Origin of the sequence: Wolbachia endosymbiont of Chrysomya megacephala (assembly GCF_008245065.1) — a bacterium.
Taxonomy (GTDB): Bacteria; Pseudomonadota; Alphaproteobacteria; order Rickettsiales; family Anaplasmataceae; genus Wolbachia.
In genome coordinates this window covers 346,027-807,399 of the sequence record NZ_CP021120.1, presented here as the reverse complement: position 1 = coordinate 807,399, position 461,373 = coordinate 346,027, and the positions used below count along the sequence as shown (strand labels likewise).

Genomic DNA, 461,373 nt, shown 5'->3' with positions numbered 1-461,373 from the left:
CAATCTCATCTATAAAAATTATACACGGACTGTTTGTCTCTGCTTTCTCAAAAATTTGATCTATATTCGATTTATTAGACAAACAAGATGCAGAAATAGATATAAACGCAGATAGAGATTTAGTTTGATTTGCAATTGCCTTACTAATACTAGTCTTACCAGTTCCTGGTGGACCGTACAAGAGATATCCTCCGCTTTTTGACTCACAAATTCCTCTCAACTTTTCTTTTATGTCATTTGGTAATATAATATCACTAAATGTTGTATTCCACCCTCTTTCTTCATCTTTTGCGTAAAATTCCATATTCAGCTTTGCTTCTACTTCATTTTTTGTTGCAGGACTATTAATTAACCTTGCAGAAAGATCACTAACCTCTTTTTTTAACCCATTCACTTCATCTTTCGTTACAAAATTCTCTAAAATTCTATGAACTTTTTCTTCTAGACCACTAAACCCGTATTTATTTTCTTTATCCTTTCCATCTTCTAATTCTTCTTTAATTGGAGTTAGCTTATTTTCTTCTTTCCTTAACCCTTTATTCGGCTCTTCGACTTCAGCTTTCGAGTTTTCTTGAGATTTTTTATTTTGTTTAATCATTTTATATGAAAACACAATTACTACTGCAGAAAGCGCAAATAAAATAAAAATAACAGGGGGAGCTATATTTAAAGCTGCAACTGAAGATAAAAATGCAACGTAAGGAGCTACAGCAAAGACTCCAGATGTAATTAATGTAAGGGAAGCAATAGCACCAGCTATAAAAAAAGTTATATTAGCTCTACTAGACATATTTTAGCTTATAAACAGTTAATTTATAAATAATACATTTAAAGAGTACAAGCTTTTCATAGTAAATCAAGACTAATTAAAGAGATAACTCAAGGTGTCCTTAATCAATCTATGATCGAGGTATTATGCAGTATTAAGATATAAGATGGTATGTTGTATTTTTAATTCAGTGTTCTTTTTCTGTCATTCCAGGGTACTGGAATGACAGATGCTATGATAAGAAATTCAATAACTTAAAGTAGGTAATTAAAGCCTCTAATTAAAATATGAATCTATAGTTATCATAAGCAACACTAAAGAAGTGCGGAAGTAAAAATTTACGAAAGAGCATTATGTATACGTATGCTTTGTAGATCTACACTTTGCCACCCTTCTGTTAAGCTTTGCCTCCCTTCCATTACGTTTTGTCGCTCTTTTATTTCTTTTATTTCGTTATCGAATTTTGACATTAGATATTTAACATAACCAGATGTTAATGCTGTTGATGCAGATACAGCTATTGCTGCCGTAACAGATGTTAATGTAATTTCCATTGTCTCGGTTATAAAAAGCGTCGATGTTACAAAATTCCCTAACATGGCAACTAAGCCACCAACAACTACACTACCTTGAACTACTTTATTTTTTAAAAACCCTTTTATACTCTCTACCGTATCTTCTTGTTGATTTATAATGGCATAATACAAAGGAGTTTTCTGCAAACTATCTTTTTTATAAACATCTGCACCTCTGTCTAGTAGAGCATCTACTATCTCTAAATAGCCATTTTTAGCAGCATAATGCAAAGGAGTACTACCATTTCTATCTTTTACATGAACACTTGCGCCTTCAGCTAACAGAGCATCTACTACCTCTACATGGTTACTTAAAGTAGCATAATGCAAAGGAGCACTACCATTTTCATCTTTTACATTAATATCTGCACCTGTTTTTAGTAGAACATTTACTACATCTATGAATTTATATATAGTAGCATAATGTAAAGGAGTACGACCATTTCCATCTTTTATATTAACACCTGCACCTCTCTTTAGTAGAGCATTTACTACATCTATGAGTTCATATATAGTAGCATAATGCAAAGGAGTACTACCACTTCTGTCTTTTACATTAACATCCGCACCTTTTTTTAGTAGAGCATTTACTGCACCTACACATCTACTATAAACGGCATGATGCAAAGCAGTCTCTCTATTTTCATCTTCTACATGAACATCCGCATGCCTATCTAATAAAACATTCACTAAATCCTTACAGCTAGATGCTGCAGCTGCAATTAATAATGTAAATTCGGCATCAGGATCACTTTGGATGAATGTATGATTTATACTAAAATTTTTATTTTCCCACTCTTGATACGCTATTGTATCTTCCCTTCGCAATACCTCTTTTATTTTATTAATTACGTTATCTTTATTTACACTTGCATCTTTATCAATTGCACTTAATATCTTTTTCAGATTTTCAAAATTCATCTTTACCTCCTATAACTTTACGTTGCAGTTACTACACAATTACAAACAAAAGTAAACACATTTTTGGAAATTATTTAGAAAAAGAATCCATTAAAAAAGTCAGTGATTTGCAATAAATAACTGATCCATTTAATTGAAAGAAATATGTGATGTAACTATAGTCATTATAAACAACAATAGAAAAAACACGGAAGTAAAAAATTTATACTGATCTTATCATATTTATTATTAGCATAATTATAAACATGGGAAAGCAAATACAAGTCAACTTATCTAAAAAAATAGTGAGAGGGTCTTATCTGGCGCAAAATGGATGGCCAACCTTAGTGAAAATTATTTTGCATCATTGAATAATAACAGCATTAAACCAGCCAGCTCTATAAGAGAACTAATAGAGGCTTTTTTACTTGTTCCAATTATTACATCCAGTGCTATTACACTAGCATGTACCTATTTTTTTCTGAATGCAGTGAGTATTCAAAAATATGATTGCAGCTTTGAATAAGGGAAAAATTATGGCGCCTATGATTTTTGAAGGCTATTGCGATACAGACGTTTTTAATAGCTAGTTCAAGCTTTTTGCTGGGTGATTTTGGATAATGCAACTTTTCATAGAAAATAAGTGACTTTGTTAAAAGTGTCGGTGCTGAAGTTATATATCTGCCTCCATATTCTCCTGATTTTAATCAAACCATTGGTTTGTTATAAAAAATTTAGCCAGAAAGAATATTCAGCTATTCGAACTATTAGAAAAAGAGCTATAATTATAGACTCCGTATACACTATAACTAGACTTTTTTTTCAGAGGAATGATACACAAGTTAGTACTAAGACACTAAACAGTTTTCAAAAATGAAAATTATACCTTAAAGCTGATTTTCATACAGTTCTTGCAAGCGATAGCACTCTCACTTCTCTGGCACCAGAGTTTAAAATTTCCTGAGAGCAAGACCTTGCGGTTGCGCCAGTTGTTACTACATCATCAACCAATATCACGATTTTGTTTTTGATAATTTCGCTGTTACTTACTTTAAAAGTATTTTTCAAATTTTTTTCACGCTGTTTAAGTGAAAGACCAGCTTGAGATTTGGTGTGACGAATACGTTTTATTGCAAATGGTGTATAAGATAAATTAGATAACTTACTTAATTCCTTCGCGAGCAATGCTGCTTGATTATATTTACGTTTAAATAAGCGTATTTTATGTAGCGGTATGGGAACTATGACCTCTGCATTTTGAAATATGTCTTTGTTAGCTTTGTACATCCACTTTGCATAGACTTTCACATAATTTAAATTATCAAAAAATTTAAAATTTATAATCATATTTTTGCTATGTTCATCATAAGCAAAAACTGATCTTAATACTTTAAATGGTGAAGGGTTACTGATGCATTTACCACATGTATCAATGTTATCTGGAATTACTACACCACAAACATTACAGTAATGCTTAGTTAAAAAATTGATTTTTTTATTGCATTCACTACATAAATCATAACTTTTATCAATTATACGTTCACAACTTACGCATACGTTTGGAAATATGAGATCTGTAGCTTTTTTTAATAAGAGAAGATTCATGAATTAAATATGTTAGGTATACCTTTTAAAATGCTCCTCATAACCTAATTATTAAGAAATAGTCGATACTTGATCCAATAAATATGTTTTAAGATACTTGCCTGTAACGCTTTTTGGAGTCTGTGCAACTTTTTCTGGAGTTCCTACAGCAACCACTTCGCCACCTTTTACTCCACCCTCTGGACCAATATCTATTATGTAATCAGCAGTTTTTATAACATGTAAATTGTGCTCAATAACTATAACAGTATTTCCTAAATCAACTAGCCTATGGAGTATTTTCAGTAAATTATTTACATCTTCAAAATGTAACCCAGTTGTTGGCTCATCGAGAATATACAATGTTTTCCCGGTAAATCGCTTTGATAGTTCCTTAGACAGCTTTATTCGTTGTGCTTCACCCCCGGACAACGTTGTTGACGACTGTCCAAGCGTTATATAGCCAAGCCCTACTTCCTGTAAAGAAATCAACTTTTCCTTTATCATTGGAAGATTTTCAAAAAAGTCACATGCTTGATCTATTGTCATATCAAGCACATCAGAAATTGATTTTCCCTTGTAAGTAACTTCCAATGTTTCTCGGTTATACCTCTGTCCTCTACATTGCTCACATTTCACATAAACATCCGGTAGGAAATGCATCTCGATCTTTAAATGCCCATCACCTTTACAAGCTTCACATCTTCCTCCCCTGGTATTAAATGAAAATCGGCCTATATTGTAACCTCGTGCCTTCGACTCTGGGAGACCTGCAAACCAATTTCTGATGTGAGTAAACATACCAACATATGTTGCTGGATTTGATGCTGGGGTCCTACCAATTGGCGATTGATCAACTTCTATAATTTTATCTATATACTCAAGGCCTTCTATTTTGTCGCATTGACCATGCCTTGCAGATGAATGATTTATCTTGTGTGCTGAGTATTTATATAATGTTTCTATCACTAAACTTGATTTCCCTCCTCCTGATATTCCAGTAACACAAATAAAATTCCCTATAGGAAATTCAACATTTATATTTTTTAAGTTGTTCTCACAAGCATTAACTACCTTTATGAACTGAGTTGTTTGCTTTCTTCTTTTTGAAATTGAAATTTCCTTCTTTCCACTTAAATACTGTCCTGTTATGCTCTCTGAATTTTTTTGTAACTGATCTGGTGTTCCTTCTGCAACAACTTTTCCTCCGTTTACACCAGCTCCAGGACCAATATCAATCACATAATCAGCAGCCATTATTGTGTCTTCATCATGTTCAACAACAATCACAGTATTACCCATGTCTCTCAGATTTTTAAGTGTGGCAATTAATCGATCATTATCACATTGATGAAGGCCAATTGAGGGTTCGTCAAGCACGTATAGCACTCCTGTTAAACCAGAGCCAATTTGCGAAGCAAGCCTGATCCTCTGGCTTTCACCACCAGAGAGAGTGCTAGATTCACGGTCAAGTGTAAGGTAATTTAGCCCTACATTCTTTAAAAATGTCAGCCTTTTGATTATTTCGTTTAATATTTTATTTGAAATTTGCTTATGTTGTTCTGTGAGCTTGTCTGGCAAATTTTCAAACCAATCAAGGGATTCATCGACGCTGAGCCCTGATATTTCACCTATGTGTTTTTCATCAATTTTCACTGTAAGTGCTTCTTTTCTCAATCTATAGCCAGCACATTCTTTGCAGTCAGTAACAGAACAATACCTATCAATAAGTGATGAATCGTAATCCATCTGGCGTTCTAGGATACTGACCAAACCTTGAAATTTCATTTCTCTAGAGCCAAAAAGTATTAAATCCTTCACTTTTTGGTCTATATTCTTCCACGGAACATCAAGACTAAATTTGCAATTTTCAGCCAGTGACAGAATTGCATTTTTTAGCAATCCATAGTTTGTATGCACTTGACGGAATATTGATCCAATTGGCTTTAAAGCACCTTCAGATATCGAGAGCGTTTCATCTGGCACTATTAGCTTTGCATCAACACTTAGCTTTTTACCGAGCCCATTGCATGAACTGCATGCACCGTAGGGGCTGTTAAAAGAAAACAATCTTGGCTCTATTTCTTCAAGAGTAAAGCCAGACTCAGGACATGCAAAATTCTCTGAGAAAGTTAAAGTTTGACCATTTTTATACTCGGAATTGTGGTTATCAGGTAAGTTAACTATTTCTGCATACATTAAGCCATGGGCAAGTCTCAATGCTGATTCTATACTGCTTGGTAGTCGATTTCCTATATCATCTGATATGGACACTCTATCTGCAATCACAAAAATATCATGTTTCTTGTTTTTATCGAGCTTAGGCAAGTCATCTATATCACATATTTCACCGTTTATTTTTAGTCTTACGTAACCCTGCTTTTTAATTTCCAGTATCTCTTTTAGATGCTCTCCCTTTCTACCACGTACAATAGGAGCAATTATATATACTTTAGTTTCTAAAGGTAATGCTGTAATAGTATCTACAATTTGAGATACAGTCTGTTTCGTTATTGGCAATCCAGTTGCGGGTGAGTAAGGAATGCCTATTCGCGCATATATTAAGCGTAGATAGTCATAAATTTCAGTAACGGTTCCAACAGTTGATCTTGGATTTTTTGAGATCGATTTTTGGTTAATTGATATTGCAGGAGAGAGGCCTGTGATCGATTCAACGTCAGGTTTATCTTGAATATTAAGAAATTGACGTGCATAAGCCGATAGACTTTCGACGTATCGGCGTTGGCCTTCTGCATAAATCGTATCGAATGCGAGGCTAGACTTACCAGAACCACTTAGTCCAGTTATAACAACTAACTTATTTTTTGGTATATTGACATCAATACCCTGCAAATTATGCTCTCTTGCACCTTTAACTCTGATCATACTTCATGTACCTTTGACCATTACAGCCTCAAAATACATAAACTTACAACAACTTTCTACTAATTTTTTCAACTATTACGGAAAACGAAGTAGCACAACTAGTGCAAAACATTTTGCCATACAACTATATAAACATCTGTTTTCGCCAAGTTAGTTCGTACAACAAATGGTGTCATAAAAGTATGTTTTCTACAATCTCATCAAAAACATGCTTACCAATTTTTGGAAACAGGAAATTTTATTTTATATAAAATATAGAATTTTGATAAATTTAACTTTTTTGTGAGATTATGCAGCGATAAAAATAAATTTAGAGGGAAAGGTTATGGTAATAGAGAAGGAGAAGTTTTTTGAAATAATAAATGAGGTAGGTAAGAGTGAGGGTTTGAATAAGGATAATTTGCTTAAAAGAATAGAAAGTAAGTTAAGAGATGTTAACTCAGAATTATATAGGAATTATAACGATTTGAAAGTAGATAAGATGTTCGGTATTCTTGATTCAGGCAAAATTGTAAATTACACATTGCTACATTTTGCTGTAGAATGTAACAGTATACTAATAGTAAAACTCCTACTAGAAAAGGGAGTAAAAGTTATTAATGAGCCAATACGTGAACTTGATGGAGTTAAGTCTAGGTTAACTGCTTTGCACATTGCTGCTTCGCGTGGTCATCAAGAGGTAATACAGCTTTTATTGGATGCTGGGGCAAATCCTCTATTAAAAAATAGTGAAGACAAAACTCCAAGAGCTATGGTTTGTAATATGCAAAATGGAGATATCATAATAAAAATGTTAGAGACAGGAGAACAACTTTATGCTGATGCGAGAGGAAAAGCTAGTGGAAGATATTCTTTATTGCAGCCTAACAATGAAGCTTCAGAAGACTACAGAAATGATGAACAGACTTCTTCAGACTCAATCATTGAAAACAGTATAAACAAAGTAGGTGATACATTAGAAAGAGAAGAGGTTCTAAAGTTGCAAGAGGAAGAACAACAAGATGAATCTGAAACTTTAGTTCAATCTATATTAGAAGATGGAGGAGAAATCAATACACGAGATCAGAATGGACGAATCTCTTTACATCATGCTGCTGTATCTAATGACTTAGAGGTGGTAAAATATCTAGTAGAAAATGGAGCAAATGTTAATGCACAAGATAAAGATGGGCGAAGCGTTTTACATTATGCTCCTATACATATGAATATAGAAATAGTAAAGTACCTGATAAAAAAAGGAGCAAATGTTGAAGAAATAGATAAAGATGGAAGGACTCCTTTACATTTTGCTATTGCATGTAGTGATCTAGGAGTAGCAAAATTCCTAATCAAAGAAGGAGCAAATGTTAATGCACAAGATAAAGATGGGCAAAGCATTTTACATTATGCTGCTACACAGGACAATATAGAAATAGTAAAGTACCTGATAAAAAAAGGAGCAGATGTTGAAGTGCAAGATGGCCAGAAACGGTATCCATCAGATATTGCTAACATGAATAATTGTACCAAAATAGCAGAATTTCTTCAAGAAGCAATCAAGAATAAAAGGAATTTAAAGAAGAAGAAAAAAACTAGATCAACAGAAGGAGGAACAACTAGAAGCAATGATCAGCTAAATTTGAGCAATGGCAGTAATGACAAAGTGAAGATGTTAGGAGTTCAGTCATTAAAAGAAGAGCGAAAAGAACTAACAAGATTAAAGAATTGCATTGTTGAACATGAGAATAGGTTAGAAGTACTTGATAAACTAAGTGAAGAGAATCAATCACTAAAACAACAAATACAAGATCTAAAAAGTAAAAATACAACACTTAATAGTGAATTAAGCAAAACCAAAGCAAATAAAGTATTACTAGAAAAAACAGAAAAAAGACAACTGTCTTTCTTAAAAGTTGCTTCTGTAAACCTTGTAACCATGTTGACAGTAGGTGTTATCTTTAGTGTAGCTTTCCAATTACCAATTCTATCAATGATTGCAATTTCTGTGATGTCTTCATTGATAGTCGGTGGAGTTACATACGCACTATCACCGCAACCTACTGAATTAAAAGAAGTAAGTATTCAATGCTCAATGCAACATGATGCTTGTAAAACTTAACTTGTGCGCTTCCTGGTAATTTTGATATAGTTATTTCAGTTGAAATTTACAGATTTACAAATGGCAAGCTTAAGTGTAAGAGAAGCGTTATGCACGGCAATCAGAGAAGAAATGCAAAATGACCCTGATGTATTTATCATGGGTGAAGAGGTTGCAGAGTATGATGGTGCTTATAAAGTAACAAAAGGATTACTGAAAGAGTTCGGAGAAAATAGGGTAGTTGATACACCTATTACCGAACATGGATTTGTTGGTCTTGCTGTTGGAGCAGCATTTGCTGGACTTAGGCCAATAGTGGAGTTTATGACTTTTAATTTTTCTATGCAGGCTATCGACCAAATTGTGAATTCCGCAACAAAAACAAATTATATGTCGGGTGGACAACTTGGATGCCCTATAGTATTTCGTGGACCAAATGGAGCTGCAGCAAGAGTTGCTGCACAACATTCTCAGTGCTTTGCATCTTGGTATTCGCATGTTCCAGGGTTGAAAGTAATAGCACCTTACTTTGCCTCCGATTGCAGAGGTCTGCTTAAAGCTGCAATTCGTGACCCTAATCCGGTAATATTTCTAGAAAACGAGATCGCTTATGGACATGAGCATGAAGTTCCTGACTCTGAGCTATCAAATAAAGATTATCTACTTGAGATAGGCAAAGCTGCTGTTATACGGGAAGGAAAGGATGTAACTATCACTGCTTTTTCATTGAAACTAATGGATGCGTTAAATGCGGCAGATTTACTCTCTAGTGAAGGAATAGAAGCTGAAGTTATCGACCTCAGAACCTTAAGACCACTTGATACTGAAACAGTTATTAACTCTATTAAGAAGACCAATAGATTAGTAAGCATAGAAGAAGGTTGGCCATTTGCAGGAATAGGAGCAGAACTCTCAGCCATGATTATGGAACAAGGATTTGACTACCTTGACGCTCCGGTTGTACGGGTAACCGGCAAGGATGTCCCCTTACCTTATGCTGCAAACCTAGAAAAGAAAGCATTACCACAAGTGGAAGATATAGTTGAAGCTGTGCACCAAGTCTGCTTTAGAAAGAAATAGTCCTATTGACTCTTTTTTTTATCTCCCGTTCCACATTCTTCCATAAAAGAGGCATTTGTAGAGTTTATACCACCCATTACTTTTATGACAATAGTTTTAGCGCCAAAAAACACAGCGCAAAATACACCGAGGGCGAAAAGAGCAGGCCACGGCATTCTACCAAATATTGCAAGTAAAGCTGCTCCTATTATCACTACGGTCATAAGCGGTCCACCTATTCCCCAAACGTAGCCAATAATATTACATATTACTTGAGCAGTTGTATCGTCATTAGAGTTAGCAGCACTTCCAACATGAGAAAAAGAAATAAATAATACTATAAGTAGAATACAAAAAACCTTTCTAATTGTAGGGTTCATCCCTATACCTTAAGTTTAAATACTATAATTATATCTAAAATAGTATAATTTTTAGTAAAACTAGCATTGTGATTTATACAATATTGCATAGCAAATGATGTCTATTGGTTATCAATCACTGTCAATTACTTGAGAGCTTATTTCGACTTTCGAAAAAGAGCAATAACACCCATGAGTAAAATTTCACATTACCACTTTTATGTGTTATGATAAGCTTAAATTTATAAAGAAAATAAAATTGAAAGAATTGAGAGAGAACCGGATAGCAAGAACGAGAAAGTTTTTATCTTCACTGTTTTTTTTGCTACTAATTGCGCTATCAATACGTAGTTTTTTATTTGAGCCATTTCATATTCCTTCTTGTTCAATGAAAAGCACTCTACTTGAGGGAGATTATATTTTTACTAGTAAATATTCATATGGTTATAGTAAACACTCTTTTCCATTTTCTCCAAACATCTTTAGCGGTAGAATCTTTTATACCCCTCCGGAGCGTGGTGATATAATAGTTTTCAAGCCTACAAGAAATGACAGCATTAGATTTGTTAAGCGGGTAATAGGAATACCGGGCGATAAAGTGCAAATGATAGAGGGGGAGTTATATTTAAATGATCAGAAAGTAAAACGAAGACAAATTGAAAATTTTTTTGATTATGAGTCAAAGCGTAATATAGCAAGATACATCGAAACACTCCCGAGCGGCAAGGAGCATGAAATTCTAATAGATAATCTTTCTAATAAGTTATCATACAATACTCCAGTTTATTATGTGCCTGATGATCAATTTTTTGTTATGGGAGACAATAGAAATAATTCTTTTGATAGCAGGTTTTCTGAAATTGGGTTAATACCAACTGAAAATATAGTTGGACGCGTAAGCATGGTTGGTTTATCGTTTAAATTAGGCAAAGTTGATTGGTTGCCGTTTGATTTTAGGTTACCTATTGCTCTGAGATTTGACAGGGTACTTCACAAAGTTGTATGAACTCTATCTGTCTGCTGATTCGCATAATTCTAAAGCAGAGTTTTCTAACTCAGAGATAGCATTATTAATGTTGTCTAAGTCATTTTCCTGTAAAGCGTCTTTTGCGTTCTGTAGTAAAATTTTTAACTTTTGCTCAGTAGAAACATTTTCAACTAGATGTATGAGCTTGTTACCGTTAATTTTAGCCTCTGCAAGGGAACGAGCCTTCATGTCTTCATCAAAGTTACTTACTGACTGATTGACCATATCTTGAATATCTTCTTCATTTAAGCCAGAGCTTGAATTTATTTCAACTGTCTGTTCGACTCCAGTAGTTTTTTCTCTTGCAGTGACAGTCAATATTCCATCAATGCTAACTGTAAATCCTATTTCAACTTTTGCAGAACCTGCAGGCAATTGTGGTATACCTTTGAGTTCAAATCGTGCTAGAGATTTATTATCTTTTATCATTTCACGTTCTCCTTGACAAACGTGAATTTTCATTGCTGTTTGCCCGTTAGCGTAAGTTGTAAACTCTTTTATTTCTGAAACTGGTAGTGGTGTATTTCTTGGTATAATTTTTTCAACTATTCCCCCCATAGTTTCTATGCCAAGTGATAAAGGCAGCACATCAAGGAGAATATTCCTATCTTTTGAGTTTGAAGTTAAATAATGAGCCTGCAAAGCTGCCCCATTGGCAACTGCTTTGTCCGGATCCACATCATTCAGCACTTTATTGCCAAAGAGTTTGATTAGTGAATTTTGCACTAATGGCACTCTAGTTGCGCCACCAACTAAAATTACCCCTTTTATATCATCGATTTTAAGATCTATGTTGCTTATAGTACGAGTAACTATATTTATAGTCTTATTAACTAAAGGACTGATTGCTTGCTCGAATTCTTCTTTGGTAATTTTGCACTTAAATAATTCACCATTGATGCTGAATTCAAAAGTGCCAGAGGTATCTTCACTTAGGTACTCTTTTATAGCACGTATATTGCAGATACCAGTTTTAGTGTATGAATGTTGTAATTTGTAGGTAGTTGTATCAGATGGTGCAGTGCTTGACACTGGAATCCAGTTCTTATTATATAACTTTCTGGTGTGTTCACTTGCAATCAAACTTTCTGGATCCCAGTGTCGGAGCACTGGGATGACACTAGAGCATTTTTTATTTAAACCTACCTGTTCTCTATACTTTTCAAGCACGATTAAACTAAGTAGATGATCAAAATCATCACCACCAAGTTTAGTATCACCACCAACTGCAAGAACTTGAAACACTCCTTGATGTAATTTTAATATTGAAATGTCAAATGTTCCACCACCGAGGTCATAAACTGCATATATGCCACTGTTATTGTTCTTTTCAATGGAGTAAGAAAGTGCTGCAGCGGTTGGTTCATTAATGAGGCGAAGAACATCTATGCCAGCTAATTTTGCTGCATATTTGGTTGCGTTACGTGCTGAATCATCAAAATAAGCTGGTACAGTAATCACTGCTTTGTTAACTTTCATCCCTGTGAATTTTTTTACCCTCTTGCATAGAGTTTTTAGTATCTCAGCAGAGATCTCAATAGGAGTGAGATACTTTTCTTCTGAGCATTTTACCCTAATAACTTTTTCACTTTCGTTATCTATTTCACAATTGATACCTTCTTTATGCAAATCTTTAACACTTTTACCCATTAAGCGTTTTATAGAGCAGATAGCGTTTTCGCCAACATCGTAGCCTACTTTTAGTACATCCTTTTCATATGAAATGACAGAAGGTAATAGTTCACGACCTTGCTCATCTTTAAATATTTCTACGTTGCCAGCTTTATTTACCATGGCAATTAAAGAGTTAGTAGTTCCAAGATCTATACCAAAAACTACCTCATTTGAACCTGGTTCAGAAATTTGAACTGGCCGCATTTTCCTTCATCTCCTCAAATAACTTATATAAATATCTCAATCTAAAAACTTGCGTAGCAGCTTCATCAAAATTTTTTGTAGCAAAAGCATTAATTAGGTTTTTAGTACAATCTTTTACCTTTTCATCAATCATCCTACTTGCAAATTGTAAATCATCGCAGTCTAGAAAGTATTCTCTTATTTCCATTGATTCATTTAATATTTCAGGATCAAGATGCTCTTTTTTGCTTTTTACGTCAAAAAGATCCAACAAATGTTCGGCACGCTTTAGCGGTGACTTCAGTACCTGATAAGCTTTGTTGATATTTTCCATATTTTTGGACTCTCTTTCATTTATATCAGTTTTGCTTAGCTCAATATATTTTTTCTCCAGCTCATCAAAGCTGATGTTAAAAGCCGTTTCAATTCCAAACAATGTGAAATGGTTGCTAGACATGAAAACTCTCTCCACAACCACATTTTCCTTTCTCATTAGGATTTTTGAAAATAAAACCTGATGAGAATTTTTCCTCTACATAATCCATTTCAGAGCCAAGGATAAACATGATAGATTTTGGATCGATCAGCACCTTGACTTTTTGATCATCACTGCAGCTTTCTTCAATTACCGACTCCAAAGGACGAACATCATATGCATACTCAATATCATATTTTAAACCAGAGCATCCTTTTTGCTTAATTAGAACTCTTATTCCTATTGCTTCTTCAAGGTTAGCATGCTTCTTTTTGTCCAATAAAAACCTTACCCTCTCTACTGCATTTGCAGTTAGAGTGATAGGTTTTTTAACAGAATTTACTCCTTGAAATTCACTCATATTCCTCAATGTTTTTGTTTATTTTGATAATCATGAATAGCAGCTTTTATAGCATCCTCAGCAAGTACTGAACAGTGTATCTTTACTGGCGGCAAAGACAATTCTTCCACTATTTGAGTATTCTTTATCTTTGTTACATTCTCAATAGTTTTTCCTTTGATCATTTCTGTAAGCAAAGAACTTGAAGCTATAGCAGAACCACAACCAAAAGTTTTAAATTTTGCGTCTTCAATAACACCTTTATCGTTGACCTTTATTTGCAGTTTCATTACATCTCCGCATGATGGTGCACCAACTAAACCAGTACCAACATTTGGATCATTTTTATCCAGAGAGCCAACATTCCTTGGATTTTCGTAATGATCTAAAATTTTCTCATTATAACTCATAGAACTACCCGTAAACCATTACTTACATTATAACATATTTAGGTTAAAAACTAAAGTAAAATACACTAGCAAGCAGTACATTTTACTCACAAAATATATAGGTTACGAGTGTATTTACTTTACAAATACATATAGTGCATGTCATTCTTTATATGGTAATTTTGAAAGGAGTATTTCTTGAGTTTATTCAGTAATCTTTATCAAGGACTATTAAAAACCTCCTCCCGTTTTAGTGATGGAGTAAAAAATATTTTTTCTGGCAAAAAAAAATTAGATCAGTCGCTTTTAGATGATCTGGAAGAGCTGCTGATTAGCATGGATATAGGTCATAAAACTTCTAGATTGCTTATTGATAAGCTCGCAAGTATCAAATTTGAATCAGAAGTTGAGCATAGCGTTATCACACAGCAGTTAATGAGCGAAATAGAGTCGATATTAAACCCTGTAGTGCAGCCGCTCATTTTGAATAAAAAACCACACATAATAATGGTGTGCGGAGTGAATGGTAATGGAAAAACTACAACTATAGGTAAACTTGCCTATAAATATAAGGAAAAAGGGAAATCCGTTATGCTTGTTGCGTGCGACACATTCAGAGCTGCTGCGAGTGAGCAATTAAATATTTGGGCAGAACGTTCTGATTGCTCTATTGTTACTGGAGAGCACGGTAGCGATTCTGCAAGTGTGGCATATAGAGCTGTAAGTCAAGCGATAAAAGATAGCGTTGATGTTGTTTTAATTGATACAGCAGGAAGGCTACAAAACAATGTAAATCTCATGCAAGAGCTGTCAAAAATACATAGAACGATAAAGAAATTGGATGATACTGCTCCTCATGATGTTATTTTAGTTCTTGATGGAACTACTGGCCAAAATGCTTATAGCCAGTTAGAGGCGTTTAGTAAAATGGTTGGTGTTACCGGGTTAATTGTAACAAAGCTAGATGGTACTGCCAAAGGTGGAGTAGTGATTGGGCTTGCAGAAGCTTATAAGGTGAAATTACACGCTATAGGAATTGGTGAAAGTATAGAAGACCTGAGGGAATTTACTGGCAAAGAGTTTGCTGAAGCGCTGTTTAAATGTGATTATAGATAGCTAACATATAAAAATTACTTCCGCATATTTCTAACCTCATTATAATTACAATTAGAGATATTTTAAGAGCTCAAAATCTATCTTCGTCTGCAGACTTTTTAATCAAACTTATTAAAAAATGTATTCTTCAGTGTATATCTGTCGTATGTGCACTGCATTTTTTTTCTAACTCTTTTTTACACAGGAGGATTTTATGTCCAGAATTCCAGATACTTGACCTTTACTTTAGCTAAAAACCAACTGGTACCTATGGTTTTAGAAAGTGTAGGAAATAGAAACGTTTCTGTTTTTTGAGTAATTAAAAACCACTTCAGCTTGTCACTCATGCCTAAAAAGTTACTATATTAATGTAATATTGATACTTGTATACCAACATAAATATATTTTAAAAATTTAAGGAGTATATTATGACAATGTCTACCACAAATTAGTGAGAAATTAGCAGCTAGCGCAAAAAGTCTCTTTGATGAGAGCGAAAAATTATTGCTTATAGCAGAGGAAATACACAATCAAGATTTAATGTATCTTTAATCACAAAAAAGAAGATATTCTACATCTTCTTTTTTTTATACGATTACCTCTATACTTAAAACTAAGTTTTCGTATTCGTTCAGGCAAGGAAAAATAGCAGATAGTGTCATTCCAGTCTGGAATCCAGAAAAAAAAGAAGCCAGTGTCAGCTACTTGAATGACATTATGGAAGCTGGGATAACATCCTTCTCACAAGCAAAATGTTCATGCAGATAATATTTAATTGTGATTGAAGATCTCTTTTAACTCTTTTATATGACCAAGCTTAATTATCTCAATATCATGAGAAGAATAATTGCCATTTTTAGGCATAATCGCTTTTTTAAATCCTAATTTTTGTGCTTCCCTTAGTCTGAGATCAGCATGTGAAACATTCCTAATTTCTCCTGAAAGTGCAACTTCACCGCAGATTATTGAAGAAGTTGGTAGCGGTAAATTTACTAAACTTGAAATAAGAGAAGCAGCAACAGCAAGATCAGCTGATGGTTCCTGTATTTTGAGTCCTCCTGCAATGTTTAGGTATACTTCTTTATCATGCAAAAACATTTTACAACGAGCACTTAGAACCGCGATTATCATAGCTAATCTATTAATATCCCAACCAACTACTGCTCTTCTTGGAGTTGCCATATTAGTCCTTGCTATTAATGCTTGCACTTCCATTAAGATTGGTCTTGAGCCTTCAACTCCTGCAAATACGGCGCTGCCAACTACTTCTCTATCATGTACGGTCAAGAATAATGATGATGGATTATCAACAGGCATGAGTCCTGCTTTAGACATCTCAAAAACACCAATTTCATTTGCAGGGCCAAATCTATTTTTAATAGTACGTAAAATGCGATATTGATTACTATTTTCACCCTCAAAATATAGTACTGTATCTACCATATGCTCCAGGGTTTTAGGTCCCGCTATTTGTCCATCTTTCGTTATATGGCCAACTATTAAGAGAGAAACACCATATTGCTTTGCAAGAACAGTCAATTCATGAGCGCAGGTACGGACTTGAGTTACAGTTCCTGGTGCTGATGTGACTTTGCTATCATACATTGTTTGTATAGAATCAATTATCAAGAACTTAATACTCTTATTTTTTCTTATTGTTGCTACTACATCAGTTAAAGATACTGTAGATAAAAGCTTAATTTTAGGTTCATTTATTTTAAGACGCTTTGCTCTGAGGCTCACTTGCTCTAAAGATTCCTCGCCAGATACATAAAGACATTCAAAAGAGGAAAGTTGTACAACATTAGCTGCAATCCTAAGCAAAAGAGTAGATTTTCCAATTCCAGGTTCACCACCAATTAAAATGCTAGCACCTTGAACGATACCTCCACCAAAAACTCTATCTAACTCTTCTATTCCTGTTAAAAAACGATCGGGGGTAATAATTTCACTATCTGATAACGCTTTTATTGAAATTGGTGCAGATGTACTTCTCGTTTCTGTTTTTAGTACTATTTCTTCGACAACCGTATCCCAACTGTCACATGCAATACACCTTCCTACCCACCTTCCAGTGCTATGACCGCAGAATTGACATACGTATGCAGTTTTCATAAAAGCCAAAATTATAATTATAATAAAAATTAGCTAAATAAGTGAAATAAATTTAAATAGAGAAAATTACCAATCACACTTTTTATCTTGTGGTTTTATTTGCAATATTGCTACTAAGCTGACTAATAAGCAAAAAATTACATAAAGCCCAGCAGCAAAGTCTATTTTAGGAAACATTATAGTAAACCCAGTGCATATCATAGGAGTAAATCCACCATGCAGGGCATAAGAAATGTTACGTGATAAACTCACACCACTAAATCTAACATTAGTAGGAAAAAGCTCAGCAGTAACTATCCCTATAGGATTAATACCCCTCTCGATTATAGAAAGAGCCATAACACTCAACATGATTATAAGATAGCTTTTATAGTAATATGCAATAGATAACATAGGACAACATAATACCATTGTTATCACTATAAATAAGATTGCAGTGCGTTCTCTTCCTGTTTTATCAGCTAAAATTCCAAGCATTATTGAAGATATCGGAATTAATATACTGGTTATAATGAGTACAACCTCGTTGACATACGTTGTTACATAAGTTTCAACAGACACTATTTCTTTTGCAATTGTTCTAAGAAATATGGTAAATCCAACAGCAACATTAACAGGTACAGATATTAAAATGGCAAGTATCAGGGCTCTTTTATAGCGTTTTGTAAGCTCTATTATTGGTAAATTAGGTAAATTTCTTTGTTCTCGATTTTTTTCATACACTGGAGTTTCTCCTAGTGTATATATACTATATGCGCTTATTAATCCTAAAATGGCTGAAAAAATAAACGGCAGCCTCCAACCCCAAGCGTTAAAATCAGTGGTTTTTTTACAGATGATCACTGCAACCACAGAGAGCAATATGCCAATAGAGCGACCAAAACTTATTATTCCAAAAAACATTCCTAGTTTTTTCTTATTAGGTAAATGCTCTATGAGATAAACAGAGCTACCTCCTTGCTCAGCGCCAAGTGCAACCCCTTGTATCAGATGGATTGTAAGAAGCAACATAGTAGAGGTTATTCCTATTTTACTATAACTTGGAATAAACGCAACGAGACTAGAAGGAATTGATATTAGCAAGATAGCAATCGTTAACGCCATTCTCCTTCCATACCTATCACCAATGTGACCAAATACAGATGCACCAAGTGGTCTTACCATTGCACCCATTCCTGCAATTCCAAACAATTGCAATATGCTGTAGTAGATATCTTTTGCATAACAAAATTCTCTACTAATTATATTAACCAGATCAATAAAGAGCATATGGTCATACCATATTGCGATTCTACAGAGTATTGTTGCAATCAATACTCTTGTTTGTTGATTGTACACTTAGTTTAATTTGTAAATGTCTACTTATTTTTATTTTGGCTGCTTTTTAGAACTTTGCAACTCAAGCGTATGGCTTATATGTAAATATTATTAAAATTGGAACTTGCATAACCAGCCAGTCTGGGATCAAATAAAAAAATCTGGTCATCCGCTGGAATGACATGGTGGAATATGTCATTCCAGTACTCCTTTTCTTGTCATCCCAGTGCTCCGACACTGGGATGACACCTCTCTTAAATTACTTTAGCTACAAATATCAAGAAATTTACCAAGTAGAAAAAAGACAAAAGAAACCCCCTATTAGCTAGCTCTAATCCTGAAAATTGGCCTGTCTTAAACAGCCCGTTTCAGCTTATATGGTTAAAAAACTGGAAGTTTTGTAAAGAAATAAGATGCACATAGTGCAAAAAATTAAAAATAAGACGACAACTGCGTTATGCTTTTGTCGTTTAATCTGCACAGACGAAGATAAATAGTATAGCGTTATCCTTATGGTAAGGGAGTTGAAAAAATTTATAAAGCAGGTTCTTTCATTAGTTTTTTTGCGAACATCAAACAATTACTTAGAAAAATTGGAAAGACCATTAAAATATTTTTTTACTTTTTATTCTATATATTTCAACATATTACCTTTAAGTACTAATAATTATGGCATTATTAATAGTTGAGTCGCCAGCAAAGGCAAAGACGATAGGTAAATATTTGAGTAAAGAATTCAAAGTGGCTGCATCTTTTGGCCACGTCAGAGATCTGCCAGCGAAGAATGGTTCTGTTGATCCTGATAATGACTTTGCCATGAAGTATGAGATTATTGAAAAAGCAGAAAAGTATGTAAAAGAGTTAGTCAAGGAAGCTAGTAAAACATCAGATATATACCTTGCAACAGATCCAGACAGAGAAGGGGAAGCAATAGCTTGGAATGTGATAGAGGCACTAAAGGAAAGAAAAGCAATCAATGATGAAAGTAACATTCATAGAGTAGTCTTTAACGAAATAACAAAAAGAGCAGTGCAAGAAGCTATAAAAAATCCACGTGAAATTAATATGGACTTAGTGCGTGCACAGCAAGCACGCAGAGCTTTGGATTATCTAGTTGGATTTAGCTTGTCACCGCTGCTGTGGACAAAATTGTCGGGAAGCAAATCTGCAGGGCGAGTGCAGTCTGTTGCATTAAAGCTTATATGCGAACGAGAAGATGAAATTAGTAAATTTATAACACAGGAGTATTGGAGCATAAAGGCAGAAATGCAAAATAGCAAAGATGAGGCTTTTTTTGCTATGCTAAGCCACTATGACAATAAAAAGCTAGAAAAATTTGATATTAAGAATGAAGAAGAGGCAAAGAACTTAGTCAGGGAGATCGAGTCAAGGCAGTATGCTGTAAGCACAGTAGAACGCAAGCAAGTTAAGAGAAACCCGCTTCCTCCATTTATCACCTCAAGTCTTCAGCAAGATGCAGTGAATAAACTGTATTTTAATGTGAAAAATGTTATGCGAGTAGCGCAAAATTTATATGAAGGTATCAATATTGGTGGTGAAACCGTAGGGTTGATAACTTACATGCGTACAGATGGGTTTCATATTGCAGATGAGGCTATAAACTCAATCAGGGGATCAATTAAGTCATTATATGGTGATAAATATTTACCGCAGTCTCCTCGTAAATATGTAAAAAAGGTCAAAAATGCTCAAGAAGCACATGAAGCAATCCGGCCAACTGATATTAATAGAACACCGGGTAGTATTAAGGATTACTTAACGCCAGAGCAATTTAAATTATACGATTTAATCTGGAAAAGAACCATCGCAAGTCAAATGGAATCGGCGATTCTTGATCAAGTGGTAGTTGAAATTAGTTCTATTGACCAGAAAGTGATTCTGCGAGCAAGTGGATCAAGTATATTCTTTGATGGTTTTTATAAAGTTTATCAAGATAACATAGAAGCCGAAAATGAAGGCCTGCTACCTGCCATGAAGGAAGAGGAAGCGTGCAAGTTGATTTCTGTTGATCCGAAACAGCATTTTACTCAACCGCCACCTCGTTATAGTGAAGCGAGTATAGTAAAAAAAATGGAAGAAGTCGGTATAGGTCGCCCATCAACTTATGCAACAATTATTTCGGTATTACAAGATCGTGAATATGTTTCATTGGATAACAAAAGATTTATTCCAAGCAGCCGCGGTAAGATCGTGACTATATTTTTGGAAACTTTTTTTCAGCGTTGTGTAGAGTATGACTTTACAGCACAAATGGAAGAAAGGCTTGATTCAATCTCAAATGGACATGCAGATTGGAAAAAAGAACTAGGCTATTTTTGGGTGCCATTTTTTAATCATGTAAATTCTGTTAAGCAAATGACACATGATGAGATTTTTAGTGGTATTCATGATTTGGTAGTCAATTGGTTTTGCTCAGAGGAAGGAAAGGAAGAAATAGGTAAAAAATGTCCTAATTGCTCTGGTGGTATATTGAAATTAAATTTTGGAAAAGCCGGTGTGTTTCTTGGATGTTCTAACTATCCTGCATGCAATCATACAAAAGAAATTACGGGCAGTAATGACAATTCAGAATATCCAAAAAGTTTGGGTATAGATGATATGACAGGCCAAGAGGTAATGATCAAAAAAGGTCCTTTTGGACTTTATCTGGAGTTTAATAGTGAGTCAGAAAAGAAAAAAAAGATTTCTGTACCAAAAGATATAAATGTTAATGATATTGATCTAAATACCGCCACTCGATTACTTTCCCTGCCGAAAATAATCGGAGAGCACCCTGAAACTGGAAAAGAAGTAAAAATAGGTCTTGGACGATTTGGGTACTATATTCTCTATGATGGTCGATACTTTTCTCTTAAAAAAAGCTCTAAGGAGGTATTAGACACACAATTAAACGAAGCTATACAAATTATTGAGAGCAGCCCACGCAAAGAGCTAAAATCTCTTGGTTTTAATGAAAAGGGAAAAGAAGTTTTTATCTGCAACGGTAGGTACGGATTCTATATAAAATGCGGTAAAACAAACGTTGCGTTGGGCAAGAATGCAGATATTGAAAGTATAGATCTGAAGAAGGCTTTAGAGTTAATTAAGAATAAAAAGTAGACTTCTTGCATAACCATATGCTTTTTATTGTTGTTCCAGCGCTACACGCTGGAACTGAGAAAAAAAGAGCCTGAATTACAAGAAAGAAAATATTCAGATAACGAGAAAGTTGTCACCTGGTTAGCAGCTACAGTCGTGTGACGCAGACGTGCTACCAGGAAAATAGTCTCTATCAGAGTTAAGCTTTGCTTGCAAAATGAAAAGTAAGACCAGCTTCTATACCGTGTGTGTGAAACACTTGATTGCCTATACTGATACTTTCTTTGTGTAACTTCTGGTCCGATGGTTTTTGACTTTTATTCAATTCTAATATCTTTTTTCCATCTGGGTTTACCGGTTGCTTTGCTTTCATTTCTCCTAACACCTCTGCTTCAAAATCAACATTACTACCAAGAACACCAAAACCTCTATATCCGATGTGCATATTTACATCTTCGTTTATACGATAATCAAAGCCAGCTTTCAATTGACCTGCAGGTCTTATTGACGATTTTTCAAACATTGTCATTCTTGTTGCACCGACTCCAACCCCAACATAAGGAGAAAAAGATAAACTATCACTTTTCCAATAATGATAAACATTTGCCATTACAGATGCGTTTTCTACTTGGTCATGATTAATTACAGTTTTATACATATAAGTTTTTTTATTAGCACTCTCACTAACGTCTTTTAGATACGAAACAGTTACTTGATTACTTGATAAACCAATATTATCTACTTTTACAGAAGAGTACATCCCTTCCAATTCAGCTCTATAGCTATTATTGCCTAGTTCTCCTGTGTAACCAAACGTTACATTTGCAGCAAAAGGTGGGTTATAATCTCCTTTATACTTACTTATTAACTGACCTTCTGTTCTCTGAGCGTCTATGTCATTTATAGATACACGGTTATCATCTTTAGCATCTTTGCCTCCAATTTTTGCTTTCAACTTACCCAAGTTGAAATATTGACCGTAATATCCACCACCAAAGTAAAATCCTTCTGTTTCACTTGCAAAAGATTGTTGTGACAACAATAAAGCAAGTGCTGTAACTGCTAATGTTTTTTTACTCATCATGACTATTCCTCTAGTTAAAATAGCTAATCTAGTACTAATTAATTAAAAATGATTTAATATGAAAAAACTAATTATTTTCTAAGCTAAAAAATAGGTAAAATTAACCTCTATCCTCGATTTTATTGCCGTCTAGTTTGTCCTCATCTTCAAATTCATCATCATCGTCAAATTCATCCTTACTGTCTTCATCATCAAACCCATCATCGTCTTCCTCATCATCAAACCCATCACCACCTTCAAACTTATCATCAATATCCTCGTCTTCAAATCCATCTTCAATCTCTGGCTCATCGTATATTGCATCTTCAGTTTTAGCTTCAACAGGATAATCAGCAGCTTCAATAGCATTACTCTCTTCTTCATTACTAATCTTATCTTTGTTAGCAGCAGAAAAGACCTTGTTTGGATCATATGGCTCTTGTGTAGGCACACGTGTTGGTTTAATCAGCCTTCTTGTGAATGTGCTATCACTATAGTACAAAATTTTCTTTGACTTAATTGGATAAGTCGATTCTATCAAAATTATCTGATCATCACGTGGCAGCATAATAATTTCTTGAGGTAAGAGCAATGCTCTCTGTGTTTCAGAGATATGCAATGATCTTGATGCAGGATTCAAGTCTAAAAATTTAGGTTTGTTTAATGATTCTTGTTGTACAGTTTTGTTTCCTATAAGCTGAGATATCAAATTAGCCGTTTCAATATTATTGGCTGCAAAAGTTATTCTATAGGTTGAGTTTGATAAAAAGGAGTTCATTCCTGCTTCTTCATATATTCCTTTAAGCTGTTCAGTATCTTGAACAATTAAAAATAACCTTACTCGATAGCCACGAAAGTATGCGATGCCAGTTTGAAATTGCTCCATTTTTCCAAGTGTTGGAAACTCATCCATTAAAAATAATACGCCGTAAGGCTCGTCATCCGATGGCAATTTTCTACATAAAAACTCAGTTGCCTGTTGGTAAAAAACCTGCATTAAAGGCCTGAGCCTAGTTAAGTTATCAGGAGTTAAACCAACATAAACTGTAGTTTTCTTCTTTTTAAAATCCAAAATATTAAAATCACTTGATGCAGTTGCAGTATCGATCAATGGGTTTGCCCACAATTCAAGCGACGAGTTCATAGTTGACACAACACCTGATCTTTCTTTGTCAGCCTTTTGCAAAAAAGCTGCAATGTTCATATACGCTACCGGATGTATTATTTTACCCATTGTGTCCAAAACTACAGCAAGATTGTAAACTACGTCATCGCTACGCATCGTACGCACAACCTCACCAAAAGATTTAACTTTCTCTGGTGCAGCAAGTAAATATAGTACCACCCCAACAAATAAGCTTCTTGCTTCGTTTTGCCAAAAATCTTGTTCAGGCATGATTAGGTTAGCTATTTTTTGCACATCGTCAACCATCTGTCCAGGTTTTTCACTAATCCATTCCAGTGGATTATAACAATGGCTTACCCCATCTGGCTGCGCTGGGTTCCATACATATACTTTTTGTCCTTGTCGCTCTCGCCAACCACTTGTTATTTCATAGTTTTCTAATTTTATATCATGCACAATTACCGAATCATTCCAAAATAACAAATTAGGAATTACAAAACCAACACCTTTACCAGAGCCTGTAGGTGCAAAGAGCAATGCATGCTGAAACCCATCAGCAATAAAATATCCTCTCTTATCTTTACCAAGCAATAGACCTTTTTTGCTTCTTAATCCCGCTTTTCGTATGTCTTTCTCTGATGCCCACTGTGAATCTCCATGAAGTGATTCTTTCTTTTTAAATGGCCGCCACTCAATTAGTCTTTCTCTCACATTCCACAAAATAATCATCAAAACAATTTGAGGCAGTATAGAAGATACAACTAATTTAATTTTGAGCTCAAAGCTATATAGCTCTGGATGATGCCAACAATATTGTATATGATCAAAAATTGTCGGCCAGAGAGCTTGAGGAAAAGGTGTCAAGCTAGGATTAATTGCTCTAAAATCTACACCATCTGGACCGTCAACAAACAGGTAGAATAATATACCAGACAAATAGAAGCAAAATTCAAGTATGCTAAAAGATACTACACCTCCTATGAGAATATTGCGTAGGTGATTTCCATTACTCATAAACTACTTTTTCTTAACTTACGTATAAATTTAAGTATTTTCATTTGAAGATCTAGTAAATAATATCTCAGAAATGCTTCTTTTGCCTCCACTGGTTCTTTTTAGCTGAATAACAATATCAATTACATTTCTAATGTATGGTATGATCTGATCTGGGGGAATGCCAAGATTTGCTTGCATAACCATAAGTTTTATTTGCTCAAGAGCCATTGCCGGACTATCCGCATGAAGAGTTGATATTGACCCTGGGTGGCCAGTGTTTATTGCTCTAAGAAAACTAAAAGCTTCTGCTCCACGTAATTCACCAACTATTATTCTATCTGGTCTTAAACGTAAACATGCCTCTATCAAATCTTGAGTGGTCACTTTTGCCCTGCCTTGCCCTCCTTTAGAAGCAATTAAATGGACTTTATTGGGATGATCATTCAAAACTATCTCTCTTGCATCTTCAACAGTAATAATTCTTTCTTCAGATGGAATAGCACGCAAAGTAGCATTAGTAAAAGTGGTTTTACCAGTGGAAGTTCCACCACTAATTATGATATTTTTCTTACTTATTACAGCATATTCTAAAAACTCTTTTATTTTTTTTTGTTTCAGTAGCAAATCTAGGTGACGATCTACTGGATTATCGGTCACTCCTATAACAGTGTTAGAAAAAGCCCCCATTTTTTCATAATCATCCAATGCCAATTGCATAGAAGAAGGTTTACGAATTGAAATGACTACTTTATCAGGCTCACATGCTGGAGGAAACACTATCTGTATACGATAACCATTTGGTAATGTAGCTGAAAGCAGCGGTGTCTCTTCGCTCAGTTTTTGTTCTGTAGCTTGAGCAATCAACCTGCTAAGAGATTTTAAATGATTAAGATCAAATATTTCTAACTTTTCGCATCTTATTTCACCGCGATTTTCAATCCATACTTCCTTCGGTTTATTTATTGATATTTCATTTACACCTTCCTCTTGAAATATCCCTTGTAATGGCTCCAAGTATGTATCAAGTGCAGCATAGTTCATTTCAGTTATTTAATATTGACTGTGGAGGAAATACTATATCTTGGTTAACAAATACTTTCAATGCAGTTCCTTGATTAACATAAATAGTTGGCTTTTTATCTACACTCCTATCAACTATATCTCGCATGTCTTTGGAAAAATCATTGATTGACTTCCCAATTGCTTCATCATAAACAGATTTGCTTCTTTTCTGAGTTTGCCTCAACAGTTGACGTACATCGTCTAAAGTTATACCGATATTGTCACTAGTAATTGTATCAACTCCACTAGCTCCAGAACTTTTTATCACACTTACTATTTCTTCCTTTATTATTCTCAGCAAATCCTGATCACTTTTAGCATTTCGAATTTTTTCAATAGCCCTAATACCCAATTTCCATTTTTCGTCTCCTACCTTCCCAACTTCAGTTTTTATAGAATCCTCCAATCCCTCAACAATAGCCCCTTTGAGAGAAGAAATATCTATTTCAGTTGCAGTAATAGACTTCACTGCATCCATGGCAGTTAGCGCATCGATAAGATTAGAGGCTTTTTGTCCTACAACAGCTGAACCAATCGAAACACCAGCAAGTGCCACTGAAGAGAATAATGCACTTGCTATTTTATTATCAACTATTCCAGCTATCCCTGCCCTTCCAAGCTCATCGGTACCAGATGATGCAATAGCAACATCTATACCATGAGGAAGAATGATCCTATTCCAATTTATGTTCACGCGGGCTTTTGCAACATTTGAGTCGAATGAATAACCACCTATTAACCTTGAACCTTTTGGTATTAAAATTGTATCACCAGTTTCTGCATAAACGTCTCTACTAACAACAGCACGGAGCATTCCTTGTAAGTCAGAACTTATTGCAGTTTCAAGAATAGCGTCAATAACTTTACCTTGAATAATCATTAAACCAAGCTTTCCAGCTTTGGTAGCTTTGCTCGACTGTGCTGAGGTATTGGATAAAACAGCATCTGTAGCTTTACCTTCCCCACTACTACCTGAAATTGCTAACATTTGTGCACTACGTCTGTCTCTAGGATAACCGCCACCCCCTATTGTAGGAAATGAAGTAGGCAAATTGCTAATAACATTACCAGAAGGAAAATTTTGCTTTGGTAAAACAGGTATATTTGACAAGGGAATTTCTTTTAGTTGCTCTTCTTTTTTTGTCACTTCCTCTTTTTTGATTTGTTTTACTTCTGGTATGACTTGTGGGATAGGAAGAGGAGGTAAGGGTGGCAAGAGATCAGTTGCTATCCTCTCGGAAACTACTACATTATCTGGAACTTGTTCTAACTTTCCTTTCAATTCTTGAATGTTTTGCTTTGTTTCCTCTTTTTTAACAATCTCTGGACCCTCTTTATTAGAAGGACTAAAATAAAGATAGTACACTCCACCAACTAAGAGCGCTACCATAACTATCATCAATGCCTTATAACCTTGATTAGAGCCAACTGTTACTACCTTGCTTTCTATCTCTGATTCATCTTCTACACTATTATGCCTTTCTTTACTCATATTATATGTACCAGAACTAAAGTGACCTATTTATAACTTCAACTTCACTACCTTCATAACGCATTAATAGCTTTTTATGTACTCCTTTTATTACAACATAATCATCAAATAACAGCCTTTTACAGGATTCGCCTTCTATAAAAATCTGAGGAATTTTATTACTATTTCTAAACTTTAAATAGGTTAAATAACCATCATCGAATAACTCAATTGGAACTATATCTATGTTACCACCTTCATCAATATATGTATAGTTGTACCTCGTATTATTTTCTTGTATTATTTTTTCTGGCTTTTCTGTAATGTATTGCATTTGAGTAGGTAAAGAAACCTCATCTAAATCAACATCAAATTCATCTTCTTCTTGAGGATAATAAAAACGTATTACGTAAGATATATCCTTTTCAACGGAATAATCATGATCCACTTTTTTAGCATCAGTATCTGGGTATTTATCGTAATTTGGTCTTGAAATTAGATCAAAAATGTAATTTCTCTTTTTAGTTGTCGTAATAATCATGTTAGTGCGACTACTGACTTCAAATGGCATGACAAGCAGTTTATTATCATAAGGATTAATTTTCCAACTTGATGCATCACCAACAGCAATATTTTTGACTTTTTCCCCTTCTGCAAACTCAATATAAGAATAGTAACCTTGACTAAAAATTACTGTAAACACCTCATTAGGGCTATATACAAAAGTCTTTATTCTACTATCTACAGAAATAGGTTTATTATTAATAGATGCATTTAAGTTGCCACTTATTAGTAAAGCTAAAACTAACAATATCCTACACATATTCATCATCTACTCTATATGAAATAACTTGAAACCCTAACGGGTTAATATATCTTTGCTGATCATTCATTTCAAGCGATGCATATTTATACGACATCACAACTATCTTATTTTTCCTTGAGGAATTTCCATCTTTTCGTGTAAATTCTATAGAAAATCTCACTTGAAGAGCATCATTACCTAATTTTTGAATTGAACGAATTTTCAACTCACCTTTAGCATCTGAATATAAATTAAAAAGGTCATTCATATTCTGCGATTTTATATAGTTGCTAAATTCACTATATACACTAGGCGAAGAAAACAACCTTACTTTTGTATAATAATTATAATTATAATTATATGGGTCAAAAACCTCCCTTGCTTTTATATACTCTGAAATAAAATAATCGTTCAGCGTTTCATTTGCAGAATATTGTTTTACTGTAACAGGATCAACCAATTGCACTATGCCTGACTTTTTGTCAATTTCTATAACGAATGGCTCAATAGTGCTACTTGTGCTAATTTTAAATATAGCTAATATGCTTATAGAAATTGCAACTAGTAATATTAATGTAAATAAAAGTAAAGTATTTCTCTGAGCAACAACTGTGCTATAGCGACTTGAATTCCAATTTATATCCTTATCCAATGACTCATTACTTTTTTCTTGTTTTAAAAATTTCAGCATCTCAATATTCTTAAAAATCTTAACTTATATTAATTAACATAGCAAGCTAACAAAGTAGTTATAACAAAAAAGCTAATAAACCCTTAATCCATGGCCTAACTTGCCAAATTTTGTTTCCATATATGAATCATTATATTCATTGCGTTCCATAATAAGTGGTATACACTTTGTAACTTCTATACCGTTATTTTTCAACTCTGATAACTTTCTACCATTGTTTGTAAGTAATTGTATTTTGTTAATGTTCAATTTCTTAAGTATTTTAGCTGCAACAGCAAAGCTCCTTTCATCATCTTCAAAACCCAATACTCTATTTGCATCAACAGTATCAAGATTATATTTTCTTTGCATACTGTATGCTCTTAACTTATTAGTTAAACCAATGCCTCTCCCATCTTGCATCAAGTATAATATAATGCCATTCCCAAAGTCGGTCATTATTTGAATCGCTTGATGTAACTGGCTTCTGCAATCACATGATAAGCTGTCTAATAAGTCTCCTGTATAGCATGAAGAATGAATTCTCACTAATGGCTCATTATCTTCATCTGGATTGCCAATGATAATTGCATAATGTTCTCTTCCGCCACTTTTGGTTCTATAAGATATGATATCTACTTCTTGAGTCTGTTTTAAAAATAATGATGTTTTGCACACTTCATACACACTATGATTTTGTTGAAAATCATTCACAAGTAACGTATTTAGTGCAATAATGTCATTTTCTTCACACCAATTTCGCATTTCATGTTTATTCTCAAAAGTCATATCAGCCACTAACGCGTATGGCAATAATTCTGAGAACTTAAGCAAGGCAACAGCATACGCATCTATTGTCTTTGAGCATTGCAACTCTTTTATCCAATCTTCCTTTGAACAGTTTATTAAATGGAGCAGTTCATCAAAATTGCTTATCAACAGACGTTTGCTACTATGTTCTTTACTCTGACATATGTATTTTACCTTACTTGCAGTCAAAGTAACATACACATTACCTGATATAAGCTTATATTGACTAAATAAATTTTTTTCTAAAGTTTCAGCAGCAGCAAGCAATAGATAGTTATTTTCATCATCATATATTAAAATTGGAAGACCACGCCTGACTTCACTGATGGCCCTTTCTACTTTATTTCTACTTTGATTTCCTATAAACATTTCACCTACACCAAACAACTTGGTGCGGTCGAGAAGACTTGAACTTCCAAGGCTTTGTGAGCCACAGCGACCTCAACGCTGCGTGTCTACCAATTCCACCACGACCGCACTTTATTCTAGTTTCTATATAATTACTTTAAATTACTTAATCATTTTAGGGTTTTTCATCTAAAGTGTCAATCTGATACTAGGATAATTTAGGAAATGCCTGTATAATTTAGCTATGAATTTTATGGTTACAAACTTTAATCATTTAAGATAATCTTAATACTAATTCTTAATTTAGGTCTTTATACAAATGAAAGTAGCTAATATCTTCATTTTTTTAATTCTATCTCTTACAATTAGCTTTCACTCCACTCATGCACAAATATTGTACACATGGTCTCAAATCATTCCAGAAAATAAATTAAGCATACGTGCGATTATAGACAATAACATGTGTCCCATTGCTTACGTCGATAATAAGGAAGTAGAAATGCTAAGTCGCAGCTCAATTAACAATACCGAAACAGTTTGTGAACTGATAGTAGAAACAAATGCTCAAAACATTAGTATTGACAATATAAAAGTTCCCGTATTAGCGGAAAAGATCAGCAAAATTGCCTTCATTGGCGATACAGGATGTAGAATAAATATGTTATTTCAGCAAGAATGTAATTCTGTAGATAGCTGGCCTTTGAAAAAAAATTTAGATTCAATCGCTTTTCATAAACCAGATTTAATTATCCATGTTGGTGATTATCATTATAGACAAACAAAATGTAGAAACACAAAAAAGTGCGGCGATATTTATGGATATAGCAAAGAAGCTTGGTACGCTGATTGGTTTGAGCCTGCAAAAGATATTTTAACACAATCTCCTTTTCTTTTTGTTCGTGGAAATCATGAGAGTTGTAATAGAGCTTATGAAGGATGGTTCAGATATTTAGATTCATACCCCTTTTCCCCTCAAAAATGTGAAGATCTTATTTCCAGTTGGTTCTTAGATGCTGGGCCGATGAAGTTTTTTATCTTCGACTCTTCATCCGGTGAGGAAATTTTTACAACCCAAAGCACAGTTGATGCTTTTGAGAGGCAGTTTGATAAATTGATACAAGATAAGCCCACGTGGTTTTTGACTCATAAACCACTTTGGAGATCTCCAAAAAAAGAATTTTTGACATTAAAAAGCCATGGTAATCTTACACAAATTGAAGCTTTTGGAGATAAATTTCCAAGCAATGTTACTACCATAGTTTCTGGCCACATTCATATAGCCCAGATTTTATTAATGGATAATGTTCCAGATCAGATTATAGTTGGAAACGGCGGTGCATTATTACACGCTCAAGATCAAGAACCTGTTTATCAAAACGTAGAATTTAACTATCCAAATAGTAGAAATTACTTAGCACACGAAGTTAGAAACTTTTTCGGCTTTGGCTTTGCAATATTAGGTTTAGACGATCACAAATTTACTTTCTATAACCAAGATAATAAGGAAATGTATTCTGCAAACCTAACGAAAGACTTTAAACTTAAAACAAATTAAAATTAGGACTATTTGTTGTTATCGATTACTGACCTTACCGAGAAAAAGTAGAGAAGTAGAAATGTGAGTTGACAAAATAAGAGAAATATAGTATATTAATGGTAGTAAGAGTATTTAAAATTAATTATGCCAGTAGCAGTAAATACACCAGGTAACATACAAAGAATGTCGAAATTTAAAAAGGCAAGAGATATTTTACTAGCCCCTGTGAGATGGCTAGTCATTGGTTTAGCTGTAGTATTACTCATAGCATTTATTGTTTTTGTCATAGCGTTAATTCTAGTTGCTCAAGCATTGGGTAAGCTATATCTTCTTGCAGGAGGCAAATTACCAGAATGGTTAGAGCAAAGAACTGAAGCATTTATGGAGGCAGTGCGTGTCCCACAAACAACGCATGATACTAATGTAAATGATGCAATTAATATTAACGTTCAAAAGCTAAAAGAAAACTATGGCGAGCCTGATGTTGATGATAAGTTTATAGAGGAAATAAAAGGATTTATTGATCAGTTAGAGTGTATAGCAAATGGTACACAAAAAGCTGTGGATAAAGATCAACTCACAGAAGATGAGAAAAAACATGCACTTAAGTGCTTGGAGCGTATAAAAAACAACCCTGATACACATAGTGGAAGCGGATTAACATTGAAGCAAGTTTTAAATTTGGTTTGGAAAGCTTGTAAAGATGAAAATAAAAAAAGTGCTGATGATAATATAGATATTAATACCCGCATATCACAGAGAAAATATCAACTGGTTAAACATTTAGTAGAATCGCAAACAGAATATGGAGTACTTGTTGGCAGTGCATGTTTTACTGGTACCTTTAACAGTATTGTCTCTTCCTTGTACACTTTTGAAGAATTTTTCTTCTTGCAAAGAGCGGATAAGGCTACTGTAAAACAAGAGTTTGAAAATGATCTACAAAAAAAAGGTGAAGAATTATTTAATCGGCTTTCCAATGATAAAGAAAAAAAAGAAGTTGCAGAAGCTTTAAGTAATCCTTCTACAAATTTCTTTATTAGCTTTATAGAATCATTTAAAAATCACTCTGCACGTGCAGTTTTAGGCGATAAAAGATGTGATGAACTAATAAAAGAGCATTTTGGTAATCTTCAATATAAACCAACAATATCTTGCTTTATAAAGTAATCACTTAACTAACGGCAAAGTGATACCATGTTGATTCATATATTTTCCTTTCATATCATCATATGACTTCTCACACTCACTTTCGCCGCTTAAAAACACAAATTGGCATGCTCCTTCATTAGCGTAAATTTTTGCAGGAAGTGGAGTAGTGTTAGAGAATTCAAGTGTGACGTGACCTTCCCATCCAGGTTCTAAAGGTGTGACGTTCACTATGATACCACATCTTGCATAAGTTGATTTGCCAACACAAATTACTAGTACATTCCTTGGTATACGAAAATACTCCACTGTGCTGGCAAGCACAAAACTATTTGGTGGAATTATACATACATCTGTTTCCTTATCTATGAAACTATTCTCAGAAAAATTCTTGGGGTCTACAATAGCTGAATTAACATTAGTAAAAACCTTAAACTTATTATCTACTCTCGCATCATATCCATAAGACGATAATCCGAAAGATACAACACCCTTACTGCTTTTATGATTCACAAAAGGTTCTATCATTCTAGAGTTTTCAGCCTTTTCCCTTATCCATTTATCTGGCATAACTGCCATAATTGTCCTTTAAAGTTTTGTAATACTTATAATAATATGTAATAGAATTTAAATGTAAACCTGAATTAGCGTTACACTCTGGAATGGCAAAGTTTCCAGTATAAACTACCTATACAAAAATAAATTGGCAATATTTCAAGCCTGCCAAGCAGCATCAAAAACGATAGAAATAGCTTTACTCCACCACTAAAAGAGGAATAATTACCTGAAGGACCTATTAGGTTACTAAATCCTGGGCCAGAATTTGTAAGCATTGCAGAAACAGAGCTGATGCTAGTTATAAAGTCCGCATTGCTCAAGCAAGACATCACTATTGATGATATAGCGAACGTTAACATGTAAATTGCAAAAAACGTAAAGACAGATTGGACTTCATCATTTTCCAGTATTTTACCATTGAGTTTTACTCTATCGCTTTCACTTGGATTTAATAAAGAGCTAAAGTAATTCCTTATAGATTTTAGAAAAATGACTAAACGGAAGATTTTGATTCCACCACTAGCAGAACCACCACATCCACCAATAAAGGCTAAAAAGAAAGCTAAGACTGAAATAAAGCTCCAATTCAAGTAGTTGCACATTACATAGCCAGTTGATGTGATAAAGGAGGTAATGGTGAATGTGCTGTACCTAAATGATAAAAATACTCCTAAGTCAAAATTTTTATATAACCAAAAACAAGCAAGCAAAGATGAGATAACAACTATCTTAATAAAGTAAGAGACCTGTTCATCATAACAAACGTCTAATCGTCTTATAATTTTTAAATAGCTCAGAAAAGGTAAAGAGCCTAAAATCATAAAGATAATTGTTATGACCTCCAATATAGGGTTATTGTAGTAGCCTATAGAATCGTTATAGTTAGCAAATCCACCAGTTGATACAGCGGACATTCCGTGACATACTGCGTCAAATAATGGCATGCCAGCTAGATAGTAGGAAAATATGCACAATAAAATTAGGCAGTAATATATTTCTGCAATATGTATTACTACGCTTCGCGTATGTGGTAACTTTCTTTTAAGAGCATCTGAGTACTCAGAATAGAGTAAATTATTTAAGCTCAAAACCTTAAATATGGGAAAAATTGCAATTCCTACTGTAATTACTCCAAAACCACCTATACCGTGCAGCATTGCTCTCCACAGTAGTATCCCCGGAGATTGTTGCTCGATGTAACTTAGAACAGTTGCTCCTGTGGTTGTAATCCCAGATACTGCTTCAAACAGTGCATCAATGTAGCTTAAACTATCAAGATAAAATGGAATAGCTGCAAATAGAGATAATGCAATCCAGGTACAACTGGTAATCGCAAAAATTGCCGGCATTCCATGTACCCTATTTAGTTTACCCAGTAAAATAAAAATCGCACTAAATGTGCAGGTAACTATAAATCCAACCAGAAAATTTTTCCATTCGTAACCTAGATAATTATTAGTAATAGCAGGAATAAGCATTGCTACGCCAAACAACAATAGAAAAATTCCCACAATAAACGCAATTGAACGTAAAACTTGCAGACTTTCCATAGACAGTACTGTGAAAGCTATATGTTATTAAAACTTCAACCGCTTTGCTAATTTTTTCTCTTGACTTGATTATAAATACGTATAATTATAGCGCTAAATTTGCCATAAGAGATAGAGGTAAGGTATGTTATTAACTGACAGACAAAAAAACATTCGAGATTCATTAATTAGTGAAGCTATACAAGGCAACTTTGAGAATATAAAAAATAATTACGATAGCGATATACAAGAAGTTTTGAAAAGCGAATTACCTAGTAATATACAAAAAGAGTTTAAAGACGATCTACCTAACCCTTGTACCACTTCACAGTTGATTATATTCAAAAAAAATCAAAAGGAAATTAATCAATGTATACAGAAAATGGAGCAAAAAATTGAGAGTATTTCGTGTGATATAGCTATGCAAGAAGCGAAAGGAAATGATGATTCGCATATGCAAAAAGTGAAAAACTTAAAGAGAACAAGTGATCTTCACCACAAATTACGTCAAGCAATAGATTATTTAGATGTTAAAAAAGTTAAAGCAGTATTAGAAGATTGTGATACAAATCTAGCAATGATTTTAAATAGACCTATACATTCACAGAGCAAAACTACCCTTTTACTTTATCCTCTGCAAGTTGGTCTTAATAAACGATATATAGGTGATGGTAAAAGATTGAAACAAGAAGATCTGAGAAATATAAAAGAAATTACTAAACTTCTTTGGGATAAAGCTTCTCCTGATATTCGCAATTTCTGGTTTAAATTTCATCAAGATCAACAAGAAGAAAGTACAAAAGACACAAAAGCAACCTTTGAAGCTCATTTGAAAAAAGCTCCTCCTGATATTCGTGACTTGTGGCTTAAATATCAAAGAGTGCCTGAAAATCAAGATGCAGCTGTAATAAAACTTCTTAAAGGTGAGCAACAACGACATGCCAAGATAGGTAGTGAGAAGTGGCTTGAAGATTTCATTCAAGAAGTTAAAGATTACAGAGAACAAAAAACCATAGAAGAAAACCTTGAAATAGCTACAGAGAAACCTACAACAAAATCTGTTCTACAAGACGCACAACTTTCTCAAATAAATAGAACTTGTTGTATTTTGTAGTAAATAAGTTCTTAGGAAATCTAAGTATGATAACAATAAAAACAAGAAATTTAAACGTTCTATTTTTAACCTAGTATCCAGAATAAAAAAATATCAAAGTCATCATATTATATCACGAACCTTTTCCAAGACTTTTTTTATATTTTCGCTTGAAAGTGGAATTAAGCCAAGCCTAGATAAATATCCACCTTCAGTACTAATAGAGTCTACAACTTCTCTAATGAATTCCCTTAATCCATCAACAGTATCTAAGTGTTCTTTCTTTATATAAAGATATAAAGGCCTTGCTAACATATACTCCCCCGATGATATATTTTTATAAGTTGGCTCAATTCCTGCGATTGTGCTTCCTTGAATCTCATCTTGGTTTTTCGCTAAAAAGCTGAAGCTAAATATTCCTAAAGCATTTTTATTGCTCTTCAATTTTTGTATTATTATGTTTTCATTAATTCCAACTTCTATATATCTTCCATCATCTCTGATATTACTACATGCTTTCTTTCTTTTTTCTTGGTCTTGATAATTCTCTTTGAAAATCCTTGAGTTCATACATGAATATTGATCAAGCATAATAAAATTAATCAAAGTTTCATGTGTACCTGTATTTTGATGTGGGCCATAGATTTTAATTTCTGTTTTTGGTAGAGCTTGATTTACATCAGACCAAAATTTCTTGTTATTCTTTACTAATCTATCATTGTCTTCAGAATATGAAGATAAAGTTTCAAACAGGTCATTTTTTGTAAAATCAAATCTATGGCTTTGATTTGAATTTGCAATAACAATTCCATCATAGCCAATTATTATCTCTATTACTTCATTCACTTTATTTCTTTTACATAATTCTCTCTCTACTTCCTTCATAGGGCGAGATGAAGTAGTGATATCTGGTGTGCCTTCCCCTATTCCTGAACAAAACATTTTGAACCCTGATCCACTTCCTATCGATTCTACAACTGGAGTTTTAAAGGAAAATATACGGCTGAATTCTTCAGATATAAATGAGATAAAAGGAAAAACAGTTGAAGATCCAACAATTCTGATATATCTTCTGGCATCAACATTTGACAGTGGGATGAGTAATACAAATGCAAAAATAAGGAAAAGGCGTTTCAGCATCGTTTTCGCTCAAGAGTGTAAACTTAATTATCGTAATAAAAAATCAAACTGAAAAGCTTTTTTTCTAGATTTCAAAAGGTATAACGATCAAATGTGTGCGTAATGATGAGATCTGAATCACAGCATTCATACAACTGTATCTATATCGAATCCTCTTATGTTTTTCAATACTGAAAAATTCTTTCATATTAACTTAATGATGCAATATATCCTTTTCTTTAATAGATAAGTCATCATCGACTTTTTTTACATTATCATCAGTAATGTTTTGTATTTCCTTTTTGGCAACATGAAAATCATCTTCTGAGATTTCCTTATTTTTCTTCATTTCCTCTATTTCTTCCATAACATCTCTGCGTATATTTCTAATTGCAACTCGTGCATTTTCAGAAAATTGATGCAATAGTTTCACTAATTTTTCACGAGTTTCTTGTGTTAAGTCTGGAAGAACTATACGTATAGTATTTCCTTCAACAACAGGATTTAAATTCAGGTTAGCATTGATTATCGCATTTTTTACTTCACCGATAGCAGTAGCATCCCAAACTTTAACTGATAGAGTTTTGTTATCTATAGCTGAAACTCCTGCAACTTGGTTCAGTTTTTGATGTCCACCATAGATATTTACAACTATACCATCAAGTAATGATGCGTTAGCTCTACCAGTACGTACACCTTTCATATCATCGTGAAAAGACTGAATAGTTTTTAGCATTCTTTCTTTTGTTTTAGCTTTTATTTCGTTTAACATAAATTACCTAATGTTTACAATCTGAAACTATAGTATAAGTGCCTTGACCCTTAATAATATCAACCATTTTTTCTCTTTTTAAAGAAAAAACTACAATTGGGATAGAATTCTCACGAGCAAGTGAAATTGCTGATGCATCCATAACTTTTAAATCACGAGTTAGCAGATCTGTATAAGAAAGCCTATCATACATCACAGCATTCTCATTTTTTTTTGGATCGGCAGAATATACACCACTTACTTGAGTACCTTTTAAAATAACATCACAATTCATTTCAACAGCACGTAAAGCTGCAGCTGTATCCGTAGTAAAAAATGGGTTACCTGTGCCTGCTGCAAAAATGACTACTCTACCTTTCTCTAAATGATGAATAGCCTTCCTTCTTATATAAGGTTCACATATAGTAGTCATAGGTATAGCAGACAACACCCTAGAGACTATAGAGCTTTTTTCTAAAAAATTTTGCAAAATTAAAGCATTAATGACAGTACCAAGCATTCCAATATAATCACTGCTTGCTCTTTCACAGCCACTTAAAGATGCTGATGCACCACGAAAAATATTCCCACCACCAACAACAATACAAACTTGAACTCCAAGATTACAAACTTCAACTATGTCTTTGGATAGTTTATCTATAACTTCCATATCATGGCCAAATAGCTTTGATCCCATCAAAGCCTCCCCAGAGATTTTGAATAACACTCTGGGGTACTTTACTTCTGAAGTTTTGTTACTTATTTGCACCATCCAAAGTAAGTAACTTATAATTAGCTAATTTAACAGCACTTGATTCTATAAAATCAGCAATCTTCATTTTATCATCTTTTATAAACTTCTGCTCTAGTAGAACAACTTCTTCATAGTATTTAGCCATTCGTCCATCTACTATTTTTTTCGCTACCTCTTCAGGTTTATTTAAGCTCTTTACTTGCTCCTCAATTATAGAACGCTCATTGTTTAATTTTTCTTGATCTAAATCATCTATAGATAAAGCTTCAGGTTTCATAGCAACTACATGCATAGCTATTTGCTTTCCAATCTCTTGTTTATCACCAGATGATTGCAATGCTACTAAAGCACCAATCTTACCTAAGCCATGCATATCACCATGTACATAGCCAGCAATAATCCCATCCTTAGTCTCTAGGTAGCAAAGATTGCTTAACTCTAACTTCTCACCAAGAACCGATGTACCACTTATAATAGCTTCCTGTACTGTACCAACATCTTCATATTTGGCATTTTTTAACTCATCAAGACTAGTACAACGTTCTTGACAAGCAATTGATGCTAAATTTGAAACTAATGCTATGAACTTCTCATTTCTAGCAACAAAATCAGTTTCACAATTGACTTTAACCAATACACCATAATTTTTAGCCAAGCACATAGCAATAAGCCCATCTGAAGCTACTCTATCAGACTTTTTGTCAGCTTTAGCAAATCCTATTGTACGTAACCTATCAACGGCTTTCTTAATATCACCATCACACTCTTCTAACGCTTTCTTACAATCGCTTAAGCCAAGCCCTGTTCTATCGCGTAATTCCCTTATACTACTTGAATCCATCTTCATTTACTTACTATTACCTCCCTTTCTGTTTCATCCTTCATACGCTTCTTTTTAGTTTGCACAATACCCCCTTCTTTTTCTTGAATAAGCTCATCATCCTTAACTCTAGACCTTGTCAAACTAGACTCTATTCCAGCTAATATAGAATCAGCAGCTAATTTACAGTAGAGCTCTATTGATTTTCTTGAATCATCATTTCCTGATATAGGATAGGCAATATCATCTGGGTCAGAATTGGTATCAAGTACTCCAACTACAGGAATACCCAGTTTTTTAGCCTCTTTAACCGCTATATGCTCTTTGTTAGTATCAATAATGAATAAAATATCAGGAACTGCTCCCATTTCTCTAATGCCACCCAATTCTTTATCAAGCTTTTTTCTTTTCTTTTCAATATTTCCTAATTCTTTTTTTGTTAAGATACTATCTTCATCATTTAATATTTTCTCATATTGTATCAAAGTTTTTATCGAAGAAGAAACAGTGTTCCAATTAGTAAGCATACCACCAAGCCATCGATCATTTACATAATATTGACCACAACGAACCGCTTCACTTGCAACAATATCTAAAGCTTGAAATTTCGTACCAACAAATAAAATGCGACCATCTTGAGATGCAACATCGTATAAAGCTTTCATTGCCGCCTCTAACAATGGTAATGTTTTTCGTAAGTCTATTATGTGTATACGATTCTGTTGATGTACACCATATATATATGGGGCCATTTTCGCATTCCAGCGACTAACTTTATGGCCAAAATGCACACCAGATTCAGCTAAATCACGTATAGTGACTTTAGGCAAATTTGTCATATTTACTCCTCCAAATAGTTTATCCTCCATGGCATAACCCTAACGGGACTACTTGCATAAGCCATGTGTGAAATTAAGTTATTTACATAGTAATAAAAAAGACAAAAAAGCGCAAACAAAAAATATTGACAAGTAGCAACACGTTGATTAGCTTTAAGATTGCAAACGTTAAAAAGCAATGGGGGGTGTAGCTCAGTTGGTTAGAGCGCATGCCTGTCACGCATGAGGTCGTGAGTTCAAGTCTCATCACTCCCGCCATTACAGCAGAAACACCTTAAAATTCCTTAACTTTCTTATTAATTTGAATTAATTTCTTTCAGAGACTTGACATGATATTGTAATTGCTGCTTAATCTATTTAACTTTATCGTTAATAATTAGGATTAAATATGTTCATTTCTGAGGTTTTTGCGGCAGATGCGACTAACAATGTATCAGCATCTGTTGCTAGCTTTATTCCACTCATTTTAATATTTGTAGTATTTTATTTTCTCATTATTCGTCCCAATCACAAAAAACTAAAAGAACATAGAAGGATGATAGATCAAATAAAACGTGGTGATACGGTTATTACTTCTAGTGGAATAATAGGTGAAGTAAACAAAGTTGACGAAGTAAATGCACAACTAATACTAGAAATAGCACCAAAAATTGAAATAAAAATCCTAAAGTCTGCTATATCTGAAATCTTAAATAAAGAAATTCAAAAGCCAGTAGCTAAATCTATTGAAAAAAGCAAAGTTGAAAAGAATGGCAAGAAAAATAAACTAGAGGAAAGTAAAAAAGACAAAAATGCTTCATAATTTAAGAAGTGTGTGGAATATTAGGTATAGTAAGTAGCGGTGATTCAGTAATACCAACTTTACTAACCGCGTTGCAAAAATTGGAATACAGAGGTTATGACTCTTCAGGTATAGCAATTATAAATAATAGAGGTAAGATAGAAGTAAAAAAATCAGAAGGTAAAGTTGAAAGATTGTGTGAAGTTGTTCATGAGAGCAAGATATCTAGTAGCAAAGTTGGTATAGCACATACTCGTTGGGCTACACATGGAGCTCCAAATCTTAAAAATGCTCATCCCATTTATATAAATAATGTTGTTGTTGCTCATAATGGCATAATTGAAAATTACAATATATTAAAAAAGGATCTGGAGGAAAAGGGAGTATCTTTCCACACCGATACTGATACAGAAGTGATACCAAACATATTAACTTCATATCTTGATGAAGGGTTATCACCAATTGATTCTATATTACAGTGTCTAAACAATTTACAAGGTTCACTTGCTTTGGCTTTATTATTTGCAGAATATCCAGATACTTTATTTGTTGCAAAAAGAAATTTGCCTTTAGCAATAGGATATAACTGTAATAAAGTGTTTGCTGCTTCTGATACTAATACTTTGAATTCATTTGTAGAAAAAATATTGCATTTAGAAGATAATGATATTGCAGTAATAAAATCTAACGAATTCAGTATATATAATAATGGTATACAAGTTAAACGCAGAACAGAAAATAGCAGTCCAAGAAATTTTCTAATTAGTAAAAATGGTTACCCTAGCTTTATGCTAAAAGAAATTTTTGAGCAACCGTATGCATTAAACAAAACAATAAATCAATTTTATAAACAATATAAAGAAATCAACAAAGAATTATTTTCTGAACTAGGTTACATTACTATAGTTGGATGCGGTTCATCCTATTTTGCTGGACTAATAGCAAAGTGTTGGCTGGAAAGTATTGCTCAAATTCGGGTATATCTAGAAATCTCGTCAGAATTTAGGTATAGCAGCGTCAAGCTCGAAGAAGGTAGTATTGGCTTATTCATTTCTCAATCTGGTGAAACTGCAGATACTATGGAAGCACTACGTTATGCGAGATTGCAGAAACAAATGATCATTAGCATAATTAATACATTTAATAGCAGCATAGAAAAAGCCTCAGATATTGTATTGCATACTCTTGCTGGACCTGAGATTGGTGTTGCTTCGACAAAAACCTTTTCTACGCAGCTTGCAATTTTAGCATGCTTTGCTGTAGAGCTTGGAAAAATAAAAGGTATACTGGGTAGAGAGAGGATAAAGGAACTAAGCGGTGCTATTAATTCCATTCCCGAACATGTAGAGCATGTTTTGAATGTGATGGAAATACAACATATATCAGGCAGTATATTAGAGCACAATAATATAATTATAATTGGGAGAGGAAGCTCATATGGAGTTGCAATGGAAGGTGCATTGAAGATAAAAGAGCTTTCATATATCAACACAATTGGTATTGCAGCGGGAGAAATGAAGCACGGTTCTATCGCCTTGATAGACTCTACTGTACTTGTTATCGCAATTATTCCTTACGATAATTTATTCTTTAAAACGCTATCCAATATACAAGAGATTATTGCAAGAAAAGGTAAAGTAATTGCCTTTAGTGATAAGCAAGGAGCACCGCTCTTAAAGGGAATTTGCATAGATGTGGTGCAACTTCCAGAAGTTGACAATTTTGTTTCTCCAATTATCTACAGTGTTGCTATGCAATTTCTTGCTTATTCTATTGCAGAAAAAAAAGGGTTAGATGTAGATTGTCCGAGAAATTTAGCTAAATCTGTCACAGTTGAGTAACTTATTTAAAGTGAGTTGCTAATTAACAGCTCTAATTGTCAGTTATAAATTACTGAATTTTACTAATAAATTCATTGCTATCATTAGCCCTCTGCGAAAGAATATGTAACTAATGTAAGGATGAGAGAGGCTAAAATCCACGCCTCAAATTAACAAGATTTGCCATTATGGTTACCAGACACAACTTAACCTAGCAAGCAAGAATTAACTAACAGAAAAATTGAAAACTAATATCAGTCTCTTATGTAATGCTACTAATATTTTTCTAATATGTTTTCTATTCAGGAAAGTCTACATCGCCATAACAATATTTACTAGAATGAGGTCTTGTCTCATTGTAAAAACACAACCAATGATCAACGTCTATCTGAAGATCTTCTAATGAATTGTAGATTGTTTTACAAAAAAAGAGGAGTAAATGAGAGTTCAGTAACTTGATTATAGAGTTGTACTGCCTTTCCATATTTGAAGCAAGTTGTTATTCTATCTCAAACCGTAGCACAAAGTAAATATGGCAATTTACACTAAAATTTTCTGTTTATGATTTATATTATGTAAAGATACTATTTGACCTTGAGCTTTAAAGATATTATGTAATAGCATTATTTAATATGCGAGGTTTATTATGGCTAAAGTAAGTGCTGGTGAAAACTCAAAAAAGCTTAAAGATGGTAAAAATCAGCCCATATCACCAAAAAAGTTCAAAGGCAGTCAGTCTATGTCACCAAAACGGAGTCAGAATTCTGGTGAAAAGCTATGGAATGCATTAGAATCATTAGAAGAAGCAAAATCAGAGTTGAAAAAAAGAAAATTTGAAATAGAACTAAAAAAAGACACTGAAATATCAGACGAAGGAATAGAAAAAGTAGTGGAATTGGAAAGGAAAACAGAAAAAGAGATAGAAGAAATAGCAATGCCAATATCAACGTTACTACTTAAGGAAACAATAATAAAATTACAAGGAACAAAAATAATAAATTTTTTAAAAAAATTAGAAAAACAAGTAAAAGAAATGCAAGAATTATGTAAGAAACTAGAATTAAATGCTAAAATAGAAGAAGAAGATCTAAATAAGCTCGAGGATATAAAGAAAGAATCAGAAAAGTGTTGCAGAGAGTTAGTGAGCTATATGCCTAATTCAAATAATCCTAGAATGTTGTACACTGCTGTTATTGGTGTTGGTCTTGCTGTTGGGCTGGTAGCAAGTACTATACTTGAACATACAACTAGACTAAGTATATTAGCAATAATTGGCATAGCTACAGCATCTGCACTCGTAGCTGGTGGTGCTACATATGAAGCACTAAGACCTAATACTAAAATAGATGAATCAAAAGAAGTCCAAATAAAGAGTTCTCATCACTCACTTTCCTAATCACACTTTAATTCAAACTTTATCAGTTTTATTCAAGTTGCTTCTAAAAGGAGAATATCAATGGTGTTCTCCTTACTGATTTGGTTAAAATGCAGAAAACGCCTATGTCAAAATTTACACAGATGTTAAGTGCTGCCACTAATTCCCAGTTAGTACAATTTGTGTATCTTATTGACATATTTAATTTATTCTGTTACAATTTTTAGTAATTAGGTTGGGGTAAAACAATGAAGAGTTTTAAATGGCTACTTAATCAAGTCAGACTTTCATGGATTAGCTTAATATCAAAAGTAAAGAGCTTTTTTCAAACTAACGATACACATCATCAAACAACTGCTAGCAATGGAAATGATCATACAAGAAAAATAAGTGTAGAAAATACAATAGAGGAGAAAGTTAATGAAGAGGATGTATGGTATGATTCTCTGAAAGAACAAGAGCCAGGTGAAAAAGAAAGAGATCTGGATGAAGAAGAATTTTTTGATGCTATTGAAAATTTGGATGAAGAGGAAGTGAGTGCTAACATAGAAGGAAAAGAGTATGAAAAAAATAAGTACTATAGTCTACAAGATGGTCTACAAGAAAAAAATGAATTTGATCACACAACGCACACTCTTACACTTGCTTTTGAAATTGAAAAGCCATTTCCAGACTCTGACCTTAGTAAATTTAAGTTATGCAAACTTAAGCAAAATGGTGATAAATATACGTTTATCTTAGAAAATGATCAGAAAAGTCGAATAGAATTACACTCTGAATATCTCAATATTTATTTTCCTAAGTATTTTGAGAAACACAGTAAAAAAGGAGCATACACTGAACTTTTTTCTCAAGAAGAAAATGGAATTAGCAATGATATTATCATCCCATTAGAAGTTCCAAAAGAGGTAGGGATACTTACTGAAAAATTCGGTCGGATGAACTTCATAAAAGCAAATATACAATCTCAAATACCAGATTTTCCGGGAGATATAAATCTAAAAGATTGTAAAGATCATGTAAACTTCTATCTTAATTCAAATAATACTATATCTCTTTTTCTAACGTCAGCACCGATAAAATTTGCAGCTAAATTATCAGGTACTCCAACAGAAACAAACTGGCCAATAAAGGATATTCTAGTCAGAGGTAGTTTTATTAATCAGCATATTCCTAGAGTTGAAGAAGCTTATATTGATAAGCATTCTATAGTTGAAGAAGCTTTTGAAGTAGTTAACGTAGAATGTGCATCAGAGCTGAAGATTTCTCAACCTAGCATATAGCCTTATATTCTTTCATCAGCATGATATAATTTTGTGCAGATTGTGTAATATGTTTTATTTCCTCATCTGACATTTTTTTGAAGAATTGTGCTGGCCTGCCAGCCCATACTTCACCACTTTTTATCACTTTTCCATGTGTCACCAGTGAGCCAGCAGCTACCATAGCTCCAGACTCCACAATCGCATGATCCATTATGATAGAGCCCATACCAATAAATGCTTTATCATGCACCGTGCATGCGTGTAATACGCAAAAATGTCCTACCGTCACCATACTACCAATAATCGTATCACCACCTGGGTTTCTATCTACATGAATTACAGTGCCATCTTGAATATTCGTTCCATCGCCTATTTTGATTGATCCAACATCTCCTCTGATCACACAATTAAACCAGATACTCGCATTCCTTCCTATTTCAACGTTACCTATGATACGCACACCATCTGCGATAAAAGAACTTTCATCCATTTTTGGTTCATAATCTTTGTATTTTAAAATTTGATAGCTCATAATTTAAATAAGGTTTAATACATACTTGGGTTCCAGTAGTCAAGTTACTCGGGTAAAGATATTCTTGACTTATGATCCTTATGCTCCTAAAATCTTTATTTTTAGCTCTATTCATAATGTCAGTAACAGTACTTAGTGTACTTCAAATAATATTAGTTGTTGTATTGGTAATTTTAGTGCTCCTGCAGCCACCTGGAAGTAGTTCATTAAGTGGCTTTAGTAATTCACAACAGGGAATGAATTCAATAATTCCGGTAAAGTCTTCTGAAAATCCACTCAGTAGAATAACTTCTATAGTTGCTGGGCTGTTCATTATAAATACACTGTTACTATCAGGATTATGTTCAAAAGATGTACATAAAAAATCAATTGCAGAGAAGATTATATCAGAAAAGAAGCAAGAAGGCCAATCAACTTCTGTTCCATTTGAAAATTAATGAAAGAAACCAAGTTTATCTTTGTTACAGGTGGAGTTGTTTCATCACTTGGTAAGGGTTTAGTTGCTTCAAGTGTGGGAGCACTTCTTCAAGCTCATGGATTCAATGTTCGCATCAGAAAGCTTGACCCATATCTCAACATTGATCCTGGAACAATGAGCCCAGCTCAGCACGGGGAAGTATTTGTTACTGAGGATGGTGCTGAAACTGATTTAGACCTTGGACATTACGAGCGTTTTACTAAAATTAAAGCAACCAAGGACGACAATATAACAACTGGTAAAGTATATAATAAATTATTAAAGAAGGAAAGGTGTGGTGATTATCTAGGCAAAACTGTGCAAATCATTCCTCATGTGACAGATTTAATCAAATCTTTCATTTTTAATGGTACAGAAGATTTAGATTTTGTAATATGCGAAATAGGCGGAACCGTAGGTGATATTGAAAGCCAACCGTTTTTGGAAGCTATACGCCAAGTTAATTATAAACTAGGAAAGCAAAAAGTTATCCTTATTCACTTAACTTTAATACCATATCTCACTGCAGCACAAGAATTAAAGACAAAACCGACACAGCATTCAGTTCGAGAGTTAAACTCTGCGGGGTTACAACCAGATATTATATTATGTCGCAGTGAAAAAGAAATTTCCGATAATCAAAAAGAAAAGATAGCCAATCTTTGCAATGTTTCTTTATCTAACGTAATACCTGCTCCTGATGTAAACCATATATACGAGTTACCGTCCTTGTATAATCAATGTGGGCTCGGGGCACAAATTTTGGATCACTTTCACTTAAGTAAGCCAAAACCAAGCTTACCTGAATGGGACCAAATAGTACACTCTATGAAACATCCAACACAAGAAGTTATCGTTTCCATAGTAGGAAAATATACTGAATTTCTTGACGCATATAAATCACTGATTGAAGCATTAAACCATGGTGCAATTAGTAATAAAGCTAGAGTGAAGATAAATTGGGTCAACTCAAGAGAAGAGAATGGAAAATCTATAGATGCAAAGTTTATCAGAGAAAAATTACAAAGCTCTAATTCAGTCCTTGTTCCAGGAGGATTTGGTGATAATGGAATAGAAGGTAAAATATTAGCAATAAACTATGCCCGTGTAAATAACATTCCTTTTTTAGGAATATGTCTTGGTATGCAGCTTGCAGTGATTGAATTTGCTCGTAACGTTATTAAGCTTGAAGATGTACACTCTGAAGAATTTTATACTTGCAAACACCCAATCATCAAGCTCGCTGATGGTAAGAACGTTGATCTTGGTGGAACCATGAGACTTGGAACATACAAGTGTAATGTAAATCCAAATTCAAAAATGGCAAATGTGTATAGTAGTGTCACTATTTCAGAAAGACACAGACACAGATATATAGTTAATTTAGATTATAAAAATAACTTAGAAGAGAATGGAATGATATGCAGTGGTATATCAGAAGATAAAACATGCATAGAGGCAGTGGAGCTAAAAAATCACTCATGGTTTATTGGTGTGCAATTTCATCCAGAATTTCAATCAAGACCATTTTCTCCTCATCCTCTCTTTACATCATTTATTAAGGCAACTATTGACAATAGAGTTTAATAGAACTTAATAAACTCTATTCTAATAGAGAGGTAAAAATGTTACTAAGAAATAGTAAAGATAGCATTACATATGGATCTGCGACCTTCGAGGAACTGAATAGGCATGTAGAACAAATAATATATAAATTAGAGGAGGATCAAATTATAGAGGATATAATGGAAGAAGTAGTTGTAGCTATAAACGAACTAAAATCGGTAGAAGAAATAAAAAAATATTTAAAGCGAGAAATAGATAGCCTTGTAAAAAGGACAATAGTCCTTAGTGAATTCTATAACCTAGAAAAAATAGAAAAGCCAAGAAAAGAAAATTATATTTACCCAAGCACCTAATGTTTAAGTACCAATATATGGCACTTGCCATAGAGCAAGCAAAACTTGCTCAGAAAGATGGCGAAGTGCCAATAGGTGCTGTAATAGTTAATGGAAACAATATCATCTCCTCTGCACACAATATATCTAATGATCCAACTGCACATGCAGAAATGTTAACAATTAGACAAGCATTTTCAACTTCCACGCTTTATGAAGCTGAAATGTACGTAACGTTAGAGCCGTGCCCGATGTGCGCTCAAGCTATCTCTTTTGCAAAAATTAAACGTCTGTACTTCGGGGCTTACAATCCCAAAGGTGGAGGAGTTGAAAACGGCACTAGAATATTTCAATTCTGTAACCACATACCTGAAGTTTATGGTGGAATATTAGAAACAAAATGTTCTCTTTTGTTAAAAGATTTCTTTGAGAAATTGAGAACTTAGTTTAAGATGTGTGAGATTGTTTCAATATTTTTTGAGTAAAATCTGTATTATAACTCTTTCGTATATTTGACCAATCTGCTCATGCAACGTACATAAGGGATGTTATTACGATAACTCCGTTGCAGAAAAGTTTACTCAAAAGGGAGCTTCTTATTGATACTTCTCAACGTTCTGTTCAGCAAACTAGAACTTCCATATTTGAATACGTAGAAATTAGATTTCTTGCACTACTGGAATTTAAAGAGTTTCAGCGCGTAACGCTGGAATCTAGATTTTCTTGCTAAATCCCAGACTGGCTGGTTATGCAAAAAATCTATTTTTTATCATAAATAACTTAAATATTATATTATAAACTCTGCTAAATTTATTCTGACAACAAAAACTTCTTCTCTACTTTTTTTTGAGTAAGGTCACCAACTCTATTTTTCTACAAAAGTGTTCTCTGAACTAAAAAATCCAGAGAACATTCTCTCTTATATCAACTCATTATCAATGGGAAAAGAACCAACCTCATTATCATAAGAGTAAGGAGTTGTTCTTTGCACATTATCAAAGACAGCTTTTAATAGTACTTCCTTATCACTATCCCATGCAACTTTCTCCATAATTGCATTATAATCTTTACACTTTTGATCATTTCCACAGTCCCTGATTTTACCATTAAGCTTTAGATAAGGCTTTAATGAATTATATTGTACTTGAGTATTATTGCCCTCTTTATCTATCATTTGTCCTGAGGTATTAACAAGTATCAATGGTGCAACTTGTTTTGCTTTCACAATACTTGCTCCACTGGGGTCTTTGATGAGATCAGGACATGATTCTCTAGAAAAAAAATTCTTGTTTAATTCTTTATTAGTATAATCATTGCCAGATTGGCAGAAACTCTTAACCTTCTCGTCCTGACAAGCTAACTCTTGTGGACTATCAATACATTTAAGACATTTCGTATTACCAAAGTTGGCTGCTGAACTAATAGTATCAGTAAAGGCAAATTTAAAATTTACTGCACTATAAATACCCTCTGATCCCTTTTCTATATATGGCAAAATTTTAGAATTACTATACATCTCAGGATAGAGTTCTTTTAATAAATCAGATGTATTAAAACCTTGACAACCTATCTTATTATTCGATTTATACAAAGTAGCCTTAGGCCCACAAATTCCTGGCAGGCTAAGATCTGGTGTTATTTCTCGAGATGTAATTTCTCCACTTTCATTCCCTCCTTCATTGGTAACATGTTTGCCTCTATCATTTTCATTCCCTCCTTCATTGGTAACATGTTTGCCTCTATCATTTTCATTCCCTCCTTCATTGGTAACATGTTTGCCTCTATCATTTTCATTCCCTCCTTCATTGGTAACATGTTTGCCTCTATCATTTTCATTCCCTACCTTAATACTAGGTTTATCTGTACCGATTCTTTTCTCATTTTTACATTCTTCAGCTGCTTTTTTATACCACTCAGTCTCTGCTTTTGCCATGTTAATTTTACACTTTAAAAGTTCTTCTTTTACTCCTTCAATCTTACTCTGCATCACTTCTTCTTTCTCCTGTTCAATTTTGTACCTCAAAACTTCCTCTTTTGCTGCCTCAGCTTCATTCTTAGTTTGTTCTACCTTCTCTCTTTCTTCTTGAACCTGTAATTTTAACTCATCAACTTCTGCTTTTGCTTCATTCTTAGTTTGTTCTACCTTCCCTTTCTCTTCTTGAACCTGTAATTTTAACTCATCAACTTCTGCTTTTGCTGCCTCAGCTTCATTCTTAGTTTGTTCTACCTTCCCTTTCTCTTCTTGAACCTGTAATTTTAACTTATCAACTTCTGCTTTTGCTTCATTCTTAGTTTGTTCTACCTTCCCTTTCTCTTCTTGAATCTGTAATTTTAACTCATCAACTTCTGCTTTTGCTTCATTCTTAGTTTGTTCTACCTTCTCTCTTTCTTCTTGAACCTGTAATTTTAACTTATCAACTTCTGCTTTTGCTTCATTCTTAGTTTGTTCTACCTTCCCTTTCTCTTCTTGAACCTGTAATTTTAACTCATCAACTTCTGCTTTTGCTGCCTCAGCTTCATTCTTAGTTTGTTCTACCTTCCCTTTCTCTTCTTGAATCTGTAATTTTAACTCATCAACTTCTGCTTTTGCTTCATTCTTAGTTTGTTCTACCTTCTCTCTTTCTTCTTGAACCTGTAATTTTAACTTATCAACTTCTGCTTTTGCTTCATTCTTAGTTTGTTCTACCTTCTCTCTTTCTTCTTGAACCTGTAATTTTAACTTATCAACTTCTGCTTTTGCTTCATTCTTAGTTTGTTCTACCTTCTCTCTTTCTTCTTGAACCTGTAATTTTAACTTATCAACTTTTGCCTCAGCTTCATTCTTAGTTTGTTCTACCTTCTCTCTTTCTTCTTGAACCTGTGACTTTAATTCACTAGCTTCTGCTTCTAATTTTGTAATTTCTCTTTGTGATTCCACAGCATCTTTTTCACACTGTATTAACTTATCTTTTGCCTTCTTAGTTTCATCTCTACAGTCACGAAGTAAATCTTCTTCTGATTTATCATCCTCTTTTTCCGCAACCTGATCTCCTAGATTTTCGACTTGCTCACCCTCTTCACCATAAAAAAGTTTGTTGGCATATAAATTACTATTATTAACTTGATCGCTATAGATATTGTTTGACATTGTGACCTCCTATATAGTCAAAACTGGAATTAAATTAGAGTATAAAAGCTGAGAATTCAACATGGGTAAAAGAAACCACAGTTCAGGAAATCTCAGGTTAACTCAGAAATTATTATCAGCCAAAATGATTAAAAATTTTATAACTTATATTGTAGATCTAGCATAATAACCAACAATTATTCAATTTCCACCTTACTCACCAGCTTGACACAGTCCATCTTTATTCATTAGAGAGCCGTGATTCCTCTACTCTCCAATGATTAATCACTTGTCAGTTTTGAGTGTAGTAGTTGATAGCCTGTACGTAAATACGTTGCTTTTGTCCTTTAGAAATTTTTAGTCTACTATCTTTATCCAGAAAAAAATTGTAAAATTTCTATAGTTATGGTATAATTATAAATACCGCTTGCAAATAAGCTGAGTATAAAAATGCCGTTCGGACAAATCATTACATATAGCACGATATTACTTACTATAATTGCAGTATTTCTCTTTTTGAGAAAAATATACAAAAATCATATTAGAAAAATTATATTTCCTCTAAAAGTTCTCAAAGAAGAGTGGGAAGAAAATAAAAGATTTAATGAATTGTATCAAAAAAATAAGCAAAAAGAGTTGATGAAACAACAGGAAATGCTAAGGGAGAAACAAAAGAATATGCAAGTTTACAAAGAAGATCTAGAAATAGTTGATATAGCAAAACCGTTAGGTAAATGGACAAAGATGGTTATGATGGGTAATAGTTTAATGAAACATTTTGCACAATTGATACACAGAGAAGGTGATAAGAAAGGATTTTGGGAGCTATTTATAAAAGCTCAGTCTTCAACTAAGGGTAAATATAAAGGAAAAGGCAGATAATCCATGCTTGAATGTAAAAATCTATCCTGTGCTCGTAATAACAAAGTATTATTTAAAAACCTCAATTTTAAAGCTGAGCCAAAATCAAAAATCTTAATCACTGGTCCAAATGGTAGCGGCAAAACCAGCTTAATCAGAAGTTTATCTGGACTCTTACCGCCAGTATCAGGCAATATAAGATACTACGGAAAAGACATATATGATGATCCAAAATCCTTTATATCTTCCATGGTTTACGTAGGACATAAAAACGCCTGTAAAGATAGCTTAACAATTGGTGAAAACATAGAATTCTGGGCAAGAATACGGAACACTAGAGAATCAGTTATGGCAGCTGCTTATTGTTTAGAGTTGCAACCTGTATTTAACATTAGATATGGTGAACTTTCTGCAGGCTGGAAAAGAAGAGTTGCGCTTGCCCGCCTTTTAATTTCTAATGCAAATATCTGGCTGATAGATGAACCTTTCTGTAATCTTGATAGCACAACATGTGAATTAGTATTGAACCTAATCTCAATACGCTCTGAGCAGAACGGTACAGTAATTATTACAGGACATAGCTCTACAGAACAATTGTGTGACTTCAAGACAATCGACATACGTGATTTTAACAGACCTCTTGTATAATTTTTGGCCTTAAAATTAACACATCTCTTTCAAAGGCTCTATATTAAAAATAGAAAGCCCAGAAGCGATTACGTGCGCTAAGGCTTGTACGAGAAACATTCTTGCAGCGGTGAGGTTCAAGTTATCTTCTAGTATGAACCGCATGTTTAAATCACTTTTGCCATACCCCCATAAAACGTGAAACGCTTCTGCAACTTCAAGTAAGTAGAAAGTGATTCTGTGTGGCTCATAGAGCCTTGCCGCTATTTCTACCACATCTGGCCACTTTGCTAAGATTTTTATGAGGAAGAGCTCCCCATCGGTCTTTAAAAGTGAAGGATCTGCTGTTGGGAGCTCTTTTGGAGCATTACGCATTAACGAATGAGCACGGGCGTGCGCATATTGCACATAAAAAATAGGGTTGTCTTTTGATTGTTCTTTAACTTTAGCAAAATCAAAGTCCAAGACCATATCATTCTTGCGTGTCAGCATTATAAAACGAGTGATATCCCTGCCAACTTCCTCCACTACATCTCTTGCTGTTAGGAAGTTTCCTGATCTTTTGGACATCTTAACAGGTTTTTCATTCTCGAAAAAATTCACAATATTATGCAGTTTTACCTCTATTTTTGCTTGATCATCACTGAGCGCAGAGACGACTGCTTTTAGCCTTTTGACATAACCACCGTGGTCACTACCAAGCTCTACGATCATATTGTTAAAACCACGCGATATCTTATCAAAATGGTAAGCGATATCTGAGGCAAAATAAGTCCAACTGCCGTCCTCTTTCTTCAATGCGCGGTCAACATCATCGCCAAATTTTGTAGAGCGAAATAACATTTCTTTTCTGGAAGTCCAATTTTCACTTTCTTTGCCTTTTGGTTTCTCCAGGTACCCTTCATACACTAGACCCTTGTCAGATAATATCTTTATACTCTCTTCGATTTTGCCACGTAGCTCATACTCTGAAGTAAAGACATCATGATTTACTCCAAGCAAGCTCATGTCCTCCTTTATGAGTTCTAAAATAGAACTTAAAGTATATTCTCTAATTATCTGGTTATCTTCCTCTGCTCTAAGCTCCTTGCCATATTTTTTAGCTAATCCCTCTCCTATTGGCTTTAAATATTCACCTGGGTATAAACCCTTTTCAATGCTAATTTTTTCTCCCAGAGCTTCCTTATACCGCAAATATACTGACCGAATTAGCGTATCTATCTGCGCTCCAGCGTCATTGATATAGTACTCCTTAGTAACATTATAGCCAACTTTCTTTAGTAAATTTGCCAGAACATCACCAAACACTGCCCCTCTTGCATGACCAATATGCAGAGGACCTGTTGGATTTGCCGATACAAATTCAACATTGACAGCTTGATTATTTCCAATATTTAGAGTGCCAAACTCTGTTTTTAGCTCATTTATTTGTTTTAAAATCCCATGCCACACTTCTATTTTTAAGTGCATATTGATAAAACCGGGGCTTGCTATTTCCACTTCTGCAACTTCATCAAAAGGTTTAAATTCTCTTGCTAAGATCCCTGCAATCTCAATTGGATTCTTTTTTTCATGCTTTGCAAGCACCATAGCAACATTTGTGTAAATATCACCATGTGCTCTATTGCTTGGAGGTTCCACAATAAAATTTTCTGCACTTGTATTTATGACACCCCTTTGTTTCAACTCATTTAATTTGCTGGAAATTAGAGAGGAAATCTGCTTGAAAATGTTCATTCACTATACTGCTATAAAATCTATAGCAGTATAGCAAATAAGTGGGGCTAGTTGAAGTTATGATTTTCTCTCTACTCTTTGTTTGGTGTAAGGCAACCTTTTCTGGGTCTTTTGAAACCCAGAAAAATTATAGTTTACATTAAGTCGTTGCTGTCACTATAGTGACGGAAAGCCATACTTTCGCTTTCACTAAAATAAGCATTCCCTGTACCTTCATTCCCTGTACCTCCATTTTTCTCTTTCTCCAGTTCATTCTTAATACTTTCTTTTAGCTCATTCTTAGTCTTACCACTAATCTCAAACTTAAGACCTTTTTCTAGTTCATTCTTAATATTTTCTATCAGTTCATTTTTAGTCTTATCATCAATCTCAAACTTAAGACTTTTCTCTAGTTCATTCTTAATACTTTCTTTTAGATCATTCTTAGTCTTATCACTAATCTCAAACTTAATACTTTTCTCTAGTTCATTCTTAATATTTTCTTTCAGTTCATTTTTAGTCTTATCATCAATCTCAAACTTAAAACATTTTTTCAGTTCATTCATAGTCCTGTCATTAATCTTACACTTAAGATCTTTACCACATTTATCATGAATCAACTTACTCTTATTGACTTTACAATCATCCAACTTTGTAAACAAATTAACTCTTACCATATCATTTACAAAACATGTATTAGTTGGCATTGGATGAGCATAGGCGCTTTTAAACATAAAATAACTCCATCAATAAATAAATTTATCAAACAATTAAACATAGAATAATGTGTGTACTAACAATACACACATTATATTACTTTTATAGAAAATAAATATTCGAGTCTGCCGCTTGTGTATTGTGATCAGTAGCAAGAACCATGATTATGCTAGAGTTCAATGCATCCACACATTTATCACATTCAGTATTGTCGTAACATTTACCCACAATTTTGCCATCTGAAATCCTAAGGTCATTTCTAGTACTCGCAATAATTTCCCCACATTCCTTAGAACTCATACCTGTTTCATCAGAGGTTTTCAAATTGAGAATCTTATCCGTTCCTGGCAAGGTTGATATTGCAAGCTTTTTTATGTCAAATGGTATCGATTTATCATCATCTTTAGATTCAGGCTTAGGTTCAGGCTTAAGTTCCGGACAAGGTGGACAAGCAGGAGCAGGTGGACAATATGATATTATTATAAGTTAAAACAATTAAAGATTTAATAGTTTTAGTTATCAATCTAGCATAACAACCAACAAGTATGACTCAAATTTTCCTTCAGTTTTTACTATATCTTCACCAATTTTGCATACAGCCCATCTTTATTCATTAGAGAATCATGAGTACCAACTTCTTCCACTTTCCCGCAATTAATCACTATAATCTTGTCAGTTTTGAGTGCGGTTGATAGCCTGTGCGTAATTATAATTGTTGTTCTGTTTTGCATCAACTTGCTAAGTGCTTTTTGCACTAGGCTTTCACTTTTATAGTCGAGGGCGGAAGTTGCTTCATCCAGTATTAAAACCTGAGGATTTTTCAGTATTGCTCTTGCTATTATAATACGTTGCTTTTGTCCTTCGGAAAGCTTTAGTCCTCTTTTTCCTACAAATGTATCAAATTTATCCGGCAGCTTATCAATAAATTCCATTGCATACGCACTGATAGCTGCTTGCTTCACCTCTTCATATTCAGCATCTGGTTTACCATATAGTATATTTTCCATTATTGAGCAAGAAAATATCATGTGATCTTGTGGTACTAAGCCAAACAGCGATCTTAGATCATTTAGCGCAATTGTCTTAATATTCTGTCCATCGATAGTAATACTGCCTTCACTTGGATCGTGAAAACGGAGCAAAAGCTTTAAAATGGTGCTCTTGCCACTGCCAGATGGTCCAACAATTGATACTGATTGGCCTGCCTCTATAGAAAATGATACGTTATTTAATGCTGGCTTATCAGCATAAAAAAATGTTACATCGTTAAACGAAATTCCTTTTTGAACACTATTGATCCTTATAGGATTATCATTATCTAATATAGAGCTTTTCATGTTCATAAATTCAAATAAACGCTCTACAATTCCAAGACCTCGTTGCAAATCACTGATGTTATCGCTTAGATTGTTTACAGCCCCTGCAGCAAGTGCTGAATAAAACACAAATGAGGAGAGTTCTCCAATGGTCATATTATTACTTAAGACTTCTTTTATTCCCAAAAAAAGCAAAACAACTAGCGAACCTATCACACACGTGATAACTAGAGTTACTAAAATAGCACGCAAGAGTACTAATTTTACGTATGATTTTGATACTGAGTTTAGATGTTTCTGAAAATGGATTTTTTCATTTTCCTCGAGTACAAACGATTTGATAGTTACTATAGATCTAAAATTTTCCTCACTAAATGATGCAAGCTCACTTAATTTATCCTGAGCAAAGCGTGCATAATTGCGTACTTTTTTCCCAAGTGAAGTCATGACAATGAGCAGTATAGGTATTATTGCAGCTGCATATGCGGTTAAATGTAGATTTGTGTATAACAGCATTGCAACACTACCAGTTAGTACCACTGCATTCCTCAATATTGTCAATAAGCTGCTGTTTATTATCGATTGCAATGCAGAGGTATCAGTAATGAGTGCTGAGATAACATCTTGCACACCTGTATTCTCAAAGAAACTTGGTTGTAAATCAGTAATACTGCTATATAAGTCATATCTGATTCTTGCGATAACTTTTTCGCTTCCAATGCCAATGAAATATAACCGAATAAATGCAGTGAGAGAGATGCCTAAAACTATCAGTATTGCAACTAATAGATTAGTAGTAAAATTATGCTCTGCGCCAGAATCAATTATGTTGCTTAAGCCCCTACCAAAAAGAAGAATCGTTAAAGCTGAAAATAGAACTGCAATAAACGCTACGGTAAAATAATGTAAACTAGGTTTTATATAGTAAAATAACTGCTTAATGTTAGATTGCATTTTATTTTAAAGTTAAGTATTTAGCTTCAGGAAAAAGTTACAGCATTAGTCTACAGTGTACTTCCTTAGAACAATACGTTCAAGAAACTTTAGCTTCTGAAGGAAAAACGCTGCGAAATTACAGAAAGTTAGCAAAAAAACTACTGAATAGACCAGAGTTTATTTTGTTCCAATATGTAATGCTACTATTCCATAACTCATATTGTGGAACTCAACATTCTTAAAGCCTACCTCTTCAATTTCCATTTTAAAGTTAGTCTGAGTTGGAAATTCTCTTATGCTTTTTACTAGATATTCATAAGAACCCTTATCTTTAGCAACTATGCTGCCAATTTTAGGAATTACTTTAAATGAGTATAAGTCATAAAATTTGGTGAATATCTCATTTTGATAATGCATAGGGGCAAATTCCAAGCAGACAAATTGTCCATTTTGCTTCAATACCCTATATGCTTCACTTAAAGCCTTTTTACGGTCAGAAAAGTTTCGAATACCAAAAGCTACTGTATAATAATCAAATTCAGAATCTTCAAATGGTAAGCTCTCTGCATTTGCACATACCCAATTGAAATTTAGCTGATTTGAATTTATTGCTTTATCACGCCCTTTGTCCAGCATGTTTTGATTTATATCACATACTGTAACTTGAGCACTTGGTTCACCTCTTGCTATTCTTATAGCTATATCTCCGGTTCCTCCAGCAATATCCAAAACCTTGGAGTTCTTTTTAAAATGCACACTACTTACCATCTTCTCTTTCCATAGCCTGTGCATTCCAAGACTCATTATATCATTCATGATGTCGTAGCAATTTGCTACAGAATCGAAAACCTCTTTAACTAGTTGTGATTTATCCATATTTTATATAGAGATTGCTTACATAATTATTTTAAACTTTAGCAGTTAAATTAATATACTAATGAGAAAAATATACTACAATTAAACATATTTAATCCAGTAAATCATTAGTGTCGACAGCTTTTTCACAAAATATCATCTCTCTTATTATGATATTATCTGTAGCAGTTGTTGATATGGCAACAGACTTATACTCAGTTGCATTGCCAAGTATTGCCAACTATTTTAAGGTGAAAGGTAATATAGCGCAGCTTACGATCAGTTTAAATTTAGTAGGAGTTGCAATATCTGGATTAATTTATGGGCCACTGTCAGACTATTATGGTAGGCGCCTAATAATGCTGATTGGCATGGCAATTTTTACTTTGGCAAGTATTGTATGTTGCATAGCTGATAATATTATACTTTTAATATTAATCCGTTTTATACAAGGAGCAGGAGCTGGTGTTGCAGGCGTTGTCGGATATGCAGCAATCAGGGATATGTACTCAGGTAGTGAATACTCAAGAGTAATCTCAAAGTTAAATATGGTAGTAGCACTTTCACCTGGAATAGCTCCAGTGGTAGGCAGTTATATAATTTCACATGGTTATAGTTGGAAGTTTTTGTTTTTTATCATATCACTTGCCGCAATTATTATGCTCATTTTTATTTACTTGAAGCTACAAGAAACGCTGACCGTAAATAAAAGTAAAGCCAGTATTAATATCTTCAAGCAGTATATATTAATATTTAAGAATTATCGTTTCCTTGGGTTTTCAGCCATTCATGGATTAACTTTCATGTGGCTTTGGGCATACATTGCTAACTACCCGTTCATATTTGAATCAATGGGCGTTGAAGTACAATATTTTGGCTATCTCATATCAATCATAGTTATATTTTACATAATTGGAACTTTAATTAATAGAAGGTACGTACCAAAAATAGGAGTGAGCAAGATGCTAATCATAGGTTTGGTATTACCAATAATATCTGATGGTTTATTGGTATATTTTTATTTCATGAACAAATTGAACGTACTTATTCTTCAAGTTCTTTGGATTCCAAGCAATATAGGACTTGCACTCGTAATCAGCAATAACGTAACTTCTGCTTTAGAAACGGTCAAAAGTATAGGGCTTGGTAGTGCAGTTCTCTCATTTTGCAATATGATGTTTGGGGCTGTTGGAATATACATAGTAGGAAAATTCTTTTCTTATGGCATTTTACCAAATTTACTATTAACAGTTGTATGTTCTATAATTGCAATTCTTATATATAGTTTACTTAAATATACTGAAAAACACGAAGGATAATCATTATTTCTACAACCCAGATTTCATGAATTATTAATTACCTTACTATAGTAATGCAATTTTATAGAGAAGTGTTAAATGAATTATTCAATCAGAAATATAGATGCTGCTTTACTTGATGCTGCTAAAAGAGGTGATCTTAATGAAGCAAAGCGCCTAATAATTGAAGAAGCTGATGTTAATGCATATGATGGATCTCAAGGTAATTCTCTATATTGGGCTGTTAAAAATAATCATTCTTATATAGCAAAAGTTCTATTAGATAATGGAGCAGATTTTATTGCTTATGACTCTTCTCGAGAACGCCACGTGTTAAATAAATACGAAGAAGTAAAAGCTGAGCATTGTAAGGTTTCTCTACATCTGGCTGCCAGACTTGGCGACTTGAAAGCAGTAGAAGACCTATTAAAGAAAGAAGCAAATGTTAATACAAAAAATGATAAAGGACAGACTCCTTTAGATTTAGCTAAGACAGAAGAAATAAAAAATCTATTACAAAGCATAAAAGATGCCAATGACAAATTGCTTGAAGCTGCTAAAAGCGGTAATATTGATGATGTAGAAAATCTGTTAAATAGAGAAGAAAAAGTACAGGTTAACGCAGAAAATGAATTTGAAGAGACCCCTCTACACTTATCTGCTCAAAATGGACATAAAGACGTAGTGGAATTTCTACTCAGCAAAGGAGCAAAAATTGATGCAAAAAATGAATTTGAAGAGACTCCTCTACATTTGGCTGCTCAAAATGGACATAAAGGTGTAGTAGAATTTCTATTCAGTAAAGGAGCAAAGGTTGATGCACAAAGTGATGATCTAAGCACCCCTTTACATTTTGCTGCTAAATATGGACATAAAGACGTAGTAGAATTTCTACTCAGCAAAGGAGCAAAGGTTGATGCACAAAGTGATGATCTAAGTACCCCTTTACATTTTGCTGCTAAAAGTAGATATAAAGATACAGAAAAGATAGTAAAATTTCTACTTGATAAAGGAGCAGACGTTAATGCACAAAATAATGCAGGAGAAACCCCTTTACATTTAATTCTTCAAAAAATAGACCTAGATATAGATACAGATAAATTCTATACTCTACTGAACAAAAAAGGCATCAATGTTAATCTAACAGATAAAAATAAAGAGACTCCTTTGCATTTTTTTTTAAAAAAGAAAGCGATGGAGATACCTGAATTGGACGATCTACTGAAAGTAGAAAGTATCAATGTTAATTTACAAAATATAGATGGAAAGACTCCTTTACACCTGGTAATTGAAAAAAACAACTGGAATACATTGCCTAATGTATCGTGGAGCCGTGAAAAGATGGTCGATATTCTAATAGGAATGAAGGCAAATGTTAATGCAGTAGATAAGGATGAGAGGACTCCTTTACATTGGGCTGCAGGATATGGTAGAAAAGAGATAGTAAAAGCTCTAATAAACGCAGAAGTAAATGTTAACGCAGTAGATAAGGATGAGAGGACTCCTTTACATTGGGCTGCAAACTATGATAGAAAAGAGATAGTAGAAGCTCTAATAAACGCAGAAGCAAATGTTAATGCACAAGATAAATATGGAAAGACTCCTTTAGATTTAGCTAGCACAGAAGAAATAAAAACTCTATTACTAAAACCCCCCAAAAAAATTGATGACAGTATAGCATCAAAAGATAATGAAGTAGGTCAAGAGGAAGATGCTGAGCAAGAAGGTAATGCCCAACTAAGTTTACAAGAACAAGAGGAAGAATCACAGGAGATCAGTGCAGAAGAAGAAAGTGATGTAAAAATTGAAGCTGCTGATAATGGACATCTTCCTTATGCAGAACCTACACAAAATAGAGTATCGACAAATGAAGAGCAACCGAGCTCTTTTTTCGATAATTTGCTTAATATAATTATGAAGCCCTTTTCTTTAATTGCATCATTTTTTGGTGGCTTTTTTTCATGGTTGTTTGGATCTGATGAACCATCAACTGAATATGATCAAATAATTGCACCAAGTAACTCAGGAGGAGAGGAGCTAACAAACTATCAAGAGGGTGACAATAATATTATATAATAGATTTCTTGCATAACTGGCATTCAAAGGAAAATCAGTTGATGTCATGAAAGTAGCTGACACTGGCACCCAGTTAAATTTACGGAGTATAATGGATTCCAGTGTCAAGCACTGGAATGACAAGAAAGGGAGCACTGACTTGAACATTCCCCTGAACAGATACCTTGATACATTAAAGTTTCTAGGTTTGAGTAGTGAAATCCGATTCAGTGTGAAAATTAGCAAACTCCTTTTTAAGCTGTAGAATAAAATTTTTTATTTTAATGAAAAAATTGCTTCCGCATACTCAAGATGCCATTATAATGATGGTAGAGATATTTAGAGAGCTCAAAATTTATCTTGGTCTGCAGACCTTTTAACCAATTTTTCAATAAAAATTCAGCTACATCTGTTGTGTGTACATTCTGAATCTTTTTTATACAGGAGGATTTTATGTCCAGAATTCCAGATATTTGACCTTTACTTTAGCTAACAACAGGCGCCTGTAGTTTTTAGAATTAGTGTTAACACGGTTTTTCTACTTTTTTTTTCTTAATGTTTTAACTCAATACACACCATCATCATTTACTGCTTCTAAATATATCATTGCTAAACACACGCCGCTGTGTATTTCTATAGATAACTCATTGCCTAGACTTCGATTAAAGCAAGAATTCTTTCCTGGAAAAGCAAGGTTACTATGGCATAGTTCCCATTTTAATCCTTTAGTTGATATTTGAGCTTTCGGTATACCAAGTAAGGATATTTTAGTATTTTTTAGCAAAGAGGAAAAATAGCTAATACCTTTTTGTAAGGCGTACCCCACCATGGGAGGCGAAGGCATATAAAAGATACTATCTGTACTTAAAAAAAAGTTAATATTTTGTAGTATATGATCAATTGCTCCTCCAGTAATACCCGTTACTATTGATGGCAATAACTTTACTGTTTTTAAGTGAGCCATTGCTTTAGAAAAGTCGCAATAATCTTGATCAGGTAGATATACTGTATTTAAGTTAGCACGTAAATTCGGATTTATACTATCCAAATCTCCTATTACAAGATCAGGTTTTACGCCAATTGATAGAAGCTTGTTTGCTCCTCCATCTACAGCAATAACAGGTATATCTTGTTTAAAAAACGATGAATCAGGTATTTCTCCATTTAGCACTACAATAGAGCGATATTCTTGCTCCACGCTACAATGTAGCATATGGTTATAAAACGCTCCGTGCAGTTTTTGCATCGTAGTAACATTTTTGAACAATTGATATTATACTGATCACTAATCCAGCAATATTACTGAGTATCACAAAAGCTAAACCCTGACAAATACCGTAAATAAGCCAAGATGATGAACAAATAAGATAACTCACCAACATTAGCATCGATACGTCACGAGTAAGTTTTGTGATATATGCTTTATATACTTGAGGCAATAACCCAATGAGAGATGTAACGAACGCGATGAAGCCAAAGCATTCTTCAATATTTACATACATACATTTTCCTACGTTTGTTTTAACAAGAGTCAGGTTCAAAGGGTTGTACTTTATGTACTCTCAGCTTTTTTAGAGCACCCCTAATGCGTGTAATTTATAACATCATTTAGTCTATTAATCAAGAAATTAACAGTGACTTGCATTCATGAAACCCAATCGGCTTCTATGCTAATTATTATCCAAACTAATAGTCGGCTGTGCATCCTGCTCAGAGATCAGAGCAACTAGCAAATTGTTTATCAATTGAACCTTTTGTTTTCCATCCAATTGTAAGCTTTTATTTTTTTCAAAATGGGCTATTACTTCTTCGATAATTCCTATTGCATTTTGCACTATATGCTTTCTTGCAGAGGTGATGGCATGCGCTTGTTGACGCCTCAGCATTGCTTGTGCAATCTCAGATGAATAGGCCAAATGCGATATTCTTGCTTCTGCAATTTCAATTCCAGCAATATTCAATCTTTGTTGTAGCATTGACCGCAATTCATTTGAAATTTTGTCAGAGTTTTTACGCAAAGATTCTTCATCGTTTTCGCTATCATACGGATAATTACTTGCCAGTTCTCTAATTACCGAGTCACTTTGCACAAAAACAAAATCATGATAATTATTAACATTATAATATGCCTTCGCAGGACTGCTCACTCTCCAAACAATTACTACTGAAATCTCTATCGGACTTCCATTAGCATCATTAACTTTAATTTTTTCTGTATTGATATTCTGAAATTTCAAAGAAACTCTATATTTACTCGAAAATGGAAGCGTTACGCATATTCCAGACTTAAAATAAGTTCCAATATAATGACCAAAAAACTCTATCACTCTTGCTTCATTAGGGTCATTAACGAAAAGTGCCTGAAGAAAAGTCAAAATTGAAACAGCAGCAACTCCAAGTGCAATTGTGCTGTCATACACAAAAAGTACCAATAAAATTAACCCTAGCGCTATTAGTACAGGAAAAGCCTGAATTTTACTTAGATTTCTATCATTTATTGTATTTTTATCTGTACTGTCTTCATCAGATTGCTTTTTCACTTGCACCCTCTCTGCTGATTATTTCATCTACCTTACTTACAAATAATTTAAACTCTCTTAATTCACAATCAGGCAACTTTATCTCATTGCCATGAGCTATCGTAAGCGGATCAATATGTTTACCATTATATATAACTTCATAATGTAAATGAGGTCCTGTTGCAACACCAGTGCTGCCAACATAAGCAATGATTTGTCCCTGCTTTACTTTAGAGCCTAACTTTACATCGCTACTAAATTTGCTTATATGTGCGTAACAAGTTGAATATTTATTGTTGTGCTTTATTTTGATGTAATTCCCATAGCCACCATTCTTTCCTATATATTCTATTACACCTTCTGCAGTGGCGTGTATAGGAGTGCCAAGTTTAGCTGCATAATCTACTCCTTTATGAAAAGCAATTTTACCATGAATGGGATGCTTTCTATTACCAAAATTCGAGGATATACGAAAATCTCCGTTTAAAGGACTTACAAAAATTTCGCTACTCTTCAAGCTTACCCCCTCTTTATTAAAATACTCTTCTTTGCTGTTTTGTGACTCATAATAATATAAACTTATAGCTTTATTGCTTGTTGTGAGTGAAGTATATAAAATTTTTTCTTCAGCCTTCTGATTACCGAGCGATTTCTCAAAAAGAACCTCCAACTTACCTTTTGGCACAATGTCTTTTTTAAAATCTACACCATAATCTTTATATATGCCGATTAATCTCATTATTGTATCTGGCGCCAAACCTTCTGCATCAAAAAAAGAGGATTTTATGTCACTGGATATGAATAACAACTTTCTATCACTTTCTGTAGATTTTTTTTTCCTGATCCCGTCTTGGAATAACACTGGAGAGTGGGTTAGTGTCATTCCAGTGCTTGACCAGTTTTTTAATCGAAAATGTTGTATAGCGTGCTGTTTACAATCAATTTCCAGTGTCTGGGCACTGGAATGACAATAGTCTTTCTGCGCAAATGTTTCAGTTGCATATGCTGGTAAAATACAAAGCAGTAGAAATATTACCAGCCTCATAGTTTATCAGCAAAAATAAAATTACCTTCAACATACTGCACATCATCATTATCTTCTAGCTCTTCAACTAATATAGATAATTTATCAATTAATTCTTTGTCGCTAACTTCAATCAGGTCCTTTGGTTGCCATGAAAGACGAGCAAGTTCTGGTTCTCCAAATTTTGTATAGAAAGCATCACGCACTCTACCAAAATCTTTCACTCCACAAGTTATAACATATAATTCTTCCTTGTTATTTTCCTCAACATTCAATACTTCTAATTCAATTCCATAGTTAAATAAATCTTCAAAATTTATACCCTCTGCTTTATAGACAATTAAGCCTACATGATCGAAAAGGTAACTCACACATCCTGTTTCTCCCAAATTACCGCCTTTGCGAGAAAAGATATAACGTATCTCAGAAGCAGTTCGGTTGCGATTATTTGTCAGAGCATGGACAATAAGTGCAGCACCAGAAGGTCCGCAGCCTTCATATTGTATTTCTTCATAACTTTCTCCAGCAACGTTACCAGCTGCATTTTTTATTGCTGTTTCTATTTTATCTTTTGGTAGATTTTCCTTTCGCGCAGAAAAGATAGCAGAGCGAAGACGTGGATTAAGCTCGGGATCAGTTAGCCCTTGTTTTGCAGCAACTGTTATTTCCCTAATGAGCTTCGTAAATTTTTGCGAGCGCTTTGCATCCTGAGCACCTTTTCGATGTTTTATATTTGAAAACTGTGAATGACCAGCCATAAGAAAACTAATTCACCCCTTCTACTAACATATTTTCATACTGCTCAGCTTCTAAGTCAAGGCCAAGAGCTAAGTGAGCTGTTATTAAATAACTAATAACTCTAGAAGAATATTTAGAATCTTTATTGCTTATCATATCTTGAAAACGCTTAATTGCTGCTAAATATTCACCACGCTTTAGGTAAAATTCACCAATAGAATACTCTTTTTTTGATATATGTTCTGTGATTAATTTTTCTTTTTCTTTGATCTCTTCTATATATTCGCTATTCGGAAAAAGATTAATATATTCAGTAGCTAGCTCTAAAGTTTTATATGCAATTTGTTGCCCAAGCTGCACTTTATTAATTTGCATGTAATAAGATAATACTCTTAAGTAATATACATATGGCAAATCTTCACCATTTGGATAAACGTATATATAATCATCCATATCACTTGCAGCACTGCTGTAGTTACCCATATTATAGTGAGAAACCCCAGACAATAATTTGGCTTTCATTGCCCAATAAGATAAAGGATACAAATCCTCTATCTTTTGAAATGCTCTAATAGCTTGCTTATATTTTTTCTGATCATAAAGCTTAACTGCCTCCTCATATAGTTCAGTTTCAGTGTGTTCCAGATCATCCCCATACGAATGCACAAAGGAGCAAATAAGGAGAAAAAAGCATATGATTAAAGTCTTATACATAAGATTTTTTTTGATTAAAATAAAGTATAGACTAAATATTACCTAAATAAACAAATTTTTGGCATTATCATCGAACGAAAAGCGGCTCTTGGCCACCATTACCTATATTGCTCGCACCACCACCTATTGCAACACCCTTTCCACTCACTTCTACGTTCTCTAGCTTTCTACTATAAGAATGTGTGATCAATCCACTTCCTACCATCAAAAGAGCAATACCTACCAGACCTAAAGCAGGCCCAACAGCAGATGATGCTAATGCTACTCCAGAAATCAATATTATTCTCCTGATTAGTAATAAAGAAGAACCAGCGAGCATTAATTTAGCTGCAGACATATTGCTTGTCTTTTTTTCAGATTTCTCATCAAAATCTTGCTCTTTTTCTACTTCATATTTTTTACTTTTCTTGTACTCGCGATAGCAGAAAGTAGCACTCGCTACAAAGTAAAATAGACTAGAAATTGAAAAAGCTACGTCTCCTATTACTCCTTGCTCCAATGCTTCATCTACTATGCTAGCCACAATAACTAATGTAACTAAAGCAGCATCAGCATAGTTAAAGTAATCATCAACGGTACAAGGAAGGTCTCTCTTTTCTTTTTCTACTGTTTTCCCACTTTCAATATTCTCCAATTCTCGTTCTTTTTGTGCTATTTTTCTATTATTATAAATTAAATATAGCGTGCAAATAAGGGATAAGACTGTGAAAGGTAATATAGTATGGCCTAATGAGCTGCTTATAAGGCCAAGTAATACCTGATCGCTACATGTTTTTTCGAGCTCAATTGCCATCAACAATGCAAATGGAACCATTGTTACCAATGATACACATTTCCTATGTAGCTCTCTTTTTTTTAGTGTTAATAGTTCTTGTTCGAGCTTTTTGCTTTTTTCTTCCTCTCTTTCTTTTCTGACTTCTTCATCAACTGTTGGCCAAAAATCCCAGAAAAAATCTTCCATTTTAGCACCTTTTTTACCTTTGGATCTTTTTAAAAAAAACTTAGTGCCTGTAATACTAGTCATATGAACAGACCAACTTATGAACTAATACATTATATAGGATTTTAATTACTAAGTCAATGTTATGAAATTATTAACCTTCTTTGTATACTCTTAAGCAATTTAGTCAATCTGTTTGATGCCAGCTAGAACGTAATTATAGCCTGACCACATAGTCATAACAGCCGCAGCCCATAAGCAAACCACACCTATATATTTAGTTGCTTCATAATCACTCATTATTAATGCCACTATAGCAACCATCTGAAAAAATGTTTTAATTTTCCCAGCTTTGCTCACAGGTAGACTAACGTTTGTAGCTATCAAAAACTCTCGTAAACCCGAAACTAATATCTCCCTACAAACAATTATAACTGACGGTATAATTGTAACATCATCTATTTTTTGCTTATAAACTAGCATGATTATTGTTGAAACTACTACTAACTTATCAGCAATTGGGTCAAATAATTTGCCAAAATTCGATTGGACTTTCCATGCACGCGCTAAATAACCATCAAAAAAATCTGTAATGCACGCAAATACAAAGATCAATATTGTTATTAGACTTGCATATTTACTTTCTATATAAAAGCTTGATATTATTGCCGGTATCGCGAGTGCACGAGAAATTGTTAGCAAATTAGGCAAGTTTTTCTTAAGCATGTAAATCACACTATGAGTAGATAAACTTATACAGAAGTACAATCGAGTTCACAAGCTAATAGTTGAACATTCATAAAAACCCCATATACTTAAAAATTACTAACAATAAGCTCAAAGCATGAATAATGATTTAGATAACACCACAAAACAAGAGGCACTTGAGTATCACAATAGGAATAGTAAACCTGGTAAAGTATCGATCATACCGACAAAACCCTTATCCACACAGTATGATCTATCACTTGCTTATTCTCCTGGTGTTGCAGCCCCATGTCTTGCAATAGCTAAAAATCCTAAAGCTGTTTATGATTACACGGCAAAAAGCAATTATGTAGCTGTTATTTCAAATGGCACCGCAGTACTGGGACTTGGTAATATCGGTCCTCTTGCTTCAAAACCCGTCATGGAAGGCAAAGCTGTTTTATTTAAGCGTTTTGCTGACATTGATGCAATTGATATAGAAGTTGACACAGAAAACATAGAAGATTTCATCAATGCAGTAAGGTATCTTGGCCCAAGTTGGGGGGGAATAAATCTAGAAGATATAAGATCTCCTGACTGTTTCATAATAGAGAAACGTCTAAATGAATTGATGGATATTCCAGTTTTCCACGATGATCAACACGGAACTGCAGTGGTTGTTGCAGCTGGTATAGAAAATGCCCTCGATATTGTTGGAAAGAAATTAGGAAATGTAAAGATCATCATGAATGGTGCTGGAGCAGCTGGTATTGCGTGTTTGGAAATACTGAAGTCTATGGGTGCTAAGAACATAGTACTATGTGACAAACAAGGAGTAATACACAAAGACAGAAAAGAGGATATGAATGAGTGGAAAGAAAAATATGCAATTGACACTAAAGAACGTTCCTTGCTCGATGCCATAAAAGATGCTGATGTATTCATCGGACTCTCTGCAAAGGATGTGCTCAGTGAAGAGATGTTAAAAAGCATGGGTAAAGACCCAATCATTTTTGCTCTTGCTAACCCTGATCCAGAAATAAGTCCTGAATTTGCAAAATCTGTAAGGCCAGATGCAATAATTGCAACTGGTAGGTCAGACTATAACAACCAAGTCAATAACGTAATGGGATTTCCTTACATATTCAGAGGAACACTCGACGTACATGCAACGACAATAAATGATGAAATGAAAATTGCTGCTGCAGATGCAATAGCAAAGCTTGCTCGCGAGCCAGTGCCGCACGAGATATCTGCAGCCTATGGTGGTCGTAAAATGAGCTATGGACGTGAATATATAATACCTACTCCATTTGACCCAAGATTAATTTCTATAGTATCTCCTGCTGTTGCAAAAGCTGCAGTTACCTCAGGTGTAGCAAGAAAGGAAATAAAGGACTGGAATGAGTATGCAAGTCAGTTAAAATCTCGTCTTGCTAGTGCTCTCAGCACGCTGAATCTATTGTCTTCACAATAATCAATTGCATATTTTAGACTTATAATTAAAATAAACTGATGACTATTACAATTCACGAGTTAGAGAAAATTATCAAACAATCATTTCCTGATGCTGATATAAAAATTAAAGACCTTGCTGGAGATGATGATCACTACCATTTAAAAATAACTTCCAAGTGTTTCTCTGGAAAGACAAAAATAGAACAACACAGAATGGTATACAAGGCTCTTGAAGGTCAGTCTATACATGCATTGCAACTAGAAACTGGAGCTTAAAATTAAGGTGATATTTATGAACAACTTTGAACAAATAAAAAAAGACATAGCAGAAAACGATGTAGTGCTGTATATGAAAGGCACCTCTGACTTTCCTCAATGCGGATTCTCTGGGCTCGTCGTATCAATTCTCAAAAATTTGAATGTAAAGTTTAAATGCATCAACGTACTTGAGAATGATGAAATACGTCAGTCCATAAAAAGTTTTTCTGATTGGCCAACAATTCCACAAATATATATAAAGGGAGAGTTTATTGGTGGCTGTGACATAATCCGCGAGATGTATGAAAAAGGTGAATTACAAAATTTGTTAAAAGAAAAAAAGGTTATTGCGGAGTAAGTTTACACAGCAAAGTGGCAAAATAAAAACATAGTGTCAGTGTCCAGACACTACCTTCTTTTCTGGATTTCAGTGTCAGCTACTTGAATCACAGAACTCGATGTCATGAAAGTAGCTGACACTGGAGTTATACCTTATCACCAGGCTTAACAAATAGATGGCCCAATGTTATTAACTTTATAGGCTTATCTTCGTTATTTACCACCACCCAAACACCATCATCTTCATGATCAACAATTTCTATTGCTGTAAATACTACATAATTATTGTTATCAACAATCTTTATTCCAAGAACGCCATCATCACTTAAACTTAAGGCCGAAGAAGGAATTTTATATGCAAATCTTTCACCTGAAGGGAGGCTTACACTAGCAGTCAGTCCTTGCAAGGATATAATCTCATTATCAGTTACCTTTACCTCCACTCTATAAGATCCAGTTTTAGGCTCAGCAATTTTACTAATAAAACTCACTTCACCTACTAATTCCCTTCCGTCTAGCAAATTAATTTGCGCTGCACTACCCAGTTTTATTTTATTTACTTCATTTTCTGAAACATACAACACTACAAGAACTTGATCAAAATTAACTATGTCAGTTATCTTCTGTCCAGAATTAACAAAATCCCCTTCATTTACGTTGATCTTATCTACATAACCATCAATAGGGGATTTAATCGCAGTATTTTCCAAATCCAACTCTAGCCTTTTTAGGTCAGCTTTTGCACTCTGCAATGCAGTAAAAGCTGCTTCCACTTTTATTTGTGCTCCATACCCTTTTGTATTCAATTTTCGAGAGGAATCATACTCAATTTCACGCTGCTTTAATAAAGCTTTGGCTTTTTCAACTTGCTCAACTCTGTCATAATCTTCTATCTTTAAAATTACATCGCCTCTTTTTACTTTTTCACCATCAGACAAATAAATAGCAATAACTTGACCACTTGTTCTTGAGACAAGGCTTGCCCTATGCAAGGGATTTACTGTACCAGAAAAATTTAAATATACAGTGCGATTTTGTGGAGTATAATCCTGAGTTTTTACTGAAAAACTACTAGTTGGATTATCACTATTAACTGCTTGATCTTTTTTTAAAAACGTACTGTTGATAAAAAACAGTAGAATAAGAGCAATACTGGAAACAATGATTACTTTGCTTCTCATCCTTAAGCAGTAAAATTTATTGACCAATCTTGTTAGAAATAACTGCATAAACTTTCGAATCAAAAGTGTAAGTATAATACATCTATTGTCACTCTATAAACAGTTTTATGTGAGCAAATTTTCCTAAAATTAAGTAAGTTTGCTAAAATGCAATTTTTAATCAAGAAACCTTATCCGAAAAGTTATTATGTCAATATAAGAATTAACATTATATTAGCATATAAGTACTAACGTAGTGTTAGTTTTATAATTAAGGAGTATATTATGACAAATCCTGTACTAAACCCTCCATTTCAATGGAAGGCACTTCATGATTGCTATAGAGAATGTGAAGAAAAGTCACCAGGTAATAGTTGGCAGGTAACAGCAGAGCAAAATAACTGCAAGTGGTACTGTCATCTGAAAGATACTCATGGCTTATTTAAATCTGATTCACAAGAAGAGTCGACACCTATTGATATAAGTAGTACATTCAGAGAGATTGGAAATAAATTCTATGATCTCGCAGATTCAGTGTCTGTTCTATAGTAAAATAAAGGATCAAAGTTCAATTAGTAAGTCTACTTTTGTAGACTTACTCTCTCATATTGACTCAACTGTAGCGCTGAAGTGCTAATGCCTGAGCTTTTTTTTACTGACTTTCCGTATTTTCAGGAAGAGGAGATCCTATTAACTCTATCTTGGTCTGTTGTACCACAATGTTTGTACAGCAACTAAAAGGGTGTCATTCAAGTAGCTGACACTGGAATCGAGAAAAGAATCCAGTATCAGTTACTTTCATGACAACCATTTGTTTCTATGGTTGTATTTCTCTCGTCTACCTATTTTGCCACCCTGATGAGGATATATTAGCATATATTTAAACAGAGCTTTAGCCCATCACTAAACCAACACCCAATTGCTCAACACTATCAATTTTAATTTGTAAAGTGCCCTTTATAAATTTATTAGCCTGGTCTGTACTCATAAAAACTGTATGTTTATTGGGCATTAATTTTTCCATATCTGCTCTATTTTTTTTATCTTGCAAATGAGGTTCGCAAATATAGCTATACTTTTTAAAATCTAGAAGTTTAGCAAAGCCATCACGATCATTCTCATGGTGAAAAGCAACATTTATACCTACTATTTCGTCCGTTTCTTGCAGCTTTCCATCTTTATCTATTACCTGTGCCTTAGCAAGCGCAACTGTAGGCTTATGGCCATAATTTGCTCCAATAACCCTTCTTATTGAATGTTCTATTGCTATTTTTTGCACTTCAGGATTTTTATCAAACTCTTTCAAAAAATTAAGGTGTAAGTTAATATATTCAGAGTATTTCAATCTGTGTTTTTTATGTATAGTTGGTTTGTAGGACAGTTCATTTGTAGGTGACTTATAGTTTGCAAGAAGCAATTTTTGTTCATATTGCTCATTAAATTTCTTTATCTTTTCAAAATGTCTTTCATATTGAGTCAATCCATCTTTTCCTTTTTTCTCCATCCTTTTCAAGAATTCCTCTACTGGCTCTCGTTTGGCTAGAGTAATTTTGCGTATAAGCGGAATTTGTTCTTTCAAGCTAATCCAATATGGTAGGCAAACAACTTTTGCATCTTTCGAAAATAGACCTTCTAATTTTTTCACTGCATTGTATAAGTTTGCTGGTTCTGGTTTATAATGCCCACTATTATTGTCTATATAAGTTATTTCACCATTTACCACTTTCATTAAACCAGAACATAAAACTGGCTTACCACCTGCAAGAGTTGAATGACGATAAGCCCATTCGCTTTTGTTAACATTAATATGTTCATGAGTTACTAGCTTTCCGTCAAGCGTGATCACATAAGCTACACAACCTTTTTTATCCTTACTAATTTTATCAGTTGTATCATATAATTTGCCCTCTAAGTTGTATAACTTAAGTTCCCCATCTTGCTCGCCAATAAATTTTCTTTGATCAAATTGTTCATCAGAGTTAAAATACTTAACCCTTGTATCAGTTCCAGGAATTTTTCTTCCTTCAACTCCAACTTCTGGAAACAAATTATATCGTGGAAAAAAATAAGTAAAATTATTCTCTATCCAATACAGAATCTTATTTATGATACCAAAAACTTTTCTATTACCTAAATCAATAGAGAGTTGCTGTTCCTTTGGTACTGCTAGATGATTGGACTTTGTACCAGACTTGCCAAATTCTTTGGCAGCATATTTAAACTTTTCTAGTAAATATTCCTTACGTTCTTTTGATATTGACATTTTTACCTCACTCACTATTATTTTATCCTATATTATTTTAGACAAAAAGTCAATCTTTCTTAAGATATTAAGAAAAGAAAAAGCAGCAGCAAAATAGCTAAACTGACTTAGATTTATCGACAATTTGAAAAATCATCATTCCGCTACTTGTTAGCCGAATCTATGTTCGCACAGTTAGTTATCGCTATTTACCCAACAAACTTATGCTAAGCTGTGCTGCCACTAATTTTGCAACCAGTACTCTATAAGGCGAGCATGACACATAATCAACCCCTGATTTGATGAAAAACTCTATGGACTGTGGATTCGCTCCATGCTCTCCACATATACCAAGTTTAATTTCTTTTCTGGTTTTTTTGCCCCTTTCGATAGCTATTCTGATTAATTCCCCTACCCCTTCGACATCTAGCACCTCAAAGGGATCGTTTTTGAATATGTTGCTTTCCTTATAAGAATCGAGGAAATTAACTGAATCATCTCGTGAAAGTCCCATAGTTGTTTGTGTTAAATCATTAGTGCCAAAACTAAAAAATTCTGCGTGTTTTGCGAGTTTGTCAGCAATAAGTGCTGCTCTTGGCAGTTCTATCATCGTTCCAATTGAATAGTTCACATCGAAATTTTCGGCTTCTTTCTTTATTAACTCGCATATCAGAATAAACTCTTTCTCACTCATGATAAAAGGAATCATGATTTCAGGTTTCACTTCTATCTTCTTTTCTTTCCTTAATTCACTTGCAGCACTGAGTATTGCCCTAATTTGCATGCCATATATTTCAGGATGAGAAATAGCAAGTCTACAACCTCGATGGCCAAGCATTGGATTTTTTTCTGATAACTGTGCTATTTTATTTTTTACTGATTCAACTGACTTATTCAGTGATTTGGCAATTTTCTCTATAATAGATTGATTGTGGGGCAAAAACTCATGTAGAGGTGGATCAAGTAAACGTATAGTAACCTCCCTGCCCTCCATAATAGAAAATATTTCTTTGAAATCAGACTTTTGCATTTCTTCGAGTTTATTTAATGCATTTGTCCTTTCATTTTCATCATCAGCTATTATCAACTTTTGAATGAATTCGATTCTATCACTAGCAAAAAACATATGTTCTGTGCGACATAATCCTATACCTTCTGAACCGAATTCTTTTGCAATTTTTGCATCTTTTGGAGTATCAGCATTCGCTCTCACCTTCACTGTTTTGATTTCATCTACCCAGTTAATTATCGTTTTGAATTCTTGAGATAATTCAGGCAAAATTGTAGGAAGAATACCAAGCATAACCTCTCCTGTTCCTCCATTGATGGTGATTGATTCACCTTTATTTACTTTTATATCCCCCATAGAAAGAAATTTTTCATCTTTATCAATATAAAGTCCATTTAGACTACAAATGCATGGTTTACCCATTCCACGAGTTACAACAGCGGCATGCGAGGTCATACCTCCTCGCGCTGTTACTATTCCACTTGCAGCATTCATTCCATTAATATCTTCAGGGCTCGTCTCTGATCTTACCAAAATTACTTTTTTACCCTGCTCTGCAGCTTTTTCAGCATCACTTGCACTGAATACTACATATCCAGAAGCAACACCTGGAGAAGCTGGCAGTCCTTTGCCTATTACTTCTTGATCGATTTTAACATCAAGAACTGGATGCAATAAATTGTCAAAAGTTTTTGGATCAATTCTCAATATTCCTTCCTCTTTTGTAATCGCTCCTTCTTCTACCATATCAACTATTATGCGAATAGCAGCTTCGGCTGTGCGCTTGCCAGACCTGGTCTGCAAAATCCATAACTTACCGTCCTGTACAGTAAATTCGATATCCTGCATGTCCTTATTATGCCTTTCAAGTTTTTCACATACCGCGCATAATTCTCGGTAGACACTTGGTAGCAACTTCTCCATGGTACTTTCTTGCTCCCCGTCAATTGGCATAGGAGTATAAACACCAGAAACCACATCCTCACCCTGAGCATTAACTAAAAACTCACCAAAAAGCTTTTTTTCTCCAGTTGAAGGATTCCTTGTAAATATCACACCAGTTGCTGAATTATCATTCAGATTACCAAAAACCATTGCTTGTACATTAACTGCAGTTCCAAGGTTTTCAGGAATATTATGTATTCTTCTATAGGAAACAGCCCTATCGTTTTTCCAAGAGGCAAATACTGCATTAACCGAGTTTAACAATTGCTCTTCAACGTTCTGCGGGAAATGCTTTCCAGTTTTTTCACATACTATCTCTTTAAAATCATTAACAATTTTCTTTAAAACATCAACATTAAGATCAGCTAAGCTTTTTGCTCCACTTTTTTGCTGTTCACTATCAACAATGTCTTGAAATAAGTGATGGTCAAGCTGTAGTACAACACTCGAGTACATCATGATGAAACGACAGTAGCTATCATAGGCAAAACGTTCGCCACTTTTTTTTGCAAGCCCAACAACGGTTGCATCATTTAGGCCAACATTTAGGACTGTATCGAGCATGCCCGGCATTGAATTCACACTACCAGAGCGTATGGAAACTAATAAAGGATTATTTGAATCCCCGAATTTACAACCGATGTCACTTTCGAGCATCGCCATGTAGTTTTTTATCTCGTTACGTAGATCACAAGACAATTCATTATCTTGACAATAGGCCTGACAAACAGCAGTGGAAATTGTAAAACCAGGTGGAACAGGAATGCCAATGTTACACATCTCTGCCAGATTTGCTCCCTTCCCTCCTAGTAGATTTCTCATTGCTGCATTACCTTCACAGTTGCTTTGGCTAAAGTAATATATTAACTTTTCTTGCATTTTTTTCGGATTTTCACTAATAAACATACTATACATACTATTCTAATAAATTTGTCAGGCAGGAGTAATAAATTTTGTAAAATTCAGCACAATTAAATAGCCTCTTTTCCTTTCATTCCAGTACTCTTTTCTGTCATCTCAATGACCTCTATGATGTCATTCCAGCGCATGACGCTGGAATCCAGTTCGTCCATAATCTCAACAAAAACGTTGTGTTTTAGCATAATTTTGTGCTCAATATGCTTATTTATAGTAAAGACTTCTGGATTCCAGTGGGCTTTGTTGCACCACTCAAGGAAAGAACAGGCAGTTACTGATGGAATTTGTTATAAAATAGATATTTAGCCGACAAAGGAAAAATATGCCAATAAGAATGAAAGTCAGTAACTGCAATGAATATAACAAATTTCTTCAAGAAAGGGGAAATGTTTTTCATTATATCAACGATGCCATTGAAAATTGGTACGAAAATAGTCCAAAAGTAGCAGGTGGCAACAATGTCTACAGCGACAAAGTAGTGATTCTAATTCACATAATAACCTATCTATTCAGGATTGGTCTTAGGCAAACAGTGGGATTTATAGAGAAATATCTTGAGCAAATAGGGAAAATTTTGCAAATTATCAGCTATTCGCAGGCTTCAAGAAGGTTTAAAAAGCTTAATATCAAAATCAACGACTGCAGAGTTGATAAGAACGATATGGAAGATATTGAAATTGCTATAGATAGTACAGGTATCAGCATCTACAATAATATTCCAGGCCATAGTAAGGCAAATGGTACAGATAGAAAGTATCGCCGCTATGAGCAAACAAGATGTAATGCTAGAGATAGGTAGTAAAAAAGTTATAGCTGCAAAATACAGTAGTGGAGTTTATTCCGACCACTATGGAGCCTGTGATCTTATTGAAAGAGTGGATACCAAGTATAACATAAGCACGATATATGCAGATAGATCGAAAGAAGTTATACAAACTGTGCGATGAGCTTGACATAAAGACAAGGATTCCTCCGCAAAATAATGCAGTAGAGCATCCGAAGTTGGATTATATGAATGAGAGAAATTCTACAATCAAGCTCATAAAGTCATATGATGAAGATGGTATGAAGAGGTGGAAAAAAGAGATAAATTATTGGAAGAGATCTTATATAGAAAGTTTTTTCTCGCGACTGAAGCAAATATTTGGATTTAGTTTTAGGAATAAATCTGAGATTAATCGTGAGAAGGAACTGCTACTCAAGTGTTATTTGCTTAACAAATTTACTGAAATAGGCATGGCTAAGTTTGATATAGCTTCATGAATTTATTATACATTACCCACTATCCGAAGAGCTGTGCAACAAAGCCATTCCAGTGTCAAGTGCTGGAATGACACCGTCATACCTGTTAGAGTATGAATGTAGCCTTATCTCACACTCCTGTCATCCCAGTGCCCAGACACTGGGATCCAGAAGACTGATCAAGTAATAAGAACTAGTCACGCGCTGGCTCTCTTAAATTACTTTAGCTATAAGTGTTAAGAAATTTACCAATCAAAAAAAGGCAAAAGAATCCACATGGTGCTGATTTTATTACTGTAATTGATAATGTGCTAACGCTTAAACGAAGCGTGTTTAGGCTGAATAGAAAAAAATAAAAAAAGGCATGCAGCCGCCATAATTTCGCCAATAAACACAAGATTTATCAAGAAGCTTCTATTAAATGAAAGTTATGCAAAAAATCTATTGCAAGTCTTTTAATATTCTGTTAAGAGCTGGAACAAATAAAAATTATTATGTTTGGATTAGAGAATAAGAAATTTCTGATTACTGGTGCATCAGGCGGAATAGGCCAGGCAATTGTAGAAATTATGCATAAGGCCAGAGCAACTTTATGTATTTCTAGTACAAAAAAAGAAATACTCGAAGAAGTTGCTAAAAAATATGAAAAAAACATTCACGTACTTCCTTGCAACTTATCAAATCCTGAAGAGGTAAATCAACTAATAAATAAAGCAAGTGAGTTGATGAAAGGCTTTGATGGACTCATATGCAATGCAGGAATTACACAAGACAGCTTATTGTTGAGAATGACAGATGAAGCATGGCAAAAGGTGATTGATATTAATTTGACCTCCACATTTAAGCTAAATAGAGAAGCATGCAAGAAATTAATTAAAAATAATTGGGGAAGAATCATAAATATTTCTTCAATAGTAGGATTGACAGGAAATGCCGGGCAAGTAAATTATGCAGCATCAAAAGCTGGAATAATAGCTATGAGCAAATCTATAGCAAAAGAAGTTGCAAGTCGCGGTGTAACAGTAAATTGCATTGCTCCTGGATTTATAGATACTAAAATGACTGAAGTTTTAAATGAAGGACAAAAGGAAAAAATATTAGATCACATCCCAATGAAAAGAATGGGAACAGGAAAAGAAATAGCAGCAGGAGTATTGTTTTTAGCAAGCGATGAGGCAAAATATATAACGGGACATGTGCTTAACATCAATGGTGGGCTATTTATGTAGCAACACTTATTTATGGACAAATTATAAGTTTTACTTTACAATAAGTATATATATAAATTTATTTTCGCGTTAGTTTATTACTTGGAGGCAAAAGAATGAGCTATATAATAAAAAAATTTTTTAATGCTTTGTGTATAGTGCTGTTTCTCTCTTTTTCAGATTACGCAAATGCTGCTACTGATATAGATGATACAACTGCCCAAGTAATATGCAATATTATTGGTTATATTTGGGGAATAGGTGGGCCACTTATGACTGTAGTCATAATAGGTGCAGCTTTGCTTGCAATATTTGGTAGAATGCCATGGCCAGCTCTCTTTGCCCTAGGTATGTTTTGTGGTGTATTTTTTGGTGCCAAAGCGATTATAATGAAAATTATACCCGATAGCATTAAACAAGATAGTATGTTGAGCAAGTGTGGGGAAAAATAACTTAAAAATCAGGATGTTTTTGTGTGTATTGTTCCTTCATGTCTTCAATCTGTAACAAATAATGACTGTCTTTCGGTAAAGTTTTAATAGCTAACTCAGCGTACTTCATAAATTTGTCTAAATTACCTTCAATACAAGCCTTTTTCGTCAAAGCAAAATAATACATTGCCATATCAGCGCTACGTTTATATGCAATACTTAAATACTTCCAGACAAAGGCGTTATTTGTTTCTACGTTTGCAACCTGCTCTAGGTAAAAAATTGCCTTCTCTATTTCACCGTGTAATAATAAAGTATGAGATAACGCAAGTTTCACTAAATAGTTATTCTTCTCAGATAAATATCTAAGTGATTCTTCATACATTTTTATTGCTTCACTTAAATTTCCAGCTTTGTATAACATCTCCGCTTTTAATTCATATAAATAAGGATCATTGCGTGACTCTTGAATCAATGAATTAACTTTAGTAATAGCCTCTTCTATCTTTCCTTGCCTATAGTGAATTACAGCATTTACATACTTAGAACTACCTTCATATTTATTAGATAACACATGAATAGGAGCAAAAAAAGAGTCTAGCTTTGCAACCATACGCTCAAACTTCAGCAATTTATCTGCAAGGATTGGTTTTATATTGTTTTTAACCTTATAATTCTGTACAGCAAATATACGCTTATCACTAAGTGGGTGAGTGCGGAAATACTCTTCAGTGTTTTCATGCTCAATACTCTTAAAATAGTCAAAAATCTCTTTCATACCCAAATTATCATAGCCAGATTCATCTAGGTATCTTAAAGCATAGCTATCTGCTACACTCTCTTGCTCTTGAGAATAGTTAAAAAACAACCTTGAACTAAGCGTTACACCACTAAGCAAGATTGCACTCGCAACCTGAGGGTTAATGACAATACTAGAAACTAATCCTACCATATAACTAATCATTGCTATTGATTGAAAATAACCTACAGCACTACTCATTTGTAATACATGACCAGCAGATATATGAGCAATTTCATGTGCTAATATACCAAGTAAGACATAAGGTTCAGTCGAATATTGTAAAAGCCCTAAATGAATGAAAATGCTATTATTGTTAATTACAAAAGCATTAATCGATCTATCATCAACTATAAAAACTTTTATTTTATCATTATCAATATCCGCAGCAGAAAATAAAGGTTGCGCTAGATCCTTAACTACCGCTTCCACTTCACTATCTCTAATAATACTAACAGAGTAAGCGCTATTACAGTATACGAAAAAAAATAGTAAAACAAAAAGCTTAGACATGGAAATTCCTTGTTTGTATAACTTTGAGGAATTTTGTATTTTAACACTTAAACTATACGAATCTATAAACGCTAGTTTAAATTTTGAACGTAACTGATAAGTTTATCAATGGTAGTTAACTTAATATTATGTTGTTCAGCAAATTCAAGCAACTGGGGTAAGCGCATCATAGAGCCACCATCATTCACTAATTCACAAATAACTGCAGAATGATTACATCCCACTAACTTAGCTATCTCAACACTTGCTTCAGTATGACCAGCACGTTGCTCTACTCCACCCTCATGTGCAATCACAGGAAAAATATGACCGGGAGTTATAATGTCATCCTGAGTTCTATTTTTATCAATAGCAACATGTATAGTTTTTGTTCTATCCTCAGCTGAAACACCCGTAGTAATACCATAACGTGCATCAATTGATGTAGTAAAAGCAGTATGATTTTCACCAACATTTTTTTTTTCCATGAAACTAAGGCCTAACCTTTTCATGTGAACTTTAGTCATTGCTAAACAAACAATCCCTGTACCGTATCTAACCATAAAAGCCACATGTTCTGGCTCTAATTTCTCAGCTAATACAATCAGATCACCTTCATTCTCTCTGTTTTCATCGTCAACTAAAATGAATAATTTACCAGAACTAGCATCCCTCAATACATCTTCCACAGAAGAAATACCAGGTAGACTAATTGAAGGATAAGTTACTTGTACCATGATTTACTTAAACTCAATCTTAACTATTTTATACAATTTCTCTCCATTTGGCACTATCACTTCCACATACTCACCAACTTTTTTGCCAATTAAAGCACTACCGAGTGGTGAATCCGTAGAGATCAACTGCTTTGAAGCATCAGCTTCATATCCACCTACAATCTTATAAACATATTCAATTTCACTGTTATCATCACCGAGCATGCTTACCGTAACAGTTGCACCAAACATTACTGTATCACCAGACAAATTTTTTACTTCTATCACTTCTGCATGTGAAAGTTTACTTTCTACCTCAATTATACGGCCTTCAATAAAACTTAATCTCTCCCGTGCTGCATGATATTCTGCATTTTCTGATAAATCGCCTTGATCACGAGCATCAGAAATAGCCTGTATGATAGAAGGTTTTTCTTCCTTTAATTTCTCAAGTTCGACTTGCATACTCTCAAAACCTTCCCTTGTAATAGGAAACTTGTTAACAATGGATGAAGTCATAATCACCGCCTAAACGCAATTAAATTGAGTGACAAAATCACTCACAATACCAAGAATATCATCTTTTATATCATCATTCATGTCACCCGACAACTTTTTTAAAACTCCAGGGTGAACAGTTTGAAAATAATTGATAAGATCACACTCGAACCTATTGATGTTGCTCACCTGTACCTTATTTAATTGACCATACAGATTAGAAAAGATATACATAAGCAATACTTGCTCTTCTATTTGCATAGGTGAATACTGTTTTTGCTTTAATAATTCAATAAGGTATTTACCTTTGTTTAAGGACAATTGAACAGTAGCATCAAGATCAGAACCAAATTTAGCAAAGTCTTCCAGTTCTCTATATTGGGCCAAACTCAGCTTTATAGAACCAGCAACTTTTTTCACAGATTTCAATTGTGCAGCAGAGCCAACCCGAGAAACCGATAAACCTATATTCACTGCAGGGCGAAATCCTTTGTGAAACAATTCAGACTCAAGAAAAATTTGTCCATCGGTAATTGAAATCACATTAGTTGGAACATATGCAGATACATCGCCAGCCTGAGTCTCAATAATCGGCAAAGCAGTCAAAGATCCCTGTCCTTTTTCATCAGACATTTTGGCAGCTCTTTCAAGCAAGCGAGAGTGTACATAGAATATATCTCCAGGATAAGCTTCACGACCAGGAGGACGTCTAAGCAATAAGGACATCTGCCTATATGCCACAGCATGCTTAGATAAATCATCATATACCACCAAGCAATGCATTCCATTATCACGGAAAAATTCTCCAATAGTGCAACCGGTATAAGGTGCTAAAAATTGCATAGGCGCGCAGTCAGATGCGCTAGCCACAACTACGGTTGTATACTCTAATGCTCCACTTTCTTTTAGCTTATTCACCACTTTTGCTACTGTCGAAATTTTTTGTCCAATAGCAACATAAACACAGTAAATTTTTTGATTTTCGTTTACCTCATCATTAATCTTCTTCTGATTGATAATAGTATCAATCGCAATAGTGGTTTTACCAATTTGTCTATCGCCAATAATTAATTCACGTTGCCCTCTACCTATAGGAATCAACAAATCTATAATTTTAATTCCTGTCTGCAGAGGTTCATGCACAGATTTACGGTCAATAATACCTGGCGCTTTAGATTCTATATACATTTTGTTCTTGGCTCTAATTTCTCCGCCATCGTCTATAGGATCGCCTAATGCATTTACAACTCTCCCTAATAATTCATGACCTACAGGCACCTGTACAACATCACCACTACATTTTACAACGTCCCCTTCTTTTACATCACGGTCATTGCCAAGCACAACTATTCCAGCTGTATCATGATCTAAATCAAGAACTATTCCTTCTACACCGCTTGCAAAAGATACCTTTTCACCAAACTTTGCTTTTTCCAGCCCATAGACCAATGTGATACCATCCGTTACTGAAATTACTTCACCTATATTTTCTCGTTTTATAGGATTATCAAATGTCTCAACCTTCTCTTTTATTATGTTTACTACTTCAGAGGCATTTATGCTATTCTTCATATACAATTCCTTATTTTCAACATTTCCATTTTACTCAAATCAACCAATCTATCCAAATAACTCTTAAGCGAAGCATCAATCACGTTAAAACCATACCTAACTACAAAGCCACCTAGTATAGAAGGATCAACCACATGACTGACTTTTATTATTTTACCAAGAAAGTTCAAAGATTCAGTAATTATTTTTATATCAGGTTTCTTTAAAATCTCTGCTGATTTTATAGTAATTTCCAATTCATTTTCACTTTCCCTTACAAGATTTAAGAATTTTTCTAATATAAGGATTAATAAACGGGAGCGCTTGTTTGCAAGTGTAACCATAATAAATTTGACTAAGTTTTCACTCAAGTTCTCCTTTATAGAAAGTATCGCTTCTTTTTTGTGCAAAAGAGAAACCATAGGATGAGATAGATACACAAAAACATCTTGATCTTTAAAAAAAGCTAACAAAAATTCTACTTCTTTTCTTATAATACCTAATCTGCTTCCTGAGACATGAAACAGTGCTCTAGCATAAGATGAAACTAAATTATTGTTTTTCATATTCAATTACCTGTTCTAGTAAATCTAAATTATTTTAGCTACCATTGTTCAATCCAAGCATTTTTTATATAAATAGGTCTTCTCCTTAAGGAAAGAAAACATAAATCATATCTGACTGAATAATCTAAAAAATCAAGATTTTTACTTAAGAAATATTTAGAAGAATTTATAATAGACTGACACTGAAAATGAGATATCGGTACTTCTTTTCCAAATAAACTTGTTTTAACTTCTATAAAAATCAGCTCCCTTTTTTTAGATACAATTAAGTCAATTTCACCCAACTTACAACGGAAGCGACGTTTTATAACATTATAGAATTTCAGCTTTAAATATATCGAAACTAACAATTCTCCAAAGTAACCTACAAAATAGCGTAACCTACTTACCATAAAAAGAATAATTAGCTTTGTGTAACTACTTTGCTTCCTTTTTTATTTTTACTATAAATCTCACCTTTTGCTGAAATATCTCTATCAACTAGCTCTATCACTGCCATTGGAGCGCAATCACCCTTTCGAGTACCAAATTTTATTATTCTAGAATATCCACCTTTACGGTCTTGATAACGATTAGCTAGAACGCTTAATAATTTATCAACTACTAACTTACTATTATGAAGACGTGAAAGCAAAAGCCTTCTACCATGTAAAGAATCGTTATTCTTAGCAATTGTAATAAACTTTTCCACATATGGACGAAGTGCTTTAGCCTTTGGTAAAGTAGTTACAATCTGCTCATGATTAATTAACGAGATAGATAGATTCTTTAACATTGATAACCTATGCTCGGTACAACGAGACAGTTTATTTTTCTTTATTCCATGTTTCATATACTACCTAATCCTCATCAGTATGTTGTTTAGCCAGTTCATCTATATCCTTAGGCGGCCAATTTGGTATATTCATACCCAAAGACAAACCTGAATTATTTAAAATTGCCTTGATTTCATTCAAAGACTTTCGGCCAAAATTAGCAGTTCTTAACATTTCAACTTCCGTCTTTTGCACAAGATCACCTATATAAGTGATATTTTCATTTTTCAGACAGTTATGAGATCTAACAGATAATTCCATTTCATCTACTTTACGCAATAGAACAGGATCATAGCCCAAATCTTTAGCACCACTAGACAAAGAAACTTGCGATTTTTTATAACTCATATCAGAACTAATAAAAGGCTGAAATTGCTCCTGTAATATTCTTGCAGCATAGTCAACAGCTTGACTTGGAGAGATTGTACCATCAGTTTCAATTGACAATATCAGCTTATCTTTATCAGTAACTTGACCAACACGACTATTCTCTACTCTATACGAAACCCTCTCAACAGGACTATATAAAGCATTAACTGGAATAAAACCAATTAAATCTTGTTCATTCATAGACTTTAAAAATTCATTTTCTTTATATTTATTTACAGAAAGATAACCTTTTCCACTAGCAATATATATAGTAATGTTAAGCTCCACATCTTGACCTAGTGTACATATCACCAAATCTTTATTAACAATAGAGCATTGGTCATCAGTTTCTATCATTCCAGCTAATACTTGACAAGGCCCTTTAGCGCTCAAATTTAAGCACTTATTAGACGTGTTATTTAACTTACATCTCAACATGCCCATATTTAATGCTATATCAGTTATGTCTTCCCTAACTCCTTGGATCGAAGTAAATTCATGATTCACGCCTTCAATTTTTATTCCATAAACAGCACTACCGCGAAGAGAAGACAACATTACACGCCTTAATGCATGACCCAACGTTAAAGCAAAACCACTTTCCAAAGGTTCTAGAACTATATCACTTTTTTTACTTGAATCACCTGATATTACCTTAATCGCATTAGGCTTAGTTAATCTATCTAAATTTCCACAGAAAGAGACATTATCACTATAATACATACAAAAACCTTCCAAATATCCTATACTCTTCTTTTTTTCCTTAGTCTACACCCATTATGAGGTATCGCCGTTTTATCTGCAATTGAAGTGACAGTCAATCCACAATTCCGAAGTGCTTTAACTGCAGCTTCTGCACCAAAACCAGGACCACGAATTATTACAGAAACAACCTTCATACCAAATCTCTCTATTACTTTCTTCGCAGCAGAATCGGCAACCTTACCTGCAGCATAAGGTGTGGATTTTCTCGAACCAGAAAAACCACATGCACCAACAGAAGTCTGGTAAAGCGTATTACCACAAACATCAGTCACATTTACAAAAGTATTATTAAAAGTTGCACGAATATGGACAATACCAGTAATAAACCTTTTTGTATTCTTACCAACCGTTTTAACTTTTTTCATAAAAACTCACGATAATAACAAATTTTATTTTTTTCCAGCAATAGGCAATTTAGATCTGCCTTTACGAGTTTTAGCATTAGTATGGGTTCTTTGTCCCCTCACAGGCAAACCTTTTCTATGCCTTAATCCTCTATAGCAACCGATTTCCATTAAAGATTTTATATCCATAGCTACTTTTTTTCTGAGCTCACCCTCTATGACATATTTTTGCCTAATAAAACTACTAATTTTCTCTATATCTTCATCTTGTAATTCTAAAACACGCTTACGCTCATCAATTTTACAGCTACGACAAATTATATTCGCAGTAGTAATACCTATACCATGTATATAAGTTAATGCAAAAGGAACACACTTCTTCACTGGAACATTTATGCCTGCAATACGTGCCACTGATACCTCGATACTTTATTAATAATAACTCTTAATTTATACCATAAAACAACTTATAGTCAAATCAAATTACAAGAAATTTTACTTTCAATCTCTTGCATTACTCTATCAACACTCAAATTAGCGTTAATTGTTAACAACTTGTCCTTATAATACTCGCGCAAACCCTCTATCTGAGAATGATATTCTCTTATCCTCTTATTAATTGCAAGCATATTAGCATCATCAATTCTCTTCTCCAATCTCGTACTTTTACATTTAGCACAAGTAGTATTCTTAAAAGAAGATATACTATATATACTTTTACAATCCAAACAAGTAAGACGATCTTTTAATCTATCAATTGCAATATTATCGTCAAGCTGCAACTCAATTACAAGATCAACATCCCTATTGCATCTTTTTTGCAAAACTTGAGTTAAAAAATGAGCTTGATTTAAATTTCTTGGAAAACCATCTAACAAAAAATCACCATCTATTAATGCAAGCTGGTCACACAATAATTTACATATAACTTCATCTTGAATTAAATTACCAGATTCAACAGTATCCTTTATTCCTTTACCTAATTTACTCTCACTAGATATAATATTCCTTAATAAATCTCCTACTGAAACTAATTTAAAATTATACTTTGCTATTAACAAACTGGACTGAGTACCCTTACCAGAGCCAGGAGGACCAAAAATTGTAATAATCACTTTAGTCTCCTTGTTTTAGACTCATATTTCTTTATCCAACTATCGTACCTATTTGAAAAAACATAAGATTGTACTTGCATAATAGTATCAGTAATAACGTTAACTATAATCAGCAAGCTCGTCCCACCAAAAATAAATGGTATATCATAATGATACCTCATAATTTCAGGTACAGTACATATTACCACCAAATACGCAGACCCAATAAATGTTAATTTAAAAACTATATCTTGAAGATAATCAGAAGTATGTTTTCCAGGCCCTCTACCAGGAATAAAACCACCATTTTTCCTAAGAAAATCAGCATTTTCCTCTGGATTAAATATAAAATTGGTATAGAAAAAATTAAAAAGCACTATGAGTATTAAGTAAGTTATAATGTACATCACTTTATTTGCCATAAAGTAGTTTAAAATAAAATCAGCAATGGCATGACCTTTATAGAAATTTGCAATTGAAATAGGCGTTAATAGAATTGCGTTAGCAAAAATAGTTGGTATTACACCAGATAAATTGATCTTCAATGGAATGTAAGTAAAATCATCATTATGTAATTTTTTAAACTGTTTTTTGGGATATTGAACAATTACCTTTCTATAAGAAGATTCTGTAAAAATGACTAAAAGGAGCAGTAAAAAAAACAATGCTATAACAAAAAGGGTAATGAAAAATGACATACTACCATTTTCATTTAATGTTAGCAGAGATGATAAAGCATTATGTAATTCAGATGTTATGCCAGTAAAAATGATTAATGAGATACCATTTCCTATACCGCTCACACTGATCCGCTCACCAAGCCATATTAAAAATATAGTTCCACCTAAAAGGCTAAAGACACCTATAGTACGAAACATAATACCAGGTTCAACTACAACTAATACCCCTTCTCTATTCATTCTTTCTAACCCTATTAAGATCGTAATTGATTGAAAGATACAAAACACTATAGTCATATAGCGTATATAAGAGTTCATCTTTCGACGTCCCAACTCTCCGTCATTTTTAATTTCATTGATTCCTTTAACGGCAGAAGATAATAATTGCATAACTATGGATGCAACTATGTATGGCATAACGTTTAACGCCAAGATCGTCATTCTAGCTAAAGCGCCACCAGAAAATAAATTAAATACTCCAAAAACACCAGAACTCTCTTTTGGAAATATATCATTGATTATATCAAGATTAATTCCAGGAATAGGAACATAAGTGCCTAAACGATAACAAACTAAAGCCATTAGAGTAAAAAATATACGCTTTAGTAAATCACTTTTATATAACAGCGTAGAATCCAAACTATTAAATGCAAATTTACTGTTCATGATTTACGATAGTATTTCTACACTACCACCAACTGAAGCTACAGATCTTTTTGCAGCTTCTGATGCAAAATCAACATGAAACACAAATTTTTCCCTTAATTTACCCTTATTAAGAAGTTTGATTTTACTTTTAACAGATCTGATAAAACCTAACTTATGCAGTAGCTCCTTATCTATGATAGAATCCTTGACTATTTTTTTAGCTTCCATTAAGCACTGTACATCCCCAACATTAAATATAGAGTATAAGTTTTTGCGTATAGGCTTAAAACCTCTTTTAGGTAAACGAGTATATATAGACTGCTGTCCACCTTCAAAACCATTTATAGAAACGCCACTTCTCGCTTTCTGCCCTTTATGCCCCCTACCGGATGTTTTACCTTTACCACAACCAATACCTCTACCTAATAATTTAGGCTTCTTTTTCTTAGATAATTTGGTAAATATAGAATTTAATTTTACAGCATCATTCATAGTTTACCTATTTCCAACTATCTCACTAATCTTTTTACCCCTCTTACCTGCCACTTGGCGAGGAGATAACATAACATCAAAAGCCTTAAATACTGCACATATAATATTATGAGGATCATTTGATCTAGTAGACTTAGCTACCACATCCTTTATACCTAATACCTCAAAAACCGACCTCATTGCTCCACCAGCAATAATACCTGTTCCAGCTCTTGCAGCTCTTAAAACTATCTCACCAGAACAGAATTTAGCTTTAATATCATGATGTAAAGTTCTACCTTCACGTAAGTACACCCTAATCATCGACTTCTTTGCAGCATTTAAAGCTTTCACTCTTGCTTCAGCAACCTCTGCGTGTTTACCTATTCCACATCCTACCCTACCCTTACCATCACCAACAACAACCAAAGTTGAAAATGAAAATCTTCTACCACCTTTAGTAACCGTTGTTACCCTTCGGACTGAAACCAAAAGCTCTGATAAATCATTATTATTTTGTAAATTCTTTACAGCCATATTTAAAACCTTCTAAAATTTAAATCCAGAGCTTCTTAAAGCCTCAGCAAATTGAGAAATCAATCCTGTATACTTATATGCTCCCCGATCAAAGACGAACCGCTGCTGCAATTTTGTACTAGGGAGACGCTCAATCAATAAAGAAGAAACCTGTTTTATAGTTTCAGCATTAACCCTACCTTTACATACATTCCTAATTTTATCATCCAAAGTAGAAGCAGAAGCTAGGGTTGTTCCTTTTGCATCGTTAATCAACTGAACATAGAAATGTTTATTAGACTTAAATATGGATATACGTAAACGCCCAGCGCTCTTATCGAGCTTCGCTCTATTACGAAGTTTCCTTTTTTCATAGCTACTTAAAAAATTATACAATCTTTTCATTTTAATTACTTCTTTTTATTTACAACCTTACGCAGCATAAATTTGCCTTTTATTACAATACCCTTACCTTTATAAGGATCATATTTTCTAATTTTGCATATATCAGAAGCCACCATATAGACTTTTTGCTTATCCATACCGCGAATCACTAAATGAGTTGGCTTTATACACTTAATCTCAACGTCTTTAGGCACTTTATACTTAATATTATGACTATAACCAAGATATAAAGTCAAATACTTATCATCACATTCTGCTTTATACCCCACACCATTAATCTCAAGATCAACAGAAAAATCATTAACCATACCGTTAATCATGTTATTAATATTACTTCTATAAGTGCCCCATATAGATTTTATTTTATCATAATCATCCCTGCCTTGATCAACAGAAAGTAACAATTGATTATCAACTATCTGACACAGAATGCCACTACACAAGTTCAGCTCTTTTTCTGCCCTAACACTTCTTATTAATACCCTACCATTATTATATTCAACTGAAAGATCAGCAGGAATATTGATAGGTGCGGCACCTATACGAGACATACATTTCTCCTATCATTTAAAATACACGACACAAAACTTCTCCACCAACTTTTAATCTACGTGCATTATAATCGGTCATCACTCCTTTCGGTGTAGATATAATAAAAATTCCAAGACCATTATATGCTTTAGAAATGTCCTTACACTTAGAATAATAACGACAACCGGGCTTTGATACCCTAGCTATATCATTAATCACAGGTGATTTATCATAATACTTCAACTGCACAACAAGGGAAGGGATACTATCACTCTCTTGCTTTTCATAATTAAGAATATACCCTTCCTCTTTTAAGATCTTCAATATAGAAGAATTCACTTTAGAGAATAGGACTCTTGTTTCCCTATGCATTGCCAATTGAGCATTACGTATTCTTGTTAAAAAATCACCAATACCATCAGATAACGACACTATTACACTCCTTATATCACATTTACCAACTAGATTTTGTAACCCCTGGAACTTGTCCAAAAGAACACAAATCACGTAAAACAATCCTACATAAACCAAATTTTCTATATACTCCTCTCGGCCTACCAGTTAAAGCGCATCTCTTCCTAATTCTGATTTTAGAAGAATCTCTAGGCAATTTTTTAATCAGCTTACTTTGAGCTGCAAACCTTTTTGCAATAGATAAATCCTTATTATTCATTATAGATTTTAATTCTTCCCTTCTCTCCCTATATTGATCGCATAACTTTATTCTACGAAGATTCTTCTGTATCATGGATTTTTTTGCCATATATATTTTCTCTCAATTATCAAAAAAAGGGAATTTAAGAGCCAGTAATAATTCCTTTGCTTCCTTATCACTAACTGCACTTGTTATAATATTAATATCCATACCTCTAATTTTACTTATTTTATCATAGTCTATTTCTAAAAATGATATATGCTCCTTGATACCAAAGGAAAAATTACCATGACCATCAAATTGCTTCACACTAAACCCTCTAAAATCTTTTTCCCTTGGCAAAGCAATATATATTAATCTTTCTAAGAATTCATACATTTTGTTTCTACGCAAAGTCACTTTACAACCTACAGTTGCACCTTTTCTAATTTTGAAACCAGAAATAGATTTTTTTGCAAAGGTTAACACAGGCTTTTGCCCAGCAATCGAATGTAGATTATCAAATGGCTCATTTATCGCTTTATTGTCCGTAGCAGCATCTCCAACGCCCATATTGATACACACCTTGACAAGTTTAGGCACTTGCATTACATTGCTGTAATTAAACTTATCCTTTAAGGATTTTACTATATTATCTTTATACAATTGTTTAAACATATCAACCTAATCTATCACTTCTCCAGAAACTTTTGCAAAACGCACTTTTCTACCATCTATAATCTTAAATCCTACTTTAGTTGGAGTTTTATACTTAGGATCCAATATTGCAACATTGGATACATCAATAGCTAACTCTTTATTGAATATACCACCACCACTACCAGCTCTTGGTTTAGTATGTCTCTTACACACATTTACGCCAGAAACAACTACTTTCTTTTTAGCATTACGTATTATAACTTTGATTACCTTACCAATTTTTTTCTTATCTTTACCAGTTAAAACTATAATATCATCACCACTTTTTATTTTAGCACTCATTATAAAACCTCATCAGCTAATGACATTATTTTCATAAAAGAACCAGATAATAACTTTTTTACTGGACCAAACACCCGAGTGCCAAGTGGTTCACCTTGATCATTAATTAAAACCACAGCATTGCTAGAAAAACGAATTACAGAACCATCAGATTTCTTAACACTATTTTTTACTCTAACAACAACTGCTTTATATACTTTTCCTTTTTCAACTTTACCTTTTGGGTTAATAGACTTAGTAGATATAATAATCGTATCACCTACAGATGCAGATTTCCTACCACCTAACAAGCCAATACAAAGCACTGCACGCGCACCAGAATTATCAGCTACTTCTAACAATGTATTTTTTTGAATCATATAAATACCTATTCCTTTTTAGCTATTGATAACAACCCATTTTTTAGTAACAGAAATAGGCTTATGTTCCTGTATTAAAACCCTATCTCCCTTTTTGCAACTATTATTCTCATCATGTGCTGTATACTTCTTGTATTTTTTAATAACTTTTTTATACAGCCTATCCTTATACACTTGTAACACCGAAACCTTTACAGTCTTATCAGAGTCAGCCTTAGTTACGACACCATAAAAAACCTTCTTAGGCATTTTTTCCCTCTCTCTTTCTTCTATTTAATACAGTTAGACTACGAGCTATGTTCTTTCTTATTAAGCTGAAACGCGAAAAATTGTTGCACTGGCCAAGTTTTTTTTGAAAAGCCAAATTAACAAATTCTTTCCTCAAATTCACAAGAAGTTCATGTAATCCTCGTGAAGATTCTGATTCAAATTTAACTATATCCATTGCAACTCCATTCAATTATGATTAGATATAAATTTACACTTCATAGGAAGCTTAGCAGTCGCTTTTTCAAGGGCCAATCTTGCTAAATGCATGGGAACATCACTACTAATTTCAAACAAAACCCTACCGGGCTTAGCTTTAAATACCCAAAATTCAACACTACCTTTCCCTTTACCCATACGTACATCTGCTGGCTTTTTACTAACCGGAGTATCAGGAAAAATTCTTATCCATACTTTACCAGAGCGTTTTAACGTTCTAGATATTACGCGCCTTGCAGTTTCAATATGCTTGGACTGAACCTTACCTACTTCCATAGCTTTTAATCCATAATCTCCAAAAGACAGCGTGCTACCACCCTTAGCATTACCCTTTATTCTCCCCTTAAATACCTTTTTATATTTACTCTTTTTGGGAACAAACATCTCAATATACCTTAACTACCAACATAAACCCAAACTTTAACTCCTATAATACCACATATAGTCTTCGCTTCACAAAAAGCATAATCTATATTAGCACGCAAAGTGTGTAAAGGCAAACGACCTTCTTTGTACCATTCAGTACGAGCTATTTCAGCTCCGCCAAGACGCCCAGAGCAACTTACTTTAATACCCTCAGCACCCATCTTCAAACAATTTTGAATAGCTTTTTTCATCGCTCTTCTACATGAAATCCTTTTTTCTAGCTGATGTGTAATACTCCTTGATATTAAAACTGCATCTATTTCAGACTTTTTAACTCCTACTACATTCACTTCAACACTACTTTCTACTTTTTTAGCTATTTTTTGCTTTATCTTCTCAACATCCAAACCTTTCTTACCTATTATAACCCCAGGTTTAGAAGAATGTATTATTACAGACACTAAAGTAACTGTACGCTCTACAGTTACTTTAGAAATACCAGCATGCTTAAAGGATTCATTTATATAACTGCGAATAAATAGATCTTGATGCAATTTCTGTTTATAATCGTCCGTAGCACACCAAACAGAATCCCAGGTATTACTATTTATTTGCAATCTAAATACTTTAGGATTAACCTTCTGTCCCATATTTTTACACTTTCCTTATTAATTTTCCATTTCTATAAATCATACAATTTCTTTCAATTTTATAGTTATATTACTATAAAATTTGCTCATTCTATTAGCCCTACCCATAGCTTTTGGATATACTCTACGCAAAGTAAGTGACTTACCTATTAAAATTTCCTTTATATATAAATTATCAACGTTCAATCCATAATTATTTTGAGCATTAGCAATTGCAGAATTCAACACCTTCATTATAAAACCGGCAGCCTTTTTTTCACAAAATCTTAATTGTACATTAGCAAAAGAAACTTTTTTATTACGCACTAAATCAGCAACCAAATTTAATTTGCGAGGAGTTGATCTTAAAACCTTAGAACCAGCCTCAACTATTATATCCCTATTTTTCATATCAATTGCCTACCTTCTTGTTGCCTTTTTATCACCACCATGCCCAGTAAATTTACGAGTAGGTGAAAATTCACCGAATTTATGACCTATCATATTCTGATTATCAACACTAACAGGAATGTAATCTTTACCATTATAAACAGCAAATTTTAAACCCAAACAATTAGGAAGAATTACAGAAGCCCTGGAATGAATTTTTATCACCTTATTAATAGAACCCTCTTTTAAAGCTCTCTGAACTAATCTTAGTACAGATGGGTGTAAAAAAGGTGGTTTCCATACAGATCTACTCATAAATTAACCTTTCAATTTTTTTATATACTTATCACTAGATTTATTTTTTTTCCTAGTTTTTTTTCCTTTTGTTGCAACACCCCAAGGAGTAACAGGATGACGACCGCCAGAAGTTTTTCCCTCTCCACCTCCATGAGGATGGTCAACCGGATTCATTGCAACTCCACGTACAGCAGGTCTAATCCCAAGCCACCTACTTCTCCCAGCTTTACCCAACTTTCTATTCTTATGGTCAGGGTTAGATACTACACCAATAGTAGCCTTGCAAGAAGATAAAATCAACCTAATTTGACCAGACCTGAGTCGTAATAAAACATATTGGCCATCACGACCAACGATTTGTGCATAACAACCAGCAGCTCTAGCAATCGCAGCACCATTACCTGGCTTCAGCTCAACATTATGAACGAAAGAACCAACAGGTATATGCTTGAGTAGTAAACAATTCCCTGGCAAAATATCAGCATCATCTCCAGCTGTCACAACATCACCAGGCTTCATACCTTGAGGAGCTAATATATAAGATTTAGTATCATCTTCCTTATATGATATTAATGCTAAAAACCCACTTCTATTTGGATCATACTCTATTTTCTCAACTATACCCTGATCACTTCTATTACGTTTAAAATCTATAACTCTATACTTCTTCTTGTGACCACCACCCCTGTGACGAGTTGTAATTCTACCATGATTATTTCTTCCACCACTGGATTTCTTGCCAAATACAAGAGACTTCTCCGGCTTATCTTTTGATAAACCAATTTTACTTATTAATATAGTCCCACGAGAAGACGGAGTAACAGGATTAAAAAATTTCATACCCATATTAAACGCTCATTATATCTAATTTTTGACTATCCATCAAAGAAAAATAAACCTTTTTTCTCTGTTTTTTACAACCAACCACACCCCTGAAACGTCTATATTTAGGTTTAACTCTAATAACATTTATAGAAGAAATTCTGACATTAAATAAAGACTCTATTGCCGATTTTATTTGACGCTTATTTACATTTACAAAAACATACAAAGAGTATTTATTAAACTTCTCTCTTAAAAGAGAAGCCTTTTCTGTGATTACAGGAGATTTTATTATATTATTATATTTAATCATAACAATCTACCTTCAAGATGCTTTAAAGTGTCTTTTGTTAACATCACGCATTCATGATTCAATATATCAAAAACATTTAACCCAATAGGTTTGATTAAATCTACATAATGCAAATTTTTAGCAGCACGTAACAAATCATCTCCATAATCACCAACTATTAAAAAAGAAGAAAATTTAAAATTTTTAATATATTCACACATTTTAGATGTTTTCTTCACATCAACATTTAAACTATCAAGAACAACAACTTGATTATTTAAATATTTTAGAGATAAAGCAATTTTCAAACCAAATTTACGTACTTTTTTATTAAGAGAATAAGCATGACTCCTCACAACAGGACCAAAAATAATTCCACCACCTCTAAACTGAGGAGATCGCAAGCTCCCCTGTCTCGCCCTACCGGTACGTTTTTGACCATACGGCTTAGCTGTTGTACCAGAAACATCACTGATACCCTTTGTTTTATGAGCACCAACTCTTCTCTTTGCTAATTGCCATCTCACTATATCATGCAAAATACTCAATTTTTGCTTGGCAGAAAATATCAAGGGATTAAGCTCAACACTACCTACATTATTATTAGATAGATCAACTAATTCACATTCCATAACTAACTCACCAAATTATTAGCATCATCACTCATATTCAACAGCAGACCTACTGGAAAAGGAACATCTTTATGTAAAGGCTTTTTAACTGCATCTCTCACAAAAACATAAGAGTTTTTAAACCCAGGAACATTATTACCCTTTACAGCAATTATGCTATTTTCATAATCAATGGATAATATTTTCATATTCTGTACAGTCACTCTGCTATTACCTAAATGACCAGCCATTTTCTTCCCCTTGAATACTCTACCAGGATCTTGACATTGACCAGTAGAACCTTGTGATCTATGAGCAATAGAAACGCCATGAGATGCCCTAAGCCCACTGAAGTTATGCCGCTTCATCACACCAGCAAACCCTTTGCCTAAAGAATAACCCGTAATGTCAAGATATTGACCAACTACAAAATGATTAACCCCCACCTTTTTACCACATTCTATTCCGAATAGATCAGTTAATCTACTTTCGTATAATTTACATTTACTATTTATACCCTTTTTCTTTAAATATTCCAACTGAGGTTTTGCTATTTTTTTTAAATCCCCTGTGCCTAAAATGACTGAATTGTAGCCACATTTATCTTGTCCTTTTATATCGATAATATAAGTTTCGCTGAGATGCAATAAGGTTACAGCCATGCGACTATTATCAAAATACATAGCAGTATGGCCAACATTGGTCATTAACAAACCAATTCTCCTAAGCGAATTTATTCTCTTCATTTCCTTTTCCTAAATATTGACTTCCTTAACCTTTAAATCCACTTCTACACCAGCAGAAAAAGATAAATCTGCAAGCATCTTCATCATAGTAGAAGTAGGATTATGTACAATAATTAACCGCTTAGAAATTCTCATTTCAAATTGCTCACGAGATTTTTTATCAACATGAGGAGACCTATTAACAGTAAATTTAGAATCTTTTCTTGGCAACGCAATCGGACCAGATAAATCTGCATTAAACTGCTTTAATTGATCAATAAACTCGCGAATACACTTTTCCAACAAAGAACAATCGAAAGCTTTGATTCTAATATATATATCTTGCTTCATCTTAGTTATTATACTCATTCTAAAATTTCCGAAACAACGCCAGAACCAACAGTTCTACCACCTTCTCTTATCGCAAAACGTAATCCTTTATCCATTGCTATTGGTACTTGCAACTCCACTTCTATACTTACATTGTCCCCTGGCATTACCATCTCCTTTCCATCTAGCAATTTTATGCTCCCAGTTACATCCGTTGTCCTTAAATAAAACTGTGGCTGATAATTTCCAAAAAATGGTGTATGCCTTCCTCCTTCTTCTTTCTTCAATATATACACCTCCGCATTAAATTTCTTATGCGGGGTTATTGTCCCTGGTTTTGCCAATACTTGCCCTCTCTCCACTTCTTCTCTCTTTGTTCCTCTTAGTAGTATTCCTACATTGAGTCCTGCACTTCCCTTATCTAGCAACTTCTTAAACATCTCAACACCAGTACATATCGTCTTTTGCGTCGCTTTCAGACCTATTATCTCTATCTCATCCCCTGTCTTTATCTCCCCCTTCTCTATTCTTCCTGTTACTACCGTCCCTCGGCCCGATATTGAAAATACATCTTCTATTGGCAACAAAAACGGCAAATCTATAGGCCTTGGAGGTACTGCCACATACTCATCTAACTTCTCCATCAATTTATCTATTGATTTCTTTCCATACTCACTACTATCATCCTCTAATGCTTTTAACGCAGACCCAACTATCATAGGCACTTCATCACCTGGAAATCCATACTTACTCAGCAACTCTCTCACTTCCATCTCTACCAAATCTATCATATCAGCATCAGCAACATCAGCTTTATTTATATATACCACGATATATCCAACACCCACCTGTTTTGCCAGCAATATATGCTCTCTCGTTTGTGGCATCGGCCCATCAACCCCTGACACTACCAATATCGCTGCATCCATCTGTGCTGCACCTACTATCATATTCTTTACATAATCAGCATGTCCAGGGCAATCAACGTGTGCATAGTGTCTCTTTTCTGTTTGATATTCAACATGCGCTGTTGCTATTGTTATCCCTCTCTTTCTTTCTTCTGGCGCTTTATCTATTTGATCATATGCTACAAAATTACCATAATGCTTTGTTATCGCCGCTGTTAACGTTGTCTTCCCATGATCCACATGTCCTATCGTTCCCACATTTACATGCGGCTTTCCAAATGCTTCTACTATCGCTGTCATAACTTTAACTCTTCTACCTAAAATACAAATACATCAATAAATAATATGTTGATTTTATATAAATACAACAAAAAAAAGAGCGGATAGTGGGAGTCGAACCCACGTCACTAGCTTGGAAGGCTAGAGCTCTACCATTGAGCTATACCCGCACAATGGAGGAGGTAGGATTCGAACCTACGTACGCTCACGCGGACAGATTTACAGTCTGTTACCTTTAACCACTCGGTCACTCCTCCACAAAAATCTGTTAAGAGAACACTACCTTAACTTAAGTTTTATTATCCCTAATATTAAACATCCAAATCCAAAAGATCAAGTAATAAAAGCTAATCTAACTGATTTCAGTTAGATTTTACTTTTATATAACAAAATATTATCAATAAAACGCCTAAATAAATAATGTGAATCATGCGTACCTGGCGCTTCTTCTGGATGATATTGAGCAGAAAAGACTGGGTAATCCTTCATCATTATTCCCTCTACACTATTATCAAATAGAGAAATATGAGTAACTTCAACGTTACTTGGAAGAGAAGCTGAATCAACAACAAAACCATGATTTTGGCTAGTTATCTCAACTTTTTTACTCTCCAGATCATAAACTGGATGATTACTCCCTCGATGACCAATATCCATCTTAACAGTCTTTGCCCCCAAAGTAACTGCAAGTAATTGATGGCCCAGGCATATACCAAAAACTGGTATTTTAGATTTCACAATAATTTCTATTTCTGAAATTACACTCTCTCCTATCTCTTGTGGATCACCAGGGCCATTTGAAAGCACTATACCATCTGGATTCATGCTTAATATTTTGTGAGCAAAACCTGTATCTGGTTTGACTAATTCAACCGTACAATCAAGTTCTACTAAGCGTGAGATTATACTATTTTTTACACCGAAATCAACAATTACAACCCTATATTTTGCATTAAGAGCGCTTTGAAAGTTATTACTTAAACCGACTTTCTTAGTTATTTCTATTCCATTTACAGATTTGTATTTCTTCAATTCATCTAATATATGTGCCTCACTTGACGGACATATCATTCCATTTTGAGATCCATGTTTTCTCAAATATCTCGTCAAAGCTCTAGTATCAATTCCCGATATCCCAACTACATTATTTTTCTCCAACCAATCATTTAAACTAATATATGAAGAAGAGTGAGACATAGGAGAAAGTTCACGCATAATCACACCACTTGCAAAAACTTTTTCTCCTTCATTATCTTTGTGATTTATTCCAACATTACCGATATGAGGAAAAGTGAACGCTATGATTTGATTAGCAAAAGAAGGATCGGTTATAGTATGTTGATACCCGGTCATACCAGTGATAAAACAAACTTCACCTATACATTTGCCCTTTTTACCTACCGATCTTCCCCAAAAGCACTTGCCATCTTGTAAAACTAAAGCTGCATCCTGCATTTAACTCTCTCTTAAAATCATTTAAAATATTATATAAGAATTTTAAATAACATGCCAAAACTCAATCGCAAGCTTCTCCACACAAAAACATCTTGACTATCGCATGTTTCATATTATATGAATAAACTATTAATGAAAGTGGAGGTTTACAATGCCTAATAATACAGATCAGTCTAAAAAAATAAATGAGAAATGGTTATTTATAGGAGGTGCTTCATTGTTTCTTGTAACAATTCTACCATCAATTTTTCTCTTAGCAAAAATAGCTATGATGTTTATTATAATCTCAACTACAGCAATAGCAATAAAAATTGCCTCAAAAGCAATATCAAACGTTTTAGAGGATAAAGAGAATCAATCAACACAAAATAAAATTATAAACCTAGCTATTGGAGCAGTGTCCATACTTGCAGGTGGGCTATCATTACTTATTACAGCAAAAGTTGGTTTCATCGCAATATGTTCAACTATAGCTATTTTAGCTCTGTATGAATATATTAAAGATGAAAAAATAGGTAAGGATATAAATGATAAATTCGATGAAATAGCTAATAATACAACTGAGTTTTGCATCAACAGCATTGAAAAACTTATTCCATCACAAAGTTGTGAAGTGTAATCTTTTGTTTATAAATTTTTAGATGCATGGCTAACGTATAAACACTGAAATCAGCACTCCCTTTCTTGTTATACTAGTAATGGCTTCAATCATCAAAAATGTTGTATTACTTTTATACTCGCAAATCTAACTGGATTCCAATACTGGAATGACATTACCTTGAATGGAAATCGGTGCGTGATGTACATCTGTATAGAGATTAAATATATCATTCAGTTTGTTATCATTCTAGTACTGCCATTCTATAGGTAACAGCTGTACCTGGAGCTCCTCTCTTGTCATTCCAGCACTGGAATCCAGAAAACTTAATTTCAAACCAGTACTTTCCCTCTTTTCATCCCAATTTCCAAAATGTTACTCCAGTACTGAAATCCATCTTTTTTATAACTATCGAAAACACTGTATTACTTTACAAATTTAACTAGATATAATTACTGGTATGGCACGTTCGTAAAATTACGATAAAAATTACTTGACAAATTCTGATAGTCTTTTTACTATTCGTAATGAAGGTGTTCTAGAGTTTGGAATCTATCTTCGTCTGCAGACTTTTCAATTAAATTAATCTATAATCTTCAGTTAAAATATATTTTAGCTATACTTCGGTCGTAGCTGTATACATTTTTCTCAATCTTTTTTATTAGTGGAGGACTATCATGTTTAAAACACTGAATTACGCATATCATTGACCTACATGTCTTTAAAGGACAGATGGTACCTATGTCCTTTTTATATAAATTATTGTGTTTTTATGTCTTTTTTAGCAATGTCATTTATTGTTTTACGCCCCAGTCTTTTTCAAATATTGCGAGCCCTTGATCAGTAAGTGGATGATTAATTAACTGTCTAAGTATTTTTGCTGGCACAGTAATTGAATGAGCACCGAGCCGTGCAGCTTCTATTACATGTGCTGGACTTCTTACTGATGCAACAAGAACTTTTGTCTTAAAATTATAATTAGAATATATAGTGCATATATCTTCTATTAGCGATAAGCCGTCATAGCTTATATCATCAAGGCGACCAACAAAGGGAGAAATGAAACAAGCACCGGCCTTAGCGGCAAACAGTGCTTGTCCAGGAGAAAAACATAATGTGATGTTAGCAGGTATTTTATGTTCTGTCCACAACTTTTTACAAGAAATTAATCCTTCATGTGTAAGGGGTAACTTTACTACGATATTACTAGCGATTTTCGCTAACTTAAGGCCTTCCTTAACCATATCTTCATGGCTATCTGCAACAACTTCAACACTAACAGGTCCTTTTATAATAGAACATATTTCGCTTACTAAATCTTCGTACTTATCTTTATGTCCAGATTTTGCTATTAAAGAAGGATTAGTTGTTATACCATCAATGAACTCTTTTAGCTCCTTAATTTCATTTAAATCAACACTATCAAGAAAAATTTCCATATTATTGTCCTATTAAAAACCTATTTTTACAAAATATTGTCATCTTTGAAAAGTATAAATAAAATCGGATTTTTAACTCAATTCAATTTTCAGTCCGTTAGGAAAGAAAATATTGCACTGAGACACAGTATACCCCTGGTAATAAACATGAATTGGTTGCATTTTATTATAAAATTAGCATAACCAATTTCTGAAGTTTACTAGCTTTACGTTCAATAGAAATTCTTGCATAGCCTAAAACTTAGTGCTACTATTAGTATAGTAACACAAATAGGTAGTGAGGAACAATAAACAAAATCGACTAAGTTCGAGTTTAGCGCTCGCAATTAAATTCAACTAAAAAGGTTAATATAAAAGGAGTTTTGATAGCTTAATCACTCCTAAAGTAAATATATTATCAGAACAATAGTAATAGGGGGTATACTATGTCAACAAATTTCCCGACATTGAAAAACATATTAGCAGAGCTGAAAAGAAAAAATAGCATTACTGTTTTAGAAGAACATTGTCAGCAAAAATGGGAGGTTTATGACTTGCTCATGGATTTAACAAATGATGAAAATTTTAAGCAAGCATATATAGATCTATCTTTCAACAAGAGCTTTAAAAAAAACTTTATAGAATTAGCAAATCAGGCAAAAAAAGCTGTAAGTAAGTATTTTAGAGACAAAGACATAGACCTTCGAGCTTTTTATGTAGAAACTAACAATTCTGATAAAGTGTTAAACATTAATCTTATTAATTACAATAGAAGTGAGCCAATAAGAATTAGTGATATCTTACAGCAAGAAAGGGATATTAGCACATTGAATATCTATTGCGATAAAAAGCATGACATATACGCTTACCGAAAAGGTAAGGAAAGACGTTATGAATTTAAAGAGGATGCATATTATGAAATGACAAGCACTTGGCCTGTGCAGGACAAGGATGGGAAAACTTTTACCTGTACTATGGTTATGAATGTAAGTAATTCTGGTATAACTAAAGTACTACAGTTTAATGGTAAAGATTTTGAATCGCCACCTGAGGAGTTTTGGGAATTAATAAGACAAAATGAGGAATTATATATTCAAGGCCTCTCTCTACATGATGCTGTAAAAGCATTATTGAAAAAGAACAAAAATGCTAACATTGCACCGGCTGTTAGTAATCTGCAAAATAACGAACATATCGTAATCAATCAAGACGAAAAGCTGAAAGATCTTGAAAATGATGCTAAAAGCAATCCTATTCTTTCTTTCACTAGCAACAATGTATCAAAGGTTAATACACAGCAGATTGCAACTCAGGCAATTGCAACTCAAACAAAAGTTAATTCACAACAACTAGATCAAAAGCTTACAAAAGCTGAGCAAGAAATTAGAGAATTAAATGAACTGAGGAACAATTTACAGCATAGGCTCGAAGAGGCTGAGCAAGAATTTGAAGAGTTAGAAAAGCATAATAGTGATTTACAGAATGAACTTGAAGAAGAAAAGCAAAAAAACGTAAAATTGCAAATTGGACTAACACAAAAAGATGAGAAGCTAGAAAATATATCAACAGAGCTGCAAGGGAAAATACAAGAACTTGAAGGTACATATGAAGAAAAGAAAGACCTGAAGAAAAAGTTGGAAATTGCCAATGCAAAAAATAAGAAACTGGAAGATACATTGCAGATAGAGAGCGAGCAAGCAGAACGTATAATGATCGAAGAGAATGAGCGCTTAACGAATTTAAAATATAGGCTCGACAAGGCTGAGCAAGAATTTGAAAAGCATAATAGTAATTTACAGAATGAACTTGGAGAGGAAAAGCAAAAAAGTGAAAAACTAGCAAATATGTCAACAGAGCTGCAAGAAAGAGTGCAAAAACTTGAGAGTGTGTATGAAAAAGAAAAAGAAGATCTAAAGAAGAGGCTGGAAGTTGCTAATGCAGAAAAAGAAGAGTTGACAAGTGAGGTAAGAAAATTGCAAGAGGAATCAGACCAGCTGTTAAGTAGTTGCATAGTAAAGCTAAAAAAATCAGAACAGGAACTCATGGAGGCTAAGCAAGAAATTGAAGCATTAGAGAAGTGCAATAGTGATTTACAGAATAAACTTGAAGAAGAAAAGCAAAAAAACGTAAAATTGCAAATTGGACTAACACAAAAAGATGAGAAGCTAGAAAATATATCAACAGAGCTGCAAGGGAAAATACAAGAACTTGAAGGTGCATATGAAGGAAAGAAAGATCTAGAGAAAAAGTTAACAATTGCTAATGCAAAAAATGAAAAACTGGAAGATAAATTGAAACAGTTTAAAAAAGCGGAAGAGGAAGCAGAAGGTATATTAGATGAAAATTGGAAAGATATACAGAATTTAAAATTTACAATTCTACGCTTAAATGATAAGTACAACACAAATCTGGAATCTTATAAACAAGAGGTAGATCAGCTAAAGCAGGAATATGAAGAGTTAAAGAACGAGGTAGAGCTTAAAGATGAGCAAATTAAGAAGTATAAGCAACAGTTGTCGCAGAAGAGAGAAGAAACAAAAGAGAATCAATTACTGAAGTCAAAGATTAAAGAATTGGAAGAATGTAATGAGCACTTGACAGAAATAATTGGAAATAAAGCTCTGGAAATTGAAAGAATAACTAGAGAAAGAAAAGAACTAAACGGTACAGTGCAATACTTAAATAGCCAAGTAGAACTGTTAAGTCCAGTAATTGATCAAGTACTTGTTAATAAAAAGGAAGTTTTTGATAATAATTCAAAAATGTTTTACCAGCTTACAGAGAAAATTGATGATTCAGAAAAAAAATCTAGGTCTTTAAGCCTTGATAGCGCATTTCATAGCGATCACTGTAATTCACTTCTAGACTTAATCAGCAGTCCCTCAAAGGTGTGTAGCCAAAGTCAGCGTGGAGGTGTTTAAAGATGCATATGAAATCAGTGCTTCTTCTTGTCACTCAACTCTTGTCATCCGAGTAGCGTGACACTGGATAAAAACATTTGTGAATTACGCAATGGACAACAAATTCTAGGAACATATGTTAAAATAATATCCACGATTAAAATAAGATAGATCCCAGTGTCACGCACTGGGATGACACTATTTTTTGTACTTTTACCTTCAAAGCTGCAACTTTTGCACAATTGTAGTCTTGACCATACGATCCTAGTTGTAAAAATTTCTAGATTTCAGTGTCTGAGCACTGGGATGATATCCTTCTAATGTTCGTACAGTTGTGTGTCAGCTACTTGAAGTGGGAATGACAAGAGTAAACTCATTTCTTGAATACAAAAAGAGCCCCTAAAGAGATTTGACATCAAGATAACTTAAATATATACCAACTCTCTTATTTTTTAATGATTCCTCATCATGAGTCAAATGATCAAAAACCTGAATTTGATTCGTTATGATGCTACAATTATTATTTGCAACCTCTAATATACCATTATCAATTACAACTTTTTCCTTTGTCTGGTTACTCATTTGAACAGTAATTATACCAGGCAATAAATAAATTAAGTAAGGAGAATGGTAAGCTAAAATCACTAGCTCTCCTTCAAGCCCATTCACTGAAAGAGAAACCACTTCATCGAATGAAATTCGATTATCAGGAGAAAAAAATTGCACCTTAAAAGTGTTCATAATCTTTAATGTCCGGCCCCAACTTCAGCTTTTATTGATTCAGCCTTTTCTATTGCTTCACTTATACTTCCCACCATATAAAAAGCAGCTTCTGGCAGATGATCATATTTACCTTCAATAATTCCTTTAAAACTAGAAATAGTATCAGAAAGTGAAACAAATTTGCCAGACATGCCAGTAAATACCTCCGCAACATGAAAAGGTTGAGAAAGAAACTTCTGAATTTTACGAGCTCTATCAACAATAATTTTATCTTCATCAGATAGTTCATCCATACCAAGTATTGCGATAATATCTTGCAGCGACTTATAAGTTTGCAATATACGTTTCACTTCAGAAGCCACAGTATAATGCTCTTCACCAATGATTTCAGCAGATAAAGACTGAGAAGTTGAGTCAAGTGGATCAACAGCAGGATATATACCCATTTCAGCTATCTGCCTTGATAACACTGTGGTTGCATCAAGATGAGAGAATGTCGTTGCCGGAGCTGGATCGGTCAAATCGTCCGCAGGAACATATATAGCCTGTACAGAAGTAATAGAACCAGCAGTAGTTGAGGCTATTCTCTCTTGCATAGCGCCCATATCAGTTGCAAGGGTTGGCTGATAACCAACAGCCGACGGTATTCTTCCAAGCAAAGCAGAAATTTCAGAACCAGCTTGAGTAAAACGGAAGATATTATCCACAAAAAATAGAACATCTTGATTTTCACAATCACGAAAATACTCCGCCATAGTTAGTGCTGTTAAAGCAACCCTAGCCCTTGCTCCAGGAGGCTCATTCATTTGACCATAAACCAAAACGGCTTGAGATTTTTCGTGCTCACTTATATCTATTACATTCGAAGTAATCATCTCGTTATAAAGATCATTACCTTCACGCGTTCTCTCTCCTACTCCAGCAAACACAGAAAATCCTTTATGAGCTTTTGCTATGTTGTTAATCAGCTCCATTATCAGAACTGTTTTACCAACACCAGCTCCACCAAATAAGCCAATTTTTCCTCCTTTAAGATAAGGAGCAAGAAGATCTATAACCTTTATTCCTGTAACTAAAACTTCTTCCTGTATCTTCTGCTCAGTAAAGCTTGGAGGTGATCTATGTATAGGTTCTAAATCATACTTTCCTTTTAGCGGACCACACTCATCTATAAGCTCCCCTACAACATTAAAAATCCTTCCTAAAGTTGAGCGTCCAACCGGAACTGATATTGGTGCACCTGTATCAACAAACTCATCACCTCTTGACATACCATCTGTGCTATCCATAGCAATGCAACGAACTATATTGTCACCTATATGCTGTGAAACCTCTAAAACTAGCTCCTTGCCCTTATATTTTAGTTTGCTTTTTAAAGCATTAAATATCTTAGGCAACCCGTCTTCAAATTTTAAATCAACAACTGCTTGAGTTATTTTAACTACTTTACCTGTACTCATCTCTTTCATCACCTAACACTACAATTCTATAAAAGAACTTCTAAAGAAAATAAATCTTATATTATTAACAGAAATTTTGCAATATTAAAACACTTACTAGTTACGTTTCATTATAAACAATGCAAATGCATTCAATAGCCAAGTAATAACAAACAGCACCAAACTAAGCGCATAAGCAGCAAGAGTTTGCACACTATTGAAATCCTGATCTCCGGTAAGTAATGTAGCAATTTGTACAGTGATAGTAGTAACTGAATTGAGAGGATTAAAGGTCAAATTTGCATTGATTCCCACAGCCATTAGTACAATCATTGTTTCACCTATTACTCTTGAAATTGATAATAAAATTGCACTTAAAATTGTAGGCATTGCATAAGGTATTGTTATATGCCATATAGTTTCCGCTGGTGTTGCGCCAAGCGCCATAAAACCATAACGTAAACTTTTTGGAACAGATCTTATAGCATCTTCAAGCAAAGAAATAATAAAAGGAAGAATCATTACCCCGATCGATAAACCAGCAATCAAAGCACTTTCTGAGTGTATACTTAAATTAAAAAAATTTGCTACCTGCTTTATAAAAAAAGACAAAAATATAACTGAGAAGTATCCATATACAACAGTAGGAATAGCAGACAAAACCTGTAAGGCTGTATTAATAACATAACGCACTTTTTCACTCGCATACTCACTAATATATATTGCAGAAAATAAACCAAGCGGCACCGCAACTAACATTGCTACAATAGTTATAAGTAATGTCCCCACTAAAAGTGGCGCTATACCAAAACACCCCACCTCTCCTTCACCAATAATAGCTACATTATGCTTCCATTTTAAGCAAAATAAGAATTCTGAAATAGCTACTTTATTAAAAAAAGAAATGGACTGAACAAAAATAGATAGCATTATAAATAAAGTGATAAAAAGTGATATTGCTAAAGCCATAAATAACAAAAATTTTACCATCTTATTTCTTTTACCTTTAAGGATAAAAATCAGCATAAAAAAAAGTAACGCTATAGAAATAGAAGTTATAAAATAACCATCATAGAATGCTAACAAACAAGGTAGCATCCACATACAACTCAAATATATATAAGACTTAACTTTACTTACTGCTTGAAACTTACTCAAACAAAATAAAAGGACTAGTAAAACAAGTACGCCTATAATTAAATTCATTTTTCCATATATCAAATTTTATTCAACAAGAATGCCACAGAAGTTGACCATTATTTGACAATAGAGCAAAATAGTTTAAAATAAATAGTCATATTAATATAAAAACAATGAAAAGAACATTTCAACCAAAAAATTTAAAAAAAAAGCACAAACATGGATTTCGTTCACGTATGTCAACAAAAGCTGGAAGAAAAATTCTTAATAAGCGTCGCTCATTAGGGTGTAATAAATTATGCGCATAGTAAGCATAAAAAAAAAGAGTTTTCCTTTGCTTTTAAAAACAGATTAGCATCTTACAGTCTTTTTTATCGAGGGGTATATATATCACTATATGCTATAAAAGAAAGAGAACCTGAAAAGTATATTCATGTTATTAGAGTAGGTCTGGCTATCAGTAAAAAAGTCGGAAAAGCAGCAAAAAGAAATAAAATAAAAAGGCAATTACGAATGCTAGCTAAAGTTAGCATTTCTAATATAAGTAATGTAGGATACTATTACATAATACTAACCCATCAAAACATTATGCAAGCAGGCTATAAAAATTTACAAAAAGACCTCAATATTTGCTTAAAGAAAGATAAAATAAGAAGGAATTTTCACTAAAGTATTTACAGCTATATTTTTTATGATAAGATAAGTGAGGTTTTTAAAATAAATTAATAGATGTGGGTGCTTGAGGTAGAAAGTATAAAAAAACAAGATAAAAAGCTCGATACAAATAATGCTGAAGAGAGTTTTTATGAATATAGAAAGTCTAGCTATCGTACACAATGGGGAATGGCATTTGAACAAAGCCAATATTTAGAACAAAATAAAGATAATCCTAGAGGGAAATTGCTAAATTTTAATATAGAAGCAACTCATTACAATAAGAGAATAGTTTGATAAAAGTACCCGTTCAGGGAAGTGGTTGAAGAAACGATAGGTAGGGGATTGTATAGTTCTCTTTGTTTCCATGTTAAGTATAATGAAATTATCCTTTCAAGTTCCTAGCTCTGATTACGTAAAATATGAGCTTTTACAGTAAACGATATAATGCCTAATTTGCTGTTCAGCGTGATAGTGGAATACTTTCTGGTTTACTTAAAAAATTTCACATCATTCTTTCAGATTTTAAAATATTTTTCGCAACTTGAGAAGCTCCAGTTGCTTCAGATAGGTAGCTTCAAGTAATACCTTATACGTTTTGCAACTTTCTTACACTTCTGTTTCATTTTTTAATAAAGCTTTTTTTAGCATAAATAATTCAGTGGATGCGTTTTTTAAGTAACAGCCCAGAATTTTAACTTCAATAGTCCAGCTATGTTTCAAAGTACCTTTCAGCGACTATTACGATTACAACATACACTGTCTTTTAAATCTTCTTTCCCTTTAAAACTTGCAGTATTGCTTCAGCACTAACCAAGTTTACCTTTATTATAACACGTTGATGCGCAAAACCTCACTTTTCTTATTCGATTTGCTCATACACCTTTTTGCATTTGAGGGAATTCTATATTCACTATTTGATACGCTTTCAATTCACATTAAAAACATCACTTATAATTTTCACGTTTTGAATTTTTATAAGATCCACTGAGTGCTACAATTATCACCTAACTATTGGACCAAATGTATCTGCTTTTTGGTAGTTTGCTACTTCTTCTTTCTCCTCATCTCCAACAACTTAATTAATATTCAATTATATAAAGTTTGATTTTCGGAAGATCAATTGTTTGATGATTTGTTAAATGTTGCTATCTCTCCTCCTAATTTGGAAATAAGTGACAAATTCTACTTTTAAATTTTCTACTTTTATCTTAAAGTTTTCGCAGAGTTCTAAAAGATCAGTTATATTACCTCACAGCTACTCTATGTTTACCTTGTTTCATCGCTCTACTGAAAAGATATAAATAAGAAGAAATTTTTATAAACTTGGCAACGACCTACTTTCCCTTTTTAAGTATCATCGGCGCTAAAAAGTTTCACTTCCGAGTTCGAAATGAGATCGGGTGGTTCATTTTTGCTATAGCCACCAAGTCAACAAAAATTTCTGACTTAATAAATTTTAACTTAATATTTAACACTGCATATGCACATATAGAAAGCAAATAAATCAATCAGGCTATTAGTACCAGTTAGCTTCACATGTTACCATGCTTCTACACCTAGCCTATCAACGTGGTAGTCTCCCACGGCCTTAATTGGGAAATTTTTTTGAAGAGGGTTTCTTGCTTATATGCTTTCAGCAATTATCCCATCTATACATAGCTACCCAGCGATGCTATTGGCATAACAGCTGGTACACCAGAGGTATATACATCTCGGTCCTCTCGTACTAGAGTCAGATCTTCTCAAATTTCCTTCACCCACGGCAGATAGAAACCGAACTGTCTCACGACGTTCTAAACCCAACTCACGTAACACTTTAATCGGCGAACAGCCGAACCCTTGGGACCTTCTCCAGCCCCAGGATGTGATGAGTCGACATCGAGGTGCCAAACGGTGTCGTCGATATGAACTCTCGAACACCATCAGCCTGTTATCCCCGGCGTACCTTTTATCCGTTGAGCGATAACCCTTCCATACAGAATTACCGGATCACTATGACCGACTTTCGTCTCTGCTTGGCTTGTCAGCCTCGCAGTCAGGCAAGCTTATGCCATTGTACTATCAAGCTGATTTCCGACCAGCTCTAGCTTACCTTCGCACGCCTCCGTTACTTTTTAGGAGGCGACCGCCCCAGTCAAACTACCCACCATACAATGTCCTAGTTCCAGATAATGAAACATAGTTAGATATCAAAAGTGTAAAGGGTGGTATCTCAAGGTTAACTCCATTATAGCTAGCGCCATAACTTCAAAGTCTCCCACCTATCCTGCACATCACACTTTTAATAGCAATGTAAAGCTATAGTAAAGGTGCACGGGGTCTCTTCGTCTAACCGCGGGTACCCCGCATCTGCACGGGGAATTCAATTTCGCTGAAGTGATGTTGGAGACAGTGGAGAAATCGTTACGCCATTCGTGCGGGTCGGAACTTACCCGACAAGGAATTTCGCTACCTTAGGACCGTCAGTGTTACGGCCGCCGTTTACTGGGGCTTCAATTCAGAGCTTGCACCCCTCCTATTAACCTTCCAGCACCGGGCAGGCGTCAGACCCTATACTTCCACTTACGTGTTTGCAGAGTCCTGTGTTTTTAGTAAACAGTCGCTACTCCCTATTTTGTGCCACCTACTTATAGTTGCCTAAAAGCAGGTTACCCTTCTTCCGAAGTTACAGGTATAATTTGCCGAGTTCCTTCAACATCATTCTTTCAACACCTTAGTATACTCTACTCATCCACCAGTGTCGGTTTACGGTACGGCCTCATAAATATAAGTGCTATTTCCTGGAGCTTCTTTTAAGCATAGATCAATCCAATAAGACCTATACAAATACAAAACCCGTCACACTTAAGAGGTTTAGGAATATTAACCTAATTGCCATCGACTACTCCTTTACGGACTCGCCTTAGGAACCGACTAACCCTACGCAGATTAACTTAACGTAGGAACCCTTAGATTTTTGGTGAGAGTGTTTTTCACACTCTTTTACGCTACTTATGTCAGCATTCTCACTTCCGATATCTCCAGCAGTTTTTACAAACCACCTTCACAGACTTACGGAACGCTCCGCTACCGCGCCTATTAATCGAAATTAATAAGCACCCACATCTTCGGTATACAGCTTTAGCCCCGGTACATTTTCGGCGCAGAAAAACTTATTTAGACAAGTGAGCTGTTACGCTTTCTTTAAAGGATGGCTGCTTCCAAGCCAACCTCCTAGCTGTAATGGTTTTTCTACTTCCTTTCCCACTTAGCTGTAATTTTGGGACCTTAGATAGTGATCTGGGCTGTTTCCCTTTCCACCACGGACTTAGCACCCATAGTGTGTCTGCTGTATAATTAATTATTGGTATTCGGAGTTTGGTTAGATTTGGTAAGATGATGAATCCCCCTAGTCTATCCAGTGCTCTACCCCCAACAACATAAATACAACGCTCTACCTAAATAGATTTCGCGGAGAACCAGCTATTTCCAAGTTTGATTGGCCTTTCACCCCTAATCACAACTCATCCAATAATGTTGCAACATTAACTGGTTCGATCCTTCAGTATGTTTTACCATACCTTCAATCTGGTCATGACTAGATCACTTGGTTTCGGGTCTAATCCATAAAACTAAACGCCCTATTCAGACTTGCTTTCGCTACGCCTACACCTATCGGCTTAAGCTTGCTTCATAGATTAACTCGCTGACCCATTATGCAAAAGGTACGCTGTCACTCTAAATATCAATAAATTGATATAGAGCTCCAACTGTTTGTAAGCACTTGATTTCAGATTCTATTTCACTCCCCTCCCGGGGTTCTTTTCACCTTTCCCTCACGGTACTTGTTCACTATCGGTCGTTAAGGAGTATTTAGGCTTGGAGGATGGTCCCCCCATATTCAAACAGGATTTCACGTGCCCCGCTCTACTCAAGGATTTAAAAACTTTCTATTTGTACAGGACTATCACCTTCTATGGTTACCATTTCCAGAGTATTCTAATTCTTATTTTTAAATCACTAGCCTTTTCCGCTTTCGCTCGTCACTACTAACAGAATCTCGGTTGATTTCTTTTCCTTTGGCTACTTAGATATTTCAGTTCACCAAGTTTGCTTTATATACTTAGTATATAATAACTAGCTAAGCTAGTTGGGTTTCCCCATTCGGAAATCTGCGGATCAAAATTTGTTGACAATTTCCCGCAGCTTATCGCAGCCTGCCACGTCCTTCATCGCCTCTTAACGCCAAGGCATCCATCAAGTGCTCTTAATAATTTATTTATCTGACTATATGTAGAATATGCAGAGTTAAATATTAACTTACAATTGAATTGAGATTAAATAATCTCTACCATAAAACTTTTCAAACATCTAAAAACTAATCTTTTATATGTTACAATCTGATAAATCATATGTCAACGCCTTTTTACACAAAACATTTACCTATTATTATCAACAACAATATACCAGCAATCTTAAACATTATAATCTAAGAAATATTTGACAAATTGATATGTACAGAAAAATTAATGAAAAAGATATTTTGTAAGATAAAATGTGTTAAAATTAGTTACCTAAAAATGAAAATGAACATTTGGAGTATTTCTAATGTATGAAAAGTAATCTATCTTTTATAAAAAACTTTGCTTTAAATTGTATATCCAAGCTCACTGGCTTATTAAATAGTAAAAAAGTAAAAAATTTCATTATGGATAAATACAGTACTCTCCATAAAGAAATTGTAGTGTTTCTTGAAAAATCTAAAAACCTGTTAAATACCAACACTGAAATCGGGTTATATCACTTCTATAAAGGTAATATATCAGATGCAAAGTTAAGATTTTGGTTAATTAGCATATTCTACCCTAATTTACCTCTAGTCTGGTATAATATCGGAAGATGTCATTTTGCAGTAGGCAATACTAACAAAGCTTATAATTATTTAACAAAAACCCTAAAATTAGATAGTAGTCATAAAGAAGCTTCTTACTATATAAAGAAAATAACAAACACATCAGATATTGTGGAATTGCCTGAAAATCTCATAAAGCAATATTTTGATTACACAGGTGAATATTTTGTTGAGCATTGGCTAATTGCCAAACAATACAGAGGGCATGAACTAGTACACATGATAATTACAAAAGTCTTTAACAACTCCACTTCTAAACTGAATATACTCGACCTTGGTTGCGGTACTGGAATATGTGGTCACTTCCTAAAAATAAGTAATATTAGAAGTCGCATAACAGGAGTTGACATCTCAAATAGAATGCTCAATATTGCAAGAGGATGCCTTATAAAAGGTAAACCTGTTTACGATGAGTTAATACATACAGAAATGAAAGAGTTTCTTAAACAAGAGAAGAACCAGCAGTATGATGTAATTATCTTTGCTGAAGTGCTACACTATCTACATGATTTTCTAGCAGAATTGGAACTAGCAAAAGGATTGACAAACAAAAAAGGGGTTATTGTATGTTTAGTAAGAAGAAAGGAAGGTAAAGGTATTGACTTTGTAAACAAAGGAGATTATTTTCGTCACTCAGAAGATTATATTCAGCATGTTGCAAAAGAAACAAATATGCAAATAAGTCAAATGAGTTACTGTAAAATATATGGCAGCCAAGTTGATGGTATCTTGTTTGCATTACAGTATCCACAAAAAAATTTAACAACTTAATCGAGAAATCGCTCAAATAAATGTCTATATTATCATAAAGGGAGTCTTATGAATTACATTGCTATTAACTACGCAAAGGATAGTAAATTAACTGATTTTGGAAAAGCAGTTCTATTGGACAGGTATTTAATAGAAAATGAAAGTTATCAAGATCTCTTTATACGTATTGCCAATTACTACTCTGATAATAAAGAGCATGCACAGCGTCTTTATGATTACATGAGCAATTTATGGTTCATGCCTTCAACTCCAATACTTAGTAATGGTGGTACCAAGAGAGGATTGCCTATTTCCTGCTTTCTTAACGAAACTGAAGATAGCTTGCAGGGAATAGTTGATTTATGGAATGAAAATGTTTGGCTCGCTGCACGTGGTGGTGGAATAGGTAGTTATTGGGGAAATTTACGTTCAATTGGTGAAAGTGTCAAAGGTAGCGGTAAAACATCAGGAATTGTGCCATTTATCGTAGTACAAAATGCTCTGACGCTTGCAATCAGCCAAGGATCCTTAAGAAGAGGAAGCTCAGCAGTTTATCTTCCTGTATGGCATCCAGAAATAGAAGAGTTTCTAGATTTACGTAAGCCAACTGGTGGTGACCCAAATCGCAAAGCATTAAATATACATCATGCTGTAATAGTAACAGATAAGTTTATGCAAGCTGTTGAAGATGATCAAGAATGGGATTTAATAAGCCCTCATAACAATAAAGTTATTTCAACAGTAAAAGCACGGGATATATGGATTAAAATATTAACAGCAAGAGTTGAAACTGGAGAACCTTACATTATTTTCCTTGATGCAACAAATAACAATAAGCCAGAATCTTACAAAAAACTCAACTTAGACATCAAAATGTCAAACCTATGCAGTGAAATAACTTTAACTACAGGTTACGATCACCTGAAAAAGTCACGCACTGCTGTATGTTGTTTATCATCCGTAAATCTTGAATACTACGAAGAATGGAAAGATAATGAGCTTTTCATAGAAGATATAATGCGTTTTCTTGATAATGTATTAGAGGATTTCATAAATCAAGCACCAAATGAAATACAGCGAGCAAAATATTCCGCAATAAGAGAGCGTAGTATCGGTCTTGGCGTGATGGGTTTTCATTCATTTTTACAAAGTAAAATGGTTCCTTTTGAATCAGTAACAGCCCAACAATGGAATAAAAAAGTATTTAAGCATTTGCGCGAGCAAGCAGATGTAGTTTCTAAAAAATTAGCAGAAGAAAAAGGGCCATGTCTTGATGCTAAAGAAATCGATCTAATGGAAAGGTTTACACATAAGCTCGCTATTGCTCCAACTGCCTCAATTTCGATTATCGCAGGCAACACTTCCCCTGGAATAGAGCCATATGCAGCAAACGTATTTATACAGAAGACACTTACAGGTTCATTTGTAGTACGAAATAAATTCTTGCAAAAACTACTAGCAGAAAAAAATCAAGACAATGATGAAATATGGTCCTCAATTTCAACAAATGAGGGTTCTGTTCAGCATTTAGATTTTCTTAGCAAGCATGAAAAACTGACATTTAAAACAGCATACGAACTTGATCAACAATGGATCATAGAACATGCAAGTGATAGAACTCCTTATATTTGTCAATCTCAATCAGTAAATCTGTTCTTACCTGCCAATGTGCATAAACGTTACTTACACAAAATACATATGCTTGCTTGGAAAAAAGGATTAAAAAGCTTGTATTATTGCAGATCACAATCAATGCAGAGAGCTGACAAGGTCTCACATGACATATTCAAAAAAAGTGAAATATTGCAACAAAAAACAGATATTAATTATGATGAATGTCTATCATGCCAGTAGACTGTACATAACTTACTGTCACAAAAATACAATTGTACAAAAGTTATGTTTTCATAGATGCTACATAGAAATCCAGATGAATTTCTAAAGTCTATTCCAAGAGATAAACGTATAATGTGCCTTGATATGGGAGAAAAACAAATAGGCATAGCATTTAGTGATAAAACACAGCTTATAGCTACAGCTCATAGTATATATTATAGAAGAAATATGAGCAAAGATTTAGGTTATCTAAATAGAGTGCTTAAAGAAAATGAAGCTGGATCAATGGTAATAGGACTACCATTCACAATAGATGAACAAGAGACCGAATGGTGCAAAGTAATAATCCAGTTTGCAAATAAAATAATAAAAAAATGCAAAGTACACATATACCTACAAGACGAAAGTCTATCAACATCTCTTGCAACTCACGCACTAAAAATTACTGGAATATCAATCACAAAATCAAAAAAAATAGATGATAAAATTGCTGCATGTATTATTCTGCAACGAACGTTAGATAAGATAAATACCATCAAATAGTTTTTTCAACTGAATTCATGTAAAACTATTCAATAAAACAAGAACTTCTCGTATAAGCATGACAAATTGCTGTAGCAAGAGCATCAGCAGTATGATGACATTTTATATTTAAGTTTTTAACTATTTGCTTCACCATAAATATAATCTGATCCTTATCAGCATGACCATTTCCAGTAATGCTCTTTTTTATATAGTTTGCATCATATTCATTCATGGGTAAATCCGTCATTCGTAATATCAAAATTGCAATCGCTCTTGCATATCCTAAAGTTAGCGAAGATTTTGGGTTCTTATTAACAAAAATTTTCTCTACTGCAGCTTCATTTGGAGAGTATAGAGAAATTACTTTCTTTAATTCTTCAAAAATTATATGTAAACGCTCACCTGTACCCAACTTACTATCAGTTGATATGGCACCACCACCCAAAAATTCAATACTATTTTTTTCTTCCAGATTGATAATTGCCCAACCAGTTTTGCTTATTCCTGGATCTAGACCTATTATCTTAATCACTTAATAAATGCTGAGCCAATAAACAAACAAAAATAAAAATATCCAAACTACATCAACGAAGTGCCAATACCAAGAAGCAAACTCAAAACATAAATGATCTTGAGGTGTAATCTGATTTTTTCGAGCTCTAAATAAACATACTGACAAGAATATTATCCCTATTATAACATGTACACAATGAAAACCAGTAATCATGTAAAAGTTGGATGTATAGATAAGTTTCTCTCCCGCTTCTTGTAGAGAAAAACTTGCTTCATAATACTCAATTGCTTGCACTATTATAAAGAACATCCCAAGCAATATAGTTATAGACAGCATTTTAATCATGCTCTTTTGATCATTTTCAAGTAAAAAATGATGTGCTGAAGTAATCGTTGTACCAGAAAGTAATAATATTAGTGTATTCATAAATGGTAACGACCACGGATCCGGTGGTAAAATCCCTTCAGGGGGCCATTCAACTTTTTTTGTAGGAGAAAACGCTTCAAATAAAAAAACCGGATCAAGCCAGGCTTTAAAGAATGAACAAAAGAACGCTATAAAAAACACAACTTCCGAGAGGATAAATAAGTACATTGCAAGCTTGAGTCCATGTTTTACAATGGCAGTATGGCATTTATCATAAATTGCTTCTCTTATTACATCTCTCCACCAATAAAACAGCACTCCTGATACCGCAGAGATTCCCAAAACTAAACCAAATATTCCAGAAATTTGTTTATGGAGTGTACCAACTAATCCAAGTGCAAGAACAAGAATTGCTGCTGATATAGCAATTGGCCAGGGACTTGGGTCCACTAAATGAAAATCATGTTCTTTACTTTTCATATCACCTTCAAAAATACATATCAAGCATACAAATTAGCTTAAAATTGTCAATATTTCTTAAAATCTTGATCAAATTTTGAAAAATTATATGCGCTATTCCAAAAGTCTAACTCAAATTGTGCAGTTATTTTAAATAATTCAAGCATTCTGGTTCTTTCACTTTCCCTTGCTTTGTTACAATACTCGTCAACAATATCTTCCAAAGCAACACATCCAGATTCTATCAAACTACCGCCAAAAAAATCAAACCAATCCTTATATCTATTATTTTTTTTAATTTTATTTCTCATATTATCAACAATAATTTTATATATAAAATGGCAAGAGTAAAGAACTGTTACAGCTTCATAAATGTCGCTATACGAAGTAGACAAAAGAAAGTTAGTAAAATTGAAACATTCAAGCAACTTTTCTCCACGATTTATGGAGTATACAGTAAAGTAGTGGTCGTATAACACTCTCATAATCTCTATTCCTCCTTTAGCCACCCCAATCAATGGAACAATGTTATTACAACTCTCCATTTTTGATGCAGTCATTAAAACAGTACGAACATAATCAGCTAAAAAGAATGCATCTTGTTGTATATAAAATTTGAAGTTTTCTATGTTTAAAGTATTATTTGCTAATTCAACATTGAAAGGATGCTCAATAATATCCTTTAAAAGATTTGACCCATAATAACTCTTAATTATACCACTAAACATCACATAAACTAGAATATAATTTAGTGTTAATACTACAGATTATGCTAGAGAATACATCTCATCCCAAAACATTATTTCTAGCTCTAGACCTCTCTTAAAAAACTCACGCATCTTTTTCCTCTCACAATCACCAGCCTTTGCATATAGATTATTTGCAACGTCAGTAACTTGATTAATCGTAGCATTCATTACTGTGTTATTATAGATATCAATCCACCCTTGATATCTGTGATCTTCAACTTTTTTAGGCATAACCTCTCCTACCATATGATTTATAATAATTTGGTATATATTAAAACAAGGATAAGACGCTGCTAAAGCTTCAGCAACAGAATTATGATATGCAGCACGCATAAAAAAATCAGTAAAAGCAGAACAAGATTTTGATTTTTTATGATTATCGGATAAATCACAAGTCTCAAAATATTCAGTATACTGCTTTCGAACCGCAAATGTTCCCCTTGCTACATTAACCAAACTGCCCATTATTTCAATGTCATCAACTTTAGCTGCAATAATCAATAAAGCACGAGTACAGTCCACTAAATATAAAAAATCCTGCTGAAGATAAATTTTGAACTTTTCATAATCTAGCGTATTGTTTATCAATTCAACATTGAAAGGATGTTCTTTTATTTCTTCAATACGATCAGATGATTCTTTTATAGCAATATCATAAAATTCTTCTTTTGGTTTGTTGGACATCTTGTAAGCCTCATAAATATTAAAACTAGTATAGTTACTAAAAAGTTACTTACAATTTATAATAAGTTATTATATCAGTATCAAGCTAGAAATAAAAGAGTTTAATAGTTTAAAGAAATTCTCTCTTTTCTTCTTCTATATTAAATTCTTTACAAAAATCAGTAGATAAGTCCACACCTTCCCAAGAAAATCCACCATCACTTTCTAACTTTTTACCAAAATGCCCATAGCAGGCTGTACGTTTATATATAGGACGATTAAGTGATAAATGTCTTATTATGCCTTTAGTTGATAAATCTATGTTACCTTCAATAAACCCTTTAATCCTCTCTTCATCTATTGTATTCGTGCCAAATGTATCAATGTAAAATGAAGTAGGTTTTGAGACACCAATTGCATAAGAAAGCTGCACAAGACAACGTTCAGCTAAACCTGCAAAGACAATATTTTTAGCAAGGTATCTCGCCATATAAGCTGCGGATCTATCAACTTTTGTTGCATCTTTTCCAGAAAACGCTCCTCCACCGTGTGGAATATAGCCTCCATAAGTATCAACCATAATTTTTCGTCCGGTTAATCCACAATCACCAACTGGTCCACCAATAACAAATCTACCTGTTGGATTGACTAAGAGATTTTCTTTAGGGCACATCCACCCTTCAGGTAAAGATGAAGCTATGTAAGGATAAATTATTTCCTTCACTTTCGATTGACTCAGATCCTCAAGATGCTGTATTGAAACAACAATACTTTCAGCACGCACTGGAAGGTTATTCTCATACGCCAAAGTGATTTGCGATTTTGCATCCGGACCAAGCTTTACCTCTTTGACCATACTCATGATATTTCTCAGAATCGAGTGTGCATAAAAAATGGGTGCTGGCATTAGGCTTTCTGTCTCTATTGTTGCATAGCCATACATTATGCCCTGATCCCCAGCACCTTGATCCACACCTATTGCAATGTCATTTGATTGTTCATGTAGTAATATATTTACTTTCACTGTTTCCCAGTGGAAACCATCATGCTCATAACCAATATCTTTTATTGTATTCCGTACAATACTTTCAATCTTGCTATTTTCAATGTTCGGCCCAAATACTTCCCCAGCTATAATAACATTATCTTTAGTAACTAAAGTCTCTATTGCAGTACGAGAGGAAGAGTCATTAAAAAGGTATTCGTCAAGTATTGCATCTGAAATCTGGTCTGCTACTTTGTCTGGATGACCGGCTGCTACTGATTCACTGGTTACTGAATTCTTATGTAAAACCATCGCTTAGTTACACGATATCAAAACTATTGCAAATTTAAATGGTGGGTCTGGGAAGAGTTGAACCTCCGACCTCACGCTTATCAGGCGTGCGCTCTAACCACCTGAGCTACAGACCCGTATCTATTCAAGCCAAGGCTTGCATATCATCTGTAGGCACAACATCAATAAACGTCTTTTTATTTGCTGATTTTCTAAAACTCACCCAGCCTTTCGTTTTAGCAAAAATCGTATGATCTTTACCCATACCAACATTCTTTCCAGGATGAAATTTTGTACCTCTTTGACGTACAATTATGTTACCTGGAATAACCTCACCATTCTTCTTTATCCCGAGTCGACGCCCTGCCGAATCTCTACCATTACAGGAACTACCACCTGATTTTTTAGTTGCCATATCTTACCTCTTACTTTTGAAGACTAATTTCATTGATACGAAGAACAGTAATATACTGCCTATGACCATTTTTCCTACGGTAATTTTTTCTTCTCTTTTTCTTAAAGATTATAATTTTTTTATCTCTACACTGCTCCAGTACTTCAGCTTTAACAACAGCATTAGATGAACAAGATAAGCCATTGTTTGAAACACAAATCACTTTATTGATTTCCACTTCCTCTTTTTCTTCAGCTTGTAATCTTTCTACTTTAATTATGCTGCCTTTTTTTACTAAATACTGCTTTCCACCAGTTTCGATTACTGCAAACATGACAAATATCAATTATTGTTATTAACACTAATCGTAAATGATGTTACACATACTGTCAATATAAATAAAAACATGAAATACTTCTACCTTTATCTGCTTTTCCTCGTGGAGAGTAGTCAAGTTTTAAAACTTGACTACTCTCAAATTCTCTTAGTCTCATGAAAACTTTACGACGTTAACAAAAACTCAAGCTTTCACTAAAAACATTCAATCGGAGCTTATAAATTAAAACTCATTCCAAGTTCAAACCCATGAGAAAAATTACTGAACTTGTGAAGTTTATAGCCAGCGAAAACATTCGTTCTCTCAGAAAGTGGAAGATTAATACCAGCACCTATCTGGTAGGAAAAAAACTTTTTTACGTCTGGCTGTTGACCTTGCTGTGCTGGTTGAGATACTTTAGCTCCACCTCCTACACCAAAAGTAACATAAGGGGTAATATCCGTACTTTCAAATTGATGATGATAATGAAGCTTTGCCATGAATCCTAACTCTGCCAAAGATTCTCCAAACAAAACAGATTTCAATACAGGACCAACTGAAATTTTTATGCTATCTGTATAATGATAGCCAAGCTCATAATTAATACCAAGATTGCCATATGACGACGAAGTATAGATTCTATCTCTAATCCAATCAACTCCAAAAGACGGTGCTGACAGAGAACAGCAGACTACTAAAGTAAGTAATTTTTTCATTTTTACCCTCTAACCATGAATATACGCATATATACTCACAGAAAAGTTAAAAATTACATAACTTACATAATAAAATCGGAATCACTTTCTTAGCTACTTGCCTTTCTCTTGCAATTGCCAAACTTCTCTTTGTCACATTTTATTACCTACTGCAATCATCATTTTAGCCTATATCACTTGCTTTTTTTCAACAAAAATTCAAACCAGACTTCACTAAAAACATTCAATCGGAGCTTACAAATTAAAACTCATTCCAAATTCAACCCCATGCGAAAGTTCATGAAACTTCTGCAGCTTGTAGCCAGCAAAAACACTTGTTCTCTCAGAAAGTGGAAGATTAATACCAGAACCTATTTGATAAGAAAAAAATTCTTCTACGTCTGGCCCTTGATTTTCTGAAAGAGGAATTTTAGCAACTCCTCCTATACCAAAAGTAACATAAGGAGTAATATCTGTATTTTCAAATTTATAATGATAATGAAGCTTTGTCATAAGTCCCGCGTCTAAAATCCCTTCACTCATAACAAGTTTAACTGCAGGACCAAATGAAATTTTAATGCTATCTGTACAATGATAGCCAAGATCATAATTAACACCAAGCATGCCATATGACGAAGAGGTGTAGGTTCTATCTTTAACCCAATCAACTCCAAAAGACGGTGCTGACAAAGAACAGCAAGCCAACAAAGTAAGTAACTTTTTCATTTTTATCCTCCAAAGATTAATATATGCATATACAAGCATATAAATATTAAAAATAGTATAAATTGCAAGTAAAAAATTGGAATTATTTTATTTTTTTTGTTATTTGTCTTTCTCTTGCAATTGCCAGACTTCCCTTTGGCACATCTTTGACTACAACGCTACCTGCTGCAACTAGAGAGTCATCATGAACATTAAGCGGTGCAATTAATGAACTATTGGCACCAATAAAACAATTGCTTCCAATATTTGTTCTATGTTTCTTTTTCCCATCATAATTACAAATAACGGTACCTGCACCTATGTTACTCCCCTGCCCTACCTGAGTATTTCCTATATAACTTAAATGCTTTATCTTAGTATTTATACCTATATCACTTGCTTTTGTTTCAACAAAATTACCTATGATTGCACCATCACCTATTGTTGTATTTTCACATTTGGCAAATGGACCAACCCTAACACCAGATCCTATTTTTACTCCAGGACCAAAAAAAACGTATGGGTAAACAATCGAATCCATACCAATTTGCGTATCAAGAGAGAAGAAAACAGTTTCTGGAGCAACAAGCGTTACTCCAGAGTTAGTGAAAAACTTTCTTTTTTCTTCTTGAAAGTAAAACTCGGCCGTTGCAAGGTCATTCCTATTATTTATGCCAGTTGCCTCCTCCTCATCAGCAATAACATAGCCGACATTTAAATTACTCTTTACTGCAATGGCAACGATATCGGTCAAGTAATATTCATGAGCTTGGTTATTACACTCTATTTTCTCCACCAATTCACGTAGATTCTTTTCACGTGCAACCATTATTCCGGCATTAGCAAGAAATTCCTCATCATTATTTCTACCATTTTGTGCTTCTACGATTTCTCTTAGGGAACCGTTCTCAATAATTAGTCTACCGTATCCTTTATTATTAGTTTTAAACCCAAGACAAACTAAAGCATTGCTCTCTCCTAAGCAGCTTATCATTTTAGTTATTGTGCTGCTTTTTATTAGTGGAGTATCCCCATACTGCACAACAACTATATCTGACAATTCTTTCAGGTTCCTCATTGCAATTTTGACTGCATCTCCCGTGCCGAGCGTTGACTCTTGTGTAATTAGTTTTATACCCTCAAAGCATTTCAGCCTTTGAGTTAAAGGCAAATCGACTACAATAACTATTTTTTCAGGATTCAGCTGCTTTGCATTGTAAATGACATGCTCAAGCATGGAGAAATTACCTATTTTGTGCAGAACCTTAGGCAAGCTTGAATTCATTCGTTCACTATGCCCAGCAGCAAGTACAACAAATGTATAAGATTTATTTGTCACTTATCTTAAAGACGAAAAATGAAAACCATAATGGTTGAGCCAACTAACTCTATTGTCGTAAAAGCTCCTTAGATCACTAATTTGATATTTCAGCATTGCTAGCCTTTCTATACCAATCCCAAATGCAAAGCCACTGTATTTAGTATCGTCTATTCCAACATTTTTAAAGACATTTGGATGCACCATACCACATCCAAGTACTTCAATCCATTTACTATCTTTATAGCTTATGTCCACTTCCGCAGAAGGTTCAGTAAAAGGGAAAAAACTATTACGAAAGCGTATTCTTAGACCCTTATCTCCGAAAAATTTACTAAGGAAGCAATGAATAGTAAATTTTAATTGGCCCATATTGACATTTTCATTAACATAAAGTCCTTCTATCTGATGAAACATAGGAGTGTGAGTTGCATCAAAGTCATTTCTGTATACCCTGCCTGCAGCCACTATTTTAATTGGAAAAGTTTTTGTCTTTTCCATGGTTCTAATCTGCACAGATGAGGTATGAGTGCGCAGCACCATTCTTTTATCATTTATTTTATTCCTTAAATAGAAGGTATCTTGCTCCTCTCGTGCAGGGTGGTGACTTGGAGTATTTAATGCATCAAATACGTGAAATTCATCTTCAATATCAGGACCATCAACTGCTTTAAAGCCCATATGCGCAAAAATGAGCTTCACTTCACTTATAACTTTACTGAGTGGATGAATCTTGCCAATTCTTTCTGGTCTGACAGGCAGTGTGATATCAACTGCTTCATTTTGCAGTTTTAACTTAACTTCTTTATCTTTCAGTTCATTTTCTTTGCTTGTTATAAGCTGGTCTATCTTATTGCGTAAAACATTAATCACTGCACCTAGGTCGCGTTTCTCTCCTGCATCATCTATATTCTTTAAGTCATCGAAATAAGCTTTTACTACACCCTTTCTCCCCAAGTATGACAACCTAACTTTTTCTAAATCCTTCAAAGAAGCAGCATTTTCAATCTCAGAAACTGCCTTATCTTCAAGTAAAGGTATTTCACTTATTAGCTCTTTATTCACCTTAAAAATGCTAGCTTAAACTTTCATTATAGTGCAATCTTTAATATCATCAATAAAACTATTTGGATAAAAAGTTGTCATCAGAGTAGCTGATCTCTATGATTGGTATCATTAAAATTGCCCCTATCCGAGTGTTTCCTTCTTCTGTCATTCCAGTGCTCCGACACTGGAATCCAGCCTTTACTTAACAATAAAAACTTAGCATAACTTTCGTGCTCAAAAAATTCCTGAATTCCAGCATCAAGTGCTATCTCTATAGGACTACTAACTAATCCAGAATATTAAAAAATTCACCAAGCGAAAAAAAGGCAAAAGAATCCCCCAGTAGTGAGTTTTGACCCTATAATAATGTAAATCGGCATTGTAATAATGTGCTAACGCTTATTTAAAGCGCGTTTTGGCTGAATGTAGAAAAAATAAAAAAGACATGCAGCCGCTATAATTTTATGTAATCTGCCAATATATACCTGAGTTTTTTACTGAATTTTGTTGTTAAATCTGCAGAGATTAAAAACAAGGATAAACACTCTTATTGTTATGATAAGAAGATTGATGAGATTTGTAAAGTAACTTTTTCTGCTCTTATTGAATCCAACACGCTACTATTATGTAAGAGTGCTATAATTATTAATTTATTGACTAATTATGTTTTTTATTTCACTCTACATTAAAAAATTTACTCATGCATAGTAGTAACATAGAAACTAAGAAAAAATACGAAATTGAGGGTTTACCTAAGTTTTTTAAGGATAGATCTAAAGAAATAAGTAAAGCATTTTCTAATGAAGTGCTGGAGATTAGCACCATTCGCTCAAAAAATATTACAAGTGATACGCAAGAGTTTTCATTTAAGCTCAAGCTACTGACAGAGGTAAACCCTAATACAATATTACCTCAAATAAAACATTTGATTGACTTTTTTGAAACCAGCCTTTCTCAGGAGAAAAACTTCACAGCCAATATAAAAGTAGCAAAAGAAAGTGAAGAATTATATAATAACTACCATAAAGCTAATAAAACTGTAGAAGAATTCATAAATAATGCTCCAATTCAAATCCTCATGCAGGGCATAACGATAACGCTACAAACAAACGTTAAAAATATCAACCTCAATAGCTTGCAACAAATCGAGGCATTTTTGAATGAACAGCTAAAGCATGCAGAAAAAGCCAAAAGTGAGGAGCAAAGTCAAGATACATTACAAATAGAAGAAACTGAAAATAAAAACGAAAATGTGATTGAAAAAAGAAACACGCAAGATAAACAAATTGTGCAAGGTTCGTTTGGCTACAATATAGCAAGTAACAGAAAGCAAATTACACGTGCACCAGTAATTGTTGCTACAATGCATGAAAATATTTCCTGGTTTAGGTCTCTTTTTCAGCCATTCAATTTTTTTAATACGGCACAATTCTTTTTCCCACAACTGCCCAAATTTTCTATACAGAGTAACAATATGCCACCTGGTGTTATTCCAGCACTTGACCAAGAAGAGAAAGAACCAGTGTCAGCCACTCGGATAACAGAGGGTAGTATAGGAAATTTAGTCCCTCAAGAAACAGAGCGGGATATAGGTCAAACCAGATCGCACACAGATTATCTTAAAACTAACAGAAAAAAGAAGTCAAAAAAGCAAGCTCAAGAACTATCAGAAGAAGAAAAACAATCTATCGTAAAACAAGCTCAAAATGATGCTAGAGTAGCTATGATAGATAATTTTGCTGAGCACAAGGGAAAAAAACTTGATGAAATATTCGTAGAAGTAATAAGTGAATATAAAAATCAAGATTCAGATGCATTTTACAATATTTTCAACTCAGTGTTTAATATTATTTATTTCCAAGATAAACAACTACATGAAATATTAGAGCCGAATGAGATATCAGAAGTGCTAAAGGTACTCAAAAGGCCACAACCTCCTAATAACTCACTTCTAGGTAAAGAATACTTACAAAAGCAAGTATATAGAAAAAAAGTGCAATTACTCAAATTAGTTTCAGGCCAACCTTCTCCACAGCCTAAAAATGTTTCTCATGAAATTTTACCAAGCAAAGCTGTAGACCATTTACCAAAAACAAATGAAGCTAAAACTCGATTGCCTACTAATATTAGGCTCAAATCACCATTAAAAGCTATGTTTTCTTCGAAAGAGACTTATTTTTGTCTATTTTTAGTAGCAGCTTCTATATCAGCACTCTGCCTATGGCATTTGCCGCTGGGAAAAGTGTCAATTTTAAAGGAATTGGTGCCAGCAGAAAAAAGGGAAAGTATCGGTCTAACATTAAACATAGGGTTACCAATATTAATTACGCTGTGCGTTTTGAACCTGGCTTACTTTATATATTCTGAATATTCTGTAGAATCTATTGAGCAGATAAGTAAAAAAGATCTTCCTTTGCGCACCTAACAAATAAGATCTTTTGTGATATAATTATTTATTTTATTGCATGTTTAAAGGAATTATCAAAGATATTGGCACTATAACTGATATCACTATCCACCCTAACTCTGATCAAATCTTTCATATTGAGACACAAAATTTATCCTCTATAAACAAAGGAGATTCAATATCCTGCTCCGGAGTGTGTTTAACTGTTGTCGAGATAATGAACGATGTATTCACAGTTCAAGTATCTCAAGAAACCATGAAGGTTTCTAACTTAAATATGTGGAAAATAGGAAAAAAAATAAACCTAGAACAAGCAATGAAACTGAGTGACAGAATTGACGGCCACTTGGTTCAGGGTCATGTGGATGACACAGCAGAAATTTTAACAATCAATCAAAATTCAGAATCTCATGAAATCAGACTATCATGCCCACAAGAATTAATTAAATTTGTTGCAAAAAAAGGTTCTGTAACGCTAGATGGAGTTTCCCTTACAGTAAATTCAGTTGTCGATCAAGAATTCACTGTGAATATCATTCCCTATACGTGGAAAAACACAACTTTTCAGCATAATAAAACAGGTAATTACCTAAATTTAGAAGTTGATATGATTGCTCGGTACTTAGATCAGCTGATAAAATATCAACACAATTAATTTTACAACTTTACTATTTACAATTATTATATTTTGAAAATCATATAGATACAAAATATGTTTTTCGATAGCCTAATTATCTTTATTATTGTCTTGTGTGTAATAATATCGATAACTAGAGGTTTTATAAAAGAGCTATGTGCATTAATGTTCTTGCTCTTATCAGTCTTTTTGACAGCTAGTTACTATGATTTTTTTATTATAAATTATAGTAAGTATTTTGACTCTAAAGTTACACAAAACATACTTTCTACAATCTCTGTATTTATCATACTTAATCTTACATTCATGACAATGAATAACTGGCTAATGTACATATTATCACCTATAAGGTTGGGATTAATGGATAGAGTTACTGGAATCTTTGTTGGAGCACTCAGAGGAATATTGCTTTCTTATGTACTATTTTTTGCTGTGCACTTATATTGCCACACAGTATATGATAAAAAAGAGGGAGAGTCTAAAGTAGAAGCAGAAGACATATTGCCCAATTGGATAATAAATTCACACTCTTATCAGGCTTTATTTGTGACAACAGAAGAAGTAATTAACATGTATGTACCAGAGTCATTGATACTAAAAATAAAAGAGATCGGTGAGGAAATGGTTGATCAAGAAAAACCTCAAAACAATAAAGAAAAGTGAGTGTTGATTTTCTATAGCTAAACTATCCTAGACAGCTATTATCCACAGCAATTCGCTATAGGTTACCAATTCCTATGACTAATCAAACAAAACTGCAAACATTGACGAATAAGTAAACCATCAAAAAAAATTTAAATGTATAATTTTAGTTCATCAATGTAATAAAACAAAACTTTTTTAGTGAGTTCAAAATCTTCTAAGGTATTTCCTTCACATCTTGCTGTAATGCAGTTTTGCGTATTTGATACTCTAAGAAGCCACCAACCTTTATTATCGGTTACCTTGATACCATCAAGCTCTGAAAATACAATATTTTTCTGCTTTAGTGTCTCCTTTACTGACTCAATTATTTGAAATTTTTTCTCATCCTTCACTACAATTTTCACTTCATGAGTGATATATAACTTTGGCAAATCTTCAATCATCTCAGATAGGCTGTGGTTTTTCTTAAGTAAAATGTTAATGACTTTAACAGCAGAATATAGTCCATCATCGAAACCCAGCTCAGAAAAGAAAAAATGCCCACTGAGTTCACCGGCAAATTTTGCCCCTTCTTCTACCATCTTTTTCTTAACTAGTGAGTGTCCAGTGGCACAGGTAATTATTTGCCCTCCTAATTTGCTAACGAAATCATGCACTTTCATACTCATTTTTACGTTGGCAATAACCTTGCTTTTTGGGTGTTCCGCCAATACTTCACGTGAAAAAATCATAAACAAGTGATCATTGGAAACAACATTACCTTTATTATCAATCAAGCGTACCCTATCACCATCACCATCAAGTGCAATACCAAGATCACATTTATCTTTCTTGACAATATCTATTAACTGAGCAAGATTTTTCTCTTCTATGGGATCTGGGTCATGCAGTGGAAACGTTCCATCTATAAAGCTATTGGTTACGATGTGTATATGATCTGGTAAAATCTTTTCAATATACCTTACAATTGTTGGGCTATTGCCAAAATCCCAAGCTATTTTTAGTTTTTGTGTAGCGTTATTCTTGAGCGCATTTTTTAATATGTTAACGTACTCACTATATATATTCGTGTTAATTAAGCTTCCAATTTTCGTGCTGTTTTTAATTGTATTGCCTATAATTTCCTTCATTTCTTGATCTGAGTAAACTTTTTTACTACTGAAAAATTTAAAGCCGTTATATTCTCTGGGATTATGAGAAGCAGTGATCATAATCCCAAGATCTGCATTCATTGTTGCAGCGTAGAGCATAGGTGAAGAACAGAGCCCAACTCGTATAACATTTGCACCGGATAAAATTAAGCCTCTTATTAATTCTTTTTCTATACTTGGTGAATCTATCCTGCTGTCATAGCCTACACAAACGTTAGCTGCAGTTTGACCGAATTTTCTACCTATTTCATACCCATCACTGATCTGCAGGTCTTTGCCTACCACACCTCTAATATCGTATTTTCTTATAATAGTATTGTCCATAGTGCACTTCTTGGAGTGGTTAATATATAACATTCCCGCCAAATACTCAAGTTTATTTAACTATAAATTAGTTGATCTTTTTAAGAAAATATGCTAATATTATAATATAGTTCTCTAAAAATAGAAATTATGACAAAAGAAAATTTACTTGTAACTGAAAATCAAGGTTTAGATTTAGATGAGCAGAAGAAAAAGGATATTTTAGATGTGATTGAATCCTGCAGCAGCTTTCAGGAGACTATAAAACAATTGGAGAAAAAAAACTTAATCTGGTATTTTATTGGCTCTTTACGCAAAGATAAGGACATTAAAGAACAGATAAACTTAAAGTGGGAAAATGAGTTTCAAAAGTTTGAGCAATCAATAACTGCAACACATAGAAAATTTGAAGAATCTCTACCAGGTGAAAATTTCTTAGTATATACAACAAAAGATAATGACTTTCAAATTAGGTTTGAAAATAAAGAAAAACCAATAGAGATTAGCGCCCTTTTAAGAGCCAGCGACGAAGGTAAGGTTTATAACCTATCTCTAGGGCAAGATAGTCAAATAACTGCAACCAAAAAAGGCAGCGAAAGGCACTATGATTTTGCTGGTTCAAGCTCATGTGAAATGACCATCAACTGGCAAGCTAAGGACTCTAAAGGCAATAGCATAGATTGTAGCATGACTGTAGAAGTAAGTTCTAAGGGCATAATTGGTGAACCAAGATTTGGAGGAATAACGAGTTCAGAAGAAGCATTAAAATTAGTTGAGCAGAATAAAGAAGTTTTTATCAATGGCAAAACTTTATATCAAGCTTTCACTGACATGAGCAAAAGTGTGAACGAGCAGCAAACACCAGCAGAGGAAACATTTACAAAAGATTCACCACAGTCAGCTACACCAAGTAGCAGTGGATATTCTTCTCTTAATACACCTTCTTCACGCAGAAGTTCTTTGTCTATTAGTAGTGAATTTAATGGTGAAGATGAAATATTTGAGAGTGATACGTTTAGTGATGAAGAAGAGCATAAACAAGGAGGGAAAGGATTAGAAGATAGAGTAGCGGAATTAGAGAAAGAAAATACATATCTCAAGAAGGAAAACGCGGAGTTAAAAAGCCGTAATACGAAGATAACAGAAGAAGGTGAAGCAGAAGCAAGTCAATTAATCGAGGGAAAGCAAGATCTGGAAAAAGAAGTTACAATACTTAAAGATGAATTGAAAAGAAAGGAAAAAGAGTTAGCTGAAAAGGATCAAGACATTAAGAAATTAGAACTAGAGGTAAACGTACTAAAACAAAGTGAAAAAGATAAAAATGCTAGAATAACAGATTTAATTAATCAATTGAAAGATAAAGAAAGTGAGGTTCGGTCAACAAATAGAATAAATGAGGAGCTACAGGAAAAATTTAAGCAAAGTGAAGCTAAGTTAAGTGCACTAGAAAAAAAGAATGCAAATTTGGAAAATAATCTAAAGAAAACATTGGCAGAAGGTCCACAAGATAATCATGAAAAGCAGTTGTTAGAAGAATTGACGGAAGAAAAAGGGAAAAACAATACATTGGCTAAAGAGATGAAACAATTGTCTCAAGAATTCAATGAACTACAAAGAAAAAATGAAGATTTAGAGAGGAAAATTCAACAACTTGAATCTGGAAAATCACTTGCAGATGAGATGAGTGAGGTAAATACGAATGAGGAAATAGATAAGCTTAAACAACAGTTTAAGGCAAAGGAGGGTATGTTACAAGAAGAGCTGAAGTCTGTTAAAGAAGCTCTAGAGAAATTGCAGGACATATTACAGCAGGAAAAAGATCTGGCAGCTATCTCAACTCAAACTGAAGTTGAATATGAAAGTAGAGGAATCCAGGCAAATACTCAAGAAATTATAGTTCCTAAAACACAAGACCAAGGTACAAATGCAGGGATTGATGCATCATCTTCAACAGATCAAAAAGAGTCTAAGAAAGAGGAAGATCAAATAAATAGAACGAAATCTGTGAATAATCTTGTTCCAGTTGATCCACCATCTTTCACAGATCAAAAAGAGAAAAATCGAACAAACAGACCAGAAAACATTATGGATTGGCCTACTCCAATTCCATGCGATGGACTGGGGGCAGATCCAGCAAAGCCGACTAAGGTCTTATTAGATCCAAAATCAACCCCTGCTAAGGGTTCAGAAAAATCTATTTCTTGAAAAGGATAAGTTTTGCTTCAACTATAGCTAATCCAAACGAGATATTATATTGCAATAATCACTAATTTTCTGTGCTTTCAAAAAAACACATCAAGCAAAATCATTTGAGAGTAAGTGGACATTGTTAGATGAATTAACCCTAACTTAAGAATCAGATATATACAATATTAGTATGTTTAATTAATAGTGAGGTTAAAAATGTCACCTAGTGAAAAAAACTCTTCAAATTTTGTTGAAACTAAGCAAGATGATCTTAAAATGATTCAAGATTCTTCATTAAATTCAGATATCATTCACGATCCCAAGAAGCTAAAAGACAGAATTATGGATCTGTTAAAAGGAGATACAGAATTCTCCAAGATGAAGCAAGGAGATAAGGCCCTTGTAGTAGGTACAGCAAGTGGATTATTTGCAGCAGTGTTACCATTTTTGGCAGTTGGTGCAACACTTGCTATACCAAGTGCTATAGTTGGTCTTACTCTATTTTTCGCTGCGAAAGTTGCTGTAAAAGCAGTTCAATCTGGATATAAAGGGCTCAAATGGTCAGCAGAAAAAACAGTTGAAGGAGCGAAGCATATTGGCGGAAAAATCAAAGATGGTGCTGTATATGCCAAGAATTCGGTAAAAGAAACTGCAAGTTCTGTAAAACAGGCAACACAAGAGAGAGCTAGCTCTACATTAAGAAAAATGGGGGATAACATTCAAAACCTTGGAAGGAAGATGAGTGATAGTGGTGCAAGCGTGTCTAGTTTAGATGGCATCGCATATTCAATAGGTAATGAAGATCAAACTGTTATTTTGAAAACAAAAGAAAAAACGAGAAGTTTTAATAGTGTAAAGGAAATGTTTGTCAAGGAAGTTTTTGAAGACAAAGGTGTGAATAGCTCTGCTTTAACTAGGAAAATATTTTCTAAGCTGGGGGAAAAAATATTAGAGAAAGCTTATTCTGTTGATGGTCAACACAGTGCCAAAAAGGACCAGTTGATCAACCGATTGAAGCAGCAAATAGATTTTATCAATAAATTAGATGCTAAGAAGTTGCAACATTTGTTAGCTAAAGATAATAGCAGCCTATATGAAATTTTTTCTGAATATCATGATGAGATTAAGGAAGTTATTAAAGAATGCAAGGAAGAGCATACTCGTTTTAATACTTTAGAAAGGCTTAATAAGTCAGCAAAAAGGCATAAAGCAAGTTCTATGAATTCACTGGAAAATAGCTTATCAGGTAGTAGTTCAACGAGTTCTATAAGTACTGTTAGCAGCAAAGCAGAATTATTAAATCCTAATGAGCATAAGGAAGTAAAAGAACCTACTTCATTTTGGAGCAAGTTGTTACCATCACTAAAAGGTGGCAAAAAGCCAGAGGAAGCTACTTATATAAGATATCAAGATTCTGAGTTGGATCAGATACAATCTGCGGAGATAGGAAATAGCCGTTTTTATGTTGCTCCGGAGAAACCGCCAAGAAGCAATTCAACGGGTTCTTTAAGCACTGACAGTACTGCTACAACTTCTAGCTTTGCCAGTTACCGTCGTAATTCTGATAGTGGGTTCAATTCACCAAGTTCTTCTCCGCAACATGGTATGTTCACTGAGAAAAATGGCAAGTTAAAAACCCAAGCTGACTTAAGAAAGACAGGTTCTTTGGACAAATTGGTGGGACCTTCTTCAACAGTAACTGCTGAAGTCGATGTAGAGCATCAAGCTCCAAAAATGAAGATATAGAGAGTAAACAAAACTATCTATCTTCTTAAAAAAGATGTTACTCAGTGAGTAACATCTTTTTTTCATTTTATCAAAAACATTCGCTTATTTAAGATCAGTTTTCTAGCACTGGGCCAATTTATGGAGTTTCTCTTGCCTTTTTCATAGGTTACGTAAGAAACTTAAAAAATAAAAGTTTTTATTCAATAATTTGTGTATAAGGGATATTATTTTACTGCTAGTGAAATAAACCAGAATGAAGTCTATTTTATTGACAAGGCCTTTATTAGATTCGTTGAGCACAAGAAGCACGCTAAAAAAATATGGATACAAAGTTTTTATAGAGCCAGTATTCACAATAAAGTACTTAAATCCTGATATATCCGCGCACGAATTTGATGTTGTGATATCTACAAGTAAAAACAGTGTAAAGGCTTTCAGTCAAATATGTAAAGAGTATGGCTTTCCAATTATTACGGTTGGTAATTCAACCATGCAGGCTGCAAAAAATTTGGGATTTTCCGATATAATCTCAGCAGACAGCAACGTTGATGGTCTGATATCATGCATAAAATCTCATTATTCAAATACAATAAAGTTCTTATATATAAGGGGACAAGAAGTATCATGTGACCTAAAAAAAAGATTATCTGAAGAAGGTTTTAACGTAAGAGAAGTTGTACTCTATAAAACAATTACTAAAAGGAGTCTAACTAATAGGTGTAAAAATTTACTATTGGACGGTAAAATTGATAGCGTTGCTTTTTTTTCCTCACAAACTGCAAGGGTATTTTGTTCATTAGTTCTAAAAAGTGGGCTATCTCCTGTGATGAATAATACAGTTGCATATACCATGAGTAAAAACATTGCTGATAGTTTAAAGTTAATCAAGTGGAAAAAAATTATAACATCGAGGTTGCCCACAGGGGAGAGTTTAATTGATATAATTAATAAGGATTGTTGATGCTAAAGATTGCAACTTGGAATGTAAACTCCATACGTAAAAGAATTAACCAACTTTGTAGTTTTATAGTTGATAGTCAGATAGATATAGTTTTGCTGCAAGAGATAAAATGTACAGAAGAGCAATTTCCTTATGCAGAGATAGAAAAGTTAGGATATGAATATGCTGTCTATGGACAGGTTGCAAGAAATGGTGTTTGTGTTTTATCTAAATATCCAATACTGGAAAAATTAAAAATTGATGTTGTAGAGAGTCATCAAGAAGCACGTTATATAGAGTGTGTGATAAAACACTCCAATAATAAGGTAAGGGTAGGAAGTGTATACGTTCCAAACGGTCAAAGCCCAGACTCTCATACTTTTGAGTATAAACTCAAGTTTTTTGATAACCTATATGAAAGGATGGGCACTTTGTTGAAAAATGAAGAGTTAACTATTATAGCTGGCGATTATAATGTTGCACTGGATGAAATTGATGTTTTTGATTCAAATTTATTAAATGGCCAAGTGTGCTTTCATATAAAAGAGCGTGAGAAATTAAGAGCGATCTTGAATCTTGGTTTTAAAGATGCATTTAGAATATCTCACCTCAACTTACAACAATTCACTTGGTGGAATTATCAAGGCAATTCACTCAGAAACAATCAAGGAATGCGAATAGATCATATGCTGCTATCGCCACAAGCTGCAGATAAATTGGAAACATGTTACATAGATGATAGGTTGCGTAAACTAGAAAACCCATCTGATCATACTCCTGTTGTATGTGTTATAAAACAATAAAAGACCTATTACACAATTCACCTTTGGCAAATAGGTCTTACTTGACTGCTGTCTTTTCTGTGCTTTTGGCTGGCTGATCTATAGTAATTTTTCCATCAAGCATAGTAAGCTGCTCACCCCCTTTATTTCCCACCTGAGGAGCTTGTTCCGGAGTAGGTTGTTTTTTACTCCCGTCAGCAATTGTTTCAAGAGAGCTTTCAATTGGGGTTTTTAAAATATCATCAATACCCTTGCGAATTTTTTCATTCAATTTTGCTCTCTTTTCTGTATCATCTTTATCTGGTGAGCTAGGGTCATATAAAGTACCTGGCCTATTATTTGAAAAAAGAACTTCAATTCCTCCCTTTACAGCAAATATTGTACCAATAACAGCAGCAACTATCGCAAGTGTAGTAGGACCAAAAATTAATATTGAAGCAATGGAAAAAAGAATAGGAAGAAAAACCTTACGTAAGCACTTTGTTACCATCTCTTGATCACTAAGTAGTGGTTCATCCTCTTCTTTTTTATCTCCACCTAAAAATGGTATTTTTTCTTTCACTCCATCCATAAAGGAGCCAGAAATATTTTTCGGGTCTATTTTTATTCCCAATGGGAACCCAACAAGTTTTATTAGTAAATCTTTAGCTTCTGTACCACGTACATCATCTAAGCATTCCTCTACTACTTGCTTTACTTTACTATCTTCCTCTCCAGCCAATTTTTTCTCTCTAACTTCTTTAAATATAGAAAGTAAAAACTGACAAAAATTCTCTTCACTGAGTGGTCTTATTTTTTCCGGATTGACATTAGTTAGTAGTATCTTCTTATAAGCTAATATAAAATAATCAGTTATTCCTTTGCTCTCCTTTAATTTGGCTTTAACTTCTAATACTTTTACAAAGTAATCGTAAATTTCCTTATGTTCCTTCTTGAAGAGCATCTCATTTTGCCCGGTCACCTGAGTAGATGACTCTAAAGGCTTATTTTTTGCTTTTGGAACTGTCATAACGATCTATTTGTACTAACCTATGCTATAATTATAGCATATTTTTCGCATTAATTCAAATTTCTTAGAACCTGTCTTGAAAGGGAAAAAAGAAAAGAATAAAGCAAGAAATAGAAAAGTAACAAATGATAAGGGAATGTAAAAAATTGCTTCCATATATTTTAAATCTGATTATAATTACAGTTAGAGATATTTTAAGAGCTCAAAATCTATCTTTGTCTGCAGACTTTTCAGTCAAATTTTTAATCAAAAAGCGTAGCGTATCTTCTTTAGTGCATGTAAATATGCTTAATCTCTGTTGTATGTGCGCTGCACTTTTTTCTAATCTTTTTTTTACACAGGGGGATTTTATGTCCAGAATTCCAGATATTTGACCTTTACTTTAGCTAAAAACCAATAGGCGCCTATTGTTTAACGCTAATTAAAATAAAAATTTTTCTAATATATAGAAAAATCACTGTTTACTGAAAACGGGGCAAGAAAGCTGCTAATGTCACAGAATTTTAGGTAAACGTTGTTTGCTTAACGTGCTCTCCTTACTTCAAGAACTCTTTAATATGACTACTATTATACTTGCGAAATTAACCACTCAAGGCATCCGTTCAGGGGTGTGGCAAAATAAGGTAAAAGTGAATTTACAACAATAAGGCAGTGCCCAGACACTGGAATGGCTTTGTTGCACCACTCAAGGAAAGAACAGGCAGTTACTGATGGAATTTGTTATAAAATAGATATTTAGCCGACAAAGGAAAAATATGCCAATAAGAATGAAAGTCAGTAACTGCAATGAATATAACAAATTTCTTCAAGAAAGGGGAAATGTTTTTCATTATATCAACGATGCCATTGAAAATTGGTACGAAAATAGTCCAAAAGTAGCAGGTGGCAACAATGTCTACAGCGACAAAGTAGTGATTCTAATTCACATAATAACCTATCTATTCAGGATTGGTCTTAGGCAAACAGTGGGATTTATAGAGAAATATCTTGAGCAAATAGGGAAAATTTTGCAAATTATCAGCTATTCGCAGGCTTCAAGAAGGTTTAAAAAGCTTAATATCAAAATCAACGACTGCAGAGTTGATAAGAACGATATGGAAGATATTGAAATTGCTATAGATAGTACAGGTATCAGCATCTACAATAATATTCCAGGCCATAGTAAGGCAAATGGTACAGATAGAAAGTATCGCCGCTATGAGCAAACAAGATGTAATGCTAGAGATAGGTAGTAAAAAAGTTATAGCTGCAAAATACAGTAGTGGAGTTTATTCCGACCACTATGGAGCCTGTGATCTTATTGAAAGAGTGGATACCAAGTATAACATAAGCACGATATATGCAGATAGATCGAAAGAAGTTATACAAACTGTGCGATGAGCTTGACATAAAGACAAGGATTCCTCCGCAAAATAATGCAGTAGAGCATCCAAAGTTGGATTATATGAATGAGAGAAATTCTACAATCAAGCTCATAAAGTCATATGATGAAGATGGTATGAAGAGGTGGAAAAAAGAGATAAATTATTGGAAGAGATCTTATATAGAAAGTTTTTTCTCGCGACTGAAGCAAATATTTGGATTTAGTTTTAGGAATAAATCTGAGATTAATCGTGAGAAGGAACTGCTACTCAAGTGTTATTTGCTTAACAAATTTACTGAAATAGGCATGGCTAAGTTTGATATAGCTTCATGAATTTATTATACATTACCCACTATCCGAAGAGCTGTGCAACAAAGCCCACTGGAATCCAGGAATTTTTTGAGCACAAAGGAGATCTTATTCTAAGTTTTTATTGGTAAGAAAGGCTGGATCCCAGTGTCGGAGCACTGGGATGACAAAAAAGGAGGCTACTAGTATAAAGGGGCAACGGTTTAGATCGTTTTTAACTATTTGCCTTTTTTCTATGCAAGAAGTGTATTGATAAGTCCATTACAATTCAGTATTGTGAAAAATATAAGTCAAGTGTTAGTTAGGACATGGGGATTTTTTTTCAATTTTTGGGTAAGATGCTAGGCAAGGTTTTTCCTGCCAAAATAGTAAGCTCTTTTTTAGGAGTAGGATATTTACCGGGTTGGCAGCATTATTGGTCTTCTTTTCTAATATTATTTATTACCGACATTATATTAATGCTTACATACGGAGGTGATTTTATACTATATAAAATGCCGAATTCAGGCATAGTTGTAGCTGCTATTTTTACCAAGCTAGCAATAGTTATGTTAGTGCTGCAATTAGTTGGCATATCTATTTTTCATACTCAAGATCCTTCAGCCAGCAGTGATGAGAATATAGTAATACAAATAGCATCAGGACAGGTGATGACTGTTGCGTTTTCGATGCCGGCAATAATGTCAATTTATTATATTGTAAGTAAATTCTATTTAAGTATATGCAAGGCAATACTTCAATGTCCATTTTGGTTTAATGATCTTATGCATTTGTTCTTTTTCTTTATAATACCTTATTTATTTTTTAATATTGTAGAAGTAATAAAACCATGGCCGATAAGTACGATACAGCTTAGTTATAACAATGCAATATCAATCACATTTGAAGGGATTTTTCATGTGTTTTATGCAGTGATTTTATTGTACTTGACTGCATTTATATTCTGCGATCTGACTATGCATGATGCGATTGTTTTAAACAAAAGCATATTTGAGTATGTAAAAGAAAGTTCAATAGCCTTGAGTGACTATTTTCATGGCACTATTAAAAAAATAAGTATAGAATAGTACTTATTTGCTTATGTATTCAGTTTAAAAGATATACAGTTTGCGTGAATCTACAGGATATAATAAAGGGATTACAAGATTTTTGGGCAGATGAAGGGTGTACTATACTTCATCCATATACGTCTGAAGTTGGAGCTGGAACACTACATCCCGCAACAATCATGTCAGCGATTGACGAAAAATCAACAAAAATTGTGTATCTACAACCAGTAATCAGACCTGCAGACGGACGCTATGGCGACAACCCTAATCGTTTATATCAGCATCATCAATACCAAGTTATAATAAAACCATCTGGCAGCAATTTGCAAGATATTTACTTAAATAGCTTAAAAGCTCTTGGTGTATCGACAAAAGAATATGATATTAAGTTTATTGAAGATGATTGGGAAAACCCAAGTGTTGGCGCATCCGGTCTTGGTTGGGAGGTTACATGCAACGGAATGGAAGTAACACAACTTACTTATATACAGCAAGTGGGAGGTATTGACTGCAGAATAATTCCTGGTGAAGTAGCATATGGGTTAGAGCGTTTAGCAATGTGCATACAGGGTGTAGATAATGTTTACGACATAATGTGGAACGATAATGGTGTAACTTATGGAGATATTTTTAAACAAAGAGAGCGAGAGTTTTCTTACCTGGCACTTGATTATTATGATACTAAAGTAGTACAACAGCAGTTTGAGGATACAGAAAAACTGTGTAAATTCCTTGTTGAAAAAGAATTGCCGATAGCAGCTTATGACCAATGTATTAAAACGAGCCATCTACTTAATCTACTTGATGCAAGAGGTGTGCTTGGTGTGAATGAACGTACAGCCTATATTGGTAGAGTGAGAGAGTTAACAAAAAAATGCTGTGAATTATATAGAGCAAAGTAGAATATGTTGTCACAATTATTGTTTGAATGTCTTTCAGAAGAAATTCCATCAAGAATGCAGAATTCATCTGCAGCTCAGGTTAAGAGCTATATCACTAATGCTTTTAGTAAAAATAATGTGAAATTTGCATCTATAGAAGTTTATGTGACTGCACGTCGCATTGCTCTTTTTATTGATGGCATAAGTGCTTTAGAGCTAAAAGATTCTAACAATGAAATTAAAGGACCAAGAGTTAATGCACCGAAAAGTGCTATCGAAGGTTTTTTGAGAAAAAATCGGAAAGGTGAAGAAGATTTACTCATTCGCAAAGTAAATGATGAAGATTTTTACTTCATTAAGAGAGAAAGCTGCTTATTTAACATCAACGGGTTTCTCAAAAATCAACTGGAGGAAATGCTAAAAAACTTTTCTTGGCCAAAGAGTATGAGATGGAGTGAAAGAAAAGAGAGATGGGTTAGGCCAATTAAAAATATTCTATGTATTTTAAATGACGAAATAATACCTATATCTTTTGCAGGGGTTACAGCATGCAACGTGACGTATGGTCATAGGTTTCTTTCAGGTGATGCAGTACTTACTGTTAAAACGCCCAAAGACTATTTTGAATTGTTAGAAAAAAATAATGTCATTCTCCAGTTGGACAAAAGAAAGCAATTTATACTAGATCAGATTAATAAGTTTACAAAAGAGGAGAACTTACAACTTGAAAAAAATGATTATTTACTTAATGAATTGGCAGGGCTTATAGAGTGGCCAATAGTATTATTTGGTAAAGTAAAATCATCAGAATTACCGAAGAAAGTAATACTTAGTATAATTAATACGCAGCAAAAGTATCTTGCTTTAAGTGATGGACAGAAAATATCACATTTTGTTACTGTTGTAAATGTTAACAACAATGAAGTTGTCAAAGGCCATGAAAGAATATTAGAAGCACGTCTTGCTGATGCCCAGTTTTTGATATCTCAAGACAAGAAGGAAAACCTAGATTACTATGTCAAAAAATTGAGCTCTATTTCATTTCATGCTTCGCTCGGTAGCGTAGAAGAAAAAGTGAAGCGTATTATCGCTCTTTCAAAGTATATAGCGATATTTATTCCACATGCTTCATTAATTAAAGTTGAACGTGCTGCATATTTAGCAAAGGCAGATCTTGCAACGTTGATAGTGAAAGAATTTCCGGGATTGCAAGGAGTAATGAGTGGATACTACGCTTCTTATTTTCAAGAGGATAAAGAAGTAGTGGAAGCTATAACTGAGCACTATAAGCCAATTGGATCGGACCAAGAATGCCCTAGATCTCCTACTGCGATTGCTGTAGCTATTGCAGACAAAATGGATAGTTTGGTTGGCTTAATTGCAGCAGGTGAGAAAATCTCTGGTTCGTATGATCAGTTTGGTTTGCGTAGAATGACAATTGGTATAATTAGAACAATACTTGAAAATAATTTGCATATTCCAATTAGATTGCTGATAGATAAGTCAGTATCTTTATGTTCAAGGCTTCTATTGAATAAAAATATAACTCCAGTTGATAAGCCAAGTGAAAAACAAATTTTAGAACTAGTATTTAAATTCTGCTTAGAAAGGTTCAAGATTATTTTAAAAAATAGAAATATAAGGCAAGATGTTGTAGATTCAATACTATATAAAGTCGATATTAATGATCTGCTGAAAGCGGAAAAGCAAACTGTGATATTGGATCGTTATCTTAGTACAAAAGAAGGTGAACAGGTTCTAAGCACTTATAAAAGAGCCAGTAACATGATGAGCAAAGTGAGAAAAAGTGATGGCACTACTTATAATGCATCTTACAGTAAGAAGTTTTTGATTGAAGATGAGGAGATTGCGCTATCAAATTGTGCTATATCTGCTTGTAAAAACATCAAACAAGCGATAGAAAATAACGACTTTAATACAGCGCTTGATGAACTTGCTCGTTTTGCTCCATTTATCAATCAATTTATGGACAGTGTAAAGATTAACTGTGATTCTAATGAGCTTAGAATAAACAGGTTATCTTTGCTTGCAAATGTTGTTTCTACCTTTCATTTAGTAGCAGAGTTTAACCTTATACAGGTTAAACAATTGATAAATGCTCAGGCAATATAAGGAACAAATCAAATCATCTCCACAATCCTGTGGCGTTTATAAGATGATTGGAGATAAGAGTAAGGTTTTATACATTGGTAAAGCAAAAAACTTGAAGTCGAGATTATCTGACTACCTTCAATTCGAAAACCTTTCTGAACGAATCAGAGTAATGATCTCACAGGTTATTAAGGTTGAAATATTCATCACTGAGAATGAAATCGAAGCATTGCTTCTTGAAGCACAGTTAATAAAATCGTTAAAACCATCTTATAATATTTTGCTTAGGGATGGAAAATCTTATCCTTATATAACAATTTCTAAGCATGATTATCCAAGAATAGCGAAATATAGAGGTAAGTTTAAGAAGAATGAGTTTCATTACTACGGCCCTTTTCCATCTGCTGCTGCTGTTAAGAACACTATATTATCATTGCAAAAAGCTTTTCTCTTAAGAGTATGTTCAGATCAATATTTCTCTTCAACAAAAAGACCATGTCTTGAGTATCAAGTTAAGCGCTGTTCAGCACCATGCGTAGATAAAATTACAAAAGATGATTACTGCAAATCAGTAAAACAAGCACAAGATACTCTGCTAGGAAGGAATAAAGAAGTGCAAAGACAGCTATTTTCTACAATGGAAAAGTGCAGTAGGGAGATGAACTACGAGCTTGCTGCTGTCTATAGAGATCGATTGAAATTTCTTCAGCAAATTCAAATGCAGCCAATGGATTTTTCTTTTGAAGAAGATGCAGATTTCTTTAGCGTTGTACGTGAGGCAGACTTAGCATGCATTGGTGTACTATCTTTCAGAGATAAAGGTAACTATGGAAGCATTCCTTACTTCATTGAGAATTGTAGTGATCATTCAAATGATGAAATTTTATCCACCTTTTTGGTCAATTTGTATAATCCAGTTAACACACCACCAGCGCAAATTTACGTTCCCGATTTTATTAAGGATAAGGAAATTATAGAACAAGCACTTTATGCTCTTACTCAAAAATCAATAAAAGTTTTGCATGCGAAAAATAGTAAAGAACGTGATTTGTTGAATTTTATTTACAATAATTCTCAGCATAGTCTAGAACAGAAGCTTACTGATTATAGAAATAACCTAGAAAAGCTCGAAGAGCTTAGGAAGATTTTCTCGTTACCAAATATTCCAAAGCGTATCGAGGTTTATGATAATAGCCATATATCTGGAAATCAACAAGTTGGTGTGATGATTGTTGCAGGGCAGGAAGGTTTTTTAAAAAGTGAATACAAAAAATTTACTATAAAAGAAGAAATTTCAGGTGATGACTATAAAATGATGAGAGAAGTGCTGACTAGACGTTTCTCTGGCAATATAAAAGATATAATCCCTGATTTTTTACTGATTGATGGCGGTCCAGGACATGTTTCCATAGTGCAGAATGTGTTGGAAATATTGAATATAAAAGTTCCTTTTGCTTGTATGGCAAAGGGTCATGATCGTAATGCAGGAAATGAAAGATTTTATGTGCCGGACAGAGAAGAATTTACTCTAGCAAGTGACAGTAAGGTCATGCTTTATTTACAATTGCTGCGTAATGAAGCTCACCGTTTTGCGATAACTTCGCATAGAAAAAAACGCGATAAACAGTTTTTTGCTTCACAATTAAGTGAAATATCCGGTGTTGGCAGTAAAAGAAAGAAGGCACTCATGTCTCATTTTGGTTCTGTAGAAAATATAAGCAAAGCTTCTCTAGCTGAAATTCAAAACGTACCTGGAATTAGTAAAGGTTTAGCAGAAATCATTCTTCAACACGTGAATTCTAAGAAAGGTACTCCTAAATAGGTACTCTAAAATTAACCTTTATTTCTTCTTAATAAGACATAAAAAGCTCCTTTGCCACCATGTTTTTTTATGGCTTGCTGATAGTATAAGATCATATTTCGAACTTTTGTGTCATTCAACCACTTATTTAAGCTATTCTTTATAGTGTCTATTTTATCTGTACTATTACCATGCCCCGTAATTACCAATAAGCACCTATTCCTTGCTTGATAATTTTTGATAATAAAATCTATCAATTTACAATAAGCATTATCTATACTATAGCCATGCAAATCGAGTTTATCGCTTATAAAATATTTGCCCCTATCGATCTTTAATTTTGTATTGTAGTCAAGACAAAATGATGAATCACCATTATCAGTATTAAGAAAATTTTCTTGTAAACTAGAGGCACCTTTATCAATCATAGATTTTATATTTACTTTGTGATCAACTTTCAAAGTAACTTTTCCACATTCTATTGGCTTAACATTTTTTTGCCAATCTAACTCATCATCTGACATAAATTCATTAATTGAACTGCATAATTTTACAACAATATATAAACACAGTAAAATATCGCTTATTCTATAAAAAACTGATTTTCAATAATGAGATGAAATCATCAAAAGCTAATGAAAACTGTTGGATATATGGAAAGCACACTTGTATTTCAGCATTAAGAAACAAAAATAGGCGGTGTATAGAACTGTTAGTAACAGAAAATTTCTACAGAGAATTTGAGAAAGAAATTAAACAATGTGCAGATAGTAAGGGCATTAAACCTCGACTGGTAGAGAACAAAATGTTCAATGATGTTTTACCCAAAGGTGTCAATCATCAAGGAATTGCTTTAAAAGTTGCTCCTATTTTTCACAGCTTAAATATCGAAGAAATAGCTGAAGGTTCAGGTGACAGCTCTACTATAGTCATTTTAGATCAAATTACTGATACACACAATATAGGGTCGATTTTAAGAACCTCAGCTTGTTTCAACATTGATGCACTGGTTTTACCACATCACCATTCACCGAGCGAAAATGCATCTATCGCAAAAGCAGCAAGTGGAGCACTGGATATTGTTCCTCTAATATACGTTACAAACATAGTAAAAACGATGGAGTCTTTAAAAAAGATAGGCTACTGGTGTTATGGGTTTGATTGCAATGCAAAGGAAAATATAGATGAAATAAAGAATTTTGGGCAAAAAAGAGTAATTATTTTTGGTTCTGAAGAGAAAGGAATGCGGAGATTAGTGAAAGAAAGTTGTGATTATCTTTTAAAAATTCCAATGTCAAACGTAATTGATAGTCTAAATGTTTCAAACGCAGCAGCAATAGGACTATATTCCATTTACATTAAAACAAAAATCACTGCAAATTAGTTGCAATAAAACAAGGATGTCATTCCAGCATGTGATACTGGAATGACAACAGTGAATGACATCTTGCGATGTCATTCACTAGCACTTACATTACCAATCCCAAGAAAGAGGTGAACTTGAATCTGTTGGAATCTCGAAGGATGGCTGTGACACTATCTCTTTTATCTCATTTTTAAGCCATTCGCTACCATCTTCTCCAGCTTCTTTAATAGCTTTCTTGAAACTGCTCTCTAGTACAGCTTTAGCAGCTTCAGTGACGTTACCATTACCATTTATAGCATTTCCTATTGTAGTTAACTTAATTAACTCAGCGTTTAAGTCAGCAGGCATCTTATCAGTCTTAGCCTTTATAGCAGTGACATCAGCTCCTAAGGTATCTGTAATCTTATCAGTCTTAGTTTGTATTGCAGTAACCTTATCTCCTAAATTAGCAGAATTTGTAGCAGTTTCTATAGCAGTTACTTTAGCTGTTAAGTCAGCTGGAATAGTATCAGTTTTAGCCTTTATAGCAGTAACATCGGCAGATTTAGCTAAAGGAGCTAGTTCAGCAGATTTAGCTAAATTACCTAACTCAGTTCCTAAATCAGCAGGCATCTTATCAGTCTTAGCCTTTATAGCAGTGACATCAGCTCCTAAGGTATCTGTAATCTTATCAGTCTTAGTTTGTATTGCAGTAACCTTCTTTCCTAAATTAGCAGCACTTGTAGCATCTTTTATAGCAGCAACATCAGCAGTAAAGGTATCTGGAATAAATACAGTCTTAGCCTTTATATCAGTGACATCAGCTCCTAAGGTATCTGTAATCTTATCAGTTTTAGTTTGTATTGCAGTAACCTTGTCTCCTAAATTAGCAGCATTTGTAGCAGTTTCTATAGCAGTTACTTTAGCTGTTAAGTCAGCTGGAATAGTATCAGTTTTAGCCTTTATAGCAGTGACATCAGCTCCTAAGGTATCTGTAATCTTATCAGTCTTAGTTTGTATTGCAGTAACTTTATCTCCTAAATTAGCAGAATTTGTAGCAGTTTCTATAGCAGTTACTTTAGCTGTTAAGTCAGCTGGAATAGTATCAGTTTTAGCCTTTATAGCAGTAACATCAGCAGATTTAGCTAAAGGAGCTAGTTCAGCAGATTTAGCTAAATTACCTAACTCAGTTCCTAAATCAGCAGGCATCTTATCAGTCTTAGCCTTTATAGCAGTGACATCAGCTCCTAAGGTATCTGTAATCTTATCAGTCTTAGTTTGTATTGCAGTAACCTTATCTCCTAAATTAGCAGAATTTGTAGCAGTTTCTATAGCAGTTACTTTAGCTGTTAAGTCAGCTGGAATAGTATCAGTTTTAGCCTTTATAGCAGTAACATCAGCAGATTTAGCTAAAGGAGCTAGTTCAGCAGATTTAGCTAAATTACCTAACTCAGTTCCTAAATCAGCAGGCATCTTATCAGTCTTAGCCTTTATAGCAGTAACATCAGCAGATTTAGCTAAATTACCTAACTCAGTTCCTAAATCAGCAGGCATCTTATCAGTCTTAGCCTTTATAGCAGTGACATCAGCTCCTAAGGTATCTGTAATCTTATCAGTCTTAGTTTGTATTGCAGTAACTTTATCTCCTAAATTAGCAGAATTTGTAGCAGTTTCTATAGCAGTTACTTTAGCTGTTAAGTCAGCTGGAATAGTATCAGTTTTAGCCTTTATAGCAGTGACATCAGCTCCTAAGGTATCTGTAATCTTATCAGTCTTAGCCTTTATTCCTGATATCAGATCTGTTCCGACTTGAGTTTTTATGGTAACTAAGTCAGCGCTTAAGTCAGCTGGAATAGAATCAGTCTTAGTTTTTATTGCATCTACATTAGTTCCAATACCTAATAATGTAGCAATTGCACCTCCAGTCATGAACTTTGTTGCTGTAGCACTGTAATCTATTTCAGCAGCACCATTAGGTTCATACTTAAAAGTGTTGAAAACATTAGTAGCATTGTCTACACCAAAGGTATACTTATTCTGTGCAGCATCTTCATAAATTATGCTTTTAATGTTAGGGGATGGTACATTTCCTCCAGAGTTGTCTTTAAAAGTTAAACTAGCCATATCACTTTCCGTTAATTATAAAAACCATAATGTGCATGAAAATAATATAAATTCCGTAAATACTAGATTTTGCATAAGATTTCCTTGAAGCTTTTCGCTTCAGAATTCTTCTCTTGTGATCTAAGTATGTAGCAGACGATGTCATCCTAGTAGCCCCTTTGGTGTTATTCCAGTGCTTGACACTGGAATCCATTTTTCCATCATAAGAAACGTTGATTACTTTTATACTAGCAAATTTACTGGATGCCAGTGTCTGGGCATTGGAATAACAAAAAGAGGGCAGGGCCCTCCTTATATATTAGATATAGGCTGAGTTATGATCGTGATAAACGTGATCGCTTGCGCAGTCGAACATTTTCACAAAACCATTCTCTAGATAGAGATTATATTCATGATGTTGATCTAATAACTCAAAGTTATCTTGTGTTTCTAAGCTAAAGTGACTTGAATCTGATAGCAATTCGTAATTTGGATTATCTATTTTACTAATGCTGCTTATTACTTTGCCATTACCATTTGATATAGCCAAACTATAACTATCACCATCCTTCATTATTTTGATGGATACCTTATCTTCAGGTAACACTATAAGCTTTTTCGTGTCACTATCGTGAATTAGAAATTTGCCATCTTTAAAGTAATACTTGTCTTCCGGCAAAGCACCAATCTTATAATCCGATGTATGCAGTTTGTTCCAAAAATCTAACACAGATTGCTTATCTGCTCCTTCTGCTCTATTATACAAGGCTTTCACATCATTATAATCTATGATTACATTTGCCTTATGCTTTCCTTCTACATCTCTATCATAGCTCTTTTCTATTTTCAAGATTGTGTCTTTCAACACTACCTGCTCTTTCTCCTCCACTGAAGCTGACCTTTTTGCCCTTGTTGGAATTTGTGGTTGATCAGACTGTATTTCACTGTTGTCGTTTCTCTCTTCAGCAACAACATTAGTAGTACTATGAACTTCTGTCTTAGTTTCACTTACTTGCCCTTTTGGACTTTCGGTTTGTTTCTCTTTTGTGAATATTCTCTGATAGTCCGTGTAGCCTCTGTTAGTATCGCCGATATCGCCACTGCCTTGATCGAAAGTTATTTTTTTACTTCCATTTCCCATATTCTCAATTTCAACTTGAGGAGAAACAGATGCGAGGAAATCATTATAGCTGTAGTTATAATCAGCAGAAAAGAATATTTTTCCTTTGAAGTTATGGAAATTATTAGATAACATTCCTATTTCTTCATCAGTATCACCATCAAATAGTTTTACTTTAGTGAAATATCTTTGATTGTTGATTCTCACTATTTCACCACTCGAGTTTCTTTGTATCTGATAATCATTTGGATCATGTTTAATGGTAAAAAGTTTACCAGGGGCATATTTTTCTAAGTTTATAAGGCCCACATTTATATGTTTATGAGAATAATCTCTCTTTTCATATTCATGTGCAAATACTGGGTTGATATATTTGTATTCTTCTGGTATAGTATTACCTTGAGCATCATACCTATATTCATTACCACGTTCATCAGCTGGCACTAATTTGTATCCTTCATCCTTTTGCACTAACTTTAGATGAGTAACTTCTTCAGGTAACTGATAGCGTACATTTTTTCCGTGATCATGAATGAATAAGTTACTCCCATTTACAACTTCACCTCTTTCATTTTTCATCTCTTCAGTGATATAGAAGCCCATATTTTTGAATGCATGTAGATTTTCGCCTCCTTGCTTTACAACCGCTTCGTATACATCGTCGTCTGTTCTATCAGTCCCTTTATCATCCAATAATGTTCCTTTTTCTACGATTACACCGCTTTCTCTTTGCTCATCAGAATATTGAGCATGCTTTGAATCCTGATGATTTAGAATTTTGGTCCCTCTAAGAAGCAGAGAATCTAAATCTTTTTGAATGTGTCCAGTGCTAGGATGCAACAATTCATTTTCATGTAAATGTGCTTCATCAAAGTATTCATCACGTTCAACTGTTCTGCCATCTATCAGAGAAGCTTTATAATGACCATTTTCTTTTGTAATAGCCATATAAGCACCACCGTCATATTGAGTATTCAAGTTGTGCAATATGTCCTCAAAAACAAAAGTTTCTTTAGTTTGACCTTCAACTTGCTTAAAAAAGCCCGATTCGCTCGACAACTCTCCAAGCTTTGTATTCCCATCATATATAGATAGTGCACCCATATCTCCGTGACCAAGAGCTTGAATAGAAAAAATCTTGCCTTCTTGTAGATCAATATGATTTGTACCTCTTATCAAGTTTGGATCGATATTAACCATCTCTTCTAACATCTTTTCTACGTCAATGTTCTGAGTTTCTTTTACTTGTTTCAAGCCAGCGTTTATGGTTTTATCAAGCAAATCATCTTTCAGTTGTGTATATTTGTCCTGTGTAGCATTATATAATCTCTTATCTTCATTATGATAATTAGTGCTGGCTGAATTGCATTTTTCTACAAATTTCTCATAAGAGATCTCTCCTCTTTTGTATTGTTCGTATGCATCATGACGCTGTGTTTCTTCCTGTTCACGCAGGTTTTTCAACACATCATTATATTTTATATCCTTCTGCTTATCTAAGTCTTCTTTCCCATCATAGTAAGATTTTCTAAGATCTTCACCATGTTTTGATAATATCCTCAAAGCTTGCATTTTATACTCTTGACTATTTTGATATTCATTACCTTGTTGATCAGAGTAAGTCAGCTTAACCTGCCCATCAGTAGTTTTTACTACCTTTAAAAAATGATATTCCTTTGATATATCGAGGTTATCATTTGTTGCCCTATTAACAGCACGAGCATAATCGTAAAATGACACATGCTCTACAGCAGAGAAACTTCCAACGTTTTCTCCATCTATTTTTTCTATATTTGCTTTATAATACGATACATCTTTAATTTCTCCACCCACTATTTCTTGACCAGTTGCTATAAAATCTCCTTTTGTAACTTGCAAAGCGTTGAGATGTTCCATTGCAGTTTCTGTATCATTCTCAGCAAGCCAACTTTTGAAGTCAGCATCATGTCCTTTTATGTCTTTCAAGAAACTTTTTGACTCATCTGAGTTACCTTGACGTAAAGCATCTAGGTAGTCTCTTAATAAACTAGGATCTTTTTCCTGTAAGTACATTATCAACGCATGACCAGTTTTATACACTAAACTGTTTTCTTCACCATTGGCTGAGTATTGTAAATTTAAAATTCCACCTAGATCCAAATTTGCGGCTTCAGTTTTATCAATGCTTGACCCTTGAGCATTGAACTTGTGATCTGAATGATGTTCAAAGTAATCTGCAATTCCCTCCATTAATACTGTAGGTAGAGATTTTCCTCCTGTAGCCAAGTAAGTTAAACCATGTGCAAATTCATGCTGAAGGTTATGAACGCCACCTTGCTGATAGACATACATCTCAGCAAAAATATCAGCTTCTCCTTTGTAGTAACATTTACCACCTTCATCTCCAAGGTAAGAACCAAAACGTTCGCTTCCACCAAGGTGAGTGTAATCAGCCTTATCATCAAACACATAAATTTTGAATGTTTGTTCTGAGCTACCAGGCTCCAGCTTAAATGCATCTTTAAAATTAGTAGCTGTTTCTCTTATCTCACTTTCAATGTGAGCAACTTTACTTGCTCTTAAATTATGAGAATAAACTTCTACTTTAATATTTAAATCTTTAACTTATATGATATGCTTGTTGTTAAAATATTCATCTTTAGATATATTTTTATTTACTTGTCGATTGATTGTCATTACTTTAACCCCTAATTTATTAGTCTTTACAATATCAAGCATAAAGCTACTTCCGCTAAGAAAGTGTAAATTCTCATATTGATATAATTTGTATCTTAATAAAAAAGTATAGATAGTTAACTCAATATGAAAAATCGAGAATATAGCTAAAATTCCATGGCTGTTAATAAGTAGCGGAATTATAATTAAGAAATTTACTGAGTAGAAAAAAAGGTAAAAAAATCCTTTAGTAGCGAGTTTTATAATGTAAATTGGCGTTGTAATAATGTCCTAACAAGCGCGATTTGGCTGAATGTAGAAAAAATAAAAAAGACATGCAGCCGCTATAATTTTTATGTAATTTGCCAATAAATATCTGAGTTTTTTACTGAATTTTTGTTGTTGAACCCGCGAGGATCAAAAACAAGGATAAGTACTCTTATTGGTATGATAAGGAAAGTGGGAAGGTTTGTCAAGGAGTTTCATTCAGCAAGAAGTCTAAAAGCAAATTGACTTTCATTTCACTGAAGCACTATACTAAAGCTACGATGGGTAATTAGCTCAGTTGGTAGAGCACTTGCTTGACGTGCAAGGGGTCGCTGGTTCGAGCCCAGTGTTACCCACGATTTTTGCTCATAAAAAGATTTTATATGACAGCAGTGCACAATGGCAAACACTCAATAGCAGAGTCCAAGCGCTTAATTTATTCCATAATAATAGTCGCAATAACAATGCTTATGGAGATAGCAGGTGGAGTAATTTCACATTCGCTTGCTCTACTATCAGATGCAGGACATATGCTCACTGATCTTTTTGCCTTGGTTTTAAGCTGGATAGCACACAAATTTTCAGCTAAGAAATCTGATTTACAGAGGTCATATGGGTATCACAGATTGCAGATAATTGCAGCATTTGTTAATGGTTTAACTCTATTTTTCATTGCAGCGGTCATTATAATTGAATCAATAAAGAGATTCATTTGTCCAGTCAATGTGGAATGGAAAGTAATGCTAATAATTGCCACACTTGGCCTGATCTCTAACATTATAGTCTTTTTTATATTACATAGTAAATGCGAAAGTAATATAAACATAAAAAGTGCTGTATTGCATGTTATCGGAGATATTTTAGGTTCTGTAGCTGCTATACTTGCATCCATAATTATCATGTTTACCGGATGGCAAATAGTGGACCCTATTTTGTCAGTATTTGTCAGTGTAATAATCTTAAACAGTGGATATAAAATTCTCAAGAATTCTTGCCATATACTCCTTGAAGGTACACCTGAGAGTGTATCTGCTGAGGAGATAAAAAGTGAGATTGTATCTAAGTTACCTGAAGTGATAGATGTGCATCATATACATGCATGGTCACTATCTGATAATTATTTTATACTTACTATGCATGCCAAGATAAAGCAAAATGGGCAACATACTAATATTCTGTATGAGATAAAAAAAATACTATTAAATAGATTTGAAATTGCACACTCTACAGTTGAAATTGAATACGATGAGTGCGTAGACAGTAAAATACTTAAGCATTGACATCTATAGGCTATTTGTTATTACTACAATATCATAATATTATAGAGGGTAGGCTATGATAGGTATTTCCCAAATACAATTTCCTGGAAAGGATTCTTACAGATTAAAGACAGCAAGTTACTTCGCAGCTTTTGTTTCTTTAAGCATTTTAGTTAATCCTGCCAATGTCTTTTTATCTTTTGCCACATTGTTTTTTAGATCTGAAATAAAAACTTTTTACGTTTATAAAGACATAAAAGCTGCAAAGCAGGAAAAAATAAGTAAAAAGGAATATTGGGAAATATTTTTTGAGAAAAATAAAATTAAGATAGCATCTTTCCTTTTATTTTTTGCTTCTGTAACATATCTAACCTTTACAACTACTTTTCTGCTCGTTTCGTTACTTGCAACAATACCATTTGCAATGGTTTTAATTCTATTACAAAGTGAATTAAGGCCAAAGGATTTTAATCCATTTACGTTACTCAAAGCTGCTATAAGTTTCTTTTTAGAAGGCATAAAAGAAAATACTCGCAGTATGACAAATAAGTTTGATGATACTTATGAGCATTTACTGCCCCATCAATTGAATGACGATATTAGTAATAATATTGGTAAGTTAATACGCAAATATGATCCAGTACCAGAAGACGCTATTAATAATGAGGGATTTAAAGAATTTATTGAATATATAAATCACTTACATATGCTTGATGGCCAACCATTTAGTAATGAGAATAAGGGAAAATTAGTAATGTTTTTGCAAGATTTTTGCAAAGGTAATGAGAAACATAGCTCTGGCTTCACTGGTGGACAAATTCTTCTGTTAGTTCTTAGAGCCTGCAATGATGGAGATAGAGAAGCTGTAAAAAATAAAAAAGACGCGTTGATTGCAAATTTACTAGATAGCCAAACTTTCTCTAGAAAAGAACGAATTCCTAACACATGTTTTACTGGTATTATCTACAGAATGTTAAGTACATTAGAGGGTATTCATTCCGATCCAGAGATTAAATTTACACCACCTAGACAAATGCTCCTTACAGAAGCAGAAAATGAAGCACGTAAGTTTATGTTAGACAGGCTAAAAAATAGGAAAAACGGTAAAGAAATTCTTAGGGCTTGGCATAACGCCCAAAATAATTATGAAGATGATAAAAGTCAAAAAATAGTTGATGATTTTATTGCAGAAGTAAGCATTACTTTAATGAGAAGATTACTGAGTTTTACTTCTCAATATAGTGAACAAATTGTGCTGACGTTAATGAAAAATATTAACTCTGTAAAGTTAAATAAATTAGAGCACTTTGCGCTGTCTCAGCACATAACAAATAAACTACAGGGGGATGGTTTAGACGATCAACTCGAAAACATCAAAGGAAAAGTCTTTTTGGAGCTTTTAAACCAAAATTTACTTAGAACAGATTTTTTTCTCAAGGACTCATCTTTAACTGAAGCTAAGAGAATAGCTAGCAAAATAATAAAAGAAGAAGTAAAAGAATTAAAATTGAAAGCCAAGAAGACTATTAAGGGTCAAGTGGACAGAATGTTAGATAGTTTAAGAATGTTACCACTAAAGAAAAGGTGTTATAGGGTATACACGGAACTGAGTAAAAATAGCAGAGACGATAAAGAAGAAATAAAGAAAATTCTGCAAGAAAAGCTAGCAATAACAGAAGCAGTGATAAATAACATGTTAAAAAAAGAAGCTTCACACAGGCTAGAGATAGAGATTGAAGATATTTATAATCAAAATAAGCGCAATGTAACCACACTTTATGAAAAAATACAAGAAGTGAAGCAAAGATTCATTGAAGATGAATTTTTAATACCTCAAGAAGTAGAGAGTATAACAAAAGCAAAAATTATAGACTTAAATAAAGAAGACAAAATAATGCCATCAAGCAGCTTATCTCGTAATTTAAGTGTTAATAACCTAGCAGTACACCGTTTATAAAAACCTGTGTTCCTTGCTTTGCAGAAGATTTGCAATATTTCTATAGTGCTTCAAGAAAATTAATATTGCTACAGTAAGTAGTGTAAGAAATAAGTCTTTTTGAAAAAAGAAAGATGCTAATAAAGCTGCTGTAGTAGAAATCAAAGAAGCAAGGGAAGAATATCGAAAAATAAAAAATACTACTAACCAAACAAATACAAACACTAATGACAAAGGGATACTGAGTGTTACCAAAATCCCTAAAGTTGTTGCAACCCCCTTTCCTCCGTTAAACTTCAGCCATATAGGAAACATATGTCCTAGAACTGCTAAAACAGCAGATGCATATATATACATATCGTTACTATCAAAGAATTGTTGTGCTATATAAACTGCGATAAATCCTTTAAATGAGTCCAGAAACAACGCCAAGGCAGCAAGGAATTTGTTTCCTGTCCTTGCAACATTTGTAGCACCAATATTTCCAGAACCTACTTCTCTTAAATTTATTCCTTTTACTTTTGCAATAATTAAGCTAAACGGTATTGAACCGAATACGTAGGATAATATAAGAATTATATATTTCTCCATTATACTAAAAATCTAGTTGATCTTGTTATTCCTCAGTCTTTTTAGATAGCATTGAACTTCATCATTAATCTGATTGCTAAACAGTATAAGTGCTGTCATATTGATGAGTGCTAAACAAGAGAATAAAGCCCCACCAATATTAGCAATAGCCATTATATCTTTAGACAAACCTGACAAAAATGCAACTACCACCACCGCTATACGATATATTACTACACTTTTTACACCAAACAAATACAGCCATCCCATTTCACAACAATATACAAATGAAATTACTGAGGAAAACGCAAACAAAGGCGCAGCGATGGTTAAAAGTATAGGAAACCAAGAAGAAACTGTTTCAAATGCTTTTTGGGTGATCAATATTCCCTCGCCAATGCCAGTCTGGTATGCGCCTGTTATTACTATTGTTATTCCTGTCAAACAACAAATTAACATTGTATCGAAGCATGGTTCTATCATAGCAACTAGACCAGTCCTAACCGGCTCCTCATCTTTAGCTACAGCGTGAGTAATTGCAGCAGAACCAACACCTGCTTCACTGGCAAAAATTGCCCTTTGAATCCCAGCGACAAATGCTCCTACTACTCCACCACCAACAGCATTGAAGTCTATCATACTGGAAAACAATATTTTTAATGTATTGCTAAAATTGTGAATATTGAATGCAATAATCGTGAAACAACTCAAAATATATATGAGTGACATAATAGGCACCAGCGCAGAAGAGACTTTAGCTATTCTCCTGATTCCACCGATAATCACCAGAGCAAGTAACGTAGAAATTATGGAAGAGAGAAACCAAGGATGACCATCTATCCAATTTGAATAACCAGATAATATTGAAACCATTTGGTTAGTTTGAAACGCTACACTTCCACCAAGACCTGATAATACAAAAACCGCTGCATATATTGCAGCCAGTACGATACCAAGTTTTTTAAATCCAAATTCCTCTAGCCCATTTCTTATATATTGAAAAGGACCACTAAATAACTGCTCTTGACCTTCTGTTCTGTGTCTGAATGCTAAAGTTACTTCAGCAAACTTTGCAGACATACCAAAAAAGCCTGTGATCATCATCCAAGGTACCGCTCCTGGCCCTCCCATTGAAATTGCAATTGCAACACCAGCAACAGTTCCAAGACCTACTGTGCTTGATAGCGCGGTTACAAATGCCTGAAAATGCGTAATGTGACCATCATGATGATCTGTGTCATATTTTCCACATAAAATAGCGAACGCATGCTTAAACATCCTTATGTTGAGAAATCTAAAACGTAGTGTTAGAAATATATAACCAAAGGCCAATAAAAGAATTATAAATGGTACGTGAAAGATCTTGAAAAACAACACTTCATTCATGAAGTTGCTTACTCCATTTAATGCAGTGTCATAACTTTTATGAAAAACTGAAGCAGCGTATACATCGTTAAACGATAGGCAAAATAACATCATGCAAAGCAATCTATAAATCATGTTTAATACCTTTTGTAATAAGAATCTATTGTATTTAAGACTTCCCTTCTCAGTAGATATATTGCAACAGCATTTGGAATCATAAGGCACATAAACAGGCTATCGCCTAAATAAGATATAAATTCTATATTTTTTGACATACAACTGATATACACTGAACCCACTATAAGAATTTGGAACAATATCAGTACTTTTTTGTTACCAAATAAGTACAACAGGGCAACTTCACAGTAGTAATAGTAAGCTATTATTGTGGAAAATGCAAAGGAAAACATTATCAGCGGAAGAGCTAGCTTGCTCAATAAAGGCAAGGCTGTTGAAAATGCTGAGCTAACTAACGTAATATCACCTACGGTATTAGTGATATGCATATCGGTGATAATTATCACAATACCAGTCAAAAATGAGACTAATATTGTGTCTACAAATGGTGCAATCATTGCAACACTTCCAACTTTAACTGGGTCTTTCTCTTTTACAATCGAATGTGCTATAGCTGCTGTTCCAGTACCTGCTTCATTAGCAAACACTGACCTTCTTACCCCTGCTATTAATCCACTCAATACTCCACCTCCTATAGCTGATTTGTTAAAGATATCTTGAAATATTATAGATAGAGCATTCAGTAGATTATTTCCGTTTACACAGATTAAATATATACACATGCCTATATATAACATTATCATGATTACACTACCGACAATGTTGCAAAAAACATAAAAATAAAACTAGAGAAAACCATTTCTCGAAAACTTCTGTGTCCAGAACCAAGAGTCCGATTTACTTATAGCGCTAATAATCAATTAACCATCGGCTTTAAGGAATGATATGAACATATTATTTCAAGGAAAAGTCATGAGAAACAAGAGATTAGCTATCCAAATTAGCTGTAGCTATGAACCTAATCGGTTAGCAGAACAATGCTTATCAGATGCTTATGAAAAGGTAGTGTCAAAGGAAATAAGTCAAAAAAACTTAAAACATAAAAATGGGATTCAAGGAGGGTCAAATGGTAACAGTATGTTTATATGCGAGAGTTTCTTCGGGGAAACAAGTAGAAGGAAATACGATAGAAAGTCAAATTGCAGCTTTAGAGAAGCAAATTAATCTGGACGGATACAGATTGTTAAGTGAGTATAAATTTATTGATAACGGCTACAGTGGATCTCATTTAGTCCGCCCTGATTTAGAAAAATTACGTGATAAAGTAACAGAAGGTAAAATTGATAAGATTTACATTCATTCTCCTGATCGTTTATCTAGAAAATATGCATATCAAATGGTGCTGATTGAAGAATTTGAAAAAGCAGGAGCAAAAGTGGTTTTTTTAAATTATGAGATTAACGGTAACCCAGAATCTCAATTACTGTTACAAATGCAAGGTATGATAGCAGAATATGAACGTGCGAAAATTATGGAACGAAGTCGTCGTGGTAAAATCTATGCAGCTAACAAAGGCTATGTAAATGTAATGGGAGGAGCTCCTTATGGTTATCGTTATATAGATAAGCATATGGGAGGAGGACAAGCTTTATTTGAGATTAACGAAAAAGAAGCTGATGTCGTTCGTAAAGTATTTTTGTGGATAGGCAGAGAAAGAACAAGTATTGGGGAAGTATGTCGTCGGCTAAATACTATGTCCATTAAGACACAAAAAGGAAAAGAACGCTGGAATAAAGGTACAATTTGGAGTATGTTGAAAAACCCTGCTTACAAAGGACAAGCAGCTTTTGGTAGAAGAAGGTTAGGAGTAAGATTAAAGCAAGTAAGACCACAGAAAGGCTCTTGTGAGCAGCCAAAAAGTAACCACTCTGTCTATCCTGTTGAAAAAGCAAATTGGATTTATATTAAAGTGCCAAATATAGTAGATGAAGATATATTTGATATTGTTCAAGAACAATTAGCTGAAAATAGAAAAGTAGCAAGGACAAGAAAAAGAGGAGCAAAGTACTTACTACAAGGTTTAGTCATATGTAAGCGTTGTAATTACGGATGTTACGGAACTTGCATGAGAAGTAGACGAGAAGAAGAAGGTGGTCATTATGCATATTACCGTTGTAGTGGTAAAGATTCTTACCGTTTTGGTGGTAATAAGATTTGTGACAATAAACCCATTCGCTCAGATGCATTAGAAACAGCTGTGTGGGAAGAGGTTAAGCAGTTATTGAAAAATCCAAACAGGATTTTAGAAGAATACAAGCGTAGGCTTTCAGAACTAAAAAAATCATCATTGGATCAAAAAAGTGACCTGCTAGAGAAACAAGAAAATAAATTAAAACGTGGTATTGCTAGACTTATCGATAGTTATGCTCAAGAATATATCAATCAAGAGGAATTTGAACCACGAATTAAAGCAATGAAACAAAGCTTAAAAACAATTAAAGAAGAGAAGAAAAAGATATTTTATCAAAAGGAATTAGAACAGGAGGTAACTCTGGTTGTGGCCAATTTAGAAGACTTTTCTTCCAATATTACGTTAAACCTTGATAACGCAGACTGGTTAACTAAACGTGATATTATCAGAACATTGGTCAAGAGAATTGAAATTAACCTTGAGGACGTAAATGTGGTATTTCGCGTAAAAGAGCTACCGAACTCTTCTGGACATAATGGAAAGGAAAATAAAAATTTGCAACATTGTCGTAGGTGTATTCGGCCCTAAACCTGTTGCAACTAAAGCAATTCGCTTTATTCCTCCCAGTATTACAATTAATACAAATAGCGAGATAATAACAGATGTGTTGTATTCAAATAAGTTACTTGACAACGCTGCAATTTGATTTGCCTGAAATGGTATGCCGCCTAGAATCATTGCAACAAGCAGCATAACTGCGTAGATAAATGCAAGGAATTTGCCAGTCTTCATAAATCCAATCTTTGCAAGTCCATGTTCCATATAATAAAAAGCCCCACCAGTTGTGTTTTCAGAGCGATGAGTAAATGCAAGCACTACTTCAGCAAATTTTATTGACATGCCAAGTACTCCGGTAATTATCATCCAAAAAACTGCACTTGGCCCCCCTATTGTAATAGCTATTGCAACTCCTGATATTGTTCCAAGACCAACTGTTCCTGAAATTACCGTTGCAAATGCCTGAATGTGGGTGATTATGCCGTTATTATTATGGCTCTCTAGGTTGAATAGTGTTTGTATCCCATATTTGAACAACCTAAAGTTAATGAATTTGAATCGAATCGTACAAAAAACCCCAGTTGCAATTACCCAAATAATTATAAATGGTATGTTGAATATCTTTATATATAAAAAAGAGTTTAATAGATCAGTTGCTTTTACAATCATGCTGCTCACTACTTTTATATAGCTAATGAGTTTTATATGTGTAGTATATATAAAGTCCAGTGCTTATTGGAATAGTAAGTATATACAATGCGCCTAAAATTGGTAGTGTTATCCAGGGCTTGCTTATAAACAGTATGATCAATATTCCAAAAAACGACACAAATATATAGGATAGGCTTCTAGGAACATAAATGTACTTTGCAGAGAAAGTTGGAATATGACTTATCGAAAAAAATGAAATGGCCAAAAAGTAACAAGCTGTATTCTTTACGTTAAAAAATTGCTCTATAAGAAGTAAGTATTCACTCTCATGAGATTGAAAGGTAATAATTATTGGTAACAGAGCAAGTAAAGCGCATACAGGAGCTGGAACGCCGGAAAAGAAAAATTTTTTCCAGTATAATTGTTCTGAATGTAACGAAACATTGAATCTGGCAAGTCTTATTGATATGCAGATTACATATATCATTACTAAAATCCATCCTACAACTTTAATTTCATTTAACTTCCAAAAATATAAAAGAAAAGCAGGTGCTGAACCAAAATTTAGAAAATCTGCAAAAGAATCGAGTTGTGCTCCAAAATCGCTAGTTGATTTTAAAATTCTGGCTATTCTGCCATCCATTCCATCTATTATTGCTGCAATGATAATAAAAATTGCTGAAAATTCCCATTGTTCATTAAATGTGAATTTAAGTGAAGTAAGGCCAGCACATAAACCCAGTAAAGTTATAAAATTCGGAAATAACTTGGTAATAGGTAAGGATTTACCGTTACTTTCATCGTTATTCATACAATGTCAAAGGTAAGCTTCTCTTGTTTATTTAAATCTGCTATAACTGTCTCACCACCAATAACAGTTTGGCCTTCTGAGACTCTTACCTCTATTCCAGCAGGGATATAAATATTTACTCTGCTACCAAATCTTATAATTCCAAATCTTTCACCTGCTTTTACGCTCTGAGATGTCCTCAAATTACAAACAATGCGGCGTGCAATAAATCCAGCTATTTGTTCCACAATGATTTCTTTTCCCTTTTCATATTCAATCACAATAATCTGCTTTTCATTTTCATTACTGGACCTATTACTCATTGCAGAAACAAACTTGCCTTTCTTGTAGCTCATTTCCTTTATCGTACCAGATATTGGTATACGATTCACATGGACATTCAAAACGCTTAGAAATATGCTAACAAGCGTAAACTTCTTTTCTTCTTCATTCTCTTCTGATAAAGAGTAACTAACTTCTTCTATCTTTGAAATTACACCATCAGCAGGACTTAATATAAAGTCCTTATTGTTTGGTACAGCTCTTGCTGGATCACGAAAAAAATAGGTACATAATAACGTTGGAAATAAGCAAGTAATTCCAGCTCCCCAAGATATAGAGAATGCTATACATGTTACGATAAAGGAAACAACTATAAATAAATAACCTTCTCTGTTTATGTTAGGTAAACCAAAGCACATAATTTATTCTCGATAATTCATTATTAACAATTTATCATTTATAATTTCTCATGAAAAGCTTTTTTTCACTTCTTCACTTTTGGAATGGTTATATAAACATTTGCTTATATAACCATTGATAGAGATTAATTTTTAATGAAAATTTAATTTCTTAGCTATTGTTAATATTATTTTAATAAAAACTTAATAATAATTCTTAATAATATATGAATTGTTGTGTTCTTAATTTCGTATGACAGGGGAAATAGAAAAAGATGAATCTCCTTCCTTATACTCTGCAATTCGGATGGGTGATATTGAAGCTACAGAGCTGCTAATAAAGTTTGGTGCAAATGTCAATGATAATTATGAACGTAATCGTACACCACTACATATTGCTATCGGGTATAAGCAGTTTGAAATAGCGAAATTGCTGATAAATAACGGAGCAAACGTTAACGCAAAAACTGGAAATCATGGCAAAGATGACTTAACACCAATGCACCTTGCAATTTTTGCAAACACGCCAGAGTTTATAGAATTGCTAGCTAGCAATGGTGCGTCAATTGATGAAAGAGAAAGCACTGAAGGACATACACCTTTTCACCTTGCTACTTTATATGGAAATAAAAGTGTAATACAAGCCTTAGTTGACAAGGGACAGAATATTGAAGATATTGATAATAATGGGCGTACAGCTTTATTTTTAGCTATTAGGCAATGCACTGAAGCAAAGGATGATAGCAGAGTAGAAGTTATCGAGTATTTGATAAATAAACTCAAAGCAGACATAACGAAAAAAGATAATAATAACAACACAATACTTTTTCCTGCTGCTAATAATTGTCCTGGAAAAGTAGTGGAACTCATCATTAAACAATATATAGAAAGCTTTGGTAGAGATCGGTTGAAGAATTTTATCAATCACAAAAATAAAGCTGGAATGGATGCCTTGGATATTGCACTCAATAGTGGGAATGAAAAGGCCATTGAAGTACTTAGCTCATATGGAGCAGATATCGAGAATAAAGTAACTCCCAAGATTACTGTAGAAAAACCAAATAGTACCTTAGATGGAGCGGAAAGTATAGAAGTGGTATCCCCAATCAAACAAAAATAAAAGCAGCTCTAAATTCCTTGCTTTATTTACATTCTTTCTATAGTATGATATGTTAATGTTAGAATAGGGTATGTTTGCAGGTCAAAATAATAATCAACAGCAAAATAGAAATAGAGCACAGGCTTTAATAGAAAGAGTGCAAAATGCTTACAACAACACTAATAAAATTAAAAGATTCATTAATATAGTTTTATTAGTAAGTATGATTCCTTCATTTTTTCTTCTTGTACAGCTCTCTTTGTATTTATCATTAGTAAATTATTTTTTCAAACCAAGGGAAAATGAAAAAAGATTATCAGCGTGGCCAAAAAATGTTATTAGAATAACATTAAGCATTTTTTTAATTATACACATTATTAATTCCTGTGTGCTTTTGGTACTGCCTATATTGTGCTTATGTTTGCTAAACAAATCACTCATTGAAGAAATACAGCAGTTTAACGATTTAATACAACAAATTCCAGAGGAAGAAAGGCCTATTTTCTTTCAAGATTTAGCAGCCATTCCTTTTATGGCACAAACTACTCATGACCCAAGTGCAGTTGCTAGTATAAACTTGAGTGTTGATAGACTCATAGAAAAGTATAAAGAGAATTTAAGCAAAGATGAATTCTATGTACAGCTAAATAGAGGCAACACAACCGACATTGAAGAGTACATCAAACAATCAAATGAATTTACAGAAGGCGATAAATCTCATGCACTTGAATGCTTAAGATTTATCAATAGAACAGGAGATAATTTTAAAGACAATCATAGTAAGTTAACATTAAAGCAAGCAGCTATTTTATGTTGGAAAGCCTGCAATGATAGAAATACAGGAACAGAGAATCAAAGAATTCCTTTGAGTGATGCAGGCATAAAAAATAGAAAGGATATGTTTGTAAAAGGTCTTGTAGACGCTGCAACAACTTATGGTAATCAAGGTCAAAGTTGTGCAGGTGGAACATACAATAAATTATTTGAGTCTTTATCTGGCTTACATCCATCAGTGGTTATTACACTCGATGGAGAAGAGGCTAGAGAAATGATAAAAGAAACGATCACACAAAAATTCCCTGAAATGGCCAGAGCCAATTTCACCAATTTCTCTGGAACAGAACAAGAAAGGATCCGTAGCGAGTTACCAGAGTTATCATCTGAAACAGTAAGGTATATTATGACTACGCATTCAGCTCTTGAGAGAAGGTGTCAAGAGTTCAGCAATAGATTAAACAATGATAAAAAGAATGAAATATTAGAAGAGTGTATGAGCAACTTATCCTGTGTTGAGCTAGAAAGTCCAATTGAAAGGAGAAGGTAAATTGTATTTGATTGTCGCCATTTATTTTAAAATATGAAGCAGAGTTTTGTATGATTATTTGAACTTAAGTTTATGTATTGAAATAACATGTAAAACCACTTCGTGTAGGTGATATGTTATGTTTTATCTACATGTCAAGGATCCTTCTCTCAACTTAAAGATGTTGCTAATCAGCACATACAAATGTAATATTAATTAATATTTATAAATAAAGCAATTCCATGGAAAGTAACTACAACGCCGACGCAATAAAAATCCTAAGAGGTCTTGATGCTGTAAGAAAGCGTCCAGGTATGTATATTGGTGACACTGATGATGGATCAGGCTTGCACCATATGGTGTATGAGGTTGTTGATAATGCGATAGATGAGTCTTTAGCTGGTTATTGTAGTAAGATTGAAGTTAGCATAAATGAAGATGGTTCAGTTTCTGTAACCGACAACGGTCGTGGCATTCCAACAGACATTCATCCAGAGGAAGGAATATCGGCAGCAGAAGTAATAATGACCCAATTGCATGCAGGAGGTAAATTTGACAGCAATACCTATAAGGTTTCCGGAGGATTACATGGTGTTGGAATTTCAGTTGTGAATGCATTATCAAGTTGGCTGGAATTAACCATCTGGCGCAATAAAAAAGAACATTTTATGCGCTTTGAAGATGGTGAGTCTATTGAATCTTTAAAGATAATTAATGAAAACACAAATAAAAGAGGAACTAGAGTAACGTTTATGCCATCAACGGGGACTTTTAGTAGTATTGATTTTAGTTACTCCACTCTTGAGAGTCGCATCAGAGAATTGGCATTTTTAAACTCAAATATTGAGATAATTTTGCGTGATCTCCGTAATAAACCACATGTAGAGTCTCATTTTAACGATAGTAAAGAGTCTGAAGATAATTTTGGTACAGCTAATTTTGTACGGTACTTAGACAAGAATAAGACACATGTTACTAAAATTGCCAGCATTAGAGATAATGTAAAAGATCTAGGTACCAGTGTAGAAATATCAATGGAGTGGAATGATTCCTACTATGAGAATATGCTATGCTTCACAAATAATATAAGACAACGGGATGGTGGTACGCATTTGGCAGGGTTTAGATCTGCACTAACCAGATGTATCAATAACTATGCAAACAATGAAGGTTTTTTGAAGAAGGCAAAAGTGAATTTGACTGGAGAAGATGTTAGAGAAGGCTTAACTTGTGTTTTATCTCTCAAGATGCCTGATCCTAAATTTTCTTCACAGACAAAAGATAAATTGGTCAGTTCTGAAGCGCGGGCAGTTGTAGAGAGCATAGTTTTTGACAAGTTGAGTACAATACTTGAAACTGACCCCAAGTTAGCAGCAAGTATAGTAGAAAGAGCGATTAGGTCAGCAAAAGGAAGAGAAGCCGCAAGAAAAGCACGAGAGTTAGTTAAAAATAAAAACAATATTAATATTGCAACTCTACCTGGAAAGCTTGCCGATTGTCAGGAAAAAGTTCCTGAGTTATCGGAATTGTTTATAGTAGAGGGTAATTCCGCAGGTGGTACTGCAAAGCAGGGACGTAATCGTAAAACACAGGCGGTACTTGCTTTAAGAGGGAAAATTCTAAACGTAGAACGTGCAGGGCTGGATCGTATTTTTTCATCTGCAGAAATTGGCTCTCTGATCACGGCAATTGGAGCTGGAATAGGGAGTGAGCACTTCGATATTGAAAAAACTAGGTATCATAAAATTATCATTATGACAGACGCAGACGTTGATGGCTCGCATATAAGAACTTTGATTCTAACTTTCTTTTTTAGATATATGCGTGAAGTAATTGAGAAAGGATATTTATACATAGCGCAGCCACCGCTCTATAAAGTTACAAAAAATGCTAAAGATACTTATATCAAAGATGATGAAACTTTTGAAGAGTATATAGTAAATTCAGCGATTAAAAGATTAACATTAAATGGTGTAGGCAAAGATTTGCGTTTCGTTTTGAATAAGTGCCTCAGTATTTCAAACATTAGCAAAAATTATGATAGGGAAATACCAAAAGATCTCTTAGAATCATTGCTAATTTTAAGCAAAAAGAATGCTCTATTGTCTGCTGATGAGATATTAAAATATTTAAAATTGATGTATAGTGAATATAATTGGGAAGTAGAAGTAAAAGATGAGGAAATTCACATTGCTAAATTGTTTCAAGGGTTAGCAGACAAATATGTATTCTCGCTTAGTATGCTTGAAAGCAAAGAAATACGGAATATATTGAGTTCTCTTGATAACATAATTGACTTATTTAATGGTGATTCATTTTTACAGTTGCAAGAAACTGAAATAAAAATAAAGTCTCCAAGTGCACTCGCAAAAATAGTGATGGATTATGGTAAAAAAGGTTTAACTCTGCAGAGATTTAAAGGCCTTGGTGAAATGAATGCTGATCAGCTTTGGGAAACTACACTCAATCCAGAAACTAGAACTCTGTTAAAAGTTGAAATAAAAGATTGTGAAGAAGCAGATAGTATATTTTCGGTGTTAATGGGTGATATAGTTGAACCACGTCGTGACTTTATAAATAACAATGCACTTAACGTACATGATGTTGATATTTGATTTTAGAAACGCTAAACCCTTATGGCTTAGCATTGTGTGCTAACCCGGCTATTTAAAACATACTACTAACCAATCCATTTCAGAAATCTGAATTGATCTCGGTTGTATTCCCATTTTCGATCATAAATATATAGATTTTCTTCCCTATTGTTGTTATAATTAATGCCTCGCTAAATTGAATATTAATGGATGAATGAATTAAGAAAGCTAAGTATTACAGAGATGCATGATGGACTTAGGAGGAGGAGTTTTTCTGCTGTTGAGCTTGTAGAAACGCATATTAATGCAGTTGAAAATGAGCAACTAAATGCATTTATAACAAAAACTCCAGAAATCGCAATAAAAGCCGCTAAAATAGCAGATGAACATTTCTTAAAACAAAAAGATGATATTCCACCACTTATGGGCATACCAGTTGGTGTTAAAGATTTATTCTGTACAAAAGGAATAAAAACAACAGCATGTTCAAAAATGCTGGAAAATTTCATCCCGACTTATGAATCTACGGTATCTAATTTGCTTTTAAAAAGTGGAGCAGCCGTGCTTGGTAAGCTTAATATGGATGAATTTGCTATGGGTTCTGCGAACACAAATAGCTATTTTGGTCCTGTTGAAAATGTGTGGATTAGAAAAAGTGATGGAGCAAAAGTTGTTCCTGGTGGATCTTCCGGTGGATCTGCAGCATCAGTTGCTGGGTTTTTATGTGCTGGAGCATTAGGAAGCGATACTGGTGGGTCTGTACGTCAACCAGCAGCTTATTGCGGAGTAGTGGGAATAAAGCCAACTTATGGAAGGTGTTCACGTTTTGGTATGATTGCATTTGCGAGCTCTCTTGATCAAGCAGGAGTAATTACTCGTTCCGTTTCTGATTCAGCGTTAATGCTTGAAATAATTTGTGGCTATGATGAAAAAGATTCAACATCGAGCGAAAGACCAGTGCCTAAATTCTCTAATCTTATAAATGGTGATATCAAGGGTAAGCGCATTGGTATACCAAAAGAATATAGAATGGATGGAATTTCAGAAGAAATCGTTCATCATTGGGAAAAAGTTTCTTCCAATTTAAAAGAAAATGGTGCTGAAGTTGTTGACATTACTCTGCCTCATACTAAATATGCGATACCGGTTTACTATCTAATTTGTTCTGCTGAAACTTCATCTAACCTTGCTCGCTATGATGGTGTACGTTACGGATTCAGGGTTGATGCTGATACCCTTGAAGAAATGTATTCGCTAACAAGAGCAGAAGGTTTTGGTAAAGAAGTGAAAAGGAGAATTTTAATTGGTGCTTATACGCTTTCTTCAGGTCATTACAATGAGTATTATGAAAAAGCACAGTGCATTAGGGCATTAATCAGAAATGATTTTACAAAAGCGTTTGAAAAAATAGATTACATACTTGTGCCATCTGCTCCAACAGAAGCTTTTGGCTTAAATGAAAAGCCAGACCCGCTAATTATGTGCATCAATGATGTGTTTACCGTGCCGGCAAGCTTAGCGGGGTTACCTGCTATTTCTGTTCCTGTTGGACTTTCCAATGAAGGCTTACCACTTGCTTTGCAAGTAATTGGAAATTATTACGATGAAGCTGGAATATTAAATATTGCAAGTGTGATAGAGCAAAATTGTGGCAGAATAGTTAATTCCCTTACGTAATATGTTTTCTTATAGTAACTATAGCATTATGATTATTTTAGCTATAGGACTTGATTTTTATAGCTAAATAAAAGACCATCAAAGGCACATATAAATATCTACAATGAAAGAAAAAACTTTCACAATCATTGATGGTTATGGTTTTCTTTTCAGAGCTTATTACGTTTTGCATCATTTGACTACCACAGCTGGTATTCCAGTAGGTGCTGTGTACGGTTTTCTTAATATGGTTCTGAAGTATATTTCCCATTCGGACTACTTAACTATAGCACTTGATTCTGGCAAAAAAAATTTCAGGCACAGTTTATATTCTGAGTATAAAGCAAACAGAGTAACGCCTCCTGAGGATCTAATTCCACAATTTACAATACTGAGAGAAGCGGTAGAAGCTTTTAACTTCAGCTATGAAGAGATTGAAGGCTATGAAGCAGATGACATAATTGCAACACTAGCTGCAAAATATGCCAACCACGAAGGCTTCAAAGTAGTAATAGTCTCATCAGATAAAGACTTGTTTCAACTTTTGAATTACAATATTTTAATATTTGATCCTATTAAAAATATATACATAGATGAAAAAAAAGTAATAGAAAAATTTGGTGTAAATTCAAACAAGCTTCTTGATTTATTTTCTCTTACTGGTGATGCATCTGACAACATTCCAGGCGTACCAGGAATAGGGCCAAAGACTGCAGCTAAATTACTAGATGAATTTGATTCATTGGATAACATTATAGAAAACATCAATAACATTGAGCAAACAAGAGTTTGTAATATTCTTACTGAGCATAAGGAAAAAGCACTAATTTCAAGAGAACTTTTGTCACTATGCAAAAAAGTAGATCTTCAACATGATGTTGTAAAATATGAAGTCCATCCTCCAAATATGGAAAAATTGTTATCCTTTTTGAAGAAATATGAATTTAATTCATTGATAGGAAAAGTAGAAAAGCTTTTTTCTTATAGTGGATCTAGCACAAAAGAGAAAACAGAATATAGCGGTGAAGAATTAGAAAAATTTTTGGAGCATTGCAGATATGAAGGCAAAATTGCAATTCATTGCCACTTTGAAAACAACGCGTTAAACAAAATCTCCTTATCTTGCAGTGAAGATAATATTTTCTACATAGATCAAAACTGTCTACAAGATGCACTCACTATAATAAATTCAACTTTATTTTCAAATGGGGTGCTTAAAATAATACATGATATTAGAAAGATCAGAGAGACATTTCCTGCAATAGAGAAAGTGCTAGATTCAATTGATGACTTAATGATCATGTCATACAGTCTTGATACAGGGAAGCATGATCACAGCATTCCAAACATAATTGCACACAATTTAAGTAAAAATGTAGAAACTTTCTCGGCAAAAATTTTAATAGCGATCCATGAGAAACTGACACAAAGATTGTTTCAGGAAAAACTTTTTACGATTTACGAACGCTTCGACAGGCCTCTCATGAAAGTAGTATTTGATATGGAGAAAAATGGAATACTGATTAATATTCAAAAACTACAGGAACTGTCTGATAAGTTTGAGCAGCTAATTGCTGTACTTGAAAACGATATACATAATTTAGCAGGAGAAAAATTCAACATTGCATCGCCAAAACAATTAAGTGATGTTTTGTTTAATAAAATGGAGCTAAGTAAAAAGAAAAAGTCAAAGTCTGGGTCTTATAGCACAAACTCTGAAGTTCTAGAGGCACTTGAAGAGGAGGGGACAGAAATCGCAGGTAAAATTTTAAGTTGGCGACATTCAAGTAAATTAAAGGGTACCTATACTGACGCGTTAATAAAACAGGTTGATCCGCTTGATGGTAGGATACATACAAGCTTTTCAATCACTGTGACTGCAACTGGAAGGCTGAGCTCTAGCAATCCTAATTTACAAAATATTCCTATCAGAAGCGAAGAAGGTAGTCTTATCAGGCAAGCGTTTATTGTGCCAAAAGGGTGCAAGATAATCTCTGCCGACTATTCGCAAATAGAATTAAGACTCCTGGCACATGTGGCAGATGTTGCGGCATTTAAAGAAGCTTTTGCAAATAGGGAAGATATTCATGATATTACTGCAAGACAAGTTTTTGGAGTGCAAGAAATAGATGAGCAATTAAGACGCAAAGCAAAAACCATTAATTTTGGCATTATATATGGCATTAGTCCATTTGGCCTTGCAAAGCGACTTGGAATTACCTTTCAAGAGGCTGCTGAATACATTAATTATTATTTTTCTTGTTACCCAGAAATAAAGGTCTATATGGAAAAAGCAGTATCTATCGCGAGAAATCATGGTTATGTAGAAACTTTGTTTGGTAGAAGATGTTTTGTAAGAGACATAAACAATAAAATTCCTTATCTAAGACAATTTGCAGAAAGGGCAGCAATAAATGCACCGCTGCAAGGAACCGCCGCTGATATAATAAAACGTGCAATGATTCAGCTTTTTGATCAATTGAAAACAGGTAAAATAATCCTCCAAGTCCACGATGAGCTACTGGTTGAAGTAGAGGACGACAAGGTACAAGAAACAGCAAAACTTATGAAAGACGTAATGGAAAATGCGATAGAAATCTCTATACCACTTGAAGTAGAAATAAAAATTAGCGACAACTGGGGCTTTTCTTAATTATGTTGCACACTCTAAGAACATATCTTGAAAGGACCTAAGTAGTATCTGTTCAGATGCATGGCTAATGTGTAAATATTGAAGTAAAAATAATGTCATCCCAGTGCTTGACACTGGTGCTCACAAGCAACCTAATCATAGATATTAAAAGCAACGCTTTCAATGAGACTACAAAAGGCTGGATTCCAGTGGGCTTTGTTGCACAGCTCTTCGGATAGTGGGTAATGTATAATAAATTCATGAAGCTATATCAAACTTAGCCATGCCTATTTCAGTAAATTTGTTAAGCAAATAACACTTGAGTAGCAGTTCCTTCTCACGATTAATCTCAGATTTATTCCTAAAACTAAATCCAAATATTTGCTTCAGTCGCGAGAAAAAACTTTCTATATAAGATCTCTTCCAATAATTTATCTCTTTTTTCCACCTCTTCATACCATCTTCATCATATGACTTTATGAGCTTGATTGTAGAATTTCTCTCATTCATATAATCCAACTTTGGATGCTCTACTGCATTATTTTGCGGAGGAATCCTTGTCTTTATGTCAAGCTCATCGCACAGTTTGTATAACTTCTTTCGATCTATCTGCATATATCGTGCTTATGTTATACTTGGTATCCACTCTTTCAATAAGATCACAGGCTCCATAGTGGTCGGAATAAACTCCACTACTGTATTTTGCAGCTATAACTTTTTTACTACCTATCTCTAGCATTACATCTTGTTTGCTCATAGCGGCGATACTTTCTATCTGTACCATTTGCCTTACTATGGCCTGGAATATTATTGTAGATGCTGATACCTGTACTATCTATAGCAATTTCAATATCTTCCATATCGTTCTTATCAACTCTGCAGTCGTTGATTTTGATATTAAGCTTTTTAAACCTTCTTGAAGCCTGCGAATAGCTGATAATTTGCAAAATTTTCCCTATTTGCTCAAGATATTTCTCTATAAATCCCACTGTTTGCCTAAGACCAATCCTGAATAGATAGGTTATTATGTGAATTAGAATCACTACTTTGTCGCTGTAGACATTGTTGCCACCTGCTACTTTTGGACTATTTTCGTACCAATTTTCAATGGCATCGTTGATATAATGAAAAACATTTCCCCTTTCTTGAAGAAATTTGTTATATTCATTGCAGTTACTGACTTTCATTCTTATTGGCATATTTTTCCTTTGTCGGCTAAATATCTATTTTATAACAAATTCCATCAGTAACTGCCTGTTCTTTCCTTGAGTGGTGCAATAAAGCCATTCCAGTGTCAGCTACTTGAATGACATCTTTAATCTCCGTATAGCTATGCGTCACGCGCTGGCCTGAAGCTTTAACTATAAATATTAAAAAATTTACCAAGCTAGAAAAAGGCAAAAGAATCCCCTAGTAACCCCAACTATGGATTAGCCAGCAAAGAAAGGCATAGAAATAGAGGGCTTTTTCGACTGCATGGAATAGGAAATCAGAACAGAAAAAACATGAATTAGGAAATTTGTTGGCGATCTGTGTCTTGTGTGCTCAATCTCAAATTTGTTTTTCAAGGAGTCGAAAACAGTCTCAACAATCGATCTTTTCCTTAGTAAAATCTTCTCTTTAAGTGAAATGAGTACGTTTTTCATACCTTTTTTTACTTTAGTGACGAGTTTTAGGCCTCTATCAAAGAGTTTCTCAAAGAGCTCTTTCTTTATATAGCCCTTATCTCCAAACAAAAGTCCGGTCAGTCTTTTAGTGAGAGTTGGCACAGGTTTTCTGTCATCAACGTTACCTTTGGTTAGAGTAAGTGCTTGAATTTCTCCAATTTCATTAATTACCAAGTGCAATTTAAAGCCAAAAAACCAACCATATGTGCTCTTACTAATTTCTGCCAAACCATCAAAAACTTTGTTCTTGGAGATTCTTTTTTTGTGGCAAACAGCGATTGTAGAAGTGTCTATGTAGGCAATACCTGTCATTTTTGCTTGTTTGCAGAACCATTGCAAAAGTAATGCTAAATACCATAAAACCCGTGATTTAAGAGCGATAAATCGGTCATATGTTGGCAATTTAGAAAACTCAGATTTATAAAGTGGCAGATAAAGTAGGTAAAAAGCTTTGAAACTTTTGCAAGGGGATTGATGATATAATAGAATTATGGTGAGAATTTCCGAAGTCCGGTATTCTAGTTGGTTTTCTTCCTTTTGATAGGAGCATATTAGCAAAACTATCATCGACTGTGCGACAAAAATCCTCGACGCAACAGTAAAGTTCTGTAATATCTTTCTTCATGGGTAACCTCTTAATTATTGATAAAATACTTGAGCTTACCCTGTTTTCCTTTTCTTAGCTGCACTTTTATCTCTTTATTTAATCCATAGTTGGGGTTAGTAGTGAGTTTTGACCCTATAATAATGTAAATTGGCATTATAATAATGTGCTAACACTTAAAATAAGCGTGTTTTGGCTGAATGTAGAAAAAATAAAAAAGACATGCAGCCGCTATAATTTTATGTAATCTGCCAATATATACCTGAGTTTTTTACTGAATTTTTGTTGTTAAATCTGCAGAGATTAAAAACAAGGATAAATACTCTTATTGATATGGTAAGGAAAGTGGGAAGGTTTGTCAAGTCACTTCGGCCAGCTACCTACTTAGATGTTCCACACTGCTAAGTAGATACCAAATTTTTTGCAACATCAAGTGCAGCATAGGTAAATATTGCACTTGCACCTGCACGTTTAAAACCAATTAAGGACTCATAAATCACTCTGTTATAATCCAACCAGCCATTATTTGCTGCAGCTTTTATCATTGCGTATTCACCGCTTACTTGGTAAGCAAAAATCGGAAAATTGAACTTGTCACTTGCTGTTTTTATTATATCTAAGTATGGCATACCCGGCTTTATCATAATAAAATCTGCACCTTCATTTATATCCATTTCAATTTCGCAGATTGCTTCGCGTGCATTTCGATAATCCATTTGATAACCACTTTTGTCGATGAAATTTGATGATGCGCACGAACCGACAACTTGCCTGAATGGCGCATAGAAGCTAGAACAGTACTTTACTGCATAGGACAATATTGACACATTCTGAAAGTTATTATCATCCAATGTTTTTCTTATTTTTCCTATCCTGCCATCCATCATATCAGAAGGAGCAACTATATCGCATCCTGCTTTTGCTAAAACAAGCGCTTGCTTACACAATATTGACACAGTTTCATCATTTTCCACATCCATCTTGCCGTCTTTTAAAATGCCATCATGACCGTGAGTAGTGTATGGATCTAGTGCAATGTCTGCAATAATGCCAATATCAAGTACCTTCGATTTTACAGCATGAATTGCTTTGCAGATTAAATTATCAGGATTATATGCTTCCTCAGCTTTTTCAGATTTTAGTTTACTATCAACTACAGGAAAAATTGCAACAGCATTAATCCCCGAGTCCTTAGCTTTCTGAACTATAGAAATTAATCCATCTATTGAATAACATTTGATATCAGGTAAGCCAGAAATTGGCTCAATTGTTTCTTCTCCGTCATGAACAAATAAGGGAAAAATCAAATCATTTACTGATAAAGTGATTTCACTTGTTAAATTGCGAATCCACTTGCCTGAGCGCCTGCGTCTTAATCTTATGTTTGGAAAGTTAAACATTGGACCCAGGCAAGTTCCCAGTAAAAAGCAACACTCCTGAAATGAGTATTACCCAAAGCACTGATATCGGTAGAAACACTTTCCAACCAAGACGCATTAGTTGGTCATATCTGTAACGGGGTATTGTTGCCCTGATCCAAATAAATATGAACAATAATAAAACTATCTTCAAAACGAACCAAATCAAACCTGGAATTTTATATAGTAAACTAAGCTCTAGTGGAGGATACCACCCTCCTAGAAAGAATATTGTCATCACAGCGCTTGCTAAAATCATATTTGCATACTCTCCTAGAAAAAAGAGAGCAAAAGGCATTGATGAATATTCGACGTTATACCCAGAGACAAGCTCTGCTTCAGCTTCTGGTAAGTCAAATGGGTGACGGTTAGTTTCTGCAAGCAAAGAAATAAAAAATATTATTCCTATAGGCATCATCAGCAAATCAATCCAAAATGGCATATTATGTTTCGCTACCACCATCTCTGCAAGATTCAACGTACCAGTTGTAATAACAACTGTAGCAACTATTAGACCTATTGAAACTTCATATGAAATCATTTGAGCAGCTGACCTTATAGCGCCAAGAAATGCATAATTAGAATTACTAGACCAGCCTGCAATAATAATGCCATATATTCCCAAAGAGGATATAGCTAGCACATAAAGCACTCCAACATTAATATTTGCTATTACCTTAGGGATTATTACCTGCTGTCCATTTTCTGTAATTATTTCAGCTCCAAATGGTATAACTGCCCAGGAAATTAATGCTAAAATAAAGGTGAGCATTGGAGCCATAATAAACAGTATGGTGTTTGCTCTAAATGGTATTATCGGCTCTTTAATTATCAATTTGATAGCATCTGCAAATGGCTGTAGTAGCCCAAATGGCCCTACTACACTTGGACCATGCCTTAGTTGAATTGCACCAATAACTTTACGCTCAAAGTACACTAAATATGCTACTGAAAGCAAAAGTGGAATAAGAAGAAAAAGAATATCAAATATCAAGTACATGCAACCCTAAATCAAAAAAATAGTTCATAATTGTGGCAATAAAAAATACAGCAAATGCTCTAGACACACAAGACAATGTCCCTATTGAAATCAATAGGACAACACTTTTCTGTACAGCATTTAGCTTAATAGAATAGTAAAATGATATGCATATGAATGACACTAGTGACATCATAATTAAGATCATTGTGAGAGGCAAATAATTCCCTCTTCCCTCGGTAACTATAATAAATGTTATTGCCATCCATACATATCCTTCCGTAAATAGTGCAATAATATCATTGATAAAATCAACTAGCTTATAAACGAACTGTTTTTCTAATGTATTTTGTTCTTTACACAAAAATATAGAGTTTAATTTTCGTTGAAAATATACCAGAGTTATTAGTAATAATGGTGTTAGAATAAATAAAATATTAAGTAGAGTGTTCATAAAAATCCTTAGTACAATCTGCCATTATTTTTGAAGCGCGACTTATTGAGTCTGTCATATAAAAATTACACTTTTTTAGAGTGAAAGAGATATTACTTAATTTTATTTCATCACAGGTAATTGGTACCCATTTGTTTTTCACCACTTGGTCAGCATCTCTAAACTGTGGACCAATAGTGTATAATTTCTTCCTCACATCAAATAAATTATCATATAGTAAGGAAAGGCCCAAATATTGGGATAAATTTTTTATAATCAACCAATCTTCCTTTGCTTCACCAGGAGGAAAAACAGCTAAATTTGTTCTCTGTACTCGCCCTTCAGTATTTACATAAGTTGCATATTTTTCTGTGTATGCAGCTCCAGGTAGAATGACATCTGCTATATGCGCTCCCCTATCACCATGGTGGCCTTGATAAATTACAAATGTACTTTCTAACTTTGATATATCAATTTCATCTGCGCCAAGAAGATAAACTACTTCTATCTCACCACTTTCTGCCTGTTTTAGCATCTGATTAATGTCTTTTCCACCTTTGCTAGGAACGAATCCAATATCGAGTCCACCAACCCTTGCTGCAGCCTTATGCAGTACGTTAAAGCCATTCCAGTCATCTCTGATCATGTTAAATTTTTCTGCAATTTTACCAGCTAGAGCTAAAACTGATTCAGAATCATCTCTTATTAATGCATCTTGACCGATAATTAGCATAGGGTTCTGAGCCGCACTCAGTAACTCGCAGAATTTGTGATTTCCCTCTTCTATTTCTTTTAGAACGTTTGGACCATCACCTAATCTTTCAACATTATATAGATATTCAAGATTAGGACCAATATTTGCAATAGTGAAATTACCTTGTAAATATCTCTTTCTCAATCTTGCGTTAATTATTGGTGCTTCTATTCTTGGATTTGTATTTATAAGCAGACATAAATCTGCATTTTCTATACCCTCAATAGTGGTGTTGAATACATATGACCCACGATTATTTGGTATAAGCTTTGCTCCATCTTGCCTACAGTCTATATTCCCCGAGCCGAGCTTCTGCATCACTTCTTTGAGTAGAAGCATAGACTCACAATCTGCTAAATCACCTGCAATTGCAGCTATTTTATTTGATTTTGTATTTTTTAATTTCTTTGCAGCAACAGTTAGTGCTTCATTCCAATCAACTGGGGCTAATTTACCATCTTTTTTTACATAAGGTTGATCAAGACGCTGAACTTTTAGTCCATCATAGGCAAAACGGGTTTTATCTGATATCCATTCTTCATTTACCTCTTCGCTCAGCCTTGGTAATATTCGCATAACTTCCAGGCCACGATAATCAACTCTAATGCTACTTCCCACAGCATCTAGCACATCTATAGTCTCACAATGTGATAGCTCCCATGGACGCGCTGTAAAGGAGTAAGGCTTTGAAGTTAAAGCCCCTACCGGGCAGAGATCTATAATATTCCCAGATAATTCAGAGCTAATATGCCTTTTTATGTAAGTACTAATCTCTATATTTTCTCCCCTGCCAATTCCTCCAAGTTCATTTGTACCTGCAACATCGGACAAAAATCTAACACATCGAGTACAATGAATGCATCTATTCATTGCAGTTCCAATCAGTGGACCAAAATGTTTTTTTGGCACAGCTCTTTTATGCTCATCAAGTCTGCTTATTCCTTTCCCATAAGCCATTGTTATATCTTGCAAATCGCACTCACCACCTTGATCACAAATTGGACAATCAAGTGGATGATTAATTAGTAAAAATTCGAGCACTCCTTCACGCGCCTTTTTTACCTTGGGAGTATCCGTGTGAATAACCATACCCTCTGCAACTGGCATTGCACAAGAAGCTACTGGTTTTGGAGGGCCACCCTCAACTTCAACCAAACACATTCTGCAGTTACCAGCAATTGCTAAACGCTCATGATAACAAAACCGCGGAACTTCAACGCCCACAACTTCACAAGCTTGAATTATAGTGAGCCCATGCTCTACTTCACATTCCTTAGAATTAATAGTAACTTTAACCACAACTACTATACAGCTTCCCACTTTATAGGATTGCCGCTTACCTCATCTTCAACTAGATTGCCGTTATCGTATTGAGCAGACATATAGTTCATACGTGAATCACGGTCTATATATCTAACCGGCTTTACCGGTTTATCCTTATACATTTTTTGTTCTGCTTTCTTACGCTGAGTAGGGTTATTTTTACTAGCTGTTTTCGCTTTTCCGCCTGCTGCCATATAAACTCCTAAAAACTTCCTATTTTATTCTAACACTTAAGTATATACCGTCAATACCCAATAGCTTTAAAGTTTTAATAGTCCATCATTACAATCATCATTTGAACAAAATACTTTCTCTTGATGCTGCTCAAGTGTGTAACTTTAGAATCCCCAAAAAAGAAAATGTAAGTTACTTTGATGATATCATTTTCTACGTCTTATAAATAGACATTCATGTAGCCGTAAATTAAGCTATAAACTCAATACAAAGATCCTTAATTATTAATCTCATAGTACTTCTCAACCAACTTATTTAGCAACCTTACACCGAAACCTACTGCCCCTCTTGGAGAAATATCAGTGCCTTTTTCGTGCCAAGCAGTGCCTGCAATGTCTAAATGTGCCCAACAAGTGTCGTTTACAAAACGCTGTAGAAACTGTGCAGCCATTATACTATCTCCACCAGAACCTGCAGGAGCTATATTTTGCACATCAGCAATCGGCGAATCAATAATTTTGTTATAAGTTTCATTCATAGGAAAACGCCATAATTTCTCATTTACTTCATTTCCTACATCAATCAGATGATTCGCTAATTCATCGTTATTTGAAAAAAGACCAGCATATTCATTATTTCCCAGTGCAACCACTATAGCACCAGTTAAAGTTGCAAGGTCGATCATAAATTTCGGTGCAAATCTATCTTGTGTATACCATAAAGCATCTGCAAGTATGAGCCTTCCTTCTGCATCAGTGTTCAACACTTCTATCGTCTGTCCAGACATCGAAGTTACTACATCACTTGGTCTTTGAGCATTACCGTCCACTGCATTTTCTGCAAGTGCAACTACACCAACTGCATTTACCTTTGCTTTTCGTCCAGCTAGAGTACGCATCACCCCAACCACAGTAGCAGAACCCGCCATGTCATATTTCATTGACTCCATGCCACGCGAAGGCTTGAGTGACACTCCACCAGTATCAAACGTTATGCCTTTACCCACAAAAGCTACAGGCTTTTGTTCCTTGAAAGCTCCATTCCATTTGATCACTACTAATTTTGGCTCTTTACTACTTCCCTGTGCTACCCCAAGCAATGCTCCCATTTTTTTCTCTTCCATCTGCTTCTTACCAAGCACTTCGATTTCAAGGCCAAGCTTAGTAAGCTCGGTTTTTATATAATCAGCATAGGATTCTGGATATAAAACATTAGGTGGTTCAATGGTAAGAGTACGTGCAAGAAATATGCCTTCACCTTCTTGTCTTAAACGCTCAAATGATTTTTCAGCACTACTGAATTGCTCATCTTTCGTTAGCACTGTGATCTCCTCTACTTCTGTAACTTTTTCATCCTTTTTGGTTTTATACTTATCAAATTTAAAACTGCGCAAAAATGCACCGTATGCAACATTTGCTGCATTGCCTTCGATTGAGATTGCCGCTCGCTTGATTCTTAATCTGCTTAGCTCACAATATATTTTACCACCAATATTTAATCCTTTGCTTTCATCCCATTCATCTCTCATTCCAAGACCAGCAACTATAATATTTTTTCCCTCTGATGAAGTAACGGAGAAAAATTCACCAAAACCTCCATTAAAATCACTAAATTTCTTGATGTTATCTATAGCTTGCTTATCTTGTAGAACATTAGTTATGAGCTTATCACCCTCAAAAAAACCTACCACTAGCGTCTCAAAATCGGGTAAAGCTTTAGAAATTGTTATCTTCATCGTTGACATCTCCGTTGCAAATAATTGTAAGCTGCACATAAAGCATAGTAAAAACATTAGTAAGATATTTTTCATATACATTTTAAGTACAATAGCGCTTAAGACTACTATGAACTCCGCTGATATGCAAGGGCTTTATCTTTTATCAGAAAATTTGTTATGCCCACCTAGGGTTATATTAAATGTGTAGGTCTTCATAGCCTGATTGTTATAAGTAAATGGTGCTATCAGAAGGCTTGCAAGTCCACTCTCAATAAGATTACCAAGAAGAAGATCATCACAGTTATCGCAATTATGATCAGCAAAAAACATTTGTGTTGTGAATTCTGGAAAATCTGGATGTTGGACCAAAAAGTTGATGTGTGGAGCCCTATCACCAATTTTACCTGGTACTATTGTAATAAAATTATAATAGCCAAGGTTATTTACTACAAATCTTCCTGATCCAGCAAAATTTGGATCAAGCTCCACATTTTCATCATAATAGCTCATGCCAAGTGAGTCTGCGTGCCATATAGAAACCACAGCATTTTGTATCGGTAAGCAATTTACATCAGTAACTCTACCCACTACATTTATTAATTCTCCTGATGCATTATTTGGAGAGCCAGGTTTTCTTCTTAAATTATTTGAAGAGTTAAAGCTTTTTGGCCTTGTTTCAAGATCATAAATCCCTGGAGTTTCAATACAATTAAGCAAAATAGGATCAGCTGCAAATAATGACAAATCGAATATAAATTGTACTAAAAACGCTAATAAGATATTTTTTACATTCATTTTGTTTATAGTGCTTTTATCAGAATTATAGCAACCTTTTTCTTTTATTAAAGACAAGACTTTCTTTGAAGCCTCCTTAGAATCACAACTATCCTTTCAATGTATGAGTTTTAGGTTTTAGTACTGCATACACAACTGCACGGACTTCCAATTTAGAAATTGCAAATCAATCCAAACACGCAAGTTTAATGTTACCGCCACATGCTGTAGTGTTGACACTTACAACCTTTTCTATAGAAAAACGTTGCAGATAATTAGGACCACCAGCTTTTGGTCCGGTACCTGACAGTCCTCTACCGCCAAATGGTTGTGTTCCAACTGCTGCACCTATTTGATTGCGATTGATGTATACATTTCCAACTGATATTTTCTTGCTTATTAAAGCGATCTGACTTTGTACACGGCTTTGCAAAGAAAACGTAAGTCCATATCCTGTATTGTTTATATCACTTATAACTTCATTTAACTGCGACTTATTAAAACGTATGATATGTAAAATAGGCCCAAACACTTCTTGCTTTAATTGCAAAATTTTTTGTATCTCATAAATGTACGGAGGAAAGAAATAACCATTATAAGAATTTGTATCCATTGGTACCTTGAACAAAAGGTTTGAATCTTCATCCCTTGATATTTTTTCCGTATGTTTAGTGAGCATATCAATAGATGCTTTGTCAATTATTGGACCAATATCTGTGCTCAGTTGTATTGGGTCACCTATCTTTAGTTCTTGAGCTGCATTGCATATCATTTTTACCTGTTTTTCTGCTATATCTTCTTGAATAAATAGCACTCTGAGAGCAGAACAACGTTGACCGCCACTGCGAAATGCAGAAATTAAAACATCCTTAGTTACCTGCTCTAAAAGAGCAGAACTATCAACAATCATAGCATTTAATCCACCAGTCTCAGCGATAAGTGGCACAATAGGACCATCTCTACTAGCAAGCATTCGATTAATTATTTGAGCAGTTTGTGTTGAACCAGTAAAAGCTACACCGGAAATTCTATTATCTGGTACTAATGTTTTACCTAAATACCAACCATCCCCTGGAATAAGGTGTAGCACATTTTTTGGTATTCCAGCTTCGTGTAGTATCTTAACGGCTTCATAGGCAATAATCGGCGTTTGCTCTGCCGGTTTTGCCAGCACTGCATTACCTGCTGCAAGTGCAGCTGAAACCTGTCCAATGAAGATAGCGAGTGGAAAATTCCACGGTGATATGCATAAGAAAACTCCTCTGCCTTCAAAAAAGATGAAGTTATCTTCACCTGTTGGACCTGGCAATTTTTTCCAGTCATTCAGTTCATTTTTTGCTATCATTGCATAATAGCGCAAAAAGTCGATTGCCTCTCTTACTTCTGCTATTGCATCGGATAAAATTTTTCCTGCTTCTACAATCAGAATATAAATTAACTCTTTCATCCTTTCCTCAAGCAAATCTGCAGCTTTTTCAAGGCATTTAGCGCGCTCTTCTGCTGAAACATTCTGCCACTTAGTAAAAGCACTATGTGCTATTTCAAGAGCATTTAAAGCATGAGCACTTGTTGCACTTGACACTTCCCCAATTACATTTTCCAAATGTGCAGGATTCACTACTTCGGTAAATTCCGCACTGTCAAGAAACGACTCTCCATCAATTATTGGGCCAACCTGCCATTTCTTTTCACTAAATTCCCTTACATCATTTGCAAATTGTGAAACTGCAATTGAATCGCTAATATCCATTCCCAAGGAGTTTTTTCTTTCCTCTCCAAAAATATCTCGTGGCAACGGAATGCTTGGATGAGGCTCATATTCTAAGCTTTTTACTTTTTCTAATGGATCTGAGACTAATTCTTCAATTTTAACGTCAGAATCATTTACTTGATTGACAAACGAGCTATTAGCTCCATTTTCAAGAAGACGCCTAATAAGGTATGGCAATAAATCACTATGTTTACCAACTGGTGCATATATACGACAATTGATGCTTGTTGCAAGTTCTGAAATTGCATAATCATACAAACTTTTACCCATTCCATGTAAGCGCTGAAACTCAAACCCAGGATGATTTTTATCGGCAAGCTCTATTATAGTAGCAAAAGTATAAGCATTATGAGTTCCAAAACATGGATAAAAGTGATTCTCTTTGCTTAAAAGTTTCTGCGCACAGGCAAGGTAGCATACATCTGTGTGGCTTTTTCTAGTAAACACCGGATAACCAATTAACCCTAATTCTTGTGTGCGCTTGATTTCCGAGTCCCAATATGCTCCTTTCACAAGTCTCACCATAACCTTATGCTTTGATCGAATGGCAACATCTTCAACAAAATCAAGAACAGACAAAGCACGTTTTTGATACGCTTGCACAGCTAGACCAAGCCCTTCCCACTCAGAAAGTGACTCATCAAGACGCAACTGTTCAAATAACACGAGCGACATCTCAAGCCTTTCTGATTCTTCTGCATCTATACACAATGAAATATTATACTTTTTTGCTTCATGACAAAGTTCCAGTACTTTAGTTCTCAGTTCTTCAGCCATATTATCAAATTGGCTAAATTCATAACGTGAGTGCAGCGAAGACAATTTGATTGAAACCCCCTGAGATTTAAAGCAATCATTTATGTCAGCAGATTCACCTATGGCTTTTATTGCATGCATGTATAAATTAAAATACTCTTCCGCATCCTCAACTGTGCAAGCAGATTCACCAAGCATATCAAAAGAGCATAAATACTTACTGTAGTCATCTGATTTCACACTTTCCAATGCTTTTTCTATAGTTTCTCCAACAATAAAATGCTTGCCAAGAATGGATATTGCTTGTTTTACCGCTTTGCGAATTATTGGCTCTCCTAAATTTTTCAATAACCTGGAAATTATGTTATAGAATTTTGAATCCTCTTCATTGTTTCTTAATATACTGCTTCCTATAATTAAACTCCATGTAGAAGCATTAACAAACAATGAAGAGGAACGCCCCAAGTGTTTATTCCATTCTTGGTTGGCAATTTTATCTTTGATCAATTCATCTATTGTGTAATCGTCTGGTATTCTAAGTAATGATTCAGCAAGACACATTAGTGCTACTCCTTCATCATTAGAAAGTGAGTACTGTTGTATAAAAGAATCTATAATGCCTAATTTACTACCTCTAATCTTTTCGACAATTTGTTTTGCAATATTGTAAATTCTGTTTTTCGAATCAACCGAAAGTTCTACTTTTTCTACAAGATAACGTACACAGCTTTTTTCATCAGTACGATAAAATCCTTGTAAACGTTTTCTGAGTTCATTAGGTTCTTGTATAGAGCTAATCATAATTATCTATAAAACACCTTTACTATATGTAAGGTAAAATTATATCATAACTTCGCATAGAACAAATCATTATTTAAAAGGACCAGGGCTGGAGCTAAAAGAAGTCTAGTACTTACTTTTACTAAGTCGAAAGAAGTATGTAGCTTAACACTCCACCACTCATTAAGTATTTAATCTCAGTTGCGGTTTGTACACAGCATTTGAGTTGTATTGATTGCTTTGAATTATCCTGTCTTTTAATGATACATTCTAGATTTCCATTTGATACTATTTCACCTTTTATGCTTATTATCTCACTACCATCAAATATCTTTCTGGTTATTCCATTTTGGAATATAAATGGAAGAACACCCATGCCGACCAAGTTGGACCTATGTATGCGTTCAAAACTTTCTGCAATCACAGCTTTAATTCCCAGTAATGCAGTACCCTTTGCTGCCCAATCCCTACTTGAACCTGTACCATATTCTTTTCCTGCAATGACAACTAATGGAACAGCTTCTCTTTTATATTGCATTGCTGCATCAAAAATTGACATAGTTTCTTGAGAAGGAATATGTTTTGTATAGCCACCCTCAGCGCTCACCATTTTATTTCTTATTCTGATATTAGCAAAGGTTCCACGCATCATTACGTTGTGGTTACCGCGGCGAGATCCATATGAATTGAAATCTTGCGGTTCAACTCCAAGACCTTTTAAATATATGCCTGCAGGACTATTTGAGGCAATATTTCCAGCAGGGGAAATGTGGTCGGTAGTGACGCTATCGCCAAACATCGCTAGTATTTGCGCATTCTTTATATCAACTATGTTGCTTCCATTGTTCTTAGTCGATAAATTATCAAAATAGGGAGGGTTTTGTATATAAGTGCTTTTCGTGTCCCAATCATAGATTTCACCTTTCTCACACTTTATCTTTTGCCAATGCTCATCACCAGAAAAAACATCCTTATACTTTTGTATGAACATTTCACGCGTCACAACACTTTTAACACAGCTCTCAACTTCATTATTTGTTGGCCATATATCTTTGAGATAGACATCATTTCCATTCTTATCTTTGCATATTGAATCTTTTGTCAAATCAATTTGCACAGTGCCTGCAAGTGCATATGCAACAATAAGTGGCGGAGATGCTAAGTAATTAGCTTTGACTAACGGATGAATTCTTCCTTCAAAGTTACGATTGCCAGACAAAACTGCAGCAACAGTTAAGTTTTTGTTTTTTATATCATCCTCTATATCCTTATTAAGTGGACCAGAATTTCCAATGCAAGTTGTGCAGCCATATCCAACTAGATTAAAACCCAAAGCATTTAGATCTACCTGCAATCCAGACTTTTCTAAATATTCTGTCACAACTTGTGACCCTGGAGCAAGAGAAGTTTTAACCCAAGGCTTTGATTTTAATCCAAGTTTAATTGCATTACGAGCTACAAGACCTGCAGCAATCATCACACTTGGATTTGAGGTGTTAGTGCAGCTTGTTATTGCTGCAATCACTACGCTGCCACTCTGGAGCTGATCGCCATAGATAGGTTCCAACTGAGGTCTGTTTGTCTCATTAATAGGAAAAGATGTAGAAAAAGATTCCGCTACTTCTGAAAGGAAAATCTTATCCTGTGGTCTTTTAGGACCAGCCATCACTGGCTTTACGCTTGATAAATCAAGCTTCAGTGTGTCAAAGAACGCCAATTCTTCATTACTACGCCACAGCCCTTGTTCTTTTGCATAGACTTCAGCTAATTTAACCAACTCTTTTGGCCTTCCGGTTAAGTTTAAATAATCTAGTGTCTTCTGATCAATTGGAAAGAATCCACAAGTTGCACCATACTCTGGAGCCATATTAGCTATGGTTGCTCTATCTGCCAAAGATAAACAATCTAAGCCATCACCATAAAATTCCACAAATCTGCCAACAACGCCTTTTGTTCTCAGGATATTAGTAATCGTTAGCACTAGATCAGTTGCTGTTACTCCCTCTGAAAGTCTTCCTATTAATTTAAATCCTACTACTTCTGGAATTACCATACTAATTGGTTGACCAAGCATCACAGACTCAGCTTCTATTCCACCAACACCCCAACCAAGAACCGATAAACCATTTACCATAGTAGTGTGACTATCTGTACCGACTAAGGTATCTGGATATAGAACTCCGCTATCGTTACATACAACTTGCGCTAAATATTCAAGATTCACTTGGTGGCAAATTCCAGTACCTGGTGGCACTACTCTAAAATTTGTGAAGGATGACTCTCCCCATTTTAAGAATTGATACCTCTCCAAATTTCTTTTTACTTCCAGTGCAACGTTTTTACCAAATGCAGAAGTGCTTCCGTAACTATCTACTTGAACAGAGTGATCGATCACAAGATCAACAGGTACAGATGGATTTATTTTGCTGGGGTTACCTCCGTTTTTCTTCACATAATTACGCATTGAAGCTAAGTCAACGACAGCAGGAACTCCTGTGAAATCCTGCATCAAAACCCTTGCTGGCTTGTAGCTAATTTCGTGATTAATGTGTTTCTTGACGCAATTTGCTAATATCTTTATGTCATCTAATTTAACGCTTACTCCATCTTCGTTGCGCAATAAATTTTCAAGCAATACCTTGAGTGAACAAGGCAATTTTGTTAAATTTACTCCTAAAAATTTACCAGCGTTACTTAGGTTAAAGTAGTTATATAACCTTCCATCAATATTTAAAGTCGTCTTTGCATTTAAAGAATTGTTCATCCTGTATTAGTTAAAATTGGAATTACTAGCGCTACTTTTTTGTTGTTGACTTTGCTGCTGATACATAGTTTCAAAATCTATAGGATCTAGCATAAGTGGAGGAAACCCACCACTACTTGTAGTTCTTGCAATTATTTCTCTTGCAAAAGGGAAAAGAAAAGTAGGTCCACCAATAAATAAAGCTTGTCTCACCTCTTCCTCACTTAGCTCTGTAAAATTTTCTATTGAAAAAATACCGCAATACTTTACCTCGCAAATGAAAGCTATATCATCTTTTACATCTTCATCTTTTACCGTTGCTTTGGCTTCTATATGCAAAGTAATTTCATGAAAAGGCTTTTCTTCACTTATTCCTTTTTTATTTTCTGTTCCTTCTAATTTTGCTGAATTAATATTAACCATTACATTAATATCAGGAGCTTTACTAGAAGGAAGGAATGGCGAATTTGGATTCTCAAACGAAAAATCTTTGACATACTGACCATGAATTTTCATTTTGTGTTGTGACATTTCTTACGTCTCCTTTAATTAAGTTGAGATGTTTAATACTTTCTTATATAATATATTCATTTACAAATGAATAGTAAACCTAACTATAGGTTAATATGAAAAACATATTTTTATCAATAATTAATAATATTTAGATACTTTATATATCAAGGAGTTAAGTTACCATGATAGAGCTTGTAATATATGCTTTACTAGCGGCGTTTATTTTTTCACGCTTATATAATTCTTTAGGAAGATCAGCCAGTCTCAACCTAAAAAAGCTAACAGGTGTATTGGATGTAAGTCAAAGTAAAGAAGATGTGGTAGAAAATATCGAAGATTATATTTATAGCAACGACAAAAGTTCAATAGAAACTACTTATGAACAAATATTACAAAAAAACAAAGAGTTTTCTATTTCCAATTTTATAGAAGGTTCAAGCATAGCTTTTGAATTAATAATAAAATATTTTAACCAAGGAAATTTACCTCAATTAAAATCCCTTCTGGACAAAGACTTATATAACAGTTTTGTGGATAAGATTAAACATCGTAAAGAGACACATGAGTCCATAATTGTTTCTATCGTTTCACAAAAGATCTTAGAAATAAAGTTAGTAAAAAACGTAATATTTATTGCAGTATATTTCCTTTCAGAGCAAATTAACTTCGTTAAGAATAACGAAGGAAACATCACATCAGGTAGCATGTCTACTATTAACAAAGTTGAAGATGTATGGCAATTCAAAAAAAATATTAATTCATCAGATCTAACTTGGTTACTTGTTTCTATTAACTATAAGAAGGCAAGTACTGATAAAAATTTAACAACAAATGACAACTGATGAAAAGTAGGCTACGAGAAATAGTACTTGATACTGAAACTACAGGTCTTGATACTAAATCTGGACATCGAATTATTGAGATAGGATGTGTAGAACTAATTAATCGTATTCCAACAGGTAAAACATTTCATCGATATCTCAATCCAGAAAGAGATATACCTTACCACTCATTTAAGATTCATGGTATTAGTGAGGAATTTTTGGAAGATAAACCACTATTCTCAGATGTTGCACTTGAATTTCTTGACTTCATATCCAATGACATTTTGGTGATTCATAATGCTGAATTCGATGTTAAGTTCCTTAATATGGAGTTAGGCAAGTTAAATGCTGGGTTAATTTCCTCAGATAGAGTGCTAGATACATTACCACTTGCAAGAAAAAAGTTTGTAGGATCACCTGCTTCTTTAAATGCATTATGCAAGCGTTTTGATATATCGCTAGAAGGTAGAGAGTTACACGGAGCATTAGTTGATGCTCAATTGCTTGCAAAGGTCTATGTTGAGCTTACAGGAGGATTGCAAACCTTTTTATTTAATAATGAATGTGCTCAGGACAATAACTCTACGTTTATTCAACATAAAGTGCGTAATTTAGCTCGCAGAGAACATTCACCAAGTATTAAAGAAATTGATGAGCATAAGAAATTGTTAGATAAAATTAACAACCCACTTTGGAAGGAATATATTGAATCAATCAACTAATCAATATATGATTTAACTTTATTGGAAACGCTTTAATGATAAAGTTTATAAGGTTATTGTCTAGTTTGCTAATAACAGTAGCAGCTATCTTCTTAGGTTATTGTTATTTTACTAAGCAAGGCATATTTGTTTCACAAAATACAGAAATTAAAATAGGTGGGGATTTTTCTTTGATTAACCAAAACGGGCAAATAGTACGCAGTAGTGATTTCAAAGATAAGTATATGATGATTTTTTTTGGATTTTCCTCATGTAAAAGAATTTGCCCTATGAACCTTGGAATAATTTCAGAAACACTTGCAAAGTTAGACGAGAAAACTGACAACAAGCTACAAACATTTTTTATCACAGTTGATCCTGAGCGCGATAATACAGAAAGGCTTAAAGAATTTCAGCAGCAATTTGACCATAGAATACAAATGCTCACTGGTGAAAGACAAAAAATAGATGAAGTAGTTGCAAAGTATAAAGTATATGCAAGTAAAGTAGATGGAGAAGAGGAAATTAACCATTCTTCAATGATATACCTTATTAGCCCTGAAGGAAAATATGTCACACACTTTGTAGCTGATTTAAATTCAGATGAAAGTCAATCTGATAAGATTCTGGCTGAGATAAAAAAATATGTAAGCTGAACTAAAGAGCTTAGCTTACTTTAAATTTATGCTAACAGCTATTTTGATTAAACTAAGTCGTTTTTTTAATTTTTTCTAGGATCAACTCAGCAGCTTTTTGTTCAGCAATTTTCTTACTAGGAGCGCATGCAGAAACTTTGTCATAACTCTCTATGCAAACTGATATAGTAAATTCAGGATTGTGTGCTGGTCCAGTTTGTTTTACAAGCTCATACTTCGGTAAAGGTAATTTATTTCTCTGAGTCCATTCTTGCAGTGAAGTTTTAGGATCTTGAGGAGGATCGAGGATGTCCTTAGCTAGCTTTTCCCAATGTCGGATAATAAATTTCTCAACACTCTCAAGTCCGCCGTCAATATAAATTGCACCTATTAGTGCTTCAAGCGAATTTTCTAAATTTTTTAAGTTACATTTTCCTCCGTTACAACGTTCACTATTATTCATGATAATAAAGTTACCTAACTCTATTTCTTTAGCAACATTAGCAATGGTACTGCCACAAACTAAATCCGTTTTTCTTTTTGCCAATGCTCCTTCTTTTTCTTCAGGAAACATTTTAAACAGCATAACAGACACAACCATATTCAAAACACTATCGCCCAAAAACTCTAGCCTTTCGTAGCTTACAACCTGGTCTTCGCTATTTCTCTTATTTACGCTTGGGTGGGTTAATGCCTCTTCTAATATTGCATAATCTGTAAATTTATAATTAATAACTTTAGATATTGTATCGTTCAAAACTCTCATATTAATCATTCAATAGAAAAGCACTCTCTATCATACCTCTACACTAAAAAGTTAGCTCTACTTTACTAAAACAATATCAATAACTTCCAAAATTAATGTATACAACCCACTGCTTCAGTAATGTTACTAAATCCATCTCTTTTTACCAATTCTGCAAGCTCCAGATTGATTTTGTTCACAACTTGATGCCCCTGGTATACAAGAGCAGTGTACAGTTGTACTAAAGAGGCTCCTGCCTTTATTTTTTCATATGCATCAACACCACTTGAAATTCCTCCGCATCCTATCAATAGAATTCTGCTTTTAGTAAGCTTGTACATGTCACTCAATAACTCGGTTGAAAGTTGAAATAATGGCCTGCCGCTCAACCCACCACTCTCATTATAGTAAGAATCTCGACTTATCGTAGTGTTGCTTACTATTAAGCCGTCAATTTTATATTCTAGTGTAAGCTCAGCGATATTTTCTTTTGTTTGCTGATCTATATCTGGAGAAATTTTTAATATTATCGGTATGGATTCAGAGCTATCGATTGATTTCCGGGTTAGAGTGATAGATTTCAACAATTTGGATAATTCTTGTTTATTGTGCAAATCGCGCAAGTTAGGTGTGTTTGGGGATGAGATGTTCAGTACTATATAATTGCTCTTTCCATATACTATCTTTATTAAGTCAACATAATCGCTGATTTGGTCCTTTGATGTACTGTTTCTTCCTATATTTATACCAAAAATACAATTACCAAGTTTAGTTTCACTTATCTGTTTAAGAAAATAGTCTACTCCTTTATTATTAAATCCCAATCTATTAATTATTCCTTCATCTTTAATTAATCGAAAAATTCTCGGTTTTTTGTTTCCATATTGGGGATGTTTAGTTACAGTACCAGCCTCAATAAATCCAAAACCAAATGAGAGCATCGGCTTTACAACTTCCGCATTTTTATCAAAACCTGCAGCAAGACCTACAGGACTCCTAATTTTATTACCAAAAAAGTTTACATTTAAAGACTTAGGTAGTTCTATAGGTTTCCTACAGGGCATCTTTTTTAACGCCGTTATTACCAAGGAGTGAGCGATTTCAGGCGGCAGTAAAAACAATAAATTACGTAATATCATTTTGTAAAACACTTTGCTTATTTTTAGTTTATTTTTTACCATGCAACAAGAATAACTTAGAAAGCTTGAGGTTTATCAAAATAGTAAGTATATAGTTTCTATGGGTAGTAAAAACTAATTTTTCTGAAGGGAAACCAGAACTTGATCAGTATTTTCATCTACTAATTCGAGGTAGCCAAATTTGTTAATTTGAGATTTTATTAGTATAGGAATCTTATTTCGATTTAAATAAAATCCCTGTTTTGATTGTTTATTAATCCGCAACCTTACATCCCCATTTTTCCAAGCAAGCATCTTATTTATTCCAGATTTTTCTTTACAATTATCTTCATTTACAAATCCTAAGTATTCATCTTCTGAAGAAGATATTGCAATCTCGCATATTCTATACCCTACCCAATTCCCTAGATATGGATCAGTATCGTCTTTTTCGTGAAGCTTGAACTCTCCTTTGACATATTCCCATGGAGCTTTTGCATCACCTAACTTTTTTAGAAAGAGTACGTCCTGATCAAAGTTTATAATGGTCCTTGTATGAAATGTTGTTAAGCTTGTGTCCCATAATAGTTTTTCTGTGATGCTAAAATGCTCTTTATCCTTTTGCATATTTTGAAATGATACGATTATCACATCTGCTCCAACTTCTCTTCCATAGTTAACATATTGACTAGCACGCCCATGTTTGGCTGTGAATGATGACTTACCTATTAACAGAAAGTCATTAAATAACGCATTATATATAGTCTGTGCACTGTAAGCTGTACCGACGTAAACCGGCTGTTTGTTGGATGAAGGGTACTTTTCTGGTGCAAGATGAGTATACGAGCTCTTTAATAAATAGTGAAAAGTGCAACTGGTAAGCAAGAAGGGCAAACCAATCAATAATAAAACTTCTGTTAATCTCTTTGGCATTTTACTGCTTATATTTTGAATATAGTATCTTATTTTTTTAAATATTTCATTAAAAGCCACACTTCTTGTTAAAATTTGAGAAGAAAAAACAATCTAATTGGAGTAAGAGGCCGGGACCGGAATTGAACCGGTATAAAAGGATTTGCAGTCCTCCGCATAAGCCATTCTGCCACCCAGCCGTTTTTTATGCGTAGATATTAATTATATCTTTTAGCATAGATAAAGCATCCTCTTTTTTTCTTTGAAAAGTGTTGCGCCCGATAATTGAACCATTACCACCACCTTGCTTAATTTCTTTTGCCTCATTGTATATATCATCCACTGACTTTGACTCACCACCAGAGAAAACTACTATTCTTTTTCCTGCAAAGCAAGACTTTTTAATATATTCAATTCTTTTAGATAATGATTCAATATTTTCTATTTTTTCTCTTTCCAGATGATTGGTTGGAAGTTTTACTTTTATTATGTTGGCACCGAGCAAAGCCGCTATATGCGCAGCATAGGCAATCACATCAACTGCTGTTTCACCTTCTTTGGAAACCCCTTCACCACGTGGATAAGACCATAGCACTACAACAAGGCCACAAGATTTAGCCTCAGCTATAATTTTGCGAGCTTCTTCCATCATATCAAAACACTTAGCAGAACCAGGATATATAGTAAACCCAACAGCCATGCAGCCCAAACGCAGCGCATCTTTTACAGAGGCAGTTATTGCTTGATCTGAAGTTAAGCTTTTTGAGTGCAAAGAGTTAGCGCTATTAAGCTTCAAAATAAGTGGTAGCATTCCAGCATAAGTTGAAGCACCAGCTTCGATCATACCAAGCGGAGCAGCGTATGCACTTACTCCTGAATCAACTGCAAGCTGAAAATGATAATGTGGATCGTAAGCATCAGGGTTAACTTCAAAACTTTTTATTGGTCCGTGCTCAAATCCCTGGTCTACAGGGAGAATTACTAACTTGCCAGTTCCACCAAGTTTCCCATGCATAAGAATGCGAGTAAGATTCGCTTTTACTCCAGGGTTTTCACTTTCGTAGTAACTTAGGATTTGTTTTACTTCTTCACTCATTAATATCTTCAAATTTACTCAAAGTGTAGCAAAAACTATAGTTGAAGCAAAGACCTTTTTATGCTCTTGTTCCTACGCCTATATTTAAAGGTGTAACTTTAGGATCAGTAGTATGCTGTTGTGGTTTTTCTTGAACTAAATCTTCAAAATACATTTTAACAATAGGAAGAACGAGCGGCATAAGTACTAATTTGTAGTCATACCATGCAAATTTTTCTTTATAACTAAATTCCGCATCTTCTTCATATAAACACTGGGTACAGTATTCACCATATAGTTCAAAAGCTTTCACAAAAGTCCTAAGTAAAGCAATAAGTAATAAATCTAATGCTAAATTAGCTATTAGCATCGTTCCATATTGAACAGGCCAGCCATTTTGTGCAACTTCCGACATTAAACTGCATACAGCAAACGCTGCTGATATACATATTACATAATTATCAGCAGCAATAAGTAGATTGTATCTTCTATTTAACCTATCTAGATTTCCTTCTTGTGAGCCTCTTTGTTTACTTGCTGCATAGATAATACTACAAAAGGATATAATAAATAACCATGGCCAAACTCCAATGCTGAATGCATAAAATTTATAAGCAATATTTTGCACTTTGCCACTGTTAGCAAGTTGTGATAAGCAATATTTGACTTGAGGCGACGGACCAAGTACCACATTTGCTAATATAAAAAATAAACATGCTCTATTCACAGCTTTCTCTCTACGCAATAGAATCTCATTGATTCTCCTTTGTTTTTCCTGCACTTCTCGCTGTAATGTTATAGATATGCCAGCTGCTTTTAAGTCGTTAAGATATTTCTCTAGCTTATCTTTATCTGCACTAAGTTTTTTAAACTTTTCTTCAGCTATTTTTTTCTCTTTCTCTCCTACTACTTTATCAGGGTGACATTTTAATGAAGCTCTTCTAAAGCGCCGCTCAACTAACTTAAGTACATCATCAAACTCCTGGCTTATTACTTCTTCCGCTTTTATTCCCAGCCTTGAAAATAAATTCCGTAAATCTTGATTACTGTAATATTGATTTCTGGTTAAACTTGCCACTATAGCCTCATTAAAAAATAGTGACTATACTACAAATTTAATACTCAAGCAAGAATTTAAACTATATCAAAAGCAATTCCGTGTTTACCAATATAAATCCTTAATTTCTTTCCTTTAATTAATCGACGATTCAGTATTTCTTCAGCCAAATGACTTTTTATCTCTTTTTCAATCAGCCTCTCTATTGGGCGTGCTCCCATTTCTTTGCTATAACCTGTTTGCGCAAGATAAGACTTTACTTCTTCTTCCACTGAGCAGCTTATACCCTTTTGCACAAGTTGTTTTTTTAATTCCTGAATAAATTTATCCACAATGTGCAAAATGACATCCGCATCCAAATCAGAAAAGGAAATGACTGCATCAAGACGATTACGAAATTCGGGGCTAAAAACCCGTTCCATTGCTTTTTCGCTGTCACTGATGTTAAAGTTTTTATACCCAAAGCCAATAGAACTTTTGTTACGTTCAAATGCCCCTGCATTGGTTGTCATAATTAAAATCGTATTGGAAAAATTAACCTTACGTCCGTAAGTGTCTGTAACACAACCATAATCCATGATTTGTAGTAATATATTATAAATATCACTATGAGCTTTCTCAATTTCATCAAGAAGTACTACGCTATATTGATTATTAGATACAGATTCTGTAAGCAATCCACCTTGGTCGTAACCCACATATCCAGGAGGGGAACCAATCATTCTAGATATTGTGTGAGGTTCCATATACTCAGACATATCAAACCGAATAAGGTTCATACCCATATTTTGTGCTAGCTGCTTCGCAAGCTCAGTCTTACCTACACCAGTTGGCCCTGCAAAAAGATACTTTGCCAAGGGTTTATTGTAACTTCTCAGACCAGATTTAGCAATTTTAATAGAATTAACGAGAAACTCTATCGCTTGCTCTTGACCAAAAATGGCCCTATTGAGATTTTCTTTCAAAGATTTTACTCTTTGCATATCATCAAACCCGCAAGGTACGTTTGTAATCCTAGCGATAGTACTCTTAATGTCTCTACTGTTTATAATTTTTCGCCTGCTTTTTTGTAACTTACAATATGCCCCTGCTTCATCTATAACATCAACTGCTTTATCAGGTAATATTCGCCCAGTAATATACTTGTGTGAAAGTTCAGCTGCAGATTTAATGGCATGTTTCGTGTAATATACTCCATGATACCTTTCATAGTAATGCTTTATACCATCTAGTATCTTTACTGTATCATTAATAGAAGACTCTTTTACATTAATTTTTTGAAACCTCCTTGCTAATGCTTTATCCTTTTCAAAGCTATTGCTATATTCTCTATATGTAGTTGCACCTATACAACGCAACGCACCTCTTGCAAGTGCAGGTTTGAGCAGATTGCCAGCATCAAGAAAGCTGCCACTTGTTGAACCTGCTCCAATAATAGTGTGTATTTCATCAATGAAAAGAATAGCGCCAGGTTTTGCCTCAATTACTTTTATTATAGATTTTATTCTCTCTTCGAAGTCACCTCTATAGCGTGTTCCTGCAAGAAGTGATCCTAAATCCAAAGCATAAATTATGCTGGATCTCAGTGCACTCGGAACACTACCTTCAATAATTTTCAATACCAAGCCTTCAACTATTGTTGTTTTACCAACACCTGGTTCTCCGACATATAAAGGGTTATTTTTTCTGCGTCTTAGCAAGATTTCTATAGTGCGATTTAATTCATAATCACGACCAATGACATAATCTATTTTTTTGCTTCTTGCATAATCATTTAAATTTCTACAATAATTTTGTAGAACTTCTTCATCTTTTAATAATTCACCTTTATTTGCTACAGTAGAGATATCGTTATTCTTATCAAGTTTTATCTTGCGATTAGTTACATATTCTTCTATATCACCTGAATATTTTATATTGGATATGTTATAAATCAAATTAGAATCCTTTGCATTCTGTTTGCATAATAGCTCTTCAATGTATAAATCTTGCTCAGACAGAATCTCTAATAGAATACTTGCTCCATTTATTTCTTTTCTTCCCAGACGATGAGCTCGTATCATGGCTTTATGTATTATGCGTTGAAATAGCACATCAGGCTCAACTTTATTGACAGTTAATTCGGAGTTGTCTTGTAAAAAACCTTTTGCATTATTACCACGATCATTCCTTAATATAATATTATCTATATTTATGATTTCACCAGCTCTGATGTTACATCTTGATAAAACATAATTTACATCCACATCTTTGGTTAATGCTAGCAACAAATGTTCCACTTTTGCATATTTAAGCTTACAATCAGAAGCAATCTGTAACGCTCTATTTAAACTTGCCTCTAAATTTTTAGAAATCATCTATTCTCTTTAAAAGTGTAAATTTATATATAATTAGTAGCACACAATTATTAAAAAAACTGAAATCTAGCAGCTCGTTGTAGCCAAATTGAATTAAGCTACAGATTATAGTCCACACAGCCTAACATTATACCGTTGTGATAATCTCAAAACGTTATAAGCAGCAGAATTAAGATTATCAAATTGTAGGTAAATCTAATTTGGGCTAGCTATATATTCTTTCTACCATCCTCCAATCACTTCACTTTGCAGCAAGTTTACTGGAGCTTTTAAAGAATAGAAGAATAGTTAAGTACATTAATACGCTTTTTCTAGTACTCTGCTTTTCTTCTTAAATACATTGATCTTTTTTCTACCGTATTTAGCCTTTAACGTACTTGGCCTTTTAAAGATCTTTTTGCTGTTACGTTTTTGAGATTGCATACTACAATCAAAATTTGGCTCTCCTTCTTTATCTGCTAGTGCAGGCAGTCTTCTCTTATCTTGAGGTGTAACAAAAGATAATGCAAATCCTTCAGCTCCCGCACGTGCAGTTCTACCTATACGATGAACATAATCAGCTTGCGATTGTGGTACATCATAATTGATAACATGTTGAATGTGCGGAATATCAAGACCGCGAGAAGCAACATCTGTTGCAACCATGATTTGATTGCGGCCACGACGAAAAGAATCAATGACTCTTTCACGCTTGTGCTGCCTTAAATCACCATGAATTGCCAAAGCGCTATAGTCATCTTTGTGCAATTTGTCAGCTAGCTGATCCGCTCCTCGCTTTGTTTTGACAAAAATAATGATTGATCCTTTGCGCTGACATAATTGTGTAACAAGCTTGCCATATTTTTCTGATTCTGATGCATAAACAACTTCTTGTTTAATTTTTACAGAAGTTGTAGCCTGGCAATCGACAGAAACACGCTCTGGTTGATTAAGATATTTTTCAGTAAGTTTTACTATTTCTCCAGGAAGAGTTGCAGAAAACATAAGAGTTTGCCTTATTTTAGGCAAATGCTTCATAATTTCTTCAATCTGAATTCCAAAGCCCATATCAAACATACGATCCGTCTCATCAAGCACAAGAATACCAACATTCCGAGTAACTAAAGTTTTACGCTCAATATGGTCTATAATACGACCAGGAGTACCTATTATAATTTGTGGTTTTTTCTGAAGCTGATTTAGCTGCCTAAAAATAGGCTCGCCTCCGATCAACAAAGCAACTCTTAGTAAAGAACTTTGAGATAAGAGTTTTCTTATCTCACTTGTTACCTGATGAGCAAGCTCTCTGGTTGGCACGATGACTAAAGCTGAACCAATGCTTGGCTCATTCATCAATTTAGCAACCAGTGGAATAGCAAACGCTAAGGTTTTTCCAGTTCCCGTTTGAGCAGACCCAAGAATATCTTTGCCCTGAAGAGCTAGAGGAATCGCTTGCACCTGAATCGGGGTTGGAACACAAAGATTATTTTTACTTAGAGCTTGCCTAAGCAAAGTTGGAAGCCCCATTTCATGAAAATTACTCACAATACATTACCCTATTAAAAAGCTTCACGATAGACTAATCTTCCAATCTTAAATTTATTGCAGACTTTTTATCTTCTCCGTTCCTACCACGCTCTTCTTTAAGCTCATAACTTACTCTTTCCCCTTTCATTCCTCTCTTTTTATCCTCTCCTCGAAGTTCATCAGGTCTTATTCCTGAACGTTCTAATGTACTAACATGTACAAAAACGTCCTCACCTTTACCTTCTGGCTTGATGAAACCATAGCCTTTTTCAACATTAAACCATTTTATATTACCAAATTCCATATGGATAACTCCTAAACTACTAACTAACATTATTAATGTGATGAAAAACTTTGAAATTACGATTTAGAATGCTTTAAGCTTAGTTACTGCAACTAAACTTCTATACTCCATAGTCTATTCTTAACATTACATAGTAATAGTACACAATTATTGTACTTAATGCAACTAAAATTTTTAATCACTAAGTGAACCTGCTACTGTCATTTCGCTAACTTTAATCGTTGGTGAATTAAACTGCCCACAGAAAGTTAGGTCATTTGCAACAACTAAATTGCTAAACATATTTTTCAAATTGTCGGCAACAGTAATCTCGTGTATTGGATACGTTATTTTACCATTTTCTATAAAAAATCCGCATGCACCTTGACTATAATCGCCATTGATTAAATTAACACCAAAACCAAATAAATCAGTTACATATATTCCTTCTTTTACTTCCTCAATTAATTCCTTAAACGATCTATTACCATTTTTGAAATAGAAATTACTAGCTGAAGGAATAATTGCAGCATTACTTGCACGAGTTGCATTTGCGGTCGTTTCCAAGTTTAATTTCCTAGCCGAATATAGATCTAAAATCCAGTTCTGCAGTACTCCATTTTTTACAAATTCATTTCTTCTGCTCATTATTCCTTCCCCGTCAAACGGTCTTGATGTTATACCCCTTGGTAACAATGGGTCATCAATAATGCTAATCTCAGTATTAAAAATTTGATTATTTAAACTATTTCTCAAAAAAGAGCTATTATTTACAATATTGCTACCATTTATGGCAGAAGCAAAGCTCTTTACTAGCTCTTTTGCTGCTCTTTTTTCAAAAACAACCGGAAATTTGCCTGTCCTGATTGTACATGAACCCAATTGATCTATTGCTCTTTTTGCTGCTTCTTTCCCTATTGACTCCGGTGTTTTTAAATCACTGAAGTTGCATGCTACATCGTAATCGTAGCCTATTTTCATTTCATTCTTTTCTCCAGCAACAACAGAAACCTGATTAACAAAAGTTGACTTACTAAATGAACCAACAAAACCAGAAACGGTTGATAATACTGTATTTACTGAAGTATGTGAAGATGAAGCTCCTTCGGAATTAATAATATTTTTATGTGCAAGAGCTGAATTTTCTGTAGCTTCAGTAATTTCTTTTAAGTTATCAATTGTTACAACATTATTATCTGAGATATTTAAATCTGCAGAAGAGATATAATTACTGCCATCTACAGCAAAACTAATATAAGGATCTTCCTGGGCATTCTTTGCCATTTCCACCACTTGGCTCACTGCACTACTAAGATTATTCAAATCGTTTGTGGAAATATACGCAGCTTTGTTCTTACCTGCTATAGCTCTAATTCCGACAGTACAGTTTTTAGATTGTGATATTTGTTCAATTTTTGATAGACGCTGAGAAACCGAGGTCTTATTAGTTTCATATATTGTAACTTCTGCGTCTTGATTCTGCTTTTTTATTAGTTTAGTGATATCTGCTGCAATATTTAATATATTCATTTTTCATTCCTTGAGTTTCTATAAAGATTCTGCACCACCTATAACTTCAATCAAATCAGTTGTAATTGCTGCTTGACGAGAACGATTATAAAGTAATGCTAGTTTATTTAGCATTTCTTTTGTATTTCTGTTTGCTGATTCCATAGCAACCATCCTAGCACTATTTTCACTTGCTGCACTTTCAAGTAAAGCAGAATAAAGAGAAGCTGTAACATAATCTTGAGTCAAAGATTTTAAAATAAACTCAATATTTTGTGGTTCATACTCATAGCTGTAATCTGTTAGAGGACTAACTACAGAATTATCAATTAATAATGAGTCTTTACTCCATGGTTTTATTGTTTCTAATATTGGCTTTTGCATGAAGGTATTATAGAATTTACTGTAAAAAACCTTAACTTTATTGTATTTACTTAGATCTATATCACTAACCAAGGCTTCCACACGCTTTAGTGTGATTCCCTTACTATTTTCAACCTTCAAGATATTTTTAGAATTAAATCTATTTTTGCCTGTCTCAAAAGCTTTCTTACCAAAAAAAACAATGTCTACTTTCTTATCATTTGCAATTAATTTGTTTATATGCTCCTGACTAAATTTAACAACAGAGGAGTTGAAGCTGCCACATAAACCACGATCAGATGCAATAATAAATACTAGGAAAGAATCTTCATTATTGATATTTAGAATTCTTGCTAGTAACTCTTGATCCGCTGATAGCGCTAGTGAAGAAATAATGCTATGCAGCTTAGATATATGCAATTTTGAATTTGATAATTTCTTTTGGCTTTGTAATAATTTTGCTGCAGAAACCATTTGCATTATTTTCGTGATTTTCTGCACAGACTTAATATTTTTAATTCTTAAGGATAATTCCTTTAAGCTCTTCATTTTATATATAATTCTAATTTATTAAAATATATAACTGGTAATGTCTAAAAACAAGTTTTTTTGACATTGGAATCAAACCTAACTAAGAAACTCACAGATTTACTGTTTTGAGATAAAGATTATATTAAAGCAATCTCGATGTAAAAGTATCACACCTTATGGAGTCTTATAATATAAGGTAAATACAATTAAGACTATTGCAACTTGAGCACTTATAATCCCATTGCTTTAGCTCTTTATTACAATCAACACATTTCCAACCTGGATCAGGCACAGCTTCTGAGTTCATCTTATTTAGCCAGTAAATTGCTTGATCATACTCTTGTAGCATAATCTTGAGCTGTACCATAACAAGGTAGATTGATATGTAATTAGCTTTTTTCATAGCAATATCTAAATGCTGACTTGCAAGATCATATTTCCCTAAGCTAATTGAAGACAAAGCAAGCAAGCAATAACTAAAATAATAATCAGGGCGTAAGTTATATAGTCTTTCAGCGCCTTTATTATTTAACTTGATATACATTCTAGCTGATTGAGGAGTAGGATTTACTCTATACTCTTCCTCTAATACTGTGGAAGCTTTTCTGATTTTTTCAAGCTTGATATATAATTCTGCCTTTAAATAATTGATGGGCTGAAAAGTTGCATAATAACTTTGTGCTTTAGCTAAATAATCTATAGCTTTGCAAAAACTTCCTTTACTTTCGTATTGCTTTGCTAAAGCGCAATAAAAAACCGCTAACATCTTTTTACGATCAAAGGGAAGAAAAATATTGAATTTGATAGCTTCCTTTAACTTTGAAATTGCATTTATCCAATCTTCTTGCAATATACAATGCTCTATTTGAAAGGGAATAGACAAAATTTTATCATTAATTGAACTAGAGCAATATTCTATAAATTTTTGAAAGACTAACCTTTCTTTCTTTAGGTGAATAATCAGTTTATTGATCAGAAGTAGAGCTAAGTTGCGATTTTTACTTGCAATACTCGTTAAATTATGGCTGAAAAAGCTGTAATTTCCCGTTTTACCTGAATTAAAGAGCTTTACTAAAGATAATTTATCACTTTCTTCATTTAGATTTTTAATTAGCTTATTGGTGTTCTCTATATTACCTAAATCTAAGCTAAAGAAAGCTTCAAAGAGAAGCAATTCTTCCCTACTTCTTCTTCTATTTTTTATGTTAGCAAATGTTGATGAAATAGAAGAACAAAAACGTGCAACTGCAATCAATAAAAATAATAAGACTACGCAAGCAAGAATAACGAAATATAGATCAATACTTATAGTGTAATTGCCTAATTCCAATTTTATTACTTCACCACTTACCTTGATCCATATGCCAAATAAAAACGAAAAAGCAAAAATTATAAAATAAATCATGAGATGTATTGTAATAAGTGACGATATATTATTGAAGTATTCTTGAAAGCTACAATAAAATCATTCAATTTATTAAGCCATGGTTTGAATTCTGGGTATGTTAAGTCACTTATTGCGGTGGCTATGCTCTGCCAATCATTATCGCTTATTAATTCTTCAATTTCCGCAAGCTTTAACCTGAGTGGATCACTACGATCATCTATCTTGATCCAATTTGAAATGATTTTTTTAAACAAGTTACTTTTATTGTAGTTAATAACAGTCATGTTCTTCTCAAAAGACAATTTCAACCCGCATAAAGTATCTACCTCTTTCAAATTTTCCAATTCATTGACTGCATTTTCTATTTCTGGATCGTCAAGCTCTGATATCAAAGGCTTTATTGAATTTATATGATTATCAAACTTGGCTTCTTGCAATAACGAATTCTTCATCTTAATCACAAGTAGCAGCAACTTTGCGAGGTTCTTATGTCTTGAACTACCGTCACCTTGCTCACATTGAGTGTGCAGATTTCTCTTTAAATCAAATATCTTTTTCTCTACCTTAATTTGATTAACTTCAAGCAACATTTTAAGTTCATCTATCTTTTCCGTTACAATACTTATACTATTTTCACTCTCTTGCTGATTTATTTTAAAAAATATTATGTTATTTATTGTAATATAGCTAACAAACAACAATATAATTAAGAACCAACCTATGCATTTTCTCCAAGTATCATTCATAACGTAATATCTCCACAGGATCTTGAGCAGCTGCTTGTAATGCAGGAGGAATTGTCGCTAAAAATGATAAGAACAATGCAAGTGCAGAAATGTTAATCACATCTTGAGAGACTAATATCACTGGCAAACTTGAAAAAAAGTATATCATAGGATCAAACAGTTTGATGTTGGTAATGTTTTCTAAAAACACTCTAATACTTTCAATATTGAGAGAAAAAACAACCCCTATAATAGAGCCAAGACAAGTTCCTGTAAAACCAATCAGCAATCCACAAGCACAAAATATGCGCATAATGCTTCCGCTTGTTGCACCAAACGTACGCATAATTGCAATTGCAGATTTCTTTTCTTGCACTATCATCATCAAATTTGAAACAATATTAAATGCTGCTACAACTATAATTAAAGTGAGAATTAAAAACATCACATTTCTTTCAGTCTTTAAAGCATTAACATAATGGCTTTGCTGAGACTGCCAACTTTCAGCTCTCATTCCTGTTTCTTTTGCTATAGCGTTTGCTAGCTTATTAGCCATAGCAATATCATCTACAAACACTTCTATATTTCTCACATTATCTTTATAATTAAAAAAAGCTTTAGCTGACTTTATGGGCATATACATTAAGGTATTGTCGTACTCAAACATACCCATATCAAATATTGCTACAACTTTATATTCTTTCATTTTTGGTATTTCACCAGACAGTGCATCAAATCCTTCAGGTGATATAAGCATAATGTTATCACCATAATCAATATTCAAAGCTTCTGCTAATCTTGCCCCTATTATGATACCTTCATCGAATTTTTCCACGTTACCCATAATTACATTATTCTTAACGATAGTATTATTAAGTAAGTCTTTAGTTGACACACCACGGACTACGCTACCCACAATTCCACTATTTGCTGCAACGATCACTTGATCATTGGTCATAGAAGTAGCTTTTAATACACCTGGGATTTTCTCAATAGATTTTAACACTGCGTGGTAATCTGAATTTATGCTTCTATCAAAGTAAACATTAATATGACCATTAATGCCAAGTACAGAGTCGAGCAGCTTTGCTCTGAACCCATTCATTACAGACATTACTACTATTAGCGTTGCAACTCCAAGAGCAATACCAATAATAGAAAACAAGGCCATTATAGAGCAAAATCTAGAATTCTTTGCTCGCAAATAGCGAATAGCCATAGTAAATTCAAAGGCAATAGACATTATACTAAGATTTAAATATCATACTTTTTATGCTTCATATAACTGTAATTTTTCCTTTACCTCAAATGAGGTTGTCTAAATTTAGCAAGCTTATAGAATATATTCAATGTTCTATATTAAGACCTTCCATATATATCGTCCAATCTTACTATATCATTATCAGATAAAAACTTTCCTACCTGAAACTCAACTATCTCAAGAGGAAATCTTGTACTTTTATTCTCAATTTTATGAAACACCTTCCTTGGAATCTCTACTACATGATTTTTTGTTATAGCATATGTTTTGTCATCTAAACTCACGCATCCAACCCCTGATAGTATTATATGGTACTCATCTCTATAGTGGTGAAATTGCTTAGAAGTGCAGCTCAGTGGATTTATAAAAAGGTATTTTATAAGAAAATCCTTGCCCATTAAAACTACACTATAAAATCCCCATGGCTTAACCTCTTTCCTTATTGGCTTTACTTCCTTAACTTTATTAATGAACAACATTAGGCTCTTACTTGGCCGTTTATAAACTCTATCTAGTAAATTTTTTGCATCATTTTCTGTCATCAAAACTGGCTCTCTTCCTTTGATTACAGCTTGAAACGACTCAAAATTCTTATTAAATCTCTTACTTAACTCTAAAACTGAACCCCAAGTGCCAACATCCATCCAATCGAAATTGGCTTCTATCATTACAATATTTTCTGCTTTTTCTATCACTAGGTGATCAATAGATGTATCACCCATTCCTGCACAATTTTGCTGTTCTAAATACAGAAATCTCTCTCGTGATACAAAATGCTTCATACTTTCACAACATAAATTATAGAGAGTCGGAGCAATTTTTTTTATCTCATCTATATAGCGTTTTGCTCTAAACACAAATATTCCAGAGTTCCAATAATGATCGTTACTTACCTTACGCTCGGGTTTTTCTGTAAAATCTTTTACTATATGACATTTTTCTTTCTGACCATATACTGCATTTATATAGCCGTATTCAGAATTGAATTCATGAGGCTTTACCCCAAAAGTGACTATAGAGTCAGTTTCAGAGGCTAGCTTAGACGCTTTCTCAATAGAAACATAAAAACTATTCAAATCACCTATAAAATGGTCTGAAGGCAGAACTAAGATTGTCTCGTTCCTATCGCAGAGAAGCACAGCAATTAGTATTGCTGCCGCTGTCCCAATTTTAACTGGTTCAAAAACTACTTTACATTCCTGTAATGCATGTAATTCCTGCATCAATAATGACTCATATTGTATATTTGTGGTAATGATGGGTGGCATATAATCGCCTTTTAGCCTCAACAAAGTGTTGTGAAACATAGTATTCTGACTAAATATTTTCTGAAATTGCTTTGGCTTAGATAAAGGCCAAAGTCTGCTACCACTACCACCACACAATATTACAGGGCGCATTTAGTTAAGATATTAATTAAATAATATCTTATACTGAGGGCAAAATACATGCAAGTTTTTGTTGTGGAATAGTTAATAAAGAAAGTAAATGTTGATTTAAAGTAATTGCTAATGAGAGTGATCATGTGTAGCGCCTTGCCCTTGCTGTGAATTTCTTCTATTTTGTAATTCCTCAACATGACCTTTTCTTTTATCACTTAATATTTCATTACCCTTATTTTGTTCTTCCTCAGGACTCTTTAGTATTTCATTACTCTTGCTAACTTCTTTATCATCCCCTTGTTTCTTTGGCCTTCTAGCGTTAAGCTCATCCCATGTGCCCACTAGTGAATCACGATTCCCATGATCCGGCTTTAGCCTTTCTTCACCTTTAATAACATTAAAGTCACTTTTTGCTTCTTCCAAACATCCTTTCAGTTGGTGTTTCCACATGGTGTAGTAAGCATCACCATATTTTTTCTCATTTGCTACAAACAATAAAATTGGAGCCTTAAGTATGGTAGCTCCCATATCCACTAAATTTTTTACTGCCATTGCAGGAGTAAATAAAAGATAACCAAAAGACTTTGCAATTGGGTTTTGTTCGCTTATTAAATGCTCCCCTAACTTTATAGGAAGAGAAGTCAACAATTTAGTACAAACTTTAGCTAAACTTGTAGCAAAAACGATAGGAACAGATATAAGACTTTTATCTAGCTCTAGATTACCATTCTGATCTCTAATTTCTGAAAAATGGGTGCTTAGCTTCTTGTAATCACTAGTGTATAATAATTCTCCATTTCTTCCTTTTTCATCAACAACTTCCTGAACTTTACCTTCTTTATTTTTTACCTCTTTAGTTAGCACAGAAGAATTAGTTAATTCAAATGGATATTGAGGATCCTTAGTTTTTTCAGCTTCAAAAATTGGCACGTGTTTTTTCAAATCTATTCTCGAAAAGCCTAATGGCTCAAAATATGACTTATGCAACTCATTTATCGGAATTTGCTTACCCTGATTGTCTATATAATTGATAGTAAAATAAGATCTATCATTATCTTTATCTTTGGTAACTAAAGATAATCTGAAACTTGGTTGTTCTCCATTCTCATCTTTTTGACCATACAAAAGTTTATAGGTTGGATTTTTATCTTTATCTAGTATAGCATTTCCATGCATATCCCTGTTTTCTATGATTTTAGCAGACTGTACAATTTGATCATAATTTTTTGGATACTGGCATTTCCTTCCATCATACATCATTACCTTTCTAAGGTCTTCGACGTAAACTTGAGATTCAGGTGAAGTAAGCAGACCTTTTGCTTTAAGTGTAAGATCTATTGCTCCCTTTTTTAATGCTTCAAACATATTGTCAAACCAAAATCGCTATAATGCTATAGTTCAATAATAAAACTAGTACACTAATAATATATTAACACAGCACCGGTGATTTTACAAGAAAATATGCCTGTAGAAGATAAAGATTGTAAAAGCGAGGGTTATATAAGTAATGCTTGATAAGTACTTTATGCATGTAATTGTAAAAATCCTCAAAGGTACGCTGTGTATATAATCTTCGCATACTACCTGCATTCCAAGAACTGCGTGCCAAAAAATGCAAAACAACAATACAACAAAAAATAAAAGCTCTAGAGGGTGATTAATAAATTTTTCACTAAAAGACAAAGAGCTATCAGTATAAAATGTGCAAGAAAATGAATAGATAAACCAAGGAAACAGGAACAGTAAAATTACCGCAGAAACACGCTGAACCCACCAATGATGTACTGAATTTACAGATTGACTCATATAAATATAAAAGCCATAGTAGAAAGAAATAGCATTATTGTTAGTAATATAGCACTTTTTAAAACACTAGCAATTTCTAAATTAAGCCCAGCATCCCACAATAAATGACGAATACCATTGAGAAAATGATACATAAAGCTTACAAAGCATAAGATATAAGCTAATTTAGCAACAGGAGTGAACAATAATGCATTTAAGCACCTTACTATAATTAACTTAGGGGAGTAAACATATAATATAAAATACCAAGAAAGTATGATTAATAAAAGAAATAGCAAGATACCAGTCAATCTATGCATAATAGAAAAAAAACTAGTAACTTGTACTTTATATATTTGTAAATGTGGGGAAAGAGGCCTGTTACTCATAAAATTTCGTTATCGAGAAATTAAAAAATAAAGTAGAAGTAAAGACAGCAGTATAGTACATAATGACACTATTATTTGAAATGGTGAATTACGTACAAAGCCTAAGGAGGTAATCCAGCTGCAGATTCCCCTACTGCTACCTTGTTACGACTTCACCCCAGTCACTGATCCCACTTTAAATAACTCCTTCCTTGCGGTTAGGCCATTAGCTTCGAGTGAAACCAATTCCCATGGCGTGACGGGCAGTGTGTACAAGACCCGAGAACGTATTCACCGTGGCATGCTGATCCACGATTACTAGCGATTCCAACTTCATGTACTCGAGTTGCAGAGTACAATCCGAACTGAGATGTCTTTTAGGGATTAGCTTAGGCTTGCGCACCTTGCAGCCCATTGTAGACACCATTGTAGCACGTGTGTAGCCCACTCCATAAAGGCCATGATGACTTGACATCATCCCCACCTTCCTCCAGCTTATCACTGGCAGTTTCCTTAAAGTACTCAGCATTACCTGATGGCAACTAAGGATGAGGGTTGCGCTCGTTGCGGGACTTAACCCAACATCTCACGACACGAGCTGACGACAGCCATGCAACACTTGTGTAAAATCCGGCCGAACCGACCCTATCCCTTCGAATAGGTATGATTTTCATGTCAAGAAGTGGTAAGGTTTTTCGCGTTGCATCGAATTAAACCACATGCTCCACCGCTTGTGCGGGTCCCCGTCAATTCCTTTGAGTTTTAATCTTGCGACCGTAGTCCCCAGGCGGAATGTTTAACGCGTTAGCTGTAATACAGAAAGTAAACTCCCCATATTTAACATTCATCGTTTACAGCGTGGACTACCAGGGTATCTAATCCTGTTTGCTCCCCACGCCTTCGCGCTTCAGCGTCAGATTTGAACCAGATAGACGCCTTCGCCACTGGTGTTCCTCCTAATATTTACGAATTTTACCTCTACATCAGGAATTCCTCTATCCTCTTTCAATCTCTAGATTAATAGTTTTAAAAGCAATTCCAAGGTTAAGCCTCGGGATTTCACTTTTAACTTATTAACCAGCCTACGCGCCCTTTACGCCCAATAATTCCGAATAACGCTAGCCCTCTCCGTATTACCGCGGCTGCTGGCACGGAGTTAGCCAGGACTTCTTCTGTGAGTACCGTCATTATCTTCCTCACTAAAAGAGCTTTACAACCCAAAGGCCTTCTTCACTCATGCGGCATGGCTGGATCAGGCTTTCGCCCATTGTCCAATATTCCCCACTGCTGCCTCCCGTAGGAGTCTGGACCGTATCTCAGTTCCAGTGTGGCTGATCATCCTCTCAGATCAACTATAGATCATTACCTTGGTAGGCTATTACCCCACCAACTAGCTAATCTAATATAGGCTCATCTAATAGCAATAAATTTTTCCCCCATAGGGCGTATACGGTATTAGTTGTCGTTTCCAACAATTATTCCGTACTACTAGGTAGATTCCTATACATTACTCACCCGTCTGCCACTAAGTTATACCATAGCAAGCTACAATATAACTCCGTTCGACTTGCATGTGTTAGGCCTGCCGCCAGCGTTCATTCTGAGCCAGGATCAAACTCTCAAATTTAGACTTCAACCTATAAAAGGTTGAGGGTACATCGGATAAACCCGACAAAAAATAATTTAGCTTAATACTGCTGTCTTTATTTCTACTTTAGAAATATTTTAATCTCCAACTATTCAAACAACTTTAAGGATATTATTATGTGATATAATCACTATGTCAATATGTTTTTGCAAATCAAAAGCATTAATGTATAAATATATAACTATTTGGAATATTAACATGAAAAAATACATCTTTCTGCTTACACTTGCGCCAATGTTAGTTGGCATCACATTATACTTATTGCGCAACATTGATAACACAAAACAATCTATAACTGCAGGTGACAAGTTTTACGAAGTATTATTCTTAAAAAAAGATAATAAGTCGCTGCTAGAAGAAATAGATTCACATTGGGAGTATTTAGCAAATTTTGAACGCGCATTCAATCATATCTCAGATTCAATGCCAACAGACACAGCATCTATTATTTATAATGATTTGGCAGACGATAAAGATGCTCCTGATGTTTTACGTGAGTTAGCACAATACTTAGAAGTAATGAGCTTACTTCACTCCAGCGGTGAAAAAACAAATAGAGATAAAATTAGTAATTTAGAATCAAATGCAGTGTACCCTTATTCAAGCCAAGAAGCTATCGCTATAGTAAAGATACACAGTAACGACATTAAAGGTGCAATTGAAATATTGCATTCATTATTAAATGATAGAGAATGTCCGACTCTAATCAAGGCCAATGCACAAGAATTACTTGGGATATACGAAAACTAAAAAACTTGCTTGCATAACAATTTGGCAGCGCATCTAATGAAATAAAGAACTTTACTTGACAAACCTCCCTATTTTATTATGGCACTAAAAGTATTTATGACTCAAAATTTGTTTTTGACTGTAGGATCAATCACAAAATCTAGTAAAAACTTAGGTGTTTATTGGTAGATTACATAAAATTATAGCGGTTTTTTAAATTTTCTATATTCAGCCAAGTCGCGCTTGTTAGAACATTATTACAGCACCACTTACAGCAATATAGAGTCAAAATTTCACTACTCAGAGGTTCCTTTTACCTTTTTATTTAGTAAGACTTCTCTATATTTATAGTTAATATATCAAAGAATAAACTTCACTAGCAGAATGTCATTCTAGCACTAAAATGACAAAAAGAGGATAAAATCGCAATAGTATGTATCAAGCACCGTTGTATTTTCTCTATATTTTAGATTATTTTGTTTACCCCCCTCCCTTTACCATTCAGCTACGCAGATAGTTACTACAAACCGTAAAGATGTTTAAAAGAAATCTAATTTTTTATCAACTCATACATTTCATTACCAACTTCACAACAAGGTTCTGCAGTTGGATAAAAATAATCAAAAAAGAAATAATCCTTTAGTATTTCTGTGCTGCATCCAGAATTATAGTAAGTATCAAGCCTTCCTTTAAATATCAACAAGAGTATCTTTATACTTTTTCCAAATCACCCTACCCTAAACTGGTCTACGATGTTTGATAGGTATGCATCTCGATCATTTAACCCTTTGCTCTTATATTTACCAAGCATACTTTTCATTTTAGAGTTAAGATCGAATGCTTTTATTTCAAGATCTGCACCTTTCTTCATATAATCTAAATTATTAGCTAATTTTGTATTAAAACTCTGTGTAAGCTGTTGCAGCCAGCTCTCTTGCTTTTCGTCTTTATTAAAGCTAGTATCAAACCAACCTCAGTCACATTTGCAACAATCACATGCTTTACACCATATTCATTTAGAACCAAATGCATTACATATTTCACTAACCGCTTTATTTCAATACTTTTTCTGCTTTAACATTGTTATAAGCAGTGGCACCCATAATATTATTTCCTCGATTATAATGAAAAATAAAATCTCCTTTACCTACGTCTGGATGATGTTTAATTACTGCGTTTAGCTGATTAACTAAACGAAATTTATTGAGGAAATAAGAAAAAATAGGGTTAAGAATTTCAGATGCTGTTGCATATAAAATCGCATAGTTATGACCTTGCTGTTCATAGTATCGATCAAAAAATGAGCATCTCCATGATGACTTAAATTCTTCTAAACCTAAATACTTTGATACATATTCAACAACAGTAAGGCCATTGCTAAAAATCCTCCTTAATAAAAAGGGGCATTAAGTTTCACGTTTCTTACAAAGGATAAGTTATTAAAATTTCAATAATTACACCATTATCAGATAAACTATCACCCAGAACACAAAAATTTTTACACTTTGAATTAGAGTTATTATTTTTATTTGCCATAACATTCAATATCTAATCATACTGCTCTATAAAGCCTATAAAAAAAGAAAAATAGGGTGAAATTATAGAACTTTGGCTGAATTTTACCTATTTTTTGAGCAGCCCTTCTGCCTTAAAAGAAACCTCTAAGTTTTTTAGCACGGCTTGGATGTTTCAACTTACGTAGTGCTTTTGCCTCTATTTGCCTAATTCTTTCACGTGTAACATTAAAAATTTTTCCTACTTCTTCTAAGGTATGCTCCTTTCCATCTTTACCAAGGCCAAAGCGCATCCTTAGAATTCTTTCTTCTTTTGGTGTTAAAGTTGCAAGAACATTGGTCGTAATACCACGCAAGTCGGCAAGTATTGCAGCATCCTCTGGTTTAGAAACTCGCTTATCTTCTATACAATCACCGAAGGTACTACTATCATCCTTTCCTGTTGGAGCTTCAAGACTTACCGGATCTCTTGCTATCTTCATAACTTTGCGTATTCTTTCTAGCGGCATCGCCAATTCTATACTCAATTCCTCTAATGTAGGCTCTCTACCCATTTCATGAGTCATCTTTCTTAATGCTTTGTTGATTTTACTGATAATTTCCACCATATGTACTGGTATTCTAACTACTTTAGACTGTTCAGGTATTGCCCTAGTGATTGATTGTTTTACCCACCAAGTACCATAAGTCGAAAATTTATACCCACGTTTGTAATCAAACTTATCCACAGCCTTCATAAGACCAATATTACCTTCTTGTATCAAATCAAGCAGATCAAGGCCTCTTTTTGAATACTTTTTAGCAATCGAAACCACCAGCCTTAAATTAGCCTTAATCATTTCTTGCTTTGCTTGAGAGACTTCTTGTTCATGTTTCTGTATTCTCTTGATTACCTTCTTAAACTCCTGAACTCTATCTCCTTGTACATAACTCTTAATATTGCTTAAGGCACTAGCTATATACTCATAGCTATCGTTTATAAACCTTAAGAATTTATTTTTTAATTCACCTGTAAAAAGAGATTGATTTTCATTAATCTTGAGAAAACTTATTTCACTAAACTCGTGCTCTAAAAGCACATCATCATAAACATTATAAAAACTTTCTCTATCAATATCGTACTTTCTAGCTTCAGTAATAAGATTAGCTTCTTCAAACGTGATTAGTCTATTTATTTCGTAAAGTTTTTGTGTAATTCTGGTAATAGCAGCATCACTAAACTGAATTTGTAATGCTACAGACCATATTTGATTATATAAATTTTCTAGCTCATTAGAGAAATCTTTAGAATTTTTTTTCAATACCAATGCTTCATTTGTTAAAGCAATGATCTCATCCAATGCCGTGATAACCTTTGGCAATAAATCACTTTCCATTTCAAGAACAGAAATATTTAAGTTAGCTGAACTTATGTCTTCACTCTCATTTCCCTTTTCATCATTACCTTTTTCCTCATCATTAACACAATCTCTAACATCTTCAGCTTCACTTTCTTCTTTGTCTACCATATTGAAATCAGAGTTATAAATTGCATCCAGATTTATAATTTCTCTCAGTAAAAAAGTTCCACCACTTAAATCATCACGCCATGTTTTGATTATTTTGAATGCCACTGATGTTTCAATTATTGCACGTAACATGTTATGCTTTTCAGATTCAATTTTTTTTGCTATCTTAATTTCATCTGCTCGTGACAAAAGCTTTACAGAGCTCATATCCTGTAAATAAATCCTTACTGGATCATCGTTTTGCACTAAAGTTGTAGTAGTATTCAACGATGTCTCATCATCATCAAGCTTATTACCATCATTATTAGAAGGAGCTTCTTCCTCATCTTCACTACTTTCGAGTATGTTAATTCCAGAGTCTTGCAATAAAGCTATAGTATCATCTATAAAATCAGTTGAAAAATTTTCATCTGACAACTTATCATTTATATCATCAAAAGTGATAAAACCGCCCTTTCTTATACTTTTGGTTACAAGATCTTTGATGATCTTTTTCCTATCTTCCGTACCATTAATAGTTGACATCATTACCTTTACAGTTTATAATTTTATTTCTTATTTATCAAATAAACTTACAATTAGCAAGCTTATAGTTTTATTCTTAATTTATAGTTACTTGCTACTTCATATAGTTTAAGATACTATCAATTTATTCACATTCTTCTTAATCAACTAATCTCTCTATTCTTACTAATATGGACAATCCAACTGAAAATGTTGCAATTCCAACCACTATAGCAGTAAGCATTAAGACGTGAGGTATAGGATTGGTATATAAGTGAAAATTTGAAGTCAATATAGGAGGTAAAGAATTTTTTACATACCCTAAAGATATGTAAAACAACAAAACAGATGATTGTAAGACACTTAATCCCATCATTTTTTTGATTAAGTTTTTATCATTTACAATGATATAGAAACCTAGCACCATTAATATAGTAATGCCTACATAATTATATAGAGTCATTGTTTTTTCTTGCGAGCAAAATTTATATATATGATTAACATGGAAGAAGAGACGGTAAGCAATACACCCAGCTCCACTAAGAAAATACCCAATTTTTGACCTGTTCTACTATCAGCTGACAATATACTATAGGATAAAAAATTTTGGCCAAATAAAACTGTTATAATACCAGCTCCTCCATAGGTTAAAATACCTAGTACGTTAGTAAATTTGATAATAGAGTAAGGTATTGCTTTTAAAGTTGTAGGTATATCAAATAACATAGAATATAATATTATCCCAGAAGCAATAATTATTCCCGCCTGAAAACCTCCACCTGGAGTATAGTCACCATGAAACTGTATGTATAAACCAAAAAAAATGATAAAAGGTATCATCAAAAATGTTACTGCACTTAATACCGGATCTTTAATCACTTTCTTTCTCTTCTAATATTAACATTATACAAAGTGCAGCAGTAAAAACTACTATAGTTTCTCCAAATGTGTCATAGCCACGAAAGCTTGCTAAAACAGCTGTCACTATATTAGGAATACCAATAGCTTTTTCAGTATTTTCTACATAATAAGGAGCAACGTGCAAGTGAACTGGAGCATTATGACTGCCAAAATCTGGTAATTGAATCACAAAGTATGATAAACATGCAGTCAAAAATAACATAAAAAAAAGTGTTGTGGGGCTATGAGATAAATTTGCTTTGTAATTCTTTACCAAAGAGAGTGCTGCAAACGTAAAGACTGTGCTCAATCCTGCACCAACAGAAGCTTCAGTAATTGCAACATCTGGCGCATTCATAATCAAGTACATAAGTGCAATAAGTGAACTAAATACACACATTAGAACAGCACTTACAACCAAATGTTTCGAAAGAACTATAAAAACTGTAACCGTGAGTAACAGCAAAAGTAATATTAGATTCAGTATTTCTAGCATCTTAACCTTCTTTAATAGTCTTTACTTTTATAATAAGTACGCGCTAAAATATAACTGTTAGTTGAATTGGCTATCCATATTATAAAAATCAATAATATAACTTTAATAGTATTGATTGAAAATTCATTTTGCCAAGCAAAACCAATCAACAACAACATTGCGCCACTAGAATCTGCAATACCTGCAGCATGTAGTCTAGTATAGAAATCAGGAAATACTACTACTCCTACGCTTGAAATGACTATTAAACAAACACCTAAAAATATGAGAATGGATGCTACCATAAATTATCAAAACAACATTAATCTCATTAGCGCTATAGTTGATATAAAGCTGATGCTAGCATATAGTAATGCTATATCAATTAAAAAAAAATCATTCAGAACAATCGATATTGCTGTTATGAGTAAAACTAATTGTGTTGATAAATTATTGAATGCTAAAATCTTATTGTAAACGTCACTTGACCTAAATACTATACAACATAACATTACACTCATACAGAACAAAAGCACATAGATAGCAATACTAATCATTTATAAACTATTATAACCTCTGTAGATTTCTAAATCGGTACTTCTTCACCACTATCTTGATCATCTATTTCATCATCGTGGCTTTCTTGACTTACATCCAGACTTGTGTTAAGTTGATGATCAGAAAAATTTAACAAATTTGCTAGCTTACTTGGACTATTAATATAAGTATTATCTGTGTTTCCTTTCATGTGCTCCTTGCACCTTTTCACCAAAAGGTTAAACAACTCATGAGTATTCACCTTCTTTTCTGCTATTTCATATAAAGAAACTATCGTATCCTTATGATCTTTAAACTTAACCATTTCAACGGGATCGCTTGCCCCTGTACTCAAATCATGCGTTCTTTGACTTGCTAGCAGAACCAATTTAAAACGGTTGTGTACCTGTTCTACACACTTTTCTACAATAGACTCAACCATAAAATACCACCTTGATAAGCTTTATACTATATCACAAAAAATAAGATGTCAACTTCAGATCTATTGAGATCCAATTCTACATTCTACTTTTTCTTCTTTAGCTTTTACTGATTGATTTTCTGTTATTGTAATTGTTATTTCATGATCAAGCTTTTTCAAAAAACCTAACAGTCTCTCTAAAGAAAAACCACTTGTCTTACCACTTTTAATTTGTGACACCTTTGGTTGATCAATACCAAGTTTCTCAGCCGCACAAGCTTGAGTCCAAGTATTTTTTCCTATAATTTTACTTATTATGCTCAGCAATTTTTTTTTTATTGCTTCACTATCCAGATTGTTTAATGATATTGTTTCCATAATTTTTACTCTCACATACCAACTAGCTTTATTAAATATTATATCATAATATTTAATATACCAATATATTAATAGTATATAACTTGTCAATAACTATCTGATACTCAAAATTTTAAATTGACTATAATTTTTATCAAAATACTAGTAATTTCAAACTATTATTTTGTAAAAAACTTACTATTAAAGAGAATAAGTTGAAATTGCAAAGTTTAAAATACAGAAATAATCATTTTACAAACTCGTTTTAGAGACTGTACATGATCTCAAGAAAGGAATAAACCGGAGATAGAGTATGTAAATTATGAAAACAGAGCAAGATGAGTAGGAGAAAAACTGAGTAGAGTTCTGTAGAAAGAAACAAAATCAAGAAGATTTAGGATATATTTTACATAGTGTTACAGGTCCTAAAAAGTGGCTTCAGTGAATCAACAATGTTTTCAAAATGGCAAGATTATTTTAATAAATGAAGTAAAAAACATAGCGGAAGTAAAGAAAGTGTTTTGAAATATATATAAAAAAGTAATTGCAAAGAAACAAATAAAAGGATGTAACTGTAGAAATCTTTGCCGTATTGTCAAAAGGTAAGTCTCTAATACTCTTATAGAAAAGTGTAGACAATTGTGATAAGCAAAATTCAATACTAGCTTACAAATCGTCTTCTTGCTTCCACCGCTTTGCTTCTAAAAAGATTATGAATAGACCCTTATATCCGAAATTTATACCTCTATATTTTAATATAGGGATTCATTTCAATTTTTAAAGTTTCTATTTAATAAGAATGCTATATCATATTCGTAATTTAATTTAAATATCTGTTGCTTCTGAAATACTATTTGGTTAGTAAATAAAATCATGTCTAATACAGAAAAAATGAAAAAGGATGTTGCTGTAATTATGGGAAGCGAGTCGGATTATGGCACTATGGTGCATGCTATTAACCTATTAAAAGAATTGGAAATTTCACATGATGTATTTATAATATCCGCACACAGAACACCAGAGAGACTCTTTAATTTTACTAAGTCTGCTCAAGAAAAAGGCTTTAAGGTTATTATAGCTGGTGCAGGAGGAGCGGCTCATTTACCTGGTATGACTGCATCGCTTACTTATTTACCTGTTATCGGTATTCCTGTGCATAGCAAGCAATTAAATGGGCTAGATAGTCTATTATCTATAGTGCAGATGCCAAAAGGTGTTCCAGTTGCAACAATGTCTATAGGAGAGAGTGGAGCATGCAATGCCGCTATTACTGCTGCATCTATATTGTCGATTTCTAATAGTGAAATTGCAGATAGATTAAAAAAATGGAGAGAGGGGCAAACTAAAGCAGTAAAAGAAAAACCAACATTATAATGGCAATAGTTCTTTTAGATACAAAAACCATAAATCGTATAGCAGCAGGAGAGGTAATAGAAAGGCCTGCAAGTGTGGTAAAGGAATTAGTGGAAAATGCAATAGATGCCAGAAGCTCAGAGATAGAAATTAAGATAGAAAGTGGTGGGCGTAACCTCATTACTGTAATCGATGATGGTAGCGGAGTAAAAAAGGATGATTTAGAACTTGCGTTTATGCGCCATGCTACTTCAAAATTGAGTGACAGTGAATTGATAGAGATCAAGCATCTTGGCTTTAGAGGAGAAGCTTTGCCTTCAATTGCAGCAGTAAGCAGAATAAAATTATCATCTAAGGCAAGCAAAGCAGATCAAGCATGGTCTATAAGGTATGAGGGGGGAGAAAAAATAGGAGAGCTTGTTCCTTATCCTTTATCGATAGGAACATATATTGAAGTACGAGATTTATTTTTTGCCACACCAAATAGACTAAAATTTCTCAAAACCGAAAGGGCAGAAACACAAAGCATTGTTGATATTGTAAACAACTTAGCAATGATCAATTATGGAATTGAGTTTACTCTTATCTCCGATAATAAGAAGCTTCTTAAGTATGCTAAGCAGAACTCATTATTTAGCAGGCTATGCGAAGTAGAAGAAGAATTTCATGAAAACTCTTTGCAAATTAGTGAAGAAGAAGATGGCATTAGACTTACAGGATACATCTGTAAACCTACTGTCAATCGTAGCAATTCAACTCAGATCTATACATTTGTTAATGGTAGACCAATTAAAGATAATCTACTTATTGGTGCAATTCGTTATGCGTATCACGACCTTATTCCAAGCAATAGATATCCTTTTGCAGCGCTGCACTTAGAGATACCGTATGATCAAGTTGATGTAAATGTGCATCCAAATAAATCAGAGGTAAGGTTTCAGAACAAGAGGCTAATATATGAAATAGTGAGAAGAGGGCTAATAAAAGTGCTATCAAAGAGAATAGATCTTGCAGAAACTGTATTGGCCCAGAATGGAACAACAACGAATCATCTATCATCAGATCCTTTTAGTAGGTCTAGTCTTAAAAATGAATTTTATGGAAGAAGGTCGGATCCTTTTGAAAACCAGTTAATGAGAGAGTTTACTTCTCCAAATATAGAGACAAAAAGCTTATCAGAACATTCAAAATCGTTTGATTATACTGGTATGCAAAAATCTCCTCCACGAGCAGAAACTACAATTTTGGAAAGGAAACAAACCGATCTAATAAGGGATTATCCACTTGGGTTTGCACACTGTCAAATCTACAATACTTATATTATTGCCGAGGTAAGAGACAAACTAATTATAGTAGATCAGCATGCAGCCCATGAAAGACTAGTATACGAGTGCTTAAAGGAGAAATCAAGTATAAAAAGACAAAAACTTCTTTTGCCTGAAATGGTTGAAATCAAAAGTCAAGCCGGTATGGAAATGATAGAAGTTTATAAGGATAAGCTTTTCGAAATGGGCTTTGATATCGAAATTAAATCAGAAAATGCGATCATAGTAAAAGAAATACCTGCAATCTTAGGGTCAATAGATGTGAAGAAAATGCTAATTGATATAGTGGATAGATTAATAGAAATAGAAGATACTCTACCTATAGAGGATAAAATAAATAAAATACTAGCTACAATTGCTTGTCATGGATCAATTAGAGCAGGTAGAAAGATGAAATTAGAGGAGATGAATGAGTTGTTGAGGCAAATAGAAAAAACACCATATTCTGGACAATGCAATCACGGAAGACCAACCTATATAGAAATGAAATTAAGCGATATTGAAAAGTTATTTGAGCGAAGGTAAGAAATTGTCACAAATGTGTATAGATTATACAACCCTAGTTTCGTCATCTCAAAACTCAGATACACAATTGTTCGAACATTGCAATTTGCAGGTAATTTGTATAGTAGATAATGTCATTCTATTACTTGACGATGATTTATTATGCAGCTACTTGATTAAAATTAAGTTTCCTAAATCCCAGGCATTGTCTTTTATGTTAATAATTAATATACAACTAAAGATACTTATCAAAAACGACAATAAAGAATTCAAAAAAAGCCAGAAATTCTGTAGAATTGACCATATAATATAGAGAAAAAGGAAGTGTATGATCACATCCTTCACTCCGATCATTAATCTGCAAACAAAATAGTTTTGCATTTTTTGATAAGATTAAGTAATATCAGCGTATTAGTTATACAATTAATAATTTTTATGGATGAGCGTAATCCTTGGAATCTTGGAAAGAAACCGTCAGGTTCAAGTAATGAAGATATTTTAAGTAAAGCTGTGTCTGATATAAGATGCTTTTTTAATGGCTTAACCAGAAATAGAGGGAAAAAACCTTATTTCATCATTTTTATTGTTTTGTTGTTTTATCTTTGTACTGGTTTCTATATTGTCCATCCGAGTGAGGAAGGTATAGAACTTACTTTTGGCAAATATTCCAATACAGAAACATCTGGTTTGCGTTATCACTTTCCCTACCCTATTGGTAAGGTTTTTAAAGTGAATGTTAAAGAAGTAAATCGTGAAGAAATTGGGATAAGCAGCTCTTATGGGCGAGATACAGATCGTGGTGAAGGAGTGATGCTTACCGGAGATGAGAATATAGTCAACGTTAACTTTGAGGTCCAGTGGCGAGTTAGAGATGCCAAAGATTATTTATTCAAAGTGCGGGATTATAAACCTGGTTTCAGCGTTAAAAATGCTGCTGAAAGTGCTATGAGAGAAATAATAGGTAAAAATACGATCTCTTTTGCACTCGAAGGTCAAGGTAGGGCTGAAATCTCCAGAGATACTAGAATTTTATTGCAACAGATTCTTGATGGATATCAAATGGGTATAGAAATTTTATCTGTTCAAATGAAAAAAATTGACCCACCAGAAAAAGTGATTAGCTCATTTAGGGATGTACAAAGTGCTCGTGCAGATAAGGAGCGTACTATAAACGAAGCATATGCTTACAGTAATGATATTATACCTCGTGCAAAAGGTGAAGCAATAAAGATAAAATTAGATGCAGAAGCATATGAGAACGAAATAATAAATGAAGCGAAAGGTAATGCAAATCGCTTTTTATCTCTTTATGAAGAATATAGACAAAATCCTTCTCTTGTTAAGAATCGTATTTATCTTGAAACTATGGAAAATATTTTTAGCAAGGTAGATAAATTTGTTATAACAGACGATCTGAAAGGTATGTTCTCTTATTTACCTCTTACAAATCTAGGAAAATAGTCATGAGTAGTAATATTAAAATTGTTTTTGCTTTTGTATTTGTTGCATTATTGATTGCATTATCTAATTCAATCTTTGTTGTTCAAGAAACAAAACAAGCAATAGTTATACAACTCGGTAAAGTCGTAAAAGATGTTAGGGACAGTGGTTTATATTTTAAATTGCCATTTATAAATAACGTAGAATTTCTTGATAAGAGAATTTTAGATCTAAGTCCTGATAAAACTCCAAGGGAAGTGATAACTGCAGATCAAAAGCGTATTATAGTAGATGCTTATGCAAAATATAAAATAATAGATCCTATCACTTTTTATCAGACTGTGAAAAATGAATCAGGGCTAGTTAGAAGATTATATCCTGTCATAGAAGCTCACATAAGGGAGAATATAGGAAGATTTTCATTAATTAGTTTATTGAATGAAAAGAGATCAGAAGTTATGCAATTAATTCAACGTGGAGTTTATTCTGAAGCTGGAAAATTTGGCATAGAGATAATAGATGTAAGAATTAAGAGAGCAGATCTACCAGAAGAAAATAGTTCTGCAATATTCCGCCGCATGCAAACTGAAAGAGAAAAGGAAGCAAAAGAAATTAGAGCAGAAGGAGAACAAGCTGGACAAGAAATTAGATCAAAAGCTGATAAATTAAAAAGGGGAATTGTCTCTAGTGCAGTAAAAGAATCACATGAAATAAGAGGCCGTGGTTATGCTGAAGCAACTAGAATCTATAATGAGGCATTCAAGGTTGATGAAGAGTTTTTTAACTTTTATCGCTCTATGAAAGCTTACAGTAAATCATTTGCTGAGGGTAATACTAAATTTGTGCTTTCACCAAATAATAATTTCTTAGATATTTTGAACAAGGGATGGAAATAGTTTATGAAAAGTAAAGCATTTATTTTATCTATATTTGCATATTTTTTAATTTCATTTGCTTCATATGCTAATCTGTTTGCAAAAACAGTTGCAGATCCTGTATGTAGTTGTAATAAAGGGCTTGCTGATATAGTGGAAGAACTTATTCCCGCAGTTGTAAATATTTCAAGTGAGCAAATAGTTAAGCAAGAAAATAACAGTAGAACTAAAATTCCCTTTACGCCAAGAAATAATTTCTTTGATGACTTTAGAGAATTTTTCGAGCATTTTGATCAATTTTTCGATAGAGCTCCTAGCATTAATAGAGAAGTGACGTTACTTGGGTCTGGATTTATTATAGATAAAAGTGGAACCATAGTAACCAACTATCACGTTATTAAAAATGCCCAAGATATTACAGTTACTATGAACGATAATACTTATTTCAAAGCAGAAGTTTTAGGCTATGATGCAAAAACTGATCTTGCTGTGCTTAAGATTAATTCTGATAAAGATCTTCCTTTTGTTGAATTTGGTAATTCTGATAAAGCAAGAGTTGGTGATACAGTTATTGCAATAGGCAACCCTTTTGGTTTAGGTGGCTCTGTAAGTACAGGAATTGTGTCTGCAAGATCTAGAGACATTAGTATTGGTACTATGAATGAATTTATTCAAACTGATGCTGCAATTAATAGAGGTAACTCAGGGGGACCACTATTTCATCTAAATGGAAAAGTTATAGGCATTAATACTGCTATTTATTCCCCATCTGAATCTGGCGGTAACGTGGGTATAGGCTTTGCTATACCATCTAATCTAGCTATTTCAATTATTGACACATTAAAAAGTGGTAAAAAAATAAAACATGGTTGGCTTGGCGTGCAAGTTCAGCCTATAACAAAAGAATTTGCTGAATCCTTGGGTTTAAAAGATATCAAAGGTGCATTAGTTGCAAGCGTAGTAAAGGGCAGTCCTGCAGAGAAAGGAGGAATCAAAGTAGGTGATATACTATTAGAGTTTGACGGCAAAAAAATTGATAGAATGACGCAATTACCTCATATGGTTTCACGAACTGAGCCCGGAAAGAAAGTACAGGTTAAGTTACTTAGAAAAGGTAAAGAAGTCAATATCAAGGTTGCAATCGAGGAATCTACAAATGATGATTCAGGTAATAATCAAGAAGAAAATAAATCAACATCTAGTTATATAAGTGGTTTAACCGTTTCAAATTTGCCAAAAGAACTAAAAAACAATGCACCCACAAAGGGTGTAGTAGTTACTAGTGTAGATAGTAGTAGTAATTCTACACTACGTGTTATTAAGAAAGGTGATATAATTATTCAACTAGATGGAATCGATATTGAAAATACTAATGATTTTCAAAAACAAATTGATTCAGCAGTAAAAAAAGACGGCAAAGATTCAGTAATGCTGCTTATTTACCGCAACGGCAATCAATTTTTCACCTCAATCAAATTGAAGAAGTAGCTATTTATCTAGCTGGTCATGAAAAAATTGCTTGACAAATTTAACTAGCTTCTTTACCCTGAGGGTAAGGGTGTTTCTGTAGATTAATAAAATTTGTCCCTATACTGAAAACCTTTCCAACGAGGTTATGAAAGAACTAGACTTCAGTATCAAGCACTGGAACGATATCATCCATAAGATGAAAGAGCTGTAGTGGTAAGAAACTGGATGATATAAAGCCTTTTGATAATCAGTTTAAAAAGGATAACTTTCTTTCACAAATTAATTTATAATTAAATTAGTATAAAGCATAATCATATTTACTTATCATCATTATTAATCAATAATTAATACCCATAAATTAATTATATCTAATCGCAAAGGGAGGTGGAGATGCGTTTTAAACTAGAAAAGGAAGGTATCCTACAAAACGATTGTAATAATAGAACTGGTCGTAGGATACCTGCACAAATAAGATTAAATAACAAAACAACATTTAGCCTGCCTAGTGTATCTTACATTATCATCGACAACAATATTGGCCTGAGTTTTCAAATTTGGGATTTGAAGCATGACGTGGGAAGTATACTAAACAACTTATCTGAATGGCCACAATTAAAGCTAGAAAGGGTAGGAAATGATTACAAATTCGCTTTAGTTACTAACTCTGATCAACCTTATTATTATTACTATGATGGCAAAAATACTATCATAGCTACTATTGATCGTATACCTCATGGTTACACAAATGGTTTACATGTTAAGGCATATAATCGTGAAAGCTGTAGTATTTATTATGAACTGCTAGAAAACAGGAAAGTTTTAATAGATCCAAAAGACATAATTAGTAGCGAAAATGTCAGTCTTATTTTGGAAGATCTTAAAAGTTCACCTGATAAAAGACTCAAAATAAAAATAGGAGACTATTTGTTTAAAGAATCAAGAAATATATACAAATTATATAGGAGCGCTCAGGTATATGATTCAATTGGTAGAAAAGTTGGCATATTGAATGATATCAATTCAGCATTTACTCGTATAAGCAATACATTCGAGTTATTCCCTTTTCATGAAATGGAGAGCTTGAACGCACAAGATACCTATTTTGCAGTAAAAAAGTTAGGCAATAGTTATGTTGGTTGCATATCGTATGAAAATAGCACATGCAAAAATTTTTATAATTTTAACCCTAATTCTTTTGGGTATGAGCACGACAATAGACCAGGTCCATATCCTTATTATTATAACTTAGAAAATTTTGATAACTTTTTGGAGGTTGATGTGAATATTCAAGAACATATAAATTTAGAAACAGAAATTGAACTTTTAAAACGCAGAATAGACAGATTAGAACGTACTGGTGTACAAGGTCCTAAAGGTGAGCCAGGTGAAAGGGGACAAAAAGGTGATAGAGGCTTCGATGGAGCGCCTGGTCCTCAAGGTAACAAGGGGGATACTGGATCGTCAGGTGCGCATGGATCAAAAGGTGATCAAGGACCTAAAGGAGAAAAAGGGAATCAAGGCACTAATGGAATAACTCCAAGTATTAGTCAAGTTGTTACCGAATTTTCTTCTAACAGAGCCCATCTATATCCTTTAGCAGCAGCTATAATGGAAGAAGATCAGAGTAATTCCATGGGATTTTCAGAAAGAATAGCACATCTTTTTGGTGAGCGTGTAAAGCGAGAAGATTCTTTAAAAGCGTTAGTTAAAGGCGTACAAGGTCCTCCAGGCCAAAAGGGCGAACCAGGTCGTAACGGTCAACGGGGGTTAAAGGGCGAACAAGGTCCCAAAGGTAATAAGGGTGACCGAGGTTTTCCTGGTCCAGAAGGTTCTAAAGGAAATACTGGCTCAAAAGGTGAGAAGGGAGATGCCTCAAGTGCTATAGAAATTGCAACTGAATTAGTTACCAGTAAAAAAGCTGAGCTAGGAGAAGCAGTTCTTAACGCAAATGGTATCAAAGGTGAAAATCTTGCAACTCAGATTGCCGGTAAAATTAATCTTAATTCGCAGGAACTTGTGAATAAAATTGATGTAGCAAAACTTACTGAAGGAGTAGTAAGTAAACTTTCTTTAGAGGAAGCAAAAAACATTATAAAAGATACTGTGAGTAAGATAACAAGCGATGCCACAAAGAAAAATAATCCCGATCCTATAGCCTTCCAAAAATATGAAAAATTTGCAGAAAAGCTTGCTAAACTACTTGTTGATAGAAGCAGTATGAGCGAGATAGAAGCTCACAATCTTATAAAAGGTAAGGTGAGCGATTGGGCACTTGCTAAGTATCTTCTGCTTCATAGTGATTTAAATAATCAGCCAAAGGCTCTAGAAATCGTGAAGCAAGAAATAGACAAGGAAAAATTAGTTGAGTATTTGCTTGAGTATGCCAAATTAAAAGGCGATGTGAATGCAGCAAAAACAATAGTTGAAAATATTGTTCATCAGTTCTTTGACACTCAAAAAGTAGGTGAATTAGGAAGAGCAGTACTAGAAGCAAAAGATGATCAAGATAAAAAAGTGCTGGTAAATGATCCAGTCTTACGTGAAGGAATAGCAGAAGAATTGAGACAAAATCCAGGAAAGATAAAAGGTCCCAAAGGAGATACTGGTTCTAAAGGTGATAAAGGAGATACCGGAACAGATGGATTGCCAGGTGCACAAGGTCCTAAGGGAGAGCCAGGCATAAAAGGTGAGCCAGGTATAAATGGAACAAAGGGAGATATTGGTCCTAAAGGATTAGACGGAGCCATGGGAATAAAAGGTGATATGGGTGAGAAAGGAAAGATAGGTTCTAAAGGTGACAAAGGAGATACTGGGTCTAAAGGTGATAAAGGTAGAGATGCAAGTCCTGAAGAAGTTGCACAAAAATTAATTAATAATGGCACTATTGCTAATCAGGTGCTTGAATATCGTGACCAAGGCGGAGATTTAGTATTAGAGAAGCAAGTTGCAGGAAGAATTATTAGTAATCAAGATATTCAAACAGGAATAGCCATTGCATTAGCTGATAACAGAATGGAAGAGCTAGCAGATGTGTTACTAAGTGATTCTAATCATACATTAGTAGAAAACCTTGCAAATAATACCGAGCTAACACAAAGCATTGCAGAAGAACTAAGGAAAAATCCAGGAGAAGTCCAAGGTCCAAAGGGAGAAAAAGGAGATATAGGTCCTAAAGGATTAGACGGAGCCATGGGAATAAAAGGTGATATGGGTGAGAAAGGAGAGATAGGTTCCAAAGGTGACAAAGGAAAACCAGGCACGAATGGATTGCAAGGTCCAGAAGGTCCTAAGGGAGAGCCAGGTATGAGGGGCTTCAATGGTACACAAGGTCTTACAGGTAACAAGGGTGAGCCGGGTATAGAAGGATTAAAAGGAGATATAGGACCTCAAGGTATAAAAGGTGAGCCAGGTATAAATGGAACAAAGGGAGATATTGGTCCTAAAGGATTAGACGGAGCCATGGGAATAAAAGGTGATATGGGTGAGAAAGGAGAGATAGGTTCTAAAGGTGACAAAGGAAAACCAGGCACGAATGGGTTGCAAGGTCCAGAAGGTCCTAAGGGAGAGCCAGGTATGAGGGGCTTCAATGGTACACAAGGTCTTACAGGCAACAAGGGTGAGCCCGGTATAGAAGGATTAAAAGGAGATATAGGACCTCAAGGTATAAAAGGTGAGCCAGGTATAAATGGAACAAAGGGAGATATAGGTCCTAAAGGATTAGACGGAGCCATGGGAATAAAAGGTGATATGGGTGAGAAAGGAGAACCAGGTGCAAATGGATTGCAAGGTCCAGAAGGTCCTAAGGGAGAGCCAGGTCTGAGGGGCTTCAATGGTACGCAAGGTCTTACAGGTAACAAGGGTGAGCCGGGTATAGAAGGATTAAAAGGAGATATAGGACCTCAAGGTATAAAAGGTGAGCCAGGTATAAATGGAACAAAGGGAGATATTGGTCCTAAAGGATTAGACGGAGCCATGGGAATAAAAGGTGATATGGGTGAGAAAGGAGAGATAGGTTCTAAAGGTGACAAAGGAGAACCAGGTGCGAATGGGTTGCAAGGACCTAAGGGAGAGATAGGTTTGCAAGGACCTAAAGGTCAAGTTGGTAGATCTGGTCTTAAGGGTATGCCAGGTCCACAAGGTCCAAAAGGAGATACCGGAGCTCCAGGTGCGAATGGATTGCCAGGTTCCAAGGGAGAAGATGGAATAGGTGCTACATTAGCTGATCAGTTTTTACGTGAGATAAGAAAAGCAAAAAATGAAACTCTGGATGCTAAAAAAGCAGCAGAGGCAGCTAAAAATGCTTCAGAAGGTTTTGCCAAACAAGCTAAAGATACGGAAGATAAGGTTAAAATACTACACAATCAAACAGTGAATCTTACAGGAGAAGCTGAAGATTCTGCTGATCAAGCACTTCAATCCGCAGAAAATGCGGAAGCATTGCATAGTAGCGTAAGAGATATGTTTTGTACAACAAATCCTGCAGATCAAGTTTGTAGTGCACGCAGAAGAAGGAGGGAAACTAAAAAATCATCAGTGACAAGCGGAGCAAGCAGACCAACTTCATTTATATCTCAAGTAATAAATTTCTTTTACCCTGCGGTAGGACAGGACAAATATAAAGTAAAAAATGAAATAGAGGAGCTTAATCGAGTGACAAAAATAATAGATGCAGTAGATATTGTAAAAAAATTTGAAGAAGTATTAGGAGAAACAGCTGTGAAATGCGGCATTTCAAAGAAAAGTCTAAATTTTAATCCAGTAGAACTGCAGTCAACCATTATCAATAAGTCATTACTTAATGATGAAAATCATAATGAGTTGTTGAAGTTCTTGTGTGTAGCTGCGAAAAAATCATTACCTGATTACAAACAAACTAGTAAATGTTTGGCTACTTTCAAAGATCATATGGAAAAAAGATTAAATGAGCAGCAAAGAGCTTTCGTTAATACTGAAAAAATAGTGGCAGATAATGAGCAGCCAAGGAGTTTTATGAGTTATGTCTCTCCTCCTAGTAGCCTAAGTGCCATTAATCAGCAAGTTGTTGGTTATTTAAGGTAATATCATGGAAAAACATATATTTAAAATAGAGGATAAAAATCCGCTCTATAAAAAATTGATTAAACTTCCTGCTGAATATTATATATTAAACAAAAATAGTAAGGTTATCAATTTACATATTGGTACAATTAAAGTAGAGGATATTAATGGTTTGAAGTTAAAGAAGCAGGGAGATAAAATATCTTTATATGAAGGAAACTTACCCCTGCAGGCAGAAAGATCTGATGAAAGTGGAAACTCTATTAAAGAGGATCTTATTGTAGAACAAGAAGCTATAATAAGTACAAATAGAAACAATATTATAGAAAAGCTTGAATCAAAACCTATCTTGATTTCGCTTTACAACATAAAAGATAGTCCTAACTTTGGCCTCAAATTGTCTGGTAGAGATATAACTGGAGTACTCAATTTTATCAATTTTAACGATGAAAATGACCCAGTACTACAAAAAATTCAAGAAGAAAAAGGTGGACTTTATTTTACAATAGAAGGTGATTATATCTATATATCAGATGAAGAAGGAAAATGTCTTCCAGTATGTGAAGATGGTAGTTGCTATAAGTATCAATACACAAAAAATGAGCATGATATATTAGAAATTAGTGAGATATCAACAATAATAAAAAACTTAACTAAAACTGAGCAATGCAGTGCACCAGCTAAGGCAGGGCAGAATTTTACTTTGCAAAAGGGAAAAGAATTATCGGATAATATCTATCAAGCAGATATCATGTTAAACGGTAAGCTTGTAGCTACTTTACCAAAAATAGGTTACTGCATGCTTGATGACCAATTGGTCATACATAATCACGTTACAGAAGAAGAGATAAAAATTCCTAGAAACTTTCATTATCTTAAAGTCGTTAAGTCTAGTAATAATGATGATTATAAATTAACATTTTGTAATTTCTTAGGTAATGAGTTTTTTGAACATAAAAAGTATGATTCTCAATACTCAAATGTTCCAGATGAATACCAGTATACAAGTTTAAACTATATGAAAAAGGGATATAAGCCAAATTTCTGCAAGTTACTTAACGATAAACCATCTTTTTTTATTGCAAAAGGAACTACTAATCAAGATTCTTCAGGCCACTGCCCAGCTGATGTATTTGAATTAACAAAAAGTGAGAAAATGGCTACATTAATTGATCAATTTGGCTTTTTCAATAAAGAGGGTAAGTTTCAATATTGTGATTACCATACAAAAGCAGATTACGATGTTTATGATTCTTATAAAATTAATAAAGAGTACAAAACAACAGATGAATTTCTCTTCAATGATGACATAGTTCTTTATACTATTCCAGAGCTATCTTAACCACGCACAAAGTATATTATAATTGTTTCAATAATTGTTTTTAAAATTGAATCGAGTAGACTTTCAAGCAGTGTAAAAATGTATTTTTTTAGTTTAGATTCGCTACCATTTTGCCGCTCGTTAGTAACGCAGTGGTTTTGTAATAGAACACAAGCTGCAAAAACTTAAGGAAAAAATGGGTCAGTGCTTGACACTGGCATCTAGTTCTTTCTATCAAAAATGCTGTAAAGTGTTCACCAATTTAGTTGGATACCAGTACTGGTATGATATTATGAAGACCTAGCAGTTTATGACGGTGTCATTCCAGCGCGTGGCGCTGGAATCTAGTTCTTATTACCTGAGTCTTCTGGGTCCCAGTACTCGTATGACAAGAAAAGGGAGTATTGGTTTCAGCATTAGCCATGCATCTGGATCCCAGTATCAAGTACTGGGATGACAAGAGAAAGAGGACACTGGGATGAAATTATGAAGGCCGGGATAAACACTATGAGGACTGGAATGACATTATGAATGCCTAGCAGTTTATGACGGTGTCATTCCAGTGTGGAATCCAGCTTTTTTGTAACTTCATTGAAAATATCGTATAGCTATTTGTTCACAATTAATTCTTCTGGATCCCAGTACTCGGATGACAAGAAAAGAAACACTGGTTTCAATATTTGCATGCATCTGAACAGATACAGATGGCTAAAATATTGAAGAAAGCATACGCGTCAAGTTAAGAGCAACTACCTTCTTTGACTTGTCAAGAAAGGTCTTTTTTCCCCAGATTCTATTATCACATGCTGAAATGACATCTCTTGCTTCTTCATGTGATTATGCAAAAAGCCCTTTGAATTTTTGCAGCTTGAAAAATCTTTATAAAATTTACTTTCTTTAAATGCTTTAATCTTCTCTTCATTATTTAATGAGCCATATTTAGAAAAATATTCATCTGTAATGTGAATATATAAACTAATCAACTCAGGAAAAGTGTAATCAGTTTTGTTGGAAGACTTTAAACACGTAATTGGCAATTTATGTATATCTTTATCAGCTTTTTTAGAATCAATACATTTATCATTCTTTCTTAATGTTGTATGCTGCTTGAAAAATTCTTCATATTCCTCAAATCCTTCAAATACTTCTTTTTTTTGGTAATCTTTTCTTCTACCGCTTTGATCTATTTTTTCTATTTCTGTTGCAAGTTGCGCTGGCTGTTTTATCGTTTTATCTCCCTCTCGATTAAAGTACATTGTATAAGGAGTAATTGAATTTACGATTTTATATGTCTTCCAGTGGCAGCCAAAAATCTTCAGTACCAATCTGATTATCGGAGCAAGAAAAATTTTTAACTTTGCCATAAAACCAAAGTAATAAAGAGACGCTTGTTTAAGTGAACTAGCGGCATTGCTAACGATACATCTTAAATGTATATCCTTACCCTTAAAATTTTTATGAACCTCTGCAGCCACATGTCCACCTAGGCAGTCTCCAAACAATATGATATCATCTGGCTTTATACCTTTTTCCAATAAGTTAGTTACAACTGCTATACCAGATTTAACTCTATTGCTACGTATCAATGAACTGTTTTTACTTAAACCAAGTCCAGGATAATTAAAAAGATGTACATTGCTCTGTGGCCCAATTCCAATTTTGGGAATAATCTTTACCAGGGCTTAACGCTCTATTTCCACCAATAAAGTATATCAGATGTTTTTCACCTCGATTATTGTTTTGATTTTTACCAAGAAGCGTAATTGTCTCTATTTTTATCCCGTTTTGAGTTTTTATAAATTCTCTCTCAGTTTGCTCTCTTGTTTCTTTCATATTTTAACTCTCACTATAATTATACAAAAAAATCTTAAAAAATCAACAAAATCTCAATTTTATGAACAATATAAACTTTTTAAAATTCATTGAATTATGCTTTCAAACGGTAGTACCGGGGTGTGAGTATAATGATTATCAATATATAAAAGTCATAGCGGATAGGCTTGAAGCGGCAAGTTCAGGTGAAGTGAAAAGAATAATATTCAATATGCCTCCGCGTTCAATGAAGTCTATTTGTGTAAGTGTTGCATGGCCCGCATGGATACTCGGAAATCAGCCAACTGCAAGAATAATAGTTGCAAGTTATTCTCGGCTCCTCAGCGAAAAGCACTCACTCGATACCAGGTGCATAATGCAATCTGATTGGTATAGAGAGCTATTTCCGAAAGTAGAATTATGCAAAGATCAAAACACTAAATATAAATTTCAAACAGTGCAAAGAGGATGTAGGATTGCAACATCAGTTGGGGGAACATTAACCGGTGAAGGTGGAGATTTCATTATCGTGGATGATCCACTAAGTCCCGCACAAGCTTTGAGCGAAACATTTAGAAAGCGTGCTGCAAACTGGTTTGATCAGGCTTTAGTAACCAGGCTCAACGACAGAAAAAAAGGAGTTATCGTTCTTGTGATGCACAGACTCCATTTAGAAGATTTAACTGGTCACCTCCTCTGTAAACCAAGAAACATATGGCATCATGTCTGTTTACCAATAATAGCTGAAGATAAGGAGATTATTTATTCAGTTAATAATCATATTCCAGAGCATGAACAGGAAATATACTCAAGAAAAGAAGGTCAATTGTTGTATTCCCTAACTGAAGGAAAAGAAGAAATTGAGATGATAAAAGCTGAACTTGGGAGTTATGGTTTTGCTGCTCAATACCAACAAAACCCTCTACCACTTTCAAGTGCTATAATTAAACGAGAGTGGTTGAAGCGCTATAAAAATTTTCCTGATAGCCTCTTGCATGTAACACAAAGTTGGGATACTGCAATTTCAACAAACAATACAAGTGACTTTAGTGTCTGCACTACCTGGACAAAAGTAGATAATACATTCTATTTACTCGATGTATATCGCGCAAAACTTGAATATCCAAAACTTAAAGAGAAAGTTCTGTCGCTGGCTGCAAGGTGGAAGCCACACGCAATTTTAATCGAAGCAAAAGCAAGCGGTCAGCAATTGGTTCAGGAGCTCAGGAAAAACAGTGATTTACCTATTATTCAAATAGTACCACATGATGACAAATTAACTCGATTTCACCGAATTGTCCCAATTATAGAATCTGAGCGGGTTTTTCTCCCTAACCAAGCAGTATGGCTTAGCGACTTTGAGTATGAGATTTTAATGTTTCCAGAAATCCGTCACGACGATCAAGTAGACAGTACCGTGCAATATCTTCAGTGGGTGAGAAATAATATTGCTAGAGTGGTAGCGATACGTTCATTGTAGCTTGAAAAGGTTCCTCGGAATTGTGTATAATTTTTTTAACTGAGTTTTATCCATTTTCTGAATGATATTTTAGGGTTTATTGAAATAAATACTACGCAAAAATTCTATCTCTGGGTGCTTAGATGAATATCTTTATATTAGACGAAAATCCTGTAACTGCAGCACAAATGTTATGCGATAAGCACATAGTAAAAATGCCGCTAGAAACTGCTCAATTGCTTAGCAGTGTTTTTTCAATAGCATTAAAAGAGCCAAATCCTTTAGTCAGCATTACAAACCAGAATATAGAAGTTCCATATAAACTTACTCACAAAAACCATCCTTGTTCTTTATGGGCTAGACAATCAAAAGGAAACTTTGATTGGTTAATAAAACATGGAAAAGAATTGTGTATAGAATATAGCTTGCGATACAAAAGAACGCATAAATCCGAAGAAGTTATAGATTGGTGCGATAATAACAAGGATTTGCTAATATTTCGATCAGCTGATATACAAGCTTTTACACAAGCGTTACCTGATCGATATAAATGTAATAACCCAATAGAAGCATATAGAGAATATTACCTAAAAGAAAAGATGAGATTTGCTAAGTGGGAAAAAGGTAGAGAAGCACCAGATTGGTTGCTAGACAAAATGCTATAGGTTATAAAATTATCCAAACCGATCATAAAAAAGGTAGAATTGAAGTTGCAAAAGCAATGCTGGCTGATAATGTTGATGTTTATCAAGTTTATTGATCTTTCTATTTGTGAGATTAAAGAATTCAGTAAACTGTTATTCCCAGTATATGGTAGGCTACTTGCACTATAGAGTGTCATGTACACATCTGTACTAACAAGCAGAGGTAAATCTAAGTCAGTTTAGATATAACATTTACTTTAAAAAACTTTATTTTACGCTGATATTCTAGCGCTTTTCTGTGGTATTTTGTTGGGGTATAATTTGCAAAACTATCTTCCTTATAGGTTAAAAAATTACACTGCTTTATATGTAACTCTATCCACTCTGCATAATCCTGATGATCAGTTGCAATAAATATTTCACCTGTGACAAGTATTTTTTTTGCTAATAAATTTAAAAATTCCGTATTAATTAACCGTCTTTTGTTGTGACTTCTTTTTGGCCATGGATCTGGAAAGAGAATAAAGAATTTTTCAACACTGTTGTCAGGAAAATTGGCAATTAATTCTCTTGCATCTTCTGTCCATATTAAAATATTTTTTATGCTGTGTGCTTCTATGCTTTTTAGCAAGGAAGAGACCCCCTTTAAATAAGGCTCACATCCTATAAATAATAGATCAGATTCATTGAATGCCTGATGGAGCATATTTTCACCATTACCGAAACCTATTTCTACTCGTATTCTTTTTTGTAAGTCTACGATCTTTTTTATAGATTCCTTGCTGTTTTTAATAGAATACTTCTCCAAAACATTCAACTTCAACCTAGATCTTCTGGAAAATGACCTAATCCAATTATTATTCCTAGATAACATATCTTACATAACTTAATCTTTTATAGCTTAAACAATTCTCGAAATGAATTAATGAGAATTTACTTGTCACTAATTATTAATATTATATAATATATGAGTTCTAATGAAGTTAAAATTAAAAGGTATGGAAAGTACAGTTGCTATCAAGAGGCTATCATCAAATAGGTTCATAGAAGAGATATTTCAAGATCAATTTGATAATCAAGACAATGACTTTTGTGAAGATTCTTTTGCTAACAAAATCAAAGAAGGAGATGTGGTAGAAGGTATAATCACAAGAAGAAATTCTAATGATATTGTGGTTGATGTTGGTTTAAAGTCAGACGGAAGAATTCTGATTAAGGAGCTCAGTTGTAATGATGATATCACTGTTGGCTCGAAAATTAGAGTTTATGTTGAAAGAATTGAAGATTACCATGGTAATGTTGTTCTTAGTCGTGAGAAAGCAATCAGAGACGAAAAATGGAATAAATTGGAAGAAAGCGCAGTTACAAAAGATGAAGTAACAGGAATCATTAAACGCTCAATTAAATGCGGTTTTATTGTTGATCTTGGTGATGGAATAAGTGCGTTTTTACCGCTGAGTCATGTGGATTTGAAGCAAATAAAAGATGCTAATCACCTTATTGAAACTGAACAAAAATTCATCGTGCTTAAAATGGATAAGAAGCAGGGGAATATTGTAGTATCAAGAAAGCTGGTATTAGAGAAATTGCATGCTGGTGAAAAAATTAAGTTTTTAGAATCTTTAAATGAAGGTGATGTAGTAGAAGGCAAAATAAAAAGCATCACTCACTACGGTGCATTTGTTGGCATTCATGAATCAGATACAGTGGGAGTTATAGATGGGCTGCTACATATTACAGATATCTCTTGGAGTAATGTAAGTCATCCATCTGCAATTTTTTCTTATGGTCAGCATATAAAAACTAAAATTATAAAAATAGATAGAGAAAATGGAAAAATCTCCCTGGGTGTAAAACAATTAGGAGACAATCCTTGGCAAGATCTAGAGTCAAAATGTCCAATTAACAGCGTACACAAAGGATGTGTAACGGGTATAAAAGATTGTGGATTCATTGTTGAGATTAAACCTGGGATTGCGGGTTTGGTACACTCATCAGAAATAACTTGGAGCAAGAGTAATTTACCAATTAGTAGTTTTGTAACAATAGGACAAGAAGTGGATGTAAAAATTCTCGGTATTGACATTATTAAAAATAAGATGAGTTTAAGCACAAAAAGGTGCGTAGAGAATCCTTGGCAAGTATTTATTGATAAATATCCTCTTGGTTCTATTGTTTCTGGTAAAGTTAAAAGCAACAATGGTTCACAAATATCTGTGACTTTTGATAATTCTGAGATATCTGAGGACGTAGAAGGAACAATTTATATGCAAAATCTAAGTTGGTCGAAAAACAATTCAGATGAGATAAAAAAGTATAATGTAGGTGATGAAATAGAAGCAAAAGTGATAAGGGCTAACGTAGATCGGACAAGAATTTATCTTGGAGTAAAACAAATAGAGTATGATCCTCTTGAAGAACTGATAGAGAAAGTTAAAGTAGGGGATAAAATTCAGGTTACTGTAAGTAAGAGAGAGGAAAATGGTCTAATCGTTGAAATTGAGAACAATGTAACCCTTTTAGTAGATCAAGAGCATTTACCAGAAAATAAAAAGTTTTCTATATCAGAAAAAATACAAGTTGAAGTAGTAGGTGTTGAAAAATATAATATAATATTATCTGCCAAATAACTTCTTGTGCTTCATATAAATGGCAACGAAATCTGATATAATAGCAAAAGTGGCAAAAAAAAACCTTTTGTTAGATAAGGTTATTATAGCAGCCATAGTTGATAGTTTTTTTCGAGTGTTTTCAAACACGTTAAAATATCATAATAGAGTTGAAATCAGGGGGTTTGGTTCTTTTTCAATTAGAAGCTATAACTTGAAAGAAGCAAGTAATTTGACGTCACAGAAGGTTGCAAAACATCAATACTTTAAAACTTATTTTCGTAGCAGTAAAAAGTTATCCCTCTTGATAAATGAATGAAAATCTATATTGTAAATTTGAAAGTTGTACAATATAGCATCATATGCAAGTAGTAGAAATAGTTATACATAATAACACATATAAAATATCTTGCGAAAGTAAAAAGAAGGACCATTTATTACAACTTGCTAATAGCTTCAACAAGCTAGTTAGCTCCATATCTCAAAGAACTGGAGGTAAGGGCTCAGATGCATTAAATTTCTTACTTGCAGCATTGACTCTCGAAGACAAAATTTTAGAATTAACAAAGCGATTAGACGAAATAAATCAAGAATGCAAAAAGTATAAGGAGGAAAAAAGAGTAGAATATGCTGAAGTATTAGATAGGGTAAACAAGATTATTGGGTGCATAAGTGATTAAAGGAAGCAATCAAATCGACTACCTCACTACTCAAATCAGGGGGGAGAAGTCTCTTACGAGTTATGTAACAATATAATTCGCAATCATCAAGATCAACTATTTTTTCGTATTCAATTAGTTCACTTAAGGAAAATTTATCAAGATATTTCAATGCAAAATGCCCTAAAAGTATATCAGTTTCTTTACAACCCCTATGCCAACTCCTATACATCAGTTTTCTTCTTAATAAGGAGATATCTATCATTGTCATTAAACTTTTTTTTAATTTAAAGACTAAACTAAATACTTGTCAAGCAAGGCGCATTTTAATATACTCAACGTTTGATTAAGATTTAAAACATAGGTGGAATTAATTTCTCATCAACTTAGCGCTGGAATATATTATTTTTTATCGTTTTCTTTAATAATTTCTATCATGGTATTCGTGCATGAATGTGGGCATTATATTGTCGCTAAAGCATGCAAGGTTAAAGTTGAATCTTTTTCTATAGGCTTTGGTCCTGAAATTTTTGGTTTTAACGACAAGTCTGGAACTAGATGGAAATTAAGTGCCTTTCCATTGGGTGGTTACGTTAAAATGTTAGGGGATACTAATGCAGCAAGCGTTCCTGTTGATCAACAAAAATTAACTGAAGAAGAAAAATTATACTCATTCCATACAAAACCTCGATATCAAAAAGCAGCAATAGTTTTTGCAGGGCCTTTTGCAAACATGATATTTACCGTTATAGCCTTCACAATATTTTTCAGCGTGGCAGGTTATTATCGTACTCCACCAGTAATTGGTAATGTAATTGAAGAAAGTGCAGCAAAGCAAGCTGGCCTATTACCAGGTGACACTATTACACAGATCAATGAGTACAAAATAAAATACTTTGAAGATATTTCACGCGTGATAATGTCCAACCCTGAAACAAGAATAGAAATTAAGTATAGCAGAAATAACGAAGAGTACAGAACTATTCTAACTCCGTTTACAGTTGAGGATAGAGATGTCTTTGGTAACATAATAGAAAGAAAAACTATAGGAATTACCTCAATTAATATGATAGGGTTAAAACAGTCATCTTTTCTTGGAGCTGCTAGCCTATCAGTGAATGAAACCTACCACACTATGTGTTTAACAATCAAAGCACTCTTTCAAATTGTTGTTGGTAAAAGGAGTATAAATGAAATAGGTGGGCCAATAAAAATTGCAAAATATTCAGGGCAATCAGCTAAAAAGGGACTTATTATGGTTCTATATTTTATGGCAATTATTTCAGCGAATTTAGCTGCAATTAACTTGCTGCCAATACCACTACTAGATGGTGGGCATTTATTTCATTATATTATAGAAGCAGTTATACGTAGAGATTTGAGTTTGAAATATCAAAAATATGCAGCCACTTTTGGTGCTACCATACTGTTTTTGTTGATGGCAGTTGCAATCACAAATGATATTAGGCATCTTTTTTAAGATACATATGAAAAAGTTATTTCACATACTAATAATAATATTTATTTCTTTTCCCACTCTACTTGTTGCTCTAGAAAATAAGGAAAAAGTACAGATAAAAAATATTAAGTATATTGGCAATGAGCGAGTAAGTGATCAAACAATAAGGTTTTATACAAAATTAGAACCAGGTAATCATATAAATGATGATGATGTAGATTCAGTTATAAAAGATTTATATAAAACAAAGTTATTTGCTAGTATTAACGCCTATATCGATGATAAAAAAAACTTAGTAGTAAAAATTCATGAGAATCCATTGATTAACAAAGTAATATTGAAAGGCAATAAGTTATTTAACAGTAAAGAGTTGCTAAATAACGTTATCCAGTCAAAATCACTAACTATTTTCACTGAAACAAAATTACAAAACGATTTAATAAATCTAGCTACTCTTTATAGGAACAGTGGTAAAATTGGTGTTAAAATTGCATATGAGCTAGATAAGCTTGGTAGCAATAGGATAAACCTAATTTTTAAGATAAAAGAAGGAAGAACTTCTAAAATTAAGGGTTTACGATTTATAGGTAATAAAAACTTTTCAGCAAATGAGTTAGAGCAAGTTATCAAAAGGCATAGCAATGATATATTTAGTAAGTTATTTAGAGCCATTTTTAAAAGCGGAACTCATTATTCACCTCAATATCTACTGATTAACACAGAACTGCTTGATCGCTTCTATTCATCTAAGGGATATATTCAAAATAATATCCAACCAATTGTTGAGGTTGATAATAATAACCAAATAGAGTTAACTTTTTTGATTGATGAAAAGCAGCAATACTTATTTGGAAATAATGAAGTTGATATTGAAACTGAGATTAAGGATTTAAGTTTAAGGGAAGAAATATTAGAATTTATCAAAGAGGAAAATAATCAAATATTTAATAGAGTTAAAATTAACAATACAGCAGAAAAAATAAGTAAACATTTAAACGAAAAAGGATATATATTTGCAAAAGTTAATCCAGAATATACACAACATAACAATATTGTAGATGTAACTTACAAAGTGCTACCAGGTAAAAAGATTTATATAAACCAAATTACTATTGATGGCAATGACCGCACTTTAGATAAAGTAATTAGAAGAAAACTTAGCATGGCAGAAGGCGACGCATATAACACATCTGAGATTCAAAAATCACGTAGAAAACTTATATATAGCGATTTTTTTGAAACAGTAAAAATAAATAGTTATATAGTGGATGACAATGCAGTGAATCTTGATTTAAATGTTAAAGAAAAAAGAACTGCCTCGTTATCTTTAACAGGTGGTATGTCTCTTCCTGGTGGAGTATTTGTTAAAACCGATTTCACAGATCGTAATTTATTTGGTAGTGGTAAAGAAGTATCTTTTGCTCTTGAAAAAAGTCAATATGTTCTTTCTACTAGTATAGACGCTGTTGAAAATAATTTTAACGACTCTGATACTTCACTAGGCATGGGTGTTTTTTATGAAAAACAAGACAAACCAAACACTACTTTCGATACCTGCAACTGGGGAGGAATAGCAAAAGTATCATATAAAATCTCAGAAAATCTAACCAATTCCTTTCAATATTCTTATAAGTATAATCACATACACATGGACAATAAGGGTGGAAAAGATGAGGATATCTCTGAGATAATAAGAGATCAAGAAGGTGAGTATCAGGTTTCATCAGTGGGATACACGTTAGCGTACAATAAACTGGATAACCTCTATACTCCTAAAGAGGGATATTTATTGCGCTTAAATCAGGATATTTCAGGATTGGGAGGAAATGTAAATTTCCTAAAATCTGAATTCTTATCTTTTTATACACATCCTATATTAAGCAAAATTGATGATGATATAACACTGCGCTTTAAAGTAGCAGCAGGTCATATTTTTTCTTATACCGATGAAGATCTAAACATTGGCCAGCACTTCTTTAAAGGTGGCAATGAGATTAGAGGATTTGACCTTTCCGGCATTGGACCAAGAGCAGAAGACAAAAATCAAAGCTCATTGGGAGGCAAAACTTATTTTAATTTAACACAGCAAGTAGATTTTCCACTATCTAAATTATACGACTATGCTGGTATCAAAGGCTCACTATTTGTTGACTATGCAACACTTTTTGGTTTAGATGAAAAGAAGGGATATAGTGGGAAATATTACGATAGTAAGCTTATAAGAGTATCACCAGGTTTTGGCTTTTCAATGCCTTCTCCTTTTGGTAGAATTAGATTAGATTTTGGGTTTCCTTTAGTAAAGGAAGCTTATGACATAATACCATCGACAAACGTTAAAATTTCTATTGAAGCGGGGATTTAAATGAAATATATACAGTTATTTACATCAGTTATTGCCTTAATTATTTCCTTATTTGTGGGGTATAAGTTTGTAGGGTATCAACCTCAGAGCACGCTTAATACAAAGGCTGCCATTATTGATAGTGATAAGGTTATCAATGAATCTCTGGCTCTGCAAAATATACAACAACAAATAAAGGAGCAGAATTCTAGATTACAGAAGGAATTTGAAAATGAGTTAGAAAAATTTAAGCCATCGAAAGAAGAATTTGACCTTTTGTCAGAAGAAGCAAAAAAAGAAAAGACAGAACAATTTAGTAAGCATACTGTAAGTGTTAGGGATAATTACGCTAAGAAAATGTCACATTTAGAAGAAAATTATAGAGAAGCAGTAGAAAGTGTCTTTAACAAGATAAAAGAAGTTGCTAAAAGAACAGCAGAAAAAAACAACATAGATTTGGTACTATTTATTTCAAAAAAGAATCAAGTTTTATACTCTATGGATGAAGTAGATTTATCGGATGTAGTATTAAAAAATGTAAACAAGGAAATACCCGAATTTGCTTTGCAAAACATTGAATAGACTTATGCAATGTAATATCAATGATATTATAAAAATACTACCACATTCTTATCCTTTTCTCTTAGTAGATAGGGTCATAGAATGCGATCCTGGTATGAGTATAAAAGCAATTAAAAACGTGACTTTCAACGAGCAATTTTTTATTGGTCATTTTCCTGGCCATCCGATAATGCCAGGAGTTTTGATAATTGAGTCTTTAGCTCAAGCATCTGCTATATGTGTTCTCGGTAAAAAAACAGTAGAAAATAAAGTTGTATACTTTATGTCCATTGAAAACGCAAAATTCAGAAAGCCAGTCACTCCAGGAGATACCTTAATTCTTCAATCTAACTTTGAAGGTTTGCGTTTAGGTGTATACAAATTTAAGTGTGTTGCATCTGTTGGAAAAGAAGAGGTTGCAGGAGCAACAATCTTAGCAAAACTGCAAGATAAATAAAATCTTCATCTATAAGAAACAGTATGTACACTGTATAGTATAAAGATGCAACTGAATTTCAAAGTCTCATTTTCAAACTTATACACTCGTAATGAATTAATAAAGTTAGATAAGGCGTTTTTGGATTACATAAAATCGTGCGATGAAAGCTTGTTTTATTCATTAGTTGAAGCAAGAGAAAAAGCAGCTTCTTCTTCGATGTCATCCCAGTGTTCATCCCAGTGCTTGACACTGGAATCCAGAAAACAAGAAGGATGGATTCCAGCTTGGATGAAAGATGGTTGTAATAGCCAGTTAATAATGGATCTCTCACATTTACTTGATGAATTTATTGCAAAATTTTTCAATATTGAAAAAGAAGTAGAAGAGTTAAAGGAAAAACACAATGACTTTGCTGTAATATACAGATGCAAAAGATTATTTGTTCAGCGTTATGCATTGAAGAAATACACTGATGTAGCAAATATTGATTATGTCACTAACAAATTAAATAGTTTCATTACTTTACCGACAACAGAAAAAAACTTTTCTGAGCAGGTAATGAGTTGGCTTGAAAATAAAGAGGATCACAAAGAAGAAATAGAACTTGCGGCTCAATATGCAGTTTGGAGAGTAAAAAATAAACAGAGTATACTATTTAGCATACATAAGAAAATTGATTACGAAAATCTCGTATCATTCTTGAAAAAAGAAGTAGACGAGGTTGAGGTTCTGTATTCAAATGAGGTGAAAAGAAGATATGGTTTTGATCTAACAAGCAAAAAGGTGAGTTTGAATAAAGCACTAGATAATGCTCACTACTGCATATTTTGTCATAAGCAAAGTAAGGACAGCTGCTCAAAGGGGCTAATCAATGATGACAACACTTTCAAAAAGTCTCCACTTAGAGTTGAGCTGCACGGCTGCCCACTAGAGCAGAAAATATCAGAAATGAATTTGGTAAAAAGCGAAGGATATAGCATAGCAAGTCTTGCAATTGTGATGATAGATAACCCATTATGTGCAGCTACTGGGAATAGAATATGCAATGATTGCATAAACTCATGCATATATCAGAAACAAGAGCCTGTAAATGTGCCAGTGGTTGAAACAAGGATTTTGGACGACGTACTCAATTTGCCGTACGGATTTGAAATATATTCTCTGCTTAGCCGTTGGAATCCTTTAAATTTTCAGCGTCCATTGCCAAAAGAAAATACTGGAAAAAACGTTCTAGTTGTAGGACTTGGTCCTGCGGGTTTTAATTTAGCTCATCATTTATTAAACGATGGGCATAACGTTATCGCCATTGATGGACTAAAGATTGAACCTTTGATCGATAATTTTCAGCTAATTAAAGATTTCAAACACGAAAAATTGAGTGAACGCATGGCAGATGGGTTTGGTGGGGTGGCAGAATATGGCATTACTTCCCGATGGGATAAAAATTACTTAAAGATTATTAGATTACTACTGGAAAGGCGTGAGAATTTCGCACTTTATGGAGGCATTCGTTTTGATGGCACGATTAATGTTGATGATGCCTTCAACTTGGGTTTTGATCACATCGCACTAGCACTTGGCTCTGGCAAGCCACGAATGATCAAAATAAAGAATATGCTGGCTCGCGGAGTGCGCATGGCATCTGATTTTCTGATGTCATTACAACTTACCGGTGCTCTTAAGTTCGACTCCATAGCAAATCTGCAAGTTCGCATGCCGATAGTTGTCATAGGTGCAGGACTCACTGCAATTGATACTGCCACTGAAGCTTTAGCATATTATCCAATTCAAGTAGAAAAATTTCTTCTTCGTTATGAGATATTAGTTGATAAGTATGGAAAGAAATATGTTGAAAAAGATTGGACGGAAGAAGAATATGAAATTGCAAATGAGCTTATATCGCACGCAAAATTGATCCAAGCAGAGCAAGAGTTAGCAAAAAAAGAGAATAGAGAAGCAAAAATATTGGAACTAACTAAGAGCTTCGGGGGAGTGAAAATTATATACAGAAAAGAGCTAAAAGATTCACCGAGCTATCGATTAAATAGCGAAGAGGTGCAAAATGCATTGTCAGAAGGAATCTACTTCATTGAAAACTTAGAGCCTATTGAAATTGTTACAGACAAATATAATCATACTGAGTTGATAAAACTGATTGATACAAAATCCCACGAAATTAAATGTATCAAAGCACGCTCTATTCTCATAGCAGCAGGCACTGAACCAAACACGGCTATTGCAACAGAAGATAAAAAGCATTTTCAACTAAGTAATGGATATTTTATTCATTTAAACTCATTAGGAAAAGAAATAGATCCAGTATTTTCTCCTAAGATGCAGGATAAAGACAGGATATTGGTATATAAGCAAGACAATAAAACAATTAGCTTTTTTGGTGATCTTCACCCTTCGTATAGCGGCAGCGTCGTGAAAGCTATGGCAAGTGCTAAGAACGGCTACCCTATCATTTCTCAGCTTTTGAATAGAGTTAGCTTCATTTCTCCCACTCCAGCTAGAATCTCGGAGTCATATGCACACTTGTATGAATGTTGTAATGTAAGAGTAACTTTCACCAAAAAAGATGTCATTCCAGTGCCCAGACACTGGGATCCAGAAAACTTAATTTTAAATGAGTACATCAGATGGTTGTATAGTCAGAACTGGATTCCAGTGTCAGCTACTTGCATAACACCACCTACTATGCGAATTACCTACAAATTGCAGCATTTGTACACTAAAGCGTCACGCGCTGGAATAATATCAGAACACCTGGCTAACGAAAAATTTTTTAATAGAATCAAAGAGCAATTCACCGCAAAGATTATAAAAATTCAATATTTAACTGACAAAGTTGTGGAAATAGTGATCAAAGCACCACTTGCGGCAAAAAATTTTAAACCCGGACAATTCTTTAGGTTGCAAAATTTTGCAATCAATAGCAGAAAAGTCAATAATACAACCCTTGCTATGGAAGGTATAGCTGTAACCGGCACTGAAGTAGACAAAAAAAAAGGAATTATTTCCACTATTGTGCTTGAAACTGGCGGTTCCACTAATTTATGTAAATGTTTTAAAGAAGGTGAACAAGTAATTCTTATGGGTCCAACTGGCAGCCCTACTGAGGTTTACTAAGTCTGGATATTAAAGTGATGCCAAATTTTATTTCAAAAAGTAAATAATTTACTAACGCTCGTGCACAAATTAAAAATAAATTATGCACGAGTGTAGCACTGTGAATTAGGAGTGCTATATTAAAGCTTACCTCACTATTAAAGCTATCGGTCAGATTAGATTAAAAACCTAATCTGACCGGTTTCTCTATAACCTTCTAAACCCTGATATAATTATATGGTAATTAGCTTAACTAGTGGTTAATATGCAAATTGATTTTATTTGTATGTTGAGGTAGCATAAACCATACTGTTTTACATCATTGTGCAACTTTATAAATTTTTATTGCTATTTCTGTTGACTACATTAATAGTGATAGTCCTAATATTACCTGAAAATTTAGGTACTACACTGAATTGCTCTCATCCAGTTCTAAATTTTGATTTATCTTTTCGTATCGTACTAATATCTTTTTTATCAGTTGCATTTTTAGCTGTTCTACCAACACAAAATTTGACTTTTTCAGAGATGCTATCTTTTGCTGCTTACACTACCTGTTCACTCTGTGCAATTTTATCCAAGCAGATGATATTGGTTATAATATTCTGTGAATTAATGACCGTCAGTGCATTTTTTACTATCGCAGCTGGCTGTAGAGATAGTGGACCTGCAATAAGGTACGCTTGTGTACACTTTTTCGTTGGAGTTATATTAATAGCAGGATTGGCACTTCAAAGCACTAACCTGATAATTTGGGGTTTGTTGATAAACTGCGCTTGTTTTCCTTTTTCATTTTGGGTTGTTGATGCATATCCTGCTGCATCGCTACATGGCACCACATATCTCTCTTTATTTACCACTAAAGTCTCTTTTTTAGTGATGCTTTTACACACTTATAACCTATGGCAAGATTGTACTGAAATATTAGCGCTTGTAGGCGCCATCACTGCAATTTACAGTATTATATTTGCTTCTCTTGAGCAAAATATTCGCAGATTTTTATGCTATAACGTTGTAGGACAAATGGGCTTGCTGATTATTGCAGGAAGTTTGCTCAGTCCTTCGGAAAAAGCAATACCAATTTTGATACTGCATATAATCTTCTCTCTTGTTTATCAATCATTATTGTTTGTGGTCAGTAATTCGATTATTTCACGAACAAGAACAATTAGTTTTAATGGAGTAGGTAAACTGATGTCAGTGGAAGGCATGTGTGCTATAATTGCAATACTTACAATGGCTGCATTTCCTGGAACCGCTGGATTTATTAGTAAATCATACATTACAGCCGAGATTGAAGCAAGTAGTGCTAATTTAGAAGTGTATAAAAACTTATACAAGACTCTAAATTTACTGCTTTATTTAAGCGTGGGGCTCAAGTTTCTTTACTACATATTTATTGCAAAAAGTAAGTCGAAACCTTTAGCAGATAAGGGAGGCAAAATGACTATGATTATTTTAGCATTTATATGCGTAATCGCTGGCAACCCTTACTTACCTATTTACAATAAACCTTCAATTTTTGATCTGGTGTACAATACACAAAACATTTGGTCTCAGTTTTATTTATTACTATGTACCACTTTATTGTTTATTCCTTTACGCAAGTTATTTTTGCCAAGAATAAATTTTAAAATGGATGTTGATTGGATTTTTAGAGCTTTCATACCTTATACTGTCTTGCTGTTCAATCAACTGGTCTTTAAAGTGAGAGAAATGTCTGCCACCGTACTGCAAAACTTGACTAATTCACTTGCTAGTTTATACTTTAATAATATTACTAAACTTAAAGAAGTGCTGAGTTATAGCTCAGTGAGTTTTGTTTCAGCTTCTTCTCTCTTTTTAATGAGTATTCTACTAGCGCTATTATGTTTAAATCGTTAACCGAAAGTTTAAATTCTGTATTTAGTAAACTGAGAGGAAAGTCAATCATTTCTGAAGATGATTTTAACCTTGCCATGCGTGAAATACGTATAGCTTTAATTGAAGCTGACGTTTCACTTGAAGTTGCGAAAAAATTCATCAATGACATTAAAGATAAAGTGATTGGGGAAAAAGTCATAAAAAGCGTTTCTCCATCGCAAATGATAATCAAAATTGTGCAGGATAATTTAGTTGCAGTTCTCGGATCAGAGAAAAGCGACTTAAACCTAGCAGCTAAACCCCCTGCTGTGATTATGATGGTGGGCCTACAAGGTGCGGGTAAAACAACCACCTCAGGGAAGCTTGCTTTAAAGTTAAAAAAACAAAAGAAAAAAGTGATGCTCGCTTCTTTAGACATTTATAGACCGGCTGCCCAAAAACAACTTGAAGTGCTAGGTAAACAAATAGATGTGCAAACTTTACCTGTAGTAATAGACGAGAAGCCCGTTACAATTACAAAAAGGGCACTGGCAGCAGCAAAGAACGAAAATTATGATGTATTAATACTAGACACCGCAGGCAGGCTTCATATTGATAATAATATGATGAATGAGTTGAAAGCCGTAAAGGAAATAGCTTCACCTGCAGAAGTTATTTTAGTAGCCGACGCAATGATAGGCCAGGATTCGGTCAATATTGCCAAATCATTCAATGAGATAATAGGTGTAACCGGCATTATTCTCACCCGTGTTGATGGTGATGCACGTGGTGGTGCTGCTCTTTCTATGAAAATGATCACCGATTGTCCAATTAAATTTATTGCTTGTGGTGAAAAATTAAGTGATCTCGATGATTTTTATCCCGATAGAATTGCAAAAAGGATACTTAGCATGGGTGATGTTGTATCATTGGTTGAAAAAGCTGCTGAGATTGTTGGTCAGGAAGAAATTGATAAGTTACAAAAGAAAGTAAAAAAGGGTAAATTCGACCTAAACGACCTAGTGGGAATGTTAAAGACTCTGAGTAAAATGGATGGCATTAGCAACATAATGAAATTCATTCCTAGTTCATTCACAAAAAAGCTAAGTAGCAGTGTGCCCGATGACAATAAAGTGAAAAAATATATAGCCATCATAAACTCAATGACCGAAAAAGAAAGGCAAAATCCAGATATTTTAAATGGCAAAAGAAGACTTAGAATTTCTAAGGGGTCCGGAACAAGTGTAACTGACGTTAATCTTCTAATTAAGCAGTATAATCAAATGAGCTCTATGGTGAATAAGTTCAGTAAAATTGACCATAGTAAACTCAAAGAATCTGATTTGATGGATATGCTAAGCAGAAAGTAAGTCAGCAGGTAGTGGAATGAAATAAAATCATCAGTTGTAATTGCTGTTGAATAGTAAAGTATATTATTTTAGCGTGAAGTAATAAATTCAATAAATTTCTTCAGTTGGAATTGGCATGATAATCAAAATTGATACAAGTTACTTTATCTATATTTAATGCGCTGTTTTATAGCTAACACACTATACCACCGTAGCACTACACTAGTAACAGACCGAAGGTTATCGATATCTCAAGTTAGGCTAGTTACAGCATCCATAATATCGTTTGTAAACCTGTAGCTATATACAATAAATGAACTTTTTTATATATTCGTTGTTAGTATTTTGTATTTCCTGAACAGTTCCGTGAGAAATGATCTCCCCTTCATATAATACTGCTATTTTGTCAGCTATTTTAAATGCACTATGAATATCATGTGTAATCGTGATAATTGTAGGACGAAGATCTTGAGATAATTTTATTATTATCTCGTTTACTACATCTGACATGATTGGGTCTAATCCTGAAGTTGGCTCATCCAATACAATAATTTCTGGGTTGTGTGCAATTGCTCTTGCAAGTGCCACTCTTTTCTTCATTCCACCTGATAGTTCTACTGGAAACATTTCTGCTATGTTTTCTTCCAGCCCAACATCATTTAACTTCTCAATTGCTAGGCGTTTTGCCTCCTTTATGCTGATATTAAAGCGTTTTTTATAATTAAAAGATATATTTTCCCACACTGTAACGTAGTCAAACAAAGCGGAATTTTGAAATAAGACTCCAAATTTATTTTTGCTTTTACTATTTATTTTAATAGACCCTGAGTCTGGTGTCAGTAATCCAATAATTATTTTTGTTAATACAGATTTACCACTTCCTGAGCCGCCAAGTATGACTAATGATTCTCCTTTCGATATATTGAAAGTTATGTTGTTTAATATCGTTCTATCATCAAAGGATAAGCTTATATTCAATATTGATATTATGGGGCTATGCATGTATTAAAGTAATTAAGTAATTTGCTAAAATTATCAATATAGAGGATATAACAACAGTTGATGTTGTTGCAATACCTACTCCTCGTGCACCTTCCCTACAATGGTAACCGTAATAACAACTTGAAACAGAAATTATGGCTCCAAAAGCAGTCGCTTTCATTAGCCCAACAATAAAATCGTACATATTAAAGAATTGAGCTGTATATTTTATGTATATATTTAAATTGTGGTTAAATTCAAAGACTGCGGTGACATACCCTCCAAATATTCCTATTAGATCTGCACATACTGTAAGTATTGGAAATACTATAACTGACGCTAGAATTCTTGGTACAATTAAATATTTGAAAGGATTGATGTCCAAAGTTGTAAGTGCATCTATTTGTTCAGTGATGCGCATCGTGCCAATTTCTGCTGCAATTGAGGACCCAACCTTTCCTACCATTATTAAGCTGATCAAAACTGGCCCTAACTCTTTAATGATAGTGATCGTAACAAGTTTAGGTACTACTTGTTCTTGATTAATCAATATACCACTTAAGCTACTCTGTAAAACTATCACTGCTCCTATAAAAACTCCAGTGAGCCCAACAATTGGCAAAGAGAAAAAGCCTATCTCTATAATTTGTCTTGCCACATTGCTAAAATAATATGGAGGAATAAAGCAGTGGTATAGAGATTGAATAAAAAATACAAATGCGTTACCAATCCTCAACAGAAAGTTCATAAAGCATCTACCGATTATTCTAACGCTGTCTATATTAAAGGAACTCACTTTACATTTATCTTAGCTAAAATTAGTTTTACTGATTTTATTAAAATTTTTATTAACTTCGCCAGAGTATAGTCAAGATATGTCTTAAGTTCAATATACTTTGATCAAAATGCTTGAGTTTAAGTTTATAAGACTGAATTGTATAAGAAAACCTTATTTATTTTGCTATTTACTCCTTGTAAAAAACATGCTACTAATAAATTGTGTTATATAATTGAATTGGAGTAAGTTTTGGCAGTTCCGAAGAGAAAAAAGTCAAAGTCAAGGCGTAATATGCATCGTTCTCATCATGCTATTAAGCCTAAGAATATTGTAGTATGTGCAACAACTGGAGAATTCATGTTGCCTCACAACATAGCAGTTGACAATAGTTACAAAGGAAAACGTGTTTTCATTAAACAAAAGGCGGAGTAACTCATGATATGTTACCCACGGTCAACAACAACATAGTTATCGCACTTGATGCTATGGGAGGGGATTTTGCACCTCTTTCCGTAATTCAAGGTGCTAGTTTTTTCTTGGATAATCTTGTTGACCCAGGTGTTGAAGTTTTTTTTCATATTTATGGAGATCAGAAAGAAATATCTCCTTTGCTTTCAAAATACAAAAAAGTAAGCGATAACTCCGAATTTACCCATTGCTCTGATAATGTTCTTCCAAATGATAAACCCTCTTTTGCACTTAGACATCGCAAAGATTCAAGTATGAAGGCAGCTGTTGAAGCAGTGAAAAAAGGTAAAGCTTTTGGGATGGTGTCTTCAGGCAACACTGGAGCATTGATGGCTATCTCCAGATTTATTTTAGGAACATTACCCAATATCTATCGTCCTGCTATTGCATCTGTCTGTCCAACTAAGACAAAAAGCTTTGCATTGCTTGATCTTGGTGCAAATGTTGACTGTAATACTGACTCATTATTTCAATTTGCATTAATGGGGAGTATATTTGCAAAAATAGCATTAAAAGTTGAAAATCCTGAAGTCGCTTTGCTAAACATTGGTACAGAGGAAGTGAAAGGTACTGACTCAGTAAGAGGAGCTTTTGAGTTACTCAAAAATGCTCCAAGTATTAACTTCAAAGGATATATAGAGGCAAGTGAATTTTTAGATGGTAATATAGACGTAATTGTTGCTGATGGTTTTGTTGGTAATGTAATGCTCAAGACAGCTGAGGCAACTGCTGGTACTTTTATCAGTCTAATAAAACAGGAAGTATTTAATTCATGGATGACAAAAATGCTTGTCGGCATATTGTTAAAACCCAAGCTAAATAAAGCATTAGAGCGTTTTAATCCTAAAATTAGAAGTGGAGCTATGTTTTTAGGGCTAAATGGTATCATTATAAAGAGCCACGGAAATTCTGATGCTATTTCTTTTGCTCACGCTATAAAATTTGCAGTAAATGCAATCAGTGAAAATTTGAACCAGAAGATAATTAACGGGGTAAGTCATATTGAGTAAAAGTTTCATATTGAGCACTGGTTCTTACCTACCAAAAAAAATTTTGAGTAATAACGAAATTGCATTGATAGTTGAAACAAACGATGAATGGATACGGCAAAGAACAGGAATAGTTCAAAGACATATAGCAGATGAAGGAGAACTAACGTCAGATTTAGCTGTTAATGCAGCAAAAAATGCTATAGAAAAAGCGAAAATTTCAATAGATGAAATTGGTTTGATCATAGTTGCAACAACAACACCTGACAAAACTTTGCCTAGCTGTGCAACGATTGTACAAAGTAAGTTAAAATGTAAAAATGCATTTTCTTTTGATGTACAAGCAGCATGCTCTGGTTTTATATATGCAGTTACAGTTGCTGATTCGCTCATAAAATCTCACAATAGAATAAAATATGCGCTCGTTATTGGTGCTGAAATAATGTCTAGGATTGTTGACTGGGAAGATAGGTCAACTTGTGTACTCTTTGGTGATAGTGCTGGTGCAGTGATAATAAAATCAGAAATGGGTAGCAGCGGCATCATATCAACAAACTTACACTCTGATGGCAATGTGGACATACTATGTACGAACGGAGGGGTATCCTCTACTCGTGATTCTGGAAAGATACTTATGAATGGAAGAGAAGTGTTTAAACATGCAGTGGATAAGTTAACAGCCTCAGTAGAGGAAACTCTGAAATGCAATAATTTGAAAATCATTGATATTGACTGGTTAATTCCCCATCAAGCAAACATTCGTATTATTGAAGCAGTAGTAAAGAAATTAGATTTTCCTATAGAGAAAGTGATTAATACAGTTGATAAGCATGCAAACACCTCAGCAGCATCAATTCCACTGGCCTTAGACTATGCAATACAAGAATCAAAAATAAAATCAGGAAATCTGGTACTGCTGATTTCAATAGGTGCAGGCCTGACCTGGGGTTCTGTGTTACTGCGCTATTAGACTTCCTATTACCCACGCTTCTTTTTTCTCAGTTTTATCGTTACATGCTGTACTGACAAAGTTTTGAGATATTATCACAAACATTATATTCACAAGAAATACTTGACTTCACGTGTACTAAGAAGCATTTTATATATGATGTGTGCCCGTAGCTCAGTTGGATAGAGCAACAGCCTTCTAAGCTGTGGGTCGTAGGTTCGAATCCTACCGGGCACATTCTTCTATCAATGCTTTCTATAAATTTTCAAGTATTCTGGTACCACATTTTCAATTGCTAGTGGTCTAATTTTCATTGTTCCGAGATCATCTGACTTTTCGATTGAACTACTCATCATAACTTTCACCTGATCTCGAGTAAGTATAGGGCTTGCATCTCCGGTTATAGGTTTTAACAGTACAGAAACAACTTTACTTTCTAAGAAAAAGGCTATCAATCTTGCCATTGGAAAAGGTACATTGATCAGTAGACACTTTCTGTTAGTCACATTCAGAATAAACTTTAATAAGCTTTTAAAAGAGTAAACTTTTGGTCCACCTATATTATAAATTTTTTTATCTTGCTTATTAAAGCTGATAATACGGTATACCACTTCAGCTAAGTTTGTTACACATATCGGCTGAAACTTCGTTATTCCACTACCGATTAACGGCAAAAAAGGAAGAATTGTTGCTAATCTTGCAAATTTATTGAAGAAACTATCTTCTTTACCGAATACAAGACTTGGCTTAATTATTATTGCTCCCTGAAATGCTGAAGTTACAGCTTTTTCACCTTCTAATTTACTGTGGGCGTATCTTGACAGCTTACTATTTTCTATTCCCATGGCAGAAAAATGTATCATCATGTATACACTTTTTATTTGCGCAGCTTTTGCTACTCTTTCAGCTACTCTAACATGAACGTCATAGAAATCGTATTTTCTTTTTTCATATAATATTCCTACTAAATTTATAACAACATCACACCCCTCCATACTTTCTAAAATTGATCTTTCATTAAAAAAATCTCCTTCAATTATTGATATTTGTCCTAAATTTCCACATAACTTCAGACAAGCAGCTTTTTCCTGATCACGAGTAAATATTCTTATTAAATACCCCGCCGCTGCCAAGCGTCTTACGATGTGTTTTCCTATAAATCCCGTTCCACCAAAAATAATTATACGTTTTATCACAGTTAAAACTTCCAATAACTTAACTTTAAATTAATACAATAGTTTTATTTAATATTCTATTGTGAATTCCTGCACTATAAGGTCCATTCTCATTCCATGAGAACCTTTAACTAAAATTACATCATTACCTTGAACAATATTAGCTAAATTACTTTTCAATTGGTTAGAATCATCGAAATGCATGCCTTTTATATTCTCCGGTAAAAGTTTATTCAATTCTAACATAAATTTACCAACTGTATGAACTTTATTCACATTTTGTTCTACTATAGAGTCAAGCAATTCTGTATGAAATACTATGCTTTCATTACCAAGTCCTAACATATCGCCAAGTAGTGCCACTTTTCTTAAATTAGAATATGTACCTAAAGTTCTTATTGCAGCCTTCATTGAAGTAGGGTTAGCATTATAGGAGTCGTTAATCAAATGTACTAATTTTCCATTGTATTTAGCTTGATGAACATTACCTCTACCTTCTGTTACAGTAAAATTCTCAAGTGCTAGTGGTAATTTAGATAAATCAAGTTCGAGACTTTGCAAAACTGCTGTAACAACTAATGCAGAGTATGCAAAATGTTCGCCTTTTACAGGTAAATTACAGTTCATAATTTGACCACTGTTCAGTTTGATTTTTAAATTTAGACCGTTATCGTCTCTTATTAGTTCTAACAAACAAACAGTAGCACTTTCATTCTTACCAAAGCTTACTACATTTCTGTTAGCATTTGATAAGAGATAATCATAATGTTCATTATCCTTATTCAAAACCAAAGTACCATTATTTTTCATACCATGTAGAATTTCTAATTTCGCTTGCGCAATATCAAGTAGAGATGAAAAGTTTTCAACATGCGCAGGTTCAATGTTGGTAATAACTGCAATATCCGGATTGCTAATCTTCGATAACTCTTTTATTTCACCAGCTCTACTCATTCCTATTTCAAGGATTAAATACTGGCAGTCTTCTGGCGCTTTTAGAATCGTAAAAGGCAATCCTATATTATTATTCAAGTTACCTTCATTTACATGAGATACTCCATAATGCAACAAAACAGTGTTAAGCATATCTTTTGTAGTGGTTTTCCCAACACTACCTGTAATTGTGATAACTTTAGCATTAACAAGAATATTTCTAATGTAATATGATGCCATATTATGCAAAGCTTTTAGAGTATCTTGCACAATAATTAGAGGAAAATTTCTATATTTATCTTCGCTTACTACCGCAGCAACAGCTCCTTTTAAAAATGCTTCATGTAGAAAATCATGCCCATCAAATTTCTTTCCCTTGAGAGCAATAAATAAATCACCTTTTTTTATGCTTCTTGTATCCGTTGAAATATTTGAGCTATACACCGAATTACAAACACCCTCCCCTCTTCCGCCAGTAGCATCTATAATATTATTTGCGTTCCATTTTAACATAATTTATCTTTAAAGGTAATTTGAACAAGAAAAGCAGCAAAAATACTACATACTTTGGTAATGTACAAATAATGATTGCTATTTCTATAATTCCATCTTATAATAGATATACAAGCTTAAATATTTTCGTCTATAATTGAGTGTGTTTTACTATCTGATTGTAGAAAGTGACTTGGAGGTATGTATGGCAAAAGATGAGTCAAATAAAAAGTCTATTTTGGCTAAGATAAAAGGCGTGTTTTTTCTTGTGCCTAAAGCACTTATTTATCCTATGAAGAAACCGTTTGCTTCAATTGATGAAATGAAGCATGATGCTAAAGTTTCATTAAAAAACGCTGTGAGTGATTTGCCTAAAGAAGAAGAGAAATATGACCCACCTATAAAAACCACAGAAGCTAGTAAGTACCTCGGCATACAAATAACAAAACAAGAAAAAGGTAAGGTAAGTTTTTTAGCGTCAAGAACTTTAACGGGGGATATACCTTACTTGAGTCCAGAGAAATTAGATGAAGTAAGGGAAGATCTGCCCAATATAACTATTTTTAGAGAAGAAAACAAAATTGTAATTGAAGTTGATGTTGAAAAAATTATCCAAGAAATAAAAGATAAAAATCTAGGTATGGATGAAAAAGTAATGAAAAAGTACGCTCTTGAAGGAATTTATAATAAGATTGATTGTGATCTTAAAAATTTGGCAAAAATTACTGGTGGAGAGTTTAAAGTTCACACAGATCGGAAATTGCTGTATGGTATTGCAGAAAAGTTGTATAGTGGATATGATAGTAAAAAGCAGAAGTCACAGGAAGTTGTAAGGCCTATGGATAAAGAAAAGTCATCAGAGAAAATTTTAAATAATTGGCAAAAAGCTATTAAACAAGATTTTGAAAGTTGCGAAAGCATAAGAGGTAGGGGGAAATAAATTATGGAGAGTGTTATGAAAGAAGTTCAAATAGAGGAAAGGTATCATAGCCTAACTGTTCCTGGAGATATGTATCATTTACAACCAGAAGTTATTGCTGCAAGAAGGGCAAATAGAATAGAAACTTTTTCAAAAAGACACCAAATGGACTATGGGTCAATTTTGCGTGGACAAGATATACAGCTAAAAGACGACGTTTCAAGTCTTGAAGATGCTTCTAGCGAAGCAGCAATAAGCCCACCTTCTACACCAAATCATAAGCAAAATAGAAGAGGACCAGGAATTTAATAAAGTATGGGTAGTACAGCTTATGATGACACTAATATCTTTGCTAAGATATTAAGAGGTGAGTTGTCTTATGAGGAAATACATAAAAATGAAAATGTGCTGGCTTTTCGTGATAAGTATCCTGATGCACCAGTTCATATTCTAGTTATACCAAAAGCTCAATACGTTTCATACGATGATTTTGTTCTGAAAGCTTCCGAAGAGGAAATAGTAAGTTTTTTTAAAACTGTTAGAGAAATAGCACATAAATATAACTTAGAAAAAACAGGATATAGATTAGTTACTAATCACGGTAAAGATGGAGAGCAAGTTATACCGCACTTTCACATACATATTTTAGGTGGTAAAAGATTAGGAAAGCATGTAAATTCATAGTGTTATATGTTTTTTAAATGAGTGAATATTTAACCATATTAATTTTTATCTGTGTATCAATTGTAGTATCCTTTACTTTAGGTGTATTACCTATGTTTCTTGCAGTCAGTAACCCAGATGGTGAAAAGCTTTCTACATATGAGTGTGGCTTTAATCCTTTATCAAGAGCCAGAAAAAGTTTCGACATAAAATTTTACTTAGTTGCAATATTGTTCATAATATTCGATTTAGAAATTGCTTTTCTTTTCCCTTGGGCCGTTTCTTTATCTAAAATAAGCTATTGCGGATTTTGGTCTATGATGATATTCCTTGCAATACTTACTATAGGCTTTCTTTATGAGTGGTGTAAAGGTGCGTTGGAATGGGAATAAATTTATCTAATGGCGACTGGAATCGTTACAAAAAAGAAGGTTTTCTTATCACTAAATTTGGCGATTTAATAGATTATATAATGAACTGGGCAAGGTCTGGTTCATTGTGGCCAATGACATTTGGTCTTGCATGTTGCGCAGTAGAGATGATGCACACTGCATCCAGTCGTTATGATCTTGATAGATATGGCATAATCTTTCGTGCAAGCCCAAGGCAAGCAGATGTTATGATTGTTGCTGGCACGTTAACTAATAAAATGGCAGCAGCATTGCGTAAAGTTTATGATCAAATGGCAGATCCCAAATACGTCGTCTCTATGGGAAGTTGTGCAAATGGCGGTGGCTATTATCATTATTCTTACTCAGTAGTCCGTGGTTGCGATAGAATTGTGCCAGTTGATGTGTATGTTCCTGGATGCCCTCCAACTGCTGAGGCGTTGCTATATGGAATGCTATGTCTACAAAATAAAATAAAACGAACTAAAAATATATAGCATGGATAAAACTGCAAAATACATACAAAAAAAGACTAAATGTGAATGTATTCAGAAAAATGATGGCACTATTGTAATATATTCAGCTTTGAATGACATTGAAAATCACTTACTCTTTCTACGTGATGATGAAAAGTGTAGGCTTGAATTATTAGTTGACGTTTTTGGAGTTGATTACCCAGATAGAGAAAAACGTTTCGAGCTAATATACAATTTGCTCAGCGTTGTACACAATATCAGAGTGCACATAAAGCTTCAGTTATGTGAAGGTGATATACCTCTAAGTGTAGCAAAGATATTTAACGCAGCTTCGTGGTTTGAGCGTGAAGTATTTGATATGTATGGAATAGAGTTTTCTGATCACCCAGATTTACGTAGGATTTTAACGGATTATGGATTCAAAGGTCATCCAATGTTAAAAGATTTTCCTCTCACTGGCTACGAGGAAGTAAGATACGATATAGAGGCAAAAAAGGTTGTATATAATCCTATAGACTTACCACAAGATTTTCGTATGTTTGACAGCTTATCCCCTTGGGAAGTTAGTAAAGCCACAAAAGTAAATATAAAGGAGTAGAAAATGACAGCACAAAGAAAAAAAATATCTTTGATTGGTGCAGGAAATATCGGTGGGACTCTTGCCCATATGATTGCACTAAGAGAGCTAGGAGATGTTATTTTGCTTGATGTAAGCGATGGAATACCACAAGGTAAAGCACTTGACATTACAGAATCATCTCCTATTGATCGATCTAATGTCAATATTACTGGTACAAATAGGTATGAAGATATAAAAAACTCTGACGCAATTATAATAACTGCTGGCATTGCCAGAAAACCTGGAATGAGCAGAGATGACCTTCTGCAAACTAATGCTGCAGTAATGAAAGAGGTTGGGGAAAATATTAAAAAACATTCTCCAAACGCATTTGTAATAGTGGTTACCAATCCTTTAGATGCTATGGTTTCAGTAGTATACAAATCTTCAAGCCTGCCAACTAATATGATTGTTGGTATGGCAGGAGTGCTTGACTCTGCTCGTTTTCGTTATTTTCTTGCAAGTGAGTTAAATATTTCTGTCGAAGATGTATCTGCTTTTGTGCTTGGAGGACATGGTGACACTATGGTACCACTAATCAATTATGCTTCAATTGCTGGCATTCCACTTACCCAAATCATTGAGATGGGTGTGATTACGCGAGGAAAAGTTGATGAAATAGTTGAGCGCACTCGTAATGGTGGAAAAGAAATAGTTGATCTACTTAAATCTGGATCTGCATACTATGCTCCTGCATCTTCAGCCATAAGCATGCTAGAATCATACTTAAAAGATAAAAGGCGTATATTACCATGCGCTGCTTATCTTAATGGTGAATATGGTGTGAAAGACTTATTCATTGGTGTTCCTACTATTATTGGCAAAAATGGAGTTGAGAAAGTTCTAGAAGTTAAAATGAACGATAGTGAACAAGAGATGTTTTATAAATCTGTAAGTGCAGTAAAAGAGCTCTGTCAGCTAAATTAATTGCCCTATAGAATTTCTTTGAGCTCAAGCTTCGAAAACAGTCTAAAAAAATTATTTGTAGTTATTTTTGCTACTTCTTCTGGCGATTCATTCCATAATTTCGCTAAACAATTCACAACGTATTTCACCATTGCTGGTTCATTTTTTTTTCCTCTGTAAGGCTCAGGTGACAGGTAAGGTGCATCAGTTTCAACTAAAACACGCTCACGTGGCACATTTTGTGCAATTTCTCTTAGTAAGTTCGCATTTTTAAAAGTAATAATTCCAGAAAATGAAATGTATAATCCCAAGTCCATAGCCTTATAAGCAAGCTCTTTAGAAGAAGCAAAGCAATGCATTACTCCACTAAAAGCGTCCTTCTTCATTTCTGAATTTAACATATCAATCATCTCACTATCAGCACTTCTAGTGTGAATAACTAAAGGTAATCCTGTTACTTTTGCCGCTTCTATGTGTGATGCAAAACTTTTTTTTTGATTGCTTTTGTTATCAGATTTATAAAAATCTAATCCGGTTTCACCGATACTAATTACCTTTTTGCCCTTAGTAAATTCAATCAATTCATCAGCATTTATACACTCACCTTTTTCCACAGTAGTATCAAGCGGATGTATACCAACGGAGCAGTAGACTTGATCATAGGATGAAGAGATTTTTAATAATTTAGGGATATCATTAATGCTTATACATATGTTATGCAAAATTCTCACACCATTTTGCTCTGCTCTTGAAATTACCTTTGGTATTTCATCATCAGAAAAATAAATTAGATGACAATGAGAATCAACTATCATAAATAGATCCTTTTATGATAGAAGAAAACTCTTCTATCACTTTTTTATAAACTTCTTTTTTGAACGGTATAGCACTGGCTACCAAATCATCCACATTTTGCCAACGCCACTCTTTGAACTCTGGATGATCAGTATAGTTAATATTAATATCCTTATCCTTCCCACAAAATTTCATTAAGAACCACCTTTGCTTTTGGCCAGAATATCTCCCATTCCAGCATATCGGTATAACTTCCTCGGGTAAGTTGTAATATATCCACTCTTTATTTTGAGCCACAACTTCTGCTTCATCAGTACCAACTTCCTCCAATAGCTCACGTAGCGCTGCCTGCTCTAGCTCTTCACCTTCATCAACTCCTCCTTGTGGCATCTGCCAATAAGAGTCACTATCAAAACGTTTTCCAATAAAAATATTTCCCTGTTTGTTAAATAACATTATGCCAACACAAGGGCGATACTCTTTCTCCTCACTAATCACAAATACTCTCTGTTGCTAAATTATCTATCATAGAAGTTCCAACTACTTTTTTACTATTCATTTTTTCAACAATTTTTTTTGCAACTTCTTTTGCGCTTAAGTTTGAGCTATCAATTTCAAGTGAACCTTGAGGGACAAATAGTTTCTTTCCTTTAATTCTTCTCATAGCAAAATCTGAATCAGTAATTTTTCTCTCCTGCTCTCTTTCCTTTAATTGAACGCGCTTTACTAGTTCTCCACTATTACAATATAACACCACAGGGAGAATCTCCACGTTCATTTTTTTACTTAAATTCACCACTGAGTTGTATACTTTTTGATCATAGGAATCACCTTTTATCAATTCGTTTGTAAATATATAATGCTTTGATTCTATATGGTATTTTTCCAATATTGCTAACATATTCTCTCTAATCACAAAAATTTTTTCCCATATTTCACTTGTAACCTCAGCATTTCTGAAGTCAATCATACCAAATATAATATTATTAAACAGGTTATTGTCTACTATCACCCCATCAATAATATTACACAGCTCTTTTGCAATCGTAAGTTTGCCACTACCCGGAAATCCGATTAAGTAAATGATCATACCATCAGAAAACTATCATATATTACAAATATATGTATTATAAACGTCACACTAGAAACATATCAAAAATAGTTCATATTCAGAAATTTTGAGTGTATCATTACAGATAAATTATATAATTTAGAATAATGAATGGTGATACAGAATCAATAAAAAATACAATTGTAGATGTAATAGATCAAAACAAAGGTCAAGATATAGTTACTTTTGATGTACAGAATAAAACTGTCATTGCAAAATATATGATCATTGCATCCGGTGATTCGAGCCGCCATGTAAAAGCATTAGCTGAGCACGTGATGAAAAATCTCAAGCAATATGATAAAATAGATGTAGAAGGTATGGATGAAGGTAACTGGGTGATTGTGAATTTTCAAGGTATAATGGTTCACCTATTCAGGCCAGAAGTAAGAGAATATTATAAGATAGAAGAGTTATGGAATTGATTATCCAGGTAGCTGGTATACACTTTCAAATGTTGTAATTTTGAAGGCAACCCTTATGAAGTTGGTGGTGTCATTCCAGTGCTTGACGCTGGAATCTAGAAAACTTAATCATAAACGAGCACACTATACAACATTTTTGATGAAATTTCATAATAAACTGGATTCCAGCGTCAAGCACTGGAATGACACCATCGTTAACAACACCGTTTACACACAAAATAACATATTATGAAACATAAATCCGAGTTTTTAAACTTCATTCAAGAAAGAGGATACCTATATCAATGTACAAACATTGATAGGTTAGACCAGCTATTATCACAAGATAATTATATAATTGCATACATTGGGTTTGATTGTACGGCACCAAGTTTGCATATTGGCAGTCTCATTCAAATCATGATGCTCCGTCACCTACAAAAATTCGGTTATAAGCCAATAGTTCTACTTGGAGGTGGCACAACAAAAATTGGTGACCCATCTGGTAAAGACAAAGCAAGAAGCGTCTTGCCGATAGAAGATATCAATCAAAATATACTTGGTATAAAGAAAACCCTCGAGAAGATGATATCTTTCGATTATGGAAAAACTGGTGCAATCATAGTAAACAACGCAGATTGGTTAGATAACATAAAATATATAGACTTTTTGCGTGATATAGGGACACATTTTTCTGTAAATCGCATGTTAGGCTTTGATAGTGTGAAAATTAGGCTAGATAGGGAGCAAAATCTAAGCTTTCTCGAGTTTAATTACATGTTGTTACAAGCCTATGATTTTGTCGAGTTGAATAAAAAGTATGGCTGTCGTTTCCAGATTGGAGGGTCAGACCAATGGGGAAATATAGTAAACGGAATTGAACTTAGCAAAAAGTTAAATTTACCTGAGCTGTTTGGTCTTACCACACCTCTTTTATTAAACGCACAAGGAAAAAAGATGGGCAAAACTGAAAGTGGGGCAGTATGGCTTGATGGCAGCATGCTAAATTCTTATGATTACTGGCAATATTTTCGCAATGTTGATGATCAAGATGTTGGTCGTTTTTTGAGGCTTTTCACTGATTTACCAATTGATGAAATTAAAAAACTAGAGTCCTTGAAGGATCAAGAAACAAACGAAGCAAAAAAGGTTTTGGCAACAGAAGTGACGAAAATATGTCACGGTTGCAAAGAAGCCGAACTTGCACGATCTGCTGCAATCTCTGCTTTTGAAAATGAAGACAGTTCATTGCTTTCTGGTTACACTATTACAAAAGAACAAATTGCAAATGGTATACCCTTGATAGACCTGCTGTATGACACCGGTTTTGAACCTTCAAAAGGTGCAGCAAAGCGTTTAATACAAGGCAATGGATGCAAAGTTAATGATAATACTATAAACGATGTTAACTATACAATAAACTCTGAAAGCTTTAAAGGTCAGCCATTTATAAAATTATCTGCAGGAAAGAAACGACATATTAAAATTTTAGTGAGTGAAGTAAGAAAGTAAATTTGTCTCTGTTCAGCAGAATAGCAAAATAAGGTAGCCAAGAAAAGACAATTATAGGAACAAATGGATATCATTAAAGCAGCTGACACTGTGGCAGAATCGCTAGGCAACCCTACTATCGCTAGCAGTTTCTTGCTGTCGATTTGCTGAGATTGGTTTATCAACTTGAGTGTCAGGCTTTGACAATTTATATATAGCATTGCCAACTATTAATGCTGTTGCTGTAATTGCAACTACTGCTATAACTATAGGTATTAACTCAGCTGTAATTGCTCCGGCTGTAAAAAGTGCTATAGATATAGCAGTACCTAATAATGCAGTTACTCCACCGGCAATCCACCCTTTCTTAATTGCTGGACAATTAAGATAGTATAAAGGAGTCTCTCCCCACATATCTACTGCATTAACATTGACACCTCTTTCTACAAGAGCATCTATTATGGCCATACTGCGAAATAAAGCAGCATAGTGTAAAGGAGTCCTTCTCCATATATTTATTGCATTAACATCTGCACCTTTTTCTATGAGAGCGTTTGCTATGTTTATACTATCAAGATAAGTAGTATTATGTAAAGGAGTATCTCCTTTTACATCTTTTTCATTAACATTTGCCCTTTTTTCCATGAGAGCCTTCGCTATATTTTCTAGGTTAAAGGAAGCCACCAAGTGCAAAAGAGTCGCTTTTTCACCATCTTTAAACACATAATTTATATCAAAGCCAGACTTTTCCCACTCTTCATATTCCTTTGAATATCTTTTCAGCTCATTTTGTATTTTTTCAATTACGTTATCTTTGCTTAAATCTTTGTCAACATTAACTAAACTCAATAATTCGTGCCAATTTGAAATTTCCATTGCTATAACCTTACCTTTAATTTTCAATAATGTATTTAATTATATGATAAGAAGTCAATTTAAATAAATTACACATACATGGAACTTATCAGATAAATATATAATATGAACTAGATTCCAGCGGGCTTTGTTGCATCACTATCTATGAAAGGCTAACTATACAAGCAGCTTATTGAAAATCTTATTTTTTGCAATCTATCTGATTAAATTTAAGAATAGTAATTTATTGTTTGTACTAGTAAATTTAATTCTACTTAAAATAGCTAAAGCATTGAAATTCTTGAATTCTAGCTAGATTAGTGAATGATAGTAAAACTTCTTTTACTTAAATTTAGATATTTACTGATTGTCCTTACTATAAATGCTAGAATAATAAGCTACTGATATTCTACATTTTATCTTTTATTCATCGTAGATAGCGATGCAACAAAGCCCAATAGCGTCAACTTAAGAAAAGATGTTAAGGAATAAAATACTGTAAAAAATAGGACCTTTGGTTTCTATTTTATTTCAATAAAGAAGATATCAGTAAAGCTTATCTATTAAGTGTCACATAGAGGAGTGCTATAAACGACTCAAAGTAGAAGCAGAATTAGAGAATTTTTCTGGGATAAATTTAGAAACAAGAATTTTGTGCAAACTTGGTCATGTGCAATACTTCATATGTGTAATGCACAAGAGCCTTGGAACCCAGATCAAATTGCTGAGTATCGTTTAAATTTTTCAGTTTTATTTGGTGTAATGAGACAGAAACTTTATCAGGTGCTTATTAGCACCAAAAAACTTTCAAGCCCTTTTTAAAATACGCACTAAAGTTAACTTGAAGATTGTATAGCCGCAATAAAGTAGATAAGCCTAAACGCCATAATGTCTTTAGGAGAGCTTGCTAATTCATTCTCTTAAGTTAACGCCATTGCCTGAACAGATACATAAAAAAGTAGTACTTGCAAGAAAGAGTTACTTAAGAAATTAATTAACTTTGCTATTTTCTCTAACATACCTAGAAGAAATAGATACATTATCTAATGCAGTCCTAATACTAGCATTGTTCTCATTAACAACTACAGCTAGCTCACAAGCATTCAAAGTATATCTACCATATGGAAACAGTACAGTACTTACTTCAGTAAATGCATCTTGTAGCATGCTACTATTTTTAGCTCGTATTAAAGTAGAATTGACACATTCATTATTACCTTTATATATAGCAAAGGCAAATGGTTTAATGACATACGTCACGCCTGGAAACTGCACAATATCTTTAGAAGTAAGGATATTTCGTAGTGTATCACTGTTTTGAACTCGTATTAAAATAGAATTGATACATTCGTTATTGCCTTTATATATAGCAAAGTTAAGTGGCGTTAAAGTACACGCTATAATACTTAAATACTGTACAATATTTCTAGAAGAAAGAATATCTTGTAATATACCATTTTCTTGGGCTGTTGTTAAAATAACATTAATATACCTTCCCTTATTATGATGTATGGCAAAGCCAAGCGATGTTAAGGTGTACATCAAACCATTTTGATAGTTTATAATATTTGGAGCAGTAAGAATATCTTGTAGTATACCATTGTTTTGAGCTTGTTCTAAATAGAATTAACACATTCATTATTGTCTCTATGTATAGCTAGGCTAAGTAGTGTTAAAGTGCGTTCCCCACCTCTTGGAAATTGTGTAGTATATCAAGTGATAAGAACTTTAGTAAATCATTTCCTGAAACTGCTTCCAAGATATCGCTGATGCTCCTTCCATTCCATATAGATCTTTTTAGCTAAAAATACAAATCTTTTTGTTTTCGTGTTAAATTTTGATGATTTAGCATATTCTTGTAACCTCGTTTTAAAGTCAGTGCAGTTTAATTATTCTATGTTAGTATACACCAATAGAAAAAATTTCATCATATGTTCTGGAAAAATTTTACACAGGTTAATGAGGAAATCGTAAGAGAGAGCCTAAAAAAGGTTATAGAGAAGAAAAGTGGTAAGAATGTTGGTGTAGTATCCTCAATTGTTATTAAGGGTAAAGATGTTGCTTTTGCTCTTGAAGTTACTGAGCCAAATGAAGAATTAAGAAAAAATTGTGAGCAAGCTGTTAAGGCGATACCGGGAGTAGGAAAGGTTACTGTAGTTGCTACTGGTCAAAAACAAGCTAGGCAACAAAAAGCTAAACTTCATATCGAAGGAGTGAAAAATATAATTGTCGTTGCTTCTGGTAAAGGAGGTGTGGGTAAGTCGACAGTTGCACTAAATCTAGCTCTTTCGTTAGCAGAATTAAAACATAAAGTTGCGCTAGTTGATGCAGATATATATGGTCCTTCGATTCCTAAAATGTTGGGCACTGAGAAATTAAAACCAGAAATACAGAGTGGTAAAGCAATGCCTATAGAGAAACATGGTCTCTATACTATTTCAATTGGCTATTTTATTGATAAGGACCGCGCAGTAATATGGCGTGGACCTATGATCACAAAAGCACTTTACAATTTGCTAATGGGAACAAGGTGGTCTGATATAGAATATTTAATCATTGATACACCGCCTGGCACTGGCGATGTACATTTAAGTCTGATGGAGAATTTTAGTTTAACTGGAGCAATAATAGTTTCAACTCCACAGGAGCTTGCTTTAATCGATGCACAAAAAATTTATGATATGTTCACAAAGCTCAGCGTGCCAATTATCGGCATTGTGGAAAATATGAGCTATTTTGTTCAAGATAATTCAAAAATACACATATTTGGAAAAGGTGGTGCAAAAAAAATGTCTGAAGAGCTGGGAGTCAAACTCTTGAGCAGAGTTCCTCTAGATCCGCAAATATGTAGTGCTTCTGATTGTGGAAATCCTTCAATACTAAGTGAGGATTTAGTAAGGATTTATGAAGGCATTGCTAAAGATGTTAGGTCTTTTGTATGCAGTCTATAAAGTTTTTTTAAACTACTTTAAAATAGGTAGAATGTAATTTTAGGTGAATAAAATATTTCAAATGGCAGCAGCTACCTCGTATCTGAACAGACAATAGACTTCTTGGATAACTTAAGAAACAAGTAGTAGAAGCAATATTAGGGAAGGTATAAATTTTGAGCAGATAAGTAAACTTGATGAAGAGAAGCTTCGAAGACTAAGAGGAGTAAAAAGAAAAACATTGGAAAAATAATAGAAATTTTAATAGAGGAAGAGGCCAAGAAAAAGGCAAGAGGAGGAAAACCAAATATATTTATTAATAGCACTCGAATATTTGTGTAAATACCGTACATATTTCCATATAGTGCAAAGCTATGGAATAAGTGAAAGTTCTTGCTAACGGCTGAATAGAAGATGCATTGATAAAACATCCAGATTTCAGGAAGATAAAGAGCTATTAAAGTTAAATAGGAGTATGCAAAAGTTTTATAAAAAGGGAATGTTCAACTCCCCCACAGAAGATCAAAAAATATCCTTAGGTTATCCAAGAAGTCTATTGTTGGTAAACATAAAAGGCTATTTGCCTTTTTATCTAGTTTATGCAGGAGGTCTAATATTTATTGTTGAGTGTGATTTTAGGCATGTCTGCTAAAACGCAACTTTTAAATCGCCAAAATTTCTCCTTGCCTTTACTAATTCCGATTCTTGGAGTGCACACATAATCTGGTTTGAGGTGATATTCATAGAGACAAAATTCATGACTTATAGTCAGGTCTTGTTTATTATGTTCTTTTGTAATGTTTAATTTTTTGCACAGTATGCCTGGCCCGCCTAAATTTGCTTCAAGCGGTTCAGTGAGCTTTAATCCTCGTATTAACACTGCTGCTGGGAATCCTTCTGCTTCTGTTACAATATTTAGACAATAGTACATTCCATATATAAAATATACGTACGAAAACCCTGGCGTACCAAACATTACTGAGGTTCGATTAGTATAGCCTCTTGCTGCATGACAAGCTGGGTCATCCATTCCTATATACGCTTCAACTTCAGTTATTATTCCACTAAAATTAGAAAATTTCAGCATCTTGCCTAGCAGCTCCCCAGCTACGGTTAAAGTTGGCCGTTCATAGAAATTTCTTGGTAATATTGTGTTATTCATCATAGAAGTACAAGTTACTTACATTTGCAAGCAACTCATACTATTTTCGCTTTTCCTTATTTAGATAAGAGGATACCTACATCTCTGAGAAGTAGAAGTTGGTGTTGTTGTCACATTTGTTACATCTGTTGAAGGCTGCTGTAAAACCTTGACTGATTCAGAGCTCTTTTGTTGCAATTGCGGTACTAACGCTTCATATAAAGATTTTGGTTCACGTCTCTTACCTATTTTGACTTCTTTATTTGCACGCAACTGCTCTGCAGTAACACCGTTGCCTTCAAGGAGAGTTACACCATTATTACCATCAATGTTAACTTTAATTTTGCATTCTCTTCCATCAACATACCACTTTAAAGTCATTTCATATAACCCACTAATTATTTCATAAACTCTTTCCTCATTATCACTATCATTATTAATATAGCAACATGCCCCTCTCTTTTTTTCTTGATTAGGATGACAAAATGTAATTGTTCTTACACCATACTCTTTACATATACTACCGCCTAGAAGTTTAGCTATATCTACTCCTTCTTTATTGGCATGTAGCACAACTCTTACGGTAGGATAAACAATATTACCTTCCCTTTTGCCTTCTTTTATCATTATGGACTCTATGGTATATACCTTCGATATCTCTGCCTTAATTTGGTCAGCAATCTTGCCTACAATCTCTTTACCATGATAGTGAGATTCTCCTTTCTTCGGAGAAAAAGGTTCTTTGTTCGTAATATTAGTGTCAGAATCATTCTGTAACTCAAAGAATTTATCCCATTCTTCATCACTGTCTAATTTGATATATCCACGCTTGTCCTTGCCTGATACTGCATTCTGAATACTAGACGATCCTTCTGTTACAGTTGTACCAGAGCTATTGCCTTTACCTTTTAGAAGAACAAGATGCTCTTCTGACCTTTCTTCCTTACTCAACTTTGAAGCTGCATCACCAAAAGAAGGTTTCTCTACTATATGCGTGTAAGAACTTTTAACTCGACTCTCATTATCAGGTACTGTATTAGCCCACAAAAGCTTTTTAATATAATCTAACATATGCCACCTCTTACCATTAACTAAATATCAGTATGCAAACTTTGCTATAACTAATCAATAACTAAATTTACTCCAAATAAAATAAGCTGATAAAAAGGTATAAATTGAGATTAGGTAAAGCTTTTGGTATAATATCTAGTTAATTTTGAATAGGCAGGTGATCTCAGCTACAAAGACGTTTTTTATCTCATTTATTTTTGGGTTTATTCTCTTTCCCTATTTTATAAAACTTCTAAAAAAGATAAGTAAAGATGGACAACCAATCAGATCATATGGACCAGAAAGTCATTTAATAACAAAAAAGAATATACCACCTATGGGTGGAATAATAATACTAACTTCTGCTTTATTACCAATCCTGCTTTGGACTCAATTAACACCAGAAATTTCATTGCTGGTATTTATAACTCTATTTTTTGCTCTACTTGGATTTATTGATGACTATTTAAAATTGAAGACAAATCACCACCGAGGTTTAAGTGCAAAAACCAAAATACTTATTCAGTTTGTCGTTACTCTGGTCTGTATGTTTATACTTAAGCTACAATCTGCTGAAGGTTTTACAAAAATTTCTCTATTTAGAGAAGTAGCAATCGACCTTGGCTATCTATATCTTCCGTTTGCTGCATTTGTTATTGTTGGCTCTTCTAATGCTGTGAATCTTACAGATGGCCTAGATGGCCTTGCTGCAACTCAAGCCATTACTTCCTTTGCTTTTTTGGGGCTAATTGCATACATCACTCAGACAGATGTAAACATTACTTTATTCTGCATTGCATTTATAGGAGCTATTTTAAGTTTCTTGTGGTTTAACACACATCCAGCAAAAATATTTATGGGTGATGTTGGAAGCCTATCAATCGGTGCAGCTTTAGGACTCACTAGTGTTCTAATTAAAAAAGAAATGCTTTTTGCCGTTATTGGAATAATCTTTGTAATAGAGACTTTATCTGTGATTATTCAGGTATCATATTTTAAATATACAAAATTTAGATATGGAGCAGGAAGAAGAATTTTCCTTATGACACCAATACATCATCACTTTGAAAAGAAAGGGTGGTCAGAAAATACAATAGTTATAAAATTTTGGATAATTTCTATTGCTTGTTCGATTTTTGCTTTAACTTTCTTATTATAGGAATTATGAAATATCCAGACTTTTCATTAGAAAATACATTATCAGGAATTATAGCAGGAGTAGATGAAGTTGGAAGAGGTCCGCTTGCCGGTCCAGTGATATCTGCAGCTGTAATATTTACTGATAGAGATACGGTTATTGATGGAATAAACGACTCAAAAAAGCTAACCCCTAAGTGTAGGCAAGTTCTATACGAAAAAATAACGTCTGTTGCAAAATTTGGTATAGGAATGGCAAGCGTAGAAGAAATAAACTCATACAATATTTTGCAAGCAACAAAGCTTTCAATGAAACGTGCGTTGGCAAACTTGAATCTAGAACTAGATTATGTGCTAGTTGATGGTAATCAACCACCTGAAGTAAAATGGCAAGTAAAATCTATAGTGAATGGTGATAGCTTAAGTATATCAATCGCAGCTGCTTCAATCGTTGCAAAAGTTACAAGAGATCGGCTTATGGAAGAATTGCATAATAAACATCCTCAATATAATTGGTATAAAAATAAGGGATATGGAACAAAAGAACACCTCAGCGCTATTGGCCTTCATGGAATTACGAAGCACCATAGAAAGAATTTTGCACCTATAAGAATACTATAGCCTTTAATCACTTACCTTTTTTGAAAGGTATGTTTTCATTAAACAGGCAGACTGTGCTTGATCCGTTTCTTAAGGTAAATACCGAGCTTACTCTTTCAATTATCAGGTAGTCATCAACTGTACGAAAATTTATCAAGGATTCATATCCTGCAGAATCAACCATAAAAACTGCCGGGAAATCAGAGTTTATTTTATTAAATTGTAGATATGTAAATTTTCCGTCATCAAAAACCTTAATTGGTATTATTGATTGACTGCCTTTAACGTGCGAGATGGAATAGTTAAAATTCAAGCCTTTCTTTATAACCTCAATATCACTTATATCAGGGATAGTGGTATGACTAGCTTGCTCTAGAATATCACCGTTACTCGTTGAATAAATTTCATCACTGTTGAACAGTGGATAAAGAAACCTTACTTCATATGCTAACCTTGGATCATCTAGCCCGTTTGCTTCTTCAGCATGAAACTCGAAATAATAAACTCTTTTGTTGGTAATTATAGTTGCATTAGTATCGGCAATATCATCTATAGGCTTAATAAATAATCTATTACCTTGAGGAAGGAGTTGCCAACCGGTTGCATCACCCATTGAAAGACTCTCTATTACCTCCCCTGGCTCAAACAATATGCTGGATTGATAACCATAAAAGCCCGTGTACTTATGTATAGCCTGTGGATTATAATTCATTACCTTTATGTGGTTATCACCAGCTATTGGTCTTGGTTCCTGTTTTGCAAGTGCATAACCACCACAAAAAAATAATAGTGCAACAAAGAGTACCCTAATCATAGTATCAAAATAAACTGATCTTCATTTTATCATTGATAGACATGCACTGCAACTGTTAAGCTATCCCAGTAGTAAGCGACAGAAAATGCAAGCTTCATAATAATTCATTACTGCAGGAAAAAGGGGAGTGTTAAATAAACTGTGTCAAACCTCCATTTTTTGTTTCTATTTTATTTTTACTTCTCGGTTTGACACAGTTTATTTAACACTCCCTGCAAAGAAATTAACTACAGATTTTATGTCTAAGTTACTCCACAAAATTTTTCCTTTCCTTATCCAAGATTCAAATTTATAGTATCGATTCCCTTTTATGAAATATGAAGCCATCTCAAGTTATAGTTAAGCCTATATTCAGTGAATTACTTTCACAAGTGCAATTGATTTTAGTGTTATACTGTTCTAACAGTAAAGAAGTCATATAGATAATAATGTCTTTTGTATCCAAACGAATATCATTTTTTTTTGTTAATTTGCTCACTAATAATGTACTTATTGATTTATGTTCATTTACTACTTTTATAGTGAGTAGTGTTTTATCTTCTGTTTTAGTCAGTAAAATAGACACTAATTCAATTTGTGCCACTGCACTGATTATAGTTATCACCATATTGGAAATTATCTTATTTATTTTTTCAATTAAGTTTTCTGTAGGACATTCACTTACTCTCCACTGAAGCTTTACTTTTTTTTTAATAAATAATTTTCTATATTGGATTTAGTCTTAACAAAGCTGCAATTATCTGATGAATGAGAATACGCTTGCTTCATAACTTTATATTTATATATTAAATCATCGGAGCTTTCTTTAAGCAATGACAATGCTTCGTTTTGCATATTAGGGTTGTTTTCTTCAAGCTCTTCCAATCCACCCACTATTCCTTGCATAGAACTAGCAAAATCATGAAGAATTCGTCCTGATAGGCACTCTGTTATTAACATTATGTTTTTATTCATTGGATAAAAGTATAAATGATTTAAGTTAACCCTATATTGGTAGGCATGTAGTAGTCAATTTAAGAGAAAGTTTCGTTGCGCTTTTTGTGTCAAAGCATTAATGTAGTATTAATAATTATAAGATTTGTGAAGGCGTTATGAATACTTATGCTAAATCTGGAATAGACCTTAAACTATATAATGAACTAATAAAAAAAGTTAAACCTATTATTGAAAAGACTAAAGGAGAAGAAGTAATTAGTGAAGTAGGATCATTTTCCGCATTGTTTGACTTTTCTTCGCTGAGTAAGAAATACGACCATCCAGTACTTGTTTCCTCAACTGATGGAGTGGGCACAAAACTATTAATAGCTCAAGAGGTGAATAAGCATGATACTATAGGTATAGACTTAGTTGCAATGTGTGTAAATGATTTACTTGCACAAGGAGCAACACCTTTATTTTTCCTTGATTACTTTGCAACAGGCGTTTTAAACAAAAACGTTTTATTGTCTGTAATCCAGGGCATTGCAGAAGGGTGCAAGGAATCTAAAATAGCATTAGTTGGTGGAGAAACTGCAGAAATGCCTGGAATGTATGGTAACAATCACTATGACCTTGCAGGGTTTGTGGTTGGTGTTGTTGATCGAAAGCAAATTCTTCCAAATTGTAGTATAATGAAAGCAGGTGACTGTGTAGTTGGTTTAGAATCAAATGGAATTCACTCAAATGGATTTTCTTTGGTGCGCCATATTTTTAAAAGCTTAGGTATAAATTATAATGATATATCTCCATGGAATAATAAATCTTGGGGTGAAATATTACTTAAGCCAACAAAGATATATGTTGATTCTTTGTTGCCTATTATGCCAAAGGTAAAAGGCATTGCGCATATAACAGGTGGCGGGTTAATAGACAATATTCCAAGAATTCTCTCAGGAAATTTATTTGTAGACATAAATATTAATTCTTGGAAATGGCCAGATATATTTTTATGGCTGAAAGAAGAAGGTAAAATAGAAAAGAGAGAAATGTTAAAAACATTTAATTGCGGCATAGGTATAGTACTGATTGTAGATCCCGATAATATGAAGGATGTGGAAAGCCATTTCCAAAAGCGTGGAGAAAAAATTGAGATTATTGGAAAACTTGATGAAGCATGTCAGCCTCCACTTGATAGAGTAGTATTTAGTTAGTCTAACTTTACCGACAGTCTTTTTGCAACTTCTGAGTATGCTTCCTTTAAGTTTCCTAGATTTAAACGGAAAACATCTTTGTCTAGCTTTTTATGAGTATTTTTATCCCATAGCCTACAATTATCAGGGCTGATTTCATCGGCTAAAATGATTTTAGTGCTGTTGTTTATCAATTTGCCAAATTCTAACTTGAGATCAACTAAATATATATTTGCATTTGAAAATAGGTCGACTAAGATTTTGTTGATCTTTAAAGTTGTAGTTTTAACTTCTTCCATTTCTTTATGGGATAACCAACCAAAATATAATATGTGATTTTCATTCACCATTGGGTCGGCTAGGTCATCATTTTTGTAAAAAAACTCGATTATAGGAGATGTAAGTGCCTCACCTTCTTTGATATTAAAACGTTTGCAAAAGCTGCCAGCTGCAATGTTTCTAACCACTACCTCAAGAGGTATTATCTTGAGCTTTTTGACTAGCTGTTCTCTTTCGTTTAGAGTGTTTATAAAGTGCGTGCTAATTCCTGCTTCTTCAAGCTTTTCCATGATAAAAGCACTAACATGATTATTAATTATTCCTTTGCCCTCAATAATTTCATATTTTTCCTTGTTGAACGCTGTAACATCATCTTTAAAGTACTGTATAACAGTTGATGAGTCTTCAGTTTCAATAATGACTTTGGCTTTACCTTCGTATATCGTTTTATTCAGTGACATGATTAATTTAGCTGTATACTATAAGATAATATCAAATTGCTGCTTAGTTTACTACAAATTTGCTAATGACGTTTAGTGTTACAATATTAACCATATTTCCAGAAATGTTCCCCGGATTTTTGAACTATTCTCTTGCTGGAAGAGCGTTGGAAAAAAAAATATGGAATCTTGAAATAGTAAATATTCGTTCTTTTGCTAAAGATAAACATTCAACTGTGGATGATATTCCATATGGAGGTGGAGCAGGGATGGTTATGCGCCCAGATGTGATTGGTAATGCAGTTGATAATGTGCTTTCTGCTCATAAAAATACTAGATTTATTTATATGACTCCATCTGGTACAAAATTTAATCAGAGAATTGCGAAGGAGTTAACAGAAATTCCTCATGTAACAATATTGTGTGGTCGATTTGAAGGTGTTGACCAAAGAGTAATTGATGTGTATACTCCTTATGAGTTAAGTATTGGAGATTATATACTTTCGGGAGGTGAGCCAGCTGCGATGGTGGTTCTTGATGCATGTATTAGGCTTCTTCCAGGTGTAGTAAATAATTTCGATAGCGTTGCTGAAGAAAGTTTTAGTTATAGTGGTGGTATACTTGAATATCCTCAATATACTAGACCTGAGCAGTGGAGTAGGTACAAAGTTCCTGAGGTTCTGTTGTCTGGCAATCACAGAAAAATAAGTGATTGGAGAAGGGAACAGTCATATGTTAGAACAAAGGAACGTCGACCTGAATTGTTGAATGGAGATGATAAATGACAAACTTACTTGAAAAATTTAACGAACAACAAATACAAAGGTTAGCCAAAGAGATGCCAGCTTTTTGTCCTGGCGATGATTTGAAGGTCACTTTTAAGGTAGTTGATAGTACGGGTGAGCGTATACAGATATTTGAGGGCGTATGTATATCAAAAAGAAATCGTGGATTACACTCTTCTTTTTCAGTTAGAAAGGTAAGTCATGGAGAAAGTATAGTATCACAATTTTTTGTTTACTCTCCTGCATTAATTTCAGTACAAGTGATGAGAAAGGGAAAGGTCCGTAGAGCAAAATTATATTATCTGTGCAAGCTATTTGGGAAAGCTGCAAGGATCAAAGAACGTACTACTTATGTTAAAAAAAAATCTAAGTAGATACAATAGGGAGTGATGTCAATTGTATCATCTCAAAACTCTCTCTTATTATCCCAGTGTGTGACGCACAACTGTACTTTCCCTCCTGCTGTGGTGTCATCCCAATGTTTGACACTGGGATCCAGATTCTCCTTTTGGTTTGTGCTTTCATGGAAAATATAAAAATTATTTGCAGGCAAAGCCTGTTAGATCTCAGTTCAAGCACTGGAAAAAGGGGAAAGTCTTTTCAAATCCTCATGTAAAGAAAAGTAAATGGGTATAATAAAGAAAAACTTTCTTAAGTTACTTCAATCTAAGCGCGTACATGCTCGTGTAAAAAGAAAAAATAAAAAGAACAACATTTTATGCTTTTGCTCTTTTACAGCACTGATTGTCTCAATTGGGTGTCCTATATGTATATTACTAAGTATATTAGTTAACTCTTACAGTGCTTTAACAGTAACGAAAATTTTATTACCAGTTGAAATAAATGCTGATCTTATTTTAACTAATAATCCTGGTGATTTACGATATAAGTCCATTGGCTTACTCAACAATTCTTTACGTAAGGTGTTTGAAGGAACTGATTTTAAAGACGGTGACGAAATTTTAAGTCGTAATTCTTACAAAGAACTAGAGAAATTTTTTCATAAGAAAGTAAAAGATAGTGGTGAATATGAGATCTGGTTTACCGCGTCAAGTATAATTAATTCAATAAATAAATATAAACATTTGAATGATCATTATGCTAAATTACTTGATTGGTTAAAAGAGAAGGGAAGAGTAAGAAAATTTTTTAATAAGTCTCTGTTTCTTAAGTCTGATTCTTGTGAGCCTGAGAATGCAGGGATTTTAGGGGCATTTATCGGTTCATTAATGACAATTATAGTATGCTTAGCGTTGGCATTGCCAATAGGAATTATGTCAGGTATCTGTCTTTATGAATTTATGCCTAGAAATAGGCTAATAACCAGTATTGTAGAAATTAGCATGAATAACCTTGCTGCAGTGCCTTCGATAATATTTGGTGTGGTAGGACTGACTCTCTACTTGGGCATATTTGGTTTACCCCGTTCTTCACCGCTTGTTGGCGGGATGACTCTTTCATTTATGATGCTGCCTAATATTATTATTGCAACAAAAAATGCCTTTACAAACGTTCCTATTGCAATAAAAGATGCAGCGTTTGCGCTAGGTGCACCTCACATCAAGGTGATATTGGATCACTCTTTACCGATTGCGTTGCCACGGATAATACATGGTGCAGTGCTTGCAATTGCAAGGATTTTAGGCGAATCTTCCCCTTTACTTATGATAGGCATGGTAGCATTTATTGCTGATACACCTACATCCTTCTTCGATCCGGCAACTGTTTTACCTGTACAAATATACATATGGTCAAGTAGTCCTGAAATTGCATTTATTGAGCTTGCTGCCATTGCAATTATAGCTTTATTGTTAATGCTATTTGCTTTGAATTTAATAGCAAATTTTGTAAAAAGAAAGTTCGAGTTTTTTGATTCATGAAAATTACAATCCTATCTGGTTATGGCTTAAATTGCGAAAAAGAAACTGCATTTGCATTTATGGAATGTAGCAGAAAGCTTGGTATTAATAATATTGAAGTAAAAATCGTTCACATTAATGATATTATAGATAATCCAAGTGAACTGAAATTAAGCAATATACTTGCAATTCCAGGAGGTTTTTCCTATGGTGATGACACTGGTGCTGGTAATGCGTTTGCTTTGCGTATAAAAAACAACTTGTTAGACGAATTTCAAAATTTCTTATCTCAGGATAAGCTTATTATAGGGATATGTAATGGTTGCCAGATATTAGTAAAGTTAGTTCCAGAATTCTCTAATCTAGCTTTAACCTCTAATGATATAGGTAATTACCAATGTCGTTGGATTAGAGTGAGAGTTAATCCGCAGAGTAATTCTGTTTGGCTACGGGGCCTGAGTGAACTATATCTCCCTATTGCTCATGGGGAAGGCAAATTTTTTATGGATCAAGATACTTTGAATCAATTGATTGAAAATAATTCCGTTGCACTGCGTTACGTTGATGAAAATGGTGACTATGCAAATTTACAATTTCCTTACAATCCAAACGGATCTATATACGACCTGGCAGCTTTGTCAGACAAAAGTGGTAGAGTTTTAGCTTTAATGCCTCACCCAGAGAGAGGAATATTTTTTACTCAGCAGGACAACTGGCCTCTTGAAAAAGAAAAATGTAAACGTTCAGGAGTGGCTATGCCAAAATATGGTGATGGAATGCTCATATTTGAGAATGCACTAAAATATTTTGCGTAAGTATTACAATACATTACATACAACAAGTTTTTAAACCATAAAAAGTTACTTGATCAGGATGACAATAAATCTTTATTTTTGATCTGCAGAGTAGCTTTCTCTAACGTTAGGGATATAATTGTTCCACTTTCCAATTGCTTTTCTCAACAAGAGTATATCTAAATCTAGTGTGTCTCCTATATTCACCTTCTTGCCAAAATTCAATTACCTTTGGGATTACGCAAAATCCCACCCAAAAGTCAGGACGAGAAACTTGTGTATTGTGAAATTCTTTCTCTTTCAATTCTATAGCCTGCTCAAAATCTTGCCAATTTTTCAGAACTCTTGATTGTTTTGAGCACCACGCGCTAATTTGACTATCGCGTGCTCGAGAGGAGAAATATTCGTCAGCCTTTTTGCCGCTTAGAAGCCTAACTTCTCCTTCAATTCGTACTTGTCTAGAAAATTCTGTCCAATGAAATACGAGTGCAGCTTTGGGGTTCTCAGTCAATTCTTTTCCTTTTCTACTGTTTACGTTAGTAAAGAACACAAAACCTTCTTTACTATACTCCTTTAGTAATACCACTCTTGCAGATGGAATGCAGTCTTTGCTACACGTTGCTAGCGTCATTGCAGTTGACTCTTTACACGGAAAATTAAGTACTTCTTGATACCACTTTGAGAACAAATCAAAAGGATCTTTTTCAGGTAAGAGTGTCATATGCAAAAATAAAATTTAATTCTGACATGCATTGCAAAAATAAGTGCTACGACCATTTTGTCGTATAAGTGTTATGATATTGTTGCAGATTCTGCAAGGTTTTTGCACTTTACCATATACGTAAAAGTTATTTTGAAAGTATCCAGCAGATCCAGATGGTTGTGCATAATCTTTCAGTGTTGAACCACCAGCAGCAATTGCATCACTCAGAGTATTTTTTATTTCGATAGCAAGTTTTTCGCACTCTATATATGTTAAATCTTGTGCTAGCCTAAGTGGTGATATGCGAGCTCTAAATAAGCTCTCAGAAGCATATATGTTACCTACGCCAACTATTAGCTTATTATTCATTAATACTGATTTGATATTTGCTTTTCTGCTCTGTAGCAACTTCTGTAAATAATTTCCATTAAATTCATCTGTGAGGGGTTCTATTCCTAGGTTATTAAAAAAATTTAGTTCTTGCTCTCTGTTTAAAACAATCACTAATCCAAACCTTCTTGGGTCATTAAAGATTAGTGAAGTGTTGTCAGAAAATAAGAATATCACATGATCATGTTTGTTCTGTGCTTGATTGTCTTCAACATATATAAGCTTTCCGCTCATGCCGAGGTGTATGATTACAGCCATACTAGCATCTATATTCGAGATTATATATTTACCTCTACGCTTGATATCATTTATAACTTTGCCCTTTAGCAAATCATCAATATTCTTCGTTATTGGTACACGCAAATTCCAATTATTGACTGTAACATTGCTTATTTTCTTATTTTTGATTTTATCAAATAAGAAGTTAGAGATGACTTCCACTTCTGGGAGTTCTGGCATGATACCTCCTTCAAAACTTAAGTTTCTGATGGTAATTTTGTTGTTAAAGCTTCCTCAAATACGTTTGGGTATTCTGCAGCGCTTTCTCCTAAAAATTCCTCACCACAAACAAATTTTGGAAGGGGTCTGCTTTGTCTACTCTGTTGCTGTTTTTTTCTTTTTAGAATATTTTGCTTTAAAGCTTTTGCCAATCTTTTTCTCTCTTCTTCTTTTTCCTTATTTTTTTTCATGTTATTCATTATCATAATACGTGAACTTGCCGTTGTAGCTCAGGTGGTAGAGTACGTCATTGGTAATGACGAGGTCCCAAGTTCGAATCTTGGTAACGGCAGTTTAGAGGACGATATTCATAAAGTCAATCCTCTAGATGCTAATTAGATTATAGAAAAACGTCTAGTAAATACCTTTTATACACTACCATTAAGCTGCTTTTTCAGTATTACTATTCAATAATACCTGCCGTAATTTTTCTTTAGAAAATCCATGCATTAAAAGAAATTGTATAATCCTTTGCCAAAAATCCCTCACAATATACTGAAGGATTATTAAAACTTACGTTGGCAGGGTTAAACCTGTTACCATAACTTCCCCCACCACAAATATTTTCATAACAACACTGCTTACAATCGTCAGGCCTGTTTTCCATATCACTCAAAAAGTTATTAAAAAATTTATCTGATGAGAACTTAGCCCAACTAGTATTGCTTATGTTATATTCAACAAACTTATGAGGGACACATGTTCTCAAATCATCTAGTGGGCCGAGATTACCATTATTGGAAACACATATTAACGGTAATACAAAAGGACTTCTTTTGCCAAATCCTTCAACTCTTGAATAATTACCGTAAAATAGCTCTAATGAAAAGTTATATAGAAATTTCTCTATCCTTTTTATGATAGTTCTCAGTCAGGTCTTCTTTTATCTTATCTGCCCAGCATATATTACCATGCCCTCCACCATCTCTATCAAACTGACAATGGCTATTGTGATTATTTCTACCATGAAAATTATCTGAAAGCTTTTCTATTCTTTTAAGTATGACACTACTACTAACTTGACCGATATTAGCGCTAAGAAGCTCTAATAATAAATCCACTTGTTTTTCTTTATTGTTTACCATAATTATTTTGCCTTAAAATAGCAAAGTCTAGGTTTACTATAGCTTTTGTCAAGCATTTATCTGAGCTATTTATATATTGGAATGCTACTCGTCATTTTATTTGCTTTCAAATGTATAACTTTCGGTATCTTGTTTTCAAGGACTTTTAACTTAATATTACCACTATTAAAGTCAATACTATAACACTTTAGTTCTTGACCATCCTTGAGTCCCATATTATGGCAATCACTACCTAATTTAACCCCACGTATCTTTTGTAGCTCTAGACTTCTGGTTAAGTTAAAGCATATATCACTATACTTATCAGTATCTTGGAAAGTTAAATTTTTATTTAGTAATCTACTGGGTAATAGACTGAGAAGTATGCTAGAATCTCTTATAGAGGCTATGATGTCTTTTATAAGGGACTCTGGTAAGTAATGTTTTAAATGACTTGCAAATAAGTCAACATTAAAATTAACTTTCTTTGAAGTTATTTCACTTATTATATTATTTATAGTAGTCAATAAGTTATACCTTCCATTACTAACCTCATTTAATTTCTCATCTATTATCATTGCAAGAATAAAACCTTTGTTATAACTCAACATGCTTATGTTTTGATCAAGTAAATGCTTTTGATTTGTTTTTTCGAAATCAATATTAGGTATTAAAGAATTAAAATACTCTTTTAAAGTAATATTAATTATTTTTAAGTACTCATCTTTATCAATAAGTTTCGTGTCAAGTAAGGTTTTCACTCCATAAAATTCCGTAAATCCTTCAAAAAACCACTTATATTTTATTTCATTTTTCTTATCGTTGTCTTGCTCTATTATATGTCCTATATATCTGTGAATTAATTCATGTGATATCACTCTAGTATAATCTTTGATATTTTTTTTTAAGCTTCCCTCAATAATTACATAGTCCTTTCCTGCAGCACCTGTAGTTCTACTAAGATTGGGATTATCAACAAGTACTATATTATACGGCTTACTTTCTAGTATGAATAAGTTATCTTGAGCTAAGATAATTTTATTAATAATATTTACAAGACTGATACTATTATGAGCATTGGTATAAAGCTTATTTCTTTTATCAAGATCAAAACTTCTAAAATTGTCAGTTCTAATAATTTTTTCTATATTATCAAAAGGTTTTCTAAAAGGTAAAAAATCAGGTGAGTTTTTTAAATGTGATGAAGAGTTATCTAAAGCAATAGCAGAATGCATATACTGAATGTATATAAGGAAAAAACAAATAATATAATTTAATAGACTGTGTACATTTTTAAGCTTAATGTTTGCCATAAATAAAACAGGACATTGAGAAGTGTAAGTAATTACGATTAAGCAAATATAATTTATTGCTAAGTAGGTGATAAGGATAATTTTAATTATCTCTTTAAAACTTTACTCTTCCCATATTATTGAACACCTTATAATAAAGACTGAGAAGAAAGTTACAAAGGATTGTATATTCTTATCATCATAGCGCTTTTACTACAGTAATAACACTAAGAATAACTATAAGTTTCTTTGAATGATAGTTGAATTTTGATTGAAATTTTGAGGCTATAAAAACCGTAGGTACCAGTTGGTTTTTATTAGCTAAAGTAAACGTCAAATATCTGGAATTCTGGACATAAAATCCTCCTTTGAAAAAAAAGATTAGAAAAAAATGCAATGCACATACGACAGAAATTAAGTATGTGTGTATGCACCCACATACGCTGAAGAGGATACACTACATTTTTTTATGAGTTTGATTGTTTAATAAAAAAAAGTCTGCAGACAAAGATAAATTTTTGAGCTCTAAAAGTATCTCTAATTGTCATTATAATCAGATTTAGAATATGCGGAAGTAATTTTTTAGCTATAAGAATATATTATAGAAAAAAGGAACCCAAAAGTTAGCGTTATTGGTAATCCAACTTGGTGTAACGGCACTGTAGACCTTACAATAAAGACTGAGAGGAAAGTTACAAAGGAAGATTATCATGCTTCTTCCATATTCTTTCTACTTTCTTGTTTTTAAGTAGCTCTAGTGCTTTGTGAAAGTGATGCCTTGTTTTACTTGGCACTATAATGTCATCAATGTATCCATGTGATGCAGCAAAAAATGGATTAGCAAATTTCTCTTTATATTCTTTGATTAACGTTTGCTGGTCTTTTTCATGCCTAAATATAATTTCAACTGCACTTTCAGGGCCCATTACAGCTATTTCAGCAGTTGGCCAAGCATAATTTATATCACCTTTTAAATGCTTTGAGTTCATAACAATATATGCACCACCATACGCTTTTCTAGTGATAAGGCTAATTTTCGGCACGGTCGCTTCAGCATAAGCGTAAAGCAGTTTCGCTCCGTGTTGTATTATATTATTGTATTCTTGATTTGTACCTGGCAGGAAACCTGGAACATCAATAAGTGTGATGATGGGAATGTTAAATGCGTCACAAAATCTTACAAACCTCGCAGCTTTTCTTGAAGAGTCAATATCCAAGCATCCTGCAAGGTGCATAGGTTGATTTGCAACAACACCAATAGTATTTCCTCCAATTCTGCCAAAGCCAATTATGATGTTACGGGCAAAATCGGGTTTTAGTGCAAAAAATTTCCTTTCATCACACACCTTTTCAATAAGTTCATACATATCATAAGGAGTATTAGGATTACTAGGAACTAGAGTGTTCAAAGATTCATCAACATCATCAATTAAGTTGCAGATTGGTACAGATTTCGTTGACTCTTGATTATTTACTGGTAAAAAGGTAAGGAATTCACGGATTCTCAGCAGCATTTCAACATCGTTATTGAACGCAAAATCTGCTACTCCTGTTTTGCTTGTATGAATTTTTGCTCCACCAAGATCTTCGTGGCTTACATCTTCATAGGTAACTTTTTTCACTACATCTGGTCCGGTTATAAACATGTATGAGCTATTTTTTACCATGAAAATAAAATCGGTTAGCGCTGGAGAGTAAACTGCACCGCCAGCACATGGGCCCATGATTAGAGAGATTTGTGGTATAACGCCTGATGCATTTACATTCCTTTGAAAAATTTCTCCGTAACCAGCAAGGGAATTTACTCCCTCTTGAATTCTAGCTCCACCAGAGTCGTTTAGTCCGATAATTGGAATCCTGGCATTAATTGCCATATCCATAATTTTGCATATTTTTTTTGCATGTGATGCACCAAGTGATCCACCAAAGACAGTGAAATCCTGAGAATAAACAAAAACTTTTCTGCCATGAATAGTACCATGGCCAATTACAACTCCATCACCTAAAAAATCAGCATTTTGCATGCCAAAATCAGTTGCGTGATGCTTCACAAACTTATCATACTCTTGAAATGAATTTTCATCGAGCAATATACTCAGCCTTTCTCTAGCGGTTAGCTTTCCTTTTTCATGTTGCTTGTTAACTCTATCAGGACCTCCTCCTTTTTCGGCTTCTAATGTTTTGATCTTTAGAGTTTCTAGTATTTCAGAGTCTTGCATGTAGTAAAATAACTTTCAAATTGGTTGTAAACTTTATTGAGCTTACAAATCCTATTGATTATACACATACACCGTTACTGCATGCAACGGTGTATGTGTACGATAATTAATGCGCTAGCAATTTCTATTTAATATTTTGAGAATGCTGAGACTCACTAACATTCTGTGCACTTGCACTTGTTACACCTGTTGATGGATTAATTGTTATAACTTCTCTTTCAATTCCTTGTAAGTTTGAAGCCAATGAGACCAATTTTGCTAGAGTCATGTCATTATATTTATCCATCTTCTTATTCTCATAATAGCCAATTTTTATTTTTACAGCTTTGTTTTCCTCGAAGTCCTCAGGACTTATATTATCACTTAAATCAGTACAAAATACGTTACCATTTCCACTAATATTTAAAGCAATACTGCAATCTCTATCACCCACTTTCCAGTCAAATTTAATTATACAAGACTCATTTAGTATTTGATAAAGCCTTACACCATCATCACTTTGTGAAACACGCACCAACCTTTTATCTTCTGGAGATACCAATGTAAAAGCTCCAATTTTTGGATTACTATCCTTTAAGGCTTTACCAGGAAATGAGTTATCAAATTTTAACTCACCTCTGCCTTCTTTTAACGATACCCATGCAGTAAATGATTTATCTTCTTTTCCTCTCAACCTCACATCTATAGAATCATTACCTGTATATTCAGCAATTCCTTTTCGAATTACACTTTTAGGATAGGTATATAATCTATCAAGTCAATAGTTAAATTAAAAAATTTTGATTATAATTTACTATTTATAAAATACGCTCTTAAACTATGCTGAAAATAGTCATAATAGGCCTTCCAAATGCAGGCAAGTCAACTCTATTTAATAGGCTGGTGGGAAGAAAAGCAGCGGTAGTTAGTGACATTCCAGGAGTAACGAGAGATAGGCGTGAAGGAATTGGAAGAATTAGTGATTTAGAGTTTAAAGTCATAGATACAGGAGGATGGAATGACCAAACCAGTTTTTCACTACAAGTTATTGAACAAATAGAGTTTTCTTTGTCGAGTGCAGATGTAGTTTTCTTTCTTATTGATGCAAAAGTGCAAAACGAGCAGAACAAAGAGTTTGCAAAGTGGCTGAAGAGAAAAACAAATAAACCTGTAATACTAATAGCAAACAAATGTGAAAGTCATAAATCGGAAAATGTTGATTATTTGCAGTTTTTCAATTTCATAGGTCCGGTATACATCTCAGCCGAACATAATCTTGGTATGATTGATCTTTATGATGCATTAGCTAGTGTTATTGAAGGTCTTAGCGAAGGCACTGAGCTGCCTGAAAGTGAGTCCATTAGACTGAGGATTGCAATCATCGGTCGCCCAAACGTTGGAAAATCAACTTTTTTAAACAGTTTACTTGCAGAAAATAGACTAATAGTAAGCTCAGAACCCGGTACCACGCGTGACTCTGTGGATATTTCATACGAACATAATGGGAAATTAATCACTCTCATCGACACTGCGGGAATCCGCAGAAAGGCAAATGTTGTTGATAACTTAGAATCAAGATTTGTTGAAAAAAGTATAGAGTCAATAAAGCGCTCTCATGTAGTGATTTTAATGTTAGATTCCTTGCTTGGCATTGAGCAGCAGGATTTATCAATTGCTGAAGCTGCAATTAAAGGGGGGAAGGGAATTATCATTGTTTTAAATAAGTGGGATTTAATAGGTAAGGATGACAGAAGTAAGTTAATAAAATTTGTCAAACAACAGGAAGTGACTCGGTTATTTTTGGAAGTGCCAACTGTAACAATTTCTGCATTGAAAGGTATGCGCTGTGGTGATGTGATAGATAAGTGTCTTGAAGTGAGTGAATCCTTAAACAAGAAGATCAGCACTGCAAAACTGAATAATTGGCTAATAGATGCTGTGGAAAAACATTCTCACCCACTTATAAAAGGTAGAGAGATTAAAATGAAGTATATTGCTCAAATTGGCACCAAACCTCCAGCTTTTTCTTTGGTATGCAACGTCCCGGAAAGTGTTGATGAGAGTTATAAACGTTATTTGACTAATGGTCTTAGAAAAAACTTCTTTGTTGAAGGTGTACCAGTTAGATTGCTTTTGAAAAAGAATAAAAACCCCTATGTAAAGTAGATAATCTTGTTTTACTAATAATATACTTTTTTATCTTAGTAATATTATTAATAAGTAAATAATATTACTTAAATAAGCAGTTGATAAATTAATATTATATAGCAAAGTATTAACTTGTTTAGTACTTTTGCTATGAATTATAAAGGACAAGATTTAAGGCCTGGATCTCCACATACTTTCACGGTTGATACACCTTTAGTATTTCAGTGGCTTCCAAAAAGATATGGATACCCGATTCCAGAAAAATATTTGGAAAGATTGAGCAATTGGGCAAAAAGGGAAGATACGCGTGTAGTGAAATTAGTAATAAATGGATCTGGTTTTACTCCTACGCAACGTAAAGAGTTGGAGAATAAAATATCAAACAGAGAGTTTAACCCAAACAAAAACATAGAGCTTATAGACTTTAATGAGCTGGATTTAGGAGAGTATGAATTTAGCTTTCACTTACAAACAGATAAGAAAACAGAACTATCTAAATGTCCTTTATACACTGTATCTCAATATTTCAAAGATCTATACTCTATTCCAGAAAGTAAAATTTTGGTGTTGAGATAGACAGTATGCGTATATTTATGTTGTTGGTATTGAAATCTCCTATGATCTATTTTGATTTTGATATCTTACCTAAAGAAGATAAGAAAGTTGGTGAGATTCAGGCTGTGCATGGCTTTTTGGTTGCTGAAAATGACAGAAAAGGTTATGACTATGATGGTATAGCAAGTATTGAAAATGCTATCATTGCTCTAAGCGATGCTGGTAGAGTAAAAATTATGGAAATTTACAATGAAGTAAAGAATAAGTTTCAAAAAGATTATCCTTTGTTTAAGTTATCAGAACATGAGATTTACAAAATTATGGAAGAGATAGTATATTTCACTCTTTCTAATGACGTTCTTCTTCTTATATCTAGCTATCAAGATTCTAACAAACGTTACAACAGACGTTTGGAAGAAGCAAGATTGCTTATGCAAGAAACATTTGGGTTTAAAACCAATGGAGGAGAAGTTGATATTCAATATGACAATAGCTGGACGAAAAACAAGGATGAATTGTATACCAAAGAAGAAATTGCAAAAATAGATAGTGATACTAGGGTTGTAACTAGTATGCAAACTAAATCAGTATCTAGCTGTGAATACATGCATAGAGGCTAGATAAAAAAGTTATAGAGTGATATGTGTCGCTTTATAATTATATAGAACATTATTAAACAAAAGTTGACTTTTTCGGTTGTTGTGGTAATTCGTTAATTATGTCAGATATAAATAACAGTTCTACAATCTTTTTGCTGTCAAGTGCCGCTGCTCTGATTTTTGCATATGTGCTAGAGTATTTCTTCAATATGCTACCATGCAAGTTATGCATATACGAGCGAGTAGTTTACTATGTTACAGGGCTACTTGCAGTTGCGTACATGTTCAAAGACAACAAAATCCTAATCTATGCGATGTTTTGCAGCTATCTCATTGGTGCAATAATATCTTTTTATCATGTAGGTCTTGAACTCCACTTATTTCATGATGTTTTAGGCTGTACAGAGCAAGCAAGTGGTAACGTTAGCATAGAAGAGTTGAGAAATAATCTATTAAACCCCAATTACTCTCCGTCTTGTGACAGGCCTCATTATATTTTTGGTGTTTCATTAGCAACATGGAATCTTATTTATCTTATAGTAGCCCTGTTTGTATCAGGTAGGATATATTGTAAAGAAAGAAATTTAAGGCACAATTGGTGCAAAAAGTAGCAAGAGTAGATGCTGCATTTGTACACCGCTTAGTTGTCACCCAGTTTCCGCAATTTAAAGATCTGTCTATCTGCCAAATCGTGCCCGGTGGATGGGACAATAGAACATTTCGTCTGGGTGATCACATGCTTGTGCGTATGCCAAGCGCTGCAAAGTATGCAATGCAGGTGGAAAAGGAACAAAAGTGGTTACCCAGGTTGGCACCTTTACTGCCACTTTCAATTCCAAAGCCTTTGGCAATGGGAGAGTCGTGTGAGGGTTACCCATGGCAATGGTCTATTTACCAATGGATTGATGGCAACACCGCTGCATCTGTGCACATAGCAGATCTGAATAACTTTGCAACCAGCCTTGCTCAATTTCTCGCTGCTTTACAACGCATAGATACTACAGATGGGCCTCTTCCCGGACCACATAATTTCTATCGTGGAGGGGTACTAACAACCTATAATGCTGAGACAAAGCAAGCAATTGCCGTTCTAAAAGATAGAATAGATGCCAATGCTGCAATCGAGCTCTGGGAAGCAGCGCTAGCAAGCGCTTGGAAAGATTTGCCAGTGTGGGTCCATGGTGACGTTAGCGCTGGCAACCTATTGGTGCAAGAAGGAAAATTGAGTGCCGTCATTGATTTTGGAGGATTGGGGATCGGCGATCCCGCTTGCGATCTAATGATTGCTTGGACGCTGCTTAGAGGAGAAAGCCGAAAAATCTTCCGTGCAATGCTTCCGTTGGATGCTAGCACTTGGACTCGTGGCCGTGCCTGGGCTTTATGGAAGGCTCTTGCTGATATTACCACAAACACGAACGCTGTCGAAGCTTGGCACACTATTAATGAAGTGTTTAGAGATTATAAACGCAATTCATAAAGTATATTTGTATGAACATTGTGATTTGAGAGCAATCTCCACTAGAAAGGATGTAATCTCAGTATTGAAATCCAGTTTTTTTATCAAAAAATTTTTTGTATAAGGAAGGTGTCATACTAGTCACAGCTGTACGAACATTGTGATTTGGGCTAAAAAGATGCGAGTAGCCCCTTCGGTGTCATCTTATGTTTTTGTCATCCCAGTGCCCAGATACTGGGATCCAGAACAGGTAATAAGAAGTGCTGGAATGACATCCTGAAATTTTAGCTACAAATATTAAGAAATTTACCAAATAGAAAAAAGGCAAAAGAATCCCCCAGTAGTGAGTTTTGACCCTATAATAATGTAAATTGGCGTTGTAATAATGTGCTAACGCTTATTTAAAGCGCGTTTTGGCTGAATGTAGAAAAAATAAAAAAAGACATGCAGCCGCTATAATTTTTTGTAATTTGCCAATAAATATCTGAGTTTTTTACTGAATTTTGTTGTTAAATCTGCAGAGATTAAAAACAAGGATAAATACTCTTATTGATATGATAAGGAACGTGGGAAGGTTTGTCAAGTCGCTTCTATACACCTGAGCATTGATCATACGGGTTCCATCTGTTATATATAGTCTTTTGCACACGAAAAAAACTGATGAATGAGTATGATATTACAGTTATAGGCAGCGGTCCTGGTGGTTATATAGCAGCAATTAGGGCGGCGCAGCTTGGACTTAAAACTGCAATTGTTGAAAAGGAGGAAAATTTGGGTGGTATATGCTTAAATTGGGGATGTATACCAACAAAATCGCTACTTAGAGCGTCTGAAGTTTATAGATTAATAAGAAGATCAGAAGAATTTGGCATAAAAGTAAAGGATGCAAGTTTTAATATACAATCAATGGTGAAATATTCAAGGAACGTTGTTGGCAAGCTATCAAGTGGTGTTGAGTATTTGATGAAAAAAAATAACATCAAAGTCCATCAAGGCTTCGGTAAACTTGCAGGTAATCGTACTATAAAAATTCTTAATGACAAAAAGGAGGAGGAAATTTCTTCCAAGCATATCATTTTAGCAACAGGTGTAAGGGCAAGAAATCTTCCTGGAATCGAAGTAGATGGAGATTTAATATGGAATGCGCAGCACGCTATGACTCCAAAGAAGTTACCAAAATCTCTACTAATCATAGGTTCTGGTGCGATAGGAATAGAGTTTGCAAGTTTTTATAGTACTTTGGGAGTTGATGTAACAATTATAGAAGTAAAAGACACTATTTTGCCGCTGGAAGATAAAGATATTTCAAATTTAGCACAAGAAATATTCACAAAACAAAGGATAAAAATATATACAAACAGTAGCGTAAAAGCTTTGACTAAAAATAAAGACTTTGCTCAAGTGTTACTAAGTAGTGGTGAGAGCAAAGAATTTGATAGGGTGATTGTTGCAGTTGGCGTTCAAGCAAACACTGAAAATATAGGTTTAGAAAATACAAAAATTAAGTTGAGTTCTTCTGGTTTCATTGAAACGAATGAGTGGTATGAAACAAGTGAATCAAGTGTGTATGCAATAGGTGATGTAGCTGGTCCCCCATGTTTAGCGCATAAAGCAAGTCATGAAGCTGTAATCTGTGTTGAGAAAATTGCCGGTAAAAATGCTCATAAGTTAAAAAAAGAGTGCATACCAAATTGCACTTACTCTCATCCGCAAGTAGCAAGCGTTGGCCTTACTGAGGAACAGGCAATAAAAAGTGGATACGATATAAAAGTAGGAAAATTTCACTCCAACTTTAATGGTAAATCTATTGCACTAAGTGAAACTGAAGGTTTAGTGAAAACAATTATAGACAAAAAAACAGGCGAACTTCTGGGTAGCCACATGATAGGTGCGGAAGTAACAGAGTTAATTAGCAATTTTGCTCTTGCAAAGCAACTAGAAGGAACAGACTTCGACATAAAATCTACGATTTTTCCTCATCCAACCATTTCAGAGATGATACATGAGTCAGTACTTGCTGCAGATGGTGAATCGCTGAATAGTTGAACTAACGTTCTATCGTTTTAGAGCTACAATTATCCTGATTAGGCGATTCAATTCTAATAGATTGATTACCAATATCAGATTTTTCTAACTTTTCTTTTAACCCTTCAGCTGCTTCTTTCACTTCAAGCTTTTTTTCCTGATTAAGATCCTCTGGGCTTTTTCTTTTACTGTCTAAACCTTGTTGTCTATCAATATTTTTATTGAGTTGTTCTTGCTGAGGTAGACCATCAACTGAGTTAACAAAGAGCTTTTTTGTGCTTTTTAACAATCCTATAAAACCTCCACTTCCGCCTTCTCTTTGCTCTTGAGGCTTGTTTTTCACGTTTTTACTGTTGCTGCTTTCAGGCATTTTTAACTCAACTATCATAAAGCTTAATAAAATTTTACATGCAGATTATTAAAAAATGATTAATAATCTATTATCAAATTGCTATTTACAGATGGATATTATTCTAGCAACAGGCGGTACAGGTGGGCATGTTTTTCCAGCTATAACCTTAGCAAAAGCGCTAAAGGTACAAGGGCACAATTGTATATTATTCACTGATCAAAAAATCATCAATATAGAAAGTTATATTTTACCATTGTGCAAGCCAAGTGGCAACAAATTGAAGTTTCTCTTTTTGTTAATGTATAGTTGTGTATTAGCACTGTATCAAACAAGAAAATTAAAACCAAAGCTAATCATTGGTTTTGGTAGCTACGCCTCTTTTCCAACTCTTTTTGCAGCAAAGATTTTTTCTATACCTATAATTTTACATGAACAAAATATAGTTTTAGGGAGAGTAAATAGATTCTTTTTCAAGAGTGCAAAATTAATTGCAACTAGCTTTCCAGAGACTAAGTATGCAGAAGGTAGTAAATGCGTTTTTACAGGAAATTTTGTCGATATAGAAGCACAAGGCTATTCTAAAGCTGAAACAGTTTTAAACGTGTTAATAATAGCAGGCAGTCAGGGTGCAAATTTTTTTGATGATGTAGTGAGCAGCGTAATTTGTGATCTACCTGCTGAAGTAAAAGAGAGGATTAGAGTAACGCAGCAATGTACGAAGAAAAATATAAACAAAGTCAAGAGTCTATACAAAAGTGAAGGAATTGATTGTGAATTAAGTGAGTTTTTCGATGATATGGAAAATAAACTGGCCAATGCTCATTTGGTAATTAGCAGAGCGGGAGCAACTTCAATAGCAGAGATCACTCTTGCTGAGCGTCCTGCTGTATATATTCCTTATCCTCACTCAAAAGATAACCATCAATTTTATAATGCAAAACATATTGAAGATTCGGGAGCAGCTGTAATGGTTGAGCAAAATAGTAACGCGAAAAAGAATCTAGGAGAGTTGCTAGTTGATTTATTGCAAAATTGTCAAAAATTGCGTGATATGGCTAATAATACTAAGAAAACAAGAATAAGGAATGGAGTTACTGAATTTATTAAGGCAATAGCTCAAGAACTTAGTTGACGAATTGCTTTTTCTTCAAATGCATCCCATAGTTCTTTTTCTAGTGATTTACTATACAACTTATTGATATAAACTACTCCCGTAGGCGAAGTTGTGTTAATTTCAAGAAGGAAGTCATCTATAATATCAATACCAACAAATATTAGCCCTCTTTTCTTTAGCTCAGGACCGATTTTATTACATATTTCAGTGTCTCTATCATTCATTTCAATAGATTCAAAACTTGCTCCAAGCCTCATATTTGTTCTGATTTCTCCGCTAGACTTTGGAACTCGCTTCATTACTCCTATTGGCTTTCCATCCAGTAGCAGTATTCTTTTATCTGTATTTATCTTTTTACAAAATGCTTGTGCAATTACAGGACATTCATATTTTGCAATCATGAGATCGACTACCACTTGAATGCTATTTTGGTCTTGTATTCTTATTACGTCATTTCCTCCATAGCTATATAGTGGTTTCAAGATGATATCTTGATAGTCGTGACAAAAATTTCTAATCATCGATATATTTTCAGTGATCAAAGTTGGAGGAATTAGCTCTAGAAATAGTGAAGTAATTAATTTTTCAGGACAGTTTCTTATTTCTGTTGGATTATTTATTACTAACGCAGTAGTCTTTTCTAAGATATAGGTTGTTGTAATGTACCGCATATCAAAAGGTGGGTCCTGCCTGATAAGTATGATATCCATTTCATTCAAATCTATAGTTACATCTTCTTTAGAAGTAAAACCAAAATCATCAACGCTGACTTTCTGAGCAAGAGCAATTGACTGATTTAACTTGAGTGCTAGATTATTAGGAACATAGACAAAAATTTCGTGCTTTCTCCTCTGCGCTTCTTTTATTAATGCAAATGTAGTATCAGTTTCAAAATTTATATTTTCATCCATTTGAAAAGCTACTTTCATTTATCCTCCCTTCCTATTACAATATACTATAGTACCATAAAAGTGTTAATAATGGAGCAAAGTATGGAATTAACAGTAGGAAATAATGCACCTGATTTTAGTTTGCCAACAGATTCTGGCGAAATTTTATCGCTGAGTGAATTTTTTGATAAAAAAAATGTAGTCCTTTATTTTTATCCTAAAGACGATACTCCGGGCTGCACAATGGAGGCAAAAGGCTTTAGAGACAATATAGAAAATTTCTCTTCTTTTGACACAGTGATAATTGGTGTATCAAAAGATAGCGTTAAGTGCCACGCTAACTTCAAAGCAAAATATTCTTTGCCATTTTCTTTAGTTTCTGATGAAAATGCTGAAATGTTGGAAAAATATGGTGTTTGGGTAGAAAAAAGCATGTTTGGCAAAAAGTATATGGGAATAGAGCGCACTACTTTTTTAATCGATAAAAAAGGTAAAGTAGTGAAGATCTGGAAAAACGTAAAAGTTAGTGGACATGTTGATGAGGTTCTAGAAGAAGTAAGGAGAATATAAATTAAAGAATGACTACCCATTGCTATATAAAAAAACTGAAATTATATAACTTTCGTAGTCATTCAAACTTTGAACTGGATTTAGATGATAGACCAGTTGTAGTAACTGGCAAAAATGGTATTGGAAAAACTAATATACTTGAAGCAATCTCATTGCTTGCTAAAAGCAACGGAATGAAAAAAGCAAAAATCAATGAGATGCAAAATAGGCGCAGTAATGAAAGTTGGGTAGTGTATTATGATTTTTTCAATGGAGCAGAGCTTAACTCAATTGGTATAGGAAAGAATCTTAATAAGAAATTAATACAAATTGATGGGAAAACGCAGTCAAGCTACTCATCTTTGTATAGAATATCTAATGTAATATGGCTAATTCCACAAATGGACTATATTCTTCTTAATTCTCCAAGTGACAGGTTAAAATTTTTAGACCGTATAGTTTCACTATTTGAAGAAAATTACACCTATTGCTACATGAAATATAGAAAAGCTAAGCATGAGCGAAGTAAATTGCTTAGAGAGAATATTTTGGACGAAAGTTGGCTCTCTAGTCTTGAAAACGTCATGGCTACCAATGCAATTGATATTTTACGTATGCGATCATCTGTTTTAAAGATATTACAAGACACAATTGATAACCATTCTTGTGAGTTTTTTCCAAAGGCAAGTTTGAAATTTAGCAGTCAGCTAACTTTGAACGATACTGCAGAATATTTTCAGAATCGTCTAAAGGAAAACAGAGAAAAAGACTCATTAACTGGTAGAGTAACCTTTTCTGTACATAATGATAATTTTTGGGTTTTTTGCCAAAAAGGGGACATGCCAATAAATCTTTGTTCTACTGGAGAGCAAAAGCTATTACTGCTTTCTATCATCTTATCTAGTGTAAAAGCAAGGTGTATTCATTACAATAAAGCACCTCTTCTTCTGCTTGACGATATAATGTCGCATCTGGATAAAGATTACAGAAAGGTGTTAATGGAGGAGGTGTTAAGCATTCAATGTCAAACTTGGATAACCGATGTAAATCAAGATAATTTCAATAACTATCTTTGCTCTTTCAAGTTTTTTGAATTATCAAGTAAATAAATTTCAAGCGTGCTGTCATACATCAAGCTCATATTCGGTATGTAAATCTCTAATTAAAGCCTCAGCGTGTTTTTTTTGAACAACTATACTGATCTTGATTTCGGACATTGTGACAGCAAGTATTTCTATCTTTTTTTCGCTTAAAACCTTGAGTGTGCGATACATCACTTCAGTGTTAGACATAACACCAATACCAATTATTGAAATTTTAGCTATATTATTGTTTACGACATAATTTTCATTTTTGTTCAATAACTTTGTCATTAAATCAACATCAAATTTAGAAATCAAAAAGCTTGACCCATGTATCATGTCAACTTTAACGTTTGCTCCTGCTATATCTCTTAAAGTATCCAGAGTATTTGCAAAGTTAGTAAAAGTTACAAGAGCTTCGTGAGTGCTATAAGTTATTCCAGTAATTAAGTATCTTTCCAGTACATCTTTTTCGTGTAGTACTGTAGTGCCTTCTACTTCCTCAAAAGTGGATAACACTTGCACCTTAATATTATGCTTCATTGCAAGTTGTACTGAACGATTATGCAATATTTTAGCACCAGATGACGACATCTCCAATATTTCATTGTAAGAGATAGATTTAAGCTTGCGTGCCCTTGGAACAATTTTTGGGTCTGCTGTATATATTCCGTCAATATCAGTAAAAATTTCACAAGTCCTAATACCAAAGACTACAGCAAAGGCAATTGCTGAGATATCAGATCCTCCTCTACCAAAAGTAGTGATTCTATCATCGTGTATACCCTGAAAACCAGCAATGATTGCAGCAGTATAACCCTCAGCAAAAGATCTTTTTACATGGTCAATTTTTATCTTTTTTATTTTAGACTCAGAATAAAAATTATCCGTTACAATTGGTAACTGCCAGGCGAGCCATGATTTAGCATTAACTCCAACAGACAGAAGAGTGATAGCTAATAACCCGCAAGAGATTTGTTCTCCTGCTGAAAGCAGGACATCATACTCTGATAACTCTTGTCTACAATTTAAATTTGAAATTTGCCTGGCTTGAAAAGCCATTTGGTCAGTGAATCCTGCAGCAGCAGACACAACAGCAATTACATTATAACCTTTTTCAATATCGTTTTTTATTAGATTTGCAACTCGATTTAAGTCAGTTAGCGAAGTACCACCAAATTTTTTTATTATTATTTTGTTCATAGTTACAATAAGGTCAATTTCACCTTTCTAGAGAGTATAGTTGCTTAATTAAATGTGTTTTTCTGATCACTAATTAAAGTGATAGAGGATTATTCATCTTTATCACTACCAAGGTCTTTTAACATACTGTAGTTGCCTTTTCTAAATTTACCTTTTAAAGATGTAACTCCGCTTTCGCTAATTCCACTTAAGCTTAATGCTGCTCCACCTAGCTGCAATCCAATCTCAGACGTCTCGGGAATAATTTTACTAGCCCCTAGATCTTTATAAACCTCCACATTATTCAAATCTGGTAAACGTATTATAATATTTACATGTGGGAAGTTTGTTGCAACTAGAGAAACTATTTTCTTTATAGTGACTTCGTTCTTTATTGAAACCACAAGAGCTTGAGCTCTTTCTATTCCTACTGATTTTAAAATTTCATATCTTGTAGCATCTCCAAGATATATAGGGAAACTGTCATTTTTTCCTTCTTTCACTATTTTTGATTGAATATCTACAACAACATAACTTAAATGCTCTGCAGTAAGCATTTTCGTTACCATATATCCCACTCTACCAAACCCGGCAACTATTACGTGGTTATAAAGATCTTGTGTGTCTGTTTCGATTGCTTCATCGTCTAGTATTATTTTTTCAGTGCTAAATGAATTTGCTATCCAGTCTCCAATTCCCGATAAAAGAGGAGTAAAAGCCATAGTTACTGTAGTTACCATCATAAGCACTTGAGCGATTTCACTTGATAGTACATCTAATTCATCTGCTAAACGGAATAAAATAAATGCAAATTCACCGCCTTGTGCAAGCAGTAATCCAGCTTGTATTGCAGGTGCACTTCTAAATCCAAAAAATCTACACAATGTATATATAATGGACGTCTTTAAAACGATAAGGATAATTGATAATAAAGTAACGAGTGGTAACTTATCGAGTAAAAGGTCAATATCAATAGACATACCAACAGTCATAAAGAATAAACCAAGAAATAAGTCTTTAAATGGCAATACTGCATGTTCTACCGAATTCCTGTGTTCTGTTTCTGCAACTAGTAACCCAGCAACAAATGCGCCTAATGCCATTGATAAATGAAATTGTTCAGTAATAAATGCTGATCCTAATATTATCAGAAGTGTTGTTGATATAAAGATTTCATTACTCTCCATTTTGGCAATAACCGAAAACAACGGCCTCAGTAATAACCTACCAGTTACAAATATCAACACCAATGCAATAGCTGCTTGCACTAATGAGCCTGCCAACGAGCTTATTAAGCTGTGTTCAGAATTGCCAGTAAGCAGGGGCACTAGTACTATTAGAGGTACCACTGCAAAGTCCTGCATTAGTAGCACTGCTATTGACAATCTACCAACTTGGCTTGCTTGAGAACCCTTTTCTTGCAGAACCTGCAACACTATTGCTGTTGAGGATAGTGCAAGTCCACCACCAATAACTGCTGCCATGTTTGTATTTACTCCAAAGGCAAGAGCAATGCACCATATTGCTATCATGGTAACTATAACTTGAAGGGAACCAAACCCAAACACATGCCTACGCATAGCGATAAGGCGTTCAAATGTCAATTCAAGACCTATAATGAACAATAGGAAAACTACGCCAAACTCTGCAAAGTTATCCATTACTTCAACTGAATGTATCAGATTAAATCCATGAGAACCAATCAATGCACCTGCAACAAAGTAACCAAGCACTGGACTAATATTCATTTTCCAAAACGCTATGACTATAAACACAGCAGCGGAAAGCAAGATTATAATATCAAACAAATGCTGAGAGCCGCTGTGCATAATATTTAACCTGTAGAATTAGACCATTTTATTGAACAACCAATACTTGATTTTTGGTCAATTGGAGGATTGCTAGTTTTTGCAATAAATTTCATCGCTTGAAATAAATCACTACTTCCTATTTCATAATTTTGAACTTTCTCTTTTTTTGCATTGTTAAAACGTCCACGATAACGAAGTTTTAAATCAGCGTTAAACCCAAAGAAATCAGGGGTACAAACAGCACCATACTCTTTAGCTACTTCTTGGTTACTGTCAATTAAATATGGAAATGTAAACTTATTTTTCTCTGCAAAATTAATCATGTTTTCAAAGGAGTCTTCTGGGTACTTATTCACATCATTTGGCATGATTGCAACGGTGTTTACCTGATAATCTTTTTTCAACAAATTAACATCGCTTACTAGATTGCTAATAATTGATTGAACGTAAGGACAGTGATTGCATATAAACATTACAATAAGACCATTTTCCCCATAGCAGTCACTTAATGTATAATATTTGTTATCCACTCCCAAGAGATTGAAATTCTTTGCAGTAAAGTCTAAATCTATCTTAGGAGTGTCTAGCGTAACCATAGCTCATAGAGAATTGTATACCGTATATAATTTATGATCTTATTGCTTAAATGTCAAATGGTTTCTATGTACACTATTTGCATTTAGCATTGTAATTATAAAATTTATGTTCATAACCTTCGAAGGAATAGATGGTTCTGGTAAAACAACACAGTCTGAGTTACTTGCAAATTATTTCAAGCAAATTCACGGTGAAAATAATGTCGTATTGACTAGAGAACCAGGTGGTACTGATTTTGCAGAAAAAATAAGAGGATCACTACTTAAGGATAATATTGATCCCATCTCTGAACTTTTATTATTTACCTCAATGAGATATGAACATATGAAAGAATTAATACTACCAGCTCTTAAAGAGGGAAAGACAGTTATTTGTGATCGATTTATCGATTCAACTATTGCGTATCAAGGGTATGGACTAGGTGTTGACTTGAGTCTAATAAGAGACTTACACAAATTAGTGGAAATTAAATATCCAGATATCACATTTATTTTAGATATTGATGTTCAAGTTGGACTCAGCAGAGCAAAGGATAAAAATAAGTATGAAGAAATGAGCATTGATTTCTATCATAAAATTCGAAAAGGATTTCAAGAAATAGCTATAAAAGAATCTAATAGATGTAATGTTATTACTGGAATTGCAGATAAAGACAACAATAAAGTGTATAGTGAAATTATTGATGTAATAAGAAAAAAGAAAAAAGGCATGCAGCCGCTATAATTTTGTCAATAAATACCCTGAGTTTTTTACTGAATGTTACGATTGAGCCTACAGGTCAAAAACAAGCTTTGAGTTAGAAATAACATTGCTATTATAATAAAAGAAATCGCAATATTTGTACAATTGAAAGATGGTTGCGGGAGTAGGATTTGAACCTACGACCTTCAGGTTATGAGCCTGACGAGCTACCGAGCTGCTCCATCCCGCGTCGTTGCTTATTTATTATTATATGCGTAATAATAATAAATAAAAGAATAAAATCACACTATTACATATATTTATATATCTATTAACCTTTCTTAACATGATAGTAAATTATATACATAACAATCTGTGCAATGAAAAATATAACTTGATATTGTGGTTCCCTATTTTTCAGTGTGCAGGAATTTTAACCTATTTCTCATTAAATTTTGAACCAAGCTGTGCTTTCACTATATCTATTTTTCTCTTGCTTTCACCTATACTAATTCTGATTGCAATATTATACAGGAAATACGCAATATTATGCATTTCTTTAATTGCAGTGCTCATAGGATTTACAGCCAGCAAATTCAGAACAGATTCAGTTAATACTCATATTCTTGATAAGGAAAGGTATGTGAAAGATATTGTTGCTACAGTGAAGGATATTAACGATAGGGGCTCATATAAACAATTTTTGCTTTATGAAATAAAAAACACGAAGTTCAAGCTGGATAACATAAGAATATCAGTTAAAACAAAAGCGGAAGAAGGCATTAAAATAGGGGATCAAGTAAAATTATCAGCAAAACTCTTTCGTCCAAAAATTGCGCCTTCGGAATATGCATATGATTTTGCAAGAATAGCATATTATCAGAAAATAAGTGCAACAGGCTTTGCAACAAGCAAAATAGTCCTGTACAAAAAGGCTGAAGCAAGAAAATTTCAAGAGTATATAGAATCTTTCCGTCAATATATCTATGAAAACCTACAGCAAAATACCAAAAAGCCACACGCGGACATAATCTCTGCATTATTAATTGGCAAAAAAGACGGGATAGATCAAAAAACTATGAATGCGATACGAGATTCAGGTATAGCACATTTATTCGCTATATCTGGTTTACATTTATCGTTTGTTGCTGGTCTATTTTTTATAGTATTCCGTAATTTATTTGCAATATCTGAAACTTTGACTCTTAAATATAACACTAAAAAAATATCTGCATTCTTTACTATCTTGCCAACTACCTTTTATTTGTTGATTACCGGTATGCAAATTTCTGCTCAGCGTGCCTACATCATGGTGATCTTGGTACTTGTTGCAATAATCATAGAAAGGAAATATCGAGGATTAATAGCAATTGCGTTTGCTGCTTCGGTGATACTCATAGTGGAGCCAGAAGCAATCTTAAAGCCAGGTTTTCAAATGTCATTTTCTGCTGTTTTGGCACTAGTTGCCAGCTATCAGATCAATGCTAATAAGTTATTCAAAATAAAAATAATAAAATATTTTGTGTCGATAATGATCAGCTCAGTCATAGCAAGTTTAGCAACTGTTCCGTACACAATATACAATTTTAACTATTTTTCAATCAGTGGCATTATCACAAATTTGATTGCTATACCAATAGTTACACTCATTATTATTCCACTTGGAATAATTTATGTTTTATTGATTCCTTTAGGTATTGAATGGATTATAGCGCCATTTATAGAGCGCCCAATTGACAGTATCTTGTGTATAACAAATGCAATCGCTAGTCTTCAGTATTTGGTTATTCCCACTCGCACTTTTCCTGGCTCATCAATTATTATAATAACACTTGGGTTATTGTGGCTATGCTTGTGGGAAAGGAATTGGCGTTTTTTTGGAATTTTCTTTATTGTGCTGGGTATTTTCTCTAGCGCTATGTATAGAACCCCTGACATCCTGGTCAGTATTGATAATCTTGCTGTAAAAGAAGATGACAGTTTACTATATTCTCTTACTAGGAAAAATAGGAACTTTGTTGTCAAAACATGGGCTAAACAAAACGGGCAGAATCAAATTTTGAATCACACTAAATTCAGTAATTCAAACAAAAGGCTAAAATGTAATGATTATGACTGTACATATAATAAAGGAAATAATAAGTCAGTGTTGCTAGCTCATAAAAGAGAAGATATTTTAGAAAATTGTAACAATGTCGATCTAGTAATTCAGTTAAGCAAGTTTAACTATCCAGCTTGCAATACTAAAATCATCAAATACTCTGACTTAGAGGCATATGGCACACACTCTGTTTGGCTAGCAAATAGTGGCATAAAGGTTAGCAAAGTCCGTTCTAATCGTCCTTGGCATAAGCCAAAAAACTTGTTTTAAAAGTGTTATTAGTATATAATTAATTAGGTGCTAGGGAGTTTATGCCTTTAGATATAATAAATCCTTTAAGTGTTAAAGTAGATCATAATTTTGCCAAAATAGATGATGCTATTGGTTTTTTCCCTAGATTATGGCATGCAGCAAAGAAATATTCCGTAAGTAACACTCTACCTATAGCAGCTGTAAATACTTGGCTTCAATTTTCTTTGGCTTATGTAGCTGCAATAATAATAACTAGTAATAATTTAAGCTTTATTACAGATATTTTTAACCCAACATTCATGCCAATTTACACTTTGGTTTCTATTATTCTTTTAACAACTTTTGCAGCCTCTTCTGCTATGAGATATATGCATAAGCAGAAGATAAAAGAAGGAAAAAAGCCGATAGAGGAATTAATAAATGATAAAATTAGAGGTGGCAAAGACAACGAGATAAGTGAACTTGCTGAAAATGCTCTAAAAATAGAGATAAAACCAAATTTAAGTTTTACAAGTCACAAAAAAGCAAGCTTTTCAATAATTTTGCCAATCTCTGAAAATCAAAAAAAAATATTAGATGATCAAAGACAAGAGAATAAGAATAAGGCAATTTTTCTTACCATACCATATGTAATTAGTGCTGTAATTATAGTTGGTGCGTTAATACAAAATAGACTGAGCTTTGCCAATATTCAGGATTTGGAATGGGCCATAGTTGCACTGGCTAGTATCATTGCTATTGTTGGGATATGTATAACATTCAGCAAGCTAAAAAACAATGAGATAAACAATAATCATAATATTGTTAAAAAGTTTAACAATTTGGATATTCTCTTTCCATTCAGAAGAGGTGGGGTTGTATCAGTAATGGAAAAAAAGACAAAAGATGAAGAAGAAAATGATTCTACATCTCGATTGATAAAATTACTTGATAAGCACTTGACTGATTTTACAGATAAAATTGTTGACTCACTTGATAAGCAGTTAGATGAAGTTAAAGGTCTACTCGATAATAAGCTTCTAAAGCCTGCAAATGATGAAATTAAAGAAACACTTGTTCATCTACGAAGAGTCAGAGAAGACATCAAAGAAGATTTGGATGAGTTGCACAAGGAAATCTCGCCCATTTTAAGTGAAGCTAAAGGGCTGGTAAAAAGAGCAAGTTCACTAAACATTGAAAGTATTTTTTCTAGTTTAGATAATGCTATTAAAATCGCTGAAGATAAGGTTGAGCGATTTGAACCAAGCAGATTTGTTGGCTTTTTTAAATCTGGGGAAAGCACAGTTAGTGATGATCCTTTGTTTATAGATATGTTGGAAAAGCAAAAAAAAGAGGCGGAAAAGATAAGGAAGAAATTAGAGGAAGAGCTAAAAAACGTAAAAGATGAACTAGAAGAATTAAAGAATAAACAAACTCAATCAACCGAACCTAATAGCAGTGAAGGCAGTATTACTGCTACTTCTCTTGAAAAACAGCGAGATGAAGAGAAAAAAGCAATAGAAAAAAATAGATTATTAAAATCAAAAAAAAGGATGAAAGAGCTGGAGCAAGAAAATGCAAAATTGGAAAAAGAATTATCTGAACAAGAAAAAATGGATGAATGGAGAAAAAAAGTTAACGGTAAAGCAAGTGGCTTTCTATATTATTTATTAGAGTCTATTAAGCTAGAAGAAAAAGATAAAAAAGAAGAAAAGAGGGAGTTAACGCTACGGAATTTTGATAATAAAATAATAATTTACTGGAAAGATGGCTCTCAAACAATTTGCCACATTAAAAAACAAGACGGCCTTCAAATTCAACCTAGTACAAAAGTTGATTTTGTGAATCCAGATGTTCATGCAGCATTTGAAGTAGCATGTTCAGGACTTTAAATATTAGTAGTGAAGAGAAAAAATTAAGATTAGATACTTATGTAGCTAAAAAATGCAACATATCTCGCAGTAAAGCGCAAAGATTGATACAGAATGAGCAGGTGAAATTACTTGGTATACCGATAATTAATAATGATCACATAGTAAAACCAGGTGAAGAGTATGTGGTGCATCTCATTCAACCTGACATATCCACATCAATTGAGCCTAATTATGACATAAAACTTGATATCGTCTATGAAGATGATGACATTATAGTTCTGAGTAAACAAAGTAGATTAACAGTACACCCAGGTGCTGGAACAAACAATGATACACTCCTGAATGCAGTGATCGCTCACCTTTGCAAAATTCCATATACAAATACAAGACCAGGAATTGTTCACAGGCTTGATAAAGATACTAGTGGACTCATGGTAATTGCAAAAAATGAACAATCCCACAGCTTCTTGTCTGAACTGCTATCAAATCGTAAAATAAAACGGGAATACTTAGCAGTAATTTGGGGAGCATTACCTAATCTGCAAGGAACAGTAAAAACCCATATTGCTCCAAAACGCAGTAATAAAGAAATGATGTGTGTCACAAAAACAGCAGGTAAATTAGCAATCACTCATTATTCAGTGAAGAAAATTATAGGGCAAGCAAGCCTGGTTAAATGTACTTTAGAGACAGGCAGAACACACCAAATTCGAGTACACATGAGCCACATAGGACATTCTGTAGTTGGTGATCAAGTTTACGGAAAAAATAGTAGTAAAAGTGAAAAACATGCTAAAAACTCTGACTTTATCCGTAATTTCAATAGACAGGCACTACATGCTCACACGCTAGGCTTATATCATCCAAAAAGTAAAGAATATATAGAATTTGTTTCTGATTTACCACAAGACATGCAAGTCTTAATCGGTGAATTTGAAAATATATCTTAACAACATTCATATCAATATTATCATCCATGTTATCAAGAAATTAATTAATGAGAGAAAAACTGCTGCACTACCTAGATCTTTCACTTTTTTTGAAAGTATATGTTGTTCACTGGAAATACGCTCAATTGTTGTTTCAAAAGCAGTGTTAATAATTTCTACAATTAACACCAAAAATAGGCTACTTACCATTACTGCACGTTCTAAATTACTTACATCTAAAACAAACAAAGTTGAAACACATATTATAAAAAGCAGTAACTCCTGTCTAAACGCAACTTCTGATACAAAAGCTGATTTTATTCCTTCACAGGAGTATTGAATTGCTTTTATTAGACGAGTAATGCTTTTCTTCATTATCAATTTTGGAAACTCAATGAATTACACTTATTGCACTCAGGTAAAAAATGCATGAAAATACCTTTCAGTCGTGATCACTTACAAAGATTTTTAAGTTAAAGTCTAGCATATTGTTTGAATCAAGAAAATTAGTACAAAGCCTTTCAACAGACGCTCAAGGCAGTTATAGCATTTCTCATAATAGTCCGAACAGGTCATAGGAAGGCAGAATCAACAGCACGACGAAAGGATTCGAATAGAGGAATGTTTTTCCTGGCTCTGTTTTTTATAGCAAACCAATAATGCTCAATTTTGTTGAAATCTGGAGAATATGGAGGAAGATATAAAATTTCTGCACCAACTCCTTTAGCAAATCTTATTAGACTTATGAAAAGTAGCATTATCAAGGATAACAGTTTGTCCAGGTTCCAAAATCGGTGTCAGAAACTGCTCAAACCATTTATTAAAGATATCCATATTGCAGTGGCCTTTAAAGGTTAACGGAGCAATTATTTTTCTTCCACTTAAGGCTGTAACCATGCTAATTCGTTGAGTTTTCTTTCCAGATTTTAGGGCATAAAACCGCTGTCCTTTCTGGCAATACCCATAGGTTCAGTGTTATCAATGCCAGACTCATCTATATACACTAATTCTTTAGGTTCTTTTGTTGCTATAACCTTTGAAAATTGAGCTCGCTTTTCTTCATTTCTTTCTTTATATCCGTAGGTCTTTTTTTTCTTGTGAATCCTATATTTTTAAGTGCTCGATGAATTGTTTGTCTACTAATATTGCCCCAGCATCTCTGACTGAGTTTTGCCACCTTGCTCATTTGCAAATTCGGCAAATGCATTCCAGTCGGTAATTTTATGCCACGCTTCCAAGCTTTTTTGATTGAAAATCTCCCGTTTTCTCACGTCTTTTCTTCCACTCATATAAAGTTGTTTCTCCAATCTTAAATCTCTTGGCAACAGTTTCTCCACTCTCTCCTTCATCCAATGCTTCCATTACCTTTTTTCTTAAGTCATAACTATATGCTGCTGGCATGCTTACCATCACTACTATAAATCCATATCTTACCTTTTTTGGACTATTATGAGAAGTGCTATATATATTGATACTGACACAAAAATCCTTTAATTAAATTTCTCTCGCCTTAGCTTACACGATCCTCATTTTGAAATAAGTAATAATTTATTATAGTCTTGATATTTAAACATTTTGTATCTGCTGTAATGATTTCACTTCCAATTTGCTATTCTTTACATATTGAATTGCAAGCGCTAACGCTTTACTCCCAGAAGCTGTGGTGCTATAAGCTATATTTTGCAAAATAGCAGTTCTCCTGATATCTTTGCTATCTGAAACTGATTTCACACCTTTTGAGGTATTGATCACTAGATTTATTTTTCCATCTTTGAGCATATCAACTATGTGGGGTCTGCCTTCTCTCACTTTATTTACAGCTTTTGCAGCAATGCCGTTATTGTTCAGATACGAAGCTGTGCCTTTGGTGGCATATATTTCAAAACTCAGTTCTTTCAACATTCGTGCAACAGGCAATATACACTCTTTATCATCATCTTTTACTGAAACCAGAGCTGCTCCTTCTGTTGGTAACTTGTATCCTGCAGCCATGTGCACTTTTGCAAGTGCAGCTTCGAAAGATAAGTCAATTCCCATCACTTCTCCTGTTGATTTCATTTCAGGACCAAGTAAAGTATCAACTCCTGCAAAGCGGGTAAATGGAAAAACAGCAGCTTTAACTGCAAAATGATTGAAAGGCTTGTTTTCCTGATTCAAATTTTTACCCAAAATAACCTGAGTGGCAAGCTTTGCAACAGGAATGTTGATTACCTTGGAAATAAAAGGAACTGTACGGCTAGCCCTTAAATTCACTTCAAGTATGTATACATCACTCTCTTGAACAGCAAACTGAATGTTTATCAGACCTTTCACTTTTAATGCTAATGCTATTCTTTCAGTTTGGAGCTCGATCTCTTTTATTACTTCGTCACTCAATGTATTTGTCGGTATTGAGCATGTTGAATCGCCAGAGTGGATACCAGCTTCTTCAATGTGCTCCATGACCGCTGCAATGAAAACTTTTTTCCCATCACATACAGCATCAACGTCAACCTCAACTGCATTCACTAAAAATTTATCAAGAAGCAGCGATCCGTGTTCAAAAATTTTGGTTTGATTCAAGACATACTCTTTAAAGCTCTGAGTATCGTGTCTAATCGACATAGACTGACCGCCGAGGACATATGATGGCCTGACTACTAGTGGAAACCCCACCTTTTCTGCGTTGGTTAACGCTTCTTCTACTGAATGGCAGATAGAATTTTCAGGTTGTTTTAAATTAAGTTGCAAAGCAAGATTTTTAAATCTCATGCGATCTTCTGCAAGGTCAATAGAATCAAACGAAGTTCCCATAATTTTGAAACCTCTCTCGTTAAGCACTTTGGCTAACTTTAAAGGCGTTTGCCCGCCGATTTGAACTATTACACCAACCAGTGTGCCATTTTCTTGCTCTTTGCTTAGTATTTCAAGCACATCCTCTGCAATCAGTGGGGCGAAATATAAACGATCAGCGGTATCGTAGTCAGTTGAGACGGTTTCTGGATTACAGTTAATCATTATTGTTTCATATCCCATTTCTTTGGCGGCAGAAGCTGCATGTACGCATGCATAATCAAACTCAATACCCTGACCAATGCGGTTTGGACCACTTCCTAAAATGACAACTTTTTTTCGATCCGAAATATTCGCCTCACATTCCGTTTTATTTTCAACATCACCCTCATAGCAGCCATACATATAAGCAGTGCTCGATTCAAATTCAGCTGCACAGGTGTCTACACGTTTATAAACTTGTTTAGTACCAAACCTTTTCCTTATTGCTTCAATTTGCTCTACTTTCTTATTGCTTAACTTTGCCAACCTTGCATCTGAAAATCCCATTTTTTTCAGCTCTAACATTTCATATGCAGTTCCAGGAAGGCCATTTTCCTTGATTTTTTGTTCAGCTAATATAATTTGCTGTATATTCTGCAAAAACCATAAGTCATATCCTGTAATCGAATTTATTTCTTCTATGCTAATTCCGTGGCGCATTGCGTCAGCAGCAATCAGTAATCTGTTTGGCAGCAATTTTGCTAATTGAGATCTGATGTGATCAATATCAGTATTTTCAGGAAATACTTCATCAAGTCCTGTAAGATCAGTTTCAAGTGAACGAAAAGCTTTCTGCAGTGACTCATTAAAAGTGCGGCCGATCGACATTACTTCCCCCACTGATTTCATGGAAGTTGATAGTTCACAATTCGTCCCCTTAAATTTCTCAAACTCAAATCGAGGAATTTTAGTGACGATATAATCAATCACTGGTTCGAATGCCGCTGGTATTATTGGAGCGCAGTCGTTACGTATTTCATCGAGCGAATAGCCAATAGCCAGTTTAGTTACAACTTTTGCAATAGGATAGCCTGTTGCTTTCGAAGCAAGTGCAGAAGAGCGAGAAACCCTTGGATTCATTTCAATTACAACGAGGCTTCCATCTTCTTTAGGATTCACTGCAAACTGAACATTTGCACCTCCTGCACTAACATCAATTTCTCTCAGCACTGCTATAGATGCATTTCTCATCTGTTGGTATTCTACGTCACGCAGAGTCAAAGCAGGAGCAACAGTTATGCTATCCCCAGTGTGCACTCCCATCGGATCAACATTTTCTATCGAACAGACTATTATGCAGTTATCTTTACAATCGCGGATAACTTCCATTTCATATTCTTTCCAGCCGATAATTGATTCATCTATCTGAACTTCATTTATCGGCGAAATTTTGAGAGCACTTTCTGCAATATTAAAAAACTCCTCTTTATTATATGCTATGCCACTACCTGCTCCACCAAGAGTGAATGATGAGCGGATAATTGCTGGTAATCCAACGTAGTCCAAAGCCTTTTTTATTTGTTCTTGATTTTTTATAATGATACTTTTGGGGTATTTCAGTCCTATTCTATCCATGGATTTACGGAATAACTCTCTATCCTCTGCTTTTTTTATTGCTTCTCTATTTACCCCTATTAATTCTACGTTGTATTTGTCTAACACTCCATCATCTGCAAGTTTTATTGCACAATTGAGCGCTGTTTGCCCGCCCATTGTTGGCAATATTGCGTCTGGCCTCTCCTTAATTATAATTTTCTCTATGATTTCAGGCAGTACCGGCTCAATATAAGTTGCATCAGAGAATTCAGGATCTGTCATTATAGTTGCAGGGTTGGAGTTAACCAAAATGACTTTATAACCTTCACTTTTTAATACTTTACAGCTTTGCGTTCCGGAATAATCAAACTCGCATGCCTGACCTATAACTATTGGGCCTGCTCCTATTACTAATATAGATTCTATATCTGTGCGTTTTGGCATAATTACAATAACAGTTTCTATTCAAAGTAATGTTACCAGTCTTTCCTGTATATGTGAATTTTTATTGAGTTCAGACTAAGAACTATAGGTAATTAAAAAGTGTACAAACTTATTCAAGAGATTTACTTAATGGCAAGATTTGTCCTGATATACTGCAGTCATCAGAAGCCAACTCTACGAATTTATTTGTTAACTTCTCAGGCGATACTAATTCAGATATATCTTTCCCTGAAAATGCTTGCTTATACATTTCACTATCGATAGGCCCTTCCGAATACACGGCATTTATGCATAAGTTCGTATGCTTTGTCTCAGATGCATATATCTTCACCATTGCTTCTAGTGCAGCCTTACTTGCAGCATATGGTACCCAATATGGATAAGAGGAAGGAGAAAGTGTTATCTCTGAGGTCATGAATATCGCTCTTCCAGCATTAGACTTTTTTAGTATTGGACCCAAATTTTTTAGCAAGTACCAACTGGCAGTAAAATTTGTATTCATTACGTTCTGTAGATCTTCAAGCTCACAATCATGAACAGAGCTCAACTTACCTAAAATTTCAGTGCATGTAATCAGTATATCAAGTGTTCCAGATTCTGATAATTTTGGGCTTTCTATCATATTTGCCAATTTTTCTACGTTTTCAAAGTCTAAAAGATCAAGCTGAATTAGTTTCACAGAGCCTTCTTTAAATTCTTCAAGCTCTTCAATTTCATTATATAGTGGCTTGAGATTATCAAGAGATCTGGAAATCAGAATTACACATGCACCTTCTTTTACAAATCTTTTTGCAACAGAAGAGCCTATTCCACCTGAAGCTCCGGTAATTAAAGCTATTTTACCTTCTAACTTACCCATTTCTTTCTCTTTAGCAAGATTTATTGAAATATTTTAGCTGAAAATTAAATTTTGCTCCATATATAAAAATCAAACTTAACACATAAAAAAATAGTAACGATACTACCACACCACCTAAGCTTCCATATATCAAATTCAGTTGGTCAAAGGAAGCTTTTAAGTATTGCTTGAAAGCTGAAGCAGAGATCGTCCAAAGAATAACAGCCACACAAGATCCGGGAAATACGTCTGATAAGCTTTGTTTTATGTTTGGCAATGTAAAATACATCCAAGATACTATAGTAAAAAGCACAAACTCGATAAGTAAATATCTAGTATAACTTAGCCCTTGGTAAGAAAAATCAATTAACATTGGCACTAATGTAAAAAATACTATAGTCAGAGTTGTAACAAGCGTAATTACTAAAAATTGTAATATACTGAGCACCCTTCTCCATATATAAGGCGATGAAACTGGAACTTTATAGGCCTTATTGAGTATCGTTCTAAATCCTTCAATTGTTGATGAGGCAGTCCAAACAGCACCTACAACTGCTAAAGTTAACAAACTTTGTGGCGGACCTGATATTATCTCCCTAATACGTGGCATCAAAGATGATAAAATATCCTGTGGCATGTTATCAATAATAAATGCCCAGCCGACATTGTATTGATCTAAGAAATTTGCGAACGTTGATGCCATGGCTATTAAAACAATAAGAAAAGGAAATATTGATAACAGGATTAAAAATGATAGATACCCTGCATGCTCCACTCCATCATTATAAATTGTGTCAATTAAAGCACGATAAAGGCAATAAACGATACTATAAAATTGCTGTAGCACTTGTAATATAAATAAACTAAGAAAAGTATTCTAAATGAAATAAAGCATACTTTTAAGCAAAAAATCCTCACCGTTTACTTAAATTTAATCAAAATGATAGATAATCCAGCGTTAAATACGGAGGCATAATGAAAAATTTTCTTCTACTTGTAGCTTTAATTCTCTCTTTTGCATTTGATAATACTTTTGCTGCTGCTGTTACTGATGATGCAACAACCAATACAATATGCAAAATAGTAGGCTATACTCACGGTATAGGCGGGCCTATGATTACAATAGTGATAATAGGTGCAGCGTTGCTTGCAATATTTGGCAGAATGCCATGGCCAGCGCTTTTTGCACTCGGTGCATTTACTGCTGTGTTTTTTGGTGCACCTGTAGTTGTTTCAAAAATAGTACCAGGTGGTGTGATTTGTAAAGATGGTGCAACTGCTTGCCCTGATGGTAAAACATGGAATACAACAACAAATAAATGCGCATAATAAGCATTAAAGCTTCAAAACATTAGCAAATGGTGCTTCTTTAAGGAGCACCATCATTGCACGAACTTGTGATTTAAGCCACCATGAAGGTGTTATTCGAGTAGCTCCTTCGATGTTATCCAAGTGCCCTCTTTCTTTGTTATTCAAGTAGCTGACACTGATTCCTTTACACTACCGACAATGTTGCAAAAAACATAAAAATAAAACTAGAGAAAACCATTTCTCGAAAACTTCTGTGTCCAGAACCAAGAGTCCGATTTACTTATAGCGCTAATAATCAATTAACCATCGGCTTTAAGGAATGATATGAACATATTATTTCAAGGAAAAGTCATGAGAAACAAGAGATTAGCTATCCAAATTAGCTGTAGCTATGAACCTAATCGGTTAGCAGAACAATGCTTATCAGATGCTTATGAAAAGGTAGTGTCAAAGGAAATAAGTCAAAAAAACTTAAAACATAAAAATGGGATTCAAGGAGGGTCAAATGGTAACAGTATGTTTATATGCGAGAGTTTCTTCGGGGAAACAAGTAGAAGGAAATACGATAGAAAGTCAAATTGCAGCTTTAGAGAAGCAAATTAATCTGGACGGATACAGATTGTTAAGTGAGTATAAATTTATTGATAACGGCTACAGTGGATCTCATTTAGTCCGCCCTGATTTAGAAAAATTACGTGATAAAGTAACAGAAGGTAAAATTGATAAGATTTACATTCATTCTCCTGATCGTTTATCTAGAAAATATGCATATCAAATGGTGCTGATTGAAGAATTTGAAAAAGCAGGAGCAAAAGTGGTTTTTTTAAATTATGAGATTAACGGTAACCCAGAATCTCAATTACTGTTACAAATGCAAGGTATGATAGCAGAATATGAACGTGCGAAAATTATGGAACGAAGTCGTCGTGGTAAAATCTATGCAGCTAACAAAGGCTATGTAAATGTAATGGGAGGAGCTCCTTATGGTTATCGTTATATAGATAAGCATATGGGAGGAGGACAAGCTTTATTTGAGATTAACGAAAAAGAAGCTGATGTCGTTCGTAAAGTATTTTTGTGGATAGGCAGAGAAAGAACAAGTATTGGGGAAGTATGTCGTCGGCTAAATACTATGTCCATTAAGACACAAAAAGGAAAAGAACGCTGGAATAAAGGTACAATTTGGAGTATGTTGAAAAACCCTGCTTACAAAGGACAAGCAGCTTTTGGTAGAAGAAGGTTAGGAGTAAGATTAAAGCAAGTAAGACCACAGAAAGGCTCTTGTGAGCAGCCAAAAAGTAACCACTCTGTCTATCCTGTTGAAAAAGCAAATTGGATTTATATTAAAGTGCCAAATATAGTAGATGAAGATATATTTGATATTGTTCAAGAACAATTAGCTGAAAATAGAAAAGTAGCAAGGACAAGAAAAAGAGGAGCAAAGTACTTACTACAAGGTTTAGTCATATGTAAGCGTTGTAATTACGGATGTTACGGAACTTGCATGAGAAGTAGACGAGAAGAAGAAGGTGGTCATTATGCATATTACCGTTGTAGTGGTAAAGATTCTTACCGTTTTGGTGGTAATAAGATTTGTGACAATAAACCCATTCGCTCAGATGCATTAGAAACAGCTGTGTGGGAAGAGGTTAAGCAGTTATTGAAAAATCCAAACAGGATTTTAGAAGAATACAAGCGTAGGCTTTCAGAACTAAAAAAATCATCATTGGATCAAAAAAGTGACCTGCTAGAGAAACAAGAAAATAAATTAAAACGTGGTATTGCTAGACTTATCGATAGTTATGCTCAAGAATATATCAATCAAGAGGAATTTGAACCACGAATTAAAGCAATGAAACAAAGCTTAAAAACAATTAAAGAAGAGAAGAAAAAGATATTTTATCAAAAGGAATTAGAACAGGAGGTAACTCTGGTTGTGGCCAATTTAGAAGACTTTTCTTCCAATATTACGTTAAACCTTGATAACGCAGACTGGTTAACTAAACGTGATATTATCAGAACATTGGTCAAGAGAATTGAAATTAACCTTGAGGACGTAAATGTGGTATTTCGCGTAAAAGAGCTACCGAACTCTTCTGGACATAATGGAAAGGAAAATAAAAATTTGCAACATTGTCGTAGGTGTATTTATGATGGTGTCAACTACTTACATAACACCTCTCTAAAATTACTTTAGCTACAAATATTAAAAAATTTACCAAGCAAAAAAAAGGCAAAAGAATCCCCGTGTGAAGAGTTTTAATAATTTAAATTGGCGTTGTAATAATGTCCTAACAAGCGCGTTTTGGCTGAATGTAGAAAAAATAAAAAAGACATGCAGCCGCTATAATTTTTGTGTAATTTGCCAATAAATATGTGAGTTTTTTTACTGAACTTTGTGATTGAGCCTGCAGGTTAAAAACAAGGATAAATACTCTTGGTGCCATAGTAAAGGAAATGACGAAATTTGTAAAGTAGCTTTTACTCAAATGACACCCAGGCAAAAACTATATGGTTATGCAAAAAATCTATTTTTAAAATTGTTAATATAACATAGAAAAAACCTCACCTTCATTAATAATAGATTACTTACCAATTGGGTAATCACCAGTGAAGCAAGCATCACAATATTGCGGTGTAGCATTGTTACGCACCTCTCCTTTAACAGCCCTGTATAGGCCATCAATACTCAAGAAGGCTAAGCTATCTATTCCTATAACTTCCTTAATTTCCTCTACAGATTTATTTGCAGCAATTAAATCTTTGCACTCTGGCGTATCTATTCCATAAAAACAAGAGTGCTTAATTGGTGGACATGAAATCTTTAGGTGAATTTCTTTTACTCCTGCATCTTTTAACATAACTATTATACTTCTGAGCGTGCTACCACGCACTATACTATCGTCTATTAAAATTATGTTTTTACCCTTTAAAATATGCTTATTAGCATTGAACTTTAATTTTATTCTAACCTTACGTATTTCAGGGATTGGCTGTATAAATGTTCTTCCTATATAATGATTACGAATTATCCCCAGTTCCATAGGTAATCCTGAATGCTTTGCATATCCAATAGCTGCAGGTATTCCAGAATCAGGTATTGGTACAATCATATCTACATTGTTCTTTGGTGGACTTTCCTTTGCAAGTATTCTTCCTATTTCTTTTCTTGTATCGTATATAGACCTATTCTCCATTATGCTGTCTGGTCTTGAAAAATAAACGTATTCAAAAATACAAAAACTTGATTTTTGCTTTGGGAAAGGAAACATTGAGGCTAGCTTACTATCCGAACTGATGGTAACTAATTCGCCTGGTTCTATTTCTCTAATAAACTCTGCATTTATTATATCAAGAGCACAAGTTTCAGATGCAAGAACGTAAGAACCGTTTAACTTTCCTAAAACAAGAGGCCTGATTCCAGATGGATCACGTACTCCAATAACTACTTCTTGATTGATTGCCACAAAAGAATAAGCACCTTGTATTTGCTTTAATGCATATATAAAACTCTCTAAAAAGCTATCTTTTTCACCGCTTGCTGTCAGATGCACTACTACTTCTGTATCAATATCTGACTGAAAAACACACTCTTGTTTAATTAATTGTTCGCGTATCGGAGAAATATTAATTAAATTACCATTATGTGCTATGGCGAAATCTCCAAATTTGCCACTTTTGCCAAACATGGGCTGCACTCCAAATTTACTACCACTGGTTGAGTATCGAACATGACCTATTGCACAGTCTCCAGGTAAGGATTTCTTTATTTCATCTATATCATCAAATACGCTGCTCACTTGACCTTGAAAGTGATAAGAGAGCAGCTTATCGTTGTTACTGGTTACTACACCAAAAGACTCTTGACCTCTATGCTGCAAAGCGTGGAGAGCAAGTATAGAGTTAAAAGCAGCACTTTGGTTGCAACTTATGCCAAATACCCCACACTCCTCATGTACTTCATCAAGCATGAAAAATATTAAATAAAGCCTGATTGTACTTTAGTAGAGGTAAAGTACAAGAATTTTATTTGTTAATCCCTTTCAAAGTTGAAGCTTTCTACGGTAGTTTTGGTGTATACCAGAAAGTAGATTATATGCAATTAACCAATTTTGAGATTTTTGACAATTTTTTAGCACTGAAGAGAAAAAGATATTTTTATTGACTTATCTATGTATTGAAGTAATCACTAAAAAGTTTTATTGGTTATGGTATATAATATGTCTAAGCAAGTAGGTAAACAAGGTGAAAGTAATCTTATTTTAGAGCCTGAACAGTTCTCTAACAGCTTCTTCAATAGTCAACAGAGTAGTTCATCAAATCCAAAATTACCGACTATAAGTCGTAAAGATAGGCATATGGATTTAATCAAGAAAAGGTACGCAAAAAACAAAGATGTTGCAGAATATCTAAGAAGTTATGACTTTATTAAAAGAGCAGAAGAATTGTCAATAATTTATCTTTTTGAGCGAGACTCATCTTCTACGAAATTGCAAATACCATTGACTACAGATGAACAAATTCTAGTTAAAAAATTTTGTGATGAGATGATAAAAGGTATAACAGAACACGATGAGCAAGAAAGCGTTTTAAAGTACATGGAACGCATAATAGAGGGTTATTTAAATCAAGGAATAAGATTAAACTCATATTACGGTAAGGATAATAAGACTGTAACAAATTTTATATTTGAAAAAATGGAAGAATTAATTAATCGCTTTCATGCAAATCCACACAATTCAACTACAAAAAATATCATACAAAAGATCACTCGTAATTTAGTGTTAAAAGGTGGGGTAGAAAAAGGATTATCTTTTTATAGCGATATTGAAGGCGGATATTACGGCTCTAATTATTTAAATGATCTTAACGAACAATGTAAGAGTAAGAAAAAAATGCTAGAGGGTCTAGCATATGAAGGTATTGTGAAAGAAAATAACAAGCAAATTGATAAATATGATCTTGAAGTAGAAGTAGATAATAAATATTTTTATATTAAGTATCCACAAGGTAGTATTGTTGAAATTGCGAGAACTTTAAATAATGAAAAAGCTAAGGATTTAGAAGTTGGCATATTTCAGATTGAGGAAAATATAGTAAAAGTTGAAATTACAGAAGATGGAAAAAGAAATTACACAGATATCTTAAAAGGTGGTATTGAAATATTTTTTACTACTAAAATAGGAGAGATTAGTATTTATCTACGGAAAGATGGTAACAAAATGGTAGTAGAAATTGATGAGAAAAGCAAAATAAGGTTTAGCAAGTTAGAAAACAAATCAAGCTTTGGAGGGAATTGTCTTATACAGGGAAAAAGTGTTTTAGAAGTTATGGGCAAGAGTTTTGAAAATATTCCTGAGGAGTTAACTCAGACTATTAAAAACGTTCCATCTACTAGTCTTATGCAAACATGTTTACAACAACAAGAAAACTCTAATAGGGAATTAAATTAATGTATTTTTAGGATAATAATTAAGAAATTAATTATAAACATTCATACGCATTCGATTGTAGTAGAGGATATGAGGCAGCAATTAGCACAAGAACTAAAGGCAAATGTGGTTGGTTGTCAAATAGTGATTGATTAAATCAATTTAGAGAGGTAAATAGCAGCTTTGCAGCTTGTTTTTATGAACAAAGATAAAACGTTGTAGCCAAGTGCGCTTTCGGCATTGTGCTGAATTGCAATATCTCTGTGCTCTAATTCCTCATCGCGAAATTTACTTATAGTTTCTCTTAATTCCCCATCTTCTAAATGTAAGACTTGCTCCTTGTAGTGCTCTCCGATCACTTCTTCAACTGCAGCAGTGCAAGCCATAGCGGCTTTTTTACCCATCATGGCAGTTACAACACCAAGTGATACCCCTAAAGCACCCCAAACTGGCAACAAAACAGTAGGACGAACTCTTTGCTCCTTGATTTTCTCATTAAAATAGTGGAAATGTTTTTTTTCCTGCTCCTCCATTTCAATTATTTTGTCAATTATGGAAGATTTTTTAAGAATAAATTTTTGACCAGAATAAATGCAAATGGCTCCATATTCGCCAGCATGATTTACTCTAATTGCTTGTTCTAAAAAATTTCCTTTCAATTTTTTTATATTGCTTTCCAATGTTTCCTCCATTTATTTCTGCATTAGTACTACTATAAACCAACATATTATAGAGTAAATAAAATTCCATGCATACATTGCACCAACATTGTGATTACAGGAACTCAAGTAGCAATAGCAAAAGTTACTTGACAGACTCTCCCACTTTCCCTTATCATATCAATAAGAGTATTTATCCTTGTTTTTAATCTCTGCAGATTTAACAACAAAATTCAGTAAAAAACTCAGGTATATATTGGCAGATTACATAAAATTATAGCGGCTGCATGTCTTTTTTATTTTTTCTACATTCAGCCAAAACACGCTTTAAATAAGCGTTAGCACATTATTACAATGCCAATTTACATTATTATAGGGTCAAAACTCACTACTGGGGGATTCTTTTGCCTTTTTTTTGTTTAGTAAATTTCTTAATATCTATAACTAACATGAACTAGGCAGTGTGTCAATAGGGTGTCATTCTAGTCTGGAATGATAGGAGAAGGTACTGCGATGACAACAAGTAGTAAGCTAAACGTCCGTGTGGTTATTGGTATTATCAAGATATTCTCTAATCTTCTTTAAATCTTCCCAAGCTAAGCGTTTTTGTGCTGGTTGACGAAGTAGATAGGCTGGATGAAATATAGCGGCTGTGGTAATTGCATGAGATAAATATTGGTTAGTATAAGTATGAAATTTGCCACGCAAGTTCGATATAGTCTTTGTGTTATCAAGAAGGCTATAACATGCGATTCCTCCAACAAAAATCAGAATCTGCGGTAAAACAAGAGCAATATGCTTCTCAACAAATGGTCTGCACATATCAAGCTCTAGATCAGTTGGTTTTCTATTACCTGGTGGACGCCAAAACACGGTGTTGCTTATATATACCTTAGTGCGGTCCAGATTAATTGCACCGAGCATCTTATCGAGCAGCATTCCGCTTGCACCACAAAATGGTATGCCTTTCAGGTCTTCATTTGCTCCTGGTGCTTCACCAACAAGCATGATTTTTGCATTTGGATTACCATCGGAAAAAACAGTATTAGTTGCAGTTTTTTTTATTTCACAACCCTCAAATGACTTAACTGCACTTCTTAGTTCATCTACACTACCACATTCACTTGCAAGCTTCCTTGCTTCAATGATCCAATCACTTGGGAACATGGCTTTTTTCTGCTCGATGACAGAAGACTGTGCAGCTCTCTCATTTTCCACTTTTTTTTCCTCTTCACCTTCAGTTAGCGTGCAGTCAACACCCACTTCATGATAGAACTTCAACAATTCTAGATCTTCATTGTTCATAGTGCCTCTTAACCTTTTGAGCTTTTTTCATAGCCATATCGTACTTCAATTTAGACAAATGTCTAACGTATAATATACCATTTAAATGATCTAACTCATGCTGAATACACCTTGCAAGCCAACCACTAGCTTTTAGCGTCTGTTCTTCGTTATTTAAATTTTTATATTTCACAGTTAAATATTTTGGACGCTTAATTTCATGGCTTTGCTCTGGAATTGAAAGGCACCCTTCTTTGAGAATTACTTGTTCACCCGATAATTCTGTAATTTCAGGGTTAATCATGCAAAATTTGCCAGTTGATTCATATCCTGCTGGCCCATCTTCAGCCTTCTCTGGCTGAACGTCCATGATAAAAATTCTCTTCAGCACTCCAACTTGTACTGCAGCAAGACCAAGACCTTCTGCATAGTACATAGTTTCGAACATGTCGTTTACTAATTCTTTAATTTTATCGGTTATATCTATTACTTCACTGGCACGTGTAGTTAACCTTTCATCAGGGGCAATTACAATTGGCAATTTAGACATAAAATTAAAATTTTATGTTTTATTTTTTCCTTTGTACAGTATTTTGGGTATATTAAAATGTTGCTGTATTTTTAATAGAAATATAAATTATTAAAGGAAGCTACAATTTGAATGGAATTGTGTCATAAGGTCAACTAATGTACTCTGCAGTAATAATAAAACCAAAGCGAAATGTTTTTGCCGTTTTAGACGTAGGTACAACAAAAATTATCTGTCTCATTGTTAAGATCAATAGCAACTTCAGCTATAAAATAATAGGAACGGGTTATAAAAGTGCAGAAGGTATAAGCGGTGGATCAATAACTGATGCAAAGCATGCAAGTTACTCTATTTCATCAACTATAGGTTTAGCTGAGCAAGTATCAGAAGAGACTATAGACCAGATATATGTGAATGTAGCCGGATGTGGAGTCTCATCTTTTAACGTATATAACGAAATTATTGCAGCTAATCACGAAATTTCAGACCGAGACATAAAACGTGTAGTCTTTCAGACATTTGAGAAATATATCGAAGAAAATGTCATCATTCACAATATACCACTGAAATATCACTTAGATGATATGACTGACATAAAGGAAGTCAGTGGATTATATGGAAAAAGATTATCTGCTGATGTTAATGTTGTCACTGCTTCGCGTCCAGCGCTTACCAATATCGAAAATTGTATAACTAATAATAGTGGGATAAGTATGTCTGGTTGTGTTGCTTCTGCATATTCTGCAGGCCTTGCCTGTCTAAGTAAAGATGAAAAAGAGCTAGGAACTGCCGTTGTTGACATAGGAGGTGGATGCACTGCAATTGGAATTTTTAAGAGAGGAAAACTTGTGTACACAAGCAGCATTCCAATTGGTGGCATTCACATTACCCGAGATATAGCTTATGGACTATGCACAAGTATAGAGCATGCTGAACGCATAAAAATACTATACGGTAGCACTATTGTAACTTCAATAGATGAGAATGAATGTATTGCAGTGCAAAGTAATGAAAGCGATGAACCAACTCAAGTGTTTAAGTCTGAACTTGTTAACATCATAAGACCAAGGGTTGAGGAAATACTTGAGCTGATAAGAGAACAATTTCAAGAACAGAAAGATCCAATTAATAAAGTAGTGATCACAGGTGGAACCAGTCAACTCACAAGCATGAAAGAAATTGCAAGCTATATATTCAATAAACAAGTCCGTATCGGATGCCCTGAATCTTGTAGCGGTCTTGATGGCGAATACGACAAAAATCCTGTATTTTCTGCTGCTTTAGGCTCTATAAAGCTAATAGTTGACACCTTTTATAGAAATAATTCTGGAATGCTTGGTCACGATGGCAAAATAAGTAAGTTATACCATTGGGTTAAATCAAAAGTCACAGTCTAGATTTTTGTCTTTATCTCTTAATATACAAATGGCTTGATCTAAGAGCTTATTTTTATAGTATTATTACACTGATGTATCCGTAAGAGAAGCAGAAAATTACAATAAAACGTAAGAAACATGAACATAACTATACATTCACAAGAAGATTTTGACTTTATGCGTAAAGCTGGCAGGCTTGCAGCTGAAACCCTTGATTTTATTGCACCACACGTCAAAGTAGGCGTAACAACTAATGAATTAAATGATCTATGTCATGATTTTATAATCAATGCAGGTGCAATTCCAGCACCACTGAATTATAAGGGATATCCGAAATCAATTTGTACTTCGAAAAATGCTGTTGTATGTCATGGTATTCCTGATGATAAACCTCTTAAAGATGGAGATATTTTAAATATTGACGTTACAGTGATTTTAAATGGCTGGTATGGTGACACAAGTCGCATGTTTTGGGCTGGTAAACCCTCAATAAAAGCAAAGCGTTTGTGTAATGCTACTTATAATGCGCTAATGGAAGCAATAAAACAAGTCAGGCCAGGCAATAAGTTAAATAAAATAGGACTTACTATAGAAAAATATATTGAAGATTTTGGATATTCTATCGTACGCAATTATTGTGGACATGGCATAGGAAAGGTTTTTCATGCTCCACCAAATGTTGTACATTTTTATGATGAAGGTGAGGATCTTATCTTAAAAGAAGGCATGTTTTTTACGGTAGAACCAATGATCAATGCTGGAAAACATGAAACTCTGCTCAGCAAGCTAGATGGCTGGACAGTGACAACACGTGATCTTTCACTTTCTGCACAGTTTGAGCATACGCTTGGAGTCACAAAAGATGGAGTTGAAATATTTACACTATCACCTAAAAATTGGCATTTTCCACCTTATGATTAGATTTTTTAAACACTTGGTTTTTGAAAAAATCTAACTCTTAACTTGTGATATAGCAACTAACCCAATTAATGCACAGAAAATCATGTAAAAACTTGCTAAAGTTCCTTGTCCTGTAACTTTGATAATAGTTGTGCATATAAATGGTGCAAGACCACCAAAAAATCCCGAAGCTATATTTCTTGATAAACCAAATCCACTGTATCGTACCTTTATTGGGAATAATTCACACATAAACGCGCTAACAGGACCAAGAGAAGCAGCTATTGGGATTATAAAAAGAACGTGCGCCATTATGGTGAGCAAATTATTACCACTTAGTATCATTGAAAAAACTGGATAACTTACTACTATAAAAGTCACAAATGCAAATTTCATGACTCTTTCTCTCCCTACCTTATCAGAAAGTATTGCAAATAGTATAGTCAATCCTCCAAGTGCAACCTGATTCAATATTTCTACTGCGTGATTAAAGTGAGTGTTTATTGTTGATGCAAGTAGATTAAAAAACACTAAATATATGTAAAGAGATGCATTCTCAACTATGTCAACTCCAATTGATATTAGAAAAGGTTTTTTATAGCCATTTAACAGTTCTTTTAACGGTAATTCATGTGGCTTTTCCTGCTTTTTATATTCTGGGCTTTCATCGAGTATATATCTCATATATATACTGATTAATCCTATTACAAAACTGAAAATAAAAGGCAATCTCCATCCCCAAGATTCAAAATCGGATACTTTTTTGCATATAAGCACCACTATAAGACTTAATATTGAGCCAAGAATTGCGCTCAATACTTCAATACTGCCAAAGAATCCTCTTTTATTTTTAGGAGCATGCTCTATTAAAAATGGGGCATTTCCTGCCTCTCCTCCAAGAGATATACCCTGCAATAATCTTAAACATACCACCAGTACTGATGCGAGTACCCCAATGTTCTGATAGCCTGGAACAAATGCAATAAGTACGGTTGATAGAGTCATCAATATGATAGAGAGAAATAGAGCAATCCTTCTTCCATATTTATCGCCAATGTGGCCAAATATAGCAGCACCAATTGGTCTTATTAAGAAACCCACTGCAAACACTCCAAAAGCTTTAAGTATGCTGACTAATTTGTCGTCTGATGGAAAAAACACATCTCCGATTATGCTTATTAGATGGCTGAAAAGCATGTGATCATACCACAACAAAGTGTTACAAATTAAACTTGATAGTATTACTTTTGTTATTTGTTGCACGAAATCTTCCGTAATTTGTTTGATATTATAGTAATATTACTTACTTTTTCAAACGTGAATTATGTAAATGTTATATTAATAATATTATCTTATTAAATTTTTATATCGTTGATTATATTTAAATATTCTTATACTATACCTATATATTTCCATATATTTTTTGGCGAGAAAGTTATTTTAATTTAAGTGCACAAAGTCTCTTGATATGACACATATTCCAGTTTTGTTGAAAGAGATGCTACTGCAATTGTCACCACACAGTGGTGGTATATATGTGGATGCCACGTTTGGAGCTGGAGGATATAGCAAAGCAATATTGGAATCCGCTGATTGCAAAGTGTATGCAGTTGATAGAGATGAAACAGTTACTAAATTTTATGATGATCTAAATGTTAAATACCCTAATAGAATAAAGTTATTTATTGAAAAGTTTAGTAATATCAAAAATTTATTAGATAGTAATAATATTAAAGGTATCAATGGAATAGTTTTCGACGTTGGAGTTTCATCTATGCAGCTTGATAATGGAGATAGAGGATTCTCATTTCTACGTGATGGCCCACTTAACATGAGCATGGATAACTATTCTCATATGAATGCTTCGACGTTTGTTAACGCTTTACGTGAAGAAGAGATTGCGAACACTATATATAATTATGGGGGTGAGCGTCATTCCCGCAGAATCGCAAGAGCGATAGTAAATGCGCGGAAGAAGAAAATTATCAAAACTACATTTGAACTTGCGGATATTGTACGTTCTGTAGTGTTTCGTGGAAAAAGCAAGATTGACCCTGCAACTAGGACATTTCAGGCAATCAGAATATGGGTAAATGATGAGCTAGGAGAGCTTGAAAAGGGTATTAAAGCTGCATCTGAGATTTTAAGTGAGAACGGCAAATTAATTGTAGTTACTTTTCATTCTTTAGAAGATCGTATAGTCAAAACTGTTTTTAAAGATTTATGTGAACCAGGATCTACTAAAACATTCTCCCTTTTAAATAAAAAAGTGATCAAAGCAAGTTCAGAAGAAATAAATGTAAATCCACGCGCGCGTTCAGCAAAACTGAGAGCTATACAAAGGTTATCATGAGGACCTTTCATGCCATTTCAATAATTATATTTTTATTGTAGGGTTATTTAAGGTAAAATTACACGTTCAATCACTAAATAGAGAACTAGCATGAATAAAGCATAAAATTAATTTAGTGCAAAGCGACATAAAAGTCCTGCAAGCAGAATGGAGTTATTTGAGTAATCTAAAAAAACTTGCAGTCTTACGGAGAAATACCTAAAAAATAACCCTTTGATACTAGCTAGCCAGATTCGACTCTCTGTAGTGTGTTAGCACAACTTAAAACCCAGAATAACAATTAGAACCTATCTTGAAAGGGAAAAAAATAAGATGAGGTAAGCAAAAAATAGGAGGGTAACGAGTGATAAGGCCAAATGTTGCACAAGGGGCGATAACAATTATTAATGCAATGAAATATATAATGAGGGAGTTTAATATAGTTATGCAAGAGGCCTAATTTGAAATATTAACATGAAAAATTGCTTGCGCATATTTCAAATCTGATTATAATTACAATTAGAGATATTTTAAGAGCTCAAAATCTATCTTTGTCTGCAGACTTTTTCTATTAAACAATCAAACTCATTAAATGTAGTGTGTCTTCTTCAGTGTATACACGTATACTTAATCTCTGTCGTATGTGCACTGCATTTTTTTCTAATCTTTTTTACACAGGAGGATTTTATGTCCAGAATTCCAGATATTTGACTTTTACTTTAGCTAAAAACCAATAGGCGCCTATTGTTTAACGCTAATTAAAATAAAAATTTTTCTAATATATAGAAGAATCACTGTTTACTGAAAATGGGATACGATTGCCAAGAAAGCTGCGAATGTCAAAGAATTTTAGGTAAACATTATTTGCTTGACGTATGAGCGTGCTCTCCTTACTGCAAGAACTCTTTAATATATGCTTAACCACTTAAGTCCTTTCAAGATATGTTCTTAGATTTAAGCTTTTAGGTAAACATACTACAATAAAATTTACTTTAGTATAAAATTATTTGCATAAGATTTTGGCAGTCTTTTAACATCTTTTGGCATTTCAATTGTGTACTTTGTGTTGTGTTTCTTTGCGTAAGATATTGCTTTTTCAAGAGAATCAAACTTTAATACAATCTGTTTTTGGGGATCTTTTGAGCCAACCCATCCCATCAAAGGTTCAATATAGTAAGAACAAGGCTCAATTTTTAGGTACCAGAATTTTGTATTACCTAAGCCAGATTGTGTTGCAGTTTTTGTTGGCTTATAAATCTTAAAAACTACTTGATCGTTAATACTCATAGTCCTTACTACGTAATCTTAAGTATATATCTAAATAAATTTTTCCACAAAGAATTAGTGTGAAAGAATGAAGTTTGAAATAAATATTTTTATGTTATATTATTAAATTATATAAAAAGGATTAGCTGAATAGGAGTAATCGATGGCACAGCAAGAAATGGTAACAATTAATGCAGAGTTACGTGATGTAAAAAAAAAGAAAGCGATGCAGGCTCTGAGGGAGAAGGGAAGTATACCTGCAGTTATATATGGTAAAGGGCATGATAACGTAAATTTGACATTGTCTGCAAAGGAATTTACTAAACAATATAAATCAGGTGCTCTTTCTGCACATTTAATAGAACTAGATATTTCAGGGAAAAAAGAATATGCTCTTGTTCGTGATATTCAATGGCATGTAGTAAAGGATACTGTGCAACATGTTGATTTTCAGTTTGTTGATAAAGGTAGTGAAATTAAAATAGATATACCTTTATCATTCATCAATGAAAGTAAATCACCAGGAATCAAATTAGGTGGAGTGCTTAATGTTCTGTGTCGTTCTATTACTGTCAAATGCTCTCCTGAGAAAATACCTCAAGTCATAGAAATTGATTTGTCTGGCAAAATGATTGGTCAGTCTATACATATCAATGATGTAAAATTGCCAGAAGGTGTTAAATTTGTAGCTCATGAGGAAGAAAATTTCACCATTGTAACAATCTCTGCTGCCGATAGTGATGTTGAAGAGACTCAAACAAAAACAGAGGAGTAGTGCATTTAATAGCTGGGCTTGGTAATCCTGGTAGTCAATATGAGTTAACTCATCATAATATTGGTTTTATCGTTATTGACGCAATCTACAAATATTGGAATTTTCAGTCATTTTCTAAGAAAGCCGATTACTTGATAACCTCTGGCATAATTAACAATAATAAAGTTATGCTAATAAAGCCTTATTCGTTTATGAATAATTCAGGTATTCCTGTTGCAAAAATAAAAAATTTTTACAAATTATCGCTAGACAATATTGTTGTCATACATGATGATGCTGACTTGAAATTTGGAAGAATAAAAGTAAAAAAAGGTGGTAGTTCTGCTGGACATAATGGACTTAAGTCTATAGATAGCTTTATTGGTAATGATTATTGGCGTTTAAGATTTGGAGTAGGCAGGCCTGAAGGTCAGAAAAGCTTAGCAGACTATGTGTTATCAAAATTTGAAAATTTTGATAACGTTATCCTCTTAGCGGAAAAAATAGCAAAAAATATACACCTAATGCTGCAAGGAGATACCACAGCTTTTATCAACTCGGTTGAGAGTGAAACTTTAGTATAGCAAACGAATACTGCCCAATACAAACTAATTTAGATTAGAATACTGATTCTTCTAGAAGTTGTTCGCGTTCCTCTTCTATTGCAATGGAATTATCATGATTTTTAAATAAATCTCTGATTTTTGTTTCTATTTCACTTGCAATTTCTTTGTTTGCCTTGAGGTAACTTTTTACATTTTCTCTTCCTTGGCCAAGACGCGTATTGTTATATGAATAATAAGCACCTGCCTTTTCAAGTACACCAAGTTTTGCTCCTATATCTATTATTTCTCCAAGTTTTGATATGCCTTCATTGTACATTATATCAAATTTTGCCTCTCTAAACGGAGGAGCAACTTTATTTTTTACAACTTTAACTCTCGTTTCATTACCCGTAATATTCTCCTTATCCTTTATCGCACCAACTTTTCTTATATCAAGTCTTATAGAAGTATAGAATTTTAACGCATTTCCACCAGTGGTAGTTTCAGGATTTCCATATACTACTCCTATTTTCATACGAATTTGGTTGATAAATATCAATATACAGTTTGCTTTTGAAACTACAGAAGTTAGTTTCCTGAGTCCATGGCTTAGAAGTCTTGCTTGTAGTCCCATGTGCTGATCGCCCATATCCCCTTCAATTTCAGCTCTTGGAGTTAGTGCTGCAACAGAATCAATAACTATTACATCAACTGCACTAGAACACACTAAATACTCAACAATATGCAACGCCTGCTCTCCAGTGTCTGGTTGTGAAATTACCAAATCATCAGTTTTCACTCCAAGTTTACGAGCATATATAACATCCAGTGCGTGTTCCGCATCGATAAATGCACATAAACCTCCTTTTTTCTGTGCTTCAGCAATTACATGCAAAGCAAGGGTAGTTTTACCAGAACTCTCAGGGCCAAATATCTCAATTATACGTCCTTTTGGCAATCCCCCAACACCCAGAGCTGAATCAAGTGCAATCGACCCTGTAGATATCGTGTCTATTTTTTCTACAGGATTTTGCTTTAGTTTCATTATTGCACCTTTACCGAATGCTTTTTCAATTTGACTTATTGCATTATCTAGTGCTTTTTGCTTATCATTATTTCTTTCTTCTGGATTATGTGCCATGGATCATTTATTAACTTGTATAGTCTCCATGGTAATTGAACGCAACCAATCTGCCAAGGGTTTTTTAATAACGAAGAACGTTAGTTACCTAAAATTAGATAGATAGACTTTGTAGTGCGATACAAAATAACGATAGAATACAATGGTAGTAGTTTCTCTGGCTGGCAAAAGCAACAACACTCTGCTAACTCAATTCAGGAAACCATAGAAAACGCTATATTTAATTTCAGTGGCGAGAGAGTCTCTTTGCATTGTGGTGGCAGAACTGACACAGGGGTTCATGCTTTAGGGCAAGTTGCTCATTTCAATATGGAAAGGCAATTTGAGCTTTACAGAATAAGAAATGGAATAAACTATCACTTAAAAGCGATTCCTATAGTTGTGCTTAGTGCAGAAGCCGTAGATGATGCATTTCATGCGCGATTTTCAGCAAAAAAAAGATATTATGAATATAGAATAATTAATCGCTACGCTCCTGCAGCTCTGGAAATCGGTTATGTGTGGCAAGTATTTAACCCACTTGACGTAAACATCATGCGTGAAGCTGCTAGACACCTGCTTGGAAAACATAATCTTTCAAGCTTTCGCTCAAAAGATTGTCAAGCTACAAATCCGGTCAGAACAATCGATGATATTGATATAGTACAAAACGGAAGTCACATATACATCAAAATATCTGCGATTTCCTTTTTACATAACCAGGTGAGGATTATTGTTGGTACTTTAGTTGAATTTGGAAAAAATAGAACTAATCCACAAGAAATGCTAAACATATTAAGTCAATGTAAAAGAAACGCTGCTGGAATCACTGCACCGCCTCACGGCTTATACTTAGTAAAGATAGATTACTAGCTTAAGTCCTCATTGGCATTACTATATATAGTGCACTTGGATCATCTTCATCAGTGATAATTGTAGCGCTATTACCATCTGATAAGCTAAATTTACACTTGTTTTCTATACAGGATAAAACATCAAGCAAATAACGAGAATTAAATCCTACTTCCATAAGAGCTCCATCGTAATCCACTTCTATAGACTCAGTTGCATCACTACACTCTTGGGAATTTGAATGTAGAGTTAATAAATTCTCTTGCAATGAAAATTTAATTGATTTTATTTTATCGGACACAACAACGGAAACTCGGTCTATAACACTAGCAAGTTTGCTACTCTCAACAATCATTTGTTTATCTTGAGACGTTGGAATAACGGCTTTGTAATCTGGAAAAGTTCCATCTATCAATTTTGATATTAGAATATACTCACCACATGTAAATTTGATTTTTCTATCTGAAAGTTTTATATTTATCTCATTACAATCATCCAATACTTTCAACAGTTCCATGATAGTTTTACGTGGAATGATCACCCCAAATTCTCCGTTGATATCTTCAGGTTTAGGCCTTTTTATACATGATAAACGGTGGCCATCAGTTGCAACGCAGTACAGAAATTGCTCATCTGTATGCAGATATATCCCATTCAAATTATACCTTGTATCATCTAGCGACACAGCAAACTTCGTTTTAGTCAACAAGTCTACCAAATCTGCACTTAGTAGAGTGAAATCGTATTGATGATCACCTTCTTCAAGAACAGGGAAGTTATTTGAAACTACGTTCGGTAAAGAAAAATTTGCATTTCCACAGGATATCAATAATTTTCCTTGATTATTCATTTCGAAATTGACATCCAAATTAGTTGGCAATTTTTTCACTATATCATGTAAAGTATGTGCTGAGATTTTCACTTCTCCTTCTGCTGATACATTTGCAGTAAGTGAGGCAAATATTGAAATGTCAAGATCAGTAGCCTTCAATTTTATGCTACCATATTGTGCTTTGATATTTATACACGCTAAAACATCTATCGCGTTGCGCCTTTCAACCACTCCACTTACCCTGGATAGCGTATTTAAAAGGCTTGCACGACTTACACTAAAACGCATTTGTTCACACACAGAACTTTGTTCTTTGATTCCTATATCTACAATTTTTGACATATTAATTCTCAAAAATATATTTTAAATGATATTCATATTCTATGTAAAGTGATATCCATATTTTTGTCTGAGAGACAAAACAGCCTATCTTATACTTTAGTGATCAATAATTTACTTTGTATGGCATAAGTCATGCATTTTTTGGTACGCTTTTTGAAAGCCAAGCAAGGAATAAGTATCATCAACATTTGCTGTTTTTACTTTTCCATTAACTACCATTGATAATCCCTGCTTCATTTTTAGAATCAAATCTTGGTCCATTTTTGTATCATCTGTCCACGCAAGACTTCCCTGTATTATTGGCAATTGATATTTAATTTTTTTATCGATATTGAGAACTACAGGCTCATTATTATACTGAAAGCCAGAAGTGACGCTCACCTCATCTGCTTTTTTATCAACGTAACTGACCATTACATACGGCTTGCGATCGGCTGTATAATGTTCACTTTTTTTCTTAGGATGAGATACAATATAACACACTTTTTCACCATCTTCCAATGCAGTATACACAAACCAGTCTTTATATTTTTCGCTCAGTTGTACATTACTAACCGATGCAAGAGTGTCTATTGAAAGAAATATTAGAAATACGAAAAGACTACGCATGTAAACCGAATTTCAAACTCTCTGATTTTATATGTTGTTTTACCTTACTCATCGCTTGCTCAGCCAGCTGTCTTATTCTTTCTCTTGAAACACAATATTTTTTGCTAAGCTCATCCAAAGTCTGAGTATTCTCAGATAAATATCTGCTAATGAAAATGTCTCTTGATCTTTCATTAAGACTTGCCAGCGCATTGCTTAAAATTGTTTCTTTTAATGCCTTTTCTTCATGATTCTGGTAAGCTACTTCTTGACTAACTAAATTACACGGAATCATATCTTGTAACTCCTTTTTAGAGTCATCACCTATTTTTATACAATTATTTAACGACTGATCCTTACAAGCCAGACGATAGCTCATCTGTACAACATCTTCTTCAGATACAGAAAGCTCATTTGATATTGCTTTTATTTCTTCTTTACTCAAAGTTTCTCTGTTTGTGTATTGTAAAATTCTTTTTTTTATTTTACGTAAACTAAAAAACAATCTCCTTTGTGCTTGCGTTGTACCTATTTTCACAAGTGACCAAGATTTTAATATAAAGTCTTTCATTGAAGCTTCAATCCACCATACTGCATAAGTTGAAAAACGAAATCCCAAGTCAGGATTGAACTTTTTCACTGCATGCATTAAACCCATATTTCCTTCCATGACCAGGTCCATCAACAATAGACCGTAATTCTTAAATTTCATTGCAATTTTTACTACCAAATTCAAATGGCTAGTAATCAACCTGTGAGCAGAAGAAATATCCTGGTATTCTTGCCAATTTTTTGCTAATCGCACTTCCTCTTCTTGGGAAAGCATAGGAAATTTTCGCACTTCAGCAATATATTGCATGAGATTAGTGCTACTATTAACACATAAATTTGCTACTGGGGTCAACATAATAACTTAAATTAAAACTCTATACATATAATATATTGATTTTCAGTGAAAAATTCAAGCTTTAATTAAAAAAGCATAACTTTATATCTAGTTGAGATCTTAACAACAGCTACCTAAATGTAGAATTAAAATTGCCAGCGTGTAACGATAAAAGCTACATTAGATAAATAATGTGTTATTCCAGTGCTCAAACACTGGAATTCACATTTCTTTTTTCTAGATCCCAGTGTCATGCTACTTGAATGACAAGAAAAACCCACTGGGATAATAAGACAAAGATAGACTAGAAATTAAACGCTAGTCCAGCTTCTGCACCAAAAGTGCTGTAAACAACATTTTTGATACCAGTATCATCCTTATCTGCCTTATCAAAACTAGCACCATAAGAACCGAAGTAACGAGCTCCAGCAAAGAGTTTGATTTCTGGAGTTACATCATAGCTAACACCAGCCTTTGCTTGATAAGCAAAACCAAATCCTTTTTGATCTTTAACTGAATCAGCTTTTGAAGGATTGCTGATATATGCTGCACCAACACCAACACCAACGTATGGAGTGATAGGCATATCTTCAATCGCTATATCGTAATAAACGTTAACCAATCCTGAAAATGCTGTTAAACTGTCTGCAACATTTGTTTCAGAAGCATTTACTACAGCTGTATCTTTAGCCAATTGTGAGTAAAGCCCTTCAACATCAACTCTAATGTCATCCATTTTATAACCAAATGCACCACCACCAGCTATAAAAGATCTTGTTAAGGGACTATCCTTTTCTTTACCTGTTACATTTTTAATACCATCAACTTTTGTATAAAAAGGTAAAATTTCACCGTTGTATTGTAAACGAACGTAGTAGCTAGTTTCTTCATCACTTATTGGACCAATAGGGTCTGATGAAAAAGCAGAGTTTGATAGGCTTAGCAACGTCACTAAAGCAGCTGCCGAAAAAAACTTTTTATAATGCATAATTGCCCTCGTTAAAAAAATTAAAATTCCACTTTAGCAGTCTAAATAATAACTAAAGTTAAGTCAAGTGCTAACTTAATAACACAAAACCTTCTGTATCTTAACTAACTTTTAGAAAAATACAAAGATTTTATTAATTAATAAATAGAGTTACTCTACTTTTTTTACTCTTGATCTTCTGACACCTATTTCACTAATGTCTTTTTATCTTCTGATCTGCATTCATCATTGTGAATTGCTGCATATTCATGCAGTAATATGAATGTACTTCATGGAAGTACTAGTACAAAAGGAAAACATTTAGTTACTGCATTAAGGCAAACTTCAGTAGTAAATTTAAAAAGGAAGTTTAAATCCAGGTGGTAACCCCATCATACCTGCAAGATCAGAGGTTGCATTTGCCATATCTTCTTCTGCTTTTTTGATGGCATCATTAAACGCTGCTGTCACTAAATCTTCTACTATGTCTTTTTCTTCATTTCTCATAAGCTCTAAGTCTATGTTTACCTTTTTAGCTTTATAGCCACCTATTTTTATAACTTCCACTAATACAGAAACTTTGCCACCACCAGAAATACCTTGAAACTCTTTTCCAATATATTTTTCTTGGGCTTCCGCAAGCTTTTTTTGCATTTCTTGCGCTTGCTTCATTATTTGACTGAAATCCACAACCTACTCCTTATTTTCTATATTAACTACCTTTGCACCTTTAAACGTATTTAATATATCCTTAACTACAGGTGCATAATTTAAATTACTCACTTCCCTATTCATATAACTCGTATCAACTATAATAACCCACTCCTGATTAGTGGCTTGATTTAAGTAACTTTTCAAGTCATTACAAAAATTACTGTTCAAGTTAGATACAGCTTTTAATTTTAAATACCCAAATTTACAATCTATTAATTTTAGATTACTACACAGTTGTTTGTAAAGATAAATTTGGTTACTCCGCCTTAATAGTTGCAAAATCTTATCAAAATCGTAATTTTGTTGTTTATTTTTCACATGGATCCCAGTGTCACGCACTGGGATGATAGAGTGGGGTTTTTCCACATATTTTTTTGGATCCGAGTAGTCAGCTACTTGGATGACAGGGGGGGAAGGTGCAACAGGTCTGCCCTGTCTATTTCCTTGCTCTACATTCTGTGAAAGAATTTTTTTGATCACCTGTTCCGGAGAAGGCAAATCAGAAAGATAACAAAGGCTAATTAATATCATTTCAGCGGCAATTTCATTGCATGTTGAAACCTTTATATCTTGAATACCCTTAAGCAGCACCTTCCACAATCTCGAAAAAAATATTAAAGACTTTTTTGTACTCAAATCTTTTACTTTGCTCTTCTCATATTCTGTATCAATCTCTTTTGTAATTAAAAAACGGCATATTAACTGGATTGTTTGCAGCAGATCTTCAAAAATATTGAGCGGATTTGCTGTTTTTACCACATTGTCGAATACTAACAAAGCCTTCTGTAAATCACTATCTAATACTGCTTCCAGTAGATCAAATATAACGTTTCTATCTACTAGACCAAGTATGTCTGTAACACTTTGAGTGGATATTGTACCATCTTTGCTATATAGCAATGCTTGATTCATCAAAAATAAAGCGTTACGCATTGAATTGCTACAGTGGTGAGCAATTAATTCCGATGCTTCTTTTTCAATAAAATAATTTTCTTTTTGTGCAATATCATTTAAACGCTCCATTATCTTAGCTGAAGGAATGTTATGTAAGTCAAACCTTTGACAACGTGCAATAACAGTTATTGGTATCTTTTTTATTTCTGTAGTTGCTAGAATAAACTTTACGCTAGATGGTGGTTCTTCTAGAGTTTTAAGTAATGCATTAAATGCATTACTGGATAACATGTGTACTTCATCTATAATGTAAACTTTAAATTTAGAACTTATTGGTAAATAGCAAATATCTCCCAAGATCGCTCTAACATCCTCAACACTAGTGTGACTTGCCGCATCGATTTCAACTACATCTGGATGGCTTGAATTTTTTATTGCCAGACAACTTGTACATGATCCACAAGGTTCAAAAGTTGGCCCCAATGAGCAGTTCAAACATAAAGCTATTATTCTTGCAGTGGTGGTTTTACCAATTCCACTGCTACCAGAAAGCAGTATAGATTGTGGAATTTTGTTGAGAGTAAAAGCATTTTCTAGTATACGCACCAATATATCTTGACCTACTAAATCTTTAAAGCTACTAGGACGATATTTTAATGCTATGTTCATAGCCTAGAATAAAACAAATAGTACAAATAGGTATGCAACCCAAAAAGATTCTGATATGGTTGCTTCATTTCTGACCTGACCAAGTTACAGAATTTTTGCCTGCATACCTTATCAAAGGTTATACTTTTTTTTTTTTTTAGCAAGGTATATTCTATATTAGTCTTATAATTTATATGTTAGACCTTTTGCAACATTACTTTGGAGTAAACAGCCGTTACCTAAAATACTCTTCTTCTGTCATCCCAGTGTCCAGACACTGGGATCCAGAAAACTTAATTTTAAATGAATACATTAGGCTGTTGTATAATAAGAACTGGATTCCAGTGTCAATCACTGAAATGACACCCTTCCGGTGGGGATTGCTCTCAAACTACAATGTTCGTACAGTTGTACTGGGATTCAAGTATAAAAATATTTGGAAATTATACAATGGACAATGGATTCTAGGAATATATGTTAAAAGTAATGTCCATAATGAAATAAGCTGGATTCCAATGTCACGTACTGGAATGACAACATATAGGTATTGGAATAACAAAAGAGGAATATTATGATTTTATATCATTTTCCTCTTTGTCCATTTTCACGAAAAGTTAGAGCTCTTCTCAAGGAAAAAAAGCTGAGTTGTGATTTGGTATATGAAAATCCATGGGAAAAGCGGAATGAATTCATGGAGATCAATCCAATCGGACAAGTACCAGTATTAATAGATAATAACTTTGTAATAGCGGATAGTAATGCCATTTGTGAATATATAGAAGAGATTTACAATAGTAACGTCAAATTACTTGGTTCATCAACTATTATTAAGTCTAAAATACGCGCTTTAATCAATTGGTTCGATAGCAAATTTTACAATGAAGTTACTAAGTATATTATGAATGAAAAAGTAATTACTAACCGCAGCCCTGACTCTAGATTTCTTCATGCAGCTCAGCATAACCTGCCTTACCATATGGAATACATCGAACACTTAATTAACAAGAACGTTTGGCTTGCAACCGATAAGTTCACTTTAGCCGATATTACTTTAGCATCACATATTTCTATAATAGACTACGTAAATAGTTTTCCCTGGGAAAAAAGTAAGATTTTAAAAGAATGGTACTCCATTGTTAAATCAAGGCCTTGTTTTCGCGAAATATTATTAGAGAGAGTTTTTGGCTTAACTCCCCCTAGACATTACGCTGACCTTGATTTTTAACTTGCGTTAGTTTTAAAGCTACAGTCATTCCTTCGTCAGTAGGAATCAATATGGAGAAATATTTTTTTTCATCTGACAATCTATCGTTAAACTCTCTCATAGCATGCCATGACTTTTCTGATACTTCTTTTGGAGGAGATTCTAAAAATACTGTATCAAATAATAGAGTGTTTACACTACCGACAATGTTGCAAAAAACATAAAAATAAAACTAGAGAAAACCATTTCTCGAAAACTTCTGTGTCCAGAACCAAGAGTCCGATTTACTTATAGCGCTAATAATCAATTAACCATCGGCTTTAAGGAATGATATGAACATATTATTTCAAGGAAAAGTCATGAGAAACAAGAGATTAGCTATCCAAATTAGCTGTAGCTATGAACCTAATCGGTTAGCAGAACAATGCTTATCAGATGCTTATGAAAAGGTAGTGTCAAAGGAAATAAGTCAAAAAAACTTAAAACATAAAAATGGGATTCAAGGAGGGTCAAATGGTAACAGTATGTTTATATGCGAGAGTTTCTTCGGGGAAACAAGTAGAAGGAAATACGATAGAAAGTCAAATTGCAGCTTTAGAGAAGCAAATTAATCTGGACGGATACAGATTGTTAAGTGAGTATAAATTTATTGATAACGGCTACAGTGGATCTCATTTAGTCCGCCCTGATTTAGAAAAATTACGTGATAAAGTAACAGAAGGTAAAATTGATAAGATTTACATTCATTCTCCTGATCGTTTATCTAGAAAATATGCATATCAAATGGTGCTGATTGAAGAATTTGAAAAAGCAGGAGCAAAAGTGGTTTTTTTAAATTATGAGATTAACGGTAACCCAGAATCTCAATTACTGTTACAAATGCAAGGTATGATAGCAGAATATGAACGTGCGAAAATTATGGAACGAAGTCGTCGTGGTAAAATCTATGCAGCTAACAAAGGCTATGTAAATGTAATGGGAGGAGCTCCTTATGGTTATCGTTATATAGATAAGCATATGGGAGGAGGACAAGCTTTATTTGAGATTAACGAAAAAGAAGCTGATGTCGTTCGTAAAGTATTTTTGTGGATAGGCAGAGAAAGAACAAGTATTGGGGAAGTATGTCGTCGGCTAAATACTATGTCCATTAAGACACAAAAAGGAAAAGAACGCTGGAATAAAGGTACAATTTGGAGTATGTTGAAAAACCCTGCTTACAAAGGACAAGCAGCTTTTGGTAGAAGAAGGTTAGGAGTAAGATTAAAGCAAGTAAGACCACAGAAAGGCTCTTGTGAGCAGCCAAAAAGTAACCACTCTGTCTATCCTGTTGAAAAAGCAAATTGGATTTATATTAAAGTGCCAAATATAGTAGATGAAGATATATTTGATATTGTTCAAGAACAATTAGCTGAAAATAGAAAAGTAGCAAGGACAAGAAAAAGAGGAGCAAAGTACTTACTACAAGGTTTAGTCATATGTAAGCGTTGTAATTACGGATGTTACGGAACTTGCATGAGAAGTAGACGAGAAGAAGAAGGTGGTCATTATGCATATTACCGTTGTAGTGGTAAAGATTCTTACCGTTTTGGTGGTAATAAGATTTGTGACAATAAACCCATTCGCTCAGATGCATTAGAAACAGCTGTGTGGGAAGAGGTTAAGCAGTTATTGAAAAATCCAAACAGGATTTTAGAAGAATACAAGCGTAGGCTTTCAGAACTAAAAAAATCATCATTGGATCAAAAAAGTGACCTGCTAGAGAAACAAGAAAATAAATTAAAACGTGGTATTGCTAGACTTATCGATAGTTATGCTCAAGAATATATCAATCAAGAGGAATTTGAACCACGAATTAAAGCAATGAAACAAAGCTTAAAAACAATTAAAGAAGAGAAGAAAAAGATATTTTATCAAAAGGAATTAGAACAGGAGGTAACTCTGGTTGTGGCCAATTTAGAAGACTTTTCTTCCAATATTACGTTAAACCTTGATAACGCAGACTGGTTAACTAAACGTGATATTATCAGAACATTGGTCAAGAGAATTGAAATTAACCTTGAGGACGTAAATGTGGTATTTCGCGTAAAAGAGCTACCGAACTCTTCTGGACATAATGGAAAGGAAAATAAAAATTTGCAACATTGTCGTAGGTGTATTATCTGCAACGATTAGCCCATCTTGTTTAATGTATGACTCTGCCCAATCTAAATACTTAGGATAACTACTTTTGTCAGCATCGATGAATATCATGTCAAATGGTGCCTTTGCTGATAATTCATTAATTTTTTCCAGTGCATCACCTTCTATTAGAGTAATTTTATCACTTAGATTAAAAGCACTAAAATTTTTTTTTGCTATTCTTGAGTGTTGAGGATTATTTTCTATTGTATATATATGACCATCTTTCGGTAAAGCTTTTACCATACAAATTGACGAATAACCATATAAAGTGCCAATTTCAACTATGCTTTTAACTTTATGGATTTTGATAAATAAATTTAATAATTTTCCTTCTTCAGGAGTGATTTGAATACGTTGTTTCTTATCAAGAGTACAATGTTCTTCTATTTTTTTATACTCTTTTGCAAATAAGCTTCTTATGTACAACGATTTTCTGCTAAAGTTATGACGCATTAAGTTTTATAATATAAACTAAGGAGGTTTAATCTATATAAGATTTATAGATATAACAATAGAGTTAAGAATAATAAAAATTTTTATTTTAAGTTGTTATTTTATAAAGTAAAATTTTAAGTGACAAAGATTATTATATATTTTACTATGGTTAACTAGTATAATAACCAATTGTTATACTAGAATTAAGGGATCGTTTATTTTACATCTCTCTTAAAATGTAATTTTTATAATCAATTAGAGGGGGTTATATGTCTTATAACATTGCTAACGAAGTTGAAACGTTAAGCAAGAAATCTAATAATAATGAAGGAGTGAAATTACTGCACAATCCAGCTTATCGCGAGAAGTACAAAGAACGCTTTAACGAAGCTCAGAAAAAAGTTATGGATATGGTCCAATTTTATGATGGAACGATAGTATTAATAGAGAATAAAATTGCTATGTATTATTATGCTTGGCACAGTAAAAAAAGAGAGTTTGAGCGTAAAAAGCAACAAACAGTATCAAAAAATAATGATTCAGCATAGGGTTTTTATATGGTAAGCTACAGTGTTATTACTTCACTATAGCTTTTCCATATAACTCATCTATTACATTAGTGAAGTATTCCAGCTCTCTATACCCTTCATGTTTGATTTTACCATTCTCTACATATGATTTGTCATCGTTAATCTTGATGATGAATACAGGAGTAGCTGTGATATCAAGTTTATTAATTGCAAGTGATTTATCATTTATAATTTTGTCCATCATCTTTTTATCATTAATGCATTGGTTAAATACATCTTGCTTCAAATTGCTTAGTGCAGCAATTTTTTGTAGTATAGTTAAATCACTAAAATTAGAGTAGTTCCACGAGTCTATTGCATTAAACACAGCTTTGTTAAAATTAAAATAGTCTTCTTCTTTTTCATAGCAATAACTTAGCATTGCAGCTTTTAATCCTCTGTAATCTAGAGGAAAATGACGGAATATGTATAACATCTTACCTGTATCTATGTACTTTTCTTTGATTTTAGGAAAAACTTTCTTATGAAAAAGAGAACAGTGATAACAAGTGAGCGAAGCATATTCTATCATTAAAATTGGTGCTTTTGGATCACCTAATAATTTATCATCAGGCAGTAGTGACAGTAGTTCTTTTGATGTTATTTCATCAGTTTTTTGAGTGTTGGGTAAGTTTTGTTCAATAGCTGCATAAGAACTAACACTTATAAAAATAAGTAAGAACAATAATCTAAAAATCATTACAATGGAAATACTTAACTTATTAAAGAATTTATGCATTTATATAAATGATGTCAAGATAACTTTTTCTCGGCAACACTTTCTACTCTGTCTTTAAATGCAGCAATTATTTTACTTTGTGTGTATTTATAAACTGAGTTTAATAAGGCAGAAAACAAATTGGATTTAAATTCAAACTTTATATAGAACTCTACCATAGTTTTACTTTCATCTATAGGAGTGAATTTCCATTCGTTGTATAAATGTTTAAATATTCCATTTGACGACACAGCTTTTATCCAACTTTTATTTGCTCCATTTGGAGAAAGAAAGGTCACTTCTGATGTGTAACTTCCTTTAATGCCATGAAAAGCTGCAAGGAGGTCCACAATCATTTGGCTATCAGTTTTTTCTTTTATATAAACAGCTTTGCACCAAGGAACAAAATCAGGATACTTCTCAACGTCAATTACAACTTGAAATATCTCATGAGATGAACAGAAAAAAACACCTTGTTCTTTATATTGGTGTAACATAAACCTAAATAATGGAAAAGGGATCCATATCTACCGTCAGTCTTAGTAGATTCCTGAGACCTAAAGTTAAGGTGGGCATCACGTACTAATTTCAATGAAATTAACAGAGGCAATTCCCTTGATCAGAAATTATCGCTCGGGAAATTTAACTTAACTCATAACGCATAGCACAGACCCCTAAATTAATTATAGATTATTTATATAGAGTATGTCTATAGATATATTAAAACTAGCGATCATTATTTTGCCTTTGTTAAATTTTGCATTTTAAGTATCATAGCTAATAAATATATCTTATGAATCTTATTAAGTTCTTAACCATTTTTATTGTAATCTCCTCAAGTGCTTACGCGAATTGTATAGGGCACAAAACTTTTGTGCTTGCCATGAAGCAGCAAGTAGACAACACGTCTATGAAAGGGAATAGAAAAAATCTAGAACATGTACAAGAAGAACTTCTGAAAATTATTCAGAATAATGTTGACCTCAAAGGAATATCTCGATTTGTCATAGGGAAATATTGGAATTTATCTACTCAGAAAGAAAAAGAAGAGTTTCTAAAAGAATATGAAGTATATCTCGCGCGCTTGTGCGCTAAAATTTTGTATAAATACATAAATAATAGTGAAATGATCATAATGAGTACAAAAGCAGTTGACGATGAAACTTGTCTGATAGGAACAAGATTTTCTTATGGTGATGAGGAATTTACAAACATTGACTTTAAAGTGACTAAAAATGACAATTCTTTCTTAATAAACGATGTTGTAATGAGTGGGATAAGTATTGCTATTAATCAACGTTCTCAATTTAGTGAAAAAATCGACACGCACGGCATGGCAAGTGTAATAGATGAATTAAAACGTAACAATAATTTATGATATACATGCCTCATTGGCCTAAGCCGATTGGCAGTAGGCCAAAGGATTTTTCTCTTGATCGCATAAAAAGTTTTCTAAATAAACTGGGTAATCCCGAGAAAAAAATACCGCCAATAATTCACATAGCTGGCACTAATGGCAAAGGATCAACACTATCCTTTATAAGATATATAATGCAAGCAGCAGGGTATAAAGTTCATACGTACACTTCTCCACATTTAGTGAATTTTAATGAGAGAATAGTTGTTGCAGGCAATGATATCGATGATAGTGAATTACATAACTCACTGGAAGAATGCCGTATAGCAGTCGCAGAACAACCCATCACTCTATTTGAAGCCGCAACGACTGCAGCCTTCTTAGCTTTTTCTCGTCATAAAGCTGATATTACTTTAGTTGAAGTGGGTCTGGGTGGAAGGCTTGATGCAACAAATGTTATAGATAATCCGATTCTAACGATCATCACTTCCATTGCACTTGACCATACAGAATATCTTGGTCCTACCGTAGAAACCATAGCAGGTGAAAAGGCTGGAATAATGAAACCTAATGTTCCTTGCGTAATAGCACCACAAGAAAAATCTATAATGAACACGCTAGAACAACACGCAATAAACAAAAAATCTCCCTTATATAGAGGAGGATTTGAGTGGAATTGCGAAAAACAGAATAACAGGATGGTCTTTCAATCGACTATTCAATCAATAGAATTTTCTTTGCCATCTTTAAAAGGAGATCATCAAATAATCAATTCAGGAAACGCAATTGCAGCATGTAGCATTTTGAGTGGGAAGTATGGATTTAATATTGGAGAAGAGGACATTGCTTCAGGTTTACAGAGCACTTATTGGCCTGCGCGGCTAGAGTCTATAAAAGAAGGTAATTTAATTTCTTTATTACCAAAAGATTGGCAATTATTTCTAGATGGCGCGCACAACAATGATGGTGCCAGAGTGTTAGCTAAGTGGGTAAGAGACAATTTTGCTGAAGGTATCTATATGATCTTTGGTGTTACTCGTAACAGAAACGTCGCAGAGTTCTTAGAGCACTTAAAGCCATACATCAAACTACTATGCGCCGTTTGTGTTAAATCTGAACCTAAAGCAACAAGTACAGATTTAATTAGAGAAGGAGCTCATAATATAGGAATCAATGCTATCGAATGTGAATCAATCAGAGATGCTATATCAAATCACATACTAAAAGCTTCTATACAAAACGTCAAAACCATACTAATCTGTGGCTCGCTATTTTTAGCCAGAGATTTGAGTATGGAGAATAGCTATCAATTAATCCAAGAACAATAAATGCACTACACAACTTGCTCTCTTCCATGAGCGTGAACACTATCGGGATTTACAATGCTGCTTGGCTTTTCGGTTAATGCTCCTATAGGTACATTTTGTTCATCACCTCTTCCTTCAGTTTTTACAAGATTTACAACTTTTCTCTCGTAGATCTCACTTGCTAATTGTAATAATAAAGTACAACCTAGTACTATAGCAAATCCAATGAGTACTTTACTGTCTACGCAACTAGATTGGTACTGCAACACCAAACCTGCTATTAATAAAATAGGAGGAAGATAATTTGAAATTTGGGAAGTAAGAATTAGATATTTAAATGCTTTACTTTTGAACATTTCATCTATATAAATAGTACCTTCAAAAATAAACGTTAGTGCGGTTGTGTGTCCCACGCTGGCTCTCTAAAATTACTTTAGCTACAAATATTAAGAAATTTACTAAGTAAAAAAAGACAAAAGAACCCCCGTATAGCGAGTTTTAATAATTTAAATTGATAATGTACTAACAAGCGCGATTTGGCTGAATGTAGAAAAAATAAAAAAGACATGCAGCCGCTATAATTTTTATGTAATTTGCCAATAAATATTTGAGTTTTTTACTGAATTTTGCTGTTAAATCCGCGGAGATTAAAAACAAGGGTAAATACTCTTGCTATCATAGTAAGGGAGATGGCGTAATTTGTCAAGTTAAATAAGCTAAGTTATTAACATGTAATAATTAGGCAGCTATTGCAGATTGAATGTTCAAATGATCACTAACTTTGAGGTTTTGGTTTCATCTATTTGCGGCTGACTAATCATAGTTCGAGTGAAATTGGTTGCCATAAAGGTACAACCTAGAATAAAAAAAGCAACGGAAATAAAGGGGATAATAGGAAATTCAAGAGGTAATATAGATGTAATTCCTCCTATTAAAAATGAAACGTTAGATGCAATGTCGAGGCAGATCTTCATTAATTTCTCTTGCCGAGAGGTATCGAGTTGCTTATTAAGGCCACACTGCCTAAAATGATCAGTTAATGACCATATATTTAAAGCAAGCGAAAGTGCACTTAGTATAGTGCTGACAATAGTAAAATACAAGCTTAAGGAAGAAATATTTAGGGCTAATGCTGCTATGTACCCACTCAAAGAAGCAATAGATAGTGCAGTAACCAAGCGTTTTGAATAAGTTCTTATTTTCTTTCTGTAAACAAGCTTTTTTTCTTCATAACTCATAAACTTAGTAGTAAATACATTATATCATAGCATTAATTGACTCAAAAATCAATACAGAGTGCCCGGGAGAAGACTTGAACTTCCACAACTTGAAAAGTTACTAGCACCTGAAGCTAGCGCGTCTACCAATTCCGCCACCCGGGCTTTTTGTGATTTACTATGTTAAAATTAAATAATATACTTAAACAATTTTTAGCTCAAAGGTAATGCCAAATCTAGATCAAATATTTTTTGCTCAGAACAATGTTAATATTAATAATGTATATAAAATAGTCAACAACGCTTTGAGCAATAGTGATGGTGGTGAGCTATTTTTAGAGTTTTGCCAATCAGAATCCCTGATTTTTGATGATAATATATTAAAACATATGGATTTAAATATCAGAAGAGGATTTGGTCTCAGGTCTTTTTGTGAAGATAGTACGTCTTTTGTTTGCTCTTCTGAGATTAGCGAAAAAGAAATTAGTAAAGCTGCTTCTATGGTAAAAAGTTCAGCATCTTTAAGCAAAACAAATTCAGTAAACTTAAATGAGGAGGCAAAAAGCCTGTATTCAAAGATTAATCCCATAAATGAAATGGATCTGAGCTCAAAAATTAAACTACTCAATGAGATTAATGAGTATGTAAGGTCGAAGAATAACTGCGTGAAGCAGGTAAAAATAACTCTAAATGGAGAATGGCAAGTTGTACAAATAATAAAAGATGATCACAGGTTAAGCGATATCAGGCCTTTGGTACGTTTTAATGTACTAGTCATCGTAGAGAAAAATGGCCGAGCAGAGAGAGGTTCTGCAGGGCACGGTGGAAGAGACTCTTATAGTAAATTTGTTTCTGAGAAGAAGTGGAAAAAAGTTGCAAACCAAGCGTTAGAACAAGCGCTAGTAAATCTTGAGGCAATTCCAGCTCCGGCTGGAGAGATGACAGTTGTTTTAGGTTCAGGTTGGCCAGGAATATTATTGCATGAAGCTGTAGGTCATGGACTTGAAGGTGATTTTAACCGTAAAGGAATCTCGGCATTTTCAAATTCTATGGGTAAACAAGTGGCAGCCAGTAACATTACTGTAATTGATGATGGAACTCTACCTAATTTGCGTGGTTCTATTAGCATAGACGATGAGGGTACTTTACCTGGCTATAATGTGCTTATAGAAGATGGAATTCTAAAAGGATATATGCAAGATCATATGAACGCTAAACTTATGGGTGTAAATCCAACTGGTAATGGTAGAAGAGAAAGTTACAAAGAAGTTACTATGCCACGCATGACAAACACCTATATGTTGGCAGGAAAATATGCACCAGAAGAAATAATATCCAGTGTAAAAAGAGGCCTATATGCAGTAAATTTTGGTGGTGGACAAGTTGATATAACATCAGGAAAATTTGTTTTCTCATCTTCAGAAGCTTACCTAATAGAAAATGGTAAAATTACACAGCCAGTGAAAGGAGCAACACTAATTGGTGATGGGCCAACAGTGCTAAAAAAAGTATCAATGATTGGTAATGATCTAAAGTTAGATCCTGGTGTTGGTACGTGCTCAAAAGACGGGCAAAATGTGCCTGTTGGAGTTGGTCAGCCAACACTCAAGGTCGATGCAATAACTGTTGGTGGAACTGAATATGTAGATAAGGGCTAAGCGAACTCAGCTCATGCTGTACAATTGTACAAATATTGTAACCATTATTCAAGTAGCTCATATAGATGCAAAAACTACTTAACAAATCTCTCTGCCTTCCTTGCCATAACGTGTATAACAATCTCACAGAAAATAATATCATAGAATTCAATAGGTGGTCTTTAAAAAATCCTTAAGGAAAGTAAAATCTGTTTAAATAGGCCGATATAGATGGTTTTACGATATAATAAAATTATTATAAACAAGAACTTATAAACTCTAGCAAATGAATTTGTGAGTTTAGTGGTGTTAGGAATACCTGGCTCTTTTATGTGGATTGACATTCTCAATAACCTGCTCTAGAGATAGATTATATAATTTTGACAAGGTTCTTGGCATGTGATATTTTTCTCGAATATAGGTAATGGCATAAATGACTTTATATCTATATCCAGCTCTAGGGGAAGATCTTCAATGTTTACGTCCATCCCTGACAAAGGATATTCTATGTCCATGTGCAGCTTTGGGGGATAGTTCTACTTTGAAGATTTCTTTCACTTTTACTATTGCGACTCCCAATTCCACTGAAATCACTCTTTCCCTTAATTCATATTGATATGGTGACTCCATTTATTCCCTCACTTTCAGCTTTTTCTTGCTTTACCATATCTCTTCCCCTCTTGTCTCTATCTTTATGTATTAAGCTATATAACTCAAAATCTTGATAAAATGCAGAAAAGTTTTTTTAATTTCAGCTCCATCCTCGAAGAGTTAGAAAATAACTTTAAGCAAGTTAGTCAGAATTTTTCTGACGCAAAGGAACAAGTTTTAAATTTAGCTGTCAACTCTGAAAATTTGGCAGGCAAGTTTCTTAATTATCACCCGAATATGTGCATAGTATAAAATTAGCTTGATAGACTTCAAGAGCTTTGCCTATGAAGTCAGTGTGCTTCTTGAAATGCAATATACTTTTATTACTTTAATTATGAAAATCCGTTAAGCCTTCTTGCCAATTACTACAATATTTTCACTTGGAAAAAAGTAGTCAGGTATAGCCATGTTCTTTGGTGCAGGACCGCCAATTACTCGGCCTGATGTGTCATAATATGAACCGTGACAAGGGCAGAACCAACCGTTGCCGTCTTTTGTAGCGTGATCAACTGGTACACATCCAAGATGGGTGCATATTCCAATCATAATTAACCATTCATCTTTTCCTTTGTATACTCTTTTTTCATCTGATTCAGGATCTCTCAAATTTTCTGCATTTATGGCTCTTGCAGCCTCAATCTCTTGTTTTGTGCGCTTGCGGATAAATACTGGCTTACCTTGCCATTTTACCTTTTTTCCTTGTCCTTCTTGAATATCAGATAGATTAACTTCAACCATAGACATCGCTAAAACCTCAGCAGAAGGATTCATAGACTTAACCAATGGCCAAAGACCGCTTGCAGCTCCTATACCTGCCATGGCACACGTAGTTAATGTGATAAAATCTCTTCTACTCTTATTTTTGGCAAAATCTTTAACAAGAGATGTTTTTTTATTCTTCTCATTCGTCAATGATTTTTTATTTTTAGTTAACTTCTTATCCATCAATCTCTACTTGAACATAGACACATATTTTAATTTAAATATTATAGATTAATCAATAGAAATTTGCACTATTTGTTTAACCTTTGCTATACAGTTAAGAAGAAACAGAGTTGTCAATTTCGGAAATACTATCTTCAGTGGAATCGGGATCCTCAATTTTCGCTACTGACACCACCTTTTCTCTACTCTCTGTTTTAAACAGAGTGACTCCTTGAGTGCTACGTCCTGCAATTCTGATATCATTTACTGAAATACGAATTAACTTTCCTTTATCTGTAATAAGCATGATATTATCACCCTGTTCAACTGGAAAGCTAGCAACAACATTACCGTTTCTGTCGGTAGTCAGGATATTTGTAATACCAACACCACCTCTATTTGTTACCCTATACTCGTACGCAGAAGTTCTTTTACCAAAGCCATTTTCAGTAATAGTTAATATGAACTCCTCATTCATTGCAAGTTTTAAGAACAGTTTGTTATCTATTCCTAAATCATTCAAAGTCTTTTCCAATTTAGAATCAATGAAGTTATTAATTGCAGTCCCCAGTCTTTTTGCAAGTGGAACTTTTAAGTAAAGTTCTTTTGTTTCTGTTGCTACACCTATCCCATTTAATATGGTCATAGATATCACGCTGTCATTCTTTGCAAGTTTGATACCTCTTACGCCATCTGAATTGCGACTTTTAAATTGACGCACATCACTTACAACAAATCTGATGCTTTTTCCAAGTGTTGTTGAAAGTAGAACATGATCAATTTCGCTACATACTTTAACTGATATTAACCTATCCCCTTCGTCGAGCTTTATTGCTATTTTTCCATTGCTTGGAATATAGTGAAAATCTGCTAAGGAGTTACGCCTTATGTTCCCATGAGCAGTAACAAAAACTATATTTTGATTTTCGTCATTCTCACTTGGAAGCGGCATGATGTTAGTTATAGTTTCACCATCGCTAAGCGGGAATATATTAACAAGCGCTCTTCCACGTGCAGTTGGCTCTGCAAGAGGCAGTTTATAAACCTTTAATCTGTAAACTCGACCAGTATTAGAAAAGAATAAAAGGCTAGTATGAGTATTTCCAACAAATAATTTTGTGATTACGTCCTCCTCTTTTAACCCCTGTCCTAGCTTTCCTTTTCCACCACGATGCTGGGTTCTATAGTGAGAGAGCTTCACACGTTTGATGTAACCATTCATAGTTACGGTCACTACCATATCTTCTTGTGGAATTAGATCTTCAGCTTCAATGTCCGTATCTGATTCCTCTATTGAAGTTTTTCGCGGCACAGCAAATCTGTTCTTTATTTCTTGTAGATTGTTTTTTATTTCTTTCATCAACTTCTCTCCTGAGCCAAGAAAAGCGATATATTCTTTTATCAGGTTGATCATTGAACTTAGCTCAGCTTCTAATTTGTCTTTTTCAAGGCCTGTTAAACGTTGCAATTTCATGTCAAGAATAGCTTTCGTTTGCAGCTCAGTTAATCTATACACTCCGTCTTTCAAAAAGCTCATGCTGTCTGAGATTAATCCAATAATTGTGTTTATCTCAGCTGAAGTTTTCCATTCTTTATTTAAAAGTTCTCTACTTGCTTCCGCAGGATCTTTTGCACCACGGATGATTTTTATCACTTCACCTATGCTCAAGACCGCAATGTAGAGCCCTATATATATATGAGCTTTTTCCCTCGTTTTTCTTAGACGAAATTCTGTTCTCCTGATTAATACTTCTTTTCTAAAATCAACAAAAGCAGCTATGATTTCTTTTAATGACATCAAAGCAGGCCTGTTATTGTTGAGGACTAGAGTGTTAACACTAAAACTACTTCTTAGTGGAGTTAGTCCTAATATTTGATTAAGTATAAAACTTGCTTCAGCATTTCTTCTGAGGTCAATTACTACCCTAATACCAGACTTATCAGACTCATCCCTAATTTCTGTTATGCCATCAATTCTTTTTTCTTTTACAAGCTCACCTATCTTCTCAATTAATTTTACTTTATTTACCTGGTAAGGTATTTCATTAATCACTATTGCTTGCCTATCTTGTGGCAGGTCTTCTATGTGAGTCTTGCCTTGCACAACAATTGAGCCACGACCAGTTGCAAATGCTGATCTTATTCCAGACCTTCCAAGAATCATTCCCCCAGTTGGGAAATCCGGCCCTGGCATCACTTCAAGTAACTCATCCAAAGTAACTTCAGGATTATCTATATATAACATACAAGCATCTATTATTTCTCCAAGGTTGTGAGAAGGAATATTGGTTGCCATACCAACTGCAACACCGCTTGCACCATTTACCAATAGATTCGGAAATTCTGCAGGCAGTACAACAGGCTCTGTTTCATTTCCATCATAGTTTGGCCTAAAATCAACTGTATCTTCGTCAATATCATTTAGTAAAAAATGCGACACTCTGTGGAGCCTTGCTTCTGTATATCGCATTGAAGCTGGCGGATCTCCATCTATCGAACCAAAGTTACCTTGCCCATCAATCAGTGGTAAAAGAAGAGAAAAATCTTGAGCCATCCTGACCAAGGAGTCATAGATAGCCATGTCACCATGTGGGTGATATTTTCCCATTACATCCCCGACTATACGAGCTGCTTTTTTATACGGTTTACCGGCATCGAACCCAGCCCTCGACATTGCGTATAATATGCGCCTATGAACAGGTTTAAATCCATCTCGCACATCAGGTATAGCTCGACTTATGATCACACTCATTGCGTAGGAGAGATAAGAATCCTCTAGCTCTTTCACTATTGAAACTGGTACTATGTTGTCTTGCATTTTCTATACTTTGATTGAAATAATTGTAATATTAATATTCAACTAGGCTAATGGGCAATGACAGACTTGAACTGCCGACCTCCTCGGTGTAAACGAGATGCTCTACCAGCTGAGCTAATTGCCCCTCTAGATATAATTCTATAGTTCAATGTTGTTGTTGTAAACAAAAATAGCGATACAAGCAACTCTTATGGAATCGCTGAGTGCGCACTATGGAGTTGTATAAATTTTAGCCTTGCTGCTACCTTGTATAAAGGTATTCTTTCACTTGCATTTTTTGACATGTTCAACAACTTTGAATAACATGCTGTGGCATTTTTAAAATCTGAGAGCTTATCTAGAATAACAGCTAAATTATAGGTATAAAAAATATTGTTTTGATCTAAAGAAATTGCTGCTTTCATATATTCTTTAGCTTTTATGTAATCCCCTTTTTTCATATAGATCAAACCTAAATTTGCTGATAAAGGGGCGCTATTTCTGAGTGTATCATACAATTTCAACATTTCACTCAATGCTAAATTAGGATCATATTGTGAAATTATCGTCAGAAAATTCTTTAATACATAAGGGTTGCTAGGATATTCTTTTAACAGTCTTGTGTAAATCTCTACAGCTTTTTTAAATTCTTTGTTAGCGTAATAGATATTCCCTAGTCCAATTAAAGCACTTTCATGATAAGGAAATTTTGCGATAATCTGATTGAGGAGAGAAGTAGCTGTTTCACTATCTCCTAACTCAAAGGAATCTTTTGCTTTTTTTAAAATAGAGTATATGTCAAAATTCTTGCCAGAATTCTGCGAAATTTTGATATTAAATTTGTCACTTTTTCTCTCGATAACATCAAGATCTTTATATTTTTTATCAGCTTTTATATGCTTGACAACACTATCAAAGACCTTCTGTATCTCCAAATTTTCACTAGCATAAGTAACAGAAGACCTCCATAAAATCACAACGCAAATTAACATGCAGACAAACATAGATCCTAGTGTTGTGGCATTGGCTGCAGCGCGTAACCAGTAAATCTTATTTCTTTGAACTATACGCAACACATTACAAATTCATAAATGCTAAATTACTTATCTAATATAATAATAAAGATATTATTAATTGGCAGATACTATTTAGAATGAGTTAAAAGAGCACTTCTACACATTCCATATGGTTGCCAATTACACTCCTCACATGCGTAGTCAAATTTCTCTAAAGACATTTTCTTTCTAATTCTTTTTACTGCTTCATTCCAGGTTAAAATCTCTCCTATTTTCATTCCTAAAATTTCCATATGCCTTCTATCTAGCTCTAAAACTTTAGCTTGTGTGGTACATTTACCTTGTTTAGTCTGGTTTGGGCAAACACTGCAAATAGTGTCAAGATTATCAACTACTTCGATTTTAGTATTAGGATCATTAATTACTTTACTTGCTATCTTTTTGTAATTTTCTACAAAACCCTGAGAATACCCATATCCTTGAAATGCAAGAGTGCACATGAAATGATGAGGACGAAATTTTATCATTTTTTCAAATATTGCAAAGCTGCTACAAGTAGAAAAATTTTTACCAAACCAGGAAGGATAAATGGTAAAACACCTACCATTATTGCTCGTTCCAGACCAAAGTAAACAGAAAGCCAACTAACACCACAAATAAAGATTACAGCTGTACCGGCCAGACAACTTAAAGAATTACACACAAATGATTTATATTTAGAGTTCAGTAATTCATTTACTTTGTTCATTACCATAACAGCAGCTAAACAGCCAATTAAATATCCACCTGTTGGTCCAAGAAAAATGTGACAACCACTAGAAAAATTCGCAAAAACAGGAAATCCTGCTGCACCAAGTGATAGATATGTAAGCACAGAATAGAATGCTGTTCTGCGGTTAAATTTAAGCCCAATGAGCATTACTCCTAAAGTTTGCAATGTGATAGGCACAGGCTGCAACGGTACGCTTATTTGAGCCATCAAGAATAAAAGTAAAACGCAAGACAATATTTCAACCAGTGTTGACCTACTGCTTGATTGTGTTATAAACATATCTTCCCAATAGAAATAACTTACTAAATGTAATATATGTGTATAAGAGGTTTTGCAATTTAAATTTTGCTCATATTGCGCTACAATGAATTATTTATGCACTATTTAAAAATGATGAGTAAACAAGATCTATTATCGTTGATGAAAGCAAGACACAGTGGACGTTCATACGATCCTACAAAAGCAATATCTCAAAAAGAAATGGATATTTTAATAGAAGCTGTAAGGCTAACACCCTCGTGTTTTGGTGATGAACCTTGGCGATATGTGATATGCAACAAACAGAACAATCAAAGCGCATGGAAAAAATTGTTCGATTGCCTTGATGAATCTAATCAAAAGTGGGCAAAAGATGCACAAGTGTTAATCATATCTTTAAGTGCTAAAAACTTCCGAAAGCCAGACAAAGGGGGAAATTTTTGGGCTAAGCATGATACTGGTGCAGCAAATTACGCACTTATGCTACAGGCTACAGCTATAGGCTTAATGGCTCATCAGATGGGCGGATTTGACAAAGACAAAATAATAGAGAGGTTTAATGTACCTGATGATTTTAATGTAATGTCAGTGATAGCGGTTGGTTACGAGGAAGAAGGTGCCGAAGTTAAAGAAAAGAACAGAAAGCCAATAGAAGAAATATTTTTTTATGACGAATGGCCAGCGAGCTGACTTGACCATTCTTTTTTTAATATCTTAAAAATTGGATTATCTGGCAAATAATTTTTTTTCATCCTACCCTCTTCAATTGCTTGCCAATCTTTCCATGAAAGCTTTTTACTTCCCAATTCATAATCCATTCCATCCCACATATCTTCTCGAAAGCCATAAACAGCAAAGTGCCAATTATATTCATTAAAAATAGAAGTAAGATCTCGAAAATAGTGCTCTAATCCTTTTGAACAGCGATGTACGCCAAACTCTCCAGCAAGGATCTGATAATCTTGTATATTATACTTCTCTTGGAAAATTTTTACAGGTTCTATATATAATTTTAACTTATCTTTATTCCAATACTCTACTTTTTTTCCATCAAAAGATTGAACATGTCCAGGGTAGGCAAAGTTATCCTGGTTTAATTTTAAATTTGTATAAGCAAAGGGCTCATACATGTGAAAAGAATAAAGAATATTAGAATCATCAACTGGTTTGAATTTATCAAAAGTATTAGAGTCAGCATAACTGCTGCTATCAAGTATTATTGGGGTCTCTGAGTCAACTTGGCGGACACTGTTTACCACGCTGCTATAAAAGCCAAATAGATTCTTCTGAACTTTGCTTTGTTCTACGTTATAAATAGCCGAATCTGCAGTATTATAAAGCCTTTCTGGATGTGGTTCATTTAAGATATTATATCCAACAATAGCAGGATGATCTTTAAGCTCTTTCGCAAGATCTTGCCAAAATTTTGCTGCTTGTTTTTGAAAAGCTTGATCTGACCATAAACGTAAATCATCTTTATCGTTATTATTTTGCTTCCATCTAGATCCAGGTAAGCTAAGCATCGTTAACACTACTGGTATTTTTTGTTGATGAAAAGCATCTAAAACATCTTTCAGAACTTTCAGGTCTTTGGGAATTAGGCCCTGATAACTGTCTGCATTACCTAAGAGGAAGTCACGTTGCGTAGTTTCAAATTTGTCAGGAGCAAGACGAATAAAACCAATTTTGTATTCCTTTGCTGCTTTGATTAAGTCACTATCAACTTTTCTATTGAAAACATTTGCTCCCTTTCTAACTCCAGTTTGCCAAAAGAGCATTTTGCTGTTCTCCGGTATTGACTTAGCACTCACATTACAGAAAACTATAGAATACAAAACAGCTGTAATTAGAAGAAAAATTTTCACTTATATAATTTTGCTATAATGGTAAGTAACCTAACAGACAAGATCCCGTTTGTAAAGATGCATGGTACTGGCAATAGTTTTGTTATCATAGACTCACGTTCAGCAAATAATTTAGACTGGAATTATAGACAAATTGCTGATCAAGGCAGTTGTGATCAAGTGATAATTATAACAATGTCTAATGCTGCAAACTGCTTTATGCATATCTACAATGCTGACGGTAGTCGAGCTGAAATGTGTGGAAACGCAGCACGCTGTGTTGGGTATTTGATAATGTTAGAAAAAGGTACTGAATATATCACTATTGAGCTGATGAATAATCGTATCTTAGAATGTTTTAAAGTAGGTGATAAATCAATAAAGGTCAATATGGGTAAACCACTGCTTAAATGGAATGAAATTCCTCTTTCTTGTGAATGCGATCCCCTTTATCTACCTATAGAGCTTGAAATGCTGAAAGAGCCAGTTGCAGTAAATATTGGTAACCCTCATATAGTTTTTTTTGTTGATAACATAAGCGAAATACCATTGCAGAATTTAGGACCAAAGCTAGAAAATCACGAATTATTTCCTCAGAAAACAAATGTTAGTATTGCACAAATAGAAAAATCTGGAGAAATAAACTTAAGAGTTTGGGAAAGAGGAACAGGTATTACTGCTTCATGTGGTAGTGCGGCTTGTGCAGCATTTGTTGCATCTATACTTCGTAAGTGTTTGGCTACTAAACAAACTTCAGTACATTTACCAGGAGGTCATTTACTGATTGAGTGGTCAAAAAATATACTGATGACTGGGGATATAGGGTTTTTATGACCTAGGCTAGGCACTGACACTCATTACTTCTAACACCTTTTTACCAATCACAGCAGGGGTTTCTGCAATCGCAATCCCAGCACTGCGCATAACCTCTAACTTTGCACCAGCACTTCCACCGCTGGAAGAGATGATTGCTCCAGCGTGTCCCATACGTCTTCCTGGAGGTGCCGTTTGGCCTGCTACAAAACCAACGATTGGCTTTTTAGTTTTTTCTGTTTTCACAAAATGTGATACATCTTCTTCTTCGTTTCCACCTATTTCACCAATAACTACAATACCATGAGTATCGTCATCTTTTAAAAAGAGCTCCATACAGTCAACAAATGTCATACCATGAACTGGATCCCCCCCAATTCCGATACACGTGGATTGACCAAGACCAACAGCAGTTGTTTGTGCTACCGCTTCATAAGTTAAAGTTCCAGAGCGAGACATAATTCCTATATGTCCACGTTTGTGAATATGTCCTGGCATAATTCCTATTTTGCATTCTTCAGGTGTAATAACCCCTGGACAGTTTGGGCCAATCAATCGACTGTTTGAACCAGCGAGAGCATGCTTTACCTTTACCATGTCAAGTATAGGAATGCCCTCTGTAATACAAATTATCAATTCTATTTTTGCATCTATTGCTTCAAGTATTGCAGCAGCAGCAAATTTAGCAGGTACATATATAACTGTAGCATTTGCACAGGTTTTTTCTTTGGCTTCTGCTACAGTATTAAAAACCGGTAAATTAAGGTGAGTGCTACCACCCTTTCCAGGAGTTACACCTCCCACCATTTTCGTTCCGTAATCAATTGCTTGCTCTGAATGAAATGTGCCTTGTGCACCAGTAAAACCCTGGCATATTAATCTTGTATCTTTGTTTACTAAAACGGACATGCTTTATTTTACCTCTTTTACTATCTTTTGCGCAGCATCACCCAGTTCATCTGCAGCAATAATATTTAATCCTGACTCTTCTAAGATTTTTTTTCCTTCTTCAAAATTAGTACCTGATAATCTAACCACTAGAGGAACTTTAATGCTCATTTCTTTTGCAGCCGCAACAATTCCACTTGCGATAATATCGCAACGCATTATACCACCAAATATGTTAACCAGAATTCCTTTTACGTTGCTATCAGACAATATGATTTTAAATGCTTCAGTTACAGTTTCTTTACTCGCTCCACCACCAACATCCAAAAAGTTAGCAGGCTCTGCTCCATAGTACTTTATTATATCCATTGTTGCCATAGCAAGACCTGCACCGTTCACCATGCAACCAATATTGCCATCCATTTTGATGTAACTAAGTCCATGTTTTGAAGCTTCTATCTCTTCTTTAACTTCTTCATCATAATCACGAAGCTGCACGATTTCTGGATGACGATATAAAGCGTTGTCATCAAAATTAATTTTAGCATCAAGTGCAACAAAATCCCCAGAATTTGTTTCAACTAGTGGGTTAATTTCTATTTGGCTTGCATCAGTTGTAATAAACGCATCATATATATTTTTTGCAATATTTGTTATTCTTTCTATTTGTTCTGAATTCAAATTAAAATTATTGGCAAGTTTACTGTTATCAAGATTTGTAAAACCAGTAGCAGGGTCAATATCAAATTTCACAATTTTTGTAGGAGAATTTTTTGCTACCTCTTCAATATCCATACCACCTTCTGAGGAAAATATAAATACTAACCTACTGAGCTTTGGATCAACTACTAGACTCAAATAGTACTCTTTTTTAATGCTTGAACCTTCCTCAATGTATATTCTTCTTACCTGCTGTCCACTAGGCCCTGTTTGATGAGTAACTAAAGTTATGCCGAGCATGTTCTTTACAAACTGTTGAGCTTCTTCAACTGACTTTGCTAGCTTTACACCACCAGCCTTACCCCTACCACCTGCATGAATCTGAGCTTTAACCACAAACACGTCAGATTTTAGTTGATTTATTTGAGTTTCTACTCCTTCTGCAGATGTAGCAACAAAACCCTTTGGTACCGGGACATTAAACTTGTGTAAAATTTCCTTTGCTTGATATTCATGAATATTCATAAGATAACTAATTATTAACCTTAGTAAAAACTACCAACCATAACGCTGTCTTCTGCATTCTTGCTGATACCTCTTTTTCCTTGCTTCAGCTTTTTTTTTAGCTGTTTTCTCTGATTTCTTTTCGTGATATTTTTTTTTCATTTTGAGCCCTCTTCCTTCCTTTTGAATTATTTTTCTCAACACTGGAAGAGCTCTATCTACATCACCATAATGGACTGATACTTCAATCAAACTCTATACCTCCTTCGGTAATCACTTCAAAATCCATTTATAAATTAGAAAATTAACATTGTCAATTATTTTATAAACTTGAGCGATAGAATATGATATGCAGTGATTTATATGAAAAAAGCTTCATTCTGCTGTCAATCATTTACTTGCTGATAAAAATTGCTCTTAGGTTACAGTGCTCTTGTAATTTTTCTAATCTCGGGGCGGAGAGATTTGAACTCCCGACCCTTTGGTCCCAAACCAAATGCGCTACCAGGCTGCGCTACGCCCCGACTTCTTTACTAAGAGTATCGATAGTTCGGAAAAATGCAAGTTTCATTTATTTCTTTTAGGAAAAATATAATGCAGATTTCTTTATATAGAGTGTCAAGTTGCACTAGCCATATTAAAAAATCTAGCTATACCAATTGGTGAAGGTTAATGCAGCAACTACAGCAGTATCAACTCTCAAAATTCTTTTTCCTAGACTCAGTTTCTGACAAAATTTATTGGCAGAATCAAGTTCGCAAGATGAAAAACCACCTTCGGGGCCAACAATAATAGCAACGTTTTTCTTGCCTTTTAGAACTTTATTAGGAGGTTGTCCTTCACCTGTTTCATCACACAAAACAAAATTTTTATTCTGGGAATCGGATAATTCACAAAAATTAATAGGAAGAAAAATCTGTGGTATACTTGTCCTACCGGATTGTTCCGCAGCTTCAATTGCCTGTAATTTCGCTCTACTTAGGTTAATGTTTTTTACTACTGTACGTTCTGTTGAAATAAATTGAATGCAGGTTACTCCCATTTCAGTTGCTTGTCTTACTATGTTGCTTAAGGCGCCGCTTTTTACCAGAGCACAATACAAATATAGATTTTTTTCATGTTGTTGTTGTTTAGTGCGTTCTTTTATTATAATTTTTGTCGATTTACTTGATATATTCACTACTTCTCCTAACCATTCTCCATCCTTTCCATTAAAAAGATAGATGTTATCATGCTTCTTAAGCCGCATTACATTGTAAATATAGTGACTTTGTCGTGGATGAAGCGCCAAACTTACATTTTGTGATAAAGCTTCTTCAACATAAAGCCTAATTTTTTTCATTCAAAACTTTAGTTATTTGCATTCTGTTTGAGTGACTCTTACGGGATTTGAACCCGTGTTACCACCGTGAAAGGGTGGTGTCCTAACCACTAGACGAAAGAGTCGACTTGAATCTAACTGAGTTATATCGATTATACATATAAAGTCAATTCAATTATTTTGAATCACACAGTTAGAGTAGTGATTTTATATCGACAGCCTCCTATTACCCCATGTTCAATGCTTACTGAACCTATCTCAGATTTAGGAGCTTTAGATCCTAATTCTAATTTTTGTTCAACTTTTGTATCTGAATCATAGCCAGAATCGTATCCAGAATCTCTACGCTCAAAATTTTGCCTTATTTCTTTTACGTTAAAGCCAGCCTTGGTCTTGATTTGCTGACTCGCTGGCTTATTAGCACTTTGCTCATTTAGTTTTACTTGCAAATTATTCACTTTATCCTTCACTAATCCATGATAAGTCCCAGAATTATCTTTTATATGTTTTGCTTGTCTTTCTGATCTCTTTTTCGATAAATCTACTTTAGCATAAATAGGCTCTGGTTGCTCTTTATGATTTAAGCTAGTGGGCTTTTTTTGCTCTGAGAAATCATCTACATCTTCATAAATAGGTTCTCCTGATATACTAGAATAACCACTATCTTTCAATGATAAATTTTCAGTAGATCTTTTATGCAAATCATATACTTCAGCATAAATGGATTCTTCCGATACGCTCAACTCTTCTAATGAGTTACTAACCTTAGCGTCATATACCTCATCATAAATGGGCTCTTTTAAAAGTAAAATATCATCATGCTCAAAAATCCTAGGAGGTTTTTTAGGTGAGTTGGCCTTAAATTTTATCTCTACTTCCTCTTTAAGCTTGTCACAACTTTCCGTTTGTTTCAAAATCTCCAATATTTCTTTTCTTTCTTTTTTTATTAGCTCACCAAGCACTAAACAACATTTTTCTTTATGATCTTTGAGACTGTCCTTATCTCCGTACTGCATAGCTTATGATGCTATTTTGTATTGAAGGATTACATTTCCTATACTATTATTTATCTCATTAATATTTGCTCCAGCACTAATAAGTAACGTCATTACATTATGATCAAGATTTGTTACTGCATACTCTAAAGCTCGATTTAAAGTTTGATCATTATTCAAGTCAAATGACCCCTTGTTCCTAAAAGGATTAATTCTAGAAAAGAGTTTTTCAAAGCTGTTTACTATATTATGAAGACTTAAAGCTAGCCTCACGCCTCTTATATTGCTATTTCTAGCGGATTTAATTAAAAAACTATCTACTTATACCCATGATTGTACCCCTCTATACAAAAGCTCACCATATGTGGTACAATCTTAAACTATAACGATTTATTTTATATTAATAATCGCTTTTCACACCCACTTAACAAGAGGAGGCATCGACATCATAATTGCATCGGGGTTACCATTAGTCATTAAACCAAACCTTGTACCACGATCATAAAGAAGATTGAACTCCACATATCTGCCACGTTTTATCAATTGTTCTTCTCGTTGTTCTTTTGTCCAAGATTTTTGCATATGTTTGTGTATGATGTGTAAGTAAATTTCTAAAAAGGCTTCACCTACTGCTTTTGTGAACTCAAAATCGTTTTTCCAGTTGCCAGAAGTTAGATTGTCATAAAAAATTCCACCAATACCACGTGGCTCTTTTCTATGTTGTAAAAAAAAGTAATCATCACATTGCTTTTTAAATTTCGGATAATATTCGATGTTGAACTCATCGCAAGTTGCTTTAATTGATTCGTGAATATACTTGCAATCTCCCTCATCCTTATAAATTGGAGTAAAGTCCATTCCTCCACCAAACCATTGTTTTGAGGTATATATCAATCTTGTGTTCATATGTGCTGCAGGGATAAGGGGAGATTGCATGTGAGACACTAAAGATATACCGCTTGCCCAAAACTCTCCATTGCTTTCACTTGCACCAGAAATTTCATTAATGGCTGAGTCTTCGAGCTTTCCGTATACTCTTGAAACGTTTATTCCAACTTTTTCAAAAATATTACCAAAGATAATTGTAGATTCACCACTTCCTCCACCTGGTCGGTTCCACTTTCTTTTTTCGATTTTTGGTTGTGTGAATGACTGTACCTCAATTGATAAGAAAGATTCGGTGATCTTGTTTCTCAGTGCGCAGAACCATTCAAATGCTTGTGTCTTTTGTTTTTCCATAATGCCTTCTGTTGGCTTATTAATATTATTGTACTCTATATTTACAGGACTTAATTAGATTGGGATAGTAACTACTCATCAAGGATGTTAATAAATCTATAATAATTAAATCAATATAGTAGAATATTTTTATATGTGCAAGGATGCCAAGCAATAATAATGAGTAAAAGATACATAGATAACAAAAAAGAGAACAGAGTTGACTTCATACTAAGAAATTATGGGATGTCAATTATTGTGATGGCAGTCATTATGTTCTTACCTCCAATAGCAATATCAGTACTCTATTTTTCTAATGTATATAGTCAGCATGTTAATATAGAGATTAATTTATTAATTAGCATTCTAATGACTCTCTTTGTGGTATATAATATAAAACGTTACAAGTATCTACTTAATATCATAGAGTTTCAAAATGCAATATTTGCAAATGCGCTGAATCATAATACAGAGTTTTGTCTCATTTTACATAAAGATGAGGGTATTATTTATGCTGATGCGAGGTTCTACGAAAGGTTCAAAGATCACATAAACGATGATGTTACGCTAGATAAAATTCTTGAAGCAGGAGATGTGTCAGAAAAAGACAGAAAATCACTCTATCATGCGTTAAGAAATAACACTTCTGTAAAAGTATGCATTTCCTTAAGCAAGAAGAGTAGAATATCTAACTTTCTTTTGCTCTCTGAACCAATACCGGATAATCCACAAATTGCTATAAATAGTAATAAGACTTTAAATTTATCATTAGCCCCAATAGCAAGACCGAATGGGTATTTTGTACTGAAGGCAACACAGGTAAACAAAGAGCAGGTATATGAAGAGTTGATAGAGAAACACAATATAGCAACTTACGTTGCAAATACAAAAGGAGGTATCTTATCTGTAAATAAAAGATTTTTAGACATGTTTGAACTAAAAAAATTGGAAAAAGGTAGCTCAATCAATGATTTTATATCTCAATCTAAGTATGACGATACAATAACCAAAAATGAAATTATGTTTTTTACTATAAGCGGTGCTCCATTTAAGGCTTATATGAGTACTGCTATATTTTGTGATAAATACAATCATAGCTATATACACGGCTTTATAACACCAACTGAATCAAATATTGTTGATTATCAACTACACCCTTGTTTTACAAATTCGTCAATTGCTATTGCACAATGCGATATAAATGGCAATTTTATAAAGAAAAATATAGCATTAGTAAAACTTGCGGGGTCAAGTAATGATTCTATCTTTGCATTGATATCAGATGGTTATCATATGAAAGTGCGTGAATATTTTTCAAGTAACAGGATAAATAATGCGTCCTTTGATGTGCAGCTCAATGGCGGTAATAACATGAAAATATATTTTAATAAGTTTCTTCATAATAAAGTGATGTTCATACTTTGTTATTTTATTGATAATACTGAACGTAAAAAACTAGAGATAAAACTTGAGCATTATCAAAAGGTGCAAGCTATAGGGCAATTAGCAGGTGGTATTGCACATGATTTCAATAATATATTAACCGGAATAATAGGATTTTGTGATTTGCTTTTACTCCAGCACTCAGCTAGCGATCCATCTTTTGGAGATATAATACAGATACAGCAAAATGCAAAACGTGGGTCAAATTTAGTAAGACAACTGCTTGCTTTTTCAAGAAGACAGACTTTGCAGCCAAAGATTATTAATGTAAATGGTACGATAGCTAATCTTTATGAAATGATCAAAAGATTAATAGGTGAAAATATAAAATTTAATATTTATTATGGTAGCGATTTGGGTGCTGTTAGGGCTGACCAAGGACAATTAGAGCAAGTTATGCTTAACTTAGCAGTTAATGCTGGTGCTGCTATGGAAAAGGGGGGAGAGTTAACTATACGAACCTTTAATCAAAAGGTTGATTCATTAAATTCTACACCTCAGGATATGTTTTCTCCAGATAAGGAAACGATTGAACATGGGAATTATGTTGTGATTGAAGTGATTGATACTGGATGTGGAATGACGAGTGATATAATTGAAAAGGCATTTGATCCATTTTTTTCTACCAAAGATATTACTTTTGGTACAGGTCTTGGCCTCTCTACTGTATATGGCATTATTAAACAAACCGAAGGATACATCTATGTTGCTAGCAAAGTGAATCATGGAACTAAATTTAGCATATTTTTGCCCATAGTTTACATATCGGATGAAAATGATAAAGAGGAAGATAGTAAAGAAATAGAGAAACCGGTAGAGATTAAAGGTAATGGTATAATTTTATTAATTGAAGATGAAGATTCAGTAAGGGAATTTACTGCTAAGGCTCTTACAAGAAAAGGATTTAATGTCATAGAAGCGAGCATAGGCAGCGAGGCACTAGAGATCATTAGAAAAAAAAATCAACACATAGATCTAATAATCACTGATGTAATCATGCCAGAGGTGAGTGGTCCAGAAATAGTTAAAGAAACATTGATACATAGGCCAAACATCAAAGTTATTTTTATTTCTGGGTATACAGAGGATGCTTTTTTAAAGAGCGATGAAATCAATATAGAAGACTTCCATTTTTTACCAAAACCATTTACTCTGAATGAGTTAGGAAATAAGGTTCAAAGTGTGTTACACAAGACAAAAAAAGGCAGTTTACTTTGAGCATGATTGGCAACAAAAAAAATTTTCTAATGCAAAAATTTCTTGCATATATACAATAGAGTTATTTTATACATAAGATAAAAGGCGTGAGCAAGATCATTGCAATAGTAAATCAAAAGGGTGGAGTTGGTAAAACTACAACTAGTATAAATTTATCAACAGCCTTTGCTGCTGTGGGAAAAAGTACTTTACTGGTAGATCTTGACCCTCAAGGAAATGCTAGTACAGGACTTGGGATTTCTTATCGTAGCAGGGAAGAAAAAAATATATATAAAATACTGCTGAGCAGCGAAAGTGAATTGGTGGAATCGGCAATTTTCAATATAAAGGAAATTCCAAATCTATCGCTGATTTCATCAGTGGTTGACTTATCAGCTGCAGAAATTGAGCTATCACAACTTGAGCAGGGAAAATTCGTACTAAAAGATACGCTAGAGAAAGTACGTAATAATTATGAGTACATAATTATCGATTGTCCTCCATCACTTGGTCTGCTTACTATCAATGCTCTGACCGCTGCTGACTCGATTATTGTTCCTCTTCAGTGTGAATTTTTCGCTCTGGAAGGATTGAGCCATTTAGTTAAGACTGTAGAGCTGATAAAAAGAAATAACCTAAACCCTTTCCTGTTAATAGAAGGAATATTGCTCACAATGTATGACAGACGCAACAAACTTAGTGAGCAGATTAAAAATGATATTTGCCAATATTTAAATGATAAAGTATATAAAACTATTATCCCCTTGTATGAGACCATTATTCCACGTAATGTACGGTTATCAGAAGCGCCTTCTCATGGAAAACCTGCTATTGTATATGATCTTAAGTGTCCTGGTGCACAAGCATATATAAGTTTGGCAAAAGAAATTTTAAAGAAACACATGAGCATCTGTAAAGAGAAAAAGCTGATAAGTGAGGGTGCAGCGTGAAGGACAATAGGCGCTTAGGTAGAGGTCTTGCTGGCCTCATAGGCGATAATTATGGTAATAAAGAAGATCGGTTACCTATTTCATTACTACACCCGAGCAAATTTCAGCCGAGAAAATATTTTGATGAGGAGTCATTAAAAGAACTTGCAGGTTCGATAGAGAAAAATGGTATAATACAACCTGTTGTGGTGCGCAAAGATCCAAGTAATGAAGGTTATGAAATAGTAGCAGGGGAACGTCGTTGGCGAGCAAGTAAGGTCATAAATCTTGATAGTGTGCCGGTTATCATAAAAGATTTAAATGACAAGGAATGCTTAGAAGTATCGATAATTGAAAACATACAGAGGCAAGATATTAATCCAATAGAAGAAGGTGAGGCGTACAGAAAACTAATAGATGAATTCTCCTATACACACGAAGAATTAGCCTTAACTTTAGGTAAAAGCCGCAGTCACATAACCAATATGATACGAATGCTGTCACTCCCTAATGGAGTAAAAACAATGATCAACGAGAAAAAATTGTCTATGGGTCATGCAAGAGCATTGATTAATGTTGAAAATGCGGAAAGTATTGCAGAAAGAATAGTTTCTCAGGGCCTGAGCGTTAGGCGAACTGAAAAATTGATAAAAGACTTACAACAAAATAACGACCGAAAAGAGCATAAGTTTACTAAAAATCAAGATATGGCAGTATTAGAAGGAGCTATATCTTCTCAGCTTGGTTTAAAGGTCAAAATTAATGACAGTAATTCTAAGGGTAAAGTCATGATACGTTATAACAACTCAAATGAATTGGATTTTATATTGAAAATTTTGAATAGAAGACTTGAATCAGCTATTAATGTCGAAAGTAGCCCATAGAAATTTCTTGACAAACCTTCCCACTTTCCTTGCAATGGAAGTGAAATGGTGGAGTTTGTCAAGTAAGTTATTTCGTTCCTACCTTCAATAAAAATTTGCACGCAATAGCACAGAAGCATACGTTGCTATTCCCTCATTTCTGCCAATAGAACCTAATTTTTCCGCTGTGGTTGCTTTGATACTTAGGAATTCACCATTAATTTCTAATATTTTTGATATGAATTCCTTCATTCCTGCTTTGTAAGGCGATATTTTAGGCTCTTCACAAACTATAGTAATATCTAAATTAGACACGCTATATCCTTTTTCCTGTGCTTTTTTAGCAGCAAAATCAAGAAAATGAGATGAATTGCAATCCTTCCATTTAGAGGAATTAGGAGGAAAATGTTCTCCTATATCGCCACATCCTAGTGCTCCGAGTATTGCATCAACGATTGCATGTATTGCAACATCACCATCGGAATGTGCCTCTATTGCCATATTATGCTCAATTTCCACACCGCAAATTTTTATAAAGCTCTTAGCATCATTTTGAATTTTAACAAATTTATGTATATCATAACCGGTTCCGACACGGAATTTTGGCTCTCCAAAGAGAAGTTTTGCCATATTGATATCCTCTTTTGTAGTTAACTTAAAATTCTTTTTCTCACCTTCAATAATCGCAACATGTTTTTTATGCTCTACCATTAGTGATGAATCATCAGTAAATTCTTTGACTGATTGATGGCACGATAATAATTCTCTGAAATTAAAAATTTGAGGAGTTTGCATGGCTCTAAGTTTTTCTCTTGAAATCGTAGATTCAATGAAATTATTACTCACCAACGATATAGTATCCTCGACTTCTATTGCTGGAACTACTCCTGTATATTGACCATTAATCATAGATTCAATCAAGTTGTTTATTAGAATATTTGATACAAAAGGCCTACAAGCGTCATGTATAATAACAAAATCTGGATTGATCTTTTGCAAACTCTCTAGTCCAAGTTTAACTGAACTCTGCCTGCTTTTTCCTCCACATACTGGACTCAGCAATTTAGTATCTATAGTTGATGACGTAACTTCTTTATAGAAATCTTTTTGACTTTCATTCACTACCACTCTTATGTAACTTATGTACTGATTAGCTAAGAATTTCCTAATTGTGTGAAATAAAACAGACTTACCTGCCAATTTTATATACTGTTTAGGGATTTTGGCATTGCATCTACTGCCTACTCCTGCTGCAACTATTAATGCTGCTATCTTGTATTCCTCAAGTCTGTTAGTGTACATGCTTACCATTTTCGGTGTTAATACAAGTTATCTAGCATTTTAAAAAAGTTGATCCAATTCTCAAAAAAGAATATTCTTTTACTAGGTGTAATATATGCTAGAGGAAAATAATACACGTTGCTAAGTATAATAAAGAAAATGAGATACATCTTATATTTTTTCATGGAATAGGTGATAATTATAAGAATGCGGCCAGGTATATACAAGATAGATCTACATATCTCCATAGGTCTAATTTTCACACTCATGCACATAAATACCCAATTGCATTTCAAAACTATATAACTTACGCAATAGCTAGTTTCTTGTTTTTAGGAACATCAATACTATTACCAACTTTAATATTACTTACTAATCCAATGACATCTAGTACAGCAAGTTTAGCCATCTTAGCAGCTTTAACTTGTACCTTTTTATCTGTACCACCACTCATGATTCCATTTATAAATAAGAATCAAAGCTTATCTAAGTCTTCAATAGAAAAAATCAATGAATTAATGGAGAAGGGTGTGAAATCGGAAAATATAATACTTTTCGGCCATTCTTTTGGGGGAGCAGTTGCATCAGAAGTATTAAAATATTTTACAGACAAAAATATTAAACTTGGAGGCGTTATTTTTACTAGCACTTTCAGCTCTTTTCATAATGCAATAAAGCATTTTCCAATTCCTCAAGCAAAAATTTTAAGTGTACTGCCCTCATGCTTATTGAAAAAGATGCTTAAGGTCCTAAATTTAGATTTTGATATAATAAGCAATATACAAAAGCTACAAAATGATAATATACCAATAGTAGTCATTAATCATGAAAGAGACACCTTAATACCATATCCTGCACAATTGGCAAAGGCAGTAGATGATCTATTGTTAAATAGAAATTCGATTAAGATCGTTAATCTGAGAGGCTTTACAGATAACCCGCATAACGGAGTTTTATCTAGTTGGCAATTGAGTGAAAATTTGGCTGATCTCATGCCTAATAAAATAATGAATAGATAGTACTTACAAAAAACTTTATATTTTTCGGTAAATTAACTATTCTAAACACATGCAAAAACGTCATATAACTATTTGTTGTGTACTGCTTTTCATAATAGGGGCATTATTTTTGATGCGTCCTATGATTGTTCCGTGTCTAATATCTGTTTTTGTTGCACATCTATTTAACCCGCTAGTAACCAAGTTTGAAAAATATAGAATACCGCGTTCATGTTCTGTAGTTTTTATAACACTTGCCTTATTGATAGCTTTTATATTAGTTATTACATTTGTTTTACCTATTATATATTTTCAAATTACTTTAATATTAAATTTCTTAGTAAATAAGATACCTTCATTAAAGCTTAAAGTGATTCCTTCTGTGCTAGAATTTCTTAATATAAAAACTGAAGATAGTTTATTTGATCATTTGTCTAAAAATCTAGTAGAAAATTACAGTGATTATATATCTTATTTTATAAATGCTCTTAGCATGGGCAGTAATCTTATAATTCAAGTGCTAAATTCAAGCTTTAATTTGATTTACATGGTATCATTAATAGCTATTACGCTTGTGGTGTTTTTTTATGTATTACGTGATTGGCCTGCAATTGTAGAAAAGGCTAATAAACTAATTCCCATTCTTTACAGAGAAAAAGCTGCAGGTTATTTTTCTAAAGTAGATTTCATTATATCTAATTACCTAAAGGGACAGTTAAACGTATGTATAGTCATGATGATCTTTTACTCCGTGGGCCTTAGCATAATTGGGCTGAAGCATTCTGTAGCTATTGGAATTTTATCAGGAACATTAACATTTATACCCTATATAGGGCCATTATTATACACTATTATCGGATTTTTGAGCGCCATTACTCAATTTAGTGGATGGTTTGAAAGTACTGCTGTCTTGCTATTATTTAGTGTTGGTCAATTAATAGACTCAAGCATATTAGTGCCTTTATTAATAGGAAAAAAAGTTCATATACATCCAACTATCATTATTTTAGGAGTTGTCATATGCACCTCATATTTTGGGTTTATAGGTATATTATTTTTTATTCCAATAATAGCAATGTTCAGTGTATTAGTAGAATATGCAGTCAATAAATATTTTGAAAGTGAGCTTTATAAAAATGGCTAATTAGTTCACGATAAAAAAAGGATCTCTGATACATTTGAGAGATGGTGCGACCTGAAAGTCTTCGGTCATATTGTTTAAAAGGAGAGGAATTCATTCAGAAAGAAACTGAAAGGATTCTAAAACTTATTAAACCAGATGTTTTGCCGTCTGAGTCTACGCATCAGTGCGAATCGGGCAACCGGTTGGTGCCAAGCGATGCGGACAATGAACCTCCTCTTGAAAAAGAAGATGCTCAATCGTGAGAGGGGCATAAACTGCAAGCATCATGTGGTTGGAGGGCTAGGCTAGTGGTATGGTGAACGTAAGTGAAGCTTTATAAGTACCGATACGATGAAAGAGCTAAAGATGCTGATAAGCTCTGACCAAAAGGTAATGTGGATAAGTTACATTTTTCATTTCTAGATGTACGCAAATAATAACTCCACCGGTATAGAGAAGCCACCTAACCCACTGTTGTATGACTGGAGAAACAGGGTAAGCCTGTATTTTCGCCTACATGGCAAGCAAACCGCAAGGAATGCTGATGGAAGTGCAGGTAAAGGAGAATGGAGAAAGCGAATGCCATTTTGTAACGAAATGGATAGAATTTGTAACATTAATTCGCGTGAAAACGAGCAGACTTCCATTTGGTCCCTCGTGACAAGAAACTTTGTTAACCACTTAAGGTAGGAAAGCAGATGATTACAAGTAAACCTGTAAGTGCATCTACCGAAAGCTTTGAAGCATGGAAGCAATTGCCATGGAAGAAATGCCAGAAAGTTATTGTGAGGCTACAAAGACGTATTGTTAAGGCTGTCCAAGAAGGAAGATGGGGTAAGGTAAAAGCTTTACAACATCTTCTCACACGCTCTTTTAGCGGAAAAGCTTTGGCTGTTAAGAGAGTAACTGAAAACCAAGGAAAAACCACAGCAGGTGTAGATCGTCAACTATGGTCAACTTGCAATGCTAAATTTCAAGGAATAAAGCTGTTAAAACAAAGAGGATATAAACCTTCTCCGCTCAAACGAATTTATATCAGTAAATCTAATGGCAAAAGAAGGCCTCTCGGTATACCCACGATAAAAGATAGAGCGATGCAAGCATTATATCTGTTTGCTCTGGAACCGATAGCTGAAACGATCAGTGATCGTCACTCCTATGGCTTTAGACCTAAAAGATCCTGCGCGGATGCTATTGCTGCTTGTCACTTATTACTGGCAAGACGCAATCGACCACAATGGATACTAGAAGGTGATATCAAAGGGTGCTTTGACAACATTAACCATGAATGGCTTATGAAGCATATTCCTATGGAAAAGAAAATTCTTCATAGATGGTTAAAAGCTGGTTTCCTAGAATCGAAAACTCTGTATCCCACAACTGCTGGCACTCCGCAAGGAAGTATAATTTCTCCAATACTAGCTAACTTTACCTTAGATGGTCTTGAACAGTTATTAGAAAGTCGCTTTGGTAAATTAGGTAGCAAAAGAAGAGGAAAAATCAGAAGTGGAGTGAATGTAATCAGGTACGCAGACGACTTTATTATTTCAGGTTTCACACATGAAGTACTGGAAAAGGAAGTTAAGCCTTTAGTATCATCTTTTCTTCATGAGCGAGGTTTAATTCTGTCAGAAGAGAAGACAAAGATTACATCTATTACAACAGGGTTTGACTTTCTTGGTTGTAATGTACGTAGATATAATAAGAAGTTAATTATTAAACCTTCGAAAGAAAGTATTAAAAGACTTCTTAATAAAGCACGTACATTGATAAAAGCAAATATAGCGAACACTCAGGCTATAGTAATTAAGTCACTCAACTCTCTACTGAGAGGATGGGGAAATTACTATCACCATGTGTGTGCTAAAAAAGCGTTTAGAAAGATCGACAATGAAATTTGGCATAGTTTATGGAAATGGGCAAAGAAAAGACATCCTCGTAAAGGATTACGTTGGATAAAGAATCGTTACTTCAAAGTAATGGGTCAACGCCAATGGGTTTTTGCTGCACCCATATGCAAGAACAAACCAAAAGAGATACGGTATTTAAGACTGCTTAAGCTGATTGATATACCTATCAGACGACATGTTAAAATCAGAGCGGATGCAAATCCCCTTGACTTAAAATGGAAAAAGTATTTTGATGAGAGAGTGAAACGAACAAGAATGTTAGCAAGCTCCTTTTCAAGAGAAGGTTCTCTACTGTTGGTGTCACCATTAAGAATGATGTTTCCTGAGGAATCATGAAGGACAAGCCGGTTCTAGAAAAGAAGAACTTAGATAAGGGGCTCAAGCGTAGTGTGGGGAAACCTGCATGCTGCGTTTCTAAGGGAGGGGGTAGTAGTAATACTGCTTCCTTACCTGACCAAGTAAATTTTTATGCAAAAATTATTATCAAAAAGTAGTAATGTAAGAGGCTTTACGTGCAATTAAATTTATTTAACAATAATCAAGTTGATTATTGTTGGCAAAATTATATCACCTTAGATGAAAATAAGCACGTATATAACTCAATAGTTAATGATTTATCTTGGAAATGCCTGATTCTTTTTGGACCTAACAGCTCTGGGAAAACTCACCTTGCTCATATCTGGCAATCAAAAAACGATGCTATTTTCATTGATGTAAATAATTTTGTAAGCGAAATGAGGTACAGCGATGCGTTTATTTTAGAAGATGTACAAAACATTAAAGATGAGGAAATGTTGTTACATTGTTATAATTACATGAAAGAAAATGATAAGAGACTGCTAATTACTTCTTCGATTTTACCGAAAAAGCTTAACTTCAAACTAAAAGATTTAAGCTCGCGAATATTATCAACTATCAGCGTAAAAATTTTACCTGCAAGCGAAGAATTATTAAGAATTATGCTAATAAAACAATTTTCAGATAAACAGTTAAAAATTGATCTAAAGGTAATTGATTATATTCTAGCAAGAATAGAACGTTCTTTCCACAGCATTAATAAAGTTATAGAAAAAATAGATAATGAATCTATAGGATCAAATGTAACCATTCCTTTTATTAACACTTTATTAAAAAAAAGTGCAAATTGATTCCTTTTTTTGTAAGGTATTTATTACATATATTAAAAATTTATTAATACTCATACAATAATGAAGTTGAAATCACTATTTCTTTATGTTAAAATTATAATAAATACTATGATATAATAAGAATAAACAGACATAGCTAAGGGAAATTTTATACGATAGTAAAACTTACTTTACAGGATGTTTTTTATAGACTCAATGTGATAATTGAAATATGGTAAAAATAAGATCAAATTTAAAAAAAAGGTTAAAACAAAGGTTTGTAGTACTTACTTTATTGATAAATGCTTTGTTTATCTCATATTTTCTTATAAAAAACACAAAAAATACTTTCAATCAAATTATAGTCAAAGAAATAAATATAGGAGCTGATAATGAAAAATAAACAACCACAAAATAAAAAAGAGAATCTTTACATCACGTATTACATAGATGCTTTGGTTTCTGAAAAATCCTCTACACAAAATACTTTGGAAAGTTATCGTTCAGATTTACACCAACTTGAAAAATTTTTATTAGAAGGAGGCACTACCTTAGTTGGTGCAAGTAAAGCTAATATTAAAGATTATGTAAACTTTTTACGTACACAAAAGAAATATAAAACTAGTTCTATATCAAGAAAAATATCTGCTATCAAAAATTTCTATAAGTGCCTATTTAATGATGGAATAATAGATTTTAATCCAGCACCGGCTAATGATAATGAATTAAGAAATCCAAAGGTTTCCCGTCCTTTGCCTAAGTATTTAAGTGTTCAAGAAATATTTTTGCTCATGGAAACAGTAAAAAAATCAGCAAGCGGATCGAATAAAGAGATAAGCAGTAAAAGGCTATGTGCAATTTTAGATATTCTTTACTCTTCCGGGATGCGTGTTTCTGAACTAATTAATATGAAGTTATGTGAAGTATTACATTTAGTAAACGGTAATGGTAAAGAAGGCTATATAATAATAAAGGGAAAAAGTAGCAGAGAAAGGCAAATCCTTTTTAATGAGCAAGCATTGCAAAGTCTTAAAAATTATTTATCAATTCGTGACAATCTGCTTCCTAACAACAAAAAATCTGATTGGCTATTCCCAGGTGATAAACCTAATAAACCCATTACAAGGCAAAGAGTTGGTCAATTAATAAAGGAATTAGCAAGAAAGTGCGATATTGATGAAAATAAAATCTCTCCACATGTGATTAGGCATTCTCTTGCTACCCATCTACTGAATAGCGGAGCAAATATTGTGCTGATACAAAAAATTCTTGGCCATACTAATCTTTCTACAACACAAATATATACTCATATTGCTAATGAAAAGTTAAAGGACAAATTAGCTGATTCTCATCCTATTACTCAGATGATCAATAATTAAACTTATTGCTTTTAGTTTTGTAGTAAAGTTAAATTCAAATAAGTTTACGTGTGTTTGTGATTGCAAGTTTATTGTTTAATTTACTCCTTATATTATGGGAAGTATTCTATACTTTAATTACTCTCCCTGTAATTTTCTTTCCTGAGTGTGTAATAACCATTTTCCTTGTTTGCTCGGTGAGAGTTGTATTATTCATGTTGCGTTTATTATGTGGCATTAAATATGAAGTGAGGGGAATGGAAAACATTCCTAAGCAACCTTTTATAATTGCATCTAAACACCAATCTCCATTTGAAACATTTATTTTTATACTACTCTTTAGAAAAGCAGTTTTTATTTTAAAACGTGAATTGAAATGGATTCCATTCATTGGTTTACATCTTATAGCGCTGAAAATGATTTTTATTAACCGTTCAGATGGTATCAGTTCTATACGCCATATAATTAAACTAGCAAAAATGCATATAAAAGAAAATAGAAGCATAATAATATTTCCTGAAGGCACAAGAACGACTATAAACCAAAATATAAAATATCAATCGGGTATTGCTGCTTTATATAGCGTATTATCTGTTCCTGTGTTACCGATTGCTTTAAACACTGGTTTGTTTTGGCCAAAAAGCATACTTTCTCTGAGAAAGAATCCCGGAAAGGCGGTAATAGAAATATTACCTCCCATATATCCTGGGTTAAACAAAAATGAATTCTTGCAAAGTTTAGAAAAAATCATTGAAGAAAGAAGTAGTAGATTAATTGCAGAAAAAACTGATATTGCAAATTAACAAAAAAACTTTATAATTAAAAGAAAAGTACAGGTATTAATATATGGCAAATCATAAGAGTGCTAAAAAAATGATGAAGGTAATAGCAAAGCGTACTTTAGTAAATAAGATGCGAAAAAGCAAAACTCGTACTGCTATTAGAAGATTAGTTGATATAATCAAGTCTGGTGACAAAGAGAATGTTGTCTTGGCATTTCGGAATGCTGAATCCAATTTACACAAATGTGTAAATAAAGGTGTCATTCATAGGAATACTGCTGCACGTAAAATAAGTCGCTTAAATGCAAAAGTAAAAGCATTGATGACCGCTTAATACGGTTAATGTAAAGTTAACTGTATTAATATATACTTTTCAGTTTGTATATTCTGTATAAAATTAAGTAGCTCAAGTGATGGATAAAAAAGCATTATTGGAACTAAGTAATGGGTCAAAAATTGATCTGCCCGTATTAAGTGGAACAGTAGGTCCTGACGTGTTAAATATTAAGGATTTATATAAGACGACAGGATTATTCACTTATGATCCGGGGTTTGTTTCCACAGCTTCATGCTCTTCCACAATTACATTCATTGATGGAGATGAAGGAGTTCTTAAGTATAGGGGACATGATATAGCTGATTTGGCAGAGAATAATAGTTTTACTGCTGTGATTTATTTATTGCTCTATGGTGAACTACCCAGTTCAGAGCAACACAAAAAATTTCTTCTCAAAATACAAGAATCATCCAAAGTATCAGAGCAAGTTACAAATGTAATCAAAGCATTTCCAAAAACTGCTCACCCTATGTCGATTTTAGTTGCATGTTTTGCAAATTTGTCAGCATCTTACCATGAAACACATGGCAACAATGTCAATGGTGAAGATTTAGATTTTGGAATTTCTGCAATAGCACAAGTTCCTGCAATTGTTGCAATGATTTATAGACATATCAACAATCAGGAATTCACAAATGCTAATAATAAATTAAGTTATAGTGAGAATTTCTTAAATATGATATTTGGCAGTGCTGTTAATAATACCCTTTTTGTAAAAGCTCTGGATAAAATATTTACTCTCCATGCTGATCATGAACAGAATGCTTCTACAGCAGCTGTCAGATTGGTAGGGTCAGCTGGTTCTAATCTATTTGCAAGCCTGTCTGCAGGAGTTGCTACACTTTGGGGTCCAGCACACGGTGGAGCTAATGAGGCAGTTATAAATATGCTAAAAGAGATAGAGCAAAGTGGAGATGTAGATAGATTCATTGAGAAAGCTAAAGATGATAAAGATCCATTTAAGCTAATGGGATTTGGACATCGTGTTTATAAAAACTATGATCCGCGCGCGCTTATATTAAAGGATGCTTGTCATGAGATTTTAAGCAAACTAGAGCAAAACAATGAATTACTTGAAATTGCGAAAAAACTTGAAGAAATAGCTTTAAAGGATGAGTATTTTATTACACGTAAGTTGTATCCAAATGTTGATTTTTATTCAGGTATAATAATGAATGCTATCGGTATCCCTTCAAGTATGTTTACACCCATTTTTGCACTTGCAAGAACCACTGGTTGGGTTGCCCAGTGGTATGAAATGGTAAACGATAAAGAAACCAAGATTTGTAGGCCAAGGCAGCTCTACCTTGGCAAATAAACTTTCATTCACAATTCATCTTTGAATAGCCTAATTTCCTTTAGCTATAAAATACAGCAAGATGATTTTTTACTAGTTGATGTCTGCTTTTTTGCAGAACATTGGTCAGGCTGTGATATAGAAGGTTGGTTAAATGTTGTTTTGGGCTTATTAAAAGAAGATCGTGCTGAAGAAGGGACAAAGCCACTATCTTTAGCCGAAGCATCATCCCCACCTTTACCTTCACCATAGTAGTCGGGCCTAAGGAATTTGCTTGAGTTTTTAGCATGTGATTTACCTATAACTGAATTCTTAGGTGAATCACCAAAACCACTATCTGCACTTGTATCTGCACTTGGTCCATCCGTCCCTACTTTTTCTTCAGAAGGGGCAAGAGTTTGTGGTTTCATAGCTGGCACACGCGCAGGATCAATGGACAGTTTATAATCCTCATTGATTACAGAGCTTTCTATGACTTTATTCATCACACAGTAAGTAATGTCTGGGTTAGCACAATCTATTGCATATATTCCTTTACCACTAAGCCCTAGCTTTAATAGCACAATCTCGTCAACACAATCTTCCATATTATTTAATACATCCATGCCAAATATCTTATTAAGATGCTCAGCCTCTTCTCTTTTTAAAAGTATAAGATGATCATTACTACACTTAAAAACAGGGATTAAAATCGACTTTTCTCCTTTTTTCAGATAGTCAGGGCGTCTTTTATCAGAGCAAGGGACACGCATTATATTATTAACTGACGTGCCTGCTTTGCAAAATAAATCAACTGGCAAAAATTTTCTGTCTACAGAAAGTGGATCATCAATATTTGAAACTTCAAAAGCACGATACTCAATCATTGAGGTTTCTTTTACAATATTGTTAATGAACTCAATCTCATCAAAAACGTTTGACTTTATATATATCTCATTACCCTTAATTTCTAAAGCTTCCTCAGGAGACTTCCTATACTCTCTTATCTTTGATAACAATAAACCTTTAAACCTGTCTTGTAATTCTCTACCATTGGAATCAAAACGTATAGCATATAGGTAATTTTTTCTATCCTTAACTTCTAACTCCTCCCCCCAATACTTGTCCATAGAATCTGGATCTTTTTCTACTAAATAGTTCTTTTTACTATATACACAATAATTGGCTAGCGAACATTTTAAATTAAAAACCACCTTATTATCTATTGGTATTGAAAATTTATATTTTTCTTTATCTTTTTTTAGAAGCTTTTTATCACATTTAAAAGGAAAAGAATTCATATCAAAAGACAATCCAGCCATATCATGTCTCTCATCTATTTCATATTCTCCATAATACTTATCTACTATACTTTCTTTCAACTTACTCAGGTAGTCCATGCATTGCTCTTTATCCATGTTTTCATCAAATGAGATAACTATATGATCCTTGTAAGAACCTTTTTCTACGACCAGATTAGTAGCAATAATCTCATGATAATTAAGAATAACATTAAACGCTCTTACTAATTCTCGATTTATTTCACTTTTATTAGGCATAACGCCACCCCCTAAATTAAATTAACATAATTACTTACTACTACCTTGACCACTAGATTGATTTTTCTTTCTTTCCTCTTCACGTTTAATCCTGTCTCTAAAATCATCTATTGTAACATTTTCACCCCTCAAATTTCTCAGATTAATCTTTCCTCCTCCTGGAGCAGTATTATCAAATACTCTTTTGCCTGAATCATTGTTACCATGCATATCAACCTCTAAATTAAATTATTATGTAACGAGTATATTAAGAATCAATTGTCAGCACAAGCAGTTTTTTAACATAAATTTTATTCACCATTTTTATACTCCTGGATTCCAGACTGGGATGACAAGAGAAGAAGTGCTGGAATAACAACTTTTTAAATTAAGTTTTCTGGATCCCAGTGTCAGCTACTTGGATGACAAGAGAGAGAGCTACTTGTCCGCCATGTCATTCCAGCACTTGATGCTGGAATCCAGATAAAAAACCAGTCTGGAATGAAAAAAAGAGAGAGAACCTTTACACACTTCTCTCTTTGCTAACTGAAGAAACATGGTTTTCAACTCTTACATTATCAGTTAATCCTCCTGGCAGTTCAACAGAAGCATTAGACTTAGTAGCTTCTCGCTGATTACTATTGCGTCTATATTTAGCTCCTTCTTTATCTAATCCCCTTGCATCGCATTTAAAGCGCTTAACTCTCCTGCGTTCCTTTTGGTGTGGAGCAGGTGGACAGACAGCTAATTTTGGTTTTTCAGTTTTCTCTTCTTTTGCTTCTTTCTTTTCTTTATTCATTTTTTCCAGTTTTGGTACTTCACTATTTTTGTGACTTATAACAGGTTTAGGTAGAGTGTCTACTAATTTTTCTATAGGCTTTGGTAAAATAGCACGTTCTTGCTTGTCTAGAACAATTGGCATTGGAACTTGAGATGAAAAATTAAATAGGGAAATTGGTGTGATTTCATTCACTTTTGTTTCTATTTCTTGACGAACTTCTTTTGATTCTGTTTTTTCTGCTTTTTTGTCTCTTTTTTCCTCAGTTACATCTTGCTCTACTACTGCTGCTAAATCAACTGCAAAAATTTCTGCAAACATTGCAATGACTGAGCCCACGAGAAAAGTTTGAAGCTTCAATTTTAAATTTTGCAACGCTTGCAAACGTTCGAGTATTGCTATTTCTTCTTCAGGAGATAACTCACCGCTGAGTAATTTCTCCTGCAATTCTTTTATCTCTTTGTCTAGCCTTTTATCCCAACTTAAATCTAAATCTTTTTTGAAGATCTTTTTAACTAATTCCTTAAGCTTATCACGCAAAAACTTAATTATCGAAAGAAGCAGATTTTTCTCTTTCTTCTCCTTGAGCATTTTGTAGACTTTCGGATCTACATTTACTTCAAAAAGATTAAAGAGGGATTCAAAGAAATTTGCGAATACCCCTTGATTATCATCAGTAAAGTAATCCTCATTATCTTGTATATGTAGCTCTACTTGAGATAATGTTTCATCAATGCAACTCGCAGCCTGACGCTCAAGCTCTATTCTCTTGAGCTCAGCTTTCCTAGCAAGCTCCTCCATGAATCCTTTTAATTCATTGAGCTTCTGCTCTGCAGAGAGATCTTGCTCTCTGATTCGATTAATGTAGATTGAGCTACCGTCCTCTTCGTTGTTATTGATTAAAAAATTTTTCATTGCTTTTTCTCCATTAATTGAATTACTGTTTCTATAATTGTTTAGAAGGCTTTTTACCATTTTACCTTAAGTCTATAAAATACAATAACTCAATCTTATAATATGAAGTATTTAATAAGTATTAATCTTAAAAAATATCAATAAATTATTGATATTTTTACATTCATACTATATACAGCCTAGTATATATTACGTAATTTTTCAAGAACATATTCACTATAACAGAAGACTTTCTTATTTGCCTCTAAAACACCTGCAAATCATATAATAAAAGAATATTATAATGTTTAATGTAATACTATACAATGTTATAAAATATAGTATAATACTAGCATACCACTGAATTAATGCTGAGATATTCCCTTGCTTGATCAGTTAAAACACGTCCTCTTGGTGTGCGCTTTACAAAACTGACCTTGATTAAATAAGGTTCTACTGTTTCTTCAATATTGCCAACATCTTCAGATAGTGCAATAGATATGGTGTCAATTCCAACAGGTCCTGAGGTGTTAAACAAAAATCTCAGATAATCCATATCTAATTTATTTAGTCCCATTTTATCTATACCCAATTTTGATAGTGCAGAACCGGCAATTTCACAGGTAATTTTTTTATCATCTTTTACTTCAACAAAATCTCTTATTCTTCTGAGTAATCTCAAAGCAATTCTTGGAGTACCACGGGCGCGGCAGGCAATTTCCTGCACAGCATCCTTTTCGATTTCAGCACAAAGAACTCTTGCACCTCTTTTTATAATATCAACCAGTTCCTCAAAAGAATAAAACTCAAGATGCAGGGGAATACCAAAACGATCCCTCAGCGGTGCAGAAAGCAGTCCAAGCCGTGTTGTTGCCCCAATCAGTGTAAATGGTGGTAAATCTATTCTTAAAGTTCTGGTAGATGGGCCCTCACCTACTAGTATATCTAGGCAAAAATCTTCCATAGCAGTATATAAAACTTCCTCAATGCTACGATTTAATCTATGAATCTCATCGATAAATAGAACATCTTTTGCATTTAGAGTAGTGAGCACTGCAGCTAAGTCCCCAGCTTTACTAAGCAATGGACCAGAAGTTGCACGAAAGTTAACCCTTAACTCCTTAGAGACAATTTGTGCTAAAGTTGTTTTACCAAGCCCTGGAGGACCATAGAGCAATACGTGATCCAAAGCTTCAGCTCTCGTCTGTGCAGCATTTATAAACACTTTTAAATTTTGTATTAAGTCTTTTTGCCCGACAAAATCATCAAGTTGCTCAGGCCGGATATTTAAATTACGTACATCTTCAGAGTATTCCTTACTACATGATATTGACTTCATATTGTTTTAAGCGCCATACGAATAATATCTTTAGTGTCCAAGTTTGGTGATTCATCTTCTATTTTTTTTATTGTATCATAAGCTTTTGTTCTTTCATATCCAAGATTGATCAAAGCTGAAAGAGCATCTTCACTAATTGAGTGAAAATGATTGTTATTTATCTCTAATTTACTTACTTTGCCATTCAGCTCAGTAATAATTCGATTTATGAGTTTCAGGCCAAGTCCACTCACCTTAAGTGCTAGTTTATCCTCATTTATAATTGCCAAAAACAGTTGCTCTGGAGTTAATTTGCTCAAAATTGACATTGCGGTTTTATAGCTGACACCGCTCACTTTAACTAATAAACGCAGACACTGCTGTTCTTCTTTACTTATAAAGCCATATAGCTGAGTAACGTTTTCTCTGCTATTTGCATAAGTGTCGATAAGTAATTTTACTCTACTTCCAATCGAACAAGCACTTAAAGTTTTGGCTGAAAGATATACTATGTAGCCAACATCATTCACATTCAGGATTATGTGATCGCTACACACCTCATCAACTATTCCTCTTAGATTTCCTATCATTTCTAGTACTTTATAAAATTCAGTTTAAATGCTCCTGAATCTTAGGTCAAGCAAACGAACATTATAGAAGTAGTTCCAGTTTCAATCATTGCAGACAAGTTTGCAGGAAATCTATTTTAATATGTTATTCCAGATCATTATGTAATTGAACCACAAGTTACTCCGATAGAAATAGAATTGCAGTCTCCTAACTTAGCTAAGTAATAGAAATTTCTATCTTTGATGAAATAAAGGTAATTGTTTACTGTTTGCGAAAATATTTGCATAATTTAAGTAACATTACTTGATAAGAATTAACTATGGAGCTTAATAAGATTGCAGCATCGATTTTACTTTCTGGATTAATAATTATGATAGTTAGTAATGTAGTTGATATGCTCTACAACCCAGAGGATTATAAAATTGAACACCAAACAATAGTAGCAGCCAGCAATGAGCCTCAACAAAAGATTGAACAAGTGGCACTTGATATTGGAGAGCTCATGCAGAATGCTAGCTTTGAAAAAGGCAAGTCAGCAGCAAAAAAATGTATAGCTTGTCATAGTTTTGAGAAAGGTGGAATGAATAAAGTGGGGCCAAACTTATGGAACGTGGTTGGAAATAAAAAGGCCCATCTTGGCAGCTCATTCAATTACTCAAAAGCACTACTTGAAAAAGGTGGGAAATGGGAGTATGAGGAGTTATTTGCTTTTTTAAAAAATCCAAAAGCCTACATAAAAGGTACACGTATGGCATTTGCAGGCATTTCCAATCCACAAGAGATTGCAGATCTAGTCAGCTATTTGCGTTCGATGAGCGATAGTCCGGTTGCCTTGCCAAAGTAGTATGAATTATTGTAAATTACTCGATGGAAGTAATGGCCATATAGCATATCGAAAGCTACAAGGAAAGAAGGCTTCTATAGTTTTTTTTAGTGGTTTTGCATCCAATATGGATGGAACTAAAGCAACTGCCGTTTACAAATTTTGCCAAGAAAATGATATAGCACTTGTGCTCTTTGATTATTTTGGCCATGGTAATTCAAGCGGTGATTTTGCTGATTATACAATAAGTGATTGGCAAAAAAATTGTGCTAAAGTGATAAGTGAATTAACTAGCAATAAACAAATAATTATAGGTTCAAGTATGGGAGGATGGCTGATGCTGCTCACTGCTCTTCAATTTCCAGAAAAAATTGCAGCATTAATCGGCATATCGTCTGCTCCTGATTTTACTGAAGATTTGATATTCAAGCAATTGTCAGGCAAGCAAAAAGAAGAACTAGGTTCTAAAGGTGTAATAGATTTTACTTCGGAGCATTGTGCATACAAAATAACTAAAAATCTGATCGAAGACGGTAGAAAGAACCTTCTTTTAAACAGAGAAGCAATAGATATAAACTGTCCTGTGCGCTTATTGCATAGCATTAATGATAAAGATGTTCCTTATCAAACTTCATTGAATTTAGCTGAAAAAATTAAGTCAACAGACGTTGAAGTACACTTAATAAAATCAGCAGAACACAACATGTCTGATAATCATTCACTGAAAATTTTATTTAAGACCATCAGAGAATTTTTGCCAGGAGAAATATATAATTGAAGTAATTCAGATGTGTTTGTCGTAAGAGCTGCAGTTATAGCTTCAACAGTAGGCACTATTCTTGATCACCTCAACATTTTCTCTTGGCAATTCTTTAATAAATCGAGAAGTGCTCATTGGTTGCCACTGATTATTAATTTCCCTCCTATCTGCACATGAAATGATCAACCTTTCTTTTGCTCTAGTTATGCCAACATATGCAAGTCTTCTCTCTTCTTCCAAAGCTTTACCACTTTTATCTTCAAAAGATCTTTGATGAGGAAATAATCCTTCTTCCCAACCAGGTAAAAACACGCACGGGAATTCAAGCCCTTTAGCCGCATGAAGAGTCATAACATATACAGTGTCATCGCTATTCATATTATCCACTTCCATCACCAAACTAATATGCTCCAAGAAGGTTATAGTGCTGTCAAAATTCTTCAAAGATGAAATGAGCTCTTTAACATTTTCTATTCGCGCCAAACCCGTCACTCCTTCATTCTCAAGCATTTCCATATATCCTGATTGATTTGCTACGATTTTAACAAATTCATGCAGTGGTTTTACGCTTACTATTTCTTCCCAAGCTTTAATTTTATTTAAAAAATCATTTAGTGAGAGTTTAATTCTTTCGGTTACTTGATCACTATTAACCAATATTTTTGCTGCCTCAAAAAAAGAAATTTTGTTATCCTGAGCAGTCGTGTATATTTTCTTTAGAGTTGTAGCTCCTATGCTTCTTTTTGGACGATTTACGATCCTTTCAAAAGCGAGATCATCATTATTATTTGTAACAAGCCTCAAATATGCAATTATATCCCTTACTTCTTGACGTTCGTAGAATTTTACGCCACTTATAATCTTATAGGGAATTGAATATTTTATAAAATACTCTTCGAGAACTCTAGTTTGAAAAGTAGCCCTGACGAGCACTGCAATATCACTAAATCTGTATTTATTGAGTTTTAATATCTGTTCGCTTATGAACCTTGCTTCAGCCTTTCCGTCCCACAATTTGATTAGATTTACCTTTTCGCCTTCAATGTTTGTTGTCCACAATTTTTTTTCTAAGCGAGTCTTATTGTGATTGATCACATATGATGCAGTTGCAATTATGTGGGATGTTGACCTGTAGTTACACTCCAGTTTAACGGTTTTTGCATTTTTAAAATCATCGGAAAATTTCAAAATATTTTCAACTTCTGCACCACGCCAACTGTATATCGACTGGTCATCATCTCCTACACAGCAAATATTTGAATGCTCTTTTGCAAGGTATTTTAGCCAAAGATATTGTATTGCATTTGTATCTTGATACTCATCTACCATGACATACTTAAACTTGTTTTGGTAGTAGGACAGAACCTCGGTCTTTTTATTAAAAAGTTGTATGTTATATAACAATAAGTCACCAAAATCAACAGAGTTAAGGAATTTTAACCTTTCCTGATACTGGTAATAGACTTTAAGTACAGTTACGTAAACTGGCCTAAATGATTGAACATCTTCCACTTCAGACGGCAATAAGCACTTCTCTTTCCATTGCTGAATAATATTCATAATGGTCTTATATTTTTCTGATAGGTAATCAGGATTTATTTCATTGATAATATTTTTTATTACCTGTAATTGGTCATCCACACCAATGATTGTAAAATTGGGGTTTAAGCCCACAATTTCTGCGTGCATGCGCAAAATTTTTGCTGCAATTGCATGGAAAGTGCCAAGCCATGGTATGTTTGTGCCCGTTAGCTCAAGTACCCTTGATACCATCTCATTTGCTGCTTTATTTGTAAATGTAACTGCTAATATCTCATCAGAATAAGCGTGACCGTTTCTAATTATGTGTGCTATTCTTGAAGTAATCGTTCTTGTTTTTCCGGTTCCGGCTCCTGCCAGTATCAAAACTGGCCCATTTATGTTAGTTACAGCTAATTGCTGTTCTGGATTTAACAGTGAGAGATAATCGTTCATTGAAGCTCTATAGATTATAACTTTATAAAGTTAAACCTATGATCCAAATATTGTAAAGGTCTTATTGAACATAACATTCAACTCATTCAAGTACTAGATATTTAAGCGTAGATCTATCTTGTTGGGGTAGCTTCAAGTGTATGGTGAGTAACAACAACTTGATTTGAGATATTGGCATCAAAACTTCTGCTTGTTTGATGAATAGGTGGAGTTTGAAATGGCTTAGGCTTACGATTCGGTTCCTTCATCTTTATTTCCTCAGCTTTAATAGGAAGTTTTTCTGGAACATAGAAGTTATGAATTTCAGCTCGTTCAGTGAAATTTTCATATGTTGCTTTCAACCAAGCTCCAATATCATATATAAAACCATATGCTTTTTCTTTAAATTCTATCAATGATCTACTGAAACTTGCTAATGTGTTATTAAAGTAAATTGTCATATAGTCTCTTGTGGTGTATTGATAACCTTCTCCATTTAATCTGCTATTTTGTGCGTTAGAACTATTGTTGCTTTTGAAGTAACCAAATATGTTGTACATTTTGAGCTACCGCTGACTATTAATATACATACATTATATATTAATAAATCAAGATTGTCAAGAGTGTTTATTGCATTACTGAGGAGTTGAAGCTTGTAGTACGATATTTTCAAATCTTTAATATAGTATTGACTTTACAGCAACAATTACCTTAAGTTAGTAACTATTGTTGCAGTTAAAGTATCGATGCCTTTTTTCTTTTATTTTTTTGCAATTCTCAGCATTTTATCTGCTGTATGCGTAATTAGTGTAAGAAATCCTGTGCATGCAGTATTATTTTTAATTTTCACCTTCGTTAACTCTGCAGTTCTTTTCATTCTCCTTGGAGCTGAGTTCATTGCTATGATGGTGATGATAGTATACATCGGTGCGGTTGCGGTGTTGTTCCTCTTTGTAGTTATGATGCTCGATATTGACTACATAAGGTTGCGCCAGGGTTTTGCAAAGCATTGCACTCTTGGTGCTATGTTGTGTGTTGTGTTTTTTCTAGTCATCAGCTTTGTAATCCGCAGCTCAGCACCGAATATAAGCAATGTTATAAACTATAATACCAATAATGTGAAAGCTATTGGTAATTTGCTGTATACCGACTACATGTACGCTTTTCATCTTTCTGGTATTCTGCTGCTTGTTGCAATTGTCGGTGCAATTGCTCTTACTTTGCAGGACAAGAAAAAAGGAGTTAAAAAACAGAATGTATTAAAGCAATTGACACAATCTTCATCTGTAAAATTAGTTAAGGCTAAATTTGGAAAAGGAGTAGAATGGAAATAGGATTAAATCACTTTTTGATAGTTGCTGCTGTTTTGTTCACTATTGGAGTGTGCGGTATTTTCATCAACCGTAAGAGCATAATCAATATATTGTTATCAATAGAAATATTATTGCTGGCAATTAATATCAACTTAGTTGCTTTTTCTGCCTTTATGAATGATATAGTTGGGCAAATTTTTGTGATGTTTGTGTTGACTGTTGCGGCAGCAGAGTCAGGAGTTGGGCTTGCAATATTGGTTGTATATTATAGAAGCCGTGGCAATATAGATGTTGAACAAGCAAATTTAATGAAAGAATGATGGATATACTGAAATTAATAGTATTTTTGCCACTCTTTGGTTCGCTGTTTGCAGCACTTTTTAGAAGAGGTGTTTTTAGTCAGTTAGTTACAACGGCAGGGATTGGAATATCTGCAGTTTTATCTTGGTATGTTTTTCTCACCTTCTCTGAAAATTATCACTTGAGTTTATTTCCTTTATTTTCATTAAGTGTATTAAAAGTAAATTGGGCAATTAGTGTGGATGCTCTCTCATCCTTAATGCTTATTGTTATTACCACCGTTTCACTGGTAGTACATCTCTACTCTATCGGTTATATGGAGCATGATAAGGGGAAGTCGAGGTTTTTTTCTTACCTATCGCTATTTACGTTTTGCATGATTGTGCTGGTTGTAAGCGATAATTTCGTGCAGCTTTTTTTTGGCTGGGAAGGGGTTGGCCTATGTTCTTATTTACTCATAGGATTTTGGTTCCAAAAATATTCTGCAAATAATGCAGCAATTAAAGCATTTGTTGTGAATAGGGTAGGAGACTTTGCACTATTGATTGGAACCTTTCTTATTTATTATACATTTCACTCTTTGAATTTTACTGAAGTTTTTGACACAACTGATCTTCTTGGCACGCAGAACATTAGGGCATTCTGCTGTGAATTCAAAGTAACTCATATAATATGCATATTACTTTTTATTGGCTGTATGGGTAAATCTGCACAGCTTGGTTTACATGTTTGGTTGCCAGATGCAATGGAAGGGCCAACCCCTGTTTCTGCACTTATTCACGCAGCAACGATGGTAACAGCAGGTATATTTTTAGTAGCAAAATGTTCTCCATTATTTGAGCTATCAAATGTGGCACGAGAATTAATAGTTATTGTTGGGGCACTTACTGCTTTCTTTGCAGCTACGGTTGCGATTACTCAGAACGATATAAAAAAAATAATTGCTTATTCAACCTGCAGTCAACTTGGTTATATGTTCATGGCATGTGGGCTTTCTGCTTACAATGTTGCTATTTTTCATTTAATGACACACGCTTTTTTTAAAGCTCTACTATTTCTTGGTGCTGGCAATGTAATTCATGCAATGCATCATAAGCAAAACATTCAGAAAATGGGAAATTGCTGGAAGAAAATCCCTTGTACTTACGCTCTCATGTGGATTGGTTCTCTTGCGCTTTCTGGAATATTTCCATTTGCAGGTTTTTACTCAAAGGATTTGATAATTGAATATGCTTATAGCACGGATAGCTTTGCTTTTGTAATAAGCTTAGTTGTTGCATTCTTCACAGCGTTTTACTCTTGGAGGTTATTGCTTCTTGTGTTCCATAGCCAAAAACAAAGTAAAATTAATATACATGAAGCACCAAAGATTATGCTTATACCATTACTGATACTTGCTTTTGGATCGGTATTTTCTGGAGTGTGGGGAGCAAATATTTTGAACATAACTAGTAATGCGTTTTGGAAATCAAGTTTAATGGTAATTGATGAGCATGGAGTTCATAATTTCTTTATAAAACTGCTGCCAACCTTAGCGAGCCTAAGTGGAATAGCTCTTGCGTACCTGATTTACCAATATCAAGTAATTAGGCAAATTAAGAGTAAATTTTTACTTAAGTTTTTGCAGAATAAATGGTACTTTGATGAGGTGTATGAGTTTGTTATAATTGCACCGATAAGGTTTATATCTAGGCTTCTATGGAAGTTTGATGTTAAGGCTATTGATTCATTTGGACCAAATGGTGTTGTAAGGTTGGTTAATGAATGTTCAAAAAGTTCTATAAAGTTACAAACTGGTTATATATTTGATTATGCATTTATTATGTTTGTTACTTTAATAATCGGTACTTTATATATTATTGGAATTAAATAGAAGGTGTTGTTACTTAGTATATTCTTGCTTCCACTGATAGGAGCGTTGATTTTATCCTTAATCAGGATTAATCATCAATCTATACACCTAAGATTCCTTGCCCTATTTTTTGCTGTACTTCCATTCTTGCTTAGCATTGTAGCTTGTATAGAATTTGATTATAACAATGCGGACTTTCAGTTTGTCAGCTATCCAGTAAGAGATATTGGAATAGGGGTGGATGGAATATCGTTGCTTTTCCTTCTACTTACGACCTTCTTGTTTGTTATTTGTATGCTCTATAATTGCAAAATGAGTTATACGACCCTAAAAGCCTATATGGCATTATTTCTACTGCTTGAGAGTTTTGTAGTCGGTTTTTTCGTTTCACTGAATGCTATAAGCTTTTATGTGTTTTTTGAAGCTGTCTTAATACCAATGTTCTTTATTATTGGCATTTGGGGAGGGAAGCAAAGGATATATGCGACGTTTAAGTTATTTCTTTATACATTAACTGGCTCATTATTATTTCTACTTGGACTGGTTTACATCTATAGCATTTTTGGAACGTTTAGTATACAAAAATTAGCTACATTAGTGCCAAGCCTTGATCTTGAAGTGCAGTCATTGCTGTGGATTGCATTTTTTATTTCTCTTGCAATAAAAGTACCTATGTTTCCATTTCACACTTGGCTTCCTGATGCGCATGTGCAATCACCAACTTCTGGATCTGTGATTTTAGCTGGCTTGCTTATTAAAATGGGGGGATATGGATTTTTAAGGTTTTCTATTCCAATGCTTCCTCAGGCAAGTTTGTATTTTTCAAATTTCGTTGTTATGCTGAGCATTATTGCGGTGATATATGCTTCTCTAGTTGCGTTTGCTCAAGGTGATATAAAGAAGTTAATAGCTTATTCTTCAATAGCACACATGGGGATCGTTACCGCTGGCCTCTTTTCATTTTGTGAGGAAGGAGTACTGGGTAGCATATTTCAAATGATTAGTCATGGCCTTATTTCTGCTGCTTTATTTTTGTGTGTTGGGATGCTATATACTCGAACCGGAACTTTGGAGACTGCAAAGTATTTTGGCATAGTAAACACAATGCCAAAATTTGGTTTTATGTTCATTTTATTTTCAATGGCTTCAATAGGGCTACCTGGAACATCTGGATTCATAGGTGAGTTTTTGGCTATGGTTGGAATGTTTAAGAGCATAGGGTTTTTTACAGGATTTATCGCACTTGGCACTATTTTAAGCGCAGTTTATATACTGAATTTATGTAAGCAAATAATATGGGGGGTTAGCTATTCTAAATTATTAAATAATCGCTTGGATAGCATAGAATTTTCTGTCTTAATTCTGCTTGCAGTGTTTGTTATTTTGCTTGGATTCTACCCAACCCTTGCACTGAATTATTTGAAGCCATGTATGGCAAATTTGTTAGTAAAATATAATGCGCTATGAATTATATACAGATATTGCCGGAAACGTTCTCTATTATCTCCTCGTTAGTGTTGCTACTGCTTGGAATTATATTTAACCGCCGAACTATCAACTTATTAGCACTTGGCTGCACAGTGGTAACTTTGATTATTTTAATTATTTCGGCAGAAAACAATGAAATTTTTCTCTTTAATGCGTTGTTAAAACTCAATTTATACATCAGGCCAGCCCAAGGGTTAATTCTCAGCACAGGAATTTTAATACTTTTGATGCTGAATTTATCAAAATATGACTATAAATATGAATTTTCAATACTGATTCTTTTTGCGCTATTTGGCATGATAACTTTAGTTTCAGCAAATAGTCTGATTTCTTTTTACTTAGCTTTTGAGTTGATGAGTATATCTTTATATGTTCTTGCGAGCTTTAATAAAAATTCAGCTTATTCATGTGAAGCAGGAGTGAAATATTTTACACTTAGTGCACTATCTTCCTGCATTATGCTATATGGAATGTCGCTGCTTTATGGATATACAGGACAAGTCAATTTCTCTGAGCTCGGTTCATTCTTGCAAAACCATCAGATAACTTATGGAATAGTTTTTGGGTTAGTTTTTATCCTTATTGGTTTGTGTTTCAAGCTTGCTATTGCTCCTTTTCATATGTGGGCTCCAGATGTCTATCAAGGTGCACCTACCATAGTAACTGCGTTTTTTTCTACGGCCCCAAAAGCTGCACTTGTAACATTTTTAATTCGATTGATGAATGAAGAGTTAGTAAATGTAAAAAGTTATGTTCAGCCTATTTTCTTATACTTTTCAGCATTGTCTGTGCTTATCTCAGCTTTTGGGGCCTTGCGTCAGCAAAACTTAAAAAGGCTGCTTGCTTACAGTTCAATTGGTCACATTGGTTTTATATTTGCTTCACTTTCTATTTTTACACAAGCAGGAACAGATAGTGCCTTAATGTATCTGGTGATATATATCATCACAAGCATAGGGCTATTCTCATATCTCGTACAAATTGACGATGACGATTGTGATATTGCAAATTTATCTGGTATAGGGAAGAAACGCCCAATTGTAGCATTTCATCTTTCTGTACTGTTACTCTCGATGTCGGGAATACCTCCACTTGCAGGTTTTATCGCTAAATTTTTTATATTCAAAAGTTTAATAAATTCTGGCTTTATCAGCCTGTCTTTGATCCTTGTAATATCGAGTGTGATATCATGCTACTATTATTTAAATATCATGAAAGTTATGTATTTTGATAAAGCTAGTGGTAATAAGGTTGATTATTCTAAGAGTCTATTCATTATCACTTCAGTGGCTTCACTGATCAATCTCGTTCTTTTCTTGTACGCAGAAGATCTTTACTCATTGATTAATTCATTGACAAATTAACAATTTAGTGTTTATAATTAGTGATTAATTAATATTTTGTGGTGAAAAATGAGTAAAAGAAAAACTGTTTTGAAATTTTCAATTGCCGCTCTCTTGCTAGGAGGATCGAGCACTGTAGCTGTTTTATATTTTCCTTATGTTGCTTTAGCAATTAAATTTGGTATTGTAATCTCTATAGCTCCTCTGGCAATTTTTGCCATTTCTGTAGTTGCTGCATTAGTTTCAGTAATTACATTAGCAGCATTTACTATTTCCGCCATACGCAGTAAGGGTAAATCTAATAAGGTTAGTAGCGAACCAAGAAGTAAAAATGAAGAAAAAGGACAAAGTCTAGTACAAGAAAAAGATGCACCTACTCCTACGCCACCGTTGCTTTCGCAAGAGCCTGAAAAGTCGGTTGTTCATATTCCACAACAACCACCAGTTGATGATCCAGTGAAAGAAACAGAAACACCGCAACCTGGAAACGTTATTGCTAATGGTGCTGATCAGCAAGCTAACCAAACAGAGGAATCGTTGCCACCATATCCAGAACCCACCTCGCCTCTAAATAGCATGGATCAACTCAAATCGTTTCCTGAATTGCTTTCAATTGTTGTGGATGCACACAACAATTTGGGAGATGGTAGTAATTCCATCAAAAATTATCAAGAAAATATGTCACTTCCAATATACTTGCCCCAACAATCTCAGACTTTACATAATGCAAAACTGGCCTTGGGGCTTAGTTATGCATTAAATGAAAGAAGGCAACAACCTAATCAGGCTAGTACAATAGGTATTGACGTTTCCTGGAGCAGTGACTTTGAAGACTCAATAATTGCCAACAATAGCCTTCCTAGTGTTAGTATCACCCAAGAATTAGAAGAACGGTCAGGAGGAGTTAGGTGTTTTTCTGAACTAAATAATGTTCATAATATACTCGAATATCGAAGACAGCTATCTCTTATGAATAATTACTCTAACAGTTATTGTTCTTCTATGCTTTCATCAATACAAGAACCAGATAGGCTACAAGCAAGTTTAGGAAGTGACAATCCATCAGTGCAGTCTTTTCAACCAAAGAAGGAGCTTTTATATGATGTAAATAAAAAAATTTTTGATAGCGTTGATTATGAAGTAAATTGTACTAGACTTTCTGAGAATGCAGGGGAAGCTCCTAATTACGAACGGGAATTTCCACTTACTGAAACAAATGTTAACAGCGGTCCTGAAGCAATGCCCTATGACGTAAATGAAAATAGGCCTTCATATAGCAGTATGCAATCACCTGTATTATCAAGTTCTGCTAGCCGTGGCAACAGTTTTTCTGGATAAGAGAGTTTTTTGATAGAATTAAGAAAATGATCCCTGAAACATTTGAGGGTTTTCATATTCATCATTACAAAGAAGTTCCAAGTACTAATAAAGAAGCATTGGGTTTAATTGAGAAAGGGATATCAAATGAAACTGTCATTATTGCTGATAAACAAACAGAAGGCAGGGGACGCACTGGAAAAAGCTGGATTTCTCCAGAGGGTAATTTTTATGCGAGTTTGGTGATAAATCTTTTGCAAGCTCCACGGTGTAATATTCAATTACTGGATTCCAGCGTCACACACTGGAATGACAGAGAAAATTTAAGCAAATTAACAGAATTGACTTTTGTTACTGCTCTTGCTGTAGGGAATACTTTATTATCGTTAAATTTCTTGAATAATCAAACCCACTGCGGTGTCATTCCAGTGCGTGACACTGGAATCCATACTTTTTCTTCTGGATCCCAGTGTCAAAGCACTGGGATGACAAGAGATCCATTCATAAACGATCTCAATCTTCAATATAAATGGCCAAATGATGTTCTAATCGATGGCAAGAAAATAAGCGGAATATTGCTTGAAAAAAAATCCAATTCAAATTGGCTCATTATAGGAATTGGAATTAATGTCAATCATGCGCCACTTCCAGGCACAACGTGCATTAGCAATTACGGTGAATCTGTGTCTAACATGGATCTATTAAAGGAATTAATAATAAATTTTAATAAGCTAAGAAAGCAATGGCTATTTGATGGGTTTTATGCTATAAGAGAAATGTGGTTAAAAAAAGCATTCAAAATGAATGAGCAAATCAGTGTAAAGTTAGCTGACAAATTGTATGAAGGAATTTTTGCTGATATAGATAAAAGTGGTAAATTGGTGTTGCAGCAAAAGGATGGAAGCTTAATTTATTTTGATGCAGGTGAGTTATTTATTGGCAGTGCATTATGAATACATATGTAATTTTTGCTTACCTTATTAGTTTCATACTGATTGGTGGAAATTTGATTTTTACCGTTTCTTGCTATACTAAAAGTAAAAAAATTCTAGAAAGCCTGAAAGATAATAATGAAGAAGAAACATAAGCGATTACTTATAACTTCAGGAATTTTCTGCTTTTTAAGTTGTGCAGTTTTTTTTATTTTAACAACGCTCAAAGAAAATATCTCATTTTTCTATACAGTAAGTGAGGCAATAGTTTTACCAAATAATCAAAAGCCAATCCGTGTTGGTGGAATGATTGTTGAAAATAGCGTGATACGGAGCGAAAGCGAAGTAATTTTTCAGATGACAGATTTTAATAAGAGCGTTATGGTGAAATATCAGGGAATACTTCCACCAATGTTTTCAGAAAAAAGTGGTGTTGTTGTACAAGGTAAAATGTTTGATAATGGTACCTTTCTTGCAGATACGGTGTTTGCAAAACATGATGAGAACTATAAGCCGAAAGTCCTAAAATAGATTTCCTAATTCAGTTGTATTGAAATGGTATGTGAAAGAAAGCAACAGCCTGCTAGCAAGCTGTTACTTTCCTAACTACCACAATATATCAGAGTGAGTTGGTGCTTCCCATTCTACGTCATTATGGTCAATTATTGCTGCTTTTAATCCTTCAACTTCGCCCCTTAGGTGATCAAGTTCTTCTGCCCATGTTCTATAGTTTTGATTATTATCAATAAATCCATCCTGCTGAATTAACTTATTCAAATGAGATAAACCTTCGGCCAAGTGTTGGTTCATATCAATAAACTCTCCTCTAAGTTGTGCTATGTTCTCCATAATTGAGACACGCAAGCCCGAAACAAACTTCTCGTTTAAATCGCAGACTAACTTATCCATAACTTGATAGACGTAATGAATTGTTGCAATTTTATCTTCAATGTCCTCAAAGTTTGTGGGCTTAACTTCAACTTCTATATTGTCTATTTCTTTAAAGTTGAAATCGCTCATTTGGTTTATTGCTTCAAAGTTATTTTCGCTTTCTTGTTTACTATTATTCATGCTAACTCCTATAAAATTTTAAAATCAACTCAGCTACATTGAAATGGTATGTGAAAAGAGGTAACAGCCTGCTAGCAAGCTGCTACCTTTTTTATTAAAGCAATCCGTTCTCTTCGCCAGTAAATGCAGGAGCTCCTCCAATCTCTGGTATATCATCAAGTCTAGTCTGAAGATCTTTAAGTTTATCGTCTATCTCGCTTGTCTTTGCGCCTATGTTTTCTATAGTTAATGACAGTGGTGTTACTACGCCATTTGTAATCGCCTCACTTATATCGCCGTTATATTTATTAATACTTTTCATCAGACCATCATAAAAATTTTTAAGATTCTTAACGCTTATCGTGATTGCCGGTATAGCATTAATCTCTTCTTCTTTCATGACCTTGGTTATATCAATCCCATCCGGTTTGCTTTTAGTAGTAATCTTCTTTATTTCTGGTGTTACAAAATCTGGTTTATTAAACGCCGGCTTCTGAAGTTGTAATGTACTATTTAATTCAACTCCTTCACTAGAATATAATTTTGTACTTTTACTCATAATAGTTACCTCCTATAAAAAAACTACTTATCTTTATAAATCACTACTATACAAATAACAGTGAGTCATTATTAATGTCTACTATTGTGAAGTCTGGGGCCTGTCCAATTTCTGGCATATCATCCTTGATTTGCTTGAGCATCTCCTTGATTTCCTCGTTATGTTTATTCTGTTCTTCAAGTTTCTCTTTCAATGCATCAATAATAGCATTGGACTGATCTTTACTGCTAAGATCACCAATCACAGACATGACTTTCTCGTGAGGCAATTTGTGAATAATATCTTTCAGCTCTCCTGCACCTAAATTATCCAAAAGTTCTTTAAACTGCTCATTAGACATATTGCGAGCAAAAGCTTGAAGTTTGTCTGGGTTGTCAGCTAAAGACTTAATGATAATCTGAATCTTATTAGAATCAGTTAAATCTCGAGCTACTATTGCAAGTTTATCGTGGTCTAGTTTATTAATTAAATTATGTAACCTATCTCCTTCTAAAGTGTGTACTAGGGCTGGAAGTTGCTCAGACCACAATTCCTTGGAAAGAATGGTCAAATGGTGCTCATCTAAATCTTTTGCTAATTCTACAAGCTGATAATCGTCTATATTATTGATAAGTGCCTTGAACTGATCGACTTTTAAATGAGGTAAAATTTCTCTTACTTGCTCTGGATTTAATTCTCTCACTAGGGCTCCAAGCTGATCATCATTTAAAATAGGAATAATTATTTGTAATTTTTCTGGATTTAGTTCATAAGCAAGAATATGTAATTGGTGATTGGTTAAATGACTCACCAAAGTTTTCCATTGATTATCTGTTAAGTGCTTTACTAAGTTCTCTATTTGGACTTCACTAAGAGTATGGGTAAGAGTTTCTAACTGATCTTCTGTTAGTCCCCCAACAAAAATTTTAGCAAACACCTTTGATAGTATTATATTCTCTGGTATTTTAGATAATATATTTTTTACTGTTTCTTCACTGACGTCCAGCCCAATATATTGTAATGCCTGATTGTCAGGTGAATTAACAATATTTCCTTGATAATCTGAGAAATAATATTTATAAGTATCAGACAATTCTTCCTGTGTTACATAAATGTACTTAGATCTCTCAGATTTAATATCATTACGCAAAGTACCAGAACAACCTTCTTCGCAGTCTACAAAGTACGATTTCATTGATAGCTTGACTAACATATCATTATAATATACAAATGCACAACTGTTTTTTGTATAACATGGTTTATCTCTAGAAAAACTACCTTTCAAAGTATTTCCCTCTTCGTTCCTTATGCAATAAAAGGTATCTCCAAGGATGTTATTGCCGCATAATCTTATTGGTAATTCTATCGTTTCATCTTCTTTTCCCAGTTGCACAAGCTTAACTTTTTTAACCGATTGAAAAAGAGAAAATTCAGGCCAATAGACGTTGTTACCAAATCCTTTTGATAATTCCTCTCCGGGTACCATCTTAAAAACGCGTTTCTTGCTACTCATAAGTATTTCCTAATCAACTTAATTATAGCTATTCTAACATTTATTGATTAATTTATTGTTAAGTTAGTATATATCAGAATTATAATAACACACATTACTTGCATAAAGAAAAGTTATAGAAAGAGGGATTTTTTAGGAAACTAGTATAAAACACTCCTAGATTAAAATAAGCTGACTTTATGATACGCTAGAACCTATATTGGTGGAGGCAAGCGGGATCGAACCGCTGACCTTCTGCGTGCAAAACAGATGCTCTACCAGCTGAGCTATGCCCCCAATTCTTGCTTAAAGCATAAATCACTCACGCTGAAATGCAAGAAATATTTATTTGTGAGGCTATTGCTAAATAGTGCACAAATTCTGCATTTATGTATAATTCTCTATCTTTTTAGAGTTGTACGTCAGCTTTACCAAAATGAATCTTTGAATTAACAAGAAGTTTTCCTTCAAAAATTTTTAATTAAATTATCACTAATGCAGTACATTATGTAATTTATTTAACCACACATGAAAATTTTAGTTTGATTAAAACGGATAAAAACTATATTACTGTTTAGTGTAGCTGAAAAATAAAATGATCCCGTAGCTCAGCCGGTAGAGCAACTGACTTTTAATCAGTGGGTCACGCGTTCGAATCGCGTCGGGATCACTTAGAATCTTAAAAGCATGCTAAAAGAACAGGATAAAATATTCATAAACTTAAATGGTAAAGAAACACCACTACTTGAAGGTGCAAAAAAACGTGGTAGTTGGCAAAAAACAAAGGAATTACTGGATTTAGGATCAGAAAAAATCATTGATGAAGTAAAGAAATCTGGCTTGAGAGGTCGAGGGGGTGCAGGATTTTCTACTGGCCTTAAGTGGAGCTTTATGCCTAAAAATCCTTTAAAAGCGTATTTAGTAGTCAATGCAGATGAGTCAGAACCTGGTACGTGTAAAGATAGAGATATATTACGATATGAGCCACATAAGTTACTTGAGGGAATTCTTCTAGCTGGCAGAGCGATCAGCGCATCAGTTGCATATATTTATATCAGGGGTGAATTTTATAATGAATATTTAGTTCTAAAAAAGGCACTTGAGGAAGCCTATAAAGAAAACTTAATTGGAAAAAATGCCTGCAAATCAGGTTATGATCTTGATGTGTTTATCCATAGGGGTGCAGGAGCTTACATATGTGGGGAAGAAACAGCTCAACTCGAATCCATTGAAGGAAAAAAGGGCTTTCCTCGCATGAAACCTCCATTTCCTGCAGGTGTTGGACTTTTTGGTTGTCCAACTACAATAAACAATGTTGAAACTATAGCCATGGTTCCAGATATTCTAAATCGCGGAGGAGAGTGGTTTGCATCTCTTGGTAAACCAAATAATACTGGCACTAAGGTCTTTTGCATTTCAGGGCATGTAAATAATCCATGTAATGTTGAAGAAGAGCTCGGAATTTCACTGCGTGAATTAATTGAAAAATACGCAGGTGGAGTGAGAGGAGGTTGGGATAATTTACTTGCTGTAATACCTGGTGGGTCTTCAGTCCCACTAATTCCAAAATCTATATGTGATACTATTGAAATGGATTTTGATTCATTAAGGGCTGCACAATCAGGGCTTGGTACTGCTGCTGTAATAGTGATGGATAAATCAACTGACATAATAGCTGCAATAGAAAGATTATCACATTTCTATATGCATGAGTCCTGCGGACAATGTACACCATGCCGTGAAGGCACTGGATGGATGTGGAGGATTATGAGAAGAATGGTAGCAGGAAATATTAAACCTGGTGAAGTAGATAAGCTACTTGACCTTACAACTCAAATAGAAGGGCATACAATTTGTGCACTTGGCGATGCTGCAGCTTGGCCAGTTCAAGGATTAATCAGACATTTTCGTCATATAATTGAAGAGAGGATAGTAACTTAACTTATACTTTTAAATGATTTTACTACTTAGCAGCTAAAGTTAAAGAATATTGATTTCCTTCCCTTTTAGGTGCTAATTCTACTTTTGCAATATCTTCAGCGTCTCTAATTAGCCGTTCTAATTTTTTCAGTCCAACTTCAGTGTTTACAAGCTCTCTCCCTCTAAATCTCATTGTGACTTTAATTCTATGTCCATGCACAAGAAAATCCCTTGCTTGACGCAATTTTGTTTCGTAGTCGTGATCACCAATATTAGGACCCAGTTTAATTTCTTTTATAGTTAATGTTTTTTGTTTCTTTTTTGCTTCACTTGCCTTCTTTTTTATATCATACTTTTGTTTGCTATAGTCCAGAATTTTACATACTGGAGGAGTTGAATCAGGTGCGATTTCTACCAAGTCTAAATTAACACTTTGTGCAACTTCCAAAGCTTTTTCTATTGGAACAATTCCGACCATTTCACCACTATGATCAACTAAGCGTACCTCCTTAGCTGTGATGAGTTCATTAATTCTGTTTTTATTGTTCTTTTTGACTTGCAAATTTTAGCTCCATTAATTCAAATTAATAATCTTTAACAGCAATTCAGTAGCATTCTCCAAAGAAAAAGACTCCTGTTTTTCCGATCCTAAATTTCTCACTGACACAGTTTTATTTGTAACTTCATTTTTGCCTATGATCCATAATATAGGTACCTTACTTGAACTATGCAAACGTATCTTATAGCTAATTTTTTCATTGGTCAAATCAGTTTTGATTCTCACACCTTGTTCTTTTAAAACGTTGCTGATTTCTGTAGCATAACCGTCAGACTCATTTGTAATGGTCAGAATAGCAAGCTGTGTTGGAGCAAGCCAAACTGGAAATTTTCCTGCATAATTTTCTATTAAAATTCCAATAAAACGCTCAAAAGTTCCAAGAATTGCCCTATGTAACATGACAGGGTGATGCTTGTGCCCGTCTGTTCCTATATAAAAAGCTCCAAGCCGCTCCGGTAAAATAAAATCAACTTGCAACGTTCCACATTGCCAATTTCTACCTATTGCATCTTTCAAAATAAACTCTAACTTTGGACCATAAAATGCACCTTCACCAGGATTAAGTTCATAACTAAGCCCTGCTTCTTTAACTGCTTCAAGCAGTGCTCTTTCAGCTCTATCCCACACTTCATCATTACCTGATCTAGTATCTGGACGGTCTGAAAATTTCACAGAAATTTCATTGAACCCAAGTTCTGAATATACTTCTTTTAAAAGGTCACAAAACTTTACAGTTTCAGAATTCACTTGTTTTTCCATACAAAAAATATGTGCATCGTCTTGCGTAAAACCACGCACTCGCATCAGTCCATGCAATGAGCCTGAGCTTTCATTTCTATGGCATGTGCCAAACTCTGCCATACGTATCGGTAAATCACGATAGCTTCTGATGTGAGAATTAAAAATCTGCACATGACAAGGGCAATTCATGGGTTTTATTGCTAGCTTTTTACTTTCAGATTCATCAATAATGAACATATTTTCACGAAACTTATCCCAATGTCCCGATTTTTCCCACAGCTCTTTGCTTACTAAAATAGGGGTTTTCACCTCAAAGTAGCCATTGTTCATTAACTTTTTTCTGATGTAAGACTCAAGAACATTATATAAAGTATATCCCTGTTCATGCCAAAAAATCTGCCCAACAGCTTCCTCTTGAATGTGAAATAAGTCCATATCCTTAGCAATTTTGCGGTGGTCGCGTTTTTCTGCTTCCTCCAGACGTTTAAGATAAGTATTTAATTCATCCTTATTTCTCCACACGGTGCCATATATTCTTTGCAACATTGGCCCCTTAGAATCGCCACGCCAGTATGCACCTGCCACTTTCATAAGTTTAAACGCTTTAACTCTGCCAGTTGATGGTGAGTGCGGACCACGACATAGGTCTACAAAGTTGCCTTGTTTATAAACAGTTAGGTTTTCGTTTTCTGGTATTGATGAGACAATATCAACCTTGTATCTTTCACCTATATCACTAAAGAAATCAATTGCCTGCTTACGAGTCCAAACTTCTCGGACGAATCTGTGGTTACTTTTTATAATTTCCTTCATTTTTTTTTCTATTGCAGCAAGATCGTCCGTGGTAAAGGTACGATCTGTAGCAAAATCATAGTAGAAACCATCTTGAATTGTTGGCCCGATAGTAATCTGAGTATTAGGAAAGAGCTCTTTTACTGCCTGCGCCATTATATGAGCAGCATCATGCCTTATTATATCTAAACCCGCTTCGTCACTCAGTTGTATTACCTCTATCTCTGTATCAGATTCAATTTCACGTGAGAGATCATACAACTCACCATTTACCTTAAAGGCAATTGCTTCTCTCAAAGCATCCGGTTGTAATATATCAAAGCCAGTGACTCTACCACTGTATTCTTTTACTTTTTGTTCGGCTAAAAAGGTAACTTTTATCATTCATTAGACCTTTTATCATCCCAGTGCTTGACACTGGGATCCATGTTTCTTTCTTTTCTAGATTCCAGCGCCACGCGCTGGAATGACACCAAAAGGTGAGCTACTGATCTTTCAGTTAAATAACAGTTGTACAAGAGATCTATTACATACTTGCTGTAAGAAATTTTAATTGTTGACATACCTAGTTAATAATACGGCCTATTCTTTTTTAACCTGAGTGCAATTGCTTCTTCCCAAACTTCACCATTACGCAATAGCTTTTCTTTATTGTACATTAGCTCCTCTCTTGTTTCAGTAGCAAATTCAAAGTTAGGACCCTCCACAATTGCATCAACTGGACATGCTTCTTGGCAAAGTCCGCAATATATGCATTTTGTCATGTCAATATCATAGCGTGTGGTGCGGCGACTACCGTCTTCTCTTTCCTCTGCTTCAATAACTATTGCTTGAGCAGGGCAGATAACTTCGCATAACTTACAAGCTATGCATCGTTCTTCACCATTTGGATACCTACGCAGCGCATGCTCACCACGAAACCTTGGACTTAAAGGGCCCTTCTCCATAGGATACCTCAAAGTAACCTTTGGTTTGAACATATATTTTAATGTAATAACAAACCCTTTAATTAACTCTACAGAAGACCAATACCAAGCTAATTTCTTGAGCATAATATTTAAAACTTGTGTCAGTCATTATAAATCATATTATCAGTTTTCAAAATAAATATTTTCATCTGGATGACTTTTGTAGTTTTTCTATACAATATATTTACTAATACTGCATTAATATGAATAAGTAATATAAGCAAAAATTTTTTAGATTAGGTATTTCGATTTCTTAAATTGCTAAGTAGTTTATATAAATAATGACAAACACAAATGAAACTATTTTTGCTTTGTCGACCGTATTTGGTAAGTCAGGAGTTGCAGTAATCAGAATTTCAGGCAACTACACCCTTAAAGCTTTAAATCATTTTCATATTAAGAAAAAAATCAAACCAAGATTTGCTACTTTAGTTGATCTATATGATGATTCCAATCAATTGATAGATAATGGAATAATCATCTATTTCCCTGCTCCAAACAGTTTCACTGGCGAGGATGTTATAGAGTTACAAGTGCATGGAAGCAAGGCCGTCATAAAAATCATCTTGGAGAAATTATCAAAAATTTTCGTTATGGCCAGGCCTGGAGAATTCTCACTTAGGGCTTTTCTAAATGGTAAATTTGACTTAACGCAAATAGAAGGAATTGCAGACTTAATTGATGCTGAAACGAAAATGCAAGCTAAACAAGCGATTAAGCAGATATCAGGAGAATTGGAGAGACTATACAGCAATTGGAGGCAAAGATTAATAACGATACAATCCAAAATCGAAGCATATATAGACTTTCCAGAGGACATTTGGGCAGAAAAAAGTGAATTGGAAAAAATTAATAATGAAGTGCAATCTCTCGTGCAGTTGATACAAGAGCATTTAAATGATAATAGACGGGGCGAAAGGTTGCGTGAGGGTTTACATATTGTAATAACTGGTGAACCAAATGTCGGTAAATCAACTCTGTTTAATTTCTTAGCCAAGCGTGATATTGCTATTGTTTCTGAATATGCAGGCACAACAAGAGATATACTTGAAGCTCATATTGACATTGGGGGATACCCAATCATTCTCTCTGATACTGCTGGAATTCGTGAGAGTTCAGATCCAATAGAATCAGAAGGTATAAGTCGAGCGAAAAAAAGGTCTTTTGAAGCTGATTTAAGAATAGAACTATTTCCTTTTGAACAGCGTCATAATATCAATTGCAACGTTGTAAATAGCGATACTATTTATGTATTGAGCAAAGCTGACGATGCAATTAATGACAGAAATATACTGATTGGCGGTGTAGATTTTCTACCTATTTCTATTTTAAAGGGAATAGGTACAAACAAGTTGATCTCTCTCATAAAAAAGAAGGCAGAGGAAAAATTTGGGCATGATAGAGACACTCCTGTGATTACTCGGCAAAGACATAGGAGTCACATGCAGAAAGCACTGGAACATTTACAACGTTTTAAAATCGATAATCCAATTGAGTTGATATCTGAAGACTTGAGGCTTGCTGCATTTGAACTTGGTGCAGTGATTGGAATTATTAATGTTGAGGAAATATTGGATAGTGTGTTTAGTAGCTTTTGTGTAGGCAAGTAAGATTTTTATAGATTGCTTGAAATTAAATATTGTGGTAAAAAAGAGGTGGACGGATGGCCGAGCGGTTTAAGGCACCAGTCTTGAAAACTGACGTACGGAAACGTACCATGGGTTCGAATCCCATTCCGTCCGCACTTACTTCTCAGATTTAAAATGTTAGTTAATTTTTAGAGCTTATTTAGATGGTTCATAACGCTGGAAATCTTATCTAATCTAGCCACATCTTTTAAAAATACATCCCTTTGTAAATTGACCTTGTTAGCAAAGAAAGCTAATATCTATAAATAGATCACCATCTGAATATGGAAACCGATATAGTAATAATAGGTGCAGGGCCTATTGGAATATTCACTGCTTTTCAAGCGGGAATGCTTGATATGAGATGTCATGTAATAGATGTTTTGGATCAAGCAGGAGGACAATGCACAGCTCTTTACTCAGAAAAGCCAATATATGATATACCTGGTTATCCTGTAATTACTGCCCAAAAATTAATTGAGCAGTTAATGGAGCAAGCTTCACCGTTTGAGCCTGTTTACCATTTAAGTCAAAAAGTGGAAAAGATTTCAAATAACGAAGGTGAAAACTTTACTATCATAACGAACATAGGTACAGAGGTAAAATGCAAAGCCGTTATCATTGCTGCAGGTAACGGAATGTTTGAACCTAACCGTCCACCCTTAAGTGGTATATTAGAATATGAAAATAAATCTGTATTTTATAGTGTAAATAAAATTTCTGATTTTCAGGACAAAACTATAGTCATTGCAGGGGGGGGTGATTCTGCGGCTGATTGGACTGTAGAACTTTCTAAAGTTGCGAAGAAAATTTATGTGATACATAGGAGAAAGGAATTTCGCTGCACTCCTGAAACTAGAAATAAATTAGAATCACTTGAAAATGACGGAAAGATAGAACTGGTAGTGCCATATCAATTACACGAACTAGCAGGAGGTAATGGGCAGTTGAGAGCAGTGATAGTAAAAAACATTGCCTCTAAGGAAGAAAGAGAAATATCCGCTGATTTTTTGCTGCCATTTTTTGGATTATCAATGAATCTTGGTCCAATAAACAATTGGGGTATAGAGTTAGAACATGGCCGCATAATTGTCGACCCAGCTACACTTAGAACCAGTAGAGATAGAATATATGCAATCGGAGATATAGCTACTTATCCAGACAAACTAAAATTGATACTAAATGGTTTTGCTGAGAGCGCCATGGCTTGTTATCACATATACAAAGTAATTCACAATTCTCCAGTTAATTTTCAATATTCAACTTCAAAGGGAATTCATCGAAATTAAAGAGTAAAGAGATCCATGAACCTGCATGCAGTTATCTCAAGCATAAGGGAATACAAACGAAAAAGATTACTTTACAAATTTCCCCAACTCCCTTATCATGACGTCCAGTACAATGTTGCAAATTAAAAATCTCTCCATCCTGTGCTGGTTCTTCGATTCTAAACGCCACTTCTACCTGATCATAACCAATCTGAATTCGTTCTACTAATGCTTTAATGATGCCACGCTTAGTTTGCCAATCTAGCTGTTCCAAATTAGATTTTACACTGGAATAAAGACTCTTTATACTGTTGATGATAAGGTTCATTCCCTTCTCTATTGCTTTTTGATCAACTACCTTTTTCTTCTCTTCTTCTATCCCTCTTAAGCGTTCCCTCATTCTTTTCATCGTCTGTTTAAATTCTTCCTCACTTATATATCCTTTATCTCCTACATTTTCTTGACTATAATAGTCTTCCATTAACTTTTCGATGCCTTGTTTTATTTGATTTTCCCTTCTTGCAAACTTCTTATCTGATGATTCATCATTTTTATTTTCTGCAATTCTACGGTGATACTCATTTTTTATTATCTCTGGGTTTTTTAGTAAATTTTTCACCTTTTCCCATATAGCTGTTTCTAACATATCTGTACGGACCAATTTATTAGTACACTTCTCCCTACCATCAGTAATACGTATAGTACTACTACAGCGATAATAGCTAAACTTTTTTCCTTCAACTCCACATTGTGCACCACTATACGCATATCCACAGTTTTGACACACAACTAGACCTTGTAATAGATATTTCTTTTTTCCTCCCTCTCTCTGCATCCTTGCTCTTTTTCTATTTTCATCCAGTTGCTTTTGTACTTTATTAAATAACCCTTCATCAACTATTTTTGGTACTGGTATATAAATCCAGCTGTCCTCATCTGTGCGACAGATAGAAACCTTTTGTTTATTTCTTTCTCTTTTTTCAACCCTCTTTAATTTACCAAACGCTGCTTGTCCTTTATATGCTGGATTTCTTAACACCTTCCAAATTATTATTGGACACCACACCTTCTTTCCAGTTCTTGTTCTAATTGACTTATCTCTTAGTCTACGTATCACTTCCCTTATACTTATTCTCTCTTGCCCTACCCACATGAATATCTGCTTTACTATTTTTGCTTCTTCTTCATTTATTTCAAACTTTGTCTTTTCTCTATCTACATGCTTTATACGATTATAACCAAAAGGTGCAATGCCAATTACACTTACACAGCCTTTTTTTGCTCTATGGAGTTTTCCCCTACGACTACGTTCCATAATCTTTGTACACTCATATTCTGCCACTAATCCTTGCATTCCCAATAACAATTTAGACTCTGGATTATTTTCAGTCTTATGATTTAAGAATATTACTTCTACTCCTGCTTTTTCAAATTCATCAAGTAATATCATTTGATGTGCAGATTTTCTTGATAGTCGGTCAGGTGAATGAATATAAATTTTATCAATTTGATCTTCTCCTACTTTATCACGTAATGCATCTAAACCTTCACGTTCTAAACTCCACCCACTAAGCCCATCATCCTTAAATTCATACTCATTCAATAACTCATGCTTATCTGCAGCAATTCTATGCTTGAGCTCGGCAATTTGACTCTCTATTGTATTGTTCTGCGCTTGACTCTTCGATGAAACTCTTGCATATAAGGCCACTGTTATCATTTTTCTTTATCTCCTTTTCATTGTTTCTTTTTACCGCATACCTTAGTAACAGCTCATAGGCGTCTGCTAGATGTTGTTCCGCTAATTCATCTGGCTCGTATCGGCAAGTTAATGTTCTTTTTCTCATAGTTTCTCCTGCAAATGTTTTTGTAGTGCAAGGAGCCTTACCACTCCTTTTTTCCATCAATCCATTTACTCTTATGAAAAAGACCAGCTTTTATCAGCTACAGCCTTCAAATTTGGTCTAGCCCTTCCTTTGCCAACTGCTGTTGCGCTTTCTGATACGACTCTTATTTTTTTAACAAACTTTCCATTTTCTCTGTTTCTTCCTTCAATACTTCAGTTACTTCTTTACTATTTTTCGCATAATCTATTGCTGTCATCCCACATTCATCCTCTTGCTCTATTTCTCCTCCAGCTTTCACTAGCTCCTCGACTATTTCTTTTTCACCTACCATACACGCAAGGTGTAGAGGTATGCATTTATTTCCATATTCCTCAGCATTTACTTCTGCTCCTGATTTTATCAATTCTCTCACGATTTCTAGACGTTTCTCCGTTACCGCTAGGTGCAGTGCTGTATATCCTCCTACATCTGCTGCATTTACATTCACTCCTTTTTCAACTAGGAGAGTAGACCAGTGGAACTTCCCCACCAGTCTCTCGCAAAACTGTACGTAAACCTCTCGATTTATCCAGCTTCCATTATTCAGCCTTTTGGCCTAACCCTAGTGTCCAGTGATAGAAAATATCCGGAGACCTCTTTCTCACCTTTCCTAGAAATTGTCTTGCTAGTCTTCCGTGACTCCTGAGTCTCTTATATTTCCTTTTCACCCACTTTTCTAGATGCCGCTCTATATTCTTTAGAGATTTGTATACTTCAGTTCTGTAAAATTTGCCATAGTACTGATACCAGCCTCTGACTATTGGATTTACTTTTCCTGATATCTCCTCTAATGTTATATGCGTATTTCGTAGCATTTTCCATGACCTTATGGTTGTAGTAATCTTTTTCTTGGCCTTGTTGCTAATTGCTGGGAGAAATGAGACAAAATATTTCCCTATTTTATTTCTTGCTAACCTGGGTCTGAATGTGTAACCCAGAAAATCAAAACTTTGTTTAGGAAATCCACCACTCCTATTGTCATCCTTACAGTACACTATCTGTGTCTTTTCAGGATGTAATTTCAACTTATACTCAGCCAATCTTTCTTCGATCATTACTTTCACAAACTCTGCCTGTTTCTCTGTTCTGCAGTGCACTATCGCATCATCCACATACCTCTCAAATGGTACCGTCGGGTAGTTCTTTTTCATCCATATATCAAACACATGATGCATGAATATATTAGAGATGATTGGGCTAACTGAACCTCCTTGCGGAACTCCTTTATCCCTAACTACCTTACTGCCATCTTCTAGCTGAATAGCGGCTTTCATCCACCTTTCAACATACAGTATGACCCATTTGCAATTTGTATGCTTCTTGATAGCTTGCAATGCCAACTCGTGATCCAAATTGTCGAAAAACCCGGATATATCTAGATCTATCGTCCAATCATACCTCCAGCATCTTTTCCTTGCCGTATCTACCGCATCCAGTGCTGATTTATTCGGTCTATAACCATATGAATCTTCATGGAATTTTGGCTCTACTAGCGGCTCAAGATACATAGACGCAGCCGTTTGCCCTATCCTGTCGAATACTGAAGGAACACCTAAAATTCTTTGTCCCCCTACCGTATCTTTCGGTATTGCTACAGCTTTTACAGGCTCTGGAAAATAACTTCCTGATGACATCCGATTCCATAGTTTGTACAGATTATCCTTCAGGTTCTCTTCAAACTTTGTTATCGATACCTCATCCACACCAGCCGCACCTTTATTTTTCGATACTTGTTTATAAGCCCTCCAAATAAGTTGCTTTGGTATATCAAAAGACTTTGTTTTATTCATTAACTCCTCCCTTTCGGTTGATACATAATTAAAACTGAATAACTCAGCTCCTTCGCTCCATTTCCATTACAGAAACTTCTTTACTACTACAAGCTGATCCGCCCCTGTTCTTCGCATCGGTACTCTCATCCTTGGAGTTTAGCTCCTTGGATTTCTCCCTTATCATCGAAACGACAGGTTCCCGCAGTTCCATACAATAGCCTAAAATAGATTCATGCCACCTTTATGCCGAACGCTACCTACCCAGTAAGCAAGTTTCTGGTAGATTTGTCCCAGGAGAGGCTATTGCCCCTGGTTTTAACGTCATCTATTTACAGTTTTCGACACTTCATCAGTGGTTCACTTTCGTTCATCTCTCTATTTCACACATGCCGTATAATTACGACTTTTCCATAACGCTCACCACCTTAGCTCTTTACCAAAGCAGCTTATGGTAGTTTAAAGCCTGCTCTTACAAACCGGCTTTGAAGGACCTACCTTCATCTATTGCACAGCTTAACACTCGTGTGTTCATCTTTGAACATTCCCTGTGTCACTGCGGCACACATAACCTCACTGTTTTGTAATCGGAGATTTCTACTGCTTGATGTAATATCGTCTCTCCTTCTTCATTTCTTTTATTAATGTTTTTACTTGATACTTCTTTAAAAAACTTACTAAAAGATTCTCTCTTTTCTTTGCTAAACTTCATACTTACCTCACAAAACTAGCTTTTCTAGCGTTAGATAAATTTCTTATATTTACCTGCTGCTATTCAAGTCATGTCTGTTTTAGCATAAAAAAGCAAGTCCTTTTCTTTTTATTTCATATACTTTAACCTTATATTAATATAATATATGAGGATCTAAGTATAAGTACTTAACTTATTACACATATTACTTGACTATTTTTCCAACTTCTGTGCAAATGTCGATGTTCGTGCCATTTCAGTACTCCTGGGTAAAACACTAAAATGTAATTTTCTAATTCGTGTATTGAGTCTTTCTGCTCTGAATCTAAATCGTTCTCATACCTAATATTGTGTTCTGCTATAACGTATCCTACTATTTTTTGGTCAATGAAGTTCTTTGTTTGATAAAAATGAGTAACGCCAAATCTTTCTAAAATTGGTTTGTGTTTTAAATTCCAACGTTGCCCTGAAAGTTTATCGTTTCCCAATACAAATTTATTCCCTCTTTCCTCTACACTACCAACTGGAAAGCACGCATTTATTTCTCCTAATCTCCAACTATCCGATAATACTATCTGTGCTTTTGCAAACTTTATTTCTGGCAATAAGCTCTGTGGTAGTGGATGTAGTGCTTTTGAGTTATACCACTGATGATTTCTTTCATAGATGCCTTTGTAATCCTTCGTGTGAGGCTCTGTTTCCCCAAGTACTGCTACATCTAACCGATATATATCATTACTAAATGCTTGTTCATAATGGTTACGTAGATAACTCTCTATAACCTTAATTGATGTACCACTAAACCTGAAAAAATTTACTCTTCCAAACGATAATACTGGTCCGTCTTTTTCAATTTTTATCCCTGAGTAATCCGATAGCAAACTTCCAAATAAACTTTCATCTAAAATAAATCTGCTAATATTATAGTGATCATTGAAAATCCTCATTAGTCGAGATCTTACGGGCAATGATAGCTTTGCTAGCTCTACTACTGCATCTACAAAAAAGTCATTTGGAACATCCCTTATCCCTATCTGCAATTCAAAAAAGTGCTTACCAGGTGGTTCTTCGATAATTGTAATATCTTCTATATTTGCCCATTTTAGTGCTATTTTTAGTGATGCAGGTGTTCCTCTTAAACGCTGAAATTCTACCCCTTCTTTTATCGCTCTTCTTTTCTCTTTTGCCCAACGCAGTATCTCTTCTAAACCATATTCTTCTATTATCCATGGTAATACTTTTTCCCCTGGACTAAATTTAAACCCTCTGATACAGTTTGGATCAACTTTATAATCAATAGCCTTTACTAATGCTTGCTCTTGCTTTGTTGCGTTTGGGGGTAACAGCATTACTCAATCTTTAAATTTCGCAAATTTGCACACTCGTTACCTAGCACCACAACATCCTCTTTTGGCTCGATTAATTCCACATTTTCTACACCATCTACAAATAGGTTTGCTATTATCCACGATCTTGTCACACTCCACCCTAATCTTTTTGCTAGTTCAAACTTCTTAATAAACTGCTTCTTGATTTCTTCCTCTGATATTACAGGACTTATGCTCATTCTGCTGTGAATATCTATTTCCGTAATATTGCAACCAATTACTGTTACTGTATCGGTTAAAACCCTTATATCATCTCTAGTAACCTGCTTTTTTACAATTTCAAGTAGCTCTTCTGAAGCTATGTCAGTTGTGGATAATTGTGTTGATAAAATCGAGATCTGTACTTTCCCTGGTATAGGTGATTCTACTAATGCATCTTTTACTCTTCTATCTGCCGAAAGTGCATGATAACGATAATACTCTTTGCTTCCTCCCTTGCTTGAGCCTACTATCTTTGCTTTAATTCTTCTTCTAAATCGTTCATCCTCTTCTTCTTTCTGCCTCTCTACTCCATAAAACTCAGCTAAATTATCAAGATCTTCTCCCGTTGCAAATTTTAGTAAATTGCTCTTTACTGATTCATTTATTCTTTGTCTTAGTAACAATTCCCTCCATGCTGCTACTTCTAATACCTTTATCGCTGGGTCACTTTCTACTAATGCTGTAAAACTTTTTACTAACTCTTCCTTCATCCGAGAAAAAATCTCTTCAAAGTTCAGTGGTTCGATAATATTTGGCTGCTGCATTTTTAAACAACTACTCCATTAATATTTATGAACTTGCCTTCTGGAAGATAGACACCTTCTAAATTCAATGTTACTCTCCCTTCTTTTACTCCTTCAACTTTTACTTTTTCTAACTTAAATCTCTTCTCAAATTTCCCCAGTGCTTCTGCTGTTGCTGCATATATCTCAAGTGTTAAATCTCTATTTATTGGCTTATCTACTAATTCAAATAATCTTGAGCCATAATCTCTCCTCATTATTCTACTTTTAATAGGAGTGGTTAATATATCAATTATCGACTGCTTTAAGTGCTCTATTCCTTCTAATGCTTTTCCTGTTTTAGCATTCATTCCCTTCATATCTTTATCCAGAAAAAACGCTGCTACTTCCTCCTATTACCTTAAATCCACAGGAAACTGTATCTCCTACTCGTGCAATACCAATACCATTCACAAATACGCTGTTTGATCCTTGCGTTACTATTTCCCCAATAGTCAAGATGTCACCCTTACGACAAGCAGGTCTACCATTAACAAATACATCTTCACTCCCACTCACACAGACATGAATCGGCATACCTGTACAATGATCTCCTATGCAAACAACTGCTTTACTCATATATATTAATTCAAGTCTATTCTTCTTGCTTTTAATTTAATACTACCTTTTGTCATTTCTATACTCGATTTCCCAGCCTTCAGTGTTATTTTGTCTGCTACTTCAATCTCTAAATGATGCTTACCTTTATCATATGTAAACTTCGTCCCATCTTGAAATTTTATACTATTTATTTCTTTTTTATTCTCTGGTGCAGGGTACTTTTCCTGATATATTCCTGGTAATACTATTCCTAATGATAACTCTCCCAATGGTGACAATACTAATACCTGTTCATCGATATCTGGTGGAGACCAATCTCTATCTTTTCCTGCTTTGCTTGTTGTCCATGGCAGATAATCTGTTACAATATCTTGTATGCTTTCAAACAGAGATTTTATTAGTACATGCCGTAGTTCTTGGCTCTTGATCTTTTTGTATTCTTCTATTAACTTTGATAGCTCTGCTTCACTATTCTCATTTTCTCTTGTTTCTGGAAGCAGATCTGTAATATTAATTAATAGTACCTTTGCTATTTCATCTAACATTTCAAGTGAAACAGCAGCTCGTCCTTGTTCATATTCATATATTCTTTGATTTATTATGCCCACTTTACTTGCTAAATCTTCTTGAGTGTATCCTCTTCTCAACCTCCATTCTTTTATTCTTTGACCTACTTTATACGGAATGGAAATTTTTTTCTCATCATTATCATATTCATCAATAGATAAACTGGTCGTTTGAGAGATAGAAACTCCTTCCTTAACTAAACCCTTTGCCACCTCTATTTTTACTGCCTTTCCACTTTCTTCTTCACTAATACGGATGAATTTAGTTAATAAATAAAACGTTTCACGTAATTCTTGATCCTTAATCTCTTTATGTCTTCTTACTAGATTCAGTACCTCCTCTTCCTCATACCTTCCCTCATTTGATACTTCTTGTCCGCAAGCTAGATCTCTAGCAGTTGTTGATAATGCTTCTGCTAATTCATATAACTTCTTAATTGAAATTCTGCGTGTTCCTTTTTCATATTGCAGTATTACCTGATATGTTGTTCCGATTTTTTTTGCTAAATCTTTTTGAGTATATCCCTTTGCTAATCTACGATTTCTTACTTCCTGTCCTATTACTTTGTAATCTAAAAAATTAGAGCATTTATTCTCTTTTTTCACATTTTATACTCCATAACCAGAAGAGCTATCACGTATACCTAATTGGGAACCTTTTTGACAAACTGAACTCATCTCCTTTCAAACAATTTTTCTATATCACTTAGTTTCATTTCTATATACGTTGGTCTTTCATGACCAGAATATGGAGTTTTCTCAATTTGTCTTAGTATCTCATTCATCTCTTCCAATTTCATTTTTCTTCCTGCTCCATGGCAAGCGATTGTGGCTGATATTTTATTCACCTTATCCTCTATTGACAACGTATCTTCCATTTCCGTTAACTTATCTACTATATCAACTAGCATCTCTTTTATATCTATTGTTCCCAAGATTGCAGGTATTTCTTTTATCGTTACTTTATCTTCTGATTGTATTTCAATATCAAAACCCATTTCAAAAAGCTCATCTTTATAAGTTTTAACCATCCCCATTCCAGCTTGGTTTTTAATTTCAACTGTTTCAGGAAGAAGTTTTTGTCTTTTTATGCTTGATTTTTGTTTTAAGCACTCATAGATCAACCTCTCATGAGCTGCGTGCTGGTCTACTATAATTAATTTGCCTTTAGCCTCAGCAATAATGTAAGTATTGTAGACCTGACAGCGTGCATATCCCAGAGGATAATCCTCTATTAAATCAATTTGCTTCCTTTCTAAAACCATCGTTCCCTTTTGGGGTGGAGATTCTCCATATTTAAACGTTTCTGGTAAGCTTTGCCTTCTTTCATCTGGTGCATTGAATTCTTTCATTAGACGATTTTCTAAAAGACTTGGTCTCTTTTCATAAAACTCTTTTTGATCTTTTTTCTCTTGACTATCAACCTGCTCTTGGCTTTTACTATCATTAAAAATTAGCTCCTCTTCAATACCTTGATCACCCACTGCAAATCTCGTTGATAGTGTTTTTATTATCCCTCTTCTCACTATTTCATATATTAGCCTTTTATTCTGAAATCTTACTTCCGATTTATTTGGATGCACATTTACATCTACTTGGTCATATGGTACTTCTAAATGCAACACTGCAAAAGGATACCTCCCACTTGGAATAAAGTCCTGATACGCATATCGAATTGCACCAATAAGTAGATTGTCTTTTATTGGCCTTCCATTAACAAACGTATAAATCTGAGTTGAGTTGCCACGATTGACATTAGGTTTACAGATGTGTCCCTTAAGTTTGATGCCTTCTTCTTCCTCTTTAACTTCCAGTAAATTGCTTTGAAATTCTTCTTCTATTTCACATAATCTGTTGAACAGCGAAGTTTGCTTAACATATTTTAAGAGCTTTTTATTACCAGAAGTGAGAGTAAACCCAATACTATAATTAATCATCGCTAAGTTATTCACAATATCAACAATACTTTGTGTTTCTGCCCTTTCGGTTTTTAGAAACTTTAGTCTATTTGGTGTAGCAAAAAATAAGTCACGAACTTCAATATATGTACCTTGCAACAAAGAACAAGGGGTAATCTCTCTTATTTTTTCTCCTCCCTCATACCTTATAGACCATGCTTCCTTTGCTCCACTTGCCTTAGACGATAATTTCATTCTGCTTACTGCTGCAATTGAAGGTAAAGCTTCTCCCCTAAACCCAAGGTGCTTGATTTCTATTAACTCACTATCGCTTAATTTTGAAGTGGCATGCCTCATAAATGCTAGTTCTAAGTCGTCCTTTTCTATTCCATTTCCATCATCTGTCACAGTTATAAGGTTACGTCCACCACTTTCTATTTTGATCTCTATCTCTGAACTTCCAGCATCTATTGCATTTTCTACTAATTCCTTTACTACACTTGCTGGCCTCTCTATTACCTCTCCCGCTGCTATACGATTTATTGTTTTTGTATCTAAAAGAATTATTGCCATATTTTCAACTCTCAGTCTGATCAGTTTAATATCAATTAAAATCAGATTGTCTATTAAATTCTATTCTAAGCCCTTTCATGAAGATCATTAGAATTATGTATAATTATTAATGCTTTTTAAGTGGATTTCCTATTGTTCTTTCTAAGTTCCTTGGTGCACGTAACGATTATTCTTTAAAAAGAATATTGGCTACTGAGAAGAATGAAGACATCTTCATCAGAGAAAAAAGGGGCAAAAAACAGAGAAATTTGATGTAGCTACTTAAGGTAGGTGTCTCTATTGCAGCTGAGACAGCTGATCACCCATGATCAAATAAAAAAGTTATAAGTACACAGATTGGATACAGTATCTTTTTTAAGAAGAAGATTTATCTTGCTTAAAAACTTGTAGATACTATATTTTACATAAATTCTTCATGCGAGGCCTTTATGTTTACTAATAGAATATCTAATAATCTGGATCAGCTACAATTTTTTGTAGAGTTTTTAAATGAAAATTATGAAACTCAGAAACATCTTAGTCTTACACCACTACATTTAGCAGCAGGAAATGGTCAATTGGATTTAGTCAACACTTTATTAGAAGAAGGTTTAGATATTAATTCAGAGATTAAGTACGATGGCTTTACGCCACTGTATTTTTCAATTGCAAAAAATCGCTTAGAGATGGTTAATTTTCTTATTGCTCATGGAGCAGATGTAAACCATAAGACCATTCTAGGCTTTACACCTTTAAGTTTTGCATCCTAGCAAGGATATTTAGATATAGTCAACACCTTGATTGCAAATGGAGCAGATCTTAGTACTAAAACAGATAAACTTAATACACCTTTACACCTAGCAGCAGAGAATGGTCATCTAGATACAGTAAATGTTTTTATTGAAAAGGGATTAGATGTTAATGCTGTAAATAATGATCGAGCAAGACCTTTACATTCTGCAGTACAAAATGGTAACCTCGAAGTAGTTAAAGCTCTTATTTCACAAGGGTCTGATATTAACGCTGGATCTTCAGGCATAGGTAATCATAAAGTTGATGCAAACATTACACCCTTACATCTGGGAACACAAACTGGTAGGTTAGATATAGTTAAGGTTCTGCTTGAAGCGGGAGCAAACGTTAATGCAAAAACAGATGATAAGATTACACCTCTACATTTAGCGTCTCAAAATGGCTTTTTAGAGTTAGTAGACATTTTACTAAAAGCAAAATCTAATGTTAATGCTAAGGATTATGAGAATCTTACACCACTACATTTAGCAGCAGAACGTAATCACTTTGGAGTAGTTAAGTCTCTTCTTCTCGTAAAGGGAATTGATGTTAATGCTAAAGGCCACGATAATTCCACAGCTTTACATATAGGATCTCAGAATGGTCACCTAGAAGTAGTGAAGCTACTAATAGAGAAAAAAGCCAATGTTAATGCTAAAAAAAACGAAGGTTTTACACCTTTGCATCTAGCAATTCAGCAAAGTCATTTCGAGGTGAGTGATTTTTTAATTAAAAATGGAGCAAACATTAACACCGTGGATGATCAGAATTGGACTCCTTTACATAATGCAGCATATAATGGTTTTTCTTTAAAAATAGTAGAGAGCTTAATTGCAAAAGGAGCAAATATAAATGCAAAGATGGATGATGGTAGAAGAGCTCTACATTTGGCAGCAGAACATAATCACTTGGAAATAATGAATTTCTTGATTGAAAATGGAGCAGATATTAATGCTCTAGATAACAGAAGTTGGACTCCTCTACATTGTGCAGCATATGATGGTAATTTAGAAGTTGCTAAATCTTTGCTTGATAAAGGAGCAGACATTAATGCTAAAACAGTTAAAAGTACTACACCTCTACACTTTGCAGTAGACCATGATCATTTAGAGGTGGTTGAATTGCTCTTAGAAAAGGAAGCAGATATTAATGCTTTAGATCACACAAATTGGACTCCTTTACATTTTGCAGCAGAAAAAGGTTATGATCAGATAGCAACCGTTCTATTGAAACATGGTGCTGATGTAAATGTAAAAGAAAATCAAAATAAAGGCACAGCCCTACATCTTGCAGCTCAATATGGTCATCCTAAGGTAGTGAAAACTCTTATTATAAATGGAGCGGATGTTAATGCAAAAATGGATAAAAATGCTACGCCTTTACACTTAGGGGCACAAATTGGTAATTTAGATATAGTTAGGTCTCTACTTATGAGCGGAGCATACTTTAATGCTAGAGCTGAAGGAGGTAGATATGTTTTACCATTACACTTTGCGGAAAGAAGAGGAAACCCAGAAGTAATAAAATTACTAAAATTGGTTGAGAAGTTATTTAAGGCTATAGAAGATAATAATTATTTAGGAATTGAGAGTTCCATTAGAGATGGAGCAATCATTGATTCGAAGAACGTGGATGGAAGAACGCCATTACATTATGCTGTTAATAATGGGCACATAAAAGTTGTAAATATCTTGCTAGCAAATGGAGCTGATGCTACTCAAGTTACTAACAAGGGTAATACACCATTACACACTGCTGCTTCCAAAGGTCATAAAGAAATTATTGAAGCTTTGTTACAACGTGTAAGCCACAATAAATTGAGTGATTTTATTAATGCTAAAACAATAGTTAAAGGCACTACATCGTTGCATGTTGCTACTGAAAATAGCTTTTTCGAAGCTGTAAAATCTTTGTTGAAACATGGTGCAATTTATAACATCAAGAATAAAGAAGGTAAAACACCACTTGATCTTTCTCGAGACCAGAATATTACTAACCTATTGAAATTAGTAGAAGAGCTATTTGAAAATGCAAAAAATGGTAATGTTGAAATTATCAGTAAGCTGAGAGCAATAAAACCCGATGAGCGCGTAGCTGTAACAAATGCTCGTGATGATCAAGGCAAGTCATTAGTCCAGGTTGCAGTAATCAATAAACACTCAAACCTTGCAAGTAGATTATTAGAAATATTAAAAAGTCCAGATCAGAGTTTACAAGATGTCAGCGTAGAAAATCGAGTAAAGAGTTTAAAGTTATAGTTCTCTTAAATGAAACTCTAATGAGGGTGCCAAGATCTAGATCATTTAGAAAATTATAGTGGGCTTTACATCTTATTAATTATAAATTAACTTACTATCTAATCAATCCCTAAGTCATGTATGAGTAACATTTTGATAATATTAGCAGCAGGAAAGAGCAGTAGAATGAATTCTGAATATTCAAAAGCGTTGCACCAAGTGGGAAATCTTACTCTTTTAGAACATATAATTTCTAATGCAAAATTGCTGAGTCTAAAAAGCTTATCAATTGTTGTTAACAACTCCCTTCTAAAAGATTTAGAAAACTTTGATACTCTAAAAAGTATAATCGATCAATACAATATAAAACTAATAATTCAAGAAGATATTACAGGTACTGGCACTGCAGTTAAAATTGCTCTAGAAAATCTGGAGGAGTTATCTGATCAAGACATAGTTTTAATACAGTATGGAGACACTCCTTTTATATCTAGTGATACAGTTATGAAAATGACTGATTGTTTAAAGTATAATAATTTAGTTCTTCTTGGATTCAATAGTCAAGATGAACAATATGGAAGATTAGTAATTGATAATTACGGCAATGTTCAAAAAATCCTAAAAAATGGAGATAAAATGCTTCTTGCAAACTCTGGAATAATAGCTTCATATGCTAAAGATCTCTCTACCTTAGTAAAAGAAATAAAATTTAATAATTCGACCAATGAATATTGTCTTAATGATATAGTACCCATTGCAGCAACCAATAACTTGAGTGTAGGTTATGTAGTTACTGATGAAAGAGAAGCAATGGGAGTAAATAATAAAGAGGATTTGGTTAAAGCTGAACACTATTTTCAAGCAACAACTCTTCTTTCATAATCACATTTTTTATTCACTAATTTAAGTTGACATTTATTTTATACTGGTTTTATAATACCTTTTGATTCTTACTTGTAAGATAATTGGTACGACAAATTTTCCTAGTTGTAGTGAGAGGGTATACATGGGGATATTAATAACAGGTGCTGCAGGTTTGATAGGGTCAACCTTGGTGAAAAAGTTAGAAAACCAGGGCCATGAAGTAATAAGCTGTGATATTAGGTTTCACAACAATCCACTCAGTTTTTTTTCAGAAGATATAGTACCACTACTTGCTAAGTGTACAGGAATTATTCATCTGGCTGCAATTTCTCGGGTTATACATGGTGAACTTTATCCTGAACTGTGTAAAAAAATTAATGTTGATGGTACAATGCAGTTTTTAGGGTTATGTAAGTCACTTTCAAATAAACCATGGTTTATATATGCAAGTAGTAGGGAAGTCTATGGAGAGCAGAAGGAACTGCCGGTTACAGAATCTGCTAGTATCAATCCAATAAATAATTATGCCAAAGGTAAAGCATTTATTGAGAAACAAATAACAAGCTTAAAAGATTTTAATGTAGCAATATTACGCTTTTCAAATGTATACGGTGGTTTACTAGATCATAACAGTAGAGTAATTCCTGCACTCTGTATTAATGCATTAAGAGGTGATCCAATTAAAATAGAAGGTAAAGAATGTGTTTTTGATTTTACCTATTTGGATGATGTTATAGAGGGTATATGCTTAACTGTTAAATATTTACAAAGCGAAAAATCTTCTCTTCCTGCTATTCATCTTACTACTAATAGCCCATGTACTTTAGAAAACTTAGCAAAAACAATATTAAAAGTCACGAAAAGTGATTCTAGAATTGATTTTTATCCTCCAAGAAATTTTGATGTAACTAAGTTCCATGGTGATTTTACTAGAGCTAAAGAGCTACTTGGTTGGTCTCCAAAACATTCATTAGAAGTAGGATTAAGTAATTTTATAAAAAGTCTACAAAACAATACACAAGAATATCCTGACAATATAGATATGGTAATATATGAAAATATTAAAAGTTATTCATGGTTACCCTCCTTATTATAGTGCTGGTTCAGAGGTTTATAGCCAAACTCTTGCTCATGAACTAGCAAATAACAATGAGGTACAAGTATTTACTAGGTATGAAAATAGCTTTTTACCTGATTTTTATTATACTACAGTCCTAGATCGTAGTGATTCACGAATCTTACTGCATTTAATTAATATACCCATAACTAAATATCGTTATAAATTTATTAATGAAGAAGTAGATATAAAATTTAAAAGAGTAATAGATAACTTTCAGCCAGATCTTATACATTTTGGTCATCTTAATCATCTATCAATTACTTTACCAGAAATTGCTTTTAAAGAAAATATACCTACAATTTTTACGCTACATGACTTTTGGTTAATGTGTCCAAGAGGAAGGTTTATTCAACGCAATTCTGAAGATTTGTTGCGGCTTTGTGATGGACAAAAGGATCAAAAGTGTGCAACCCAATGTTACAAAGGATATTTTACAGGAGATGAAGAATTCCTGAATTTAGACATAAATTATTGGGAACAATGGGTTGCAACTAGAATGAAGCACACAAGGAAAATAATAGACTATATAGATTACTTTATTTCCCCATCAAAATTCTTGATGGATAAATTTACTCAGGATTTCAATGTTCCGATAAACAAAATTTCTTATCTTGATTATGGTTTTGATCTCAATCGTCTTAAGAATAGAAATAGAGCACAAGAAAAAGAGTTTATTTTCGGTTATATTGGTACTCATACTCCCGAAAAAGGTGTTGACCTATTACTAAAGGCTTTTTCTCACTTATCATCTAAAGCAAAACTTAGAATTTGGGGAGCAGCAAGAGAAGAAACTAAAGCTTTAAAAGCGATTGCCGATCAGTTTTCACCTGTTGTTAAAGAAAGAATAGAGTGGATGGGAAGTTATGATAATAAGAATATAGTTACTGACGTATTTAATAAAGTTGATGCAATAGTCGTTCCTTCAATTTGGGGTGAAAATTCACCATTAGTAATACATGAAGCACAGCAACTTAGAATACCACTTATAACAGCCGATTATGGTGGTATGGCAGAATATGTAAGAGATGGACTATTGTTTAAGCACAGAGATGCAAGTAGTTTATCAGAAAAAATGCAAGTCCTATCTACAAATCAGGAGTTATACAATAAACTTACCCAAAAAGGCTATCCTTATACTGAAAATGGAAATATACCTTCTATAAGTGAGCATACTGAAAAACTTAACAAGATTTACCGTAATGCTATTGAAAAGAAAGGCAAATCAGTAGCTTTGAAACCCGGTCCTTGGAGAATTACTTTTGATACTAATCCAGATTACTGCAATTTTGCTTGTATAATGTGCGAATGTTTTTCACCATACAGCAAAGTTAAAGAAGAAAAGAAAGCTAAAGGAATAAAACCTAAGATACTGTCGATAGAAACTATCAGAAAAGTAATTAAGGAAGCAGCTGGCACACCTTTAAGGGAAATCATTCCTTCTACTATGGGTGAGCCTTTAATGTATAAAAGCTTTGATGAAATAATCAATTTGTGCCATGAGTTCAACCTTAAGCTTAACCTCACAACCAATGGTTCTTTTCCTATTAAAGGAGCTAGAAAATGGGCTGAACTATTGGTACCAATTTTATCTGATGTTAAGATTTCCTGGAATGGGGCAACTAAAGAAACTCATGAAAGAATCATGAAAGGTTCAAAATGGGAAGTAGTGACAGAAAATTTAAAAACTTTCCTTGAAGTTAGAGATAAATACTTTAGCGATACAGGTGAAAGGTGTACCGTTACTTTACAATTAACATTTTTGGAAAGTAATTTACATGAACTCTATGACATAGTTAAGATGGCCATAAAAAACGGCATAGATAGAGTTAAAGGACATCATCTTTGGGCACATTTTGAGGAAATTAAGGATCTATCTATGAGAAGAGATGAGTTAGCAATTAGTAGATGGAACACGGAGGTGAGAAGGTTATACGAACTTAGAGATAATATGCTATTGCTAAATGGTAAAAAGATAAAATTAGAAAATTTCACAATCCTTTCTCAAGAAGGTATTAAGGATTTGGCTCCAGGTGGTCAATGCCCATTTTTAGGTAAAGAAGCATGGATAAACAATGAAGGAAAGTTTAGTCCTTGCTGTGCTCCAGATGAACTCCGTAAGACATTAGGAAATTTTGGTAATGTTAATGAGGTTAAACTCGAGGAAATATGGCAGAGTAGTGAGTACCTAAGCTTACAAAAGAATTATTTAAATTACAAATTATGCAAAACATGCAACATGAGAAAACCTTTGATCAATTAATCAAAGATAATCTTAAATCTATTAAAATTTCACCGTGTGAGAGTTTTCACGAATTACTAGGAAATCCTTTGTATGAAAATAGGTTTATAAAGGTTGGTAAATTTCATGAGCCCGGTCTTGCACCGGTTTATGATCAGACAGGTGCTTATCATATCAATGTGAGAGGAGAAGCAGTTTATCATCATAGATTTCTAAAAACTTTTGGATTCTACTTCAATAGAGCAGCCGTAGAAGATGATACAGGGTGTTACCATATTGATTCATCTGGATGTAGAGTATACAAACAGTCGTATCAATGGATTGGAAATTATCAGGAAGATGCTTGTGTAGTTAGAAGACATGATAAATGTTTTCATATTAATTTAAATGGCAACAGGATTTATCAGGAGGAATATGATTATGTTGGAGATTTTAAGGATGGTATCGCTGTAGTCTATAAGGATGGCAAAGCTACACATATTAATCATCATGGAAAGTTAGTACATAATAAATGGCATAAAAAACTTAATGTTTTTCATAAAGGGTATTCTATTGCAGAAGATCAACATGGTTGGTTTCATATAGATATTAATGGTGATCCTGTTTACCAGCAGAGATTTAAAATGGTAGAAGCATTCTATAATGGCATGGCAAAAGTTGAAACTTTTGAAGGTGTGTTAGGACAAATCGATATTACCGGAAATGTAAAGTTTAGTATTTTTGATTTAGGTAAAGAATCTCAAGTGCATAGGATTTCTGCAGAACTTTCAGCCTTTTGGAAAACTTACCTAACAAGCGTTGCTATTGAACTTGATTTGTTAAATATTTTACCTGCAACTGTGCCGTTTTTATCTAAAAAGTTAAACATTATCGTACCAAATCTAGAAAGGCTGTTAAGGGCGTTGTGGGAAATAGGGTTTATTGATTACGATAAGGACGAGGACTTATGGAAACTATCATCAAAAGGTAAGTGTTTTAAGGAAATACCATTTTTGCCAAAAGCAGCAACAATGTGGGCAAGAGTTGCCGCTGAAAAGAATTGGTTAAAGATTGCCGATATACTAAAACAGAAGTCAATCTCTTCATTTGAATCTTTTAAGGAAAGAGAAGCATCAGAAGATAAGAAAATAGCGTTTTACCAAGCATTGCTAGGATATTCTAGATTTGATACTAAAGAGTTTAATTCTAGGATTAATATAGATGGTGCTAAGAATATATTGCTATTTGGTGTACACTCTTTATTTCTTGCTTATTCTGATATACACAATAAAGGTTCTATAGGCCTATATAACGAACATAAAGTGCCAAGACAGTTAGTAGAAAATTTAAAAGTCAAACTTATAACTCAGGAAAAACTATCAGCTACAAATTATGAATTAGGTGTCTTTTGCCGCTTTCTACAGCATTATGATGATGATAAAGTATTGTCTTATTTAAAATTGGTCAAAGGAATATCTCGTATTTTATTGATAGAAACTATTTTAGATTACCGCTCTCCAGCTGGAGGCTCTGTAGATATTAATGTAATGGTTGAAACAGGAGGTAAACTAAGAACATTAAGCGATTGGGAAAAAATACTCAAACAAGTAAAAGGATTCAAAATTTCTTCTGTTGTACCTTTAACAGATTACTTATCAGTCATTGATGTCAGGTGTTAATCATATGGAAATACTACAAAAAAATGGTTTTTTTATTATCAAAGATCTGGTTCCTTTAAAGCTAATAACTCAGTCTTTAAGTGATATAACAAATAAGATATCAGAGCTATCCCAAGAACTAAGTGTTTCAACTTCTGACTACTTAAACTGTACCGGCAGATGGGGCATGTTATCTCAAGTAACTAGAATTATATCTCAAGCATTAGATAAAATTATTAAAAATTACCTTGAAAAGTCACTTCAGTGTCAGATACTGCAGAAAAAATCAAATGTTATATGTAAAACTGCTGATTTAATAGATGCAGTTCCCTTCCATCAAGACATCTCCTATAGTTTCAATGATCCTTACCACTTTTCCGTTTGGTTAGCTTTGAATAATGTAAGTGAAACTTCAGGTGCACTGCAAATTATAGAAAACAGTCATAAATGGGAAATACAGCCTTTAGTTGATTTTTGGTACCCATATTTTTTTGATCAGTACTCAAATAACCGAGAAAATTATAAAATTAAGTCACTACCTATTTCAGCAGGAGATGCGATAGTTTTTGATTCACGGTTATGGCATGGTAGTGATAAGAATACAGATGCTAAAGATAGATTTGCTTATGTAACAAGGTGGATTGTAAAAGATCAAGACCTTCCCTATGTGCCAAAACCTCAGCCTTCAGTTTTTGGTATACTCAATTGTGGTGAGTTAACAGAATCTATACTGAGAGAATGCTTGTCATTATTTGGCTACCAAGAAAGTATAAAAGCAAAAAACATGAAAGAACTTATTAAGAGCTGGTTAGCCTTTATTACAGACACAACTACAAATATTTCTGAGATCGACACTACTGAGGCTAAGCGAGATTTATATAAGCTACTTATTCTGAATCAAGCATCAGCACTACATGATGCTGGAGACATCTCAGGAAAAATATACAAAAATTTATGGTTTTCACTACTTGTATTTCTCAATAAAAAAGTCAACGTAGTGGAGCTAGCATTGTAAATGAACAGAAGTAGAGTTGATAGCTTCAAATGTGTATTGATGTTCATCTTGAATATAGTATCTAAATTCAAGCTTAATGTGCTTGTAATGTCTTTAGTTGCCCTGGTGGTAGCTGTTGATTTGTCTTTTAGAAAGTATTTAGTAAAAAATATTCTAGATACAGCTGTAAAATATCAGGAAGGTAATGTAATTGAGAATCTTTTATTACCTGTAAGCGCTTATCTTGGTATGGCATTACTTATCACTACTGCTTTTAGATTCTATGGCTATTTTGTTGACATTCGAATGTTTACCTTAATGCGTCAAAAGATAGCTGATATGTCTTTTTGTAGGCTACTCCAGCAAGACCATTCCTATTATCAGAAAAATTTATCTGGAAGCTTAGTACATAAGGTCAGTAACTTAATGGATAGTGTGATAGAGTTAATAAGATTGCTTATAGATTGTTTTTTCGGTTACAGCATAGCATTAGTCTTAGCTATTTATACCTTATCATTAGTAAACATAAAATTTGCAATCGCCACATTCACTTGGGTAAGCATTTTTATTTTAGTATCGATTTTCAGCTTTCGTGTACTTACTGAACTAGCTGATAATTACTCTAAACAAAACTCACAAGTAATAGCTAGTATAGCAGATAGTATTTTAAATGTTATATCAGTAAGGTTATTTTCTCAGCAAGCACATGAGAGACACAAATTTTTTCAAATATGCAAGAAAAGAACTATTGCAGAGAGAAAATTACAATGGGCATACTTTTGTCTTTGGTTTATATATGGATATTCATTCGATATACTTCAAGCAGTAAACTTGTATTTTTTAATTCATGATTATCAATTGAACAAGGTTGCAATAGGAGATATTGCTCTTGTACTTGGAATTAATATATCGATTATAGAGTTTCTTAACCATCTAACTAGGAATCTTACCCAATTTTCTACTCATTTCGGCAAAGTTTCAGATGCATTGCCAATCTTGACTACCGTACCAGAAATTCAAGATAAGGAAAATGCTAAAGAATTAAATTTATTAAGTGGAAGAATAACGTTTAATAATGTTTCTTTTTCTTATGAAGGTCAGGAGCCATTATTTCAAGATTTCTCAGTTACCATTAATCCTTGCGAAAAGGTAGGTCTAGTTGGTTATTCTGGAGGTGGTAAATCTACTTTTATAAACTTAATTCTAAGGCTATTTGATGTTAAAAAAGGTAATATACAGATTGATAATCAAATAGTATCAGAAGTTACACAGAGTTCTTTGAGGCAACAAATATCTGTAATACCTCAAGACCCATTGTTATTTCATGATACTATTTTAGCAAACATCATATATGGTAAACTTCAATCTACTATCGAAGAAATAATGAGAGCTGCAAAGCTGGCTGGTATTCACGATTTCATTATGACTCTACCAGATCAATATGGAACTATAGTTGGAGAAAAAGGTATCAAGCTATCTGGAGGAGAAAGACAAAGAATAATAATAGCAAGGGCATTTTTAAAAAACGCTCCAATATTATTTCTTGATGAACCAACTAGTCAATTAGATTCTATAACAGAAAAAACAATTCAAATGAGTTTATTTAAACTGATGCAAAATAAAACTACGATTACTATAGCACACCGTATTTCTACACTTTTACACATGGACCGAATTCTAGTATTTAACAAAGGAAAAATTGTCCAAGATGGTAAACACGCTGAACTAGTTTCTAAGCACGGTCTTTATAAAGAACTTTGGAATGCTCAAATTGGTTGTTTGAATGGCAAGAAATAAGATGGAAAAAATTATTGATCTGAGAAGTGACACTACAACTCTGCAGAGCTTCAACGTTATACATGCAATAAGTAATGCAACTGTTGGAGATTTTGCTTATGGTGAAGACAAAAGCTGTAATGACTTATCAGAATATTGCAAACAACTATTCAAAGTAGAAGAAGCATTATTTGTAACCAGCGGTATGCTTGCAAATAGATTAGCCATTGCCAGTCAAACAAGTCCTGGTGATGAACTCATAACTCATTATAATTATCACGTTAATTTTTTCGATAGCGCAGGCAATGCAAAAGTAAATAATATCGTATTTAATTGCATTAGAAATAATAGCGGAATCTTAGATGTTGATGAAGTAGAATATGCTATTAATTCTAAGCCGAGGTATAAAATTTTTGCTCAGGTGAGTCTTGTTTCTATAGAAAATAGTATAAATGGGTTTAATGGTAAAATTTATCCTTTTGAAAAACAAGTTGAGTTATATAACTTTTTAAAAGCTCACAATGTAAATCTTCATTTAGACGGTGCAAGAATATTTAATGCTCATATCGAAACGAATATTGCTTTAGCAGATTATGCTAAATACGTGGATACAATGAGCTTTTCTTTTACTAAAGGACTTGGAGCTCCTTTTGGTTCAATGCTTATGGGTAAAAGAGAGATAATTGAAAGGGCTAAAAAGCTACAGGTTTGGCTAGGTAGTGGTTATCATCAGATAGGGTATTGTGCTAATGCAGCAAAATACGTACTACAGAATAATATCTCTAGGCTTAAAGAAGATAATAAGCTCGCTAAATTACTTGCAGATAAGATTAAAGAAATTCCACACATAAAACTGGTACTACCTTATCCGGAAACTAATATAGTAAGCTTTAGTATAAAAGCACTAAATGTAACTAATGAGGTTTTCTTGAGTAAGTGCCAAGCTTATGGTTTATTGCTTTTTCCTTGGCTCGAGTCTCATATAAGAGCAGTTACCCATCTTGGCACAAAGAAAACAGACATCATGAAAGCTGCTGAAATTATAAAGGAGGTTGTGTTAAATTTAATATGAGAATAAAAATAGATTTCTTTAGCGATTCAAACACTGACCCTTCAGCTAAAATGAGGGAAGCGATGGCTAAAGCAAAAGTTGGAAACGAAGCTGCATGTGAAGATCCAACTGTGAACGAATTAGTGGCAACCGCATGTAAAATATTAGGTAAACCTGCAGGAATCTTTTTGATTTCAGGAACGATGTCCAATGTAATTGCTTATAAAGTACACATTCAAAGACCTGGTGATTACTTGCTGCTTGATGAAACTTCACATCCGCTCATAGTACAATCTGGCTTGATTGCGGCCCAGGCACATGCTACTCCTTTGCCCATCAAAGGTACGAGAGGAATATTTACTGGAGAACAAATTGTTGAGTTTATTACTCGTCCTAGTTTAAGAAATATTCCGAGAGTTGGGCTTGTTTCTATCGAACAAACGACAAATTTTGGTGGTGGAGCTGTGTGGCCTTTAGAATATATTCAAGAGATCTCAAGTCTCTGCAAAGAGAATGACGTATTCACTCATTTAGATGGAGCAAGACTGTTCAACGCTTGTGCTCATACTAAAATATCTCCAAAGGAGTATGCAAGTTATTTTGATTCGGTATTCATTGATTTTAGTAAAGGATTAGGTGCTCCAATGGGCGCAATATTGCTTGGAAGTGAAGAGTTTATTGAAAAAGCTTGGTACTATAAGTTTCAAATTGGCGGAGGTATGCACCAAGCTGGCATTATTTCAGCTGCATGTTTATATGCTCTACATAATAATGTAAATTCTTTAGAAGAGGATCATAAAAAAATGCAGCACCTTATAGAAGGCCTAGACTCCATAGATCAAGTTATAATTGATATCGACCTGTATAAAACTAATATAGCGTATTTTTCATTACGTACTAATTGTATATCTACTCAAGAATTAATAAACGTACTAATGACAAATTATGGAATTAGAATGGCTAACATCAAAGGTAAAATCAGAGCTATAACACATAGAGATATAAGCTATGAAGATATTAATACTACTGTATCTGCTATAAGAAAGATACTAAGTAAGTAATTTTTTGCACTAATTGTTTGCAAACTTCTTGTCAAACAATATTATACCAATATAGTATTATGCTAGCATCTGCATAGAGCTATTTGGGAATAGGTGTGAACTTTGTCTTCTTTCAATATTTACTATTCTTCTGTGGATATATGCTGCTTTATTTATCAAGACAAAGTATACCAATTGCTCTACCACTGTTAATAGATACTGACCATGTAAAATTAAGCTATTTTTTTGCCTGCTTTTCTTTTTTTTATGGAGTATCAAAATTTGTTAATGGAATAATAATGGACTCCAAAAATAATCCATTATTTATGTTTGGGCTATGCAATATTGCAACTGGATTATTAACCATTAGTATAACTTTATCATATAATAATCTAACTTTATTACTGTTAACATTAATATTATTAGCTTGGACACAAGGGTTAGGTTGGCCAGCTATTACCAAGTTTATGGTTACAAACTCTAGCATCTCTTCAATTGCATCATCATGGGGAGTTATGAGCTCATCTCAGCAACTTGGTTCTTGTATTACTTTAATTGTATTACCAAGTATAATTAAAATATATGATGCAAAAAGTGCATTTTTGTACTCTGGTCTCTTATGCTTACTTTTTGGAATTTATATAATATTAAAAGCATATTACAAAGAAAGTGCCAACTTTACTACCTATTATAAGGTGCATAAATCTCAAATAGGTATCAAGGTAACAAGTTCCATATGGTTTCTATGTTGTGCTACTTTTTGTGCTTATATTATAAAAATGGGAATCTTCTTTTGGTTTCCTATAATTTTAAGGGATAAATTACAAATTTCTCTTGTACAATCCTCACTAATAACAGGTGTATATGATTTAGGTGGAATCCTTGGAACTTTAATCACAGGAAGAATTAGTGATATGTACTTCTTTCAAAATAGAAGCTTGCTGGCATTACTTTACATGTTGGGTATAGCACTCACTTTTATTGCAATGAACTTTGGTCAAAACATAATTCTTATGAACCTTGGTGCAATCTTATCAGGATTCTTTATATTTGGAGTGCAAGTACTGACAGGTGTTATAGCTATAGAAATTGCTCCACAAAATAATGTATGTGCAATTGTAAGCTTAACAGGATTATTTGGGTATATTGCAAGTTCAATATTTTCATGCGTGGTTTTAGGAGTACTTGTTAAGCACTATGGTAACAGTATTATGTTTTCATTTTTTTCCATTTGCTCTGTTGTTGCACTCGTTTGCTTTTCCATACTATCAAGCAAAGATCTAAAAAAACTAAGTAAAGCGGTGTAAAAAAAATTTCTCAACAGTTAAACTTTGTAGATAGATTTTTTACCCAAGGAATAAACATGGTAACCATATCTTAGTAATAGCTCGCTATCTAATAAATTACGGAAATCAAAAACATTAGGTGCAGCCATAATACTCTTTAAACTTGCAAAATCTTGATTTTTAAATTCTTTCCACTCCGTTAATAATAATAAGGCTTCCGCGTCTCTTGCAGCCCCTATAGCATTGTCTGCGTACTCTATATCCTTTAGAACTTGCCTAGCATTATCCATCCCCATTGGATCATATGCAGTAATTTTAGCCTTGTTATTCACTAACAATTTTGCAATATCTATAGCTGGGCTATTTCTTACATCATCAGTACCAGACTTAAAAGTTAGCCCCCATATTGCTATTTTTTTATTTTGGACTCCATTTAATACATATTCTACCTTTTTAGCAATGTTTGTTATATGATTATAGTTAGATTCCTTAACTGAATTTAAAATTTGTAGCTTAACATTGTGGTCTTCAGCAAGCCTTATTAAAGCTGACAAATCTTTAGGAAAACATGATCCTCCAAATCCTGGACCAGCTTTGAGAAATTCCTTACCTATTCTATGGTCCATTCCCATACTGTTAGCTAAAAGGTCAATGTCTGCTCCTAATAGCTCACATAAACCTGCCATCTCATTGATAAAAGCAACCTTTGTTGCTAGAAAGGCATTAGAAGCATATTTAATCATTTCAGCAGTAACTGTATCAGTGACTATTAACGGAATATTCTTATCTATAAATGATCTATATATAACTTCTAGTTTTGCCCTAGCTAGCTTAGTTTTTACTCCTATTATTATCCTATCTGGGTATAAAAAATCTGATACTGCAGAGCCTTGCTTGAGAAACTCTGGATTAACTCCTAAATCAAAGTTATAGCCCTTATTAGATAAATAATTATGTATATTTTCTGCAGTACCAGGAGGAACAGTTGACTTTATCACTATTAAGCAATCTTGATTAACTCTCTCATAAACTTCACTTACTGCATTATATACATTCTTTAAATTTGCATTTCCTAGGGAGTCTGATGGAGTATCTACAGTTATAAATACTACTTCTGTATTGGGATTTATTTGAAAATACGAATCGAAAAATCTTATTCTTTGTGACTTTATATTATTCTCTAAATAATCTGCTAATCCAGGTTCATATAGAGGAATTTTCCCTGATTTCAAAAGTTCAATCTTCTCAGTATTTATGTCAATGCAATCAACTTTATGGCCCTGCTCCGATAACATTGTACCAGATACTAATCCTACATACCCTACTCCTATAATAGTTACGTGCATTTTATTATCACCTTAAAAATATAGCTTAGCATCTAAAATAAATACCATTAACAATTATAAACTTTTGTTGTTAGATTATTTTTCTTAATTGCCTTACCTTCCGAATAAGCTATAAATAAGGTTGATGGTATTAATATCAAAGTACCATATAAAGCACTTTTATCAGGTAATTCATTAAATATAACGTATGTTACTATTGCAGAAATTATTAGCTCTATGTATCTATACGGTGCAAGTGCAGTAGCATCAGTAAGAGCAAAAGCTTTTAACATGAAGAACAGAATTAGGTTTGAACTTATTCCTAAAATCAGCAGTAATACTAACTCCAACAAGGAAGGCATATGCCAATAAAATAACAAAGGTGGAGTAGAAAAAATAGTTGTCGTTAGAGCTGAATAAAATAACATACTTATTACTGACTCTTTTATTACAAGTTTCTTATTAAGTATGTCTAATATAGCAAAGATTAATGCAGATACAATAAAAATAAGAATTTTAGGATTAAAATCTTCACTATGAGCTTTGGTAGTAATAGCAATACCAACAAAGCCAATAACAGTTACTATCCATCTTTGCCAAATTATATTTTCGTTTAGCAAAGGGATTGCAAGAAGTATAACAAATAATGGTATAGAAAAACTTATAATCGTTGCAGTTACTATGGGGAAAACAGTCAACCCGTAAGTCCATAAGGTCATTCCACAAAACAACAACCCACCCCTGGTTATTTGAGTAGATATTTGACTTGTTTTAAAAGTTTCTATTCCATAGTAAAACATAAAAGGTACAAGGGTAATAGTGGTAAACAGAAAGCGGAAAAAAATTATTTCAAAACTCTGAAGATGTAAACTTAGATATTTTGATATAGTATCATTAGCTACACTACTAAGTAAGCTAAGTATAAACCAGATAACCCCAAACAAATAAGCTCTCAATCTGTAATCCATAAAGCTTCTGATTTAATAGATACGATGTACTCATATAATTTTACTACAAAACTAATAATATAAAAGTTTTCTGATGTACGTCCCCAGAATGTGATCGTAAGGGTTCATTATAAATAATTCGGGAAATTTCGTCTCTTTAGACATATTAAGAGCTATGTAACGAACGTTTATATTTGTGAGTAATAGTAAGGCTCAAGGTAAGGAAAATGCTAGTGAGGTAAAGTAGAATAACGTTGATTTGATAATTTAAGCTCATTCCCTCTTGCTACATCTCTCTTTAAATATCTCCTCTTTTGCAGCAGGTCTATAATTACTGCTTAAATTTAGGTGCACACTAATTTTTCGATTTATATATTATTCTAATGCTTGTATAATACCTTCATTGAATATTTGATTTTGAGGTAATTAGATGCCAAAAAGTAAAACTAAACGTGGAACGGAAGATTTGAAGGGTAATGCAGGCCCAAGCAAAAGATCTCGTCTCAGTTCTGATCCTAAAAAAAATAAAGAGATTATCTCTAGCAAAGTAATAAGTAAGCTGAAGGATGTTGTTAAAGGTGATAGAACTTCAGCTATTGAGGAATGGGTCAAGTCTCACCCTGTAACAGTAGAGGGTCTAACCGTTGAGCAATCGGACCTCTTATGTAATGCGTTTCGTGATGAATCCTGTTGGTCAGGTGCGACACTAGATGTTGCTAAATTGGTAGGAGAATTAGCTAAATCAGGTGTGTTGAATCCATTTGCTATATATAAAATAGCATGTATTGAGTGTGTAGAGAGTGAAATTAAGCAATTATTTGACAAGGCGTTAGAGTCTTTTAGATCTGACTTATCTCATAAAGGTGCATGTGAGGAAGATAGGAATTTAGCTTGCAGTGATAAGCTTGCAAGAGTTGAATTGTTAAGTTCCATGGGAAGACGTGATCCTGTTTTCAATTTCTGGATTGATCAAGAATCAGGTAACCTTAGAGAAAATATAGAAGCAGAAGATGGATTTAATAAGGCTGTAGATTTCAAGTGGAGTAAGGGAGTGGAACACTTCTATAATCGTCTGTGTTCTGAAGAAAAATTAGTGAAAGAAGAGAGAGAAAAATTGCTAGTTTCTGCTATTGCAAAATTATCTCCATTGCAATCTAGCTATAAACTTGCTTCTACCTTAAATTCCCTTCTAGGTAAAGTCATAAGCGCAAAAGTAGATCATAAGTCACTACTTGGGCTACCGAATAAGAAAGATAGGGGTGTGATCTATCGTCCTCTTAGTTACTTAGTAGAGCACGGTTTTCTTTGCACAACTAAGTATGTTATCCAGTACTTGAGCGAGGGATGTTCAAGATCTGAAGTAGAGAAAATGCTTTCACCTAGAGGATATGCACATCTTCTCTCATCGCTTTCATTTGTTGTAGTTTCTAAAGATTATGACTTGGATAACAGGAATGAAGCAAGGTCAGCTATTAGCAGTCTTTGGGAATCTAGTGTATTTAACCAAAATAAAATAAATGTTGTCGATCCTTTTAAAGATAGGATTGCTTTTGTTGCAATGGAAAATGCAATTTCAAATTTGATTGTAGATCAGGAGAACAGCAAGGATACTCAAAGTGCTGGCGATGGTGAAAAAGTTGATTTGGTCTTGAGTATTTTAAAGTTTGCTAAAGATTGTTGTTCAGACAAAAGCTTTAAATCATTAAAAGAGAGGATAGCAAATAGTTTAGATAAAACAAGGAATTCTAAGATGATAGATGCAACTAGCTCCTGCAATTTAATAGAAGAGTTGTGTAAGTCAGCGAGAAATTTGAATTTATTCTCTGCTAGCACTGAAGGTCCTCAATCTACGTTAGTGGGTACTAATGTTAGTATTTCGCCTGCTGCAGTTGTTAACAAATAGGAGTATTTATGCATGGTAATAATGAAGATCGTGAATTAGTTAGGGCTTTATTAAGTGGAGGTTGTGATGAGTTTAGTAGACAATTTGTAGGTTTTTTAAACAATTGTCCATCCTTTTTGCATTCAGCTAATAAGCCTGGCTTTTTTCCTGCATTCTTTTTTGGTATGTTTTCTACTGTACATGATGCAGGTATTTTAGGTGAAGATGAAAGAGTCTATTTTCGTTTTGACGGTTGTGGAAATCTGAAAGTTGCAGTTCTTACTAATGAAGAAGATAGAAGAATAGTAAGGTGTTATACTATTGCTGATAATGAGAACAGCCCTGGGTCAAGGTTTAGTGCAGAAGAGAAGCAGCAGGTAGAAGAGAATCTTCCACAAGAATTACAGGAAGATGAGGATCTGGATTGGGAAGAGTATAAAATATTTCGGTTTGGAGAAGAATGTAGGTTTATTCATGAAATAGATAGATTTCCTCAACGTGATGAACCTGGAGCTCCAATTTTTCATGAAATTAACCCAATCAGAGAACAAGGTGAATTGTTAGACCTGATGAGTGAGTTGGCAAATGACGATACAGGAGAAGTGCGTACTAATGTTAAAAGAATTTTGGAATATGTTATTGATATCCATGATGAACATGAAGATAGCCTAGTGTTTCGTGCAGAGTCTGATTACCACGGTTTTCTGTGTGGGTTTTTAGTAAATTTTAGATACCGAGCTGTGGCTGATTTCTACCCAGAGCTACTTATAGGAAAAGGTTATGCAGATGTTGTTTTGCTTGTTCGTGGTGTTGATCAGACAAATGATTCGGTTCCAATTATAATTGAGTTGAAGGTTGGTGATGAGGAAGGATTAGAGCAAGCTAAAGATTATGCTAAAAGTTGTTCTGTTTCGTCTTTGCCTATTCATACCTCATCACCAAGTGCTGTTTGTGTAGCGTTAAATTTTCAATTACGTGGAGGTGCTGGTCTCCGAACTTCTGTGCAGGCCTTTTCAGAAGGTGGTCTTTCCTTAATACCGGGTTTACTACATCCTCATGGAAATGGAGTTAGGGGAAATGTAAAACGTTTTTTACAACCCATAGCATCAGAGTTCACTCAATCGCCTCATTGTAACACTTTTTCCTGTACATCATCGTTTGTTTTTGGAAATGTTTTATCTACAAGGAGGGACTTAGAAACAAATGATGGGCGGGAGGTAAGGGTTACCAAGTATCTATTTAACCACTCTCAGGGAGAGAAAATGAAACGTACAGGTGGTAGGGGAGATGCAGCAGATATTGTAAGCCATGCGTTAACTTTAGCTCTATTTTTATCAAATATTGGTTTTTTTGTGCTTCACATTTTTCGTCGTTTAAAGTGGCAGACTTTACCAGACAAGGCATTGAACCTGTCGTTACTGCCTCAAGCCACAGATGATGCTAAGGTGCGTCAAGTACTTTGTGAAGTAGATGTCCAGGGTCATCTGGAAGTGGCTTCTGCAAAGAAATTCGAATCACTACGTGCTTACTCACGTTCTCATAGTGAAGGTTATTTCGAGGGAAGGTTTTCAGAACAAATGGGTAATGTTAGGAATTTACATCAACTTGCAGATCAGTTGATGAGTGCTGAGCCTAATTTTAGTAATGATAGTAATGTTAATGGTGAGTACAGGGCTAGGTATGAAGTTTTATTTAATGAGATTTCTCGTCTGTTGTCTCCGTTATTAAATGGAAACCGTCTACTCGTGAACAATGAAGCTAAATTTCAGGCTTTGTTGCGTGGGATATTTCAAAGTTGCGATAATCCTGCCAAGGTAATTATTGAGTTCCAGCTACAGAGAGGAAGGAAAATAGACCTAGTATTATCAAAATCTGCGGAAAATGATGATACTCATCCAATTGGAATAGAGTTGAAGTATGCTAACACCGCAGAACAAGTTGAACGAAAAAGGGTGGAGGCAAATCGACAGTTAAGTGAATACGAATTTTGTGGAGGATGCAAGCGTATTACTGGGGGAGATGCGATGGTTTTGTTATACGCTATATTAAATGCTGTAGGACAAGAGCAGGATCTGATATTGATTGGTGGGCTTCGTAGAGCATCTGGGTTTTCTAGATGACTTGTAACTAATAAAAGTACCAAAGATAAGGTTGTTTATGGGTAAAATTATGCATTAAGCTAGAGTACGGTTGAGTAAGGTTGGAGAAAAAGCAAGGTCTTTGAGCAAGAAAATTTGATTTATGTTTTCTTAAGTTAAAGTTAACCTGATGAAGTTTGTATAATTTATTGTTGGAGTTTTTTTGTTCTATTTTTACTGTAAGTTCAATCTGCTCTATCTTTGGTCTTTTTTTCTTAGTTTTGCGGCAAGTCTAATATTTTTACTACTTAATGGAATAACTTGCAGAAAGTGGAGATATAATGCTAAGGCAGAGGAGCTCAGACAGTTATCTTAAACAATAAAGAAATACTAAAGGCAAAAGATACGCTTGCGTAGTTCGAAAGCTTTCTATAGGATAAGCCTCACCTGATTTACAAATAGACTCGTTATGTTAGATGTTTGCTATTTATTCTTAAGCTCATTTTAACAGCATTTTGCTTTTTTTAGTATGTAGGGGTTTTCTAGGAATTATCCTACTGAATTCTATGATATTATTTTTTGTAACATTGTTATACTTATCATATCAATAAGAGTATTTATCCTTGTTTTTAATCTCTGCAGATTTAACAACAAAATTCAGTAAAAAACTCAGGTATATATTGGCAGATTACATAAAATTATAGCGGCTGCATGTCTTTTTTATTTTTTCTACATTCAGCCAAAATGCGCTTTAAATAAGCGTTAGCACATTATTACAATGCCAATTTACATTATTATAGGGTCAAAACTCGTTACACGGGGATTCTTTTGCCTTTTTTCTTCATTTGGTGAATTTCTTAATACTTGTAACTAAAGCTTCAGGCCAGCACTTGATGCTGGAATCCAGAAATCTTTTGAGCACAAAAGTTATGCTAGGTTTTGTTGGTAAGAAACCAGTGTCAGCTACTCGGATGACACCAAAGGGGCACTTGGATAGAGGCTACTTGAATAACACCATCATAAGGTGAACCAGTGTCAAGCACTGGAATGACAAGGAAAGGGCTACTTGGATGACAAGAAAAAGGACGCTGATATGACACCAAAGAGGCTGACACCACCATAAAGTAAATTCCACTAACACTATAGGAGACTAACATGAACTTTTTAAAATTTATCGAACTATGCTTTCAAACGGTGATGCCGGGATGTGAGTATAACAATTATCAGTATATAAAAATCATAGCAGACAGGCTTGAAGCAGCAAGTGTTGGTGAAGTGAAGCGAATAATATTCAATATGCCTCCGCGCTCGATGAAGTCTATGTGCGTGAGTGTTGCATGGCCCGCATGGATACTTGGTAATCAGCCAACCGCAAGAATAATAGTTGCAAGCTATTCTCAGCGGCTTAGCGAAAAGCATTCGCTTGACACCAGGTGCGTGATGCAGTCTAGTTGGTATAGAGTGCTATTTCCAGAGGTAGAACTATGCAAAGACCAGAACACTAAATATAAATTTCAAACAGTGCAGAGAGGATGTAGGATTGCAACATCTGTTGGTGGAACACTGACTGGTGAAGGTGGAGATTTTATCGTCGTGGATGATCCACTGAGTTCCTCTCAAGCTTTGAGCGAGACGTTTAGAAAACGTGCCACAAACTGGTTCGATCAGACTCTAATAACCAGGCTTAATGACAGGAAAAAAGGAGTTATCGTTGTTGTAATGCACAGACTACATCAAGAGGATTTGACTGGGCATCTTCTCTCCAAACCAAGAAATATATGGCATCATGTTTGTTTGCCAATGATTTCTGAAAATAAGGAAATTATCTATTCAATCAAAAGATCCATTCTCCCTTCTCCTGTTCCTATTATTCAAGTAACTACAAATGAGTGCAAAAGCTCAACAGGCGCTACATCTTCAAGGATTTTATACTTAAAAAAGGAAGGTCAGCTGCTATATCCCCTAGATGTAGGAGAAATTGAAATGATAAAGGCTGAACTTGGGAGTTACGCTTTTGCTGCTCAATATCAACAAAATCCTCTGCCGCTTTCAAGTGGTATAATTAAGCAAGAATGGTTGAAACGCTATAGAAATTTTCCTGACAATCTCTCACATATAACTCAGAGCTGGGATACTGCAGTTTCAACAAACGATTCTAGCGGCTTTAGTGTCTGCACCACCTGGACAAAGGTGAATAATAAGTTTTATTTACTCGATGTATACCGTGCGAAGCTTGAGTATCCAAAACTTAAAGAACAAGTTCTATCACTAGCTGCAAGGTGGAAGCCACACGCAATTTTAATCGAAGCAAAAACAAGCGGTCAACAATTGATTCAAGAGCTAAAGACAATACCTGTTATTGAGATAGTGCCGCATAACAGTAAAATCGCTCGATTCCACCAGATTGTTCCGATAATAGAATCCGGCAAGGTTTTTCTGCCGCATCAAGCAATATGGCTCAGCGATTTTGAGTATGAAATTTTAATGTTCCCAGAAACCCGCCACGACGATCAAGTAGACAGCACTGTGCAATACCTTCAGTGGATGAGAGATAGTAGCTTCAGGGTTGCAGCTATACGAACATTGTGATTCAAGAGGCAATAATTTGCTACCCACAATTTCGATTATAAGCTCATTTAAAATAAATATTGATTTCTTATTTTAATTATTTAAAAATTAAAATAAATTATTTAAGATTAGGGTAAAAATTATGACAATAAATTATCAGCAGTGGCGGGAAATATTAAGTACGGTTAATAGTGATAATAAATTAGATAAAAGGAACGTAATTGAAAAAGTAAAAGAAGAGCTAAAGGCAAGCAATGAAGAGGTATTTAAACAGTGGGAAGAGAGTAATTTTTATGTAAATTATAAATTTGAAGTTGGAGATAATGAATTCATATTATTACATTTAACTGCTAAGTTAGGCTATACGAGCTTGACAAAGGCTTTAATAGTAACAAAAGGGATAGATGTTAATATAAAAGATAAAAATAAAAAGACACCTTTACATTTAGCTGCTGAAAATGGTTATAAAGAGGTAGTAGATGCTCTGTTGGAAAAAGATGAAATCAGGATTAATGAACAAGAAGATAAGGAGGGATGGACTCCTTTACATTTAGCTCTTATAATTGGCCATGCAGACGTGGTATACTCTCTCGTAAGAAACGGTGCGGATGTTAATATAAAAGATGACTATAGAGTGACACCTTCATCTTTGGCTATTCAAAGAGATTATGTATTTACTCCGCCAAAAAAACGTGAAGGCTCCTATGTTAATGTGAAAAATCATGCTAGAACTGCTTCTAGGAATTTAGCTAAAGAGGAAAAACAACGCACATCAGCAATTGCGAAAGGTTTTTTTGCCGGTAGTGCAACTGCATTATCAGGTGTTTTAATAGCGAAAGCACTTTCTGCAACTGGAATAGTTACAGCTGAGTCAAAACCCTCTACACCAATAGCAGTGGTTGCAGTTATAGCAACAGGACTAGCAGTTGGTGGTGCTACATATATGATGTTAAAGCCCAGTACTAAAGTTGATGGAGTAGCAGTCTTAATGGATGGGCGTCAAGAAGCTGCTAGCACTAGTAGGGTTACCTAGCACGTATTCGACCTAGCTGCATAAACTACTGATCATAGAAAATGACATTACAGGGACACTGGAATAACGTAGGAGAGAGCGCTGACAACTTTCGTTTAGGCAAGATTATATCTTGAAAAAATTAAGCTTTAGTGCTACTAAATATTGTAACTTCTATGCTGAAACCTGACTATGAATATGGAAAAAATACGCAATGCTAAAATAAAATTACCAATATTTCTCGATTATCAATCTACTACTAAAGTAGATCCTCGTGTTTTGGAGGTGATGATACCTTATTTTGGTGAGTTTAGTAATGCACACTCTCGTAGTCATTCATTTGGTTGGACAGCTGAGGAAGCAGTAGAAAAAGCAAGGAAGCACATTGCTGATTTAGTGAATGCAGACAGCAAAGAAATCGTCTTTACCTCGGGTGCAACCGAATCAAATAACATGGCTATCAAAGGTGTTGCTCATTTTTATAAGAATAAGGGAAATCATATAATAACTGTCTGCACGGAGCATAAGTGCGTTTTAGATTCTTGTCGACATCTGGAAAATGAAGGCTTTAAAGTTACATATTTGTCCGTTAAGCAAAACGGAATTATAGATTTGTTGAAACTTGAGGAGGCAATCACTGATAAAACAATTCTGATTTCAGTGATGATGGCAAATAATGAGATCGGAGTAATGCAACCTGTCAAAGAAATTGGTGCAATGTGTAGAAAGCATAATATATTTTTTCATACAGACGCTGCTCAAAGCTTTGGAAAAGTTCCAATAGACGTAAATGAAATGAACATTGATCTTATGAGCCTTTCTAGCCATAAAATTTATGGACCTATGGGAATAGGTGCATTATATGTCCGTAGAAAAAATCCTCGTGTTAGGTTGACGCCACTAATTAGTGGTGGTGGACAGGAGAGAGGCATGCGCTCTGGAACAGTTCCTACTCCCCTTGCAGTTGGTTTTGGTGAAGCGGCACGTATCGCTAAAGAAGAAATGGAAATAGAAGCAAGCAAATTAGAAGAGTTGAGAGATATTTTGTACAACAAAATAAAAGAGGCATTTCCTGATGTTGTTTTAAATGGTGACTACGAAAATAGGATTCCAGGTAACCTTAACTTAAGTTTTCCTTATGTTGAGGGTGAGTCTCTTATCATGGCAATCAAGGATTTAGCAGTAAGCTCTGGTTCTGCATGCACATCTGCATCTCTTGAACCTTCTTATGTCATAAGATCACTAAACAATGGCCACGATCTTGAGCATTCATCAATTAGATTTGGCCTTGGCCGATTTACAACTAAAGATGAAGTTCTATATGCAGCAGATCTTGTTACTAAAAATGTTGGACGGCTAAGAGAAATGAGCCCACTTTTGGAAATGGTACAAGAGGGAATAGATTTAAGCACCGTAAAATGGGATTCTCATTGAAGAATAAGACGTTAACCATTAGCAGAGTGATGGTTGTCTAAGCTCTTTCTATGGGTGAAATCGGAAACTTAGCTTTAAGTTCTTTGTAGATGCCACGGAACTAAGTAGCAATCCTATACATATTAAGCTCGCAGCAGTTGTGCTTCCGCCATAGGATAGAAATGGAAGTGGGTCACCTATTATAGGTAAAAGGCCTATTGTCATTCCAATGTTTATAAAGAAATGAGCACCAAAAAAGGCGAAAACCCCGATAGATATTAACTTAGAAAAATAATTTTTTGACCTGTAAGCGATAGAGAATATTATAGCGAGGAATGTGGTATAGAGTAAAATCAAAGTTATGCTGCCTAAAAAACCCCATTCCTCACTCAGTACCGCAAAAGCAAAATCTGTGCGTTTCTCTGGCAAAAATCCAAGTTGAGTTTGACTCCCATTAACAAATCCCTTACCAAATAAACCTCCTGAACCAATAGCTATTTGAGATTGCTGTGCATTATAACCTATTCCAAGTGGATCTACTGATGAATCCAAAAATGATAATATCCTTTGCTTGTGATAAGGGCGCAAAAAAGGCCAAATAGCTGGTATTGCGAAAATGCCAAGCGCTCCAAAAATTATTAAATGAGGTCTTTCCATTATTGCTGTGAATATAATTGATGCTCCTATAAACAATATTATTACAGCTGTTCCTAAATTAGGTTGCTTCAATACAAGGAATACAGGTAAGAAAATAATTATAAGTGGCTTAAATAAACTTTGAAATTTCATCATTTTATACACACTTTGTTTATTAAAATAACGAGCAAGTGCAAGTATTAAGCCCACTTTTACAAATTCTGATGGTTGTAAACTAATTGACCCAATTCTTATCCATCTCGTTGCACCCATTATATGCGAGCCAAAAAAATTTACTGCTAACAGCGCAATTACTGCTGCTATGTAAAAAAAATAAGCGTGCTTCAAATAAAAATCTAGCTCTATAAATGACATAGCTATAGCAAGCAAAAAGAAGAAAGAGAATATGACCAATTGGTGAATTGCAAATGGAGCCCACTTTCCTCCAGCAGAAGAATATTGCACAACAATGCCAACGCAAAACAGAGCTATTACGTTAATGACTAATAATAAGTGAATCTTCTTCAGCTTATCCACAGCAAAAACTTTACAGACTTTGAGATACAATAAAACATAAGAAAATCAAAAAGCAAATTTATTAATTACCAACCGAATTGGACTACTATATATCCCAGTTATTACCGTTAAAATTGCCATAAATAATAGACAAAAGAGCATAAGCAATGGTACCTCATTAAGTGTCATTCCAGCGTTTGATGCTGTACTGTTTTCAAAATATATTTTCTCAACCATTCTCCACATATATATTAGTGCAAGAAAAGAGCCAGCAGCAAAAACTGCAAGGGAAATCCATGCATGAGATTCGATAATTGCTTTCATCATATACCACTTACTTACAAAGCCATTTGTCAAAGGTACACCGATTAATGCGAAACTAAGTAGAGTAAATGCAAGTGTTGTATAGGGCATTGACTTTTTTAGTCCTGATAAATTTTCTATTTTTGTCATACCAAACTTATAAGAAATACACCCTGCAGTCATGAATAAAGACGTTTTTATCATGCTATGATTTACTATGTGAAGAACTACTGAAAACAAACCTGCTTTTGAATTTAAACCCAGCATTAAAATTATATAGCCAATCTGACTGATACTGGAGTGAGCAAACAGTCTTTTTATATCTTTTTCGATCATTGCAGATATTGATCCAAATACAACAGCACAAAGCGCAAGGATGATCATCACGTTGCTTAGTGGTAAGAAAAAATTTTGCTGAAAAACAGTGTAAAAGATTCTAATAAAAACATATATCATCACTTTGGTTACTGTACCTGAAAAAAATATGCTAATGAAGCTAGGTGCTTCACTATATGCGTTAACCAGCCATCTGCTGAGTGGAAACAGTGCCATTTTGATTGAGAGACCAACAAAAATGAATAATGTACCAAGTCTTATGATGTTATTATCGTATAATGGTACTATTCTTTCAGCCATGTCAGACATGTTGAGCGTTCCGGTCATAGAGTATAAAAGGCCGATGCCAAACAAGTAAAATGTTGCTCCTACAGTACCACTAATGAGGTATTCAAATGCTGCAACTAAAGCTTTCTTATCCCTTCCCATTGAAACTAAAACATAAGAAGAAAGAGATGAAATTTCTAAAAAGACATAAAGGTTGAATATATCGTTTGTTACTAAAATTCCAAGTAATCCACTCAAGCACAGTAAAAATAGAGAATAAAAACCAATGATTTTGTTTTTGCTAATCTCTTTTTCATTAATATGAAAGCTATAAAGCACACTAATCAGCGCTATAAAATTCACCAAAGTTAGAATCAAGGAGTTCAATATGTCGATTCTCAACTCTATTCCGTATGGAGGAGCCCAATCTCCAAGATAATAAGTTATAATTTCACCATTGTATGTTTTCACTAGCAACATTAATGAAATAAAGAAAGTAGCTGCCGTTGTAAAAAAAGAGATAAACCAGGACACCTTATGTTTCCTGGTAAGAAAGCAGAACATCGATGCAATTATTGGTATAATAACTTGTAGAATTGGTAATTGCATTAAACTGTTGTTAATACATCGTTAAAGTATTAGTATATATAATACTTTTTGTTTTAATACCTTTATGTTATCTAAAATTTATAATGCAGTAACAAACTTATTAAGGAGAAAAGGTAAACTTATAGGTAGGGATGAAAACGTAAATTCTTACTATGAGTCAAGTAAAGGGAAAAGATGGGTAATATATGGTAATGTTTCTGAGCCCACAACAATTCCTCCAGAATGGCATATATGGCTGCATTATACTAATAATGAAGTACCAGTTAATAATAACAAAAGAAAAACTCCTAATTTAACAGGTACGAAAGGTGCATACTACCCAAATCAAAAGGTGAAAAACTACTATGAAAGCTGGAATCCTAATAATTAAAGATGCGAAGGTCAAATATACTTGAAATAATTGCTGGATCATTTGTATTAATTTTCACTATTTTTCTTGTCTTCTTCGCTATTAATAAGCTATCTTACATAAAGAGAAATTATAAGGATTGCTATAAAATACATGGCCTTTTTACTGATGCTAACGGTGTAGGGGTTGGTGATAGTGTCAAGATCTCTGGTGTAGAAATCGGAAGCATAACTGGTGTATCACTTGACAAAGCTACCTACATAGCACGAATCGATATGTGCATAAGCAGAGACATAAAGTTGCCAATTGATAGCTCAGCTCTAATCGCTAGTAGTGGAGTTGTTGGTAGTAAATTTGTTAATATATTACCTGGTGCAGATCCTAAATTAATTTCACACGGTGGTAAAATAGCGCATACTCAAGCTGAAGCAAATATGGGTGGAATAGTGGATAAAATTATTGGCATGTTTACAAAGTGAGAATAAGAACACATAAGCCAACTTGGCCTATGTACAATTAAGGGATTTTTCTATCAATAGCTTGAAGTTGTTCAGCGTTTGAATTATCAAGATTTCTGCTAGGTTTTACATTCCTAATAATCTCAACAAATGCTTGTACTTTCAGTATAGGAGTGTTTTTTTTACGTACTTAGGGAAGTGTTAAATAAACTGTATCAAACCGAGAAGTAATAATAAAATAGAAACAAAAAATGGAGGTTTGACAATGAGTCAAGCAAACAGAACTACCGGTTTGGTAGACTATAAAGAATTAGAAACAAATATCTTATCGTCTATACGAGAAGGAAGACCATTGACGGAAAGAGATGGTGCATTAACACCGTTTGTAAAAAGGCTACTGGAATCGAGTCTGGAAGGTGAAATAAAAAATCACTTGTCGGCTAAAAGCGAAGAAAATAACCGAAGAAATTGAAGAAATTCAAAGACTTTACGGACAAGTGTAGGTTCATTTGAGTTATTGACACCAAGGGATAGGGAAGGAAGCTTTGAGCCACAAGTAGTCAGAAAAAGGCAAACAACCGAACTTGAAGCAAAGGTTTTAAGTATATGCCAGTGGCATGGTATATAGAGATATAGCGTCGCATGTAGAAAAGATATAAAATATCTGTAGCAGAGATATCAAGTATTACTGATAAATTATTGCCTGTAATCAATGAGTGGCGTAGTCGTCCACTGCAATCAGTGTATCCAATAGTGTTTATGTTTTTTAAGGTCAAAGAAGACAGGCATTGCGTAAGTAAATACATGTAGAATATATTAGCAGAATGAAAGGAAAGAAGTTTTAGGTTTTTATATAGCAGAAAGTGAGGGAGCTAACTTTTGGCTAGGGATGTTAAATGACTTAAAAGAGAAAGGAGTAGAAGATATCCTGATTGTATGTGTAGATGGGCTAAAAGCTTTCCTACAGCAATAAACAGTGTATTTCCTAAAGCAGAAATACAACTATGTATTGTACATCAGATAAGAAATTCACTGAAATATGCATCGAGCAAAGATGTGAAAATTTTCATGAATGATTTGAAAAAAATATACCGTGCTGCAAGTAGAGAAACTGCCGAAAATTATTTGCTTGAGCTAGAGGAAAAATGGTGAGAAAAATATATAGCTCTTCTCATAATAGTGGAAACAGGATAAAATAGAGACTTAGGGTAATAAGAAGGTAAAAGTGCCAGCAGCATACAGTTATGACTTAGGGAAAAAAGCCATGAAGGAGAGAGTAAAACAGCAGTAGCAAAGAGGTTCAAAATCGGTAGAGTGACATTGTACAAATGGGAGAAAAGGCGGAAAGAAACAGGAATCGAAGAAACTGGGAAATAGAGGCTATAATCATAAAATCACCGATTGGAATGCGTTTGTAGAATTTATAAAAAAGCACGGCGGTAAAACACAATCAGAGGTGGCCAAACTCTGGGGCAATATAAGTCGTCAAACGATTCATAGAGCTCTAAAAAAATTTGGATTTACACGCAAAAAAAGATTTATGGATATGAAGAAAGAAACGAAGAAAAACGAGCTGAATTTCTGAAAGTCATATCGGCAGAGTCCCCTAAAAATTTGGTATATATTGATGAATCTGGTATAGACAATACAGAAGATTACCCATACGGATATTGCAGAAAGGGAGAGAGGTTTCATGCACTAAAATCAGGCAAGAAAACTCAGAGAGTTAGCATGATTGCATCTTTAAATAAGGGAAAAATCGTTGCACCTATGACGTTTGAAGGCTATTGTGATACAGAGGTTTTTAATGGCTGGTTCGAGCAATTTCTGGCACCAACTTTATAGCCTGGACAAACAGTGATTTTAGATAATGCAACTTTTCATAAGTCTAAAAAGATTGTCGAATTTGCCAAAAGGGTTGGTGCAGACATTCTGTATCTGCCTCCATATTCTCCAGATTTCAATAAAATTGAGCATCATTGGTTTGCTATAAAAAACAGAGCCAGGAAAAACATTCCTCTTTTTAAATCTTTTCGTCAAGCTGTCGATTCTGCTTTTCTTCATTTGTTTCCACTATTATGAGAACAGCTATACTTTAGTTTTGGGAAAATAATTGGGAAAATCTGTCTAGTTATTTTAAATATTCCGGCCCTGTAAGAAAATTAATTTATACCACAAATCCTATTGAAGGGTTACATAGACAGATCAGAAAATTTACTAAAACTAAGGGCTCATTTACTAGCACAAATGCCTTCTATGAACAGGTATATTGTGCTATAAAAAAGTTAGGAGAAAAATGGGCTATGCCTATACATGATTGGGCTTTGACTATGTCTCAACTTGATATCTTTTTTTCTTGTAGAGTTGAATTAAAAATGCGGCTTGACACAGTTTATTTAACACTCCCTTTTTGAAAGTTACAGATCGCTAAAAATATTTAAACAACTAATTTTTATAACTTTATACCAAAAAAACTATTCCCACCTTAATTATCAAACAGTAACGTATAGAACTACAAACTTTTGTATATTAAGAAATTGTTTAAATTGCATACCTGGCTACTATGTCTCCTACTTCCAAGATAAAGTACCTTTCACTAAAAAATATTGAATTTAATTTTTGTAATCACTTAAGTCTAGTATTATTTTGTTAATGTATCGTTCATTTGCATCCTTGATGATAAATTTTATACCATTTTTATATCTTATAACTTCATCTACAGAAGGTACCTTACCAGCAATTGAAAGAACCAAACCACTAAGTGTGGCATAATGCTCTTCAGAGTCACACAACTCTATTTTTAGATTTTCCTCTATATCCTTTATAAGGGCCCTTGCCGATATTTCAAACTTATTTTGAGATAATTCAGTAATGGTGTGTTCTGAATTTACCTCATTCTCGTTATCAATATTTGGTATCAATTCTTCTATAAGATCATTTATCGAAATTAAACCATCAGTTCCGCCATATTCATCCAGTACAATAGCTAAATATGACTTGGAAGATTTCATTCTAACAAAAAGATTTGTTGCTTTCATTGAGGCTGGGACAAATATTACATTTTGTATAATATTTCTCAGATTAAAATCTTTATTCTTATTGAAAATGATATCTTTTACGTAAAAAAAGCCTATTACGTTGTCAAAGTTATTCTTATAAGTTGGTATCTTAGCATGGTAAGTGTTTTTCACCTTCTTTATTACCTCATCCTTGCTCGATTCAATGTCTATTGCACATATCTCCTTACGTGGAGTCATTATATCCATGATACTACAATCACGGAATTTTAATAGACTATTAAGTATGTCAAGACCTGACAGATCACCCATTAATGCCTCAGTCGCACATTTTTTTAACACAGAAGTTTTGTTGAAGAGAAAGAAAAAAATTTTGTATGCTATTTTTTCTACTAAAGTTCTTTTCTTATTCAATTTATTCCCTTTAATGGTGAAAATATCTTTAGATAAGGTCTATCAAGAAAACTGTTATTAAATGTTTAATAAGCATGTGAATAATGTCAAATTAATTTGTGAATTATTTGTTAATATAAAATACTAACAATTGATCAACAACTTTCTCAACGACATATACATAATTGTGTAACAATACATGATAGTAAAGTATTTTCCGTAAAAGAAAATTACTAACATTATAAATATCTTACTTATACACATAAATTACAAGGCAAAATCAATAGTATATAGAAGTTATTAACATATTTATCCACAAGTTAAGTAACAATAATTTTTACTGAATTTTAAGTTAATAACAATTTATTGATAGAACTATTATTACTACTATACTTTAGTATAGAAAAAAGTAGATAAAATAGATTGGAAAGCAACAAACCAGCGATAGTAAGAATTATTAAGCAGAATAAGCCAAATGAAAAAGTACCTATTTGGTTAATGCGCCAGGCTGGTAGATCTCTTCCTGAGTATCGCAAAGCCGTAGAAAAAACGAGTAATTTCATGGAGATATGCTATAGCATAGATTTAGTGGTAGAGCTGACACTACAGCCAATAAAAAGATTTGATATGGACGCAGCCATAATTTTTTCAGACATTTTAATAATAGCTGACGTTTTAGGTTGTGATGTGAATTTTGTTCGCGGTGTGGGTCCAATAATAAAACCTGTGAAAAGCTCTGAGGAGTTAAAAAATTCACAAGAATTTGAAACTAAAACCTTTCCAATCTTAAATGCCATCAGGAAAGTAAGAAGCCAATTATCAGAGGAAAAGTCCCTTATAGGCTTTGCTGGAGGGCCGTGGACGGTAGCTTCCTACATCATAGAGGGTGGTAGTAGTAAAACTTTTTCTAAAGTATTACATTTCTGTTCCCTAGAACTAGAAGAAGTAATTAAAAAAATAACAGAAGCGACAATTATTTATCTAATCAAACAGATAGAGTTTGGAGCAGATGTTATTCAGTTATTCGACAGCAATGCTGGTATATTGCAGGGAGAACTGTTTGAAAGGTATGTAATCAAGCCAACAAAGGAAATTGTTTCAGCAATAAAGAATAAGTTTCCTGATTTTCCTATAATAGGTTTTCCACGCTCTGCTGGAAATCTTTATAAGGATTACTATGAGAAAACAGGTGTATCTGCAGTAAGTATAGATTATAATGTTCCAATAGAATGGGCGAAAGCAAATCTAAAAATTCCTCTGCAAGGGAACCTTAATCCTAGTCTTTTGGCCTACAATAAGGCAGAAGCAATTGAAGAAGCAAAGCGTATAATAGATTGTTTTAGAGGGTTACCTTTTATATTTAATCTTGGACATGGAGTGCTTCCTGATACTCCGGTTGAAAATATTGCTGCATTAGTGGACCTAGTAAGAAACTACTAAAACTCTTGTATGAAAAGCCTTTATGAGGGTGGAATGAAAACCTTACTTGACAAATCTTTACACTTTCCTTATTACGGCAATAAGAGTATTTATCCTTGTTTTTGGGCTCAACGACAAAATTCAGTAAAAAAACTCAGATATCTATTGGCAGGTTACAAAAAATTATAGCGGCTGCATGTCTTTTTTATTTTTTCTACATTCAGCCAAATCGCGCTTATTTTAAGCGTTAGCACATTATTACAATGCCAATTTACATTATTATAGGGTCAAAACTCGCTATACGGGGATTTATTTGCCTTTTTAAATTTATTAAGCTTTTTAATATCTATAGTTAATATATTTAAGAGTACAAAAATACCAACCTTTATGTAAAATAATAAAACTTCTAGCTTTTTTGTTGTGTAGAGTTTATCATTTTTATTTAACTTTAGTGAGATTATGTCAGACCTTGCAAAGAGGATGTCTCTGATAAAACCATCGCCTACAATCGCTGTGACCGATAAGGCAAACAGATTAAAAAGCGAAGGAAAGAAAATTTGCGTTTTAGCTGCGGGAGAGCCGGATTTTGACACTCCAGATCATATAAAAAAGGCAGCTATTCAATCGATAAATGAAGGCAAAACTAAATATACTGCTGTTGATGGAACGCGTGAGCTTAAAGAGGCGATAATCAATAAGTTAAAAAGGGATAACATTCTAGAATACACACTTAGCCAAATCTGTGTTGGTGCTGGTGCTAAGCAGGTGTTATTCAATTTGTTCATGGCAACAATTAACCCTGGGGATGAAGCTATAATACCAGCTCCTTATTGGGTTTCATATGTTGATATGGTAAGTCTTTTTGGCGGACTGCCAGTTGTTGTAGAGTGCAAACAAAACTTTAAGCTGATACCGGAGTTACTGGAAAGCAATATAACTGAGAAAACTAAGTGGTTAATTCTCAACTCACCAAATAATCCAGCAGGAATTGTCTATACATATGATGAATTGAAAAGCATAGCGCAAGTATTGCTTAAACATCCACATGTGAATGTTGTTACAGATGATATTTATGAGCACATAGTATACGACGAAAAGTTTTTTACCATTGCTCAGGTTGAGCCAAAACTTTATGATAGAGTTTTTGTGGTCAATGGAGTATCAAAAGCCTATGCAATGACGGGCTGGAGAATAGGCTATATTGCAGGCAGGAGTGATGTGATAAAAGCTATTTCTACACTGCAGTCTCAAAGTACTTCTAACCCAAACTCGATAGCACAAGCAGCAGCAGTTGAAGCGTTAAACGGTGATCATAGTTTTTTGAAAGAAAGAACAAAAATCTTTAAGGATCGTAGAGATTTTGTAGTAAAAAAGCTAAATTCTGCTTCAGGATTGTCAGCATCTATTCCACAAGGTGCATTCTATTTGTTTGTCGCATGTGAAGGTTTATTGGGTAAGAGCACGAAAAGTGGTAAAGTAATAAATAGTGATCTTGATTTTGCTGAATATTTGTTGGAAGACCATTTAGTTGCTGTTGTTCCAGGAATTGCGTTTGGTCTGAAAAATTTTATCAGAATTTCTTATGCAACCTCTCAGGAACAATTAGAAATTGGATGTAATAGTATTATTAAAGCATGTGAAATGCTAAGTTAACTTTTTAATATTCTTATGTATAATATTTCAGTAAGATAGAGTTGATTTATGGCGTGGGTATATTTGCTATTAGCTGGTTTGGTTGAAATAATATGGACCACAGCACTGAAATATAGCAATGGCTTTACTCGTGTTATACCTGTAGTAATTATTTTAGTTAGCGGTTCTGTAAGTCTTTACTGGCTATCGTTAGCAATGAAGTCTATCCCCCTTGGAACATCTTATGCAGTTTGGACTGGTATAGGCTCTATAGGTGCAGCGATAATAGGAATAATGTTTTTTAATGACCCAGTAAATTTTGGGCGTTTATTTTCCCTTGCTTTGGTAGTGCTGGGTATTATAGGATTAAAAGTATTTTCCAATTAGGAAAAGTTAAGTACGTCTATTTTACCATCTCAGGACTTTCTACTAAAGTTGCCTTGGATTTTTCGGTTCTTGAAGAGGGCATTCCTATTGATTTAGCAAGTACCTTTCTGATGTTCAATGTTTCATTTTTCTCATTTTGTTGAATTAAGTTAATATCGTTTATTTTATTCATTAAATCTTTTCCTTCCTTTAAAATTTTTAAATCGCTTTCGTTGATATGATGTTCATTTTTAAATTCTGCAACGATTTCTTTCTTCTTTGGATGAGTATTCAGAAATTCTAATATCTGGTGTTTAGCAACAGCTTGAATAAATTTCTTATCGTGAAATATTGAATTGTTATGTAGTTCTTCTAGGCTTTTATCATATTGTTTTGCTTCGTTTACAGTAAGTTTTATTATTTCTTCTGTGCTACTTAAAAGTTCCCTGTATAACTTGTTGTATCTATTGCCTGTGTGTGCGGCAAATGTTTGTTCAATGTATTTTGTTATGTAGTTTTGTAGCGTATTGTCTATTGTACCTATGTTCATTCACTCACCTTGCTTTTATATTATATTTTACACACAAAAAGGTTAATATTTAGTTAACTACAGCGTTTCTGATACTGAATTTCATTAAAAATTATATTATTTAAAGTATAATCGGTATCACGAAATAAAAGCGTAAGTAAAATGAATTTTGTAACAAAACTAAAACTTATAGTAAAAAAAATAAAGCTTAAGATGAACAAGGGTAAAATTATAAAAATCCTTATCATCTGTGGTATAATTTTTTTCATATACCTTATCCATGAACCAGTTATAGATATGCTAAAAGGTCTCTTTTAAGAAAGATACTCGGATTAGAGTAGCTATTTACAAAAGTGTTGCTCCTTGCTGATAAAATACCTATAATTCTGTTTTTTAGGTAATATTAGGATTGCAGAGAAACTTTTTCATATGGTTGCTAGCATCACTATTTTATGCATACCAGTATATATTGCGTGTAATTCCAAATATAATCGCGCCTGAATTAATAACAAAATTTAACATAAGTATTACAGATGTTGGTCAATTTGGTGGGCTATATTATATAGGCTATACGCTTGCTCACATACCTGTTGGTCTTGCCCTTGATAGATTTGGGCCAAAGTTTGTTTTACCTGCGTGTATTGTCTTAACATTTGCTGGAACATTGCCGCTAATATGCTTTGATCAGTGGTATTACTCAATACTTGGTAGAATGATTGTTGGAGTTGGGTCATCTGCTTCAGCAATTGGGCTTTTCAAAGTTGCAAGCATGTATTTTTCACAAGAAAAATCAGCAAGGATGGCTAGCTTATCTATAATAATAGGGTTACTGGGAGCTATTTATGGTGGATTACCTCTAGACTTCTTGCTCAATAAATTTGGTTGGAATTATGTTATATACACTTTCTCAGCGTTTGGTTGCTTGCTCGCCCTACTTTTATTCTTAATAACGCCAAATTCTAACATAGAGGAGAGTAGAAATGACAACATACTTCAAGATTTAAAAACTGTACTTTTCAATAAACATATCATTCTAATCAGCTTTTTTGGGGGCTTGATGGTTGGGCCACTAGAAGGTTTTGCTGATGGTTGGGCAAAAGCGTTCTTATGTGAAGCATATCAAATGACCGGAGATTTGGCATCTTCACTTTCCTCTCTCATGTTTATAGGTATGGGAGCTGGATCATTCTTTCTCGCTTATTTACTGGAGAAGTATCCAGACAAACATTACGAGGTGATTATTGCGTGTTCTTTTGCAATGATCGCTAGCTTCCTCTTGCTTTTTACACAATTTGGCGGTTTATATATTGCATTACCTACACTTCTTGTTATCGGCTTTGCATCTGGGTATCAGGTAATTACTATTTACAAGGCAATAAGTTATGTAAACAATAACTTGGTAGGCTTAGCCACAGCTGTATCAAACATGATAGTTATGGTTTTTGGCTATTTTTTTCATACTGGAATTGCAAAAATAATAGACTTATGTTGGAATGGAACGGTAATACAAGGAAATCCTGTGTATGGTACTGAGTTACTAGTAAAAGCAATATCAATTATTCCTGTATGTTTGCTTTTGGCTGTTTTTGGATTTATGTGGTTAAGGAAAAGGTCTTATGACAATTGCTTCAGAAAGGATTTGTAACTCTGAAAATAATTTAAAGTCTTGTGATAATGAAGTTTATCTCTCTATAGAGAAGGAACTGCAGCGTCAAAGATCGCAGTTGCAATTGATTGCATCGGAGAATTTTGCAAGTAAAGCAGTGATGGAAGCACAGGGTTCTTTTCTGACTAATAAATATGCAGAAGGTTATCCTGGTAAAAGATATTACTGTGGCTGTGAGTATGTAGATGAAGTTGAAAATCTGGCTATAGAAAGGCTTTGTAAGCTGTTTAATGTTAAATTTGCAAATGTTCAACCTCACTCTGGTTCTCAGGCAAATCAAGCAGTGTTTGCTTCACTACTTACTCCGGGTGATACAATACTTGGATTGTCACTGAATTGTGGTGGACATTTAACTCATGGTGCAGCACCAAACCTTTCTGGTAAGTGGTTTAAGTCGATCCAGTATACAGTTAATAGAGACACTTACCTGCTTGATATGGATGAGGTGGAAAGGCTAGCGCTAGAGCATAAACCGAAGCTAATCATTGCTGGTGCTTCTGCTTATCCAAGAAAAATAGATTTCGAGCGCTTTCGTGAAATTGCGAATAAAGTTGGTGCATATCTGCTTGCAGATATTGCTCACTATTCAGGGCTTATTGCTGCAGGTTGTTACCCATCACCTGCTGAATATGCGCATATTATAACTTCTACAACTCACAAGACTCTACGTGGTCCTCGTGGTGGAGTGGTAATGACAAATGATGAAGCGTTACATAAAAAAATTCAGTCTGCAGTTTTTCCAGGATTGCAAGGTGGGCCACTTATGCATGTGATAGCTGCAAAAGCTGTTGCATTTAAGGAAGCATTAGCGCCAGAGTTTAAAACTTATAGTAAAAAAGTTGTGGAAAATGCGAAAGTGTTAGCTCAAGCGCTGCAAGGGCATGGGCTGAACATTATAACCGGTGGCACTGACTCTCATATAGTGCTAGTTGATTTAAGATCACAGAAGTTGAAGGGAAAAGACGTTGTAAATAGCCTTGAGAGAGCTGGCATTACCTGCAATAAAAACTCCGTGCCGTTTGACACAAAAAAACCAACCATTACTTCAGGGCTCCGTTTTGGTACCGCTGCTGAGACAACACGCGGACTTGAGAAAAAAGATTTTAAAGAGATAGCTGATCTGATAAATGAAATAATTCAGGGATTAATTGATGGAAATAGCCCTGATGTTGAAAAAGCAGTGAAAAATAAAGTTGAAAGTATTTGTAGTAATTTTCCTATTTATTAATTTATTTAGCATTGGAATTTCCTTCCTTTACTTTGGATTAAACTATTGTATAGTGATTTTATACCTCTTTAATTTTATGATAAATGTACCTAGCATAGAGAGTTGTGATTTTCACAATAAAAATGTTCTGCTCAGGGTTGACTTCAATGTTCCTATAAAAAATGGAAGAATTTGTGATGCCACTCGTATTTTGAGAGCGCTACCTACCATTCAGTATTTGGCAAATGCGGGTGCAAAAGTTATTGTTATCTCACATTTTGGGCGTCCAAAAGCCAAAGACAGTAACTTATCGCTAAAAAACGTAGTTGAAACTTTATCGCGGCTGCTAAGCAAAGAAGTGAAATTTATTGATGATTGTATTGGTGAGAGAGTACAAAGAGCAATAAATGCGATGGATGGAGGAGATATAATATTACTAGAGAATCTGAGGTTTTATAAAGAAGAAGAGCAGAATGATTCAAATTTTGCTAAACAATTAGCATCTCTAGCAGATATATATATAAATGATGCGTTTTCTTGCTCTCACAGAGCTCACGCTTCTATTTCACGCATTACGGAATTTTTACCTTCTTATGCAGGATTTTGCTTGCAAGATGAGCTAAAGTATCTTGAGCAAGCTATATCGTTTGACGCTAAACCTATTACTGCGATAGTTGGTGGAGCTAAAATATCAACTAAAATAAAAATGCTTATAAAGCTAGCAGAAAAGGTTGATTACCTTATTCTGGGCGGCGCAATTGCTAATAATTTTTTGTTATTTAATAAAGTTAATATAGGCAAGTCTTTTTTTCAAAATGGCGTTGATGATCTTCTGCACGATATTGTTGAGACGGCAAATAAAAACAATTGCAAAATAGTTGTGCCAGAAGACGTTTTGGTTGCAGTAAATTCTGATTATAGCACTGGCGTTTTAAGAAAAATTGAATCCATTTTGGACGGTGATATAATTTTAGATATCGGACCTCAAACTTTAAGCACAATAAGCGGTATAATAGCAAGCAGTAAAACTCTGCTGTGGAACGGACCTATTGGTGTTTTTGAACATTCAGCTTTTGCAAATGGTACAGTAGAGGTGATGAGAGTAGTAAGTGATTTGACACACGAAGGAAAATTAACCAGTGTAATAGGAGGAGGAGATAGTCTATCTGCAATAAATACTGCAGGTCTTGCCGATAAAGATTTTACATATATTTCAACTGGTGGGGGAGCGTTTTTAAGTTGGCTAAGTGGTGATGAGATGCCAGGACTGCGATCAACATTAGATTAAAACTTTTTTAAGTTGTTGCTTATACCCTAGCTTCTTTATGAATATGATTATGTCGAAAATAGCTAAGTTAATCTTGTGCTTAATAATACCAGTAATAGGATTTGTTTTTTACATTAAGGAGCATTATCTCAATGATGCAAATTCACAAATTGGCTTTGAGCCGTTTTTCAAAACAGATTCTTCAGATCCAGACTATATTCCACCACTTCCAGAGTTGACTGATTTTGATAGAGGAGTGTTAAGGGTTTGTGGAGATTGGGGAACACAGCCTGATGAAGAAGATTTCAGAATTTTGCTTGATTGTCCGCAGCATCAAGAAGTGGTGAAAAGGATATACGATAAGCTTGATCATCAGGTGATTACACCTAGTGCAGACTTGGGGTTGTTTAAAGATGAATTGACTAAGATTTGGTTTACAAATAGCGGAACTGAAAAAGAAACTATAGGGTTTGGGCATATTTTTTGTGGTGAACCAGATAGATTGGGGCTAGGTGGTATGCATTTTGTAGGTAGATATGTTGAGGCTCAAGAAAATAAGTGGGCGGGTGCGATTTGGGATAATGAATCTCTGTGCAATAAATTAGATATTAAGCCACCTGTTTACACATTTGGAATGAAATATCTAGGTAAGGATGGAGAAGTGAAAGTTAAGTGCCCAAGTGGGTACGCGTATAACCTTCATGCTGATGATATTTTAGTTTCTGCAACTAAGGCGTTTAAGGAGCTGGGAAAAGATGGAATGTGTCTGTATAAAATGGAAGATGACAATTATCAATCAGTGTTTGTGAGAAAGAAAGACGCTATACTCACATTCTATCCTGACTTAACACCAAAATGTAATGATAAGAGTATTAATTGTAGCTGTAGCAAGTCTTGATTGGCTGAAAAAAAGTAAACATTTTATGTGTGTTATGCTAATTTAGTTATATTAAGGGCAATTTGTAGAGCTACATGAAACTTATAGTAAAAAAATGTTTGTCTGTTTTATTTCTGTTGCTGCTTGTAGCGCCTCTTTTATATGGACAACAATCTTGTTTAAGTGATATTGAGAACGATTTTCAAGATTTGAAAACATCATTAAAAAATCCAATATTTTTAGATCCTGCACCGAGTTTAAATTATGATGATAGAGAAGGCAAAAAAGTGTTGATGGTGGTGGTGCACCATACCGAATCACCAACATTAAAAAGTACAAAATACGCATTAAATTCTTCAGGGATATCAGTACAGCTTATTGTTGATAGAGATGGTAGCATTACTCTGATGGTTCCACTTGAAAAACGAGCATGGCATGCTGGTATAAGTTATGCGAAAGTTCAAGTAGATAATGTGGTTGAAGAGCTACGAAAACTGAATGATTATTCTATAGGTATAGAGATTGTAAACACAGGGCTTGAGCCTTTTCCAGAAGAGCAAATGAAATCTGTCAAAGATCTGATTTTGTACCTCATGAAGCGCTTTAAGATTAGAAAAGATATGATATTTAGTCACGCTGAGATAGGCACTATAGTGTACAACTCAGCAATTGAAGGTTACGCAATGCGTAAGCCTGATCCACATAAGTTATTTGATTGGGAGTTATTAGAGAAAAGTGGTATTGGATTGCATATAGGTGATAGAATCAGTCCTCAAGACGCAGAACAAAAAGTAAATGAGGTTTTGTATAAGGTAGGTGATAAGAGTGAAAATATTTTGAAATTAAAAAAAAGGTTAAACGGTTTTTTTTATAAAATACTGCCTTGGAATGATAGGGAAGGTAATATGATTTTTCCTGACAATAATGCTAATTACTCAAATGAGTTTGATGAAAATTTTGCGTGGGTTATCAATCAGTTTTCAATGCACCACTTGCCGAAAGAGATTAGAAAAGACTTGCCTCTAAAATTAGAACAAGAAGATATTTTGCCTGAATTTTTAGTTAAGTATAGAAATCTTATTTTTAGTGAATTCTTATCTTTAAGTGATAAAACTCAATTAAGCTTAAAGCCACCATTTTTGAATGAAGAGGATTATAAGCATTTATTATCTTCTCTTGCAGAATATGAAAATAATATTTCTTCTGATGCATTTGCTATGCTCATGTACAAGATTAAGCTATATTATGACTCTTATCTAAGATACAATATAAGATCTTCACTTTATATTCCATTTAGACTTAATTCATTTGAAAAGCTAGATATTTTAAAGAATGAAATATTATCTTTTAAGTCTATAAGCCCTGAAAAGGCTATAGAAGTCTCGAATTTGATTAATGAGTTTAGGTCGAAAATTTTATCTGATTTCCAAAATTTTGAAAAGCAATGGTTTCAAGAATTTAAGGACACTTGGAAACAAAAATTTATACCGAATATGGAAAGGCAAATGTCTTGGACTGCGCTACATGAAACTGTGTTGGAATATTTAGAAAAGGCGAAGAAAGAAGTCTAATGAGTATTACAATGACCAGATGCATGGGCAGAGAAAAATAAAGGCACATGCATCTGGAAGTATACAAAAATTTCTAAATGAGATTAATATAGTATTGGGATGACAGAGTTTAAAAAATAAGTTACTTTTTTTATTTTTGGTAAAAAGTATTCTATGGGTATTAAAATTGCACCTTCTATACTTTCAGCAGACTTTGCAAAATTAGGGGAGGAAGTAAAAAGAATTAGCGACTTGAATGTAGATTATATACACATAGACGTTATGGATGGAAATTTTGTTCCAAATATTACAATAGGTCCGAATGTTATCTATGCGATACGTAAATATAGCAACCTTCCTTTTGATGTGCACTTAATGATTAAATCTCCTGGTGACCATATTGAAAGTTTTATAAATGCTGGTGCTGATATTATCACTATACATGCAGAAGCAGAGATACATCTTGAGAGGCTAGTAAGAAAGATAAAATCATATAAAAACAATACAAAAAAAATAATACAAGTTGGAGCTTCAATTGTTCCTTCAACTTCTCCAAGCGTGCTTGAGTATATAATAGATGAGCTAGATATTGTGCTAATTATGACAGTCAATCCTGGATTTGGAGGACAGGAGTTTATTCATTCGCAGTTGAGTAAGATATCTACTGTGAGGAAAATGATACAGGACCGTAATCTTAAAACACAAGTTTCAGTAGATGGTGGAGTTAACTTTTCTAACGCAGCTGATATAATAAAAGCAGGTGCAAATATATTAGTTGCTGGATCAGCAATATTTAAAGCTGAAGACATGAAAAAGGCTGTAAACGATCTTAAAAATCTTTCGTTATAACCCTACAGATAACACAAACCATTTTTGTTATCTTGTCAGTTTTAAAAATTCCTATTATCCCAGTGTTTCGACACTGAGATAATAGAAAGTAAGTTCAACCTCAATAGAAACCTGATGACGAGTCATTATTACCAAATTTTGGTCTGCTTCTATTACTAAAACCAGAACGAGGACGAGTAGGTCTATTACTATGATAATTATCTTCAGGTTTTTTATTAAACGAGTTGTTATAATAATTATCCCTATTATTTAAACCATCTCTCCTTTCTTCATTGTAAAGCTTACCTTCAAAAAATTCACCTGTTTCTTGATCAACACGACGTCTTGATAATTTTGGACATCCACCTTTTTCAAAGTCAATTATCAAAGCTTTGAAGGTATCACCCTGTTTAAGTATATCCTCAATGGACTCTACATGTTGATTAGCTACCTCGCTTATATGCATTTTTCCTTTTCTTCCATTAAGAAGTTCTAGCTCTACAATAGACTTCTCTATCTTTACAACTTTAGCATCAATTATAGAACCTTGTTCTAGCTCTGTTATTGAATCAATCATCATATTCTTTGCAGCTTCAGCTTCAGTACTACTAATGGCAAAAACAGAAACTTTACCGTCATCCCCTATTTCAATTTTTGCATTACTTCTTTTACATACACTGCGTATATTTTTTCCTTTAGTACCAATAGCTGCAGAAATTTTATCTTTATCTATATAAAACGATAACACTCTTGGTACATGATCTTTTATATCCTTACGATGTTCTGAAATTACTGCATTCATTTTTTCTAAGATATGTAATCTTCCGACTTTTGCTTGTTCTAAAGATTTTTCAACAATTTCAAAGCTTATACCAGGAATTTTCATATCCATCTGCAGTGCTGTAATCCCTTCGCTAGTTCCTGCTACTTTGAAGTCCATATCACCAAGATAGTCTTCATCGCCCAGTATATCAGAAAGTATTATATGCTCATTTTTGTCTTTGATGAGACCCATAGCAATTCCTGCAACGGGAGCCTTTATTGGCACACCTGTATCCATTAATGCAATGGAAGTTCCACAAACTGTTGCCATAGAAGAAGAACCATCAGATTCCATAATCTCAGATACTACCCTTATTGTATAAGGAAATTCAGATTTATCAGGTAAAACAGGATGAATTGCTTTCCAAGCAAGTTTACCATGACCAATTTCTCTCCTTCCTGGTGCGCGTATAGCAGAAGCCTCTCCAACAGCAAATGGAGGAAAATTATAATGCAACATAAAATGTTCACGTCTATCCCCTTCAATGTCATCCACAATTTGCTCATCTTGTGTAGTACCAAGAGCAGTAACAACTAGTGCCTGAGTGCTACCCCTTGTAAATAGCGCAGAACCGTGAGTCTTGGGTAGAATGTCAGCCTCAATTTCTATCTGGCGTATTTCATCATACTTACGGCTGTCTATTCTCACACTTTTCCTTCTAATCATTTCACGCACTAAAGATCTTTCAAAGCTTTTTACTGCATAAGTAATTAACTTTTCGTCTTTTCCAGCCTCTTTAAGAGTATTCAATATATTATTCCTGACTACTTCTAGAGCTTGGACTCGCTCTTGTTTTACTGTTTTTGAATATGCTTCTTCAAAGTCTTTTCGATATTTTTCAAGTTCTTGAGTTATATCTGATATATCAACAGGAGCAAAGCTTTCAGGTTTATTGCCAACTGTATCAGCAAATTCTTTTATGAGCTTAATAACAGGTTGAAGGTGTTCATGACCAAATTTTATTGCGTTTAAAACATTTTCTTCAGAGAGCTCTTTGACTTCCGATTCGACCATTAAGATCGAATTTTCATCACCAGACAAAAACAGATCCAAGTTGCTCGCTTTCATCTCTTGAACGGAAGGATTGAGTATATAATTGTTATTTTCATCACAACCGACCATGACTCCAGCTATAGTAAAGTGGAAAGGAACACCAGAAATTGCAAGAGCTGCGACGGTACCTATCAATGCTGGTACTTCAGGAGAATTGACCGTATCGTAAGTTAACAGATTACATACTACACTAATTTCATCATGAAAACCTTCAGGAAATAACGGCCTTATACTTCTATCTATTACTCTTGAAATTAAAGTTTCTCTATCAGATGGTTTTCCTTCTCTTTTAAAAAAACCACCAGGAATCTTACCCATGGCATAACTTTTTGCAATAAACTGCACATTTAAAGGGAGAAAATCAACACTTTCTTCCTTCTTTTTTCGTACAACAGTGACTAAGATAGAAGTATCTCCATAATTTACAACTACTGAACCATCAGCTTGACGTGCTATTTTCCCAGTTTCTAAAGATAAGGTACGCCCCTCCCAATCTATAGATTTTTTTATAATTTCAAACATACAAAATTCCTCGATTATTTTCTAATGCCTAACTTCTCTATTAACTCTTGATAGGCTTCATTACCAAATTTACGTTTTATATAATTTAAGTGCTTGCGCCTTCTACCTATCAATATAAGTAAACCGCGCTTAGAATTATGGTCATGCTTATGCGCTTTAAAATGCTCAGTTAAATTACTGATCCTCTCGGTTAAAATTGCACACTGTACAAAAGATGAACCTGTATCATCTTCTTTAATTGCATATGTACTAATCAAACTTTTTTTCTTTTGGGATGTTATTGACATCTAAACCTCATTTCAAAATATTAAAAACACGAATAGGCTTCACACAACCATGAGTAAAACTGCAAATTGCAATAGGTACATTACCCACTATCGTACAAAAAGTATCATAATTCTTTAAATTACGCAAGTTATTTAATATAATTTCTTGACCTTTTCTGATTTTCTCCGCTTCCTCTAAGGAAATTTCAACTTTGAACATCGATTTTAAAGCCGATTCAATGGGAATGATGAAGCCTTTTCTATTACCTCCATCATCTTCTGTCATCCCACCCTCCGATGTCATCCCAGTGTCAAGCACTGGGATCAAGCTTATTGCATCACGAACATTGTTTTTGACATATGCTCCTAGAATCTTTTGTCCATTACATGATTTGTAAGTATTTGTATCCAGTGTCAAGCACTGGGGAGAGTAAGTTGTTGTGTTTTTTTTAGTAAGTTGCTCAATTGTCACTGATTCATCTTCCTTAAAATCACCTACCATCGTTCTTCTTAATTTTGTAATGTGTCCAAAGCAATTTAATGTGACTCCAAGATCTCTTGCAATTGATCTTACATATACGCCGCTACCGCAGATCATAGAAAAATCAGCACTATTATTTATAGTGTCCAAGAATATCAGCTTCAGTTCATGTATTTTGACTTGCCGGGGCTTTATATTTACCTTTTGCCCACTTCTTGCTAATTTATATGCTCTTGCTCCCTTGATTTTCACTGCTGAAAATTGAGGAGGAGTTTGTGTTATCTCACCAATAAAATCCTTAATCGCACAGTTTATTTGGTTATATTCGGGTTTTATATCGCTAGTTCTAATGGTATCACCACCCAAATCATCCGTAGTTGTTTGTTTTCCCCATTTTATTGTGAAATTGTATGCCTTTAAGTCACAAGATAAATACGGTATAGTTTTTGTTGCTTCACCAAGAGCGATCGGTAATATACCTGAAGCCAAAGGATCAAGTGTTCCCAAATGTCCGGCTTTTTTTATTCCAAAAATCCTTTTAATTTGAGTTACAGCTTGTGCAGAACTCATTCCTGTTGGTTTATCAAGATTCAGCCAGCCATTTACCATGTATCAATCTTACATAATTAGTAACAATTTAGAAAGTAGATAAAATATTAAGTTGTTAATAAAAATGCTTGACTAGTGTGCATTGTTAATATACAATTAACTTTTTATTAACCTTAATTAAGGAGGAAGTAATTATGACTACTATATGGAAATTGAAAAATATAGCACCCATAACA

At 34.0% G+C, this 461,373-nt stretch carries 421 protein-coding genes, 17 tRNA genes, 3 rRNA genes, 2 other RNA genes, 21 pseudogenes and 1 riboswitch (2 of these 465 cut by a window edge); of the genes and pseudogenes, 199 read left to right on the top strand and 265 right to left on the bottom strand.

What is annotated here, in order from left to right:
- Nucleotides 1-790: the 5' portion of an AAA family ATPase gene (locus tag CAI20_RS03925; protein ID WP_149168834.1), read on the bottom strand. The gene continues 551 nt to the left of window position 1, outside the view; the window shows 790 of its 1,341 coding nt (coding positions 1-790); the start codon lies at nucleotides 788-790; its stop codon lies off the left edge, out of view.
- 317 nt (nucleotides 791-1,107) lie between these two features.
- Nucleotides 1,108-2,265, bottom strand: coding sequence for an ankyrin repeat domain-containing protein (locus tag CAI20_RS03920; protein WP_149168833.1), 1,158 nt, complete (start codon nucleotides 2,263-2,265; stop codon nucleotides 1,108-1,110).
- A 482-nt stretch (nucleotides 2,266-2,747) separates the two neighbouring features.
- Between CAI20_RS03920 and CAI20_RS06650 the strand changes: the two are divergent.
- Nucleotides 2,748-3,029, top strand: a pseudogene (locus tag CAI20_RS06650) (transposase); the annotation flags it as partial.
- A gap of 115 nt (nucleotides 3,030-3,144) precedes the next feature.
- On the opposite strand, the gene CAI20_RS03910 reads toward CAI20_RS06650, so the two are convergent.
- Together CAI20_RS03910 and uvrA are read right to left on the bottom strand one after the other, a co-directional pair.
- The gene (locus tag CAI20_RS03910) at nucleotides 3,145-3,849 is read right to left on the bottom strand and encodes a ComF family protein (protein WP_149168831.1); all 705 of its coding nucleotides are present in this window, start codon (nucleotides 3,847-3,849) and stop codon (nucleotides 3,145-3,147) included.
- Between the two features lie 51 nt (nucleotides 3,850-3,900).
- Nucleotides 3,901-6,714, bottom strand: coding sequence for an excinuclease ABC subunit UvrA (uvrA, locus tag CAI20_RS03905; RefSeq protein ID WP_149168830.1), 2,814 nt, complete (start codon nucleotides 6,712-6,714; stop codon nucleotides 3,901-3,903).
- Nucleotides 6,715-7,039: 325 nt separating this feature from the next.
- Here uvrA and CAI20_RS03900 point away from each other — a divergent pair, with 325 nt between their 5' ends.
- On the top strand, nucleotides 7,040-8,812 hold the full coding sequence (locus CAI20_RS03900; protein WP_149168829.1) for an ankyrin repeat domain-containing protein: 1,773 nt from the start codon (nucleotides 7,040-7,042) through the stop codon (nucleotides 8,810-8,812).
- A 60-nt stretch (nucleotides 8,813-8,872) separates the two neighbouring features.
- Nucleotides 8,873-9,871 carry a pyruvate dehydrogenase complex E1 component subunit beta gene (locus tag CAI20_RS03895; protein ID WP_149168828.1) on the top strand — a complete coding sequence of 333 codons (999 nt, stop codon included), beginning with the start codon at nucleotides 8,873-8,875 and terminating at the stop codon, nucleotides 9,869-9,871.
- Nucleotides 9,872-9,873: 2 nt separating this feature from the next.
- Here the strand turns inward: CAI20_RS03895 and CAI20_RS03890 are convergent, their stop codons facing one another.
- A complete protein-coding gene (locus CAI20_RS03890; protein WP_007302624.1) occupies nucleotides 9,874-10,230 on the bottom strand; it encodes a TrbC/VirB2 family protein in 357 nt (118 codons plus the stop codon).
- A 199-nt stretch (nucleotides 10,231-10,429) separates the two neighbouring features.
- Here CAI20_RS03890 and lepB point away from each other — a divergent pair, with 199 nt between their 5' ends.
- A complete protein-coding gene (lepB, locus tag CAI20_RS03885) occupies nucleotides 10,430-11,215 on the top strand; it encodes a signal peptidase I (protein ID WP_149168827.1) in 786 nt (261 codons plus the stop codon).
- A 3-nt stretch (nucleotides 11,216-11,218) separates the two neighbouring features.
- Here the strand turns inward: lepB and CAI20_RS03880 are convergent, their stop codons facing one another.
- From CAI20_RS03880 to iscU, 4 genes are read right to left on the bottom strand one after another with little or no spacing between them, the layout of a single operon-like run.
- A complete protein-coding gene (locus CAI20_RS03880; RefSeq protein ID WP_149168826.1) occupies nucleotides 11,219-13,114 on the bottom strand; it encodes an Hsp70 family protein in 1,896 nt (631 codons plus the stop codon).
- On the bottom strand, nucleotides 13,092-13,550 hold the full coding sequence (gene hscB / locus CAI20_RS03875) for a Fe-S protein assembly co-chaperone HscB (protein WP_127464246.1): 459 nt from the start codon (nucleotides 13,548-13,550) through the stop codon (nucleotides 13,092-13,094). The genes CAI20_RS03880 and hscB overlap by 23 nt, the downstream gene beginning before the upstream one ends.
- Nucleotides 13,543-13,929 carry a HesB/IscA family protein gene (locus CAI20_RS03870; protein ID WP_006012614.1) on the bottom strand — a complete coding sequence of 129 codons (387 nt, stop codon included), beginning with the start codon at nucleotides 13,927-13,929 and terminating at the stop codon, nucleotides 13,543-13,545. The genes hscB and CAI20_RS03870 overlap by 8 nt, the downstream gene beginning before the upstream one ends.
- Before the next feature lie 5 nt (nucleotides 13,930-13,934).
- Nucleotides 13,935-14,318, bottom strand: coding sequence for a Fe-S cluster assembly scaffold IscU (iscU, locus tag CAI20_RS03865; protein ID WP_007302620.1), 384 nt, complete (start codon nucleotides 14,316-14,318; stop codon nucleotides 13,935-13,937).
- Between the two features lie 177 nt (nucleotides 14,319-14,495).
- On the opposite strand from iscU, the gene ftsY reads away from it, so the two are divergent.
- The gene (gene ftsY, locus CAI20_RS03860; protein ID WP_149168825.1) at nucleotides 14,496-15,413 is read left to right on the top strand and encodes a signal recognition particle-docking protein FtsY; all 918 of its coding nucleotides are present in this window, start codon (nucleotides 14,496-14,498) and stop codon (nucleotides 15,411-15,413) included.
- Between the two features lie 750 nt (nucleotides 15,414-16,163).
- On the opposite strand, the gene radA is transcribed toward ftsY, so the two are convergent.
- Both radA and CAI20_RS03850 read right to left on the bottom strand, forming a co-directional pair.
- Nucleotides 16,164-17,507 carry a DNA repair protein RadA gene (gene radA / locus CAI20_RS03855; RefSeq protein ID WP_010404970.1) on the bottom strand — a complete coding sequence of 448 codons (1,344 nt, stop codon included), beginning with the start codon at nucleotides 17,505-17,507 and terminating at the stop codon, nucleotides 16,164-16,166.
- A 66-nt stretch (nucleotides 17,508-17,573) separates the two neighbouring features.
- On the bottom strand, nucleotides 17,574-18,845 hold the full coding sequence (locus tag CAI20_RS03850; protein ID WP_149168824.1) for an MFS transporter: 1,272 nt from the start codon (nucleotides 18,843-18,845) through the stop codon (nucleotides 17,574-17,576).
- 648 nt (nucleotides 18,846-19,493) lie between these two features.
- Here CAI20_RS03850 and topA point away from each other — a divergent pair.
- Nucleotides 19,494-21,944, top strand: coding sequence for a type I DNA topoisomerase (gene topA / locus CAI20_RS03845; protein ID WP_019236955.1), 2,451 nt, complete (start codon nucleotides 19,494-19,496; stop codon nucleotides 21,942-21,944).
- 178 nt (nucleotides 21,945-22,122) lie between these two features.
- Here the strand turns inward: topA and CAI20_RS03840 are convergent, their stop codons facing one another.
- The 8 genes from CAI20_RS03840 to CAI20_RS03805 all read right to left on the bottom strand — a co-directional run bounded on the left by CAI20_RS03840 (nucleotide 22,123) and on the right by CAI20_RS03805 (nucleotide 30,403).
- Nucleotides 22,123-23,007 carry a P44/Msp2 family outer membrane protein gene (locus tag CAI20_RS03840; RefSeq protein ID WP_149168823.1) on the bottom strand — a complete coding sequence of 295 codons (885 nt, stop codon included), beginning with the start codon at nucleotides 23,005-23,007 and terminating at the stop codon, nucleotides 22,123-22,125.
- A gap of 100 nt (nucleotides 23,008-23,107) precedes the next feature.
- Nucleotides 23,108-25,126, bottom strand: coding sequence for a type IV secretory system conjugative DNA transfer family protein (locus CAI20_RS03835; RefSeq protein ID WP_149168822.1), 2,019 nt, complete (start codon nucleotides 25,124-25,126; stop codon nucleotides 23,108-23,110).
- A gap of 30 nt (nucleotides 25,127-25,156) precedes the next feature.
- Nucleotides 25,157-26,149 carry a P-type DNA transfer ATPase VirB11 gene (virB11, locus tag CAI20_RS03830; RefSeq protein WP_149168821.1) on the bottom strand — a complete coding sequence of 331 codons (993 nt, stop codon included), beginning with the start codon at nucleotides 26,147-26,149 and terminating at the stop codon, nucleotides 25,157-25,159.
- Between the two features lies 1 nt (nucleotide 26,150).
- The gene (locus CAI20_RS03825) at nucleotides 26,151-27,662 is read right to left on the bottom strand and encodes a TraB/TrbI/VirB10 family type IV secretion system protein (protein ID WP_149168820.1); all 1,512 of its coding nucleotides are present in this window, start codon (nucleotides 27,660-27,662) and stop codon (nucleotides 26,151-26,153) included.
- A 16-nt stretch (nucleotides 27,663-27,678) separates the two neighbouring features.
- Entirely contained in the window at nucleotides 27,679-28,470 is a 792-nt protein-coding gene (gene virB9 / locus CAI20_RS03820; RefSeq protein ID WP_029237539.1) for a P-type conjugative transfer protein VirB9, read from the bottom strand.
- Nucleotides 28,457-29,137, bottom strand: coding sequence for a VirB8 family type IV secretion system protein (locus CAI20_RS03815; RefSeq protein WP_007302609.1), 681 nt, complete (start codon nucleotides 29,135-29,137; stop codon nucleotides 28,457-28,459). The genes virB9 (CAI20_RS03820) and CAI20_RS03815 overlap by 14 nt, the downstream gene beginning before the upstream one ends.
- Nucleotides 29,138-29,209: 72 nt before the next feature.
- Nucleotides 29,210-30,295: a GTP cyclohydrolase II gene (locus tag CAI20_RS03810; protein ID WP_149168819.1), complete on the bottom strand. Its 1,086-nt coding sequence runs from the start codon at nucleotides 30,293-30,295 to the stop codon at nucleotides 29,210-29,212.
- 20 nt (nucleotides 30,296-30,315) lie between these two features.
- A tRNA-Leu gene (locus CAI20_RS03805) sits at nucleotides 30,316-30,403 on the bottom strand.
- Nucleotides 30,404-30,593: 190 nt separating this feature from the next.
- On the opposite strand from CAI20_RS03805, the gene CAI20_RS03800 reads away from it, so the two are divergent.
- A complete protein-coding gene (locus tag CAI20_RS03800; protein WP_007302607.1) occupies nucleotides 30,594-31,829 on the top strand; it encodes a metallophosphoesterase family protein in 1,236 nt (411 codons plus the stop codon).
- A gap of 126 nt (nucleotides 31,830-31,955) precedes the next feature.
- Nucleotides 31,956-32,981, top strand: coding sequence for a hypothetical protein (locus CAI20_RS03795; RefSeq protein ID WP_007302606.1), 1,026 nt, complete (start codon nucleotides 31,956-31,958; stop codon nucleotides 32,979-32,981).
- On the opposite strand, the gene dcd is transcribed toward CAI20_RS03795, so the two are convergent.
- Both dcd and CAI20_RS03785 read right to left on the bottom strand, forming a co-directional pair.
- On the bottom strand, nucleotides 32,982-33,539 hold the full coding sequence (dcd, locus tag CAI20_RS03790; protein WP_007302605.1) for a dCTP deaminase: 558 nt from the start codon (nucleotides 33,537-33,539) through the stop codon (nucleotides 32,982-32,984). It lies immediately after the preceding gene.
- 71 nt (nucleotides 33,540-33,610) lie between these two features.
- The gene (locus CAI20_RS03785; RefSeq protein WP_007302604.1) at nucleotides 33,611-35,068 is read right to left on the bottom strand and encodes a TrkH family potassium uptake protein; all 1,458 of its coding nucleotides are present in this window, start codon (nucleotides 35,066-35,068) and stop codon (nucleotides 33,611-33,613) included.
- A 124-nt stretch (nucleotides 35,069-35,192) separates the two neighbouring features.
- Here CAI20_RS03785 and CAI20_RS03780 point away from each other — a divergent pair, with 124 nt between their 5' ends.
- Entirely contained in the window at nucleotides 35,193-36,161 is a 969-nt protein-coding gene (locus tag CAI20_RS03780; RefSeq protein ID WP_007302603.1) for a hypothetical protein, read from the top strand.
- Nucleotides 36,162-36,263: 102 nt separating this feature from the next.
- Here the strand turns inward: CAI20_RS03780 and CAI20_RS03775 are convergent, their stop codons facing one another.
- The 5 genes from CAI20_RS03775 to rpsB all read right to left on the bottom strand — a co-directional run bounded on the left by CAI20_RS03775 (nucleotide 36,264) and on the right by rpsB (nucleotide 40,423).
- On the bottom strand, nucleotides 36,264-37,280 hold the full coding sequence (locus CAI20_RS03775) for a substrate-binding domain-containing protein (RefSeq protein ID WP_012482020.1): 1,017 nt from the start codon (nucleotides 37,278-37,280) through the stop codon (nucleotides 36,264-36,266).
- A gap of 193 nt (nucleotides 37,281-37,473) precedes the next feature.
- On the bottom strand, nucleotides 37,474-38,031 hold the full coding sequence (frr, locus tag CAI20_RS03770) for a ribosome recycling factor (RefSeq protein ID WP_007302601.1): 558 nt from the start codon (nucleotides 38,029-38,031) through the stop codon (nucleotides 37,474-37,476).
- 7 nt (nucleotides 38,032-38,038) lie between these two features.
- A complete protein-coding gene (gene pyrH, locus CAI20_RS03765) occupies nucleotides 38,039-38,782 on the bottom strand; it encodes a UMP kinase (RefSeq protein WP_010407219.1) in 744 nt (247 codons plus the stop codon).
- The gene (gene tsf / locus CAI20_RS03760) at nucleotides 38,766-39,611 is read right to left on the bottom strand and encodes a translation elongation factor Ts (protein WP_007302599.1); all 846 of its coding nucleotides are present in this window, start codon (nucleotides 39,609-39,611) and stop codon (nucleotides 38,766-38,768) included. Before tsf ends, pyrH begins: the two co-directional genes overlap by 17 nt.
- Nucleotides 39,608-40,423 carry a 30S ribosomal protein S2 gene (rpsB, locus tag CAI20_RS03755; protein WP_012482019.1) on the bottom strand — a complete coding sequence of 272 codons (816 nt, stop codon included), beginning with the start codon at nucleotides 40,421-40,423 and terminating at the stop codon, nucleotides 39,608-39,610. Before rpsB ends, tsf begins: the two co-directional genes overlap by 4 nt.
- Before the next feature lie 181 nt (nucleotides 40,424-40,604).
- Here rpsB and CAI20_RS03750 point away from each other — a divergent pair.
- From CAI20_RS03750 to glmS, 3 genes are all read left to right on the top strand, one after another.
- Nucleotides 40,605-40,681: transfer RNA gene (locus CAI20_RS03750), tRNA-Asp, on the top strand.
- Nucleotides 40,682-40,811: 130 nt separating this feature from the next.
- On the top strand, nucleotides 40,812-41,225 hold the full coding sequence (gene yajC, locus CAI20_RS03745) for a preprotein translocase subunit YajC (protein WP_006012489.1): 414 nt from the start codon (nucleotides 40,812-40,814) through the stop codon (nucleotides 41,223-41,225).
- Between the two features lie 8 nt (nucleotides 41,226-41,233).
- A complete protein-coding gene (gene glmS / locus CAI20_RS03740) occupies nucleotides 41,234-43,045 on the top strand; it encodes a glutamine--fructose-6-phosphate transaminase (isomerizing) (RefSeq protein WP_007302597.1) in 1,812 nt (603 codons plus the stop codon).
- 298 nt (nucleotides 43,046-43,343) lie between these two features.
- Here glmS and CAI20_RS06845 read toward each other — a convergent pair.
- Nucleotides 43,344-43,457: pseudogene (locus CAI20_RS06845) on the bottom strand (IS481 family transposase); the annotation flags it as partial.
- Between the two features lie 213 nt (nucleotides 43,458-43,670).
- Between CAI20_RS06845 and CAI20_RS03735 the strand changes: the two are divergent.
- Together CAI20_RS03735 and CAI20_RS03730 are read left to right on the top strand one after the other, a co-directional pair.
- Nucleotides 43,671-44,420 carry a hypothetical protein gene (locus tag CAI20_RS03735; RefSeq protein WP_007302596.1) on the top strand — a complete coding sequence of 250 codons (750 nt, stop codon included), beginning with the start codon at nucleotides 43,671-43,673 and terminating at the stop codon, nucleotides 44,418-44,420.
- Nucleotides 44,421-44,647: 227 nt separating this feature from the next.
- Nucleotides 44,648-45,682: a hypothetical protein gene (locus CAI20_RS03730; protein ID WP_149168818.1), complete on the top strand. Its 1,035-nt coding sequence runs from the start codon at nucleotides 44,648-44,650 to the stop codon at nucleotides 45,680-45,682.
- Here CAI20_RS03730 and CAI20_RS03725 read toward each other — a convergent pair.
- Nucleotides 45,672-46,196, bottom strand: a complete 525-nt coding sequence (locus tag CAI20_RS03725) for a gamma carbonic anhydrase family protein (protein WP_007302594.1) — start codon at nucleotides 46,194-46,196, stop codon at nucleotides 45,672-45,674. The two genes, CAI20_RS03730 and CAI20_RS03725, sit on opposite strands and share 11 nt — an antisense overlap.
- 116 nt (nucleotides 46,197-46,312) lie before the next feature.
- On the opposite strand from CAI20_RS03725, the gene secG reads away from it, so the two are divergent.
- From secG to CAI20_RS06905, 5 genes and pseudogenes are all read left to right on the top strand, one after another.
- Nucleotides 46,313-46,633 carry a preprotein translocase subunit SecG gene (secG, locus tag CAI20_RS03720; RefSeq protein WP_007302593.1) on the top strand — a complete coding sequence of 107 codons (321 nt, stop codon included), beginning with the start codon at nucleotides 46,313-46,315 and terminating at the stop codon, nucleotides 46,631-46,633.
- Entirely contained in the window at nucleotides 46,633-48,240 is a 1,608-nt protein-coding gene (locus CAI20_RS03715) for a CTP synthase (RefSeq protein WP_149168817.1), read from the top strand. The genes secG and CAI20_RS03715 overlap by 1 nt, the downstream gene beginning before the upstream one ends.
- A gap of 38 nt (nucleotides 48,241-48,278) precedes the next feature.
- The gene (locus tag CAI20_RS03710) at nucleotides 48,279-48,572 is read left to right on the top strand and encodes a hypothetical protein (RefSeq protein WP_007302591.1); all 294 of its coding nucleotides are present in this window, start codon (nucleotides 48,279-48,281) and stop codon (nucleotides 48,570-48,572) included.
- A gap of 17 nt (nucleotides 48,573-48,589) precedes the next feature.
- Nucleotides 48,590-48,997, top strand: coding sequence for a nucleoside deaminase (locus tag CAI20_RS03705; RefSeq protein WP_007302590.1), 408 nt, complete (start codon nucleotides 48,590-48,592; stop codon nucleotides 48,995-48,997).
- 73 nt (nucleotides 48,998-49,070) lie between these two features.
- Nucleotides 49,071-49,212, top strand: a pseudogene (locus CAI20_RS06905) (IS3 family transposase); the annotation flags it as partial.
- Between the two features lie 258 nt (nucleotides 49,213-49,470).
- Here the strand turns inward: CAI20_RS06905 and CAI20_RS03700 are convergent.
- The gene (locus tag CAI20_RS03700) at nucleotides 49,471-51,678 is read right to left on the bottom strand and encodes a hypothetical protein (RefSeq protein ID WP_246111559.1); all 2,208 of its coding nucleotides are present in this window, start codon (nucleotides 51,676-51,678) and stop codon (nucleotides 49,471-49,473) included.
- 429 nt (nucleotides 51,679-52,107) lie between these two features.
- Between CAI20_RS03700 and CAI20_RS03695 the strand changes: the two genes are divergently transcribed.
- Both CAI20_RS03695 and ccmA read left to right on the top strand, forming a co-directional pair.
- Nucleotides 52,108-52,539: a hypothetical protein gene (locus tag CAI20_RS03695; RefSeq protein WP_007302588.1), complete on the top strand. Its 432-nt coding sequence runs from the start codon at nucleotides 52,108-52,110 to the stop codon at nucleotides 52,537-52,539.
- 3 nt (nucleotides 52,540-52,542) lie between these two features.
- Nucleotides 52,543-53,166, top strand: a complete 624-nt coding sequence (gene ccmA, locus CAI20_RS03690; protein WP_007302587.1) for a heme ABC exporter ATP-binding protein CcmA — start codon at nucleotides 52,543-52,545, stop codon at nucleotides 53,164-53,166.
- Nucleotides 53,167-53,181: 15 nt separating this feature from the next.
- Here ccmA and argS read toward each other — a convergent pair whose 3' ends face one another.
- The 3 genes from argS to CAI20_RS03675 form a co-directional block, all read right to left on the bottom strand.
- Nucleotides 53,182-54,882 carry an arginine--tRNA ligase gene (gene argS, locus CAI20_RS03685; protein ID WP_007302586.1) on the bottom strand — a complete coding sequence of 567 codons (1,701 nt, stop codon included), beginning with the start codon at nucleotides 54,880-54,882 and terminating at the stop codon, nucleotides 53,182-53,184.
- Between the two features lie 134 nt (nucleotides 54,883-55,016).
- Nucleotides 55,017-55,595 (bottom strand): hypothetical protein, encoded by a 579-nt coding sequence (locus CAI20_RS03680; protein ID WP_149168816.1) that lies wholly within the window; start codon nucleotides 55,593-55,595, stop codon nucleotides 55,017-55,019.
- An 85-nt stretch (nucleotides 55,596-55,680) separates the two neighbouring features.
- Nucleotides 55,681-55,878, bottom strand: coding sequence for a hypothetical protein (locus CAI20_RS03675; RefSeq protein ID WP_230609140.1), 198 nt, complete (start codon nucleotides 55,876-55,878; stop codon nucleotides 55,681-55,683).
- Nucleotides 55,879-55,903: 25 nt separating this feature from the next.
- Between CAI20_RS03675 and CAI20_RS06560 the strand changes: the two genes are divergently transcribed.
- Nucleotides 55,904-56,068 carry a hypothetical protein gene (locus CAI20_RS06560; RefSeq protein ID WP_167470124.1) on the top strand — a complete coding sequence of 55 codons (165 nt, stop codon included), beginning with the start codon at nucleotides 55,904-55,906 and terminating at the stop codon, nucleotides 56,066-56,068.
- Nucleotides 56,069-56,150: 82 nt separating this feature from the next.
- Here CAI20_RS06560 and CAI20_RS03670 read toward each other — a convergent pair whose 3' ends face one another.
- Nucleotides 56,151-57,848 (bottom strand): ABC transporter ATP-binding protein, encoded by a 1,698-nt coding sequence (locus tag CAI20_RS03670; protein ID WP_149168815.1) that lies wholly within the window; start codon nucleotides 57,846-57,848, stop codon nucleotides 56,151-56,153.
- 159 nt (nucleotides 57,849-58,007) lie between these two features.
- Nucleotides 58,008-58,706, bottom strand: a complete 699-nt coding sequence (gene ubiE, locus CAI20_RS03665; protein ID WP_006012444.1) for a bifunctional demethylmenaquinone methyltransferase/2-methoxy-6-polyprenyl-1,4-benzoquinol methylase UbiE — start codon at nucleotides 58,704-58,706, stop codon at nucleotides 58,008-58,010.
- Nucleotides 58,707-58,855: 149 nt separating this feature from the next.
- On the opposite strand from ubiE, the gene CAI20_RS03660 reads away from it, so the two are divergent.
- Both CAI20_RS03660 and CAI20_RS03655 read left to right on the top strand, forming a co-directional pair.
- On the top strand, nucleotides 58,856-60,004 hold the full coding sequence (locus CAI20_RS03660; protein WP_019236941.1) for a Bcr/CflA family efflux MFS transporter: 1,149 nt from the start codon (nucleotides 58,856-58,858) through the stop codon (nucleotides 60,002-60,004).
- Nucleotides 60,005-60,082: 78 nt separating this feature from the next.
- A complete protein-coding gene (locus CAI20_RS03655) occupies nucleotides 60,083-62,059 on the top strand; it encodes an ankyrin repeat domain-containing protein (RefSeq protein WP_007302582.1) in 1,977 nt (658 codons plus the stop codon).
- Between the two features lie 544 nt (nucleotides 62,060-62,603).
- On the opposite strand, the gene CAI20_RS03650 is transcribed toward CAI20_RS03655, so the two are convergent.
- The 8 genes from CAI20_RS03650 to pgsA all read right to left on the bottom strand — a co-directional run bounded on the left by CAI20_RS03650 (nucleotide 62,604) and on the right by pgsA (nucleotide 68,699).
- Nucleotides 62,604-63,284, bottom strand: a complete 681-nt coding sequence (locus CAI20_RS03650) for a thiamine diphosphokinase (protein WP_149168814.1) — start codon at nucleotides 63,282-63,284, stop codon at nucleotides 62,604-62,606.
- Nucleotides 63,256-63,540, bottom strand: a complete 285-nt coding sequence (locus CAI20_RS03645) for a SemiSWEET family sugar transporter (protein ID WP_052265050.1) — start codon at nucleotides 63,538-63,540, stop codon at nucleotides 63,256-63,258. The genes CAI20_RS03650 and CAI20_RS03645 overlap by 29 nt, the downstream gene beginning before the upstream one ends.
- A riboswitch (TPP riboswitch) is annotated at nucleotides 63,529-63,632 on the bottom strand. (Overlaps the previous gene by 12 nt.)
- A 76-nt stretch (nucleotides 63,633-63,708) precedes the next feature.
- A complete protein-coding gene (locus CAI20_RS03640; protein ID WP_149168813.1) occupies nucleotides 63,709-64,578 on the bottom strand; it encodes an SPFH domain-containing protein in 870 nt (289 codons plus the stop codon).
- Nucleotides 64,562-65,602 (bottom strand): M23 family metallopeptidase, encoded by a 1,041-nt coding sequence (locus tag CAI20_RS03635; protein WP_012482011.1) that lies wholly within the window; start codon nucleotides 65,600-65,602, stop codon nucleotides 64,562-64,564. The genes CAI20_RS03640 and CAI20_RS03635 overlap by 17 nt, the downstream gene beginning before the upstream one ends.
- Nucleotides 65,599-66,339 carry a YebC/PmpR family DNA-binding transcriptional regulator gene (locus tag CAI20_RS03630; RefSeq protein ID WP_007302578.1) on the bottom strand — a complete coding sequence of 247 codons (741 nt, stop codon included), beginning with the start codon at nucleotides 66,337-66,339 and terminating at the stop codon, nucleotides 65,599-65,601. Before CAI20_RS03630 ends, CAI20_RS03635 begins: the two co-directional genes overlap by 4 nt.
- Before the next feature lie 7 nt (nucleotides 66,340-66,346).
- On the bottom strand, nucleotides 66,347-67,033 hold the full coding sequence (bamD, locus tag CAI20_RS03625; protein WP_149168812.1) for an outer membrane protein assembly factor BamD: 687 nt from the start codon (nucleotides 67,031-67,033) through the stop codon (nucleotides 66,347-66,349).
- Nucleotides 67,034-67,100: 67 nt separating this feature from the next.
- Nucleotides 67,101-68,057, bottom strand: a complete 957-nt coding sequence (locus CAI20_RS03620; protein WP_149168811.1) for a hypothetical protein — start codon at nucleotides 68,055-68,057, stop codon at nucleotides 67,101-67,103.
- 99 nt (nucleotides 68,058-68,156) lie between these two features.
- Nucleotides 68,157-68,699, bottom strand: a complete 543-nt coding sequence (pgsA, locus tag CAI20_RS03615) for a CDP-diacylglycerol--glycerol-3-phosphate 3-phosphatidyltransferase (protein ID WP_108784379.1) — start codon at nucleotides 68,697-68,699, stop codon at nucleotides 68,157-68,159.
- 118 nt (nucleotides 68,700-68,817) lie between these two features.
- On the opposite strand from pgsA, the gene CAI20_RS03610 reads away from it, so the two are divergent.
- From CAI20_RS03610 to grxD, 3 genes are read left to right on the top strand one after another with little or no spacing between them, the layout of a single operon-like run.
- Nucleotides 68,818-70,137, top strand: coding sequence for a malic enzyme-like NAD(P)-binding protein (locus CAI20_RS03610; RefSeq protein ID WP_149168810.1), 1,320 nt, complete (start codon nucleotides 68,818-68,820; stop codon nucleotides 70,135-70,137).
- A gap of 38 nt (nucleotides 70,138-70,175) precedes the next feature.
- Nucleotides 70,176-70,394: a BolA/IbaG family iron-sulfur metabolism protein gene (locus CAI20_RS03605; protein WP_006012412.1), complete on the top strand. Its 219-nt coding sequence runs from the start codon at nucleotides 70,176-70,178 to the stop codon at nucleotides 70,392-70,394.
- Nucleotides 70,395-70,410: 16 nt separating this feature from the next.
- The gene (grxD, locus tag CAI20_RS03600; RefSeq protein ID WP_063631065.1) at nucleotides 70,411-70,734 is read left to right on the top strand and encodes a Grx4 family monothiol glutaredoxin; all 324 of its coding nucleotides are present in this window, start codon (nucleotides 70,411-70,413) and stop codon (nucleotides 70,732-70,734) included.
- Between the two features lie 127 nt (nucleotides 70,735-70,861).
- On the opposite strand, the gene CAI20_RS03595 is transcribed toward grxD, so the two are convergent.
- Complete coding sequence (locus CAI20_RS03595; protein WP_246111557.1) at nucleotides 70,862-71,896, bottom strand: efflux RND transporter periplasmic adaptor subunit; 1,035 nt, start codon at nucleotides 71,894-71,896, stop codon at nucleotides 70,862-70,864.
- Nucleotides 71,897-72,160: 264 nt separating this feature from the next.
- Between CAI20_RS03595 and CAI20_RS03590 the strand changes: the two genes are divergently transcribed.
- Entirely contained in the window at nucleotides 72,161-72,424 is a 264-nt protein-coding gene (locus CAI20_RS03590) for a hypothetical protein (RefSeq protein ID WP_063631063.1), read from the top strand.
- Between the two features lie 343 nt (nucleotides 72,425-72,767).
- Here the strand turns inward: CAI20_RS03590 and CAI20_RS03585 are convergent, their stop codons facing one another.
- The 3 genes from CAI20_RS03585 to CAI20_RS06775 all read right to left on the bottom strand — a co-directional run bounded on the left by CAI20_RS03585 (nucleotide 72,768) and on the right by CAI20_RS06775 (nucleotide 77,174).
- The gene (locus tag CAI20_RS03585; RefSeq protein ID WP_149168808.1) at nucleotides 72,768-74,138 is read right to left on the bottom strand and encodes a hypothetical protein; all 1,371 of its coding nucleotides are present in this window, start codon (nucleotides 74,136-74,138) and stop codon (nucleotides 72,768-72,770) included.
- A gap of 184 nt (nucleotides 74,139-74,322) precedes the next feature.
- Nucleotides 74,323-76,977, bottom strand: a complete 2,655-nt coding sequence (ppdK, locus tag CAI20_RS03580) for a pyruvate, phosphate dikinase (RefSeq protein WP_007302565.1) — start codon at nucleotides 76,975-76,977, stop codon at nucleotides 74,323-74,325.
- A 65-nt stretch (nucleotides 76,978-77,042) separates the two neighbouring features.
- Nucleotides 77,043-77,174, bottom strand: coding sequence for a hypothetical protein (locus tag CAI20_RS06775; protein WP_007302564.1), 132 nt, complete (start codon nucleotides 77,172-77,174; stop codon nucleotides 77,043-77,045).
- Nucleotides 77,175-77,311: 137 nt separating this feature from the next.
- Here CAI20_RS06775 and CAI20_RS06900 point away from each other — a divergent pair.
- The 3 genes and pseudogenes from CAI20_RS06900 (at nucleotide 77,312) to CAI20_RS03555 (ending at nucleotide 79,891) form a co-directional block, all read left to right on the top strand.
- Nucleotides 77,312-78,252: pseudogene (locus CAI20_RS06900) on the top strand (IS5 family transposase).
- Between the two features lie 473 nt (nucleotides 78,253-78,725).
- Nucleotides 78,726-79,460, top strand: a complete 735-nt coding sequence (gene fabG / locus CAI20_RS03560; RefSeq protein ID WP_019236930.1) for a 3-oxoacyl-[acyl-carrier-protein] reductase — start codon at nucleotides 78,726-78,728, stop codon at nucleotides 79,458-79,460.
- 95 nt (nucleotides 79,461-79,555) lie between these two features.
- The gene (locus CAI20_RS03555) at nucleotides 79,556-79,891 is read left to right on the top strand and encodes a TrbC/VirB2 family protein (RefSeq protein ID WP_007302562.1); all 336 of its coding nucleotides are present in this window, start codon (nucleotides 79,556-79,558) and stop codon (nucleotides 79,889-79,891) included.
- A gap of 1 nt (nucleotide 79,892) precedes the next feature.
- Here the strand turns inward: CAI20_RS03555 and CAI20_RS03550 are convergent, their stop codons facing one another.
- The 36 genes from CAI20_RS03550 to carA form a co-directional block, all read right to left on the bottom strand.
- Nucleotides 79,893-81,182 carry a M48 family metalloprotease gene (locus CAI20_RS03550; protein ID WP_149168807.1) on the bottom strand — a complete coding sequence of 430 codons (1,290 nt, stop codon included), beginning with the start codon at nucleotides 81,180-81,182 and terminating at the stop codon, nucleotides 79,893-79,895.
- A 71-nt stretch (nucleotides 81,183-81,253) separates the two neighbouring features.
- A complete protein-coding gene (ribB, locus tag CAI20_RS03545) occupies nucleotides 81,254-81,898 on the bottom strand; it encodes a 3,4-dihydroxy-2-butanone-4-phosphate synthase (RefSeq protein WP_149168806.1) in 645 nt (214 codons plus the stop codon).
- Between the two features lie 3 nt (nucleotides 81,899-81,901).
- On the bottom strand, nucleotides 81,902-82,396 hold the full coding sequence (greA, locus tag CAI20_RS03540) for a transcription elongation factor GreA (protein WP_007302559.1): 495 nt from the start codon (nucleotides 82,394-82,396) through the stop codon (nucleotides 81,902-81,904).
- 9 nt (nucleotides 82,397-82,405) lie between these two features.
- Entirely contained in the window at nucleotides 82,406-83,947 is a 1,542-nt protein-coding gene (gene atpA / locus CAI20_RS03535; RefSeq protein WP_007302558.1) for a F0F1 ATP synthase subunit alpha, read from the bottom strand.
- On the bottom strand, nucleotides 83,944-84,492 hold the full coding sequence (gene atpH, locus CAI20_RS03530) for an ATP synthase F1 subunit delta (RefSeq protein ID WP_007302557.1): 549 nt from the start codon (nucleotides 84,490-84,492) through the stop codon (nucleotides 83,944-83,946). The genes atpA and atpH overlap by 4 nt, the downstream gene beginning before the upstream one ends.
- Nucleotides 84,493-84,530: 38 nt before the next feature.
- The gene (locus CAI20_RS03525; protein WP_010404733.1) at nucleotides 84,531-84,884 is read right to left on the bottom strand and encodes a YraN family protein; all 354 of its coding nucleotides are present in this window, start codon (nucleotides 84,882-84,884) and stop codon (nucleotides 84,531-84,533) included.
- 11 nt (nucleotides 84,885-84,895) lie between these two features.
- Nucleotides 84,896-85,324: a 50S ribosomal protein L17 gene (rplQ, locus tag CAI20_RS03520; RefSeq protein ID WP_010404731.1), complete on the bottom strand. Its 429-nt coding sequence runs from the start codon at nucleotides 85,322-85,324 to the stop codon at nucleotides 84,896-84,898.
- Nucleotides 85,325-85,331: 7 nt separating this feature from the next.
- Entirely contained in the window at nucleotides 85,332-86,399 is a 1,068-nt protein-coding gene (locus tag CAI20_RS03515) for a DNA-directed RNA polymerase subunit alpha (RefSeq protein ID WP_007302554.1), read from the bottom strand.
- 20 nt (nucleotides 86,400-86,419) lie between these two features.
- Nucleotides 86,420-86,806 carry a 30S ribosomal protein S11 gene (rpsK, locus tag CAI20_RS03510; protein ID WP_006012273.1) on the bottom strand — a complete coding sequence of 129 codons (387 nt, stop codon included), beginning with the start codon at nucleotides 86,804-86,806 and terminating at the stop codon, nucleotides 86,420-86,422.
- 24 nt (nucleotides 86,807-86,830) lie between these two features.
- Nucleotides 86,831-87,199 (bottom strand): 30S ribosomal protein S13, encoded by a 369-nt coding sequence (rpsM, locus tag CAI20_RS03505; protein ID WP_007302553.1) that lies wholly within the window; start codon nucleotides 87,197-87,199, stop codon nucleotides 86,831-86,833.
- 59 nt (nucleotides 87,200-87,258) lie between these two features.
- Nucleotides 87,259-87,900: an adenylate kinase family protein gene (locus CAI20_RS03500; protein ID WP_007302552.1), complete on the bottom strand. Its 642-nt coding sequence runs from the start codon at nucleotides 87,898-87,900 to the stop codon at nucleotides 87,259-87,261.
- A complete protein-coding gene (secY, locus tag CAI20_RS03495; RefSeq protein WP_149168805.1) occupies nucleotides 87,897-89,225 on the bottom strand; it encodes a preprotein translocase subunit SecY in 1,329 nt (442 codons plus the stop codon). Before secY ends, CAI20_RS03500 begins: the two co-directional genes overlap by 4 nt.
- Before the next feature lie 3 nt (nucleotides 89,226-89,228).
- Nucleotides 89,229-89,699: a 50S ribosomal protein L15 gene (rplO, locus tag CAI20_RS03490; RefSeq protein ID WP_007302550.1), complete on the bottom strand. Its 471-nt coding sequence runs from the start codon at nucleotides 89,697-89,699 to the stop codon at nucleotides 89,229-89,231.
- A gap of 3 nt (nucleotides 89,700-89,702) precedes the next feature.
- Nucleotides 89,703-90,215, bottom strand: a complete 513-nt coding sequence (gene rpsE, locus CAI20_RS03485; RefSeq protein WP_007302549.1) for a 30S ribosomal protein S5 — start codon at nucleotides 90,213-90,215, stop codon at nucleotides 89,703-89,705.
- Between the two features lie 12 nt (nucleotides 90,216-90,227).
- Nucleotides 90,228-90,599 carry a 50S ribosomal protein L18 gene (gene rplR / locus CAI20_RS03480; protein ID WP_007302548.1) on the bottom strand — a complete coding sequence of 124 codons (372 nt, stop codon included), beginning with the start codon at nucleotides 90,597-90,599 and terminating at the stop codon, nucleotides 90,228-90,230.
- 5 nt (nucleotides 90,600-90,604) lie between these two features.
- Nucleotides 90,605-91,150, bottom strand: a complete 546-nt coding sequence (rplF, locus tag CAI20_RS03475; RefSeq protein WP_007302547.1) for a 50S ribosomal protein L6 — start codon at nucleotides 91,148-91,150, stop codon at nucleotides 90,605-90,607.
- A gap of 16 nt (nucleotides 91,151-91,166) precedes the next feature.
- Complete coding sequence (gene rpsH / locus CAI20_RS03470; protein ID WP_007302546.1) at nucleotides 91,167-91,562, bottom strand: 30S ribosomal protein S8; 396 nt, start codon at nucleotides 91,560-91,562, stop codon at nucleotides 91,167-91,169.
- Nucleotides 91,563-91,584: 22 nt separating this feature from the next.
- Nucleotides 91,585-91,893 (bottom strand): 30S ribosomal protein S14, encoded by a 309-nt coding sequence (rpsN, locus tag CAI20_RS03465; protein ID WP_149168804.1) that lies wholly within the window; start codon nucleotides 91,891-91,893, stop codon nucleotides 91,585-91,587.
- 12 nt (nucleotides 91,894-91,905) lie between these two features.
- A complete protein-coding gene (rplE, locus tag CAI20_RS03460) occupies nucleotides 91,906-92,442 on the bottom strand; it encodes a 50S ribosomal protein L5 (protein ID WP_007302544.1) in 537 nt (178 codons plus the stop codon).
- Between the two features lie 6 nt (nucleotides 92,443-92,448).
- Nucleotides 92,449-92,766 (bottom strand): 50S ribosomal protein L24, encoded by a 318-nt coding sequence (gene rplX / locus CAI20_RS03455; protein ID WP_007302543.1) that lies wholly within the window; start codon nucleotides 92,764-92,766, stop codon nucleotides 92,449-92,451.
- Nucleotides 92,766-93,125, bottom strand: coding sequence for a 50S ribosomal protein L14 (gene rplN, locus CAI20_RS03450; protein ID WP_007302542.1), 360 nt, complete (start codon nucleotides 93,123-93,125; stop codon nucleotides 92,766-92,768). The genes rplX and rplN overlap by 1 nt, the downstream gene beginning before the upstream one ends.
- A gap of 18 nt (nucleotides 93,126-93,143) precedes the next feature.
- Nucleotides 93,144-93,374, bottom strand: coding sequence for a 30S ribosomal protein S17 (rpsQ, locus tag CAI20_RS03445; RefSeq protein WP_007302541.1), 231 nt, complete (start codon nucleotides 93,372-93,374; stop codon nucleotides 93,144-93,146).
- The gene (gene rpmC / locus CAI20_RS03440) at nucleotides 93,367-93,570 is read right to left on the bottom strand and encodes a 50S ribosomal protein L29 (protein ID WP_149168803.1); all 204 of its coding nucleotides are present in this window, start codon (nucleotides 93,568-93,570) and stop codon (nucleotides 93,367-93,369) included. Before rpmC ends, rpsQ begins: the two co-directional genes overlap by 8 nt.
- Before the next feature lie 11 nt (nucleotides 93,571-93,581).
- Entirely contained in the window at nucleotides 93,582-93,995 is a 414-nt protein-coding gene (gene rplP / locus CAI20_RS03435; RefSeq protein WP_006012233.1) for a 50S ribosomal protein L16, read from the bottom strand.
- An 11-nt stretch (nucleotides 93,996-94,006) separates the two neighbouring features.
- Nucleotides 94,007-94,627, bottom strand: coding sequence for a 30S ribosomal protein S3 (gene rpsC / locus CAI20_RS03430; RefSeq protein WP_007302538.1), 621 nt, complete (start codon nucleotides 94,625-94,627; stop codon nucleotides 94,007-94,009).
- A 39-nt stretch (nucleotides 94,628-94,666) separates the two neighbouring features.
- On the bottom strand, nucleotides 94,667-95,017 hold the full coding sequence (gene rplV, locus CAI20_RS03425) for a 50S ribosomal protein L22 (protein ID WP_007302537.1): 351 nt from the start codon (nucleotides 95,015-95,017) through the stop codon (nucleotides 94,667-94,669).
- A gap of 9 nt (nucleotides 95,018-95,026) precedes the next feature.
- Nucleotides 95,027-95,311, bottom strand: coding sequence for a 30S ribosomal protein S19 (gene rpsS / locus CAI20_RS03420; protein ID WP_010404687.1), 285 nt, complete (start codon nucleotides 95,309-95,311; stop codon nucleotides 95,027-95,029).
- A 3-nt stretch (nucleotides 95,312-95,314) separates the two neighbouring features.
- Complete coding sequence (rplB, locus tag CAI20_RS03415) at nucleotides 95,315-96,139, bottom strand: 50S ribosomal protein L2 (RefSeq protein ID WP_052265061.1); 825 nt, start codon at nucleotides 96,137-96,139, stop codon at nucleotides 95,315-95,317.
- A gap of 1 nt (nucleotide 96,140) precedes the next feature.
- Nucleotides 96,141-96,428, bottom strand: a complete 288-nt coding sequence (locus tag CAI20_RS03410) for a 50S ribosomal protein L23 (RefSeq protein WP_149168802.1) — start codon at nucleotides 96,426-96,428, stop codon at nucleotides 96,141-96,143.
- On the bottom strand, nucleotides 96,425-97,039 hold the full coding sequence (gene rplD, locus CAI20_RS03405; RefSeq protein WP_007302533.1) for a 50S ribosomal protein L4: 615 nt from the start codon (nucleotides 97,037-97,039) through the stop codon (nucleotides 96,425-96,427). The genes CAI20_RS03410 and rplD overlap by 4 nt, the downstream gene beginning before the upstream one ends.
- Nucleotides 97,040-97,041: 2 nt before the next feature.
- Nucleotides 97,042-97,764 (bottom strand): 50S ribosomal protein L3, encoded by a 723-nt coding sequence (gene rplC / locus CAI20_RS03400; protein WP_012482005.1) that lies wholly within the window; start codon nucleotides 97,762-97,764, stop codon nucleotides 97,042-97,044.
- A 9-nt stretch (nucleotides 97,765-97,773) separates the two neighbouring features.
- Nucleotides 97,774-98,094, bottom strand: coding sequence for a 30S ribosomal protein S10 (gene rpsJ, locus CAI20_RS03395; protein ID WP_012482004.1), 321 nt, complete (start codon nucleotides 98,092-98,094; stop codon nucleotides 97,774-97,776).
- A 14-nt stretch (nucleotides 98,095-98,108) separates the two neighbouring features.
- Nucleotides 98,109-99,281 carry an elongation factor Tu gene (gene tuf, locus CAI20_RS03390; protein WP_007301992.1) on the bottom strand — a complete coding sequence of 391 codons (1,173 nt, stop codon included), beginning with the start codon at nucleotides 99,279-99,281 and terminating at the stop codon, nucleotides 98,109-98,111.
- A 78-nt stretch (nucleotides 99,282-99,359) separates the two neighbouring features.
- Nucleotides 99,360-99,430, bottom strand: a tRNA-Gly gene (locus tag CAI20_RS03385).
- Nucleotides 99,431-99,434: 4 nt separating this feature from the next.
- Nucleotides 99,435-99,517, bottom strand: a tRNA-Tyr gene (locus CAI20_RS03380).
- Between the two features lie 109 nt (nucleotides 99,518-99,626).
- Nucleotides 99,627-100,715 carry a glutamine-hydrolyzing carbamoyl-phosphate synthase small subunit gene (gene carA / locus CAI20_RS03375; protein WP_149168801.1) on the bottom strand — a complete coding sequence of 363 codons (1,089 nt, stop codon included), beginning with the start codon at nucleotides 100,713-100,715 and terminating at the stop codon, nucleotides 99,627-99,629.
- A gap of 151 nt (nucleotides 100,716-100,866) precedes the next feature.
- On the opposite strand from carA, the gene CAI20_RS03370 reads away from it, so the two are divergent.
- On the top strand, nucleotides 100,867-101,334 hold the full coding sequence (locus CAI20_RS03370) for a hypothetical protein (protein ID WP_149168800.1): 468 nt from the start codon (nucleotides 100,867-100,869) through the stop codon (nucleotides 101,332-101,334).
- A gap of 773 nt (nucleotides 101,335-102,107) precedes the next feature.
- Here CAI20_RS03370 and fsa read toward each other — a convergent pair.
- Nucleotides 102,108-102,752, bottom strand: coding sequence for a fructose-6-phosphate aldolase (gene fsa / locus CAI20_RS03365; RefSeq protein WP_007302527.1), 645 nt, complete (start codon nucleotides 102,750-102,752; stop codon nucleotides 102,108-102,110).
- Between the two features lie 425 nt (nucleotides 102,753-103,177).
- On the opposite strand from fsa, the gene CAI20_RS03360 reads away from it, so the two are divergent.
- The gene (locus CAI20_RS03360; RefSeq protein ID WP_149168799.1) at nucleotides 103,178-105,652 is read left to right on the top strand and encodes a coiled-coil domain-containing protein; all 2,475 of its coding nucleotides are present in this window, start codon (nucleotides 103,178-103,180) and stop codon (nucleotides 105,650-105,652) included.
- Nucleotides 105,653-106,030: 378 nt separating this feature from the next.
- Here CAI20_RS03360 and CAI20_RS03355 read toward each other — a convergent pair whose 3' ends face one another.
- The 3 genes from CAI20_RS03355 to pstC all read right to left on the bottom strand — a co-directional run bounded on the left by CAI20_RS03355 (nucleotide 106,031) and on the right by pstC (nucleotide 108,999).
- Complete coding sequence (locus CAI20_RS03355) at nucleotides 106,031-106,372, bottom strand: F0F1 ATP synthase subunit epsilon (RefSeq protein WP_010404622.1); 342 nt, start codon at nucleotides 106,370-106,372, stop codon at nucleotides 106,031-106,033.
- A 5-nt stretch (nucleotides 106,373-106,377) separates the two neighbouring features.
- Nucleotides 106,378-107,814: a F0F1 ATP synthase subunit beta gene (gene atpD, locus CAI20_RS03350; RefSeq protein WP_179951422.1), complete on the bottom strand. Its 1,437-nt coding sequence runs from the start codon at nucleotides 107,812-107,814 to the stop codon at nucleotides 106,378-106,380.
- A gap of 96 nt (nucleotides 107,815-107,910) precedes the next feature.
- Nucleotides 107,911-108,999, bottom strand: coding sequence for a phosphate ABC transporter permease subunit PstC (pstC, locus tag CAI20_RS03345; RefSeq protein WP_012482001.1), 1,089 nt, complete (start codon nucleotides 108,997-108,999; stop codon nucleotides 107,911-107,913).
- A 107-nt stretch (nucleotides 109,000-109,106) separates the two neighbouring features.
- Between pstC and rpmH the strand changes: the two genes are divergently transcribed.
- The 3 genes from rpmH to CAI20_RS03330 are packed head-to-tail and all read left to right on the top strand — an operon-like array spanning nucleotide 109,107 to nucleotide 109,884.
- Complete coding sequence (gene rpmH / locus CAI20_RS03340) at nucleotides 109,107-109,241, top strand: 50S ribosomal protein L34 (RefSeq protein ID WP_010404613.1); 135 nt, start codon at nucleotides 109,107-109,109, stop codon at nucleotides 109,239-109,241.
- The gene (gene rnpA / locus CAI20_RS03335; protein WP_081439702.1) at nucleotides 109,225-109,602 is read left to right on the top strand and encodes a ribonuclease P protein component; all 378 of its coding nucleotides are present in this window, start codon (nucleotides 109,225-109,227) and stop codon (nucleotides 109,600-109,602) included. The genes rpmH and rnpA overlap by 17 nt, the downstream gene beginning before the upstream one ends.
- Before the next feature lie 60 nt (nucleotides 109,603-109,662).
- Nucleotides 109,663-109,884: a hypothetical protein gene (locus CAI20_RS03330; protein WP_007302521.1), complete on the top strand. Its 222-nt coding sequence runs from the start codon at nucleotides 109,663-109,665 to the stop codon at nucleotides 109,882-109,884.
- Here the strand turns inward: CAI20_RS03330 and CAI20_RS06645 are convergent.
- The 3 genes and pseudogenes from CAI20_RS06645 to CAI20_RS03320 all read right to left on the bottom strand — a co-directional run.
- Nucleotides 109,863-110,720, bottom strand: a pseudogene (locus CAI20_RS06645) (IS66 family transposase); the annotation flags it as partial. The gene CAI20_RS03330 and the pseudogene CAI20_RS06645 overlap by 22 nt on opposite strands.
- A gap of 191 nt (nucleotides 110,721-110,911) precedes the next feature.
- Nucleotides 110,912-111,018, bottom strand: a 5S ribosomal RNA gene (rrf, locus tag CAI20_RS03325).
- 67 nt (nucleotides 111,019-111,085) lie between these two features.
- Nucleotides 111,086-113,850 (bottom strand): 23S ribosomal RNA (locus tag CAI20_RS03320).
- Nucleotides 113,851-114,181: 331 nt separating this feature from the next.
- Here CAI20_RS03320 and CAI20_RS03315 point away from each other — a divergent pair.
- The 3 genes from CAI20_RS03315 to ruvX are packed head-to-tail and all read left to right on the top strand — an operon-like array spanning nucleotide 114,182 to nucleotide 117,610.
- Complete coding sequence (locus CAI20_RS03315) at nucleotides 114,182-115,252, top strand: methyltransferase domain-containing protein (protein ID WP_007302520.1); 1,071 nt, start codon at nucleotides 114,182-114,184, stop codon at nucleotides 115,250-115,252.
- Between the two features lie 48 nt (nucleotides 115,253-115,300).
- Nucleotides 115,301-117,085 carry a ribonucleoside-diphosphate reductase subunit alpha gene (locus tag CAI20_RS03310; RefSeq protein ID WP_007302519.1) on the top strand — a complete coding sequence of 595 codons (1,785 nt, stop codon included), beginning with the start codon at nucleotides 115,301-115,303 and terminating at the stop codon, nucleotides 117,083-117,085.
- A 57-nt stretch (nucleotides 117,086-117,142) separates the two neighbouring features.
- A complete protein-coding gene (ruvX, locus tag CAI20_RS03305; RefSeq protein WP_149168797.1) occupies nucleotides 117,143-117,610 on the top strand; it encodes a Holliday junction resolvase RuvX in 468 nt (155 codons plus the stop codon).
- Between the two features lie 25 nt (nucleotides 117,611-117,635).
- On the opposite strand, the gene ruvC is transcribed toward ruvX, so the two are convergent.
- From ruvC to pheS, 12 genes are all read right to left on the bottom strand, one after another.
- Nucleotides 117,636-118,124, bottom strand: coding sequence for a crossover junction endodeoxyribonuclease RuvC (gene ruvC, locus CAI20_RS03300; RefSeq protein ID WP_019236913.1), 489 nt, complete (start codon nucleotides 118,122-118,124; stop codon nucleotides 117,636-117,638).
- The gene (locus tag CAI20_RS03295; protein WP_019236912.1) at nucleotides 118,125-118,952 is read right to left on the bottom strand and encodes a cytochrome c oxidase subunit 3; all 828 of its coding nucleotides are present in this window, start codon (nucleotides 118,950-118,952) and stop codon (nucleotides 118,125-118,127) included.
- Between the two features lie 47 nt (nucleotides 118,953-118,999).
- Nucleotides 119,000-119,659, bottom strand: a complete 660-nt coding sequence (locus CAI20_RS03290; RefSeq protein ID WP_149168796.1) for a TenA family protein — start codon at nucleotides 119,657-119,659, stop codon at nucleotides 119,000-119,002.
- Nucleotides 119,660-119,698: 39 nt separating this feature from the next.
- On the bottom strand, nucleotides 119,699-120,364 hold the full coding sequence (locus CAI20_RS03285) for a TenA family protein (RefSeq protein ID WP_149168795.1): 666 nt from the start codon (nucleotides 120,362-120,364) through the stop codon (nucleotides 119,699-119,701).
- A 109-nt stretch (nucleotides 120,365-120,473) separates the two neighbouring features.
- Nucleotides 120,474-121,640, bottom strand: coding sequence for a methionine adenosyltransferase (gene metK / locus CAI20_RS03280; protein ID WP_149168794.1), 1,167 nt, complete (start codon nucleotides 121,638-121,640; stop codon nucleotides 120,474-120,476).
- Between the two features lie 39 nt (nucleotides 121,641-121,679).
- Nucleotides 121,680-121,756, bottom strand: a tRNA-Ile gene (locus tag CAI20_RS03275).
- 8 nt (nucleotides 121,757-121,764) lie between these two features.
- Nucleotides 121,765-122,034 carry a 50S ribosomal protein L27 gene (rpmA, locus tag CAI20_RS03270; RefSeq protein ID WP_006012184.1) on the bottom strand — a complete coding sequence of 90 codons (270 nt, stop codon included), beginning with the start codon at nucleotides 122,032-122,034 and terminating at the stop codon, nucleotides 121,765-121,767.
- 10 nt (nucleotides 122,035-122,044) lie between these two features.
- Entirely contained in the window at nucleotides 122,045-122,347 is a 303-nt protein-coding gene (rplU, locus tag CAI20_RS03265) for a 50S ribosomal protein L21 (protein ID WP_007302510.1), read from the bottom strand.
- A gap of 218 nt (nucleotides 122,348-122,565) precedes the next feature.
- A complete protein-coding gene (locus CAI20_RS03260; RefSeq protein WP_149168793.1) occupies nucleotides 122,566-123,045 on the bottom strand; it encodes an outer membrane protein in 480 nt (159 codons plus the stop codon).
- Between the two features lie 234 nt (nucleotides 123,046-123,279).
- Entirely contained in the window at nucleotides 123,280-123,750 is a 471-nt protein-coding gene (locus CAI20_RS03255) for a P44/Msp2 family outer membrane protein (protein ID WP_052264904.1), read from the bottom strand.
- Between the two features lie 82 nt (nucleotides 123,751-123,832).
- On the bottom strand, nucleotides 123,833-125,068 hold the full coding sequence (locus CAI20_RS03250) for an NTP transferase domain-containing protein (RefSeq protein ID WP_019236908.1): 1,236 nt from the start codon (nucleotides 125,066-125,068) through the stop codon (nucleotides 123,833-123,835).
- Nucleotides 125,069-126,112, bottom strand: a complete 1,044-nt coding sequence (gene pheS / locus CAI20_RS03245) for a phenylalanine--tRNA ligase subunit alpha (protein ID WP_019236907.1) — start codon at nucleotides 126,110-126,112, stop codon at nucleotides 125,069-125,071.
- 682 nt (nucleotides 126,113-126,794) lie between these two features.
- Between pheS and CAI20_RS03240 the strand changes: the two genes are divergently transcribed.
- From CAI20_RS03240 to CAI20_RS03230, 3 genes are read left to right on the top strand one after another with little or no spacing between them, the layout of a single operon-like run.
- Nucleotides 126,795-128,519, top strand: coding sequence for a hypothetical protein (locus tag CAI20_RS03240; RefSeq protein ID WP_149168792.1), 1,725 nt, complete (start codon nucleotides 126,795-126,797; stop codon nucleotides 128,517-128,519).
- 40 nt (nucleotides 128,520-128,559) lie between these two features.
- Nucleotides 128,560-129,156 (top strand): riboflavin synthase, encoded by a 597-nt coding sequence (locus CAI20_RS03235; protein ID WP_019236905.1) that lies wholly within the window; start codon nucleotides 128,560-128,562, stop codon nucleotides 129,154-129,156.
- A 57-nt stretch (nucleotides 129,157-129,213) separates the two neighbouring features.
- Nucleotides 129,214-129,801: a CvpA family protein gene (locus CAI20_RS03230; RefSeq protein ID WP_026097267.1), complete on the top strand. Its 588-nt coding sequence runs from the start codon at nucleotides 129,214-129,216 to the stop codon at nucleotides 129,799-129,801.
- A gap of 131 nt (nucleotides 129,802-129,932) precedes the next feature.
- Here the strand turns inward: CAI20_RS03230 and CAI20_RS03225 are convergent, their stop codons facing one another.
- Nucleotides 129,933-131,258: a phosphomannomutase/phosphoglucomutase gene (locus CAI20_RS03225; RefSeq protein WP_179951428.1), complete on the bottom strand. Its 1,326-nt coding sequence runs from the start codon at nucleotides 131,256-131,258 to the stop codon at nucleotides 129,933-129,935.
- Nucleotides 131,259-131,387: 129 nt separating this feature from the next.
- Between CAI20_RS03225 and CAI20_RS03220 the strand changes: the two genes are divergently transcribed.
- The 4 genes from CAI20_RS03220 to CAI20_RS03205 all read left to right on the top strand — a co-directional run bounded on the left by CAI20_RS03220 (nucleotide 131,388) and on the right by CAI20_RS03205 (nucleotide 136,895).
- A complete protein-coding gene (locus CAI20_RS03220) occupies nucleotides 131,388-133,442 on the top strand; it encodes a coiled-coil domain-containing protein (RefSeq protein WP_149168790.1) in 2,055 nt (684 codons plus the stop codon).
- Nucleotides 133,443-133,640: 198 nt separating this feature from the next.
- Complete coding sequence (locus tag CAI20_RS03215; protein ID WP_149168789.1) at nucleotides 133,641-135,170, top strand: actin-bundling T4SS effector WalE1 family protein; 1,530 nt, start codon at nucleotides 133,641-133,643, stop codon at nucleotides 135,168-135,170.
- Nucleotides 135,171-135,405: 235 nt separating this feature from the next.
- Complete coding sequence (locus CAI20_RS03210; RefSeq protein WP_007302498.1) at nucleotides 135,406-136,113, top strand: uroporphyrinogen-III synthase; 708 nt, start codon at nucleotides 135,406-135,408, stop codon at nucleotides 136,111-136,113.
- Nucleotides 136,113-136,895: an exodeoxyribonuclease III gene (locus CAI20_RS03205; RefSeq protein ID WP_149168788.1), complete on the top strand. Its 783-nt coding sequence runs from the start codon at nucleotides 136,113-136,115 to the stop codon at nucleotides 136,893-136,895. Before CAI20_RS03210 ends, CAI20_RS03205 begins: the two co-directional genes overlap by 1 nt.
- Before the next feature lie 37 nt (nucleotides 136,896-136,932).
- Here the strand turns inward: CAI20_RS03205 and CAI20_RS03200 are convergent, their stop codons facing one another.
- Nucleotides 136,933-137,883 carry a hypothetical protein gene (locus CAI20_RS03200; protein WP_007302496.1) on the bottom strand — a complete coding sequence of 317 codons (951 nt, stop codon included), beginning with the start codon at nucleotides 137,881-137,883 and terminating at the stop codon, nucleotides 136,933-136,935.
- 755 nt (nucleotides 137,884-138,638) lie between these two features.
- Between CAI20_RS03200 and CAI20_RS06895 the strand changes: the two are divergent.
- The 5 genes and pseudogenes from CAI20_RS06895 (at nucleotide 138,639) to uvrC (ending at nucleotide 145,419) form a co-directional block, all read left to right on the top strand.
- Nucleotides 138,639-139,579, top strand: a pseudogene (locus tag CAI20_RS06895) (IS5 family transposase).
- Nucleotides 139,580-139,863: 284 nt separating this feature from the next.
- Entirely contained in the window at nucleotides 139,864-140,622 is a 759-nt protein-coding gene (locus CAI20_RS03175) for a hypothetical protein (RefSeq protein WP_007302495.1), read from the top strand.
- A gap of 44 nt (nucleotides 140,623-140,666) precedes the next feature.
- Nucleotides 140,667-141,506 (top strand): glycine--tRNA ligase subunit alpha, encoded by an 840-nt coding sequence (locus CAI20_RS03170; protein ID WP_007302494.1) that lies wholly within the window; start codon nucleotides 140,667-140,669, stop codon nucleotides 141,504-141,506.
- Between the two features lie 3 nt (nucleotides 141,507-141,509).
- Entirely contained in the window at nucleotides 141,510-143,618 is a 2,109-nt protein-coding gene (gene glyS, locus CAI20_RS03165; protein ID WP_019236898.1) for a glycine--tRNA ligase subunit beta, read from the top strand.
- Nucleotides 143,602-145,419 carry an excinuclease ABC subunit UvrC gene (uvrC, locus tag CAI20_RS03160; RefSeq protein WP_012481994.1) on the top strand — a complete coding sequence of 606 codons (1,818 nt, stop codon included), beginning with the start codon at nucleotides 143,602-143,604 and terminating at the stop codon, nucleotides 145,417-145,419. Before glyS ends, uvrC begins: the two co-directional genes overlap by 17 nt.
- 11 nt (nucleotides 145,420-145,430) lie before the next feature.
- On the opposite strand, the gene CAI20_RS03155 is transcribed toward uvrC, so the two are convergent.
- The gene (locus CAI20_RS03155) at nucleotides 145,431-145,922 is read right to left on the bottom strand and encodes a Smr/MutS family protein (protein ID WP_007302491.1); all 492 of its coding nucleotides are present in this window, start codon (nucleotides 145,920-145,922) and stop codon (nucleotides 145,431-145,433) included.
- A gap of 92 nt (nucleotides 145,923-146,014) precedes the next feature.
- Between CAI20_RS03155 and rlmB the strand changes: the two genes are divergently transcribed.
- Nucleotides 146,015-146,782, top strand: a complete 768-nt coding sequence (rlmB, locus tag CAI20_RS03150) for a 23S rRNA (guanosine(2251)-2'-O)-methyltransferase RlmB (RefSeq protein WP_007302490.1) — start codon at nucleotides 146,015-146,017, stop codon at nucleotides 146,780-146,782.
- A 90-nt stretch (nucleotides 146,783-146,872) separates the two neighbouring features.
- Here rlmB and CAI20_RS06640 read toward each other — a convergent pair whose 3' ends face one another.
- Complete coding sequence (locus CAI20_RS06640) at nucleotides 146,873-148,867, bottom strand: hypothetical protein (RefSeq protein WP_246111618.1); 1,995 nt, start codon at nucleotides 148,865-148,867, stop codon at nucleotides 146,873-146,875.
- Between the two features lie 298 nt (nucleotides 148,868-149,165).
- Complete coding sequence (locus CAI20_RS03140; protein WP_246111617.1) at nucleotides 149,166-152,414, bottom strand: peptidase M2; 3,249 nt, start codon at nucleotides 152,412-152,414, stop codon at nucleotides 149,166-149,168.
- A gap of 757 nt (nucleotides 152,415-153,171) precedes the next feature.
- Here CAI20_RS03140 and CAI20_RS03130 point away from each other — a divergent pair.
- The 3 genes from CAI20_RS03130 to CAI20_RS03120 all read left to right on the top strand — a co-directional run bounded on the left by CAI20_RS03130 (nucleotide 153,172) and on the right by CAI20_RS03120 (nucleotide 156,104).
- A tRNA-Val gene (locus CAI20_RS03130) sits at nucleotides 153,172-153,244 on the top strand.
- 27 nt (nucleotides 153,245-153,271) lie between these two features.
- Nucleotides 153,272-154,168 carry a cation diffusion facilitator family transporter gene (locus CAI20_RS03125; protein ID WP_007302486.1) on the top strand — a complete coding sequence of 299 codons (897 nt, stop codon included), beginning with the start codon at nucleotides 153,272-153,274 and terminating at the stop codon, nucleotides 154,166-154,168.
- A 55-nt stretch (nucleotides 154,169-154,223) separates the two neighbouring features.
- Entirely contained in the window at nucleotides 154,224-156,104 is a 1,881-nt protein-coding gene (locus CAI20_RS03120; protein WP_149168787.1) for a hypothetical protein, read from the top strand.
- Here CAI20_RS03120 and plsY read toward each other — a convergent pair.
- From plsY to CAI20_RS03105, 3 genes and pseudogenes are all read right to left on the bottom strand, one after another.
- Complete coding sequence (gene plsY, locus CAI20_RS03115; protein ID WP_149168786.1) at nucleotides 156,099-156,674, bottom strand: glycerol-3-phosphate 1-O-acyltransferase PlsY; 576 nt, start codon at nucleotides 156,672-156,674, stop codon at nucleotides 156,099-156,101. The genes CAI20_RS03120 and plsY overlap by 6 nt on opposite strands.
- A 12-nt stretch (nucleotides 156,675-156,686) precedes the next feature.
- Nucleotides 156,687-158,153: an alanine/glycine:cation symporter family protein gene (locus tag CAI20_RS03110; RefSeq protein ID WP_007302483.1), complete on the bottom strand. Its 1,467-nt coding sequence runs from the start codon at nucleotides 158,151-158,153 to the stop codon at nucleotides 156,687-156,689.
- A 2-nt stretch (nucleotides 158,154-158,155) separates the two neighbouring features.
- Nucleotides 158,156-158,842 (bottom strand): annotated as a pseudogene (locus CAI20_RS03105) (alanine:cation symporter family protein); the annotation flags it as partial.
- A gap of 299 nt (nucleotides 158,843-159,141) precedes the next feature.
- On the opposite strand from CAI20_RS03105, the gene CAI20_RS03100 reads away from it, so the two are divergent.
- Nucleotides 159,142-160,815 (top strand): recombinase family protein, encoded by a 1,674-nt coding sequence (locus tag CAI20_RS03100; RefSeq protein WP_149168785.1) that lies wholly within the window; start codon nucleotides 159,142-159,144, stop codon nucleotides 160,813-160,815.
- Here the strand turns inward: CAI20_RS03100 and CAI20_RS03095 are convergent.
- From CAI20_RS03095 to CAI20_RS03085, 3 genes and pseudogenes are all read right to left on the bottom strand, one after another.
- Nucleotides 160,762-161,454: pseudogene (locus CAI20_RS03095) on the bottom strand (alanine:cation symporter family protein); the annotation flags it as partial. The gene CAI20_RS03100 and the pseudogene CAI20_RS03095 sit on opposite strands and share 54 nt — an antisense overlap.
- Nucleotides 161,455-161,476: 22 nt before the next feature.
- On the bottom strand, nucleotides 161,477-162,247 hold the full coding sequence (locus tag CAI20_RS03090) for a CDP-alcohol phosphatidyltransferase family protein (protein WP_019236894.1): 771 nt from the start codon (nucleotides 162,245-162,247) through the stop codon (nucleotides 161,477-161,479).
- Nucleotides 162,244-162,927, bottom strand: coding sequence for a phosphatidylserine decarboxylase (locus CAI20_RS03085; RefSeq protein ID WP_017532443.1), 684 nt, complete (start codon nucleotides 162,925-162,927; stop codon nucleotides 162,244-162,246). The genes CAI20_RS03090 and CAI20_RS03085 overlap by 4 nt, the downstream gene beginning before the upstream one ends.
- A gap of 232 nt (nucleotides 162,928-163,159) precedes the next feature.
- On the opposite strand from CAI20_RS03085, the gene CAI20_RS03080 reads away from it, so the two are divergent.
- The 5 genes from CAI20_RS03080 to polA all read left to right on the top strand — a co-directional run bounded on the left by CAI20_RS03080 (nucleotide 163,160) and on the right by polA (nucleotide 172,211).
- Complete coding sequence (locus CAI20_RS03080) at nucleotides 163,160-164,026, top strand: ankyrin repeat domain-containing protein (RefSeq protein WP_019236893.1); 867 nt, start codon at nucleotides 163,160-163,162, stop codon at nucleotides 164,024-164,026.
- A 70-nt stretch (nucleotides 164,027-164,096) separates the two neighbouring features.
- Nucleotides 164,097-165,329, top strand: coding sequence for a hypothetical protein (locus tag CAI20_RS03075; protein WP_019236892.1), 1,233 nt, complete (start codon nucleotides 164,097-164,099; stop codon nucleotides 165,327-165,329).
- A gap of 221 nt (nucleotides 165,330-165,550) precedes the next feature.
- Entirely contained in the window at nucleotides 165,551-167,923 is a 2,373-nt protein-coding gene (gene gyrB, locus CAI20_RS03070; RefSeq protein WP_149168784.1) for a DNA topoisomerase (ATP-hydrolyzing) subunit B, read from the top strand.
- A 189-nt stretch (nucleotides 167,924-168,112) separates the two neighbouring features.
- Nucleotides 168,113-169,579 carry an Asp-tRNA(Asn)/Glu-tRNA(Gln) amidotransferase subunit GatA gene (gene gatA, locus CAI20_RS03065; RefSeq protein ID WP_149168783.1) on the top strand — a complete coding sequence of 489 codons (1,467 nt, stop codon included), beginning with the start codon at nucleotides 168,113-168,115 and terminating at the stop codon, nucleotides 169,577-169,579.
- Between the two features lie 103 nt (nucleotides 169,580-169,682).
- A complete protein-coding gene (polA, locus tag CAI20_RS03060; protein ID WP_149168782.1) occupies nucleotides 169,683-172,211 on the top strand; it encodes a DNA polymerase I in 2,529 nt (842 codons plus the stop codon).
- A 237-nt stretch (nucleotides 172,212-172,448) separates the two neighbouring features.
- On the opposite strand, the pseudogene CAI20_RS06890 reads toward polA, so the two are convergent.
- From CAI20_RS06890 to secB, 13 genes and pseudogenes are all read right to left on the bottom strand, one after another.
- Nucleotides 172,449-173,389 (bottom strand): annotated as a pseudogene (locus CAI20_RS06890) (IS5 family transposase).
- 16 nt (nucleotides 173,390-173,405) lie between these two features.
- Nucleotides 173,406-173,591: a hypothetical protein gene (locus CAI20_RS03040; protein WP_149168781.1), complete on the bottom strand. Its 186-nt coding sequence runs from the start codon at nucleotides 173,589-173,591 to the stop codon at nucleotides 173,406-173,408.
- Between the two features lie 29 nt (nucleotides 173,592-173,620).
- Nucleotides 173,621-174,482 (bottom strand): annotated as a pseudogene (locus CAI20_RS03035) (IS982 family transposase).
- A gap of 380 nt (nucleotides 174,483-174,862) precedes the next feature.
- Nucleotides 174,863-175,861 carry a porphobilinogen synthase gene (hemB, locus tag CAI20_RS03030; protein ID WP_007302474.1) on the bottom strand — a complete coding sequence of 333 codons (999 nt, stop codon included), beginning with the start codon at nucleotides 175,859-175,861 and terminating at the stop codon, nucleotides 174,863-174,865.
- The gene (gene nuoH, locus CAI20_RS03025; protein WP_007302473.1) at nucleotides 175,854-176,879 is read right to left on the bottom strand and encodes an NADH-quinone oxidoreductase subunit NuoH; all 1,026 of its coding nucleotides are present in this window, start codon (nucleotides 176,877-176,879) and stop codon (nucleotides 175,854-175,856) included. The genes hemB and nuoH overlap by 8 nt, the downstream gene beginning before the upstream one ends.
- On the bottom strand, nucleotides 176,863-177,312 hold the full coding sequence (locus CAI20_RS03020) for a hypothetical protein (protein WP_012481992.1): 450 nt from the start codon (nucleotides 177,310-177,312) through the stop codon (nucleotides 176,863-176,865). Before CAI20_RS03020 ends, nuoH begins: the two co-directional genes overlap by 17 nt.
- Nucleotides 177,296-179,344, bottom strand: coding sequence for an NADH-quinone oxidoreductase subunit NuoG (nuoG, locus tag CAI20_RS03015; protein ID WP_007302472.1), 2,049 nt, complete (start codon nucleotides 179,342-179,344; stop codon nucleotides 177,296-177,298). The genes CAI20_RS03020 and nuoG overlap by 17 nt, the downstream gene beginning before the upstream one ends.
- Nucleotides 179,345-179,349: 5 nt before the next feature.
- Complete coding sequence (locus CAI20_RS03010) at nucleotides 179,350-179,562, bottom strand: hypothetical protein (RefSeq protein ID WP_006279675.1); 213 nt, start codon at nucleotides 179,560-179,562, stop codon at nucleotides 179,350-179,352.
- Between the two features lie 257 nt (nucleotides 179,563-179,819).
- On the bottom strand, nucleotides 179,820-181,316 hold the full coding sequence (locus tag CAI20_RS03005; protein ID WP_044475428.1) for a leucyl aminopeptidase: 1,497 nt from the start codon (nucleotides 181,314-181,316) through the stop codon (nucleotides 179,820-179,822).
- 96 nt (nucleotides 181,317-181,412) lie between these two features.
- Nucleotides 181,413-182,054 (bottom strand): protocatechuate 3,4-dioxygenase, encoded by a 642-nt coding sequence (locus CAI20_RS03000; RefSeq protein WP_012481990.1) that lies wholly within the window; start codon nucleotides 182,052-182,054, stop codon nucleotides 181,413-181,415.
- 166 nt (nucleotides 182,055-182,220) lie between these two features.
- Nucleotides 182,221-185,361, bottom strand: coding sequence for a bifunctional proline dehydrogenase/L-glutamate gamma-semialdehyde dehydrogenase PutA (gene putA / locus CAI20_RS02995; RefSeq protein ID WP_149168780.1), 3,141 nt, complete (start codon nucleotides 185,359-185,361; stop codon nucleotides 182,221-182,223).
- Nucleotides 185,362-185,482: 121 nt separating this feature from the next.
- The gene (acnA, locus tag CAI20_RS02990) at nucleotides 185,483-188,104 is read right to left on the bottom strand and encodes an aconitate hydratase AcnA (protein ID WP_149168779.1); all 2,622 of its coding nucleotides are present in this window, start codon (nucleotides 188,102-188,104) and stop codon (nucleotides 185,483-185,485) included.
- A gap of 6 nt (nucleotides 188,105-188,110) precedes the next feature.
- Entirely contained in the window at nucleotides 188,111-188,614 is a 504-nt protein-coding gene (gene secB, locus CAI20_RS02985; RefSeq protein WP_007302467.1) for a protein-export chaperone SecB, read from the bottom strand.
- A 164-nt stretch (nucleotides 188,615-188,778) separates the two neighbouring features.
- Between secB and CAI20_RS02980 the strand changes: the two genes are divergently transcribed.
- From CAI20_RS02980 to CAI20_RS02970, 3 genes are read left to right on the top strand one after another with little or no spacing between them, the layout of a single operon-like run.
- Nucleotides 188,779-189,438 (top strand): Tim44/TimA family putative adaptor protein, encoded by a 660-nt coding sequence (locus CAI20_RS02980; protein WP_007302466.1) that lies wholly within the window; start codon nucleotides 188,779-188,781, stop codon nucleotides 189,436-189,438.
- Nucleotides 189,438-190,142 (top strand): DNA polymerase III subunit epsilon, encoded by a 705-nt coding sequence (gene dnaQ / locus CAI20_RS02975; protein WP_007302465.1) that lies wholly within the window; start codon nucleotides 189,438-189,440, stop codon nucleotides 190,140-190,142. The genes CAI20_RS02980 and dnaQ overlap by 1 nt, the downstream gene beginning before the upstream one ends.
- 35 nt (nucleotides 190,143-190,177) lie before the next feature.
- Entirely contained in the window at nucleotides 190,178-190,777 is a 600-nt protein-coding gene (locus CAI20_RS02970) for an SCO family protein (RefSeq protein ID WP_007302464.1), read from the top strand.
- Nucleotides 190,778-190,829: 52 nt separating this feature from the next.
- Here the strand turns inward: CAI20_RS02970 and rnc are convergent, their stop codons facing one another.
- The 19 genes from rnc to CAI20_RS02875 all read right to left on the bottom strand — a co-directional run bounded on the left by rnc (nucleotide 190,830) and on the right by CAI20_RS02875 (nucleotide 210,747).
- Complete coding sequence (rnc, locus tag CAI20_RS02965; RefSeq protein WP_012481989.1) at nucleotides 190,830-191,522, bottom strand: ribonuclease III; 693 nt, start codon at nucleotides 191,520-191,522, stop codon at nucleotides 190,830-190,832.
- A 92-nt stretch (nucleotides 191,523-191,614) separates the two neighbouring features.
- Entirely contained in the window at nucleotides 191,615-192,682 is a 1,068-nt protein-coding gene (locus CAI20_RS02960; protein WP_007302462.1) for a quinone-dependent dihydroorotate dehydrogenase, read from the bottom strand.
- Between the two features lie 72 nt (nucleotides 192,683-192,754).
- Nucleotides 192,755-193,552 carry a hypothetical protein gene (locus CAI20_RS02955; protein WP_007302461.1) on the bottom strand — a complete coding sequence of 266 codons (798 nt, stop codon included), beginning with the start codon at nucleotides 193,550-193,552 and terminating at the stop codon, nucleotides 192,755-192,757.
- A 107-nt stretch (nucleotides 193,553-193,659) separates the two neighbouring features.
- Nucleotides 193,660-193,731: transfer RNA gene (locus CAI20_RS02950), tRNA-Cys, on the bottom strand.
- A gap of 5 nt (nucleotides 193,732-193,736) precedes the next feature.
- Nucleotides 193,737-194,627: a class I fructose-bisphosphate aldolase gene (locus tag CAI20_RS02945; RefSeq protein WP_007302460.1), complete on the bottom strand. Its 891-nt coding sequence runs from the start codon at nucleotides 194,625-194,627 to the stop codon at nucleotides 193,737-193,739.
- 58 nt (nucleotides 194,628-194,685) lie between these two features.
- On the bottom strand, nucleotides 194,686-195,684 hold the full coding sequence (locus CAI20_RS02940; protein ID WP_007302459.1) for a hypothetical protein: 999 nt from the start codon (nucleotides 195,682-195,684) through the stop codon (nucleotides 194,686-194,688).
- Between the two features lie 56 nt (nucleotides 195,685-195,740).
- Nucleotides 195,741-198,020 (bottom strand): AAA family ATPase, encoded by a 2,280-nt coding sequence (locus CAI20_RS02935; protein ID WP_007302458.1) that lies wholly within the window; start codon nucleotides 198,018-198,020, stop codon nucleotides 195,741-195,743.
- A gap of 297 nt (nucleotides 198,021-198,317) precedes the next feature.
- The gene (locus CAI20_RS02930) at nucleotides 198,318-199,544 is read right to left on the bottom strand and encodes a DEAD/DEAH box helicase (RefSeq protein WP_012481988.1); all 1,227 of its coding nucleotides are present in this window, start codon (nucleotides 199,542-199,544) and stop codon (nucleotides 198,318-198,320) included.
- A gap of 34 nt (nucleotides 199,545-199,578) precedes the next feature.
- Nucleotides 199,579-199,830: a cold-shock protein gene (locus CAI20_RS02925; RefSeq protein WP_007302456.1), complete on the bottom strand. Its 252-nt coding sequence runs from the start codon at nucleotides 199,828-199,830 to the stop codon at nucleotides 199,579-199,581.
- Between the two features lie 174 nt (nucleotides 199,831-200,004).
- Complete coding sequence (locus CAI20_RS02920; RefSeq protein WP_007302455.1) at nucleotides 200,005-201,339, bottom strand: TldD/PmbA family protein; 1,335 nt, start codon at nucleotides 201,337-201,339, stop codon at nucleotides 200,005-200,007.
- An 18-nt stretch (nucleotides 201,340-201,357) separates the two neighbouring features.
- Nucleotides 201,358-202,230, bottom strand: coding sequence for an ATP synthase F1 subunit gamma (atpG, locus tag CAI20_RS02915; protein ID WP_007302454.1), 873 nt, complete (start codon nucleotides 202,228-202,230; stop codon nucleotides 201,358-201,360).
- A gap of 166 nt (nucleotides 202,231-202,396) precedes the next feature.
- Nucleotides 202,397-203,617 (bottom strand): tetratricopeptide repeat protein, encoded by a 1,221-nt coding sequence (locus tag CAI20_RS02910; RefSeq protein ID WP_019078604.1) that lies wholly within the window; start codon nucleotides 203,615-203,617, stop codon nucleotides 202,397-202,399.
- Complete coding sequence (locus CAI20_RS02905) at nucleotides 203,614-204,345, bottom strand: hypothetical protein (protein WP_007302451.1); 732 nt, start codon at nucleotides 204,343-204,345, stop codon at nucleotides 203,614-203,616. The genes CAI20_RS02910 and CAI20_RS02905 overlap by 4 nt, the downstream gene beginning before the upstream one ends.
- Entirely contained in the window at nucleotides 204,338-205,567 is a 1,230-nt protein-coding gene (locus CAI20_RS02900) for a lipoprotein-releasing ABC transporter permease subunit (protein ID WP_007302450.1), read from the bottom strand. The genes CAI20_RS02905 and CAI20_RS02900 overlap by 8 nt, the downstream gene beginning before the upstream one ends.
- A 116-nt stretch (nucleotides 205,568-205,683) precedes the next feature.
- On the bottom strand, nucleotides 205,684-206,985 hold the full coding sequence (locus tag CAI20_RS02895) for a sugar phosphate nucleotidyltransferase (RefSeq protein ID WP_149168778.1): 1,302 nt from the start codon (nucleotides 206,983-206,985) through the stop codon (nucleotides 205,684-205,686).
- 108 nt (nucleotides 206,986-207,093) lie between these two features.
- Entirely contained in the window at nucleotides 207,094-208,332 is a 1,239-nt protein-coding gene (locus CAI20_RS02890) for a hypothetical protein (RefSeq protein ID WP_149168777.1), read from the bottom strand.
- Between the two features lie 84 nt (nucleotides 208,333-208,416).
- Nucleotides 208,417-208,773, bottom strand: coding sequence for a succinate dehydrogenase, hydrophobic membrane anchor protein (gene sdhD, locus CAI20_RS02885; RefSeq protein WP_026097264.1), 357 nt, complete (start codon nucleotides 208,771-208,773; stop codon nucleotides 208,417-208,419).
- The gene (gene sdhC / locus CAI20_RS02880; RefSeq protein ID WP_012481985.1) at nucleotides 208,770-209,141 is read right to left on the bottom strand and encodes a succinate dehydrogenase, cytochrome b556 subunit; all 372 of its coding nucleotides are present in this window, start codon (nucleotides 209,139-209,141) and stop codon (nucleotides 208,770-208,772) included. Before sdhC ends, sdhD begins: the two co-directional genes overlap by 4 nt.
- Nucleotides 209,142-209,243: 102 nt before the next feature.
- Nucleotides 209,244-210,747, bottom strand: a 16S ribosomal RNA gene (locus tag CAI20_RS02875).
- 153 nt (nucleotides 210,748-210,900) lie between these two features.
- Between CAI20_RS02875 and CAI20_RS02870 the strand changes: the two genes are divergently transcribed.
- A complete protein-coding gene (locus CAI20_RS02870; RefSeq protein ID WP_149168776.1) occupies nucleotides 210,901-211,518 on the top strand; it encodes a hypothetical protein in 618 nt (205 codons plus the stop codon).
- Between the two features lie 529 nt (nucleotides 211,519-212,047).
- Here the strand turns inward: CAI20_RS02870 and CAI20_RS02865 are convergent.
- The 10 genes from CAI20_RS02865 to CAI20_RS02815 form a co-directional block, all read right to left on the bottom strand.
- Entirely contained in the window at nucleotides 212,048-212,200 is a 153-nt protein-coding gene (locus CAI20_RS02865) for a hypothetical protein (protein ID WP_007302444.1), read from the bottom strand.
- A gap of 24 nt (nucleotides 212,201-212,224) precedes the next feature.
- Nucleotides 212,225-212,368: a hypothetical protein gene (locus CAI20_RS02860; RefSeq protein ID WP_007302443.1), complete on the bottom strand. Its 144-nt coding sequence runs from the start codon at nucleotides 212,366-212,368 to the stop codon at nucleotides 212,225-212,227.
- A gap of 777 nt (nucleotides 212,369-213,145) precedes the next feature.
- Nucleotides 213,146-215,044, bottom strand: coding sequence for an RNA polymerase sigma factor RpoD (gene rpoD / locus CAI20_RS02850; RefSeq protein ID WP_007302441.1), 1,899 nt, complete (start codon nucleotides 215,042-215,044; stop codon nucleotides 213,146-213,148).
- A gap of 139 nt (nucleotides 215,045-215,183) precedes the next feature.
- A complete protein-coding gene (locus CAI20_RS02845) occupies nucleotides 215,184-215,486 on the bottom strand; it encodes a cation:proton antiporter subunit C (RefSeq protein ID WP_012481982.1) in 303 nt (100 codons plus the stop codon).
- Complete coding sequence (locus tag CAI20_RS02840; protein WP_007302439.1) at nucleotides 215,483-215,902, bottom strand: Na(+)/H(+) antiporter subunit B; 420 nt, start codon at nucleotides 215,900-215,902, stop codon at nucleotides 215,483-215,485. Before CAI20_RS02840 ends, CAI20_RS02845 begins: the two co-directional genes overlap by 4 nt.
- Nucleotides 215,895-216,419, bottom strand: coding sequence for a DUF4040 domain-containing protein (locus tag CAI20_RS02835; protein WP_149168775.1), 525 nt, complete (start codon nucleotides 216,417-216,419; stop codon nucleotides 215,895-215,897). The genes CAI20_RS02840 and CAI20_RS02835 overlap by 8 nt, the downstream gene beginning before the upstream one ends.
- 11 nt (nucleotides 216,420-216,430) lie before the next feature.
- Nucleotides 216,431-216,703 carry a monovalent cation/H(+) antiporter subunit G gene (mnhG, locus tag CAI20_RS02830; protein ID WP_012481981.1) on the bottom strand — a complete coding sequence of 91 codons (273 nt, stop codon included), beginning with the start codon at nucleotides 216,701-216,703 and terminating at the stop codon, nucleotides 216,431-216,433.
- Between the two features lie 6 nt (nucleotides 216,704-216,709).
- Nucleotides 216,710-216,955: a monovalent cation/H+ antiporter complex subunit F gene (locus CAI20_RS02825; RefSeq protein ID WP_012481980.1), complete on the bottom strand. Its 246-nt coding sequence runs from the start codon at nucleotides 216,953-216,955 to the stop codon at nucleotides 216,710-216,712.
- 29 nt (nucleotides 216,956-216,984) lie between these two features.
- Entirely contained in the window at nucleotides 216,985-217,377 is a 393-nt protein-coding gene (rpoZ, locus tag CAI20_RS02820) for a DNA-directed RNA polymerase subunit omega (protein WP_007302435.1), read from the bottom strand.
- A 60-nt stretch (nucleotides 217,378-217,437) separates the two neighbouring features.
- Complete coding sequence (locus tag CAI20_RS02815) at nucleotides 217,438-217,734, bottom strand: helix-turn-helix domain-containing protein (protein WP_064085421.1); 297 nt, start codon at nucleotides 217,732-217,734, stop codon at nucleotides 217,438-217,440.
- Nucleotides 217,735-218,586: 852 nt separating this feature from the next.
- Here CAI20_RS02815 and purE point away from each other — a divergent pair.
- The 7 genes from purE (at nucleotide 218,587) to CAI20_RS02775 (ending at nucleotide 231,059) form a co-directional block, all read left to right on the top strand.
- Nucleotides 218,587-219,087 (top strand): 5-(carboxyamino)imidazole ribonucleotide mutase, encoded by a 501-nt coding sequence (gene purE, locus CAI20_RS02810; protein ID WP_007302433.1) that lies wholly within the window; start codon nucleotides 218,587-218,589, stop codon nucleotides 219,085-219,087.
- Entirely contained in the window at nucleotides 219,087-220,916 is a 1,830-nt protein-coding gene (gene mutL, locus CAI20_RS02805) for a DNA mismatch repair endonuclease MutL (protein ID WP_052264667.1), read from the top strand. Before purE ends, mutL (CAI20_RS02805) begins: the two co-directional genes overlap by 1 nt.
- Before the next feature lie 414 nt (nucleotides 220,917-221,330).
- Nucleotides 221,331-222,356, top strand: coding sequence for an FtsH protease activity modulator HflK (gene hflK / locus CAI20_RS02795; protein ID WP_007302431.1), 1,026 nt, complete (start codon nucleotides 221,331-221,333; stop codon nucleotides 222,354-222,356).
- Nucleotides 222,357-222,358: 2 nt separating this feature from the next.
- Nucleotides 222,359-223,231, top strand: a complete 873-nt coding sequence (gene hflC / locus CAI20_RS02790; protein WP_007302430.1) for a protease modulator HflC — start codon at nucleotides 222,359-222,361, stop codon at nucleotides 223,229-223,231.
- A gap of 3 nt (nucleotides 223,232-223,234) precedes the next feature.
- Nucleotides 223,235-224,698: a DegQ family serine endoprotease gene (locus CAI20_RS02785; protein WP_007302429.1), complete on the top strand. Its 1,464-nt coding sequence runs from the start codon at nucleotides 223,235-223,237 to the stop codon at nucleotides 224,696-224,698.
- 372 nt (nucleotides 224,699-225,070) lie between these two features.
- Nucleotides 225,071-229,738 (top strand): collagen-like domain-containing protein, encoded by a 4,668-nt coding sequence (locus tag CAI20_RS02780; RefSeq protein WP_149168774.1) that lies wholly within the window; start codon nucleotides 225,071-225,073, stop codon nucleotides 229,736-229,738.
- 4 nt (nucleotides 229,739-229,742) lie between these two features.
- Nucleotides 229,743-231,059 carry a hypothetical protein gene (locus tag CAI20_RS02775; RefSeq protein ID WP_149168773.1) on the top strand — a complete coding sequence of 439 codons (1,317 nt, stop codon included), beginning with the start codon at nucleotides 229,743-229,745 and terminating at the stop codon, nucleotides 231,057-231,059.
- A 728-nt stretch (nucleotides 231,060-231,787) separates the two neighbouring features.
- Here the strand turns inward: CAI20_RS02775 and CAI20_RS02770 are convergent.
- Nucleotides 231,788-232,871: pseudogene (locus CAI20_RS02770) on the bottom strand (alpha/beta hydrolase).
- A gap of 61 nt (nucleotides 232,872-232,932) precedes the next feature.
- Here CAI20_RS02770 and terL (CAI20_RS02760) point away from each other — a divergent pair.
- Nucleotides 232,933-234,330 carry a phage terminase large subunit gene (terL, locus tag CAI20_RS02760; protein WP_012481978.1) on the top strand — a complete coding sequence of 466 codons (1,398 nt, stop codon included), beginning with the start codon at nucleotides 232,933-232,935 and terminating at the stop codon, nucleotides 234,328-234,330.
- A 122-nt stretch (nucleotides 234,331-234,452) separates the two neighbouring features.
- Nucleotides 234,453-234,974 carry a pyrimidine dimer DNA glycosylase/endonuclease V gene (locus CAI20_RS02755; RefSeq protein WP_007302421.1) on the top strand — a complete coding sequence of 174 codons (522 nt, stop codon included), beginning with the start codon at nucleotides 234,453-234,455 and terminating at the stop codon, nucleotides 234,972-234,974.
- 208 nt (nucleotides 234,975-235,182) lie between these two features.
- On the opposite strand, the gene trmB is transcribed toward CAI20_RS02755, so the two are convergent.
- Nucleotides 235,183-235,827: a tRNA (guanosine(46)-N7)-methyltransferase TrmB gene (gene trmB / locus CAI20_RS02750; protein WP_007302420.1), complete on the bottom strand. Its 645-nt coding sequence runs from the start codon at nucleotides 235,825-235,827 to the stop codon at nucleotides 235,183-235,185.
- A gap of 103 nt (nucleotides 235,828-235,930) precedes the next feature.
- On the opposite strand from trmB, the gene CAI20_RS02745 reads away from it, so the two are divergent.
- From CAI20_RS02745 to CAI20_RS02735, 3 genes are read left to right on the top strand one after another with little or no spacing between them, the layout of a single operon-like run.
- Nucleotides 235,931-237,583: a 30S ribosomal protein S1 gene (locus CAI20_RS02745; RefSeq protein WP_007302419.1), complete on the top strand. Its 1,653-nt coding sequence runs from the start codon at nucleotides 235,931-235,933 to the stop codon at nucleotides 237,581-237,583.
- A gap of 19 nt (nucleotides 237,584-237,602) precedes the next feature.
- Nucleotides 237,603-237,881, top strand: coding sequence for an HU family DNA-binding protein (locus tag CAI20_RS02740; RefSeq protein WP_007302418.1), 279 nt, complete (start codon nucleotides 237,603-237,605; stop codon nucleotides 237,879-237,881).
- A gap of 43 nt (nucleotides 237,882-237,924) precedes the next feature.
- Nucleotides 237,925-238,242, top strand: a complete 318-nt coding sequence (locus CAI20_RS02735; RefSeq protein ID WP_007302417.1) for a cell division protein ZapA — start codon at nucleotides 237,925-237,927, stop codon at nucleotides 238,240-238,242.
- On the opposite strand, the gene CAI20_RS02730 is transcribed toward CAI20_RS02735, so the two are convergent.
- The gene (locus tag CAI20_RS02730; RefSeq protein ID WP_019236875.1) at nucleotides 238,220-238,486 is read right to left on the bottom strand and encodes a succinate dehydrogenase assembly factor 2; all 267 of its coding nucleotides are present in this window, start codon (nucleotides 238,484-238,486) and stop codon (nucleotides 238,220-238,222) included. The genes CAI20_RS02735 and CAI20_RS02730 overlap by 23 nt on opposite strands.
- A 99-nt stretch (nucleotides 238,487-238,585) precedes the next feature.
- On the opposite strand from CAI20_RS02730, the gene rseP reads away from it, so the two are divergent.
- The 7 genes from rseP (at nucleotide 238,586) to ffh (ending at nucleotide 249,344) form a co-directional block, all read left to right on the top strand.
- Nucleotides 238,586-239,701: an RIP metalloprotease RseP gene (gene rseP / locus CAI20_RS02725; protein ID WP_149168771.1), complete on the top strand. Its 1,116-nt coding sequence runs from the start codon at nucleotides 238,586-238,588 to the stop codon at nucleotides 239,699-239,701.
- Between the two features lie 7 nt (nucleotides 239,702-239,708).
- Complete coding sequence (gene bamA, locus CAI20_RS02720) at nucleotides 239,709-242,042, top strand: outer membrane protein assembly factor BamA (RefSeq protein ID WP_007302415.1); 2,334 nt, start codon at nucleotides 239,709-239,711, stop codon at nucleotides 242,040-242,042.
- Entirely contained in the window at nucleotides 242,043-242,603 is a 561-nt protein-coding gene (locus CAI20_RS02715; RefSeq protein WP_007302414.1) for an OmpH family outer membrane protein, read from the top strand.
- Nucleotides 242,604-242,607: 4 nt separating this feature from the next.
- Nucleotides 242,608-243,039, top strand: coding sequence for a 3-hydroxyacyl-ACP dehydratase FabZ (fabZ, locus tag CAI20_RS02710; RefSeq protein WP_006014455.1), 432 nt, complete (start codon nucleotides 242,608-242,610; stop codon nucleotides 243,037-243,039).
- A gap of 45 nt (nucleotides 243,040-243,084) precedes the next feature.
- Complete coding sequence (locus CAI20_RS02705; RefSeq protein WP_149168770.1) at nucleotides 243,085-246,153, top strand: WPE palindromic element domain-containing protein; 3,069 nt, start codon at nucleotides 243,085-243,087, stop codon at nucleotides 246,151-246,153.
- Between the two features lie 303 nt (nucleotides 246,154-246,456).
- On the top strand, nucleotides 246,457-248,016 hold the full coding sequence (locus CAI20_RS02700) for a proton-conducting transporter transmembrane domain-containing protein (protein ID WP_149168769.1): 1,560 nt from the start codon (nucleotides 246,457-246,459) through the stop codon (nucleotides 248,014-248,016).
- Nucleotides 248,001-249,344, top strand: a complete 1,344-nt coding sequence (ffh, locus tag CAI20_RS02695) for a signal recognition particle protein (RefSeq protein ID WP_007302411.1) — start codon at nucleotides 248,001-248,003, stop codon at nucleotides 249,342-249,344. Before CAI20_RS02700 ends, ffh begins: the two co-directional genes overlap by 16 nt.
- 279 nt (nucleotides 249,345-249,623) lie before the next feature.
- Here the strand turns inward: ffh and CAI20_RS02690 are convergent, their stop codons facing one another.
- Together CAI20_RS02690 and CAI20_RS02685 are read right to left on the bottom strand one after the other, a co-directional pair.
- Complete coding sequence (locus CAI20_RS02690; protein WP_012481975.1) at nucleotides 249,624-250,325, bottom strand: ABC transporter ATP-binding protein; 702 nt, start codon at nucleotides 250,323-250,325, stop codon at nucleotides 249,624-249,626.
- Nucleotides 250,318-251,100, bottom strand: a complete 783-nt coding sequence (locus tag CAI20_RS02685; protein WP_012481974.1) for an MlaE family ABC transporter permease — start codon at nucleotides 251,098-251,100, stop codon at nucleotides 250,318-250,320. The genes CAI20_RS02690 and CAI20_RS02685 overlap by 8 nt, the downstream gene beginning before the upstream one ends.
- Before the next feature lie 231 nt (nucleotides 251,101-251,331).
- On the opposite strand from CAI20_RS02685, the gene rpmF reads away from it, so the two are divergent.
- The 4 genes from rpmF (at nucleotide 251,332) to CAI20_RS02665 (ending at nucleotide 253,725) form a co-directional block, all read left to right on the top strand.
- On the top strand, nucleotides 251,332-251,514 hold the full coding sequence (gene rpmF / locus CAI20_RS02680; RefSeq protein WP_006014434.1) for a 50S ribosomal protein L32: 183 nt from the start codon (nucleotides 251,332-251,334) through the stop codon (nucleotides 251,512-251,514).
- A gap of 8 nt (nucleotides 251,515-251,522) precedes the next feature.
- On the top strand, nucleotides 251,523-252,560 hold the full coding sequence (plsX, locus tag CAI20_RS02675; RefSeq protein ID WP_006014431.1) for a phosphate acyltransferase PlsX: 1,038 nt from the start codon (nucleotides 251,523-251,525) through the stop codon (nucleotides 252,558-252,560).
- Nucleotides 252,553-253,509, top strand: a complete 957-nt coding sequence (locus CAI20_RS02670) for a beta-ketoacyl-ACP synthase III (protein ID WP_012481973.1) — start codon at nucleotides 252,553-252,555, stop codon at nucleotides 253,507-253,509. Before plsX ends, CAI20_RS02670 begins: the two co-directional genes overlap by 8 nt.
- A 142-nt stretch (nucleotides 253,510-253,651) precedes the next feature.
- A tRNA-Arg gene (locus CAI20_RS02665) sits at nucleotides 253,652-253,725 on the top strand.
- A gap of 8 nt (nucleotides 253,726-253,733) precedes the next feature.
- Here CAI20_RS02665 and CAI20_RS02660 read toward each other — a convergent pair.
- Together CAI20_RS02660 and CAI20_RS02655 are read right to left on the bottom strand one after the other, a co-directional pair.
- Nucleotides 253,734-254,684 carry a complex I NDUFA9 subunit family protein gene (locus CAI20_RS02660; protein WP_012481928.1) on the bottom strand — a complete coding sequence of 317 codons (951 nt, stop codon included), beginning with the start codon at nucleotides 254,682-254,684 and terminating at the stop codon, nucleotides 253,734-253,736.
- A gap of 48 nt (nucleotides 254,685-254,732) precedes the next feature.
- On the bottom strand, nucleotides 254,733-256,109 hold the full coding sequence (locus tag CAI20_RS02655) for a UDP-N-acetylmuramoyl-tripeptide--D-alanyl-D-alanine ligase (protein WP_019078639.1): 1,377 nt from the start codon (nucleotides 256,107-256,109) through the stop codon (nucleotides 254,733-254,735).
- Between the two features lie 184 nt (nucleotides 256,110-256,293).
- Here CAI20_RS02655 and CAI20_RS02650 point away from each other — a divergent pair, with 184 nt between their 5' ends.
- The 7 genes from CAI20_RS02650 to mdh are packed head-to-tail and all read left to right on the top strand — an operon-like array spanning nucleotide 256,294 to nucleotide 260,081.
- The gene (locus CAI20_RS02650; protein WP_149168768.1) at nucleotides 256,294-257,028 is read left to right on the top strand and encodes a hypothetical protein; all 735 of its coding nucleotides are present in this window, start codon (nucleotides 256,294-256,296) and stop codon (nucleotides 257,026-257,028) included.
- Nucleotides 257,029-257,031: 3 nt separating this feature from the next.
- Complete coding sequence (locus CAI20_RS02645; RefSeq protein ID WP_019236871.1) at nucleotides 257,032-257,316, top strand: hypothetical protein; 285 nt, start codon at nucleotides 257,032-257,034, stop codon at nucleotides 257,314-257,316.
- 6 nt (nucleotides 257,317-257,322) lie between these two features.
- Nucleotides 257,323-257,691 (top strand): HIT domain-containing protein, encoded by a 369-nt coding sequence (locus CAI20_RS02640; RefSeq protein ID WP_006014413.1) that lies wholly within the window; start codon nucleotides 257,323-257,325, stop codon nucleotides 257,689-257,691.
- A gap of 17 nt (nucleotides 257,692-257,708) precedes the next feature.
- On the top strand, nucleotides 257,709-258,062 hold the full coding sequence (locus CAI20_RS02635; RefSeq protein WP_012481929.1) for an NADH-quinone oxidoreductase subunit A: 354 nt from the start codon (nucleotides 257,709-257,711) through the stop codon (nucleotides 258,060-258,062).
- Nucleotides 258,053-258,556 carry a NuoB/complex I 20 kDa subunit family protein gene (locus CAI20_RS02630; RefSeq protein WP_007302257.1) on the top strand — a complete coding sequence of 168 codons (504 nt, stop codon included), beginning with the start codon at nucleotides 258,053-258,055 and terminating at the stop codon, nucleotides 258,554-258,556. Before CAI20_RS02635 ends, CAI20_RS02630 begins: the two co-directional genes overlap by 10 nt.
- A 1-nt stretch (nucleotide 258,557) precedes the next feature.
- Complete coding sequence (locus CAI20_RS02625; RefSeq protein WP_007302258.1) at nucleotides 258,558-259,133, top strand: NADH-quinone oxidoreductase subunit C; 576 nt, start codon at nucleotides 258,558-258,560, stop codon at nucleotides 259,131-259,133.
- Nucleotides 259,134-259,136: 3 nt separating this feature from the next.
- The gene (gene mdh / locus CAI20_RS02620; RefSeq protein ID WP_007302259.1) at nucleotides 259,137-260,081 is read left to right on the top strand and encodes a malate dehydrogenase; all 945 of its coding nucleotides are present in this window, start codon (nucleotides 259,137-259,139) and stop codon (nucleotides 260,079-260,081) included.
- A gap of 5 nt (nucleotides 260,082-260,086) precedes the next feature.
- Here mdh and CAI20_RS02615 read toward each other — a convergent pair whose 3' ends face one another.
- From CAI20_RS02615 to CAI20_RS02605, 3 genes are read right to left on the bottom strand one after another with little or no spacing between them, the layout of a single operon-like run.
- The gene (locus CAI20_RS02615) at nucleotides 260,087-260,875 is read right to left on the bottom strand and encodes a TatD family hydrolase (RefSeq protein WP_007302260.1); all 789 of its coding nucleotides are present in this window, start codon (nucleotides 260,873-260,875) and stop codon (nucleotides 260,087-260,089) included.
- Nucleotides 260,865-261,353, bottom strand: coding sequence for an RNA pyrophosphohydrolase (locus tag CAI20_RS02610; RefSeq protein WP_007302261.1), 489 nt, complete (start codon nucleotides 261,351-261,353; stop codon nucleotides 260,865-260,867). Before CAI20_RS02610 ends, CAI20_RS02615 begins: the two co-directional genes overlap by 11 nt.
- Entirely contained in the window at nucleotides 261,346-261,945 is a 600-nt protein-coding gene (locus CAI20_RS02605) for an AAA family ATPase (RefSeq protein ID WP_019236870.1), read from the bottom strand. Before CAI20_RS02605 ends, CAI20_RS02610 begins: the two co-directional genes overlap by 8 nt.
- A 128-nt stretch (nucleotides 261,946-262,073) precedes the next feature.
- Here CAI20_RS02605 and rsfS point away from each other — a divergent pair, with 128 nt between their 5' ends.
- Nucleotides 262,074-262,391 (top strand): ribosome silencing factor, encoded by a 318-nt coding sequence (gene rsfS, locus CAI20_RS02600; protein ID WP_007302263.1) that lies wholly within the window; start codon nucleotides 262,074-262,076, stop codon nucleotides 262,389-262,391.
- 228 nt (nucleotides 262,392-262,619) lie between these two features.
- Nucleotides 262,620-263,882 (top strand): tyrosine--tRNA ligase, encoded by a 1,263-nt coding sequence (gene tyrS / locus CAI20_RS02595; RefSeq protein WP_012481931.1) that lies wholly within the window; start codon nucleotides 262,620-262,622, stop codon nucleotides 263,880-263,882.
- Between the two features lie 102 nt (nucleotides 263,883-263,984).
- On the opposite strand, the gene CAI20_RS02590 is transcribed toward tyrS, so the two are convergent.
- Nucleotides 263,985-264,737, bottom strand: coding sequence for an ankyrin repeat domain-containing protein (locus CAI20_RS02590; protein WP_007302265.1), 753 nt, complete (start codon nucleotides 264,735-264,737; stop codon nucleotides 263,985-263,987).
- 509 nt (nucleotides 264,738-265,246) lie between these two features.
- Here CAI20_RS02590 and CAI20_RS02585 point away from each other — a divergent pair.
- Nucleotides 265,247-265,627, top strand: a pseudogene (locus tag CAI20_RS02585) (IS4-like element ISWosp8 family transposase); the annotation flags it as partial.
- Between the two features lie 79 nt (nucleotides 265,628-265,706).
- On the opposite strand, the gene CAI20_RS02580 reads toward CAI20_RS02585, so the two are convergent.
- The gene (locus CAI20_RS02580) at nucleotides 265,707-266,258 is read right to left on the bottom strand and encodes a WD_0033/WD_0034 family tandem repeat-containing protein (RefSeq protein ID WP_007302267.1); all 552 of its coding nucleotides are present in this window, start codon (nucleotides 266,256-266,258) and stop codon (nucleotides 265,707-265,709) included.
- Nucleotides 266,259-266,647: 389 nt separating this feature from the next.
- Here CAI20_RS02580 and CAI20_RS02575 point away from each other — a divergent pair, with 389 nt between their 5' ends.
- Together CAI20_RS02575 and CAI20_RS06635 are read left to right on the top strand one after the other, a co-directional pair.
- Nucleotides 266,648-267,667: an Mrp/NBP35 family ATP-binding protein gene (locus tag CAI20_RS02575; RefSeq protein ID WP_019236868.1), complete on the top strand. Its 1,020-nt coding sequence runs from the start codon at nucleotides 266,648-266,650 to the stop codon at nucleotides 267,665-267,667.
- Between the two features lie 148 nt (nucleotides 267,668-267,815).
- Nucleotides 267,816-268,043: pseudogene (locus CAI20_RS06635) on the top strand (helix-turn-helix domain-containing protein); the annotation flags it as partial.
- A gap of 213 nt (nucleotides 268,044-268,256) precedes the next feature.
- Here the strand turns inward: CAI20_RS06635 and CAI20_RS02565 are convergent.
- Together CAI20_RS02565 and CAI20_RS02560 are read right to left on the bottom strand one after the other, a co-directional pair.
- Nucleotides 268,257-268,808, bottom strand: coding sequence for a DNA-3-methyladenine glycosylase (locus CAI20_RS02565; protein WP_012481934.1), 552 nt, complete (start codon nucleotides 268,806-268,808; stop codon nucleotides 268,257-268,259).
- Nucleotides 268,809-268,868: 60 nt separating this feature from the next.
- Nucleotides 268,869-269,858, bottom strand: a complete 990-nt coding sequence (locus CAI20_RS02560; RefSeq protein WP_007302270.1) for a hypothetical protein — start codon at nucleotides 269,856-269,858, stop codon at nucleotides 268,869-268,871.
- Nucleotides 269,859-270,015: 157 nt separating this feature from the next.
- Here CAI20_RS02560 and mraY point away from each other — a divergent pair, with 157 nt between their 5' ends.
- Together mraY and CAI20_RS02550 are read left to right on the top strand one after the other, a co-directional pair.
- Complete coding sequence (gene mraY / locus CAI20_RS02555; RefSeq protein WP_007302271.1) at nucleotides 270,016-270,996, top strand: phospho-N-acetylmuramoyl-pentapeptide-transferase; 981 nt, start codon at nucleotides 270,016-270,018, stop codon at nucleotides 270,994-270,996.
- A gap of 5 nt (nucleotides 270,997-271,001) precedes the next feature.
- Nucleotides 271,002-271,595, top strand: coding sequence for a ribonuclease HII (locus CAI20_RS02550; protein ID WP_007302272.1), 594 nt, complete (start codon nucleotides 271,002-271,004; stop codon nucleotides 271,593-271,595).
- A 7-nt stretch (nucleotides 271,596-271,602) separates the two neighbouring features.
- Here the strand turns inward: CAI20_RS02550 and virB9 (CAI20_RS02545) are convergent, their stop codons facing one another.
- The 3 genes from virB9 (CAI20_RS02545) to CAI20_RS02535 all read right to left on the bottom strand — a co-directional run bounded on the left by virB9 (CAI20_RS02545) (nucleotide 271,603) and on the right by CAI20_RS02535 (nucleotide 273,342).
- Entirely contained in the window at nucleotides 271,603-272,388 is a 786-nt protein-coding gene (virB9, locus tag CAI20_RS02545; protein WP_007302273.1) for a P-type conjugative transfer protein VirB9, read from the bottom strand.
- A gap of 328 nt (nucleotides 272,389-272,716) precedes the next feature.
- Nucleotides 272,717-273,082 carry a histidine phosphotransferase family protein gene (locus CAI20_RS02540; RefSeq protein ID WP_125855783.1) on the bottom strand — a complete coding sequence of 122 codons (366 nt, stop codon included), beginning with the start codon at nucleotides 273,080-273,082 and terminating at the stop codon, nucleotides 272,717-272,719.
- A complete protein-coding gene (locus CAI20_RS02535) occupies nucleotides 273,067-273,342 on the bottom strand; it encodes a hypothetical protein (RefSeq protein WP_012481935.1) in 276 nt (91 codons plus the stop codon). Before CAI20_RS02535 ends, CAI20_RS02540 begins: the two co-directional genes overlap by 16 nt.
- A gap of 137 nt (nucleotides 273,343-273,479) precedes the next feature.
- Between CAI20_RS02535 and purM the strand changes: the two genes are divergently transcribed.
- Nucleotides 273,480-274,517, top strand: a complete 1,038-nt coding sequence (gene purM / locus CAI20_RS02530) for a phosphoribosylformylglycinamidine cyclo-ligase (protein WP_019236866.1) — start codon at nucleotides 273,480-273,482, stop codon at nucleotides 274,515-274,517.
- Here the strand turns inward: purM and purC are convergent.
- Nucleotides 274,514-275,236 (bottom strand): phosphoribosylaminoimidazolesuccinocarboxamide synthase, encoded by a 723-nt coding sequence (gene purC / locus CAI20_RS02525; RefSeq protein ID WP_007302276.1) that lies wholly within the window; start codon nucleotides 275,234-275,236, stop codon nucleotides 274,514-274,516. The two genes, purM and purC, sit on opposite strands and share 4 nt — an antisense overlap.
- A gap of 65 nt (nucleotides 275,237-275,301) precedes the next feature.
- Here purC and trmD point away from each other — a divergent pair, with 65 nt between their 5' ends.
- The 4 genes from trmD to CAI20_RS02505 all read left to right on the top strand — a co-directional run bounded on the left by trmD (nucleotide 275,302) and on the right by CAI20_RS02505 (nucleotide 278,674).
- Nucleotides 275,302-276,000, top strand: a complete 699-nt coding sequence (gene trmD, locus CAI20_RS02520) for a tRNA (guanosine(37)-N1)-methyltransferase TrmD (protein WP_149169005.1) — start codon at nucleotides 275,302-275,304, stop codon at nucleotides 275,998-276,000.
- Nucleotides 275,997-276,374, top strand: coding sequence for a 50S ribosomal protein L19 (gene rplS / locus CAI20_RS02515; protein WP_007302278.1), 378 nt, complete (start codon nucleotides 275,997-275,999; stop codon nucleotides 276,372-276,374). The genes trmD and rplS overlap by 4 nt, the downstream gene beginning before the upstream one ends.
- Nucleotides 276,375-276,626: 252 nt before the next feature.
- Nucleotides 276,627-277,880, top strand: coding sequence for a PstA family ABC transporter permease (locus tag CAI20_RS02510; protein ID WP_007302279.1), 1,254 nt, complete (start codon nucleotides 276,627-276,629; stop codon nucleotides 277,878-277,880).
- Nucleotides 277,877-278,674: a phosphoribosylformylglycinamidine synthase subunit PurQ gene (locus CAI20_RS02505; protein WP_019236865.1), complete on the top strand. Its 798-nt coding sequence runs from the start codon at nucleotides 277,877-277,879 to the stop codon at nucleotides 278,672-278,674. The genes CAI20_RS02510 and CAI20_RS02505 overlap by 4 nt, the downstream gene beginning before the upstream one ends.
- 106 nt (nucleotides 278,675-278,780) lie before the next feature.
- On the opposite strand, the gene pdxH is transcribed toward CAI20_RS02505, so the two are convergent.
- Genes pdxH through CAI20_RS02490 form a run of 3 tightly spaced genes read right to left on the bottom strand, consistent with a single transcriptional unit; the run spans nucleotide 278,781 to nucleotide 280,435 of the window.
- Nucleotides 278,781-279,374, bottom strand: a complete 594-nt coding sequence (gene pdxH, locus CAI20_RS02500; RefSeq protein WP_006014087.1) for a pyridoxamine 5'-phosphate oxidase — start codon at nucleotides 279,372-279,374, stop codon at nucleotides 278,781-278,783.
- A gap of 15 nt (nucleotides 279,375-279,389) precedes the next feature.
- Nucleotides 279,390-280,205, bottom strand: coding sequence for a bifunctional DNA-formamidopyrimidine glycosylase/DNA-(apurinic or apyrimidinic site) lyase (gene mutM, locus CAI20_RS02495; RefSeq protein ID WP_149168767.1), 816 nt, complete (start codon nucleotides 280,203-280,205; stop codon nucleotides 279,390-279,392).
- 17 nt (nucleotides 280,206-280,222) lie between these two features.
- Nucleotides 280,223-280,435 (bottom strand): hypothetical protein, encoded by a 213-nt coding sequence (locus CAI20_RS02490; protein WP_149168766.1) that lies wholly within the window; start codon nucleotides 280,433-280,435, stop codon nucleotides 280,223-280,225.
- A gap of 28 nt (nucleotides 280,436-280,463) precedes the next feature.
- Between CAI20_RS02490 and CAI20_RS02485 the strand changes: the two genes are divergently transcribed.
- Nucleotides 280,464-280,536 (top strand) — tRNA-Thr (locus CAI20_RS02485).
- A 141-nt stretch (nucleotides 280,537-280,677) separates the two neighbouring features.
- On the opposite strand, the gene CAI20_RS06630 is transcribed toward CAI20_RS02485, so the two are convergent.
- The 5 genes from CAI20_RS06630 to CAI20_RS02455 all read right to left on the bottom strand — a co-directional run bounded on the left by CAI20_RS06630 (nucleotide 280,678) and on the right by CAI20_RS02455 (nucleotide 285,498).
- Nucleotides 280,678-280,851, bottom strand: coding sequence for a hypothetical protein (locus tag CAI20_RS06630; RefSeq protein WP_179943622.1), 174 nt, complete (start codon nucleotides 280,849-280,851; stop codon nucleotides 280,678-280,680).
- A 223-nt stretch (nucleotides 280,852-281,074) separates the two neighbouring features.
- Nucleotides 281,075-281,329 (bottom strand): hypothetical protein, encoded by a 255-nt coding sequence (locus CAI20_RS02475; protein WP_019236861.1) that lies wholly within the window; start codon nucleotides 281,327-281,329, stop codon nucleotides 281,075-281,077.
- 65 nt (nucleotides 281,330-281,394) lie between these two features.
- Nucleotides 281,395-282,543 carry a M61 family metallopeptidase gene (locus CAI20_RS02470; RefSeq protein ID WP_230609011.1) on the bottom strand — a complete coding sequence of 383 codons (1,149 nt, stop codon included), beginning with the start codon at nucleotides 282,541-282,543 and terminating at the stop codon, nucleotides 281,395-281,397.
- Nucleotides 282,544-283,292: 749 nt separating this feature from the next.
- On the bottom strand, nucleotides 283,293-284,819 hold the full coding sequence (locus CAI20_RS02460) for an acyl-CoA carboxylase subunit beta (protein ID WP_007302285.1): 1,527 nt from the start codon (nucleotides 284,817-284,819) through the stop codon (nucleotides 283,293-283,295).
- Nucleotides 284,820-284,943: 124 nt separating this feature from the next.
- Nucleotides 284,944-285,498 carry a hypothetical protein gene (locus tag CAI20_RS02455; RefSeq protein ID WP_246111616.1) on the bottom strand — a complete coding sequence of 185 codons (555 nt, stop codon included), beginning with the start codon at nucleotides 285,496-285,498 and terminating at the stop codon, nucleotides 284,944-284,946.
- Nucleotides 285,499-285,638: 140 nt separating this feature from the next.
- On the opposite strand from CAI20_RS02455, the gene der reads away from it, so the two are divergent.
- The 6 genes from der (at nucleotide 285,639) to lpdA (ending at nucleotide 291,602) form a co-directional block, all read left to right on the top strand.
- A complete protein-coding gene (gene der / locus CAI20_RS02450; protein WP_149168764.1) occupies nucleotides 285,639-286,964 on the top strand; it encodes a ribosome biogenesis GTPase Der in 1,326 nt (441 codons plus the stop codon).
- A 132-nt stretch (nucleotides 286,965-287,096) separates the two neighbouring features.
- Nucleotides 287,097-287,522: a hypothetical protein gene (locus CAI20_RS02445; protein WP_246111615.1), complete on the top strand. Its 426-nt coding sequence runs from the start codon at nucleotides 287,097-287,099 to the stop codon at nucleotides 287,520-287,522.
- A gap of 5 nt (nucleotides 287,523-287,527) precedes the next feature.
- Complete coding sequence (locus CAI20_RS02440; RefSeq protein WP_149168763.1) at nucleotides 287,528-288,121, top strand: hypothetical protein; 594 nt, start codon at nucleotides 287,528-287,530, stop codon at nucleotides 288,119-288,121.
- A gap of 98 nt (nucleotides 288,122-288,219) precedes the next feature.
- Nucleotides 288,220-288,711, top strand: coding sequence for a disulfide bond formation protein B (locus CAI20_RS02435; RefSeq protein WP_012481943.1), 492 nt, complete (start codon nucleotides 288,220-288,222; stop codon nucleotides 288,709-288,711).
- A gap of 80 nt (nucleotides 288,712-288,791) precedes the next feature.
- Complete coding sequence (locus CAI20_RS02430; RefSeq protein ID WP_246111614.1) at nucleotides 288,792-289,577, top strand: aminoglycoside phosphotransferase family protein; 786 nt, start codon at nucleotides 288,792-288,794, stop codon at nucleotides 289,575-289,577.
- A 639-nt stretch (nucleotides 289,578-290,216) separates the two neighbouring features.
- Nucleotides 290,217-291,602, top strand: a complete 1,386-nt coding sequence (gene lpdA / locus CAI20_RS02425) for a dihydrolipoyl dehydrogenase (RefSeq protein WP_019236856.1) — start codon at nucleotides 290,217-290,219, stop codon at nucleotides 291,600-291,602.
- Between the two features lies 1 nt (nucleotide 291,603).
- Here the strand turns inward: lpdA and CAI20_RS02420 are convergent, their stop codons facing one another.
- Nucleotides 291,604-291,969: a hypothetical protein gene (locus CAI20_RS02420; RefSeq protein ID WP_149168761.1), complete on the bottom strand. Its 366-nt coding sequence runs from the start codon at nucleotides 291,967-291,969 to the stop codon at nucleotides 291,604-291,606.
- A 73-nt stretch (nucleotides 291,970-292,042) separates the two neighbouring features.
- Here CAI20_RS02420 and CAI20_RS02415 point away from each other — a divergent pair, with 73 nt between their 5' ends.
- Nucleotides 292,043-293,065, top strand: a complete 1,023-nt coding sequence (locus CAI20_RS02415) for a UDP-N-acetylglucosamine--N-acetylmuramyl-(pentapeptide) pyrophosphoryl-undecaprenol N-acetylglucosamine transferase (RefSeq protein WP_149169004.1) — start codon at nucleotides 292,043-292,045, stop codon at nucleotides 293,063-293,065.
- Here CAI20_RS02415 and gshB read toward each other — a convergent pair.
- Complete coding sequence (gshB, locus tag CAI20_RS02410) at nucleotides 293,050-293,976, bottom strand: glutathione synthase (RefSeq protein WP_007302296.1); 927 nt, start codon at nucleotides 293,974-293,976, stop codon at nucleotides 293,050-293,052. The two genes, CAI20_RS02415 and gshB, sit on opposite strands and share 16 nt — an antisense overlap.
- Nucleotides 293,977-294,039: 63 nt before the next feature.
- Here gshB and bcp point away from each other — a divergent pair, with 63 nt between their 5' ends.
- Together bcp and recF are read left to right on the top strand one after the other, a co-directional pair.
- Nucleotides 294,040-294,507, top strand: coding sequence for a thioredoxin-dependent thiol peroxidase (gene bcp / locus CAI20_RS02405; RefSeq protein WP_007302297.1), 468 nt, complete (start codon nucleotides 294,040-294,042; stop codon nucleotides 294,505-294,507).
- An 8-nt stretch (nucleotides 294,508-294,515) separates the two neighbouring features.
- Nucleotides 294,516-295,595, top strand: a complete 1,080-nt coding sequence (gene recF / locus CAI20_RS02400; protein WP_007302298.1) for a DNA replication/repair protein RecF — start codon at nucleotides 294,516-294,518, stop codon at nucleotides 295,593-295,595.
- Nucleotides 295,596-295,610: 15 nt separating this feature from the next.
- On the opposite strand, the gene CAI20_RS02395 is transcribed toward recF, so the two are convergent.
- The 3 genes from CAI20_RS02395 to CAI20_RS02385 form a co-directional block, all read right to left on the bottom strand.
- Nucleotides 295,611-296,771, bottom strand: coding sequence for an aspartate kinase (locus CAI20_RS02395; RefSeq protein WP_007302299.1), 1,161 nt, complete (start codon nucleotides 296,769-296,771; stop codon nucleotides 295,611-295,613).
- Nucleotides 296,772-296,860: 89 nt separating this feature from the next.
- Nucleotides 296,861-298,579: a monovalent cation:proton antiporter-2 (CPA2) family protein gene (locus CAI20_RS02390; RefSeq protein ID WP_149168760.1), complete on the bottom strand. Its 1,719-nt coding sequence runs from the start codon at nucleotides 298,577-298,579 to the stop codon at nucleotides 296,861-296,863.
- A 5-nt stretch (nucleotides 298,580-298,584) separates the two neighbouring features.
- Complete coding sequence (locus CAI20_RS02385; protein WP_052264880.1) at nucleotides 298,585-299,157, bottom strand: thioredoxin family protein; 573 nt, start codon at nucleotides 299,155-299,157, stop codon at nucleotides 298,585-298,587.
- A 106-nt stretch (nucleotides 299,158-299,263) separates the two neighbouring features.
- On the opposite strand from CAI20_RS02385, the gene tmk reads away from it, so the two are divergent.
- Nucleotides 299,264-299,881: a dTMP kinase gene (gene tmk / locus CAI20_RS02380; protein WP_007302302.1), complete on the top strand. Its 618-nt coding sequence runs from the start codon at nucleotides 299,264-299,266 to the stop codon at nucleotides 299,879-299,881.
- Between the two features lie 131 nt (nucleotides 299,882-300,012).
- Here tmk and CAI20_RS02375 read toward each other — a convergent pair.
- Nucleotides 300,013-300,089: transfer RNA gene (locus tag CAI20_RS02375), tRNA-Met, on the bottom strand.
- A 96-nt stretch (nucleotides 300,090-300,185) separates the two neighbouring features.
- Here CAI20_RS02375 and CAI20_RS02370 point away from each other — a divergent pair.
- Genes CAI20_RS02370 through CAI20_RS02360 form a run of 3 tightly spaced genes read left to right on the top strand, consistent with a single transcriptional unit; the run spans nucleotide 300,186 to nucleotide 304,995 of the window.
- On the top strand, nucleotides 300,186-302,210 hold the full coding sequence (locus CAI20_RS02370) for a ComEC/Rec2 family competence protein (protein WP_149168759.1): 2,025 nt from the start codon (nucleotides 300,186-300,188) through the stop codon (nucleotides 302,208-302,210).
- 41 nt (nucleotides 302,211-302,251) lie between these two features.
- On the top strand, nucleotides 302,252-304,063 hold the full coding sequence (locus CAI20_RS02365) for a coiled-coil domain-containing protein (protein ID WP_019236853.1): 1,812 nt from the start codon (nucleotides 302,252-302,254) through the stop codon (nucleotides 304,061-304,063).
- Entirely contained in the window at nucleotides 304,048-304,995 is a 948-nt protein-coding gene (locus CAI20_RS02360; RefSeq protein ID WP_149168758.1) for an RluA family pseudouridine synthase, read from the top strand. Before CAI20_RS02365 ends, CAI20_RS02360 begins: the two co-directional genes overlap by 16 nt.
- A gap of 6 nt (nucleotides 304,996-305,001) precedes the next feature.
- Here CAI20_RS02360 and CAI20_RS02355 read toward each other — a convergent pair whose 3' ends face one another.
- From CAI20_RS02355 to CAI20_RS02335, 5 genes and pseudogenes are all read right to left on the bottom strand, one after another.
- Nucleotides 305,002-305,349, bottom strand: a complete 348-nt coding sequence (locus CAI20_RS02355) for a diacylglycerol kinase (protein WP_007302306.1) — start codon at nucleotides 305,347-305,349, stop codon at nucleotides 305,002-305,004.
- A 197-nt stretch (nucleotides 305,350-305,546) separates the two neighbouring features.
- Nucleotides 305,547-306,375 (bottom strand): annotated as a pseudogene (locus CAI20_RS02350) (IS630 family transposase).
- Between the two features lie 165 nt (nucleotides 306,376-306,540).
- On the bottom strand, nucleotides 306,541-309,768 hold the full coding sequence (gene carB / locus CAI20_RS02345; RefSeq protein ID WP_149168757.1) for a carbamoyl-phosphate synthase large subunit: 3,228 nt from the start codon (nucleotides 309,766-309,768) through the stop codon (nucleotides 306,541-306,543).
- Nucleotides 309,769-309,877: 109 nt separating this feature from the next.
- A complete protein-coding gene (locus CAI20_RS02340) occupies nucleotides 309,878-310,627 on the bottom strand; it encodes an SDR family oxidoreductase (protein WP_245970065.1) in 750 nt (249 codons plus the stop codon).
- Nucleotides 310,628-310,637: 10 nt separating this feature from the next.
- Nucleotides 310,638-311,453: a YihY/virulence factor BrkB family protein gene (locus tag CAI20_RS02335; RefSeq protein ID WP_149168756.1), complete on the bottom strand. Its 816-nt coding sequence runs from the start codon at nucleotides 311,451-311,453 to the stop codon at nucleotides 310,638-310,640.
- 128 nt (nucleotides 311,454-311,581) lie between these two features.
- Between CAI20_RS02335 and CAI20_RS02330 the strand changes: the two genes are divergently transcribed.
- Nucleotides 311,582-311,935, top strand: a complete 354-nt coding sequence (locus tag CAI20_RS02330) for a TrbC/VirB2 family protein (RefSeq protein WP_127464037.1) — start codon at nucleotides 311,582-311,584, stop codon at nucleotides 311,933-311,935.
- A gap of 466 nt (nucleotides 311,936-312,401) precedes the next feature.
- Nucleotides 312,402-314,114: a recombinase family protein gene (locus tag CAI20_RS06555; protein WP_167495306.1), complete on the top strand. Its 1,713-nt coding sequence runs from the start codon at nucleotides 312,402-312,404 to the stop codon at nucleotides 314,112-314,114.
- Between the two features lie 388 nt (nucleotides 314,115-314,502).
- On the opposite strand, the gene purF is transcribed toward CAI20_RS06555, so the two are convergent.
- A complete protein-coding gene (gene purF, locus CAI20_RS02310) occupies nucleotides 314,503-315,888 on the bottom strand; it encodes an amidophosphoribosyltransferase (protein ID WP_007302311.1) in 1,386 nt (461 codons plus the stop codon).
- A 249-nt stretch (nucleotides 315,889-316,137) separates the two neighbouring features.
- Here purF and CAI20_RS02305 point away from each other — a divergent pair, with 249 nt between their 5' ends.
- Complete coding sequence (locus CAI20_RS02305) at nucleotides 316,138-317,370, top strand: hypothetical protein (RefSeq protein WP_007302312.1); 1,233 nt, start codon at nucleotides 316,138-316,140, stop codon at nucleotides 317,368-317,370.
- A gap of 131 nt (nucleotides 317,371-317,501) precedes the next feature.
- Here CAI20_RS02305 and CAI20_RS02300 read toward each other — a convergent pair whose 3' ends face one another.
- The 3 genes from CAI20_RS02300 to def all read right to left on the bottom strand — a co-directional run bounded on the left by CAI20_RS02300 (nucleotide 317,502) and on the right by def (nucleotide 319,842).
- Complete coding sequence (locus CAI20_RS02300; protein ID WP_179943898.1) at nucleotides 317,502-318,041, bottom strand: demethoxyubiquinone hydroxylase family protein; 540 nt, start codon at nucleotides 318,039-318,041, stop codon at nucleotides 317,502-317,504.
- A gap of 498 nt (nucleotides 318,042-318,539) precedes the next feature.
- Nucleotides 318,540-319,313 carry a uracil-DNA glycosylase gene (locus tag CAI20_RS02295; RefSeq protein ID WP_010403847.1) on the bottom strand — a complete coding sequence of 258 codons (774 nt, stop codon included), beginning with the start codon at nucleotides 319,311-319,313 and terminating at the stop codon, nucleotides 318,540-318,542.
- Complete coding sequence (gene def, locus CAI20_RS02290; protein ID WP_007302315.1) at nucleotides 319,303-319,842, bottom strand: peptide deformylase; 540 nt, start codon at nucleotides 319,840-319,842, stop codon at nucleotides 319,303-319,305. The genes CAI20_RS02295 and def overlap by 11 nt, the downstream gene beginning before the upstream one ends.
- A 137-nt stretch (nucleotides 319,843-319,979) precedes the next feature.
- On the opposite strand from def, the gene ftsA reads away from it, so the two are divergent.
- Both ftsA and map read left to right on the top strand, forming a co-directional pair.
- The gene (gene ftsA, locus CAI20_RS02285) at nucleotides 319,980-321,218 is read left to right on the top strand and encodes a cell division protein FtsA (protein WP_007302316.1); all 1,239 of its coding nucleotides are present in this window, start codon (nucleotides 319,980-319,982) and stop codon (nucleotides 321,216-321,218) included.
- A 117-nt stretch (nucleotides 321,219-321,335) separates the two neighbouring features.
- Nucleotides 321,336-322,118 (top strand): type I methionyl aminopeptidase, encoded by a 783-nt coding sequence (map, locus tag CAI20_RS02280; protein WP_007302317.1) that lies wholly within the window; start codon nucleotides 321,336-321,338, stop codon nucleotides 322,116-322,118.
- 30 nt (nucleotides 322,119-322,148) lie between these two features.
- On the opposite strand, the gene CAI20_RS02275 is transcribed toward map, so the two are convergent.
- Nucleotides 322,149-323,360, bottom strand: a complete 1,212-nt coding sequence (locus CAI20_RS02275; RefSeq protein ID WP_012481950.1) for an MFS transporter — start codon at nucleotides 323,358-323,360, stop codon at nucleotides 322,149-322,151.
- A 205-nt stretch (nucleotides 323,361-323,565) separates the two neighbouring features.
- Between CAI20_RS02275 and rsmH the strand changes: the two genes are divergently transcribed.
- The gene (gene rsmH, locus CAI20_RS02270; RefSeq protein WP_007302319.1) at nucleotides 323,566-324,450 is read left to right on the top strand and encodes a 16S rRNA (cytosine(1402)-N(4))-methyltransferase RsmH; all 885 of its coding nucleotides are present in this window, start codon (nucleotides 323,566-323,568) and stop codon (nucleotides 324,448-324,450) included.
- A gap of 966 nt (nucleotides 324,451-325,416) precedes the next feature.
- Here rsmH and CAI20_RS02260 read toward each other — a convergent pair.
- Nucleotides 325,417-325,716: an ETC complex I subunit gene (locus CAI20_RS02260; protein ID WP_007302320.1), complete on the bottom strand. Its 300-nt coding sequence runs from the start codon at nucleotides 325,714-325,716 to the stop codon at nucleotides 325,417-325,419.
- Between the two features lie 142 nt (nucleotides 325,717-325,858).
- Between CAI20_RS02260 and CAI20_RS02255 the strand changes: the two genes are divergently transcribed.
- Nucleotides 325,859-326,470 carry a 50S ribosomal protein L25/general stress protein Ctc gene (locus tag CAI20_RS02255; RefSeq protein WP_007302321.1) on the top strand — a complete coding sequence of 204 codons (612 nt, stop codon included), beginning with the start codon at nucleotides 325,859-325,861 and terminating at the stop codon, nucleotides 326,468-326,470.
- On the top strand, nucleotides 326,470-327,033 hold the full coding sequence (gene pth / locus CAI20_RS02250) for an aminoacyl-tRNA hydrolase (protein WP_149168755.1): 564 nt from the start codon (nucleotides 326,470-326,472) through the stop codon (nucleotides 327,031-327,033). The genes CAI20_RS02255 and pth overlap by 1 nt, the downstream gene beginning before the upstream one ends.
- 34 nt (nucleotides 327,034-327,067) lie before the next feature.
- Here pth and recA read toward each other — a convergent pair whose 3' ends face one another.
- The gene (recA, locus tag CAI20_RS02245; RefSeq protein ID WP_007302323.1) at nucleotides 327,068-328,135 is read right to left on the bottom strand and encodes a recombinase RecA; all 1,068 of its coding nucleotides are present in this window, start codon (nucleotides 328,133-328,135) and stop codon (nucleotides 327,068-327,070) included.
- 114 nt (nucleotides 328,136-328,249) lie between these two features.
- Between recA and truA the strand changes: the two genes are divergently transcribed.
- Nucleotides 328,250-328,987, top strand: coding sequence for a tRNA pseudouridine(38-40) synthase TruA (gene truA, locus CAI20_RS02240; RefSeq protein WP_007302324.1), 738 nt, complete (start codon nucleotides 328,250-328,252; stop codon nucleotides 328,985-328,987).
- Between the two features lies 1 nt (nucleotide 328,988).
- Here the strand turns inward: truA and dnaN are convergent, their stop codons facing one another.
- The 7 genes from dnaN to ffs all read right to left on the bottom strand — a co-directional run bounded on the left by dnaN (nucleotide 328,989) and on the right by ffs (nucleotide 334,973).
- The gene (gene dnaN / locus CAI20_RS02235) at nucleotides 328,989-330,140 is read right to left on the bottom strand and encodes a DNA polymerase III subunit beta (protein ID WP_007302325.1); all 1,152 of its coding nucleotides are present in this window, start codon (nucleotides 330,138-330,140) and stop codon (nucleotides 328,989-328,991) included.
- A gap of 111 nt (nucleotides 330,141-330,251) precedes the next feature.
- Nucleotides 330,252-330,749: an invasion associated locus B family protein gene (locus tag CAI20_RS02230; RefSeq protein WP_019078627.1), complete on the bottom strand. Its 498-nt coding sequence runs from the start codon at nucleotides 330,747-330,749 to the stop codon at nucleotides 330,252-330,254.
- On the bottom strand, nucleotides 330,742-331,635 hold the full coding sequence (locus CAI20_RS02225) for an RNA polymerase factor sigma-32 (protein WP_012481951.1): 894 nt from the start codon (nucleotides 331,633-331,635) through the stop codon (nucleotides 330,742-330,744). The genes CAI20_RS02230 and CAI20_RS02225 overlap by 8 nt, the downstream gene beginning before the upstream one ends.
- 283 nt (nucleotides 331,636-331,918) lie before the next feature.
- Nucleotides 331,919-332,602, bottom strand: a complete 684-nt coding sequence (locus CAI20_RS02220; protein WP_149168754.1) for a P44/Msp2 family outer membrane protein — start codon at nucleotides 332,600-332,602, stop codon at nucleotides 331,919-331,921.
- A 336-nt stretch (nucleotides 332,603-332,938) separates the two neighbouring features.
- On the bottom strand, nucleotides 332,939-333,253 hold the full coding sequence (locus CAI20_RS02215; RefSeq protein ID WP_006013488.1) for a YbaB/EbfC family nucleoid-associated protein: 315 nt from the start codon (nucleotides 333,251-333,253) through the stop codon (nucleotides 332,939-332,941).
- Nucleotides 333,254-333,274: 21 nt separating this feature from the next.
- Nucleotides 333,275-334,858, bottom strand: coding sequence for a DNA polymerase III subunit gamma/tau (gene dnaX, locus CAI20_RS02210; RefSeq protein WP_149168753.1), 1,584 nt, complete (start codon nucleotides 334,856-334,858; stop codon nucleotides 333,275-333,277).
- Between the two features lie 16 nt (nucleotides 334,859-334,874).
- Nucleotides 334,875-334,973, bottom strand: an RNA gene (gene ffs / locus CAI20_RS02205) — signal recognition particle sRNA small type.
- Nucleotides 334,974-335,082: 109 nt separating this feature from the next.
- On the opposite strand from ffs, the pseudogene CAI20_RS06840 reads away from it, so the two are divergent.
- Both CAI20_RS06840 and CAI20_RS02195 read left to right on the top strand, forming a co-directional pair.
- Nucleotides 335,083-335,205 (top strand): annotated as a pseudogene (locus CAI20_RS06840) (WPE palindromic element domain-containing protein); the annotation flags it as partial.
- A 203-nt stretch (nucleotides 335,206-335,408) separates the two neighbouring features.
- The gene (locus CAI20_RS02195; protein ID WP_007302332.1) at nucleotides 335,409-336,062 is read left to right on the top strand and encodes a glutathione S-transferase family protein; all 654 of its coding nucleotides are present in this window, start codon (nucleotides 335,409-335,411) and stop codon (nucleotides 336,060-336,062) included.
- On the opposite strand, the pseudogene CAI20_RS06820 reads toward CAI20_RS02195, so the two are convergent.
- Nucleotides 336,034-336,234 (bottom strand): annotated as a pseudogene (locus CAI20_RS06820) (O-methyltransferase); the annotation flags it as partial. The gene CAI20_RS02195 and the pseudogene CAI20_RS06820 overlap by 29 nt on opposite strands.
- A gap of 299 nt (nucleotides 336,235-336,533) precedes the next feature.
- Here CAI20_RS06820 and CAI20_RS02185 point away from each other — a divergent pair.
- Complete coding sequence (locus CAI20_RS02185; RefSeq protein WP_149168752.1) at nucleotides 336,534-338,213, top strand: recombinase family protein; 1,680 nt, start codon at nucleotides 336,534-336,536, stop codon at nucleotides 338,211-338,213.
- On the opposite strand, the pseudogene CAI20_RS02180 reads toward CAI20_RS02185, so the two are convergent.
- Nucleotides 338,193-338,675: pseudogene (locus CAI20_RS02180) on the bottom strand (O-methyltransferase); the annotation flags it as partial. The gene CAI20_RS02185 and the pseudogene CAI20_RS02180 overlap by 21 nt on opposite strands.
- A 251-nt stretch (nucleotides 338,676-338,926) precedes the next feature.
- Here CAI20_RS02180 and CAI20_RS02175 point away from each other — a divergent pair.
- Nucleotides 338,927-339,205: a DUF2671 domain-containing protein gene (locus CAI20_RS02175; protein ID WP_007302334.1), complete on the top strand. Its 279-nt coding sequence runs from the start codon at nucleotides 338,927-338,929 to the stop codon at nucleotides 339,203-339,205.
- 28 nt (nucleotides 339,206-339,233) lie between these two features.
- Here the strand turns inward: CAI20_RS02175 and CAI20_RS02170 are convergent, their stop codons facing one another.
- From CAI20_RS02170 to ssrS, 3 genes are all read right to left on the bottom strand, one after another.
- On the bottom strand, nucleotides 339,234-339,926 hold the full coding sequence (locus CAI20_RS02170; RefSeq protein ID WP_007302335.1) for a thioredoxin domain-containing protein: 693 nt from the start codon (nucleotides 339,924-339,926) through the stop codon (nucleotides 339,234-339,236).
- Nucleotides 339,927-339,979: 53 nt separating this feature from the next.
- Nucleotides 339,980-340,441 (bottom strand): type II toxin-antitoxin system RatA family toxin, encoded by a 462-nt coding sequence (locus CAI20_RS02165; protein ID WP_006013504.1) that lies wholly within the window; start codon nucleotides 340,439-340,441, stop codon nucleotides 339,980-339,982.
- A 17-nt stretch (nucleotides 340,442-340,458) separates the two neighbouring features.
- A non-coding RNA gene (gene ssrS, locus CAI20_RS02160) (6S RNA) lies at nucleotides 340,459-340,620 on the bottom strand.
- 117 nt (nucleotides 340,621-340,737) lie between these two features.
- Between ssrS and CAI20_RS02155 the strand changes: the two genes are divergently transcribed.
- Both CAI20_RS02155 and CAI20_RS02150 read left to right on the top strand, forming a co-directional pair.
- Nucleotides 340,738-341,322: an MlaC/ttg2D family ABC transporter substrate-binding protein gene (locus CAI20_RS02155; RefSeq protein WP_007302336.1), complete on the top strand. Its 585-nt coding sequence runs from the start codon at nucleotides 340,738-340,740 to the stop codon at nucleotides 341,320-341,322.
- A complete protein-coding gene (locus CAI20_RS02150) occupies nucleotides 341,319-342,629 on the top strand; it encodes a bifunctional folylpolyglutamate synthase/dihydrofolate synthase (protein WP_012481955.1) in 1,311 nt (436 codons plus the stop codon). Before CAI20_RS02155 ends, CAI20_RS02150 begins: the two co-directional genes overlap by 4 nt.
- A 5-nt stretch (nucleotides 342,630-342,634) precedes the next feature.
- Here the strand turns inward: CAI20_RS02150 and CAI20_RS02145 are convergent, their stop codons facing one another.
- The 3 genes from CAI20_RS02145 to CAI20_RS02135 form a co-directional block, all read right to left on the bottom strand.
- Nucleotides 342,635-342,964 carry a hypothetical protein gene (locus tag CAI20_RS02145; protein ID WP_246111613.1) on the bottom strand — a complete coding sequence of 110 codons (330 nt, stop codon included), beginning with the start codon at nucleotides 342,962-342,964 and terminating at the stop codon, nucleotides 342,635-342,637.
- A gap of 408 nt (nucleotides 342,965-343,372) precedes the next feature.
- A complete protein-coding gene (locus tag CAI20_RS02140; protein WP_149168751.1) occupies nucleotides 343,373-343,846 on the bottom strand; it encodes a hypothetical protein in 474 nt (157 codons plus the stop codon).
- Nucleotides 343,847-343,905: 59 nt separating this feature from the next.
- Nucleotides 343,906-343,990 (bottom strand) — tRNA-Leu (locus CAI20_RS02135).
- Between the two features lie 62 nt (nucleotides 343,991-344,052).
- Between CAI20_RS02135 and tldD the strand changes: the two genes are divergently transcribed.
- Nucleotides 344,053-345,483 carry a metalloprotease TldD gene (gene tldD, locus CAI20_RS02130; protein ID WP_007302340.1) on the top strand — a complete coding sequence of 477 codons (1,431 nt, stop codon included), beginning with the start codon at nucleotides 344,053-344,055 and terminating at the stop codon, nucleotides 345,481-345,483.
- A 450-nt stretch (nucleotides 345,484-345,933) separates the two neighbouring features.
- Here the strand turns inward: tldD and CAI20_RS06550 are convergent, their stop codons facing one another.
- The 7 genes from CAI20_RS06550 to CAI20_RS02100 all read right to left on the bottom strand — a co-directional run bounded on the left by CAI20_RS06550 (nucleotide 345,934) and on the right by CAI20_RS02100 (nucleotide 351,901).
- Nucleotides 345,934-346,092 (bottom strand): hypothetical protein, encoded by a 159-nt coding sequence (locus CAI20_RS06550; protein WP_019078626.1) that lies wholly within the window; start codon nucleotides 346,090-346,092, stop codon nucleotides 345,934-345,936.
- Between the two features lie 366 nt (nucleotides 346,093-346,458).
- Nucleotides 346,459-347,058: a ubiquinol-cytochrome c reductase iron-sulfur subunit gene (gene petA / locus CAI20_RS02125; protein ID WP_149168750.1), complete on the bottom strand. Its 600-nt coding sequence runs from the start codon at nucleotides 347,056-347,058 to the stop codon at nucleotides 346,459-346,461.
- A gap of 94 nt (nucleotides 347,059-347,152) precedes the next feature.
- On the bottom strand, nucleotides 347,153-349,855 hold the full coding sequence (gyrA, locus tag CAI20_RS02120) for a DNA topoisomerase (ATP-hydrolyzing) subunit A (RefSeq protein WP_007302341.1): 2,703 nt from the start codon (nucleotides 349,853-349,855) through the stop codon (nucleotides 347,153-347,155).
- Between the two features lie 51 nt (nucleotides 349,856-349,906).
- A tRNA-Val gene (locus CAI20_RS02115) sits at nucleotides 349,907-349,979 on the bottom strand.
- 64 nt (nucleotides 349,980-350,043) lie between these two features.
- Nucleotides 350,044-350,910: a tetratricopeptide repeat protein gene (locus tag CAI20_RS02110; protein WP_012481956.1), complete on the bottom strand. Its 867-nt coding sequence runs from the start codon at nucleotides 350,908-350,910 to the stop codon at nucleotides 350,044-350,046.
- Nucleotides 350,911-350,978: 68 nt separating this feature from the next.
- Nucleotides 350,979-351,377, bottom strand: coding sequence for a DUF1284 domain-containing protein (locus CAI20_RS02105; protein ID WP_007302343.1), 399 nt, complete (start codon nucleotides 351,375-351,377; stop codon nucleotides 350,979-350,981).
- Nucleotides 351,374-351,901: a biotin transporter BioY gene (locus tag CAI20_RS02100; RefSeq protein WP_007302344.1), complete on the bottom strand. Its 528-nt coding sequence runs from the start codon at nucleotides 351,899-351,901 to the stop codon at nucleotides 351,374-351,376. Before CAI20_RS02100 ends, CAI20_RS02105 begins: the two co-directional genes overlap by 4 nt.
- A gap of 96 nt (nucleotides 351,902-351,997) precedes the next feature.
- Between CAI20_RS02100 and CAI20_RS02095 the strand changes: the two genes are divergently transcribed.
- Nucleotides 351,998-352,570: a nitroreductase family protein gene (locus CAI20_RS02095; RefSeq protein ID WP_026097255.1), complete on the top strand. Its 573-nt coding sequence runs from the start codon at nucleotides 351,998-352,000 to the stop codon at nucleotides 352,568-352,570.
- On the opposite strand, the gene CAI20_RS02090 is transcribed toward CAI20_RS02095, so the two are convergent.
- Complete coding sequence (locus CAI20_RS02090; protein WP_007302346.1) at nucleotides 352,546-353,658, bottom strand: glycoside hydrolase family 5 protein; 1,113 nt, start codon at nucleotides 353,656-353,658, stop codon at nucleotides 352,546-352,548. The two genes, CAI20_RS02095 and CAI20_RS02090, sit on opposite strands and share 25 nt — an antisense overlap.
- A gap of 105 nt (nucleotides 353,659-353,763) precedes the next feature.
- Between CAI20_RS02090 and dapF the strand changes: the two genes are divergently transcribed.
- A complete protein-coding gene (gene dapF, locus CAI20_RS02085) occupies nucleotides 353,764-354,558 on the top strand; it encodes a diaminopimelate epimerase (RefSeq protein ID WP_149168749.1) in 795 nt (264 codons plus the stop codon).
- A gap of 6 nt (nucleotides 354,559-354,564) precedes the next feature.
- Here the strand turns inward: dapF and sucD are convergent, their stop codons facing one another.
- From sucD to hemF, 9 genes are all read right to left on the bottom strand, one after another.
- The gene (gene sucD / locus CAI20_RS02080) at nucleotides 354,565-355,446 is read right to left on the bottom strand and encodes a succinate--CoA ligase subunit alpha (protein ID WP_007302348.1); all 882 of its coding nucleotides are present in this window, start codon (nucleotides 355,444-355,446) and stop codon (nucleotides 354,565-354,567) included.
- Nucleotides 355,447-355,449: 3 nt separating this feature from the next.
- Nucleotides 355,450-356,610, bottom strand: a complete 1,161-nt coding sequence (gene sucC, locus CAI20_RS02075) for an ADP-forming succinate--CoA ligase subunit beta (RefSeq protein ID WP_007302349.1) — start codon at nucleotides 356,608-356,610, stop codon at nucleotides 355,450-355,452.
- 30 nt (nucleotides 356,611-356,640) lie between these two features.
- Entirely contained in the window at nucleotides 356,641-356,841 is a 201-nt protein-coding gene (rpsU, locus tag CAI20_RS02070) for a 30S ribosomal protein S21 (protein ID WP_007302350.1), read from the bottom strand.
- A gap of 198 nt (nucleotides 356,842-357,039) precedes the next feature.
- Nucleotides 357,040-357,113: transfer RNA gene (locus CAI20_RS02065), tRNA-Pro, on the bottom strand.
- Between the two features lie 122 nt (nucleotides 357,114-357,235).
- On the bottom strand, nucleotides 357,236-357,931 hold the full coding sequence (locus CAI20_RS02060; protein ID WP_007302351.1) for a 16S rRNA (uracil(1498)-N(3))-methyltransferase: 696 nt from the start codon (nucleotides 357,929-357,931) through the stop codon (nucleotides 357,236-357,238).
- A gap of 32 nt (nucleotides 357,932-357,963) precedes the next feature.
- Nucleotides 357,964-358,035 (bottom strand) — tRNA-Glu (locus tag CAI20_RS02055).
- A 60-nt stretch (nucleotides 358,036-358,095) separates the two neighbouring features.
- A complete protein-coding gene (locus CAI20_RS02050) occupies nucleotides 358,096-358,926 on the bottom strand; it encodes a hypothetical protein (RefSeq protein WP_007302352.1) in 831 nt (276 codons plus the stop codon).
- A gap of 3 nt (nucleotides 358,927-358,929) precedes the next feature.
- On the bottom strand, nucleotides 358,930-359,178 hold the full coding sequence (locus CAI20_RS02045; RefSeq protein ID WP_019078621.1) for a hypothetical protein: 249 nt from the start codon (nucleotides 359,176-359,178) through the stop codon (nucleotides 358,930-358,932).
- 141 nt (nucleotides 359,179-359,319) lie between these two features.
- Nucleotides 359,320-360,144 carry an oxygen-dependent coproporphyrinogen oxidase gene (hemF, locus tag CAI20_RS02040; RefSeq protein ID WP_007302354.1) on the bottom strand — a complete coding sequence of 275 codons (825 nt, stop codon included), beginning with the start codon at nucleotides 360,142-360,144 and terminating at the stop codon, nucleotides 359,320-359,322.
- A 159-nt stretch (nucleotides 360,145-360,303) separates the two neighbouring features.
- Here hemF and CAI20_RS02035 point away from each other — a divergent pair, with 159 nt between their 5' ends.
- From CAI20_RS02035 to CAI20_RS02025, 3 genes are all read left to right on the top strand, one after another.
- A complete protein-coding gene (locus CAI20_RS02035) occupies nucleotides 360,304-362,784 on the top strand; it encodes a response regulator (protein WP_149168748.1) in 2,481 nt (826 codons plus the stop codon).
- Nucleotides 362,785-362,870: 86 nt separating this feature from the next.
- Complete coding sequence (locus tag CAI20_RS02030) at nucleotides 362,871-363,713, top strand: ParA family protein (RefSeq protein ID WP_006014513.1); 843 nt, start codon at nucleotides 362,871-362,873, stop codon at nucleotides 363,711-363,713.
- Nucleotides 363,710-364,576 (top strand): ParB/RepB/Spo0J family partition protein, encoded by an 867-nt coding sequence (locus tag CAI20_RS02025; RefSeq protein ID WP_007302356.1) that lies wholly within the window; start codon nucleotides 363,710-363,712, stop codon nucleotides 364,574-364,576. The genes CAI20_RS02030 and CAI20_RS02025 overlap by 4 nt, the downstream gene beginning before the upstream one ends.
- Nucleotides 364,577-364,660: 84 nt before the next feature.
- On the opposite strand, the gene ispD is transcribed toward CAI20_RS02025, so the two are convergent.
- The gene (ispD, locus tag CAI20_RS02020; RefSeq protein ID WP_012481959.1) at nucleotides 364,661-365,866 is read right to left on the bottom strand and encodes a 2-C-methyl-D-erythritol 4-phosphate cytidylyltransferase; all 1,206 of its coding nucleotides are present in this window, start codon (nucleotides 365,864-365,866) and stop codon (nucleotides 364,661-364,663) included.
- 101 nt (nucleotides 365,867-365,967) lie between these two features.
- On the opposite strand from ispD, the gene CAI20_RS06885 reads away from it, so the two are divergent.
- The 10 genes from CAI20_RS06885 (at nucleotide 365,968) to CAI20_RS01970 (ending at nucleotide 374,789) form a co-directional block, all read left to right on the top strand.
- On the top strand, nucleotides 365,968-366,855 hold the full coding sequence (locus CAI20_RS06885) for an alpha/beta hydrolase family protein (protein WP_425383939.1): 888 nt from the start codon (nucleotides 365,968-365,970) through the stop codon (nucleotides 366,853-366,855).
- A 49-nt stretch (nucleotides 366,856-366,904) separates the two neighbouring features.
- Nucleotides 366,905-367,978, top strand: a complete 1,074-nt coding sequence (locus CAI20_RS02010) for an AI-2E family transporter (protein WP_026097254.1) — start codon at nucleotides 366,905-366,907, stop codon at nucleotides 367,976-367,978.
- Nucleotides 367,979-368,022: 44 nt separating this feature from the next.
- Complete coding sequence (locus CAI20_RS02005) at nucleotides 368,023-368,220, top strand: hypothetical protein (protein ID WP_230609272.1); 198 nt, start codon at nucleotides 368,023-368,025, stop codon at nucleotides 368,218-368,220.
- A gap of 435 nt (nucleotides 368,221-368,655) precedes the next feature.
- Nucleotides 368,656-370,203 carry a group II intron reverse transcriptase/maturase gene (gene ltrA / locus CAI20_RS01995; protein ID WP_019236826.1) on the top strand — a complete coding sequence of 516 codons (1,548 nt, stop codon included), beginning with the start codon at nucleotides 368,656-368,658 and terminating at the stop codon, nucleotides 370,201-370,203.
- Entirely contained in the window at nucleotides 370,200-370,361 is a 162-nt protein-coding gene (locus CAI20_RS06540; RefSeq protein WP_012481963.1) for a hypothetical protein, read from the top strand. Before ltrA (CAI20_RS01995) ends, CAI20_RS06540 begins: the two co-directional genes overlap by 4 nt.
- 18 nt (nucleotides 370,362-370,379) lie before the next feature.
- The gene (locus tag CAI20_RS01990; protein ID WP_007302365.1) at nucleotides 370,380-371,015 is read left to right on the top strand and encodes an HdaA/DnaA family protein; all 636 of its coding nucleotides are present in this window, start codon (nucleotides 370,380-370,382) and stop codon (nucleotides 371,013-371,015) included.
- A 371-nt stretch (nucleotides 371,016-371,386) separates the two neighbouring features.
- Entirely contained in the window at nucleotides 371,387-372,373 is a 987-nt protein-coding gene (locus CAI20_RS01985) for a site-specific tyrosine recombinase (RefSeq protein WP_007302367.1), read from the top strand.
- A gap of 56 nt (nucleotides 372,374-372,429) precedes the next feature.
- Nucleotides 372,430-373,155 carry a lysophospholipid acyltransferase family protein gene (locus tag CAI20_RS01980; protein ID WP_012481964.1) on the top strand — a complete coding sequence of 242 codons (726 nt, stop codon included), beginning with the start codon at nucleotides 372,430-372,432 and terminating at the stop codon, nucleotides 373,153-373,155.
- A gap of 43 nt (nucleotides 373,156-373,198) precedes the next feature.
- Complete coding sequence (rpsT, locus tag CAI20_RS01975) at nucleotides 373,199-373,468, top strand: 30S ribosomal protein S20 (RefSeq protein ID WP_007302369.1); 270 nt, start codon at nucleotides 373,199-373,201, stop codon at nucleotides 373,466-373,468.
- Nucleotides 373,469-373,547: 79 nt separating this feature from the next.
- Nucleotides 373,548-374,789: a citrate synthase gene (locus tag CAI20_RS01970; protein WP_007302370.1), complete on the top strand. Its 1,242-nt coding sequence runs from the start codon at nucleotides 373,548-373,550 to the stop codon at nucleotides 374,787-374,789.
- A 44-nt stretch (nucleotides 374,790-374,833) separates the two neighbouring features.
- Here the strand turns inward: CAI20_RS01970 and CAI20_RS01965 are convergent, their stop codons facing one another.
- The 5 genes from CAI20_RS01965 to ruvA all read right to left on the bottom strand — a co-directional run bounded on the left by CAI20_RS01965 (nucleotide 374,834) and on the right by ruvA (nucleotide 379,865).
- A complete protein-coding gene (locus CAI20_RS01965) occupies nucleotides 374,834-376,306 on the bottom strand; it encodes a hypothetical protein (protein WP_149168747.1) in 1,473 nt (490 codons plus the stop codon).
- 30 nt (nucleotides 376,307-376,336) lie between these two features.
- Nucleotides 376,337-376,516: a hypothetical protein gene (locus CAI20_RS01960; RefSeq protein ID WP_019236822.1), complete on the bottom strand. Its 180-nt coding sequence runs from the start codon at nucleotides 376,514-376,516 to the stop codon at nucleotides 376,337-376,339.
- Between the two features lie 292 nt (nucleotides 376,517-376,808).
- Nucleotides 376,809-378,038 (bottom strand): hypothetical protein, encoded by a 1,230-nt coding sequence (locus CAI20_RS01955; RefSeq protein WP_019236821.1) that lies wholly within the window; start codon nucleotides 378,036-378,038, stop codon nucleotides 376,809-376,811.
- A gap of 268 nt (nucleotides 378,039-378,306) precedes the next feature.
- Complete coding sequence (ruvB, locus tag CAI20_RS01950) at nucleotides 378,307-379,296, bottom strand: Holliday junction branch migration DNA helicase RuvB (protein ID WP_149168746.1); 990 nt, start codon at nucleotides 379,294-379,296, stop codon at nucleotides 378,307-378,309.
- Entirely contained in the window at nucleotides 379,293-379,865 is a 573-nt protein-coding gene (ruvA, locus tag CAI20_RS01945) for a Holliday junction branch migration protein RuvA (protein ID WP_007302375.1), read from the bottom strand. The genes ruvB and ruvA overlap by 4 nt, the downstream gene beginning before the upstream one ends.
- 299 nt (nucleotides 379,866-380,164) lie before the next feature.
- On the opposite strand from ruvA, the gene CAI20_RS01940 reads away from it, so the two are divergent.
- Complete coding sequence (locus tag CAI20_RS01940) at nucleotides 380,165-380,689, top strand: c-type cytochrome (RefSeq protein WP_007302376.1); 525 nt, start codon at nucleotides 380,165-380,167, stop codon at nucleotides 380,687-380,689.
- 1 nt (nucleotide 380,690) lies between these two features.
- Nucleotides 380,691-381,446 carry an alpha/beta hydrolase gene (locus CAI20_RS01935; protein ID WP_007302377.1) on the top strand — a complete coding sequence of 252 codons (756 nt, stop codon included), beginning with the start codon at nucleotides 380,691-380,693 and terminating at the stop codon, nucleotides 381,444-381,446.
- 42 nt (nucleotides 381,447-381,488) lie between these two features.
- Here CAI20_RS01935 and CAI20_RS01930 read toward each other — a convergent pair whose 3' ends face one another.
- Nucleotides 381,489-383,402 (bottom strand): ATP-dependent helicase, encoded by a 1,914-nt coding sequence (locus CAI20_RS01930; RefSeq protein WP_149168745.1) that lies wholly within the window; start codon nucleotides 383,400-383,402, stop codon nucleotides 381,489-381,491.
- A gap of 113 nt (nucleotides 383,403-383,515) precedes the next feature.
- Nucleotides 383,516-383,941, bottom strand: a complete 426-nt coding sequence (locus CAI20_RS01925) for a WD_0964 family protein (protein WP_007302379.1) — start codon at nucleotides 383,939-383,941, stop codon at nucleotides 383,516-383,518.
- 186 nt (nucleotides 383,942-384,127) lie between these two features.
- Here CAI20_RS01925 and CAI20_RS01920 point away from each other — a divergent pair, with 186 nt between their 5' ends.
- From CAI20_RS01920 to ccmE, 9 genes are read left to right on the top strand one after another with little or no spacing between them, the layout of a single operon-like run.
- Nucleotides 384,128-384,715 (top strand): NADH-quinone oxidoreductase subunit J, encoded by a 588-nt coding sequence (locus CAI20_RS01920; RefSeq protein ID WP_012481965.1) that lies wholly within the window; start codon nucleotides 384,128-384,130, stop codon nucleotides 384,713-384,715.
- A complete protein-coding gene (gene nuoK, locus CAI20_RS01915) occupies nucleotides 384,706-385,014 on the top strand; it encodes an NADH-quinone oxidoreductase subunit NuoK (protein WP_006012916.1) in 309 nt (102 codons plus the stop codon). The genes CAI20_RS01920 and nuoK overlap by 10 nt, the downstream gene beginning before the upstream one ends.
- A complete protein-coding gene (gene nuoL / locus CAI20_RS01910; protein WP_149168744.1) occupies nucleotides 385,011-386,867 on the top strand; it encodes an NADH-quinone oxidoreductase subunit L in 1,857 nt (618 codons plus the stop codon). The genes nuoK and nuoL overlap by 4 nt, the downstream gene beginning before the upstream one ends.
- A gap of 3 nt (nucleotides 386,868-386,870) precedes the next feature.
- A complete protein-coding gene (locus CAI20_RS01905; RefSeq protein ID WP_149168743.1) occupies nucleotides 386,871-388,313 on the top strand; it encodes a complex I subunit 4 family protein in 1,443 nt (480 codons plus the stop codon).
- Nucleotides 388,310-389,698, top strand: coding sequence for an NADH-quinone oxidoreductase subunit N (locus CAI20_RS01900; protein WP_149168742.1), 1,389 nt, complete (start codon nucleotides 388,310-388,312; stop codon nucleotides 389,696-389,698). Before CAI20_RS01905 ends, CAI20_RS01900 begins: the two co-directional genes overlap by 4 nt.
- 48 nt (nucleotides 389,699-389,746) lie before the next feature.
- On the top strand, nucleotides 389,747-391,015 hold the full coding sequence (locus CAI20_RS01895) for a hypothetical protein (RefSeq protein WP_149168741.1): 1,269 nt from the start codon (nucleotides 389,747-389,749) through the stop codon (nucleotides 391,013-391,015).
- A 26-nt stretch (nucleotides 391,016-391,041) separates the two neighbouring features.
- A complete protein-coding gene (locus CAI20_RS01890) occupies nucleotides 391,042-391,947 on the top strand; it encodes a biotin--[acetyl-CoA-carboxylase] ligase (protein ID WP_149168740.1) in 906 nt (301 codons plus the stop codon).
- The gene (locus CAI20_RS06535; RefSeq protein WP_007302385.1) at nucleotides 391,944-392,081 is read left to right on the top strand and encodes a CcmD-like small membrane protein; all 138 of its coding nucleotides are present in this window, start codon (nucleotides 391,944-391,946) and stop codon (nucleotides 392,079-392,081) included. Before CAI20_RS01890 ends, CAI20_RS06535 begins: the two co-directional genes overlap by 4 nt.
- Nucleotides 392,065-392,457, top strand: a complete 393-nt coding sequence (ccmE, locus tag CAI20_RS01885) for a cytochrome c maturation protein CcmE (protein ID WP_012481969.1) — start codon at nucleotides 392,065-392,067, stop codon at nucleotides 392,455-392,457. Before CAI20_RS06535 ends, ccmE begins: the two co-directional genes overlap by 17 nt.
- Before the next feature lie 75 nt (nucleotides 392,458-392,532).
- Here ccmE and CAI20_RS01880 read toward each other — a convergent pair whose 3' ends face one another.
- From CAI20_RS01880 to CAI20_RS01865, 4 genes are all read right to left on the bottom strand, one after another.
- Nucleotides 392,533-392,997, bottom strand: a complete 465-nt coding sequence (locus tag CAI20_RS01880; RefSeq protein WP_007302387.1) for a hypothetical protein — start codon at nucleotides 392,995-392,997, stop codon at nucleotides 392,533-392,535.
- 94 nt (nucleotides 392,998-393,091) lie between these two features.
- On the bottom strand, nucleotides 393,092-393,535 hold the full coding sequence (locus tag CAI20_RS01875) for a hypothetical protein (RefSeq protein WP_007302388.1): 444 nt from the start codon (nucleotides 393,533-393,535) through the stop codon (nucleotides 393,092-393,094).
- Between the two features lie 46 nt (nucleotides 393,536-393,581).
- On the bottom strand, nucleotides 393,582-395,027 hold the full coding sequence (locus tag CAI20_RS01870) for a magnesium transporter (protein WP_007302389.1): 1,446 nt from the start codon (nucleotides 395,025-395,027) through the stop codon (nucleotides 393,582-393,584).
- 200 nt (nucleotides 395,028-395,227) lie between these two features.
- Nucleotides 395,228-395,303: transfer RNA gene (locus CAI20_RS01865), tRNA-Ala, on the bottom strand.
- Nucleotides 395,304-395,603: 300 nt separating this feature from the next.
- On the opposite strand from CAI20_RS01865, the gene CAI20_RS01860 reads away from it, so the two are divergent.
- Nucleotides 395,604-395,676, top strand: a tRNA-Lys gene (locus tag CAI20_RS01860).
- Nucleotides 395,677-395,693: 17 nt separating this feature from the next.
- Nucleotides 395,694-396,947 carry an NADH-quinone oxidoreductase subunit NuoF gene (nuoF, locus tag CAI20_RS01855; protein WP_007302390.1) on the top strand — a complete coding sequence of 418 codons (1,254 nt, stop codon included), beginning with the start codon at nucleotides 395,694-395,696 and terminating at the stop codon, nucleotides 396,945-396,947.
- Between the two features lie 22 nt (nucleotides 396,948-396,969).
- On the opposite strand, the gene infC is transcribed toward nuoF, so the two are convergent.
- From infC to nuoI, 3 genes are all read right to left on the bottom strand, one after another.
- Nucleotides 396,970-397,488: a translation initiation factor IF-3 gene (gene infC / locus CAI20_RS01850; protein WP_007302391.1), complete on the bottom strand. Its 519-nt coding sequence runs from the start codon at nucleotides 397,486-397,488 to the stop codon at nucleotides 396,970-396,972.
- 12 nt (nucleotides 397,489-397,500) lie between these two features.
- Nucleotides 397,501-399,402 (bottom strand): threonine--tRNA ligase, encoded by a 1,902-nt coding sequence (thrS, locus tag CAI20_RS01845; RefSeq protein ID WP_019236808.1) that lies wholly within the window; start codon nucleotides 399,400-399,402, stop codon nucleotides 397,501-397,503.
- Nucleotides 399,403-399,587: 185 nt separating this feature from the next.
- Nucleotides 399,588-400,070, bottom strand: coding sequence for an NADH-quinone oxidoreductase subunit NuoI (nuoI, locus tag CAI20_RS01835; RefSeq protein WP_012481971.1), 483 nt, complete (start codon nucleotides 400,068-400,070; stop codon nucleotides 399,588-399,590).
- Nucleotides 400,071-400,267: 197 nt separating this feature from the next.
- Here nuoI and mnmE point away from each other — a divergent pair, with 197 nt between their 5' ends.
- The 3 genes from mnmE (at nucleotide 400,268) to CAI20_RS01820 (ending at nucleotide 402,903) form a co-directional block, all read left to right on the top strand.
- A complete protein-coding gene (mnmE, locus tag CAI20_RS01830; RefSeq protein WP_007302394.1) occupies nucleotides 400,268-401,596 on the top strand; it encodes a tRNA uridine-5-carboxymethylaminomethyl(34) synthesis GTPase MnmE in 1,329 nt (442 codons plus the stop codon).
- Between the two features lie 47 nt (nucleotides 401,597-401,643).
- A tRNA-Ser gene (locus tag CAI20_RS01825) sits at nucleotides 401,644-401,728 on the top strand.
- 170 nt (nucleotides 401,729-401,898) lie between these two features.
- Nucleotides 401,899-402,903, top strand: coding sequence for an NAD(P)/FAD-dependent oxidoreductase (locus CAI20_RS01820; RefSeq protein WP_007302395.1), 1,005 nt, complete (start codon nucleotides 401,899-401,901; stop codon nucleotides 402,901-402,903).
- 31 nt (nucleotides 402,904-402,934) lie between these two features.
- Here the strand turns inward: CAI20_RS01820 and CAI20_RS01815 are convergent, their stop codons facing one another.
- From CAI20_RS01815 to mutL (CAI20_RS01765), 11 genes and pseudogenes are all read right to left on the bottom strand, one after another.
- Nucleotides 402,935-404,602, bottom strand: a complete 1,668-nt coding sequence (locus tag CAI20_RS01815; RefSeq protein ID WP_149168739.1) for a recombinase family protein — start codon at nucleotides 404,600-404,602, stop codon at nucleotides 402,935-402,937.
- On the bottom strand, nucleotides 404,511-404,786 hold the full coding sequence (locus tag CAI20_RS01810; protein ID WP_017532679.1) for a hypothetical protein: 276 nt from the start codon (nucleotides 404,784-404,786) through the stop codon (nucleotides 404,511-404,513). The genes CAI20_RS01815 and CAI20_RS01810 overlap by 92 nt, the downstream gene beginning before the upstream one ends.
- 106 nt (nucleotides 404,787-404,892) lie before the next feature.
- Nucleotides 404,893-405,258 carry an ankyrin repeat domain-containing protein gene (locus CAI20_RS01805; RefSeq protein ID WP_246111612.1) on the bottom strand — a complete coding sequence of 122 codons (366 nt, stop codon included), beginning with the start codon at nucleotides 405,256-405,258 and terminating at the stop codon, nucleotides 404,893-404,895.
- A gap of 49 nt (nucleotides 405,259-405,307) precedes the next feature.
- The gene (gene ltrA, locus CAI20_RS01800; RefSeq protein ID WP_149168738.1) at nucleotides 405,308-406,558 is read right to left on the bottom strand and encodes a group II intron reverse transcriptase/maturase; all 1,251 of its coding nucleotides are present in this window, start codon (nucleotides 406,556-406,558) and stop codon (nucleotides 405,308-405,310) included.
- 541 nt (nucleotides 406,559-407,099) lie between these two features.
- Nucleotides 407,100-407,249: pseudogene (locus tag CAI20_RS01795) on the bottom strand (ankyrin repeat domain-containing protein); the annotation flags it as partial.
- A 167-nt stretch (nucleotides 407,250-407,416) separates the two neighbouring features.
- Nucleotides 407,417-408,577 carry a phage tail protein gene (locus CAI20_RS01790; RefSeq protein ID WP_077188546.1) on the bottom strand — a complete coding sequence of 387 codons (1,161 nt, stop codon included), beginning with the start codon at nucleotides 408,575-408,577 and terminating at the stop codon, nucleotides 407,417-407,419.
- Complete coding sequence (locus CAI20_RS01785; RefSeq protein WP_077188545.1) at nucleotides 408,577-409,362, bottom strand: baseplate assembly protein; 786 nt, start codon at nucleotides 409,360-409,362, stop codon at nucleotides 408,577-408,579. The genes CAI20_RS01790 and CAI20_RS01785 overlap by 1 nt, the downstream gene beginning before the upstream one ends.
- A gap of 2 nt (nucleotides 409,363-409,364) precedes the next feature.
- Nucleotides 409,365-409,700 (bottom strand): GPW/gp25 family protein, encoded by a 336-nt coding sequence (locus CAI20_RS01780; protein ID WP_010405462.1) that lies wholly within the window; start codon nucleotides 409,698-409,700, stop codon nucleotides 409,365-409,367.
- A gap of 4 nt (nucleotides 409,701-409,704) precedes the next feature.
- Nucleotides 409,705-409,959, bottom strand: a complete 255-nt coding sequence (locus tag CAI20_RS01775; protein WP_010405460.1) for a PAAR domain-containing protein — start codon at nucleotides 409,957-409,959, stop codon at nucleotides 409,705-409,707.
- A 5-nt stretch (nucleotides 409,960-409,964) separates the two neighbouring features.
- Nucleotides 409,965-411,113, bottom strand: a complete 1,149-nt coding sequence (gene wmk, locus CAI20_RS01770; protein WP_149168737.1) for a WO male-killing family protein Wmk — start codon at nucleotides 411,111-411,113, stop codon at nucleotides 409,965-409,967.
- 68 nt (nucleotides 411,114-411,181) lie between these two features.
- A complete protein-coding gene (mutL, locus tag CAI20_RS01765; protein ID WP_149168736.1) occupies nucleotides 411,182-412,978 on the bottom strand; it encodes a DNA mismatch repair endonuclease MutL in 1,797 nt (598 codons plus the stop codon).
- A 428-nt stretch (nucleotides 412,979-413,406) separates the two neighbouring features.
- On the opposite strand from mutL (CAI20_RS01765), the gene CAI20_RS06625 reads away from it, so the two are divergent.
- The 11 genes from CAI20_RS06625 (at nucleotide 413,407) to CAI20_RS01715 (ending at nucleotide 428,014) form a co-directional block, all read left to right on the top strand.
- Nucleotides 413,407-413,727 carry an ankyrin repeat domain-containing protein gene (locus CAI20_RS06625; protein ID WP_246111611.1) on the top strand — a complete coding sequence of 107 codons (321 nt, stop codon included), beginning with the start codon at nucleotides 413,407-413,409 and terminating at the stop codon, nucleotides 413,725-413,727.
- A 15-nt stretch (nucleotides 413,728-413,742) separates the two neighbouring features.
- Complete coding sequence (locus CAI20_RS01760; RefSeq protein WP_256365556.1) at nucleotides 413,743-416,007, top strand: ankyrin repeat domain-containing protein; 2,265 nt, start codon at nucleotides 413,743-413,745, stop codon at nucleotides 416,005-416,007.
- A 120-nt stretch (nucleotides 416,008-416,127) separates the two neighbouring features.
- Complete coding sequence (locus CAI20_RS01755) at nucleotides 416,128-416,868, top strand: NTP transferase domain-containing protein (protein WP_039950631.1); 741 nt, start codon at nucleotides 416,128-416,130, stop codon at nucleotides 416,866-416,868.
- 124 nt (nucleotides 416,869-416,992) lie between these two features.
- Nucleotides 416,993-417,946, top strand: a complete 954-nt coding sequence (locus CAI20_RS01750) for an NAD-dependent epimerase/dehydratase family protein (RefSeq protein WP_149168735.1) — start codon at nucleotides 416,993-416,995, stop codon at nucleotides 417,944-417,946.
- Entirely contained in the window at nucleotides 417,903-420,230 is a 2,328-nt protein-coding gene (locus CAI20_RS01745; RefSeq protein ID WP_149168734.1) for a glycosyltransferase, read from the top strand. The genes CAI20_RS01750 and CAI20_RS01745 overlap by 44 nt, the downstream gene beginning before the upstream one ends.
- Complete coding sequence (locus CAI20_RS01740; RefSeq protein WP_149168733.1) at nucleotides 420,191-421,867, top strand: WG repeat-containing protein; 1,677 nt, start codon at nucleotides 420,191-420,193, stop codon at nucleotides 421,865-421,867. The genes CAI20_RS01745 and CAI20_RS01740 overlap by 40 nt, the downstream gene beginning before the upstream one ends.
- A gap of 4 nt (nucleotides 421,868-421,871) precedes the next feature.
- The gene (locus tag CAI20_RS01735) at nucleotides 421,872-422,861 is read left to right on the top strand and encodes a phytanoyl-CoA dioxygenase family protein (protein WP_149168732.1); all 990 of its coding nucleotides are present in this window, start codon (nucleotides 421,872-421,874) and stop codon (nucleotides 422,859-422,861) included.
- Entirely contained in the window at nucleotides 422,862-424,637 is a 1,776-nt protein-coding gene (locus tag CAI20_RS01730; RefSeq protein WP_149168731.1) for an ABC transporter ATP-binding protein, read from the top strand.
- Nucleotide 424,638: 1 nt separating this feature from the next.
- Entirely contained in the window at nucleotides 424,639-425,688 is a 1,050-nt protein-coding gene (locus tag CAI20_RS01725; protein WP_149168730.1) for a threonine aldolase family protein, read from the top strand.
- Nucleotides 425,685-426,728, top strand: coding sequence for a threonine aldolase family protein (locus tag CAI20_RS01720; protein ID WP_149168729.1), 1,044 nt, complete (start codon nucleotides 425,685-425,687; stop codon nucleotides 426,726-426,728). Before CAI20_RS01725 ends, CAI20_RS01720 begins: the two co-directional genes overlap by 4 nt.
- Before the next feature lie 140 nt (nucleotides 426,729-426,868).
- Nucleotides 426,869-428,014, top strand: a complete 1,146-nt coding sequence (locus CAI20_RS01715) for an MFS transporter (RefSeq protein ID WP_149168728.1) — start codon at nucleotides 426,869-426,871, stop codon at nucleotides 428,012-428,014.
- Between the two features lie 17 nt (nucleotides 428,015-428,031).
- Here CAI20_RS01715 and CAI20_RS01710 read toward each other — a convergent pair whose 3' ends face one another.
- The gene (locus CAI20_RS01710) at nucleotides 428,032-429,339 is read right to left on the bottom strand and encodes a UDP-glucose dehydrogenase family protein (protein ID WP_149168727.1); all 1,308 of its coding nucleotides are present in this window, start codon (nucleotides 429,337-429,339) and stop codon (nucleotides 428,032-428,034) included.
- Between the two features lie 47 nt (nucleotides 429,340-429,386).
- A complete protein-coding gene (locus CAI20_RS01705; protein ID WP_149168726.1) occupies nucleotides 429,387-430,286 on the bottom strand; it encodes a DMT family transporter in 900 nt (299 codons plus the stop codon).
- Nucleotides 430,287-430,695: 409 nt separating this feature from the next.
- Between CAI20_RS01705 and CAI20_RS01700 the strand changes: the two genes are divergently transcribed.
- The 5 genes from CAI20_RS01700 (at nucleotide 430,696) to CAI20_RS01675 (ending at nucleotide 439,239) form a co-directional block, all read left to right on the top strand.
- Nucleotides 430,696-432,168 carry a hypothetical protein gene (locus tag CAI20_RS01700; protein WP_149168725.1) on the top strand — a complete coding sequence of 491 codons (1,473 nt, stop codon included), beginning with the start codon at nucleotides 430,696-430,698 and terminating at the stop codon, nucleotides 432,166-432,168.
- An 8-nt stretch (nucleotides 432,169-432,176) separates the two neighbouring features.
- The gene (locus CAI20_RS01695) at nucleotides 432,177-434,267 is read left to right on the top strand and encodes a hypothetical protein (RefSeq protein WP_149168724.1); all 2,091 of its coding nucleotides are present in this window, start codon (nucleotides 432,177-432,179) and stop codon (nucleotides 434,265-434,267) included.
- A 1,113-nt stretch (nucleotides 434,268-435,380) separates the two neighbouring features.
- Nucleotides 435,381-436,814, top strand: a complete 1,434-nt coding sequence (terL, locus tag CAI20_RS01685) for a phage terminase large subunit (protein ID WP_012481972.1) — start codon at nucleotides 435,381-435,383, stop codon at nucleotides 436,812-436,814.
- Between the two features lie 121 nt (nucleotides 436,815-436,935).
- On the top strand, nucleotides 436,936-437,826 hold the full coding sequence (locus CAI20_RS01680) for an ankyrin repeat domain-containing protein (RefSeq protein ID WP_007302399.1): 891 nt from the start codon (nucleotides 436,936-436,938) through the stop codon (nucleotides 437,824-437,826).
- A 171-nt stretch (nucleotides 437,827-437,997) separates the two neighbouring features.
- Nucleotides 437,998-439,239 carry an IscS subfamily cysteine desulfurase gene (locus CAI20_RS01675; protein WP_007302400.1) on the top strand — a complete coding sequence of 414 codons (1,242 nt, stop codon included), beginning with the start codon at nucleotides 437,998-438,000 and terminating at the stop codon, nucleotides 439,237-439,239.
- A 48-nt stretch (nucleotides 439,240-439,287) separates the two neighbouring features.
- Here the strand turns inward: CAI20_RS01675 and rodA are convergent, their stop codons facing one another.
- Together rodA and CAI20_RS01665 are read right to left on the bottom strand one after the other, a co-directional pair.
- Entirely contained in the window at nucleotides 439,288-440,391 is a 1,104-nt protein-coding gene (gene rodA, locus CAI20_RS01670; RefSeq protein WP_007302401.1) for a rod shape-determining protein RodA, read from the bottom strand.
- A gap of 45 nt (nucleotides 440,392-440,436) precedes the next feature.
- The gene (locus tag CAI20_RS01665; protein ID WP_007302402.1) at nucleotides 440,437-441,885 is read right to left on the bottom strand and encodes a proton-conducting transporter transmembrane domain-containing protein; all 1,449 of its coding nucleotides are present in this window, start codon (nucleotides 441,883-441,885) and stop codon (nucleotides 440,437-440,439) included.
- A 64-nt stretch (nucleotides 441,886-441,949) separates the two neighbouring features.
- Between CAI20_RS01665 and CAI20_RS01660 the strand changes: the two genes are divergently transcribed.
- From CAI20_RS01660 to CAI20_RS01640, 5 genes and pseudogenes are all read left to right on the top strand, one after another.
- Nucleotides 441,950-442,255 carry an NADH-ubiquinone oxidoreductase subunit NDUFA12 family protein gene (locus CAI20_RS01660; RefSeq protein ID WP_007302403.1) on the top strand — a complete coding sequence of 102 codons (306 nt, stop codon included), beginning with the start codon at nucleotides 441,950-441,952 and terminating at the stop codon, nucleotides 442,253-442,255.
- Nucleotides 442,256-442,257: 2 nt separating this feature from the next.
- Complete coding sequence (gene mlaD, locus CAI20_RS01655; protein ID WP_007302404.1) at nucleotides 442,258-442,713, top strand: outer membrane lipid asymmetry maintenance protein MlaD; 456 nt, start codon at nucleotides 442,258-442,260, stop codon at nucleotides 442,711-442,713.
- Nucleotides 442,714-442,957: 244 nt separating this feature from the next.
- A pseudogene (locus CAI20_RS01650) lies at nucleotides 442,958-443,841 on the top strand (IS256 family transposase); the annotation flags it as partial.
- A 76-nt stretch (nucleotides 443,842-443,917) separates the two neighbouring features.
- Nucleotides 443,918-444,774 (top strand): annotated as a pseudogene (locus CAI20_RS01645) (IS630 family transposase).
- Nucleotides 444,775-444,794: 20 nt separating this feature from the next.
- Nucleotides 444,795-445,106: pseudogene (locus CAI20_RS01640) on the top strand (transposase); the annotation flags it as partial.
- Nucleotides 445,107-445,304: 198 nt separating this feature from the next.
- Here the strand turns inward: CAI20_RS01640 and CAI20_RS01635 are convergent.
- Entirely contained in the window at nucleotides 445,305-446,123 is an 819-nt protein-coding gene (locus CAI20_RS01635) for a transporter associated domain-containing protein (protein WP_007302250.1), read from the bottom strand.
- A gap of 402 nt (nucleotides 446,124-446,525) precedes the next feature.
- Between CAI20_RS01635 and hemE the strand changes: the two genes are divergently transcribed.
- The 3 genes from hemE to CAI20_RS01620 all read left to right on the top strand — a co-directional run bounded on the left by hemE (nucleotide 446,526) and on the right by CAI20_RS01620 (nucleotide 449,540).
- Nucleotides 446,526-447,542, top strand: coding sequence for a uroporphyrinogen decarboxylase (gene hemE, locus CAI20_RS01630; protein ID WP_007302249.1), 1,017 nt, complete (start codon nucleotides 446,526-446,528; stop codon nucleotides 447,540-447,542).
- 438 nt (nucleotides 447,543-447,980) lie between these two features.
- The gene (locus tag CAI20_RS01625; protein WP_017531947.1) at nucleotides 447,981-449,174 is read left to right on the top strand and encodes a pyridoxal phosphate-dependent aminotransferase; all 1,194 of its coding nucleotides are present in this window, start codon (nucleotides 447,981-447,983) and stop codon (nucleotides 449,172-449,174) included.
- Between the two features lie 48 nt (nucleotides 449,175-449,222).
- Entirely contained in the window at nucleotides 449,223-449,540 is a 318-nt protein-coding gene (locus CAI20_RS01620) for a DMT family transporter (protein WP_010403511.1), read from the top strand.
- 16 nt (nucleotides 449,541-449,556) lie between these two features.
- On the opposite strand, the gene CAI20_RS01615 is transcribed toward CAI20_RS01620, so the two are convergent.
- A complete protein-coding gene (locus CAI20_RS01615; protein ID WP_149168722.1) occupies nucleotides 449,557-450,069 on the bottom strand; it encodes a hypothetical protein in 513 nt (170 codons plus the stop codon).
- Between the two features lie 388 nt (nucleotides 450,070-450,457).
- Between CAI20_RS01615 and CAI20_RS01610 the strand changes: the two genes are divergently transcribed.
- The 6 genes from CAI20_RS01610 to rpe all read left to right on the top strand — a co-directional run bounded on the left by CAI20_RS01610 (nucleotide 450,458) and on the right by rpe (nucleotide 457,464).
- Nucleotides 450,458-451,693: an MFS transporter gene (locus tag CAI20_RS01610; RefSeq protein WP_007302244.1), complete on the top strand. Its 1,236-nt coding sequence runs from the start codon at nucleotides 450,458-450,460 to the stop codon at nucleotides 451,691-451,693.
- Nucleotides 451,665-452,942: a serine hydroxymethyltransferase gene (gene glyA, locus CAI20_RS01605; RefSeq protein ID WP_149168721.1), complete on the top strand. Its 1,278-nt coding sequence runs from the start codon at nucleotides 451,665-451,667 to the stop codon at nucleotides 452,940-452,942. Before CAI20_RS01610 ends, glyA begins: the two co-directional genes overlap by 29 nt.
- A gap of 79 nt (nucleotides 452,943-453,021) precedes the next feature.
- The gene (locus tag CAI20_RS01600; protein ID WP_179943647.1) at nucleotides 453,022-454,209 is read left to right on the top strand and encodes a phosphoglycerate kinase; all 1,188 of its coding nucleotides are present in this window, start codon (nucleotides 453,022-453,024) and stop codon (nucleotides 454,207-454,209) included.
- A gap of 49 nt (nucleotides 454,210-454,258) precedes the next feature.
- Nucleotides 454,259-455,086, top strand: coding sequence for an EndoU domain-containing protein (locus tag CAI20_RS01595; RefSeq protein ID WP_012481925.1), 828 nt, complete (start codon nucleotides 454,259-454,261; stop codon nucleotides 455,084-455,086).
- Between the two features lie 74 nt (nucleotides 455,087-455,160).
- Entirely contained in the window at nucleotides 455,161-456,636 is a 1,476-nt protein-coding gene (locus CAI20_RS01590) for an N-acetylmuramoyl-L-alanine amidase (RefSeq protein ID WP_007302240.1), read from the top strand.
- Nucleotides 456,637-456,789: 153 nt separating this feature from the next.
- A complete protein-coding gene (gene rpe, locus CAI20_RS01585; RefSeq protein WP_007302239.1) occupies nucleotides 456,790-457,464 on the top strand; it encodes a ribulose-phosphate 3-epimerase in 675 nt (224 codons plus the stop codon).
- A 100-nt stretch (nucleotides 457,465-457,564) separates the two neighbouring features.
- Here the strand turns inward: rpe and pnp are convergent, their stop codons facing one another.
- Genes pnp through truB form a run of 3 tightly spaced genes read right to left on the bottom strand, consistent with a single transcriptional unit; the run spans nucleotide 457,565 to nucleotide 461,197 of the window.
- Nucleotides 457,565-459,841 carry a polyribonucleotide nucleotidyltransferase gene (pnp, locus tag CAI20_RS01580; protein ID WP_179951426.1) on the bottom strand — a complete coding sequence of 759 codons (2,277 nt, stop codon included), beginning with the start codon at nucleotides 459,839-459,841 and terminating at the stop codon, nucleotides 457,565-457,567.
- A 14-nt stretch (nucleotides 459,842-459,855) separates the two neighbouring features.
- Nucleotides 459,856-460,128, bottom strand: coding sequence for a 30S ribosomal protein S15 (gene rpsO / locus CAI20_RS01575; RefSeq protein ID WP_007302237.1), 273 nt, complete (start codon nucleotides 460,126-460,128; stop codon nucleotides 459,856-459,858).
- A gap of 7 nt (nucleotides 460,129-460,135) precedes the next feature.
- Nucleotides 460,136-461,197 carry a tRNA pseudouridine(55) synthase TruB gene (gene truB, locus CAI20_RS01570; RefSeq protein ID WP_149168720.1) on the bottom strand — a complete coding sequence of 354 codons (1,062 nt, stop codon included), beginning with the start codon at nucleotides 461,195-461,197 and terminating at the stop codon, nucleotides 460,136-460,138.
- A 134-nt stretch (nucleotides 461,198-461,331) separates the two neighbouring features.
- Here truB and CAI20_RS01565 point away from each other — a divergent pair, with 134 nt between their 5' ends.
- Nucleotides 461,332-461,373: the start of a hypothetical protein gene (locus CAI20_RS01565; RefSeq protein WP_149168719.1), read on the top strand. 636 nt of this gene lie beyond the right edge of the window; 42 of the gene's 678 nt are visible here — the first part of the coding sequence; the start codon lies at nucleotides 461,332-461,334; its stop codon lies off the right edge, out of view.

What these genes read in the sequence shown, in the direction of transcription:
- CAI20_RS03920 (WP_149168833.1), bottom strand. Translation starts at nt 2,265, where the DNA reads ATGAATTTTGAAAATCTGAAAAAGATATTAAGTGCAATTGATAAAGAT.
- CAI20_RS03910 (WP_149168831.1), bottom strand. Translation starts at nt 3,849, where the DNA reads ATGAATCTTCTCTTATTAAAAAAAGCTACAGATCTCATATTTCCAAAC.
- uvrA (WP_149168830.1), bottom strand. Translation starts at nt 6,714, where the DNA reads ATGATCAGAGTTAAAGGTGCAAGAGAGCATAATTTGCAGGGTATTGAT.
- CAI20_RS03900 (WP_149168829.1), top strand. Translation starts at nt 7,040, where the DNA reads ATGGTAATAGAGAAGGAGAAGTTTTTTGAAATAATAAATGAGGTAGGT.
- CAI20_RS03895 (WP_149168828.1), top strand. Translation starts at nt 8,873, where the DNA reads ATGGCAAGCTTAAGTGTAAGAGAAGCGTTATGCACGGCAATCAGAGAA.
- CAI20_RS03890 (WP_007302624.1), bottom strand. Translation starts at nt 10,230, where the DNA reads ATGAACCCTACAATTAGAAAGGTTTTTTGTATTCTACTTATAGTATTA.
- lepB (WP_149168827.1), top strand. Translation starts at nt 10,430, where the DNA reads ATGTGTTATGATAAGCTTAAATTTATAAAGAAAATAAAATTGAAAGAA.
- CAI20_RS03880 (WP_149168826.1), bottom strand. Translation starts at nt 13,114, where the DNA reads ATGCGGCCAGTTCAAATTTCTGAACCAGGTTCAAATGAGGTAGTTTTT.
- hscB (WP_127464246.1), bottom strand. Translation starts at nt 13,550, where the DNA reads ATGTCTAGCAACCATTTCACATTGTTTGGAATTGAAACGGCTTTTAAC.
- CAI20_RS03870 (WP_006012614.1), bottom strand. Translation starts at nt 13,929, where the DNA reads ATGAGTGAATTTCAAGGAGTAAATTCTGTTAAAAAACCTATCACTCTA.
- iscU (WP_007302620.1), bottom strand. Translation starts at nt 14,318, where the DNA reads ATGAGTTATAATGAGAAAATTTTAGATCATTACGAAAATCCAAGGAAT.
- radA (WP_010404970.1), bottom strand. Translation starts at nt 17,507, where the DNA reads ATGAAAACTGCATACGTATGTCAATTCTGCGGTCATAGCACTGGAAGG.
- topA (WP_019236955.1), top strand. Translation starts at nt 19,494, where the DNA reads ATGGCATTATTAATAGTTGAGTCGCCAGCAAAGGCAAAGACGATAGGT.
- CAI20_RS03840 (WP_149168823.1), bottom strand. Translation starts at nt 23,007, where the DNA reads ATGATGAGTAAAAAAACATTAGCAGTTACAGCACTTGCTTTATTGTTG.
- CAI20_RS03835 (WP_149168822.1), bottom strand. Translation starts at nt 25,126, where the DNA reads ATGAGTAATGGAAATCACCTACGCAATATTCTCATAGGAGGTGTAGTA.
- virB11 (WP_149168821.1), bottom strand. Translation starts at nt 26,149, where the DNA reads ATGAACTATGCTGCACTTGATACATACTTGGAGCCATTACAAGGGATA.
- CAI20_RS03825 (WP_149168820.1), bottom strand. Translation starts at nt 27,662, where the DNA reads ATGAGTAAAGAAAGGCATAATAGTGTAGAAGATGAATCAGAGATAGAA.
- virB9 (WP_029237539.1), bottom strand. Translation starts at nt 28,470, where the DNA reads ATGAATATGTGTAGGATATTGTTAGTTTTAGCTTTACTAATAAGTGGC.
- CAI20_RS03815 (WP_007302609.1), bottom strand. Translation starts at nt 29,137, where the DNA reads ATGCTGAAATTTTTAAAACAAGAAAAAAGTAATGAGTCATTGGATAAG.
- CAI20_RS03810 (WP_149168819.1), bottom strand. Translation starts at nt 30,295, where the DNA reads ATGTTTATAGGAAATCAAAGTAGAAATAAAGTAGAAAGGGCCATCAGT.
- CAI20_RS03800 (WP_007302607.1), top strand. Translation starts at nt 30,594, where the DNA reads ATGAAAGTAGCTAATATCTTCATTTTTTTAATTCTATCTCTTACAATT.
- CAI20_RS03795 (WP_007302606.1), top strand. Translation starts at nt 31,956, where the DNA reads ATGCCAGTAGCAGTAAATACACCAGGTAACATACAAAGAATGTCGAAA.
- dcd (WP_007302605.1), bottom strand. Translation starts at nt 33,539, where the DNA reads ATGGCAGTTATGCCAGATAAATGGATAAGGGAAAAGGCTGAAAACTCT.
- CAI20_RS03785 (WP_007302604.1), bottom strand. Translation starts at nt 35,068, where the DNA reads ATGGAAAGTCTGCAAGTTTTACGTTCAATTGCGTTTATTGTGGGAATT.
- CAI20_RS03780 (WP_007302603.1), top strand. Translation starts at nt 35,193, where the DNA reads ATGTTATTAACTGACAGACAAAAAAACATTCGAGATTCATTAATTAGT.
- CAI20_RS03775 (WP_012482020.1), bottom strand. Translation starts at nt 37,280, where the DNA reads ATGCTGAAACGCCTTTTCCTTATTTTTGCATTTGTATTACTCATCCCA.
- frr (WP_007302601.1), bottom strand. Translation starts at nt 38,031, where the DNA reads ATGTTAAACGAAATAAAAGCTAAAACAAAAGAAAGAATGCTAAAAACT.
- pyrH (WP_010407219.1), bottom strand. Translation starts at nt 38,782, where the DNA reads ATGGTGCAAATAAGTAACAAAACTTCAGAAGTAAAGTACCCCAGAGTG.
- tsf (WP_007302599.1), bottom strand. Translation starts at nt 39,611, where the DNA reads ATGAAGATGGATTCAAGTAGTATAAGGGAATTACGCGATAGAACAGGG.
- rpsB (WP_012482019.1), bottom strand. Translation starts at nt 40,423, where the DNA reads ATGACAAATTTGCCTAAAGTCACTATACGTGATTTAGCTGAATCTGGT.
- yajC (WP_006012489.1), top strand. Translation starts at nt 40,812, where the DNA reads ATGTTCATTTCTGAGGTTTTTGCGGCAGATGCGACTAACAATGTATCA.
- CAI20_RS03735 (WP_007302596.1), top strand. Translation starts at nt 43,671, where the DNA reads ATGGCTAAAGTAAGTGCTGGTGAAAACTCAAAAAAGCTTAAAGATGGT.
- CAI20_RS03730 (WP_149168818.1), top strand. Translation starts at nt 44,648, where the DNA reads ATGAAGAGTTTTAAATGGCTACTTAATCAAGTCAGACTTTCATGGATT.
- CAI20_RS03725 (WP_007302594.1), bottom strand. Translation starts at nt 46,196, where the DNA reads ATGAGCTATCAAATTTTAAAATACAAAGATTATGAACCAAAAATGGAT.
- secG (WP_007302593.1), top strand. Translation starts at nt 46,313, where the DNA reads ATGTCAGTAACAGTACTTAGTGTACTTCAAATAATATTAGTTGTTGTA.
- CAI20_RS03715 (WP_149168817.1), top strand. Translation starts at nt 46,633, where the DNA reads ATGAAAGAAACCAAGTTTATCTTTGTTACAGGTGGAGTTGTTTCATCA.
- CAI20_RS03710 (WP_007302591.1), top strand. Translation starts at nt 48,279, where the DNA reads ATGTTACTAAGAAATAGTAAAGATAGCATTACATATGGATCTGCGACC.
- CAI20_RS03705 (WP_007302590.1), top strand. Translation starts at nt 48,590, where the DNA reads ATGGCACTTGCCATAGAGCAAGCAAAACTTGCTCAGAAAGATGGCGAA.
- CAI20_RS03700 (WP_246111559.1), bottom strand. Translation starts at nt 51,678, where the DNA reads ATGTCAAACAATATCTATAGCGATCAAGTTAATAATAGTAATTTATAT.
- CAI20_RS03695 (WP_007302588.1), top strand. Translation starts at nt 52,108, where the DNA reads ATGCCGTTCGGACAAATCATTACATATAGCACGATATTACTTACTATA.
- ccmA (WP_007302587.1), top strand. Translation starts at nt 52,543, where the DNA reads ATGCTTGAATGTAAAAATCTATCCTGTGCTCGTAATAACAAAGTATTA.
- argS (WP_007302586.1), bottom strand. Translation starts at nt 54,882, where the DNA reads ATGAACATTTTCAAGCAGATTTCCTCTCTAATTTCCAGCAAATTAAAT.
- CAI20_RS03680 (WP_149168816.1), bottom strand. Translation starts at nt 55,595, where the DNA reads ATGTTTAAAAGCGCCTATGCTCATCCAATGCCAACTAATACATGTTTT.
- CAI20_RS03675 (WP_230609140.1), bottom strand. Translation starts at nt 55,878, where the DNA reads ATGAGTTCTAAGGAATGTGGGGAAATTATTGCGAGTACTAGAAATGAC.
- CAI20_RS03670 (WP_149168815.1), bottom strand. Translation starts at nt 57,848, where the DNA reads ATGCAATCTAACATTAAGCAGTTATTTTACTATATAAAACCTAGTTTA.
- ubiE (WP_006012444.1), bottom strand. Translation starts at nt 58,706, where the DNA reads ATGGATAAATCACAACTAGTTAAAGAGGTTTTCGATTCTGTAGCAAAT.
- CAI20_RS03660 (WP_019236941.1), top strand. Translation starts at nt 58,856, where the DNA reads ATGATATTATCTGTAGCAGTTGTTGATATGGCAACAGACTTATACTCA.
- CAI20_RS03655 (WP_007302582.1), top strand. Translation starts at nt 60,083, where the DNA reads ATGAATTATTCAATCAGAAATATAGATGCTGCTTTACTTGATGCTGCT.
- CAI20_RS03650 (WP_149168814.1), bottom strand. Translation starts at nt 63,284, where the DNA reads ATGCAAAAACTGCACGGAGCGTTTTATAACCATATGCTACATTGTAGC.
- CAI20_RS03645 (WP_052265050.1), bottom strand. Translation starts at nt 63,540, where the DNA reads ATGTATGTAAATATTGAAGAATGCTTTGGCTTCATCGCGTTCGTTACA.
- CAI20_RS03635 (WP_012482011.1), bottom strand. Translation starts at nt 65,602, where the DNA reads ATGAGGCTGGTAATATTTCTACTGCTTTGTATTTTACCAGCATATGCA.
- CAI20_RS03630 (WP_007302578.1), bottom strand. Translation starts at nt 66,339, where the DNA reads ATGGCTGGTCATTCACAGTTTTCAAATATAAAACATCGAAAAGGTGCT.
- bamD (WP_149168812.1), bottom strand. Translation starts at nt 67,033, where the DNA reads ATGTATAAGACTTTAATCATATGCTTTTTTCTCCTTATTTGCTCCTTT.
- CAI20_RS03620 (WP_149168811.1), bottom strand. Translation starts at nt 68,057, where the DNA reads ATGACTAGTATTACAGGCACTAAGTTTTTTTTAAAAAGATCCAAAGGT.
- pgsA (WP_108784379.1), bottom strand. Translation starts at nt 68,699, where the DNA reads ATGCTTAAGAAAAACTTGCCTAATTTGCTAACAATTTCTCGTGCACTC.
- CAI20_RS03610 (WP_149168810.1), top strand. Translation starts at nt 68,818, where the DNA reads ATGAATAATGATTTAGATAACACCACAAAACAAGAGGCACTTGAGTAT.
- CAI20_RS03605 (WP_006012412.1), top strand. Translation starts at nt 70,176, where the DNA reads ATGACTATTACAATTCACGAGTTAGAGAAAATTATCAAACAATCATTT.
- grxD (WP_063631065.1), top strand. Translation starts at nt 70,411, where the DNA reads ATGAACAACTTTGAACAAATAAAAAAAGACATAGCAGAAAACGATGTA.
- CAI20_RS03595 (WP_246111557.1), bottom strand. Translation starts at nt 71,896, where the DNA reads ATGAGAAGCAAAGTAATCATTGTTTCCAGTATTGCTCTTATTCTACTG.
- CAI20_RS03590 (WP_063631063.1), top strand. Translation starts at nt 72,161, where the DNA reads ATGACAAATCCTGTACTAAACCCTCCATTTCAATGGAAGGCACTTCAT.
- CAI20_RS03585 (WP_149168808.1), bottom strand. Translation starts at nt 74,138, where the DNA reads ATGTCAATATCAAAAGAACGTAAGGAATATTTACTAGAAAAGTTTAAA.
- ppdK (WP_007302565.1), bottom strand. Translation starts at nt 76,977, where the DNA reads ATGTTTATTAGTGAAAATCCGAAAAAAATGCAAGAAAAGTTAATATAT.
- CAI20_RS06775 (WP_007302564.1), bottom strand. Translation starts at nt 77,174, where the DNA reads ATGCTAAAACACAACGTTTTTGTTGAGATTATGGACGAACTGGATTCC.
- fabG (WP_019236930.1), top strand. Translation starts at nt 78,726, where the DNA reads ATGTTTGGATTAGAGAATAAGAAATTTCTGATTACTGGTGCATCAGGC.
- CAI20_RS03555 (WP_007302562.1), top strand. Translation starts at nt 79,556, where the DNA reads ATGAGCTATATAATAAAAAAATTTTTTAATGCTTTGTGTATAGTGCTG.
- CAI20_RS03550 (WP_149168807.1), bottom strand. Translation starts at nt 81,182, where the DNA reads ATGTCTAAGCTTTTTGTTTTACTATTTTTTTTCGTATACTGTAATAGC.
- ribB (WP_149168806.1), bottom strand. Translation starts at nt 81,898, where the DNA reads ATGGTACAAGTAACTTATCCTTCAATTAGTCTACCTGGTATTTCTTCT.
- greA (WP_007302559.1), bottom strand. Translation starts at nt 82,396, where the DNA reads ATGACTTCATCCATTGTTAACAAGTTTCCTATTACAAGGGAAGGTTTT.
- atpA (WP_007302558.1), bottom strand. Translation starts at nt 83,947, where the DNA reads ATGAAGAATAGCATAAATGCCTCTGAAGTAGTAAACATAATAAAAGAG.
- atpH (WP_007302557.1), bottom strand. Translation starts at nt 84,492, where the DNA reads ATGAAAAACAATAATTTAGTTTCATCTTATGCTAGAGCACTGTTTCAT.
- CAI20_RS03525 (WP_010404733.1), bottom strand. Translation starts at nt 84,884, where the DNA reads ATGGTAAGTAGGTTACGCTATTTTGTAGGTTACTTTGGAGAATTGTTA.
- rplQ (WP_010404731.1), bottom strand. Translation starts at nt 85,324, where the DNA reads ATGAAACATGGAATAAAGAAAAATAAACTGTCTCGTTGTACCGAGCAT.
- CAI20_RS03515 (WP_007302554.1), bottom strand. Translation starts at nt 86,399, where the DNA reads ATGTATTATAGTGATAATGTCTCTTTCTGTGGAAATTTAGATAGATTA.
- rpsK (WP_006012273.1), bottom strand. Translation starts at nt 86,806, where the DNA reads ATGAAAAAAGTTAAAACGGTTGGTAAGAATACAAAAAGGTTTATTACT.
- secY (WP_149168805.1), bottom strand. Translation starts at nt 89,225, where the DNA reads ATGAACAGTAAATTTGCATTTAATAGTTTGGATTCTACGCTGTTATAT.
- rplO (WP_007302550.1), bottom strand. Translation starts at nt 89,699, where the DNA reads ATGAATGATGCTGTAAAATTAAATTCTATATTTACCAAATTATCTAAG.
- rpsE (WP_007302549.1), bottom strand. Translation starts at nt 90,215, where the DNA reads ATGGCTGTAAAGAATTTACAAAATAATAATGATTTATCAGAGCTTTTG.
- rplR (WP_007302548.1), bottom strand. Translation starts at nt 90,599, where the DNA reads ATGAAAAGATTGTATAATTTTTTAAGTAGCTATGAAAAAAGGAAACTT.
- rplF (WP_007302547.1), bottom strand. Translation starts at nt 91,150, where the DNA reads ATGTCTCGTATAGGTGCCGCACCTATCAATATTCCTGCTGATCTTTCA.
- rpsN (WP_149168804.1), bottom strand. Translation starts at nt 91,893, where the DNA reads ATGGCAAAAAAATCCATGATACAGAAGAATCTTCGTAGAATAAAGTTA.
- rplE (WP_007302544.1), bottom strand. Translation starts at nt 92,442, where the DNA reads ATGTTTAAACAATTGTATAAAGATAATATAGTAAAATCCTTAAAGGAT.
- rplX (WP_007302543.1), bottom strand. Translation starts at nt 92,766, where the DNA reads ATGAGTGCTAAAATAAAAAGTGGTGATGATATTATAGTTTTAACTGGT.
- rplN (WP_007302542.1), bottom strand. Translation starts at nt 93,125, where the DNA reads ATGATTCAAAAAAATACATTGTTAGAAGTAGCTGATAATTCTGGTGCG.
- rpsQ (WP_007302541.1), bottom strand. Translation starts at nt 93,374, where the DNA reads ATGCCTAAGAAGGTTTTTTATGGTGTCGTAACTAAGGCTGACTCTGAT.
- rpmC (WP_149168803.1), bottom strand. Translation starts at nt 93,570, where the DNA reads ATGGATATAGTTAAATTTGAATCAGAATCTTCACGAGGATTACATGAA.
- rplP (WP_006012233.1), bottom strand. Translation starts at nt 93,995, where the DNA reads ATGTTTGTTCCCAAAAAGAGTAAATATAAAAAGGTATTTAAGGGGAGA.
- rpsC (WP_007302538.1), bottom strand. Translation starts at nt 94,627, where the DNA reads ATGGGACAGAAGGTTAATCCTAAAGTATTTAGATTGCAAATAAATAGT.
- rplV (WP_007302537.1), bottom strand. Translation starts at nt 95,017, where the DNA reads ATGAAAAATAGGGATATAATAGTTGAGGCTGGTTCTAAGGTTTTAAGA.
- rpsS (WP_010404687.1), bottom strand. Translation starts at nt 95,311, where the DNA reads ATGAGTAGATCTGTATGGAAACCACCTTTTTTACACCCATCTGTACTA.
- rplB (WP_052265061.1), bottom strand. Translation starts at nt 96,139, where the DNA reads ATGGGTATGAAATTTTTTAATCCTGTTACTCCGTCTTCTCGTGGGACT.
- CAI20_RS03410 (WP_149168802.1), bottom strand. Translation starts at nt 96,428, where the DNA reads ATGATTAAATATAATAATATAATAAAATCTCCTGTAATCACAGAAAAG.
- rplD (WP_007302533.1), bottom strand. Translation starts at nt 97,039, where the DNA reads ATGGAATGTGAATTAGTTGATCTATCTAATAATAATGTAGGTAGTGTT.
- rplC (WP_012482005.1), bottom strand. Translation starts at nt 97,764, where the DNA reads ATGAAGAGAATAAATTCGCTTAGGAGAATTGGTTTGTTAATGACCAAT.
- rpsJ (WP_012482004.1), bottom strand. Translation starts at nt 98,094, where the DNA reads ATGAAGCAAGATATATATATTAGAATCAAAGCTTTCGATTGTTCTTTG.
- tuf (WP_007301992.1), bottom strand. Translation starts at nt 99,281, where the DNA reads ATGACAGCGATAGTAGAAGCATTTGGAAAGCCGCATGTAAATGTGGGA.
- carA (WP_149168801.1), bottom strand. Translation starts at nt 100,715, where the DNA reads ATGCAGGATGCAGCTTTAGTTTTACAAGATGGCAAGTGCTTTTGGGGA.
- CAI20_RS03370 (WP_149168800.1), top strand. Translation starts at nt 100,867, where the DNA reads ATGCCTAATAATACAGATCAGTCTAAAAAAATAAATGAGAAATGGTTA.
- fsa (WP_007302527.1), bottom strand. Translation starts at nt 102,752, where the DNA reads ATGGAAATTTTTCTTGATAGTGTTGATTTAAATGAAATTAAGGAGCTA.
- CAI20_RS03360 (WP_149168799.1), top strand. Translation starts at nt 103,178, where the DNA reads ATGTCAACAAATTTCCCGACATTGAAAAACATATTAGCAGAGCTGAAA.
- CAI20_RS03355 (WP_010404622.1), bottom strand. Translation starts at nt 106,372, where the DNA reads ATGAACACTTTTAAGGTGCAATTTTTTTCTCCTGATAATCGAATTTCA.
- atpD (WP_179951422.1), bottom strand. Translation starts at nt 107,814, where the DNA reads ATGAGTACAGGTAAAGTAGTTAAAATAACTCAAGCAGTTGTTGATTTA.
- pstC (WP_012482001.1), bottom strand. Translation starts at nt 108,999, where the DNA reads ATGAATTTAATTATAGGCGTACTTGTTTTACTAGTCCTTTTATTTTGT.
- rpmH (WP_010404613.1), top strand. Translation starts at nt 109,107, where the DNA reads ATGAAAAGAACATTTCAACCAAAAAATTTAAAAAAAAAGCACAAACAT.
- CAI20_RS03330 (WP_007302521.1), top strand. Translation starts at nt 109,663, where the DNA reads ATGTGGGTGCTTGAGGTAGAAAGTATAAAAAAACAAGATAAAAAGCTC.
- CAI20_RS03315 (WP_007302520.1), top strand. Translation starts at nt 114,182, where the DNA reads ATGAAAAGTAATCTATCTTTTATAAAAAACTTTGCTTTAAATTGTATA.
- CAI20_RS03310 (WP_007302519.1), top strand. Translation starts at nt 115,301, where the DNA reads ATGAATTACATTGCTATTAACTACGCAAAGGATAGTAAATTAACTGAT.
- ruvX (WP_149168797.1), top strand. Translation starts at nt 117,143, where the DNA reads ATGCTACATAGAAATCCAGATGAATTTCTAAAGTCTATTCCAAGAGAT.
- CAI20_RS03295 (WP_019236912.1), bottom strand. Translation starts at nt 118,952, where the DNA reads ATGAAAAGTAAAGAACATGATTTTCATTTAGTGGACCCAAGTCCCTGG.
- CAI20_RS03290 (WP_149168796.1), bottom strand. Translation starts at nt 119,659, where the DNA reads ATGTTTAGTGGTATAATTAAGAGTTATTATGGGTCAAATCTTTTAAAG.
- CAI20_RS03285 (WP_149168795.1), bottom strand. Translation starts at nt 120,364, where the DNA reads ATGTCCAACAAACCAAAAGAAGAATTTTATGATATTGCTATAAAAGAA.
- metK (WP_149168794.1), bottom strand. Translation starts at nt 121,640, where the DNA reads ATGGTTTTACATAAGAATTCAGTAACCAGTGAATCAGTAGCAGCCGGT.
- rpmA (WP_006012184.1), bottom strand. Translation starts at nt 122,034, where the DNA reads ATGGCAACTAAAAAATCAGGTGGTAGTTCCTGTAATGGTAGAGATTCG.
- rplU (WP_007302510.1), bottom strand. Translation starts at nt 122,347, where the DNA reads ATGTTTGCAGTAATCGAAACTGGTGGAAAGCAGTATTTAGTAAAAAAA.
- CAI20_RS03260 (WP_149168793.1), bottom strand. Translation starts at nt 123,045, where the DNA reads ATGAAAAAATTACTTACTTTAGTAGTCTGCTGTTCTCTGTCAGCACCG.
- CAI20_RS03255 (WP_052264904.1), bottom strand. Translation starts at nt 123,750, where the DNA reads ATGAAAAAGTTACTTACTTTGTTGGCTTGCTGTTCTTTGTCAGCACCG.
- CAI20_RS03240 (WP_149168792.1), top strand. Translation starts at nt 126,795, where the DNA reads ATGCATAGTAGTAACATAGAAACTAAGAAAAAATACGAAATTGAGGGT.
- CAI20_RS03235 (WP_019236905.1), top strand. Translation starts at nt 128,560, where the DNA reads ATGTTTAAAGGAATTATCAAAGATATTGGCACTATAACTGATATCACT.
- CAI20_RS03230 (WP_026097267.1), top strand. Translation starts at nt 129,214, where the DNA reads ATGTTTTTCGATAGCCTAATTATCTTTATTATTGTCTTGTGTGTAATA.
- CAI20_RS03225 (WP_179951428.1), bottom strand. Translation starts at nt 131,258, where the DNA reads ATGGACAATACTATTATAAGAAAATACGATATTAGAGGTGTGGTAGGC.
- CAI20_RS03220 (WP_149168790.1), top strand. Translation starts at nt 131,388, where the DNA reads ATGACAAAAGAAAATTTACTTGTAACTGAAAATCAAGGTTTAGATTTA.
- CAI20_RS03215 (WP_149168789.1), top strand. Translation starts at nt 133,641, where the DNA reads ATGTCACCTAGTGAAAAAAACTCTTCAAATTTTGTTGAAACTAAGCAA.
- CAI20_RS03210 (WP_007302498.1), top strand. Translation starts at nt 135,406, where the DNA reads ATGAAGTCTATTTTATTGACAAGGCCTTTATTAGATTCGTTGAGCACA.
- CAI20_RS03205 (WP_149168788.1), top strand. Translation starts at nt 136,113, where the DNA reads ATGCTAAAGATTGCAACTTGGAATGTAAACTCCATACGTAAAAGAATT.
- CAI20_RS03200 (WP_007302496.1), bottom strand. Translation starts at nt 137,883, where the DNA reads ATGACAGTTCCAAAAGCAAAAAATAAGCCTTTAGAGTCATCTACTCAG.
- CAI20_RS03175 (WP_007302495.1), top strand. Translation starts at nt 139,864, where the DNA reads ATGGGGATTTTTTTTCAATTTTTGGGTAAGATGCTAGGCAAGGTTTTT.
- glyS (WP_019236898.1), top strand. Translation starts at nt 141,510, where the DNA reads ATGTTGTCACAATTATTGTTTGAATGTCTTTCAGAAGAAATTCCATCA.
- uvrC (WP_012481994.1), top strand. Translation starts at nt 143,602, where the DNA reads ATGCTCAGGCAATATAAGGAACAAATCAAATCATCTCCACAATCCTGT.
- CAI20_RS03155 (WP_007302491.1), bottom strand. Translation starts at nt 145,922, where the DNA reads ATGTCAGATGATGAGTTAGATTGGCAAAAAAATGTTAAGCCAATAGAA.
- rlmB (WP_007302490.1), top strand. Translation starts at nt 146,015, where the DNA reads ATGAAATCATCAAAAGCTAATGAAAACTGTTGGATATATGGAAAGCAC.
- CAI20_RS06640 (WP_246111618.1), bottom strand. Translation starts at nt 148,867, where the DNA reads ATGGCTAGTTTAACTTTTAAAGACAACTCTGGAGGAAATGTACCATCC.
- CAI20_RS03125 (WP_007302486.1), top strand. Translation starts at nt 153,272, where the DNA reads ATGACAGCAGTGCACAATGGCAAACACTCAATAGCAGAGTCCAAGCGC.
- CAI20_RS03120 (WP_149168787.1), top strand. Translation starts at nt 154,224, where the DNA reads ATGATAGGTATTTCCCAAATACAATTTCCTGGAAAGGATTCTTACAGA.
- plsY (WP_149168786.1), bottom strand. Translation starts at nt 156,674, where the DNA reads ATGGAGAAATATATAATTCTTATATTATCCTACGTATTCGGTTCAATA.
- CAI20_RS03110 (WP_007302483.1), bottom strand. Translation starts at nt 158,153, where the DNA reads ATGATTTATAGATTGCTTTGCATGATGTTATTTTGCCTATCGTTTAAC.
- CAI20_RS03100 (WP_149168785.1), top strand. Translation starts at nt 159,142, where the DNA reads ATGGGATTCAAGGAGGGTCAAATGGTAACAGTATGTTTATATGCGAGA.
- CAI20_RS03090 (WP_019236894.1), bottom strand. Translation starts at nt 162,247, where the DNA reads ATGAATAACGATGAAAGTAACGGTAAATCCTTACCTATTACCAAGTTA.
- CAI20_RS03085 (WP_017532443.1), bottom strand. Translation starts at nt 162,927, where the DNA reads ATGTGCTTTGGTTTACCTAACATAAACAGAGAAGGTTATTTATTTATA.
- CAI20_RS03080 (WP_019236893.1), top strand. Translation starts at nt 163,160, where the DNA reads ATGACAGGGGAAATAGAAAAAGATGAATCTCCTTCCTTATACTCTGCA.
- CAI20_RS03075 (WP_019236892.1), top strand. Translation starts at nt 164,097, where the DNA reads ATGTTTGCAGGTCAAAATAATAATCAACAGCAAAATAGAAATAGAGCA.
- gyrB (WP_149168784.1), top strand. Translation starts at nt 165,551, where the DNA reads ATGGAAAGTAACTACAACGCCGACGCAATAAAAATCCTAAGAGGTCTT.
- gatA (WP_149168783.1), top strand. Translation starts at nt 168,113, where the DNA reads ATGAATGAATTAAGAAAGCTAAGTATTACAGAGATGCATGATGGACTT.
- polA (WP_149168782.1), top strand. Translation starts at nt 169,683, where the DNA reads ATGAAAGAAAAAACTTTCACAATCATTGATGGTTATGGTTTTCTTTTC.
- hemB (WP_007302474.1), bottom strand. Translation starts at nt 175,861, where the DNA reads ATGTTTAACTTTCCAAACATAAGATTAAGACGCAGGCGCTCAGGCAAG.
- nuoH (WP_007302473.1), bottom strand. Translation starts at nt 176,879, where the DNA reads ATGTACTTGATATTTGATATTCTTTTTCTTCTTATTCCACTTTTGCTT.
- CAI20_RS03020 (WP_012481992.1), bottom strand. Translation starts at nt 177,312, where the DNA reads ATGAACACTCTACTTAATATTTTATTTATTCTAACACCATTATTACTA.
- CAI20_RS03010 (WP_006279675.1), bottom strand. Translation starts at nt 179,562, where the DNA reads ATGGCAGCAGGCGGAAAAGCGAAAACAGCTAGTAAAAATAACCCTACT.
- CAI20_RS03005 (WP_044475428.1), bottom strand. Translation starts at nt 181,316, where the DNA reads ATGTGCAGCTTACAATTATTTGCAACGGAGATGTCAACGATGAAGATA.
- CAI20_RS03000 (WP_012481990.1), bottom strand. Translation starts at nt 182,054, where the DNA reads ATGAATGTAAAAAATATCTTATTAGCGTTTTTAGTACAATTTATATTC.
- putA (WP_149168780.1), bottom strand. Translation starts at nt 185,361, where the DNA reads ATGATTAGCTCTATACAAGAACCTAATGAACTCAGAAAACGTTTACAA.
- acnA (WP_149168779.1), bottom strand. Translation starts at nt 188,104, where the DNA reads ATGAACAATTCTTTAAATGCAAAGACGACTTTAAATATTGATGGAAGG.
- secB (WP_007302467.1), bottom strand. Translation starts at nt 188,614, where the DNA reads ATGTCACAACACAAAATGAAAATTCATGGTCAGTATGTCAAAGATTTT.
- CAI20_RS02980 (WP_007302466.1), top strand. Translation starts at nt 188,779, where the DNA reads ATGATAGAGCTTGTAATATATGCTTTACTAGCGGCGTTTATTTTTTCA.
- dnaQ (WP_007302465.1), top strand. Translation starts at nt 189,438, where the DNA reads ATGAAAAGTAGGCTACGAGAAATAGTACTTGATACTGAAACTACAGGT.
- CAI20_RS02970 (WP_007302464.1), top strand. Translation starts at nt 190,178, where the DNA reads ATGATAAAGTTTATAAGGTTATTGTCTAGTTTGCTAATAACAGTAGCA.
- rnc (WP_012481989.1), bottom strand. Translation starts at nt 191,522, where the DNA reads ATGAGAGTTTTGAACGATACAATATCTAAAGTTATTAATTATAAATTT.
- CAI20_RS02960 (WP_007302462.1), bottom strand. Translation starts at nt 192,682, where the DNA reads ATGGTAAAAAATAAACTAAAAATAAGCAAAGTGTTTTACAAAATGATA.
- CAI20_RS02955 (WP_007302461.1), bottom strand. Translation starts at nt 193,552, where the DNA reads ATGCCAAAGAGATTAACAGAAGTTTTATTATTGATTGGTTTGCCCTTC.
- CAI20_RS02945 (WP_007302460.1), bottom strand. Translation starts at nt 194,627, where the DNA reads ATGAGTGAAGAAGTAAAACAAATCCTAAGTTACTACGAAAGTGAAAAC.
- CAI20_RS02935 (WP_007302458.1), bottom strand. Translation starts at nt 198,020, where the DNA reads ATGATTTCTAAAAATTTAGAGGCAAGTTTAAATAGAGCGTTACAGATT.
- CAI20_RS02925 (WP_007302456.1), bottom strand. Translation starts at nt 199,830, where the DNA reads ATGGAATTTGGTAATATAAAATGGTTTAATGTTGAAAAAGGCTATGGT.
- CAI20_RS02920 (WP_007302455.1), bottom strand. Translation starts at nt 201,339, where the DNA reads ATGAATATATTAAATATTGCAGCAGATATCACTAAACTAATAAAAAAG.
- atpG (WP_007302454.1), bottom strand. Translation starts at nt 202,230, where the DNA reads ATGAAGAGCTTAAAGGAATTATCCTTAAGAATTAAAAATATTAAGTCT.
- CAI20_RS02910 (WP_019078604.1), bottom strand. Translation starts at nt 203,617, where the DNA reads ATGATTTATTTTATAATTTTTGCTTTTTCGTTTTTATTTGGCATATGG.
- CAI20_RS02905 (WP_007302451.1), bottom strand. Translation starts at nt 204,345, where the DNA reads ATGAATGATACTTGGAGAAAATGCATAGGTTGGTTCTTAATTATATTG.
- CAI20_RS02900 (WP_007302450.1), bottom strand. Translation starts at nt 205,567, where the DNA reads ATGTCTATTGCCTTTGAATTTACTATGGCTATTCGCTATTTGCGAGCA.
- CAI20_RS02895 (WP_149168778.1), bottom strand. Translation starts at nt 206,985, where the DNA reads ATGCGCCCTGTAATATTGTGTGGTGGTAGTGGTAGCAGACTTTGGCCT.
- CAI20_RS02890 (WP_149168777.1), bottom strand. Translation starts at nt 208,332, where the DNA reads ATGTTTGAAGCATTAAAAAAGGGAGCAATAGATCTTACACTTAAAGCA.
- sdhD (WP_026097264.1), bottom strand. Translation starts at nt 208,773, where the DNA reads ATGAGTCAATCTGTAAATTCAGTACATCATTGGTGGGTTCAGCGTGTT.
- sdhC (WP_012481985.1), bottom strand. Translation starts at nt 209,141, where the DNA reads ATGAGTAACAGGCCTCTTTCCCCACATTTACAAATATATAAAGTACAA.
- CAI20_RS02870 (WP_149168776.1), top strand. Translation starts at nt 210,901, where the DNA reads ATGTCAATATGTTTTTGCAAATCAAAAGCATTAATGTATAAATATATA.
- CAI20_RS02860 (WP_007302443.1), bottom strand. Translation starts at nt 212,368, where the DNA reads ATGAAGAAAGGTGCAGATCTTGAAATAAAAGCATTCGATCTTAACTCT.
- rpoD (WP_007302441.1), bottom strand. Translation starts at nt 215,044, where the DNA reads ATGTCAACTATTAATGGTACGGAAGATAGGAAAAAGATCATCAAAGAT.
- CAI20_RS02845 (WP_012481982.1), bottom strand. Translation starts at nt 215,486, where the DNA reads ATGACTCTATATAATTATGTAGGCATTACTATATTAATGGTGCTAGGT.
- CAI20_RS02835 (WP_149168775.1), bottom strand. Translation starts at nt 216,419, where the DNA reads ATGCTAGAAATACTGAATCTAATATTACTTTTGCTGTTACTCACGGTT.
- mnhG (WP_012481981.1), bottom strand. Translation starts at nt 216,703, where the DNA reads ATGGTAGCATCCATTCTCATATTTTTAGGTGTTTGTTTAATAGTCATT.
- CAI20_RS02825 (WP_012481980.1), bottom strand. Translation starts at nt 216,955, where the DNA reads ATGATTAGTATTGCTATCTATGTGCTTTTGTTCTGTATGAGTGTAATG.
- rpoZ (WP_007302435.1), bottom strand. Translation starts at nt 217,377, where the DNA reads ATGGTTGAGTCTATTGTAGAAAAGTGTGTAGAACAGGTACACAACCGT.
- CAI20_RS02815 (WP_064085421.1), bottom strand. Translation starts at nt 217,734, where the DNA reads ATGGAAACAATATCATTAAACAATCTGGATAGTGAAGCAATAAAAAAA.
- purE (WP_007302433.1), top strand. Translation starts at nt 218,587, where the DNA reads ATGTCTAATACAGAAAAAATGAAAAAGGATGTTGCTGTAATTATGGGA.
- mutL (WP_052264667.1), top strand. Translation starts at nt 219,087, where the DNA reads ATGGCAATAGTTCTTTTAGATACAAAAACCATAAATCGTATAGCAGCA.
- hflK (WP_007302431.1), top strand. Translation starts at nt 221,331, where the DNA reads ATGGATGAGCGTAATCCTTGGAATCTTGGAAAGAAACCGTCAGGTTCA.
- hflC (WP_007302430.1), top strand. Translation starts at nt 222,359, where the DNA reads ATGAGTAGTAATATTAAAATTGTTTTTGCTTTTGTATTTGTTGCATTA.
- CAI20_RS02785 (WP_007302429.1), top strand. Translation starts at nt 223,235, where the DNA reads ATGAAAAGTAAAGCATTTATTTTATCTATATTTGCATATTTTTTAATT.
- CAI20_RS02780 (WP_149168774.1), top strand. Translation starts at nt 225,071, where the DNA reads ATGCGTTTTAAACTAGAAAAGGAAGGTATCCTACAAAACGATTGTAAT.
- CAI20_RS02775 (WP_149168773.1), top strand. Translation starts at nt 229,743, where the DNA reads ATGGAAAAACATATATTTAAAATAGAGGATAAAAATCCGCTCTATAAA.
- terL (WP_012481978.1), top strand. Translation starts at nt 232,933, where the DNA reads ATGAACAATATAAACTTTTTAAAATTCATTGAATTATGCTTTCAAACG.
- CAI20_RS02755 (WP_007302421.1), top strand. Translation starts at nt 234,453, where the DNA reads ATGAATATCTTTATATTAGACGAAAATCCTGTAACTGCAGCACAAATG.
- trmB (WP_007302420.1), bottom strand. Translation starts at nt 235,827, where the DNA reads ATGTTATCTAGGAATAATAATTGGATTAGGTCATTTTCCAGAAGATCT.
- CAI20_RS02745 (WP_007302419.1), top strand. Translation starts at nt 235,931, where the DNA reads ATGAAGTTAAAATTAAAAGGTATGGAAAGTACAGTTGCTATCAAGAGG.
- CAI20_RS02740 (WP_007302418.1), top strand. Translation starts at nt 237,603, where the DNA reads ATGGCAACGAAATCTGATATAATAGCAAAAGTGGCAAAAAAAAACCTT.
- CAI20_RS02735 (WP_007302417.1), top strand. Translation starts at nt 237,925, where the DNA reads ATGCAAGTAGTAGAAATAGTTATACATAATAACACATATAAAATATCT.
- CAI20_RS02730 (WP_019236875.1), bottom strand. Translation starts at nt 238,486, where the DNA reads ATGATAGATATCTCCTTATTAAGAAGAAAACTGATGTATAGGAGTTGG.
- bamA (WP_007302415.1), top strand. Translation starts at nt 239,709, where the DNA reads ATGAAAAAGTTATTTCACATACTAATAATAATATTTATTTCTTTTCCC.
- CAI20_RS02715 (WP_007302414.1), top strand. Translation starts at nt 242,043, where the DNA reads ATGAAATATATACAGTTATTTACATCAGTTATTGCCTTAATTATTTCC.
- fabZ (WP_006014455.1), top strand. Translation starts at nt 242,608, where the DNA reads ATGCAATGTAATATCAATGATATTATAAAAATACTACCACATTCTTAT.
- CAI20_RS02705 (WP_149168770.1), top strand. Translation starts at nt 243,085, where the DNA reads ATGCAACTGAATTTCAAAGTCTCATTTTCAAACTTATACACTCGTAAT.
- ffh (WP_007302411.1), top strand. Translation starts at nt 248,001, where the DNA reads ATGTTTAAATCGTTAACCGAAAGTTTAAATTCTGTATTTAGTAAACTG.
- CAI20_RS02690 (WP_012481975.1), bottom strand. Translation starts at nt 250,325, where the DNA reads ATGCATAGCCCCATAATATCAATATTGAATATAAGCTTATCCTTTGAT.
- plsX (WP_006014431.1), top strand. Translation starts at nt 251,523, where the DNA reads ATGTTACCCACGGTCAACAACAACATAGTTATCGCACTTGATGCTATG.
- CAI20_RS02655 (WP_019078639.1), bottom strand. Translation starts at nt 256,109, where the DNA reads ATGTTAAAATGGAACGCAAATAATATTATAGATGCTACTGGCGGAAGA.
- CAI20_RS02650 (WP_149168768.1), top strand. Translation starts at nt 256,294, where the DNA reads ATGGCAAAAGATGAGTCAAATAAAAAGTCTATTTTGGCTAAGATAAAA.
- CAI20_RS02645 (WP_019236871.1), top strand. Translation starts at nt 257,032, where the DNA reads ATGGAGAGTGTTATGAAAGAAGTTCAAATAGAGGAAAGGTATCATAGC.
- CAI20_RS02640 (WP_006014413.1), top strand. Translation starts at nt 257,323, where the DNA reads ATGGGTAGTACAGCTTATGATGACACTAATATCTTTGCTAAGATATTA.
- CAI20_RS02635 (WP_012481929.1), top strand. Translation starts at nt 257,709, where the DNA reads ATGAGTGAATATTTAACCATATTAATTTTTATCTGTGTATCAATTGTA.
- CAI20_RS02630 (WP_007302257.1), top strand. Translation starts at nt 258,053, where the DNA reads ATGGGAATAAATTTATCTAATGGCGACTGGAATCGTTACAAAAAAGAA.
- CAI20_RS02625 (WP_007302258.1), top strand. Translation starts at nt 258,558, where the DNA reads ATGGATAAAACTGCAAAATACATACAAAAAAAGACTAAATGTGAATGT.
- mdh (WP_007302259.1), top strand. Translation starts at nt 259,137, where the DNA reads ATGACAGCACAAAGAAAAAAAATATCTTTGATTGGTGCAGGAAATATC.
- CAI20_RS02615 (WP_007302260.1), bottom strand. Translation starts at nt 260,875, where the DNA reads ATGATAGTTGATTCTCATTGTCATCTAATTTATTTTTCTGATGATGAA.
- CAI20_RS02605 (WP_019236870.1), bottom strand. Translation starts at nt 261,945, where the DNA reads ATGATCATTTACTTAATCGGATTTCCGGGTAGTGGCAAACTTACGATT.
- rsfS (WP_007302263.1), top strand. Translation starts at nt 262,074, where the DNA reads ATGAATGGTGATACAGAATCAATAAAAAATACAATTGTAGATGTAATA.
- tyrS (WP_012481931.1), top strand. Translation starts at nt 262,620, where the DNA reads ATGAAACATAAATCCGAGTTTTTAAACTTCATTCAAGAAAGAGGATAC.
- CAI20_RS02590 (WP_007302265.1), bottom strand. Translation starts at nt 264,737, where the DNA reads ATGGAAATTTCAAATTGGCACGAATTATTGAGTTTAGTTAATGTTGAC.
- CAI20_RS02580 (WP_007302267.1), bottom strand. Translation starts at nt 266,258, where the DNA reads ATGTACACCTTAACATCGCTTGGCTTTGCCATACATCATAATAAGGGA.
- CAI20_RS02575 (WP_019236868.1), top strand. Translation starts at nt 266,648, where the DNA reads ATGTTCTGGAAAAATTTTACACAGGTTAATGAGGAAATCGTAAGAGAG.
- CAI20_RS02565 (WP_012481934.1), bottom strand. Translation starts at nt 268,808, where the DNA reads ATGAATAACACAATATTACCAAGAAATTTCTATGAACGGCCAACTTTA.
- CAI20_RS02560 (WP_007302270.1), bottom strand. Translation starts at nt 269,858, where the DNA reads ATGTTAGATTATATTAAAAAGCTTTTGTGGGCTAATACAGTACCTGAT.
- CAI20_RS02550 (WP_007302272.1), top strand. Translation starts at nt 271,002, where the DNA reads ATGAAATATCCAGACTTTTCATTAGAAAATACATTATCAGGAATTATA.
- virB9 (WP_007302273.1), bottom strand. Translation starts at nt 272,388, where the DNA reads ATGATTAGGGTACTCTTTGTTGCACTATTATTTTTTTGTGGTGGTTAT.
- CAI20_RS02535 (WP_012481935.1), bottom strand. Translation starts at nt 273,342, where the DNA reads ATGAATAAAAACATAATGTTAATAACAGAGTGCCTATCAGGACGAATT.
- purM (WP_019236866.1), top strand. Translation starts at nt 273,480, where the DNA reads ATGAATACTTATGCTAAATCTGGAATAGACCTTAAACTATATAATGAA.
- purC (WP_007302276.1), bottom strand. Translation starts at nt 275,236, where the DNA reads ATGTCACTGAATAAAACGATATACGAAGGTAAAGCCAAAGTCATTATT.
- trmD (WP_149169005.1), top strand. Translation starts at nt 275,302, where the DNA reads ATGACGTTTAGTGTTACAATATTAACCATATTTCCAGAAATGTTCCCC.
- rplS (WP_007302278.1), top strand. Translation starts at nt 275,997, where the DNA reads ATGACAAACTTACTTGAAAAATTTAACGAACAACAAATACAAAGGTTA.
- CAI20_RS02510 (WP_007302279.1), top strand. Translation starts at nt 276,627, where the DNA reads ATGGGTATAATAAAGAAAAACTTTCTTAAGTTACTTCAATCTAAGCGC.
- CAI20_RS02505 (WP_019236865.1), top strand. Translation starts at nt 277,877, where the DNA reads ATGAAAATTACAATCCTATCTGGTTATGGCTTAAATTGCGAAAAAGAA.
- pdxH (WP_006014087.1), bottom strand. Translation starts at nt 279,374, where the DNA reads ATGACACTCTTACCTGAAAAAGATCCTTTTGATTTGTTCTCAAAGTGG.
- mutM (WP_149168767.1), bottom strand. Translation starts at nt 280,205, where the DNA reads ATGCCAGAACTCCCAGAAGTGGAAGTCATCTCTAACTTCTTATTTGAT.
- CAI20_RS02490 (WP_149168766.1), bottom strand. Translation starts at nt 280,435, where the DNA reads ATGAAAAAAAATAAGGAAAAAGAAGAAGAGAGAAAAAGATTGGCAAAA.
- CAI20_RS06630 (WP_179943622.1), bottom strand. Translation starts at nt 280,851, where the DNA reads ATGGAAAACAGGCCTGACGATTGTAAGCAGTGTTGTTATGAAAATATT.
- CAI20_RS02475 (WP_019236861.1), bottom strand. Translation starts at nt 281,329, where the DNA reads ATGGTAAACAATAAAGAAAAACAAGTGGATTTATTATTAGAGCTTCTT.
- CAI20_RS02470 (WP_230609011.1), bottom strand. Translation starts at nt 282,543, where the DNA reads ATGCATTCTGCTATTGCTTTAGATAACTCTTCATCACATTTAAAAAAC.
- CAI20_RS02460 (WP_007302285.1), bottom strand. Translation starts at nt 284,819, where the DNA reads ATGCAAGACTCTGAAATACTAGAAACTCTAAAGATCAAAACATTAGAA.
- der (WP_149168764.1), top strand. Translation starts at nt 285,639, where the DNA reads ATGCTGAAAATAGTCATAATAGGCCTTCCAAATGCAGGCAAGTCAACT.
- CAI20_RS02445 (WP_246111615.1), top strand. Translation starts at nt 287,097, where the DNA reads ATGAATTATAAAGGACAAGATTTAAGGCCTGGATCTCCACATACTTTC.
- CAI20_RS02440 (WP_149168763.1), top strand. Translation starts at nt 287,528, where the DNA reads ATGCGTATATTTATGTTGTTGGTATTGAAATCTCCTATGATCTATTTT.
- CAI20_RS02435 (WP_012481943.1), top strand. Translation starts at nt 288,220, where the DNA reads ATGTCAGATATAAATAACAGTTCTACAATCTTTTTGCTGTCAAGTGCC.
- lpdA (WP_019236856.1), top strand. Translation starts at nt 290,217, where the DNA reads ATGAATGAGTATGATATTACAGTTATAGGCAGCGGTCCTGGTGGTTAT.
- CAI20_RS02420 (WP_149168761.1), bottom strand. Translation starts at nt 291,969, where the DNA reads ATGATAGTTGAGTTAAAAATGCCTGAAAGCAGCAACAGTAAAAACGTG.
- CAI20_RS02415 (WP_149169004.1), top strand. Translation starts at nt 292,043, where the DNA reads ATGGATATTATTCTAGCAACAGGCGGTACAGGTGGGCATGTTTTTCCA.
- gshB (WP_007302296.1), bottom strand. Translation starts at nt 293,976, where the DNA reads ATGAAAGTAGCTTTTCAAATGGATGAAAATATAAATTTTGAAACTGAT.
- bcp (WP_007302297.1), top strand. Translation starts at nt 294,040, where the DNA reads ATGGAATTAACAGTAGGAAATAATGCACCTGATTTTAGTTTGCCAACA.
- recF (WP_007302298.1), top strand. Translation starts at nt 294,516, where the DNA reads ATGACTACCCATTGCTATATAAAAAAACTGAAATTATATAACTTTCGT.
- CAI20_RS02395 (WP_007302299.1), bottom strand. Translation starts at nt 296,771, where the DNA reads ATGAACAAAATAATAATAAAAAAATTTGGTGGTACTTCGCTAACTGAC.
- CAI20_RS02390 (WP_149168760.1), bottom strand. Translation starts at nt 298,579, where the DNA reads ATGCACAGCGGCTCTCAGCATTTGTTTGATATTATAATCTTGCTTTCC.
- CAI20_RS02385 (WP_052264880.1), bottom strand. Translation starts at nt 299,157, where the DNA reads ATGGTTACGCTAGACACTCCTAAGATAGATTTAGACTTTACTGCAAAG.
- tmk (WP_007302302.1), top strand. Translation starts at nt 299,264, where the DNA reads ATGTTCATAACCTTCGAAGGAATAGATGGTTCTGGTAAAACAACACAG.
- CAI20_RS02370 (WP_149168759.1), top strand. Translation starts at nt 300,186, where the DNA reads ATGATAGTAAATTATATACATAACAATCTGTGCAATGAAAAATATAAC.
- CAI20_RS02365 (WP_019236853.1), top strand. Translation starts at nt 302,252, where the DNA reads ATGCCTTTAGATATAATAAATCCTTTAAGTGTTAAAGTAGATCATAAT.
- CAI20_RS02360 (WP_149168758.1), top strand. Translation starts at nt 304,048, where the DNA reads ATGTTCAGGACTTTAAATATTAGTAGTGAAGAGAAAAAATTAAGATTA.
- CAI20_RS02355 (WP_007302306.1), bottom strand. Translation starts at nt 305,349, where the DNA reads ATGAAGAAAAGCATTACTCGTCTAATAAAAGCAATTCAATACTCCTGT.
- carB (WP_149168757.1), bottom strand. Translation starts at nt 309,768, where the DNA reads ATGCCAAAACGCACAGATATAGAATCTATATTAGTAATAGGAGCAGGC.
- CAI20_RS02340 (WP_245970065.1), bottom strand. Translation starts at nt 310,627, where the DNA reads ATGGGTAAGTTAGAAGGTAAAATAGCTTTAATTACCGGAGCTTCAGGT.
- CAI20_RS02330 (WP_127464037.1), top strand. Translation starts at nt 311,582, where the DNA reads ATGAAAAATTTTCTTCTACTTGTAGCTTTAATTCTCTCTTTTGCATTT.
- CAI20_RS06555 (WP_167495306.1), top strand. Translation starts at nt 312,402, where the DNA reads ATGGGATTCAAGGAGGGTCAAATGGTAACAGTATGTTTATATGCGAGA.
- purF (WP_007302311.1), bottom strand. Translation starts at nt 315,888, where the DNA reads ATGCTTGATGAAGTACATGAGGAGTGTGGGGTATTTGGCATAAGTTGC.
- CAI20_RS02305 (WP_007302312.1), top strand. Translation starts at nt 316,138, where the DNA reads ATGTCTAAGCAAGTAGGTAAACAAGGTGAAAGTAATCTTATTTTAGAG.
- CAI20_RS02300 (WP_179943898.1), bottom strand. Translation starts at nt 318,041, where the DNA reads ATGGAGGAAACATTGGAAAGCAATATAAAAAAATTGAAAGGAAATTTT.
- CAI20_RS02295 (WP_010403847.1), bottom strand. Translation starts at nt 319,313, where the DNA reads ATGAACAATGAAGATCTAGAATTGTTGAAGTTCTATCATGAAGTGGGT.
- def (WP_007302315.1), bottom strand. Translation starts at nt 319,842, where the DNA reads ATGTCTAAATTGCCAATTGTAATTGCCCCTGATGAAAGGTTAACTACA.
- ftsA (WP_007302316.1), top strand. Translation starts at nt 319,980, where the DNA reads ATGTACTCTGCAGTAATAATAAAACCAAAGCGAAATGTTTTTGCCGTT.
- map (WP_007302317.1), top strand. Translation starts at nt 321,336, where the DNA reads ATGAACATAACTATACATTCACAAGAAGATTTTGACTTTATGCGTAAA.
- rsmH (WP_007302319.1), top strand. Translation starts at nt 323,566, where the DNA reads ATGACACATATTCCAGTTTTGTTGAAAGAGATGCTACTGCAATTGTCA.
- CAI20_RS02260 (WP_007302320.1), bottom strand. Translation starts at nt 325,716, where the DNA reads ATGAGTATTAACGATCAAGTAGTTTTTAAGATTTATAAGCCAACAAAA.
- CAI20_RS02255 (WP_007302321.1), top strand. Translation starts at nt 325,859, where the DNA reads ATGGCACAGCAAGAAATGGTAACAATTAATGCAGAGTTACGTGATGTA.
- recA (WP_007302323.1), bottom strand. Translation starts at nt 328,135, where the DNA reads ATGGCACATAATCCAGAAGAAAGAAATAATGATAAGCAAAAAGCACTA.
- dnaN (WP_007302325.1), bottom strand. Translation starts at nt 330,140, where the DNA reads ATGTCAAAAATTGTAGATATAGGAATCAAAGAACAAAGTTCTGTGTGT.
- CAI20_RS02230 (WP_019078627.1), bottom strand. Translation starts at nt 330,749, where the DNA reads ATGCGTAGTCTTTTCGTATTTCTAATATTTCTTTCAATAGACACTCTT.
- CAI20_RS02225 (WP_012481951.1), bottom strand. Translation starts at nt 331,635, where the DNA reads ATGTTGACCCCAGTAGCAAATTTATGTGTTAATAGTAGCACTAATCTC.
- CAI20_RS02220 (WP_149168754.1), bottom strand. Translation starts at nt 332,602, where the DNA reads ATGCATTATAAAAAGTTTTTTTCGGCAGCTGCTTTAGTGACGTTGCTA.
- CAI20_RS02215 (WP_006013488.1), bottom strand. Translation starts at nt 333,253, where the DNA reads ATGAAGCAAGCGCAAGAAATGCAAAAAAAGCTTGCGGAAGCCCAAGAA.
- dnaX (WP_149168753.1), bottom strand. Translation starts at nt 334,858, where the DNA reads ATGAACATAGCATTAAAATATCGTCCTAGTAGCTTTAAAGATTTAGTA.
- CAI20_RS02195 (WP_007302332.1), top strand. Translation starts at nt 335,409, where the DNA reads ATGATTTTATATCATTTTCCTCTTTGTCCATTTTCACGAAAAGTTAGA.
- CAI20_RS02185 (WP_149168752.1), top strand. Translation starts at nt 336,534, where the DNA reads ATGGGATTCAAGGAGGGTCAAATGGTAACAGTATGTTTATATGCGAGA.
- CAI20_RS02175 (WP_007302334.1), top strand. Translation starts at nt 338,927, where the DNA reads ATGTCTTATAACATTGCTAACGAAGTTGAAACGTTAAGCAAGAAATCT.
- CAI20_RS02170 (WP_007302335.1), bottom strand. Translation starts at nt 339,926, where the DNA reads ATGATTTTTAGATTATTGTTCTTACTTATTTTTATAAGTGTTAGTTCT.
- CAI20_RS02165 (WP_006013504.1), bottom strand. Translation starts at nt 340,441, where the DNA reads ATGTTACACCAATATAAAGAACAAGGTGTTTTTTTCTGTTCATCTCAT.
- CAI20_RS02155 (WP_007302336.1), top strand. Translation starts at nt 340,738, where the DNA reads ATGAATCTTATTAAGTTCTTAACCATTTTTATTGTAATCTCCTCAAGT.
- CAI20_RS02150 (WP_012481955.1), top strand. Translation starts at nt 341,319, where the DNA reads ATGATATACATGCCTCATTGGCCTAAGCCGATTGGCAGTAGGCCAAAG.
- CAI20_RS02145 (WP_246111613.1), bottom strand. Translation starts at nt 342,964, where the DNA reads ATGTTCAAAAGTAAAGCATTTAAATATCTAATTCTTACTTCCCAAATT.
- CAI20_RS02140 (WP_149168751.1), bottom strand. Translation starts at nt 343,846, where the DNA reads ATGAGTTATGAAGAAAAAAAGCTTGTTTACAGAAAGAAAATAAGAACT.
- tldD (WP_007302340.1), top strand. Translation starts at nt 344,053, where the DNA reads ATGCCAAATCTAGATCAAATATTTTTTGCTCAGAACAATGTTAATATT.
- CAI20_RS06550 (WP_019078626.1), bottom strand. Translation starts at nt 346,092, where the DNA reads ATGGAGTCACCATATCAATATGAATTAAGGGAAAGAGTGATTTCAGTG.
- petA (WP_149168750.1), bottom strand. Translation starts at nt 347,058, where the DNA reads ATGGATAAGAAGTTAACTAAAAATAAAAAATCATTGACGAATGAGAAG.
- gyrA (WP_007302341.1), bottom strand. Translation starts at nt 349,855, where the DNA reads ATGCAAGACAACATAGTACCAGTTTCAATAGTGAAAGAGCTAGAGGAT.
- CAI20_RS02105 (WP_007302343.1), bottom strand. Translation starts at nt 351,377, where the DNA reads ATGATAAAATTTCGTCCTCATCATTTCATGTGCACTCTTGCATTTCAA.
- CAI20_RS02100 (WP_007302344.1), bottom strand. Translation starts at nt 351,901, where the DNA reads ATGTTTATAACACAATCAAGCAGTAGGTCAACACTGGTTGAAATATTG.
- CAI20_RS02095 (WP_026097255.1), top strand. Translation starts at nt 351,998, where the DNA reads ATGCACTATTTAAAAATGATGAGTAAACAAGATCTATTATCGTTGATG.
- CAI20_RS02090 (WP_007302346.1), bottom strand. Translation starts at nt 353,658, where the DNA reads ATGCTCTTTTGGCAAACTGGAGTTAGAAAGGGAGCAAATGTTTTCAAT.
- dapF (WP_149168749.1), top strand. Translation starts at nt 353,764, where the DNA reads ATGGTAAGTAACCTAACAGACAAGATCCCGTTTGTAAAGATGCATGGT.
- sucD (WP_007302348.1), bottom strand. Translation starts at nt 355,446, where the DNA reads ATGTCCGTTTTAGTAAACAAAGATACAAGATTAATATGCCAGGGTTTT.
- sucC (WP_007302349.1), bottom strand. Translation starts at nt 356,610, where the DNA reads ATGAATATTCATGAATATCAAGCAAAGGAAATTTTACACAAGTTTAAT.
- CAI20_RS02060 (WP_007302351.1), bottom strand. Translation starts at nt 357,931, where the DNA reads ATGAAAAAAATTAGGCTTTATGTTGAAGAAGCTTTATCACAAAATGTA.
- CAI20_RS02050 (WP_007302352.1), bottom strand. Translation starts at nt 358,926, where the DNA reads ATGCAGTACGGAGATAAGGACAGTCTCAAAGATCATAAAGAAAAATGT.
- hemF (WP_007302354.1), bottom strand. Translation starts at nt 360,144, where the DNA reads ATGGAAAAACAAAAGACACAAGCATTTGAATGGTTCTGCGCACTGAGA.
- CAI20_RS02035 (WP_149168748.1), top strand. Translation starts at nt 360,304, where the DNA reads ATGAGTAAAAGATACATAGATAACAAAAAAGAGAACAGAGTTGACTTC.
- ispD (WP_012481959.1), bottom strand. Translation starts at nt 365,866, where the DNA reads ATGGTAAGCATGTACACTAACAGACTTGAGGAATACAAGATAGCAGCA.
- CAI20_RS02010 (WP_026097254.1), top strand. Translation starts at nt 366,905, where the DNA reads ATGCAAAAACGTCATATAACTATTTGTTGTGTACTGCTTTTCATAATA.
- ltrA (WP_019236826.1), top strand. Translation starts at nt 368,656, where the DNA reads ATGATTACAAGTAAACCTGTAAGTGCATCTACCGAAAGCTTTGAAGCA.
- CAI20_RS06540 (WP_012481963.1), top strand. Translation starts at nt 370,200, where the DNA reads ATGAAGGACAAGCCGGTTCTAGAAAAGAAGAACTTAGATAAGGGGCTC.
- CAI20_RS01985 (WP_007302367.1), top strand. Translation starts at nt 371,387, where the DNA reads ATGAAAAATAAACAACCACAAAATAAAAAAGAGAATCTTTACATCACG.
- rpsT (WP_007302369.1), top strand. Translation starts at nt 373,199, where the DNA reads ATGGCAAATCATAAGAGTGCTAAAAAAATGATGAAGGTAATAGCAAAG.
- CAI20_RS01970 (WP_007302370.1), top strand. Translation starts at nt 373,548, where the DNA reads ATGGATAAAAAAGCATTATTGGAACTAAGTAATGGGTCAAAAATTGAT.
- CAI20_RS01965 (WP_149168747.1), bottom strand. Translation starts at nt 376,306, where the DNA reads ATGCCTAATAAAAGTGAAATAAATCGAGAATTAGTAAGAGCGTTTAAT.
- CAI20_RS01960 (WP_019236822.1), bottom strand. Translation starts at nt 376,516, where the DNA reads ATGCATGGTAACAATGATTCAGGCAAAAGAGTATTTGATAATACTGCT.
- CAI20_RS01955 (WP_019236821.1), bottom strand. Translation starts at nt 378,038, where the DNA reads ATGGTAAAAAGCCTTCTAAACAATTATAGAAACAGTAATTCAATTAAT.
- ruvB (WP_149168746.1), bottom strand. Translation starts at nt 379,296, where the DNA reads ATGAAGTCAATATCATGTAGTAAGGAATACTCTGAAGATGTACGTAAT.
- ruvA (WP_007302375.1), bottom strand. Translation starts at nt 379,865, where the DNA reads ATGATAGGAAATCTAAGAGGAATAGTTGATGAGGTGTGTAGCGATCAC.
- CAI20_RS01940 (WP_007302376.1), top strand. Translation starts at nt 380,165, where the DNA reads ATGGAGCTTAATAAGATTGCAGCATCGATTTTACTTTCTGGATTAATA.
- CAI20_RS01935 (WP_007302377.1), top strand. Translation starts at nt 380,691, where the DNA reads ATGAATTATTGTAAATTACTCGATGGAAGTAATGGCCATATAGCATAT.
- CAI20_RS01930 (WP_149168745.1), bottom strand. Translation starts at nt 383,402, where the DNA reads ATGAACGATTATCTCTCACTGTTAAATCCAGAACAGCAATTAGCTGTA.
- CAI20_RS01925 (WP_007302379.1), bottom strand. Translation starts at nt 383,941, where the DNA reads ATGTACAACATATTTGGTTACTTCAAAAGCAACAATAGTTCTAACGCA.
- CAI20_RS01920 (WP_012481965.1), top strand. Translation starts at nt 384,128, where the DNA reads ATGCCTTTTTTCTTTTATTTTTTTGCAATTCTCAGCATTTTATCTGCT.
- nuoK (WP_006012916.1), top strand. Translation starts at nt 384,706, where the DNA reads ATGGAAATAGGATTAAATCACTTTTTGATAGTTGCTGCTGTTTTGTTC.
- nuoL (WP_149168744.1), top strand. Translation starts at nt 385,011, where the DNA reads ATGATGGATATACTGAAATTAATAGTATTTTTGCCACTCTTTGGTTCG.
- CAI20_RS01900 (WP_149168742.1), top strand. Translation starts at nt 388,310, where the DNA reads ATGAATTATATACAGATATTGCCGGAAACGTTCTCTATTATCTCCTCG.
- CAI20_RS01895 (WP_149168741.1), top strand. Translation starts at nt 389,747, where the DNA reads ATGAGTAAAAGAAAAACTGTTTTGAAATTTTCAATTGCCGCTCTCTTG.
- CAI20_RS01890 (WP_149168740.1), top strand. Translation starts at nt 391,042, where the DNA reads ATGATCCCTGAAACATTTGAGGGTTTTCATATTCATCATTACAAAGAA.
- CAI20_RS06535 (WP_007302385.1), top strand. Translation starts at nt 391,944, where the DNA reads ATGAATACATATGTAATTTTTGCTTACCTTATTAGTTTCATACTGATT.
- ccmE (WP_012481969.1), top strand. Translation starts at nt 392,065, where the DNA reads ATGAAGAAGAAACATAAGCGATTACTTATAACTTCAGGAATTTTCTGC.
- CAI20_RS01880 (WP_007302387.1), bottom strand. Translation starts at nt 392,997, where the DNA reads ATGAATAATAGTAAACAAGAAAGCGAAAATAACTTTGAAGCAATAAAC.
- CAI20_RS01875 (WP_007302388.1), bottom strand. Translation starts at nt 393,535, where the DNA reads ATGAGTAAAAGTACAAAATTATATTCTAGTGAAGGAGTTGAATTAAAT.
- CAI20_RS01870 (WP_007302389.1), bottom strand. Translation starts at nt 395,027, where the DNA reads ATGAGTAGCAAGAAACGCGTTTTTAAGATGGTACCCGGAGAGGAATTA.
- nuoF (WP_007302390.1), top strand. Translation starts at nt 395,694, where the DNA reads ATGCTAAAAGAACAGGATAAAATATTCATAAACTTAAATGGTAAAGAA.
- thrS (WP_019236808.1), bottom strand. Translation starts at nt 399,402, where the DNA reads ATGATAAAAGTTACCTTTTTAGCCGAACAAAAAGTAAAAGAATACAGT.
- nuoI (WP_012481971.1), bottom strand. Translation starts at nt 400,070, where the DNA reads ATGCTCAAGAAATTAGCTTGGTATTGGTCTTCTGTAGAGTTAATTAAA.
- mnmE (WP_007302394.1), top strand. Translation starts at nt 400,268, where the DNA reads ATGACAAACACAAATGAAACTATTTTTGCTTTGTCGACCGTATTTGGT.
- CAI20_RS01820 (WP_007302395.1), top strand. Translation starts at nt 401,899, where the DNA reads ATGGAAACCGATATAGTAATAATAGGTGCAGGGCCTATTGGAATATTC.
- CAI20_RS01815 (WP_149168739.1), bottom strand. Translation starts at nt 404,602, where the DNA reads ATGATAACAGTGGCCTTATATGCAAGAGTTTCATCGAAGAGTCAAGCG.
- CAI20_RS01810 (WP_017532679.1), bottom strand. Translation starts at nt 404,786, where the DNA reads ATGGAAAAAAGGAGTGGTAAGGCTCCTTGCACTACAAAAACATTTGCA.
- ltrA (WP_149168738.1), bottom strand. Translation starts at nt 406,558, where the DNA reads ATGAATAAAACAAAGTCTTTTGATATACCAAAGCAACTTATTTGGAGG.
- CAI20_RS01790 (WP_077188546.1), bottom strand. Translation starts at nt 408,577, where the DNA reads ATGCTGTTACCCCCAAACGCAACAAAGCAAGAGCAAGCATTAGTAAAG.
- CAI20_RS01785 (WP_077188545.1), bottom strand. Translation starts at nt 409,362, where the DNA reads ATGCAGCAGCCAAATATTATCGAACCACTGAACTTTGAAGAGATTTTT.
- CAI20_RS01780 (WP_010405462.1), bottom strand. Translation starts at nt 409,700, where the DNA reads ATGAAGGGAATGAATGCTAAAACAGGAAAAGCATTAGAAGGAATAGAG.
- CAI20_RS01775 (WP_010405460.1), bottom strand. Translation starts at nt 409,959, where the DNA reads ATGAGTAAAGCAGTTGTTTGCATAGGAGATCATTGTACAGGTATGCCG.
- mutL (WP_149168736.1), bottom strand. Translation starts at nt 412,978, where the DNA reads ATGGCAATAATTCTTTTAGATACAAAAACAATAAATCGTATAGCAGCG.
- CAI20_RS06625 (WP_246111611.1), top strand. Translation starts at nt 413,407, where the DNA reads ATGTTTACTAATAGAATATCTAATAATCTGGATCAGCTACAATTTTTT.
- CAI20_RS01755 (WP_039950631.1), top strand. Translation starts at nt 416,128, where the DNA reads ATGAGTAACATTTTGATAATATTAGCAGCAGGAAAGAGCAGTAGAATG.
- CAI20_RS01750 (WP_149168735.1), top strand. Translation starts at nt 416,993, where the DNA reads ATGGGGATATTAATAACAGGTGCTGCAGGTTTGATAGGGTCAACCTTG.
- CAI20_RS01745 (WP_149168734.1), top strand. Translation starts at nt 417,903, where the DNA reads ATGAAAATATTAAAAGTTATTCATGGTTACCCTCCTTATTATAGTGCT.
- CAI20_RS01740 (WP_149168733.1), top strand. Translation starts at nt 420,191, where the DNA reads ATGCAAAACATGCAACATGAGAAAACCTTTGATCAATTAATCAAAGAT.
- CAI20_RS01735 (WP_149168732.1), top strand. Translation starts at nt 421,872, where the DNA reads ATGGAAATACTACAAAAAAATGGTTTTTTTATTATCAAAGATCTGGTT.
- CAI20_RS01730 (WP_149168731.1), top strand. Translation starts at nt 422,862, where the DNA reads ATGAACAGAAGTAGAGTTGATAGCTTCAAATGTGTATTGATGTTCATC.
- CAI20_RS01725 (WP_149168730.1), top strand. Translation starts at nt 424,639, where the DNA reads ATGGAAAAAATTATTGATCTGAGAAGTGACACTACAACTCTGCAGAGC.
- CAI20_RS01720 (WP_149168729.1), top strand. Translation starts at nt 425,685, where the DNA reads ATGAGAATAAAAATAGATTTCTTTAGCGATTCAAACACTGACCCTTCA.
- CAI20_RS01715 (WP_149168728.1), top strand. Translation starts at nt 426,869, where the DNA reads ATGCTGCTTTATTTATCAAGACAAAGTATACCAATTGCTCTACCACTG.
- CAI20_RS01710 (WP_149168727.1), bottom strand. Translation starts at nt 429,339, where the DNA reads ATGCACGTAACTATTATAGGAGTAGGGTATGTAGGATTAGTATCTGGT.
- CAI20_RS01705 (WP_149168726.1), bottom strand. Translation starts at nt 430,286, where the DNA reads ATGGATTACAGATTGAGAGCTTATTTGTTTGGGGTTATCTGGTTTATA.
- CAI20_RS01700 (WP_149168725.1), top strand. Translation starts at nt 430,696, where the DNA reads ATGCCAAAAAGTAAAACTAAACGTGGAACGGAAGATTTGAAGGGTAAT.
- CAI20_RS01695 (WP_149168724.1), top strand. Translation starts at nt 432,177, where the DNA reads ATGCATGGTAATAATGAAGATCGTGAATTAGTTAGGGCTTTATTAAGT.
- terL (WP_012481972.1), top strand. Translation starts at nt 435,381, where the DNA reads ATGAACTTTTTAAAATTTATCGAACTATGCTTTCAAACGGTGATGCCG.
- CAI20_RS01680 (WP_007302399.1), top strand. Translation starts at nt 436,936, where the DNA reads ATGACAATAAATTATCAGCAGTGGCGGGAAATATTAAGTACGGTTAAT.
- CAI20_RS01675 (WP_007302400.1), top strand. Translation starts at nt 437,998, where the DNA reads ATGAATATGGAAAAAATACGCAATGCTAAAATAAAATTACCAATATTT.
- CAI20_RS01665 (WP_007302402.1), bottom strand. Translation starts at nt 441,885, where the DNA reads ATGCAATTACCAATTCTACAAGTTATTATACCAATAATTGCATCGATG.
- CAI20_RS01660 (WP_007302403.1), top strand. Translation starts at nt 441,950, where the DNA reads ATGTTATCTAAAATTTATAATGCAGTAACAAACTTATTAAGGAGAAAA.
- mlaD (WP_007302404.1), top strand. Translation starts at nt 442,258, where the DNA reads ATGCGAAGGTCAAATATACTTGAAATAATTGCTGGATCATTTGTATTA.
- CAI20_RS01625 (WP_017531947.1), top strand. Translation starts at nt 447,981, where the DNA reads ATGTCAGACCTTGCAAAGAGGATGTCTCTGATAAAACCATCGCCTACA.
- CAI20_RS01620 (WP_010403511.1), top strand. Translation starts at nt 449,223, where the DNA reads ATGGCGTGGGTATATTTGCTATTAGCTGGTTTGGTTGAAATAATATGG.
- CAI20_RS01615 (WP_149168722.1), bottom strand. Translation starts at nt 450,069, where the DNA reads ATGAACATAGGTACAATAGACAATACGCTACAAAACTACATAACAAAA.
- glyA (WP_149168721.1), top strand. Translation starts at nt 451,665, where the DNA reads ATGACAATTGCTTCAGAAAGGATTTGTAACTCTGAAAATAATTTAAAG.
- CAI20_RS01595 (WP_012481925.1), top strand. Translation starts at nt 454,259, where the DNA reads ATGTCGAAAATAGCTAAGTTAATCTTGTGCTTAATAATACCAGTAATA.
- CAI20_RS01590 (WP_007302240.1), top strand. Translation starts at nt 455,161, where the DNA reads ATGAAACTTATAGTAAAAAAATGTTTGTCTGTTTTATTTCTGTTGCTG.
- rpe (WP_007302239.1), top strand. Translation starts at nt 456,790, where the DNA reads ATGGGTATTAAAATTGCACCTTCTATACTTTCAGCAGACTTTGCAAAA.
- pnp (WP_179951426.1), bottom strand. Translation starts at nt 459,841, where the DNA reads ATGTTTGAAATTATAAAAAAATCTATAGATTGGGAGGGGCGTACCTTA.
- rpsO (WP_007302237.1), bottom strand. Translation starts at nt 460,128, where the DNA reads ATGTCAATAACATCCCAAAAGAAAAAAAGTTTGATTAGTACATATGCA.
- truB (WP_149168720.1), bottom strand. Translation starts at nt 461,197, where the DNA reads ATGGTAAATGGCTGGCTGAATCTTGATAAACCAACAGGAATGAGTTCT.